This is a genomic window from Nonomuraea sp. NPDC049309, assembly GCF_043196965.1.
In the GTDB taxonomy this organism is placed as follows: domain Bacteria; phylum Actinomycetota; class Actinomycetes; order Streptosporangiales; family Streptosporangiaceae; genus Nonomuraea; species Nonomuraea fastidiosa.
Map to the genome: position 1 here is coordinate 1 of NZ_JBICSH010000001.1, position 453,014 is coordinate 453,014.

General features: G+C 72.1%; 408 protein-coding genes, 6 tRNA genes, 7 pseudogenes and 1 CRISPR repeat array (1 of these 422 running past the window's edge). Of the genes and pseudogenes, 188 read left to right on the top strand and 233 right to left on the bottom strand.

Annotation, left to right across the window (positions count from 1 at the left end; all coding sequences use genetic code 11):
- From ACGFIM_RS00005 to ACGFIM_RS00035, 7 genes are all read right to left on the bottom strand, one after another.
- On the bottom strand, positions 1-7,055 hold a 7,055-nt coding region (locus ACGFIM_RS00005), incomplete at its 3' end, for an SDR family NAD(P)-dependent oxidoreductase (RefSeq protein ID WP_393192068.1).
- Positions 7,052-9,934 (bottom strand): AMP-binding protein, encoded by a 2,883-nt coding sequence (locus ACGFIM_RS00010; protein ID WP_393192071.1) that lies wholly within the window; start codon positions 9,932-9,934, stop codon positions 7,052-7,054. The genes ACGFIM_RS00005 and ACGFIM_RS00010, both read right to left, overlap by 4 nt.
- Positions 9,935-10,194: 260 nt before the next feature.
- On the bottom strand, positions 10,195-10,404 hold the full coding sequence (locus ACGFIM_RS00015; protein ID WP_393192074.1) for an acyl-CoA carboxylase epsilon subunit: 210 nt from the start codon (positions 10,402-10,404) through the stop codon (positions 10,195-10,197).
- On the bottom strand, positions 10,401-11,945 hold the full coding sequence (locus tag ACGFIM_RS00020; RefSeq protein WP_393199550.1) for an acyl-CoA carboxylase subunit beta: 1,545 nt from the start codon (positions 11,943-11,945) through the stop codon (positions 10,401-10,403). Before ACGFIM_RS00020 ends, ACGFIM_RS00015 begins: the two co-directional genes overlap by 4 nt.
- Before the next feature lie 253 nt (positions 11,946-12,198).
- Positions 12,199-12,807: a TetR/AcrR family transcriptional regulator gene (locus ACGFIM_RS00025; RefSeq protein WP_393192077.1), complete on the bottom strand. Its 609-nt coding sequence runs from the start codon at positions 12,805-12,807 to the stop codon at positions 12,199-12,201.
- Positions 12,804-14,327 carry an FAD-dependent oxidoreductase gene (locus ACGFIM_RS00030; protein WP_393192080.1) on the bottom strand — a complete coding sequence of 508 codons (1,524 nt, stop codon included), beginning with the start codon at positions 14,325-14,327 and terminating at the stop codon, positions 12,804-12,806. Before ACGFIM_RS00030 ends, ACGFIM_RS00025 begins: the two co-directional genes overlap by 4 nt.
- A 40-nt stretch (positions 14,328-14,367) precedes the next feature.
- Complete coding sequence (locus ACGFIM_RS00035) at positions 14,368-14,811, bottom strand: CBS domain-containing protein (RefSeq protein WP_393192083.1); 444 nt, start codon at positions 14,809-14,811, stop codon at positions 14,368-14,370.
- A 377-nt stretch (positions 14,812-15,188) separates the two neighbouring features.
- Between ACGFIM_RS00035 and ACGFIM_RS00040 the strand changes: the two genes are divergently transcribed.
- Entirely contained in the window at positions 15,189-16,400 is a 1,212-nt protein-coding gene (locus ACGFIM_RS00040; protein ID WP_393192086.1) for a cation:proton antiporter, read from the top strand.
- Between the two features lie 7 nt (positions 16,401-16,407).
- Here the strand turns inward: ACGFIM_RS00040 and ACGFIM_RS00045 are convergent, their stop codons facing one another.
- The 7 genes from ACGFIM_RS00045 to ACGFIM_RS00075 form a co-directional block, all read right to left on the bottom strand.
- The gene (locus tag ACGFIM_RS00045; protein ID WP_393192089.1) at positions 16,408-17,607 is read right to left on the bottom strand and encodes a glycosyltransferase; all 1,200 of its coding nucleotides are present in this window, start codon (positions 17,605-17,607) and stop codon (positions 16,408-16,410) included.
- A complete protein-coding gene (locus tag ACGFIM_RS00050; RefSeq protein WP_393192092.1) occupies positions 17,604-18,056 on the bottom strand; it encodes a GbsR/MarR family transcriptional regulator in 453 nt (150 codons plus the stop codon). The genes ACGFIM_RS00045 and ACGFIM_RS00050 overlap by 4 nt, the downstream gene beginning before the upstream one ends.
- 45 nt (positions 18,057-18,101) lie before the next feature.
- Entirely contained in the window at positions 18,102-19,052 is a 951-nt protein-coding gene (locus tag ACGFIM_RS00055) for a cyclase family protein (RefSeq protein ID WP_393192095.1), read from the bottom strand.
- Positions 19,053-19,098: 46 nt separating this feature from the next.
- A complete protein-coding gene (locus ACGFIM_RS00060; protein ID WP_393192098.1) occupies positions 19,099-20,292 on the bottom strand; it encodes an FAD-dependent monooxygenase in 1,194 nt (397 codons plus the stop codon).
- Positions 20,289-20,909, bottom strand: coding sequence for a TetR/AcrR family transcriptional regulator (locus tag ACGFIM_RS00065; RefSeq protein ID WP_393192100.1), 621 nt, complete (start codon positions 20,907-20,909; stop codon positions 20,289-20,291). The genes ACGFIM_RS00060 and ACGFIM_RS00065 overlap by 4 nt, the downstream gene beginning before the upstream one ends.
- 285 nt (positions 20,910-21,194) lie before the next feature.
- Positions 21,195-22,370, bottom strand: a complete 1,176-nt coding sequence (locus ACGFIM_RS00070) for an FAD-dependent monooxygenase (protein ID WP_393192102.1) — start codon at positions 22,368-22,370, stop codon at positions 21,195-21,197.
- A gap of 64 nt (positions 22,371-22,434) precedes the next feature.
- Complete coding sequence (locus ACGFIM_RS00075; RefSeq protein ID WP_393192105.1) at positions 22,435-23,385, bottom strand: hypothetical protein; 951 nt, start codon at positions 23,383-23,385, stop codon at positions 22,435-22,437.
- Between the two features lie 72 nt (positions 23,386-23,457).
- Between ACGFIM_RS00075 and ACGFIM_RS00080 the strand changes: the two genes are divergently transcribed.
- On the top strand, positions 23,458-24,093 hold the full coding sequence (locus tag ACGFIM_RS00080) for a TetR/AcrR family transcriptional regulator C-terminal domain-containing protein (RefSeq protein ID WP_393192108.1): 636 nt from the start codon (positions 23,458-23,460) through the stop codon (positions 24,091-24,093).
- Positions 24,094-24,152: 59 nt separating this feature from the next.
- Here ACGFIM_RS00080 and ACGFIM_RS00085 read toward each other — a convergent pair whose 3' ends face one another.
- The 5 genes from ACGFIM_RS00085 to ACGFIM_RS00105 form a co-directional block, all read right to left on the bottom strand.
- Positions 24,153-25,451, bottom strand: coding sequence for an alpha-amylase family protein (locus ACGFIM_RS00085; protein WP_393192111.1), 1,299 nt, complete (start codon positions 25,449-25,451; stop codon positions 24,153-24,155).
- Positions 25,448-25,939, bottom strand: coding sequence for a MarR family winged helix-turn-helix transcriptional regulator (locus tag ACGFIM_RS00090; protein ID WP_393192118.1), 492 nt, complete (start codon positions 25,937-25,939; stop codon positions 25,448-25,450). The genes ACGFIM_RS00085 and ACGFIM_RS00090 overlap by 4 nt, the downstream gene beginning before the upstream one ends.
- A 286-nt stretch (positions 25,940-26,225) precedes the next feature.
- Positions 26,226-27,371 carry a galactonate dehydratase gene (gene dgoD / locus ACGFIM_RS00095; protein ID WP_393192121.1) on the bottom strand — a complete coding sequence of 382 codons (1,146 nt, stop codon included), beginning with the start codon at positions 27,369-27,371 and terminating at the stop codon, positions 26,226-26,228.
- Between the two features lie 12 nt (positions 27,372-27,383).
- Entirely contained in the window at positions 27,384-28,136 is a 753-nt protein-coding gene (locus ACGFIM_RS00100; protein ID WP_393192124.1) for an SDR family NAD(P)-dependent oxidoreductase, read from the bottom strand.
- Positions 28,133-29,371, bottom strand: coding sequence for a cellulase-like family protein (locus tag ACGFIM_RS00105; RefSeq protein WP_393192127.1), 1,239 nt, complete (start codon positions 29,369-29,371; stop codon positions 28,133-28,135). Before ACGFIM_RS00105 ends, ACGFIM_RS00100 begins: the two co-directional genes overlap by 4 nt.
- A gap of 189 nt (positions 29,372-29,560) precedes the next feature.
- Between ACGFIM_RS00105 and ACGFIM_RS00110 the strand changes: the two genes are divergently transcribed.
- Entirely contained in the window at positions 29,561-30,280 is a 720-nt protein-coding gene (locus tag ACGFIM_RS00110) for a FadR/GntR family transcriptional regulator (protein ID WP_393192130.1), read from the top strand.
- A gap of 5 nt (positions 30,281-30,285) precedes the next feature.
- On the opposite strand, the gene ACGFIM_RS00115 is transcribed toward ACGFIM_RS00110, so the two are convergent.
- From ACGFIM_RS00115 to ACGFIM_RS00145, 7 genes are all read right to left on the bottom strand, one after another.
- Complete coding sequence (locus ACGFIM_RS00115; RefSeq protein ID WP_393192133.1) at positions 30,286-30,918, bottom strand: bifunctional 4-hydroxy-2-oxoglutarate aldolase/2-dehydro-3-deoxy-phosphogluconate aldolase; 633 nt, start codon at positions 30,916-30,918, stop codon at positions 30,286-30,288.
- On the bottom strand, positions 30,915-33,221 hold the full coding sequence (locus ACGFIM_RS00120) for a beta-galactosidase (protein WP_393192136.1): 2,307 nt from the start codon (positions 33,219-33,221) through the stop codon (positions 30,915-30,917). The genes ACGFIM_RS00115 and ACGFIM_RS00120 overlap by 4 nt, the downstream gene beginning before the upstream one ends.
- A gap of 530 nt (positions 33,222-33,751) precedes the next feature.
- The gene (locus ACGFIM_RS00125; RefSeq protein ID WP_393192139.1) at positions 33,752-34,630 is read right to left on the bottom strand and encodes an alpha/beta fold hydrolase; all 879 of its coding nucleotides are present in this window, start codon (positions 34,628-34,630) and stop codon (positions 33,752-33,754) included.
- A gap of 3 nt (positions 34,631-34,633) precedes the next feature.
- Positions 34,634-37,318 (bottom strand): ATP-binding protein, encoded by a 2,685-nt coding sequence (locus ACGFIM_RS00130; protein ID WP_393192142.1) that lies wholly within the window; start codon positions 37,316-37,318, stop codon positions 34,634-34,636.
- A gap of 24 nt (positions 37,319-37,342) precedes the next feature.
- On the bottom strand, positions 37,343-38,275 hold the full coding sequence (locus tag ACGFIM_RS00135) for an MBL fold metallo-hydrolase (RefSeq protein ID WP_393192145.1): 933 nt from the start codon (positions 38,273-38,275) through the stop codon (positions 37,343-37,345).
- 13 nt (positions 38,276-38,288) lie between these two features.
- Positions 38,289-38,933 carry a TetR/AcrR family transcriptional regulator gene (locus ACGFIM_RS00140; RefSeq protein ID WP_393192148.1) on the bottom strand — a complete coding sequence of 215 codons (645 nt, stop codon included), beginning with the start codon at positions 38,931-38,933 and terminating at the stop codon, positions 38,289-38,291.
- A 125-nt stretch (positions 38,934-39,058) separates the two neighbouring features.
- Positions 39,059-39,922 (bottom strand): NAD(P)H-binding protein, encoded by an 864-nt coding sequence (locus tag ACGFIM_RS00145; RefSeq protein WP_393192151.1) that lies wholly within the window; start codon positions 39,920-39,922, stop codon positions 39,059-39,061.
- Between the two features lie 86 nt (positions 39,923-40,008).
- Between ACGFIM_RS00145 and ACGFIM_RS00150 the strand changes: the two genes are divergently transcribed.
- Complete coding sequence (locus tag ACGFIM_RS00150; RefSeq protein ID WP_393192154.1) at positions 40,009-40,458, top strand: Rrf2 family transcriptional regulator; 450 nt, start codon at positions 40,009-40,011, stop codon at positions 40,456-40,458.
- Here the strand turns inward: ACGFIM_RS00150 and ACGFIM_RS00155 are convergent.
- Positions 40,445-41,395: an NADP-dependent oxidoreductase gene (locus ACGFIM_RS00155; protein ID WP_393192157.1), complete on the bottom strand. Its 951-nt coding sequence runs from the start codon at positions 41,393-41,395 to the stop codon at positions 40,445-40,447. The two genes, ACGFIM_RS00150 and ACGFIM_RS00155, sit on opposite strands and share 14 nt — an antisense overlap.
- A gap of 114 nt (positions 41,396-41,509) precedes the next feature.
- Between ACGFIM_RS00155 and ACGFIM_RS00160 the strand changes: the two genes are divergently transcribed.
- Positions 41,510-42,490, top strand: coding sequence for a GlxA family transcriptional regulator (locus ACGFIM_RS00160; protein ID WP_393192160.1), 981 nt, complete (start codon positions 41,510-41,512; stop codon positions 42,488-42,490).
- 126 nt (positions 42,491-42,616) lie between these two features.
- Here the strand turns inward: ACGFIM_RS00160 and ACGFIM_RS00165 are convergent, their stop codons facing one another.
- Both ACGFIM_RS00165 and ACGFIM_RS00170 read right to left on the bottom strand, forming a co-directional pair.
- Complete coding sequence (locus tag ACGFIM_RS00165; RefSeq protein WP_393199553.1) at positions 42,617-43,303, bottom strand: D-glycero-alpha-D-manno-heptose-1,7-bisphosphate 7-phosphatase; 687 nt, start codon at positions 43,301-43,303, stop codon at positions 42,617-42,619.
- Between the two features lie 255 nt (positions 43,304-43,558).
- A complete protein-coding gene (locus ACGFIM_RS00170; protein WP_393192164.1) occupies positions 43,559-44,788 on the bottom strand; it encodes a Gfo/Idh/MocA family protein in 1,230 nt (409 codons plus the stop codon).
- A gap of 71 nt (positions 44,789-44,859) precedes the next feature.
- On the opposite strand from ACGFIM_RS00170, the gene ACGFIM_RS00175 reads away from it, so the two are divergent.
- The gene (locus ACGFIM_RS00175) at positions 44,860-46,002 is read left to right on the top strand and encodes an ROK family protein (RefSeq protein WP_393192167.1); all 1,143 of its coding nucleotides are present in this window, start codon (positions 44,860-44,862) and stop codon (positions 46,000-46,002) included.
- A gap of 27 nt (positions 46,003-46,029) precedes the next feature.
- Here the strand turns inward: ACGFIM_RS00175 and ACGFIM_RS00180 are convergent, their stop codons facing one another.
- Together ACGFIM_RS00180 and ACGFIM_RS00185 are read right to left on the bottom strand one after the other, a co-directional pair.
- Entirely contained in the window at positions 46,030-46,977 is a 948-nt protein-coding gene (locus ACGFIM_RS00180; RefSeq protein ID WP_393192170.1) for a hypothetical protein, read from the bottom strand.
- 632 nt (positions 46,978-47,609) lie between these two features.
- Positions 47,610-48,974, bottom strand: coding sequence for an MFS transporter (locus ACGFIM_RS00185; protein ID WP_393192173.1), 1,365 nt, complete (start codon positions 48,972-48,974; stop codon positions 47,610-47,612).
- Between the two features lie 413 nt (positions 48,975-49,387).
- Here ACGFIM_RS00185 and ACGFIM_RS00190 point away from each other — a divergent pair, with 413 nt between their 5' ends.
- The 6 genes from ACGFIM_RS00190 to ACGFIM_RS00215 are packed head-to-tail and all read left to right on the top strand — an operon-like array spanning position 49,388 to position 64,410.
- Positions 49,388-50,869 carry a class I adenylate-forming enzyme family protein gene (locus ACGFIM_RS00190; RefSeq protein ID WP_393192176.1) on the top strand — a complete coding sequence of 494 codons (1,482 nt, stop codon included), beginning with the start codon at positions 49,388-49,390 and terminating at the stop codon, positions 50,867-50,869.
- Between the two features lie 23 nt (positions 50,870-50,892).
- Positions 50,893-57,087, top strand: a complete 6,195-nt coding sequence (locus tag ACGFIM_RS00195; protein ID WP_393192179.1) for an amino acid adenylation domain-containing protein — start codon at positions 50,893-50,895, stop codon at positions 57,085-57,087.
- 37 nt (positions 57,088-57,124) lie between these two features.
- Complete coding sequence (locus ACGFIM_RS00200; RefSeq protein ID WP_393192182.1) at positions 57,125-62,554, top strand: amino acid adenylation domain-containing protein; 5,430 nt, start codon at positions 57,125-57,127, stop codon at positions 62,552-62,554.
- A 1-nt stretch (position 62,555) separates the two neighbouring features.
- Positions 62,556-62,759 carry an MbtH family protein gene (locus ACGFIM_RS00205; RefSeq protein WP_393192185.1) on the top strand — a complete coding sequence of 68 codons (204 nt, stop codon included), beginning with the start codon at positions 62,556-62,558 and terminating at the stop codon, positions 62,757-62,759.
- Positions 62,756-63,010 (top strand): acyl carrier protein, encoded by a 255-nt coding sequence (locus tag ACGFIM_RS00210; protein ID WP_393192188.1) that lies wholly within the window; start codon positions 62,756-62,758, stop codon positions 63,008-63,010. Before ACGFIM_RS00205 ends, ACGFIM_RS00210 begins: the two co-directional genes overlap by 4 nt.
- The gene (locus ACGFIM_RS00215; protein ID WP_393192191.1) at positions 63,007-64,410 is read left to right on the top strand and encodes a condensation domain-containing protein; all 1,404 of its coding nucleotides are present in this window, start codon (positions 63,007-63,009) and stop codon (positions 64,408-64,410) included. Before ACGFIM_RS00210 ends, ACGFIM_RS00215 begins: the two co-directional genes overlap by 4 nt.
- A gap of 541 nt (positions 64,411-64,951) precedes the next feature.
- Here ACGFIM_RS00215 and ACGFIM_RS00220 read toward each other — a convergent pair.
- Positions 64,952-65,437, bottom strand: a complete 486-nt coding sequence (locus ACGFIM_RS00220) for a hypothetical protein (RefSeq protein ID WP_393192194.1) — start codon at positions 65,435-65,437, stop codon at positions 64,952-64,954.
- Between the two features lie 117 nt (positions 65,438-65,554).
- Between ACGFIM_RS00220 and ACGFIM_RS00225 the strand changes: the two genes are divergently transcribed.
- The 8 genes from ACGFIM_RS00225 to ACGFIM_RS00260 all read left to right on the top strand — a co-directional run bounded on the left by ACGFIM_RS00225 (position 65,555) and on the right by ACGFIM_RS00260 (position 67,840).
- Positions 65,555-66,478 (top strand): aminoglycoside phosphotransferase family protein, encoded by a 924-nt coding sequence (locus ACGFIM_RS00225; RefSeq protein ID WP_393192197.1) that lies wholly within the window; start codon positions 65,555-65,557, stop codon positions 66,476-66,478.
- A 330-nt stretch (positions 66,479-66,808) separates the two neighbouring features.
- Positions 66,809-66,882 (top strand) — tRNA-Ala (locus tag ACGFIM_RS00230).
- Position 66,883: 1 nt separating this feature from the next.
- Positions 66,884-66,955 (top strand) — tRNA-Gly (locus ACGFIM_RS00235).
- Between the two features lie 6 nt (positions 66,956-66,961).
- Positions 66,962-67,034 (top strand) — tRNA-Leu (locus ACGFIM_RS00240).
- A 4-nt stretch (positions 67,035-67,038) separates the two neighbouring features.
- Positions 67,039-67,111 (top strand) — tRNA-Glu (locus ACGFIM_RS00245).
- A 1-nt stretch (position 67,112) separates the two neighbouring features.
- Positions 67,113-67,188: transfer RNA gene (locus ACGFIM_RS00250), tRNA-Arg, on the top strand.
- 5 nt (positions 67,189-67,193) lie between these two features.
- Positions 67,194-67,274 (top strand) — tRNA-Tyr (locus ACGFIM_RS00255).
- A gap of 65 nt (positions 67,275-67,339) precedes the next feature.
- Positions 67,340-67,840: a hypothetical protein gene (locus tag ACGFIM_RS00260; protein ID WP_393192200.1), complete on the top strand. Its 501-nt coding sequence runs from the start codon at positions 67,340-67,342 to the stop codon at positions 67,838-67,840.
- A gap of 827 nt (positions 67,841-68,667) precedes the next feature.
- Here the strand turns inward: ACGFIM_RS00260 and ACGFIM_RS00265 are convergent.
- The 3 genes from ACGFIM_RS00265 to ACGFIM_RS00275 all read right to left on the bottom strand — a co-directional run bounded on the left by ACGFIM_RS00265 (position 68,668) and on the right by ACGFIM_RS00275 (position 70,912).
- Positions 68,668-69,549 (bottom strand): serine hydrolase domain-containing protein, encoded by an 882-nt coding sequence (locus tag ACGFIM_RS00265; RefSeq protein WP_393192203.1) that lies wholly within the window; start codon positions 69,547-69,549, stop codon positions 68,668-68,670.
- Positions 69,550-69,563: 14 nt separating this feature from the next.
- Positions 69,564-69,740, bottom strand: coding sequence for a hypothetical protein (locus tag ACGFIM_RS00270; protein WP_393192206.1), 177 nt, complete (start codon positions 69,738-69,740; stop codon positions 69,564-69,566).
- A gap of 236 nt (positions 69,741-69,976) precedes the next feature.
- Positions 69,977-70,912: an NADP-dependent oxidoreductase gene (locus tag ACGFIM_RS00275; RefSeq protein WP_393192208.1), complete on the bottom strand. Its 936-nt coding sequence runs from the start codon at positions 70,910-70,912 to the stop codon at positions 69,977-69,979.
- Positions 70,913-71,021: 109 nt separating this feature from the next.
- Between ACGFIM_RS00275 and ACGFIM_RS00280 the strand changes: the two genes are divergently transcribed.
- Positions 71,022-71,447, top strand: coding sequence for a helix-turn-helix domain-containing protein (locus tag ACGFIM_RS00280; protein ID WP_364069147.1), 426 nt, complete (start codon positions 71,022-71,024; stop codon positions 71,445-71,447).
- Between the two features lie 295 nt (positions 71,448-71,742).
- Here the strand turns inward: ACGFIM_RS00280 and ACGFIM_RS00285 are convergent, their stop codons facing one another.
- Positions 71,743-72,759: a LacI family DNA-binding transcriptional regulator gene (locus ACGFIM_RS00285; RefSeq protein ID WP_393192212.1), complete on the bottom strand. Its 1,017-nt coding sequence runs from the start codon at positions 72,757-72,759 to the stop codon at positions 71,743-71,745.
- A 392-nt stretch (positions 72,760-73,151) separates the two neighbouring features.
- Between ACGFIM_RS00285 and ACGFIM_RS00290 the strand changes: the two genes are divergently transcribed.
- The 6 genes from ACGFIM_RS00290 (at position 73,152) to ACGFIM_RS00315 (ending at position 81,087) form a co-directional block, all read left to right on the top strand.
- A complete protein-coding gene (locus tag ACGFIM_RS00290; RefSeq protein ID WP_393192215.1) occupies positions 73,152-75,053 on the top strand; it encodes a glycoside hydrolase family 127 protein in 1,902 nt (633 codons plus the stop codon).
- Between the two features lie 95 nt (positions 75,054-75,148).
- Entirely contained in the window at positions 75,149-76,423 is a 1,275-nt protein-coding gene (locus tag ACGFIM_RS00295) for an ABC transporter substrate-binding protein (protein WP_393192218.1), read from the top strand.
- 77 nt (positions 76,424-76,500) lie between these two features.
- Positions 76,501-77,457 (top strand): carbohydrate ABC transporter permease, encoded by a 957-nt coding sequence (locus ACGFIM_RS00300; protein WP_393192221.1) that lies wholly within the window; start codon positions 76,501-76,503, stop codon positions 77,455-77,457.
- The gene (locus ACGFIM_RS00305; protein WP_393192224.1) at positions 77,454-78,308 is read left to right on the top strand and encodes a carbohydrate ABC transporter permease; all 855 of its coding nucleotides are present in this window, start codon (positions 77,454-77,456) and stop codon (positions 78,306-78,308) included. Before ACGFIM_RS00300 ends, ACGFIM_RS00305 begins: the two co-directional genes overlap by 4 nt.
- A 37-nt stretch (positions 78,309-78,345) precedes the next feature.
- Positions 78,346-80,808, top strand: a complete 2,463-nt coding sequence (locus tag ACGFIM_RS00310; protein WP_393192227.1) for a glycoside hydrolase family 2 protein — start codon at positions 78,346-78,348, stop codon at positions 80,806-80,808.
- 48 nt (positions 80,809-80,856) lie between these two features.
- Positions 80,857-81,087, top strand: a complete 231-nt coding sequence (locus ACGFIM_RS00315) for a hypothetical protein (RefSeq protein WP_364069161.1) — start codon at positions 80,857-80,859, stop codon at positions 81,085-81,087.
- A gap of 74 nt (positions 81,088-81,161) precedes the next feature.
- On the opposite strand, the pseudogene ACGFIM_RS00320 reads toward ACGFIM_RS00315, so the two are convergent.
- From ACGFIM_RS00320 to ACGFIM_RS00330, 3 genes and pseudogenes are all read right to left on the bottom strand, one after another.
- A pseudogene (locus tag ACGFIM_RS00320) lies at positions 81,162-81,308 on the bottom strand (Clp protease N-terminal domain-containing protein); the annotation flags it as partial.
- 73 nt (positions 81,309-81,381) lie between these two features.
- Complete coding sequence (locus ACGFIM_RS00325) at positions 81,382-81,651, bottom strand: GlsB/YeaQ/YmgE family stress response membrane protein (protein ID WP_393192230.1); 270 nt, start codon at positions 81,649-81,651, stop codon at positions 81,382-81,384.
- A 77-nt stretch (positions 81,652-81,728) separates the two neighbouring features.
- Positions 81,729-82,103, bottom strand: coding sequence for a darcynin family protein (locus tag ACGFIM_RS00330; RefSeq protein ID WP_364069165.1), 375 nt, complete (start codon positions 82,101-82,103; stop codon positions 81,729-81,731).
- A 41-nt stretch (positions 82,104-82,144) separates the two neighbouring features.
- On the opposite strand from ACGFIM_RS00330, the gene ACGFIM_RS00335 reads away from it, so the two are divergent.
- Both ACGFIM_RS00335 and ACGFIM_RS00340 read left to right on the top strand, forming a co-directional pair.
- The gene (locus tag ACGFIM_RS00335; RefSeq protein ID WP_364069167.1) at positions 82,145-82,711 is read left to right on the top strand and encodes a TetR/AcrR family transcriptional regulator; all 567 of its coding nucleotides are present in this window, start codon (positions 82,145-82,147) and stop codon (positions 82,709-82,711) included.
- A 225-nt stretch (positions 82,712-82,936) separates the two neighbouring features.
- Positions 82,937-83,293: an SDR family oxidoreductase gene (locus ACGFIM_RS00340; protein WP_364069169.1), complete on the top strand. Its 357-nt coding sequence runs from the start codon at positions 82,937-82,939 to the stop codon at positions 83,291-83,293.
- Positions 83,294-83,415: 122 nt separating this feature from the next.
- On the opposite strand, the gene ACGFIM_RS00345 is transcribed toward ACGFIM_RS00340, so the two are convergent.
- From ACGFIM_RS00345 to ACGFIM_RS00365, 5 genes are all read right to left on the bottom strand, one after another.
- The gene (locus ACGFIM_RS00345; protein ID WP_364069171.1) at positions 83,416-84,738 is read right to left on the bottom strand and encodes a TIGR02679 family protein; all 1,323 of its coding nucleotides are present in this window, start codon (positions 84,736-84,738) and stop codon (positions 83,416-83,418) included.
- A complete protein-coding gene (locus ACGFIM_RS00350; RefSeq protein WP_393192236.1) occupies positions 84,735-88,994 on the bottom strand; it encodes a TIGR02680 family protein in 4,260 nt (1,419 codons plus the stop codon). Before ACGFIM_RS00350 ends, ACGFIM_RS00345 begins: the two co-directional genes overlap by 4 nt.
- The gene (locus tag ACGFIM_RS00355; RefSeq protein WP_364069175.1) at positions 88,991-90,238 is read right to left on the bottom strand and encodes a TIGR02678 family protein; all 1,248 of its coding nucleotides are present in this window, start codon (positions 90,236-90,238) and stop codon (positions 88,991-88,993) included. Before ACGFIM_RS00355 ends, ACGFIM_RS00350 begins: the two co-directional genes overlap by 4 nt.
- Entirely contained in the window at positions 90,235-91,773 is a 1,539-nt protein-coding gene (locus ACGFIM_RS00360) for a TIGR02677 family protein (protein ID WP_364069177.1), read from the bottom strand. Before ACGFIM_RS00360 ends, ACGFIM_RS00355 begins: the two co-directional genes overlap by 4 nt.
- A gap of 1,012 nt (positions 91,774-92,785) precedes the next feature.
- A complete protein-coding gene (locus tag ACGFIM_RS00365; RefSeq protein WP_364069179.1) occupies positions 92,786-93,547 on the bottom strand; it encodes a helix-turn-helix transcriptional regulator in 762 nt (253 codons plus the stop codon).
- A 222-nt stretch (positions 93,548-93,769) separates the two neighbouring features.
- Between ACGFIM_RS00365 and ACGFIM_RS00370 the strand changes: the two genes are divergently transcribed.
- Together ACGFIM_RS00370 and ACGFIM_RS00375 are read left to right on the top strand one after the other, a co-directional pair.
- Positions 93,770-94,852 carry an alcohol dehydrogenase catalytic domain-containing protein gene (locus ACGFIM_RS00370; protein ID WP_393192241.1) on the top strand — a complete coding sequence of 361 codons (1,083 nt, stop codon included), beginning with the start codon at positions 93,770-93,772 and terminating at the stop codon, positions 94,850-94,852.
- A gap of 58 nt (positions 94,853-94,910) precedes the next feature.
- The gene (locus tag ACGFIM_RS00375) at positions 94,911-95,564 is read left to right on the top strand and encodes a cysteine hydrolase family protein (RefSeq protein WP_393192244.1); all 654 of its coding nucleotides are present in this window, start codon (positions 94,911-94,913) and stop codon (positions 95,562-95,564) included.
- On the opposite strand, the gene ACGFIM_RS00380 is transcribed toward ACGFIM_RS00375, so the two are convergent.
- Positions 95,551-96,438, bottom strand: a complete 888-nt coding sequence (locus tag ACGFIM_RS00380) for a LysR family transcriptional regulator (protein WP_393192247.1) — start codon at positions 96,436-96,438, stop codon at positions 95,551-95,553. The genes ACGFIM_RS00375 and ACGFIM_RS00380 overlap by 14 nt on opposite strands.
- Before the next feature lie 84 nt (positions 96,439-96,522).
- Here ACGFIM_RS00380 and ACGFIM_RS00385 point away from each other — a divergent pair, with 84 nt between their 5' ends.
- Positions 96,523-97,251, top strand: coding sequence for an amino acid racemase (locus ACGFIM_RS00385; protein ID WP_364069187.1), 729 nt, complete (start codon positions 96,523-96,525; stop codon positions 97,249-97,251).
- Between the two features lie 43 nt (positions 97,252-97,294).
- Here the strand turns inward: ACGFIM_RS00385 and ACGFIM_RS00390 are convergent, their stop codons facing one another.
- Both ACGFIM_RS00390 and ACGFIM_RS00395 read right to left on the bottom strand, forming a co-directional pair.
- Positions 97,295-97,963, bottom strand: a complete 669-nt coding sequence (locus ACGFIM_RS00390) for a response regulator (RefSeq protein WP_393192250.1) — start codon at positions 97,961-97,963, stop codon at positions 97,295-97,297.
- Positions 97,960-99,138, bottom strand: coding sequence for a sensor histidine kinase (locus ACGFIM_RS00395; protein WP_378789604.1), 1,179 nt, complete (start codon positions 99,136-99,138; stop codon positions 97,960-97,962). Before ACGFIM_RS00395 ends, ACGFIM_RS00390 begins: the two co-directional genes overlap by 4 nt.
- 204 nt (positions 99,139-99,342) lie before the next feature.
- Here ACGFIM_RS00395 and ACGFIM_RS00400 point away from each other — a divergent pair, with 204 nt between their 5' ends.
- A complete protein-coding gene (locus ACGFIM_RS00400; protein ID WP_364069193.1) occupies positions 99,343-99,561 on the top strand; it encodes a DUF5957 family protein in 219 nt (72 codons plus the stop codon).
- Positions 99,558-101,075 carry a multicopper oxidase family protein gene (locus ACGFIM_RS00405; RefSeq protein WP_393192254.1) on the top strand — a complete coding sequence of 506 codons (1,518 nt, stop codon included), beginning with the start codon at positions 99,558-99,560 and terminating at the stop codon, positions 101,073-101,075. The genes ACGFIM_RS00400 and ACGFIM_RS00405 overlap by 4 nt, the downstream gene beginning before the upstream one ends.
- Positions 101,076-101,117: 42 nt before the next feature.
- Here the strand turns inward: ACGFIM_RS00405 and ACGFIM_RS00410 are convergent, their stop codons facing one another.
- From ACGFIM_RS00410 to ACGFIM_RS00440, 7 genes are all read right to left on the bottom strand, one after another.
- Positions 101,118-101,459 carry a cupin domain-containing protein gene (locus tag ACGFIM_RS00410; protein WP_393192257.1) on the bottom strand — a complete coding sequence of 114 codons (342 nt, stop codon included), beginning with the start codon at positions 101,457-101,459 and terminating at the stop codon, positions 101,118-101,120.
- 52 nt (positions 101,460-101,511) lie between these two features.
- Complete coding sequence (locus tag ACGFIM_RS00415) at positions 101,512-101,976, bottom strand: hypothetical protein (protein ID WP_364069199.1); 465 nt, start codon at positions 101,974-101,976, stop codon at positions 101,512-101,514.
- A 35-nt stretch (positions 101,977-102,011) separates the two neighbouring features.
- Positions 102,012-102,629 (bottom strand): TetR/AcrR family transcriptional regulator, encoded by a 618-nt coding sequence (locus ACGFIM_RS00420; protein ID WP_393192261.1) that lies wholly within the window; start codon positions 102,627-102,629, stop codon positions 102,012-102,014.
- A 105-nt stretch (positions 102,630-102,734) separates the two neighbouring features.
- A complete protein-coding gene (locus ACGFIM_RS00425) occupies positions 102,735-103,232 on the bottom strand; it encodes a hypothetical protein (protein WP_393192264.1) in 498 nt (165 codons plus the stop codon).
- Positions 103,233-103,310: 78 nt separating this feature from the next.
- Positions 103,311-103,679: a DoxX family protein gene (locus ACGFIM_RS00430; RefSeq protein ID WP_364069205.1), complete on the bottom strand. Its 369-nt coding sequence runs from the start codon at positions 103,677-103,679 to the stop codon at positions 103,311-103,313.
- On the bottom strand, positions 103,676-104,452 hold the full coding sequence (locus ACGFIM_RS00435; protein WP_364069207.1) for an SDR family oxidoreductase: 777 nt from the start codon (positions 104,450-104,452) through the stop codon (positions 103,676-103,678). Before ACGFIM_RS00435 ends, ACGFIM_RS00430 begins: the two co-directional genes overlap by 4 nt.
- Before the next feature lie 59 nt (positions 104,453-104,511).
- Positions 104,512-104,670 (bottom strand): hypothetical protein, encoded by a 159-nt coding sequence (locus ACGFIM_RS00440; RefSeq protein ID WP_393192268.1) that lies wholly within the window; start codon positions 104,668-104,670, stop codon positions 104,512-104,514.
- Between the two features lie 90 nt (positions 104,671-104,760).
- Here ACGFIM_RS00440 and ACGFIM_RS00445 point away from each other — a divergent pair, with 90 nt between their 5' ends.
- Both ACGFIM_RS00445 and ACGFIM_RS00450 read left to right on the top strand, forming a co-directional pair.
- Positions 104,761-105,261, top strand: a complete 501-nt coding sequence (locus ACGFIM_RS00445; protein ID WP_364069211.1) for a SigE family RNA polymerase sigma factor — start codon at positions 104,761-104,763, stop codon at positions 105,259-105,261.
- Positions 105,258-106,379 carry a hypothetical protein gene (locus tag ACGFIM_RS00450; RefSeq protein ID WP_393192271.1) on the top strand — a complete coding sequence of 374 codons (1,122 nt, stop codon included), beginning with the start codon at positions 105,258-105,260 and terminating at the stop codon, positions 106,377-106,379. Before ACGFIM_RS00445 ends, ACGFIM_RS00450 begins: the two co-directional genes overlap by 4 nt.
- Before the next feature lie 23 nt (positions 106,380-106,402).
- Here the strand turns inward: ACGFIM_RS00450 and ACGFIM_RS00455 are convergent, their stop codons facing one another.
- Positions 106,403-106,813: a hypothetical protein gene (locus ACGFIM_RS00455; protein WP_393192274.1), complete on the bottom strand. Its 411-nt coding sequence runs from the start codon at positions 106,811-106,813 to the stop codon at positions 106,403-106,405.
- 392 nt (positions 106,814-107,205) lie between these two features.
- Here ACGFIM_RS00455 and ACGFIM_RS00460 point away from each other — a divergent pair, with 392 nt between their 5' ends.
- Positions 107,206-107,880 (top strand): DNA alkylation repair protein, encoded by a 675-nt coding sequence (locus ACGFIM_RS00460; protein ID WP_393192277.1) that lies wholly within the window; start codon positions 107,206-107,208, stop codon positions 107,878-107,880.
- A gap of 470 nt (positions 107,881-108,350) precedes the next feature.
- Here ACGFIM_RS00460 and ACGFIM_RS00465 read toward each other — a convergent pair whose 3' ends face one another.
- Both ACGFIM_RS00465 and ACGFIM_RS00470 read right to left on the bottom strand, forming a co-directional pair.
- A complete protein-coding gene (locus tag ACGFIM_RS00465) occupies positions 108,351-108,695 on the bottom strand; it encodes a VOC family protein (RefSeq protein WP_393192280.1) in 345 nt (114 codons plus the stop codon).
- 16 nt (positions 108,696-108,711) lie between these two features.
- On the bottom strand, positions 108,712-109,455 hold the full coding sequence (locus ACGFIM_RS00470; RefSeq protein WP_393192283.1) for a response regulator: 744 nt from the start codon (positions 109,453-109,455) through the stop codon (positions 108,712-108,714).
- A 467-nt stretch (positions 109,456-109,922) separates the two neighbouring features.
- Between ACGFIM_RS00470 and ACGFIM_RS00475 the strand changes: the two genes are divergently transcribed.
- From ACGFIM_RS00475 to ACGFIM_RS00555, 17 genes are read left to right on the top strand one after another with little or no spacing between them, the layout of a single operon-like run.
- Complete coding sequence (locus tag ACGFIM_RS00475) at positions 109,923-110,156, top strand: acyl carrier protein (protein ID WP_364069221.1); 234 nt, start codon at positions 109,923-109,925, stop codon at positions 110,154-110,156.
- A gap of 11 nt (positions 110,157-110,167) precedes the next feature.
- Positions 110,168-111,001 (top strand): cupin domain-containing protein, encoded by an 834-nt coding sequence (locus ACGFIM_RS00480; RefSeq protein WP_364069223.1) that lies wholly within the window; start codon positions 110,168-110,170, stop codon positions 110,999-111,001.
- Positions 110,998-112,281, top strand: coding sequence for a beta-ketoacyl-[acyl-carrier-protein] synthase family protein (locus tag ACGFIM_RS00485; RefSeq protein ID WP_364069225.1), 1,284 nt, complete (start codon positions 110,998-111,000; stop codon positions 112,279-112,281). The genes ACGFIM_RS00480 and ACGFIM_RS00485 overlap by 4 nt, the downstream gene beginning before the upstream one ends.
- Positions 112,278-113,525, top strand: coding sequence for a beta-ketoacyl synthase N-terminal-like domain-containing protein (locus tag ACGFIM_RS00490; RefSeq protein ID WP_364069227.1), 1,248 nt, complete (start codon positions 112,278-112,280; stop codon positions 113,523-113,525). Before ACGFIM_RS00485 ends, ACGFIM_RS00490 begins: the two co-directional genes overlap by 4 nt.
- Positions 113,522-114,421 (top strand): cyclase family protein, encoded by a 900-nt coding sequence (locus tag ACGFIM_RS00495; protein ID WP_364069229.1) that lies wholly within the window; start codon positions 113,522-113,524, stop codon positions 114,419-114,421. The genes ACGFIM_RS00490 and ACGFIM_RS00495 overlap by 4 nt, the downstream gene beginning before the upstream one ends.
- The gene (locus ACGFIM_RS00500) at positions 114,418-115,818 is read left to right on the top strand and encodes a B12-binding domain-containing radical SAM protein (RefSeq protein ID WP_364069231.1); all 1,401 of its coding nucleotides are present in this window, start codon (positions 114,418-114,420) and stop codon (positions 115,816-115,818) included. The genes ACGFIM_RS00495 and ACGFIM_RS00500 overlap by 4 nt, the downstream gene beginning before the upstream one ends.
- A complete protein-coding gene (locus ACGFIM_RS00505; protein ID WP_393192290.1) occupies positions 115,818-117,191 on the top strand; it encodes a coproporphyrinogen-III oxidase family protein in 1,374 nt (457 codons plus the stop codon). Before ACGFIM_RS00500 ends, ACGFIM_RS00505 begins: the two co-directional genes overlap by 1 nt.
- A gap of 23 nt (positions 117,192-117,214) precedes the next feature.
- Positions 117,215-118,585: a radical SAM family heme chaperone HemW gene (gene hemW / locus ACGFIM_RS00510; RefSeq protein ID WP_364069236.1), complete on the top strand. Its 1,371-nt coding sequence runs from the start codon at positions 117,215-117,217 to the stop codon at positions 118,583-118,585.
- 13 nt (positions 118,586-118,598) lie between these two features.
- Positions 118,599-119,780, top strand: coding sequence for an NAD(P)H-dependent oxidoreductase (locus ACGFIM_RS00515; protein ID WP_364069238.1), 1,182 nt, complete (start codon positions 118,599-118,601; stop codon positions 119,778-119,780).
- Positions 119,777-120,631: an alpha/beta fold hydrolase gene (locus ACGFIM_RS00520; RefSeq protein WP_364069240.1), complete on the top strand. Its 855-nt coding sequence runs from the start codon at positions 119,777-119,779 to the stop codon at positions 120,629-120,631. Before ACGFIM_RS00515 ends, ACGFIM_RS00520 begins: the two co-directional genes overlap by 4 nt.
- A gap of 33 nt (positions 120,632-120,664) precedes the next feature.
- The gene (locus ACGFIM_RS00525; protein WP_364069242.1) at positions 120,665-121,921 is read left to right on the top strand and encodes an MFS transporter; all 1,257 of its coding nucleotides are present in this window, start codon (positions 120,665-120,667) and stop codon (positions 121,919-121,921) included.
- Positions 121,918-122,193 carry a hypothetical protein gene (locus ACGFIM_RS00530; protein WP_364069244.1) on the top strand — a complete coding sequence of 92 codons (276 nt, stop codon included), beginning with the start codon at positions 121,918-121,920 and terminating at the stop codon, positions 122,191-122,193. The genes ACGFIM_RS00525 and ACGFIM_RS00530 overlap by 4 nt, the downstream gene beginning before the upstream one ends.
- 5 nt (positions 122,194-122,198) lie before the next feature.
- Complete coding sequence (locus ACGFIM_RS00535; RefSeq protein ID WP_364069246.1) at positions 122,199-123,293, top strand: LLM class flavin-dependent oxidoreductase; 1,095 nt, start codon at positions 122,199-122,201, stop codon at positions 123,291-123,293.
- Position 123,294: 1 nt separating this feature from the next.
- Positions 123,295-124,530, top strand: a complete 1,236-nt coding sequence (locus ACGFIM_RS00540) for an alpha/beta hydrolase (protein ID WP_364069248.1) — start codon at positions 123,295-123,297, stop codon at positions 124,528-124,530.
- Positions 124,527-126,002: an acyl-CoA carboxylase subunit beta gene (locus ACGFIM_RS00545; protein ID WP_378789589.1), complete on the top strand. Its 1,476-nt coding sequence runs from the start codon at positions 124,527-124,529 to the stop codon at positions 126,000-126,002. The genes ACGFIM_RS00540 and ACGFIM_RS00545 overlap by 4 nt, the downstream gene beginning before the upstream one ends.
- Before the next feature lie 37 nt (positions 126,003-126,039).
- Positions 126,040-126,369, top strand: a complete 330-nt coding sequence (locus tag ACGFIM_RS00550; RefSeq protein ID WP_364069252.1) for a non-heme iron oxygenase ferredoxin subunit — start codon at positions 126,040-126,042, stop codon at positions 126,367-126,369.
- On the top strand, positions 126,366-126,935 hold the full coding sequence (locus ACGFIM_RS00555; RefSeq protein WP_378789587.1) for a flavin reductase family protein: 570 nt from the start codon (positions 126,366-126,368) through the stop codon (positions 126,933-126,935). The genes ACGFIM_RS00550 and ACGFIM_RS00555 overlap by 4 nt, the downstream gene beginning before the upstream one ends.
- Before the next feature lie 273 nt (positions 126,936-127,208).
- On the opposite strand, the gene ACGFIM_RS00560 is transcribed toward ACGFIM_RS00555, so the two are convergent.
- Both ACGFIM_RS00560 and ACGFIM_RS00565 read right to left on the bottom strand, forming a co-directional pair.
- Positions 127,209-128,381, bottom strand: a complete 1,173-nt coding sequence (locus ACGFIM_RS00560) for an NAD(P)/FAD-dependent oxidoreductase (protein WP_393192299.1) — start codon at positions 128,379-128,381, stop codon at positions 127,209-127,211.
- Positions 128,382-128,393: 12 nt separating this feature from the next.
- On the bottom strand, positions 128,394-129,605 hold the full coding sequence (locus ACGFIM_RS00565; RefSeq protein WP_393192302.1) for an erythromycin esterase family protein: 1,212 nt from the start codon (positions 129,603-129,605) through the stop codon (positions 128,394-128,396).
- 90 nt (positions 129,606-129,695) lie between these two features.
- Here ACGFIM_RS00565 and ACGFIM_RS00570 point away from each other — a divergent pair, with 90 nt between their 5' ends.
- Positions 129,696-130,580: an AraC family transcriptional regulator gene (locus ACGFIM_RS00570; RefSeq protein WP_393192305.1), complete on the top strand. Its 885-nt coding sequence runs from the start codon at positions 129,696-129,698 to the stop codon at positions 130,578-130,580.
- A gap of 133 nt (positions 130,581-130,713) precedes the next feature.
- Here ACGFIM_RS00570 and ACGFIM_RS00575 read toward each other — a convergent pair whose 3' ends face one another.
- Positions 130,714-131,166 (bottom strand): VOC family protein, encoded by a 453-nt coding sequence (locus ACGFIM_RS00575; protein WP_393192308.1) that lies wholly within the window; start codon positions 131,164-131,166, stop codon positions 130,714-130,716.
- Between the two features lie 143 nt (positions 131,167-131,309).
- Positions 131,310-131,450: a hypothetical protein gene (locus tag ACGFIM_RS00580; protein ID WP_393192310.1), complete on the bottom strand. Its 141-nt coding sequence runs from the start codon at positions 131,448-131,450 to the stop codon at positions 131,310-131,312.
- Positions 131,451-131,713: 263 nt separating this feature from the next.
- On the opposite strand from ACGFIM_RS00580, the gene ACGFIM_RS00585 reads away from it, so the two are divergent.
- Positions 131,714-131,908: a hypothetical protein gene (locus ACGFIM_RS00585; RefSeq protein ID WP_393192313.1), complete on the top strand. Its 195-nt coding sequence runs from the start codon at positions 131,714-131,716 to the stop codon at positions 131,906-131,908.
- Between the two features lie 27 nt (positions 131,909-131,935).
- On the opposite strand, the gene ACGFIM_RS00590 is transcribed toward ACGFIM_RS00585, so the two are convergent.
- From ACGFIM_RS00590 to ACGFIM_RS00625, 8 genes are all read right to left on the bottom strand, one after another.
- Positions 131,936-132,871, bottom strand: a complete 936-nt coding sequence (locus tag ACGFIM_RS00590) for an NADP-dependent oxidoreductase (RefSeq protein WP_393192316.1) — start codon at positions 132,869-132,871, stop codon at positions 131,936-131,938.
- Between the two features lie 8 nt (positions 132,872-132,879).
- A complete protein-coding gene (locus tag ACGFIM_RS00595) occupies positions 132,880-133,491 on the bottom strand; it encodes a TetR/AcrR family transcriptional regulator (protein WP_393192319.1) in 612 nt (203 codons plus the stop codon).
- Between the two features lie 487 nt (positions 133,492-133,978).
- A complete protein-coding gene (locus ACGFIM_RS00600; RefSeq protein ID WP_393192322.1) occupies positions 133,979-134,251 on the bottom strand; it encodes a GlsB/YeaQ/YmgE family stress response membrane protein in 273 nt (90 codons plus the stop codon).
- A 273-nt stretch (positions 134,252-134,524) separates the two neighbouring features.
- On the bottom strand, positions 134,525-135,331 hold the full coding sequence (locus ACGFIM_RS00605) for an LLM class flavin-dependent oxidoreductase (RefSeq protein WP_393192325.1): 807 nt from the start codon (positions 135,329-135,331) through the stop codon (positions 134,525-134,527).
- Positions 135,332-135,373: 42 nt separating this feature from the next.
- Positions 135,374-135,910: a hypothetical protein gene (locus ACGFIM_RS00610; RefSeq protein ID WP_393192328.1), complete on the bottom strand. Its 537-nt coding sequence runs from the start codon at positions 135,908-135,910 to the stop codon at positions 135,374-135,376.
- A gap of 17 nt (positions 135,911-135,927) precedes the next feature.
- Positions 135,928-137,019: an MAB_1171c family putative transporter gene (locus ACGFIM_RS00615; RefSeq protein WP_393192331.1), complete on the bottom strand. Its 1,092-nt coding sequence runs from the start codon at positions 137,017-137,019 to the stop codon at positions 135,928-135,930.
- 9 nt (positions 137,020-137,028) lie between these two features.
- Positions 137,029-137,499, bottom strand: a complete 471-nt coding sequence (locus ACGFIM_RS00620) for a hypothetical protein (RefSeq protein ID WP_393192334.1) — start codon at positions 137,497-137,499, stop codon at positions 137,029-137,031.
- A 56-nt stretch (positions 137,500-137,555) separates the two neighbouring features.
- Positions 137,556-137,990 (bottom strand): helix-turn-helix domain-containing protein, encoded by a 435-nt coding sequence (locus ACGFIM_RS00625; protein WP_393192337.1) that lies wholly within the window; start codon positions 137,988-137,990, stop codon positions 137,556-137,558.
- A 705-nt stretch (positions 137,991-138,695) separates the two neighbouring features.
- Here ACGFIM_RS00625 and ACGFIM_RS00630 point away from each other — a divergent pair.
- The gene (locus tag ACGFIM_RS00630) at positions 138,696-140,021 is read left to right on the top strand and encodes an MFS transporter (RefSeq protein WP_393192340.1); all 1,326 of its coding nucleotides are present in this window, start codon (positions 138,696-138,698) and stop codon (positions 140,019-140,021) included.
- A gap of 51 nt (positions 140,022-140,072) precedes the next feature.
- Here the strand turns inward: ACGFIM_RS00630 and ACGFIM_RS00635 are convergent, their stop codons facing one another.
- Entirely contained in the window at positions 140,073-140,672 is a 600-nt protein-coding gene (locus tag ACGFIM_RS00635; RefSeq protein ID WP_393192343.1) for a glycoside hydrolase family 6 protein, read from the bottom strand.
- Positions 140,623-141,501, bottom strand: a complete 879-nt coding sequence (locus ACGFIM_RS00640; protein WP_393192346.1) for a carbohydrate binding domain-containing protein — start codon at positions 141,499-141,501, stop codon at positions 140,623-140,625. The genes ACGFIM_RS00635 and ACGFIM_RS00640 overlap by 50 nt, the downstream gene beginning before the upstream one ends.
- A 302-nt stretch (positions 141,502-141,803) precedes the next feature.
- Between ACGFIM_RS00640 and ACGFIM_RS00645 the strand changes: the two genes are divergently transcribed.
- The 3 genes from ACGFIM_RS00645 to ACGFIM_RS00655 all read left to right on the top strand — a co-directional run bounded on the left by ACGFIM_RS00645 (position 141,804) and on the right by ACGFIM_RS00655 (position 145,953).
- A complete protein-coding gene (locus ACGFIM_RS00645; RefSeq protein WP_393192349.1) occupies positions 141,804-142,181 on the top strand; it encodes a hypothetical protein in 378 nt (125 codons plus the stop codon).
- Between the two features lie 377 nt (positions 142,182-142,558).
- Entirely contained in the window at positions 142,559-144,466 is a 1,908-nt protein-coding gene (locus ACGFIM_RS00650) for a hypothetical protein (protein WP_393192352.1), read from the top strand.
- Entirely contained in the window at positions 144,463-145,953 is a 1,491-nt protein-coding gene (locus tag ACGFIM_RS00655; RefSeq protein ID WP_393192355.1) for a hypothetical protein, read from the top strand. Before ACGFIM_RS00650 ends, ACGFIM_RS00655 begins: the two co-directional genes overlap by 4 nt.
- A 310-nt stretch (positions 145,954-146,263) precedes the next feature.
- Here the strand turns inward: ACGFIM_RS00655 and ACGFIM_RS00660 are convergent, their stop codons facing one another.
- A complete protein-coding gene (locus ACGFIM_RS00660) occupies positions 146,264-146,935 on the bottom strand; it encodes a hypothetical protein (RefSeq protein WP_393192358.1) in 672 nt (223 codons plus the stop codon).
- 130 nt (positions 146,936-147,065) lie between these two features.
- Positions 147,066-147,656, bottom strand: coding sequence for a TetR/AcrR family transcriptional regulator (locus ACGFIM_RS00665; RefSeq protein ID WP_393192361.1), 591 nt, complete (start codon positions 147,654-147,656; stop codon positions 147,066-147,068).
- Positions 147,657-147,720: 64 nt separating this feature from the next.
- On the opposite strand from ACGFIM_RS00665, the gene ACGFIM_RS00670 reads away from it, so the two are divergent.
- Positions 147,721-148,674, top strand: coding sequence for a zinc-binding alcohol dehydrogenase family protein (locus ACGFIM_RS00670; RefSeq protein WP_393192364.1), 954 nt, complete (start codon positions 147,721-147,723; stop codon positions 148,672-148,674).
- A 60-nt stretch (positions 148,675-148,734) separates the two neighbouring features.
- On the opposite strand, the gene ACGFIM_RS00675 is transcribed toward ACGFIM_RS00670, so the two are convergent.
- The 7 genes from ACGFIM_RS00675 to ACGFIM_RS00705 form a co-directional block, all read right to left on the bottom strand.
- Positions 148,735-149,412, bottom strand: coding sequence for a response regulator (locus tag ACGFIM_RS00675; protein WP_393192367.1), 678 nt, complete (start codon positions 149,410-149,412; stop codon positions 148,735-148,737).
- The gene (locus ACGFIM_RS00680; protein ID WP_393199556.1) at positions 149,409-150,395 is read right to left on the bottom strand and encodes a sensor histidine kinase; all 987 of its coding nucleotides are present in this window, start codon (positions 150,393-150,395) and stop codon (positions 149,409-149,411) included. Before ACGFIM_RS00680 ends, ACGFIM_RS00675 begins: the two co-directional genes overlap by 4 nt.
- Before the next feature lie 107 nt (positions 150,396-150,502).
- Positions 150,503-151,078: a hypothetical protein gene (locus tag ACGFIM_RS00685; protein ID WP_393192370.1), complete on the bottom strand. Its 576-nt coding sequence runs from the start codon at positions 151,076-151,078 to the stop codon at positions 150,503-150,505.
- Positions 151,075-152,151 (bottom strand): hypothetical protein, encoded by a 1,077-nt coding sequence (locus tag ACGFIM_RS00690; protein ID WP_393192373.1) that lies wholly within the window; start codon positions 152,149-152,151, stop codon positions 151,075-151,077. The genes ACGFIM_RS00685 and ACGFIM_RS00690 overlap by 4 nt, the downstream gene beginning before the upstream one ends.
- On the bottom strand, positions 152,148-152,546 hold the full coding sequence (locus ACGFIM_RS00695) for a hypothetical protein (protein WP_393192375.1): 399 nt from the start codon (positions 152,544-152,546) through the stop codon (positions 152,148-152,150). Before ACGFIM_RS00695 ends, ACGFIM_RS00690 begins: the two co-directional genes overlap by 4 nt.
- Entirely contained in the window at positions 152,546-153,889 is a 1,344-nt protein-coding gene (locus tag ACGFIM_RS00700; RefSeq protein WP_393192378.1) for a hypothetical protein, read from the bottom strand. The genes ACGFIM_RS00695 and ACGFIM_RS00700 overlap by 1 nt, the downstream gene beginning before the upstream one ends.
- 72 nt (positions 153,890-153,961) lie before the next feature.
- Complete coding sequence (locus ACGFIM_RS00705; RefSeq protein WP_393192381.1) at positions 153,962-154,795, bottom strand: helix-turn-helix transcriptional regulator; 834 nt, start codon at positions 154,793-154,795, stop codon at positions 153,962-153,964.
- Between the two features lie 597 nt (positions 154,796-155,392).
- On the opposite strand from ACGFIM_RS00705, the gene ACGFIM_RS00710 reads away from it, so the two are divergent.
- The gene (locus ACGFIM_RS00710; RefSeq protein WP_393192384.1) at positions 155,393-155,656 is read left to right on the top strand and encodes a hypothetical protein; all 264 of its coding nucleotides are present in this window, start codon (positions 155,393-155,395) and stop codon (positions 155,654-155,656) included.
- Here ACGFIM_RS00710 and ACGFIM_RS00715 read toward each other — a convergent pair.
- A complete protein-coding gene (locus ACGFIM_RS00715; protein ID WP_393192387.1) occupies positions 155,651-156,076 on the bottom strand; it encodes a winged helix-turn-helix transcriptional regulator in 426 nt (141 codons plus the stop codon). The genes ACGFIM_RS00710 and ACGFIM_RS00715 overlap by 6 nt on opposite strands.
- Before the next feature lie 123 nt (positions 156,077-156,199).
- On the opposite strand from ACGFIM_RS00715, the gene ACGFIM_RS00720 reads away from it, so the two are divergent.
- Complete coding sequence (locus tag ACGFIM_RS00720) at positions 156,200-157,066, top strand: aldo/keto reductase family oxidoreductase (RefSeq protein WP_393192390.1); 867 nt, start codon at positions 156,200-156,202, stop codon at positions 157,064-157,066.
- A 104-nt stretch (positions 157,067-157,170) separates the two neighbouring features.
- Here the strand turns inward: ACGFIM_RS00720 and ACGFIM_RS00725 are convergent, their stop codons facing one another.
- Complete coding sequence (locus ACGFIM_RS00725; protein ID WP_393192393.1) at positions 157,171-157,821, bottom strand: class I SAM-dependent methyltransferase; 651 nt, start codon at positions 157,819-157,821, stop codon at positions 157,171-157,173.
- 113 nt (positions 157,822-157,934) lie between these two features.
- Here ACGFIM_RS00725 and ACGFIM_RS00730 point away from each other — a divergent pair, with 113 nt between their 5' ends.
- Positions 157,935-158,489, top strand: a complete 555-nt coding sequence (locus ACGFIM_RS00730) for a TetR/AcrR family transcriptional regulator (protein WP_393192397.1) — start codon at positions 157,935-157,937, stop codon at positions 158,487-158,489.
- Here the strand turns inward: ACGFIM_RS00730 and ACGFIM_RS00735 are convergent.
- Entirely contained in the window at positions 158,415-159,515 is a 1,101-nt protein-coding gene (locus tag ACGFIM_RS00735) for a hypothetical protein (RefSeq protein ID WP_393192400.1), read from the bottom strand. The genes ACGFIM_RS00730 and ACGFIM_RS00735 overlap by 75 nt on opposite strands.
- A gap of 225 nt (positions 159,516-159,740) precedes the next feature.
- Between ACGFIM_RS00735 and ACGFIM_RS00740 the strand changes: the two genes are divergently transcribed.
- Positions 159,741-160,268, top strand: coding sequence for a hypothetical protein (locus tag ACGFIM_RS00740; RefSeq protein ID WP_393192403.1), 528 nt, complete (start codon positions 159,741-159,743; stop codon positions 160,266-160,268).
- Between the two features lies 1 nt (position 160,269).
- Here ACGFIM_RS00740 and ACGFIM_RS00745 read toward each other — a convergent pair whose 3' ends face one another.
- Complete coding sequence (locus tag ACGFIM_RS00745; RefSeq protein WP_393199559.1) at positions 160,270-162,804, bottom strand: cation-translocating P-type ATPase; 2,535 nt, start codon at positions 162,802-162,804, stop codon at positions 160,270-160,272.
- A gap of 504 nt (positions 162,805-163,308) precedes the next feature.
- Here ACGFIM_RS00745 and ACGFIM_RS00750 point away from each other — a divergent pair.
- Entirely contained in the window at positions 163,309-163,818 is a 510-nt protein-coding gene (locus ACGFIM_RS00750; protein WP_393192406.1) for a hypothetical protein, read from the top strand.
- Between the two features lie 125 nt (positions 163,819-163,943).
- Here ACGFIM_RS00750 and ACGFIM_RS00755 read toward each other — a convergent pair whose 3' ends face one another.
- The 6 genes from ACGFIM_RS00755 to ACGFIM_RS00780 all read right to left on the bottom strand — a co-directional run bounded on the left by ACGFIM_RS00755 (position 163,944) and on the right by ACGFIM_RS00780 (position 169,277).
- The gene (locus ACGFIM_RS00755; protein ID WP_393192409.1) at positions 163,944-164,984 is read right to left on the bottom strand and encodes an alcohol dehydrogenase catalytic domain-containing protein; all 1,041 of its coding nucleotides are present in this window, start codon (positions 164,982-164,984) and stop codon (positions 163,944-163,946) included.
- Between the two features lie 99 nt (positions 164,985-165,083).
- Entirely contained in the window at positions 165,084-165,980 is an 897-nt protein-coding gene (locus ACGFIM_RS00760; protein WP_393192412.1) for a universal stress protein, read from the bottom strand.
- Positions 165,981-166,092: 112 nt separating this feature from the next.
- Complete coding sequence (locus ACGFIM_RS00765) at positions 166,093-167,118, bottom strand: PP2C family protein-serine/threonine phosphatase (protein WP_393192415.1); 1,026 nt, start codon at positions 167,116-167,118, stop codon at positions 166,093-166,095.
- A gap of 190 nt (positions 167,119-167,308) precedes the next feature.
- Positions 167,309-168,658 carry a pentapeptide repeat-containing protein gene (locus ACGFIM_RS00770; protein ID WP_393192418.1) on the bottom strand — a complete coding sequence of 450 codons (1,350 nt, stop codon included), beginning with the start codon at positions 168,656-168,658 and terminating at the stop codon, positions 167,309-167,311.
- Between the two features lie 77 nt (positions 168,659-168,735).
- Complete coding sequence (locus ACGFIM_RS00775) at positions 168,736-168,999, bottom strand: DUF4342 domain-containing protein (RefSeq protein WP_393192421.1); 264 nt, start codon at positions 168,997-168,999, stop codon at positions 168,736-168,738.
- A gap of 5 nt (positions 169,000-169,004) precedes the next feature.
- On the bottom strand, positions 169,005-169,277 hold the full coding sequence (locus ACGFIM_RS00780; protein WP_393192424.1) for a DUF1876 domain-containing protein: 273 nt from the start codon (positions 169,275-169,277) through the stop codon (positions 169,005-169,007).
- Between the two features lie 231 nt (positions 169,278-169,508).
- Between ACGFIM_RS00780 and ACGFIM_RS00785 the strand changes: the two genes are divergently transcribed.
- Entirely contained in the window at positions 169,509-170,348 is an 840-nt protein-coding gene (locus ACGFIM_RS00785; RefSeq protein ID WP_393192427.1) for a universal stress protein, read from the top strand.
- 16 nt (positions 170,349-170,364) lie between these two features.
- Here ACGFIM_RS00785 and ACGFIM_RS00790 read toward each other — a convergent pair whose 3' ends face one another.
- The gene (locus ACGFIM_RS00790; RefSeq protein WP_364069328.1) at positions 170,365-170,700 is read right to left on the bottom strand and encodes a metalloregulator ArsR/SmtB family transcription factor; all 336 of its coding nucleotides are present in this window, start codon (positions 170,698-170,700) and stop codon (positions 170,365-170,367) included.
- An 84-nt stretch (positions 170,701-170,784) separates the two neighbouring features.
- On the opposite strand from ACGFIM_RS00790, the gene ACGFIM_RS00795 reads away from it, so the two are divergent.
- The 3 genes from ACGFIM_RS00795 to ACGFIM_RS00805 all read left to right on the top strand — a co-directional run bounded on the left by ACGFIM_RS00795 (position 170,785) and on the right by ACGFIM_RS00805 (position 173,807).
- Positions 170,785-171,867: a flavin-containing monooxygenase gene (locus ACGFIM_RS00795; protein ID WP_393192431.1), complete on the top strand. Its 1,083-nt coding sequence runs from the start codon at positions 170,785-170,787 to the stop codon at positions 171,865-171,867.
- A gap of 102 nt (positions 171,868-171,969) precedes the next feature.
- The gene (locus ACGFIM_RS00800; protein WP_393192434.1) at positions 171,970-173,349 is read left to right on the top strand and encodes an FAD-dependent oxidoreductase; all 1,380 of its coding nucleotides are present in this window, start codon (positions 171,970-171,972) and stop codon (positions 173,347-173,349) included.
- A 104-nt stretch (positions 173,350-173,453) separates the two neighbouring features.
- Positions 173,454-173,807 (top strand): metalloregulator ArsR/SmtB family transcription factor, encoded by a 354-nt coding sequence (locus tag ACGFIM_RS00805; RefSeq protein WP_393192437.1) that lies wholly within the window; start codon positions 173,454-173,456, stop codon positions 173,805-173,807.
- 69 nt (positions 173,808-173,876) lie between these two features.
- Here ACGFIM_RS00805 and ACGFIM_RS00810 read toward each other — a convergent pair whose 3' ends face one another.
- Positions 173,877-174,050, bottom strand: a complete 174-nt coding sequence (locus ACGFIM_RS00810) for a hypothetical protein (RefSeq protein ID WP_393192440.1) — start codon at positions 174,048-174,050, stop codon at positions 173,877-173,879.
- Between the two features lie 72 nt (positions 174,051-174,122).
- Between ACGFIM_RS00810 and ACGFIM_RS00815 the strand changes: the two genes are divergently transcribed.
- On the top strand, positions 174,123-174,290 hold the full coding sequence (locus ACGFIM_RS00815; protein ID WP_393192443.1) for a hypothetical protein: 168 nt from the start codon (positions 174,123-174,125) through the stop codon (positions 174,288-174,290).
- Positions 174,291-174,433: 143 nt separating this feature from the next.
- Here the strand turns inward: ACGFIM_RS00815 and ACGFIM_RS00820 are convergent, their stop codons facing one another.
- The 3 genes from ACGFIM_RS00820 to ACGFIM_RS00830 form a co-directional block, all read right to left on the bottom strand.
- The gene (locus ACGFIM_RS00820; RefSeq protein ID WP_393192446.1) at positions 174,434-175,012 is read right to left on the bottom strand and encodes a GNAT family N-acetyltransferase; all 579 of its coding nucleotides are present in this window, start codon (positions 175,010-175,012) and stop codon (positions 174,434-174,436) included.
- 10 nt (positions 175,013-175,022) lie between these two features.
- On the bottom strand, positions 175,023-175,358 hold the full coding sequence (locus ACGFIM_RS00825) for an ArsR/SmtB family transcription factor (protein ID WP_393192449.1): 336 nt from the start codon (positions 175,356-175,358) through the stop codon (positions 175,023-175,025).
- A gap of 177 nt (positions 175,359-175,535) precedes the next feature.
- A complete protein-coding gene (locus ACGFIM_RS00830; RefSeq protein ID WP_393192452.1) occupies positions 175,536-175,913 on the bottom strand; it encodes a VOC family protein in 378 nt (125 codons plus the stop codon).
- A gap of 103 nt (positions 175,914-176,016) precedes the next feature.
- Here ACGFIM_RS00830 and ACGFIM_RS00835 point away from each other — a divergent pair, with 103 nt between their 5' ends.
- Positions 176,017-176,349 carry an ArsR/SmtB family transcription factor gene (locus tag ACGFIM_RS00835; RefSeq protein ID WP_393192455.1) on the top strand — a complete coding sequence of 111 codons (333 nt, stop codon included), beginning with the start codon at positions 176,017-176,019 and terminating at the stop codon, positions 176,347-176,349.
- 33 nt (positions 176,350-176,382) lie between these two features.
- Here ACGFIM_RS00835 and ACGFIM_RS00840 read toward each other — a convergent pair whose 3' ends face one another.
- Both ACGFIM_RS00840 and ACGFIM_RS00845 read right to left on the bottom strand, forming a co-directional pair.
- Entirely contained in the window at positions 176,383-176,805 is a 423-nt protein-coding gene (locus ACGFIM_RS00840; RefSeq protein ID WP_393192458.1) for a heme-binding protein, read from the bottom strand.
- A gap of 23 nt (positions 176,806-176,828) precedes the next feature.
- Entirely contained in the window at positions 176,829-178,070 is a 1,242-nt protein-coding gene (locus ACGFIM_RS00845) for an MFS transporter (RefSeq protein WP_393192461.1), read from the bottom strand.
- A 105-nt stretch (positions 178,071-178,175) separates the two neighbouring features.
- Here ACGFIM_RS00845 and ACGFIM_RS00850 point away from each other — a divergent pair, with 105 nt between their 5' ends.
- Entirely contained in the window at positions 178,176-178,655 is a 480-nt protein-coding gene (locus tag ACGFIM_RS00850) for a MarR family winged helix-turn-helix transcriptional regulator (RefSeq protein WP_393192464.1), read from the top strand.
- Between the two features lie 127 nt (positions 178,656-178,782).
- On the top strand, positions 178,783-179,322 hold the full coding sequence (locus tag ACGFIM_RS00855) for a hypothetical protein (RefSeq protein WP_393192467.1): 540 nt from the start codon (positions 178,783-178,785) through the stop codon (positions 179,320-179,322).
- Positions 179,323-179,345: 23 nt separating this feature from the next.
- On the opposite strand, the gene ACGFIM_RS00860 is transcribed toward ACGFIM_RS00855, so the two are convergent.
- On the bottom strand, positions 179,346-179,771 hold the full coding sequence (locus ACGFIM_RS00860) for a hypothetical protein (RefSeq protein WP_393192470.1): 426 nt from the start codon (positions 179,769-179,771) through the stop codon (positions 179,346-179,348).
- A complete protein-coding gene (locus ACGFIM_RS00865; RefSeq protein WP_393192473.1) occupies positions 179,768-181,513 on the bottom strand; it encodes a hypothetical protein in 1,746 nt (581 codons plus the stop codon). The genes ACGFIM_RS00860 and ACGFIM_RS00865 overlap by 4 nt, the downstream gene beginning before the upstream one ends.
- A 472-nt stretch (positions 181,514-181,985) precedes the next feature.
- Between ACGFIM_RS00865 and ACGFIM_RS00870 the strand changes: the two genes are divergently transcribed.
- Positions 181,986-182,747, top strand: coding sequence for a hypothetical protein (locus tag ACGFIM_RS00870; protein ID WP_393192476.1), 762 nt, complete (start codon positions 181,986-181,988; stop codon positions 182,745-182,747).
- Positions 182,748-182,911: 164 nt separating this feature from the next.
- Entirely contained in the window at positions 182,912-183,451 is a 540-nt protein-coding gene (locus ACGFIM_RS00875; RefSeq protein WP_393192479.1) for a hypothetical protein, read from the top strand.
- Between the two features lie 202 nt (positions 183,452-183,653).
- Here the strand turns inward: ACGFIM_RS00875 and ACGFIM_RS00880 are convergent, their stop codons facing one another.
- The gene (locus tag ACGFIM_RS00880; RefSeq protein ID WP_393192482.1) at positions 183,654-184,058 is read right to left on the bottom strand and encodes a MerR family transcriptional regulator; all 405 of its coding nucleotides are present in this window, start codon (positions 184,056-184,058) and stop codon (positions 183,654-183,656) included.
- A 43-nt stretch (positions 184,059-184,101) separates the two neighbouring features.
- Here ACGFIM_RS00880 and ACGFIM_RS00885 point away from each other — a divergent pair, with 43 nt between their 5' ends.
- Both ACGFIM_RS00885 and ACGFIM_RS00890 read left to right on the top strand, forming a co-directional pair.
- Complete coding sequence (locus ACGFIM_RS00885; RefSeq protein ID WP_393192485.1) at positions 184,102-184,857, top strand: methyltransferase domain-containing protein; 756 nt, start codon at positions 184,102-184,104, stop codon at positions 184,855-184,857.
- A 48-nt stretch (positions 184,858-184,905) separates the two neighbouring features.
- Entirely contained in the window at positions 184,906-185,430 is a 525-nt protein-coding gene (locus ACGFIM_RS00890; protein ID WP_393192488.1) for a GNAT family N-acetyltransferase, read from the top strand.
- Here ACGFIM_RS00890 and ACGFIM_RS00895 read toward each other — a convergent pair.
- On the bottom strand, positions 185,363-186,214 hold the full coding sequence (locus tag ACGFIM_RS00895; protein WP_393192491.1) for a helix-turn-helix transcriptional regulator: 852 nt from the start codon (positions 186,212-186,214) through the stop codon (positions 185,363-185,365). The two genes, ACGFIM_RS00890 and ACGFIM_RS00895, sit on opposite strands and share 68 nt — an antisense overlap.
- 135 nt (positions 186,215-186,349) lie before the next feature.
- On the opposite strand from ACGFIM_RS00895, the gene folE reads away from it, so the two are divergent.
- The 3 genes from folE to ACGFIM_RS00910 are packed head-to-tail and all read left to right on the top strand — an operon-like array spanning position 186,350 to position 188,576.
- Positions 186,350-186,958 carry a GTP cyclohydrolase I FolE gene (folE, locus tag ACGFIM_RS00900; RefSeq protein ID WP_393199562.1) on the top strand — a complete coding sequence of 203 codons (609 nt, stop codon included), beginning with the start codon at positions 186,350-186,352 and terminating at the stop codon, positions 186,956-186,958.
- Between the two features lie 43 nt (positions 186,959-187,001).
- Complete coding sequence (locus tag ACGFIM_RS00905) at positions 187,002-188,216, top strand: NAD(P)/FAD-dependent oxidoreductase (RefSeq protein WP_393192494.1); 1,215 nt, start codon at positions 187,002-187,004, stop codon at positions 188,214-188,216.
- A gap of 27 nt (positions 188,217-188,243) precedes the next feature.
- Entirely contained in the window at positions 188,244-188,576 is a 333-nt protein-coding gene (locus tag ACGFIM_RS00910) for a cupin domain-containing protein (RefSeq protein ID WP_393192497.1), read from the top strand.
- Positions 188,577-188,585: 9 nt separating this feature from the next.
- On the opposite strand, the gene ACGFIM_RS00915 is transcribed toward ACGFIM_RS00910, so the two are convergent.
- The 5 genes from ACGFIM_RS00915 to ACGFIM_RS00935 all read right to left on the bottom strand — a co-directional run bounded on the left by ACGFIM_RS00915 (position 188,586) and on the right by ACGFIM_RS00935 (position 195,185).
- Positions 188,586-190,565 carry an aconitate hydratase gene (locus ACGFIM_RS00915; RefSeq protein ID WP_393192500.1) on the bottom strand — a complete coding sequence of 660 codons (1,980 nt, stop codon included), beginning with the start codon at positions 190,563-190,565 and terminating at the stop codon, positions 188,586-188,588.
- A 25-nt stretch (positions 190,566-190,590) separates the two neighbouring features.
- Positions 190,591-190,959, bottom strand: a complete 369-nt coding sequence (locus ACGFIM_RS00920) for a DUF488 domain-containing protein (protein ID WP_393192503.1) — start codon at positions 190,957-190,959, stop codon at positions 190,591-190,593.
- 187 nt (positions 190,960-191,146) lie between these two features.
- Positions 191,147-192,973, bottom strand: coding sequence for a hypothetical protein (locus ACGFIM_RS00925; protein ID WP_393192506.1), 1,827 nt, complete (start codon positions 192,971-192,973; stop codon positions 191,147-191,149).
- A 718-nt stretch (positions 192,974-193,691) separates the two neighbouring features.
- Positions 193,692-194,111, bottom strand: coding sequence for an ArsR/SmtB family transcription factor (locus ACGFIM_RS00930; RefSeq protein ID WP_393192509.1), 420 nt, complete (start codon positions 194,109-194,111; stop codon positions 193,692-193,694).
- Positions 194,112-194,162: 51 nt separating this feature from the next.
- On the bottom strand, positions 194,163-195,185 hold the full coding sequence (locus tag ACGFIM_RS00935; RefSeq protein WP_393192512.1) for a cation diffusion facilitator family transporter: 1,023 nt from the start codon (positions 195,183-195,185) through the stop codon (positions 194,163-194,165).
- A gap of 345 nt (positions 195,186-195,530) precedes the next feature.
- Here ACGFIM_RS00935 and ACGFIM_RS00940 point away from each other — a divergent pair, with 345 nt between their 5' ends.
- From ACGFIM_RS00940 to ACGFIM_RS00950, 3 genes and pseudogenes are all read left to right on the top strand, one after another.
- Positions 195,531-197,855, top strand: a complete 2,325-nt coding sequence (locus ACGFIM_RS00940; RefSeq protein WP_393192515.1) for a cation-translocating P-type ATPase — start codon at positions 195,531-195,533, stop codon at positions 197,853-197,855.
- Positions 197,801-198,166 (top strand): cation transporting ATPase C-terminal domain-containing protein, encoded by a 366-nt coding sequence (locus ACGFIM_RS00945; RefSeq protein WP_393192518.1) that lies wholly within the window; start codon positions 197,801-197,803, stop codon positions 198,164-198,166. Before ACGFIM_RS00940 ends, ACGFIM_RS00945 begins: the two co-directional genes overlap by 55 nt.
- Positions 198,167-198,411: 245 nt before the next feature.
- Positions 198,412-198,546: pseudogene (locus tag ACGFIM_RS00950) on the top strand (YdeI/OmpD-associated family protein); the annotation flags it as partial.
- 17 nt (positions 198,547-198,563) lie between these two features.
- On the opposite strand, the gene ACGFIM_RS00955 reads toward ACGFIM_RS00950, so the two are convergent.
- Positions 198,564-198,962, bottom strand: coding sequence for a hypothetical protein (locus ACGFIM_RS00955; protein ID WP_393192520.1), 399 nt, complete (start codon positions 198,960-198,962; stop codon positions 198,564-198,566).
- 224 nt (positions 198,963-199,186) lie between these two features.
- Here ACGFIM_RS00955 and ACGFIM_RS00960 point away from each other — a divergent pair, with 224 nt between their 5' ends.
- Positions 199,187-199,309: a hypothetical protein gene (locus tag ACGFIM_RS00960; RefSeq protein ID WP_393192523.1), complete on the top strand. Its 123-nt coding sequence runs from the start codon at positions 199,187-199,189 to the stop codon at positions 199,307-199,309.
- 90 nt (positions 199,310-199,399) lie between these two features.
- Here ACGFIM_RS00960 and ACGFIM_RS00965 read toward each other — a convergent pair whose 3' ends face one another.
- Complete coding sequence (locus ACGFIM_RS00965; protein WP_393192526.1) at positions 199,400-199,936, bottom strand: PadR family transcriptional regulator; 537 nt, start codon at positions 199,934-199,936, stop codon at positions 199,400-199,402.
- A 103-nt stretch (positions 199,937-200,039) separates the two neighbouring features.
- Here ACGFIM_RS00965 and ACGFIM_RS00970 point away from each other — a divergent pair, with 103 nt between their 5' ends.
- Together ACGFIM_RS00970 and ACGFIM_RS00975 are read left to right on the top strand one after the other, a co-directional pair.
- On the top strand, positions 200,040-200,396 hold the full coding sequence (locus ACGFIM_RS00970) for an SDR family NAD(P)-dependent oxidoreductase (RefSeq protein WP_393192529.1): 357 nt from the start codon (positions 200,040-200,042) through the stop codon (positions 200,394-200,396).
- A complete protein-coding gene (locus tag ACGFIM_RS00975; RefSeq protein WP_393192532.1) occupies positions 200,393-201,241 on the top strand; it encodes an SDR family NAD(P)-dependent oxidoreductase in 849 nt (282 codons plus the stop codon). Before ACGFIM_RS00970 ends, ACGFIM_RS00975 begins: the two co-directional genes overlap by 4 nt.
- A 91-nt stretch (positions 201,242-201,332) precedes the next feature.
- Here ACGFIM_RS00975 and ACGFIM_RS00980 read toward each other — a convergent pair whose 3' ends face one another.
- The 6 genes from ACGFIM_RS00980 to ACGFIM_RS01005 all read right to left on the bottom strand — a co-directional run bounded on the left by ACGFIM_RS00980 (position 201,333) and on the right by ACGFIM_RS01005 (position 211,942).
- The gene (locus ACGFIM_RS00980; protein WP_393192534.1) at positions 201,333-203,837 is read right to left on the bottom strand and encodes a S8 family serine peptidase; all 2,505 of its coding nucleotides are present in this window, start codon (positions 203,835-203,837) and stop codon (positions 201,333-201,335) included.
- 1 nt (position 203,838) lies between these two features.
- Positions 203,839-205,068 (bottom strand): hypothetical protein, encoded by a 1,230-nt coding sequence (locus tag ACGFIM_RS00985; protein ID WP_393192537.1) that lies wholly within the window; start codon positions 205,066-205,068, stop codon positions 203,839-203,841.
- A 10-nt stretch (positions 205,069-205,078) separates the two neighbouring features.
- The gene (locus ACGFIM_RS00990) at positions 205,079-206,296 is read right to left on the bottom strand and encodes a hypothetical protein (RefSeq protein WP_393192541.1); all 1,218 of its coding nucleotides are present in this window, start codon (positions 206,294-206,296) and stop codon (positions 205,079-205,081) included.
- A gap of 14 nt (positions 206,297-206,310) precedes the next feature.
- A complete protein-coding gene (locus ACGFIM_RS00995) occupies positions 206,311-208,722 on the bottom strand; it encodes a hypothetical protein (protein ID WP_393192544.1) in 2,412 nt (803 codons plus the stop codon).
- Positions 208,723-208,774: 52 nt separating this feature from the next.
- The gene (locus tag ACGFIM_RS01000) at positions 208,775-208,942 is read right to left on the bottom strand and encodes a hypothetical protein (protein ID WP_393192547.1); all 168 of its coding nucleotides are present in this window, start codon (positions 208,940-208,942) and stop codon (positions 208,775-208,777) included.
- Positions 208,943-209,014: 72 nt separating this feature from the next.
- Positions 209,015-211,942 (bottom strand): ATP-binding protein, encoded by a 2,928-nt coding sequence (locus ACGFIM_RS01005; RefSeq protein WP_393192550.1) that lies wholly within the window; start codon positions 211,940-211,942, stop codon positions 209,015-209,017.
- 573 nt (positions 211,943-212,515) lie between these two features.
- On the opposite strand from ACGFIM_RS01005, the gene ACGFIM_RS01010 reads away from it, so the two are divergent.
- A complete protein-coding gene (locus ACGFIM_RS01010) occupies positions 212,516-212,746 on the top strand; it encodes a YdeI family protein (RefSeq protein ID WP_393192553.1) in 231 nt (76 codons plus the stop codon).
- On the opposite strand, the gene ACGFIM_RS01015 is transcribed toward ACGFIM_RS01010, so the two are convergent.
- Entirely contained in the window at positions 212,691-213,665 is a 975-nt protein-coding gene (locus ACGFIM_RS01015; protein WP_393192556.1) for a hypothetical protein, read from the bottom strand. The genes ACGFIM_RS01010 and ACGFIM_RS01015 overlap by 56 nt on opposite strands.
- A gap of 1,000 nt (positions 213,666-214,665) precedes the next feature.
- On the opposite strand from ACGFIM_RS01015, the gene ACGFIM_RS01020 reads away from it, so the two are divergent.
- Positions 214,666-215,331 carry a class I SAM-dependent methyltransferase gene (locus ACGFIM_RS01020; protein ID WP_393192559.1) on the top strand — a complete coding sequence of 222 codons (666 nt, stop codon included), beginning with the start codon at positions 214,666-214,668 and terminating at the stop codon, positions 215,329-215,331.
- On the opposite strand, the gene ACGFIM_RS01025 is transcribed toward ACGFIM_RS01020, so the two are convergent.
- On the bottom strand, positions 215,314-215,661 hold the full coding sequence (locus ACGFIM_RS01025) for an ATP-binding protein (protein ID WP_393192562.1): 348 nt from the start codon (positions 215,659-215,661) through the stop codon (positions 215,314-215,316). The genes ACGFIM_RS01020 and ACGFIM_RS01025 overlap by 18 nt on opposite strands.
- Positions 215,662-215,961: 300 nt before the next feature.
- On the opposite strand from ACGFIM_RS01025, the gene ACGFIM_RS01030 reads away from it, so the two are divergent.
- A complete protein-coding gene (locus tag ACGFIM_RS01030; RefSeq protein ID WP_393192565.1) occupies positions 215,962-216,219 on the top strand; it encodes a hypothetical protein in 258 nt (85 codons plus the stop codon).
- An 822-nt stretch (positions 216,220-217,041) separates the two neighbouring features.
- Here the strand turns inward: ACGFIM_RS01030 and ACGFIM_RS01035 are convergent.
- From ACGFIM_RS01035 to ACGFIM_RS01060, 6 genes are all read right to left on the bottom strand, one after another.
- Positions 217,042-219,285 carry a TIGR03986 family CRISPR-associated RAMP protein gene (locus tag ACGFIM_RS01035; RefSeq protein ID WP_393192568.1) on the bottom strand — a complete coding sequence of 748 codons (2,244 nt, stop codon included), beginning with the start codon at positions 219,283-219,285 and terminating at the stop codon, positions 217,042-217,044.
- A complete protein-coding gene (gene csx19 / locus ACGFIM_RS01040) occupies positions 219,285-219,845 on the bottom strand; it encodes a CRISPR-associated protein Csx19 (protein WP_393192571.1) in 561 nt (186 codons plus the stop codon). Before csx19 ends, ACGFIM_RS01035 begins: the two co-directional genes overlap by 1 nt.
- Positions 219,842-221,422 (bottom strand): RAMP superfamily CRISPR-associated protein, encoded by a 1,581-nt coding sequence (locus ACGFIM_RS01045; RefSeq protein WP_393192574.1) that lies wholly within the window; start codon positions 221,420-221,422, stop codon positions 219,842-219,844. The genes csx19 and ACGFIM_RS01045 overlap by 4 nt, the downstream gene beginning before the upstream one ends.
- Before the next feature lie 17 nt (positions 221,423-221,439).
- Positions 221,440-223,680 carry an RAMP superfamily CRISPR-associated protein gene (locus ACGFIM_RS01050; protein WP_393192577.1) on the bottom strand — a complete coding sequence of 747 codons (2,241 nt, stop codon included), beginning with the start codon at positions 223,678-223,680 and terminating at the stop codon, positions 221,440-221,442.
- Between the two features lie 17 nt (positions 223,681-223,697).
- On the bottom strand, positions 223,698-225,329 hold the full coding sequence (locus tag ACGFIM_RS01055) for a hypothetical protein (protein WP_393192580.1): 1,632 nt from the start codon (positions 225,327-225,329) through the stop codon (positions 223,698-223,700).
- A gap of 168 nt (positions 225,330-225,497) precedes the next feature.
- Complete coding sequence (locus ACGFIM_RS01060; RefSeq protein ID WP_393192583.1) at positions 225,498-226,577, bottom strand: SAVED domain-containing protein; 1,080 nt, start codon at positions 226,575-226,577, stop codon at positions 225,498-225,500.
- A 217-nt stretch (positions 226,578-226,794) separates the two neighbouring features.
- Between ACGFIM_RS01060 and ACGFIM_RS01065 the strand changes: the two genes are divergently transcribed.
- From ACGFIM_RS01065 to ACGFIM_RS01075, 3 genes are all read left to right on the top strand, one after another.
- Positions 226,795-228,909: a hypothetical protein gene (locus tag ACGFIM_RS01065; RefSeq protein ID WP_393192586.1), complete on the top strand. Its 2,115-nt coding sequence runs from the start codon at positions 226,795-226,797 to the stop codon at positions 228,907-228,909.
- Positions 228,910-229,013: 104 nt separating this feature from the next.
- Entirely contained in the window at positions 229,014-230,135 is a 1,122-nt protein-coding gene (locus ACGFIM_RS01070; protein WP_393192589.1) for a hypothetical protein, read from the top strand.
- A 136-nt stretch (positions 230,136-230,271) separates the two neighbouring features.
- A CRISPR array of direct repeats spans positions 230,272-230,892; the repeat unit is 30 nt; unit sequence GTCCGCTCATCACCCTGGAGGGATCGCAAC.
- A 97-nt stretch (positions 230,893-230,989) separates the two neighbouring features.
- Positions 230,990-231,853: an IS3 family transposase gene (locus ACGFIM_RS01075; RefSeq protein WP_393192592.1), complete on the top strand. Its 864-nt coding sequence runs from the start codon at positions 230,990-230,992 to the stop codon at positions 231,851-231,853.
- 378 nt (positions 231,854-232,231) lie between these two features.
- Here the strand turns inward: ACGFIM_RS01075 and ribD are convergent, their stop codons facing one another.
- Positions 232,232-233,005 (bottom strand): bifunctional diaminohydroxyphosphoribosylaminopyrimidine deaminase/5-amino-6-(5-phosphoribosylamino)uracil reductase RibD, encoded by a 774-nt coding sequence (gene ribD / locus ACGFIM_RS01080; RefSeq protein ID WP_393192595.1) that lies wholly within the window; start codon positions 233,003-233,005, stop codon positions 232,232-232,234.
- 1,835 nt (positions 233,006-234,840) lie between these two features.
- Between ribD and ACGFIM_RS01085 the strand changes: the two genes are divergently transcribed.
- Positions 234,841-234,933 carry a DUF4291 family protein gene (locus ACGFIM_RS01085; protein ID WP_393192598.1) on the top strand — a complete coding sequence of 31 codons (93 nt, stop codon included), beginning with the start codon at positions 234,841-234,843 and terminating at the stop codon, positions 234,931-234,933.
- Between the two features lie 97 nt (positions 234,934-235,030).
- Positions 235,031-235,174, top strand: coding sequence for a DUF4291 family protein (locus ACGFIM_RS01090; protein WP_393192601.1), 144 nt, complete (start codon positions 235,031-235,033; stop codon positions 235,172-235,174).
- Between the two features lie 268 nt (positions 235,175-235,442).
- Here ACGFIM_RS01090 and ACGFIM_RS01095 read toward each other — a convergent pair whose 3' ends face one another.
- Positions 235,443-236,306 carry a helix-turn-helix domain-containing protein gene (locus ACGFIM_RS01095; protein WP_393192604.1) on the bottom strand — a complete coding sequence of 288 codons (864 nt, stop codon included), beginning with the start codon at positions 236,304-236,306 and terminating at the stop codon, positions 235,443-235,445.
- Between the two features lie 110 nt (positions 236,307-236,416).
- Here ACGFIM_RS01095 and ACGFIM_RS01100 point away from each other — a divergent pair, with 110 nt between their 5' ends.
- The gene (locus ACGFIM_RS01100; RefSeq protein ID WP_393199565.1) at positions 236,417-237,214 is read left to right on the top strand and encodes a hypothetical protein; all 798 of its coding nucleotides are present in this window, start codon (positions 236,417-236,419) and stop codon (positions 237,212-237,214) included.
- A gap of 161 nt (positions 237,215-237,375) precedes the next feature.
- On the opposite strand, the gene ACGFIM_RS01105 is transcribed toward ACGFIM_RS01100, so the two are convergent.
- Positions 237,376-237,876, bottom strand: a complete 501-nt coding sequence (locus ACGFIM_RS01105) for a DinB family protein (protein WP_393192607.1) — start codon at positions 237,874-237,876, stop codon at positions 237,376-237,378.
- Between the two features lie 165 nt (positions 237,877-238,041).
- Positions 238,042-239,001, bottom strand: coding sequence for a cupin domain-containing protein (locus ACGFIM_RS01110; RefSeq protein WP_393192610.1), 960 nt, complete (start codon positions 238,999-239,001; stop codon positions 238,042-238,044).
- A 93-nt stretch (positions 239,002-239,094) separates the two neighbouring features.
- Here ACGFIM_RS01110 and ACGFIM_RS01115 point away from each other — a divergent pair, with 93 nt between their 5' ends.
- Positions 239,095-240,000 carry an MBL fold metallo-hydrolase gene (locus tag ACGFIM_RS01115; protein ID WP_393192612.1) on the top strand — a complete coding sequence of 302 codons (906 nt, stop codon included), beginning with the start codon at positions 239,095-239,097 and terminating at the stop codon, positions 239,998-240,000.
- 224 nt (positions 240,001-240,224) lie between these two features.
- Here the strand turns inward: ACGFIM_RS01115 and ACGFIM_RS01120 are convergent.
- From ACGFIM_RS01120 to ACGFIM_RS01130, 3 genes and pseudogenes are all read right to left on the bottom strand, one after another.
- Positions 240,225-241,010 (bottom strand): annotated as a pseudogene (locus tag ACGFIM_RS01120) (hypothetical protein); the annotation flags it as partial.
- Positions 241,011-241,221: 211 nt separating this feature from the next.
- Positions 241,222-241,572 (bottom strand): annotated as a pseudogene (locus ACGFIM_RS01125) (Gfo/Idh/MocA family protein); the annotation flags it as partial.
- Between the two features lie 1,593 nt (positions 241,573-243,165).
- Positions 243,166-244,170, bottom strand: a complete 1,005-nt coding sequence (locus ACGFIM_RS01130) for a LacI family DNA-binding transcriptional regulator (protein WP_364070489.1) — start codon at positions 244,168-244,170, stop codon at positions 243,166-243,168.
- A gap of 159 nt (positions 244,171-244,329) precedes the next feature.
- On the opposite strand from ACGFIM_RS01130, the gene ACGFIM_RS01135 reads away from it, so the two are divergent.
- From ACGFIM_RS01135 to ACGFIM_RS01160, 6 genes are read left to right on the top strand one after another with little or no spacing between them, the layout of a single operon-like run.
- Positions 244,330-245,673 (top strand): sugar ABC transporter substrate-binding protein, encoded by a 1,344-nt coding sequence (locus ACGFIM_RS01135; protein WP_364070492.1) that lies wholly within the window; start codon positions 244,330-244,332, stop codon positions 245,671-245,673.
- A 13-nt stretch (positions 245,674-245,686) separates the two neighbouring features.
- Positions 245,687-246,670 carry a carbohydrate ABC transporter permease gene (locus tag ACGFIM_RS01140; RefSeq protein ID WP_393192615.1) on the top strand — a complete coding sequence of 328 codons (984 nt, stop codon included), beginning with the start codon at positions 245,687-245,689 and terminating at the stop codon, positions 246,668-246,670.
- On the top strand, positions 246,670-247,566 hold the full coding sequence (locus ACGFIM_RS01145; protein ID WP_393192618.1) for a carbohydrate ABC transporter permease: 897 nt from the start codon (positions 246,670-246,672) through the stop codon (positions 247,564-247,566). The genes ACGFIM_RS01140 and ACGFIM_RS01145 overlap by 1 nt, the downstream gene beginning before the upstream one ends.
- Before the next feature lie 34 nt (positions 247,567-247,600).
- The gene (locus ACGFIM_RS01150; protein ID WP_393192621.1) at positions 247,601-249,307 is read left to right on the top strand and encodes a hypothetical protein; all 1,707 of its coding nucleotides are present in this window, start codon (positions 247,601-247,603) and stop codon (positions 249,305-249,307) included.
- A gap of 41 nt (positions 249,308-249,348) precedes the next feature.
- Positions 249,349-251,115, top strand: coding sequence for a sugar-binding domain-containing protein (locus ACGFIM_RS01155; RefSeq protein ID WP_393192624.1), 1,767 nt, complete (start codon positions 249,349-249,351; stop codon positions 251,113-251,115).
- Between the two features lie 8 nt (positions 251,116-251,123).
- Positions 251,124-253,031 (top strand): hypothetical protein, encoded by a 1,908-nt coding sequence (locus ACGFIM_RS01160; protein ID WP_393192627.1) that lies wholly within the window; start codon positions 251,124-251,126, stop codon positions 253,029-253,031.
- 194 nt (positions 253,032-253,225) lie between these two features.
- Here ACGFIM_RS01160 and ACGFIM_RS01165 read toward each other — a convergent pair whose 3' ends face one another.
- Complete coding sequence (locus tag ACGFIM_RS01165) at positions 253,226-254,089, bottom strand: hypothetical protein (protein WP_393192630.1); 864 nt, start codon at positions 254,087-254,089, stop codon at positions 253,226-253,228.
- 125 nt (positions 254,090-254,214) lie between these two features.
- On the opposite strand from ACGFIM_RS01165, the gene ACGFIM_RS01170 reads away from it, so the two are divergent.
- Positions 254,215-256,986: a heparinase II/III family protein gene (locus tag ACGFIM_RS01170; protein ID WP_393192633.1), complete on the top strand. Its 2,772-nt coding sequence runs from the start codon at positions 254,215-254,217 to the stop codon at positions 256,984-256,986.
- A gap of 82 nt (positions 256,987-257,068) precedes the next feature.
- Here ACGFIM_RS01170 and cynS read toward each other — a convergent pair whose 3' ends face one another.
- Entirely contained in the window at positions 257,069-257,512 is a 444-nt protein-coding gene (gene cynS, locus ACGFIM_RS01175; RefSeq protein ID WP_393192636.1) for a cyanase, read from the bottom strand.
- Between the two features lie 297 nt (positions 257,513-257,809).
- Here cynS and ACGFIM_RS01180 point away from each other — a divergent pair, with 297 nt between their 5' ends.
- A complete protein-coding gene (locus tag ACGFIM_RS01180) occupies positions 257,810-258,301 on the top strand; it encodes a helix-turn-helix domain-containing protein (protein ID WP_393192639.1) in 492 nt (163 codons plus the stop codon).
- Positions 258,302-258,502: 201 nt separating this feature from the next.
- On the opposite strand, the gene ACGFIM_RS01185 is transcribed toward ACGFIM_RS01180, so the two are convergent.
- Together ACGFIM_RS01185 and ACGFIM_RS01190 are read right to left on the bottom strand one after the other, a co-directional pair.
- Positions 258,503-259,093 carry a ClpP family protease gene (locus ACGFIM_RS01185; RefSeq protein WP_393192641.1) on the bottom strand — a complete coding sequence of 197 codons (591 nt, stop codon included), beginning with the start codon at positions 259,091-259,093 and terminating at the stop codon, positions 258,503-258,505.
- A complete protein-coding gene (locus tag ACGFIM_RS01190; protein ID WP_393192644.1) occupies positions 259,090-259,716 on the bottom strand; it encodes a ClpP family protease in 627 nt (208 codons plus the stop codon). The genes ACGFIM_RS01185 and ACGFIM_RS01190 overlap by 4 nt, the downstream gene beginning before the upstream one ends.
- A gap of 294 nt (positions 259,717-260,010) precedes the next feature.
- Here ACGFIM_RS01190 and ACGFIM_RS01195 point away from each other — a divergent pair, with 294 nt between their 5' ends.
- Genes ACGFIM_RS01195 through ACGFIM_RS01205 form a run of 3 tightly spaced genes read left to right on the top strand, consistent with a single transcriptional unit; the run spans position 260,011 to position 262,290 of the window.
- Entirely contained in the window at positions 260,011-260,916 is a 906-nt protein-coding gene (locus ACGFIM_RS01195) for an NADP-dependent oxidoreductase (RefSeq protein WP_393192647.1), read from the top strand.
- Positions 260,917-260,968: 52 nt separating this feature from the next.
- Positions 260,969-261,439 carry a GbsR/MarR family transcriptional regulator gene (locus tag ACGFIM_RS01200; RefSeq protein ID WP_393192650.1) on the top strand — a complete coding sequence of 157 codons (471 nt, stop codon included), beginning with the start codon at positions 260,969-260,971 and terminating at the stop codon, positions 261,437-261,439.
- The gene (locus ACGFIM_RS01205) at positions 261,436-262,290 is read left to right on the top strand and encodes an alpha/beta fold hydrolase (protein WP_393192653.1); all 855 of its coding nucleotides are present in this window, start codon (positions 261,436-261,438) and stop codon (positions 262,288-262,290) included. The genes ACGFIM_RS01200 and ACGFIM_RS01205 overlap by 4 nt, the downstream gene beginning before the upstream one ends.
- 233 nt (positions 262,291-262,523) lie before the next feature.
- Here ACGFIM_RS01205 and ACGFIM_RS01210 read toward each other — a convergent pair whose 3' ends face one another.
- Both ACGFIM_RS01210 and ACGFIM_RS01215 read right to left on the bottom strand, forming a co-directional pair.
- Positions 262,524-263,297, bottom strand: coding sequence for a hypothetical protein (locus tag ACGFIM_RS01210; protein ID WP_393192656.1), 774 nt, complete (start codon positions 263,295-263,297; stop codon positions 262,524-262,526).
- Between the two features lie 43 nt (positions 263,298-263,340).
- Positions 263,341-263,904, bottom strand: a complete 564-nt coding sequence (locus ACGFIM_RS01215; RefSeq protein WP_393192659.1) for a TetR family transcriptional regulator C-terminal domain-containing protein — start codon at positions 263,902-263,904, stop codon at positions 263,341-263,343.
- A 76-nt stretch (positions 263,905-263,980) separates the two neighbouring features.
- Between ACGFIM_RS01215 and fxlM the strand changes: the two genes are divergently transcribed.
- Positions 263,981-265,210, top strand: a complete 1,230-nt coding sequence (fxlM, locus tag ACGFIM_RS01220) for a methyltransferase, FxLD system (RefSeq protein WP_393192662.1) — start codon at positions 263,981-263,983, stop codon at positions 265,208-265,210.
- A 203-nt stretch (positions 265,211-265,413) separates the two neighbouring features.
- On the opposite strand, the gene ACGFIM_RS01225 is transcribed toward fxlM, so the two are convergent.
- Together ACGFIM_RS01225 and ACGFIM_RS01230 are read right to left on the bottom strand one after the other, a co-directional pair.
- Complete coding sequence (locus ACGFIM_RS01225) at positions 265,414-266,205, bottom strand: SAM-dependent methyltransferase (RefSeq protein ID WP_393192665.1); 792 nt, start codon at positions 266,203-266,205, stop codon at positions 265,414-265,416.
- A gap of 3 nt (positions 266,206-266,208) precedes the next feature.
- Positions 266,209-267,042, bottom strand: coding sequence for a helix-turn-helix transcriptional regulator (locus ACGFIM_RS01230; RefSeq protein ID WP_393192668.1), 834 nt, complete (start codon positions 267,040-267,042; stop codon positions 266,209-266,211).
- A gap of 410 nt (positions 267,043-267,452) precedes the next feature.
- Between ACGFIM_RS01230 and ACGFIM_RS01235 the strand changes: the two genes are divergently transcribed.
- From ACGFIM_RS01235 to ACGFIM_RS01245, 3 genes are all read left to right on the top strand, one after another.
- A complete protein-coding gene (locus ACGFIM_RS01235; RefSeq protein WP_393192671.1) occupies positions 267,453-268,118 on the top strand; it encodes an MOSC domain-containing protein in 666 nt (221 codons plus the stop codon).
- Positions 268,119-268,331: 213 nt separating this feature from the next.
- On the top strand, positions 268,332-268,484 hold the full coding sequence (locus ACGFIM_RS01240; protein WP_393192674.1) for a hypothetical protein: 153 nt from the start codon (positions 268,332-268,334) through the stop codon (positions 268,482-268,484).
- Between the two features lie 39 nt (positions 268,485-268,523).
- On the top strand, positions 268,524-270,380 hold the full coding sequence (locus ACGFIM_RS01245; protein ID WP_393192677.1) for an SUKH-4 family immunity protein: 1,857 nt from the start codon (positions 268,524-268,526) through the stop codon (positions 270,378-270,380).
- Here the strand turns inward: ACGFIM_RS01245 and ACGFIM_RS01250 are convergent.
- From ACGFIM_RS01250 to ACGFIM_RS01265, 4 genes are all read right to left on the bottom strand, one after another.
- Positions 270,373-271,692 carry an RNA polymerase sigma factor gene (locus ACGFIM_RS01250; protein WP_393192680.1) on the bottom strand — a complete coding sequence of 440 codons (1,320 nt, stop codon included), beginning with the start codon at positions 271,690-271,692 and terminating at the stop codon, positions 270,373-270,375. The two genes, ACGFIM_RS01245 and ACGFIM_RS01250, sit on opposite strands and share 8 nt — an antisense overlap.
- 128 nt (positions 271,693-271,820) lie before the next feature.
- A complete protein-coding gene (locus ACGFIM_RS01255; RefSeq protein ID WP_393192683.1) occupies positions 271,821-272,387 on the bottom strand; it encodes a GNAT family N-acetyltransferase in 567 nt (188 codons plus the stop codon).
- 162 nt (positions 272,388-272,549) lie between these two features.
- The gene (locus ACGFIM_RS01260; RefSeq protein WP_393192686.1) at positions 272,550-273,032 is read right to left on the bottom strand and encodes a hypothetical protein; all 483 of its coding nucleotides are present in this window, start codon (positions 273,030-273,032) and stop codon (positions 272,550-272,552) included.
- An 85-nt stretch (positions 273,033-273,117) separates the two neighbouring features.
- Positions 273,118-274,095: an alpha/beta hydrolase family protein gene (locus tag ACGFIM_RS01265; RefSeq protein WP_393192689.1), complete on the bottom strand. Its 978-nt coding sequence runs from the start codon at positions 274,093-274,095 to the stop codon at positions 273,118-273,120.
- Positions 274,096-274,270: 175 nt separating this feature from the next.
- Here ACGFIM_RS01265 and ACGFIM_RS01270 point away from each other — a divergent pair, with 175 nt between their 5' ends.
- Entirely contained in the window at positions 274,271-274,684 is a 414-nt protein-coding gene (locus ACGFIM_RS01270; RefSeq protein WP_393192692.1) for an Hsp20/alpha crystallin family protein, read from the top strand.
- 55 nt (positions 274,685-274,739) lie between these two features.
- Here ACGFIM_RS01270 and ACGFIM_RS01275 read toward each other — a convergent pair whose 3' ends face one another.
- Together ACGFIM_RS01275 and ACGFIM_RS01280 are read right to left on the bottom strand one after the other, a co-directional pair.
- The gene (locus tag ACGFIM_RS01275) at positions 274,740-275,666 is read right to left on the bottom strand and encodes an SDR family NAD(P)-dependent oxidoreductase (RefSeq protein WP_393192695.1); all 927 of its coding nucleotides are present in this window, start codon (positions 275,664-275,666) and stop codon (positions 274,740-274,742) included.
- 219 nt (positions 275,667-275,885) lie between these two features.
- A complete protein-coding gene (locus ACGFIM_RS01280) occupies positions 275,886-277,001 on the bottom strand; it encodes an alkene reductase (protein ID WP_393192698.1) in 1,116 nt (371 codons plus the stop codon).
- A gap of 61 nt (positions 277,002-277,062) precedes the next feature.
- Between ACGFIM_RS01280 and ACGFIM_RS01285 the strand changes: the two genes are divergently transcribed.
- Positions 277,063-277,458: a MerR family transcriptional regulator gene (locus ACGFIM_RS01285; protein WP_393192701.1), complete on the top strand. Its 396-nt coding sequence runs from the start codon at positions 277,063-277,065 to the stop codon at positions 277,456-277,458.
- A gap of 86 nt (positions 277,459-277,544) precedes the next feature.
- Here the strand turns inward: ACGFIM_RS01285 and ACGFIM_RS01290 are convergent, their stop codons facing one another.
- Positions 277,545-278,309 carry a peptidase inhibitor family I36 protein gene (locus ACGFIM_RS01290; RefSeq protein WP_393192708.1) on the bottom strand — a complete coding sequence of 255 codons (765 nt, stop codon included), beginning with the start codon at positions 278,307-278,309 and terminating at the stop codon, positions 277,545-277,547.
- Positions 278,310-278,500: 191 nt separating this feature from the next.
- On the opposite strand from ACGFIM_RS01290, the gene ACGFIM_RS01295 reads away from it, so the two are divergent.
- Positions 278,501-279,700, top strand: coding sequence for an MFS transporter (locus tag ACGFIM_RS01295; protein WP_393192711.1), 1,200 nt, complete (start codon positions 278,501-278,503; stop codon positions 279,698-279,700).
- Positions 279,701-279,703: 3 nt separating this feature from the next.
- Here ACGFIM_RS01295 and narI read toward each other — a convergent pair whose 3' ends face one another.
- The 4 genes from narI to ACGFIM_RS01315 are packed head-to-tail and all read right to left on the bottom strand — an operon-like array spanning position 279,704 to position 286,279.
- Positions 279,704-280,417 carry a respiratory nitrate reductase subunit gamma gene (narI, locus tag ACGFIM_RS01300; RefSeq protein ID WP_393192714.1) on the bottom strand — a complete coding sequence of 238 codons (714 nt, stop codon included), beginning with the start codon at positions 280,415-280,417 and terminating at the stop codon, positions 279,704-279,706.
- Positions 280,414-281,022, bottom strand: coding sequence for a nitrate reductase molybdenum cofactor assembly chaperone (gene narJ, locus ACGFIM_RS01305; protein ID WP_393192717.1), 609 nt, complete (start codon positions 281,020-281,022; stop codon positions 280,414-280,416). Before narJ ends, narI begins: the two co-directional genes overlap by 4 nt.
- A complete protein-coding gene (gene narH, locus ACGFIM_RS01310; protein ID WP_393192720.1) occupies positions 281,019-282,656 on the bottom strand; it encodes a nitrate reductase subunit beta in 1,638 nt (545 codons plus the stop codon). The genes narJ and narH overlap by 4 nt, the downstream gene beginning before the upstream one ends.
- Complete coding sequence (locus ACGFIM_RS01315; protein ID WP_393192723.1) at positions 282,656-286,279, bottom strand: nitrate reductase subunit alpha; 3,624 nt, start codon at positions 286,277-286,279, stop codon at positions 282,656-282,658. The genes narH and ACGFIM_RS01315 overlap by 1 nt, the downstream gene beginning before the upstream one ends.
- Before the next feature lie 239 nt (positions 286,280-286,518).
- Here ACGFIM_RS01315 and ACGFIM_RS01320 point away from each other — a divergent pair, with 239 nt between their 5' ends.
- Together ACGFIM_RS01320 and cydB are read left to right on the top strand one after the other, a co-directional pair.
- Entirely contained in the window at positions 286,519-287,892 is a 1,374-nt protein-coding gene (locus tag ACGFIM_RS01320) for a cytochrome ubiquinol oxidase subunit I (protein ID WP_393192726.1), read from the top strand.
- 16 nt (positions 287,893-287,908) lie between these two features.
- Complete coding sequence (gene cydB, locus ACGFIM_RS01325; protein WP_393192729.1) at positions 287,909-288,901, top strand: cytochrome d ubiquinol oxidase subunit II; 993 nt, start codon at positions 287,909-287,911, stop codon at positions 288,899-288,901.
- A gap of 70 nt (positions 288,902-288,971) precedes the next feature.
- Here cydB and ACGFIM_RS01330 read toward each other — a convergent pair whose 3' ends face one another.
- The 6 genes from ACGFIM_RS01330 to ACGFIM_RS01355 all read right to left on the bottom strand — a co-directional run bounded on the left by ACGFIM_RS01330 (position 288,972) and on the right by ACGFIM_RS01355 (position 292,712).
- Positions 288,972-289,613 (bottom strand): response regulator, encoded by a 642-nt coding sequence (locus ACGFIM_RS01330; protein ID WP_393192732.1) that lies wholly within the window; start codon positions 289,611-289,613, stop codon positions 288,972-288,974.
- Positions 289,614-289,742: 129 nt separating this feature from the next.
- Positions 289,743-290,165, bottom strand: a complete 423-nt coding sequence (locus tag ACGFIM_RS01335) for a hypothetical protein (RefSeq protein ID WP_393192735.1) — start codon at positions 290,163-290,165, stop codon at positions 289,743-289,745.
- A gap of 105 nt (positions 290,166-290,270) precedes the next feature.
- Positions 290,271-291,161, bottom strand: a complete 891-nt coding sequence (locus ACGFIM_RS01340) for a phosphotransferase family protein (protein WP_393192738.1) — start codon at positions 291,159-291,161, stop codon at positions 290,271-290,273.
- A gap of 41 nt (positions 291,162-291,202) precedes the next feature.
- On the bottom strand, positions 291,203-291,886 hold the full coding sequence (locus ACGFIM_RS01345; RefSeq protein WP_393192740.1) for a CBS domain-containing protein: 684 nt from the start codon (positions 291,884-291,886) through the stop codon (positions 291,203-291,205).
- Positions 291,883-292,026 (bottom strand): hypothetical protein, encoded by a 144-nt coding sequence (locus ACGFIM_RS01350; protein ID WP_393192743.1) that lies wholly within the window; start codon positions 292,024-292,026, stop codon positions 291,883-291,885. Before ACGFIM_RS01350 ends, ACGFIM_RS01345 begins: the two co-directional genes overlap by 4 nt.
- Before the next feature lie 5 nt (positions 292,027-292,031).
- Positions 292,032-292,712 carry a CBS domain-containing protein gene (locus ACGFIM_RS01355; protein WP_393192746.1) on the bottom strand — a complete coding sequence of 227 codons (681 nt, stop codon included), beginning with the start codon at positions 292,710-292,712 and terminating at the stop codon, positions 292,032-292,034.
- Between the two features lie 214 nt (positions 292,713-292,926).
- Here ACGFIM_RS01355 and ACGFIM_RS01360 point away from each other — a divergent pair, with 214 nt between their 5' ends.
- The 4 genes from ACGFIM_RS01360 (at position 292,927) to ACGFIM_RS01375 (ending at position 296,634) form a co-directional block, all read left to right on the top strand.
- Complete coding sequence (locus ACGFIM_RS01360; protein ID WP_393192749.1) at positions 292,927-293,562, top strand: VC0807 family protein; 636 nt, start codon at positions 292,927-292,929, stop codon at positions 293,560-293,562.
- Complete coding sequence (locus ACGFIM_RS01365; protein WP_393192752.1) at positions 293,552-294,538, top strand: hypothetical protein; 987 nt, start codon at positions 293,552-293,554, stop codon at positions 294,536-294,538. Before ACGFIM_RS01360 ends, ACGFIM_RS01365 begins: the two co-directional genes overlap by 11 nt.
- Before the next feature lie 19 nt (positions 294,539-294,557).
- Entirely contained in the window at positions 294,558-295,370 is an 813-nt protein-coding gene (locus ACGFIM_RS01370) for an alpha/beta fold hydrolase (RefSeq protein ID WP_393192755.1), read from the top strand.
- 664 nt (positions 295,371-296,034) lie between these two features.
- Entirely contained in the window at positions 296,035-296,634 is a 600-nt protein-coding gene (locus ACGFIM_RS01375) for a DUF1707 domain-containing protein (RefSeq protein ID WP_393192758.1), read from the top strand.
- 6 nt (positions 296,635-296,640) lie between these two features.
- Here the strand turns inward: ACGFIM_RS01375 and ACGFIM_RS01380 are convergent, their stop codons facing one another.
- Positions 296,641-297,504: a helix-turn-helix transcriptional regulator gene (locus ACGFIM_RS01380; protein WP_393192760.1), complete on the bottom strand. Its 864-nt coding sequence runs from the start codon at positions 297,502-297,504 to the stop codon at positions 296,641-296,643.
- A gap of 105 nt (positions 297,505-297,609) precedes the next feature.
- On the opposite strand from ACGFIM_RS01380, the gene ACGFIM_RS01385 reads away from it, so the two are divergent.
- A complete protein-coding gene (locus ACGFIM_RS01385; protein WP_393192763.1) occupies positions 297,610-299,079 on the top strand; it encodes an MFS transporter in 1,470 nt (489 codons plus the stop codon).
- A 43-nt stretch (positions 299,080-299,122) separates the two neighbouring features.
- On the opposite strand, the gene ACGFIM_RS01390 is transcribed toward ACGFIM_RS01385, so the two are convergent.
- From ACGFIM_RS01390 to ACGFIM_RS01400, 3 genes are all read right to left on the bottom strand, one after another.
- Positions 299,123-301,033 carry a hypothetical protein gene (locus tag ACGFIM_RS01390; RefSeq protein WP_393192766.1) on the bottom strand — a complete coding sequence of 637 codons (1,911 nt, stop codon included), beginning with the start codon at positions 301,031-301,033 and terminating at the stop codon, positions 299,123-299,125.
- A gap of 351 nt (positions 301,034-301,384) precedes the next feature.
- On the bottom strand, positions 301,385-301,825 hold the full coding sequence (locus tag ACGFIM_RS01395) for a DJ-1/PfpI family protein (RefSeq protein WP_393192769.1): 441 nt from the start codon (positions 301,823-301,825) through the stop codon (positions 301,385-301,387).
- Positions 301,826-301,836: 11 nt separating this feature from the next.
- Positions 301,837-302,196, bottom strand: a complete 360-nt coding sequence (locus ACGFIM_RS01400) for a hypothetical protein (protein WP_378789345.1) — start codon at positions 302,194-302,196, stop codon at positions 301,837-301,839.
- An 84-nt stretch (positions 302,197-302,280) separates the two neighbouring features.
- On the opposite strand from ACGFIM_RS01400, the gene ACGFIM_RS01405 reads away from it, so the two are divergent.
- On the top strand, positions 302,281-302,889 hold the full coding sequence (locus ACGFIM_RS01405) for a TetR/AcrR family transcriptional regulator (protein ID WP_393192772.1): 609 nt from the start codon (positions 302,281-302,283) through the stop codon (positions 302,887-302,889).
- A 7-nt stretch (positions 302,890-302,896) separates the two neighbouring features.
- Here ACGFIM_RS01405 and ACGFIM_RS01410 read toward each other — a convergent pair whose 3' ends face one another.
- Both ACGFIM_RS01410 and ACGFIM_RS01415 read right to left on the bottom strand, forming a co-directional pair.
- The gene (locus ACGFIM_RS01410; RefSeq protein ID WP_393192775.1) at positions 302,897-303,211 is read right to left on the bottom strand and encodes a hypothetical protein; all 315 of its coding nucleotides are present in this window, start codon (positions 303,209-303,211) and stop codon (positions 302,897-302,899) included.
- A 154-nt stretch (positions 303,212-303,365) separates the two neighbouring features.
- The gene (locus ACGFIM_RS01415) at positions 303,366-303,839 is read right to left on the bottom strand and encodes an Hsp20/alpha crystallin family protein (RefSeq protein WP_393192778.1); all 474 of its coding nucleotides are present in this window, start codon (positions 303,837-303,839) and stop codon (positions 303,366-303,368) included.
- 443 nt (positions 303,840-304,282) lie between these two features.
- On the opposite strand from ACGFIM_RS01415, the gene ACGFIM_RS01420 reads away from it, so the two are divergent.
- The gene (locus ACGFIM_RS01420) at positions 304,283-304,987 is read left to right on the top strand and encodes a YoaK family protein (protein ID WP_393192781.1); all 705 of its coding nucleotides are present in this window, start codon (positions 304,283-304,285) and stop codon (positions 304,985-304,987) included.
- 5 nt (positions 304,988-304,992) lie between these two features.
- Here ACGFIM_RS01420 and ACGFIM_RS01425 read toward each other — a convergent pair whose 3' ends face one another.
- On the bottom strand, positions 304,993-305,457 hold the full coding sequence (locus ACGFIM_RS01425; protein ID WP_393192784.1) for a MarR family winged helix-turn-helix transcriptional regulator: 465 nt from the start codon (positions 305,455-305,457) through the stop codon (positions 304,993-304,995).
- A 37-nt stretch (positions 305,458-305,494) separates the two neighbouring features.
- Between ACGFIM_RS01425 and ACGFIM_RS01430 the strand changes: the two genes are divergently transcribed.
- A complete protein-coding gene (locus ACGFIM_RS01430) occupies positions 305,495-306,580 on the top strand; it encodes a GNAT family N-acetyltransferase (RefSeq protein WP_393199568.1) in 1,086 nt (361 codons plus the stop codon).
- Positions 306,581-306,764: 184 nt separating this feature from the next.
- Here ACGFIM_RS01430 and ACGFIM_RS01435 read toward each other — a convergent pair whose 3' ends face one another.
- Both ACGFIM_RS01435 and ACGFIM_RS01440 read right to left on the bottom strand, forming a co-directional pair.
- Positions 306,765-307,223: a hypothetical protein gene (locus ACGFIM_RS01435; RefSeq protein WP_393192787.1), complete on the bottom strand. Its 459-nt coding sequence runs from the start codon at positions 307,221-307,223 to the stop codon at positions 306,765-306,767.
- A gap of 14 nt (positions 307,224-307,237) precedes the next feature.
- Entirely contained in the window at positions 307,238-308,422 is a 1,185-nt protein-coding gene (locus ACGFIM_RS01440) for an MFS transporter (protein WP_393192790.1), read from the bottom strand.
- A gap of 84 nt (positions 308,423-308,506) precedes the next feature.
- Here ACGFIM_RS01440 and ACGFIM_RS01445 point away from each other — a divergent pair, with 84 nt between their 5' ends.
- On the top strand, positions 308,507-308,851 hold the full coding sequence (locus ACGFIM_RS01445) for an ArsR/SmtB family transcription factor (RefSeq protein ID WP_393192793.1): 345 nt from the start codon (positions 308,507-308,509) through the stop codon (positions 308,849-308,851).
- Positions 308,848-309,432, top strand: a complete 585-nt coding sequence (locus ACGFIM_RS01450) for a hypothetical protein (RefSeq protein WP_393192796.1) — start codon at positions 308,848-308,850, stop codon at positions 309,430-309,432. The genes ACGFIM_RS01445 and ACGFIM_RS01450 overlap by 4 nt, the downstream gene beginning before the upstream one ends.
- 25 nt (positions 309,433-309,457) lie before the next feature.
- On the opposite strand, the gene ACGFIM_RS01455 is transcribed toward ACGFIM_RS01450, so the two are convergent.
- Positions 309,458-309,817, bottom strand: coding sequence for a DUF6223 family protein (locus tag ACGFIM_RS01455; protein ID WP_393192799.1), 360 nt, complete (start codon positions 309,815-309,817; stop codon positions 309,458-309,460).
- Between the two features lie 41 nt (positions 309,818-309,858).
- Positions 309,859-310,041, bottom strand: coding sequence for a hypothetical protein (locus ACGFIM_RS01460; protein ID WP_393192802.1), 183 nt, complete (start codon positions 310,039-310,041; stop codon positions 309,859-309,861).
- Positions 310,042-310,468: 427 nt separating this feature from the next.
- Between ACGFIM_RS01460 and ACGFIM_RS01465 the strand changes: the two genes are divergently transcribed.
- The 5 genes from ACGFIM_RS01465 (at position 310,469) to ACGFIM_RS01485 (ending at position 313,471) form a co-directional block, all read left to right on the top strand.
- Positions 310,469-311,464: a sensor histidine kinase gene (locus tag ACGFIM_RS01465; RefSeq protein ID WP_393192805.1), complete on the top strand. Its 996-nt coding sequence runs from the start codon at positions 310,469-310,471 to the stop codon at positions 311,462-311,464.
- Entirely contained in the window at positions 311,461-312,120 is a 660-nt protein-coding gene (locus tag ACGFIM_RS01470; protein WP_393192808.1) for a response regulator, read from the top strand. Before ACGFIM_RS01465 ends, ACGFIM_RS01470 begins: the two co-directional genes overlap by 4 nt.
- A 53-nt stretch (positions 312,121-312,173) precedes the next feature.
- Positions 312,174-312,425: a hypothetical protein gene (locus ACGFIM_RS01475; RefSeq protein WP_393192811.1), complete on the top strand. Its 252-nt coding sequence runs from the start codon at positions 312,174-312,176 to the stop codon at positions 312,423-312,425.
- A 166-nt stretch (positions 312,426-312,591) separates the two neighbouring features.
- Entirely contained in the window at positions 312,592-313,062 is a 471-nt protein-coding gene (locus tag ACGFIM_RS01480; RefSeq protein WP_393192814.1) for a DUF998 domain-containing protein, read from the top strand.
- A gap of 34 nt (positions 313,063-313,096) precedes the next feature.
- Positions 313,097-313,471: a hypothetical protein gene (locus ACGFIM_RS01485; RefSeq protein ID WP_393199571.1), complete on the top strand. Its 375-nt coding sequence runs from the start codon at positions 313,097-313,099 to the stop codon at positions 313,469-313,471.
- A gap of 82 nt (positions 313,472-313,553) precedes the next feature.
- Here ACGFIM_RS01485 and ACGFIM_RS01490 read toward each other — a convergent pair.
- From ACGFIM_RS01490 to ACGFIM_RS01525, 8 genes and pseudogenes are all read right to left on the bottom strand, one after another.
- Positions 313,554-313,715 (bottom strand): annotated as a pseudogene (locus ACGFIM_RS01490) (hypothetical protein); the annotation flags it as partial.
- A gap of 116 nt (positions 313,716-313,831) precedes the next feature.
- A pseudogene (locus ACGFIM_RS01495) lies at positions 313,832-314,005 on the bottom strand (MerR family DNA-binding transcriptional regulator); the annotation flags it as partial.
- Positions 314,006-314,039: 34 nt separating this feature from the next.
- Positions 314,040-314,786 (bottom strand): ArsR family transcriptional regulator, encoded by a 747-nt coding sequence (locus ACGFIM_RS01500; RefSeq protein WP_393192817.1) that lies wholly within the window; start codon positions 314,784-314,786, stop codon positions 314,040-314,042.
- Positions 314,787-314,821: 35 nt separating this feature from the next.
- Entirely contained in the window at positions 314,822-315,973 is a 1,152-nt protein-coding gene (gene chrA / locus ACGFIM_RS01505; RefSeq protein WP_393192819.1) for a chromate efflux transporter, read from the bottom strand.
- A 295-nt stretch (positions 315,974-316,268) separates the two neighbouring features.
- A complete protein-coding gene (nhaA, locus tag ACGFIM_RS01510; protein WP_393192822.1) occupies positions 316,269-317,522 on the bottom strand; it encodes a Na+/H+ antiporter NhaA in 1,254 nt (417 codons plus the stop codon).
- 289 nt (positions 317,523-317,811) lie between these two features.
- Positions 317,812-319,227 carry an oxygenase MpaB family protein gene (locus tag ACGFIM_RS01515; RefSeq protein WP_393192825.1) on the bottom strand — a complete coding sequence of 472 codons (1,416 nt, stop codon included), beginning with the start codon at positions 319,225-319,227 and terminating at the stop codon, positions 317,812-317,814.
- Complete coding sequence (gene uppS, locus ACGFIM_RS01520; RefSeq protein ID WP_393192828.1) at positions 319,224-319,949, bottom strand: polyprenyl diphosphate synthase; 726 nt, start codon at positions 319,947-319,949, stop codon at positions 319,224-319,226. Before uppS ends, ACGFIM_RS01515 begins: the two co-directional genes overlap by 4 nt.
- Positions 319,950-320,123: 174 nt before the next feature.
- Positions 320,124-321,671 (bottom strand): FtsX-like permease family protein, encoded by a 1,548-nt coding sequence (locus tag ACGFIM_RS01525; RefSeq protein ID WP_393192831.1) that lies wholly within the window; start codon positions 321,669-321,671, stop codon positions 320,124-320,126.
- A gap of 266 nt (positions 321,672-321,937) precedes the next feature.
- On the opposite strand from ACGFIM_RS01525, the gene ACGFIM_RS01530 reads away from it, so the two are divergent.
- A complete protein-coding gene (locus tag ACGFIM_RS01530; RefSeq protein WP_393192833.1) occupies positions 321,938-322,459 on the top strand; it encodes a hypothetical protein in 522 nt (173 codons plus the stop codon).
- Here the strand turns inward: ACGFIM_RS01530 and ACGFIM_RS01535 are convergent.
- Positions 322,425-323,123: an ABC transporter ATP-binding protein gene (locus ACGFIM_RS01535; protein ID WP_393192836.1), complete on the bottom strand. Its 699-nt coding sequence runs from the start codon at positions 323,121-323,123 to the stop codon at positions 322,425-322,427. The two genes, ACGFIM_RS01530 and ACGFIM_RS01535, sit on opposite strands and share 35 nt — an antisense overlap.
- 118 nt (positions 323,124-323,241) lie before the next feature.
- Here ACGFIM_RS01535 and ACGFIM_RS01540 point away from each other — a divergent pair, with 118 nt between their 5' ends.
- The 5 genes from ACGFIM_RS01540 to ACGFIM_RS01560 all read left to right on the top strand — a co-directional run bounded on the left by ACGFIM_RS01540 (position 323,242) and on the right by ACGFIM_RS01560 (position 328,062).
- Positions 323,242-324,198 (top strand): sensor histidine kinase, encoded by a 957-nt coding sequence (locus tag ACGFIM_RS01540; RefSeq protein WP_393192839.1) that lies wholly within the window; start codon positions 323,242-323,244, stop codon positions 324,196-324,198.
- Positions 324,195-324,860, top strand: a complete 666-nt coding sequence (locus ACGFIM_RS01545) for a response regulator (RefSeq protein ID WP_393192842.1) — start codon at positions 324,195-324,197, stop codon at positions 324,858-324,860. Before ACGFIM_RS01540 ends, ACGFIM_RS01545 begins: the two co-directional genes overlap by 4 nt.
- A gap of 117 nt (positions 324,861-324,977) precedes the next feature.
- Positions 324,978-325,934 carry a D-alanine--D-alanine ligase family protein gene (locus ACGFIM_RS01550; RefSeq protein WP_393192845.1) on the top strand — a complete coding sequence of 319 codons (957 nt, stop codon included), beginning with the start codon at positions 324,978-324,980 and terminating at the stop codon, positions 325,932-325,934.
- A complete protein-coding gene (murF, locus tag ACGFIM_RS01555; RefSeq protein ID WP_393192848.1) occupies positions 325,931-327,400 on the top strand; it encodes a UDP-N-acetylmuramoyl-tripeptide--D-alanyl-D-alanine ligase in 1,470 nt (489 codons plus the stop codon). The genes ACGFIM_RS01550 and murF overlap by 4 nt, the downstream gene beginning before the upstream one ends.
- A complete protein-coding gene (locus ACGFIM_RS01560) occupies positions 327,370-328,062 on the top strand; it encodes an aspartate/glutamate racemase family protein (protein ID WP_393192851.1) in 693 nt (230 codons plus the stop codon). Before murF ends, ACGFIM_RS01560 begins: the two co-directional genes overlap by 31 nt.
- A gap of 231 nt (positions 328,063-328,293) precedes the next feature.
- Here ACGFIM_RS01560 and ACGFIM_RS01565 read toward each other — a convergent pair whose 3' ends face one another.
- From ACGFIM_RS01565 to ACGFIM_RS01585, 5 genes are all read right to left on the bottom strand, one after another.
- On the bottom strand, positions 328,294-329,307 hold the full coding sequence (locus ACGFIM_RS01565; protein ID WP_393192854.1) for a LacI family DNA-binding transcriptional regulator: 1,014 nt from the start codon (positions 329,305-329,307) through the stop codon (positions 328,294-328,296).
- An 80-nt stretch (positions 329,308-329,387) separates the two neighbouring features.
- Positions 329,388-330,515: a LacI family DNA-binding transcriptional regulator gene (locus tag ACGFIM_RS01570; protein ID WP_393192857.1), complete on the bottom strand. Its 1,128-nt coding sequence runs from the start codon at positions 330,513-330,515 to the stop codon at positions 329,388-329,390.
- Positions 330,516-330,659: 144 nt separating this feature from the next.
- Positions 330,660-332,120, bottom strand: coding sequence for a non-reducing end alpha-L-arabinofuranosidase family hydrolase (locus tag ACGFIM_RS01575; protein WP_393192860.1), 1,461 nt, complete (start codon positions 332,118-332,120; stop codon positions 330,660-330,662).
- 26 nt (positions 332,121-332,146) lie between these two features.
- The gene (locus ACGFIM_RS01580; RefSeq protein ID WP_393192863.1) at positions 332,147-334,177 is read right to left on the bottom strand and encodes an RICIN domain-containing protein; all 2,031 of its coding nucleotides are present in this window, start codon (positions 334,175-334,177) and stop codon (positions 332,147-332,149) included.
- A 391-nt stretch (positions 334,178-334,568) separates the two neighbouring features.
- Positions 334,569-336,038: an endo-1,4-beta-xylanase gene (locus ACGFIM_RS01585; protein WP_393192866.1), complete on the bottom strand. Its 1,470-nt coding sequence runs from the start codon at positions 336,036-336,038 to the stop codon at positions 334,569-334,571.
- 509 nt (positions 336,039-336,547) lie between these two features.
- Between ACGFIM_RS01585 and ACGFIM_RS01590 the strand changes: the two genes are divergently transcribed.
- On the top strand, positions 336,548-337,861 hold the full coding sequence (locus ACGFIM_RS01590; protein ID WP_393192869.1) for a PHB depolymerase family esterase: 1,314 nt from the start codon (positions 336,548-336,550) through the stop codon (positions 337,859-337,861).
- A 507-nt stretch (positions 337,862-338,368) separates the two neighbouring features.
- Here ACGFIM_RS01590 and ACGFIM_RS01595 read toward each other — a convergent pair.
- Genes ACGFIM_RS01595 through ACGFIM_RS01615 form a run of 5 tightly spaced genes read right to left on the bottom strand, consistent with a single transcriptional unit; the run spans position 338,369 to position 344,594 of the window.
- Positions 338,369-340,393 carry a hypothetical protein gene (locus ACGFIM_RS01595; RefSeq protein ID WP_393192872.1) on the bottom strand — a complete coding sequence of 675 codons (2,025 nt, stop codon included), beginning with the start codon at positions 340,391-340,393 and terminating at the stop codon, positions 338,369-338,371.
- Positions 340,394-340,422: 29 nt separating this feature from the next.
- Positions 340,423-341,559, bottom strand: a complete 1,137-nt coding sequence (locus ACGFIM_RS01600) for a mandelate racemase/muconate lactonizing enzyme family protein (protein WP_393192875.1) — start codon at positions 341,557-341,559, stop codon at positions 340,423-340,425.
- A gap of 1 nt (position 341,560) precedes the next feature.
- Positions 341,561-342,388 (bottom strand): carbohydrate ABC transporter permease, encoded by an 828-nt coding sequence (locus tag ACGFIM_RS01605; protein ID WP_393192878.1) that lies wholly within the window; start codon positions 342,386-342,388, stop codon positions 341,561-341,563.
- Positions 342,388-343,323 (bottom strand): carbohydrate ABC transporter permease, encoded by a 936-nt coding sequence (locus tag ACGFIM_RS01610; protein ID WP_393192881.1) that lies wholly within the window; start codon positions 343,321-343,323, stop codon positions 342,388-342,390. The genes ACGFIM_RS01605 and ACGFIM_RS01610 overlap by 1 nt, the downstream gene beginning before the upstream one ends.
- A 2-nt stretch (positions 343,324-343,325) precedes the next feature.
- Positions 343,326-344,594, bottom strand: a complete 1,269-nt coding sequence (locus tag ACGFIM_RS01615) for an ABC transporter substrate-binding protein (protein ID WP_393192884.1) — start codon at positions 344,592-344,594, stop codon at positions 343,326-343,328.
- 138 nt (positions 344,595-344,732) lie between these two features.
- Between ACGFIM_RS01615 and ACGFIM_RS01620 the strand changes: the two genes are divergently transcribed.
- Entirely contained in the window at positions 344,733-345,503 is a 771-nt protein-coding gene (locus tag ACGFIM_RS01620) for a FadR/GntR family transcriptional regulator (protein ID WP_393192887.1), read from the top strand.
- On the opposite strand, the gene ACGFIM_RS01625 is transcribed toward ACGFIM_RS01620, so the two are convergent.
- Genes ACGFIM_RS01625 through ACGFIM_RS01640 form a run of 4 tightly spaced genes read right to left on the bottom strand, consistent with a single transcriptional unit; the run spans position 345,500 to position 350,380 of the window.
- A complete protein-coding gene (locus ACGFIM_RS01625) occupies positions 345,500-347,152 on the bottom strand; it encodes a beta-xylosidase (RefSeq protein ID WP_393192890.1) in 1,653 nt (550 codons plus the stop codon). The two genes, ACGFIM_RS01620 and ACGFIM_RS01625, sit on opposite strands and share 4 nt — an antisense overlap.
- Positions 347,153-347,199: 47 nt before the next feature.
- Positions 347,200-348,117, bottom strand: coding sequence for a carbohydrate ABC transporter permease (locus ACGFIM_RS01630; RefSeq protein ID WP_393192893.1), 918 nt, complete (start codon positions 348,115-348,117; stop codon positions 347,200-347,202).
- Positions 348,101-349,000, bottom strand: coding sequence for a carbohydrate ABC transporter permease (locus ACGFIM_RS01635; protein ID WP_393192896.1), 900 nt, complete (start codon positions 348,998-349,000; stop codon positions 348,101-348,103). The genes ACGFIM_RS01630 and ACGFIM_RS01635 overlap by 17 nt, the downstream gene beginning before the upstream one ends.
- A gap of 60 nt (positions 349,001-349,060) precedes the next feature.
- Positions 349,061-350,380, bottom strand: a complete 1,320-nt coding sequence (locus ACGFIM_RS01640; protein ID WP_393192899.1) for an ABC transporter substrate-binding protein — start codon at positions 350,378-350,380, stop codon at positions 349,061-349,063.
- A gap of 180 nt (positions 350,381-350,560) precedes the next feature.
- On the opposite strand from ACGFIM_RS01640, the gene ACGFIM_RS01645 reads away from it, so the two are divergent.
- The 7 genes from ACGFIM_RS01645 to ACGFIM_RS01675 all read left to right on the top strand — a co-directional run bounded on the left by ACGFIM_RS01645 (position 350,561) and on the right by ACGFIM_RS01675 (position 360,146).
- Positions 350,561-351,601 (top strand): LacI family DNA-binding transcriptional regulator, encoded by a 1,041-nt coding sequence (locus ACGFIM_RS01645; RefSeq protein ID WP_393192902.1) that lies wholly within the window; start codon positions 350,561-350,563, stop codon positions 351,599-351,601.
- A 175-nt stretch (positions 351,602-351,776) separates the two neighbouring features.
- On the top strand, positions 351,777-352,766 hold the full coding sequence (locus tag ACGFIM_RS01650) for a LacI family DNA-binding transcriptional regulator (protein WP_393199574.1): 990 nt from the start codon (positions 351,777-351,779) through the stop codon (positions 352,764-352,766).
- A gap of 180 nt (positions 352,767-352,946) precedes the next feature.
- The gene (locus ACGFIM_RS01655; RefSeq protein WP_393192905.1) at positions 352,947-355,094 is read left to right on the top strand and encodes an alpha/beta hydrolase; all 2,148 of its coding nucleotides are present in this window, start codon (positions 352,947-352,949) and stop codon (positions 355,092-355,094) included.
- A 167-nt stretch (positions 355,095-355,261) separates the two neighbouring features.
- Entirely contained in the window at positions 355,262-356,659 is a 1,398-nt protein-coding gene (locus tag ACGFIM_RS01660) for an ABC transporter substrate-binding protein (RefSeq protein ID WP_393192908.1), read from the top strand.
- A 175-nt stretch (positions 356,660-356,834) separates the two neighbouring features.
- Positions 356,835-357,689 (top strand): carbohydrate ABC transporter permease, encoded by an 855-nt coding sequence (locus ACGFIM_RS01665; protein WP_393192911.1) that lies wholly within the window; start codon positions 356,835-356,837, stop codon positions 357,687-357,689.
- Positions 357,686-358,564 carry a carbohydrate ABC transporter permease gene (locus ACGFIM_RS01670; RefSeq protein WP_393192914.1) on the top strand — a complete coding sequence of 293 codons (879 nt, stop codon included), beginning with the start codon at positions 357,686-357,688 and terminating at the stop codon, positions 358,562-358,564. The genes ACGFIM_RS01665 and ACGFIM_RS01670 overlap by 4 nt, the downstream gene beginning before the upstream one ends.
- A gap of 244 nt (positions 358,565-358,808) precedes the next feature.
- Complete coding sequence (locus tag ACGFIM_RS01675; RefSeq protein WP_393192917.1) at positions 358,809-360,146, top strand: AI-2E family transporter; 1,338 nt, start codon at positions 358,809-358,811, stop codon at positions 360,144-360,146.
- On the opposite strand, the gene ACGFIM_RS01680 is transcribed toward ACGFIM_RS01675, so the two are convergent.
- Positions 360,112-360,522: a hypothetical protein gene (locus ACGFIM_RS01680; RefSeq protein WP_393192920.1), complete on the bottom strand. Its 411-nt coding sequence runs from the start codon at positions 360,520-360,522 to the stop codon at positions 360,112-360,114. The genes ACGFIM_RS01675 and ACGFIM_RS01680 overlap by 35 nt on opposite strands.
- A gap of 137 nt (positions 360,523-360,659) precedes the next feature.
- Between ACGFIM_RS01680 and ACGFIM_RS01685 the strand changes: the two genes are divergently transcribed.
- Entirely contained in the window at positions 360,660-361,247 is a 588-nt protein-coding gene (locus ACGFIM_RS01685; RefSeq protein WP_393192923.1) for a hypothetical protein, read from the top strand.
- Positions 361,248-361,400: 153 nt separating this feature from the next.
- Here the strand turns inward: ACGFIM_RS01685 and ACGFIM_RS01690 are convergent, their stop codons facing one another.
- Both ACGFIM_RS01690 and ACGFIM_RS01695 read right to left on the bottom strand, forming a co-directional pair.
- Entirely contained in the window at positions 361,401-362,318 is a 918-nt protein-coding gene (locus ACGFIM_RS01690; RefSeq protein ID WP_393192926.1) for an oxidoreductase, read from the bottom strand.
- A 166-nt stretch (positions 362,319-362,484) separates the two neighbouring features.
- Positions 362,485-362,751 carry a YciI family protein gene (locus tag ACGFIM_RS01695; RefSeq protein ID WP_393192929.1) on the bottom strand — a complete coding sequence of 89 codons (267 nt, stop codon included), beginning with the start codon at positions 362,749-362,751 and terminating at the stop codon, positions 362,485-362,487.
- Positions 362,752-362,988: 237 nt separating this feature from the next.
- Between ACGFIM_RS01695 and ACGFIM_RS01700 the strand changes: the two genes are divergently transcribed.
- The 3 genes from ACGFIM_RS01700 to ACGFIM_RS01710 all read left to right on the top strand — a co-directional run bounded on the left by ACGFIM_RS01700 (position 362,989) and on the right by ACGFIM_RS01710 (position 365,823).
- Positions 362,989-363,291 carry a hypothetical protein gene (locus ACGFIM_RS01700; protein WP_393192932.1) on the top strand — a complete coding sequence of 101 codons (303 nt, stop codon included), beginning with the start codon at positions 362,989-362,991 and terminating at the stop codon, positions 363,289-363,291.
- 286 nt (positions 363,292-363,577) lie between these two features.
- Positions 363,578-363,937: a CU044_2847 family protein gene (locus tag ACGFIM_RS01705; protein WP_393192935.1), complete on the top strand. Its 360-nt coding sequence runs from the start codon at positions 363,578-363,580 to the stop codon at positions 363,935-363,937.
- Positions 363,934-365,823, top strand: a complete 1,890-nt coding sequence (locus ACGFIM_RS01710) for a trypsin-like peptidase domain-containing protein (RefSeq protein ID WP_393192938.1) — start codon at positions 363,934-363,936, stop codon at positions 365,821-365,823. The genes ACGFIM_RS01705 and ACGFIM_RS01710 overlap by 4 nt, the downstream gene beginning before the upstream one ends.
- Positions 365,824-368,173: 2,350 nt before the next feature.
- Here ACGFIM_RS01710 and ACGFIM_RS01715 read toward each other — a convergent pair.
- Entirely contained in the window at positions 368,174-369,037 is an 864-nt protein-coding gene (locus tag ACGFIM_RS01715; protein ID WP_393192941.1) for an NAD(P)H-binding protein, read from the bottom strand.
- A gap of 137 nt (positions 369,038-369,174) precedes the next feature.
- Here ACGFIM_RS01715 and ACGFIM_RS01720 point away from each other — a divergent pair, with 137 nt between their 5' ends.
- The 3 genes from ACGFIM_RS01720 to ACGFIM_RS01730 all read left to right on the top strand — a co-directional run bounded on the left by ACGFIM_RS01720 (position 369,175) and on the right by ACGFIM_RS01730 (position 373,243).
- Positions 369,175-369,852: a TetR/AcrR family transcriptional regulator gene (locus ACGFIM_RS01720; RefSeq protein WP_393192944.1), complete on the top strand. Its 678-nt coding sequence runs from the start codon at positions 369,175-369,177 to the stop codon at positions 369,850-369,852.
- 31 nt (positions 369,853-369,883) lie between these two features.
- Positions 369,884-370,816 carry a sensor histidine kinase gene (locus ACGFIM_RS01725; RefSeq protein ID WP_393192947.1) on the top strand — a complete coding sequence of 311 codons (933 nt, stop codon included), beginning with the start codon at positions 369,884-369,886 and terminating at the stop codon, positions 370,814-370,816.
- An 84-nt stretch (positions 370,817-370,900) separates the two neighbouring features.
- Positions 370,901-373,243 (top strand): polysaccharide lyase 8 family protein, encoded by a 2,343-nt coding sequence (locus ACGFIM_RS01730; RefSeq protein ID WP_393192950.1) that lies wholly within the window; start codon positions 370,901-370,903, stop codon positions 373,241-373,243.
- A gap of 244 nt (positions 373,244-373,487) precedes the next feature.
- Here the strand turns inward: ACGFIM_RS01730 and ACGFIM_RS01735 are convergent, their stop codons facing one another.
- Positions 373,488-373,916, bottom strand: coding sequence for a peptidase inhibitor family I36 protein (locus ACGFIM_RS01735; RefSeq protein ID WP_393192953.1), 429 nt, complete (start codon positions 373,914-373,916; stop codon positions 373,488-373,490).
- 215 nt (positions 373,917-374,131) lie between these two features.
- Here ACGFIM_RS01735 and ACGFIM_RS01740 point away from each other — a divergent pair, with 215 nt between their 5' ends.
- The gene (locus ACGFIM_RS01740) at positions 374,132-374,281 is read left to right on the top strand and encodes a GPGG-motif small membrane protein (protein ID WP_345405630.1); all 150 of its coding nucleotides are present in this window, start codon (positions 374,132-374,134) and stop codon (positions 374,279-374,281) included.
- Positions 374,282-374,621: 340 nt separating this feature from the next.
- Here the strand turns inward: ACGFIM_RS01740 and ACGFIM_RS01745 are convergent, their stop codons facing one another.
- Positions 374,622-374,819, bottom strand: a complete 198-nt coding sequence (locus ACGFIM_RS01745; RefSeq protein WP_393192956.1) for a hypothetical protein — start codon at positions 374,817-374,819, stop codon at positions 374,622-374,624.
- A gap of 82 nt (positions 374,820-374,901) precedes the next feature.
- On the opposite strand from ACGFIM_RS01745, the gene ACGFIM_RS01750 reads away from it, so the two are divergent.
- On the top strand, positions 374,902-375,804 hold the full coding sequence (locus ACGFIM_RS01750; RefSeq protein ID WP_393192959.1) for a LysR family transcriptional regulator: 903 nt from the start codon (positions 374,902-374,904) through the stop codon (positions 375,802-375,804).
- Here ACGFIM_RS01750 and ACGFIM_RS01755 read toward each other — a convergent pair.
- The gene (locus tag ACGFIM_RS01755; RefSeq protein WP_393192963.1) at positions 375,785-376,837 is read right to left on the bottom strand and encodes an alpha/beta fold hydrolase; all 1,053 of its coding nucleotides are present in this window, start codon (positions 376,835-376,837) and stop codon (positions 375,785-375,787) included. The two genes, ACGFIM_RS01750 and ACGFIM_RS01755, sit on opposite strands and share 20 nt — an antisense overlap.
- A gap of 122 nt (positions 376,838-376,959) precedes the next feature.
- A complete protein-coding gene (locus tag ACGFIM_RS01760) occupies positions 376,960-377,292 on the bottom strand; it encodes a YnfA family protein (RefSeq protein ID WP_393192966.1) in 333 nt (110 codons plus the stop codon).
- A 241-nt stretch (positions 377,293-377,533) separates the two neighbouring features.
- On the opposite strand from ACGFIM_RS01760, the gene ACGFIM_RS01765 reads away from it, so the two are divergent.
- Entirely contained in the window at positions 377,534-379,348 is a 1,815-nt protein-coding gene (locus ACGFIM_RS01765) for a cytochrome c oxidase assembly protein (protein ID WP_393192969.1), read from the top strand.
- A gap of 61 nt (positions 379,349-379,409) precedes the next feature.
- On the opposite strand, the gene ACGFIM_RS01770 is transcribed toward ACGFIM_RS01765, so the two are convergent.
- The 3 genes from ACGFIM_RS01770 to ACGFIM_RS01780 form a co-directional block, all read right to left on the bottom strand.
- Complete coding sequence (locus ACGFIM_RS01770) at positions 379,410-380,891, bottom strand: hypothetical protein (protein WP_393192972.1); 1,482 nt, start codon at positions 380,889-380,891, stop codon at positions 379,410-379,412.
- 229 nt (positions 380,892-381,120) lie between these two features.
- Entirely contained in the window at positions 381,121-382,281 is a 1,161-nt protein-coding gene (locus ACGFIM_RS01775) for an erythromycin esterase family protein (protein WP_393192975.1), read from the bottom strand.
- 176 nt (positions 382,282-382,457) lie between these two features.
- Positions 382,458-383,309 carry a helix-turn-helix domain-containing protein gene (locus tag ACGFIM_RS01780; RefSeq protein ID WP_393192978.1) on the bottom strand — a complete coding sequence of 284 codons (852 nt, stop codon included), beginning with the start codon at positions 383,307-383,309 and terminating at the stop codon, positions 382,458-382,460.
- Between the two features lie 70 nt (positions 383,310-383,379).
- On the opposite strand from ACGFIM_RS01780, the gene ACGFIM_RS01785 reads away from it, so the two are divergent.
- A complete protein-coding gene (locus tag ACGFIM_RS01785; RefSeq protein ID WP_393192981.1) occupies positions 383,380-384,141 on the top strand; it encodes a class I SAM-dependent methyltransferase in 762 nt (253 codons plus the stop codon).
- 58 nt (positions 384,142-384,199) lie between these two features.
- Here the strand turns inward: ACGFIM_RS01785 and ACGFIM_RS01790 are convergent, their stop codons facing one another.
- The 7 genes from ACGFIM_RS01790 to ACGFIM_RS01820 form a co-directional block, all read right to left on the bottom strand.
- Positions 384,200-386,161, bottom strand: a complete 1,962-nt coding sequence (locus ACGFIM_RS01790) for a SpoIIE family protein phosphatase (protein ID WP_393192984.1) — start codon at positions 386,159-386,161, stop codon at positions 384,200-384,202.
- A gap of 342 nt (positions 386,162-386,503) precedes the next feature.
- Positions 386,504-388,201, bottom strand: coding sequence for a hypothetical protein (locus tag ACGFIM_RS01795; protein WP_393192987.1), 1,698 nt, complete (start codon positions 388,199-388,201; stop codon positions 386,504-386,506).
- A gap of 6 nt (positions 388,202-388,207) precedes the next feature.
- A complete protein-coding gene (locus ACGFIM_RS01800; protein ID WP_393192990.1) occupies positions 388,208-390,130 on the bottom strand; it encodes a glycoside hydrolase family 127 protein in 1,923 nt (640 codons plus the stop codon).
- 18 nt (positions 390,131-390,148) lie between these two features.
- Complete coding sequence (locus ACGFIM_RS01805; RefSeq protein ID WP_393192992.1) at positions 390,149-390,982, bottom strand: carbohydrate ABC transporter permease; 834 nt, start codon at positions 390,980-390,982, stop codon at positions 390,149-390,151.
- A complete protein-coding gene (locus ACGFIM_RS01810; RefSeq protein ID WP_393192996.1) occupies positions 390,979-391,923 on the bottom strand; it encodes a carbohydrate ABC transporter permease in 945 nt (314 codons plus the stop codon). The genes ACGFIM_RS01805 and ACGFIM_RS01810 overlap by 4 nt, the downstream gene beginning before the upstream one ends.
- A gap of 7 nt (positions 391,924-391,930) precedes the next feature.
- Positions 391,931-393,202 carry an extracellular solute-binding protein gene (locus ACGFIM_RS01815; RefSeq protein ID WP_393192998.1) on the bottom strand — a complete coding sequence of 424 codons (1,272 nt, stop codon included), beginning with the start codon at positions 393,200-393,202 and terminating at the stop codon, positions 391,931-391,933.
- A 63-nt stretch (positions 393,203-393,265) separates the two neighbouring features.
- Positions 393,266-394,294: a LacI family DNA-binding transcriptional regulator gene (locus tag ACGFIM_RS01820; RefSeq protein WP_393193001.1), complete on the bottom strand. Its 1,029-nt coding sequence runs from the start codon at positions 394,292-394,294 to the stop codon at positions 393,266-393,268.
- 379 nt (positions 394,295-394,673) lie between these two features.
- Here ACGFIM_RS01820 and ACGFIM_RS01825 point away from each other — a divergent pair, with 379 nt between their 5' ends.
- Positions 394,674-398,291, top strand: coding sequence for a LamG-like jellyroll fold domain-containing protein (locus ACGFIM_RS01825; protein ID WP_393193004.1), 3,618 nt, complete (start codon positions 394,674-394,676; stop codon positions 398,289-398,291).
- A gap of 82 nt (positions 398,292-398,373) precedes the next feature.
- On the opposite strand, the gene ACGFIM_RS01830 is transcribed toward ACGFIM_RS01825, so the two are convergent.
- Positions 398,374-398,979: a TetR/AcrR family transcriptional regulator C-terminal ligand-binding domain-containing protein gene (locus ACGFIM_RS01830; RefSeq protein ID WP_393193007.1), complete on the bottom strand. Its 606-nt coding sequence runs from the start codon at positions 398,977-398,979 to the stop codon at positions 398,374-398,376.
- 89 nt (positions 398,980-399,068) lie between these two features.
- Here ACGFIM_RS01830 and ACGFIM_RS01835 point away from each other — a divergent pair, with 89 nt between their 5' ends.
- Genes ACGFIM_RS01835 through ACGFIM_RS01850 form a run of 4 tightly spaced genes read left to right on the top strand, consistent with a single transcriptional unit; the run spans position 399,069 to position 401,426 of the window.
- Positions 399,069-399,806 carry an SDR family oxidoreductase gene (locus tag ACGFIM_RS01835; protein WP_393193010.1) on the top strand — a complete coding sequence of 246 codons (738 nt, stop codon included), beginning with the start codon at positions 399,069-399,071 and terminating at the stop codon, positions 399,804-399,806.
- A gap of 32 nt (positions 399,807-399,838) precedes the next feature.
- The gene (locus ACGFIM_RS01840) at positions 399,839-400,726 is read left to right on the top strand and encodes an SDR family oxidoreductase (RefSeq protein ID WP_393193013.1); all 888 of its coding nucleotides are present in this window, start codon (positions 399,839-399,841) and stop codon (positions 400,724-400,726) included.
- Positions 400,723-400,881 carry a hypothetical protein gene (locus tag ACGFIM_RS01845; RefSeq protein ID WP_393193016.1) on the top strand — a complete coding sequence of 53 codons (159 nt, stop codon included), beginning with the start codon at positions 400,723-400,725 and terminating at the stop codon, positions 400,879-400,881. Before ACGFIM_RS01840 ends, ACGFIM_RS01845 begins: the two co-directional genes overlap by 4 nt.
- Before the next feature lie 35 nt (positions 400,882-400,916).
- Positions 400,917-401,426, top strand: coding sequence for a PQQ-dependent sugar dehydrogenase (locus tag ACGFIM_RS01850; protein ID WP_393199577.1), 510 nt, complete (start codon positions 400,917-400,919; stop codon positions 401,424-401,426).
- Positions 401,427-401,492: 66 nt separating this feature from the next.
- Here the strand turns inward: ACGFIM_RS01850 and ACGFIM_RS01855 are convergent, their stop codons facing one another.
- Positions 401,493-402,212: a FadR/GntR family transcriptional regulator gene (locus tag ACGFIM_RS01855; protein ID WP_393193019.1), complete on the bottom strand. Its 720-nt coding sequence runs from the start codon at positions 402,210-402,212 to the stop codon at positions 401,493-401,495.
- A gap of 89 nt (positions 402,213-402,301) precedes the next feature.
- Here ACGFIM_RS01855 and ACGFIM_RS01860 point away from each other — a divergent pair, with 89 nt between their 5' ends.
- The 5 genes from ACGFIM_RS01860 to ACGFIM_RS01880 all read left to right on the top strand — a co-directional run bounded on the left by ACGFIM_RS01860 (position 402,302) and on the right by ACGFIM_RS01880 (position 406,844).
- The gene (locus ACGFIM_RS01860) at positions 402,302-403,180 is read left to right on the top strand and encodes a carbon-nitrogen hydrolase family protein (protein WP_393193022.1); all 879 of its coding nucleotides are present in this window, start codon (positions 402,302-402,304) and stop codon (positions 403,178-403,180) included.
- A 2-nt stretch (positions 403,181-403,182) separates the two neighbouring features.
- Positions 403,183-404,550, top strand: coding sequence for an APC family permease (locus ACGFIM_RS01865; protein ID WP_393193025.1), 1,368 nt, complete (start codon positions 403,183-403,185; stop codon positions 404,548-404,550).
- A gap of 49 nt (positions 404,551-404,599) precedes the next feature.
- Entirely contained in the window at positions 404,600-404,776 is a 177-nt protein-coding gene (locus ACGFIM_RS01870) for a hypothetical protein (RefSeq protein WP_393193028.1), read from the top strand.
- A 118-nt stretch (positions 404,777-404,894) separates the two neighbouring features.
- The gene (locus tag ACGFIM_RS01875) at positions 404,895-405,611 is read left to right on the top strand and encodes a VOC family protein (protein WP_393193031.1); all 717 of its coding nucleotides are present in this window, start codon (positions 404,895-404,897) and stop codon (positions 405,609-405,611) included.
- 231 nt (positions 405,612-405,842) lie between these two features.
- Positions 405,843-406,844, top strand: a complete 1,002-nt coding sequence (locus ACGFIM_RS01880) for a zinc-dependent alcohol dehydrogenase family protein (RefSeq protein WP_393193034.1) — start codon at positions 405,843-405,845, stop codon at positions 406,842-406,844.
- 80 nt (positions 406,845-406,924) lie between these two features.
- Here ACGFIM_RS01880 and ACGFIM_RS01885 read toward each other — a convergent pair whose 3' ends face one another.
- Positions 406,925-407,122, bottom strand: a complete 198-nt coding sequence (locus ACGFIM_RS01885; RefSeq protein ID WP_393193037.1) for a hypothetical protein — start codon at positions 407,120-407,122, stop codon at positions 406,925-406,927.
- Positions 407,123-407,331: 209 nt separating this feature from the next.
- Positions 407,332-408,231 (bottom strand): LysR family transcriptional regulator, encoded by a 900-nt coding sequence (locus ACGFIM_RS01890; protein ID WP_393193040.1) that lies wholly within the window; start codon positions 408,229-408,231, stop codon positions 407,332-407,334.
- A gap of 101 nt (positions 408,232-408,332) precedes the next feature.
- Here ACGFIM_RS01890 and ACGFIM_RS01895 point away from each other — a divergent pair, with 101 nt between their 5' ends.
- Positions 408,333-408,698 carry a YybH family protein gene (locus ACGFIM_RS01895; RefSeq protein WP_393193043.1) on the top strand — a complete coding sequence of 122 codons (366 nt, stop codon included), beginning with the start codon at positions 408,333-408,335 and terminating at the stop codon, positions 408,696-408,698.
- Positions 408,699-408,785: 87 nt separating this feature from the next.
- Here the strand turns inward: ACGFIM_RS01895 and ACGFIM_RS01900 are convergent, their stop codons facing one another.
- Positions 408,786-409,394, bottom strand: a complete 609-nt coding sequence (locus tag ACGFIM_RS01900) for a hypothetical protein (RefSeq protein ID WP_393193045.1) — start codon at positions 409,392-409,394, stop codon at positions 408,786-408,788.
- A gap of 58 nt (positions 409,395-409,452) precedes the next feature.
- Between ACGFIM_RS01900 and ACGFIM_RS01905 the strand changes: the two genes are divergently transcribed.
- Positions 409,453-409,713, top strand: coding sequence for a hypothetical protein (locus tag ACGFIM_RS01905; RefSeq protein WP_393193048.1), 261 nt, complete (start codon positions 409,453-409,455; stop codon positions 409,711-409,713).
- A gap of 13 nt (positions 409,714-409,726) precedes the next feature.
- Here ACGFIM_RS01905 and ACGFIM_RS01910 read toward each other — a convergent pair whose 3' ends face one another.
- The 3 genes from ACGFIM_RS01910 to ACGFIM_RS01920 all read right to left on the bottom strand — a co-directional run bounded on the left by ACGFIM_RS01910 (position 409,727) and on the right by ACGFIM_RS01920 (position 411,486).
- The gene (locus ACGFIM_RS01910) at positions 409,727-410,302 is read right to left on the bottom strand and encodes a GNAT family N-acetyltransferase (protein ID WP_393193050.1); all 576 of its coding nucleotides are present in this window, start codon (positions 410,300-410,302) and stop codon (positions 409,727-409,729) included.
- A gap of 43 nt (positions 410,303-410,345) precedes the next feature.
- Entirely contained in the window at positions 410,346-411,239 is an 894-nt protein-coding gene (locus ACGFIM_RS01915; protein WP_393199580.1) for an aminoglycoside phosphotransferase family protein, read from the bottom strand.
- A 73-nt stretch (positions 411,240-411,312) separates the two neighbouring features.
- Positions 411,313-411,486, bottom strand: coding sequence for a hypothetical protein (locus ACGFIM_RS01920; protein WP_393193053.1), 174 nt, complete (start codon positions 411,484-411,486; stop codon positions 411,313-411,315).
- 221 nt (positions 411,487-411,707) lie between these two features.
- Between ACGFIM_RS01920 and ACGFIM_RS01925 the strand changes: the two genes are divergently transcribed.
- Complete coding sequence (locus ACGFIM_RS01925; protein ID WP_393193056.1) at positions 411,708-412,553, top strand: class I SAM-dependent methyltransferase; 846 nt, start codon at positions 411,708-411,710, stop codon at positions 412,551-412,553.
- 116 nt (positions 412,554-412,669) lie between these two features.
- Here ACGFIM_RS01925 and ACGFIM_RS01930 read toward each other — a convergent pair whose 3' ends face one another.
- The 4 genes and pseudogenes from ACGFIM_RS01930 to ACGFIM_RS01945 all read right to left on the bottom strand — a co-directional run.
- A complete protein-coding gene (locus ACGFIM_RS01930) occupies positions 412,670-414,070 on the bottom strand; it encodes an MFS transporter (protein ID WP_393193059.1) in 1,401 nt (466 codons plus the stop codon).
- A gap of 53 nt (positions 414,071-414,123) precedes the next feature.
- Entirely contained in the window at positions 414,124-415,005 is an 882-nt protein-coding gene (locus ACGFIM_RS01935) for a TIGR03620 family F420-dependent LLM class oxidoreductase (protein ID WP_393193062.1), read from the bottom strand.
- Positions 415,006-415,170: 165 nt separating this feature from the next.
- On the bottom strand, positions 415,171-417,264 hold the full coding sequence (locus ACGFIM_RS01940) for a protein kinase (protein WP_393193065.1): 2,094 nt from the start codon (positions 417,262-417,264) through the stop codon (positions 415,171-415,173).
- A 285-nt stretch (positions 417,265-417,549) separates the two neighbouring features.
- A pseudogene (locus ACGFIM_RS01945) lies at positions 417,550-417,969 on the bottom strand (alpha/beta hydrolase domain-containing protein); the annotation flags it as partial.
- Between ACGFIM_RS01945 and ACGFIM_RS01950 the strand changes: the two are divergent.
- Entirely contained in the window at positions 417,859-418,776 is a 918-nt protein-coding gene (locus ACGFIM_RS01950) for an AraC family transcriptional regulator (protein WP_393193067.1), read from the top strand. The pseudogene ACGFIM_RS01945 and the gene ACGFIM_RS01950 sit on opposite strands and share 111 nt — an antisense overlap.
- Before the next feature lie 65 nt (positions 418,777-418,841).
- On the opposite strand, the gene ACGFIM_RS01955 is transcribed toward ACGFIM_RS01950, so the two are convergent.
- Complete coding sequence (locus ACGFIM_RS01955; RefSeq protein WP_393193070.1) at positions 418,842-419,630, bottom strand: oxidoreductase; 789 nt, start codon at positions 419,628-419,630, stop codon at positions 418,842-418,844.
- 117 nt (positions 419,631-419,747) lie between these two features.
- Between ACGFIM_RS01955 and ACGFIM_RS01960 the strand changes: the two genes are divergently transcribed.
- A complete protein-coding gene (locus tag ACGFIM_RS01960; RefSeq protein WP_393199583.1) occupies positions 419,748-420,329 on the top strand; it encodes a TetR/AcrR family transcriptional regulator in 582 nt (193 codons plus the stop codon).
- Between the two features lie 6 nt (positions 420,330-420,335).
- Here the strand turns inward: ACGFIM_RS01960 and ACGFIM_RS01965 are convergent, their stop codons facing one another.
- The 4 genes from ACGFIM_RS01965 to ACGFIM_RS01980 all read right to left on the bottom strand — a co-directional run bounded on the left by ACGFIM_RS01965 (position 420,336) and on the right by ACGFIM_RS01980 (position 425,541).
- Positions 420,336-421,370: a hypothetical protein gene (locus tag ACGFIM_RS01965; protein ID WP_393193073.1), complete on the bottom strand. Its 1,035-nt coding sequence runs from the start codon at positions 421,368-421,370 to the stop codon at positions 420,336-420,338.
- Between the two features lie 45 nt (positions 421,371-421,415).
- On the bottom strand, positions 421,416-422,033 hold the full coding sequence (locus tag ACGFIM_RS01970; RefSeq protein WP_393193076.1) for a DNA-binding response regulator: 618 nt from the start codon (positions 422,031-422,033) through the stop codon (positions 421,416-421,418).
- A complete protein-coding gene (locus ACGFIM_RS01975; RefSeq protein WP_393193079.1) occupies positions 422,030-423,442 on the bottom strand; it encodes a sensor histidine kinase in 1,413 nt (470 codons plus the stop codon). The genes ACGFIM_RS01970 and ACGFIM_RS01975 overlap by 4 nt, the downstream gene beginning before the upstream one ends.
- 1,235 nt (positions 423,443-424,677) lie before the next feature.
- Complete coding sequence (locus ACGFIM_RS01980; protein WP_393193082.1) at positions 424,678-425,541, bottom strand: alpha/beta fold hydrolase; 864 nt, start codon at positions 425,539-425,541, stop codon at positions 424,678-424,680.
- 106 nt (positions 425,542-425,647) lie between these two features.
- Between ACGFIM_RS01980 and ACGFIM_RS01985 the strand changes: the two genes are divergently transcribed.
- The 3 genes from ACGFIM_RS01985 (at position 425,648) to ACGFIM_RS01995 (ending at position 428,744) form a co-directional block, all read left to right on the top strand.
- Positions 425,648-426,580, top strand: a complete 933-nt coding sequence (locus tag ACGFIM_RS01985) for a squalene cyclase (protein WP_393193084.1) — start codon at positions 425,648-425,650, stop codon at positions 426,578-426,580.
- Between the two features lie 192 nt (positions 426,581-426,772).
- Positions 426,773-427,999, top strand: coding sequence for a phospholipase D-like domain-containing protein (locus ACGFIM_RS01990; RefSeq protein WP_393193087.1), 1,227 nt, complete (start codon positions 426,773-426,775; stop codon positions 427,997-427,999).
- Positions 428,000-428,228: 229 nt separating this feature from the next.
- Entirely contained in the window at positions 428,229-428,744 is a 516-nt protein-coding gene (locus ACGFIM_RS01995) for an XdhC family protein (RefSeq protein WP_393193090.1), read from the top strand.
- 35 nt (positions 428,745-428,779) lie between these two features.
- Here the strand turns inward: ACGFIM_RS01995 and ACGFIM_RS02000 are convergent, their stop codons facing one another.
- Complete coding sequence (locus ACGFIM_RS02000; protein ID WP_393193093.1) at positions 428,780-429,553, bottom strand: SigB/SigF/SigG family RNA polymerase sigma factor; 774 nt, start codon at positions 429,551-429,553, stop codon at positions 428,780-428,782.
- 1,615 nt (positions 429,554-431,168) lie between these two features.
- Between ACGFIM_RS02000 and ACGFIM_RS02005 the strand changes: the two genes are divergently transcribed.
- The 5 genes from ACGFIM_RS02005 to ACGFIM_RS02025 all read left to right on the top strand — a co-directional run bounded on the left by ACGFIM_RS02005 (position 431,169) and on the right by ACGFIM_RS02025 (position 435,768).
- Positions 431,169-432,701: a sensor histidine kinase gene (locus ACGFIM_RS02005; RefSeq protein ID WP_393193096.1), complete on the top strand. Its 1,533-nt coding sequence runs from the start codon at positions 431,169-431,171 to the stop codon at positions 432,699-432,701.
- Between the two features lie 79 nt (positions 432,702-432,780).
- The gene (locus ACGFIM_RS02010) at positions 432,781-433,227 is read left to right on the top strand and encodes a roadblock/LC7 domain-containing protein (protein WP_393193098.1); all 447 of its coding nucleotides are present in this window, start codon (positions 432,781-432,783) and stop codon (positions 433,225-433,227) included.
- A gap of 215 nt (positions 433,228-433,442) precedes the next feature.
- Entirely contained in the window at positions 433,443-433,805 is a 363-nt protein-coding gene (locus ACGFIM_RS02015; protein ID WP_393199586.1) for a DUF742 domain-containing protein, read from the top strand.
- On the top strand, positions 433,786-434,388 hold the full coding sequence (locus tag ACGFIM_RS02020) for an ATP/GTP-binding protein (RefSeq protein WP_393193101.1): 603 nt from the start codon (positions 433,786-433,788) through the stop codon (positions 434,386-434,388). Before ACGFIM_RS02015 ends, ACGFIM_RS02020 begins: the two co-directional genes overlap by 20 nt.
- Before the next feature lie 84 nt (positions 434,389-434,472).
- Entirely contained in the window at positions 434,473-435,768 is a 1,296-nt protein-coding gene (locus tag ACGFIM_RS02025) for a cytochrome P450 (RefSeq protein WP_393199589.1), read from the top strand.
- Here ACGFIM_RS02025 and ACGFIM_RS02030 read toward each other — a convergent pair.
- Both ACGFIM_RS02030 and ACGFIM_RS02035 read right to left on the bottom strand, forming a co-directional pair.
- Positions 435,752-436,969: a cytochrome P450 gene (locus ACGFIM_RS02030; protein WP_393193104.1), complete on the bottom strand. Its 1,218-nt coding sequence runs from the start codon at positions 436,967-436,969 to the stop codon at positions 435,752-435,754. The genes ACGFIM_RS02025 and ACGFIM_RS02030 overlap by 17 nt on opposite strands.
- Before the next feature lie 94 nt (positions 436,970-437,063).
- The gene (locus tag ACGFIM_RS02035) at positions 437,064-439,523 is read right to left on the bottom strand and encodes an ATP-binding protein (protein ID WP_393193107.1); all 2,460 of its coding nucleotides are present in this window, start codon (positions 439,521-439,523) and stop codon (positions 437,064-437,066) included.
- Positions 439,524-439,713: 190 nt separating this feature from the next.
- Here ACGFIM_RS02035 and ACGFIM_RS02040 point away from each other — a divergent pair, with 190 nt between their 5' ends.
- A complete protein-coding gene (locus tag ACGFIM_RS02040) occupies positions 439,714-440,169 on the top strand; it encodes a carboxymuconolactone decarboxylase family protein (RefSeq protein WP_393193110.1) in 456 nt (151 codons plus the stop codon).
- An 83-nt stretch (positions 440,170-440,252) separates the two neighbouring features.
- Positions 440,253-440,699 carry an iron chaperone gene (locus ACGFIM_RS02045; protein WP_393193113.1) on the top strand — a complete coding sequence of 149 codons (447 nt, stop codon included), beginning with the start codon at positions 440,253-440,255 and terminating at the stop codon, positions 440,697-440,699.
- Between the two features lie 53 nt (positions 440,700-440,752).
- Here ACGFIM_RS02045 and ACGFIM_RS02050 read toward each other — a convergent pair whose 3' ends face one another.
- Positions 440,753-441,298: a TetR/AcrR family transcriptional regulator gene (locus tag ACGFIM_RS02050; RefSeq protein WP_393193116.1), complete on the bottom strand. Its 546-nt coding sequence runs from the start codon at positions 441,296-441,298 to the stop codon at positions 440,753-440,755.
- 91 nt (positions 441,299-441,389) lie between these two features.
- Here ACGFIM_RS02050 and ACGFIM_RS02055 point away from each other — a divergent pair, with 91 nt between their 5' ends.
- Positions 441,390-442,283, top strand: coding sequence for a TIGR03564 family F420-dependent LLM class oxidoreductase (locus ACGFIM_RS02055; RefSeq protein WP_393193119.1), 894 nt, complete (start codon positions 441,390-441,392; stop codon positions 442,281-442,283).
- 41 nt (positions 442,284-442,324) lie between these two features.
- Here the strand turns inward: ACGFIM_RS02055 and ACGFIM_RS02060 are convergent, their stop codons facing one another.
- Both ACGFIM_RS02060 and ACGFIM_RS02065 read right to left on the bottom strand, forming a co-directional pair.
- Positions 442,325-442,987, bottom strand: a complete 663-nt coding sequence (locus ACGFIM_RS02060) for a glycosyltransferase family 2 protein (RefSeq protein WP_393193122.1) — start codon at positions 442,985-442,987, stop codon at positions 442,325-442,327.
- Positions 442,984-443,964, bottom strand: coding sequence for an NAD-dependent epimerase/dehydratase family protein (locus tag ACGFIM_RS02065; RefSeq protein WP_393193124.1), 981 nt, complete (start codon positions 443,962-443,964; stop codon positions 442,984-442,986). The genes ACGFIM_RS02060 and ACGFIM_RS02065 overlap by 4 nt, the downstream gene beginning before the upstream one ends.
- A 129-nt stretch (positions 443,965-444,093) precedes the next feature.
- Between ACGFIM_RS02065 and ACGFIM_RS02070 the strand changes: the two genes are divergently transcribed.
- The 3 genes from ACGFIM_RS02070 to ACGFIM_RS02080 are packed head-to-tail and all read left to right on the top strand — an operon-like array spanning position 444,094 to position 446,632.
- Positions 444,094-445,389, top strand: coding sequence for a glycosyltransferase 87 family protein (locus tag ACGFIM_RS02070; protein ID WP_393193127.1), 1,296 nt, complete (start codon positions 444,094-444,096; stop codon positions 445,387-445,389).
- Complete coding sequence (locus tag ACGFIM_RS02075; protein ID WP_393193129.1) at positions 445,386-446,024, top strand: TIGR04282 family arsenosugar biosynthesis glycosyltransferase; 639 nt, start codon at positions 445,386-445,388, stop codon at positions 446,022-446,024. Before ACGFIM_RS02070 ends, ACGFIM_RS02075 begins: the two co-directional genes overlap by 4 nt.
- Positions 446,021-446,632: a class I SAM-dependent methyltransferase gene (locus ACGFIM_RS02080; RefSeq protein ID WP_393193132.1), complete on the top strand. Its 612-nt coding sequence runs from the start codon at positions 446,021-446,023 to the stop codon at positions 446,630-446,632. The genes ACGFIM_RS02075 and ACGFIM_RS02080 overlap by 4 nt, the downstream gene beginning before the upstream one ends.
- Here ACGFIM_RS02080 and ACGFIM_RS02085 read toward each other — a convergent pair whose 3' ends face one another.
- From ACGFIM_RS02085 to ACGFIM_RS02095, 3 genes are all read right to left on the bottom strand, one after another.
- A complete protein-coding gene (locus tag ACGFIM_RS02085; RefSeq protein ID WP_393193135.1) occupies positions 446,633-447,526 on the bottom strand; it encodes a sulfotransferase family protein in 894 nt (297 codons plus the stop codon).
- A gap of 285 nt (positions 447,527-447,811) precedes the next feature.
- A complete protein-coding gene (locus ACGFIM_RS02090; RefSeq protein WP_393193138.1) occupies positions 447,812-450,196 on the bottom strand; it encodes an FHA domain-containing protein in 2,385 nt (794 codons plus the stop codon).
- Between the two features lie 215 nt (positions 450,197-450,411).
- Positions 450,412-450,900 carry a MarR family winged helix-turn-helix transcriptional regulator gene (locus ACGFIM_RS02095; protein ID WP_393193140.1) on the bottom strand — a complete coding sequence of 163 codons (489 nt, stop codon included), beginning with the start codon at positions 450,898-450,900 and terminating at the stop codon, positions 450,412-450,414.
- A gap of 164 nt (positions 450,901-451,064) precedes the next feature.
- Here ACGFIM_RS02095 and ACGFIM_RS02100 point away from each other — a divergent pair, with 164 nt between their 5' ends.
- Positions 451,065-452,282, top strand: coding sequence for a cytochrome P450 (locus tag ACGFIM_RS02100; protein WP_393193143.1), 1,218 nt, complete (start codon positions 451,065-451,067; stop codon positions 452,280-452,282).
- Between the two features lie 91 nt (positions 452,283-452,373).
- Here the strand turns inward: ACGFIM_RS02100 and ACGFIM_RS02105 are convergent, their stop codons facing one another.
- Positions 452,374-453,014, bottom strand: the 3' portion of a protein-coding gene (locus ACGFIM_RS02105; RefSeq protein WP_393193146.1) for an MFS transporter. The gene runs 622 nt beyond the window's last position; the window shows 641 of its 1,263 coding nt (coding positions 623-1,263); the start codon falls outside the window, past its right edge — the gene reads right to left on this strand; it ends in the stop codon at positions 452,374-452,376.

Here is a 453,014-nt window from a genome sequence, read left to right on the forward strand (position 1 = left end):
AGACCATCCCGATCCGAAGCCGCGAGCACCGCCCGGTGCTCCAGCGCGGCGCGGCGCGACAGCCCGGCCGCCACCTCCACCGGCCGCGCCTCCTCGTGCTCGGCCACGAAGGCGGCGAGCCGGTCGGCCTGGGCGCGGAGTGCAGACTCGGTCTTGGCCGACACCACCACTGGAAGCACGGAGTCGGCGGCGCCGTTCGTTGCAGCCGGCTCGCCTTCACCGGCCGGGGCTTCCTCGGCGGGCGGTTCTTCGAGGATGACGTGGGCGTTCGTGCCGGAGATGCCGAACGACGACACGCCCGCCCTGCGCGGCCGGTCCGGGTGCTTGGGCCAGGGCTTGGGCTCGGTCAGCAGCTCCACCGCACCGGCCGACCAGTCCACCTTCGAGGACGGCGCGTCCACGTGCAGCGTCCTGGGCAGCAGCTCGTGCCGCATCGCGAGGATCATCTTGATCACACCCGCCACGCCCGCTGCGGCCTGGGTGTGGCCCAGGTTCGACTTCACCGACCCCAGCCACAACGGCTCCTTGCGGTCCTGGCCGTAGGTGGCCAGCAGGGCTTGGGCCTCGATCGGGTCGCCGAGGGAGGTGCCGGTGCCGTGGCCTTCGACCACGTCCACCTGGTCAGGGCCGATGCCGGCCGACGCCAGCGCCTGGGCGATCACCCGCTCCTGGGAGGGGCCGTTGGGGGCGGTGATGCCGTTGGAGGCGCCGTCCTGGTTGACCGCGCTGCCGCGCACGACGGCCAGCACCCGGTGCCCGCGACGGCGGGCGTCCGACAAGCGCTCGACGATCAAGACGCCGACGCCTTCGCCCCAGCCGACGCCGTCGGCGGCATCGGCGAAGGACTTGCAGCGCCCATCGGCGGCAAGACCCCGCTGAAGGCCGAAGTCGGTGAACGTATCCGGCGTGGACATCACGGTCACGCCACCGGCGAGCGCCAGGTCGCACTCGCCGTTGCGCAGGGCCTGCGCGGCGAGGTGCAGCGCCACCAGCGACGAGGAGCACGCGGTGTCCACCGACACCGCTGGACCCTCCAGGCCGAACGCGTACGCCACCCGCCCGGAGACCACGCTGGCCAGGCTGCCGTTGCCCAGGTAACCGGCGTACTCCTCCGGCACCCGGCCGGGCCGCGTGCCCCAGTCGTGGTACATCACGCCGGCGAACACCCCGGTCCGGCTGCCGCGCAGCCCCGACGGGTCGATGCCGGCGCGCTCGAGAGCCTCCCAGGTCGTCTCCAGAAGGAGCCGCTGCTGCGGGTCCATGGCGGCGGCCTCGCGCGGGCCGATATCGAAGGGGGCGGGGTCGAAGTACGCCGCGTCGTGCAGGAAACCGCCCTGCTTGGTGTAGGTGCGCCCCAGCTTGCCGGGCTCCGGATCGTACAGGCGGGAGATGTCCCAGCCTCGGTCGGTGGGGAAGCCGGTGATGCCGTCGCGGTCCTCGACCAGGAGCCGCCACAGCTCTTCGGGGTTGGTGACCTGGCCGGGGAAGCGGCAGGCCATGCCGACCACCGCGATCAGATCATCATCGCGATCGCCCCTCGGCCTCACGGTGACGGCGGGGGCGGCACGGCGTGTACCGGACAGCGTCCGCTCCAGATGCGCCGCCAGGGCGCGCGGCGTGGGATGGTCGAAGACCAGCGTGGGCGTCAGCCGCAGCCCGGTCACCTGGTGCAGCCGGTTACGCAGCTCCACCGCGGTCAGCGAGTCGAAGCCCAGGTCCTGGAACGGCCGATCCGCATCGATCGCCTGCGCGCTGTCGTGCCCCAACGTGGCCGCCGCCTGAGCGGACACCACCTCCAGCAACCGCCGCTGCCGCTGCGCTCCCGGCATCCCGGCCAGCTCCGCCACCACCGGCGGCGTGTCCGGGTCCTCCTGGGCGGTCGCGGAGGGAGCGGCGGCAGCGGTACGGCGTGCTGCGGTACCGGTGGCCAGCTCGCGCAGGATGGGCGGCAGCTCGGCCCCGCGCCGTCCCAGCGCCACCGCGTCGAAGCGGGCGGGAACGAGGAACGGCTGTCCGGACTGCACGGCGGCGTCCAGCAGCGCGAGCCCTTCCTCGGTGGTCAGAGAGATCGAACCGGTGGCACGCATGCGGGCTTCGTCGCGGGCGCTGATCCGGCCGACCATGCCCCGCTCTTCGGCCCATGGCCCCCACGCCAGCGACACGCCCGGCAGCCCGCGAGCAGCCCGCACCGCGGCAACGGCATCGGCGAACGCGTTCGCGGCGGCGTAATTGCCCTGACCCGCGCCGTCCACCACCCCGGCCACCGACGAGAACACCACGAAGCGCGCAACACGACTGTCCTGCGTCAGCTCGTGCAGATGCCACAACGCATCCGCCTTCGGCCGCAGCACCGCATCCACACGCTCCGCCGACAACGACGAGATCACGCCATCGTCCACGACACCCGCCGCATGCACCACCGCACGCAACGGCCGCTCCGCAGAAATCCCCGCCAGCACAGCGGAAAGAGCATCGCGATCGGCCACGTCACAGGCCGCGACCGCCACCTCGGCGCCGAGCCCGGCCAGCTCATCACGGAGTTCGGCGGCGCCAGGAGCCTCCAGCCCCCGGCGAGAGACCAGCAGCAGATCGCGCACGCCATGCTCGGCGACCAGATGCCGCGCCACCACGGCACCCAGACCACCCGTACCACCCGTGATCAGCGTCGTCCCATCGACCGGCCACACCGCACCATCGGGCACCGGCGGCGAGGACGGCTCCACCCGCTTCAGACGCGGCACCCACACCCGGCCGCCGCGCAGCGCCACCTCCGGCTCGCCGGAGGCCAGCGCCGCGGCCACATCATCACCGGCCGCCTCGACATCGACGAGCGTGATCCGGCCCGGCTCCTCGGCCTGCGCCGCCCGAACCAGACCCAAGATCGCCGCCTGGACCGGGTCCGCCGGGCCGTCATCGCCCACGGACACCGCGCCCCGGGTGATCACGACCAGCCGGCCGTCACCCTCGGGCTCGCGGGCCGGCCGCTCCTGGATGCGAGCCAGCACCGAGCCCACGCCAACGCGCAGGCGGTCAAGCAGCTCGCCACCGGCCGGCATGGTCCACTCGGTGGCGTCGATCACCGTGCCGGCACCGGGCGCGGAGCCCGTCACGTCCACCGGCCGCCACACGAGCTCGTGCAGCCACCGATGAGCCGCGGTCCGCGCACCCGACCAGAGGGCGGGCACCGGGCGGTACGCCAGGGACGACACCGTGGCCAGCGGGTGACCGGCGGCGTCGGCGATGTCGAGCCGCACCCCGTCCGAACCGTCGAGCCGCAGCTTGACCCGCGCGGCACGCGCCCCGCCGGCGTGCAGGGACACCCCGTGCCAGGCGAACGGCAACGATGTGTCCTGGTCGTGTCCGGGCAGCAGGTCGGTGGCGTGCAGGGCGGCGTCGAGCAGCGCCGGGTGCACGCCGAAGCCCGAGGTGTCCACGCCGTCGGCCAGCGCCACCTCGGCGAACACCTCGTCGCCGCGCCGCCAGGCCCGGGTGAGGGCGCGGAAGGCGGGACCGTAGCCGTAGCCGCGCTCGGCCATCGCCGGGTAGAGGCCGGTGACGTCGATCGGTTCCGCGCCGGGCGGCGGCCAGGCGGCGAGGTCGTCCGCCGTGGCGGAGGTGGGGGCGGGGGAGAGGAAGCCGGTGGCGTGCTGGAGCCAGATGCCGTCCTCGGCGATGGAGTGGATCTCCACGGGACGCCGCCCGTCCGCCGTGGAGGGACCGGCGGTCACCTGGATCGCGATCTGGCTCCGGCTTGACAGGTCCAGTGGGGCGTGCAGGGTGAGCTCGTCGAGGACCGGGCAGCCGACCTGGTCGCCCGCACGCAACGCCAGCTCGACGAACGCGGTGCCGGGCAGGATCGTCGTGCCGTTGATGGCGTGGTCGGCCAGCCACGGCTGGGCGGCGGCCGACAGGCGCCCGGTCAGGATGGCGCCGCCTGCGGGCTGCTCCACCACCGCGCTCAGGATCGGATGGCCGGCGGCGCGCAGGCCCAGCGCGGCCGGGTCGCCGGACGCTGCGGGCTCCAGCCAGTAGCGGCGGTGCTGGAACGGGTACGTGGGCAGGTCGAGGTCGCCCGCGCGGGCACCTGTCGGCCAGGCGGTCCAGTCCACGCTCACGCCACCGGCCCAGGCCGCACCGAGCGCTTCGGCGAAGCGGGCCTCCTCGTCGTGGTCGCGGCGCTGCAGGGCCACCACGGAGACGCCCTCGGCCAGGGTCTGCTCGATCATGGGGGCGAGCTGGGAGTCGGGGCCGGCCTCCAGGAAGTGGGTGACCCCGCGCCGCCGCATCACCTCGACGCCGTCGGCGAAGCGCACCGGGCGGCGCACGTGCTCCACCCAGTAACCGGGCTCGGTGACCTCCTCGCCCGCCAGGTCACCGGAGACGTTCGAGATCAGCGCCAGTTGCGGGCGGCGCAACGTCAGCCCGGCGACGACCTGCTCGAACTCGGCCAGCATCGGCTCCATCAACGGCGAATGAAACGCATGCGACACCCGCAACGGCCGCGTACGGAAGCCCTGCTCCCGCGCCCACGCCACGACCTCATCGACCTGGGCGCCGGCGCCGGAGACCACGATGGCGCCCGGCGCGTTCACCGCGGCGATGGCCACCTGATCGTGACCGGCCAGCACAGAGGCGATCTCGCCCTCGCCGCAGCCGATCGCCGCCATCGCCCCACCAGCAGGCAACGTCTGCATCAACCGCCCACGGGCGGCCACCAAGCGGCAGGCATCCGCCAGATCCAGCACACCGGCGACGTGTGCGGCGGTGATCTCACCCAGCGAGTGCCCCGCCACAACGTCCGGACGCACCCCGAACGACTCCAGCAGCCGGTACAGCGCCGTCTCGAACGCGAACAGCCCGGCCTGCGCGAACACCGTCTGATGCAGCAGCTCGGAGCCCTGGATGATCTCCCGCAGACTCAGCCCATGCGCCAGATCGCGCACGAAGTCCGACGCGCGGAACTCGGCTTCGAGCAGCTCCACAGCCTCGTCAAAGGCTTGGGCGAAGACGGGGAACGTCGCATAAAGCTCCCGCCCCATGCCGAGGCGCTGCGCACCCTGACCGGAGAACACCACACCGAGACGACCAGACCGCACCCGGCCCACGACGCCCGAAGGCTCACCGGCCGCCAGCGAACGCAGCCCGGCGAGCAGCCCGTCCCGATCGGAGACCGGCAGCACGGCCCGATGCTCCAAAGCGGCCCGCCGCGCCAGCCCGGCCGCCACCTCCGGCACCCCGGCCGAGGGGTGGGACTCCACGAAGCCCGCCAGCCGCTCGGCCTGCGCCCGCAGCGCCGCCTCGTTCTTGCCCGACACCACCACCGGCACCGTGGCGCTGACCGGGGTCAACACCACAGGACCGTCAACGGCGGAAGACGGCGTCTCCAGCGGCGGTTCTTCCAGGATCACGTGCGCGTTGGTCCCGGAGATCCCGAACGACGACACGCCCGCCCTGCGCGGCCGCCCCTCGACGCGCGGCCACGGCCGGGCCTCGGTGAGCAGCTCCACCGCCCCGCTCGACCAGTTGATCTTGGACGACGGCGCGTCCACGTGCAGGGTCTTGGGCAGCAGCTCGTGCCGCATCGCCATGACCATCTTGATCACGCTGGCCATGCCGCCGGCCGCCTGCGTGTGCCCCAGGTTGGTCTTGGCCGACCCCAGCCACAGCGGCGTGCCGCGGTCCTGGCCGTAGGTGGCGAGCAGGGCGTGCGCCTCGATCGGGTCGCCCAGCGCGGTGCCGGTGCCGTGCGCGTCGACCGCGTCCACGTCCGCGGACCGCAGCCCGGCCGCCGCCAGCGCGTCCAGCACGAGCCGCCGCTGCGCGGGGCCGCTCGGCGCGGTGAGCCCGTTGGACCTGCCGTCCTGGTTGATCGCGGTGCCGCGGACGACGGCGAGCACGCGGTGGCCGTTGCGGCGCGCGTCCGACAGCCGCTCCACCACCAGCACGCCGACGCCTTCGGAGAACGCGGTGCCGTCCGCGGCGTCGGCGAACGCCTTCACCCGCCCGTCGGGCGCGAGACCGCGCTGCCTGCTGAACGCGGTGAACATGCCGGGGCTGCCCATCACCGCGACGCCGCCCACCAGGGCCAGGTCCGATTCGCCGGAGCGCAGCGAGTTGCAGGCCAGGTGCAGCGAGACGATGGCGCCCGAGCACGCGGTGTCCAGGGTGATCGCGGGGCCGGACAGGCCGAGCAGGTAGGCCAGCCGGCCGGAGACCACGCTCGGCGCGTTGCCGGTCATCAGATAGCCGTCCAGGCCCTCGGGAGCGTCGTGCACCCGCACGCCGTACTCGTGCACCTCGGCGCCGAAGAATGCGCCGACGGGCCGGTCGCGCAGCGACGTCGGATCGATGCCCGCGTGCTCCAGCGCGGCCCAGCAGGTCTCCAGGACCACGCGCTGCTGCGGGTCCATGGCCAGGGCCTCGCGCGGGTTGATGCCGAAGAAGTCGGCGTCGAAGCCGGTCGCGTCGGGCAGGAAGCCGCCCCGGTCCACATAGCTCTTGCCGGGGGCGTCCGGGTCGGGGTCGAAGAGATTGTCCAGGTCCCAGCCGCGGTCGGCGGGGAAGGCGCCGAGCACCTCGCGCTCCTCGGCGAAGATCCGCCACAGCGTCTCGGCGGAGTCGGCGCCGCCGGGGAAGCGGCAACCGATGCCGACGATGACGATCGGGTCGTCGCCCGCGCCCGTGCCGAGGTCGTGCGCCCGGCCCGACGCCGGCTGCGGCACGGGCTCGCCGAGCACGGCGGCGCGCACGTACTCGGCGACCAGCTCGGGCGTGGGGTAGTCGAAGGCCAGGGTCATCGGCAGGTCCACGCCGGTGGCGGCGACCAGCCGGTCGTGCAGGTCGACGGCGGCCAGCGAGTCGAGGCCCAGCTCACGGAACGGCCGTCCGGCCGTCACCGCGGCAGGATCGCCGCCCTCCACGCCGAGCAGCGCCTCGCCGGTCTCCCTGAGCACGAGTTCCAGCAGCGCCCTGCGCTGCTCGGCGACGGGCAACGCGGCGAGGCCGTCGAGCCCGGCCTCGGAAGGGCCGCCGTGGTCACCAGGAAATGCCATCATGCGCTCCGGAGGTCGGGGTTCGGCGACGGTTCGTAGACGCGCTCGCGGCGCAGCTGGGAGACGGAGACGATCTCGCCTCCGCGGATCACCACTTCGGTGGGCGCGGGGCGGCCGAGGAAGAGCGAGAGGCTGGCGGTGAGCCCGTACGCGCCCGCGTGCGGGATCGTCACCAGGTCGCCGGGCGCCGGGCCGGGCAGCTCCACCTCGCGGGCGAGCAGGTCGCCCGGCGTGCACAGCGGGCCGGCGAGCGCGGCCTTGCGGCCCGGCCGGTCGTCGCCGCCGGGTCGCAGGGGTTCGACCTGGGCGGGCAGGAGCCTGCCGAGGCCGGACATGCCGCCGAACGCGTTGATCCCGGCGTCCAGGATGGCGAACGTGCGGCCCCTGCTCTCCTTGACGTTGACGACCGTGCAGTGCAGCTCGCCGCAGTCGGACACCAGATAGCGGCCGGATTCGCAGGCGATGCCGGGCCGTCCCGCACGCCACTGCGGCAGGTGCTGGTCGAGCGCCTCCTCCAGGCCCTTGCGCAGGTTCGGGTAGGCGGGGCGGGTGCCGGGCACCCCGTATGGGGCGGAGAACCCGCCGCCGAGATCGACGAGCTCGAACGGTTCGCCCAGGATGCGCTGCACCTCGGCGGCCACCGTCACCGTGTGCTGGAACTCGCCGAGCAGGCTCTCCTCGTCCGCGGCGTTGCTGAGCGGGAAGAAGTGGGCGCCGGCGATCCGGGTGCCGGGGACCGCGCGCATCGCCTCCACCTGCGCGGGCAGCTCCTCCATGTCGTTGCCGAACTGGGAGGGCGCGCCGGTCATCCGGATGCTGGTGGCGGCGGCCGCGGTGGCGCTGTTGATGCGCAGCAGGCACCTGGCGACGGTGCCCTGCGCGGTGGCCGCGGCGCCGATGTGCTCCAGGTCGGTGAGCGACTCCACCGAGAACAGCCGCACCCCGGCGGCCAGCGCCTCGGCCAGTTCCCCCGCCGTCTTGCCCGGCCCGGTGTACATGCAGTCGGCGCCGGTGAAGCCGGCGGCCAGCGCGGCGGCCAGCTCGCCGGTGGAGCTGATCTCCGCCCGGCAGCCGCCCTCGCCCGCCTCGCGTAGCGCGCGGGCCACGTCGGGGTGCGGGTTGGCCTTGAGCGCGTAGTAGATCGCGGTGCCCTCCGGCATGAAGTCGGCCAGGTCCCGGTAGGCCGCCGTCACCTTGTCGAGGTCGTAGACGTACAGCGGGGAGCCGAACCGGCGCACCAGCTCCTCGCGCGACAGGCCCGGCCGTGCGGGCCCCGTCCTCTTGGCGTGCGAGGTCTTCGTGGCCTGCGGGGCCTCCTTGGCCTGCGGGGTCTCCTCGGCGTGCGGGGTCTTCGTGGCCTGCGGGCGGCGGAGCTGGTCGCGGGCGTACTTGCCGTGCGCCGACTTCGGAAGCTCCGCGACCACCTCGCAGGTGGCGGGCACCTTGGCCGGCTCCAGCCGGGCGGCCAGCCCGCGCAGCACGGCGAGCGGCTCCAGCTCGACACCGTCGGCGGGCTCGACGTAGATCGCGAGGTCGTGGTCGCCGTCCGGCGGGAGCGCGGCGGCGGCGCGCACACCGGGGATGTCGAGCGCGGCCGCCTCGATCTCCACCGTGCTCATGCGGATGCCCTTGCGCTTGAACATGTCGTCGCGGCGGCCGTCGAAGTAGAGGTATCCGTCCTCGTCGAGGTGGCCGTAGTCGCCGGTGTGCAGGCGCACCTCCCCGGTACGCGGGTCACGGCGGAACGTCTTCTCCGTCATCTCGGGGTTGCGCCAGTACCCCGGCATCACGTGCGGGCCGGTCACCACGATCTCCCCGGTGGTGCCGGCGGGCACCGGCTCGCCGTCGGGGCCGAGGATGTGCACGGTGGTCCCGGCCAGCGGCAGGCCGACCGAGTCCGGGCGTTCCCTGTCCTCCTCCGGAGGCATGACGGAGATGCGCTTGCACTCGGTCTGGCCGAACTGGCGGACCACGCGGGCGCCGGGGAAGTGCGTGCGCAGCGCCTCGATGGTGGCGGCGGGCAGCGCCGCGCCGGTGTTGGTGAACAGCCGCACCCCGGCGGCCGGCTCGCCCCGCCGCTGCGCCGAGGTGATGATCATGTTGGCCAGGGAGGGCACGATCGGCACCACGGTCGCGCCGGTCCTCCTGAGGTGGTCGACCAGCCGCAGGTCCGCGCTCGCGTCGGCGAAGACGATCTCCGCGCCGACGGCGCAGGTCATCAGCAGCTTGTACAGGCCGTAGTCCCACGACATGGGGAAGCGGCAGAAGACCACGTCGTCCTGCCGGTAGCCGAGCGCCTCGACGAGCGCGACGGTGGCGAAGCAGACCTGGGCGTGGGGGCAGATCACCGCCTTCGGCGCCGCCGTGCTGCCCGAGGTGTACACCAGGGCGGCCGGGTCGGTGGGGGCGATCTCCTTGGTCACGGCGGCACGCGCCCCATCGGCCGCCAGGCCGGTGATCTCGGCCCAGACCGCGTCGAAGTCGTGGACCGGCGCGTCAGTGAGGGCGCGTACGGCATCGGGCCGCCCGCCGGCCGATTCCGCGAGCACCAGCGCGGGGCCGGCGTTCTCCAGCACGGAACGCAGATGGAAGTCCTTCATCGCCGGGTTGAGCGGCACGAAGACGGCGCCGCGGCGGGAGACGCCGAAGAACAGCGCGGCCAGCCGGCGGTCGGTGGGGGCCTGCACCACCACGCGCGCACCCGGGCCGACGCCCTGTCGCTCCAGCCAGTGGTCCACCGCATGGCTGAACGTGTCCAGCTCGTGATAGGTCAACATCCCGCTCGAGTCCCTCACCGCCGGCGACTCGGGATGACCCGCGGCGCTTTGGTCGAGAAAGTCGTGGATGAATTTCCCGGAGTATCTCGGCCCGAAATTGCGCATAGTTGACGATCTCCCTCAGGCAGCAGAGTTCAGGCTAAGGCGGGGTTCCGCCCCAGAAGTACCCCTAGCCGCCCCTAACGTGGGAACCGGCCGTTCCGCGATAAGCCCGCTAATTTGCTCGGGTTTACGCAGGGAATTCGCCGGAATCGGCGATGCCGGTCAAGGGGTCGGCAGTGGCCATTCGAGCCGCCTTTTCCGCCGGAGGTCGCCCCGGTAGGCGGCGGTTCGTCGTGCTCTTTGGGTCCCCGGCAGGGGTTCGCTCACAAGGGGGACCCGGACTCGATCCACCGCTCGCCCGCCGGGCCGGGCACCAGGTGTTCGGCGGCCGGGTGGTCCCCCTGCCGTACCCAGGGGGCCGTACGGCGGGGTGGGGGCGCGGGCGCGGTGGCGGTGCGCAGGCGGAGCGCGCAGACCAGGGCGCAGATCTCCTCGGCCGTGGGGGCTCCGGCGATGACTTTGATCTCGTTCACATCGGCGGGTTTCCGTGCTTGCGGTACGGCGGGGGGACGTGCTTGGCGCGCAGCAGCTCCAGCGCCCTGATCAGCCGCGCCCGGGTGTCGCGCGGGTCGATGACGTCGTCCACCAGGCCGCGCTCGGCGGCGTGGTAGGGGTGCATGAGCGTGCGCCGGTACTCCTCCACGCGCCTGACGCGCTGCTGCTCGGGGTCGGGGGCGGCGGCGATCTCCCGCCGGAAGATCACGTTCGCCGCGCCCTCGGCGCCCATCACCGCGATCTCGTTCGTCGGCCAGGCGAACGACAGGTCCGCGCCGATCGAGCGGGAGTCCATCACGATGTACGCACCCCCGTACGCCTTGCGCACGATCACCTGAACCCGCGGCACGCTCGCCGCGCAGTAGGCGTACAGCAGCTTCGCGCCGTGCCGGATCACCCCGCCGTGCTCCTGGTTCACCCCCGGCAGGAACCCCGGCACGTCCACCAGGCTGACCAGGGGGATGTTGAACGCATCGCACATCTGGATGAAACGCGCGCCCTTCTCCGACGACCCGATGTCCAGCACGCCCGCCAGGTGCGCGGGCTGGTTGGCGACGATGCCGACCACGTGCCCGCCCAGCCGGGCCAGCCCGCAGATCAGGTTCTGCGCCCACCCCTGGTGAAACTCGAAGAACTGCCCGTCGTCGACGACCTCCTCGATGACGGCCGTCATGTCGTAGCTCTGCGCCGGATCGCTCGGCACCAGATCGATGAGCGCGTCGTTACGCCGGTCCACCGGATCGGTGCAGGCCACGGAAGGGGGCAGCTCCTGGTTGTTCGGCGGCAGCATCGACAGCAGGAACCGCACGTCCTCCAGGCACGCCCGCTCGTCGTCGTAGACGAAGCCGGCCACGCCCGAGCGGGTGAAGTGCGCCTCCGCCCCGCCCAGCGCCTCGCGGGTGATGTCCTCGCCCGTCACCGCGCGCACCACGTCGGGGCCGGTGACGAACATCTGCGCGGTGCCCTGCACCATGAACACGAAATCCGTGAGAGCGGGGGAGTAGGCGGCCCCGCCCGCGCACGGGCCGAGCATCACGCTGATCTGCGGCACCACCCCCGACATGCGCACGTGCCGGCGGAAGATCCCGCCGTAGCCGGCCAGCGCCGTGACCCCCTCCTGGATGCGCGCCCCCGCGCCGTCGTTCAGGCCGATCAGCGGCACCTTCGCCGAGGCGGCCAGATCCATCACCTTGTGGATCTTCTCGGCGTGCGCGGCGCCCAGTGCGCCGCCGAAGATGCGGAAGTCGTGGGCGTAGACCATCACGTCCTGCCCGTGCACCCGCCCCCAGCCGGCCACCACCCCGTCGGTGTAGGGGCGGCGGTCCTCCAGCCCGAACCCGGTGGCGGTGTGCCTGCGGAACGGCTCCACCTCGATGAACGAGCCAGGATCGAGCAGCGCGTCCAGCCGCTCCCGCACGGTCAGCTTCCCGGCGGCGTGCTGCTTGTCGGTGGCCCTCGGATCGGGTCCCTGGATGACGCCGTCCCGCAACAGCTCGAGCTCGGCGATCCGGTCGCGCATGGTCTCCTGCGGCAGCTGACTCACCGGGCCCGGCGCGGTTCTACTCATACAACTCCCCCGTAGAGAGCCAGTGAAATGCATATCAACTGTCCATGCGAGCCGGACATTACGGGGAGTGGTGCGGCGAACCAACCCCTAAGCATTAGGGGTGTCCCGGCGGTGACGGTCTCCCTCTCGGCTCTCATAACGGGAGATGAACCGCGGTTAGCCGCATTCAACGCCGAACAATGGCCGCGCGGCGTTCACCGAATAACTAATCGGCGTTCCGATACAGGCCGACCTGGCGATAGACGCTCTTGAGATAGCCGAGCATGGCGGCGGCGTCGGGCGGGTCGGGCTGGAGCACCCGCCAGGTGACCGCCCCGGCCATCATGTCGATGAGCACATCGAGGTCGGCGTCCGCGGCCACCGTGCCCTCCTGCTGGGCGCGGCGCAGCATGGCCGCGGCCAGCTCGCGGCGGGGCAGCACGTGGTGCTTCCAGTAGACGGCCATGAGCCGCGGGTGGCTGACGGCCGCGCCCATCATGCGGGCGACCAGCGCGCGGAAGGCGGGGCTCGCGGTCGTCTCCGCCGCCGTCTTCAGCGCCCGCTCGACGATGTCCTGCGGCGCGAGATCCCGCACCTCGCCGGGCGTGGGCACCATGTCGGTGCTGACCGTCTGCTCGACGGCCTGCGCGATCAGGTCCTCCTTGGTGCTCCAGCGGCGGTAGACGGTGAGTTTGCCCACCCCTGCGCGCTTGGCGATCTGCTCGATGCTGGTGCCCTCCACACCGCGTTCGATGAACAGCTCGAGCGCGGCGCGCAGGATGGCGGAGTCGGTCTCGGGGTCGCGGGGGCGTCCGCGTCCTCGGGCAGCGGTCACGCGAGTGCTCCGTCCAGCCAACCGGTGATCTCGGCGGGACCGCCCTTGCAGGCCAGATGGGCGTCCGGGCGTACGAGCATAGCGGGCAGCGCGCGCACCGGCCGCAGGTGCACGACGTGGCCGCCGAGCCGCCGATGCGCGGCTTGGAACGCGTCGTGGTCGCCGAGCACCGCCCAGCGGCCGCGCAGCTCGGCGTGCAGCCGGGTAGAGGTGCCGTCGGGCCGCTCGCAGGCCAGGTCGGGAACGCGGTCGCCGGGGCGCGGCCTGCGCCCGCCGCCGCCGAGCGGGCCGCGCCGGTAGCTGACCCACAGCTGGGACGTCGTGTACGTGACCCGCCGCTGCACCCACGCGACGTTCATCACCCGCACGATCACCCGGTCGCGCAGGAAGCGGCCGACGGGCCCAGAGGCGATGTTGACCTTGGTGGTGGCGGTGCTGCCGCGCAGCACCTGAGTGGCCAGCGGGCGCCGCTCGGCCTCGTAGGTGTCCAGCAGGCGCTCCCCGGCCCTGCCCTGCACGACGAGCGCCAGCTTCCACGCGAGGTTCTCGGCGTCACCGATGCCGGTGAGCATGCCCTGGCCGCCGAACGGGGCGTGCACGTGCGCCGCGTCCCCGGCCAGCAGGACGCGCCCGCGGCGGTAGGCGTCGGCGAGGCGGCGGTGCACCCGGAACAACGACGCCCACGACGCGTCGAGCAGCCGGATGCCGCTCAGCCCCGTCCGCTCGGGAAGGATGCGGGCCATGCGCTCGACGATCCGCTCCTCGCCCGGCTTGTCCTCGGTGAACGCGGGGTCGTAGGCGAGCAGCCGCCACTGCCCGCCGGGCATGGGCATGGCGCCCAGCATGCCCTGCGGGTGCACCCAGCCGCTGGTGCCCGACCTGTCGAGGGTGGTGTCGAGTGTCGCGTCGACGAGCAGGAAGCGCTCGCTCAGCTTGACGCCGGGGAAGCCGATGCCGGCGAGCTTGCGCACGGTGCTGCCGGAGCCGTCACAGCCGGCCAGCCAGCCCGCCCGCAGGCTGCGGCCGTCGCTGAGTACGGCGGTGACGCCGCCCGCGTCCTGCTCGGCCGCGACCAGCCCGCAGCCCCACTCCGGCCGCACGCCCAGCTCGGCCAGGCGGTCGCGCAGGCGCGCCTCGACGCGGGCCTGGGAGATCACCATCGGGGGAGCGGCGGTGTCCAGCCCGGGATCGCCGAACCGGATGCGCATCACGGGGCGCTCGCCGGCGTACGTCGTGATCGTCATCGCCCTGACCGACTCCTCCGGCAGGCCGCTCAGCGCGTCCAGCCGGTCGAGCACCTCCGAGCCGCGCGCGTGCACGAAGTTGGCCCGCGACGTGGTGGCGGGGCCGGGCGCCCGGTCGATCACGCGTACCGAGACGCCGTGCTGGCGCAGGGCGATCGCCAGGGCCAGGCCGACCGGCCCGGCTCCCACCACGAGGACGTCGGCGTCCATGGCCACCTCATTAATAAACGGAACGGTCTCGTAAACAAAATAGACGCGAGGCGCCGCGCTGTCCACGACGGGTTTTCCGGAGCCGCGATGGCCGGCTATCGCGGCGTCAGGTCGTGATCGCCCAGTCCATGAGCGCCTGCAACGTCACTGCGCCCAAGAGCCGCCTGTCCTCCACCACCGCCACCACCGGGCTGTGCGTGCGGGCCATGAGCGCCGCGACCTCCAGCATGGTCGCGTCGGGATCGGTGATCGGCAGCTCGCGCGGCTGCTCGGGCAGGGCGTCGCGCACGGTGCGGTCGGCCAGGGAGCGCAGGAACCGGTCGGCGTGCGCCTCGTCGACGACGCGCGTCAGCATCGGGTCTTCCATGCAGTACGCCGGCACCGCAAGCCGCAGCACCTGGGTGCCCGGCAGGATGCTCAGCGGGCACCCCCGGCCGTCGAGCACGATCAGGCCCGGCAGCCGCTGCTCGGACAGCAGCCTGGCGGCCTCGTGCACCGAGGTGTCGAGTGTGACGGTGGGGAAGGGCGCGGTCAGATCGCGGGCGCGCATGGGGGCCTCTCAGCTTCGACGTTCAACGGTATCGCCGACCAGACTTCCCGGCACACCGCCCATGAACGTACCAAGACGCACGCGCCCGCGCCGCCGAATGTGAAGAGGTTGTCACCATCGAAACAGCAACTTGATACCGGGAACGCTCGCGAGATGTCATCGCCGGGCCGCCCGCCCCGCCCGAGCCGAGCGGCGTCGCCGCCGCCCTCGTGGCCGTGGGCATGGCCGGGCCGCGGCCCCGGGACGTGTTCGCCGGACGCCGGCCGAGGATGGAGGACGACGGCGAGCACGGTGCTGTTACGGTATGTGGTGGTGTGCCGGGAAGTCTGGTCGGCGAAGTTCCCGTCCGCGTGACCGACCGGAGGTCCGTTCCCCCCATGCTCCTGACCGCGTTCGCCGCCCTGCTCCTGCTGGCCGTGCTGCTGTCCAGCCTCGCCCACCGCACGATCCTGTCCACGGCCGCGCTGTTCCTGGTCGCCGGATTCGTGCTCGGCGACGGCGTGCTCGGCGTGATCTCGCTGACGGCGGCCGACCCGCTGGTGGCCACGCTGTCGGAGCTGGCGCTGTTCGCGGTGCTGTTCACCGACGGCATGCGGGTGGGCTGGCAGGACCTGCGCAGCGCGTGGCGGCTGCCGGGCCGTGCCCTGGGCTGGGGGCTGCCGCTCACGCTGGTCATCACCGCGGTCGGCGCGCACTACCTGCTCGGGCTCGGCTGGATCGAGTCGCTGCTGGTCGGGGCGATCCTGGCGCCCACCGACCCGGTCTTCGCCGCCGCGCTGGTCGGCAACGAGAAGGTGCCGCCCCGGCTGCGGCAGCTGCTCAACGTCGAGTCCGGCGTCAACGACGGGCTCGCGCTGCCGTTCGTGCTGGTGTTCCTGGCCATCGCCGCCGGCTCGCACGACCTGCACCTGGGCGAGCTGGCGCTGGAGCTGGGCCTCGGCGTGCTGATCGGCGTGGCCGTGCCGTGGCTGGCCATCAAGCTGGAGCAGACCCGCTGGTTCGCCGCCTCCACGCAGTACGAGCCGCTCAACGCCCTGGCCATCGGCCTGCTCGTGCTCGCCATCGGCAAGGCCACGCACGGCAACCTGTTCCTGGCCGCCTTCTCCGCCGGCATCACCGTGGCGACCTTCGGGCCGCGGCAGCGCGAGTCGTTCGAGCACTTCGGCGAGCTGATCGCCGAGGTGTTCAAGCTGGCGGCGCTGCTGGTCTTCGGCGCTCTCATCACGCCGTCCCTGCTCGCGGTGGGCTGGCAGGGCTGGCTGTTCGCCCTCGGCGCGCTGGCGCTGGCCCGTCCCGTCGCGATCTGGGGGTCCTTCCTGCGCGCCGGGCTGTCGCTGCGCGAGCAGGCCGCGGTGGCCTGGTTCGGCCCCAAGGGCTTCGCCTCCGTGGTCTACGGCCTGCTCGTGCTGGCCTCCGGCATCACCGCGGCGCCGCAGGTGTTCCAGATCGTGGCGGTGACGATCGTGACCTCGATCCTGCTGCACTCCTCCACCGACATCGTGGTCGCCCGCTGGTTCGACGACGAGCGCGGGCTGCCCGCCTGGTACGGCGTCGCCAGAAAGATCAGGGGGCAGAAGGCGAAGGCGTGACGGGCCGCTACGCGGTGATGCGGGCGACGGCGGCGGCGACGCCGTCCTCGGCGGTGACCCGCTCGCCCAGCGCGCGGGCGGCGGGCGCGAGCGCGGATGCCGCCTCGATGGCGGCGGCCAGGCGGGCGGGGGAGAGGCGGCCGGTGAGCGGCGCCGGGGCGACGCCGAGCCGGTGCAGGCGTCCGGCCCAGAACGGCTGGTCGCCCAGGAAGGGGCGGATCACCTGGGGGACGCCGGCGCGCAGCGCGGCGGCCACCGTCCCCATGCCGCCGTGGTGCACGGCGACGGCCACGCGCGGGAACAGCCACTCGTGCGGGGCCTCCTCGATCACCAGGACGTCGTCCCCTGCGGCGTCGCGCCGCAGCGCGCCCCAGCCGGTGGCCAGCACCGCGCGCCGCCCGGCCAGCCGCACCCCCTCCAGCACCGTGCGCGTCAGCGCCTCGGGATCGCCGCTGAAGGAGCTGCCGAACCCGACGTAGACGGGCGGCTCGCCGCCGTCGAGGAAGCGGGCGAGCGGCGCGGGCGGCGTCCACTCCTCCTCGGGCAGCGTCCAGAAGCCGGTCGGCCGGGCGAAGGCGGGCCAGTCGGCGGGGACGGGGAGCAGGTGCTGGCTCCACGCGTGCAGCACGCCGCCCGCCTCGACGAGAGCGGACACCGTACGGAACCGGCCGGGCAGGCCGAGCGTCTCGGCCCGCCAGCGCCGGACGGTGCCCCGGTAGGGCGCTTCGACGGCGGACGAGACGCCCCAGCTCGCCCGGTTGAGCCCGCGGGGCAGGCGGAAGGGGAGTATGGGGGAGGGGAAGGCGGCGGTGGGGAGATAGAGCGGCAGCAGCAGGCCGGCGAGGGCGGGGACGCCCAGCTTCTCGGCGACCGAGGGGCCGCCGAGCGCCTTGGGATGGTGGACGACGGCGTCGGCCGGGTGCGCGGCGAGCGCCGCCTCGTCGTCGAGCAGGCGGCGCAGCAGCGGCTTGACCGAGCGCGCGGCGGTGATGGCGGCCCGCACGCCCTGCCCGCGCACGGCGTCGCGCAGCGCGAGCATCTCGTCGTCGAGCCCGGCGAACTCCACGCCGCGGGCGGCGGCGAGCGGGGCGAAGCGGCGGGGCGCCGCCAGCAGCGGCCGGTGCCCGGCTGCCCGCAGCCCGGCGGCCAGCGCGAGGAAGGGCTGCACGTCACCCCGGCTGCCCACGGTGATCAGTAAGGGCCTCATCGGCGGTCCTTGATGGCGTCCCATTCGTCGAGCAGGCGCGGGAAGCGGTCCATCATGAACGCGTACATGTCGCGCATGAGCTCCAGCCGCCGCCTGCGGGCCGGGTCGTCGCCCACGGCGCGCAGGCCCTGCTCGGCCAGGGCGCGAAAGCCCTCGAACTCGGCCAGCTTCGCGCGGAAGGCGCGCAGGAAGACGTCCTCGGCCAGGCGGTAGCGGTCGCGGCGCGCGCCGCGCACCCGGAACCGCTCGACCAGGCCCGCCTGTTCGAGCTGCCGCAGGGCGACGCTCATGCTGCTCTTGGCCACGCCCAGCGCCTCGGCCAGCTCCGGCGCGTCGGCGCTGTCGGCCTCGGCGGCGAGCAGCCACCCCATGACGCGGCCCGACGTGCGGCTCAGCCCGAGCCGCTCGTAGAACAGGCCGGCGCTCTCGACGAACTCATCGACGCTCACACATCGATGCTAATCGGTTTGTTCGGAACGTGCCGAACAAAAAGATCAGAAGGTGGCGATCGGGTTGACCGGGCTGCCGGAGACGCCGGCGAGGCGGACCGGCGCGACCGCGAGCTGGAAGTCCCACTGGCCCAGCTCGGCCGCCGTGGCCGCACACGCCTCCAGGTCGCAGTTGTCGAGCAGCCACAGGCCCATGGCGACGAGGGCGACGGCGTGGACCGGCATCAGCACGTCGTCGTAACCGGACGGCTGGACGTCCTGCGGGGTGTCGGCGCCGATCAGCGCGACGTCCCGCTCGTGCAGCCACGGCAGGCAGGCCGCGTGCCAGCCCGCCTGCTCGTATCCGCCCTGCGGGCCCGCCTCGTGCCGGAGCCGGCCGCGCCCGGTGCGCAGCAGCACCGCGTCGCCCGGCCGCACCCGCACGCCCTGGCGGCGCTCGGCCTCGTCGAGGTCCTCGGGGAAGACGCCCTCACCCGGCTCCAGCCACCGCACCCCGCGCACGGCGGCCACATCGAGCAGGACGCCGCGGGTGACGATGCCGTTCGCCGCCGCCGTGACCGCCGCCCACGCCGACCCCTTGCCGGCCTCGACCAGGTCGTGCGGCCGGCCGTTGTACATCGCGCCGTCCCAGAAGATGTGGCACGGCGCGTCGAGGTGGGTGATCGTGTTGCCGTGGAAGGTGAGGCCGATCCGCTCGGTGGAGAACCCCCAGCGCCGGTCGTTGCGGAAGGTGGGCGACGGCATGTGCTCGGCGCCCGGCATGTCGGCGGCGCACGGGCAGGCCGTGGTCGCCCGCTCCATCTCGTCCGGTACGGCGACCTCCCAGGCGCACGACACGCTCCTGCCGTGCCGCACCGCCCGTGCGGCGGCCAGGCGGACGCCGTCGGTGATGTGGTTGAGCGTGCCGAGCTGGTCGTCGTCGCCCCAGCGCCCCCAGTTCGACAGCGTGTCGAAGTAGCCGAGCACGTCGTCCTGGGCGGGTGTCTGTCGCTGCATCGGCTCCTCCGGGCGTACGGGCTGGGGTCGAGGGCACGCTACCCCACTACGGCCGGGTTCGAGCGGTGATCGCCGTACCTGAAACGATCTCCGCGAGGCGGACGTCCTCGCCGGTGAGCACCGACGTGACGAACCCGGCGACGAAGGGGATGCGGCTGAGCGCGAGCACCGCGCGGCGGACGCGCAGATCCGTCCGCGACGAGGGCAGGAACCAGCGCGCCATCGAGCGGGCGTTGCGCTGCCGCTCCTCGGCCACGGGCCGCCACATCCGCTCGTACCCGGCCGTGGCCTCCTCGATCGACGGCGCGTGCGCGAGCCGGTCGGCCAGCACGTACGCGCCCGCGATCCCGAGCGAGGCGCCCTGACCGGCGAGCAGCGACACGGCGCAGGCGGCGTCGCCGAGCAGCACGGTGCGGCCCGAGCTCCAGCGCGGCGTCTCGATCTGCGCGACCTGGTCGTAGTAGATCTCCTCGGGCGGCGGGCACTGCTCGAGGGCGCGCGGCGTCACCCAGCCGAGCCCGGCGTAGGCGCGCAGGATCGCCTCGCGCGGATCGTCCGGCAGCGCGGGATCGGCGCTGCGGTGCACCAGGAACGCGGCCACCCGGCCGTCGCGCAGCGCGTAGCAGCCCATCTGCCGGTCGATCGAGTCGGTGAGGCAGAACGCGCGCCGGGTGGCGGCGTGCACGTCCGGCGCGTCGAAGGTGAACGCCGCCGTGTGCAGGCCCAGATAGCGCAGGTAGCGCTCCTCGGGGCCGAAGACCAGCCGGCGCACCGTCGAGTGGATCCCGTCCGCGCCCACCAGCAGATCGGCCTCCAGCGCGGCCCCGTCGGAGAGCGTCACCGCCACCCCGTCCGCCCGCTCCTCCACCCCGGTCAGCGCCACGCCGTAACGCACCTCGGCCTCGGAGGGAAGGTGCTCGGCCAGCACGGCCTCGATGTCGGGGCGCATGAGGCTCAGCAGCCGGCCGCGCGCGAGCCCTTTCGTACGGACCGTGGCCCGGCGGCGGCCGTCCTCGTCGACCAGGTGCCCTTCGGGGTAGTCGTAGGCCGCCCGCTCGAAGGCCGGCAGCAGGCCCATGGCCTCGACCGCCTCCAGCCCCGGACCGAAGAAGTCGATCATGTATCCCTGGGGGCGAGGGCCCGGCGCCCGTTCCACCACCACGACCTCACCGCCCAGGGCGGCCAGCCGGTGGGCCAGCGCCAGCCCGCTGATCCCCGCCCCGCAGATCACGGTCCTCATGAGCGCTCCTCCTCGGGGGCGGCGCCCTCGGGCGTTGCGCCAGCAGGGGAGGCGGGGCCGGGTGCCGTGGACAGCAGCCGGCGCAGCACCGCCACGGGGTCGCCGGCCGCAAGGCCCAGGCCCCGGTGCAGCAGCAGGCCGTCCACGCAGGCCGCGAGCACGGCGGCGGTGCCGTACGGGTCGGGCACGCCGTGCCGCTCCAGCGACTCCCCGAACCGCTGCCGGAACTCGGCGACCAGCTCGGCGATCCGCTCGCGCAGCCCGGGGTCGCGGGTGCTCGCCAGATACGCCTCGACGAACAGCAGCGAGGTCGGGTCGGTGCCGGTGTACTCCGCGGCCGAGCCGAACAGCGCCTCGATCGCGGCGGCGGGCGGTGCGCTCGCCATCAGCTCGTTCATCTCGGCGAGCAGGGCGCGCATCCGGCCGACCGCGGCCTCGTTCAGCAGGCTCGCCAGCGAGGGGAAGTGGTAGTGCACCACGCTCGGCGTCACTCCGGCCCGCTCGGCCAGGATCCGCGTGCTCACCGCCGTCCATCCGCGTTCGGGGATGAGCTCGGCGGCGGCGTTGAGCAGCCGTTCCCGGACCGCGCGTCCGCGCTCGGCCGCAGGGGAGATCATGGCTCCCTCCAATCAGGGCGATCGTCCTGTACGACTGCCCTGATACTATGCGCGCGCTTCCGCCGCGCTCAAGACGGGGCCGCGTCCAGCAGGAAACGGCGATCAGCCGGGCCGGGACGGCGTGCGGTGTCCGGACACGAGCCGGCCGGTGCCGCCGGAGGACCTGCGGATCCTCCGGCGGCACCGGCGAGCCTCCGTGATGAGCCTCCGTGATGAGCCCCTGTGATCAGCCGCGTGATCAGCCTCGTGATCAGCCGCGTGATCAGCCGTCCCGCCGCGCGGCGGTCACGCCGCCTGGGCCCTGGCGAGCCTGCGTTCCCGCAGGGTGCAGGCCAGGCGCACGGCCACCGAGCGGACGGCCTCGATGGGCAGGTTCGACGGGACGAACATCTGGCTCTTCAGCCGGGCGATGTGCTGGTGCTTGACGATGGACGGGCGCAGCCGCGACTCCCATTCGGCCAGCGCGGCGTCGAGGTCGCCGGGATGCCCCCGCAGCGCCCGGCCGAGCTCGGCGCCGCCCAGCAGGCCGAAGGTGGCGCCCATGCCCGAGTAAAGGTTCAGGCACCAGGCCGCGTCGCCGGCGAGCATCACCCTTCCCCTGCTCCACCTGGGCATCTTCACCTGATGCACCGAGTCGAACAGGTAGTCGGGCGCCTCCTCCAGGGCGTTCAGGGCGTGCCGCACGACGGGGTCGTCCATGTCGGAGAACACCTCGCGCAGCCGCGCGATCCGGTCGGCGGCGAACTCCGCCTGGACGTCGTCGGTCCGGTACGTCAGCAGGACGGTCGGAGGCCGGTCGCCGAAGCCGAACACCCACACCGCACGTCCCGCCCGCGCGACCGTGATGCTGTCGGACTCCTTGAACGACGGGACCTGCTCCTTGAGCTGGAACGCGCAGATCATGGCGTGCCAGTCGGTCATGAACTCCTCGTGCGGCCCGAAGACCATGCGGCGCACGTTCGAGCGCAGCCCGTCGGCGCCCACCACCAGGTCGAAGGTCTCGCTGCGCAGCGCCCCCGTACGGGTGTCCTCGAGCAGCACCCGGACACCGTCGCCGAGCTCGTCGATCCCGACCGGCCTGGTGGCGAACCACACGGGGATGGGCTCGTCCGTCCCGTTCCCGCGCACCCCCTCCCAGAGCGCGGCCTCGATGTCGCCGCGCACCACCGCGGCGGGGTCGCCGGGCTGGTGCAGGAACCCCAGCCCGGGTTCGACGTCGCCGCGCCGGTTGAGCGCCCACGCCTTCCCGCCGCCGGGCGGGTTGCGGGTGTGCAGGTGGCCGGAGATGCCCAGATCCGCGGCCGCCTGCCTGCCTTCGGGCATGAGGCCGATGAAGTAGCCGCCCCTGCGGCGTTCCGGGGCGCGTTCGGCGATGACCGGCTGCCATCCCGCCTGCCGGAGCCCGATCGCCGCGGACATGCCGGCGATCCCGAGCCCGACGACCAGAGCGCGCTTGTCCATCGTGTCTCTCCTCTCTCGGAAGCCCCTCTCGAAGCTCCTGTCGGAAGCCGGTTCTCTCAAGACCTCAGCCGGGGACGACGACCGCGCGGGTGCGGCCCTGGTGCGCCCACGCCTCGCCGACGCGGCTCAGCGGATAGGCGGTGTACGGCACCTCGAACGTGCCGTCGGCGAACCGGGCGATCATCTCGGGGAACTCGGTGATCAGGTCGGCCTTGGAGACCGAGCCGAGCCCGCTGCCGGTGACGCGGAAGCGCCGGCTGCGCAGCAGCTCCGCGGGCAGCGCGGCCTCGTTCCCGGCGAGCGAGCCGATCTGCACGTACGCGACCGTCTCCTCCTCGTTGTCGGGGCGGAAGGCCGACAGCGCGGCGAAGGCGGCCTCGGCGACCCAGCCCCACACGAAGTCGAGGATCAGCGCAGGCTGCGCGTCGGCGAGCACGGGGGCGAGCACGGCGCGCGCGTCGTCCTGGGTGATCGGGACGGTGACGGCGCCGAGCGCGCCCAGCCGGTCCAGCGACTCGCGGTCGCGCCCGGCCGCGATGACCTGCTTCGCGCCGAGCGCCAGCGCCGCCCGCGCGGCCAGGCCGCCCGACATGCCGGTGGCCCCGAGCACCAGCACCGTGCCGAGCGAGCCGGTCTCCCTGCGGTGGGCGGTCAGCGGCATCCAGCCCGCCGACGCGGGGTTCATGCCGGCGGCGACGGCGAGCGGGTCGGCCCCTTCGGGGACCTCCACCTCGAACGGGGTGACCATCGACTCGGCGAACGTGCCCCAGGGCGCGCGGGGGAGCCCGGTGTAGACCAGCCGCCCGTCCTGCGTCCTCGCGACGGCGTCGATGCCGGGGACGAGCGGGAACCCCGTGCCGCTGCCGTAGTGGCGGCCGGTGGCCATGCCGCGGACGACGTGGTGCAGGCCCGCGCCCACGAGGGTGACCGGCGCGCGGCCCGGGTGCGGCTCGGGGTCGGGGAAGTCCGCGCAGACGGGGGCGGACTCGGGGGAGTTGATGACGGCAGCACGCATGACGGCGCCTCCTGAACTAAGTTCAATTCCGACGGGCACAACGATGCCCTGAACTTTGTTAAGGTGTCAAGCGTGGCGAAGGGCATCACTCGGGAGCGGATCGTGGCGGCGGCCCTCGACCTGCTCAATGACAAGGGAATGGACGCGCTCACGGTCAGGGCGCTCGCGTCCCGGCTCGGCGTGGGGGCTCCCGCGCTGTACTGGCACGTACGCAACAAGCAGGAACTGCTCGACGAGATGGCCACGTTCGTCATCCGCCGGGTGATCGAGGCGCTCGGGAAGATCGATCACGGCGCCGGCTGGCGCGAGGGCCTGGCCGCCTACGCCCGCGTCCTGCGCGCCGAATACCTGCGCCACCGCGACGGCGCGCGCATCTTCAGCGGCACCCGCTACGTCGACCCCGAGGTGGTGCGGCAGAAGGAGTCCTGGCTCGAGCTGCTGACCGGGTCCGGCTTCTCGCTGGCCGACGCGGACGACGCGCTCGATGTGATCACGGCGTTCGTGGTGGGCTTCGTGATCGAGGAGCAGGAGCGGCTGCGGACGGACGACGAGGACGGCGAGCGCTACTCGGCCGAGGAGCGCGACAAGTGGCTGGGGGAGGGCGTCGAGCTGGTCAAGGCCGCCTTCCGCGAGCGCGACGACGGTGACCGGCGCTTCGAACGCCAGCTCGGCGTGGTGCTCGACGGCCTGGAGTCCCGCCTGCGCTGACGGCGATCACGCGCCGCCGGGCGCCGGCGGGTGAGGCGCGGCCTGTGCCGCGCTCGCCGCTACCCCGCCTCCTGCCGCAGGACGGCCCATCCGTGCGCCGGGACCAGGGACGGGTCCGTCATCGGCGCCGAGGACTCGGCCACCGCGAGACCGGCGATGTCGAGGGGAAAGGTGCCGAGGGGGAAGCGGTGAGGCCGGTCGCCGAGGTTGAGCAGCGTCACCAGTCGGCGACCCGCGCCCGCGGACGCCTCGATCGCCGCCGCCGTGTTCGTCAGGTGATGCACGGTGCTGCGGGCGCGGACCAGCCACGGGTGCCTGCGGCGCAGGCCCACCAGCCGCTGGTGCAGCCGGTACGTCGGCCATCCCGCGGCCGCCAGCTCGCCCGGATGCCCGGGAAAGGCCGGGCGGATCGCGTCGTCGCCGCCCGCGCGTTCCTCCTTCACACCGCGGAACGCCTGCTCGTCGCCGTAGTAGAGGCTCGGCAGCCCGCCCACGGTGAGCAGCACGGCCAGCGCGTGGCCCACGTGGCGCTCGTCGTCGAGCCTGCTCGCCAGCCTGGTCACGTCGTGGTTGCCGACGAAGGTGAGCGGCAGGAACGACTCCAGGAAGCGGTTGTGCCGGTCGAGCGCCCACGCCAGCTCGAACAGGTTGCGGTCGTTGAGCGAGCTCCAGATCGCCTTCCACAGCTCGTACTGGGTGACCGAGTCGAGGCCGCTCGCCGCCACGTACGCGGCGTAGTCTCCGTGAATCACCTCGCCGACGAAGCAGGCATCGGGATGGGCCGGGCGTACGCGGTCGAGCGCCCGGCGCCAGAAGGCGGGCGGCACCGCGTAGGCGGCGTCGAGCCGCCAGCCGGCGGCGCCCCGGTCGAGCCAGTGGTTCATCACCCGTACGACGTGGTCGAGCACGTCGGGGGAGTCGTGGTCGAGGCACACCAGGGAGTGGTGGCCCTCGAAGACCTCGTGGCCGCCGTCGCCTGCGGGCCGGAACCAGTGCGCGCAGCCGGGATCGGCGAGCTGCGGGAAGCCCCGGCCCACGTGGTTGAAGACCCCGTCGAGCACGATGCGCAGCCCACGGTCGGCCGCGGCCCGGACGAGCCGGTCGAAGTCGTGCTCGTCGCCGAGCCGTGGATCGATGGCGAAGTGGTCGACGGTGTCGTAACCGTGCGTCTCGGAGGCGAAGATCGGGCCCAGTTGCAGTCCTGAGACGCCCAGTCCGACGGCGTAGTCGAGCCACGCCTCCAGCCGCCGCAGGCGATGGCGCGGCGGTGTGCCGGGAGCCAGGGCCGCGGCCTCGGCGCCGGTGAAGCCGAGCGGGTAGACGTGCCACCAGATCGCGTGGTCCGGCCATGAGGTCATGCGAGCCGCTCCTTCTCCGCGAGCCGGCCGTCCGACGGTCCGCCAGGTCGCGGGCCCGTGGCCGGCCTCCGGTCGTCGGCCAGGGCCGCAAGCAGCCTCGCGGCCAGGCCGATGACCTGGATCTCGGTCTCGTTGAGCCGCTCCATGGCGGCCGCGAGCCAGCGGTCCCTGGCGGCCATGTCGCGCATCAGCAGCTCCCGGCCCGCGCCGGTGAGCTCCAGCACCGACGCGCGCCGGTCGCGCTCGCTCGGGCGGCGCGCGATGAGACCCTCGGACTCGAGCTCGGCGAACACGCGGGTGAGCGATTGCGGCTGCTGGTGCTCGGCGGCGGCGATCTGCGTCGGCGTGCTGGGGCCGTGACGGTACAGCCGGCCGAGGACGCTCACCTTGGTGCTGCTGAGCGCGCCGGCCGGGCGCTCGGCGCGCAACCGCCGGGCCAGGCTCATCACTGCTCGGCGGGTCTCCGCCACCACCTCCAGTCTCTCCACGGAAATACGCTATCACTTACCTTTTCGTGCGCGACGTCGGGCCTGCTGCACCACCACTGCCGGCGATACGAGCCGCCGGGCCTGGGTATGGCCAGCCGAATTTGCGCTTCGGCGAGGTCGGTGGCCGACGCCCAGCGCGCGGTGGCTAGGGGAGCGATTTGTTAAGTAGCGCCTTACTATCTCGCCGGTGAATGGCGCATGCAAAGGACGCCGCGGTCCCGCCGGCCCCGCTCGCGTCATGCTGCCGGAGGCGGCTCCTCGGCAGGCGATGAGCCGGACGGCGGGGTCACCACTCGGCGAAGGAGCCGTCGGCGTGCCGCCACGTCGGGTTGCGCCAGCGGTGGCCGCGCTCGGCCGCCCGCTCCACCTCGGCCTCGTCGATCTCGATGCCGAGCCCGGGCCGGGTGGTGCGGGTGGCGTACCCGCCGGGGAAGGTCAGCGGCTCGCGGTCCACGAGGTAGTCGAGGACGTCGTTGCCCCGGTTGTAGTGGATGCCGACGCTCTGCTCCTGGATGAGGAAGTTCGGGACGGCGAAGGCGAGCTGCAGGCTGGAGGCCAGCGAGATCGGGCCGAGCGGGCAGTGCGGCGCCATGCTGACGTCGTACGTCTCGGCCATCGCCGCGATCCTGCGCACCTCCGAGATGCCGCCCGCGTGGCTGACGTCGGGCTGGGCGACCGCGATGCCGTGCCCGATGACGTCGCGGAAGTCCCACCGCGAGAACAGCCGCTCGCCGGTGGCGAGGGGGATCGAGGTGCTCGCGGCGAGCGCGGAGAGGTTGCGCGAGTGCTCGGGCAGCACCGCCTCCTCCACGAACAGCGGCATGTACGGCTCCAGCAGCGGCAGCAGCCGCCTGGACATGGCGGTGGTGGCCCGCCCGTGCAGGTCCACGACCAGGTCGTTGTGGTCGCCGATGGCCTCGCGTACGGCGGCGACCCGCTGGACGACCTCCATGGTGCGGGCCGGGGTGTCGATGGCGGTCAGCTCGGCCGAGCCGTTCATCTTCACCGCGGTGAACCCGGCCTCGATCTGCGCCTTGGCCTGCTCGGCGACCTCGGACGGGCGGTCGCCGCCGATCCAGGCGTACATGCGGGCCTTGTCCCGCACCGGCCCGCCGAGGAGCTGGTGCACGGGCAGGTCGGCGGACTTGCCGGCGATGTCCCACAGCGCCTGGTCGATGCCGGCGACCGCGCTGGACAGCACTGGCCCGCCCCGGTAGAAGCCGCCCTTGGTGAGCACCTGCCAGTGGTCCTCGATGCGCAGCGGGTCCCGGCCGACGAGGTAGTCGGCGAGCTCGGCGACGGCGGCGCGGACGGTCTCGGCACGGCCTTCGACGATCGGCTCGCCCCAGCCGGTGATGCCCTCGTCGGTGCGGATCCGCAGGAACAGCCAGCGCGGCGGGACGAGGAAGGTGTCCAGAGAAACGATCTTCATGGGGTTCCGTTCCTAAGAGGAGGTGGTGGAGATGCTCCAGCCGCCGTCGACGTTGAGGCAGGCCCCGGTGATGAACGAGGCGTCCGGCGAGGCGAGGAACGCGACCGCCGCGGCCACCTCGTCGGGTGTGCCGAAGCGGCCCGCCGGGGTCTCGGCGAGGGTGGCCTCGCGGCCCGCCTGATCGATGCCGTCCCAGCTGGGGGTCATGATCGGGCCGGGGACGACGGCGTTGACGCGGACGCGCGGCGCGTACTCGACGGCGAGCTGCCTGGCCAGCGACTGCAGTCCGCCCTTGGCGGCGGCGTACGGCGCGCAGCCCGGGATGCCGGTCTGGGCGTGCACCGACGAGGTGATGACCATGGCCCCGGAGGTCTCGGCGAGCAGCGGGCAGAACGTGCGCGCGGCCAGGTAGGCGGCCTTGAGCGAGACGTCGATCTGCAGGTCCCAGTCCGCCTCCGGCATCTCGTGCGCGGGGCGCGGGGGCACCACCCGGCCGGGGCCGTTGGCATGCAGCACGTCCAGGCGGCCGAACCGGTCGCGCACCTCGTCCAGGGCGGCGGCCCAGTCGCCGGGGGAGGCGACGTCCAGGTGCAGGTACGCGGCCCGCTCGCCGATCGCCGCGGCCACCTCGCGGCCGGGCTCGTCGGCGATGTCGGCGAGCAGCACCCGCGCGCCCTCGGCGGCCAGGCGGCGGGCGGTGGCCGCGCCGATGCCCGACGCGGCGCCGGTGACCAGGGCGGCCTTGCCGGTGAAGCGGTCGCTCATCGTCCCTCCGTGAAGATCCGGTTGGCGGTGACCTGCAGCTCGACGTCGTCCCACATCGGGTGGTGCGGGGCGGCGTTCGAGCAGACGACCGTGCCCCACGCGCCGGCGTCCCTGGCGTGGCGTACGGCGTCCAGGCAGATCCCGGCCCCCACCGGCCCCTCCTCGAACGTGCCGCGCAGCGGGGTGTAGCCGACCCAGCCCTCGCCGAACACCAGCGGGAGATCGCGGGCGGCGGCCCAGTCGGCGGCCACCTCGATCCAGAGGCGCAGCTTCTCGTCCATGGCGTGGCGGTAGGCGGCGTACCGGTCGTACAGCCAGCGGTCGAAGCGGGCCGGGTCGCACCAGTCGTGCAGGTAGACCTCGCGTGGCGAGACCACCGTGGCCGCCGTCCGCCACTCCTGCTCGGGCCCCCACGCGGCCAGGTCGGGCGCGTCCGGGCGCAGCAGCTCGCGGCGGGCGCGCTCCTGCGGGAACGGCCGGGAAGGATCGCGCAGCGCGAACGCGCCGACCAGCTCGTCCAGCACCCCGTAGACGTAGGGGTGGAAGACGGCGACGTCGATGTTGGCGGGGACGCCGCGCAGCTCGCCGTGCGGCACGCCCGCGTAGTTGACGGTGGCGGGCACGTCCGGGTGGCGGGACTTGAACGCCTCCAGCGCCTTCTCCAGGTACGGCCGCAGCCCCAGCACGGGCGGCTCGCCCGGCGGCAGCGCCTCGGTCAGCCAGGTCGCCTGGACCTCGTTGTGCAGCTCGACGAACGCGATCTGCTCGCCCAGCCCGTGCCCGGTCACGAAGTCCACCAGGTCGGCGAGGGCCTCGGCCAGCGCGCCCGCCCGCCGCTCGGGCGGCACCGCGCGCAGCGCCTCGTACCAGGCGGGGTCGGCCAGGAAACTCGAGCTCTGCTGGTACTCCCAGGAGGAGACGATCACCTGGCAGCCGTGCCGCCTGGCGGCCTCGAACAGCGCCAGCAGGTGCGCCCGGCCGTCCAGCGTCGCGCTCGCGCGCAGGTCGTACCAGCGGGTGCCGAGGCCGTAGCCGCGGCCGAAGGGGGCGAAGGTCAGCGCGGAGGTGTCCAGCCCCGACCCGAACAGCAGGTACGGCATGGCGCAGATCCGGACCGTGTTGTAGCCGCGCGCCACCGCCTCGCCGAAGGCGCGGTCAAGATCCTCGAACGGCTCGCCGGGCCCGGTTCTTGCGTACCAGGAGAAGTCCCACAGCGTGATGGTCAAAGCGGACAACAGGTCGGCTCCCTCAGGGTCGGCATGTCGAGATGCCCGGAGACGGGACTCGACGAGCAGGATGCCGCCCCGCCTCGCAGGGCGTCAAGAAAAAGTACGATTAATATTCGCACTAGTATGCTCAGTCGCCTCGGGCCTGAGTGATCGTGAGGGCGGTGGCAGGGAGTGCGGGCGTGGCATGATTCCGCCATGACGGAGATCGGGAGATCCGGCGCGCACGACCGGGTGGTCAGCAGCCTCGGCACGGCCATCGTCAACGGCGACCTGCTCCCCGACGACGACCTCGACGTGGCGGAGCTGCAGGAGCGCTTCGCGGTGAGCAGGACCGCCGTACGCGAGGCCCTGCGCGTGCTGGCCGCCAAGGGCCTGGTCGGCGCCCGGCCCCGGCGCGGCACCTTCGTCGCGCCCCGCGAGCAGTGGGCGCTGCTCGACGCCGACGTGCTGCGCTGGCGCTTCGCCGACCGCGTGGACGAGCGGTTCCTCGACGAGCTGGGGGAGGTGCGGCTGACCGTCGAGCCCGCCGTGGCGCGCATGGCCGCCCAGCGCCGCACCGACCGCGACCTCGCCGACCTCGAGGACGCCCTGGCCGCCATGCGCGCGGCCGCGGGCGGGGCCGCCGGCGACCACGTCGAGGCCGACCTGGCCTTCCACCACGCCCTGCTGCGCGCCGCGCACAACGAGCTGATGACGCAGATGGCCAGCGCCATCGAGGCCGGGCTGCGGCTGCGCGACCAGTTCGTGCACACCGCGCTCACCAGCGAGTCCACCGACAAGCACGCCGAGGTGCTGCTCGCCGTCCGCAGGCAGCGGCCGAAGGCGGCCGAGACCGCGATGCGGATGCTCATGGAGCGCTCGATCGCGGACGTCGAGCTGGCCAAGAAGATCCACGGCGAGCAGACCGCCCGCTGACCGGCTCACCCCTCCCGCTCACCGACCAGGTCCACCAGGCGCCGGGCGCGGGCGGCCAGTGCCGTCATGTCGCCGTCCGCGCACGCGTCGCCCAGCAGCGGCGAGCCCATCCCCACCGCGCGCGCCCCGGCCTTCAGGTAGGCGGGCACGTCCTCGATGCCGATGCCGCCCGTCGGCACCAGCGGGATCTGCGGCAGCGGCGCCCGCACGTCCTTGATGTAACCGGGCCCGCCGGCCGCACCGGCGGGGAAGACCTTCACCATGGCGGCGCCCTGCGACCACGCCTGCACGATCTCCGTCGGCGTGAACGCCCCCGGCAGGATGGGCACGCCGAGCCGCCGCCCTTCCGCGATCACCTCGGGCAGCACGGCCGGGGTGATGAGGAAGCCCGCCCCCGCGTCCACGGCCTTGCGCGCAGAGGCGGCGTCGAGCACGGTGCCCGCCCCGACCGCCACGCCCGCAAGCCCGGTGGCCCGGCGGATCGCCTCGGTCGCGCCGGGGGTCGGCATGGTGACCTCCATCGCCCGCACGCCGGACCCGGCCAGGGTCTCCAGCGCCGCGTCGAGGTGGCGGGCCTCGGCGGCCCTGATGATGGCGATGACGGGCAGCTCCGCCAGCGCCTCATCAAGCGTCGTCACGATTCCTCCAAGGTGAGCCTGGGCATGGGGACGAGGCAGGCCGAGCGCAGCTCCAGCACGGAGCCGCCGGGGTAGGCGCCGGGCCGCACCTGCGGCGAGACGTACACGGGAGCGTCCTCGCGCAGCGGCAGCAGCCGGATCTCGACGCCGTGCTCCAGCACCTCGTCGCGGAAGCGGCGCAGCCCGATCTCCCAGGCGGGGCCGTACCAGAACTGGTCGGCCACCAGGCGGCCGCCGATGTAGGCGCGGCCGGCGTCGCCGACCCAGTCGAGCCGCAGCAGCACCTCGTCATCTCCGGTCAAAGCCTCACGCGGGACGGTGACGCGGTAGACGGCGGCCTGCTCGAAGTCGGCGTCGGCCGGCGCGGACGCCCGCCCTGACCTGGGGTCGATGACCGGTGCCCGGGCCGGGCCCGCCTGCCTGATCTCCTCCACCTTGGGCTCGGGCGGCTGACCGGCCGGAGCCGGCGCGGCCAGCAGGCCGAACACGCCGTCCGTCCGCGGCGCCGAGGCGGGCGCGGGGTAGATCCGCACCTCGGACGAGCCACGCCCGTAGACCGTCAGCCGGTCGTCCTCGATCACGACCGGCCGCTCGCTCAGCACCAGCCGGTACGCGCCCCACAGCCGGCCCGCCGCCGCGTTCAGCGCACGATCGGCGTCCAGGACGAGGACGGCCGCACGGCCCCCGGAGGCGTCGCGGATCCGCAGCAGGCATCCGGTGCCGGGCGCGAGATCGGTGACCACGAGGCGGTCGCCGTCGCGCTCCACCGTCGCGGGGCCCTCGACCTCGCTCACGGTGGCGGCGTCGAAGATCAGCTCAACCGGGATGCCCGCCGTCTGACAGAAGACGTGCACCGGCTCGTCGCCCGCCAGCACGCCCATGGGCTGCGCGGTGGCGGTGAGCAGCGTGGCGCCGCCGACCGGGCGGGCCAGCGGCCAGGCGAAGTACGCCCCCGAGGGCACCGTCACCGGCTCGCGCGGCACGACCAGCTCGCGCCCGTCCAGCTCGACCGCGAACCGCACGCCCTCGTGCGCGGGCAGCGTCTCGACCGGCTGGTGGTTGTTGACGAACAGGAAGCCGGAGCGGCCGTCGGAGCGTACGCACCAGCGCAGCGTCCGCCGGTCGGCCGTGTCGGCGGGGGCGCCGGGCGGCATCACCAGCGTCATGCCGGCCAGATCGGGGCCGTCGCTCGCCAGCCACAGGTGCTGCAGGCGCAGGTGCCGATAGGAGTCGCGGACCTGGCCGTACTCGCCGAGCGGCGCCTGGAAGTCGTAGGTGATGACCGGGCAGTCGTTGGGGTAGCCGGTGGCGTGCGACTCCTGCAGCGTGGACAGCTGGCCGATCTTCTGCGACGCCCCGTGGTACATGTAGTAGCCCTGCCACACCGACCCGCTGCCCAGCTTCACCAGCGCCAGCGCGGCGATGTCGGCGGCCTGGACGATCGGCCTGCGGTGGTAGGAGGTGTACATCCCGCCGCCCAGCTCGCAGGTGGCGAACGGGTAGCGCGCGAGGTCGCTCTCGTCCGGCCCGGTCACCGCCGTCGTCCGCAGGTCGGCCCCGATGGAGTCGTCGTCGCGGCCGGGGCCGAAGAAGTAGTGCGCCCTGCTCTGCTGCGGCCAGCCGTCGTGCGCGGTGTCCCACGCCGCCTCCGGGTAGCCGCCGAACAGCGGGATCACCTCGTCCGGCGGCAGCTGCGCGTGCCCCCAGCCGGTCGCCGTCCACAGCGGCGCGTCGATGCCCGCCGCCTTGGCCATGCGCTTGAGCGTGACGAGGTGGCCCGGCCGGTCGTGCAGCTCGTTCTCCACCTGCACCGCCATCACCGGGCCGCCGTGTGCGCGGGTCAGGCCGCTCAGCTGCGCGCCGATCTGCTCGAGCAGCGGGCGGACCAGGTCCAGGTAGCGCGGGTCGTCGGTACGCGGCTCGCAATCCGCCTGCAGCACCCAGTCGGGGAAGCCGCCGTTGCGCGACTCACCGTGCGCCCACGGCCCGATCCGCACCACCACGTCAAGGCCGAGGTCGGCGCAGGTACGGACGAACCGTCGCAGGTCGCGGTCGCCGCTCCAGTCGAAGACGCCGCGCCGCTCCTCGTGCAGGTTCCAGAAGACGTACGTGGCGACGACCGTCACCCCGCCCGCCCGCACCTTCAGCAGCTCCTCCCGCCACTCGGCCGCCGGGTAGCGGGCGTAGTGGAACTCGCCCATGATCGGGAACCACGGCCTGCCGCCCCGGCTCAGGTGGCGGGAGTTGACGGTGATCGCGTCCGGGGCGCCGGGCGGGTCGCCCAGCCGCAGATGACCCTCCATCGGCGGGGGGATCCGGCGCGGGACGCCGAGTCGTCGCAATGCTGCACCTTTCCTCATGGCCGGACGACCGCCGCCGTACGGTACGACGACTGATCGAAAAAATACTACTAGTCGGGCTTGCGGATGTCGGGGGAGTCACGCGGAGGAGCGGGCGCGGCCTTGGTCGCAGGCGGCAGGTGGCGGCGGCGTCACGCCGAGGGACGGGCGGTCACCACCCCGGTCCGCGCGGCGGCTGTGTGGCCGATGCGCCAGCGCCGTGTGCGGGGGCGGCCAGGCAGGCGCCGGCCGCCGCCTGCGCCTGGAGCGCCGGCTCGGGATCGGCTCGGCGACGCGGGTGACGTGGCGGACGTGTGGCGTTCCTCGCCTCCGACGCCGCCCGGTGGGTCACCGGCCAGGTCAGCGACGTCAGCGGCGGGCTCTCCTGGGGCCGCGCATCCCGGTGTGGGCGCCTGGTCGCGCACTCCGGCGTAGGCGGTCCACCCTCGCCGTGAGACCGGCGTAGACGGCCGGCCGTGCGGCCCGTACGTGGTCTACCCGGCCGTGTGCGCGAGGATGGCGTCGGCCAGCTCCTCGTGCACTTCCGGCGGCAGCGTGTGCCCCATGCCCTGCACGATCCTCAGCCGCGCCCCCGGGATCTGCTCGGCGATGATCGCGCCGTGGCCGGGCTTGACGGGTTCGTGGCTGCCCTCGATGACCAGGGTGGGCGCCTTGACCTGGTGGAGCACGCCCACGGGCTCGAAGTCGGGCTTGGCCGCCGCGGCCATCCGGTGGTTGGCGGCCTTGGACAGGTCGCGGGCCCGGTCGTAGACGCGCTCCTGCAGGCGGCGGGCCGCGTCCTCGTCGAACGGCAGCCCCGTGCCGTGCAGCACGCGCTGCTCGGCGATCATGGCGTCGATCTGCGCCCGCCGGTCCACAGGAGGTGGGGCGGCCATCAGCCGGCGGAAGAAGGACACGAACTCGGGCGTCGGCTCCGGCAGGCTGCCCTCGGGCTGCGGCTGTCCCGTCAGCGCCCGCACGAGCACCTCGCCCTCGCCGCCGCCGAGCGGGGAGGAGGAGATCACGGTCAGCGTGCGCACCCGCTCAGGACGTTCCACCGCGATGAGCTGCCCGAGCAGGCCGCCCGCCGAGTGACCCACCAGGTGCGCGCTGTCCAGCCCGTGCCTGTCCATCACGCGGTAGACGTCGTCCTTGATGTCCTCCCACGTGTACGGGGTCGTCTCGAAGTCCACGGTGTCCGACATGCCGGTGTCGCGGTGGTCGTACCGGATGACCCGGCGGCCCCCGGCGGTGAGCCGGCCGACGAACTCGTCAGGCCACAGCACACCCTGCGACATCGAACCCATGATCAACAGGATCGGCTCGTCCGTGGCGGCGCCGAACTCTTCACTCCAGATGTTCACGTTCTGCATGCCTCACAGCTTGCCGCCGCCGCTCACGGGTGCCTTCCGTAGAACTACCAGCCGCGCCAGATCAGTACGGGAGCCGATCCCCAGCTTCGGATACATCTTGTACAGGTGGTATTCGACGGTGCGCGGGCTCAGGAAGAGCCGGGCCGCGATCTCCTTGCTGGACAGCCCGTCCGCGACCAGCTCGGCGATGCGCAGCTCCTGCGGCGTCAGCACGTCCAGCACGCCGGCAGGCGGCGTCTGCCCGGCCTCGCCCGCCGCCCGCAGCTCGTCCTGCGCCCGCCGCGCCCACGGCCGGGCGCCCGCCTGCTCGAACGTCTCCAGCGCCGCCCGCAGATGCGCCCGCGCCTCGCCGGGCCGCTGCGTCCTGCGCAGCCGCTCGCCCAGCAGCAGCGCCGTCCTGGCCGCCTCGAACGGGTTGGTGTGCAGCCGCAGCGCCTCGGCGAAGGCCTCATCGGAGGACTCGGCCAGGCCGCGGCAGCGGGCCAGCAGCGCGCGGGACTCGGCGGTGACGGCGTTCGCCGACCACCGCTCGTACGCGGCCAGCGCCGCCCGCGCGCCCTCCTCGTCGCCCGCGCCCACGGCGGCCTCGATCCGATCCGGGGTCGTCCGCCACACCACGGTCGGATGCCCGGCCCCCGGTCCCGCCGCGACGAGGGCCGTGAACCGGTCGTGCGCCGCCGCGTACCGGCCGAGGCACAGGTCGAGCAGCGCCAGCGCGTACGACGCCACCCCCGCGCGCATCCCCACCCGGTGCGGGATCGCGATGGCCAGTGCCTCGCGGGCCTGCCGCGCGCACAGCTCCTCCTCGCCCCGCAGCGCCGCCACCGCCGCCAGGTTGGCCAGGTGCGCGGCGACGGTGTTCGTGTACCCGGCCTCGCGTGCCAGCTCCAGCCCCTCCTCGGAGAGGGCCTGGCTGCGCGCCAGCCGCCCGGCCAGGCGCTCCGCCGTCGCCGTGAACTCCAGCACGACCGGCAGCTGCCCGCTCATCCCCGACACCCTGGCCACCCGCCCGGCCCGCTCGGCCAGCTCATTGGCCAGGTCGTTCTCGCCCAGGTAGCTGGCCGCGGCCGCCGCCCACAGATGCCCGGCGGCGTCCTCCGGCCCGCCGGTCCGCGACAGTGCCCCTGGCAGGGCCCGCGACAGGGCCCGCCGCAGCAGGCCCGGCCCCTCGGGGTCGCCGGCCAGGGTCAGGCCGATCCCGGCCACCGTGTCGCGCAGGAACCCCTCGGGGTGCGCCGCCGCCCGCCGGCCCAGCTCGGCGATCGCCTTCGTGTCGCCGACGTACGAGGCCGCCTCCACGGCGTCGGCCAGCATGTCCAGGGTGTCGCCCGCCGACAGGATCCGCACGGCCTCGGAGGCGTCGCCGGAGTTCAGCTCGAACCGGCCGCGCAGCCGGGCGATCTCCATGGCGAGGCGCGCGTCGTCCCCGGCGCGCTCGCGGGCCTCGGCCAGCAGCGACTGCGCCTGGCCAGGACGCCCGCCGAGCCAGGCGGCGACGGCGGCGTCCTTCAGCCGTTCGGCGCGCACGCGCGGCTCGGGGGTCAGCTCGGCGGCCCTGGCCAGGGCGGTGGCGGCGGCACCGTACCCGCCGCGCTCGCGCGCCCGCCCGGCGGCGGCCGCCAGCGCGGCGGCGACCTGCTCGTCCTGGCCGAGCGCGGCCCCCGCCAGATGCCAGGCGCGGCGGTCGTCCGAGGCGAGCTCCGCCAGCACGGCATGCACCCGGCGCACGTCGGCGGGTGCGGCCGCCTCGAGGACCGCGGAGCGGACGAGCGGATGCCGGAACCGCACGGCCGCGCCCCGCACCTCGGCCAGCCCGGACTTCTCCAGCTCGGCCAGCGCGGCCTGCCCGCCGGCCAGCCGCTCGGCGGCCCCGAGCACGAGCGGGAGATCGGCTTCGACGGCGGCGATCAGCGCGACGAGACCGGCTTCGGGGGACAGGGCGGCGACCTGGTCGCCGAAGAGGCGCGCGCCGCCGGGCAGCGGGTCGGGCAGCGGCTCGTCCCCGGCGAGCTGCGCCGGCGTCAGGCGGGCGGCGATCTCGTGGAGCGCGAGCGGGTTCCCGCCGGTCAGCGCGACGAGTTCCCGGCGCACCCGGTCGGGCAGCCCACCGTGGCGCTCCCGCAGCAGCTCGTCGGCGGCGGGCTCGGGCAGTCCCCGTACGTCCACCGTCCGCGGCACCCCCTTGACGGGGGCGTCACCACGGACGGCGAACAGCATCGCGATGCGCTCGGTCCCGAGCCGCCTGGCGGCGAACAGCAGCGCGTCGGCCGAGGCCCGGTCGATCCACTGGAAGTCGTCGATCACGCAGATCAGCCCGTCCGGCGCGGCCGCCTCGGCGAGCAGCGACAGCACCCCGGCGCCCACCAGGAACCGGTCGCCCGCGCCGCCCGGCTCCAGCCCCAGGGCCGCGCCCACGGCGAGCCGCTGCGGTTCGGGCAGCGCGCCGAGCGCCCCGATCACCGGCCACAGCACCTGGTGCAGCGCCGCGAACGCGAGGTCGGACTCCGGCTCGACACCCGTGGTCCGCAGCACCCGCATCCCGCCGCCGCGCGCGGCCGCCGCGTCCAGCAGGGCCGTCTTGCCGGTCCCCGCCTCGCCGCGCACGACGATCGCGCCGCCGGAGCCGTCACGTGCCCGGGCGATCACCTCGTCGAGCGCGCCCATCTCCGCAGACCTTCCGTAGAGCACGGGCACCCACTGTAGGGGCGCCCGTCACCTGGTGGGGAAGGCGGCCCACTTGTTGATGGCGAAGCCGTCGCCGTCCCTGCGCGCCTCGGCGGCGCCGTGTCCGGGCCAGTGGGCGGGGAAGATCAGCTCGCGCTGGTCGGCGGCGCGTTCGAGGTAGGCGCGGCGGGTCTTGGCGGCGAGCTGCGGGTCGTCGCAGAAGCAGCTGTTCCAGCGCGGATCGAGGACCTGGACGGGGCTGTGCAGCATGTCGCCGACGAAGACCGCACGGTCGGGGCCCGAGCGCAGGGTGAGCACGGACGAGCCCGGCGTGTGCCCGGGCGCGGGCTCGAGCGTCAGGTTGCCGTCGATGCGGTGGCCGCCCTCCCACAGCACCGCCTGCCCGGCCTCGCGGATGGGCGCGATGCTGTCGTTGTAGACGAGCTTGCCGCCCTCCCAGCGGATGCGTTCGTGCTCGTCGCGCGGCGCCCGGCGCAGGTGGGCGTTCGCCGGGTCGAAGTAGGTGTCGTCGACGCGCGGGATGAGGTACGTGGCGTTCGGGAACGTCGGCCGCCACGCGCCGTCGCGCCACTCGGTGTTCCAGCCGACGTGGTCGTAGTGGATGTGCGTGTTGACGACGACGTCGACGTCCTCCGGCTCGACCCCGGCCGCGCGCAGGCGGTCGAGGAAGTCCGTCTGGAGGTGGGCGAAGAGCGGGATCTGCGGGCGCTCCCTGCCGTTGCCGATCCCGGTGTCCACCAGGATCGTCTTGCCCTCGCTGCGCAGCACCCAGGTCTGGATGTGGCAGAGGTAGGCGTCGTCGGCGGGGTTCCAGAAGTCGGGCGCGAGCCAGTCCTCGTTGCGCCGCCAGGTCTCCTCGTCGCTGTCCGGGACGATGAAGCGGGCGGTGCGGACGGGGCCGGACCACTCGATGACGCGGGTGATCTCGACGTCGCCGAGAACGATCTTGTATGCGGGCATGAAACCGGATCTCCTAAAGCTGCGGGCCAGGCGAGGCGGGGCCGTAGCGGGCCAGGAACGTGCGCACGGCCTCCTCGATCACCACCTCGGCGGACGGCTGGGCGGCGATCTCCTCCTCGAAGGCCATCACCCCGGGCCACACGAGGAACTCCTGCACCAGCCCCATGAACTGGCGGGCCGCGAGGTAGGTGTCCTCGCAGCGCAGGAGGCCGCGCGCGACCAGGTCGTCCAGACAGGCGGTGAACGCCGCCGCCACCGGTCCCTTACCCAGCCGGTAGAACTCGTCCGCGATCCACGGAAGCCGGGCGGACTCGGTGACCACGAGCCGGGCGAAGCGGATCTGGTCGGTCTCGGTGGCAAAGCGCCGCAACGACCGGGCGAACTCCCGCAGGACGTCCTCGGCACTCGCACCCGCATCACACGTGATGCTCTTGCCGTCGAAGGACTCCCAGTGGTAGCGGAGCATCTCGCGGAAGACCGTCTCCTTCGCGCCGAAGCGGTTGTAGACGGTCTGCCGCGAGACGCCGGCCCGCTCGGCGACCCGCTCCACGGTGACGCCGGCGTAGCTGTCGGCCAGGAACAGCTCCTTCGCCGCCGCGAGGATCTTCCCGTCCGATGAAGATCTGCGCCGCCGCGCCTGTGCCGGCCGGTCGATCATGCCGCCGCGCTCCTCACTCGCCTGCCGCTCACTGATTAGACTTTACAGTACAGTCTAAACAACGGCGTGAGCAGCGGGATTCCGCGGGGCCGGGCGGCTCTCCGGCGCGCGCCGGCCCGCAGGCTTCAGGAGCCCTTCAGTGCGGTGCGTACGACGTCCGCCAGCGCCGTCGGCTTCCGCCCGGTGATGTCGAAGACCGCCGAGGTCACGGTGGCGAGGAAGCCGCCCCGCGTCGCCGCGCCGAACGACGCCACCACCCGCGCCGCCTCCTCGGGCACGCCGGCCGCCCGCAGCCCGGCGGCGTACGCGGCGTCGTCGACCTCCACCAGCTCCACGTCCTTGCCGCCGATCTCGCGCGCCAGCGCCACCAGGTCGGCCGCGGTCAGCGCCTCGGGCCCCGTGATGTCGTACGCCTGCCCCTCGTGACCGCCCTTGGTGAGCACCGCCGCGGCCGCCGCCGCGCAGTCCTCGCGGGTCACGTAGGCGACGGCGCCGTCGCCGCCGTTGCTCACCAGCCGGCCCGACGCGATCGCCTGCTGGATGCGGGCCGTCTGCATGTGCGCGTACAGGTTGTTACGCAGGAACGTCCAGCTCATGCCGCTGTCGCGCAGCGCCTGCTCCGTGCCGGCGTGATCGGCGACCACCAGCGCCGGGTTCTCCGGCACCGGCTCGGGGACCGAGGTGTAGATCACGTGCCGCACCCCGGCAGCGGCGGCGGCCTTGACCGCGGCGCGGTGCCCGTCGAGGCGGGCGCCCACCACGTCGGTGGAGATGAGCACCAGCCGCTCGACGCCCGCGAACGCGGTGTCGAGCGAGGCGGGCTCGGCGAAGTCGGCCCGCCGCACCTGGACGCCGCGGGCGGCGAGATCGGCGAGCGCCTCGGGGCGGCGCGTGGTCAGCACGACCTCTCGCGGGTCGGTGGTCTGCAGCACGTACTCGGCGGTGGCGCGGCCCAGGGGGCCCGAGGCGCCCGTGATGGCGATCGTCATCTTCCGATGCTCCTATTCGCAATTGTCAAAGTTACGAATCACTCGTGACTGTAGCCGTAACGGTTGCGATATGACAAGATGGTGGCATGGCACGGTCGAAGAACACGCAATTCGCCGTGGCCGTGCACGTCCTGACCTACCTCGCGGGCCAGACCGACGGCCGCCAGGTCAGCTCCGACGAGCTGTCGGAGAGCACCAACGTCAACCCCGTCTACGTGCGCCGCGTGCTCGGGCCATTGCGCGAGGCCGCGCTGGTGCGCTCGCGCCCCGGCGTCCACGGAGGCTGGGAGCTGGCCGCCGACCCGCGCGACATCACGCTCGCCCAGGTCTGGCGGCTGCTCCAGGGCGACGACCCGGTGCTCGGGCTGCACGGGCCCGATCCGTCGTGCCCGATCGGCCGCAACATCCAGGAGTCGCTGACCTGCCTCGACCAGATGGTGGCCGACGCGGTCGCCGCCGAGCTGGAGCGCTTCACCGTCCTCGACGTGCTGACCAGGGCGCTCACGGACGGGCCCGGCAGCGTCAGCCCACGGTGAGGACGAGCTTGCCGCGGGTGCGGCCGGTCTCGCCGCGCTCGTGCGCCTTGGCGGCCTGCTCCAGCGGGAACGTCTCCTCCACCTCGACCCGGACGTGGCCGGCGTCGATCAGGCCCGCGATCGTGGCGAGCGCGGGACCGTCCGGCTCGACCAGGTACGCGCTGGTGCGCACCCCGGCCTTCTCGGCCGCCTCGGCCAGCTCGGGGGAGACGCCGCCGGGCACGGCCACCAGCAGGCCGCCGCGGCGCAGGGTCCGCAGCGAACGGGTGCTCGTGTCGTCGTGCCCGTCGCCGATCAGGTCGACGACGACGTCCACGTCCTTGACGACCTCCTCGAAACGGGTGGTCGTGTAGTCGACGGTCTCCTCGGCGCCCAGCTCCTTCAGCCACGAGTGGCGGGCGGCGCGGGCCGTGCCGATCACGTGGGCGCCCAGGTGGCGGGCGAACTGCACCGCGAAGTGCCCGACCCCGCCGGCGGCGGCGTGGATCAGCACGCGCTGGCCCTCCCGCACGTGGGCGGTGGCGGTCAGGATCTGCCAGGCGGTCAGCGCGGCCAGCGGCACGGCGGCCGCGTGCGCGTGGTCGAGCGTGGCGGGCTTGCGGGCCCACTGGCGGCTCGGCGCGGTCACGTACTCGGCGTACGCGCCGGCCGCGCGCGGGAACCACGGCATGCCGTAGACCTCGTCGCCGGGCTTGAGCGTGTGCACGCCGAAGCCGACCTTCTCGACGACGCCCGAGACGTCCCAGCCCAGGATCAGCGGGAACGTCTGCAGGCCCGCCATGCCCTGGCCCGCCCGGGTCTTCCAGTCCACCGGGTTGACCCCGGCGGCGTGCACGCGTACCAGGACCTCGGTCGGCAGCGGCTCGGGGCGCTCCACGTCCTCCACGGTCAGCACCTCGGGCCCGCCGAACTCCTTGATCGTGACAGCTCGCATCATGTCCTCCCTCAGGATCCGTGCCGGGAGCGTCGCCCCCCGGCGGTAACCAAGAGTGGCCGAGCGCGGGGGAGCCGTGTGAGTGGCCGGAGGGTCATCTACCGTACTATTCCGGCCATGACGCATCGCGTGGCCGTTCTCGCGCTCGACGGCGTGCTGCCGCTGGATCTGGGCATCCCGGCGCGCGTGTTCAACGAGGCCTGCGAGCCCGACGGAACCCGGCTGTACTCGGTCGCCACCTGCTCCATCGGCGGCGGGCCCGTACGCACCCACGAGGACTACACGATCGTCGTGGACCACGACGAGTCGCTGCTGGAGAGCGCCGACACCGTCGTGATCGCCACGCAGGAGCCCGGCGAGCGGCTGCTCACGACCGGCGAACCGCCCGACGACGTCGCCGCCGCGCTGCGGCGCATCGGGCCGGACACCCGCATCGTCAGCCTGTGCACCTCCGCCTTCCTGCTCGCCGCCGCCGGCCTGCTGGACGGCCGCCGGGCCACCACGCACTGGGCGCTGTGCGACCGGCTGGCCCGGCTGTTCCCCAAGGTCGAGGTCGATCCCAACGTCTTGTTCGTCGACAACGGCCGCATCCTGACCTCCGCCGGCGGCGCGGCCGGCATCGACCTGTGCCTGCACCTGGTCCGCATGGATCACGGGGCGGCGGTCGCCTCGGCCGCCGCGCGGCGCTGCGTGGTCGCGCCCTGGCGCGAGGGCGGGCAGGCGCAGTTCATCGAGCACCCGGTGCCGCGGGACACCGGCCGCTCGACGTCGGCCACCCGGCAGTGGGTGCTGGACAACCTGGCCGAGCCGATCACGCTGGAGGACATGGCCAGGCACGCGAACATGAGCGTGCGCACGTTCACCCGCCGCTTCCGCGGCGAGGTCGGCAGCAGCCCGCAGAAGTGGCTGGCGCAGCGGCGGCTCGCGCACGCGCGCCTGCTGCTGGAGACCACCGACCTGCCGATCGGGCGCATCGCCACCGCCTGCGGCTTCGGCGATCCCGTCGCGCTGCGCAAGCACTTCTACGCGAGCCTCGGCCTGTCCCCGCTGGCCTACCGCCGCGCCCACCGAGCCCCGGCACCGGCGGCCGTGTCGTGACGGCGCCGGCGGGGCCGATGCGTTCAGCGGATGCCGAGAGCCGCGCGGTCGCGCCCGCCGAGGGCCGGGCACGGCTTCGACCTCAGTTCCTTCAGCGAGCACTCGCGCAGCCGCCCGCTCGCGCTCTCACTCCGGAGCGCCGACCACCTTGAGCGCCGCCGCGGTGAGGTCGTCCACGACGGGGCAGGGCGGAGCGTCGCCCCAGGCCCGCTCGGTGGCCCGCCCGTCGCCGGTGCGGACCAGGATCGGGCGGACGCCGGCGGCCTGGGCGGCGGCGATGTCCGACGGCCGGTCGCCGATCAGATGGCTCCTGGACAGGTCGAGGTTCAGCTCGGCGGCCGCCCTTTCGATCATGGCGGGGATCGGCTTCGGCGGATCGCCCACGTTGCAGCGATCGGCGACCACGGCCTGCCCGGCCACCGGAGTGCTGTAGATCGCATCGACGGTGACGCCCTCGTCGCCCAGCAGCGCGCACATGCGATCGTGCACCTCGCCGAGGGTGTGCTGCTCGGCGTGGCCGAGGCCGACGCAGGCCTGGTCGGTCACCACGACCAGCGCGTACCCGTGGTCGCGCAGCAGTTGCGCCGCCGGCAGCAGGTGCATCGCCTCCGGGCCGTGCCGGTAGGTGGGCAGGGTGTTGACGCAGCCGTCCCGGTCGAGGACCGCCTTGCGCGCGGGCGCGTCACCGGCGAGCCCGACCTGCGTGTGGCGGACGGCCCCGGCCCGGTCGCCGTCGAGCGCGATATCGAAGATCCGGTACGGATGGGGGCGCTCGACCAGGGCGGGTGTGACGCTGAAGGCGGTCGGTCCGATCGGCGCCGGCTCGACCCCGGGGGCGCGGGCCGGGGCCGAGCAGCGACGAGTCGACGCGCTCCCGCTCGGCGGTCGGCGTGAACGCCACCAACGCCCAGCTCCCGGTCAGCGACGTCGCCGTCTGCGCCAACACCGTCCACGGCGGCGGGTCCGGCTACAGCGCGAACGTCACCTTCCGCCGGGAAGCGCAGCGGTGACGCCCTGGCGCGGCGCCTCGGAGGGGCCTGGTCACCAGGCCCCTCCGAGGGGCGCGTGTCAGAGGGTGACGAGGGTGACGACCGTTCCGGTGAGGCGGGACTCCTCCGCCGCCCAGGCGATCTCGTGGCTGTGCAGGCTCTCCTGGGGAGCCGACAGGATCGCGGCGGGGTCGTCACCGGTGAGCGCGTCCAGGAAGGCGGCGATCAGGCCCTGGTCGCCGCCGCCGTGGCCGTCGGCGGGCGGGTTCGTCTCGATGACCTCGACCGCGCCCGTCACGAAGTCGGTCACGCTGATCGTGGCGCCGTCGCCCTCCAGGTAGCCGCGGGTGCCGAAGATGCGGGTCTTGCGGTGCGACATCGGGGAGAACGCGGTCATCGTGAACGAGGCCGTCGCCCCGCCGTCGAAGTCCAGGCTCACCACCTGGTGGTCCACCACGTCGTTGTCGCAGGCGTACACGCACCTGCCGTACGGGCCCTCGCGCAGCGCCCGCAGCAGGCCCGCCTCCGTCGGGTCGTCGGTCAGCACCGACAGGGGCCAGCGCTTCTCCTCGCCGACGTAGGGCGCGTAGATGCGCCTGGCGTCATAAGGGCACTCGGCCGCGACGGCGCAGTCGAGGCAGCGGTCGGCGGCGCCCGGCGGCCGGTTCTCCGCCCTGAAGTGCTTCAGGCCGCCGAACGACGACACCCGGGTGACGCGGCGGCCCATCACGTACGTCAGCCAGTCGAGGTCGTGGCACGACTTGGCGAGCAGCATGAACGTGGCCTGGTCCGCACGGCGCCAGTTGCCCCGCACGTACGAGTGGGCGTGGTGCCACCAGCCGACGGGCTCCAGGTGCTCGATCGTCACGATCTCCCCGAGCCGCCCGCTGCCCAGCACGTCCTTCACCTGCCGCGTATAGGTGGTGTAGCGCAGCACGTGACAGACCGCGAACAGCACGCCGGAACGCTCGGCCGCCGCGACGATCCTGCGGCAGTCCTCAAGATCGGTGGCCATCGGCTTCTCCAGCAGCACGTGGTAGCCCAGCTCGGCGAAGCGCACCGCCGGTTCCACGTGGTCGGCGTCCAGCGTCGCGATCACCACCGCGTCCGCGAGCCTGGGCCGCTCGGCGAGCGCCCGCCAGTCATCGAAGGCCAGGGCGTCCGGGTGCTCGGCGAGCAGCGCGTCCCTGCGCCGCGGATCGGGCTCGGCCACGGCGGCGAGCCTGGCGCGGCCGTCCATGGTCGCGTACCTCGTGTATTTCGTCCCCCGGTCACCCGCTCCGACCAGGGCCAGCCCGATGCGCGGCATAGTGTCACTCCAATTATGAGAAGATGCGTCATAAAGCTAGAGTTGCCGCAGTCCCACGGTCAAGAGGATTTATGACGACTCATGGCGTAACTCATGACACGGCGCTGCTGCGCCGGCTCAACACCCGCGCCACCCTGCAGGCGCTGCGCCGGGGCGGGCCGCAGACGCTGACGCAGCTCGCCCGCGCCGCCGGCCTGTCGCGGCAGACCGCCGAGGCGGCGCTCGCCGACCTGACCGCGCGCGGGCTCGCCCGCGAGGTCCCGCCGGCCGGGGGCGGCGCGGGCCGGCCGGCCCGGCGCTTCGCGTTCCGCGCCGACGCCGGTCACGTCGCCGGCCTCGACGTGGGGCCGCGGCGCATCCTCGCGGTGCTGGCCGACCTCAACGGCGACGTGGTCGCCGAGCACCGGATCGACGTGGACGAGCGCCTGCCCGCCGCCGAGCGCCTCGCGCTGGCCGAGCGGGCCGCCACCGCCTGCGCCGAGACGGCCGGGGTGGCGCGCGGCGGCGTGTGGGCGGCCACGGCGGGCACCTCCGGCATCGTCGACCGGTCCGGAAGGGTGACGCTCTCGACCCTCATCCCCGGCTGGACGGGCCTCGACCTCGCCGGGCAGGTGGGCCGCTGGTTCGGCTGCCCCGGCTTCGCCGCGAACGACGCCAACCTCGCCGCCGTCGCCGAGCACTGGCGCGGCAGCGCACGCCACGTCGACGACCTGGTCTACGTGCTCACCGGCTACCGGGCGGGCCACGGGCTGCTGCTCGACGGCCGCCTGCGCACCGGCCGCACGGGCAGCGCCGGCGAGCTGGGCAGGGTCCCGTTCACCGGCTGGGAGGACGCCTCGGTGGTGCTCGCCGAGGCGGGCCGCGAGGCCGGGGAGCTCTTCCAGGCCGCGCGGGCGGGCGAGCGGCAGGCGCTGGCGCTGGTGGACCGGCTCGCCCACGGGCTCGCGCGGGGCGCCTCCGTGCTCGTGGCCGCGGTGGACCCCGAGCTGGTCGTCGTGGGCGGCGGCCTCGTGCGCGGGGGCGGGGGAGAGGTGCTGCTCGAACGCATCCGTGCGCACCTGGCCGAGATGTGCCTCAACCCGCCGGAGGTCGCGCCGTCCACGTTCGGCGAGGAGAGCATCGCCTACGGCGCCGTCCGCCTGGCCCTCGACCACGTCGAGCGGAAACTCATGGAGCCGTACGAAGAGTCCGCTTCCGGGCACAGCGCACGATGAGCCCTTCGTCCCCGGCCGCGAGATGCGTCAGGCGCCCGCCCGGCAGCGGTCGAGCACGTCGGCCACGGCGGGAATGTCGCGGTGCTCGGCGAGCCGCCGCAGCACTGTGGCCGCCCGCCGGCGGGCGCGGTCACTGGACATCCCAGCCGACAGGTCGAGCATCCTGCCGGCGACTGCTGCCGCCTCCTCGGGCTCGTTCGCGTCGACCAAGGCGACGGCGAGCCATGACGAATAGATCGCGAGTTCGCGGGTGCGTGCGGTGTCGTAACGGGCGAGCACCTCGGTCAGCAGCGGGATCGCCCGCAGCGGCCGGCGCAGCTCCGTGTACGCGCGGGCCTCCATGATCTGCAGCTCGCTTTCATCGACCCAGTACAGGTAAGACGGCTCGGCCTCACCGGTGCCCGCGGCCAGCGCCTCGGCGGCGCTGCCCAACGCTCGTACGGTCGCCTGCACGTCACCTGCGCGAGCGTGCGCCCACGCTAGGCGATCCCAGGCCAGAGCACGCGCACGGGCCGAGGGGATCGGCGCCGCAGCGGCGAGCGATGCCTCGGCGAGTCCCACGGCTGCGACCGGATCGCCGACATTGCTGATCTGATAGGCCAGGGAGCCCACGAGGTTGGATTCCACGATACCGTCGCCGGCTTCACGGGCCGCGCCGATGCCGAGCCGGTAAAGTTCGGCCGCGCGCCGATGCCTCCCGGCGTCACCGGCGATCCACCCGGTGATCTGCGCGAACTCTCCCACGAGGCCGAGCAGACGACGCCCTACCTCGTCGCTGTGGCTCGTCTGACGGTAGATGGTCACGGCGACATCGAGTTCCCGCAAGGCGGAACCGATCAGATCTCCCCCGGCGATGACGTCGTCGGCCAAGCGCAGCGCATGAACGCGCGAGACGAGGGCCGCCACGATGTCGGTCCCCGCGTGGCATCGGCCGCCCGATGTAACCCGGCCGAGCAACTCGTCGATGGGTGACAACACAGACCCCTGGTCGAAGGGAGGATATCCGCGTCGCTTCCATGATGTCCCTCCCCGTGCGGGTTCATGCCGACTCGGCGGCCGACGAACCCGCACTCCCGCCTTGCCGTCGCCGCCGATGTGCCGTCCATCCGCGCCCTGGCCTCGGCCAGCGCCTCCGCCTGGTGGAGCCGGTCGTCGCCGTCGAGGGTGAGCGTGACACCGGAGGCGCCGGCCTCCGCGTACGCGTGCAGGCGCTCGGCCACCTGCTCCACACCCCCGGTGACCGGCACGTCCCCGGCCTCCCTCCGGTGACATGCGAGACACCTCCACCACGACGATGGGCGGGACCGGGGCGGCGGGGCCGAGCGTGACCTCCGCGTCGCCCACCGTCGTCGCCTCACCGCGGATGAGGCCGGGCGGCAAGCGCAACGCCTCGTCGGTCCGGCGCCCCAAGCCTGGCCTTGCGGCCCTATGACGACGTCGGCCGCGCTTGATCGCGTCGTGGCCGAGGTCCTCCAGGCGCCGCGCCACGGCGAGGCCGGGTACGCCGTCCGGCGTCATGGGCAGGCCGGTGCTGATCCGCATGGGTGGTCCTCTCGTTTCTCCGGATCACGCGAGAAACCCGACCAGGGTTGAGGCCGACCGGCGGGTCAGGGCCTGGCCTGCTGAAGGTCCTCCGGCTCGGCCGCCTCCTCGGGGGCCGCGGAGGTGACGCGCTCGCTGAGCCGCCGGTACGGGCGGCTGCGCAAGGCGGCGACGGTGGCGAGCAGGCCGACGAGGCCGGCCGCCATGAAGATGACGGCGAGCCCACGGTCGGTGCCGGTGCCGAACCAGCCGCCGATCGCCCGGGCGCCCGCGCCGTCCGTCATGAACGGGATGACCACGAACTGCGCGATCGGCGAGATCAGAAACGCGGTCAGCGGCGAGGCGGCCTGCTCCACGCTCTGCGCGAAGCCGAAGACCCGCCCCTGCCGCTCGTACGGCACCACCTTCTGCAGGATCGTCTGCTCCGCAGCCTCCGCGTACGGCATGAGCAGCATGTAGACGTACATCCCCAGGCAGAGCAGCACGATCGAGGAGCGCAGCGGGAACAGCACGGTCACGCCCCACAGCACGAGGTTGGTGAGCAGCAGCACCCGCAGCGGGTTGCGGCTCAGGCCGGTACGCGAGACGAGCAGCCCGCCCGCGATGAACCCGGTGCTCAAGACGCCCCAGAGCAGCCCCCACACCTCCACCGGGACCAGCGTCAGCCCGTACGGGTCCATGAGCGCCATGAAGACGCCGCCGAGGAAGTTGTTGAACGTGGTGAACAGGATCAGCGCCGTCAGCCCCGGCACCTCGCCGACCAGCCGCATCGTGCCGCGCAGGTCCACGGACCGTTCCGGCGTCTCCCGCGAGGGAGCCTCAGGATTGCCCGGTACGCGGACGGCGGCCAGGTGCAGCAGCGCGAGCACCAGCGTCCCGAGGCTGAGCACGAGCACCCAGAACATGCCGCCGAGCGCGACGAGCGCGCCGCTGAACACCGACGTCACCAGGAAGCTCACCCCCGTCGAGCCGCCGACCAGCCCGTTGGCGCGGTCCCTGCCCTTCTCGGGGATCAGCAGCGTCACCAGCGTCGGCAGCGCGATCGTGCGGATGTTGCCCGCGATGACGCCGAACATCAGCAGCACGACCATCACCCAGAGCGGCACGCTCGCCGGATCGGTGAACGACTCCTCCGGCACCGACAGGTAGACCGTCAGCGCCCCGATGTAGAGCACGAGTGACGCCAGCGCCGACACCTGCATCATCGTCTTCTTGGAGTACTGATCGACCAGGCTGCCGAACCAGATGCCGGACAGCGCCGTCAGCACCAGGAAGATGCCGGAGATCACGCCGGTCGCGAAGACCGAGCGCGTCCGCAGGTAGACGTAGAACGTGATGGCGAACCAGGCGGTGCTGTTGACCACCGACACCAGCACGGTGTTGGCCAGCACCTGGTAGAAGGTCCTGCGATCGCCCGGGATGACGCTCACGCCGCGGCTCCTGCGGCCAAGGATGTGCTTTCGCGCACGGGCTGCGCGCCGCGCCTCATCGTCGTGTCCTCTTCGTTGTCCATCGACAGGTTTTCCGTTCTCACGGGTCGGTGCGAATCCATCGATGGAGGAGACTCGCCGCGGCGGGCGAACTCATCGCTGTGCGGCGGCACGGCGGCGAACCGCCCGGCCGCGCGGGCCGAGGCGCTGCGGTTCAGCCGGTCTCCGGCCGGAGCCGCCGCAGTCTGAAACTTTCGGCTAACTTCTTAAAATTTCCCTCTGTTGTTGCCGGTGCGAATTGCCTATTCTTCGGTCCATACGGTTTTCGGTGCGGCCGTATTAGGCGTGTTCTGGGTGGTCTTCGAGTCAAGGAAGCGTTCCATGGTTACGAAAAGTTTCGGTCACGTATCGTGGTGAAGGGTAACGCTGGGCTGCTGGTGCCGGATCTGCTCGCGCGCCGCGCCCAAGAGCAACCCGAGAGCCCGGCGCTCGTGGTGGCCGAGGTCGGGACGCTCACGTTCGGCGCCTGGGACCGGCGCAGCAACGCCGTCGCCCGCACGCTGATCGACCGTGGCCTGGCGAGCGGCCGGCGGGTCGGGCTGGTCTTCGACGAACGGGACTGGATCGACCTCGCCGTCGCCTGGTGCGGCGTGATGCGAGCGGGCGGAGTCGCCGTGCCGCTGTCCGCGCGGCTGGCCCCCGCCGAGTTACGCCACGCGCTGACCGACTGCTCCGTGAGCGCCGTCCTGCACGGCCCCGGGATCGATCCACCGCACGTGGGCGACTGGCGGGGAACGCCGGCGGACCTCGAGCAGGCGGACGACGGCCCGGTGCGCAGGGACCTGGAACCCGGCGGGCTGGCGCAGATCATCTACACCTCCGGCACCACCGGCAAGGCCAAGGGCGTCGGCGCCACCCACGCCAACCTCGCCTACGGCCTGTCCGCCGACCCCAAGCGCCGCAGCCTCCTGCACTCCCGGCACTTCCTGCACGCCTTCCCCATCGGCAGCAACGCCGGCCAGACCATGCTCGTCAACTCCCTGGGCGCCCGCCCCGCCGCGCTGACCATGCCGCGCTTCACGCCCGCCCGCTTCGCCCGGCTGATCGAGTCGTACAAGGTGGGGACGGTCTTCGTGGTGCCAGCCATGGCCATCGAACTGCTCAACGCCCGCGTCCATGAGCGGCACGACCTGTCGAGCGTGCGGCTGCTGGGATCCACCGCGGCGAGCCTGCCGCCCGCCGTCGCGGCCGGCATGGCGAAGGCGTTCCCGAAAGCGACGATCGTCAACTACTACACCTCGACCGAGGCCGCTCCTGCGCAGACCGTGATGATCGTGGACCCCACGCGGCCGGCCTCGGTGGGACGCCCGCACTCGGGCGGCGATCTCAAGATCGTCGGTCCGGACGGGCGGCCCGCGAAGACCGGGGAGACCGGCGAGGTCTGGCTGCGCTCGCCGGTGGGCACCCGCTCCTACTACCGCGACCGCGGGCTGAGCGAGACCGTCTTCAAGGACGGTTGGGTGCGCATGGGCGACGTCGGCTACCTCGACGCCGACGGCTACCTCTACCTCGTCGACCGGGAGAGCGACGTCATCAAGTCCGGCGCGCACAAGGTGTCCACGCTGCAGGTGGAGGCCGCGCTGTACGAGCATCCGTCGGTCGCCGAGGCCGCCGTGGTCGGGGTGCCGCATCCGGTGCTCGGCCGGGTCACCGCGGCCGCCGTCGTGACCAGGTCGCCGGTCAGCGCCGCCGACCTGCGCACGTTCCTGATGGACCGGCTGGCCAGGCACGAGCTGCCGAGCCGGCTGCTGTTCGTCCCCGAACTGCCGAAGAACCACCTCGGCAAGGTGGTGAAGTCGCGGCTGCTCGACCTGCTCCGGCCGGACGCCACCTGACCACGATCACAGGAAGAACGCACATGACGCACTGCCAGGAGAGCGTGCCGGCCTCGTACGTCCAGCAGGACATGTGGGTCGGCGAGCACATGGGAGCGGGAACGGCGTACCACATGCCGCTCGCCCTGTGGTTCGACGGCGACCTCGACGTGCCCGCGCTGCTCGGCGCGTGCGAAGCGATGGCCGCCCGGCATCCGGTGCTCGCCACCGCCGTCGCCGAGAGCGGCGACGGGCTCCGGCTGGTCCCCGCCGCGCGACCGTCCGTGACGGTCGCCGGCCGGACCGATCCCGACCGGCTGATCCGGGAGGAGAGCGCGCGGCCGTTCGACCTGGAGAAGGGGCCGCTCGCCAGGTTCACGCTCGCGCAGGCGGGCGAGCGGCGGCATCTGCTGCTGTTCGTCGCCCACCATCTGGTCTTCGACGGCATCTCCAAGGACATCCTGGTACGCGACCTCGCCGCGGCCTACAGATCCGAGTCCCTGACACCGCTGCCGCTCACCCGGCAGGAGCCCGCGGCGGACGTGACGGCGGAGGCCGGCGAGTTCTGGGCCGCACGCGAGCCGGGCGAGATCATGCTGCCGGGGCAGCGGCGCACCGGGCGGCGGTACGGGCCCGGCGAGCAGATCGACGCGGGGCTCGACCACGAGCTGACCCGCTCGGCGCGCAAGGCCGCGGCGGCGACCGGCGCCTCGACCTTCGAGGTGCTGCTGGCCGGCGTGCACGCGCTGCTGTTCCGGTACGGCACGGAGCACGTGGCGGTCGCCATCGACGTCACCACCCGCGGCCCCGAGACCCGCGACCACATCGGCGCGTTCGTCAACGAGCTGCCCGTGCTCTCCCGGCCGGAACGCGGGCAGAGCTTCCGCGCGTTCGTCGGCGAGCTGCGAGACGAGCTGCGCGCGGTGTACCGCTTCCGCGAGGCGCCGCCGAGGCGGGTGGCACTCCCCGTCTCGATCAGCTATCGCCGGCAGGAGCCCGACCCCGTCTTCCCCGGCCTGACGGTCACCGTGGACCGCATGATGTTCGCGGGCGGCGCGCGGAACCCGCTGCACCTGCAGATCGTGGACGGCCCCGAAGGCCTGGCCCTGTGCGTGCGCTACGACCCGGCGGCCGTGGACCGCGACGTCGCCGCCCGCTTCGCCGACGGCCTGCGCGCCCTGCTGCGGCACGCCGCCGACGATCCCGGCACCCGCCTGGGCGAGCTGGACGTCATGCCGGCGGAGCAGGCGCGGCGGATGCTCGTCGACTGGAACGACACCGAGGTCGCCTACCCCGCCGATGCGACGCTGCCGAGCCTGTTCGCCGAGCAGGTGCGGGCCCGTCCCGGCGCGTGCGCCGTCACCTTCGACGGCAGGACGCTCACGTATGCGGAGCTGGACGCGCAGGCCGGGCGGCTGGCCGCCAGGATCAGGCAGGCCGGGGTCGGGCGCGGCGAGCTGGTCGCCGTGCACCTGCGCCGCTCCGACCTGCTCCTGGTGAGCCTGCTCGCCGTGCACAAGGCGGGAGCCGCGTACCTGCCGCTCGACCCCGATCACCCGGCGGAACGGCTCGCCATGATCGTGGACGACGCCCGTCCCGTGCTGGTGCTGTCCGAAACGGAGGCGCCTGCCTGGCCGGTGCTCCTGGTGGACCGGGCGTCCCTGGAGACAGGGGAGGCGCTCGCGGAGCCGGTACGGCCCGGCGACTCGGCGTACGTGATCTACACCTCGGGCTCGACGGGCCGGCCCAAGGGCGTCGAGGTCGACCACGGCAACCTGGCCAACCTGCTGCTCGCCATGCGCGACCGGCTCGGGTCGGGACCCGCCGACGCCTGGCTCGCGCTCACCTCGCCCGCCTTCGACATCAGCGCACTGGAGATGTACCTGCCGCTGATCACCGGCGGCCGGGTCGTCGTCGCGCCGCACGGCGCCGTACGGCAGCCGGAGGCGCTGGCCCGGCTGGTCGCCGAACAGGGCGTCACGCACGTCCAGGCCACGCCGTCGGTGTGGCGGCTGCTGCTGCCCGGCGGCCTGGCCGGAGTGACGGCGCTGACCGGGGGAGAGGCGCTGCCGCCCCGGCTCGCGCAGGAGCTGCGCGAGCGCTTCCCCCGCGTCGTCAACGTCTACGGCCCGACGGAGACCACGATCTGGAGCACGTACGGCGAGCCGGGCGACGGCGACGTCGTCACCATCGGCCGGCCCCTCGCCAACACCCGGATCTACCTGCTCGACGAGGCACTGCGGCCGGTTCCCCAGGGCGTCGCGGGCGAGCTGTGCATCGGCGGGGCCGGGGTGGCGCGCGGCTACCGGGGCAGGCCGGCGCTGACGGCGGAACGCTTCGTCCCCGACCCCTTCGGCCCTCCAGGAGCTCGGCTCTACCGCACCGGCGACCTGGCCCGTTACCGGGACGACGGCGAGATCGAATTCCTCGGCCGCAGGGACGGGCAGGTCAAGCTGCTCGGCCACCGGATCGAGCTCGGGGAGATCGAGGCCAGGCTGCGCGAGCATCCCCAGGTGGGAGAGGCCGCGGTGGTCGTCCGTGGCGAGGGAACGGACGACCACCGCCTGATCGCGTACGTCGTGCCCGCCCAGGGCGAACCCGGCGCCGGCGATCTGGCCGCCCACCTGGCCAGGACCCTGCCCGCCGCCACGTTGCCGAGCGCGTACGTCCTGCTGGACGCCCTCCCGCTCAACCCGATCGGCAAGCTGGACCGCGCCGCGCTCCCCGAGCCGCCGCGCAAGACCGAGCCGGCACAGGAGACCGAATCGGCGCAGAAAGCCGAATCGGCACAGGAAACCGGATCGGCACAGGAAACCGGATCGGCACAGCAAGCCGCGCCGCCGGGCGACGACGCCGGGGCGCTGGTCGAGGAGGTGCGGCGGATCTGGTGCGAGGTGCTGGAGCTGGACGACGTCGGCATCGACGACGACCTGTTCGACCTCGGCGGGCACTCGCTCACCATCACCCAGATCTCGGCCAGGATCAGGGAGAGCCTGGGCGTGGACGTGTCGCTGGACGCCTTCTTCGACGACCCGACCATCCAGGGGGTCGTCGAGGAGATCGTCCGGCTGCAGGGTGACCGCCCGGCGGCGGAGATCCCGCCGCGTCCCGAGGGGGTCGTCCCGCCGCTGTCGTTCGTCCAGGAACGGCTGTGGTTCCTGCAGAAATTCGACCCGGACGACGCCTCCTACAACATGTACCTGGTGCTGCGGCTGCGGGGCGAGCTGGACACCGGTGCGCTGCAGGAGGCGCTGGACGCGGTGGTGGCCAGGCACGAGAGCCTGCGCACGTCGTTCGCCGACGTGGACGGCGCACCGATCACGGTCATCCACCCGCCGGGCCCCGTGACCGTCGAGCGCATCGACCTCGCGGGATCGCCGAGCGCGGAAACCGAGGCGCTGCGGCTCGTCGCCGAGCGCACGAACGCGCCGTTCGACCTGGAAGAGGCGCCGCCTCTGCGGGTCAGCCTGCTCCGGCTCGGGCCCGGCGATCACGTGCTCTGCTTCGTGCTGCACCACATCATCGCGGACGGGACCTCGATCGGGATCCTCTTCGACGACCTCTTCGCCCTCTACCAGGACCGGGACGCCGAGCTCCCGCCGCTGAAGATCCAGTACGGCGACGTCGCCCTGTGGCAGCGGGAGCAGGAGTCCGAGGAGTCGCTGGCCTACTGGCGCGACCAGCTCGCCGACCCGCCCGTGCTCGACCTGCCCGCCGACCTGCCGGGCGGCGAGCGGCCCGAGGGCGCGTTCCACACCTTCACGGTGCCCCCGGAGCTGGTGTCCCGGCTGGAACGGATCGCGCAGGAGCACAACGCGTCGCTGTTCATGGTGCTGGTCGCCGCCTACCAGGTGCTGCTGGCCCGGCACACCGGGCAGGACGACATCCTGGTCGGCACCCCGTGGGCGACCAGGGACCGGATGGAGCTGGAGCCGGTCATCGGCTACCTCACCGACACGCTGGTCCTGCGCGGCGACCTGTCCGGGGACCCGCGCTTCGCCGAGCTGCTGGAGGCGACCCGGCGTACCGTGCTCGACGCGCACGCCCACAGGACCGTCCCCTTCGAACGGCTCATCGGCGAGCTGGGCGTGCCCCGCGACCTGAACCGCAACCCGCTGCTCAGCACCATGCTCATTCTGCACAGCGAGGCGGGAGAGGGGGCTCCGCCCGAACGGGTCGGCGACCTCGGGGTGGAGCTGTTCGACGGCGGGTACCGGCAGGCCAAGTTCGAGCTGTCGCTGGAGTTCTGGCGCAACGAGCGAGGGCTGCTCGCGGTGCTCGGCTACGACGTCACGCGGTATCGGGCGGACACCGTGGAGGGGCTGGCCGCCCGGTTCGAGACCCTGCTCCAGGGCATCGCCGACGCCCCCGAGACCCCGATCTCCCGGCTGCCCCTGCTGACGGAGGCCGACAGGGCCGTGCTGAAGGCGTCCGGACCGGCCGTCCCCGGCGACGGGGAGAGCGTGCCCGCGCTCATCAGGCGGGCCATGGCCGCCCACCCCGACGCCACGGCGCTGGTGCAGGGCGGCGAGGCGATGAGCTACGCGCAGCTCGACGCCAAGGTGGCGCGGCTCGCGGCGGCCCTGCGGCGTCGCGGCGTCGCGGACGGATGCGTGGTCGGCGTCTGCCTGGAACGGTCGGCCGAGGCCATCGTGGCCCTGCTGGCCGTGTGGCGGGCCGGCGGCGCCTACCTGCCGCTCGATCCCGCCTACCCCGACGAACGACTCGCGTTCCTGATCGCCGACAGCGACGCCCGGCTCGTGGTGACCGACGCCGGGCTCGCCTCGCGGCTGCCGGAGCAGACGGTCGTGCTCGTCACCGGCGACGAGGCGGGGCCGGGCGAGCCCCACTGGTACGGCGACTGGGACCCGGTCGAGCCGGACGACCCGGCGTACGTGATCTACACCTCGGGCTCGACGGGCCGGCCGAAGGGAGTGCTGGTCGAGCACGGCGGCCTGGCGGCGCGCGTGCACTGGATGCGGGAGGCGTACGGGATCGGGCCGGACGACCGGATCGCGCAGTTCGCCTCGCTGAGCTTCGACGCTCACGCCGAGGAGCTGTACCCGGCGCTGGCGGCGGGTGCGAGCGTGCTGCTCCTGCCCGACGGCGCCGCGTCGCTGCCCGACGTACTGCGCACCCCGGCCGGCCGGCGGGTGACCGTGCTGGACCTGCCGACCGCCTACTGGCACCGGCTCACCGAGGCGCTCGGCGACGTCACCTGGCCGGAGCCGCTGCGGCTGGTGATCCTCGGTGGCGAGCAGGTGCACGCGGCGGCGGTGGCCAGGTGGCGGGAGCGGTTCGGCGACCGGGTACGCCTGATCAACACCTACGGGCCGACCGAGGCCACCATCATCGCCACGGCCCACGACCTCGGCGCGGACGACACCACGGGGCGCCCGCCCATCGGGCGGCCGATCGCCGGCACGACGGCGCACGTCCTCGGCCCGCACGGCGAGCCCGTACCGCCCGGCTGCCCCGGCGAGCTGTGCCTGGGCGGGGCGGGACTGGCGAGGGGCTACCTGGGCCGCCCGGCGCTGACGGCCGACCGGTTCGTCCCCGACCCCTTCGGCCCGCCCGGCTCCCGGCTCTACCGGACCGGCGACCGGGTGCGGTGGCGGCGGGACGGGACGCTGGAGTTCCTGGGCCGGTTCGACGCCCAGGTGAAGGTGCGCGGCTTCCGGGTGGAGCCGGGCGAGGTGGAGGCCGTCCTGCTGGCCCAGCCCGGCGTCCGGCAGGCGGTGGTGACGGCCGACGGTGAACGGCTGGCCGCGTACGTGGCCGGGCCGGCCGAACCGGGCGAGCTGCGCGAGCGCCTGGCCGCAATCCTGCCCGCCCATCTCGTGCCCACGGCCTGGGTGAGCCTGCCCGAGCTGCCGCTCACGATCACCGGCAAGGTCGACGTGGCGGCCCTGCCCGCGCCCGAGCCCGGCCCCGCCGCGGAGTACGTGGCCCCGCGCACCGACGCCGAGGTGCTCGTGGCCGAGGTCTGGCGCGAGCTGCTCGGCCTGGAGACGGTCGGGGTCCACGACGACTTCTTCGCCCTGGGCGGGCACTCCCTGCTCGCCACCCGGCTCGCGGCCCTGCTGCGCAACGCGGTCGAGACGGAGGTGCCGATCCGTACGGTGTTCGACCACCCGACCGTCGCCGGGCTCGCGGCCGCGGTCGAGCGGCTGGTGATCGAGCAGCTCTCGGCGCTCACCGACGCCGAGGCCGCGGAACTGCTGGAGGTGGGGGAGTGAGGTGCTCGGAGGCGATGGTGCTGAGGAAGGTGGCGCGGTGACGGGATCGAACGAGCTGTCTGCGGCCAAGCAGGCGCTGCTGGCACAGCGGCTGCGGCGCGGGGCGGCCCCGCGCCGCACGATCCCCGCACGCCCCGGCGGCGAGCCGCCGCCGCTGTCGCACGCGCAAGAGCGGCTGTGGTTCCTGGAGCAGTTCGCGCCGGGCACCGCCCAGCTCACGATCCCGATCCGGCTGCGGCTGCGCGGCCCGCTCGACACCGAAGCCCTGGCCGCCGCGCTCGACGCCGTCGTGGCCGGGCACGACGCGCTGCGCATGCGCTTCCCCGCCACCGAGGACGGCCGCCCGCGCGTCGTGCTCGCCGCGGACGCCACGCTCCCCCTCACCGTCCGCGACGCGCCCGACGAGGCCGCCGCCAAGGAGCAGGCCGAGCGGTTCCTGGCGGCCCCGTTCGACCTGGCGGCGGGTCCCATCGCACGGGCGCTGCTGATCAGGCTGGGCGACGACGACCACGTGCTGGTGATCGCGATCCACCACATCGCCGCCGACGGCTGGTCCGCCGACGTGCTGCTGCGCGAGGTCTTCGCCCGCTACGACGGCCGCACACCGCCCGCCCCGCAGGTCGGGTACGCCGACTACGCCGCCTGGCAGCGCGGCCTGCCCCCGTCCCAGCGCGACCTGGACTACTGGCGCGACCGGCTGGCCGGCCTGGAACCGCTGGACCTGCCGGCGGACCGGCCACGCCCGCCCGAACGCACCTACTCGGGCGCCGCTCACTCGTTCACCCTCGACCCCGAGGTGGCCGCCGCGCTGGCCGGGCTCGGCCGCGCGCACCGGGCCACGCCGTACATGGTCATGCTGGCCGCGCTCGCCGCGCTGCTCGGCCGGTACGCGGGCACCGAGGACGTCGCCGTGGGATCGCCCGTGGCCGGCCGCCAGGTCCCCGAGCTGGACGGCGTCATCGGCTGCTTCGTGAACATGCTCACCATGCGGGTGGACCTGACCGGCGACCCCACGTTCGCCGAGCTCATCGACCGGGTGCGCGACCTCGTCCTGGACGCCTTCGCCCACCAGGACCTGCCGTTCGAGCAGCTCGTCTCCGAGCTGGACGTGCCGCGCGACGTGTCCAGGTCACCGCTGTTCGGCGTCATGTTCGCGATGCAGAACTACCGCCACGAGGCCATCGACCCGCCCGCCGGGCTGACCGTCACCGACTTCCCCGTGGACTCCTGGGCCACCCGCTACGACCTGGAGCTGTACGCCGGCGACGACTCGGGCGGCATGTTCGTCTACAACACCGACCTGTTCGAGCCGGACACCATCGAACGCCTGGCCGGCCATCTGTGCACGCTGCTGGAGCGGGTCGCGGCCGACCCCGGCACCCCGCTGTCCCGCATCGACCTGCTCACCGAGGACGAACGCCGCCAGGTCCTGCACACCTTCAACGACACCGCCACCGAATACCCCGGCCCCGCCACCCTGCACGGCCCCATCGAGGCCCAGGCGGCCCGCACTCCCGACGCGGTCGCGGTGCGCTTCGAAGGGCGGTCACTGACGTACGGCGAGCTGAACGCCCGGGCGGACCGGGTCGCCCGCACGCTGCGCGACCTCGGCGCGGGCCCCGGCACGGTGGTCGCCGTGTGCGCCGAACGCTCGCTGGAGCTGCTGCCCGGCCTGCTCGGCGTGCTCAAGGCGGGCGCCGCGTACCTGCCGATCGACCCCGAATACCCGCCGGACCGGGTGGCGTTCATGCTGGCCGACGCCGCACCGGCCGTGCTGCTCACCCAGCGGAGCATCCGCCCGGACCTGCCGGACACCGGCGCGACCGTCCTCGACCTGGACGACCCCGGCGTGTGGACCGGCGCGGAAGGACCGCTGCCCGAGGTACGGCCCGACGACGTCGCCTACGTCATCTACACCTCCGGCTCCACCGGCCGCCCCAAAGGCGTGCCGAACAGCCACGGCGCCATCGCCAACCGGCTCGACTGGATGCAGGACCGCTTCCGCATCGGCGAGGCCGACGTCGTGGCGCAGAAGACGCCGCTCAGCTTCGACGTGTCGGTGTGGGAGCTGTTCTGGCCGCTGCGCTGCGGGGCCAGGCTGGTGCTCGCGACGCCGGGCGGCCACAAGGACGCCGCGTACCTGCGCAAGCTCATCACCACCGAGGGCGTGACCACCGCCCATTTCGTCCCGTCGATGCTGGCCGTCTTCCTCGCCGAGAACGGCGGCGCGGGGTGCGGCTCGCTGCGGCGGGTGATCTGCTCCGGCGAGGAACTGCCCGCCGACCTGGCCCGCCGCTGCGTCGCCGCGCTTCCCGCCACCGAGCTGCACAACCTGTACGGGCCCACCGAGGCCGCCGTGGACGTCTCCGCCTGGCACTGCCGGCCGGAGACCCTCACCTCGGCGGCCCGCGTCCCGATCGGCACCCCCATCGCCAACACCGCCCTGTACGTCCTGGACGCCGCCATGTCCCCGGTGCCGATCGGGGTGCCCGGCGAGCTGTTCATCGGCGGCGCCGGCCTGGCCAGGGGCTACCTCGACCGTCCCGCGCTCACCGCCGAGCGGTTCGTGCCGAACCCGTACGGCCCGCCGGGCTCGCGCCTCTACCGCACCGGCGACCTGGTCAGGCGCCGCCCCGACGGGGTGCTGGAGTTCCTCGGCCGGCTGGACGCCCAGGTCAAGCTGCGCGGCCTGCGCATCGAGCCGGGCGAGATCGAGGCCGCGCTGCGCGCGCTGCCCGCCGTCGGGGACGCCGCCGTGATCGTCCGCGACGACCGCCTGGTCGCGTACGTCACCCCCGGCACCGGCGAAGCCCTGGACCAGGCGCTCGACCAGGCTCTCGACCAGGCTCTCGATCATGGCGCGCTGCGGGCCGAGCTGAAGAAGACGCTGCCCGACTACATGGTCCCCGCGAGCTACGTCACCCTCGCCGCCCTGCCGCTGAGCCCTAACGGCAAGCTGGACCGCCGCCGCCTGCCCGCACCCGTGGCGACCAGGGACGCCACGGTCGAGTTCATCGCGCCCGGCACCCCCACGGAACACGCGCTCGCCGCCATCTGGAGCGAGCTGCTGGGCGTCGAGGTGGTCGGCGTGGACGACGACTTCTTCGACCTCGGCGGCCACTCCCTGCTCGCGACCCAGGTGGTGGCCCGGCTGCGCCAGGAGACCGGCGCCGTGGTCAGCGTCATGGACGTCTTCAAGCACCGCACCGTCCGCGAGCTGGCCGCGCTCGCCGACACCCCGCAGGACCGGCGCGGCCCCCGCGCGCTGCTGCACCGGCTGACCGCCGCCGGCAGCACCAGCCCGGTCCTCAGCTACGTGTGCGTCCCGTACGGCGGCGGCAGCGCCGTCGTCTACCAGCCGCTCGCCGACGCCCTGCCGGACGGGCACGCGCTGTGGTCGGTGGCGATCCCCGGTCACGACGTGGGCATGGACGAGGAGAGGCTGCCGTTCGACGAGCTGGCCGCCGGGTGCGTGCGCGAGATTTTGGAGAAGGTCGAGGGTCCGATCGTCCTGTACGGGCACTGCGGCGTGGGCTCGGCGCTGACCGTGGAGATCGCCCGCCGGCTCGAAGCCGCCGGCCGCGAGCTGGACGGCATCTACATCGGCGGCATCTTCCCGTTCGCCCGCCCGCGCGGCCGGATCATGTCGCGCATCGCCAAGATCGCCGAGGCCGAGCGGCTGCGCAGCGATCAGCGCTACGTCAACTGGCTGATCTCGCAGGGCGTGGACATGAGCGACCTCGACCCCGCGCAGGCCCGCCGCATCGTACGGAACATGCGCCGCGACTCGCGGGAGGCCGAGGACTACTACACCCGCCTGTTCGAGTCCGGCACGCAGCGGCTGCGCGCTCCCGTGATCAGCGTCGTGGGGACCGAGGATCCGGCGACGGACTACTACCAGGAACGCTTCCGCGAATGGCACTTCCTCACCTCGGTGTCGGCGGTGGTCGTGCTCGCAGAGGCGGGCCACTTTTTTCTGAAATATCGGGCGCAAGAGCTCGCCGAGATCGTCACCACCGTCCACCGGAACCTGAAGGAACCGGCCGGTCCCCGCCCGGCCGGGCCGCCGCGACGCGATGGCCGTACCTGGTGGCTGCACGACGTGTCGCACGCCGACACGATGCCCGCCCCGACCGGCGTCAGGCCCGGCATTCCGCGCTTCCTCGCCATCGCGCTCAGCCAGCTCGTCTCCATGACGGGATCGGCGCTGACGGAGTTCGCCGTCCCCCTGTGGATCTACACCACGACCGGGTCGGTGGCGAAGTTCGCGCTCATGGCGGTCGTCGGCCTGGTGCCGGGCATGCTGGTGGCACCGGTCGCCGGCGCGATCATCGACAGGACGAGCCGCCGCCGGGTGATGCTGGCCGGAGACGCCGCCGCGTTCACCATCCAGCTCGCCTTCGGCGTGCTGCTCTGGACGGGAAATCTCTCCGTCGACATGATCTACCCGCTCCTCGGCTGCCTGTCCGTCGCACTCACGTTCCAGCGCCTGGCGTACTTCTCCGCCGTCCCGCAGCTCGTCCCCAAGCACTACCTCGGGCACGCCGTCGGCATCACGCAGCTCGGCAACGGCACCGCCCAGCTCCTGGTGCCCATCTTCGCCGTCGGGCTCATGTCGGCGATCGGGCTCGGCGGCATCCTCCTGCTCGACATCGCCGGCTACGCGGTCGCCATCGCCGTCGTGCTGGCGGTGCGCTTCCCCGACAGCATGCCCTGGCGGCGCCGCGAGTCGATCAAGGACGAGATCCTCGGCGGCCTGCGCTACTCCCTCGGCCACCGCGGATTCGTCGCCATGCTGCTGTTCTTCGTCGTGCTGAACGTGTTCCTCGCACCGCTGCTGCTGATGTTCTCGCCGCTGGTGCTCTCCTTCGCCGAGCTCGCCGACGTCGGCAGGATCTCGTTCCTCGCCGGACTCGGGACGTTCATCGGCGCGCTCATCATGGTCGTCTGGGGCGGCCCGCGCCGGCGGCGCCTGCGCGGCGTGCTGCTGTGCAGCCTCGTGCTCGGCTGCTTCTGCCTGCTCACCGGCCTGCGCGCCGACCTGGTCGTGATCGCCGCCGGCGTGTGCGGCATCACACTCTGGATCACCCTGCTGAACGGCATCTACACCACGATCGTGCAGGTCAAGGTGCCGCAGCGGTTCCACGGCCGGGTGTTCGCGATGAACACGCTCATCGCCTGGTCCACGCTGCCCATCGGGTACGGGCTCGTCGCGCCGTACGCCGCCGGCCTGCTCGACCCGCTGCTGCTGGACGGCGGCCCGCTCGCCTCGACGGTCGGAGCGGTCATCGGCGTCGGCCCCGGCCGCGGCATCGGCCTCATGTACGTGCTCTTCGGCCTCGCCATCCTCGCGCTCACGCTGGCCGCGATGCGGGTTCCGGCCCTGGCCCGCTTCGACGACGAGGTTCCGGACGCCGTCGCCGACGACCTGGTCGGCGTACAAGCCCTGCGACAGAAGGAGGAATGACGTGACGGGACGACACCAGGTGGTCGTCAACGACGAGGAGCAGTACTCGCTGCTGCCCCTCGACCGCCCGATCCCGGACGGCTGGCGGGCGACGGGCTTCACCGGCGACCGGCAGGAGTGCCTGGACCACATCGACGAGATCTGGACGGACATGCGTCCCCGCAGCGTACGGCTGCGCCAGGAGTCGAAGGGGGGCGCGCGGTGAGCAGCGACCTGGAACGCAGGCTCGCGGACCTGGTGGCCGCCGTGTCCGACGGCGAGATCAGCGCCGAGCAGGCGCTCGCCGGCGAGCACTCGCTGTCCGCGCTGGGCCTGACCTCGCTGGCGTGGATCAGGCTCATCGACGCCATCGAGGACGTCTTCGGCGTGGACGTCGATCTCGGCGGCGACCTGTCCGCCTTCGACCGCGTGGACGCGCTCGCCGCCCACGTGTCGGACCTGCTGGACGCCCGATGACCACCCCGGCCATGGCGACCGCCTCGGTCCGGTTCAGCGGGCCGCGGGACGGCCAGGCGCCGCTGACCTGGGGGCAGCGGCTGATGTGGCGGGCCGTGCACCTGATGGGGCCCAGCCAGTCGTTCCTCAACTGCCCCTGGGTGCTGCCGGTGCACGGCAGGCGCGACCTCGCGACCGTGCTGGGCGCGCTGCGCCGGATGCTCGAACGCCACGAGAGCCTGCGCACCACGTTCATCGACACCCCGGACGGCCCGGTGCAGCGGGTGGCGCGCAGCGGCGAGCTGACCGTCGAGCTGGTCCGGACGGACCCGGACGGGCCGCTGGCGACCGCGGGGCGGATCGCCGCCGAGCTCGGCACCACGATCTTCGATCACGGCGCGGACCTGCCGCTGCGCTGCGCCGTCGTGATGGCCGACGGCCGGCCGCGCGCCCTGGCGCTCGTCTTCTCGCACCTGGCGGTGGACTACCAGGCGCTGAGCCTGCTGTCGGCCGAGTGGCGGGCGCTGCTGCGCGGCGACGACCTGCCTGCGCCCCCGTGGCAGCCGATGGAGCAGGCGGCGCTGGAACGCGAGGAGCCGTTCCAGGCCCGCTCGCGGCGGTCGATCCGCTACTGGCGCAAGGTGCTCGAGACCGTCCCGCTCGAGGTGTTCGACCATCCGCCGGGGGAGCCGGAGGACCCCCGGTTCATCGAGGTCGGCATGGAGTCGGTGGCGCTCGCGGCGGCGGCCGTGCGGCTGGCCGAGCGGCTGTCGATCAGCACGACGAGCGTGCTCATCGCCGGCTGCGCCACCGTCCTGGCCGTCGCGAGCGGCCGGCCGCGGGCGGTCATGCAGCTCGTCCACAGCAACCGGCGCGACCCGCGCACCCGTCCGCTGGTCGCCACCGTGGGCCAGGACGCCCTGCTCGTGCTCGACCTGCCCGAGACCGGCTTCACCGACACCTGCCTGGCCGCCCACCACAGCGCCCTCATGGCCTACCGCAACGCCGTTTACGACCCGTTCGAGATGACGGCCATGCGCGAGGAGATCGGCCGCATCAGGGGCGGAGAGCCCGACCTCGACGCCTTCTTCAACGACCGGCGCGGCGAGGGCACCTGGCCGAACCTGCCCCGCCTCGGCGAGGACCTGACCCCGCTCACGGCGAAGACCCGCACGTACGTCACCAACGCCTGGCCCGGCGTCCGGTTCAAGGCGTTCTTCACCCTGGGCACCGCCCCCGACACCGGCCAGCTCAGCCTCATCATCGACACCGCGTACCTGACCAGGCAGACGGCGACGGCCATGCTGCGCGCCGTCGAGACCCTGCTGGTCCGCACCTGCACCGAGGACGTCCCGATCGCCGCCGTCAAGGACCTCGTCCCACCGGCAGAAACGGGCATCGCCCCACGATCCCGCACCTAGCCCGCCCCCGCCGCTGTCCCGGCGGGCTAGGGCCTGCCTCTCCGGAGCACGGGCACCAGCAGCAGCGACAGCCGTTCTGCAGCGCCGCGCCGAGCAGCGGGCTCATGCCCAGTCCCTGCCCAAGGCCCACGACGAACAGGGGAGCGGCGGCCGGCGACCTCGCGCATGGGCGTCCCCGTCAGCGCCCGCATCCCGCCGGGGTGAGCCCGACCGCCTGGGTGAGCCCGATCGTCACGCCATGCCGCCAGGGACCTCGCCCGCGGGCGTCGCCGCGCTGCGCGGCCCGGTGAGGACCGCCCCCCGGCCGGTGACGTACGGAGCCACAGTCGCGACCCTGAACGCGGCGATCCCGGTGGTGAACCGTATGTGAAAGCGGGGGCCGACGAACCCCCATGCGGCCCCCGCTTTCAGCCCTTTGCGACGCGCGCGACACGCCCTCGGATTCGTCCGGCGTCCCCGTTGGCAGCGCGCCCCTCCGTTCGCGACACGCCCCCGTTCGCGGCGCGCGCCCCTATCGCGCAGATGACCCCGCCTCTCCGGACTAGTTGAAGCAGTCCTGGCTGCGCAGCGCGATGCCGTACTCGGTGACCTTGCCGCGAGTGACGGTGAAGTTGTAGTACGCCTTCTTGTTGCCCGGCACCGTGACCACGTAGTAGCCGTGGAAGTCCTTCTTGACGCCCGGGTACGCCGCCTTGAGCTGCTTCAACGTAGAGCCGATCTTGATGCCCTGCGGCGTCCGCACACCCTTCGGAGCCCAGATGGCGGCCAGCCCCACGCGCGGCGAGATGTAGAGCCCCACAGAGTCTTTCGGCGTCCTGAACTTCTTCAGGTCCCAGCCCGAGCAGGAGAGGCCGCCCCCGTCCAGCTTCTTGACGATCTGCCCGGTCGCCTGAGCCTGCTTGGTGGTCATCCCGAGCTTGACGGCACCGTAGCCGTGGGGACCCAGCGTCGTCGGCTTCGCCTCGGCGACCGCCGCGGTGGCACCGGCGACGAGCAGCGAACAGGCGAGGAGCGATGCCCCCATCATCGTCTTCATCATGTCTGGTTCGATGACGGGTTCCGGGCAAAGGTTGCGAGTTTCGATCAAGAAATTTCGCCGTACGCCCGGAATCGCCGGACCCGGGGAACGGCTAGGTTGCACCGCATGACGCACACCGAGATCGACATCAGCGCGGACCTCGTACGGGAGCTGCTCCGCGAGCAGCACCCCGACCTGGCCGATCGCCCCGTGCGGCTCGGTGCGCGCGGCTGGGACAACCAGCTGTGGCGGCTCGGCGACGACCTCGCCGTCCGGCTGCCGTGGGCGACGCAGGACGCGGATGAACTGGTGATCAAGGAGCACACCTGGGTGCCGAGGCTCGCCCCGCGGCTTCCGCTGCCGGTGCCCGTGCCGCAGCGGCTCGGACGGCCGTCATCGGCGTTCCCGCGGCCGTGGATCGTCACCACCTGGGTGCCGGGCGAGCCCGCCGACCGCGCACCCGTCACGCGCGGCGCCGAGTCGGCCGACGTCCTGGCCGCCTTCCTGACCGCCCTCCACCAGCCCGCCCCCGCAGAGGCGGACACCGGGGGCCGGGGGCGCGGAGGACCCCTGGCCGCCGCGTCCGCGTACGTGGCCGATCAGCTCGCCTCGGCCGTCGAGGCCGGGCTCGTCTCCGGCGAGGACGCCGGCGTCGCCCGGACGATCTGGGAGGCCGCCGCCACCGCGCCCGCCTGGGACGGCCCGCCGGTATGGCTGCACGGCGACCTGCACGCGGCGAACGTCGTCACCGCGGACGGCGTCATCTCGGGCGTGATCGACTTCGGCGACCTGTTCGCCGGCGACCCGGCCTGCGACCTGTCCGCCGCCTGGACCCTGCTGCCCGACGCCGCCGCCGTCGAGCGCTGCCACGCGGCCTACGAGCCGTCCCCGGACACCGCAACCCTGCGCCGCGCCCGCGGGTGGGCCGTGATCCGCGCCCTCCTCGGCCTGCACGTCGGCGACGCCGGCGTCCACGGACGGCCGGGCGGCAAGGCCTCCTGGGGCCCGCCCGCTCAGGCGGCCCTGCGCCGCCTCATCGCGACGGCCTGAGAACTCGGCGGGAATTCCCGGTGGCGCTCATGCGTCCGAAAAAATAAGTGGCACGACCGCCGAGTCCGCCATTACCGTCGATGACAACGAAACGCGGGGCGGTGCCCGATCCGCCCCCTCCGGACCACAGCAAAGGAACCACGTCATGCTTCTCGCGGCCGCCGCACTCGGACAGGAAGGGCGAGGCTATCGCCGCCCTGCCGAGCTGGGCCGCGCCCTGCGTGAGGTGGCTCCTGGATGATCCTCGGAGAGGACCATTCCAGAGGCCGCCAGGTGACCACCCGGCGGCCTTTCCTTTTGCTGATTGACAATTGCACAGCGAAGCGCCATGGGCTGATGGTGAAAAGGCATCACACCTGCCTTGCAAGCAGGAGTTCGGGTTTCGAGATCCCGTCGGTCCACCAAGCCGCAGAAGCCGAACGGGTAAGGCGGCTGGCTTCCAACCAGCAGGACGGGGTTCGAGTCCCCGCTGCGGCTCTCCACGCGTCCGTAGCCCAATGGGAGAGGCGCCGGTCTTAGGAACCGGTCAGTGCGGGTTCGAATCCCGCCGGACGTACTGCGCCCCGTTCGTCCAGTGGCCAGGACACCCGGCTTTCACCCGGGAGATCGCCGGTTCGAATCCGGTACGGGGTACGGCCCCATAGCTCAATGGACGAGAGCGCCGGCCTACGAAGCCGGGTCTGGTGCAGGTTCGAGTCCTGCTGGGGTCACTCACGCGCGAGCTGGGCATGTGGCGAGCCCACCCGGCTGTAAACCGGACGCTTCGGCTGTGGCGGTTCGACTCCGTCCTCGCGCACCGCTTTCCCGGCGCCGCCGGACCCCCATGATGCGGAGCTGAATGAGCCTGCGATAATGCGGCGAATGGATCATCGCTCTCATACGTGGATTCGGCGACGGCTGCGTTCGCTGGCGTGGCTCGAGTTGCTCAACATCCCGCTGCAGGCGATGATCTGGTTCGTCGCGGTCGGGTTTCCGCTGACGACCGTGAACATCGTGGGCTTCGGTCTGACCGCGCTTCTCCTGCTGGAGGGAGCCGCTTATTGGCGGGCCAAGCGCCGCAGGCTGGACACGGGCCGCAAAACCCTGCCCGGAGCCGGCGCTTTCACGGTCGCCCGCTGGGGCAATGTCGCCGTTCTGACCGCGGGCCTGCTCGTCATCCTTCGGGGCGTGGTCACCGATCCGGGAGTGGGAAGCTGGCCGGGTCTGGTGTTCGGCTTGTTCGCGTTTTTGGAGCACGTGAACTACTTCCACGTTCAGCTCATGTACGACACCGCCGAGGATCTCCGATACCTGCGAACGCGCGGCCTGCGCCGCGCCCATCTGGCCCGCGATCTCGCCCTCTATGCAAGAACGCGGGCATGACATTGTCGATTGACGAGATTCGTCAATCGTGCCGGCTTCTCATGGGCTTCCCGGCGCGTTCTGACGGCCGCGCCGGCTCGCCGATCCGCATGGCCCGGACTCTCAGCACTTGACCCTCGGCTCCGGCCGCGTCCACGGCCGCCTTGGACCGCGCCGGCCGCCGTATTGCGCGATCCGGCACCGCACGACGGACGTGCCTACGGCGTTGGCCGCCGAGGCCGCATCCCTTCGCGAAATCACCGAACGGCCGGCCGAGGTGACCAGGCGACCTTAGGGGCTGCCTCGGAGCGTTGATCGGCGGCGTGTCGCAGCTGCGCATCCACGTCTCCGCCATCACCGACTGGCTCATCGCCCTCTGAAACACGCCCTTGCTGCTTGCCCTCCAGCGAGACGCCGGTGTGTTCGACGGGCGTCAGGGGAAGGCGCCGGACCAGCGGCGGCGCCCACAGGTTCGTAGGGGGCGGGTGAGCTCGCCGTCACCGGTGCGGCGGCGGGCTCGTCACCGTACGCCGCAGGCGGGGCGCCACACGAGGAGGGACGGGTGGCGGCTGTCAGGAGGTGCGGCCGGGTGACGCGGGCGCGCTCCGGGCGGCACCGCTGTAGTAGGGGTACCACACGTCCCCACAGTCGGCCAGAGGCGCGTCGGCGACGCGCCAGCAGCAGATGTTCAAGGGCAGGGCAGCTTGGCGTCACCGGCGGCGCGGCGGTTACTCGGACGTCACGGCCTCGAGCGCGGAGCGTCACGTGCGGGTTGTGCGGGCGGGGTGGGCGCCGGCATATGCGCAGGGCCCGAACCCCAGGCGGCGGGATCCGGGCCTTTCGCCGGTTCAGCGCGACCTGCTCTCCGGCTGATCTCCTGGCGCCGCACGGGGGAGTGATCTGCTTCCGGTGAAGACGAGTGCGTGGAAGGCGCTGTGGACGGCCGCGATCGGCTCGCGGTCCCGGCCGAAGTAGAGGTTGTTCGTCAGCAGGACGGCCCACCGTGACTGCTTGGCGGAGACCCACAGGGCCGTGCCGGTGAAGCCGTAGTGCACGTACACGTCCTCGTCGCCGCCGGGGCCGGGGTGCCAGAACAGGCCGCGCCGGGGAGCGAGGCCGCCGGTCCGGATCCGCAGCGACTGCGTCACCCACGCCTCCCCGAACCCGGCCCTGGGGGCGGGGTTGAGGAGGTGCCGCTGGAAGCGGGCCAGGTCGTCCAGGGTGGAGAAGACGCCGGCGATGCCGCACACGCCGCCGAGCAGACGGGCGGAGAAGTCATGGGCGACACCCTTGAGGTGGGCGCCGGACCCCGGGCCGAACTCGGTCGGAGCGCACCGCGCCCGCTCGGCGTCCGGCAGCGGCCCGAACCTCGTGCCGGTCATGCCCAGCGGCCGCCAGATCAGGCTCGCGGCGAGCCGGTCGAGCGGGGCGCCGGTGAGGTGCTCGGCGAGGAAGCCCAGGATGAGGGCGGCCCGGTCGGTGTACTCGACGGCCTCGCCGGGCGGCCGGTGCAGGGCCTCACGCAGCACTCCCTCCCGGACGGCGCGGGGGTCGGTGCCGTACGACGCCTTGAGGTTGGCCCGCAGCGGCACGCCGGCGGTATGGGTGAGCAGGTGATGCGCGGTGACCTGACCGAGCGGCCGGCCCGCGACCTCGGGCCAGAAAGTGCCCAGGGGCTGGTCCAGCGGCAGCCGCCCCTCCTCCCACAGGGCGCCGATCACGGACCACACCGCGACGATCTTGGTCAGGCTTGCGACATCGAAGATCGTCTCGCGGACCCGGGATCGGCGGGGTCGGCCAGCCCGCGGGCTCCCCAGCCGAGTACGCCGCTCGCATCGCCGACAGCCCACACCGCCCCCGGAAAGACCTGCTCGCGCACGCCCCGCTCCAGCAGCCGGATGATCGGGTCGTAGCAGTCCATGATGCGTCCTTGCAGGCAGGCGGGCATGCACCGGCCAGCGTAACGGCCGGTCCCCGTCGGGACCGGTCCTTCAGCGCGTACCACGCTCTGGTGTCGGCGCGCAGCGACAACACGAGCGTGATCGGCGCGGCAGCGCAACCGAACGCGTACGTCGGCGCCAGGGAGCCGGATCCCCGGCCGACGGCCATCGAAGGCCCGTCACCCGATCGCCCGCAAGGCGCGGGGCGGCAGCGGCCTCAAGGGGTGAGGACGAGACGGCCGCGGAGGCCGCCTTCTGCGAGGCGCTTGTGCGCGGCGGCGACCTGCTCCAAAGGCAGGGTCCCGGCCACGCGAAGGGTGAGTGACCCCGCCTCGACCAGGGCGGCGAGCTCGGCGAGGCGGGCGCCGTCAGCGTAGATCCAGTGGGTGAAGACGCGGACGCCGCGCAGCGGAGGCGGCGCCGCTCCGGCCACGAGCGCGGCGAAGGCCCCATGCGACCGGACCGCGTCGAGGGCGGCCGCGCCGGTCAGGGCGGCGTCCAGCGCAGCGTGCACGCCGCCGGGAACGAGGGCGCGAACGGCCTCGCCCAGCCGTGCCGTACGCGGCACGAAGAGATCGGCTCCGAGCTCGCGGACGAGCGGCTCGTCGCCGGCTCCGGCGACCGCGACCACGCGGATGCCGCGCGCGGCGGCGAGCTGGGTCGCGAAGCCGCCGACGGCGCCGGCCGCCCCGGTCACCAGCAGCGTCTGCCCGGGGCTCAGGCCGAGGCCGTCGAGCGCCTGCGCGGCGGTGAGCCCGTTCAGGGGAAGTGTGGCGGCCTGTACGGGCGAGACGCCCGCGGGTGTGGCCGTGACCGCGTCCGCATCGAGCACGACCTGGTCGGCCTGGGCGCCGAGCGGGACGTCCAGCCGGTCGGACAGGCCGATCACCCGGTCTCCGGGCTCGATGCCGGTGACTCCCGGGCCGACCTCCTCGACGGTTCCCGCGACGTCCCACCCGAGGCCCACCACGTCCCGCGCCGGCATCAGGCCCGCCTCGGCGAGCGCACCCGACCGGGTGGCCAGATCGACAGGATTGACGGTCGCGGCCTCGACCCGGATCCGCACCTGTCCTTCTCCCGCGACCGGCACCGGAACCTCCGCGACTTCCAGGACCTCGGGCCCGCCGAACGAACGGACGACGACTGCACGCATGAAGATCTCCTCATCACGAAAAGTCGGAACTTGAGGAAGACCGTATGGAGACCTACTCTCTGTTGGGAAGTACGTACCTGAAGGTGCGTACCGTACGGAATGGAGAGCGATGACCACCCGCACCGCCGCCCAGCAGCGCGAGCAGGCGCGCATCGCCTACGACGCCTACCTCGCGACCTGCCCGACACGTCAGCTTCTCGACAGGATCGGCGACAAGTGGGTGGGTCTCGTGCTCACCGCCCTCGCCGATGGTCCCCAGCGCTACAGCGGCCTGTCGCGGACCATCGCCGGCGTCAGCGAGAAGATGCTCACCCAGACCCTGCGCACCCTCGAACGCGATGGCCTGGTCTCCCGGTCGGTCACGCTCTCCGTCCCGGTACGGGTCGACTACGCCCTCACCCCGCTGGGCAGAAGCCTGCTGCCCGTGATGCAGGCCATCAAGGACTGGGCCGAGACGCACATCGACGAGGTCACCGCCGCCCGCGCCGCCTACGACGAGCGCGAATCAGGTGAGCGGCAGGAGCACCTGCCATAGCTCCGAAGCCAGGTCCGCGCCGCCTGGTCATGGCGCCGCACCGGGAAGGCGGGCAGGCGCAGTTCCCGCGGCGTCCGCTGCCGGAGAGCGGCACCGGGATGGCCGCCGTCTGCACCTGGCCCGCGACGCCGCCACCACGCCGACCGCCTACCGCCGCGCCTACCGGGGCCGCCCCGGACCGCACGCCCGCGAAGAACCGCGCTCTCGCGAAGAACCGCACGCCCGGCAGGACCCGCGCGGAGGTCGGGAAGCGCCCACTCGCCTGAATCCGCGCCGCTGAGGCTCCGTCCCGGCGTCAGGACTCGCGTACGACGAGGTGCCCCGCCACCACGTGGTGGCCCGGCTGCGGATGCCCGTCGATCGCGGCGATCAGCAGCTCGGCGGCCCGGCGGCCGATCTCCTCCAGCCCCAGGTCCACCGTCGTCAGCGGCGGCCGGGCGGCCTCGGCCACCAGCGCCCAGTTGTCCACGCCGACGACGCCGATCTGCATGGGCAGGGAGACCCCGGCCTCGCGCAGCCCGTCGGTGACGCCGCGGGCCACCACGTCGCTGCCGCAGAAGACGCCGTCCACGTCGGGGTGGGCGCGCAGCAGCTGGGCGGCGGCGAACCGCCCCCACGCCTCGCTCCAGCCGCCGAAGTACGGCTCGCCGACGAGCTGGAGGCCGTGCCGGGCCAGCGCCTCGATCGTGCCGTCGGCGCGTTCGCGGGCCGAGGCGTGGGAGTGCGGGCCGGTGATGTGGGCGATGCGGCGGCGGCCGGTCTTGACGAGGTGGTCGACGGCGAGGCGCGCGGCGCCGCGCTCGTCGCTCACGACGTTGCAGTCGTCGGGGTCGCTGCTCGGCGCGAGCGCGTACACGACGGGGACGGGCAGGTCGCGGCCGAGCGGGCGGCGCGGGTCGGTGCGGCGCCCGGCCACGATGATGCCGTCGACCCGGCGTTCGAGCAGCTTGCGCAGGTGGTGCTGCTCGCGGATGGGGTCGTCGCGGCTGTCGCACAGGAAGGCGATCATCTCGCCGGCGGCGAGCGAGTCCTCGGCGCCGCGCATCACGGGGATGCCGAAGCGGCCGTAGCTGTCGGTGGTGATGACGCCGACGGTGAACGTGCGCCCGGACAGCAGGCTGCGCGCGATGGTGTTGGGGGCGAAGCCCAGCTCCTCGGCCGCGGCCCGCACCCGGGCACGGGTCTCCTCGCGGAGGTTGCCGCGGCCGTTGAGCGCCTTGGACGCGGTGCCCAGGGACACGCCGGCCCTGGCGGCGACGTCCGCGATGCCGACGCGGCGGCCCGCGGCCTGGGGGGAAAGATCCTCGGTCATGTGCTGTTCTTCGTCGTCGGTGGCGGGGCTGCGTGATCACAAGCGTAAGCCGGAAACACGTGATCTCGTCTAGGAAAATTTTTCCTCAACGGTACACGCGTGTGACGTCCGGCGATAGGTCACGGCGGACGCTCAGATGCCGCCGGAGCTCCAGTTGACCGCGATGATCTGGGTTTTCGCACTGTCATGACGTCCGGGTCTTGACCGGTTCTTCGGCGCGGTCCTATGTTGACGAACGGGAAAAGGTTTCATTCATGTTTCCCATCGATGAGGCCGCCCTCACGTTCCCGTCCACCCGCGATTGATCCCGACGTCACCGTGCCGCGGTGGTTCGGCGTCTTCAGCGACCCGGTCGACCGCTCCACGATCTCCACGAGAGGCAACAGCAGAACGTGCACACCCAAGACGCGCCGCCCCGAACCCGGATCCCGGGCCCTGCCGCACCGCGCAGGCCAGCGCGACTTGCACCGATACCGCTGGACGCGGCCAAGCCGGACCCCGCGTCCCTGCTCGGCGGCTGGCAGGAGCTCAACGCCACGGCCACCATCCCGCACTGCGTCGAGAACGTGGAGCGGACCTCCGCCGTCGAGAACTTCCGCCGCCTGGCCACGGCGGGCGAGGACGGCCCGCAGGGCAGCTTCAAGGGCCCGTGGTTCGCCGACTCCGACCTGTACAAGACGCTGGAGGCCATCGGCTGGGAGGCCGGGCGCAGCGGCACCACCCGCTGGGCCGATCTGCTCACCGAGCTGGCCGGCCTCTTCGAACGCGCCCAGGCCCCCGACGGCTACCTCAACACGTACGTCCAGGGCACCGGCAGAGAGCCGTTCACCGACCTGGAGTGGACCCACGAGCTCTACTGCGCGGGCCACCTCATCCAGGCGGCCGTGGCGCTGCACCGCGGCGGCGGCGACGAACGCTTCCTCACGATCGCCCGCCGCGTCGCCGACCTCATCGTGCGCGAGCTCGGCGAGGACGGCCGCCCGCTCATCGACGGCCACCCCGAGATCGAGACCGCTCTCGTCGAGCTGTACCGCGAGACGGGGGAGGAGTCCTACCTGCGCGCGGCCGAGCTGCAGATCGAACGCCGCGGCCACCGCTCGCTCGGCGCCGGCCGCTTCGGCTCGCAGTACTTCCAGGACCACCTGCCGGTACGGGAGGCGGCCGAGGCGATCGGCCACTCGGTCAGGCAGCTCTACCTGGCCGCCGGCGTCACCGACGTCTACCTGGAGAACGGCGACGAGACGCTGCTCGAGGCGATGGAACGCCTGTGGGACAGCGCCTTCGGCACCAAGATGTACATCACCGGCGGGCACGGCTCCCGGCACCGCGACGAATCGTACGGCGACCCGTACGAGCTGCCCCCCGACCGCGCCTATGCCGAGACCTGCGCCTCCATCGCGGCCCTGCAGTGGTGCTGGCGGATGCTGCTGGCCACCGGCAAGGCCCGCTACGCCGAGGAGATGGAGCGCGCGCTGCTCAACGCGATCGCCGCCTCCATGGACCACACCGGCACCGCGTTCTTCTACTCCAACCCCCTCCAGCTGCGCACCGGGCACGACGGCTCGCACGAGGACGCGCCCAGCGAACGCCTGCCCTGGTACAACTGCGCCTGCTGCCCGCCGAACCTGGCCCGCCTGCTGGCCTCGGCCGGCGCCTACACGGCCACCTCCAGCGCTGACGGGCTGCAGCTGCACCTGCTCACCGCGGGCACGTTCACCGGCCAGGCCATCAGCGCCGCCGTCGAGACCGGCTACCCCTGGGACGGCGTGGTGAAGGTCACGGTCAGCGGCGCCGGCGAGCTGGCCGTCCGCGTGCCGGCCTGGGCCGAGGGCGCCACCGCCACCGTCACCGGAGGGCGCGTCACCGCCGACCCCGCTCCCGGCGACTACCTGCGCGTGGCCTGCGACGACGGCGCCACCGTGCGCCTCGCGCTGCCGATGACGCCGCGCCTGGTGCGCGCCGACGAACGCGTCGACGCCGTACGCGGCTGCGTGGCCGTCATGCGCGGCCCCATCGTGTACTGCGTCGAGCAGGCCGACCTGCCCGATGACGTCCTGGTCGAGCAGCTCCGCCTCGACCCCGCCGCCCCGATCACCGAGGAGCGCACGCCCGGCGACCTCACACCCGTCCGGCTGCGCCTGTCGGGCACGATCCAGCCGCTGGAGACCGAGCTGTACGGCCCGTACGGCCAGGCCACCGCCGCCCGCACACCGATCGCCTTCACCGCCATCCCCTACCACTCCTGGGCGAACCGCGGCCCAGGAGCCATGCGCGTCTGGATCCCGACCGTCTGACCCTCACCCCACCCCCCTCCACCCCCTGCCGGGCCGCGCGGGAAAGCGGCCCGGCTCACCGCCCGCACGCGGCGCGGGCAGAAAGCGAAGTCACCATGAGAACCACGAGGCTCGCGGCCCTGGCGGCCGCTCTCGCGATCGCCGTCTCGGCCTGCGGGGGCGGCGACGCGGGCCAGACGTCGGCGGCCGGCGACAAGCCGACCGGCACCGCCACCCTCTGGGTACGCGACAGCGCCAAGGGCTTCATCAAGCTCCTCACCGACCAGTACAACAAGACGCACGAAGGCAAGGTGACGGTCACGATCGTGCCGTCCGGCAACTTCGTGCAGAAGTTCGGCACCGCCGCCGCCTCCGGAGCGGGACCGGACATCACCTCGATCGACCTGGTGTTCGCCCCGTACTTCGCCTCCAAGGGCGTCTTCGAGGACCTCACGCCGGTGCTGGACTCGCTGAGCTGGAAGGACGGGCTCAGCGAGGCGCACAAGAAGCTCGCCGTCTACGACGGCAAGACATACGCGCTGCCGTTCACCGCCGAGGCGTCGGTCACTTTCTACAACAAGGACCTGTTCAAGAAGGCCGGCCTCGACCCCGACAAGCCGCCCGCCAACTACGCCGAGATGCTGGAGGCGGCGCGCGCCATCCGCAAGCTCGGCAGCGACTACTACGGCTTCACCATGGCCGGGCAGTGCGGCGGCTGCAACGTCTTCGAGTTCGCCCCGCACGTGTGGGCCAGCGGCGGGAAGATCCTGTCCGACGACGGCAAGACCGCGATGTTCGACAGCCCCGAGGTGACCGACGCCCTGGCCTTCTACCGCCAGATGTGGACCGAAGGGCTGATGCCCCCCTCGGCCAAGACCGACGGCGGCACCGTGCAGCCGCAGTCCTTCCAGAGCGGCAAGGTCGGCATGGTGAACCTGGGCGCCTTCTTCGTGCAGACGCTGGTCAAGGACAAGAAGTTCGACTTCGGCGCCACGCCCATCGTCGGCAAGGACGGCGGCACCGCCTCGTTCGCCGGCGGCGACCTCATCGGCGTCGCCAAGAGCGCCAAGAACAAGGCCGTGGCCTACGACTTCGTCAAATGGGCCACCGGCGAGGAGGCGCAGACCATCCTGGCCCAGAACGGCATCGTCCCGATCCGCACCGACCTCATCGACAAGATCTACGCCCCGCTCGACCCGCGCTACAAGGTGCTCGGTGACGCGATGGCCGCCGGGCAGACCCCGTACAGCGTGGTCGAGAACGCGATCATCAACGACAACAACGGCCCCTGGGCCAAGTTGATCAACCAGGCGGTGTTCGGCACCGGCGACATCAAGGCGGCGCAGGACGCGGCCAAGCAGGCCGCCCAGCAGATCATCGACCAGGGCTGAGGACCGATGCCCGCCGCGGCGCCGGTCCGCCGCGGCGGGGCGCACCACATCGGCCGAGCCGGCCGGAGGAGGGCCGCATGACCGAGACCGCACTTCCGAACGTGACGCCGGGATCGCCGGACACCGCGGCGGCCACGCGGCCGCGCGGGCCCCGGCTGTCACTCAGACGGCGCCGCCGGCTGCTCGGGATGGCCGTGGTGGCGCCCGCACTCGCCGTCGTCACCGTGTTCTTCCTCATCCCGCTCGTCATGACGTTCTGGATGTCGCTGCACGAATGGCCGCTGCTCGGCGACCACCAGTTCGTCGGGCTCGCCAACTACGTCAAGGCGCTGGGCGACGCCGAGTGGCTGGACGCCATCCGCTTCACCCTCGAGTACACGGCGCTGATCACGCCGATCCTGTTCGTCACCGGCCTGGCGCTCGCCCTGCTCGTCCACCGCCGGAGCCGGGCGGCGCGGATCTTCCAGTCGGTGTTCTTCCTGCCCGTGGTGATCGGCTTCGCGGCGGCCGCGTACCTGTGGCTCTACCTCGCCCAGCCGGGACTCGGCCCGCTGTCGGACCTCGCCGTGCGGTTCGGGCTCGGCAGCCGCGACACCAACTGGTTCGCCACCGCCACCAGCGGCCTGCTCATCGTCACCGCGATGGTCGTATGGAAGGTCACCGGCATGCAGATGCTCCTGCTGCTGTCGGGCCTGCAGTCGATCCCGGGCGAGCTGACCGAGGCGGCGCGCATCGACGGCGCCGGACGCTGGAAGGTCTTCAGGCACGTCACGCTGCCGCTGCTGCGGCCGACCCTGGCGCTGGTGCTGGTCTTCTCCGTGGCCGGCTCGCTGCTCGCGTTCGACCAGTTCTACATCATGACCAGCGGCGGCCCGTCGAACGGGACGATCACCGCCGTCTACCAGATCTACCGGACCTCGTTCATCAACTTCGAGCTCGGCTACGGCGCCGCGCTGTCGGCCATGCTCATGGTCGTGCTCGCCGCGGTCAGCGCCGTGCAGATGCTCCTGCTGCGCAACTCGGACCACTCATGAACCTCATCGCCGACGTCCGCAGAACGCTTCCGCGCGCCGCCTGGTGGGCCGCATGCCTGTGCGTCTCCGTCGTCACGCTCTACCCGCTGTACACGATGCTGTCGCAGTCGCTGAAGACACCGGCCGAGGCGACGGAGAACCCGCCCACCCTCTACCCGCACAGCCTCTCGCTGGAGAACTACGCCGCGCTCGGCCAGACGGGCCAGGTCGGCCTCTGGCAGCACGTCGGCAACAGCCTCATGGTCGCCGCCGGCGCGACCCTGCTGACCGTGGTGCTCGCCACGCTCGCCGGCTACGGCTTCGCCAAGCTGCGCTTCCGCGGCAGCGGGGTGCTGTTCTTCGTCATCCTCATCACGTTCATGATCCCGTTCCAGGCGATCATCACGCCGCTGTTCTCCATCCTGCACGGCATGGGGCTGAGCAACACGCTGCTCGGGCTCATCCTCGTGTACGCGACGTTCCAGCTGCCGTTCGGCATCTTCCTGATGCGCAACAGCTTCGCCGCCCTGCCGCCGAGCATCGAGGAGGCCGCGCTCATGGACGGCTGCGGCCTCGTCGGCGCCATGACGCGGGTGCTGCTGCCGGTCGCGATCCCCGGCGTGATCAGCACCGCGCTGTTCACGTTCTTCGCCTCGTGGAACGAGTTCTTCGCGGCGCTCATCCTCGTCACCGACGAGGCCAAGTTCACCCTGCCGGTGACGCTGACCGTGCTCGCCTCCAACCAGCTCGGCACCCTCAACTGGGGGCTCACCCAGGCCGGCGTCGCCGTCACGGCCGTCCCGTGCATCGTGCTGTACCTGCTGCTGCAGCGGTACTACGTCACCGGCCTCATCGCGGGCGCCGTCAAATGAGATCCGAGAAAGGCCCGGTGCGATACTCGGAGATCAGATGAGTACCGCACGCGTCACCCGCACCGCCCTGACCGGAGGATGGACGCTCGAGCCGGGCGCGGCCGGCCGCTTCCCCGAGCACGTACGCGCCCACGGCCCCATCCCCGCCACCGTCCCGGGCACCGTCCACACCGACCTGCTCGCCGCCCGCCTCATCGACGACCCCTACCTCGACGACAACGAACGCACCCAGGGCTGGATCGGCGCCGCCGACTGGACCTACCGCCACGACCTCCACTGGGAGCCCGACGGCAGCGACCGCCAGGAACTCCTCTTCCAGGGCATCGACACCGCCGCCGCCATCACGCTCAACGGGCACCTCCTGGGCACGACCAGGAACATGCACCGAAGCCACCGCTTCGACGTCACCGGCCTGCTGCGCGCCGGCGCCAACGAGCTGACCGTCGCGTTCACCTCCTCGATCAGGGCCGCCGACGCCGCCAGCGTCGAGATCGGCTACCGCCCCCACACCAACCACCACCCGTACAACGCGATCAGGAAGATGGCCTGCGCCTTCGGATGGGACTGGGGCATCGACACCTCCACCTGCGGCCTGTGGCGGCCGGTCGTGCTGGAGACCTGGTCCGTCGCGGCGCTGTCCGAGCTGCGGGTGGCGGGTATCGTGCGCGACGGCGTCCCCACCGCTGTCGTCAACGCGGCCGTCGAACGCACCGCCGGCGGCGCCGGCCTGGCGCTGCGCGTCACGCTCGCCGGCCGCGAGACCGTGCATCCCCTGACCGGCGAGCAGGCCACGATCGAGCTCGCCGTCCCGGACGCCGCGCTGTGGTGGCCGCGCGGGCACGGCGACCCCGCCCTGCACGACCTGCGCGTGGAGCTGCTGCACGACGGCGAGATCCTCGACGCGCAGGAGCGCCGCATCGGCTTCCGCACGGTCGAGCTGCAGACCGAGCCGGACGAGCACGGCACGCCGTTCCGCATCGCCGTCAACGGCGAGGTCGTGCTGATCCGCGGCGCCAACTGGATCCCCGACGACGCCTTCCCCCACCGCGTGGACCGGGCGCGCTACGCCCACCGGCTCGACCAGGCCGAGTTCGCCCGCATCAACCTGCTGCGGGTCTGGGGCGGCGGCATCTACGAGCAGGAGGACTTCTACGCCGAGTGCGACGCGCGCGGCATTCTGACCTGGCAGGACTTCCTCTTCGCCTGCGCCGCCTACGCCGAGGAGGAGCCGCTGTGGCCGGAGATCGAGGCCGAGGCACGTGAGGCCGTGGCCCGGCTCGGCGCGCACCCCTCCCTGGTGCTGTTCAACGGCAACAACGAGAACCTGTGGGGACGCCAGGAGTGGGGCTGGGACGCCGGGCTCGACGGGCGGACCTGGGGCGAGCGCTACTACTACGAGCTGCTCCCGGCCATCGTGGCCGAGCTCGCCCCGCACGTGGCGTACACGCCGGGCAGCCCGTTCAACCCCGCGCGGGAGGAGCGGCAGAACGATCCCGTCCACGGGACCGTCCACATCTGGGACGTCTGGAACGAGAAGGACTACCGGCACTACCGTGACTACCGGCCCCGCTTCGTGGCGGAGTTCGGCTGGCAGGGCCCGCCCACCTGGGCCACGCTCACCGAGTCGATCTCCGACGACCCGCTGACGCCCGAGTCGCCGGGCATGCTCGTCCACCAGAAGGCCGCGCGCGGCAACACGAAACTCACCAACGGCCTCCTCCCGCATGTGAAGCTGCCCCGTGACATGCGCGACTGGCACTGGGCCATGTCGCTCAACCAGGCCGCCGCCGTCCGCACCGGCATCGAGTGGTTCCGTTCGCTCACCCCGCTGTGCGCGGGCACCGTGGTGTGGCAGCTCAACGACTGCTGGCCCGTCACGTCCTGGGCGGCGGTGGACGGCTACGGCCGCCGCAAGCCGCTGCTGTACGCGCTCCGCCAGGCCCACGCCGACCGCCTGCTCACCATCCAGCCGGACGGTGATGGGCTGGTGCTGACCGCCGTGAACGACACCGCCGAGCCCTGGCGCGGCACGCTCACGCTGGAACGCCGCCGCTACGACGGGACCGTGCCGGCCACCGAGACCGCCCGGCTCGACATCCCGGCGCGCGGCACCGCCCGCCACGCCTGCGGCCCGCGCCTCGCCCTGCCCGGAGACGCCGCCGGCGAGCTGCTCGTCGCCACCTTCAGCGGGGCCCGCGCGCACTGGTTCTTCACCGACTACCGGGACTCCGCCCTGCACGCGCCGGAGACCGAGGTCACCGCCGAGCGCACCCCGGACGGGTGGGCGGTGACGATCCGCGCCGCCACCCTCGTCCGCGACCTCGTGCTGCTCGCCGACGCGCTCGACCCGGACGCGGTCGCCGAGGACGGCCTCGTCACGCTCCTGCCGGGGGAGAGCGTCACCATCGCCGTCCGGGGCGCCGTGGACGCCCGCCCGGACGCGTTCGCCGCCCCGCCGGTGCTCCGGAGCGCGAACGACCTGGTGGCCGCTCAGCCGTAGCGGTACGCAGGCCCCGTCATCGGTGATCCGGCTCGTAGGCTCACGCGTATGGCGAAGCAGGAAGTCGGAGCCGCGAAGACCAGGAAGGCGTCCGAGATCGGCGGCCGCGCGTACTACGCGTGCTTCGCGCGGGGCGGCCGCCCCCACACCCTGCTGGACTGCTGGTTCGAGGACGAAGACGGGGACCGCGACAACTGCGACTGGGTCAACATCAAGACCGGCGAGGGGCCGTGGCCGTACGTCCGCAAAGGCGAAGTGATCACGCCGGAAGACCCGTGACGGGACCTACCGCGCGGGCCCGCGGACGTACCTGCCCGTCGACCAGGACCTCAGTGGCAGGGGTGCGATACCCGTCACCCTCCATCGTCGCGAGCGGCTTCGCCTCCGGCTCGCCCGGTTCGACCATCCCGGCGAGCAGCTGGGGGCACCGCGTCACGGTCGCGCAGCAGGGCGCGGAAGAGGTGCTCGGCGCCCACGTACGCGTGGCCCATGGAACGCGCGACGCGCGCCGCCTCCTCGACGGCGGCCTCGTACCGAGGCGTCGGCGTGGGGCCGCCGGACCCTCGTGGCCGGTCATGTGCGGCGCTTGCCGTAGGTGCCGGCCGTCAGCGAGACGCCGAGCGCCGCCAGAGCCACCTGGATGCCCAGCTCGATCCAGTCGACGCCCGAGGTGTCGGCGACGCCGAGAACGGTGGCGATCGCGGTGCCGATCAGGGCCGCCACCACGCCGATCACGATCGTGAGCCAGATCGGGATGCGCTGCCGTCCGGGGATGACGAGCCGCCCGAGCGCGCCGATGACGATGCCGACGATGAGGCCGGAGAAAATGCCGGTGATCTCCACGCGTCTACCTCCCGAGTCCCACACGTGCGTCTGCTCTGGGAACGAACGCCGCCCCGGCGCGGTTCCTGCACGGCCGGTCACGAAGGGGCGTTGCGCCGCTCGTAGTCCGCGAAGCCGTCGCCGACCGTGGTGATCGTCTGCTCGTGCCGGAAGTACGGAACGCCGAACAGGGGAGTGTCGCGCAGCCCCTCCCACAGGTCGTACCAGTCGCCCATGTCGGTCGTGGTGACCACGGCGACGTCGGTGGGGCTCGCGCTCCACGCCTCGGCGTCGAACCAGTCGAGCCGGGTGGTGCCGGCGTACCGCTCGAGCAGCGGCCGTACGTGCCGCTCGATCACGGCCCCGCGCTCGCTCCTGGTCAGCGCCAGCCAGGCGGGCAGCGCCGTGAAGTGCAGAAAGATCGTGTACGTCCGGCCGGCGCCGCCCTTTCCTGTAACAGGTGCTTCACTCATGGGTCGGCATTGAAACATGTAACACCTGCTACAGTCAACGCGTGGCGCGAGCGGCGGACCAGGAGAAACGCAGGCGGCTCATCGAGGCGGCCATCGACCACCTCGACCGGCACGGCGTCGCCGAGTTCTCGCTACGGCGGCTCGCCGAGGCCATCGGCACGAGCGCCCGCATGCTCGTCCACTACTTCGGCACCAAGGAGAACCTCCTGAGCCAGGCGCTGGCCGCCTCCCGCCCCGACGTGCCCGCCCTGTTCGGCACCGTCCGCGATGCCGCCGGCCTGCGCGAGGCGGCCTTCGCGCTCTGGCAGGACAGTGCGGAGGGCGCCCAACGCCGCAACGTCAAGCTGCTGCTGCAGACGATGGCCCTCGCGACCGCACCAGGCCACCACTACCGGCCGTTCGTCCAGGAGGCGGTGACCGCATGGGTGACGCCACTGGCCGCCGCCTTCGTACGCATCGGCCTTGACGAGGCGGAAGCCGAGGCCCGCGCGACCGCCCTGGTGTCAGGGCTCCGCGGCCTGCTCCTCGACCGCTACGCCACCCACGACACCACCCGCACCGACGCCGCCGCCCAAGCCCTCATCAACGCCCTCCTGCCCCCGCAATAGGCGACCGCCAAAACCCCCGCGATAGGTGGCCGGCGAAAGCCCCCGCGATAGGTAGCCGGGAAAAGCGTGATAGCCGCCCTTGCGCACACCCGAAAAGCGAGGTCAGATTTCAGCGAGAAATGCTCGCCTGATGTGCGCCAGCCCTCGTCACACCGCTGCTTTCAGCGTTATCGCGCGAGTTCACGGTCCGTTTCGAACGGACGAAATCACCACGAGGGAAAAGATATGGATCTCCAGCTTTCCGGCAGGGTCGCGGTCGTCACCGGCGCCTCCAAGGGCATCGGCCTGGCCGTCACCCGTACCCTCCTCTCCGAGGGCACACGTATCGTGGCCGCTTCACGGAAGAGCACCCCCGAGCTGGACGCGCTCAGCGGCGCGGCCGACATCATCGCCGCCGCGATCGGCGCCGACCGCGACAGCGTCCTCGACAAGGCCGCACCCGAGATGATGAAGCCGGTCACCGGCCGTCTGATCGCCCCCCAGGAGGTCGCCGACGTGATCGCCCTGCTCGCCTCACCCCGCTCGGCCGGCACGACCGGCGCCGACTTCGCCGTCGATGGCGGCCTCCTCAAGCAGATCTGACGAGCCCTGCCGTCCGGTGCCGGCTGCTTTCGGCGAGACCCGAAAGCTCGGGGGATAGGGCGGATGAAAGACGCCCCGGCGCCAGAGCCGAACACCTCTCGGCTGCTTGAGGATTCTCCACGTCATGAAGGCGACGCGTCATCAGCGCCCAGATCCTCCAGCAGGGCCGGCAGGAGCGTCTCCTCGTGGATGGCGAGGTCGTGCCGGCGCATGGCCTCCATGAGCTCCGGCTCCCAGGGAGTGGGGACCGGGGTGCCGGTGAGGGTGAGCACGGAGTCCGCCGCCAGGGCGGCCGCGGCCTCGACGTAGTCGCCGGTCCGCATCCGCCACGGCTCCACGCCGATCGAGAACAGACGCGCCGCGATCGCCACGCCCGGCCAGTCGAAATCGCCGTGGTAGCGGACACGTGCGCCGTCGTCCACGAGCCGGCGCACGACCTCCCAGGCCGCGAGGGACGGATTTCCCGCGAGGCACACCATGGGAGTGGTGACGCCGGCTCGCGCCGCGGCCTGCAGCACCTGCGGGTTCTCGCAGGCGAACACCTCGGCGCCGGGCGCGGCCAGGCGTTCCCCGAGCGCGGCGCCGCGCAGCTCGTGCAGGGTCAGGTGGGTCGCCAGGCCCATGCCGGCGCGGGCACGCATCATCTCCGGCCAGGGACCGGTACCGGGAGGACGGAGACGGAAGACCAGGGCGGTCCCCGAGACGAGATCGGGGGTGACGCCCAAGCGGATCCACAGCTCGCGCCGCTCCTCGGCGGTGCCGGGGGTGGCGACGCCGAACGCGGCCGCGGCCGCGCGGAGCAGGAGCGATGCGGTGAGTTCGCCGTCGTCCAGGCCGTGCGCGTCGCCGAGGCAGCGCCCAGCGAGCTCGGCCAGCTCCCAGCCGGGCCTGGGCACGACGGCGGTGTCGAAGACCTCCGCCGCGGCGCATTCGCGCAGCACCGCTGCGAACCGGGGGATCGCCGTCGAGGCGGCGTCGATGCCGGCTCTGGTCAGGATCCCCGAGCGGCGCACCCCCTCGACGAACGCCGGAGCCCAAGCGGCGCCGGCGAGGCCGGCGGACGCGAGGGCGGCGTCCAGGCGCTGCCAGATGCCCGCCCACGAGGCCCTGGTCTGCTCGCGGGCGGCCCTGCGGTCGACCAGGTCGCCGCCGGTGAGCTGGGCCACGACGGTGACCAGGCCCGCTTCGGCGGCCGAGCCTCGCAGCACCTGATCGAGCACGGGCAGGGAGACGCGGACCCGGCCCGCGGTGATCGTCCGGCCCAGCAGTCCGGAGAGCAGGGCCGCGCCATCGTCCTCCAGCGTCACGGCGACCGTTCCGGTGACGGCGAGCCCTGCGCGTTCCAGCTTCGTCCGGACGGCCGTCCACAGCGGAGCCAGGCCGGCGTGCGAGAGATAGCGGCGCGTGCGCTCAGGGAGGGCAGGAGCGGCGGTGGACGGGTTCATCGGGCGGCTCGCAGATGCCGGTTACGGCCGTCCCAGTGGATGTGCGTGGTCACGGCGGCCGTCCCTTCCCCTCGCCTGATCTCGTAGCAGTCCAGAGCCGGGACCTGGGCGAAGAATCCCCAGAGCGCGTGGCCCGTCATGGCGAAGTCCAGGTCGAGCCGGACGAGCAGCCCCAGCAGTTCGCCGATGGTGGGGTCGTCGACTTTGGCGAAGGCGTCGTCGAGCAGGATGAGGCGCAGCGCCTTCTTGGTGTCCGGCAATCCGGACAGATACGCGTCGACGGCGGCGAGCAGCGTCACGTACGACACGAACCGCGTCTCGCCCTGGCTCAGCTTGGCCCGCCTGCTGATCTTCCGTTCCCGGCCCGGCTCGGGACCGGTGATGATGACCTCCACCTCATGCCACGCCCGGTAGTCCAGCGAGGACCGCAGGTGGGCCGCGTACCCGGCGGTCGGGTCCGTGGCGAACTCCTCATCGACGCGGGCCTTGAGCAGGTCGGTCAGCTCTTTCGTCTGTTCGGGGGAGCGGACGTCGTCGGCGACGGCCACGAGCGCGCGGATGCGCTCGACGGTGGGCCCGGCGTGCCCGGCGAGGCTCCAGCGCAGCCGGACGCCGATGCCGTGGCTGGTGCTGATGCCGCTCAGACTCGCGTTCATCGCCTTGATGAGGGTCTCGGCCTGCAGCAGGCGCCGGCGGAGCTCCTCGGCGACGCCTCCGAGGACGAACTCGGTGAAGACCCTCCGCTCCCGATCGCTCAGCGCGAGCCGGCCCTCCTCGCACTGGCGGCTCAGCTCGGCCGCGGCTTCCGGCAGTGAACGCTCACCGCTTCCGTCGACGATCGCGATCAGCCTGACGCCGTCGTTCACCGTGGGGATCACATCGAAGCCGCCGGAAAGCTCGCGTTCGGCCTTCTGCTGCGCGTGGATGAGCGCGTTCTCGTCGATGGCCGGGCCATGCCGCTTCAGCGCCGTCAGCAGGGCCTGGACGGCGCTCTTGACAGCGGCGGGCTCGGCGTCGGCCGGCGGAAGATCCGGGTGCGGCGGCATATCCGCCGCGGCGGCCACCCCGGGCAGCGCCAGCCGGCGGGCGAGCCGGTGGACGGCGCCGGCGAGCGAGCGTCGTTCGCGTGCGGCGCGCTCGTGCGCCGCACGCGCTTCAGCCTCGGCGGTGCCCTTCTGCTCGGCCAGCATGGCGATGCGCTTACCCACCTCGGTCAGCTCGCGGCGGCACGTGGCGAGCTCGGCTTCGGCGGCGTTCAGCTGGGCGTGCACCTCGTGGGCCGCCGCTTCGATGCCGGTTCGCATCGCGGCGACCGCGGATGCCTCTTTGTGCCAGTCGGCCCACTGATCCTCGGCCGCGGCCTCGGCTTCGCGTCGTTGATCGCGGGCGGCGCGCGTCCGCGCCGCGGCTCTGGCGTGCAGGTCGGCACGGTGCCGCAGCTCCCCGATGAGCCGGCGGGTGGCGCCGCACCGCTCTTCGGCCCGCCGGAGCAGCTCGCGTACGGCGTCGAGCGCGTCCACGGTGACGGGCAGGCCGAAAATCGCGCACGCCTCGCGGTGGGAGGAGACCGCCTGCGTCCATTCGTGGCGCAGTCTGGCCGCCTCTTCCCGGGCCTTGCGGCTCGCCTCCTCCGCCTTCTTCACCCGCTTGAGCGCCCTCTGCAGCGCGTCGCGCCTGCTCTGGACCGGCCGGCTGCGCGGAGCCGATCGGATGTGCGTCTCCAGTGCCCGCAGGTCGAGGTCCAGCTCCTGCCGCCTGGCGGCGCGCGCGGCGGCCGCGTCCGCCAGAGCGGCCAGGGAGCGGTCGATCTCGGCGAGCCGTTCCGCCCGCGCCGCGGCGCGGGCCGCGGCGCCGATGTGGCGGGCCGCCGCCGTGCGGTGGAGTCCCGTCAGCGGCCCGTTGCCCCAGGCGCCGTCGGCGTCCACCCAGGTCGGATGGTCACGATCACCCCAGGAGATCCGGCTGAGCACGTCCCGGACCAGCTCCACCGGCACAGGTGCGTCGGCGTCGACGACGAGTGCCTCCGTCAGCGGGTGGGCGGCCACCGGGCCGTGGGGGCTCACCAGAAGCCGGCCGTCGGAGGCGACGACGCTTCCCGCCCTGGTGATCGTCGCGGTCAGCAGACCCGACGCCAGCAAGGCACCTTCGAGGCCGGCGCGCTGGTCCTCGTCGAGGTGGGCGGCGAAGTCGAGGACGCGCCACAGAGGCACCTCGTCAGCGGACGGGGGACGTGTCCAGTGCGGCCGTGGAGGCTCGGGATCGCGTGCGGCGCGCAGCGCCTCGCGCTCGGCCTCCAGCTGATCGCGCCGTTCGTCGTCCGCCTGCTGCGCGGCGTCCAGGAGCGCGCGGGAACGGGACAGCTTGTCGCGTACGCCGATGGCGGCTTGTGAGGCGACATGGTCGAGCTCGGCCAGGAGCTCCCCTGTCTCATCGGGTTCGCCGGTGTCGCCGGGGACGAGCACGCCGGCGTCGTCGAGCACGCCGGGGACGACGAGCACGCCGGGGTCGTCGAGCACCGGCCCGAGAGCGGTCGAGCGCCAGTCGACCTCGCCCAGCAGGCTCTCCGTCGTCTCGTGGGCGATCCACGCGCGCCACGCTTCACGAAGATCGGCGGCGGCCCGCTCAAGCGCCTGCTCTTCCTCCTCGGCCTCCTGCCTGACATCGGCCAGCCGCTGCTCCTCCTGCGACGCCCGCTTGTCGGCCGCCTCCACCTCGCGTGCCTGCTCGTCGATCTCACGCGCCTGCACGCGGCGGGCGTCCGCGTGTGCGAGGCGCCGCTTCGCCGCCTCCTCGGCACGCGCCACCTGGCCGATCGCGTCGGAAAGGTCGGTGGGCGTCAGGGTGATCCGTGCCGGCACCGGGCGGGTCACCGGTGCCGGGTCGGCGTCCAAGGACAGCCGGACCACCTCGGTGCTGCCGGGATCGCCGTCTTCGCGTACGCAGGCGACCTGCGGCAGGGCCGCGTGCACACCGGCCTGCGCCAGCAGGTCACGGGCCTCTGCCAGGCTGGAGGTGACCTGCTGGGCCGCGTCGGTCACCTCTGCGGCGCGCTCGTCGGCCGTGCGTACTTTGTCGGCCTCGCCGTCCCGGGCGGAGCTCGCCGTGCCGAGGGCGGATGCCGCCGCCTTTCTCAGGGCGGTCACCCTCTTCTCCCGGTCGTCCAGCTCGCGCACGTCCCGGTAGGCCTGCGAATCGCGGATGCCCTCGACCGTCGCCTGCAGCTCCCGCTCGCTGTCGGTCAGCTGCGCAAGCCGCCTGCCGGCGTCGGTGTGCTCACTGGTCAGCCGCCGATGCTGGTCACACACTTCGGTGGCCTTCCGTTCGGCGGCTTCCGCGGTGGTCGCGGCGGCGTGAACGGTCTCGGCCGTCTCGCTCAAAACGCCCGCGACGTACCGGCGATAACTGCCGAGGAACCCCGAGACCTCCTTGTGCGCGGCCTCCAGCCGCTGCTGCGCGGTACGCGTCTCCAAGAGGCCGTCGAGCTGCTCGCCCGCGCGAGACAGCGCGGCATCGCTCGGCGGCGGCAGCGCGTCCGACAGGATCTGCGGAAGCCTGCCCTCCTCGATCCGGTTGCCGACGTCGGGCGAGCGCAGGGTACGCAGCAGCTGGAGGAGACCGGTGAAACGTTCGCGGCCCGACTCACCCGTCAGCCCGAACACGGCGGCGCGTACGCGCTCGCGATGCGTTTCCGGAGAGTCGGTGATGCGGTCGGCGCCGATCGCCGCGGCCAGATCGTCCCGCGACAGGGGAGTGCGGTCCGCCCCGAGCAGGACGAGATCCCGCCCCACGCGCAGGGGAGTGATGAAATACCACGCTTTCGCCTCTCCGGTGGATCGGGCGAAGCGCACCATCGCGCCCAGCGTCAGGAACTCGGGAGGGGTCGCGTGGCCGGGGCCGTTCGCGTCGTCCGGGTGCCGGATGAGCTCCAGCCAGAGATGGCCCACCCTGTTCGGCTGCTCCTCGCCGCCCGCCCGCATGAGGTCTTCCAGGCGGACGCGGCCTGCTCCCGTCGCGTCCATCTTGCGGCGGTCGGCGTCGAGGAGGAAGGGCAGCAGCATCTCCAGCGCCCGGGATTTGCCCGAGCCGTTGGTGCCGCGCAACACCAGTCGCCCGCCGGAGAAGGCGAACTCGGTGTCGTAGTAGTACCAGACGTTCACGATCCCCGCGCGGTGCAGCCGCCACCGGAACGGATGGTGCCGGGCGGGCGTCTGCGCCACGGCGGCGAGCCCGTCAGCGGCCTGAGACAGCGGCGTCATGCGGGTTCTCCTCTTTCGTCGTCGACGGTGAACAAGGGGGATGGGAGCTGCCGCGCGTCGTCACCGAGGCGGCGCTTGGCGCGCGTGACCGGAGGGGCCAGGCGCACGGAGGGCCGGTAGCGCGCGGCGGCGGGGTGCAGCACCAGCCCCTCGGTCGTGATGGCGGCCAGGCCCACGGCCTGCAGCAGGGCGGCCACCTCCTCCCGGAACGGGAGCGGGTCGTCGAGGATGTCTTTGCGCCAGGCGGAGGCGTGGGCCCGCGCGAGCCTGCCGAGCTCGTCATCGACCATGGGCCACGGCGCGAGCACGCCGGGCACGGTGCGGCCGCCGACCGTCACCTGCTCGCCCCCCTGTGGTTCCAGGGCGCCGATCAAAGCCTCGATGAGGAGCAGTGCGGCTTGCCGCGTCGCGCCGCCGCCGGGGAAGGCGACATCGGTGAGCCGCCCGTCGGCGTCGTAGGCCAATGCTCCTTCGCCGCGCACCTCGAGCGTCAAGCCGAAGCTCTCCTCCAGGACACGGGTGAGCTCGCTGCGCTCCCTTCGCAGCACGTCGTGCTCGGCGTCACTGAGGTCGCCGCGATGCACAAGAGGGTTCTCCACGAGCTTGCGGCGCAGCGTGCGGCGTGGCGGCTCGGGCTCGTCGGGATCGGCTGCCCACAGATCTTCGGAACGTTCCAGAGTGTGCAGGGGACGGGAGACGAGATGGGGAAGCAGCCCGCGGTCGATCGTCAGCAGCGCCTCCTCACGGCGCTCGCCCCACGCCGTCACCGTGCCGTCCGTCTCGGCCAGGACACCCCAATCGAGCAGGAGGTTGATGGCGGCGACGAGGTCGCGACGTTCGGCCAAGGTGTCGTCGATCGTCACTCCCGCGATGACCGCATCCGCCCGGATCTGTGCGACGAGCTGCGACAGCAGCACCTGCTCACCGACGTCGCGGGCCAGCAGCCCGGCGCAGACCAGCGCCAGATAGGTGTAGGTACGGGGCGTGAACTCGCTGCCGGAGGCCCGGCGGGCAGGACGGACCGGAGCCTCCGCCGGCAGCGGACCTTTCGTCAGCCGGGCGAAGCCGGACTGGACGACCAGCGAGTATCCGAGGAGCTGCCCGAACATCGGCTTGAGCGCGGCCGCATGCCGGCGGACGAGCGCGAGCTCTTCACTGTGGCGCGATGCGGTGAGTATGGGGGTGGCGAGCAGGGCACGGGCCGCCATGCGACGTTCGTCGGCGTCGTGAGCTGCGGTGGTCATCCGTCGGTTCCCGTCTGTGTGGCGTCGGCGTCGGGCATGGCAGGGGGCAGGACGCGCAGGGCGAGGTCGTGAACCGTGAGCCGGCCGTCGTCGGAAAGGACCGTGGTCCCACCGCCGGGAAGCGGCGCGGCGAGCAGCATCAGGCCCAGGTCGGTGTCCTGGGAGACGACCGGGACGGTCAGGTCGTGCGCCGCCGCGAGCAGCGCCGAGAGCCGTTCCAGCAGCAGGTCGCGGGCCGCGCGCGACACTGTGGCACCGCTGAGATCGCCCACGGCCAGTAACTCGGCCGCCGCTCCCTTCTTGCGCTTCGCCTCCTCTTCGGCCTCGGCCATCAGCCGTTCGCGATCGAGACCCGGGTCGGGAACGCGCGCCGTGCGGCCCCGCGCGGCCCTGTCACCGCGCTCACGCAGCGAGACCGGGACCTCGACCGGGTCCGCCTTCCACCACGAGGTGCCGGCCGTGGCGCGCACTCCCGCCTCATCGGGCCCCATCAGCAGGTGCCGCGCCGGGTAGGCGCCGAAAGCGGCGGCGAAGATGCGATGCGCCGTCTCGGTGTCGGCTTCGGCGAACCACGCGGCGAGCCGCAGGAAGTCGTCACGACGGGACACGCCTGTCCGCGAGGCGGCCAGCATGCGCTTGGCATTGGCGAGAAGCTGCCCGAGCGCCTGCTCGGCGGCGGCTCGGAGCTGGGCGGGACCCGACCGTCCGCCCTCACCGCCGTACCACGAGATCAGCTCCTGCCACTCGGCCGCCGTCCGCCCCGGCGAGCGCTCGGCGGGGCTTCCGTCGGGACCGGTGAGCCGGGGGAGGGCGGCCAAGGCCGTGAGCAGCCGGTCGAGATCGGCGACGATCCTCTTGAGCCGGGCGGCGACCGCCGGCGCGTGCCGGGCGACGTCGGCCGTGATGAGGTCGACGTACTCGAGGAGAAGGGACTTGAACGCCGAGTACTCTCCGCCCGACAGGTCGTACCGGGACAGGACCTGATGGAGGTAGGCGTAGAAGTCCCGGACGCTCTCCATGAACAGTCTCTGGTTGTTGAAGATCGTCGTGACGTCGGCGGCCAGCGCCTCGGCGTCGATGTCGTGGTCTCGGGAGAGCCGCCGCAGGATCCGGTCGAGCACCTCGACGGTGCCGCCGAGCAGCTCCCGGGCCACTTCCCGTGCGCCGTCGGTCGCCGACAGCACCTCCTCGATCTGGCGGTGCACGCGTCCGCCGAGTTTCGACACCTGATAACGCGAACGGGAGCGCAGCCATTCGGCGACCGTCGCCACCCGCGCGTCACGGCCTGACCGGGTCAGATTTCCCCACTCCATGAGCTGCCGGCAGCGGGCCTCCACCTCGTCGACCGAGAGCGTGATGCCCTCGTTCGCGAGGAGAACGGCTGCCTCCGACGCTGACAGGTCCGTGAGAAGCGTGCCGGTGAACAGCCGCATCAGCGCGATGTAGTCGTGCGCGACGTCGGCGGTGGCGTAACGATAGAGGTCGAGCCGCGCCCGCGGCTCGCCTGACGCGTCGACGTCATCGTCCTGTTCCAATGTTCCCGTCCGCCTTTCGTGAGGGTCGGCCGGCGGTGATGAGTCACCCACCTGCTGGAGAAATACGTCGGCTCGACGATAGGCATCGGCACTGACAATTTTCGGGCCGGCGATACGACTCGAAATGTTCTTCGAATTACGACAAATGCCTTTTGTTGGGGTGTTGGGGTGTTGGGGTGCTAATTGCGAACCGTACGTCAGTACCGGTGTCCATGACGGCCGAAATACCGTTTCTGTGAGAGAAGGCGGACTGTCAACGGCGCTGCGACAGCGGCGATCCGTGGAAGAACAGGGAAGACCAGGACGCCTGCCGCCGCGTGTGGGACGGTGCTGCGGTCGGGGTGTCTGCTGTGCGTGTGCGGTGGCCCTGTGATCGGGGTGTCTGTCGCGCGTGTGGGACGGTGCTGCGGTCGGGGTGTCTGCTGTGCGTGTGCGGTGGCCCTGTGATCGGGGTGTCTGTCGCGCGTGTGGGACGGTGCTGTGATCGGGGTGTCTGCTGTGCGTGTGCGGTGGGCCCTGCGGTCGGGATGTCTGGTGCGCGGCCGCTACGGCCGGATGTCGTCGTGTGCGCGTGTCTCGGCGCCGCCGCGCGGCTGGTGCCGCTGATCATTTCCGCTGCGAGGTGTGCCTGCTCTTGGACCCGGTTGCCGCCGTGGTCACTTCGCCGCTGCTCGGGGAGCTGGTCGTGAGGCGCAGCGGATGAGGTCGTATCCGGTCGAGCCGGGCCGCCCTTCTCTGGAGCGTGGTGGCACCGGCGGCGTTCACGGTGACGTAGGGCCGTGGTGTTCCCCGCGATCACTGTGATCGCGGCCGGGCCGCAGGCGGGTGGCGGCCATGCCGGCACGCAGGGCGTCATGGGTTGGTGGCGCTGCGGCGGCTGCCGCACATGCCGCTGCTCGTGGCCCTGGCCCTGTCCGCCCGCGCGCCGGCGGCGGCCTTCGCCTACGGGGTGCCGGTGGTGACCGGCCGGTTCCGCAGGGCCGAGCGGTCCCGCTCATGGCCCCGGTCGCGGTCAGCGGGGTGTGCAGACGGTCAGGCGCAGGGCCGGGTCCTCGTTGGTCTGGAAGGTGGCGTAGTCGTAGGCGTGGCCGTGCAGCATCTTCCGGCCCGCCCCACCGCTCGCCACATCGTGCTCCTTCCACCACCGGCGGAACTCGGGGGAGCCGTGCCGCAGACGGTCGGCCAGCGTGGTGAAGGCCGCGTCCGGTGCCTGCAGGTCGTACGCGGCGCGGAACTGGGCGGTGGTGTGGCGCGCCTGGGCGGCCCAGGTCTCGCCGAAGACCTCGCGGGCCATCGGGGTGAGCAGCAGGTAGACGAGGACGTTGCGGTCGTCGGCGGGCAGGCGGTCGAGCCCCGTGAACAGGGCGGTCGCGGCGGTGTTGGCGGTCAGGATGTCCCAGCGGCGGCCGGTCACGTACGCGGGCCGGTCGAGGCTGTGCACCAGGCGGGCGGTGCCCTCCGGAGCCTGTTCCCTGGTGAACGCGGGGCGGGTGGGGTGGCGGGCGAGGGTGCGCAGGTGGGCGTGCTCGGTCTCGTCGAGGCAGAGGGCGGCGGCCAGGGCGTCGATCGTGGTGAGGGAGGGGGTGACGGCTCGGCCCTGTTCGAGGCGTACGTACCAGTCGATGCCGATGCCCGCGCGTTCGGCCACCTCCTCGCGGCGCAGGCCGGGTGCGCGGCGGCGGGGGCGCGGCGGCAGGCCCACCGCCTCGGGGGTCAGGCGTTCCCGCCTGGAGCGCAGGAAGTCGCCGAGCGCGCGGCCGGTGGACTCGGGCATGATCGTCCCCTTCCCGACGTCTGGCGGTTCCCAGGGTGGTATCGGGCCATCCCAGGACGATACCGGTCCTGGTTACGCCTCGGCCGGGCGGCCAGCATGAGTGCCGTCCACAGCGGCGGCCGGTGGCCTTCTGTGCCGTCCCAGGTATCAGGCGGATGGGTCTGAGGCCGTCCAATGAGCCGGGCGGTCGGCAGGCCGGCCGGCCCGCAGAGAAGGAGTGTCGTGAAGGCGGCTGTGCTGAAGGAATTCGGATCCCCGTTGTCGGTGGAGCGGGTGCCGGACCCGGTGATGGGGACGGGCGAGGTGGTGGTGGACGTCGTGGCGGCGCCGGTGCTGCCGTACGCGGCCGAGGTGTTCAGCGGGGAGCGGCGGTATCCGCTGACGCTGCCGGTGACGCCGGGCGCGGGGGCGATCGGCGTCGTACGGGCGTGCGGCCCCGACGCCACCCGGCTGGCCCCGGGCGACTGGGTGCTGTGCGACCCGATGATCCGCGCCAGGGACGGCGCGCCGGCCCCCGACGTCACGTTGCAGGGATTGAGCGCCGGCGGCGAGGGCGGGCTGCTGCTGCAGCGCCACTACGGCCACGGGTCGTTCGCCGAGCGCCTGCTGATCCCCACCGAGAACGCCGTGCCGCTCGGCGGCCCCATCGACCCCGCCGACGCCGGGCGGTGGCTGGGGCTGACGCTGTGCCTGGTGCCGTACGGCGGGTTCCTGGCGGGCGGGCTGCGTCCGGGGGAGACGGTGCTGGTCAGCGGGGCGACCGGGAACTTCGGCGGCGCGGCGGTGGCGGTGGCCCTGGCGATGGGCGCCGCCCGCGTCGTCGCGCCGGGACGCAACGAGCAGGCGCTGGCCGGGCTGCGCCGCCGCTTCGGCGACCGGGTCGCCACCGTACGGCTGACCGGCGACGAGGACGCCGACCGCACGCGCATGATCGCACAAGGCCCGATCGACCTGGTGCTCGACATCCTGCCGCCCGCGGCGGGCCCGGCTCCCGTACGGGCCGCCGCCATGGCGGTGCGCGAGGGCGGCCGGGTCGTGCTCATGGGCGGCGTCGGCATGCTGGACGGCGCCGAGCTGGCGCTGCCGTACCGGTGGCTCATGCGCGGCAACGTGACGGTCCGCGGGCAGTGGATGTACCCGCGCGAGGCCCCGCCGCGGCTGGTGGCCCTGGCCCGCGCGGGCCTGCTGGACCTCACGCACTTCGACGTCACCGAGTTCCCGCTGGACGACGCGCGGGCGGCCGTGGCGCACGCCGCCGGGAAGCCGGCACCGTTCCACCTGACGGCCATCCGCCCCCACCCGTGAGGTGATCACGGGCGTAGACTCCCGGAAGCTCATCGGACTTCTCGGAGGGAGGGCACCCGTGAACCCCTTCACCGACCCCCATCTGACACCACACTGGGCCACCTCCGCGTTGCTGACCATCGACGTGCAGCGCGACTTCCTGTCGGAGTCGCCGTACGGCATCCCGGGCACCACCGAGGTGCTGCCGCAGGTGGCCAGGCTGGCCGAGGCGTTCCGCGCCGCCGGGCGGCCGATCGTGCACCTCATCCGCCTGTACGACCCGAGCGGCGAGGACGCCGACCTGGTACGGCGGACACCGCTCTCCCAGGGGGCGAAGATCGTGCTGCCGGGCAGCGAGGGCAGCGAGATCGCCGGCGAGCTGCTGCCGCCGGGCGCGCCGCCGCTGAAGGCGGACCTGCTGCTGTCCGGCGAGCCGCAGACCCTGGGCGAGCGCGAGGTGGCGTTGTTCAAGCCGCGCTGGGGCGGCTTCTACCGGACGCGCCTCGACGAGCTGCTGCGCGGCTGGGACGTCGACACGCTGGTGGTGGCCGGGTGCAACTTCCCCAACTGCCCGCGCGCGACGCTGGTCGAGGCCAGCGAGCGGGACTACCGGCTGGTGCTCGCCGACGACGCGACCTCGCGCGTCCATGACGTCGGCCGTACGGAGGTGGCCGGCATCGGCGTGAACGTGCTGCCCGTCCAGACCATCACCGACGGGCTCACGGCCGCCTGAGGAGCGGCAGCGCCCGCGCGAGCAGAGGGCTCGCGTCGTCCGCCCGGTACACCAGGTGCAGCCTGCTGACCGTGCCGCGGATCGGCCGCGCCGCGACGCCTTCCCGGCGCAGGGTGCGGTAGGAGCCGGCCATCACGGTGGCGCCGAACCCGGCGGCCACCAGCGCGAGGATGGTCTGCACGGTACGCCCCTGCTGCGCCACCCGGGGCGCGAACCCGGCCCGGTGGCACAGCGCGATCACCTCGTCGTACGAGCGGGGCGCGGACTCCCGCGGCCACAGCAGCAGCGGGAGGTCCGCGAGCGCGGAGGCGTCCACCGGCCCGGTGTCCCTGGCGAGGGGATGCGCGGCCGGGAGGAAGAGCACGAGCGGCTCGCTCGCCCACGGCTCGGCGACCAGCCCCGCGTGGCGCACCGGCAGCCGGTGCACCGCCAGGTCGAAGGAGCCGTCCAGCACCCCCTTGGACATCTCGACGTCGTCGAACAGCTCGACCAGGTCGAGCCGCACGCCGGGCAGCTCGTCGCGGAGCCGGCCGAGCGCCGTGCCGAGCCTGCCGTTGATCCCCGACCCGGCGAACGCCACCGTCAGCCGCCCGCTCAGCCCGCGCGCCGCCGCCGCGACGTCGTCGAGGATCGCCTCCGCCTCGGCGAGCACCCGCGCCGCGCGATCCACCAGCGCCCGCCCGGCCGCCGTCGGCGTCAGGCCGCGCCTGCCCCGGACGAACAGCTCGACGCCCAGCCGGTTCTCCAGCTCGCGCAGTTGCCTGCTGAGCGTCGGCTGGGTGAGGTGCAGCCGGCGGGCCGCCGCGCCGATCGAGCCCTCCTCCGCGATCGCGGTGACGTACGTCAGCACCCGCAGGTCATACTTCCAGGGCATGACCGCGATGCTAATCCATGCCCGGAGCGTCGCCCCTGCCGTGCGCTCCGGGAGGATGGAGGGGCACCACGACAGGGAGGCCGCATGACCAGGCACCTCGGCATCCTCGGCCACAGCGCGGAGGGCGCGGCGCTGTGCTTCCGTACGTTCTGCCGGCTGGGCGAGGAGGCGCTCGGCGAGCACGAGCATCCGGACGTGACGCTGGACTGCATCTCGTTCGCGCGCTGCATGCCCGCCTACGACCGGGGCGACTTCGACGAGATCAGGGCGACCATGGAGGTCAGCCTCGACCGCCTCGCCGAAGCGGGCGCCGACTTCTTCGTCTGCCCGGACAACACCGTGCACCAGGCGCTGGAACGGCCGGGCCGCGACTTCCCCATACCCGGACTGCACATCGCCCACGTGGTGGCCGGCCACGCGGCACGCGCCGGATATCGCCGGGTGGCCCTGCTGGGCACCCGCTACACCATGGACGGCCCGGTCTATCCGGCGGCGCTCGGGGCGCACGGCATCGAGGCGGTGGTGCCCGATCCCGGCGACCGCGAGCTGGTCAACGAGATCATCTTCAGCGAGCTGGTCAAGGGCGTCTTCACCGACGCCTCGCGCGAGACGTACCGGAAGATCATCCAGACGCTCGCCGGGCGCGGCTGCGACGCGGTGGCACTCGTCTGCACCGAGATCCCGCTGCTCGTCACCCCCGAGTCGTCGCCGCTGCCCACGCTCGACTCGACCAGGCTGCTCGCCAGGGCGGCCCTCGACGTCGCCGTCGGCCGCCGCCCGATGCCGGCCTGGCGCGGCGGCCCGCACCCGTAGATCAGCCCGTCCCCATGAGACGACCCGTCCACATGACCGGCGCTCACGCCTGACCGGCGCGGCCGGGAGGCACCAGCCCGCTCTCGTACGCGATGTGCACGAGCTGCGCGCGGTCGCGGGCGCCCAGCTTGGTGAGCAGCCGGCTGACGTACGTGCGCACGGTCGCCGGGCTGATGAACAGCCGCCCGGCGATCTCGTCGTTCGGGCGGCCCGCCGCGATCTCGGCGAGCAGCTCCCGCTCCCGCTCGGTGAGCTGGGCGATCAGCCCGGAGTCGGCGGGCCGGTACGTGCCGGCGACCACGGCCATCACCCGCTTGGTCACCGACGGCGACAGCAGCGCCTCACCGGCCGCGACCGTGCGGACGGCGGCGCGCAGCTCCTCCGGCCGGGTCGTCTTGATGACGAAGCCCGCCGCGCCGGCCCGGATCGCGTCGAAGATGTGCTCGTCGGTGTCGAACGTGGTCAGCATGATCACCCGCACGTCGCGCAGCCGCTCGTCGGCGGCGATCCTGCGGGTCGCCTCGATGCCGTCAACGCCCGGCATGCGGATGTCCATGAGCACCACGTCGGGCCGCTCGGCGAGGACCAGCTCGTACGCCGCCGCGCCGTCGCCCGCCTCGCCGGCCACCGTGATGTCGTCGGCACGTTCGAGCAGCGCGGCGAGCCCCGCGCGCATGAGGTCCTGATCGTCGACCAGCACCACCCGGATCACTGTCGTCCGACCTCCACAGGCAGCCAGGCCTCCACCACGAACCCGCCGTTCTCCGGCGCCTCCGCCACGTCCACCCTGCCACCGAGCAGCGCGGCACGCTCGCGCATGCCTTCGATGCCGAAGCCGGAGCCGCCGCCGGGATCATCATCGCGCCGGCCCGCGCCCCGCCCGTCGTCGGTCACCCGGATGCCCAGCCCGCCGCGCTCGTAGCGCAGCTCGACCTCGGCCCTGCTCGCCTCGGCGTGGCGGAGGGTGTTGGTCAGAGCCTCCTGAACGATGCGGTAGGCGGTGGTGTCGACGACGGCGGGCAGCGGCACCGGCTCGCCCTCGGCGCGCAGCTCCACCGCAAGGCCGCTCTCGCGGGTGGCGGCGAGCAGGCTGCCGAGGTTGCGCAGCGTCCCCGTCGGCGCCCGGTCCTCCGGCTCGCCGGGCGAGCGCAGCAGCCCGAGCGTGCCGCGCAGCTCGTGAATCGCCTCCTCGCCGGCGGACCTGATGGTCTTGAGCGCCGCCCGGACCGTCCCGGGGTCGTCGTCCAGCGCCTCCTCGGCCACGTCGGCCTGGACGGCGACCAGCGCGATCGTGTGTCCGATCACGTCGTGCAGGTCGCGGGCGATGCGCAGCCGCTCGTCCTGCACGCGCCTGCGCGCCTCCGCCTCGCGCTCGGCCGCCGCCTGCCGCGCCGTGCGCAGCTGCTCGGCGCGCAGCAGCCGGGTCGCCCGTACGGCGGCGCCGAGCGCGATGGCCGCGAACATCAGCCCGGCGGTCGAGGCCAGCTCGAAGCCGAGCAGGTAGGCGAGGCTCTCGCCCTCGCGCAGCCGGAAGAACGTGCTGACCGCGATCAGCGCGGCCCCGGTCACCGCCGAGATCAGCAGCTTGCCCGCCTCGGCCGCGGAGTAGAGCGCGGCGGCCACGGGCAGCGCCAGCCCGATCGCGGGATAGCCGGCCGCGTAGTAGGCGAGCAGCCCGGCCGCCGTCGCCACCAGCGCCAGCACGGGGAAGTGGCGTCGGACGAACATCAGCGCGCCGAGGCAGACGGCGAACAGGTACGCCAGGAAGTCGGGGCTCCGGGCGCCGCCCAGGTCCATCGCGATCGCCACGGTGACCACCAGCGACGTGCCCAGGCCGATCGCCGCGTCGGTCAGCACCGCGCGCCATCCGCTTCTTCCCAGCTCCACCCGGCACAGGATAGGCGAGCGGCGCTGACGGCCACAGTCGTCAGAAGTTGACACTTGATGTCGTCGAAAATCACCTCATGGCGCCGCACGTCATCCCCCAGAAGTCGACGCCGATCGACGACCGTGCGCCGATGTGCGCGGCACCCCCGCCTGCCTAAGGTCGTCGCCGTCCATGACTTACGGAAAGCAGAAGGGACACACGACATGCGCACCCTCGGCGTCGCCATCCTCGGCCTGTTCGTCGGACTGGCGGCCGGATTCCTGCTGTTCAGCGAGCTGGTGGCCAGGCTCGTCGTGCACGACGGCACGGTGGACCCGCCCTGGGCCTTCGTGATCGGGTTCGGCCCGCAGGTCCTCGCGGTGGCGGGCGCGGTGGTCGCCGTCGTCATCGATCGGCGCAGGGGCGGAGGTGAGGCGCGATGACGCTCTCGCGCCGGGAACTGCTGCGGATGGCCGCGGGCGGGCTGGTGCTCGCGCCGTTAACGGCCGCCTGCTCGGGCATCGTGGTCAGCGGCGGGGCCAACGTCGAGACCGAGTCCAGCGCGGGCGCCCTGCTGCGCAGCAAGGCGAAGCTGCCCGCGCCGTTCACGCTGCCGTTCCGGGTGCCGCCGGTGCTGCGGCCGGCCCGCAGCGACGGCGACACCGACTATTACGAGATCACCCAGCGGGCGGCGCAGGTGGAGATCCTGCCGGGGCTGCGCACGGAGGTGTGGGGGTACAACGGCATCTTCCCCGGGCCCACGATCGTCTCGCGGCGCGGGCGGCGCACCGTCGTACGGCACCGCAACGAGCTGCCCGTCCCCGTCGTCGTGCACCTGCACGGCGGCCGCACACCGCCGGAGAGCGACGGCTACCCCACCGACCTGGTCAAAGCCTCCGGCGGGACCAAGGAGTACGCCTACCCGCTCGACCAGCCCGCCGCCACGCTCTGGTACCACGACCACCGCATGGACTTCACCGGGCCGCAGGTCTATCGCGGCCTGGCCGGGCTCCACCTGCACCACGACGACGAGGAGGAGGCGCTGCCGCTCCCGCGCGGCGACCGCGACGTCCCCCTGATGATCACCGACCGGGCGTTCGACGAGGACGGCTCGTTCAGCTACCCCTCGGTGGACCCCTCGCTCCAGGGGAAGCCGGGCGTGACCGGCGACTTCATGAGCGGCGTGCTCGGCGACTGCGTGCTGGTGAACGGCGTGCCCTGGCCGGTCATGGAGGTCACCGCGGCCCGCTACCGCTTCCGCGTGCTCAACGCCTCCAACGCCCGGCGCTACCTGCTCGCGCTCGACCCGCCGCCGCCGGACGGCGCCGCGTTCACGCAGATCGGCAGCGACCAGGGCCTGCTCGCCGCCCCGGTCGGCCACGACGAGCTGCAGATCGCCCAGGCCGAACGCTTCGACGTGATCGTCGACTTCTCCCGCTACCCGATCGGCACGCAGGTCACGCTGCGCAACAAGCTCGGCAAGGACGGCACCGGCGACGTCATGCGGTTCATCGTCGCGCGCAGGGGCAGCGACGACAGCCGCATCCCGGACCGGCTCGCCGACATCCGGCCGCTGTCACGGTCGGACGCCGTGGCCGAGCGGGAGTTCACGTTCGAGCGCGGCGGCGCCGAGCACGACGGGGTGACGTTGTGGACGGTGAACGGCACGCCGTTCAGCCCCGACACCATCGCCGCCACGCCCAGGCTCGGCACGGTGGAGCTGTGGAAGCTGCGCGCCCAGAACGTGCCGCACCCGATCCACATCCACCTCGCGCCGTTCCAGGTGCTCGACCCCGGCCCGTACGCCGGCGGCTGGAAGGACACCGTCGACCTGCGCAGCGGCGACCAGGCCGAGGTGCTGGTGAAGTTCGACGGCTACCGGGGCAAGTACGTCTTCCACTGCCACAACCTGGAGCACGAGGACATGATGATGATGGCCAACTTCGACGTGCGCTGAAGCGGGCGCCGCCCGGCCGCTGCCGGGCGGCCCCGCCTCCCGCTAGCGGTTGCCGTACTGCTCGGTCTCCGGACGCTCGATCATCAACGCGTGCGCCGGCTGCTCGGCCACCGGGCGGTGCCGCACGCCCTTCGGCACCACGAACAGCTCGCCGCCGGACAGCGTCACCGGGTCGCGCCCCTCCATCTCGATGCGGAAGGAACCGTCCCAGCACAGGAACAGCTCGTCCTCGTCGTGCTCGTGCCAGGGGAACTCGCCCTCGAACCTGGCGATCCGCACCACGGTGTCGTTGGCGGCGGCGAGGTCGCGCGGCTGGAAGGGGCCGGGCAGCGTGGCGGCGATCTTCTCGATCGACACGGGCTCGATCGACACGGGCTCCGTCATGACGTTCATCCTCCGGATGACATCGAACGATCAACAGAGCCACCCAGGATATTCACCGCAGCCGCCACCGAGGTTTGAACACCGACAGCGTCGTCGCGGCCAGCAGCATGACGATCTGCGTGCTCAGCGCCGCGACCTGCCCCCACTGGCGGGAGGCCGCGACCTGCCGCGCGCCCTCGGTGGCCGCGGCCATCCCCTCGGGGTCGAACACGAAGATGCCCACCCCGATGACGGCCAGGAGCAGCACCAGCTTGATCGCCACCCAGTAGTAGCGCAGCAGTCCCCAGTGGCTGCCCAGGCCCAGTGCGACGCCGGTGATGAACGCGGTCATGCTCAGCGGCACGCCGCCCGCGAAGATCATGAAGGGCATCAGCCGGTACGCCGTGTGCGCCAGCGCCAGGTCCTCGGTCAGCGTGGCGACCGTGTTGAGCACCACCAGCCCCCACACCTCCCCGGCCAGCGCGACCGAGACGACGATGTGAACGACCAGCAGGGTCTTACGGATGCGCGGTGCCATTGCTCTCGCCTCACCTCTGTCATCGGCATGTGCGGTCATCGTCGCGGCTTCGCATCCGCGCGGCGTCCGCCCATGGATGGCGCTCCCGGTACGCCGTGAGGTGTAGGCGAGGCGTCAGGCGGAGGGCCCAGCAGAGGACCCGCGGAGGACGCCGCAGAGGACGCCGCGGAGGACGCCGCGGAGGACGCCGCCGACGACTCCGAGGGGGACTCCACGCCGCCCGCGATGATCTCGACGGCGCGCCGGCCCGCCGCCAGGACCTCCCCGGGCGAGGCGCCGTGCTGCTGCGCGACGAGGCCGGCCACGCCCATGGCGCCCCAGAAGCCGCCGACCACGGCGGCCGCCGTGATGAGGTCGAGCCGGTCGGGGTAGGTCCGGTGCAGCGCCTCGGCGAGGCGCGGCTGCTGGTCGAACATCAGCGACAGCCCGCGTGCGCGCAGCGCCGGCTCGGACAGCAGCAGCCGCGAACGCGTGGTGGACAGGGCGACGTCCAGCTCGTCGTCGGCGGCGAACCCCTGCACGAGCAGGTCGTGGAGCCGGAGCAGCAGCGCGCCCAGAGGCTCGCCGGGCTCGCGCTCCGCGATCGCCGCGACGAGCCGGTCCAGGCGGTCCTCCGCCTGCAGGAAGAGCGGCTCCCGGTCACCTGGTGACACGACCGCGTCCCGGCACGCGCGAGGCGTACCGGGAGGTCGCACGGAGTCTTGAGCGAGGCCGCGCGCGGGGTCCGGCCCCGGCGGGCCGGCCGCTGCGCGCCGGGTTCAGCGGGCGGACCGGCCGCCGCGGAGCCTGCGCCACACCTGGGCGCACCAGGCGACCACGCCGACGGCCGCGCCGCTGCCGAGACCGATCATCATCGCGATCCCGCTGGTGTACACGCGGAGCGCGAGCTCCCGCCAGGCGGGGTCGAAGCCGGCGGCGAAGGCGACCGCGCTCTCCGGCGGGTTGTGGCCGAGCGAGGGCCCGACGTCCCAGAGAACCTGGTGGACGATCAGCAGCGACAGGCCGTACAGGGCTCCCAGCACGAGGAAGTCCAGGAACGGCCGGCGCGTGCCGCGTACCAGCGCGACCACCACCCACGCCGCGAACGGCGCGAGCGCGAGCACGTAGTACAGCAGCGAGCTCTCCGGGGCGACGATGCCCAGGTCGGCGAGTACGGTGCGGGGCAGCCCGGCCGCGACCAGCGCCAGCATGAGCCCCACCGGCATGTCGGTGGCGGGGAAGCGGCGGGCGGTGGAGTTGAGGATGTCAGCGGTCATGGCCCGAGTGTGTTCCCGGACCGAGGGCCGGGACATCGGCTCCGGGGCGCGCCCTCTACACCCTGCGGTGTATCCCCGTCACGTCTGCACGGCGTAGACGCCGAAACCGATCACGGCCACGCACGCCGCGGCCGCGAACAGCGGCACGTTGACCGCCACGGACAGGTACTCGCGCCGCCGGAGATGCAGCCGCATCGCCAGCACCATGATCACCGCGAGGCCGGCGGCGGCCAGCGGGGTGAGCGCCGACGCGATGCCTGTGGCGGCCGGCAGCACCACGCCCGCCGCGCCGGCCGCCTCCGCGAGCGCGATCAGCCGGACCGACCGCACCGAGTAGCCGCTCAGCGCCTCGGGCAGGGCGTCGGGGGCCCGGACGACCTTCAGGAGCGCGGAGACCAGGAAGATCGCCGCCAGCGTGCCCTGGACCGCCCAGAGGAAGGCGTTCACAAGCCGGCCGCGGACACGCCGCCGTCGATGGTGAAGACCGCGCCGGTGGTGTAGGCGGAGCGGTCGGAGGCGAGGAACGCGACCAGGTCGGCGACCTCGCGGGGGAGCGCGGCACGGCCCAGCGGGAACATGGCGGTCAGCTCGGTGTGCCGCGACTCGTCGCCGAAGCGGGCGCGGGCCTGGGCCTTCATCAGGGTCTGGATGCGTTCGGTCGCGACCGGACCCGGGTTGACGCCGACGACGCGGATCCCGTCGGCGAGGCTGCGCCCGCCCAAGGCCTTCGTGAACGTCATCAGCGCGGCGTTGCCGGTACTGCCGGCGATGTAGTTGGCGTCGTAGCCCTCGCCGGACGCGCCGATGTTGTTGATGATCACACCGTGGCCGCGCTCCTTCATCCGCGCGTACAGGTGGCGGGTCAGGTTGATGTAGCCGTACACCTTCAGCTCCCAGCCGTGCCGCCACGCCTGCTCGTCCACCGCGTGCAGCGGGCCGCCGGGGATGTCGCCGGCGTTGTTGACCAGGATGTCCGGCACCTCGACCGTCGTCGCGAACCGGTCGAGGTCGTCGCCGCGCCGCAGGTCCACGACGTGGGCGCGGGCGTCCACCCCGTGCTCGTCCGTCAGTCGGGCGGCCAGCTTCTCCAGGTCGGGGCCGCTGCGGGCGGCCAGGTCGAGGTCGCAGCCCTCCTCGGCGAGCACCTCGGCGATGGCCGCGCCGATGCCGCGCGACGCACCCGTGATGAGGGCACGCTTGCCCCGCAGATGCAGGTCCATGTCGTCCACCTTTCGGGAACCGTCAGTTTCGACAAGCATTGACGAAACTAGCGGTTCCGTCAACTGGGCGGCATGATCACGGATCGCCGTGACCCACGCCCCCCGCCGGAGCGGGCGCGGAAGGCGCGGAACGCGGCGTCCGGATGCTCGGAACGGGAGGCGTAGGCGGCGGCGATGCGGTCGTACGTCGCGGTGGCCCGTGCGGTGAGATCGTCCATCACGCGAGTATCCGCCGGGCACGCCATGCTTCAACAGTTCGGACCTCCCGGCCGTCTACCCCGTGACGGTACGAGGAAAGGCAGAAGTCATTGGACGACGAGCCCCGCTTCGAGGACTTCGTGGCGGAACGAGCCGACGCGCTCCTGCGCTACGGCTACCTGATCAGCGGCGATCCGCACGACGCGGCCGACCTGACGCAGGAGGCGCTCATCCGGCTGCATCAGGCGTGGCCCCGCGTACGCCGCAAACACGCCCCGGAGAGCTACACCAAGATGATCATGGTGCGGCTGCACATCAGCACGTGGCGGTTGCGCAGGCGCGAACGGCCCGGCTGGGCCCTGCCCGAGGTCGCGGGCTTCGACGCACCGCCGTCCGACAGCGACGAGGGCCTGTGGGAGGCGCTCGCCACACTGCCCCGCAAACAGCGGGCCGTGCTGGTGCTGCGCTACTACGAGGACCTGTCCGACGCCGACATCGCCGCCGTGCTCGGCATCTCGCGCGGCACCGTACGCAGCCACGCCTCGCTCGGCCTGGCCAAGCTCCGTTCCATGCTGCCCAGCACCTCAGAGATCAACGGGAGCCCCGCATGACCGACCCCCTGGAGTCCCGCCTGCGCGCCGCGCTGGGCCGCGCCGCCACCCGCGCGCCGCAGGCCCCGCCGAGGTTCTCGGCCGAGCTGGTGGCCAGGTCCCGGCGGCGCAGGATGCGCAAGAACGCGGTGCTGGCCGGCGTCTGCGTCGCCGCCATCGCCGCGCCCGTCACGATGCTGATCGCGGGCGGCGGCGATCCCGGCTACGTCGCCGCCGTCGTCGCGTCCACCCCGGCCCCGCCCAGCGAGCCGGCTTCCATCGGCGAGCGCCTGACGATCGAGAACCCCTCAGAGCGGCGCCCCATCTCGTTCTGGTACGCCAGGACGGCGAACGGCGACACCGTCCTGTGCCACCAGCGGCTGTCGCGGACGGGAGCGAGCGTGGAATCCTGCGGTGACCGGCCGGTGGACGGCGAGCAGGCCACCGAGCAGGGCGACACCAGGACGTTCCCGCCCCCCGCCACGGGCGAGGTGCTGCACTTCGGCAGCGCGGGAGCCGAGGTCGCCCGGGTCACGGCCGTACTGAAGGAAGGAGAGCGCGTCACCGGCACGCTCGCCACACCCCGGGGCGCCCCGCAGGCCGTCTGGACCGTGACCGTCCCCGCGGACGAGCCGGTCACGGCGATCGAGTTCGCCGGCCGCGACGGCAAGACGATCAAGCGGATCGCGCCACGGCCGCTGACGGTGCCCGAGGCGACGGCCAAGCCGGTCGGCGACACGGTGAGGATGCCCGCCAAGCTCGAGGCCGGCCTCTACGAGACCCCCGGCAGGACGCTGATCTGGAAGCTCGGCGGGCAGGCCGTGGGCCTGCACCACCTGGACGGCGCGAGGACGCCGCTCGGCATGGGCGGCGACCGCAGGAACGCGGAGCTGCGCGAGCACGGCAAGCGCTGGTTCGGCATCACCGGCGAGGAGACCGCCCGCGTCGCGCTGGTCTTCGCGGACGGCACGTCGGTCAGCGCCGCCACCAGACCGGATCCGTGGAAGCTCGGCGGCTTGCGGATGTTCGCGGGGACGCAGGAGCGCACCGGCGACCTGTACGCCGAGGGCTTCACGATCGTCGGCTACGGCGAGGACGGCGCCGAGCTCTGGCGTGAGAAGCACGATCCCGCGCGCTGAACGCCCTGGGCCGGCGGGCCGGGCTATCCGAGCGCTCCGGCGGGGAGGACGAGGCTCACCGTGGTCCCCTCACCGCGTACGGCGTTCACGCTCAGCCCGCCGCCCAGCCGCGCGGCCTCGGCCCGGCGCGCCTCGCACGTCTCGGCCGCCGTTCCCTGCCCGTCGTCGCTCACCGTCAACCGCAACCCGCCGGAGCCCACGGTGAGCGCGACGCAGACCGCACGGGCGCGCCCCTGCCGCTCCACCTCGTCCAACACATCGCCGATCACGCCGTGCACGAGACCGTCCACCCGGCTCGGAAGGGCCCGGCCGGGCAGGGCCCACACCTCCACCGCGACCCCGGTCCGCGACGACCACTCCGCCAGCCGCTCCTCCAGCGCAGCCGCCCGGCTGACCGGCTCGGTTCCCTTGACCACGCGTCTCACTCCGATCATCGTCCGCGAGGAGACCGGGCGGCTTGCTCACCACGCGGCTCCATGGCCAAGATCATCCCACCGATTCGCACGTTCCGTTTCCACCTCAGGCTGACACGGTCACCTGATCCCGTTCGCAGCCCGCTGAACCTCTCAGACCTTGAGAGCGCGCCTCGGCGAAAACGCGGCGACCGGATCAGCGACGCGTCCACGCCATGTTGACGGTCTCGGCCGCGACGACTTCGACGGCAGGCGGAGCGCCGCCCTCACGCTCTTCGTGACGATCACCGGGATGGGATGGAAGGCGGCCGTCCGGACGGCGAGAACCGCCCCGTGATCGTCTCTCGACACTCTGCCGTCCGACCGCGCCATTTGACCGCGCTCGACCAGCCCCGGCTCGTAAGGTAGGCGGCGTGACGACTGGCACGGTGGACGAGCTGCGCGCCGCGCTGGCAGGGGCTTCGGTGCCCGAGTTGCGGCGCAGGACGGAACGGCTCTGGCGGGAGTGGCAGGACCGGCCGGGCGAGCTGCTGGAGGCGCTCGTGGCGCTGTGGGAGCCGGACAGCGAACGTGAGGTGCGCATGGGCGCCGCCATGCTGCTGGGCGCGGTGGCGGTGGCGGAACGGGCGGCCCTGGAGGTCATGACCACGACCTGTGCCGATGACGCCGACTGGCGGGTGCAGGAGGCACTGGCCAAGGGGCTCGACTGGCACTGCGCGCTGCGGGGCTGGGCGGAGAGCGTGCCGCTGCTGGAGTCGTGGCTGACGCACGGGCATCCGAACGTGCGCAGGGCGGCGGCCGAAGGACCTCGGGTGTGGACCGCCCGCCCTCACTTCAAGGACCGTCCCGATGAGGCGTTGCGGCTGCTCGGTCTGGTGCGCGCCGATGACAGCGCGTACGTGCGCAAGTCGGCCGCCAATGCGATCAGCGACATCAGCAAGAAGCATCCTGAGCTGGTGCTGGCCACGCTCTCCGGCTGGACGGACACCACCTCGGCCGGCGCGTGGACGATCAAGCACGCCTGCCGGCACCTCACCAAGTCCCACCCCGGCGAAACCGCCGAGATCCTGGCCGGACTCGGAGGATGACCGCGAGGCGGGACCACGGGCCGGCCCGCGGTCAACGCTCGAATCGAGCGACCGTCACCGCACCTCTTTCGCGTGCCGCCGGATGTGCTCCTGCGCGGCGGCGATCACCGAGGCGTGCCGGGCCGCCGTGCTCGCCTGCGCGAACGGACGCCCGGGATGGACCCGCGCCGGCTGCTCCTCGCAGGTCGCCCTCGGCCAACGCCTTCGAATGCCGCTCCGGCCTCGCGCCTGGCGCCCACCGCCGCCGCGCCACGACACCGGCCCCGCCCGCGCTGCCCGGCCCGCGGCGCTTCTCGCGCGACTGCCGCGCACGCACGGCCCCGCACTATGACCGAGCGTATTCGACAACTCAGAGCCGCGATCCGGGCGAATCCACCCCTGAGGTCGAATTGCGCGAAGAAAGACAGCGCTTTCCGCCATGCAGATCCCGGAAAATCATCCGATTTTCGATGGTTCTTCGGTAATAACGGTCAGCCTACGCAGAACTCGTTGCCCTCCGGGTCGCGCATCACCGTCCAGGTGAGTTCGTCCATGCGGCGCGTCGCGACTGCCGTGGCTCCCAGCTCGCGCAGCCGCCGGATCTCGGCTTCGGGGTCGGAAGCGGCCAGGTCGAGGTGGAGACGGTTCTTGGCGATCTTGCGTTCGGGCACCTTCACGAGGATGAGGTGCGGGCCCTGTCCGCCGGGGCCCGGCGTGAGCCGGGCCGAGCGCTCGTCGGCGTGGGTGATGCCGTAGCCCATGGCCGCGCTCCAGAAGCGGGCCAGGCGCGGTGGGCTCTCGCAGTCGATCACGATGTTGTGCACGGACAAGGCCATCGCACCACCCCGGACGTCAGCTCTGCCGGACGCCGTTGAGCACCAGGCGTTTGCGCTGTGCGGTGGGGGAGCGGTCATACTCCATGTGGCCGCACATCATGCGGTGATGTAAGCCATGCTCGTGCGCGAAGATGACCAGCTGGACCCGGTCGCGCACGTTGAGCTTGGTGCACAGGCTTCGCACGTGCGACTTCACCGTGCTCTCGCTGACCCGCAGCATCCGGGCGATCTCGTCGTTCCGTAAGCCCCGGAGCACCAGCCCGAGGACCTCACGCTCCCGGGGTGTCAGGCTCTCGACCTCCGGTAGCGCCTGGTGAGGCCGGGCCTGGGTGCGGCTGAACTCGGCGACCAGCCGCGTCAGGCCATGACTGGTCAGCACCGCCTCGCCGGCCCGGACACGGTGGATCGCCGAGATGAGCTGTTCAGGTCCGATGTCCTTGAGGAGGAAGCCGCGGGCGCCGAGGCGGAGCGCGCGGAAGAGATCCTCATCCGGGTCGGTCGGGCCGAACATCAGGACCTTGACGCCCGGGACGCCGCCAGGGCCGCAGATCTCGGCTGTGGCCTGAAAGCCGTCCATCTTGGGCATCAGCGTGTCCATGAGCACCACGTCGGGCCGCAGCTGCCGGCACAGCCGGACCGCATCGAGGCCGTCGACGGCTTCCGCGACCACCTTGATGCCGGTGCGTTCGCAGAAGGCGGTGCGCAGCCCGATGTGGATCACCGGTTGGTCGTCGGCCACCACCAGTCTGATGACGCTCATCAGCACACCGCGGGTGAAGTAGCGCCTGTAGGGTCGATCATGATCATTTCGGCTCCCCCAGTGAATGATCGATACAGGGTCTGTGATAGCAGCCCACCCGTTCGCGCATCATCGCGTCCAATTGACCACATCTGCTCCAGAAGCGTCAAACAGTCGTATATCTGGAGATTGACGGCGATAGTTACTTTTCGTCATTCGCATAGTTGCTCCGGCACGTCACCGGTGGAAAAGCGGCCTCTCCCGTTGCCCGATGGGCGACGAACGCCTCAGCCAAGAGACACGCCGGCGAAGCGGGCATCGTCCGGCGGACGAGTACGGGGTGTCCGAAAGGCGAGGGCCACTTCAGCGGCTCGGTTGAAGACGGGCCGTGCCGTCCTTTCCTAGGCTGACCGCGCCATGGAGATGGTCACGCCGTCACCGGCACAAGGACCATCGCGGGTAAAGGCGGGAAAGGCCAGGTGGTCGCCATGAACGTCGAGATCGTCACGCAACTGATGGCCGCAGTGGGAGCGGACGTGACACCGGAGCAGTTCGACCGGACGTTCGAGTCGCTGAACATCGACTCGCTGGCCAGGGCGGAGATCTCCGCAAGGGCCGAAGAGCGGTACGGGGTCGTCATCGAGGACCGGTTGACCGCCGACACCACGCCGGCCCAGCTCGGTGCACTGCTCGGTGAGCACGCACCCGCCGAGAAGGGCTGAGGGGACGCGTCATGGGCCACACCGACAACAGCATCGTGATCGAGGCGCCGATCGCGTACGTCTGGGCCAGGACCAACGACCTCCGCTCGTGGACGGACCTGTTCACCGAGTACGCCAAGGTCGAGGTGCTGTCCGAAGAGCCCGGCCACATCACCTTCAGGCTCACCACCCATCCCGACGAGGAGGGCAAGGTGTGGTCGTGGGTGTCGGAGCGCCGGCTGGACCGCGAGCACTGGACGGTGCGGGCCCGGCGCGTGGAGCCGGGCCCGTTCCAGTTCATGAACCTCTACTGGACCTATGAGGCGCTCACCCCCGACACCACGCGGCTGCGCTGGGTCCAGGACTTCACCATGCGGCCCGACGCGCCAGTGGACGACGCGGCGATGGAGGCCCGGCTCAACCGCGGCTCGGCCGAACAGCTCCGCGTCATCGCCCAGCGGATCAAGGCCTCACGCTCCCGGCCGCAGAGCTTCGCTTCCACCCGCTCGGTGCGGCAACGGGGCGGGGACATGCGCACCCTGCTCAACCCCGCCTCGACCGGCAGCGCGCACGGCATATCCGGCGCTGTCGAACTGGCACCGGGCGAAAAGGTCAACGAGCACTACCATCCCTACTCCGAAGAGCACCTGTTCGTCGCCGAGGGCACCGTACGCGTCGACATCGACGGCGAGCCCCACACCCTCAAGCCCCGGGACGCGGTGTTCGTGCCCCGCGAGGTCCGCCATCGGGTGACCAACGTCGGGACCGGCCCGGCACTGGTGGTCTTCGCGCTCGGCCCCCTTGCGCCCAGCCCCGAGCTGGGCCACGTCGACACCGAGGACGCGCCCTCGCCGGCGGCGACATGAGCCGGCGGGTAGTGGTCACCGGCATCGGGGTGCAGGCGCCCGGAGGGGCGGGGGCCGACGCGTTCTGGGCGAGGCTCGTGTCCGGACGCTCGGCGATCCGCCGCATCAGCACCTTCGACCCGGCTCCCTTCCGCTCCCAGATCGCGGCGGAGTGCGATTTCATCCCTGAGGAGTGGGGCCTGACGCCGCGCGAGATCCGGCGCTGCGACCGGTTCGTGTTACTCGCCCTGGCCGCGGCCCGCGAAGCGGTCACCAGCAGCGGACTCGACCTCGAGGGCGCGGACGCCGGCCCGGCGGTCGGCGTCTGCCTCGGCAGCGCGGTCGGCGCGACGATCCGCCTGGAGGAGGAGTACGTCGTCGCCAGCGACGCCGGCCGGGACTGGACGGTCGCCGCCGACCACAGTCTCCCCTTCCTCTACCAGGCACTGGTCCCCTCCAGCGCGGTGAGCGAGCTGGCCGCCCGCTACGGCGCCCACGGCCCCGCCCTCATGGTCTCGACCGGCTGCACGTCGGGCATCGACGCCATCGGCACCGCGTACGAGCTGATCGCCGACGGCGAGGCCGACGTGATGATCGCGGGCGCCTCCGACGCGCCCATCTCGCCCATCACCGTGGCCTGTTTCGACGCCATCCGCGCCACCACGGCAAGGAACGACGCGCCGGAGACCGCCTCCAGGCCGTTCGACGCGACCCGCGACGGGTTCGTGCTCGGAGAGGGCAGCGCCGTTCTGGTGCTGGAGGAACTGGAGCACGCCAGGCGGCGCGGCGCGCCGATCCACTGCGAGATCAGCGGCTACGCCGGCCGCGCCAACGCCCACCACATGACCGGCCTGCGCCCGGACGGAATCGAGATGAGCGAGGCCATCCTCGACGTGCTGCGGCAGGCCAGGCTCGCGCCCGGCGACCTCGGCTACATCAGCGCACACGGCTCCGGCACCAAGCAGAACGACCGGCACGAGACGGCCGCCTTCAAGCGGGCGCTCGGCCCGGCCGCCGCTCAGGTGCCGATCAGCTCGATCAAATCGGTGGTCGGTCACTCGCTCGGCGCCATCGGAGCGATCGAGATGGCCGCGTGCGCGCTGGCCATCCGGCACCAGGTCGTGCCGCCCACGGCCAACCTGACCACGCCCGATCCCGAGTGCGACCTGGACTACGTGCCGGTGACCGCGCGCGAGCACCGTATCGGCCACGCCCTGTCGGTCGGCAGCGGGTTCGGCGGGTTCCAGTCGGCCATGGTCGTCTCCGCCCTGGCGAAGTCACGGAAGGAAGGCATCGCGTGACGGAACCCGCCTCGCTCGTCATCAGTGGCATCGGCGTCGTCGCACCCACCGGTATCGGCGTCGCCGCGCACTGGAAGAACACCCTCGACCGGCGTGCCGGCATCCGGCCCGTCGACCCGGCCACGGCCGGCGACAGCGGCATCCGCGTGGCCGGCGTGGTCAGCGACTTCGACCCGGCGGATTTCGTGCCCCGGCGGCTGCAGGTGCAGACCGACCGGTGGTGCTGGATGGGCCTGGCCGCGGCCGAGATGGCACTCGCCGACGCGGCGATCAGCGACTTCGACCCCTACCGGCTGGCGATCCTGACCGCCGCATCCGAAGGGGGCAACGAATACGGCCAGCGCGAGATCCAGGCGCTGTGGCGCGACGGTCCCCGGGCGGTCAGCGCCTATCAGTCGATCGCGTGGTTCTACGCCGCGCTCGCCGGCCAGGTCTCCATCCGCCACGGCGCGAAGGGCCGCTGCGGCGTGGCCGTCGCCGACGCGGCGGGCGGCCTGCACGCCGCGGCCCAGGCACGCCGCCTGCTCCTGCGCGGGCAGGCCGACCATGTGCTGCTCGGCGCGGCCGAAGCGCCGCTTTCGCCGTACGCGCTCCTCTGCCAAGCATCGCTCGGCCGGCACAGCACCGCCGGTGCCGCCGCGGGGGCCTACCTGCCCTTCAGCGAGCAGGCGGCCGGGTGGGTCCCCGGCGAGGGCGGCGCCATGCTGGTCCTGGAGCGCGCGGAGACGGCGCGCGCCCGCGGCGCGCAGATCTACGCCGAGCTGGCCGCCGTGGCGAGCACCCACGACGCCCACCACCCCGCCGACCCGCCGCCGACGGCCGCGCACATGGCCGCGGCCATCGCGCTCGCGCTCGAACGAGCCGGCGTGACGCCCGGCGAGGTGGACCTGGTCCTCGCCGACGGCGACGGCAACAGGCGATGGGACGCGCTCGAGGCCGAGGCCCTGATCTCGGCACTCGGCCGGCGGGCCGCGGACGTCCCGGTGGCCGTGCCCAAGACGCTCACCGGCCGGCTGAACTCCGCCTGCGGCGTGCTCGACCTCGCCTGGGCCGCGCTCGCACTCTTCCACGACGTCGTCCCGCCCGCCTGCGAAGACCTCGATGGACGGCCGGTCATCGCCGGCCTCGACGTCGCGCGCGCCCCTCGCCGGGACGCGAACCTGCACACGGCACTGGTGTTCACCCGCGGCGTGGGCGGCTTCAACGCCGCCGCCGTGCTCAAAACGGCTGGAGGCCCGTCATGACGACCGTCGAGCCGCACCGGACGGGCCGCGTCGCCCTGCCCGCCACCGGCCGGCTGATCGACCTGAGCATGCCCATCGAACCCAGCCCCTTCGACCCCGCCGTCATGCGCAGGCGGCTGTGGCGCCACGAGCACGGGGGACGCCGCATCGGCCGCAAGGCCGTCTTCAACCGCCGCCTGCCCCTCCGGCTCAGGCTGGCCAGGGCCGCCCGGTACGTCGCCGGCGGCCGCCGCATCGGTCCCGGCTGCTTTCCCGACGGCCTGTTCCTCGGCAACGAGGTGTTCACGCTGTCCGTGCACGCGGGCTCCCATGTGGACGCACCCTTCCACTACGGGCCGCGTACCGGGGATCGCCCGGCGCTGCGGGTGGACGAGATCCCCCTCGACCGCTGCGTCGGCCCGGGCGTGCTGCTGCGGCTGACCCACAAGCTGACCGATCACGGACCGGCGCAGAGCATCACCGCCGCCGACATCCGGCAGGCACTGGCCAGGATCGAGCACACGCTTTCCCCCGGTGAGGTCGTCCTGATCCACACCGGGGCCGATCGCCTGTGGCCGGGGCCGCGCTACTTCACCGCTCATCCCGGCATGACCGTCGAGGCCACCGAGTACCTCCTCGAGCAGGGCGTCACGGTCATCGGAGTGGACACCGCGGGCTTCGACCTGCCCGCGCCGGTGATGATCGAGCGCTACTACCGTTCGGGGGACGCGGCCCACCTGTGGCCGTGCCATCTGCTCGGCCGGCGCCGCGCATTCCTGCAGATCGAGCGGCTCGGCGGGCTCGACCGGCTGCCGCGCCCGACCGGCTTCACGGTCATGTTCCTGCCCATCCACGTCAGGGGTGCGGGCGCGGCCTGGACCCGCCCCGTCGCCATCGTCCCCGAGGAGGGCACGTGAAGGTCCTGCTCATCGCCACCAACAGGGAACGGCGGCCCTCCTTCGCCGTGCCGGCGGGAGTCGCCTACCTTCAGACGGCTCTCATCGACGCCGGCCACGAGGCCCGCATCCTCGACCTCTGCTTCGACCCCGACGACCGCCTGGCAAGCCACGTCACCGAGACGATCGAAGAGTACGGGCCCGACCTGATCGGCATCTCCGTCCGCAACATCGACAACGAGACCTACCTGCAGTATCGCGGCAACCTTGGCGACGTGCGGATCGTGCTGGAGGCATGCCGCGCGGCCTGCTCCGCGCCGGTCGTGCTCGGCGGGTCGGCCTTCTCGCTGATGCCGGTCGAGATCATGAACGTGCTGGACGCGGACCTCGGCGTCGTCGGTGAGGGCGAGCCCGCCATGGTGGCCATCGCCGACGCACTGGCGGAAGGCCGGCCCATCACCGACGCGCCGGGACTGCTGCGGCGCGAGGGGACGCAGGTGGCGGTCTCGGAGCCGGCCAGGGTGAGCGACCCCGGCTCGATCGTCGCGCCGCGCTACTTCGTCCCCGACAGCCGGTATTTCAGCACCCAGGTGGTCGGGCCGCAGCCCACGTACGGCATCCAGACCAAGCGCGGCTGCGCCTTCCGCTGCTCCTACTGCCCGGTGCCCTCGATCGAGGGCAAGCGGTTCCGGCTCCGCTCGCCCGCGCACATCGTGGACGAGATGCGGCACGTCCGCGATCTGGCCGGGGTCAGGCGGTTCTTCATCACCGACAGCATCTTCAACCTCCCCAGGCGGCATGCGATCGCCGTGTGCGAGGAGATGGTGGCCGCCGACCTCGGCGTCACGTGGATGGCCTACACCAACCCGCTGCAGTACGACGACCACCTGGCCCAGCTGTTCAAAAGGGCCGGCTGCGAGACGCTCAACTTCGGCTTGGACGCCGGCTGCGACGAGATGCTGACCAGCCTCCAGAAGGACTTCACCGTCGCCGACATCGAGAACGCCACGGCGTGCGCCCGAAGGGCCGGTGTCCGCATCATCCACTCGCTGCTCCTGGGCGGTCCGGGCGAAACGGCCGACACCGTGGCGCGGACGCTGGAGACGATGGATCGCTGCGCCCCGGACATCCTCACCATCGCCTTCGGCATCCGGGTGTACCCCCAGACCCCGCTGTGGCGTGGCATCGCCGGCAGGAGCGGCCGGCCCGACATCGACATGCTGCAGGCCGTTTTCTACGTCGACGAGGCGCTCGGGCCCGCCGAGTGCCGCACGATCCTCCGGCTCATCGAAGAGTTCGTCGAGAGCCACCCCAAGATCATGGTCCGCATGAACTTCGACCCCAAGAACCTGGAGGCGGAGGTCTCCACGAGCTCGCTCCGCATCTCCGCGCAGGCTGGCGCAGGAAGGAAGGCATGATGAGCGCGACCGCCGCTCTCCCGTACGCCGCCCGGGACCGCTACCCGGTCATGTGCTACCCGATGCCGTGGGCCCCGCCGCAGTACGAGCGGATCGCCGAGCAGATGGAGCTGGACCGGCCGAGCCGGGCCCCTCAACCGGCCGCCATGTACATGCACATCCCGTTCTGCGATTACCTGTGCGGCTTCTGCCCGTTCGTGAAGTACCTCAAGGACGAAGGCCGGGTCCGCAAGTACCTGGACGATCTCAAGTCCGAGATGGCCATGTACGCGCGGACGCCGTACTTCCGCAGCACCGTCTTCGGCTCCCTCTACATGGGCGGCGGGACCGCGAGCAGCCTGTCGGCCACGCAGCTCGCCGAGATCATCTCCTTCGCCCGCGAGCAGTTCACCTTCGCGCCCGACGCTGAGATCACCCTGGAGTGCAGCCCGATCACCGTCGGCCCGGAGAAGTTCGCCGCCGTCCGCAAGGCGGGCGTCAACCGGGTCAGCTTCGGCGTGCAGACCTTCGATAAGGAGATCGGCCAGGCGTCGGACGTCGCCCAGGACGGCGAGACCTCGCTGCGGGTGATCCGGCAGGCGCAGGAGGCGGGCATCGACCACATCAGCATCGACCTGATCTACAACCTGCCGGGCCAGGGCGTCGCTCCGCTGCTGACCGACCTGGACATCGCGCTGGACGCCGGGGTCAAGCAGATCACGCTGTTCCCGCTGTCGATCATGCCGCACACCAAGCTCTTCAGGGACGTCAACGAGGGCAAGGCCGGCCGCCCGGGCGACCTCGCCCATGAGCTCGAGCTGTGCCGGCGGGCCGGCGAGCACCTGGCCGCGCGCGGCCTGCGCCAGACCTCGGTGCCCGACTACTCGCTGCCCGACGTCACCTACCGGCACGCTCGCATCCACTTCACCGACTTCGGCGACCTGCTCGGCCTCGGGGCCGGAGCGATGGGCACGGTCAACGAGTACACCTACGTCAACGTGGCCGAACTCAAGCGCTACACCGAGCTGACCGCGCAGGGCGTGCCACCGGTCAACGCCGGTCAGCTCACCCCGCACGAGGAGCGGCCGCGCGCGACGATGGCCATGGGCCTGCGGATGCTCTCTGTCGCCCGGCAGACCTTCCGCGATCGCCACGGCCAGGAGCCCGAAGACGTCTTCGGCCCGCTGCTCGACGACCTCACCCGTCGTGACCTGCTGGTCTGCGACACCGACGAGATCCGCCTGACCGAGCTGGGCGCGCTGTTCGGCTACGACGTGGCCAAGGAGTTCTACTCCGACGAGATCAGAGCCCGCGGCCAGAAGCTCGCGGAATCGCTGGCCAGGAAGCGCGACGTGGCGGCGCCGGCCTCCGCCCGCCCCGCCACCACCAAGTAGCCCGCCACCCGAAGGAGCCCGGCGTGAGCACCGCAACGAAACCGTACGACAAGCGCGAACGCATCTGCGTCTCGCACTACCCGCTGCCCGCTGACCCGCCCGACGTCAGCGAGGTGCCGATGCTGATGAACCTGAACTCGCCGTCCACCCGCGACGGCGAGAAGGCCATGTACATCCATATCCCGTTCTGCGACAAGATCTGTAACTTCTGTCCCTTCAACAAGCAGCTCATGGACGAGGCGAAGCTGGAGAGCTACCTCGTCCGGCTGAAGCGGGAGATCACCACGTACGCGGAGAGCCCGCTGGTCAGGTCGTTCACCTTCGGCTCCCTGGCCATCGGCGGCGGCACGCCGAGCTGCCTGTCGGCCGAACAGCTGCACGACTTGATCACCCACTGCAGGACGGTGCTGCGCTTCAGCCCGGAGGCGGAGATCAGCGCCGAGGGCAACCCGTCCAACTTCACCCGCGAGAAGCTCGTCGCGGCACGGGAGGCCGGCTGCAACCGGATCAGCTTCGGGGTCCAGACCTACAACGACCGCTACGCCGGCATGCTGGAGATCCCGCAGGACCCGGCCACCTCCCGTGTGGCCACCCAGGTCGCCCGTGACGCCGGCTACGACAACGTCGGTATCGACCTGATCTACAACCTGCCCGAGCAGACCCTCGACGAGTGGCGGGCCGACGTCGAGGAGGCCATCGACTGGCGCTACGAGCACGTCACGCTGTTCTCCCTCATCATCCCGCCCTTCACCCGGCTGTTCTCGAAGATCGACACCAAGCGGCTCAAGCCGCCCGGCGACCACGACCACGAGGTCGCGATGTACCGCATGGCCGTGAGCATGCTGCGCGATGCCGGATACGAGCAGTACTCCGTCTACGACTTCGCGCTGCCCGGAAAGATCAACAAGCATGCCGTGCTCTACTTCTCCGAGCAGCAGGACCTGCTCGGCGTCGGCGCGGCCGCCTTCGGCTATCTCGGCAGGTACATGTACGTCAACAAGGGCCCTCTGGCCGACTACCAGGGCGCGGTCGACCGTGGCGAGCTCCCCGTGCTGATCGGCTCCCGCGCCGACCGCGACGAGGAGATGTGCGGCGCCATGGCCAAGGGCCTGCGGCTGTTCAGCGTCTCTCGCCCCAGGTTCCGCTCCCTGTTCGGCTGCGACCCCATCGACGTGTTCGGCGAGAAGATCGACAAGCTGGTCGCGCGCGGCCTGCTGGAGATCACCGACGAGGAGATCCGCCTGACCGAGGAAGGCGTCTTCTGGGGCAACAACGTCTGCCGCGAGTTCTTCTCCGCCCGCTACACCGAGATCGAGGCCATCCCTCGGGAGGTGCTCGCCCGAGGACGGCTCATGAAAGCCGGGCAGGCCGCGCCCCGGCGCATCCGCGACTGATCGGAGAACCGCGATGAAGTCGAAGAACGTGCTCGGGATCTGCGGCTCGCCGAAGACGACCGCCAAGAGCGCCAGCGAGTTCCTGTGCCGCGAGGCCCTCAAGGGCGCCGCCGAGCTGGGCGCCCAGACACGGCTCGTCCGCCTGGTCGACTATCCGATCGTCGACTGCGACGGCTGCGGCGACTGCATGAACAGGACCCAATGCCACCTGTTCAAGCACCCCGACGACCGCTACACCCGCCTGTACAAGGAGGTCCGCTGGGCGGACGCCTTCATCTTCGCCTCCCCGGTCTACGCGCTCGGCCTGCCCTTCACCTGGAAACAGTGGCTCGACCGGTGCGAGCCGGCCGACGAGGACGACCTGGAGTACCAGTACTACAACTACGAGGTCGCCGCCGACGTCAAGGGCAAGGCGTTCCAAGGCAAGGTCGCCGGCCAGATCATCACCTCCGGCGGCATCGGCCAGGAGTGGGCCATGGCCCAGCTCATGCCGCTGTGGACGAACGTCAAGCTGTCCGTGGTCATCAGCGTCGGGCTCAGCCTCATCGAATTCGACGAGCAGCCCGGCATCAGGACCAAACCGTGGGGCGTGGGCGTCGACAACGCGGAGTTCGCCATCGAGATCGCCCGCCAGGTCGGCCGCCGCGTGACCTCCGCGATCGGGTTCTCCACCTTCAACGTGCACGGCGCCTCGCCGCGGCTCGGCGGCTCGGAGGGCCGCGACTGCACCGAGCAGCTCCGCTTGCTGAAGGACCTGCACGACCGGTCCTTCGCGCTGCCGCAGAACGGCGGGCTGAGCCCGTTCGTCTTCGTCGTCTCCGGCCAGGACAAAAGCGAGGAGGCCGTACGGCGCATCCAGGCGATACTCAAGCGCTTCCCGGGGCTCGACGTGCGGCTCGTCGCCGTCGTCGACCAGCTGCCGCACTTCATCACCCGCGACTTCGTCAAGGAACGGATCGCCGAACAGCAGCACCCCGTGCCCGTACTGATCGACTGGGACCGCGCTTTCGCCCAGGAGCTGGGGCTCGCGGCGAACGTCGACCCGCACGTCGTCATCGTCACCCCCCAAGGACGGCTGCGCAGAGCGATCACCGGCACCAACACCACCCGGGAGATCGTCACCGAGATCGAGGAGATCGTCCGGGAGATGCGCAGCCTCGACCTGTCCGTGGCCAGCGAAGGAGCACGGTCATGATGCCGCTCACCTGGAAACTGCCCACCACCTGCGATGCCGTGGAACTGTCGGACGGCGCCCGGCTCTTCTACCGCATGTCAGGACCCGAGACCGCCGCGCCGCCCGTGGTGTTCCTGCACGGCAACCGCGACAACCACACCCACTTCGCCGAGCTGATCTCGCTGCTCGACCCGACGCTGCGCTGCCTCGCGCTCGACCTGCGCGGGCACGGCCTGTCGTCCAAGGAGGACCACCCCCTGTCGGCCGCCCAGTGCGCCGCCGACGTGATCGAGGTGCTCGACCACCTCGGATGGGACCAGGTCATCCTCGCCGGGCATTCCCTCGGCTCCGTCACCGCCATGATGCTGGCGCTGGAGCACCCGGAACGGGTCGCCGGCCTCGTCCTCATGGGCTCGGCCGCGCACTACGAGATGAAGTGGAAGCGTCCGGAGGTGACCGAGGAGACCTACCGCCAGGTCATCGAGGAGTCCAACAAACGCGCCGCCCCCTTCTTCTTCCTCGACGGCTACCCCGAGGTGGCCAATCGGGTCATCGCGAGCTGGTCCTGGGTGCCCTGGTCCGTGCACCGCAACCTCATCCGGCTCACCCATCCCGACCTGCGCGAGCGCGTACGCGACATCGCCGCGCCGACCCTCGTCGTGGCCGGCGAACTGGACCGCAGCACCCCCGTGGAGAGCGCACGCTACCTGGCCGAGACCATCCCCGGCGCCCGCCTGCACGTGGTGCCCGGCACCGGTCACTTCATGTTCATGGAAAAGCCCGTCCCCGTGGCGGCGGCCATCGCAGAATTCCTGGGTGTTCAGCTCGGCGGCTCCGGCGGCTGCGGCTCCGGATGCGGCTGCGCGTCCTGAACCTTGTCGCCCATACCCCAAGGAAACGATCCGATGACACGATCCGAACCACGACCCGGCCCCGCACCCGCCACCGACCTCAGGCTGAGCGGCCTGCTGACCACCGAACGCGGCCGGGGGCTGGCCGTCTTGTCCGGCGCCGTCCTGGTGCAGTGGGCCGCCATGATGTCGGTCTTTCCCGCGCTGCCGTCGATCTCCGGCTCGCTCGGGGTCGGGCCGGACGCGCTCGGCCTGGTGCTGATGGTGTCGTCGCTGCTCATGACCGTGCTCAACGTCCCGGCCGGCGTCGCCGCCGACCGCTACGGGCGCAAGCCCGTCATCGTCGGCGGCCTCGCGGTCAGCGCCCTCGGCGTGCTGGTGTCCGCGCTGTGGGCGGCCGCCTGGCCGTTCCTGACCGGCTGGGTGCTCTTCGGCATCGGCCGCGGCCTGTTCACCTCGCCGGCCTTCACCGTCCCCGCCGACACCTACGGTCCGCATGAACGGGGCAAGGCCATCGGCATCCTGGCCGGCGCCATCGGGACCGGCTCCGTGCTCGGCTACGTCGCGGGCGGCCTCGCGCTGACCGCGGCGACCTGGCAGGCCGTGCTGGCCGCAGACGCCGCGCTCCTGCTGGCGGCGTGCGCGCTCACCTGGTTCGCACTGCCCGAGACGGCCCAGGAGCGGCACGTGGCACCGCTGCGCACCGCGGTCGCCCAGACCTTCGCCTGGTACCGGCGGCGCGTGGTGCTGCTGTCGGGCATCGTGGCCGGCCTGTCGTTCGCCGTCGGCGTCGCGGCCACCTTCCTCGTCCCGTTCAGCCTGACCGGGCTCGCCGCGTCACCGTTCGTGATCGCGCTCGTGTTCATCCCGTACGAGCTGGTGGCCTCCGCGGGCACCGTGCTGGCCGGGGCCATCTCCGACAAGGTGGGCAGGCGGCTGCCGCTGCTGATCGCCCTGCTGCTCGTCGCGGCGGCCCTGGCCGGCCTGCCGATCGCCGGAGTCACCGTGTGGAGCGTGGCCTTGGTCTACGCCATCGTCGGTCTCGCCGAAGGGCCCGTCATCTCGCTGTCGACGACCATGGTCACCGACGACGTGCTCAAGGCCGACCCGCGCCGCATCGGTGCGGCGCTGGGCGCCAACCGCCTTGTCCAGGGCATCGGCCCGATCCTCGGCCCGGTGGTCGGCGGCCTGCTCGCCGAGCGGGCCGGGCTGGGCGCGCGCTACTGGATCCTCGCTGCGGTGCTGGCCGCCACCGCGGTACTGGTCGCGTTCCTCCCCGAAACCTGGGCGGGGAAGGAGGCGGCGCGATGACCGGCACGGAGGACGAGCCGCTGGAGGCGCTCGCGGTGATGCGGGAGCCGGGTGGCGAGCGTGAGGTTCGCATGCATCCCAACGCGGGCAGGCCGGCCGCCGGCGCGATCGGCGACATCAGCGAGAAGCATCCCGGGCCGGTGCCGGCCAGGCCCTCCGGCTGGACGGACACCACATCGGCCGGCGCGTGGACGATCGAACACGCCTGCCGGCACCTTACGACATCCCACCCCGACGAAACCGCCAGAATCCTGGCCGAACTGCGGGAGTGATTCGAATGCCGCTCACCTTCGGCAGCTTCAACCTGCCCACCTTCGACCCCGAATCCGACGGGCCGCCCGACCGCATGCTCTCCCGCATCCAGACGCTCGCCGTCCTGGCCGAAGACCTCGGCTTCGACAGCGTCTGGCTGGCCGAGCATCACTTCCAGCCGCACGGCGGGATCCTGTCGGCCCCCGACGTGCTGCTGGCCGCACTCGCGGCCAAGACCCGGCGCATCCGGCTCGGCCTCGGCGTCGTGCAGATCCCCTACCACCACCCGCTGTCGGTCGCCGAGCGGGTCGCCACCCTCGATCAGGTGAGCGGCGGGCGGCTCGACCTGGGCATCGGCAGAGCGTTCCTCAAGTGCGAGTACGACGGCTTCGGCATCCCCATGGAGGAGAGCCGGGCCCGCTTCGCGGAGAACAGCGAGATCCTCCTCCAGGCCCTGCGAGGGGAGAGCTTCGCCCACGAAGGCCGTTTCTTCCGCTTCCCCGAGCTACGGGTGGAGCCCCGATGCCTGCAACGCCCGCACCCGCCGGTGTGGGTGGCGGCGGCCACGACCCCGGAGACGTTCACCTGGGCGGGGGAGAAGGGGCATCACCTGATGATCGCGCCGCTGCTCTCACCTGACCTGGCCTCGCTGTCGGAGAAGGTCGGCCTGTACTTCGCCGCCAGGGAACGAGCCGGCCTCGACCCCGCGGCCGGCAAGGTGCTGATGAACGTGCACGTCCACGTCGACGACACCTTCGAGGCCGCCTTCGACACAGCCGCTCCGCACGTGATGCGCTACGTCGCCGAGACGCGCGCGGCCGGTGCGTCCACCATCGCCGCGTTCAAGCGCGACGGCGTGCCCCGCGACTTCACCCACTACCCGGCCCTCGGCATGCGCTGGGGCGGTTTCACCCCGGAGGACGCGGCCGGCAAGGGCACGATCGTCGTGGGCGCCCCCGACGACTGCGTCGTCAAGCTGGCGGACCTCATCGACAACCTGCACGTCACCACGGTCGCCGCCACGTTCGACTTCGGCCAGCCGATGGAGGCCGTGACACGGTCGATGCGGCTGTTCGCGGACAAGGTCATCCCTCAGCTCACCGGGGAGGAGACGGCCTGAGATGGGGGCCCGACGACCACCGCTGCCGTTCCGCGCCGCCATGCGGGTCCGCGGCGCGCTTCCCCTGCTCGGCCTGCGCCGCGGCGAGCCGCTCCTGCCCCGTCTGGTCTTCATGGGCGTCGATCCGGGAGAGGCGCTGGACGCGCTGCGCGCCATCCGCTCACCCGGCGCGTGGTGCTCCGTCTGGGAGGGGCTCGCCGAGCGGCACGAGCGGACCGGCCGCACGCTCGCCTCGGACGGCGATCACGTCACCGCGGCCGAGTGCCTCCAGCGGGCGGTCGCCTGCTACCGCGCCGCCGAGTACATGGAGTTCCGGCCGGCCGAACGCGCCCGCCTGTGGCGGCGGCTGGTGGCGGCGGCGACGGCAAGCGGCGACCTGCTGAACCCGCCCGTCCGGCGGCTGGAGATCCCGGTGGACGGCGTCGCCGTCCCCGTCACCCTCCGCGTCCCCGCCGGCCGGCGGCCCGCTCCCTGCGTGCTCACCCTCGGCGGAGTGGACGGAGTGAAAGAGGAGTTCCACCGCATCAGCGAGGCGTACACGGCCCGCGGCTGGGCCTCCGCCGCCCTCGACCTGCCCGGTCAGGGCGAGCTGCGCCGCTTCCACGACGTGCCGTGGCGGGCCGACGCCGAGGTGGTGATCGCCGCCGTGCTGGACACGCTCACCCGGCTGCCAGAACTGGACGCGGACCGGATCGCCGTGGTCGGCGGCAGCGCGGGAGGCTACTTCGCGCTCCGCGCCGCGGCCGCCGACCGGCGCCTCGCGGCCTGCGCGGTCATCTCCGCCCCTCTGGACCTGCTCGAGGTGCACCGCGTAGCGCCTCCGCCCATCCCGCAGACCATGGAGTACAACCTCGGCCTGTCCGGCCGCCGAGCCGTGGCGGCGCTCGCCGCGTTCCACGTGGACGACATGCTGCCCGCCGTCACCTGCCCGGTGCTGCAGATCCACGGCGATGCCGACCGCACCGTGCCCTGGGCGCACGCGAGCCGGCTCCGCGAGGCTCTGGGGGAGCGGCTCACGGTCTGTTTCCTGAAGAACGGCGATCACATGTGCTTCAACCGCCTCCCCGAGTGGGAGGCGCGGCTCCGCTCGTGGCTGAGCACGGTCCTCGACGACGCTCCCGGCGACCGCGAGCCCTGCCCTCCCGGCAGCGGCCGCCTTCAGGCGCTGGACGGAGGCGCCGCCCAAAACCGCGGGGTGACAGCGGCCCGTTCCATGAGCAGCGAGGGCGGGACATGAGCGGGCTCGCAGACCTCGCCATCGCCGGCTCGGCGCACGCGGGCAACGGAACGTCCGACCCGGCCCGCGCCTGGCTGGACGGCCTGCTCGACCCCGGGTCGTTCGTCGAGTTCGGCGCCCACGGCCGGCACCGGGAGTCGGCACTCGGCATGGCCCGCCGGCGCCCCGCCGGCGACGGCATCGTGGCCGGTCTCGGGCGGCTGGACGGGCGGCCGGTCGCCGCGTACGCGCAGAACCCGCGCCAGCTCGGCGGCACCCTCGGCGAGGTCCACGGCCAGAAGATGGCCAGAGCCCTCGAACACGCGCTGCGCGGCCGCATGCCGGTGGTCGGCGCCATCAGCTCCGGCGGCGCCCGCATCCAGGAGGGCGTGGGCGCGCTCGACGCCTACGCCGCGGTCTTCCGGCTCAACGCCGCGCTGTCGGGCCGGGTTCCGCAGATCAGCGTGGTGCTCGGCTCATGCGCCGGGGGCGCCGTCTACTCGCCCGCGCTCACCGATGTCGTGATCATGACCAGGGACGGCTCCTCCATGTTCCTCACCGGCCCGCGCGTCGTGCACGCCGTCACCAAAGAGCAGGTCACTCCAGCGGAACTCGGCGGCTCTCAGGTGCACGCCACCCGATCGGGTGTCGTTCACCTCGTCGCCGACGATGCGGCGGACGCCATGGCCAAGGCCAGGAGGGTGCTGTCGTTCCTGCCCGGCTCGTGCTGGGAGCCGCCGCCGCCGGCCGCACCCGAACCTCCCGGCGTCATGCCGGACGTGCCACGCGAAGCCCGCAAGGTGTACGACGTGCGCGGCGTCATTCGCGGGCTGGCCGACGGCGCTGACTTCCTGGAGCTTCAGCCACGCTACGCTCCGAACATCGTGACCGGCTTCGCGCGGCTGGCCGGCCACCCGGTCGGGGTCGTCGCCAACCAGCCCCTGCGGCTGGCCGGCGTCATCGACGCTCGCGCGGCCGAGAAGGGTGCCCGGTTCGTACGCATGTGCGATGCCTTCGGCGTTCCGCTGCTCGTCCTCGTCGACACACCGGGCTTCCTGCCCGGACGCCGCCAGGAGGCCGAAGGCGTCATCCGGCGCGGGGCGAAGCTGCTGTTCGCCTTCTCCGAGGCCACGGTCCCGCGGGTCACCGTGATTCTCAGAAAGGCCTATGGCGGGGCGTACATCGTGATGAACTCCCGCAACCTCGGGGCCGACGCGGTGCTCGCCTGGCCCGGCGCCGAAATCGCCGTCATGGGCGAGGAGTCGGCCGTTGAGGTGGTGTTCCACCGCGAGCTGGCCGCCGACCCGGCGGCCCGGCCGCAGCTGATCGACCGCTACCGTGCCGCCGGAGTGGGCGGCGAGCGGGCCCTGGAACGCATGTCCGTGGACCGAGAGATCACGCCGGCCGGCACCCGGCAGGAGCTGGTCCGGACGTTCGCGGCCCTGCTGCCCTCCCTGCGGCCCGGCTTCCGCCACGACAACCTGCCTCAGTGACCTGCACGCCAGTCCGCACCAAGGAGCCGTGTTCGCCATGACCTATCAACTCATCTGTCACCTGTCCGACATTCCCGACGGCGGCCTGCTCGGCGTCGAGGCGTCGGGAACCCCGATCGCCCTGGCGCGCCAAGGCGACGAGGTCTTCGCCCTGCACGACGTCTGTCCGCACGCGGGCGCCACCCTGAGCGAGGGCGAGCTCGACGGCGGCACCCTGGAATGCTGGCTGCACGGCTCGTGCTTCGACGTCCGCACCGGCAAACCGGTGGCCCCGAACACGCTGCCGGTCACCACGTACCCGGTGAAGGTCGAGGACGGGCAGGTGTTCGTCGCGGTCACCCCGGCCGGCTCGGCGCCCGCTTCATGACGGGCTCGCCGTCCACGACGACCGCCCCAAGCCCTCCCGCGGGCGGCTCCGCCGGCGTCTCCCCGGAGCGGTTCCGCGGAGTGCTGGCCCGGCATGCCGCGGGCGTCGTGGTGATCACCGTCGCGGACGGGGGCGGCCCCGCCGGGCTCACGGTCACCTCGTTCACCTCGGCCAGCCTGCGTCCGCCGCTCGTCTCCTGCTGGGTGGACGAACGCTCCGAGACCCTGCCCAAGCTGCGCTCGGCCGGCCTGTTCGCCGTGAACATCCTGAGCGGCGGCCAGCCGGAGACGGCGGCGAGATTCGCCGGTCGGCGGGCCGATCGCTTCGCGCCGCCCACGCGATGGCGCCCCGGCCCGTACGGCCTCCCCGTGCTGGACGGCATCGCCGCCTTTCTCGCATGCCGCCCCCACAGCATCCTCAAGGCCGGCGACCACCACCTCATCCTCGGCCTGGTCGTCCACGCAGAGGCGCTCGGCCGCACCGACGACCCCTTGCTGTACCACCACGGCGCCTACGGGCGCTTCCTCCCCGCACCGTCCGAGCCCGCCGCCGCACACGAGCGCTGACGTCGGACGCGCACCGCGGCTCGGCCGCGCGGGAACCGCCCATGAGTCGGATCTCCGGCGACCGCAGGCGGGGCGGCGTGGTGAGCATGCCGACGAGGGCGCCGAGCGCCCAGCCTCGCCACCCGGTTCGTGAATCGGGCTGGCACGGTGGACGAGCTGCGCGCCGGCGCGTGGAGGACCAAACACGCCTGCCGGCACCTCACCACGTCCCACCCCGACGACACCGCCGAAATCCTGGCCGAACTCGGGGGCTCGCCGCGCAAGGGCCTGTTCTCAGGCCCCCGCCGGGTCGGCGTTGAGGAGTTGCGCGTACTCCTCGACGTTCAGGTGCCGCCCCTTGAGCTGGGACGTGAGCTCCGCGTCGAGGATGCCCAGCTCCAGCAGCCCGTCGCCGCGCTCCTTCGCGTGCCGCCTGATGTGCTCCTGCGTGGCGGCGTCCACGTAGTCCTCCCAGTCCGGTGCGTACGTCGCGCCGCCGTCCGGGCCGAGCGGGAGCACGATCCCCGGTGTCCCAGGCCGGTAGGCGGCCGGCTCGCCGTCACCCTGGAGCAGCGCGCGGATGTTGGCCGCGATCACCGACGCGTGGCGGGTCGCCGCGCTCGCCTGCTTGGCCTCGGGGATCGCGGTGACGTCGCCGAGCGCGAACACCCGCGACTGGCCGGACAGCCGCAGCTCGTCGGTGACCGCGAGCCGCCCGTCCGGCCGCCGCGCGGAAACCAGGCTCCCGGCCAGGTAGCCGGTGTCGGGGACGCCGCCGAAGCAGCGGAACCAGATGTCGGCGGTGAGCCGTTCGCCGGAGTCGAGGGTGGCGGTGAACGTCCCGTACTCACCGGCCTCCGTCGGGGGCTGCTCGCGCAGACGCGCCCCGAGGACGACCCGGATGCCCAGCGCGTCGAGCTGGCGGCGCAGCTCCGCCCTGAACTCGGCGGAATACCCGCCGGGGACGATCTCGGACCCCGGATCGACGAGGGTGACCGACGTGTCCGGCCAGGCCGCCAGGATCTCCCCGGCCAGTTCGAGCCCGACCGGTCCCGCGCCCAGCAGCAGGACGCGGCCGGCCCGCGCGAGAGCCTCGCGGGTCGCGTGGTACCTCTCCTTGGCGGCGGCGCTGTCCTCGACGTCCACCTTGGCGGGGAACGGGTAGGACGAGCCCGTCGCCAGCACGATGCAGCCGGCCTCGATCCGCTCGCCCGAACGCAGCCAGACGGACGTCTCGTCCACCCGCACGGCCCGGTCCCTGATGATCGTGCCGCGCTCGAGCAGCCGGTCGTAGGGGAGGAACATCCGGTCCGTCCATCGCGGGTCGGTGAGGCCGCGCAGCGCGGCGACGTTGTGGACGAAGGTGTCCCGAGGCTCGACGAGCACCACGTCGGTGACGCCGTCGAGCTCCTTGGCGACGGTGATGCCGCCGTATCCGCCGCCGATGACGGCCACGGTCGTACGCATATCGTTCTCTCCTCACAACAGGGTGGTCGGGGTGACGGTGCCTACCTGCAGCACGGCGTCGAACCATGTGTCGAGCCGCCCGGCCGTCAGGTAGTGCTCGGGATCGGCTTCCGCCTGGTAGATCCCGCTGATGATGCGGAGCCTGTGCGGCCCGCCCAGCCAGTCGTCCACCGGCCCGGGCCGAGGGGAACGCAGGTCGAGCAGATAGCGATCAGGCCCCGCGGCGAGCACGGCGTCGGCCGACCCGGGCATCGGATCGGGCACGACCTGACCCGGATGCAGGCCGCTCACATCGCCGCGCGCGAAGGCGATCAGCAAGGAGACATAGCGCTCGCCCAGCCGTTCGCGCAGCTCGTTGCCGACGCTCTGGAACGGGCCGAGCAGGGCGGCGGGGATGACGCGGGGCGCGTTCGCGGTGAACGACATGCCCTCCCAGTAGGCGATCTTCACGCCGTCGTCGCGCAGCAGCGAGGTCAGTACGGCGACCGAGCGGCGCCGGGTCACCGCGTAGTCGAAGCCGCCGCCGGCGAAGCTGCCGGCGTGCGCGTCCACGATCAGCTTCGCCTTCTCCAGCGCCGCCCCGGGGTCGGGCAGCGCGGCCACCAGGTCGAGGGCGTCGCGCGCGTGCTCGACGAAGGGACGTCCTGGATGGACGCCCCGCGCGTGCTGCACGTGCTCGGGCACCTCGTGGGCGGTGATGATCGTGTCGTAGTGGCGGCGCAGCTCGGGGACCAGCTCGGGACGTACGCGGGCCACATGCTCGATCACGGCCTGGTAGTCCGCGGGCCGGGCGGACGGAGCGTCCAGCCCCACGATCCGCAGCGGGTCGGACCGATGCCGCCGGTTGAACGCCCGCGCCCACTCGACGACGGCGCGCAGCTCCTCGGTCCGCCACGGGACCCACAGCTCGGACATCGCCGTACGGACGTCTTCGTCGCCGCCGAGGACATAGGCGTTCACCCGCTCGACCGCCACCTCGTCGTCCTGGATCGCGAGGACGCGGAACCCCAGGTCCTCGACGAGCAGCCGCAGCACCCGGTGCGCCTGTGTCATCACCTCGTGCGCCGCGCGGGTCTGCTCGCCGATCCCCACGATCTCCGCATCGGCCAGCAGCTCGCGAAGCGGGTGGAGGTCGGTGAGCGCGTCCGCCGGGTCGGTGGTCGCCAGCGCGCGGGCGTGCTCGGCCACCCACCGCCGTGCGGCGGTCTCTGTCGTACGTGCCATGCGACCGAGGCTACGAGCGTACGGTGAGACAATGAATGCTCAGCTGTGGCACTTTTATACGCGAACGTATCAAAGCGCAGGGCGAACGAGATGGACATCCTCAGCGACGTGATCTCCGCCGTACGGGTGGGCACGCCCGCCACCGAGCGGGTCGAGTGGCGGGCGCCCTGGCGGCGCACCTTCCCCGACCTGCCGGGCACGGCGGGCTTCCTGGTGGTGCTCCAGGGCACCTGCTGGCTGATCGACAAGGCCGCCGAGCCCACCCACCTGGCACCCGGCGACGTCGTCTTCTCCCCGCACGGCGACGGCTACACCCTGGCCGACAGCCCGTCCACGACCGCACCCGCCACCGGATCCACCACCGTCACCCTGTGCGGCGGCTACCGGCTCAGCCCCGAATGGACCCACCCGCTCCTGCGCGAGCTGCCGGGCGTCATCCACATCCCGGCCCGCCCAGGACACCACGCGGGCCTGCGCGCGGCCGTGGAGGTGCTCGGCGCGGAGACCGGCGGCCGCCGCCTCGGCGCCGCCGCGCTCCTGCCCGTGGCCCTCGACATGCTTCTGCTGTACGTCCTGCGCATCTGGTTCGAAGAGCACCCCGGCGGCGAGCCCGACACCGGCTGGGCCGCGGCCCTCGCCGCACCCGACGTCAGGGCGGCGCTCAACGCCATGCACGACGACCCCGCCCACCCTTGGACCGTCCAGGAACTGGCCGACCGGGCGAGAGTGTCCAGAGCCACCCTGTCCCGCCGCTTCGGCGCGCTCATCGGCCAGCCGCCGCTGACGTACCTGACCTGGTGGCGCATGACCACCGCCGCCCGGCTCCTCGTCCTCGACCCCGGCGCCTCCCTGGACTCCGTGGCCGCCCGCGTCGGCTACTCCTCGGAGTTCGCCTTCGCCAACGCCTTCAAGCGCCACTTCGGCCTCGCCCCGGGCGCCTACCGCCGCCGGGCCACGACTCCCGCCGGTGCGTGACCGGCATGGGAAGCCCGCCACCGGGCTCCCGGCGCGTCCGGCCGTGACCGGCGCGGCGGGACAGATCCCCATGCCGTCGTGCCTCCGTTCCGTGACCGGCCCCCGCCTTGGCCGGCGCTCGGCGACGCGCGCGTTACGCCCGCTCCTCGTCGATGACCGGCATCGGCGGCCCGCCCGGCTGCCACATCTCCAGGAACGACGCCTGCTGCCGCTGGTCGACCAGCTCCACGTCCGCCCCGACGGAGCCGAGGCGGTGGTAGGCGAACAGGCGTCCGTACGGGCAGCCGGAGAACGTCTCGGGAAAACCGGAGGCGGCCAGCCGCTCGGCGCCCGCCGTCACGTCGGACGTCCAGAACCCGAGGTGGTGGAAGCGCGGCGTGCTCGTGTCGCCCCACGGGCCTCCGGGCGCGGCCTCGATGAGCTCGATGAACGCGGGCCCTTCGGCGGAGAACACGATGCGGTAGTCCCACTCGCCGATGCGGCCGTCGCGCGGCTCGCGCCAGGTCACCCCGGCCGCGGCCGACAGATCCCGCATCGCCGCCGCCAGGTCGGGAACGGCGAAACACACGTGGTAGTAGGGGGCCATCGCGAATCCAACGCTCCTCGTGGGAAGACGACGAAGACGATCAGATCTACCCGCTCCGCCTCGCGCACGCAACGACCCGTTCCCCTTTGCGTGCGCGATCAGCGCGGGGCGCCCGAGTGCAGGATCTCTCGTGCGTCCACCGGTCACGGGGAGTCCAGGTCGGCCTCGGCGATGCCGAGCCCGGCCCCGATCAGGGGCAGCCCGACGGGCACGATGGTGCCGTCCACCACCATCAGCAGCTGCGCGGCGGCGATCACCGGCAGAGCGAGACGAACGTTCACCACGCGCCCCCTCCTCACGTGACCGCGGCGGCCACGGCTCCGGCGGGCCGCCGGTGCTCGGGGTAGTGCCAGGCGAACCCGAAGCGGCGCCGCGTGTAGCCGAAGGCGATCCCCGCCGCCGGATCGTCCACGTCCAGCGCTCCCTCCTGCGCCGGCAGCGCCACCGCCAGGGACGCGGCGCCCTCCGTGGAGGAGTGGACGGCGGTCGGCGCGCTTCGTGTCTGTCATGTGTCGGTCGCCGTGATGACGGACGGCTGAGCGCAGAGGTGACCGGATGCGCCGGGCGGCTCGCCGCGTTCCAGCGCATGGCCGCCGGCGCCACCTCGCGGCCCGCGCTGGTCAACGGGCTCGCCGGCCGGCCGGTGTCGGTGATGAGCTTCACCATTCCCGACGGGAGGATCGCCGAGATCGGCATCCTGTCCGACCCCGCCCGCCCGGCCGCCCGCGGCCTGGAACCGTGACCGGGCAGGCCGAGGACGGCGGAACGGTCAGGCGAACCGCAGGACGAAACGCCCGCGGACGCCGCGCTGCTCCAGCGAGCGGTGCGCGTCGGCGGCCTTGGCGGCGGGCAGCTCCCCGGCCACGCGCAGGGTGAGCCGGCCGTCACCGGCCAGCTCGGCGAGCCGGTCCAGCTTCTCCGCCTCCTCGGCGTACTTGTGGACGAAGATCGGGGCGACGCGCACCCGGTCGGTCCCGTCGCCCTGCCAGCCGCGTACGGAGACGAGCGTGCCGCCGTCCTTGACCGCCGGGAGCGCGGCGGCGTTCAGCACGGCGGCATCGAGCAGCCCGTCCACGCCGTGGGGGTAGTGGCGGCGGACCTCCGCGACGAACTCGTCCCCCCGCGGCACCACCACGCCGGCGCCGCACGAGCGGACGAACTCCTCGTCCCGCGGAGCGGCGTCGGCCACGACGACCAGCCCGGCCAGCTTGGCGAGCTGCACGAAGTACCCGCCGAGCGTCCCCGCGGCGCCCGTGACGGCCACCGTCGCACCGGCGGGCAGCGCCAGGGTGTCCAGTGCGAACTGCGCGGTGAGACCGTTCATCGGAACGGTGGCGGCCTCGGCGTCCGTCAGCCCGGCCGGGACCTTCGCCACCGACCGCGCCGATACGACCAGGTCGGAACGGTAACCGCCGTGCTCACCCGACGGCACCACGATGGCCATGACGGCGTCCCCGACCTGGAACGGGCGGCCGACGCCGGGCCCGATCTCGCTGATCGTGCCGGCGGCGTCCATGCCCGGCACCCGTACGCCGTCCGCATCGCCCTGCCGCGGCATCGACCTGACCATGGCGTCGGCCGGGTTCACCGCGGCACCGCTGACCCGGATCCGCACCTGGCCGGGACCGAGCGGCTCCGGCGCCAGGTCGAGCTCGACGAGCGCGTCCGGCCCGCCGGGTTCCGTCACTCCGATTGCGTGGACCACGATGCTCCTTATCGGTTGCTGTCGCCCGGCCGAGGTGCCTGCAGACCTTGGAGTATCAGGCTGCACACCTCGTCGAGCTGGGTCTCGATGCCCGGTTCCTGCCACTCGGCGGCATGGGCGAGGTGGTGGAACTTGGCCGTGGCGTGGAAGACCGCGCGAGCGATGACCTCCGCGTCACCGGCGCGGAAGCTCCCGTCGTCGACGCCGTCGGCGACGATGGCCGTCAGCTGCCGTAGCAGGTCGGCGACATGCCCGGTGGCGACGGTGCTGTGCCCGGCGGCGAGGTGGCCGTACGCGGCGAACAGCTCGGGATCATCACAGATCTTGGTCTGCTTCAGCGACAGGACCGCATGCAGCCATCTGCGCAGCCGCTGCGGAGGCGGGACCGTACGGTCGGCCGCGATGACCGCGAGCGTGTCGCGGTTGCGGTCGAGCCAGCGCCGCGTCACCGCCTCGCGCAGTGCCTGCTTCGACGGGAAATGCTTGTAGACGGCGGCATGGCTGACCCCGAGCGCCCGGGCGACGTCCACGACCGTCGCCTTGTCCGGCCCGTGGCGGCGCAGGATCTCCTCGGTGGCCGCCAGGATCGCCTCCGCGTCCAGCGGAGTGCGGGCGGCCATCACTGCTTCGGCTCCACGCCGCAAGGCTAGCCGCCGCGGTTACAGATATCAAATCTTGTAATTTGATACTCCGAGGGGCGCCACCGCCCCCGTCTTGGGCACGAGCCCACGATTCCGGACGCGCGTTCAACCGCGCCCGCCCCGCACGCGAAGAGCCGGCGTTCACCCGCGCCGACCTGATCTCCTGCCGCCCCGCCGCATCCTTCGGCCTCGTCTTCTGCGCCGAGACGCTCTACTGCCTGGGCCGCGGCGACCGCCTGCGGCTCGCCTCCGCCCGGCGAGCGGGCCGGCGTCCACGCGCCGGAGCCCGCCGGACGACGATCGCGACGCGCCACGCAGGGCTGACGCGTCAACGTGCGGCGTTCGCCGCACGGCCGCCGTCCACATCGTGTGGCGCCGGCCGAGCGGCGGCGAGCCCACGCCGTGTGACGCCGGCCGCACGGCGGTCGTCAGGACGCCGTGTGACGCAGGCCGCGCGGCGCGGCCGCTACGAGGTGCGGCGTTTGCCGTACAGCGCGGCGGCGGCCGTCACGCCCACCGCCGCCACCACGACCTGGATGATCAGCTCGATCCAGTCGATGCCCCGGGTGTCGGCGACGCCCAGCGCGGCGGCGATGGCCGTCCCGATGAGGGCGGCGACGATGCCGATCACGATGGTGAGCCAGAACGGGATGTTCTGGCGTCCGGGGACGACCAGGCGCCCGAGAACGCCGATGATCACCCCGATGATGAGCGCGGAGATGATACCGGTGACTTCCATGCTGCGCCGCCTTTCTGATGATCGCTTGAAGGAGGTACGGCAGGTCGCAGAGACACGTCGGCAATTCGTTGCTTCCCGAATGCACAAATGCGCAAACGACAAGGTCCTGTAACGACGGGGTGAGCCACCGCTGATCCGGGAGAGGTCCCCGCAGGCCGTGGCCGCGACGCCGGGGCGACCGCCGATCACGCGTTCCACCGCTCACGATAGCCCGTGCCACGCCGGGCACCGCGCGGCACGCCACGGCCCGGAGGCATCCGCATCGCAGGGAGATCACCCGGGCGGGCCCGCCCTGACCCGCCGCACCAGGTGCTCCAGCGAACCCCGGTAACCGTGAAGGTGCTCAAGCCACCACGTAGCGCCCGCACCGGCGTAGTCCTGGACCGGCGAGCCGGGCTCGCTCACCCCGATCACCACCACGTCGAAGTCGCCCCAGGACGTCCGGTGCCGCCGCACCTCAGCGACCTGAGCGGCCAGGGCCTCGGGGGAGAGCGTCATGCGGCCGTCCTGGTCGTCGCCCGCGACGATCCAGCCGTCCCAGCGGGCGGCGCGCCGCAGCGCGCCCGCAGCCGTGCCGCCGACCCACACCGGAACCCGGGGCCGCTGCACGGGCGGCGGCGCGAGCCGCACCCCGTCGACGGTGTAGTGAGCGCCCCGGTGGCGCACCTGCTCGCCGGACCAGAGCGCGGCCAGCACCTCGAGGGCCTCGTCGAGCACGGCCCCGGCGGGACGCGCCGATCCGAAGGCGGTGAACTCCCGCTCCACGCCGCCCAGCCCCGCGCCCAGGATCGCGCGACCGCCGCTCAGCCGGTCGAGCGTCGCCACCGCCTGCGCCAGCCGCTCCGGGCGGTGCCCGGTCACCGGCGTCACCGCCGTGCCCAGCCGGACGCGCGACGTCGCCTGCGCCGCCGCGCCCAGCGCCACCCACGGGTCCACCGACGGCACGCCCCAGGCGAAGCCGAGATGGTCCCACACCAGCACGGCCTCCCACCCGGCCGCCTCGGCCTCCCGGGCGAGGGCCACCAGGTGCGCGGGCTCGGCGAGGTCACCGATGATCGCGACGTCGATCCCGTACCGCATGCCTCCCACTCAAGCACCCGGCACCGACAGTCCACCGGCGGCTCACAGCATCACGGCCAGGGTGACCGCCGTGGCGCACGCTCCCGCGGCGGCGCCCGCGACCGCCTGGGCGGGCGTGTGGTCGCGCAGCGCCGTACGCGCCCACCCGATCAGCCCCACCACGACGGCCCCGGCGGCGAGCACGACGCCGGGCCACGGCAGCACCCAGGCGAGCATCACCACCGACCCGGCCGCCACCGCCGTGTGGAAGGAGATCTTCCAGGCCAGCGTGACCGGCCCGACCACGGCCAGGGTGGCGAGCATGATGACCACGCACGCCACCATCACCACGGGAGCCCCGAGCGCGACCAGCAGGGCGAGCGCCACGACGACGAGGGCGACGATGACCGCGATCAGCTTCGGCCGCTGGGACCGCTCGCCGATGTGCCAGTCCCCGAACCACCCCTTGCGCACGCCGCCGAAGATGACGATCGCGGGCACGCCGCCGCACAGCCCGGAGGCGAGCGCGCCCCAGCCGAGCCCGGGCCACCCCGACGTGACCGCGCCCACCGCCAGCGGCAGGCCCATCACGAACCACATCGGGGCGAACACATCGGTCAGGCGCCGAGCGAGACGGGCCTGCGGCCGCTGCCGAGCCGCTTGAACGCCTTCGCGACCTGTCGCAACCACTGTGTCTCTCTTTCCATGTCACCGGCGAAATCAGGGCCGGGGATGCGGCCGGACGGCACCCCCGGCTCGTGTCCTGCGCGGGCCGCGTCCAGGGCGTCGGCGACCCACCGCGCCACCCGGGCGGGGTCGTCGCTCGCCGGCGGCTCGGCCACCGTCGTGAGGTTGAGCATCCCGTCGCGGATCTCCAGCACCCGCCGCACCACCCGGGCGCGCATGTCCACCTTCATCGGCAGCGACAGGTCGGGGTACTGCGCCGTCAGCGCGTCCCACAGCGGGCGCAGCTCGCGCAGCGCGGCCAGGTCGCGCAGCCTGGCCACGCCGAGCCGCCAGGCCGGGATCGACGTGCCGGCCGTGATGCCGACGATGCACGCCAGCAGCGTCACCCGCCCCAGCGCGGAGATCTCCCGCAAGGTGGTGTCCGGGTCGAGGAGGGTGGCGAGGTTGACGGTCATGACGTGCGCCCGGTTGATCACCCCGGCGGCCATGCCGATCGTGGACAGGATCAGGCCGGCCCGCAGCAGCGGCGGCGCCACCCGCGCGTACCCGGCGAACATCCAGCCCGCCGACGCCAGGCACGTCATCAGCCACGCGTCGAACATCGCCAGGTAGACGCGGCCCTCGACGGCCGTGGCGCCGGGGGAGTGCGCGCCGTCCACCCAGTAGATGCGGCCCCCGCGCACCACGAACATGGTGACCAGGACGCCCATCGTGACAAGGGCGGCCGGCCAGATCCAGCGGGCCCGCGACGGCCGCCCCCGCCGGGTGATCGCCTCGACGTACGCCAGCAGGCTCGTCGCCGACGCCAGGCCGGTCAGGTGCCGCAGCAGCGTCGCCAGCTCCGTGCCGGTGGCGGCGTCCATCCACGTCACCACCGCGGGTGCGGTGAACACCCGCGACAGAGCCAGGCCGGTGAACGCGGCCCACAGCATCCGCTGCTCGTGCGAGCGCATCGCCGGGCGGATGCGGGAGATGGACGCGCCCCACAGCAGGATCATGGCTGACCACTCGGCCAGGCCCACGCATGCCTCCTACGTCTCATATCCGAAGGTCCTGGACAGGCGGCGCAGGCCCTCATCGCCCCTCTCGGGCGGGGTGTACGCGCGCGTCAGGATGAGGGTGGCGAGCTCTTCGGCGTCGCGCTCCCACTGGGTCTCGTACCGTCCGCGCCCGTTCACCCCGATGACGGGGCCGATCATGCGGCGCAGCAGCTCCTCGACGTCGCCCCCGATGCGGCCGTGCGTCAGCAGCATGTGGCTGATCTCGTGCAGCACGATGTTGACCCGCAGCAGCCCGGACGCGCCCGGCGCCACGAAGATGTGGTCGGCCCTGCGCGTGCCGAACCACAGCCCGGTCACCGCGCCCGCGGCCTCCGCGGGCAGGTCGTGCATGTGGAGCGGACGCCGCCGCTCGGCGCGGATGCGGTCGAGGAACGCATCCAGCGTGAACGGGTGCGGGATGGGCGCCGCCTCCAGGGCAGCCAGCAGCGAGGGAGACGGCATTCGTAACCTTTCCGCCGAAGCCCGGACAGATTATCGGCTATCCGCTCATGCCATGGTCACTGCGAGCGCGTCGGTTGATCATCATCGGGGGTCGGTGCCGGATCGTCCAGACCTTCGGCGCGGCGCATCGCCTCGATCATCGTGAGCAGCGCGCTGCGCGAGATCTCCGACAGGCCGGCCGTGCGCTCGGCGATGTACTCCACGCCGAGCTGCTCGGCGCCCTGCCGGATCCGCGCCTCAAGCCGCTGGTCCTCGGCGCTGAGCGGCGGCGGTTCGTCGTCGCCGTTGAGCCAGCCGTACGAGACGCCGAGGAGCTGCGCCAGGGCGGCCAGCCGGTCCCGGCCGACGTTCGTCTGCTTGCCCTTCGCGATGCGGCTGATGTAGGCGTGCGACATCTCAACGCCCTGCTCGCGCAGCCGCTTCGACGCCTCTCGGGCGGAGTAACCCTTGGCGGCCAGGGCTTGGGTCAACCGCTCGGCCAGAGTAGCCACGTTCAGTCCGCTCCTTCACGCCGGTCGCCCCTGTTGGGCGTGATCTGCACACCGGCAGTGGAACCACAGAGTACACAAATTGTCCAGATGTGACCCGATAGTTGACAATCACTCGCGGTCCGGGAAGGATCAAGCGCCCAGGTGTGAACTGGCGGTACACACCCCCGATCCCCGTTGCCGACGTCCGACCGACTCGGAGAGCCCCCGTGACCTTGCCGGACACAGACGGCCGCCCTCTCGTCCCGTGGCTCTCCCCGGACCCCGTCCGCTCCCCGCGCGTGCCCGCGGACGATCACGCGGCCGCGCGCCGCCAGGCGGCTTGCCCCCGCCCGGGACAGGGCCAGTGCGGTGGCCCGATCTCCCTCGCCGAAGGGCGGGGGCAAGTCTTCTCCCATGATCGTCGCTCCAGCCCGGCCATGGTCGGGCCGGGTGGCCGTTGCGGGCCGGACTGGTAAGGTGCCGGGCATGTCAGGCGCTTCATGCTCGGCCGCGTGCGCGGCGGTGACCAGGACGCTCCGCTAGCGGCGGGACGTTCGCGGCACACACCATCCTCTTGCCCGAGGAACGTCCGGTCGCTTCGTGACCAGTCCGGAGCGGCACCTTCGTGCTGCTCAGACGCCCCCATGAGCACCGGAGCGCTTGATGCCTTCCTCCCACGGGCAACGCCCGATCTCTCCCACGCGCGCATGGCTGGTGCTGTGTGCGATGTCGATGCTGCAGTTCCTTCTCGCGGTCGACGTGACCGTGGTCAACATCGCCCTGCCCTCGATCGGCAGGGATCTCGGTGCCGCAGGGCGCTCCCTGACCTGGGTCGTGGTCGGCTACACCATCGCCGGTGGCGGGCTGCTGATGCTCGGCGGCCGGCTGGCCGACCTGCTGGGCCGCCGCCGCATGCTGCTGGCCGGCGCCTTCCTCTTCGGCGCGGCGTCGCTGCTGGCCGGGCTGGCGCCCACGTTCGAAGTCCTCGTACTGGCGCGTCTCCTGCAGGGCGCCGGTGAGGCCACCGCGCTGCCGGCCGCGATGGCCACCGTCGTGGTGCTGTTCCCCGAAGGACCGCGCAGGTCACGGGCGCTGGGTGTGTGGACCGCGGTCGCCAGCGGCGGGCTCGTCCTCGGGTACGTCCTGTCCGGCGTCATCACCGCGCGGCTGGGCTGGCGGTGGACGTTCCTGCTCCCCGTGCCGGTCATCCTGGGCGTCATCGCGGCCGCCCTGCTCCTCATCGAAGCCGACCGGTCCGTGGCGCGCCCATCCGGTCCGCTGGACGTACCGGGGACGTTGCTGATCACCGCGTGCCCGCTGCTGTTCGCGTACGGGGTGGTCGAAGCCGGCGAACCCGGCATGAACCCCTGGCTGAGCGCGGCCGTGCTGGCCGGGGCGGCACTGGCGGGCGGCGCGTTCCTGCGCGTCGAAGCCCGCTGCGCGCATCCGCTGGTGCCGCGGGGCTTCTTCGCCCACCGCGCCCGCATCGCCGCCAACGTCACCACCATGCTGCTCAGCGGGGCGCTGTCCACGTCGTTCCTGCTGTTCACGTTCTACCTGCAGGACGTCCTCAGGATCGGCCCGCTGGCGGCCGGGCTCATGATGCTGCCCATGGGGGTCGCCACGATCGCCGCCTCCCTGCTCGTTCCGCGCGTGCTCGGCCGCTGGGGAGCGCGGGCGTGCGTGCTGGCGGGACTCGGGCTCACCACGGGCGCGATGGCCACCATCGCGCTCGTCGCCGTGCTCGAAGCCGGAGCGGCGTGGCTGATCCCGGCGATGGTGCTGGTCGCCGCCGGGATGTGCTTCGGGCTGATCGGCCTGCAGTACCTCGCGGTCAGCGGCACCACCGGCGAGGACGCCGGGATCGCCTCGGGGATGCAGCGGGCGGTCGATCAGCTCGGCGGCGCCTGCGGCGTCACCGTCTACGTGGGGATCGGATTCGCGCCCGGCCTGCACACGGCGAATCCCTTCGTTCTGGCCGCCGTGCTCGCGGCCGCGGGGCTCCTCATCGGCGCCCTCGTTGCGCACCGGCGGCCCGCACGACGCCGCTGAAGACCGGTGCGGCGGCGGGACGACGTCCACGCCGCCGCACCGCCAGGCGGGTCAGACGCCGTCGATGAGGCGGACGGCGATGTCGGGGCTGAACTGCCCGGCCGGGGTGGTCGGGGCGATGCCGCACTCGCCGTCGGAGTCGCCGGGGACCTTCACCCACAGCAGCAGCTCCGTGCCGCTGGGGCCGCCGACCTGGGCGGGCGTGCCGAGGCGGCGACCGGCGGGGTTGCACCACTCGCCGTTGGAGCCGTTGCCGTTACGGCTGGTGTCGATCACCCACGTCGCGGTGCCGCCCAGCGCGGCGTTCACGGCGGACGCGTACGCGGCCGACTCGGACGTCGTGTAGTAGTTCGAGACGTTCACCGCGAAACCCCGCACGTTGGTCACACCCACCTCGAGCAGCCTCTCGGCCATCACCCCCGGCCGGTCACCGAACCAGCCGGCGTTCGCCGCGTCGAGGTAGGCCCACGTGCCGGGCGCCTTGTCGCGGAACTGCTCGGTGGCGTACCTCAGCATGCCGACGCGGTCCCGCTTCTGGTCGTCGTCCATGCACTCGAAGTCGCCCAGCGAATCGGGCTCGATGATGACGACGGCGGGACGGTCACCGATCGCGGACGCGAAGGCGGAGATCCACGCCTTGTACGCGTCCACGCTGCCGGCGCCGCCCCCCCGAGTGGCCGCCACAGGCGTCGCGGCCGGGGATGTTGTACGCCACCAGCACCGGCAGCTTGCCGGCCGCGGCGGCGTCGGAGACGTAGGCGGACACGGCGGCGCTGATGTCGGGGTTCCAGTTGCCGAACCAGCGGGCCATCGGCTTGGACGCGATGGCCGCCTCGATGCGGCCGGCCCGGTAGTCGCCCGGGTTGTCGTTCACCCAGGTGGCCGGGTTGGACGCGGGATCCACGTAGAAGCCGTCGGTCAGCTCGATCGGGCTCGACGAGGACCCGCCGGCCTCGGTCAGCGAGACGTTGTCGAGGTAGAACGTGTGGGCGGCCCCGCCGCCGAGCTGGAAGGTGACCTGACCGGCCGAGGTGGTCAGGGCCGAGGTGAAGGGGAAGCTGAAGTGCTCGCTGGTGGGGGAGAGCGTGATCGGCTGCGTCAGGGTGTTGGTGTAGGGGGCGTCGCCGAGCTGCACGGTGGTGACCGCGGAGACGTTCGTGCTGGCGGAGGCGTCGAACGAGAGCGTGTACGTCTTGCCCTGCGCCAGCGGGATGTCGTTCTGGGCCACCATCGCGTCCCACGGGTCGGCGGTGCCGCCGGTCACGTCGACCCGCAGCCGCCCGCCGTCGGTGGTCATCGTGGTGCTGGCCGAGCTCCACCAGGGGGCCGTGCCGTCGGTGAACGTGCCGTTGACGATCAGCTCGGTTGCGGCGGCCGGCTTGGGGGCGGCGTGCTCGGCGGCGGCCGTGGCGGTGGCCGCGGTCGCCGGTAACGCCGTCAGGGACGTGGCAAGCGCGATCGCGAGGGTGAACAGTCGCACGTAGTGCTTCCCTTCTGGGATGTTCCTGATCTCGCGTCGTGAATATCACAAAGATCACTAAAAGTCGTGACATCTCGGGAAAAGTCACCCGAAGTCGATCGCCGCCACGGCGAATACGCCTCTGGCCTGCAAGGGCGTACGACATAAGGACAAAAAGTGCATCAGCGCACGGTGTGGAGTGCTATTCACCGGCATGGGCCCGACATCGCAGCCGTATCACTTCACATCACCACCGGCCGCGACCTCGTCTCGGACCGGAATCGCGGTGACCTTCCCGATGTCACGGCTCAGGTCTGCTGGGAATGCCGGCGTGGAGGCTGGGCAGGTCCGACGTGCCGTGGTCGGTCACCGAGTACGCGCAGCAGCGTGGCAGGGAGGCGGCCGACCGGTACTGGGCCGATCCTGGACGGCTCCCGAGCACGGTCGTCTACGCCGTGCGGCGGCTCTTCCTGGAAGGCCCCGGCATCACCGGGACCGTGCTCGCGGACCCGAACGCGATGTACCGCCACCGCTGCACCGGCCTGCGCCTGCTGATCCACTCCAACCAGCGCTACTTCCTGCTGCCCGCCTGCTTCGCGACGAGCCCGTGGGCGCGGGCGATCGCGCTTCCCGCGGACGCTTCGCTGCGGCTGGAGCTCCACATGCTCAAGATCCCGCCGGAGTGCCCGCCCGGCCAGTGAGCGCACCGGGCGCACGGCGGTGTCGCCGCCTCTGCACACCGGCGGCCCGCGCCGCCGGACCGGTGGTCATTCACGGCGAGCAAATGCACCGGCAATTGTCAGTATCTCATCAGCGACATCACCAGACTTGACAAGCCGTTTCCTCTGACGCGGTAGAAGATCACGTGAATGCGGCGGCCGGGATGGGCGCGGCGCATAGCAGCAGTTCGCGCAGCCGAAGTCACGGCCAGGGCGGCCTTCTCGAACTGACATGCGGCATTACTCGCCAGGCATAGCTGCAATTTGCGAAAGGTCGAGAAATATCACGCTGAGTGCCGCGAAATGGGCGAGTTCCGGCGTAGCATGCTCACCACGGAATGGCGCTGCGGGAGTCGATCATGCGGTTGAAAGGCCGGCGAGGTGCGGTGACCCTGGTGCACGCGCTGTCCAAGCGCGATACCACCCAAGGGCCCGGCAGACCGGTCCTGCTGCTGACCGGCCCTCGAGGAAGCGGCAAGACGGACCTGCTCAACGGGATCGGGGAGTATCTCGACGGCCGCCTGCCGTACGCGAAGGTCGACGTGGAGAAGCTGGCCAAGGACACCGTCTGCGACGTGCTCAACATGATCAGCATCGACTTCAACCGGCACGGCGCACCGTACGGCCGCATGGCGTTCCCCAGGCTGGTGCTCGGCCAGATCGCCATGGCCCACGAGCGGCTGAACGACGTGCACGAGGTCGCCAAGCAGGAGCTCCAGGCAGGCATCGCCAAGTTCACGAAGGTCGAGGAGCGGCGCAAGTTCATGGAGGAGGCGACGGCCGCGATCGCCGCTCTGGCAGGCATGACCATCCCAAAGGAGGTGATCACCGCCGTTGTCGGCGGAATGCGGGCGGCCCTGCAAAGCTGGAAGGGACCGGACGCACTGCTCCTCAGCCCAGCGTCGGCCTGGTACGGCCACCAGGACCGTGGGCTGGGCCGCCGCCCACTCGATACGCTCGTCGAGCTGAACGCCTGGGCCCACGACAGGGACATCGCGGGCAACGGCGCCAAGGCCGACGAGCTCATGCTCGCGGCCTTCCTCGCCGACCTGCGCGCGGCGTTCCGGCGCAGGCGACGGCTGCGCCGGGCCGGTTACCGCTGCGTCATCCTGCTGGACAACGCCGACGCCGACGCCGGACGCAGGTTCCTGGACGCCCTGATGGCCGCGGGCGCGGACCAGGACACCATCGTAGTGGTCGCCACCAGCCGCGGCCCGCTGACCAGGGACGTGATCGGACCCCACCGGGCCCTGCCGACGACCGAGACCGCCGACCCCGGCAAGCCGCCGCCGCAGGCCGGCCGCTGGTTCCCGGTACGCCTCGCCGACCTCTCCCTCGACCACGTCCACGACCTCGTCCGCGACCTGAACCTGCAGGAGTGCAACACCAGGCACGTCGAGATGGCCGTCCACGGCTTCACCCACGGCAACGCCGGAGCCACCTCCTTACTCCTCAAGGCCATCAAGAAGCATCCGGCCGACCCCGTCGACCTCCGGCGCGTCCTGGAGACGGGAAGGCAGGAGGCGAGCGGGCCCCGCACCTACGGGGAGCAGTTGTCCGCTGAACTTCTGGGCGACCTCCCCGACGCCGAAGCGGACCTCCTGGCCACCTGCGCCGCGGCGCGCGACATGGCCGAAGCGGTGCGGATGGCGGGCAAGGGCGCGCTGGCGGGCGTATCCGTCAAACAGATCACCGACGCCGAGGTCTGGCTGCCGGGGACGTCCGGCAGCCCTGCCATGCATCCCGTCGTGCGGCGGCTGCTGCTCGAGCGCCTCGCCGCACGGGACCCCGACGCCGACGACGGCTGGGCGGCCGTGCACACCTGGCTGCGCGGTCACGCCGCGGCCAACGGCGACACCGTCGGCGAGCTCCGCCACGCGCTCGCTCTCGGCGAGGTCGAGTACGTCACCAAGCAGATGATCAAAAGGTTCCAGCAACCCGGCGTCGCGACGAAGACCTGGCTGGACGAGCTGACGTCGGTGGTGTCGGCGCCCTGCCGCGAACGGATCGAGGGGCCGCCGCTCGACCACGTCAACAGGCTGAAACGGTGGGCGGGCTTCGAACCGACCATCACCCACAACGTGGCGACGCTGGTGGCGGGCCTGTGGGTGGCCAACGAGCCGCTGATCGACAGCCGGCGCGCTCCGCTGTATCGGCAGATTCACGACGCGTTCTCCGAGCTGTCCGGTAAGTGCAGTAACGACTCGGAGCCGCTGACCGCCGAGGCCGCGCGGTACGGAGCCCTGGCCACGAGGTGGGGTCGATGACACAGACGCTGTTGCCGCTGGAGGAGAACCCGTGGCCCAGGCCGCCCCGCCGCGGGCGGAGCCGGATCGTCGCAGGGGTGTGCGTGGGAGTGCTGGTGCTGGTCGTCGGCGGACTCCGGGTCGTCGATCACCTCTCGCACTGCGCGCCGGGCGTGGCACGCGTCACGGTCGCCGCAACCGGACGCGAGGAATGCGTAGGGATCAGCGACTCCTACCCGTTCGAGCCCCGCTTCCAGCAGGTCGTGAACGTCCTCAGCAAGGAGAACGAGTTCGCGACGGCGGGCGGGGAGGGCACGTACGTCACGGTGGCGTTCGCCGGGGGACTGACCGACCCGGACGGGCGGGTGGTCGCCGAGCTGGAGGGAGCCGTCGCCGCGCTGCGCAGAGCCAACCGCGAGAACCTGGTCGGCAGCAAACCCCTGATCAAAATGGTGCTGGCCAACATGGACAGCGAACAGACCCACTGGAAGGAGGTCGCCGACGACCTGCTCGAGATGGTGGACGGCCCCGATCACCTGAGGGCCGTGGTCGGGCTCGGCCTGAGCAGCGACGCGGCGGTCAACGGCATGAAACGGCTGAGCGAGGCCGAGCTGCCCATGATCGCCGACGTCATGACCGCCGACGACATCACCAAGAAGGAGGCCAACGGCTTCGCACGGGTCAACCCGACCGTCGGCGAGGAACTGGCGGCGGTGGCGCAGTACGTACGGACCACCGAGCTGCGCAGCGCCATGATGGTGACCTACAACGAGGAGAACGACCGCTACACCAAGGCGCTGTCCGGCGCCTTCAAAACCCACTTCGCCGACTACTGGCAGCGCAGCGGCTCGGCCAGCAGGCCGTTCGGCAGGAACCCCGGCATCGAGTTCGACATCATCCTCGCCAGCCTGTGCAGCCCCCAAGCACCGGACACCGTTCTGTACGGCGGCCGCGGCAAGGACCTGCCGGCGTTCATCCAGTACCTCAGCCAGCGCAGTTGCCACCCCAAGCGGGTCACCATCGTGACCGGCTCCGACGCGGTCCGCCTGCTCACCGACAGCCCCGAGAACAAGCCGGCCGTCGACGCCCTCTACGCCGAAGAGCGGCCGATCACCCTCATCTACGCCCCGCTGGCCGAGCCCGCCATCCTGCGCGGCGGCGGGTCCCAGCCCCCGGTGGCGCAGTACGGCGTACTGGAGCAGACCTTCGAGGAGCTGGGCTTCAACACCCGGCACCTGGGAACCGGGTGGGCGATCATGGCTCATGACGCCGTGCTGACCGCCGCCCGTGCGATCCGGGTCGCGGCGCTCGAGACCCCGATCCCGCCGCCTGACAAGATCCGCACGCACCTCTACCTGCTGTCCTCCGAGGCGAACGGCGTGCAGGGCGCCTCCGGGTTCATCGAGATCGACCCGGAGACCGGCAACCGCCGCACCGAACGCCTGCCCGTCCTGCGCCTCCTGCCCCGCGGTGAGCCCGAGATCCTCGGCGTGTACCCCGTGCGCTGACACCGCCTCCCTTCACTCCGCGCCACCGCCGCCGGCCCGGCGAACCTCCACCCGGGTCGGGGACTCTTTCGCGTGGGCGCTGTGAAGATGCGCGTATGGCGACGACGTGTCGTGAAGGATCAGACGGAGGTGTGCGGGCTCGGCGTGGCAGCCGAGGAGGTGACCGGCGGAGCGGGAACCCCGCTCGCAGGCCGGTAGGGGGCGGCATGGCCGTCCGAGTGCTGGAGTCCCGCGACGAGGAAGACGATCGCGAGAATAATGCAGGATGTCCTGAAGCTCATGGCTTGGGCTCTCCGGGGGGTCGAAAGGCTCAGCGCCGCCAGACGATGGGGGCTCGGCGATAGTCGCCGTCGGCGAACTTCGCGCCGACGATCTCAAGGCCCGTCCTGGCCCCTGCGAGCCTGCAGGAGGTGAAGCTCGCGCCGACCTTGGAGAAGCCCTTCGGCGCGCTCACCCGGTCGCAGCCGGGCAGCGTGCCGGTCACGACGGCGCCGGTGCCGTTGCCGTCCGCGGTCACCAGCGACAGGCTCGGGCCCGACGCGTACGAGAGGTCGGCGCCGTCCACGTTCCAGACCGTGTAGCGGATGTACCAGGGCGTGATGCCCTTGGCCTGCTGGCCGAACCGGCGCAGGAGGTCGGCGGGGTCGCCCTTCTCCACGGCGGTGACGGCGACGCCGATCGTTCCCTGCCGGTACGGGACCACCGCGCGCCGCCCGAGCTCGAGCCGCGTGCCCTGCGGGGTCGTCCGCGCGCCGGTGGCCTGCTCCGGCTGCTCGCCGTCGATGTTCGCGGAAGCCGGCTCGCTCGCCCGGGGCGTGGCGGCCGGCGCGCTCGCCTGGGCCTGGGCGGGCGCTGATGCGTGCGGTGCCGGCGGCTCGGCCGGCGGCTGCAGGGCGCCGCAGCCGGAGATCACGGTGACGGCCAGGCCCAGCACGCCTGCCATTGCTCGCCGCGGGAGCACCGGGTCGTGGGTGGTGAACATGGCCATCGATCTTCACGGACGCTGCGGCGCACGTCGATGGCGCAGGATCCACGCTTTCTTGACCCCCAGTCCACGGCCGGCCTCGCGGATGCCGCCCCGCTGGTGACCGGCGTCCTGTGCCGGACCGTTGTCATCCTGCGGCGCGGCCGATGCTTTCAAGCCGGTCGAAGGCCGCGGCCACGTGGGGCCACAGGGCGGCGGGGTCGTCACCGGCGAGCTCGCCGCCTGCCTGGTAGCAGGCCAGCGCGAGGCGCGGGGCGAGCGCGGCCGTCTCGGCCGGGGCGCCCCGCCTCTGCAGGGCCTCGGACAGCAGCTCGACGAGGAGCCTGTGCTTGCGCGCCTCCCGGTCGCCGAGCTCGGGGTTCTCCGCGATCAGCCGCCGGCGCAGCACGTAGCGGCCGGGGTCGCGGGTGGCCGCCGTGCACAGGCCGGCCGTGATGTCCCGCAGCAGCCCGAGGGCCTGGGGCAGCGTGCGCGGGCCTTCGGGAACGGACTGCTCGAGGCGCCGCCGGATGTCGTCCAGCCAGAGCTGCTCACCGGCGAACAGCACTTCCTGCTTGTCACCGAAGTACCGGAAAAACGTGGTGCGGCCGACGCCCGCCCGCTCGGTGATGTCGGCGACGGTCGCCTCGGCGTAGCCGCGCTCGGCGAAGACCGCGTAGGCGGCCTCGATGATCTCGTCGCGGACGCGCTGCCGGTTGCGGAGGCGAAGGCTGGTCATGGAGTCAGCGTACCAAGCTGGTACGCCGTACCATTTTGGTACGACGTACCACAGGAGGTGCTCCATGCGAGCCGTGCAGATCACCGCGTTCGGCGGACCCGAAGTCGTGACCGTGCGAGAGGTGCCGGATCCGGAGCCGGGCCCCGGGCAGATCCTCATCGACGTGGACAGATGCGGGGTGAACTTCGCCGACACCCTGCTGCGCGAGAACGCCTACCTCGCGGGCGCGACACTGCCGCTCATCCCCGGCATCGAGGTCGTCGGCCGCACCCGCGACGGCCGGCGCGTGGCCGCCCTCATCGAGCACGGCGGGTACGCCGAGCGCGCCGCGATTTCGCGCGACGGCGCCTTCCCCGTACCCGGCGACCTCGATGACACCGCCGCGCTCGCCCTCCTCGCGCAGGGGCTGACCGCGTGGTGGCTGATCAACCGCACCACCAGCGTGCAGCCGGGCGAGAGCGTGGTCGTGCACGCCGCCGCCGGCGGGGTCGGCTCGCTGGCCGTGCAACTGGCCAAGATCAGCGGCGCCGGCCGGGTCATCGCCACCGCGAGCACCCCGGCCAAACGCGACCTGGCGCTGTCGCTCGGCGCGGACGCCGCCGTCGATCCCGGCGCGGGCGACCTCACGAAGGCGCTGATCGAGGCGAACGAGGGCCGCCCGGTGGACGCGGTCCTGGAGATGATCGGCGGGCCCGTCACCGGCCGCAGCATCGCCGCGCTCGCCCCCTTCGGCCGCCTCGCCTTCTACGGCATGGCCGGCCAGGTCGAACCCGACCCCGTGTCCCCGCGCGCGCTCCAGCGCACCTCGGCCACCGTGAGCGGGTTCTGGCTGGCGAACGCCCTGCAACGGCCGCAGGTCCTCCGCGCCGCCTACACCGAGATGGCCGCGCTCGTCGCCCGGGGACGGCTGCGCGTGATCCACGGCGGCGACCACCCCATGTCCGAAGTACGCCGGGCGCACGAGGCCATGTCCGCCCGCCGCACCACCGGCAAGCTCGTCCTCGACCCCCGCACATGACCGCCTCAGCCGGCGGAGGCGCGGCCCTCGCCGCGGGCGGCCCGCTGCCGTGAGCGCCGGTCACGGCGGTGGCGGGGTGCGGCGCAGGACGCGCAGGCGCGACCAGGCGATCAGCACGTGGATCCGGTCCGGCAGGCCGAGCTTGGCGAGGATGCTGGAGACGTGCACCTTCACCGTGTACCGGCTGATCACCAGGCGGGCCGCGATGTCGTCGTTCGACAGGCCCTGCGCGATCAGGTCGCAGATCTCCCGCTCACGCTGCGTCAGCCGGTCGGCGGCCGCCAGGAGCGCGCGGTCCTCGTCGGTGGGCAGCATGGGCTGCAGCGCCTCGATCATCCGGGTCGTCGCCTCGGGCGCGAGCACCGACTGGCCGGCGGCGACGATCCTGATGCCGTCGCGGATCCGCTCGCCCGGCGCGTCCTTCAGCAGGAACCCGCTGGCCCCGGCCTGCAGGCCCGCGTACACGTAGCTGTCCAGGTCGTACGTCGTCAGGATCAGCACCCGCGACGGCCCGCCGCGCGTCACGATGCGGCGGGTCGCCTCGATGCCGTCCATGCCGGGCATCCGGATGTCCATCAGCACCACGTCGGGCTCGTGAGCGGCGGCGGCCTCCACGGCCGCGGCGCCGTCGCCGGCCGCGCCCACCACGGTCAGGTCGTCGGCCGCCTCGATGAGCCGCACCAGCGCCTCCCTGATGAGCTGCTCGTCGTCGCAGACCAGGACCCGGATGCCGGTCATGACGCGCTCCGCAGCGGCAGCGTGGCGCACACCTCGAAGACGTCGCCGTCGCGGCCCGCCCGCAGCGTGCCGCCCAGCAGCTCCACCCGTTCCCGCATGCCGATCAGTCCCACGCCCGTCCCGTTCCCGATCTCCTGCCCGGCGCCGGGCACCGCGTTGGTGATGCGGACCGTCAGCCGCGCCGGCGCGTAGTCCAGCAGCACCCGCGCCTCCACCGGGCCTGCGTGCTTGGCGACGTTCGTCAGCGACTCCTGCACGACGCGGTAGGCGGCCTGCTCGATGCTGGTGTCCACCTGGCGTACCGGCCCCCGCCGCTCCAGCGTCACCCGGGGACCGCCGCGCGGGACGGCGGACACCAGAGCGTCGAGCTCGTCCAGCCTGGGCGGCGGCGCCAGCGGGTTGTGCTCGGGCGGCGCATGCCGGAGAACGCCGAGCAGCCGGCGCAGCTCCGCCAGCGACTCCCTGCCGGTGCGCGCCACCCGCCGCAGCGTCTCCTCCATGTCGTGGCCGCTGTCGGCGCCCGCCTCCGCGTCCAGCACCATCGTGGTCACCGAGTGGTTGAGGATGTCGTGCAGCTCCCTGGCCAGCAGCGCCCGCTCGCGCTCGGCGGCCCGCCGCTCGGCTTCGGCGCGTTCGGCCTCCAGCCGCCGCGACCGGGCGTGCAGCTCGCGGAGGCGGTCGCGCTGCCGGGCGTCCGCCCGGCCCACCGCCCAGAAGCCGACGAACAGCAGCGCGATCGCCGCGTACACGGCCACGACCCGCAGCGCGTCGCCGATCGCGAGCAGCGTGACCGGCAGCCCGGCGAGCAGCAGCGCCAGCACCGCCACCACGCCGATCGACCGCCGCCTGCCCCGGCCCCACGAGCCCAGCCGGGAGGCGGCGACCAGGGGAGCCACCAGGATCGGCACCTTCAGCAGCGCCAGCCCCAGCTCCAGGGCGACGACCACGCCGAGCACCGTCAGCGGGAACCGGCGCGACCACATCAGCGCCACCGACTGCGCGCACGCCAGCGCGAGCCGGAGGCCCGGCTCGTCGCCGGGGCCGATCAGCCAGCCGACGAGCGGCGGCAGCAGCGCCAGCAGCGCATCGCTCAGCCAGTCCAGGCGGGCCTGGCCGCCCGGCGCGTCCGCCGGGTCCGCCGCCAGCCGGCCGCCAGCAGCACCGCCACCGGTGCCCAGGGCGCCAGGGCGATCGTCCAGCTCAGCGCCAGCGGCGGGCCCGGCTGGTCGATCACCTGGATCGGCAGGACGCCCGTCGCGGTCCCGCCGGGACCCTCCACGGCCAACTCGAAGCGCCACGTGCCCTCCTCCGGCAGCGAGACGACGTCCAGCCCCCACACCTGGCGGGCGCGCGGATGCCGCGGCAGGACGATGGTGTCGCCGCGGCGCTGCAGGACGATCCCCTTCAGGCCGGCCCGGTCGCCGGACGGCGACACGGCGGTGAGCAGCCCCGTGCGTCCCTCGACGCCGCCCGTGGGCTCGAAGGTGAAGTCCAGCGACTGCAGGGCGCGGATCGGCCACTCCGTGAACGATACGGTGATCGCCGACGCGTCGCTCATCCGCACGGTCTCGGTGTGGACGATCTCACCGGGCAGGGGCGGCGCCGCGGCGGCCGGCCCCGCACCGATCATCAGAGCCGCCACGAGGGCGAGCAGGACGCGCATCATGCGGCCACCGCCACGACGGCGGACGGCGCCCGCAGGCCGCGCAGCAGGACCGCGCACTGCCAGCCCAGCCATCCCGTGCCCGCGCCGAGCGCGGCCGCCGCGACCAGCGTGAGCGGCAGGTTCATCTCCAGGCCGACGACGCCGTAGAAGATCGCGGTGTTGACGCCGGCCAGCGCCCCGATGCCCATCACCGTCGCCAGCGGTCCCACGCCGCGCCGCGCCGCGAGCGCCACCGCGCCGCCCGCCAGCAACGCGATCAGCGGGAACGTGACGGGGAAACCGATGATGACCTGCGGCAGGCCGGTGGCGTAGTCGCGCATCGGCTGGCCGATCGCCTGGGCGTACCAGCGGGTGGCGGCCGGCGCGAACAGCGCCAGCCCGCCCTGCACGCCCAGGAACGCCAGCCCCGACGCGGCCGGCCACTGCCAGCGGCGGGTGAGCCCGGCGACGAGGGTCAGCGTGAGCGCGCCCGCGGCGGTCAGGCCCAGCACCCGCGGCGCCACCCCCGGCAGCCAGTCGAGCAGCAGCTCGGACACCATGCCGAACGCCGAGGTCGAGCCGATCGTGGCCAGGCCGATCGCCAGCGCCAGCCCCCACCGTTCCGAGCGGGTGCGCCGCAACACGGCGAACGCCATCACCATCGCGAAGATCTCCACCTGGATGGACAGGCCGAGCCCGAAGTGCGACGGCGTCGTCCCGGCCGCGATGTCGAAGCCGTACAGCTCGTGCCACCACAGGTCGGAGCCGGCGTACAGCAGGTTGCCCGACGCGCCAAGCCCGCCCACCAGGAACGGCCACGGCGCCGTGAACCTGCCGAACACGCGGACCGACGGCGTGCCGGTCGCCGGGCCGCGGGCCCACGTCGTCAGCAGCACCACGGTCAGGCAGGTCAGCCCGATGATCCCGGTGCCCGTGTACAGCAGCAGGTGCGGCGCGGTCCAGAAATCGTCGGGGCCGACGTCGCCATGCCATTGGCCGTCCCAGACCATGCCGGTCAGCAGCACGGCATAGCCGAGCAGCAGGAACCAGGCGCCGGTCACCTCGCGGCGCGGCACCTCACGTACATCTGTCATCTGTCTCCCTCTCCGACCAGTGTGTTGACCGTGATCACCTCGGTGCCGGGGCCGCCGCGGACGCGGACGGAGATCTCCCAGGCGCCGGCCATCGTGAACAGCTCGCCCCGCACCACGTAGCCGCCCGTGGCGTCGCGGCCCGCGGGAAGCTCCGGGGTGGTGTGCCCCATGTGCGGCATCACCGCGAACACCGACACCTCGTCAGGCTCCGGATCGACGCCGATCCGCGCCTCCAGCGGGCCGGTCACCGGCTCCAGATCGACCCGGACCGTGTAATGAGCCCCGCGCCCCGTGAGCTGCTGCGGGCCCGGTCCGCCGCCGCGGGCGATCCACCAGATGCCGGCGGCCACCAGCAGGACGGGCAGCAGCACGTACGCGGCTCTGCGCACCCTCATCACGTGCTCCCTTCGGCCGCGACCTCGATGACGCGCGGCACGGTGACGATCGCGTAGTCCTTGCAGTACTGGATCCACGCCAGGTAGCGGCCCGGCCTGGGGAAGCTGAAGGTGAAGCTCAGCCGCCCGCCGAAGCGGGCGACCGACTCGTCCGGCACCCGCTCCGTGACGGCGGTCATCGAGGCGTTCTCGTGGACGTGGCCCAGGAAGCCGCCGTCCTCGCTGCGCAGGATCAGATGCCCGGCCATGCCGAGCCACGGCTGCACCGCGCCGGCGCCGGTGTCCAGCTCGATCGTCACCGGCTGCCCGGCCACCGGCCGCGCCGGCCGCAGCACCACCGCCTTCCCGCCGTCGCCGGCGGCGGGCGGGCTCTCGCGCCGCTCCTTGCCGGGGGCGATCGTGAACGCGCCGGACACCAGCTGCCCGCCCGCGTCCAGCCGCTCGAACTCGGCGTACACCAGGTGACGGCCCGGCCCGCCGGCCCGCAGCCGCACCTCGTACACGCCGGGCGCGACGCGGACCGGATGCACGTGACGGAAGTACGCGCCGTCCCGGCTCGTGACCACCATGTGCGCGAGCGCGGCGTGGTGCTCGGCGAGGTCGTCGGCGGGCCGGCCGGTGGAGCCGTCGAACAGCGTCACCCGCAGCAGGAACTCCCCGTACGCGGCGGGCCGCTCCGGCTCCACCTCGATCAGCGGCTGCGCGTTCGGCTTGCCGAGCAGCCGCTCCTGCTCGGAGACCGGCCTCGCCCCGTCCGGCACCGGCGGCGTGAAGAACGGCGACACCCCGGCCACGGTGAGCGCCACCGCCGTCGCCGTCACGAAGACGACGCCGAAGCCGCCCGCCACCAGCCGCCGCGACAGCGCCGCCGCCACGAGCGCCCCGATCAGGGCCACGGCCGCGCAGGCGAAGGCGACGTACACGCCGACCTCCCACGGCGGCGCCCTCGCCACCAGAAGGTCGAACGGCAGCACCGACCGCTCGTCCCCGGCCCGCACCACCAGCTCGTGCGGCCCCACCCGGTCCGCCGACAGGACCACCGGGTACATGCCCCGCCTGCCCCGCTCCACCAGCGCCTCACCCGAGGAGACGGCGCCGGTCTCCACCGAGCGCAGCGTCAGCCCGACCCTGCCGCCCGGCCCCGGCTCGTGCACGACGACGTCCACCTGCAGCGGCGACGGAACCTGCAGGCTCGCCCGCACCACCACCGTCAGCTCCATGCCGGCGATGGTCTGGGCGAAACGCGCATCCGCCGCACCGCTGCGGCCGTGCGCGTACGCGGGGGCCGTCCAGCACAGCGCGGCCGCGATCGCGATCAGGGCCGCCATCAGGCGTTTGACCATGAGCAGGAGCGTAGGAACGCGGCCGGGGGCGGCACATCAGGCGGCGGCATCAACCTGCCTAGTTCCCGGGAACTACGAGCCGGCCGCGCCTTGCGCCGGAGCCTGCCGCCTGAAGCGGCTGGGCGGGCTGCCGAAAGCCCGGCGGAACGCCCTGCTGAACTCCGCCGGGTGCGAGAAGCCCCACGTCTCGGAGATCACGTGGATCGGCGTTTCCAGCAGCGCGGGGTCGGCAAGGTCGCGGCGGGCACGTTCCAATCGCCGCGCCTTGATCCAGGCGCTGACCGTGGTGCCCTGCTCCTGGAAGATGCGGTGCAGGTAACTGACCGATATGTGGTGTGCGGCGGCGATCGCGCGCGGTGTGAGGTCGGTCTGGCGAAGGCGCCGTTCGAGGAAAACGCAGATTCGCTCGTACAGAACCTGCCGCGGGGGCCGCCGGTCGCTTCGATGACAGTGGTCTTCGGAGGCGCCCAGAAGCCAGGCGGATATCAGGTCGTAGAGCGCCATTCCCACACTCGGCCCGTCCGCGGGCCGCAATGCCCGGCGGCTGAGCCATACGCGGACGGCGAAGTCCGTCAGGAGCCGCCCGATCCCGTTCGCCGCCGGAAAGGAACGGCAGAGCAGAACGCGTACATGCTCGGCTCGCGAGTGCAGGAGACTTTTGGGCAAGACGACGGAGAGCGTTTCCTTCGCATACGCATGGGACGCGCACGCGGTGCCGCCCGCCGGGTCGTGAAGGGATAACCCGCTTTCGCTCGATCCCTGAGCGGTGATGAGCAGATGGTACGCGTCGGCCGGGCACACCTCCGGCGCGCTCGCCCGGTGGTGCATCAGCAGCAGGTCGCCGAGCTTGACGTGCTCCGCGGGCACGGGTGCGGTGGGTAAAGGCTTGAGCAGGATGTCCGGCATGGCCTCCTACCTGCTCACCGGGCCTGCGGGCCGTCCAGAGCGCGGCGCCTGACCGGGACGCCGATCGAGCGCGAGGCTCCCCTGCCTCGCGCGACGGTGGATGTCCATGTCACCCCCGACTTATAGGAACCCTCGGTTCCGACAAGTATTGTCAGAACCGCCGGTTCCGTCAAGCTGCTGCGCGGCGGCGGGAGCGGGAGGCCGCGGAGACGGAACCTCAAGCGATCGGCGACGGAGCGCCAATGACATGCGGCGGCGGGCTGCGACATCCTCGCCTTCGAACTCGACGAAGGAGAATCGCATGGGTCATCGTTCGAAGGCCGTTGCCGTCGCCGGTGCCATGTCGCTCGGAACGCTGGGCTCCGCCGTTCTCGCGGCGGCACCGGCGGGAGCCGCCACGGCCCCGAGGGCGTTTCTCAGGCGGGAAACTCCGCGCTCGCGACGTGCGCTCCCGGCTCCTGCAAACTGACCAAGGGAAAGTACCTGGGAAAACAGTGCCGGACCGGTGGGAATCCGGTGGCGAGCGTGCACATCAATGGGCCTGAGAGCGGCACTCGGCTCTTCTCCAAAAGCCTGGGCGTGAAAACGGATCTGTCCATGCCGGTGACTCCGGAGAAGGCTCTCTCCAAGGCCGTGGGATTCGACGTCGCCAGGAGCTACCTGATCGCCAAGAAGACGAGCTACAAGGTGGGCAAGGGCAAGCAGGGGCACATCAGCGCCTATCCCTGCTTCGCCGTGTACCGGGTGGACATGTACAGCGCCGGAAAGGGGGCCAGGCGCATCGGCAACGGCCTGATCTACAAGCCCGTCGCCATCACCTTCAAGAAGTGGACCACGCAGGCGCCGAAGAAGGGGTCATGAGGCGCGGGCGTCGTACTCCTCGCGGTTGGCGAGGACCTGGCCCATGTGCTCCTGCGCCCAGTGCCGCAGCCCGCGCGTCATCTCGTGCAGCGACAGGCCGAGGTCGGTCAGCTCGTACGTGACGGTGACCGGCACGGTCGGCGTCACCGTGCGGGTGAGCAGCCCGTCGCGCTCCAGCGACCGGAGCGTCTGCGTCAGCATCTTCTGGCTCACCCCGGCCAGCAGCCGGGCGAGTTCGGAGTACCGCATCGCCTGCGGACCGGACTGCCCGGCGGCGTCGCCGCCCAACGCGCACAGGATCAGCACGACCCACTTGTCCGCGATCCGGTCGAGCAGCTGCCGGCTCGGGCACGCGGCCAGGAACGCGTTGTACTCCATCTTGGCCTGCTCCCGCCTCTGCGCCGCGTTCGTCGTCGACACCGAACTCCCCTCTCGCCTTCGGGTGGGTTACGCACTCTCAAGTGCCTACTTCCCTGCAGGAAGCTGCTCTCCCATCCTGATGCATGAAGGCTGAAAGCACCACGTACGACAAGGAGAAAAGGCGTGAGCACTTCCTCCCTGCCCGGCGGCACCTGGACGCTGGGCGACCTGACCGTCACCCGGTTCGGCTACGGCGCCATGCAACTGGCCAGCCCGTACGTGATGGGGCCGCCCGCCGACCGCGAGGGCGCCCTGGCCGTGCTGCGCGAAGCGGTCGACAGCGGCATCACCCACATCGACACCGCCCACGCGTACGGGCCGGGCTTCACCAACGAGCTGATCCGCGAGGCCCTGCACCCGTACCCCGAGGGACTGCTCATCGCGACCAAGGTCGGCGCCACCCGCGACGCCCAGGGCGGCTGGCCACCGGCCCGGCGCCCCATAGACCTGCGCCACCAGGTCTACGACAACCTCAAGTCCCTCAAGCTCGATGTCCTCGACCTGGTCGACCTCCGGCTCGGCAACGCCGAAGGCCCGCAGCCAGAACCGGTCGCCGAGGCGTTCGAGACGCTCGTCGAGCTGCAGCGGCAGGGCCTGATCCGCCACCTCGGCGTCAGCAACGCCACCGAGGAGCAGATCGCCGAGGCCCGCGGCATCGCGCCGATCGTGTGCGTGCAGAACATGTACAACCTCGCCCACCGCCACGACGACGAGCTCGTCGACCGGCTCGCGGCGGACGGCATCGCGTACGTCCCCTTCTTCCCGCTCGGCGGCTTCACCCCGCTGCAGTCCTCGGCCCTGTCGGCGGTCGCCGCCCGCCGCGGCGCCACGCCGATGTCCGTGGCGCTCGCCTGGCTGCTCCAGCGGTCGCCCAACATCCTGCTCATCCCCGGCACGTCCTCCGTCGCCCACCTGCGTGAGAACATCGCGGGCGCGGGCCTGACCCTCACCCCCGAGGACGTGGCCGAGCTGGACGCCATCGGCCGCTGAGAACACCTGGTGCCTGGAGGCCTCGATGATGCCCTCCCAGGCACCTTTCGCATTCGAGGCGGGGGAGCGGCGCGCCCGGCCCGGCTCCGGCGTTCCGGGCGAGGTCACGCAGGGCGGGTCGCGCGTACGTAGTACATCAGGTGCGGCAGCGGCCCCTCGTCCTCCACCCGGAAACCGGCGTCCGGGATCAGCGTGCCGAGCAGGTCGCGGGGGTCGTGCCGCATGGCGTGGCCGGTGACCAGGCCGATGAGGCGCCGGGCGGCGGGATGGGACGGCGGGCGGAACTCGGCGATGAGGAGGCGGCCGCCGGGACGCAGGACGCGGAACATCTGGCGCAGCGCCTCGGGCCTCGCCTCCTCGGGCATGTGGTGGACGGCCAGGCTGGAGACGACCAGGTCGAAGGAGCCGTCGGGGAACGGCAGGTTCTGGCCCGCGCCGACCACGTACGTGCAGTTCGACGGCGCCCGCCGGGTCGCGTACTCGATCATCGCGGGAGAGGCGTCGAGGCCGGTGACGTGGCCGCGCGGGACGACCACCGGCGCGATGATGCGGGTGAGGTAGCCCGTGCCGCAGCCCACGTCGAGCACGCGGTCGCCGATGCGCGGGCGCGCGACGGCGGCCAGGCGGGTGAAGGCGGCGCGGCGGCCGCCGAGGAACGCGATCGCCCCGAAGGCGTCGTACACGCGGGGGTGGTCGATGGTGCTGCCGGCGTGCGAGTGCTCGTGGCGGCCGCGCAGGAGTTCGCCCAAGCCCATGATCAAGCTCCCTTTTCCGAACGGTGTGTTCAGAAACGAATCGGGTGTCCATACTAGGAGGAGGTAGCGAACGGCTCGGCCGATGCGTGCCGTACGGAACAAGGGGCGGGAAAGTGTCCGGAGACCGGAGGGTGCGGCGGACACGGCGGCTCATCCAGGAGGCGCTGGTGGCGCTGACCCTGGAGAAGGGCTACGACGCGGTCACCGTCACCGACATCATCGAGCGCGCCGACGTGGGCCGGTCCACCTTCTACGCTCACTTCACCGGCAAGCAGGACGTGCTGCTCAGCAACCTCGACCGGCTCACCTTCTTCCACCCCGCGCCGGGGGAGGAGAAGGGGGAGCTGTTCGCGTTCAGCCGGCCGGCGTTCGAGCACGTACGCGAGCAGGAGCGGCTCGTCCGCGCCCTCATGGGCGGGCGCGGCGGCGACCTGGCGCACCGGCGCGGCGTGCAGCTGCTGGCCGCCCGGGTCAAGGACGAGCTCATCGCGGCGGGCGGCCGCGCGTCGGCCGCGCTCGACCTGCTGGTGACCTGCGTGGTCGGCGCGTTCATGGGACTGCTGCGCGCCTGGATCGACGGCGAGACCACCGCCTCACCCGCCGAACTCGACGCCGCCTTCCGCGCCGCCGTCCTGCCGGGCGTGCGTGCGGCGCTGAAGCAGACCTGAAACGCCCTCTTCGGCGATCGGCTCGGTCATGGGGCGGCGGGAAGTGCGGGGCGCGATCCCGCCGTACCCCAGCCGCATGATCATCTGCAGGTGTCCGCTCCGGTGGCGCGGGTTACGGCGGCCTCGCATGTCACGCAGGTCGAGAGGCTGGTTGAGGTACGAGGCCGAGATCGCGTGCCCGGCGGCGACCAGCAGCATGTGCTGCAGCGCCTGGCCGGCCCGCAACCAGTCCACCGGCGTGTCGGCCGCGGTGGTGAGCACGGCGAGCTGCGGGCGGGGCTCGAAACGCGCGTATCCGGCCTGGCAGCCGAAGTCGCGGACCGGGTCCGTGTCCGGCACGTACGGGGACGGATCCCAGGCCGCCAGCTCGGCCTGGTACTCCGCGTCGCGATCCAGCTCGGCCTGCGCCGCGGCCACGTGCTCGAGCAGGTCGGCGGTCGCGCGTTCGCCGGGGAAGGAGAGCCTGGCACCCTCCAGCGCCGCCGCCGCGCACAGCTCGGCCCGCACCGCCTCGGGGATCATCCGGTCGGCGAACGGGCCCTTGGTCGTCCGGCGGACCCGGATCAGGTCGTAAAGCCGCCGCGCCTCCTCCGATGCCGAAGCCTCCGATGCCGATGCCGGGGCCGCAGCCGAAGCACGAGCCGGGGCCGCGGTCGCGGCCGGCGCCGAAGCAGGGCCCGGAGCCGGGACCGGAACCGGAGCCGATGCCGAGGCGGGGGTGCCGAGCGTCACACGGGCCAGCAGCTCAGGAGCGCACTCCGGGTCCGGCAGCAGCCGTACGGCGGGCTCGAACCCCATCGCCTGGGCGGCGATGCGCAGGTTGAACAGCGCCGCCCCGCAGCTCATGTGCAGCGAACGCCCCCGCGGGTCCCTCACCCGCAGCCAGCGGTACCGGTCGGCGAGTACGTCGACGACGTCGGGACGGCGTACGGTGAAGCGCCACGGCTCGGTGTTGAGCACCGAGGGCGCGGCCCCGGCCGCTCCGAGCAACCGGCTGGCGACGACTGTGGTGAGCGCGATGGGCATGAAATGTCCTCCTCGCACTTCAGGCTGCCGTGCGTCCCCGGGCTTCAGCAGGGCCCAACGTCCCGCCGAAGGTCCCTCCCGGCTCTTCTCTTCGGCGACGCGCTCCGACAGCCGGGGGAAAGGACCAAGGTCCCGTCGTACGGCGGCCGTCCGGCACTGCCCCCGGCACACCGCGCACCGTGTCATGGACGGGGACACGATGAACGACGTGAAAGGGGAGTCGTCATGGCCGCCACGATCGACAGGCCCGACACCGCCGCCGCCACCGGCAAGGGCCACCGCCGCCCGGTCGAGTACGTCTGGGCCGCCGCCAGGCTCGCCATCGGCTGGATCTTCTTATGGGCGTTCCTCGACAAGACGTTCGGCTGGGGCTTCGCGACCCCGCCGGACAAGGCCTGGATCGCGGGCGGCAGCCCGACGACCGGGTTCCTCAAGGGGACCGGCGACAACGCGCTCGGCGGCTTCTTCTCCGCGCTGGCGGGTCAGGCGTGGGTGGACTGGCTGTTCATGGCCGGGCTGCTCGGCGTCGGCCTGGCGCTGACGCTCGGCGCCGGCACCCGGATCGCCGCCGCCGCGGGCACGGTGATGCTGCTCCTGATGTGGGCGGCGGAGCTGCCCCTGGACACCAACCCGTTCATGGACGACCACATCGTCTACGCGATCGTCCTCATCGGCCTGGCCATGGCCGACGCCGGCGCCACTCTCGGCCTCGGCGGCCTGCCCGTCGTGCGGCGCAACGCCTGGCTCAGGTAGGTCACGAACGGGAGGGGTGCAGGATGCGGTCGAGGCGGGCGGCGGCGTACCCCGCAGCCGACAGCACCAGCACGATCAGCAAATCGCCGGGCGCGAGCGGCCGGGTGCCGAGCAGCTCCTGCAGCAGCGGCACGTACAGGCCGGCGAGCTGCAGCACCAGCGCACCCGCCACGGCGGCGAGCAGCATCGGGTTGGCGAGCGAACGCGGCCGGGTACGCGTCCCCAGCGCCACCCCGAGCTGCGTCGCCCCGAGCGCGAAGAACGCCATGCTCTGCCACGGCCGTCCGGTCGCCGCCGCCCACACCGCGACCCCGAGGGTGACGCCGGTGAGCACGATGGCGATGCGGACGACCCGCTGCCACAGGCCCGCCCCCATGATGCTCTGGCCGGGCGGGCGCGGCGGGCGCGCCATGGTGGCGGGCACGACAGGTTCCCCGCCCAGCGCCACGCCGGGCAGGCCGTGGGTGAGCAGGTTGATCCACAGGATCTGCGCGGGCAGCAGGGGGAGCGGCAGCCCCAGGAACGGCCCCAGCAGCATCACCGCGATCTCCGCCGCGCCGCCCGACAGGCCATAGACGAGGAAGCGGCGGATGTTGGCGTACACCCGGCGGCCCTCCTCGACGGCCGCCACGACGGTGTCCAGGTTGTCGTCGGCGAGCACCAGGTCGGCCGCCTGCCGCGCCACCTCGGTGCCGCGCCTGCCCATGGCGACGCCGATGTCGGCGCGGCGCAGCGCGGGGCCGTCGTTCACGCCGTCGCCGGTCATCGCGAGGACCTCGCCGCGGTCGCGCAGGCTCTCGATGAGGCCGAGCTTCTGCTCGGGCGTGGCCCGCGCGTAGACGGCGGCGGGCCCGCCCTCGTCCACGAGGGCACCGCCGGGCCCGCCCTCGTCCACGAGGGCACCGCCGGGCTCGCGGCAGTCCACGGCCACCTCCCCGGGGCCGACGATGCCGAGCTCGGCGGCGATGGCGCGGGCGGTGCCCGGGTGGTCGCCGGTGATGAGCACGGGTTTGATGCCCGCCCGCTTGCAGTCGGCCACGGCGCCGGCGGCGGCCTCGCGCGGCGGGTCCAGGATCGCGATGAGCCCGAGCAGGCTCAGCCCGGTCTCCGGCACGGAAGCCGGCACGGCGTCCAGGTCCGCGGCGGCGACGGCGAGCACGCGGTAGCCGTCGCGGGCGTACCGGTCGGCGCTTTCGGCGGCCCGCGCCACCAGCGCGGGATCATCGGTGAGCACGCCGGGGCGGAGCAGCGCCTCGGGCGCGCCCTTGCAGATCAGCCGGGCACCGCCGTCCGGCAGCAGGTGCACGGTGGTCATCCGCTTGCGCCCGCTGTCGAACGGCAGCTCCGCCACTCGGGGGAACCGCCGCTGCAGCTCCGCGCGGTCGAGGCCGAGCCGGGCCGCGGCGGCGAGCAGGGCCGCCTCGGTCGGGTCGCCCAGCGCCGTCCACTCGCCGCCCTCCGCCTGCGGCGGGCTGAGGCGGGCGTCGTTGCACAGCGCCGCCGCCTCCAGCAGCGCCGAAAACCGCGACGGGTCCTCGGTCTCGATCGCGCCGCCGGGCGCGTAGCCCGAGCCGGAGACGGCGGCTTCGGCGTACGGGGTCCACAGGTGCCGCGCCACCATCCGGCCCTCGGTGAGCGTGCCCGTCTTGTCGGTGGCGAGCACCGTCACCGAGCCCAGCGTCTCCACCGCCGGCAGATGCCGGATGAGCGCGTTCCGCGCCGCCATGCGGCGGGCCCCGAGCGCCAGGCTCAACGTCACCACCGCCGGCAACGACTCCGGCACCGCCGCCACCACCAGACTGATCGCGGTCACCACCATCAGCTCCACCGGCTGCCCGCGTATCAGGCCCAGCACCAGCACCACCGCCGACAGCACGACCGCGACCCCCGCCAGCAGCCGCCCCACCCCGGCCAGGCGGCGCTGCAACGGCGTCAGCCCGCCGCCCTTCTCCATCAGGGCGGCGATGCGGCCGCTCGCGCTCGCCGCGCCCGTCGCCGTCACCACCGCCCGGCCCCTGCCCCGCACCACCACCGTGCCGGAGGAGACCCGCGCGGCGGCGCCCTTGTCCACCGGCACCGACTCACCGGTCAGCGCCGACTCGTCCACCAGCAGCGCCGCCGACTCCACCACCTCGGCGTCCGCCGGGACGATGTCGCCCTCCGCCAGCACCAGCAGGTCACCGACCACGACCTCGCTCGCCGGGATCCGCCGCTGCCGCCCGTCGCGTACCACGCGGGCCTCGGGCGTGGTGAGGTCGGCCAGGGCCGTGATGGCGCGGTCGGCGCGCACCTCCTGCGCCACCCCGACCGTCGTGTTCACCACGATCACCAGCATGATCACGGTGGCGTCCGTCCAGTCGCCGGTGACGATCGTCAGCGCCGCCGCCACCAGCAACACCACGATGAGCGGGTCGCGCAGCTGCCCGGTCACCCGCCGCCACAAGGGGGTGGGCGGCTTGCGCGGCAGCACGTTCGCACCGTCACGCGCCAGCCGCGCGGCCGCCTGCGCCGACGACAGGCCGGAAGACGAGGTCATCACGTTGCCGCCCCCCTGCCCGCCGTACGCGTGTCCGTCAGTCCTAGTGTCGGTGCCGGCCGGCGCTACGACGGGGTGCGGCACGCGCACCGGCCACAGTTCAGGCTCCAGGGCCGGTGCCGCGTGCATGAAAGGCGAAACTCCCACCGGTTTGCAGCTTTCAGCCCTCAGCGACCGGTAGACGGTATTTCGTCCTCTGTGTGAAGCCGCCGTGCCCGATCCCGGCCGCCGCGGCGCGGCCCGCGCCCGGCGGCACGCGAGGAGGCCGCGCGAAGGGAGAACCGGTGGGCACGCGTCCATGTCATCGCGCCATTCAGGCGGCGACCGGTATCACCGCCGAACATCCGCCCCGCCGGCCGCGACGGCAGGAAGCCCAATAGCACAATAATGCGAAAAACGCTATCAGAAAGCAGAATTCCGGCTGTCCTGTGGAGTGCCGGTGAATGTCCGGGAAATGCCCTGGATCATGCGCATGCCGCCGTCGACACTTGCACTACGCACTCGATGGTGAAGGGCATCGCCGCCGAGCCGGTCCGCACCGCTTGGAGGTGGACGGCACAACCTCGATTCCTTTCCGCCGGGAACTTTCAGATGAAGAAATCGGAGCCAGTCATGAAAAGACGTTCGTCCAGAATCGCCGCCGCCCTCGCCACGTGCCTGACGGTCCTCATCGCCGGTCTGGGACTCGCCTCGCCGGCCTACGCGGCCGAGAACAGCGGCTGCAACGGCTACGCCTGCGTCAAGATCATCGGAAGTGGTGGCCGGGTGGATCAGATCCAGGCCTATACGAATAAGTGGTCAGTGCTCAGCTTCTACGGCCACTTCCGCCTATGGGGCCCGGGATTCGCGTACAACACGGCGGACCGCGATAACTCGCACAGCCTCATTCACTACCGGAAGATCGGACGCACCTTCGCCAGCGGCAGCCAGTTCTGCGTCGAGGCCTATCGGAAGAACTCCGACGGTACGTACTCGCGCATGGGACTGCCCTGCGTTTACACGCCGATCTCCTAGCGATTCCGTCAGGCCCAGCGCGCGCGAGGCCCGGCCGGATTCACCGATCCGGCCGGGCTCTCGGCCTGCCGGCCCCGCCGGTCCGTGCCTGGCAGCCTGAGGAGGCCGAAAGCCCCGCGCGGGCGTCAGCTCCGGGACAGCACCACCTTCAGGGCGCCGGTCGCCGCCGCGTCGGCGAAAGCGTCGTACGCGGCCGTCATGTCGTCCAGCGTGAAGCGGTGCGTGATGAACCCGGTGGGGTCCAGCCGCCCGGCCGCGACCATCTCCAGCAGGTCCGGCGTGGAGCAGGTGTCGACCAGGCCGGTGGTGATGGTCAGGTCGCGGATCCACAGGTCCTCCAGGTGCAGCGTGGCCGGCCGCCCGTGCACCCCGACGTTCGCCACATGGCCGCCCGGACGTACGAGCCTGGTGCACAGCTCGAACGTCTCAGGAACGCCCACCGCCTCGATGGCCACGTCCGCGCCGAGCCCGCCCGTCAGGTCGCCCACGGCGGCGGCCGGGTCGTCACCGGCGTCCACCACCACGTCCGCGCCGAACCGCTTGGCGGCCTCCAGCCGCGCCGCGGACAGGTCGATCGCGACGATGTGAGCGGGCGTGAAGAGCCGTGCGGTGGTGATCGCGGCCAGGCCGATCGGCCCCGCGCCGACGATCGCGACCGTGTCGCCGGGGCGGACGCGGCCGTTGAGCACGCCCACCTCGTACGCGGTCGGCAGGATGTCGGCCAGCATGAGCGCCGCCTCGTCGGAGACGCGGCCGGGCAGCACGTGGGTGGAGGTGTCGGCGAACGGGACCCGGACGTACTCGGCCTGCGTGCCGTTGATCCGGTGGCCGAGGATCCAGCCGCCTCCGCCCAGGCACTGCCCGTACGCGCCGGTGCGGCAGTAGCGGCAGCGCCCGCACGCCGTGATGCACGACACCAGCACCCGGTCTCCCGGCTTGACCGCCGTCACCGCCGCCCCGGTCTCGGTGACCGTGCCGACCGCCTCGTGGCCGAGGATCGTCCCCGGCCGCACCGCGGGCACGTCGCCCTTGAGGATGTGCAGGTCGGTGCCGCAGATCGTGACCGCGTCCACCCGGACGATCGCGTCCGCCGCCCCGGCCGGCCCGGGCTCGGGAACGTCCGTCCATGAACGCCGGCCCGGCCCCTCATAGATGAGCGCCTTCATCGTGCCTCCTCGTCGGTTCCTCCTCCCACGCTCGCCCGTGCGGGCCGCGCGCGGCCAGGGACGAAGGTCCCGCAGGTCGGGGCGGAGGACCCGGGAGGGTCAACCCGGCGGGATCCGCGGGTTCAGCACGGTCGCCGGGGTCACCGCCACCGGGCACCACGATTCGAGCAGCGCCGTCTGCGTCACCCGCCCGAGCAGCATGCAGGGAGGGCATTCGTTGCCGCGGTTGCCGAGCACGAGCAGCGTGGCGCCCCTGGCCGCCTCCACCAGCACCCGCTGCGGGCGTTCTGTCATGAACTCCGTGAAGACCGTCACGTCAGGACGCCTGCGCGCCAGATGGGAGACCACCTCGCGGAAGCGGGCCTCGGCGCCGGTGCGCAGGGCGTGCGAGTTCACGAACGGCAGCGGCTCCTGCCACGTCGCCGACCCGCAGTCCGTCCAGCAGCACAGCGCCGTCACCGTGCAGCCGCGCAGCGCCGCCTCGTCGAGGGCGAAGTCGAACGCGGCCAGGCTCGGCGGCGAGCCGTCCAGGCCGACCACGATCCTGGCCTCGTCGCCGCTCGGCCGATGCGGCGACGGCCGTACCACGATCACCGGCCGGGAGCTGTGCGCCGGCACCTGCACCGCCGCCGACCCGACCTGCAGCCCCTCGAACCCGCCCTGCCCGCGCGCCCCCAGCACCGTCAGCTCCGCCTCGGAGGCGGCGCGCAGCAGCACCGCCGACGGCGTGCCGCTGCCCAGCATCGACTGCACGTCCAGCTCCGGCGCGAGCTCCCTGGCGCGGCGCACGCCCTCCTCGACCACGTTCATCGCGACGTGCTCGATCTGCTGGAAGAAGTCCTCGGGGACGGTCCTCGGCAGGTACGGCCAGTGCAGGGCGTGGCAGACCAGCAGCGGCAGCCCGCGCAGCCGGGCCTCCTCGACCGCCCAGACCAGCGCGTCCCGGCTTTCGGGGTAGTCGTCGTAGCCCACCAGGACGGGACGCTCACCGCTCACTGACTTCCTCCAGGGACTGGCGCCTTCGCCGGTTGCCCCTTCCCCTGCGTGCCGGGATGAGCGTCACAGGCGGGAAAAGTGTTGGTCTGTCTCGCTTGCCGTGGCTTCCCGGTCACCGGCGGTGGATCGCGACCATGGCGGCATCGTCATCGAGCCGCCCGCCCGTGTAGTCGAAAAGATCATCGCGTAGCCGTTTGAGCAGCCCCTCCGGGGTCTCCTGCGTCCACGCGGCGGCCCGTTCCTGCAGCGGATAGAAGACGCCGGAGGCGTCGCGCGCCTCGGTGACGCCGTCGGTGTAGAGCAGCAGCAGATCACCCGGCTCGAACCGGAACGAGCAGACGCAGAGCCGCTGCCCGCTGAGGTGCCCAAGGCCCAGGGGCGGTGCCGGGGGATCGCACGGCAGCAGCGAGGCCCCGTCGTCGTGGATGCGCAGCGGCGGCGGATGACCGCAGCTCACCAGGCGCAGCACCGGCTCGTCGTCGGGGATCTCGATGACGGCCGCGGTGACGAAGCTCTCCTCCTCGGCCGGGCTCTCCTCGGCGAACCGGTACGGGCTGAACTCCGCGCTGTCCTCCAGATCGGCGGCGAGCTCGGCCAGGGACAGATCCCGGCGGGCCGCCTCGCGGAACGCGCCCACGAGCGCGGCCGCGTCGGCGATGGCCGGCAGCCCCTTCCCGCGGGCGTCGCCGATGAGCAGGCGGGTGGCGTGCGCGGTGCGGACCGCGCCGTACAGGTCCCCGCCGATCCTGGCCTCCGCCGCCGCGGCGAGATAGACGCTGGCGAGCCGGAGCGGTCCGAGCGCTCCCGGCAGCGGGCGCAGCAGGGCCAGCTGCGCGGCCTCCGCGACCGACCGCACCTGCGCCAGGACCCGTCTCTCCCGGTTGCGTACGTGGCAGAACAGCACGACGAACACCGACACCATCGTGATGGCGGCCAGCTCCGCCTTCATGCTGTCGGTGTTCAGCGTCCCGGTCTGGAAGGCGATGAACGCCTCGCCCGCCAGTGCCAGCAGCCCTATCACGGCGGTGAAGCGCGCCCCGGCGAAGGACGCCGTGATCGCGGGCGCCGCCACCAGCAAGGCTCCGAAGTGGATGCGGCTGGGGGACAGCAGATCGGCGGCGATGATCACCGCGATCATGCCCAGCGGGATCAGGGCCAGCGCACGATTGTGCCTTGACCTATCTGTCCCTATGTGTGGGTTGTCCCCATATGTCACACCTTCTGTTTACCCGTCGCGCCATCCGCACCGGCCCGCCGTGAACAGGACTTGGGCACCCGCAGGGCAAGGCTTGGGCGCCGCGCGCCTTTTGCCATGCCGTCCCGCGAAACTACGAGGGGAGCTTCGTGCTCGCGTCCTTCTCAGCCGTGTCCAAGCCCACCACGCCGGTCAAGTCCGCGCCGGTCAGGTCCGCCTGACGCAGGTCCGCGCCGGTCACGTTCGCCTCCCGCAGATTCGCATCGCGCAGGTCCGCGGCGGTGAGGCCGGCGTCGCTCAGGTCCGCGCCGCTCAGATCCGCGCCGTTGAGCTTCGCCTGGCTCAGGTCCGAGTCGAACAGATTCGCCTTGATCAGGCTCGCGCCATTCAGTCGTGCACCGGTCAGGTCCGCGTGGAACAGGTCGACGCCGCTCAGATCCGCACGGCGCAGATCCGCACCGAGCAGCGCCGCGCTGCGCAGCTTCGTGCCGGTCAGGTCCATGCCGCGCAGGTCCGTGCCGAGCAGCTTCGCGCCGCGCAAGTCCGTCTCGAACAAACCGACGCCGGTCAGAGCCGCCTCGCCCAGGTCCGCTTCGCGCAGGTCGGCGCCGTGCAGGTCCGCGCCGGTCAGGTCCGCATCGCGCAGGTTCGCGCCGCGCAGGTCGGCGCCTTCCAGGCGCGCGTCATGGAGGTCGGCAGAGCTCAGATCGGCGCGTATCAGCCTGAGGTCGCTCAGGTCCGCACCGGGAACGCGGGTATGCCTCAGGTCGCAGCCGCAGGCCGCGACCTCGTAGTCCTGGCCGATCTCGACCTCCTTGTGGAGGGCGCCGAGTATGGTCAAGGCGGCCTGCACGTCGGTATCGGGGCGCTCGGGGAGCTTGGCCTTCGGTTCCGGGTCGTGCTGGCGTACGTACGCCGACAGGACGTCGACGATCGTCGGGCGATCGCGTTCTGAGTCGTTCGCCAGCCGCTGCAGGGCGTAGATCGCCCCCAGGCGGACATCGATGTTCTTGGAGCCGAGCTGCCCGATCGCTTGGGTGTAGTGGTCGGTGATCTGCCCCTCCTGCGAGGTCTCCAGAGACCGGGCGGTGTAGACCAGGCTGCCTGCGGTGAACAGCAGACCGAAGACGACTCCCCAGGTGCTCCACCGCTGGAGGCGCGTGGTGCGTTCCGCGATGAGCGCGTCGAAGTGGTCCTTCGGGTTCGACCTGAGGGCCTCGATCTGCTCTGCGGTGAGCGGCGGCAACCTCGGACGGGGGAGGCGGACGGTCCAGCGGACCATGCCGATGACCAGGGCCGCGCATGCGAGGACGGCGAGCAGGAGAACGGTCAGCTCGTCGTAGAGGTCCACGCCTGTGACATCGCGCAGCCGGCCGGCCGCCTGCCAGAGCAGGCTGACGGTCGCGGTGGCGATGACGACGACGATGAGTGCGCCGATCAGCCAGATGAGCGCTCGGTAGAAGCGTGCACGCCGAGGAGTCACGGTTCCATTTGATCAAAGGCGCAGAACGTGCGGCCCGGGTGGAGGAAACTGGCCCCGGCCGGACAGCCTGACCGGCGTCACCGTTCGGCGCTCCTCCTCTGAGAGGGCCGGTCGACGTCGATGGTCCACCCTGCGGCGACGGCGGCCAGACCGGCCAGCACCGTGACGAACGGCGCCGCCACGAACGCCACGGCTCCCGCCGTCAGCGGGACGTTCAGCACCGTGCGCCCGCGCGCGTCCTTGACGACGATCCGCCGTACCCGGCCCTCGTGCAGCAGGGTCCTGACCGTGCCGGCGAGCCGTCCGCCGCGGGCCCTGAGGTCGTGCTCGGCGACGCTCATGCCCGTCACCACGAACGGCTCGGCACCGGCGGGCCGGCCAGCGCGCTGATGTCGCGCTGCGTGATGACGGCGAGCTTGCCGGAGAGGTCGGCCAGCGCGCGCGAGGCCGCCAGCTCGTCGCCGATCTCCGGCACCGGCGGGTCGGCCGGGTTGCGCCGCGCATGTCCCTCGCCCGTCAGGCGGCCCTTGCCGTCCTGGGTGGTGAGCACCGCCCGGGCGTGCGTGTCGTCGCGATCCTCGTTCAGGTAGATCTGCACCGTCCACCGCTTGGCTTCCATGGTCCGCCCCTTTCAACGTTCTCCTTCCACTCCACCTGGCCGGCCGGGGGAGGGGCAGGGGCGAAGGTCCCGAGGCCGCCGTGACGAAGGGCTGCGGTGGCGATCGGCGGGACCTGCGTAGCGCACGATCCGGGACCAAAGACACATGTTCCCGGGACCTCCTCCCGCAGCGTCGTTCAGCGGCCTCGTCAGAAGCTGGAAGCAAGGAAACGAACGGGGAGGAGAAGGGCGATGTCCCAGCAGATCGTGGTCGGCGTGGACGGCTCGCCCGCGGCAGCGGCGGCGGTGGAATGGGCCGCCGACGACGCCACGCGGCGCGGGCGCGACCTGCGGATCGTGCACGTATGCGAGCAGTGGTCACAGAACCAGGGCACCGAGCACTGCGAAGGCGCCCTCGAAGCCGCCGCCGACATCGCCCGCGGCCTGGCCACCGGCGTCAAGGTGACGACGGAGCTGCTGACCGGCAACGTCGTCGAGCGGCTGATCGCCGAGTCCGCCACGGCCGACGGCATCGTGCTGGGCAGCCGTGGCCTCGGCGGGTTCACCGGCATGCTGCTCGGCTCCGTCAGCAGTGCGGTGGCCGGGCACGCGGCGGGGCCGGTCGTGGTCGTCCGCGCGCCGCAGCGGGCGCAGCACGGCCGCGTCGTGGCCGGCTACGACGGCTCCGAGCACGCGCAGGCGGCCATGCAGTACGCCGTCGAGCAGGCGAGGAGCCGCCATGCGCGGCTGCACGTGGTCACCGCCTGGCAGGTGCCGTCCCTCTCCCCGTACGGCGTCGCCTACGCCCAGCTGATCGAACAGATCATGGAGGAGCAGCCGCGCAGAGCCCGCGAGCTGGTCGAGCCCTGGCGCACCGCCAACCCCGACCTGGTCATGACCGATGAGCAGCCGTGCGACCACCCCGCCACCGCCCTGATCCGAGCGGCCGAGACCGCCGACCTCGTCGTGGTCGGCTCGCGCGGGCGCGGCGGTTTCGCCTCGGCGCTGCTCGGCTCGATCAGCCACGCCGTCCTGCACCACGCGACCTGCCCGGTCGCCGTGGTCCGTCCTCCCGCCGAGAAGGACGCGTGATCGCCTGCCCAGCCCGTCAGCAGCAGAAGCGCAGGTAGTCCCGCAGGTCGTCGAGGATGCGGGCGACGCTGTCGCGGTCGCCCCGGTACAGCACCTCCTTGCCGGCGCGGCGTGAGGTGACGATGCCGCCTCGCCGGAGCAGGGCGAGCTGCTGGGAGGCGGCCGATTGGCTGATGCCGGCGCGTTCGGCGACCTGGTTGACCGACAGCTCGGCGCCCTGGGCGAACAGCAGCATGATCTGCTGACGGCTCTCGTTGGCCAGGGCTTTGAGGAAGTCCTGAGCGGCCTGCGGCAGCCGCGGCGCGCACGTGGCGCCCGCTGTCGCCTCTGACGGTGTCGTGGTCTCGCTCATGCCTGCTCCCTCCCGATACCACCCGCAGCTTACCCCTCGTACCAAATTATTGACATATTAGAAAATGACGGTACGTTCTGCCGCATGCCGAACGACTCCATCCTGATCGTCGGAGCCGGGCAGTCCGGCCTGGCCGCCGCGCACGCCGCCCTGGAGCAGGGCCTGCGGCCCGTGCTGCTGGAGGCGTCGGACCGCCCGGCCGGATCATGGCCGCGCTACTACGACAGCCTCACCCTGTTCTCGCCCGCCCGCTACAGCAGCCTGCCCGGCATGCCCTTCGGCGGCGACCCCGAACGCTACCCGCACCGAGACGAGGTCGTCGCCTACCTGGAGCGCTACGCCACCGCCCTGGTCGAGCGCGGTGCCGAGCTGCGCACCGGCTCCCGCGTCAGCGCCGTGAAGCCCAGCGCGGGCGGCTTCCTCGTACGCCTGGCCGATGGGCAGGAGTGGACCGCCCCGGCCGTCATCGCGGCCAGCGGCTCCTTCGGCCGCCCGCACCGGCCCGGCCTCCCCGGCCTGGACACCTTCACCGGAGGTCCGGTGCTGCACGCCGCCGACTACCGCTCGCCGGCCTCGCTGCCGGGCGAGCACGTCGTCGTGGTCGGGGCGGGCAACTCGGCGGTCCAGATCGCGTACGAGCTGGCCGCCGAACGCCGGGTGACGCTGGTCAGTCGGGCGCCCATCCGCTTCGTCGAGCAGCGCCCGCTGGGCCGGGACCTGCACTTCTGGTTCCGCGTCACCGGGTTCGACCGGCTGCCCCTGGCCCGCGCGCAGATGCCGCCGCCGTCGCCCGTCCTCGATGACGGCCGCTACCGCCGGGCGCTGCGCGAGGGTCGTTACGTGCGGCGGGCGATGTTCACCCGGCTGGACGGCGATCACGCGATCTGGAGCGACGGCCGGCGCGAGCGGGTCGATGCGGTGCTGCTGGCCACCGGGTACCTGCCGGACCTGCCGTACCTCGCCGACATGGGCGCGCTGGACGCCGAGGGGCGGCCGCGCCAGCGCCGCGGCCTTTCGCTGTCCCATCCCGGCCTGGGCTACCTGGGGCTGGAATGGCAGCGTACGCCGTCGTCCAACACGCTGCGCGGGGTCGGCGCGGACGCCCGGCGCGTCGTTTCCACGCTGGCCCGCCACGTGCGCGAAATCCGGCAGAGCGCCGTTACTTAGATGAACGTCTAATTTGACATCCCTCTAATCACGCGGGCATGCTCTCTCAGAGAGCCCTGTTTAGACATCCATCTAAGCAAACTGCTACCGAGGAGAAGCGCCATGAGCGGATGCTGTGGTCCCGCCGCCGTAGAGCCGGAGTTCGGCCGCCAGAGCGAGCAGATCGGCAGCCTGCCCATCGCCGTCATCGGGGCGGGCCCGATCGGGCTGGCCGCGGCGGCCCACCTCACCGAACGCGGCCTCGGTTTCGTGGTGCTGGAAGCGGGGGAGCGGGCGGGCGCCTCGGTCGCCCAGTGGGGCCACGTCCGGCTGTTCAGCCCCTGGAAGTACGACATCGACCCCGCCGCCCGGCGCCTGCTGGAGGCCGCCGGCTGGAGCGCGCCGGACCCCGAGTGGCTGCCGACCGGCGCCGAACTCATCGACGGCTACCTGGCCCCGCTGGCCGGACTGTTCGGCGACCGGATCCGCACCGGCGCCAAGGTGACGGCGATCAGCAGGCTCGGCTACGACCGCGTCCGTACGGCGGGCCGCGAGCAGGCGCCGTTCCTGATCCGCCTGGCCGACGGAAGCGAGCTGCACGCCCGCGCCGTCATCGACGCCTCCGGCACCTACGCCACCCCGAACGTCCTCGGCGCGTCCGGCCTGCCCGCCCGCGGCGAGGCCGACGCCGAAGACCTGATCGACCCCGCGCTGCCCGACGTCCTCGGCGCGGACCGCCACCGCTACGAGGGCAGGCACGTGCTGGTGATCGGCGCGGGCCACTCGGCCGCCACCACCCTGCTCGGCCTGGCCGAGCTGGAGGACACCGCCATCACCTGGGCGATCCGCGCGGGCGACCCGGCTCGTACGTACGGCGGCGGCGATGCGGACGCGCTGCCCGCGCGGGGAGCGCTCGGCACCCGCCTGCACGCCCACGTCGAGAGCGGCCGCATCCGCCTGCTGACCGGCTTCTTCACCCACGCCATCGAACGCGAGGGCACGCAGGCGCGGGTGATCAGCCGCGCCCCCTCGGGGCACGAACGGTCGGTTCCCGCTGACCGCATCGTGGCCGCCACCGGCTACCGCCCCGACCACACCATCGCCGCCGAGCTCCGCCTCGACCTCGACCCCGTCCTCGGCTCCACCCGCGCCCTCGCCCCGCTCATCGACCCCAACCGGCACTCCTGCGGCACCGTCCCGCCGCACGGCGCCGGCGAACTGGCCCACCCCGAGCCCGGCTACTACGCCATCGGCGTCAAGAGCTACGGCCGCGCCCCGACGTTCCTGCTGGCCACCGGCTACGAGCAGGCCCGCTCGGTGGTCGCCGCCCTGGCCGGAGACTGGGAGGCGGCCAGGAACGTGCAGCTCGACCTCCCCGCGACCGGCGTGTGCTCCTCCAGCCTCGCCGAAGCCCAGGAGCAGCGCGCCGGCCTGGCCGCGGGGATCAGAGGTGGCCTGCTCCCTCTGGCGGACGCGTCCGCCGGCGGAGGCTGCTGCGGCTGACCGCCGGCCCGGGTCCCGGCCTTCGGTGCGTTGCCAGGGGCCGTCACGGGCGGCTTGCGCACCCGCCTATGATTTAGACAGATGTCGAATCAGGAGGTGTCGTCGTGACCGCCACGCCGGCCGGGTGCGGCGCCCCGCTCACCAGGGAGCCGCTCAGCGAGAACGACGCCACCGAGCTGGCCGCGCTGCTGAAGGCGGTGGCCGACCCGGTACGCCTGCGCCTGCTGTCGATGATCGGCTCCCACCCGGGCGGCGAGGCCTGTGTGTGCGACCTGACCGGCGCTTTCGACCTGACCGCGCCCACCATCTCCCACCACCTCAAGGTGCTGCGCACCGCCGGGCTGATCGACGGCGAACGCCGCGGCACCTGGGTCTACTACCGCATCATCCCGGAGACCGTGGCCAGGCTCGGCGCCGTCTTCACCCCGCTCGCCGCGCCCGTCCCCGCTTCCCGGTGACCTCACCCGCCCGCCCTCGCCGGGGGAGGGCGGCCCGGGGCCGACCCACGCTCCCGCCGGTGCGCCCCTTCACGCGCAGGAGCTCCCGGCGACATCCGCGTACGTGCCTCTGCGGAACGCGGCCTCGGTGACCGGCGCCCACTCCCGCCACTCGCGCAGCCGCTCGGCGTAGATGGCCTCGATCTCGCCGAGCGTGTTGCCGGGGACGAGCCGCCGGGCCGGCTCTTCGGTGTCGGCGAGCATGAGGATCGCGTTCCGGGTCGCCGAGCCCCCATTCCTGGGCGTCGGTCATCTCATGGACGGCGGCGTGGCCGGGTGGCGCTCGGCGGTGCGCAGGCTGGTGGCGCCGGCGAAGTCCGTGGCGTACGGGCCGGGCTCGACGCGCTGGGCCGCGAGCCGGCCGCGCTCGCCGGCCCGCTCGCCGAGCAGGTCACGCTCGGCGCCTTCCCGACCGCGACCTGGTCGCTCATCCCCTGGCCGTGACCAGATCAGAGCCGTCTCCAGGACAGCGCGTCGTCATCGGGGCCCTCCGAGGTCATCGGGGCCCTCCGAGCCGCGGCCGAGCCCGCATGACCCCGCGCAAGGCCCCGCTCGCAAGCGGGGCCTGTGCACGCGTGCCTACGACATCAGGTTCCGGCCACCGGGCTGCGCCGCTCCACCATCAGCACGTCCCGCCACACCCCGTGATGACGGCCGATGCGCTCGCGGGTCCCGACGACGCGGAACCCGAGCGCCTTGTGCAGGGCCAGGCTGGCGGCGTTCTCGGGGAAGATGCCGGACTGGATCGTCCACACGCCCGCGTCCTCGCACGCGGCGATGAACGCCGTCATCAACGCGCGCCCGATGCCGTGAGTCTGGCAGCCGGGGTGGACGTAAACGCTGTGCTCGACCACCCCGGCATAGACGCTCCGCGCCGACACCCGCGAGGCCGCCACCCACCCGAGCACCTCGCCCGATCCGGCGTCGGCCGCCACGAACCGCAGGTTCGGCAGCCGGCTCGCGCTGAACGCCGCCCAGCTCGGCGCGACGGTCTCGAAGCTCGCATGACCGGTGTCCAGCCCGGCCTGATAGATCGCCAGCACCTCCGCCGCGTCGCCGTCGCGCATCGGCCGGATCTTCACGCCCGGACAGGGGACCCAGGCCGCCACGGCATCCGGATCGCCGCTCCCGAGACCGGCGGGAAGCGCGGTGATGTCGTCCGCCATGCTGATCTCCTCACTCGCAGACCGGCGCGGGCGGCACCGGCTTGCCCATCACCACGTCCGCCGCCGTGGGAAAGCACCTCACGCAGTTCTCGTTGATCCGGTAGAGGCTGGAGGTCCCCTGCCGCTCCACCAGCACGAACCGCACCTCGGAGAGGATCTTCAGGTGATGCGACACCGTGGACTGCCCCACCCCGGACGCGGCCACGATCTCGCCCACGCTCATCGGCTCGCGCCGCCGCGCCAGCAGCGACACGATCTGGATCCGCGTCGCGTCGGCCAGCGCCTTGAACCAGCTCGCGTACTCCTCGGCTTCGGCACGGGCGAGCGGCCCCTTCTCTCCAACCATCGATCATCGACGATATTCGATGAAGGGGGAGAAGGGGAAGCCCCTCGGGGGCGTGGGCCGGCCGTCCGCCGCGTGGGGCCAACGTCCTGATGGAGAGGAAGCCCCTCCGGGGGCGCGGGCCGGCCGGATCGCGGTCGGCCCGCCACCGTTCCGCGAGCCCTTCTCTGGCCGGCCGGGTCACTGTCCCGGCAGCGCCTGGAGCTTGCCGGTGTCGAACTCGACGTACTCGATGACCGCGCCACCGGGGTGGCGGATCGTCAGGTTGCGGCCGGTGGGGACGTCGTTCGGGCCGTCCAGCGTCTCGCCGCCTTCCCTGGCGACGATCGCGAAGACGTCGTCGATGCTGTCGACGATGGCGGTGGCCTGCACGTCACGGTACGGGGCCAGGGCCTGCGGGGTGCCCGCGACCAGGAGACAACCACCGATGCTCGCCAGCTCGACCTCTCCGTACGTGAAGCGCAGACCGGGCTGCGTGCCGGTCAGGGCCACGAAGGTGGGCAGAGCGGTGTCCAGATCGTCAACGTAGATGCGGGCGTAGGTAGCGCGGACCGCCATCGATTCCCCTTTTGATCATTTCGATTTTCCCGAATTGACGAAGCGAACCTTACACTGGTGCCGTTCCGGAGCGTCGACCAAGTCACCGAAGCAGGAGAGCCGGATGCGATCGCAGCCTCAGCCGAACACGGCGGACCTGGAGCTGGCCGCCGTGCTCCACGCGCTCGGGGACCCGGTCCGCCTCGAGCTGGTCCGCCTGATGGCGGCGGGCGGTGAGGTGCCGTGCAGCCCGCCGCACCTCGACGTGCCGCGCTCCACGCTCTCCAACCACTGGCGCATCCTGCGGGAAGCCGGCCTGACCTCGACCCGCGCGGAGGGCAAGGCCCGCTTCATGACCCTGCGCCGTGACGACCTGGAGGAGCGCTTCCCCGGCGTCCTCACCTCGATCCTCGCGTCGACCACCCCGCCACCGGCGGACGACCCGAGCGGCGCCTGAGGCGGCGTCAAGCCTCGCCCGGTTCGCCGGGGATCAGGCGATGGCGGCCAGGCCCGCCTCGGCGACCCGCACGTCGTCGCTCCAGTGGCCGCCGCACACCCCGATGCCGCCGATGATGTGCCCGTCGGCGGTGATGGGGACGCCGCCGCCGAAGGTGACGATCCGATCGATCTGGGCCGGGACGCCCATCGCCAGCGGGGCGTCGTCCTTGATGAAGTCGTGCCAGCCCTGGGTGGTCATGCCGAATCCGGCGGCCGTGTACGCCTTGTCGATGGCGACCTGGATGGTGATGTACGGAGCGCCGTCCATGCGGGCGAAGGCGTTCAGGTGCCCGGCGGCGTCCACCACCGCGATGGAGAAGCGCTCGCCGGCGGCCTCGGCGGCCGCGATGGCGGCCTCGACCACGGCGCGGGCGGCCTCGTTGGTCAGAGCGGGAACGGTACGGACAGCGGACATGGTCGATCCTTTCCGATGAACGATCACTGACGGGTGGCGGTGAGCGTGCCGGTGGCGGGTTCGGGGTCGCGGTCTTCGGCGCGGGTGGGGATCAGGACGGCGGCCAGCAGCGGGAAGGCCAGGATCGCGGCGAACGCGGTCCCGTAGCCGGCACCGGCGATCAGGGCGCCCAAGATCGGCGGGGTGGCCGAGGCGACGGCGTTCTGCGCGGTGTTCTGGATGCCCAGCGCGCGCCCGGACCAGGCGCGTCCGGCGTGTTCCGCCACGGCGGTGAAGGCCAGGCCGTTGGGGCTGACGGTGACGATGGCGGCGGCCAGCAGCACCGCCACGGCCACCGGCGAGCGGCCGGTGACGGCCAGCAGCGCCACCACGGCGGCGATGGCCAGCGACGTGATGCGCATCGGCCGCAGCCGCGAGCCCACCCGGTCCGACCACCAGCCGGCCGCCAGGCGGGCCACGGCGCCGCCGGCCTGCCCGGCCGCCAGCAGCTGCCCGGCGGTGGCGGGGTCGAAGCGCTGGACGTCCACCAGGAACACCGGCGCGAACGTCGCCACGGTGAACTGCGGCACGATCAGCAGGGCGCTGGCGGCGTGGATGCGCCACAGCACCGGCGTACGGTACGGAGAAGCGGCGACCGCGGCTTGCCCCGCGGCCGCCCGCCGTGGGTCGCGGACCAGCGCCGCCACCAGCAGGGCGGCGGCCAGGCAGCACGCGCCCATGAAGACCAGCGCGGGGGCGCTGCCGGCGGCGGCCAGGCTCGGCAGCGCCAGCGCGGCGACCGCGACGCCGAGGGGCTGGGCGGTCTGGCGGATGCCCATGGCCAGGCCGCGTTCCGCGGCGCCGAACCAGCCCATGATCAGCCGGCCGCTGGAGGCGTGCACCGAAGCCCCGGCGGCTCCGGCGAGCAGGAAGCAGATCCCCAGCGCGACCGGGTGGTCGGCGGTGGCGGCGGCCAGCAGCACCACCCCGGCCAGGCCCAGCCCGCTCGACAGCACGATCCGCTCGCCCCAGCGGTCGGCCGCCGCACCCCAGGCGATCAACGTGGCCAGCAGCCCGGCGGTGGGGGCGGCCGCCAGCAGTCCGGCCGCCGCCAGCGACAGTCCCTGGGTGCGCAGGGCCGGGATCAGGTAGGCCAGGCCGAACTGGAAGGTGCATCCGGCGGTCATGGCCAGCATCCCGACCGACAGCACCAGCCAGCGCCGCCGGTCGGCCGGTACGGGGGGAGGTCCGCCGGCAGGCGGGCGCGGTGATGACGTGGGCGGCACGGCGTTCTCCTCGCAACGAGAGGCTTATTCGATGGCTGATACTTAACAGCATGCTGATAGAACTTCGCAAGCTGCCCGATATTCGCCACCTGATAGATTGCGGGCATGCACTACTCCGAGCGGCTGCTGGGCTACATCAAGCGCGCCGAGCAGACCACCCAGGCGGCCAAGGAATACGTGCTGCGCGACCACGGGATCACTCCGGCGCAGCAGAGCGCGATGGCGATCCTGTCCGACCACGACGGCATCACCGCCGCCGAGCTGGCCCGCAAGTGCGCCGTCACCCCGCAGACCATGAACAGCACCCTCGGGCGGCTGGAGAAACGCGGCCTGGTCGAACGCCGCCCCCATCCGATGCACGGCACCCTGATCGAAGTCCGGCTCACCGCCGCGGGACGCGACCTGTTCGACCGCGCCGACGCCCACGTGGCCGCCCTCGACACCGCCCTGGCCGCCGAGCTGAGCGATGAGGAGCAGGCCGAGCTCAAACGCCTGCTGACCCGCGTCAGCGAGACCGCCCAGCGGATCACCGCACAGCCCGAGACGAGCGCCCGCCGGCCCACCGGCAGGACGGCGAGTCCTTGACCGACCGCACGAAGGCCGTCAACAGGCCGGACTCACACGCGGCCGCTTCCAACGGATCGGTCTGCGCGTCGGCACACCTTCTGATCGACCGAACGGCACTGAGGAAGCCCCGAGGAGCGCACCTGCGATGACCACCGCCGTACAGCGGCTGATCGAGGCGGCACATCCCGCACCACCGGCGGCACTGTTCGACTGGGCCCGGGTCGAGCACCGCCTCGGGACGCCCGTGCCGCAGGACCACCGCGCGCTCCTCGACGCGGGGGGCGGCGGGCTCTGGCTCGGCTGCCTGCGACTCCACGTCCCCGAGCCCGGTCCCGGTCTCCGGCACGTCGATCTCGAACGGGCACGCCTGGAGTCCGATCAACTTCAGGATCTGTTCGAGGACGAGGTGGTGGCACCGCCCGGCGATCTCGGCCCGGACGACAGGCTGCTGCCCTGGGCCTCGACGGGCGCCGGGGTCACGCTCTACTGGCAGGTCTCACCCGCGGCGGCCTCCGGCGCGTACCCGATCCGGATCTCGGACCGGAACGGCGACGTCTGGGAGAGGTACGACCTGCGCACCACCGACCTGCTCCTGAACATCGTCACGGGCGAGGTGCGCGGCGAGCTGCTCGACGAGCCGTGGCTGGAGCGCGACAGGCTCTTCACGCCCTACGCCGACCGGTAGCGCCGCCGGTGTTCACGCCGCCCTCATCGGCCGTGGACGGTGCGTCCGGCCGATTCGAGGGCGCGGGTGGTGATGTCTCCAACGTTGAGCACCGTGGTGACTCTCACCGACCGAACTCCTTCGGATACCGTCGTCCAGGCGATCACGGGCCGGCCGTGATCGTCCAAGGTCATGTCCACGTCCGCGCCGGCCTCACCCGACACGACGGTGGAGGCGCACGTGCTGTTCCAGCACGTGGCCAGTTTCATCTGGTCGGTGTCGTAATCGTGGTACGCCACCAGCGCCCGCCCGGCCGCGTCCAGTGCCACAGCGGGCTCGCTGCCACGACGTGCCACCTGGATTCTGCCGGCCTGTGCGCAGGCCCGGTCGCGGCAGTCGAGCAGGCCGATCGAGTCGTCCAGGGCGTCGAAGTACGCGATGATCGGCCGCCCATCTGGTCGCAGGGTCATGGAGATGCGGCCGGCCCGGCGACGCTCGAGCTCCTCGCCGTGACCCCGCTGCGGCTTTTCCGTCCGGGGGGCCGGTCGGCGCAGGTGAGCACGTACACGGCGCTGGTGCGGGGATCCATGCGCGCGGCCACCGGCCGGCCGTCCGCACCGACTGCCACCGCCAGGGCGCGTTCGTTGGCGTACGGGTCGGACTTCAGGTCGGCGGACATCGTCTGTGCGGGCCGGGAACAGATCGGGTCGCCGCAGAACGTGAAGGAGACCACCTCCCGGGCAACGTCGTAGGAGTGCCTGCGCACGTGCGCGATGACCAGGCCGCCGTTCGGTCGCAGGGCGATGGCCGCGGCCTGCCACCCTTCAGGGACGGGCTCGGAGAGCGGCCCGCCGCCTTCCGGGGGAGCGCACTGTTCCCGGTCGCATATCAGCAGGCCGAGCTGAACCATGTGCGCGTCTGCATCGGGAGCACGTTTCCAGACGGCCAGGACCAGACGCCCGTCGGCCAGCCTGACGCTGCCTGCCACGGATCGGACCTCGTTCCGTCCGGTCACCCAGGTGAGCGTGGCGTCCTGGCAGGTGGGGTCGCCGCACGTGATCAGGGCGGTTCTGTTCACGAGCCGTCCGTCCTGTATCTGGGTGACCATGAGGGGCGGCCGGTCGTGGCCGGCGTACAGGCCGAGCAGGTCGGTGCGCGAGAGGTCGAGATCGAGAGCGCCGCCCGGCTCGCCGGCTTCCCGCTTGCCGCCTGCCCGCCCCGCTGCCACCTTCGCCTCCGTCACCTCCGCCCAGCCCATCGGGTTGACCAGGACGGTGCCGCCGCAGAGAAGGACGGGCAGCGTCAAGGCGGTGAACGCCCACAGGGATCTCCTGGACGCGGGGGGTGCGTCGGGAAGCATGCCGGTGATCCCGCCGGCGGCCGGTTCCTCTCCGTCCGCAGACAGGAGGACGAGGAACAGCCGGACGACCACGACCGCCTGGAAGGCCCCGGTCAGCACGATCATGACGGCGAACCCCACCCCGGTGGCGGTCGTCGCGATCGAGTCGGGCAGCTCCGCCAGGAGCCGGAAGAGCCCCCACCAGGCCAGTACGGGGATCCCGAACAGGCCGATGAGCAGCGTGAGCCCGGGGTACCACAGCCGGTCACCGCCCACGTGGTAGGCACGGGCGAGCGCCTGCCACACCGGGCGCCTCTCCAGCATCACGGCGGGAACGGCCAGCAGGCAGCGCATCACTTCGGGCGTCAGTATCACCAGGAGGGGGAACCCGAGCACCCAGAGCGTGCCGATCGCGCTGACCAGGGCCAGCCAGGCCGCCACGAGGGCCGCGATGAGCAGCAGTACGATCGCGCTGAGCGTGAGGACGGCCGGCGCGCGCCGCAGGACGGTCCGCAAGGCGACGAACGGGGGGACGGACTTTCCGAGCATCGCCCCGCCGGCGATGAGCACCAGGGCGGGGAACATCACGATGTGCGCGAAAACGGGGACGGCCCACAGCGCGAGAACCCATCGCGGAAGCGGGGACACCAGGATGAACCTGTTGTTGACCAGGACGCCCGCGTCACCGATCGCCGGGATGGCCGACAGGACGATCATGACGGCCACCGGGAGCGTCACCATGAGGGTGGGCACCGCCAGCGGTACCAGCAGCCACGTCGTCCACCAGAAACTGGGCACCAGCACGCCGGCACGCCGGCCCCGGCGCACCGCACGCGCTCTGGAGCGTGAGCGCTCGCGGAAGAGGTCTGACATCGTCGTCTCCGAGTTCCTGCCGCGGTCCGGTGTCTTCGCCGAAGGCTCGGCAGGTTCGAGCGGCATGGGTCAGGGCCATGGTCAGCACGCGAGGCGAGCCGAGCCGGTGGGACGGGAGACGAAGGGCGACCGGCGGTCAAGAAGCGTGCGACTCCCGGTTCAGCGCGCGGGATGCCGGTTGATGCGCAACGTGGCCACACTCGTCGTTCCGGCGGCCATTCGGCGGACCTGCCCGTTCCCCAGGACCGTCGCGGCTCACCCGCGGGCGGGTCTTAACCGGGAGTGAACAGACTCATGACACACGATCGCCTACTGCGACGTGGATGAGCCGTGTCCGGACCCCGATTCCCACGATGGAAACATGGCGTTTCCTCCCCGTCCGACACCACCAGGCCCGCCCCCGCGGAATCCCCAGAATCCCCAGAATCCCCAGAATCCCCAGAATCCGCAGGGTCCCGGTCCTCACCCGCCCATGAACCAGGCGCCCTACCCGACGGTGCCGCCCCGGCCCCGGCCGAATGGCAACACCGCGGTGATCGTCACGGTGGTGCTGGGCGTGGTCGTGCTGCTGCTCGGCGGCGGCGCGATCGGTGCGTACGTCTACGTCAACAGGCCGCAGGCGGTCACGGTGTCCACCCTCCCGAGCCTCGCGCCGACCACGCCGCCCCCGGCATCGGTTGCTCCCTCCCCTCCGGTGACCACGGCGCCGCCGAGCCCCTTGCCGTCCCCGTCCCCGACCGCCACCGGCGGGGAACGCGCCGGCACGCCGCTCGTTCACGAGGAGTTCCAGGACTGGGAGTACGCCTCCTACAGCGGGGAGTACAACGCGTGGAAGGTCGCCGGCTGGACGTACAGTTCGTGCGCCCCTCTGGACGTCAAGGGCGTGCTGGCCGAACACCATTGCGGGCGCGCGGTCCAGCTCGCCTTCTCGGCGGAGAACGGACACATCAAGATCCTGCAGATCATGGCGTCGTTCCCCACCGACCAGGACGCCGGCAAGGCCGCCGCCCGCATCACCCAGGCCCGCATCACCCTTGACGGACTGGCCTGGAAGAGCACCTATGCGCACACCTACGCCGGCAAAGGCATGACCATCTCGTCGAAGAACTACCTCATCGCCACGGTCGTCACCACCGACAAGACGGGACAGCCGCACACCACGACGTACCTGACGTACCTGATGGTCGATCGCATGGTGTACCTGAGAAAGCGCGACCGGGTCGTCACAAGCTGACGGGCGGCGCTATGCGGGGACCGCCGCCGCCCGGGGAGCGCTCCGGCTCCGACTGTGCCGCCGATCCGGTTGATGCGGCTGTGGACGGCTCTCTGCCGGGCGGGCCGACACGTGTCCCCCTCCACAGGGAAGCCGTCAACCGCGTCCGGTCGCCCGTCCTGCGCTTGGACGGGGACGCGTTCGTCATCGACTCCGACCAGCCCGACCTCACCCGGACCATCGTGCACGCCCGCGCCGGCCTGATCGCCGGCCCGCGCGCCGCCCGCGCCGGCCTGATCGCCGGCCCGCGCGCCGCCCGCGCCGGCCTGATCGCCGGCCCGCGCGCCGCCCGCGCCTGCCGCAACCTGCTGCTGGACGCCGGGTTCGGCGACGTGAAGGTGGAGGTGCACACCGAAGTCTTCACCGGCACGACGATGCTCGCCATGCTGACCGGCCTCGCGCAGGCCGCCCACGCGGCCGGGAGCATCACCTGGGAGCAGCGCGACGCCTGGACGCACGAGCAGGTCCGGCGTGGCGAAGAGGATCGGCTGTTCCTCGCGCTGCCGCTCTTCCTCGCCTCCGCGACTAGGCTCCATGATACCATAGGGGGGTATAGTATGAGCCTCCGAGTGTGGATCGTGAAGGAGTGCGAGCGTGCGGTTACGTCCGGCGAGAGAGGAAGACGCGCAGGTGATCGCGCGGATCTGGCACGAAGGCTGGGGTGACGGGCACCGCGGCCACGTCCCCGACGCGCTCGTGGCGGCCCGCACGCCGGAGTCGTTCCGCGAACGCGCCGCGCAGCGCATCGCGGACACGGTCGTCGCCGTCGCCCACTGCTTCCGCATGAAACGCCGCCTTTCTCTGCCCTCGATCGGCATGGGCCGATCGCTATTGGCAGCGTTTTCAAAGAGCGCAAAAGCGTCGCCCTCAGGCCGGTTCTGCGGCGGTGGCCCGCTCGACGCGTTCGGCGAGAATCGCCTGAAAATGGCGGCATTTCGAGAAATCCTCGTGCTCGCAATTCAGCGCGCCGTCGAGAAGGGCGAGCGAGGCCCGGGCGGCGGCGATGCGCCGCAGGAGGTCCTCGCGGTGGCGGTGAAGGATCTCCCGGCGGGCCGCCGGTTCTGTGGTGGTCAGTATCCGGCGGATGTCCGCCAGCCCGATGCCGGCCTCCTTGGCGCGGAGGATCAGCGCGATCCGGTAGAGGTCGTCACGGCCGTAGCGGCGGCGGTCGCCCCCGGCACGGGCGGGGGAGAGCAGCCCCATCGCCTCCCAATGGCGCAGGACGTGCGGCGCGAGCCCGAACCGGGCCGCCGCCTCGCCGATGGTCATCATCGGAGTTGACTTCATGCCGACATTAAGTCGCATGGTGGCGTGCATGTCGAACGAGAACGACCTCATCAAGCGGCTCGACGCCGCCGACGCTATGCCGGGCGCCGCCGCGCTGCGCGCCCGCTCGTACGAACTGCTGAAGCTCCGGCCTGGGGACTCCGCCGTCGATGTGGGCTGCGGTGCGGGCCGGGCGGTGGCCGAGCTGAACGACCAGAAGATCACGGCGATCGGCGTGGACGTCAGCGAAGAGATGATCGGTGTTGCCCGGCGACGCCGGCCCGAGGCCGACTTCCGCGTGGGCGACGCCTACCGCCTGCCTCTGGGCGATCACGAGGTGGCCGGATATCGGGCGGACAAGGTGTTCCACGAGCTCGCCGACCCGGCCACGGCGCTGGCCGAAGCCCGTCGCGTGCTGGCCCCCGGCGGCCGGATCGTGCTCGTCGGACAGGACTGGGACGCGTTCGTCATCGACTCCGACCAGCCCGGCCTCACCCGGACCATCGTGCACGCTCGCGCCGACCTCATCACCAACCCGCGCGCCGCCCGCGCCTACCGCAACCTGCTGCTGGACGCCGGGTTCGGCGACGTGGAGGTTGAGGTGCACACCGAAGTCTTCACCGGCACGACGATGCTGCGCATGCTGACCGGCCTCGCACAGGCCGCACACGCGGCCGGGGCCATCACCCGGGAGCAGTGCGACGCCTGGACCGCCGAGCAGACCCGGCGTGCCGAACAGGATCGGCTGTTCCTCGCGCTGCCGCTCTTCCTCGCTTCCGCGACCCGAGGCTCGTCAATACGGTAGGGGGGTATAGTATGAACATTCGGTGAGTGATCGTGAAGGAGCGAGAGCGTGCGGTTACGTCCCGCGAGAGATGAAGACGCGCAGCAGATCGCGCGGATCTGGCACGAAGGCTGGGGCGACGGGCATCGCGGCAACGTTCCCGACGCTCTCGCGGCGGCCCGCACTCCGGAGTCGTTCCGCGAACGCGCCGCGCAGCGCATCGCGGACACGGTCGTCGCCGTCGTCGAAGGCGCCGTGGCCGGGTTCGTCATGGTGGTCGGGGACGAGGTGGAGCAGGTCTACGTCGCCAGGGGGCACCGCGGCACCCCCGTGGCCACCGCCCTGCTCGCCGAAGCCGAACGCCTCGTCGCGGCCGGCGGTCACGGGCGGGCCTGGCTGGCGGTCGTCGCGGGCAACACCCGCGCCCGCCGCTTCTACGAGCGCAACGGCTGGGCCGATGAAGGGCCGTTCCACTACCGGGCGGCCGGCGAGAACGGCCCGATCGCCGTCCCGGCCCGCCGCTACGTCAAAGCACTGGCGGCAGGTCGAGGCGGACGCAGCACTGACCGGGGGCGGGGGCGAGGCGGGCCGTGACGTCCGTGGCGTTCAGACCTTCGAGCAGGCCCGTGAGCAGGCTCAGGTTCATGCCGCAGACCAGCGCGGCGTGCCGCTCGGCGAGGCTCTGGAACGGGCAGTTGCCGAGCGCGATCGTGCCGTCGGACGGGCGAGGCTCGAAACCGAGCACTTCCAAGGTCTGGACGATGCCGGTGTGCGAGGTGCGGGCTTCCCGGCCGGGCTCCTCCAGGGGTGGCGCGACGTCGGGATGGGCGGCGCGGGTGTCCGCGCCCGGCTCGTGGCGGCCAGGCCCTCCTTCGCTCGGCTCACGGCTCCGCTCGTGATGACCCGGCTCCAGGCTCCGCTCGTAGTGGCCCGGCTCCAGGCTCCGCTCGCGGCGGCCGAGTTCCCGGCCCAGCGCGCGGGCGCGCCGGTCCAGCACCGTACGCGGCGGCTCGCCCGACTCGTCGGACTCCTGGAGGGCGTCGGCGAGCAGGAGCGCGGCGGTCTCGTAGCGCCGATCCGGCAGCGACACCGCGATCTGAGCGCGCGCCCGCCGATACAGCTTCGCCGGACGGCCGGCCCCGGGACCGGACCTGCCGGTGCGGCGCTCGTACACGGCCTCCAGCAGCCCCTCCGTCACCAGCTTCTCCAGGTGGAAGGAGACGGTGGTGCGCGGGGCCTGGATCGCGTCGGCCGCCTCGTCGCGGCTCACCGGTGACGACTGGCGCACCACGTACGCGTACAGACGACGCCGCGTCGGCTCGTCCAGCGCCGCGATGGCGGAGATGTACGCCGGCCGCACACCGATGGCATCGCCCATATCTCTAAAACCCACCCTTGTTGACGGAATTACCGCACCCCTTCTAATGTTAACCAATCTTGTCATTAGAAGAAGGGTGATCATGATGAGGAACGCTTGCGACGATCGCGGACGGCCGGCATGAGCGAGTCCGTGATGCAGCCCGCCGATGACGTGGAGCAGCGGCACCTGCGGGTGGTCCGCGGCGGCGGCGTCGACCTGGAGGCCGCCCGGCGGGCGGTGACCGACCTGCTCACCGCGCTCGGCCGCGACGCGCACTCGCCGCACCTGGCCGACACCCCCAAGCGGGTCGCCCACGCGTACGCGGAAATGCTCACACCGCGCGAGTTCGACCTGACGACCTTCCCCAACGAGGAGGGCTACGACGAGCTCGTGCTGGCCCGCGACATCCCCGTGCAGTCGCTGTGCGAGCACCATCTGCTGCCCTTCCATGGCGTGGCGCACGTGGGCTACCTGCCCGGTGATCGTATTCTTGGCCTGTCCAAGCTCGCCCGGGTCGTCGAGCTGTTCGCCCGCGACCTGCAGGTGCAGGAACGCCTCACCAAGCAGGTGGCCGACTGGCTCCAGGAGCACCTGGCGCCCAAGGGGGTCGGCGTGGTGATCGAGGCCGAGCACATGTGCATGTCGATGCGCGGTGTCCGCGCGCCCGGGTCCCGCACGGTGACCTCGGCCCTGCAGGGGGTGCTGCGCGAGGACGCGCGTTCCCGGCAGGAGTTCTTCGCGCTGTCCGGAGTGCACGCCTAGCAGCCCGTACGAAGAGTCCGCACGTGCAGACAGGAGACCCACGATGACGCAACCGGCCACGTTCGTGATCGTCGGAGGCGGCCTCGCCGCGGCCAAGGGGGCCGAGGCCCTGCGCCAGGAGGGGTTCGACGGCACGATCGTCCTCATCGGCCGCGAACCCCACCTGCCCTACGAGCGCCCGCCGCTGTCGAAGGGCTACCTGCAGGGCAGTGACGAACGCGACACGATCTTCGTGCACGACGCGGACTGGTACCGCGACCACGCCATCGACGTGCGCACCGGCGTCGAGGCCACCGCCCTCGACCCCGCCGCGCACGAGGTGACGCTGTCCACCGGCGAACGCCTCCGCTACGACAAGCTCCTGCTCGCCACCGGCGCCGTCCCGCGCCGCCTGAACGTCCCCGGCGGCGAGCGCGTGCTCTACCTGCGCACCGTCGACGACTCCGACCGGCTGCGCGCCACGCTGTCCTCCGCCCGCAACGTCGCCGTCATCGGCGCCGGCTGGATCGGCCTGGAGACCGCCGCCGCGGCCCGCAACGCCGGCGCCGACGTCACCGTCATCGAACAGGAGCACCAGCCGCTGCTCGGCGCCCTCGGACCCGAGCTCGGCGCCGTCTTCGCCGACCTGCACCGCGACAACGGCGTGGACCTGCGCCTGGGCGCCCGCCTCGCCGAGGTGACCGGCACCGGCGTACGGCTCGAAGACGGCACCCACATCGACGCCGACGCCGTGATCGCCGGCATCGGCGCCGCCCCCGACACCGCACTCGCCGAAGCCGCCGGCCTGGAGATCGACGACGGCGTCAAGGTCACCGCCGGCCTGCGTACCAGCGACCCCGACATCTACGCCGCCGGCGACGTCGCCAACGCCTACCACCCCCGCCACCGCCACCACATCCGCGTCGAACACTGGGCCAACGCGCTCAACCAGCCCGCCGTGGCCGCCCGCGCCATGCTCGGCCGCGACGCCTCCTACGAGGAACCGCCGTACTTCTACACCGACCAGTACGACCTCGGCATGGAGTACCTCGGCCACGTCCCGCCCGGCACCCCGTACGAGGTCGCCATCAGGGGAGATGTGAAACGGCGCGAGTTCATCGCGTTCTGGCTGGGTAAGGACGACAGGGTGCTCGCCGCCATGAACGTCAACATCTGGGACCAGGGCGACCACCTCAAAGCCCTCGTCCTGTCCGGCGCCCCGGTGGACCGCAAGGCCCTCACCGACCCGAACGTCCCGCTCGACCGGCTGGTGCGCTGAGGACTCGAAACCGGAGGGGATGACGGCATGCAGAAGATCTCGCTCACCGCTTTGGCCCGGCAGCAAGCCGACCGGGCGGCCACGGCCGGAGGCGGCCACGCCGCCGGCACCGTCTACGGCGGCCACGAGAAGGTGCTCCGCCAGACGATCATCGCTCTGCGCGAAGGCGCCCGGCTCGCCGAGCACGAGAACCCCGGCGAGGCCACCGTGCAGGTGCTGCACGGCCGGGTCCGCATGACCGCCGGCACGCAGCAGTGGGAGGCCCGCACCGGAGACCTGCTCATCGTGCCCGACGCCCGCCACAGCCTCGAAGCGCTGGAGGACTCCCAGATCCTGCTCACCGTCGCCAAGCTGCCCTGACCGGCGGCCTCACCTGGTCTCGCGGGAGGCGGGCGGCCTCTGCCGCTCGCGCAGCCAGGGGATCAGCCCACCGGCCAGCACCATCGCGACCTGCCGCGCGGACAGCCGGTGCCGGGCGGCGTACCGCTCATCCCGGGTGGCGTTGCGGACCGTGAGCTCGGTCTCGCCCGAGCCGATCGCCCGCCGCAGATCATCCAGGACGAGCGTGTCGCCCTGCTGGATGCGGTCGTAGTCGCGCGGATCGGCGAACTCCAGCGCGAGCACGCCGAAGTTGGCCAGGTTCTGCCAGTGGATGCGCGCGAACGACACCGCCAGGACCATGCGCAGACCGAGGTAGCGGGGAGCGATCACGGCATGCTCGCGCGAGGAGCCCTGACCGTAGTTGGCGCCGCCGACCACGATGTGCCCGCTGCCGCGAGAGGCGCGCGCCCGGCCGGCGTAGCTCTCGTCGATCTGCGCGAACGTGAACTCCGCCAGCTTCGGGATGTTGCTCCGGTACGGCAGCACCCGAGCCCCCGCGGGCAGGATCTCATCGGTGGAGACGTCATCGCCGACCTTGAGCGCGACCGGCGCCTCCACCCTGCCGGGCAGCGGCGGCAGATCGGGCAGCGAGGAGATGTTCGCCCCCTTGACCAGCTCCGCCCTGGACTCCTGGACCGGAGGCGGCGGTTCGAGCATGGCGGTGTTCACGCTGGACTCGGCCGGCAGCTCCAGATGCGGGTAGGCGATGCCGAGCAGGTGCGGCAGGTCGCGCGGGTCGGTGATCCGGCCGGTCAGCGCGGCCGCGGCGGCGGTCTCGGGAGAGCAGAGGAACACCGCGTCCGCACGCGTCCCGGACCGGCCGGGGAAGTTCCGCGGGAACGTGCGCAGGCTGTTGTGCCCTTCGGCCGGAGCCTGGCCCATGCCGATGCAGCCCATGCACCCGGACTGGTGCAGCCGCGCCCCCGCCGAGATCAGCGTGAACGTGGCGCCCATCTTCGTCAGATCCTGAAGGATCTGCCGCGAGCTCGGGTTGACGTCGAACGACACCCCCGGATGCGCCTGCCGCCCCGCCACGATGGCCGCGACGATCGCGAAATCGCGCAACCCCGGGTTGGCCGAGGAACCGACCACCACCTGATCCACCGGCCGGCCGGCCGCCTCCCGCACCGGGACCACGTTCCCCGGCGAACTGGGCAGCGCGATCAGCGGCTCCAGCCGCGACAGGTCGATCTCGTCGGTGACGTCGTAGCCGGCGTCGGTGTCGGCGAGCAGCTCGGCGAAGTCGTGCTCGCGCCGCTCGGCCCGTAGGAACGCCCTGACCTGATCGTCGGCGGGGAACACCGTGGTGGTCGCGCCGAGCTCGGCCCCCATGTTCGCGATCACATGCCGGTCCATCGCCGTCAGATGCGCCAGCCCGGGGCCGTGGTACTCGATGATCCGGTTCACGCCGCCCTTGACGCCGTGCCGGCGCAGCATCTCGAGGATGACGTCCTTGGCGCTCACCCAGGCCGGCGGCTCGCCGGTCAGCCGCACCCCCCAGATCTCGGGCATGCGCAGATACACCGGTTCACCGGCGATCGCCATCGCCACCTCGATGCCGCCCAGCCCGATCGCCAGCATCCCCAGCGAACCCGCCGCCGGCGTGTGACTGTCCGAGCCGGCCAGCGTTTTGCCGGGAACGCCGAACCGCTGCATGTGGGTCGGGTGGGAGACGCCGTTGCCCGGCTTGGAGTACCACAGGCCGAAACGGTGACAGGCCGAACGCAGGAAGGCATGGTCCTCGGCGTTCTTGCCGTCGGCCTGGAGCAGGTTGTGATCGACGTACTGCACCGACACCTCGGCGCGGGCCCGGTCCAGGTCCATCGCCTCGAGCTCCAGCATCACCAGGGTGCCGGTCGCGTCCTGCGTGAGCGTCTGGTCGATCCGCAGCCCGATCTCCCGCCCGGCGGTCATGTCACCGGACACGAGATGCGATGCGATCAGTTTCTGCGCGACGTTGTACCCCATGCCGGACCTCCTCGCCGCATGATGATCATTCCTGGAGCACCTCGGCGAGCACGGCCGCCTCACTGATCTCCGCCTGCCTGGTCGCGGTGAGCAGCGTCAGCACGCCATCTCGGGCGAGCTCGCGCAAGTGCGCGACCGCCTCCGCCCGCTCGGGCTCCTCCAGCTCGCCGCGGTAGCGGCGGGCGAACTCGGCGAACAGCCCCGGGTCGTGGCGATACCAGGTGCGCAGCTCCGTCGACGGGGCGACCTGCTTGCACCACTCATCGAGGGCGGCCCTGTCCTTGGACAGGCCGCGCGGCCAGAGCCGGTCCACCAGCACCCGGGTGCCGTCGTCGTCCCGCGGCTCGTCATAGACCCGGCGCACCCGGACCTTGACCTGAGTCTTGCCTGCCATGGTGTGCCTCCTCACCGCCGGCGACCCCTCATGACACCGACGCTACGCCCGTGCACATCAAGGCGTGTTCAGCGGACGTCCATGACGGTGGCGCCTTCACGCGCTCGGAAACGTCAGGTGATGCGGAGCACTTCCACATCCTGGAAATCCCGGGTGCCCCCGTCGCCGTCATGACGTGCCGGAGCATCTACGCAGTTCTCCCGGCCCTGGGGCCGGAAACCGGGAACTCAGCGATACGCCCGCCATCACGCACAACAGTGACCCTGAGCTCCCATTCATCCTCATGCGGGGTTCGCTGATCGTCCAACCACGCGATCACCGGCTGTCCTCGGTCGCTCACCATCATGGTCACGGATCCGTCGACACCGTGCCGGGCTCTGGCGACGGGGGCGGTGTCGCACGTGCCGCGCGCGCATGAGGCCAGCATGATCAGACGAGTGTCCTTGTCGAGGTAGGCCACCAGCGCCCTTCCGGCCGCATCCAGTGACAGAGCGGGGACGCTGCCATCGGCCGCCAGCGGGACGTCGTCGAACCGAGTGCAGGCCTGGTCGCGGCAGTCGAGCAGGCTGATCGAGCCCCAGGCCTCGCGCTGCGCGATGATCGGTCGTCCATCCGCTCGCAGCGCCATCGAAAGCGCCGTGCTCGCCTGCCCGAGGCCGAACCTGCTGATCTCCGATCTCGCCACGTGCGGGGTTGTGCAGGCCGCATCGGCGCAGGTCAGCACGTAATCGGCGGCCTCACCCGCATCGGCCAGGGCTGCCACCAGCCGGTCGTCCGGGCCGACCACCAGCGCCAGGCTGTTCCCATAGATCGAAGCCCGCGTGGCCACATGGGTGGACATCCTGCGTTCGGGGCGAGAACAGATCGGGTCGTCGCAGTATGCGAAAGAGAGGGCATGTACCTTCGGGTCGTCCTCCTCCCAAGCGACGACCAGGCCGCCGTTAGGCCGTGTGGCGATGGCTACGGAACGGCCATTGCCGTGGACGGGGCCGGAGATCGGCTTACCCCCTTGCGGGGCGGTGCACTTCCCCCGGTCACATATCAGCAGGCCGAGCCGGACCAGGGCCCGGCGGTGGTCGTGTTCTCCCGGTTCCTTATTCCATACGGCCAAGACCACACGCCCATCGGCCAGCCTGGTGCCGGCCGCCACAGGTCCGTACTGCCGCGGATTATCCGACCACGCGAACGTGCAGTCGCCGTCGGCGTCGTCGCACATGAACACGCCGGCTCCGGTCACATCGCTGCTGTCCATGACCATGGTCAGCGGCCGATCGGCTCCCGGATACAGGGCCTTCAGATCGAATCTGAAGGAGCCCAGGCCGCCCGACTCCATCGACTGCCCACTGCCATGGGCCCACCCCTCTGCCAGGCTCGTTTCCGTGGCCTTCACCCAGCCCAGCGGGTTGATCAGCACGGTGCCCCCGTACACGAGGCCGGGCAGCAGCGCCGAAGCCGCGAGCACCCACACGCGCCTGGCAGCGGCGGGCGGTGCGTCCGGAAGCCTGCGTGCGACCTCATGGAGGGCCGCTTCGTCTTCCTTCAGGAGTAGCAGGACCAGGAAGATCCTGCTGAGCAGGACCGCCTGGAAAGCGCCGGTCAGCACGGACAACACGGCGAACGCCATTCCACTGGCGGCGGCCGCTATCGCGTGGGGCAGCACGAGCCGGTGCAGTCCCCACCAGGCCAGTACGGGTAGCACCACCGTGCCGGCGAGCAGTGTGTATTCGGTGCGCGGCACGCTGATCATGGCCAAGTGACGGGCGCGCCCGAGGGCCTGTCGCACCGGGCGCCCCTCCAGAAGGACGGCGGGAACAGCCAGCAGGAGCTGCATGACGGGTGTCGCCGGCAGGGCCAGAACAGGGAGCGACAGCAGCAGCCAGACCTGACCGGCCACCTCGGCCAAGACCAGACCCGCTGCAGCGATGGTCGCGATCGCGAGCAGCGCGAGCATGCCGAGCGTGAGGGTGGCCGGCGCGCGTCGCAGCACCACTCGCAGGGCGGCGAGCGAGGGCACGTGTTCTCCCCAGCATCGCTCCGGCCGCGATCAGCATCGCCGCGGCCAGCGCCACGGTCTGCGCGAGCGCCCAGCCGATCGTCAACGCGACCGCCCCCGTGAGCGCCGGCCACGAAAGCGGCGAAAGCAGGGTGACCCTGCCGTTGATCACAGCTCCCGCATCACCGATCACCGGGATGCCGAGCAGGAATCCCACGGCGGCCACCGGGAGGGACACGAGGAGGGTGGGCACCGCCAGTGGTACCAGCAGCCGCGCCGTCCACGGGAAACTGTGCACCAGCACGCTGGTGCGCCAGCCCTGACGGAACGCATGCAATCTGGCACGCCAGCGTTCACGGAATGAGTCTGACATCGTCGTCTTCGAGCTCCTGCCGCAGATGTCCAAGCCGCCGTCATCGACTGAGGGTGGTGCGTTCGGCGGTTCGAGGGCGTGGGTCAGTGCCATGGCTAGCACATGAGCTGGACGGGCGGGCGTAGCGAAAGGTGACCGGCGGCCGATGGTTAAGAAAGCCGCGACCTCAGGTTCAGCGAGGGGGCGACGGCCTTGGCTGTGGTCTGAAGGGGAACCGCGGTGCCAGGTACGGCTCTCCGCGCTCGCCGCCGTACCAGACCGCCGCGGCTGCGCGTTGATCGGCCGGGTGGGGGAGGACGTGGTCCGCGTCGCGCAGGGCCATCCGACGAGACGCCGCACCGCCGGACCTTTCCGGAGCCAGGCAGGTCAGTCGTGGCGGGGGATGCCCGACACCTCGTGATCGGCGTGGAACAGCATCTCCTGGATCAGCGAGCGGACATGGGCGTCCCGAGCCCGGTACACCACGCGCCGCCCCTCCCGCCGCGTCTGCACCAACCCGCCCAAACGGAGCTTCGCCAGATGCTGGGAGACCGAGGGGCGCGCCACGCCGAGGGTCGCCGCGAGGCTGCCGACGTCGTACTCGCCGTGGGACAGCAACCACATCAACCGCAGCCGCGTGCCGTCGCTCAGCAGCCGGAACGCGTCCACCGCCGCACCGACCTGCTCGTCGGTGGGCTGCTCAGGACGCGCCGGCTGCTCCGACCGCTCTGCCCGCTGTGACCGCTCGGCCTGCTCGAGCCGCTTGGGCGTGTCGCCGGCGGGGGAGTGGTCGTCAGGTGCGTACATGACAACGTATGCTCTCCCGCCGCCACGCGCCGGGCAAGGACGACGCGCCCGCTACCGATGGGTGAGCAGGGGCGCGTGGTGGTCGATCCCGTCCGGGCCGTCGGGGTCGGCGTGCACCGTTGCCGCCCTCAGCCGGGGCAGCTCGTGGATCAGCCGATGCTCGGCCTCCACTGCCACCGCGTGCGCCTCCACCAGCGACAACTCGTGATCCACCTGGATCTCGACCTCGGCACGCAGCGCATGGCCGATCCAGCGCAGCCGTACCGCCCCCACATGCCGGACACCGGGCACGGCGGCGAGGATCCGCTCGGCCTGCTCGACCAGCGCCGGGTCCACCGCGTCCATGAGCCGGTGGTAGATCTCGCGCGCCGCATCCCGCAGCACGAACAGAATCGCACCGGTGATCAGCAGCCCCACGATCGGGTCGGCGACGGGGAAACCGAGCGCGGTCCCGCCCGCACCGAGCAGCACGGCCAGCGAGGTGAAGCCATCGGTACGGGCATGCAGCCCATCGGCCACCAGGGCCGCCGAGCCGATCTCCCGCCCGACCTTGATCCGGTAGCGGGCGACGAGCTCGTTGCCCAGGAACCCGACGAACCCCGCACCGGCCACCCAGCCGAGCGCTTCGACGTCCTGAGGATGGACGAGACGGGTGACCGCCTCGTACCCGGCGAGCCCGGCCGAGGCGGCGATGAGCAGCACGATGACCACGCCCGCCAGGTCCTCGGCCCGGCCGTACCCGTAGGTGAACCGGCGAGTGGCCGCCCGCCGCCCGATCCAGAACGCGATCCCCAGCGGAACGGCGGTCAGCGCGTCGGCGACATTGTGCAGCGTGTCACCCAGCAGGGCCACCGAGCCGGAGAACGCGACGATGACCGCCTGGGCCACGGCGGTGACCATGAGCGCGGCGAACGAGACGGCCAGCACCCGCATCCCGCGCGCACTGGACTCCAGGGCGGCGTCCGTCCTGTCCGCGCTGTCGTGGCTGTGCGGGGTGAGCAGATGCTTGATCCCCCCGAGGGCCCGGCGGACCCCACCGTCATGCCGATGCCCGTGTCCGTGCTGACCCGACATCTCCGCCCTCCCCACCGAACCGGACAGTGAGTGTGAGCGGAGTATATGTAGTCATGTACGCACGCGACAACGAATCAGGTGCCACTCCTGCGCACCAGCACATGCGACGAATGTGCAGGTCAGGACACTTCTTCGCCGGCGTACGTCTCCAGCGGGGCTATGACCGGACCGGGCCATCTGCCCGGCCCTGTGATCGAAACCGTTCCCGGCGCCTGCCATGCACCGGCGATCCCGGATGACCTGGCTAGCAACGGCCGACCGTGGGCAGGGCAGACCCGTATGGGGGATCGTCCATCTGCTGGACCGGCGGCTACGGCAGCAGCCGATCCGCGCGAACCACTGCCGTTGCTCAGGAAGGAGCTGGGCACCGGGCCTGGCGGCTTGTCGGAGCGGGAGGCGGCCAGGCGCCTGGCGGTGTACGGCCTCAACGAGGTGCGGCGGCGCGAACGCACATCCCTGGCCGGGGAGCTGACACGGCAACTGTGTCACCCGCTGGCGCTGCTGCTGTGGGCGGCGGGTGCGCTGGCGTTCGTGGCGGGCACGCCGGTGCTGGGCTGGGCGATCCTGGCGGTGATAGCGGTGAACGCGGCGTTCGCGCTGCTGCAGGAACGTCAGGCCGAGCGCGCGGTGGAAGCCCTGGCGGCCTACGTACCCGAGCGTGCCAAGGTCATCCGCGACGGCCGGCGCCGGACCATCGAAGCCGGCCGGCTGGTACCGGGTGATCTGTTGCTGCTGGAGGAGGGCGACAAGGTGCCCGCCGACGCCCGCCTGATCGACGGCGCGGTCGAGGTGGACCTGTCCATGCTGACCGGCGAGTCGATGCCGGTGGAAAGGGCCGCCGGCCCGGCCCAGGCAGGGGTGGCGTTGCAGAGCGAGCCCAACCTCGTGTTCTCGGGCACGACCTGCGTCGGCGGGCAGGCCGCCGGGATCGTGTTCGCCACGGGCGTTCACACCGAGCTGGGACGCATCGCCGCGCTCAGCCAGCGCACCCGCCGCCGGCCCAGCCCGCTGGAGATCCAGGTCAGGAAGGTGGCGTGGCTGATCGCCATGGTCGCCGCCGGCGTCGGCGTGGTGTTCCTGCTGGTGGGCGTGTGGGTAGGGCTGCCGCTGCGGGACGCGCTGATGTTCGCGATCGGGTTGCTGGTCGCCAACGTCCCCGAAGGCTTGCTGCCGACCATCACGCTGGCCCTGGCGATCGGCGTGCGGGTCCTGGCCCGGCAGGGAGCGGTCGTCAAGCGGCTCAGCGCGGTGGAAACCCTGGGGTCCACGAACGTCATCTGCACCGACAAGACAGGCACACTGACCCAGAACCGGATGCACGTGCAGGCGTTCTGGACCCCTGACACCGGCGTGGTGACAGACGGGGACCGGCCGTCGCTGCCCGGCGAGCTGGCACGGGTGGTGACCGACTGCAGCACGGCCGCATGCGACGAGGACGGCCGGTTGCAGGGGGACCCGACCGAGACCGCCCTGATCGCGGCGGCCGGCGGCGCCGTCTCCCGGCTCGCGCACCGGCTGGCCGACAGGGACGCCCGGCTGGTCGCGGTGTATCGCTTCGATCCCCGGCTGCGGCTGATGTCGACCGTCACGCGAGACCCTCCCGCCGCCGGGCAGGGCATGCGCGTCAACGTCAAGGGCGCACCCGAGGCCGTCCTCGCGCGCAGCACCCTGCCAGAGCACGAGCGCGCGAACGTACTGGCGGCCGTCGACCGGCTCGCCCGCAACGGGCTACGAGTACTGGCGATCGCCGGCCGTCCCGTATCCGCCGCCACGCCACCGGTGCGGCGCGGCGCTGCGGAGGCCGATCTGGAGCTGATCGGGCTGGTGGGCCTGTACGACCCTCCGCGCCCCGAAGTGGCGGACGCGGTGCGCCGCTGCCACACCGCCGGGTTGCGGATCCACATCGTGACCGGCGACAACGGCGCCACCGCGGCGGCCGTCGCGGCGCAGGTCGGCATCGGCGTGCCGCGCCGGCACGTGGTCGCGGACGCCGAACGGCTCACCGACGGCCACCTGGACGAACTGCTCACCGACGACGCCGAGATCGTGTTCGCCCGGTCCTCGCCGGAGACCAAACTGAAGATCGCGGACGCGCTGCGCGCGCACGGGTCGATCGTGGCGATGACCGGCGACGGCGTCAACGACGCCCCCGCACTTCACCGGGCCCACATCGGCGTCGCCATGGGCCGCTCGGGCACGGACGTGGCCAGGGAAGCCGCCACCATGGTGCTCACCGACGACAACTTCGCCACCATCGTCACCGCGATCGAATCGGGCCGCCGCGTCTACGACAACGTACGCAAGTTCATCGTGTACATCTTCGCCCACGCCGTTCCCGAGATCGTGCCGTTCCTGGTCTTCGCGCTGAGCGGCGGGCTGGTACCGCTGCCGCTGACCGTCCTGCAGATCCTGGCCATCGACCTGGGAACCGAGACCCTTCCGGCGCTGGCGCTGGGCCGCGAGCCCGCTGAACCCGGCCTCATGAACCGCCCTCCCCGCCCCGCGTCCCAAGGCGTCATCTCCCGGGCCATGCTCGTCCGCGCCTGGGGGTATCTCGGCGTGGTCTCCGCCGTGCTGGCGATGGCGGTGTTCTTCTACGTGCTGTGGAGGGCCGGATGGCACCCGGGCGACCGACCGGACCCGGCCGGCCGCTCCACCACGCCTACCTGACGGCCACCACGGCCACGTTCGCCGGACTCGTCGCCTGCCAGGTCGGCACCGCCTTCGCGGCCCGCACCGACCACGCCTCCCTCCGCGACGTCGGCCTCGCCGGCAACCCCCTGCTGCTGGGCGGCATCGCCTTCGAGCTGGCCTTCACCGCCGCCCTGATCTACCTGCCGCCCCTTCAGCGCATGTTCGGAACCGCGGCGCTGCCCCTCGACGTCCTCGTCCTCATCGCCGCCTTCCCCGTCATCGTCTGGGGCACCGACGAGCTCCGCCGCTGGGCGCTCCGCCGTCACTCCCCGCGAACGACCACCTGAACCGCCGACGCTCAGACGCTTCAAGGCGCCGCCCGGCCCACCTTTCCTTGAGGTCCGACGCGGGGGAGCGAGGGAATCTCCGGAAACAACTCTGCCCGCGATAGAACGCACACCCGGCGGGGCGGGGCGAGGCAGGAGAAGATCGCAGGCCGGGCTGATGCGCCCCGCCGGCCAGACACAGGTAGCTTGAGGCGAAGGCCGGCGGCCGCTGTGAGGCAGCGTATGCCTCACAGAAGACCGCCACGATCCCGGAGGACCCGCAAGCAGCGCTGGACGCCGACCCGGCCACGGCCGAGTTCTTCGCCGCACTCGACAGCCGGAACCGCTACACGATCCTCTACCGGGTGGGCGACGCCAAAAAGCCCGAGACACGGGCAGCGCGGATCGAAAATGTAGGTCACCACGATGGTCGGTACGCAGCAGGGCGGCATGGAGAAGGGAGGCCTTGGGTTGCCGAAGACACTCGGATGAAGGCCGGCTCTACCGGCTGGAAGGTTGAGCACTCGAAGAGCGGTGAAACGGAGCTGCGCAGCGCCGACTGCAAGTGGGGGAGCAGGTATGGCCGCCGAACCGTCAGCGGGAAGCGAAAAGGCAGGACGAAGAACGCCGCCTGGGCGACGGCCGAGCCGAGTACGAGGAGCGCATCCAGGCTGGGGGCCAGGCCGCCGCCCTGCACCTCGCGGTGGCCGAACACGGCGGCATCGCCGCCCTCGAACGGCAGGTCGGCATGGCCCTCGTCGACCGCAGCGGGCGTACCGCCCGGCTGACCACCGCCGGGCGGCGACTGGCCGGTCACGCGCGCCACGTTCTGGCGAGCCTGGAGGCCGCTGAGACCGATCTCGCCTCACTCGGCGGCGACCTGCGCGGGACGCTCGCCGTGGGCACCATCGCCACGCTGGGCCGTACGCTGCTGCCCGCCGCGCTGACCACGCTGCGATCGCGCTCCTGCCCGCCATCGCCACGCCCCACACGCTGGGGGACGCCACCAGCGTCAGGCTCCTCGGCGCCCACCGGCCGGGCATGCACCGTACGCTCTATGCCGCCATCCGCCAGGGCACCCGCGAGCACCCGCTGATCGACCGCTTCCTGGACGCCCTGGCCACCAACGCCCGCCGGTTTCCCGCGCTCCAGCAACAGGCCTGAACGTCCGCGCCACAGCCATCGGCAGGCGAGGCCACCCGGCCGGACACGGCTTTCCTCCATGGCGGAGACCCGCCGGGGCGAGCGTCCGCCTCAGCGGATGTCCGGTCCGCTCTGTTTGTCCCGCGCCCATTCGGCCCATTCCGCCAGCGCACCGTACAGCCGGATCGCCGCCTCGATCGCGATGCGGAACGACTGCACCTGCGCGCCGTCGCCGAAGTCGCCCCGGTCCTTGGCCTCCGCGTAGGCCTGGTACTTGGCCAGCTCACCCCGGTAGAAGGCGGCCTCGCGGTCCAGGTGGGCGCGCAGTTCGGCGGGCTCCATCAGCCAGAAGAACGCCGAGCGCAGCAGCGGCTGGAGCCGCATCGTGTGATCGACCTCGCCCTCGGTCAGCCACTGGCGTACCGTGGCGAGCCCCGCGTCGGTGATCCGATAGGCCTTGCGCCGCCGCGGCCCCTCGCTCTCGACCTCGATGAGCCCTTCGCCCGCCATCTTGTTGAGCTCGGCGTAGATCTTCGGGTGCTGGGCCGGCCAGACCGAGCCGAGCACCTCCTGAAACCGCCGGGCCAGGTCATAGCCGCTGGCGGGCCCTTCGGCGAGCAGGCCGAGCAGGCCGTACCGCAACGACATCGGCGCCATCCTTTCCGGCACCCATCTTGACATGTTCCTTGGGACATGTGCACGCTGCGATATGTACCCAAGGACATGTCCCCGAGGACTTGTGGAGGCTGGCATGCCCCAGGCAGTACTCGGCGCCGGCGGCGGAATCGGCCCGGCGTACGTCGCCAAGGCCTTCCTGCCGTTACTGCGGCAGGGCGGCGGCGGAATCGTCAACGTCAGCGCCTCGACCGCACGCGCCCCCATGCCGCTGCCGTCCGGGCCGTCCGGGCCGTCCGGGAGCAAGGCCGCGCTCGCCGCGCTGGCGGACGCGCTCCGCCTGGAAGCGGCCGCATGGAACGTTCCCGTCACCGTCGTCGAACCCGGCAGCACCGACACCGGGATCATCACCGAGGCCGAGAAGAACGCCCGCGCCGCCGGCGTGCTCCAGCGGCTCCCCGCCGGCCTGCCCAGGATCGGAGCGCTGGCATGAGGACGATCGTGCTGGTAGGAGCCACCTCCGGACTCGGCAGGCTCGCCGCCCAGCGGCTCTGCGCCGCCGGTCACCGCATGGTCCTGATCGGCCGCGACCCCGCCCGCGCCGCGAGCCTGGCCCGCGAACTGCCCACCGCCACGGTCATCACCGCGGACGTCGCCACCGCCACCGGAGTCGCACAAGCGGCCGGGCAGGTGGCGGACGCGGTCGACCGGATCGACACCCTGGTCAACAACGCCGGCGTGATGACTCCTGAACGCCGCGAGACCGCCGAGGGCATGGAGCTCAACTTCGCCGTCCACCACCTGGCGCCCTACTCCATGACCTCCCACCTCCTGCCCCTGCTGCTCGCGGGCGACGGCCGGGTCGTCAACGTCAACTCCGAAGGCCACCGTGCCCCCTTGCGCGGCTCGGGCCCGGTCACGCTGGACTTCGACGATCTGCAGAGCCGGCGGGCCTACGACCCGTTCCTCGTCTACAGCCGTACCAAACTGGCCAACCTGCTGTTCACGTACGAGCTGCTGCGCCGCCACCCCTCGCTCACCGTCGCCGCCGTCCATCCCGGCATGGTCCGCACCGATCTCGGCCGCGACTTCCCCCTCGCCATCCGGATCCTCGGCAACGCGATGGCGGGCTCCGCCGCGAGCGGCGCCGAACCCGTCGCACGGCTCGCCTCGGACGCATCGGTCACCGCCGGCGCCTACTACAACCGGCTCACCCCGGTCGCCTCCTCACCCGCCTCCTACGACCGGGCGGCCGCCGAACGCCTCTGGACGGAGACCGTCAAGCTGCGCGGCCCCTTCGGCGCCGGGCATCAGGGCCCGTTTCAGCAGCCGGAATGAGGAGTTCCGGGTGAGGGCCGTCGCCACTGACACGCACGACGAAGGCGCCGCTGCCCCCGGGACCCGGGGGCAGCGGCGTGTGGGAGCGGGGTCAGGCCGCTGCGGGGCGGCAGGTACGGTCGCCGACGAACAGGTCATCGACGGCCCACCAGCCGGACAGCTGGCCCCGGTAGTGGAGGCGGACCCGTACGTCGGCCTGCCCGGCGGCGTCCGGCAGCGGGATGACGTGCACGGCCGGTCCGGGTGCGCCGGGGAAGCCCTTGGCCGACCACACGGTCTTCCAGGTACGTCCCCCGTCCACGCTGAGGTCGACGCCGGTCGTGGAGTTGACCGCCGGCCTCAGGTCGTGGGCGAACTCCAGGGTCACCGAGCTCCTGGCGGTCAGGTCGTAGGAGGGGCTGGTCAGGTAGGTGTCCTGAAGGTGGCCCTTGCCGGAGTTCAGGGAGTCCACGATGGCGAACCCGCCCGTGCCGCCGGTGTGGTTGCCCCGTCCGCCGTCGTCGGTGAAGACCCAGCCGGGCTGGTGGGTGTAGTTGGGGATGCCGGGGTCGACGTTGGTGACCGTCCAGCCCTTGGGCGCCTTGGCCGCGTCGAACGGCTCGGTGCTGCCGTCGCGGATCACCTCGTAGCCGCGGGCGACGCAGGACAGGGAGACGGTCAGGCCGATGTCGAACCGCCGGCCCGTCTCACCCATGGTGACCTGCTGGACGGACGGGTCGTAGCCGGGCTCGGTGGGGCGGGTGGTGAGGGTGTAGGTCATCGACGGGAGCAGAGGCAGGGTGTAGGCGCCGGTTTCGGGGTCGGACTCGGCGCTCCAGGTGTGGCCCTTGCCGTCGTCGGCGGTGATCTGCGCGGCGAGCCCGCGGCCGAGGCCGGAGGCGTCGGCGACGGTGCCGGTCAGGTCGATCCGCTCGGTCTGCGCCAGGGCGACGTCCAGGGTGAGGGAGCCGTCCTTGTCCAGGGTGGCGGTCCTCGTCGTGGTCTGGTAGCCGAACGCCTCGGCCTTGAGCCGGTACTCGCCGGCGACGAGGGTGTAGCGGTAGGTGCCGTCGGCGCCGAGGGTGGAGGTCCGGGTCAGCGGGCCGGTGAGGGTGACGGTGGCGCCCTCCACCGGCCGGCCGGTGGAGGCGTCCGTGACGGTGCCGGCCAGCGTGGCGGTGCCGCGCGTCCCGGCCTCGACCAGGGCCAGGGCGTCGAGGCGGCCCTCGCCGTAGACGGCGTTGTCGGCCGCGGTGCCGCCGCAGCTGGTGTCGTCGGTGTCGATGGCCGACAGGTCGAGCAGCAGGCGGGTGGCCGCGATGTCGCGCACGTACTCGGGGCGGGCCGACCACAGCAGCGCCACCGCTCCCGCGACGTGCGGCGCCGCCATGGAGGTGCCGTTGTAGAAGGCGTAGGAGCCGCCGGGCACCGAGGAGCGGACGTTCACGCCGGGCGCGGAGATGTTCGGCTTGATCTCGCCGTCCTGGCCGGGACCGCGGCTGGAGAAACTCGCGATCTTGTTGTCGGCGTCGTACGCGCCGACCGAGTAGTTGATGATGCGCCCGCCGGGCGATCCCGAGGTCTGGCAGCCGGGGCCGTCGTTGCCGTTGGACCAGATGCCCATGATGCCGGAGGCAGCCCAGGCGAGCTGAATGTCCTCCATGAACGGCTGGGTGGTCAGGCTCGCGCCCCACGAGTTGTTGACGATGTGCGGGCGCTTGGACGCGTCGGGATTGGCGCCGGTGGAGTCGGTGGGCGCGAGCATCCACTGCGAGGACGCGACGAGCGCCTCCTCCGAGCATGTGCTGCCGGTGCAGCCCTTGGCGGCGATCCAGCGCACGCCGGGGGCGACGCCGATCTGGTTGCCCTGGCCGTCGTCGCCGGCCATGGTGCCCATGGTGTGGGTGCCGTGGGAGTTGTTGTCGCACGGCGCCTCGCTCGGGCACTCGCGCAGCGGGTCGTACCAGTTGTGGTCGTGGGTGAAGGTGCCGTCGGCGTTGGCGCCCCGGTAGCTCGTGACCAGGGCGGGGTGGTCGTACTGGACGCCGGAGTCGATGTTGGCGACGACGATGTCCTCGCCGCGGCGGCCGGTCCGCTCCCACACGTCGTCGGCGTTGATGTTGATCAGGCCCCAGGTGAGGCCCGTGTCGGCGGCGGCCCCGGCGAGCGTGCTCCGGGTCGGCTCGGGGATGGTGTACGTGACCGGCGCGCGGATCTCCTCCACGCCGGGTAACGCCGCGATCTTCTTGGCCAGCGCCTGCGAGGCGTTCTTGACGTAGACGGCGTTGGTGACCCAGTACGCCGTGGACTTCACGCCTTCCGCCGTGAGCAGCTTGCGCAGCGGCTCCTGGTCGCGGCCGGCTCTGGCGCGCAGCCGCTCGACCACGTCCCGGCCGCGGGCGGTGCGGCCGGCGATCTTCTTGGCGGGGGCGAGGTCGGCCTTGCCCGACAAGCGCACCCAGAAGTCCGTGGTGGGGCGTGCGTCGAAGCTCGCCAGCACCTCCGGCGCGATCACCGGGTCGCCGGCGGCGGCGTGGGCGGGGACGGCGCCCGACAGGGCGGTGGCCAGCAGGGCCAGGGCGCACGCCAGGGCGGGTGACCTTCGCAGAACTCTCATGTCACTTTCTCCCGCAGCTCAGGTGGGCGATCAGGCGGCGCGGCAGCAGCTGCGGGTAGCCGATGTCGGAGGGCTCGGTCCGGGTGGAGGCGCCGGTCACCCACACGTCGTCGGGGCCGCTGCCGTCCACGTCGTAGAAGATGAAGCCGAACGCCTCCGGCTGCTCGCCCTGGGGCGTGGCCTCCTGCCAGGAGACGCCGTCCCAGTGCTGCACGTGGAACTCACCCATGCTGGTGTCGTTGGTGAGGGCCCACACCTGGTCCGGGGCGGGGGCGTACAGCTTGAAGATCTCGCCGCCGTAAGGGCCGGGCTCGGGCGCGGGGACGGCGGCCCAGCTCCGGCCGTCCCAGTGGAGCAGGAGCGGGCTCGGGCGGCTCTGGCCGCCGGAGATGCCGGCGATCCAGACGTCGTCGGGGCCGGTGGCGTCGAGCGCGTACACCATGCCTTCCGCGCCGGGGACGGGCAGCTCGACGTCGGCCCAGGCCGTCCCGTCGTAGCGCAGGACCAGCGGCTGGTACCCGCCCGTCTGCTCGTTCTTCTGATACCCGGCGGCCCAGACGCCGCCGCCCGGCAGCGCCGTCACCGTTCTCAGGTTGGCGGTGGCGCGGCGGGCGGCGGGGTGGTCGACGGCCGTCCACTCCGTGCCGTCCCAGCGCTGGATGAGCGCACCGCCGGCCGGCCCGTCGACGCGGCCCACCGCCCATGCCTCGGAGGAGTTCACCATGGCGACGTCCGACAGCCAGGCAGGTCCGCTCTCCGGGTTCTGCGACGGGCCCGCCGGGGTGAGCGTCCAGCGGTCGCGGTCGAGCCGGGCCAGCACGCCCGTCCCGTCCGGCTGGTAGGCGCCGTGCAGATTGACCAGCGACCAGCCGCCGCCGGCGGTGAACGAGCCGGCGCCCACCTGGAAGCGGCTCCCGGTACGCGGCGGCACGGGGATCTGGGGGCCGTTCTCGTCCAGCTTGCGGCCGTTCCAGCGCAGCGACCTGACGCCCTCCTCCAGCTGCTCGGAGAAGCGCACGTCGTCACGCGAGACGACGTCGACGTCGACGACGCCCTCGCCGGCGGGGGCGTCGAACATCGTCCAGGCCGGTACGCAGTCCGTCCCGGCCGCGGCGGGAGCCTGCGCGGCGGAGGTGGCGGCGGTGCTCAGCAGGGCGGTGAGGCCGGCCGCGGCGGTGACCCGCACGGTGGCGCTGCGCAGCCGGCCGCGGGGAGATCGTGGTGTTCTCATCGGGGTTCTCCTAGAAGGCGCCGGTGCCGTTGGGGGTGCCCATGCCGCTGGGCCCGTCGTAGCCGCGCGCCGCGGTGCAGATCTTGCCGCCGCCGCAGGCGCCGTTGCTTCCTTCGGTGATGTCGTTCAGGTACTGGGCGGAGTCGTAGAGCCGGCGGCCCGCCGGGGTGGCCGAATCGGTGCCGGCCAGGCCGTACACGCCGGCGATGAACGCCGCCGCGACGGGCGTGCCGGCGGCGGTGCCCCAGCCGCCCAGGCTGGTGCTGTAGACCTGGACCGGGGTGTCGGCGGAGCCCACCGCCGCGACGTCGGCCACGGTGCGGCGGCTGCCGCACGCCCCGGCCGCCTGCCAGGCGGGCCGCGTCACGTACATCGAGCAGCCCGAGGCGGTGTCGCGCCACACGGACTCGTTCCAGCCGCGCGCGGTGGCGGAGTCCCGGTAGAGCTGGGTGCCGCCGACGGCGATCACCGACGGGTAGGCGGCGGGGACCATCTGCCGGCCGCCGTTGTTGAAGCCCTGGCCGGAGGGGGCGACGACGGTGGCCGGCGCGTGGTCGAAGTGGGCGGCCAGGGCGTTCTGACCCTCGTGCTCGGCCACGCCCCACATGGGCACGACCGCGGTGACGCCCTGCGCGGCGGCCTGATCGACGGCCGCCGCCATGCTCTCCAGCGAAGGGTCGTCGGCCTGCACCAGCAGGAGCTTGCAGTTCGGGCAGGCCGCCGCTGCGAGCTCCAGCCCGACGCTGCTGTGCACCGCCCAGGCGGTGCTCGGGGCGGGCGGTGTGTCGCCGCCGCGCTGGTTGATCTTCTTGAAGCACGGGAAGTCGGCGTCGCACGGGGGCATGCCGTTCGCCGCGCGGTACACGGCCAGCTCGTCCTCGGCCGCCGGGTTGTCGTACGGGGTGACGACGGCCACGCTCTGGCCGCCGCCGAGCCAGTCCGCGGGCAGCCGGTAGGCCTCCTGGAGGTCGGCGGCGGTCAGCGGGCCGCGGCCTGCGGTGACGCGCGGCAGCGGCTGATCGCCGCCTCCCGCGCCGGCGCGCAGCAGGCACGTCGCCGGGCCGATCTCCCGGGCGTCGCCGGGGCAGGCCGCGCCGGCGTCGGGCGGCGCGGCGGTGGCCCCGGCAGAGGTGGCCGCGGCTGACGTGGTGAGCAGGGTCAGCGGGGCGATCGTGGTGAGCAGCAGCGCCGCCACGCCCCCGAGCGTCGTCCATCGGTGGGTGCGCATGTCAGGTCTCCCGGTCAGCCGGCGAGCCGGTAGGCACGGATGTTGGTCTGGGTGACGGTGCTGCCGTCACCGGCCTGCGCCGTGACCCGGAGCGACACCCAGCGGACCTGCTCGGAGTACTCCGGGTGCATGATCGGCGCGGTGAACGTGCCGTCGCGCCCGGCGGTGGCGGTCGTCGGCGCCGACCAGGTCCGGCCGTCGTCGTAGGACACCTCGAGCGTGGCCCGCACGCCGGTGGGCTTGGCCTGGTGCTGCTGGTGCGACACCCGGAACGCGACGTCGAACCGCTCCCCGGCCCTGGCCCGGGAGTCGAGGTCGAGCGGCAGGTCCCAGTGCACGAACAGCAGCGGCAGGAAGGAGCACCGGCTCGTGGCGTCGGCGCACTGCACGGTGCGGGGCAGCTTGGCGGCGGCGTCATGCGGGCCGCTGCGGAAGGTCCATTCGGTACGGCTCGGCGACTGGGGATTGCCCTGGGCGGCGAAGTCCCACACCAGACGGTAGTCGGCCGGGCGCGGCGCCAGCGGCAGCGACAACGGCATCGGCCGATAGGGCTGGTAGCCGCCGGTGCCCAGGTCGAAGACGAGCCCGCCGTCCCGGTAGAACATGGTCCGCGACGCGGCGTACGTCTCCGACGTCGAGTGCAGCGGCGCCGAGTCGGCGAAGCCGTTCAGGTAGACCGAGCCCAGCGAGCCCTGCCGGCAGGCCAGGCACACCTGCAGCAGCGGTTCGTCCACCACCGTGCTCGGGCCGCCGACGCCGAGAAGGGTCTCCTGCACGTAGGTGGCGGCGGCCGACGGCGTCCGGGGGCCGAGGTTCCACACCTCTTCGATCGTCTCGCCGGGGCGCAGCTTGCGGCGCTCCCCTTGGATGACCTCGCCGGTGTCGGCGGACATGACGTGCTGCCAGTACGTCTCGTTCGGCCTGGTGCTGTAGACGTAGTCGACGCGGTCACCGGCGGCCGGCAGGTAGCCGTGGCTCGCGTCCGACCACCCCCACGGCAGGAACACGGTGGACCCCCTCGTCGTGGGGCCTGGCGAGGCGGCGTCGGAGGCCGTGTTGTAGAGCGTGGAGCGCACCGTGGCCAGCTCCGGCTTCTTCACGGCCGGCGTCAGCTCGCGCGGGACGGTGTCGCCGTAGGCGAACACCAGCTTGTACGTCGCGCCCATCTCGGGCCCCGAGTCGGCGTTCTCGGCCAGCAGCGTGAAGCCCGTGAACTTGAAGTCGCCCTGCTTGACGCGCTTGGTCGGGGTGACGTAGAGGTCGGGGCTGCCGGTGACCGGGTCGGAGTAGGTCTGCCAGATGAAGCCCGCGAGCAGCCCTGAGGGGCTGATGCCCGACTCGTCTCCGGCGGCGCTGGTGCGGACGAACGACAGGGAGTCGGAGCGGATCAGCGGTGCCTGCGGCGGCGAGGCCAGCGTCGGCCGGTAGCGGACCGCCTTCCTGGCGTCCAGCACCACGCTGGTGTCGGCGCCGACCCGCACCTCGGGCTCGATCACCAGGGCCGTCTCCGACGTCAGGTCGGTGGCGGGGGCGGTGAGCACGCTGGCCATGATGCTGTAGGTGCCTTCCGGCACCATGAACGACTTCTTACCCTCGCCCGGGTAGGCGAAGGCGAAGGTGGCCAGGGCTCCGTCGCTGACGTTCTGGACGGCTCCGATCATCGTGCCGGGCGTGCCGTCCCTGGCGATGGAGTCGACGGTCAGCATGTAGTAGGTCGGCTCCTTGCCGCCCCTCTCGGCGGGCTTGCCGGCCGGCTTGCCGGCTGGCTTACCAGTGGCCAGCGGCGACGGCGGCGGCTCAGGGGCGCCCTCGGGGACGGCCAGCTCGATCCGCTCGATCCCGGGCAGCGTGCCGGTGGCGTCGCCCTTCGCGGTGCGCCAGGTCTCGGCCAGCAGCCTGCCGAGCTCCGGGGCCTCCTTCTTGGTCACCGTCGCGGTGGCCGCGCGGCCGGCGGCGGCGGTGACGCTGGTGGCGGGCAGAGCTTCGGCCCGAGCACGATCGGCCCGTACGGTGACCGGGAGGGTGGCGCTGCGCTCGTCGTCCAGCTTGGCCCGTACCAGGTAGCCGACGTTGAACAGGCGCAGGTCGATGGTCTTGCCGAGGTAGGGCACCGCCTCCGACGGCACGACGTAGGTGTCGCCGCCGAGGGTGAACTGGGAGAACGCGCCCCCGGCCGGGCCGCCGCCGGGGAGCCTGCTGACCTGCTGCCGGCCGCGCTCGTCGACGGCGACCTGGAAGCGGTCACCGGTCAGCAGGGTCACCGTCGAGGTGCGCGCCTCAGGCCCGGTCGTGGCCGGTGCGTCGGTGTGGGGGATGGGATCTTGGGGCGGGGCGGCCGCGGCGGGCGCGGCTCCCGCCGCCAGTGCCAGCGCCAGGCCGGCCGCAGCCAGGAGGCGTGCGGAGCCTAACCGGTGGTGGAATGTCATAACTGTCCCGCTTTCTGGCCGCGCCTGTCCGGCAGGCGTACGACGTGCTGGTTCACAGCGGCTCGTGTGCGCCATCGGGCGCCGGCTCGCTCAGAAGGCCCTCATCGGACACACCGTCCGAGCCGGCATCGGGCTCAGTGCCGGGCTCAGTGACGGGCTCTGTGTCGGGTTCGGCATCGGAGTGGGCGTCCGGCTGGATGTCCGGTTGATCGTCAGACATGAAGAGCATGATCACGTGGACCGGGCCGGCGGCGCGATTCGGCAAATCACCCAATTAATAGGAAAAGGCGATTTATGTCGGTGTCTCGTCCAGCAGCCCGGCGGTCGCCGCCGCGGTGACCAGGGCGGTGCGCGTGGCGGCCGACAGTTTGCGCATGGCCGCGCTGAGATGCCGCTCCACCGTACGCGGCGACAGGCTCAGGCTCTCCGCGATGCGCTTGTTGGTCCATCCGAGCGCCACCAGGCGGACGATCTCCACCTCACGCGGGGACAGGCGGTCGCCGTACCCTCTGCGCCCGCCGCGCCACGGCCTGGCCACCTCGACCCCTTGCCCGCGCAGCAGGTGAGCGACCCGGTCGGAGTCCCAGCGCGCGCCCAGCGCGGCCAGGCCTCGCTGACACTCCTCCAGCACCGTCAGCGCCCGCTCGTGCTCGCCGGCGTCGAGCAGGCATCGGCCCTGGCGCTCGGTGGCGAGCAGCGCATCGTACGGGCGGGGCAGCGCCGCCCACATCGCCGCGGCCCGCCCGAACAGGCCCGCCGCCTCCCGCGGGTCGGCGGCGACCATGGCCTGGCAGGTCACGACCGCCGCGGCGGCGGCCGGAGCGTCACGTCCCGCCATCCCGGCGGCGAAGGCCGCCGTCAGCTCGGCCCGCTCCCGCGTCCGCCCGGCGGCCAGCAGCACGTCCAGGTGAACCGGCAGCAGCTCCGTGGCCCACAGCCACACGTCCTTGCGGGCGATCATCTCCAGCATCGGCCCGGTGATCTGCACCGCGGCCTCCGGCTCGCCGCGCGCGAGCAGGATCCTGGCCAGCGCCGCGTCGGGGAAGATGAACGGATCCGCGTGCCCGCGCACCAGGCTGGCGTCGAGAACCTCGCGCAGCCGCTGCTCGGCCCGCTGCGGCACACCGCGTGCCAGGTCGAGAAAGCCGAGGATCATCCGGGCCTCCAGGCGGGTCGCCGAGCTGGCCTCCTCCGAGCCGGCCAGCTCGGCCGCCACGTCGTCCAGGCCGTCCCAGTGTCCGGCGTGCCAGGCCAGGTGCGCCCGCGCCAGCCTCAGCGCGTCCTCGACCCGGCGATAGCCCGCCCGTTCCACCAGCGCCGCAGCCGAGTCGAGATAGGCGCGGGCGTCGTCCTGCCGGCCCCACAACGTACAGAACTGACCGACCATCAGCCGGCCCCGGGCGATCTCCTGACGCTCCAGGCGGCTGTCCCCGTCGGCGGGCATGGCGCGCGCCACGCGCCAGCCGTCCTCCTCACCGAGGCACAGCAGCGCCGCGGCCTGATTGGCCAGGAACTCGGCCCGCTCGACCGGCAGGCGGACCAGCGGGAAAAGCCGCTCCGCCCGGCCGGCCCACTCCAGGTGGCGGGCGCGCGGCCAGGCACGGATCATCGGGTTGGCCAGCAGCAGCATGGCCTGGACGGCGAGGTCGGGCCGGCCCTCCAGATCCGGCATGGCGGCCTCCAGGCCCGCCATCGCCGCCTCGAACTCGCCGAGGTGGAAGCGGAGTCGCCCCAGCCGCAGCCCGAGCTCCCCCCTGGCCTCGGCCGGCAGCCCGGGATGCGCGAGCGTCTCCTCCAGCGCGGCGCGCACCCGCTCACCCAGCCCCAGCAGCGGCTCGGCGGTGACGGAGACGGCCGCGCCGAGCCGCCTGGCCAGACGGACCAGCCGCTCCACCGGGTGGTCGGCGGCGGTCAGCAGGTCCAGCATCATGGCGACCGTCATGTGGCCGTCGCCCGCCTCCATGGCGAGCTCGGCCGCCGCCTCGGCGTGACGGCACCACTTCTCGACGTCGCCGGACTCCCGGAAGTGGCGGCACAGCCGTACGAGGGGAGGATGCTCGCCCTCGCTCAGGGCCAGGGCCGCGCGGTGGTGCAGGCGACGGCGCGACGGGATCGGGATCGCCTCGGCGACCGCGCGCGAGGCCAGGACGTGGTTGAACCCGAACTCACCCCGCCCGGACTCGCGCAGCAGGCCGGAGGCGAGCGCGACGGCCAGGCCGTCGTGGACGGCGGCCTCGTCGAGACCCGCGACCGCCCCGATGAGCGCCTCACCGGCCGGCGCCTCCAGCACGGCGGCGGCCTCCAGCACGGCGCGGGTGGCCGGGTCGAGCCGGGTCACCCGTTCCAGGACGGAGTCGCGCACCGTGGGCGGCACCCGCAGCTCTTCGGTGATCCGGCGGCGCCAGCCGGTCTCGGACCGGAAGATGTCACGCCGGGCGCGCAGCAGGCGTACGGTCTCCACCAGCGCGAGCGGAATGCCGCCGGTGTGCTCGTGCAGGAACGCCGCGAAGCGGTCGGACACGTCGGAGGTCGCGAACATCGACTTCACCAGGGCGCCGGTCTGCGGCACGTCCAGCGGCTCCAGCGCGATGCGTTCCCAGGCCATGTTCCTGGGCGGGCGCGAGGTCAGGCGCAGCAGCGGCGAGCCCGCGGCGACGTCGAGCGGCCGGTAGGTGACCACGATCGAGCGCGCGGCGCCGCGCGAGGTGGTGAGCGTGAGCAGCCAGTCGAGCGTGGCCGTGTCCGCCCAGTGCGCGTCCTCGACCACCAGCACGTCCACGCCGAGCGCGTCGATCAGCTCGCCGAGCGCGCGGAAGAGCCGGTGACGGGTCTCCTGCGCATCGGGCAGCGCCTCCAGCGCCGGCGGCAGCCACGCCGCCCACTCCGGGAACAGCGTGCGCAGCGCCCCGGCGAGCGGGCTCAGCGCCAGCCCGTCCAGGCGGCCGTCGAAGGCCCGCAGCCCGTCCACCACCGCGCCGAGCGGGAACGGCTCCCGCAGCGGCGGGCATGCGGCCATCAGCACGGTACGGCCACGTAAGGCGGGATCGGCCAGGCACTCGTCCAGCAGGCGGGACTTGCCGATGCCGGCCTCGCCCTCGACGAGCACGAGGGCGTTCTGGGACACCGCGGCGACCATCGCGGCCATGGCGTCGTCGCGGCCGATGAGCGCCGGCGGGAGCGCGTCTGAGGGCGACCCGCGCCGAACGTGAATATCTTTCATCCGTTGTTGGGCTGTATATCACGTCCGAACCGACAAAGAGCGGCCGCCTCCCCGGGAGAACGACCCCTCCAGGATGCCGGCATTGATCGGGCCAGGGCCGGCCACGTCAACGCGGATGCGGTTGGGCAGAAGTTCCCGGGCCAGGCCGCGGATCATGACCACTGCCCCGGCGGCCGCCGCGCCGCACCTGACCTGCCCGCCGCCGAGACGGCATCCCCAGCGACCCGCCCGCCATCGCCACGCCCGAATGGTCGGGGGACGCCACCGGCATCCGACGCCCGCCGGGAGCGGTGACCACGAAGCAGCTCCTGCGTGCTCGCGCCGCGCGATCAGCAGCCTGGTCGAGCGCTGCGTGGGCAAGCTCAAGCAAGCGCGCCGTGGCCGCCCGCGCTGGCAGCAGGCCAACTGCCTAGCAGGTGTCACCATCGCCTCACTCATGCTCGGCCTCCGCAACACCGAGATGTCAGACGCCCTCGGGACGCTTCAGGTTCGCCCGGAACGGCACTTGCACAGCCGACGGCCTGGGTTGGCGCAGGTCGAGGAGGCGAAGGCGGATGGTCGCTGGGAGGCGGCGTGTGCTTCGCAGAAGACTGCTACGGCCCTGAAGACTTGCAAGCGGCGCTCGACGCCGACCCGGTCACCGATGAGTTCTTCGCCACGCTCGACAGCAAGAACCGTTATGCGATCCTCTACCGCATAGGCGATGCCAAGAAGCCCGAGACGCGGGCGGCGCGCATCGACAAGTACGTCACCATGCTGCGAGAGCGGAAGAAGATCTATCCCGGAGCCGGTCTGGAGCCATGACGAGCTTCACTGCAAATCGCCGGCCGACGGCTCGCGCGTCACTTGGTCGGCTGGTACGTGTCCACGTCAGACGGCTACAGGCGGTGGCATAGCCGTTCGGCTTATCGTGTCGCTTACTCGGATTCGCCGGTATTCCAAGTGGACAGTGAGAACTCCACGGTCGGGATGTCATCGAAGATGCCGGAGTTGTAGGTGATTTTGTGATGGTGGCGCGGGCTAGGCGGTTGTTGGGTGTGACGGCGCAGATGGCGGAGCCTTCGATGAAGCCGATGTCGGCGGGCTTTGCGTCTTTGTTGATGCCGAGGTTGCCGATGGAGGCGGAGGAGGCGGCGGCTGCGCATTGTTCGGGGGTGGCGTTCTTGCCGTTCCTGAGGAGGCCGATGGAGGCGGTTTGCGCGGCGCGTAGTTCGGCGGTACGGCAGGTGACGTAGTACCTGTCCGCTGCTTCCCGTTGAGCAGTGGTCAGTTCATCTTCGTCGATGACTCTGGTGGTGATGGGGCTATCGCCGCTTGGGCTGCCATCGAAATCGATGGCAATGTGCGGGTTGCAGCTGCTGCCGTCGTGGTGCGCGGTGCGGATCGTGAACGGATCTCCCGATGCTCCTCGACATACCCGGCTGTGGCCGGGGGAGGGCTCGTCGAGTCGGGCGCAGCGGGGCTGAGCGGCGTCGGCGGCGTGCGCGCCGGAGCGCTCGCGGTCGGGGTCGCGCTCGGTGGCCCGGAGGATGAAGTGAGAGTGCCCGACAAGGTTGGACAGGGCTGTGAAGATGACGCTCGCGATGCCGCAGATCCACGAGGCGATCTCAAGGAGGTTCTTCTTCGGCTGATTCGGTCCACGCTGGCGCGGTAAATGCCGCAAAATGCGGACAGTTATGAAGGTTATGGCAGCGACGGCGGCAATGGTGAACAGCGGGTCCATTACGGCTTTCTGGAGAACGTTCCCTGGGTAAGCGGCGGGCGGCATGATACCGGGATTCGCTGGTCGGGCGAAACTCGGGGCGAAATTCGGGGTGATAGGTCCAGTAATTCTGGATTATTCCGGCTCTGGTGGCACGCCGAACTTTACGGGACTGTCTCCAATGTCGGCTCCTATGGCGAGGCCGAGCCCGTACACAGGCCCCGCGTCGAGTAGGGCATGGGAATGACCGGCAAGACGATCGTCGTCGGTCCGCTCCGGGAGCGCCTGCGTACGGAACGCCTACTCCACATCATCAAGCGCAAACGGGAGAGCGGGACAGCTCTTCCTCGAGCCGATTCTGCTCGACTTGAAGGTATTCGGCCGGCTTCTCCAGCTGGTGCCGCGCGTCGTCGGGGTACGGCAGGGAAGGCCGGCGCGGCGGGGAAGCCGGGGTACTCGCTGCGAGGCGTGGGGATCATCTCGCGTAACCAGCGCCGGGCCGTCGCCGGCTCTTCCGGGGTCGGCTCGTCGGCGGTGTAGCGCGGGCCCGGGCCGTCGGGCCATTGCGCGGCCCGCGACGGATCGATGACTGCGGCGGCCGCGATCAGCGGCAGGATGAGCGACCCCGCCCAGGACCTCGCGAATGCCGTGAACGTGCGCGCGCAGTTGCCCGGCTGCGATGGCACTCGGCGCGGAACCACTCACGAACCATGGTGGTGGCCGGCTCGATGTCGCCGACGATGGACGCGTCGACGCCGTCCTTGAGTAGCGAGCACGTGTCTCCGAAGAAGACAAAGCAGACCGCCCGAACGGCCATGCCCCCTCGATCCGCGCCCTTCTACAGGCTCGTCGCCCCGTACCCCTGCGCGACGAACAGCTCACGAGCCGCCTCGGCGACCTTTCCACGGGCCCGGCGTGAGCACCCGGCTCGCTTGTCCAGCCCGCTTGACTCCATCCATGGTCAGAGTATAACTCTAGAGTGTGCCACTAGAGTTCAACTCTAGACTCCTTGGAGGAGACGATGGACCAGCCCAACGCCACCCAGAAACCGGACCCGGGCCTGACCTCAACACAGCGAGCCGAGGAGGAATCCGTCTACCGCGCACTGAAGCGCTACTACCGCACCGGCAGACCACCGTGGGACAGCGGCGTCACACCGCCCGAGCTGGTCGCCCTGGTGGAGGGGCCCGGCGCGCTGCCGCCCGGCCGTGCCCTGGAACTCGGCAGCGGCACGGGAACCAACGCCACCTACCTCGCACGCCACGGCTGGGAGGTGACGGCCGTCGACCTGATCGACCTGGCCGTCGACCAGGCCAGGCAGAAAGCCGCGGCGGCGGGAGTGGCAGTACGACTGCTGCACGGAGACGCCACCCGCCTCGACGAGCTGGACGTACCGGGCCCCTTCGACCTGTTCTTCGACCTGAGCTGCTACTGCGGGATCCCGCTGCACCGCCGCGACGCCTACGCCGCCGGACTCACCCACCGCGCTCGCCCCGGAGCACTACTGCTGATGTTCGGCTACGGCCCTGAGCCGCCCGGCAACCCGCCCCCCGAGGTCGCCTCGTGGGCGGAGGGCGTCACAGCCGACGAGCTCCGCGCCAGATTCCCCGGCTGGGAACTCCTCGACGTCACACCAGGCACCAACCCGGTGCCGACCTTCTGGTTCACGCTACGCCGAAGCGCCTAGGAAGCATCGCCGGCCATCGATGATGGGACCGCCGAAGGTAAGGCAGTCGACGATGGCCGCGCAGAGACGCGGGCTGGCGAAGGTCTTGGCCCAGCCGCTGGAGGCGATGGCCATGCTGTTGTTCTCCGCGCGTTCGGTCAGGACCTGAAACAGCAGCTCGGCACCGCTTCGGTTTCGCTCCAGGTATCCAAGTCCGTCGAAGCAGGGCAGGCCAACGCGGCTGTAGCGGGCGATGGTCTTGTGGATCTGCTTGTCGTCCGTCGAAGTCGACTCACGCAGCGTCCCTCGCCGGAGGACGGCGGCGGCACAGGACTGGTCGCAGTGGGCCACCGACGGAGACGGCCGCCGGTCGGGCGGCGGTTGGGCCGCCGCCGCTCGGTGAGCGAGGTCACCGTCACGGCCTCGGTCGGCACCTCCGGCTCAGGGCGCCGGCCTCGCCGGAGTCGGCGGCCTAGCCGGTCTTGCGGGCCTCCAGCGCGACCGCGTCGGAGGTGCGCGCGCCGGCCTGCACCCTGAATACGACAGCCGCAGGCCGAACAGATAACAGGTCGCCTGCTGCCCGCGGATCCGGGTCGTGACGTCACCCGAAGTCGGCCGCGGCTTCGGCGCCGGGCTGTGGAGGCCCGGAAGATGAACACCTCGACCGGCCCCCACGAGGATCGGCGGCCGCCGCTCGGCGACATAGCGCCACACGAACCCGGAGGACACCGGCGCGTCAGACTCGTCGAGGAACCGGTCGAAGATCCGCTGGGTGTGACGCCCTGCATGGGCGGCGCGTTCAGCTCGGCCCGCAGCATCGCGTCAATCACCAGCATGAACGGATGCAGTAGCGACGCCCAAGGCCCCATCTTCTCGCGCGGCTTCGGCTACGCCGACTCCAGCGCCTAGCGGACTGTCGGGTCCGAGACACCGTGCATGCGCATCACCGCGCCGGATCGACAGCCCATCCCGCCCGTCATGGCGGGTGGCCGCGTACAGCTCGATCTCAGAATGCCCTGCCATCAAGCCATTTCAAGGGTTGTGGCACAGCAGACACTCCCACCTCAGGCCCGATGTGTTGCCTGTACTCATCGATAAGCGTTGCCGCTAGACGCCTTCGAACCGGTTGCGTCCACGGGAGTGGGTGTCGTCGGTGCAGTGACCGCGAGCAGCGCGTGCGTTGGCTGGTGACGAGGTATCTTGAGTGTGTCTGGCGGACGAAATGATCAGCGTTCTGACCTGCGGCTCTGCACTACCGCCGGACTGCTGCAAACGGGCTCGGTTCTCACGGTTCCTCGTAGTGGCTGACCTGCGGCTTTACCTTGGGGTCACTCATCACCCTGGAGGGATCGCAACAACACAACTTGTCCTAGGGGAGTGGTGTGCGGGGTGTCACTCATCACCCTGGAGGGATTCCAACTCGTTCCGTAAGTAACCGACCGGGTCGATGGGACAGGCATTCATCACCTGGATCGCAGACTCGTTACCGCCGGCACGGTCGTGCGTCAGCATCAGGACGCTCGCTACCCGACTTCAGGGCAGAGAGGTGAACGGGATGCTGCGGTCGAATGGCTCCAGCGGCATTCCTGTGACGCGGATAGAGGCGTTGATCACGACGGTCGGTCGGCATGTGCTCAGTCCACTGGCTTGCCGGATGGCGCTGGCGCTTCGCATCCAAGCCTGCGTGGCGGCATGGATGCATCGCGAGACCACTCGCTGCCAATTCGTTCGTTAGCCTCGCCCTCTATTGCGCTGGCCGCCAGGCGGGGTACGCCTGGGAGACCTGCGCTGCCCCTGTTGGTTCATCGGAACTTCCCGGTAGAGCACGAGGTCTTGGCCGTCGCCGTTCACAGGAGGCAGGGAGCGCCCGTGGCCCGGCACTACCTCACTGCCTTTCGTTCCCCGCTTTGTCCTTGTGTTCTCGTTCGCGGTGAACCATTCGTAAGACCGGCCGCGCGGGTCTGGCGGCATCGGCTTGGAGGAGTTGGCCACCATGCCCAACGGGCGGACCCGGGGATAGTGGACGGGAAGGTCGGGGCGCCCAGCGGTTGAGGTCAGGAACATGCCCAATATTTTTTCGAGCGGCGTACCTTGCGTCGTGGTCTCGAATTCCTTGCGCGCCATGGCCATAACCTCTGAAGCATCTGGCGCAGGTGGCTCGGCGGTCAGACTGCGGTAGTAGGTCGCCCAATCTTCGTTGGCGCGCAGCGTCGTCTCCGACGGCTCCCAGCTCAGGCGAACGCTGCCGAACCCGAGCGGCTTTCCCAGACCGAGGCGGTGGAAGTGGCCCTCGGGGAGGCTGAGCAGCCAAGCCAGGGCGCCGAGCTCGAAGAGGCTGACATCGCGTACGTCGAGCGAGAAGGTGAACTCGGTGCCGGGATTCACCCACCCCTCTATGGAGCGGTTTTGGCTGTCGCGCTGCTCTTCGTCGGTCGTGGCGAAGTGCAAATCCTTCGTGAGGACAGGGTCTTTATCGGTCTCTTCCGGGGCCCGGGGGCGGCGGAACTCGCGATATCCGACGCCGATCCGCTCCTGAGTAGGATCGGTAGATGAACGCGGCTCACTCCAATAAGTGGCATTACCGGCGGTCGTGGCGTGGTGCCAGTACACTTTACGGCCTCGCAGCCGGCTTCTCCCGGATAGATAGAGGGCGGTCTTGGCGACTCTATTGCGTGGCGGGTTCTCCAGCTTTTCGCCGCCATCCTCTATTGCAAAGTAGAAGCGACCCTGGCTCGGCTTGGGATTGCCGAGGATGGCCAGAGGAAGGCCGTCTCCGCTGAATTTCGTCGTGTGGGGCTTCTCGCTCTCCTCGCACTGGACCGGTCCGACGCGCAGCCGGCCTCGGTAACCCGCCGGACGGGTGTTGGAACCTTTGGGCGCGACCCAGCCGAACAGGCGATCGGCGGGGGAGAGGCTGTTGATATCCGGCGCGGGGTGCAGGCTCTCCGGAAGCATCTCAAACGGCGTCAGCAAGGTGATGTCGCGAGGGATGGCCACAGGGTAAAGACCCTCGACAGTCTCATCCAGCATATAGGCATAGCACAGAGTGCCTTCTTCGAGGCGGGCGCGTTCGGGATCCTTCAGGTGCGCGCTCCACTCAAGCGGTTTGTTTGTGTCGCTGACGGTGTTGAAGCCTTCCAGCTCTTTCTCGGTGTGCGCTGCCCGGTAGTTGCACATGAGCATGTCCCACCGCTCGCGGAGTTCCTGCGTGACCTCCCGGAACGTGTTCGTGGGAATGAAGACGCGCTCGTGCTTCTTTTTTCCGATGTTCTCCCCGCTGACGAACACGTAGCCGCGTGTCCAGTCTGCTCCAGATGGTGGTGGGCCCTTGACGATCTTGTTCACAGTCGGTTGACGACCACTGGCGCGGATCCAGACCTCGTCGCCGTGTTGCGGCAGACTTCCATCGGGGTACCTGACCTGCTTTTTGTCGTAGCGCGGCAGGCGTACAGCATCGCAGAATTGGACCCGGAGGCCGTTCCCACCGTCGCTGATGATCCTGACCGGTCTCATGTGTTGCGCGTCACTCACGATGCGCCGCCATCCGAGCGGTTTCTTCCACTCGTCCAACACTCCGAACCGGGAGTTCGTGATGATCTCGTACGCCGAGCGCAGCATGCCCTTGACGGACGTGGCGGGCAGGTGCGGTGATCCGTTGCGGAGCAGCATCGGGTAGCGGAGGTGGCCGTCCTTCCCGGTCGGTGCGGGGAAGGCCCTGGCCGCGTCGAGCAACAGCAGCGGCGTCTCCACCCTGAGCCGGACCTTGATCGAACCGGTCCAGCCGCCCTCGTGGAGCCGGTCGTGGCCGTGGGGGAGGGCGTCGCCGAGCGGTTCCGGCCATCCGTCGCGCCGAGGAGTGGGCATGAAGGTATAGGGATTGAGGAAACGTGCTCCCTCGTCAGGCTCCACCTTGCGCTTGTCCTGATTCTTCTTACCTGAGGGAGCTTTCCCCGTACGGTTCCTGCTGGTGTTCATCAGGTGGCGGTCTCCGGGGTGGCGAGGTCGAAGCGGAGCAGGCGTTCTTCGGCTACGTAGGCGTTGCCGTGGTCAGGGTCTTGGGCGATGTACTCACGCGTCACGATGCGTGCGTGCTGTTCTGCGGGGATCTGCGCCGGGATGTCGATGGTGCCGATGCGCTCGGCGGACAGGGTCGTCCAGCCATCGATCGAACCCGCCGAACGGCCCCACAGCAGGTACGACCCTGGACGGGGGCGAGTGGCTTCGATGTCCGGAAGGCGTTCGCCGGCGTCGTCCGGCAGCAGGGCGGTGTCCTCGGTGAGGAGGACGCCGGTGCCCCTGCCGTCGGCGATGTTGACCCACCGCAGCTCGGCACGCTCGTCGAAGCAGCGGGCTTCGAAGACGTCCCGCAGGCGGACGGTTCCCTTGCGCGTCTCCAGACCGCCGGAGGCACCCACGAGAGCGACCTGGTACGCATGCGGGGCCGACAGCAAGGCGACACTGCCGGGAGCGGCATATCGCAGAAGCTCCTGGAGACTGATGTCGTTCCAGGAGACGGCGTGCAAGACGACGCTCACACCTTCACCTCCTTCAGATAGTGCCGCCACTGCCGGTCGAGGGACGCGATGTGCTCGCTCTGCAGTGCCTCGTCCAGGGGCGTGCCGCCGGGCCAGTGATGTCCGCTGACCGTGATCGACTCGACGTCGATGTCTCCGAAACCTCGTGTGATCATGCCGCCGAGGGCGATCCTCCCGCCCTGAAGATCACGCAGGACGAGTAGTAGCAGCGCCAGGCAGATGCCGCGATAGTCACCGAGGCGAGTGAGGTCCACGCTGAGACGAAGGGGTTCCCATTCGACGCCGTGCGGTTCCAGCACGCTGTAGAGGCGCTCATCTGCGGCGCCGCCGGTCCAGCGGTCGATGGCGGCATGGTCGGCTTGGTCCATTCCCGCCTCGGCGAGTCGTTTCCGCTCTTCGGAGGGGAGCGAGGGCCGCTTGGCGGAGGGGAGAGAAGGCTCGCCGCTCTCCGTGGGCCCGTCGGCCAGGATCTCCCACACGTCGGCGGGGATCTTGGTGGTGGTGACGCATTCATGTGCGGTCAGCGCACCACGTCCCCAGGCGAAGCCATCCCCTGCGGGGCTCCTGTTCGCGGTGCCGAAGAGAGCCTTGATGGCGGGAAGCTGGTCGAGCTGGGCGCGGAAGTTGACGCTGTACGCCTGCGCCGGCATCTCGCCAGACGGGCGATCGGGAGCGCACTTTCCCCGCGCGGTACGTTCGATGAACTCTGCATGGCTTCGCAGCGCACCCTTGAGAGCCCTTCCCGGCAGGTTGAGAACGTACGAACCGTCCTCGTACTTGCTGGACAAGGGGAGAGTGCCGATGACAGGGGCCTCGCCGGTCGCCCTGACCATCACCGGCGCGAGCGGCCTCCAGCGAATCTCCACCAGCAGCACATCGCGCCGCGCGGGGAGACCGGCGCCACCGGTGCTATCAAGATCCGCTCCAGAGGTCTCCCCGCGGAGCAGCGCGAGCAGCCCCTGCGGTGTGGTGAGGTCCTGCTCGTAGATCGTCTCGCCCACCAGCCGCACCACGCCGAGCCCTCCGCTCGTGGAAGCGCCGAGTGCGATCTGGCCGGCGGCCAAGGCTCCTCGTAGATCTCTCAGCCGGGTTCGATCACACTCGATCTGGTCGCCGGTGGACTCCACGTCGAGCTCCAGCCGCAGGTAGCTGCCGGCCGGGATGACCGTACGGGAGTGGAAGATCTCCGGCGCTGCGGCGCCGGTGAAACGGTCGATGCCGACGCCTTCGCGGGACGGCAGGGCGAGCGGGTCGATCAGATCGACCGGCATCCCATCGGCGTCGAGCGCCATCGAGGTGGTGATGAGCGCGTCATGGACCACCACGCGGCTGGCCTGCCCCTCATCGGACTCCCCATCCGGGACGAACCCCCACAGGTCTTCGAGTGCCTTGGGGCGGGTGTCCACGCCGCGCATCCAGGCACGCAGCGCTCCGGCCAGGCTCGTACCGGGAACATAGGGCCGGTCACGCCCGTCGACGGCCACCGGCAACGCCTCGGCGGGATCCAGCGCGATGCCACCGACGTGCAGCGGCGTCCGTACCTGCAGCCATCCGCGCAGCCGGAGCCGAACGTTCATCGGCCGTCCTGCCGTCTTCACGCGCCCACCCCCTGCACCTCAGCTCCAGCGGCGTCGCGACGGGCGCGGGCGGCAAGGCAGGCGATGAGCACTGTCGATATCGCCTCCGCGCGCAGTTCAGAACGCAGCGCTTGGACGGCGTCCGCGGTGAGCGAGAGCTCGGCCTCGGGAAGATCCAGCTTGCGCCACACCCAGTCCGGCGAGCTCAGCCGTTTCTCCAGCGCTCTCCGGGCCTTGTCAGGGTCGGGCCAGCGTGCGGTGAGCCGCGCGATCCGCCGCTTCAGGAGCGCAGGGTCCTCCCTGAGCCGGGGGAGCAGGTTCCGGATGTTGTTGAGCCGGCTGATACTCACCTGCTCGAAATCAGCGAGCACGTCGGAACTCACCGCGAGCCGTTCTGCCGCACGGCGGATCTCAGCGCGCCAGGCCGCACGCTCGATGATCCGGGCGTCGGCGTAACCGGCGTCATCGGGCGTCAGCGGCTCGGCCGAAGGAGCCGGCGCGCGTGCGGTGGCGGGGCCGGCATGCCGGCCCTGTTCGGTGAGCAGCCGATCGTTGAAGCGGACCTGGCCGAAGCCTTCACCGCGCCGCAGGCCGACGCCCGTGAGCTCGACCTCGGCGAGGACGTCCGGGGCGAGCCGCCCGGCGATGATCCTGAAGGTCACGCAGCCGCCCGCGGCAGGGCCCAGCAAGCTGGGCTTGGGCAGCCCCCACTTGCGGTGCCAGGACTCCGTCCTGCGCACCTCGTACGAGGTCGGCACGCGATCGTCGTCCTCGAGTACGGGCTCCAGCCGCACGCCGGGCGCCCCGGCCGCGGCGAACGCGTCGCTCAAGGCCCGCCCCAGGTCCGCCGGGTCGGAGCTGAAGGACAACCGCGCATTGAGCACCAGCGTGTCCGACAGCAGCCAGACCCGGAGCAGATCACCCTCATCCAGCGGGGAACGCGTGGCGGGCGCGACGGGCTCGGATCGTACGGTGACCGACACCCGCCCGTAGTCGTCCTTGCTGGAACGGCCCAGCCGCCACGTACCCGCCAGCGCCTTCTGCCAGCCCTCGGGCAACAACCCGGCACGGACGCGGACCTCGGCGGCCAGCACCGTGCCCGGCTCCAGCGCCTGATACACATACACCCCACCGAGATCCCGGGTCGGACGCTGCGTCGCGTCGTTGATCGTGTTGTGCATCGTCGTCGTCATCCCGGGACGGTGGACACGCAGACCGTCACCGACGTATCCGCCGCGCAGCCGCTTCAGCGGCCGGCCGGGAGCTCCAGAGGACACCATGCGGTTCACCACCAGGCCCGGATCATCTTTCGGCCGCGCCAGCACCCGCGGTGCGGGCAGGCCCCGGCGGCCGTCCACCACCGGCGTCGCGGCGGTCACGACGAGATCGCCGCGCCGGGCCGCCGCCGCTGCGGCGCTCGACCGCAGCCGGGCCAGCACCTCGGGGAACAGCATCCAGCCCGGCGCATGGTCGAGCCCGATGACCAGGTTGCCGACCGTACGGTCATGAGCGAGCAACGGGGTCAGCAGCTCCAGCGTCAGCACCGCCCGCTCCCAGCCATCCCCGGCATGAGCGTCGGCCTCGAGCTCCGGTGCCGGCTCGGAACGGGCGGGTGGCCGCGCCGGGGGAAGGCTCAGCCGGTCAATATCCGGCGGCAGGCCCGGCCCGGACAGCTCCAACCTGCACCGCCCGGCGCCCCGGCGGCGCTTGCCCCCGATGCTCTCCACCAGCCTCGCCCCGGCCCACAACAGGGCGAGCGCGCACGCCCGCTGGTCCTCGTCGAGGTCTTCCGCCAGCTCCGCGGAGCCGGTCAGGGTCATGCCGCCGCGGGCCATCTCCTCGTATCGGAACTTCCGCTCCACCGTGGTACGAGATTCGGGGTCGAGCGCGACGCCGGGCTTGACGAACACCACAGCCTCACGCAGGCGCGGCCGGTCGGCGAGCACCCGGCCCAGACGCCCGGGCACGCGCAGCGGGCCGTTCAGCAACAAGGCCGCAGGCCGCGGACCGGCCATCCGCGCGTGCGGCGGCTTGGCGTTCTCCGCCTCGTAATGCGACCGCTGGCTGCCGAACAGGTACTCCACCCACTCGTGCCACGAGCCGCCCAGCGCCCGGGCGGCCACCTCGCACGCGTCACGCCAGACCCCGACCAGCGTCTTGGCGGGAACGTAGGGCAGGCCGTCCGCATCGCGCACCACCTGACGGGCGGCACGCCCTCGCGCGGCCGTGCCCGTGCCGATGTGCCAGTCGCTGAGCATGTGGAGCCGGAGATCCATCACTCTCCTCCCCCTCCGGCGCGGAAGTCTCCGGCGCGGGAGCCTCCGGCGCGGGAGCCTCCGGCGAGGAAGCCGACGGCGTCCATGGCGTCCAGCAGGCCGGTGCAGGCCACACCGTCGTGCGTCCAGAACAGCGAGTCCTCCTCGGCCGCGAGGTCCTTGACGGCGTCCCCGAGACGCGTGGTCAGCAGCGAGAAGCGGCTGTCGGCGACGTCCTTGCCGACGAACAACCCAGACCGCAGATCATGAGCCTGCCCGCCCGCCACGACCTTGTCCCCGTCGCCGTTCGTCCGGCTCAGCGCATCGACCCTGCGCCGCAGATCGTCCCAGTGCCGGTGACGGGACCAGCCGTCCGGATCATGGCCGGGGTCGCCCACCACATAGGGCTGGGCCGTGAGCCGGGTGCCGTCCGGCAGCGTCGTACCGGCGCGCAGCCGCGCCAGATCCGCCACAGCGCTCTCATACAGCACGTGGAACGACAGAGCGCACCGGTCCGGGCCCAGCTTGGCCTTGACGGTCTTGGCTTCCTGCGTCAGCGCCTCGGCCAGGGCGACAGCGCTGCGGAAGGGGTACTGCCGCTTCACGATCGCCACCCCGGCGCTCGCGCCGAGGGCCGGTTCGCCCGCTCGCACCAGCAGCCCGCCGACGCGCTCGTCGTCCTGGGCGTACTCCTGGAACAACGTCAGATAGCGTTCAGTGAACGCCAGGGCCACGGCGCCGTCGCAGATCACGGTCAGGTCGTCTCCGCCCAGCACCAGCGGCAGCAGCGGCAGGCACCCCTCGATCAGGCCCTCCCCACGCGTTTCCAGCTCCGCCACGGTCTGGCGGAACGCCTTCTCCACGCACTCGTCGACGCCTTGCGACAGATCCCGCAGACCGTCGGTGTACCCCTCAGCGGTGGTTCTTCCCTGGCTCCGCATGACCGCGGGAAGGTTCTGGAAGACCCGCCCCAGCCCGTTGCCGTCCACGTGGACGACGGCCGTCCAGTCGGCCCGGAATCCGAGATGATCGACGACCGAGCGCAAAGCGGCACTGCGCTGCGTGTCCCCGCGCGAGGGCCCCATCTTCCCCGTCAGGCGTTCGAGAGCGGACCCGAAAGCCTCCAGCTTCGCGATGCTGGCCGCCGAGCGAGGCTGAAGCTGCTCACCCGGCGCCGGACGGATGATCGCCTTGGCGGGTAACCCGCTCGACGTGCACTGCGCGGCGAGCGGCAGCCCGGGGAATCGCGCCTGCGGCCCAGGCAGGCTCAGACGCACAGTGGCAAGCTGGGCGCGGGTCCGGTGCAGCGCTTCCGCCAGGGCGTCCGCCCCGTCCCACTCGAACGCCGGCCCGACCGCTCCGCACACGTCCAAACCTGGAGCCTCATCCAAAGCCCGGTCGGTGATCGCCCTGACCAGCGCACGTCCGATGCCGGGCTCACGCACCAGCGCGATGATCCCTCCCGCGTTGGCCGTCACCACCTCCACCGGTTCCGTCCGGATGCGCGAGGCGCGGCTGGCGTCGGACTGGCTCAGTGCCTCGTCGAGCCATGACTCCTCGATCCGGGTGACCAGGTACGAGGCCCCCACGTTCTCCCGCCGCTTGGTGGATTCGAAGATGAAGCGCTGAGTGCCGGACGTGCCGAGCACCACGGGGTACACCTTCAAGCCGGTCGCCTTCCGCTCTGCTGTCGCGTTTCATCACCACTCCTGACAGATGGACGAAACGCAACCGGAGCCATCGGGCCAGGGGGACGGTACGGGGGCACCTTAACCACCGGAAGCCGCTCGCACCTTGCGTTTCGCCTCAGTCGTCACCCGTCAGGCAGGAGGCGGCGGGAACGGCTCATACACGCCGAGCGCCCTGTTGAACGAGAACGCGGTCCAACGACCCTGGTCCGCGCCCGCAAGACGGGCCCCCAGCGCGAGACAGACGGCGACCGGGCCGCTGAGGAAGATGGCGTGCCGGCCGGTACGGGCCACCGCGGGGAGCGCGGCCGCACCCCAAGCCTCGCAGATCTGCTCCACGGCCCCGGTGAAGGTCTGCTGATCCGAGGCGAGGAGCCGACCGTTGCTGCGGACACGCAGCAGATGGCCGATGCCCTGCTCTTCACAGCTCGCGACCACCGGGTCGAAGAACTGATCACCGCGTCCCTGCAGATCGAGCGCCAGCGCCGTCTTCGCCGGATCGCCCTGCAAGACCTCGAGCCGGTCGACGATCAGCGGACGGACGGTGGGCTCCATGACCCGCAGAGAGGTCGCCGGGAAATGGGACGGGTTGCCGTCGAGACGGATGGCGTGCACCACGATCTCGCGGGAGTGGGTCTGACCCAGCCTGGCGCCGAAATAGAAGGCGACGTGCAGCGGCATGGTCGGGATCAGATTGATCCTGGCGGCGCCGGGAGAGAGGCGTTCGGCGATCGTGATGCTGGTCAGCGTCTCGTCCGCCAGGTCCTCGACCAGCGCCTTGGCCTGCGGGCCGACGCCGGCCAGCTCCACGCCCGTCTTCAGGGTGAGCGCGCAGGTGGAGAGGCTGTAGTTCTCGGCCTGCTGGTCGTGGCGGCTGCCGGAGGCGCCGTCGCGGCGGGTGTCCGTGGCGGTCACCACGATGCCGATCTGCACATTGCGCCTCGAAAGCCGGCGCTGCCACCAGCCGATGCCGATGAAGAACAGCCCGAGCACACCGAACAGGACGAACCACCACAACCCGGTCGTCACCCCTGTGATGACCGCTTTGGCGGCTTCGATCAGGAACCCGCCCGCGACCATGCTGCCCAGGGCGATCATCGCGGTTCCGTCCCACACCGCCTGCCGCCAGCTCGCGGCCTCCTGCGAACCAGTGCCCGCCCCGACCACCGTCATCCGCGGGGCGGCCGGGTCCTTCACGCCCTCCACCGTCATGCCCACCATTTTCGAGATCGCCGTCGTCGCTCGCGGGGCGATGACGGAAAATGCCGTACGCCCCCTCTCTGTATCTGATGGACGAGCATCATCGTGACGAGCAATCTGGACGGCCGGGAGGGGGAACAGGGTGAAAAACCCGGTCAAGACACTGCTGTTCCATCCCCTCGGCGCCGGTGACCTAGGCTTCCCACCACGCAGCAGCGAGATCGGGCCCGTGGACTTCGAAGGCGATCCCGACGCGCCCGGCCTGCACCGGCGGCCCCTGCGCAAGATCCTCACCTCAGGAGTCGTGGTCGACGCGGTGGTGCTCCTGGCCACCGTGAACACCCACCGGCCCGGCGCCGCGACATTCGCCCACTACGGCAGGCTCCTGCGCGACCGGCTCTGCTCATCACCAGGCCTGTTCGGACGCACCTTCCCCGCCGAGAACGTACGCGTCGCGGAGGTGGCCGAGCCCACCACACGCCATGGCACCGGCCCCGCCGCCACCGCCCTCGCCCATTTCAAGCCGCGCGAATGCCTCGTCACCTCCGGCTCCGGCTCCTACGCCCTGGGCGCCGCAGCCCTGATCGCCGCCCTCGAAGCCGGCATCCCCGTGAGCCTGCTGCCCGTCGACGACCCGGCGGCTCCGTACCGGCTGGAAGACCTGATCACCTCCGCAGGAGCCCTGCGCAACCGGCTCCTGCGCCACCGCTTCTGGGCCGAACTCGCCCAGTACGATCCGGCAGACGCGGACCTGTGGCGGCTGCTGGACGCCCGGCAACGCGCCGACGTAAGCCTCGCCCGCCAGGCCCGCCAGAAGGGCCTGCCCGGATTCACCGACGGCCAGCTGGCGAAACTGACCGAACTCTGGCCGTCGGTCCAGGCCGCCTTCTTCGAGCGGGCCGCCCGCGGCGAAGCCATCGACCAGTCCCTGCTAAGGGCCTGGTACGTACGGCACCTCGCCGGACGACTGGACCGCGAACGCGACACCCTGTCCCCACCCACCCGCACGCTCATCTCCACACTGGTGGGAAAACTGACCGTACGCGACCCACGGCACGGCAGCGCGACCCTCCTTGACCAGGCACGACAGCGCATCCCCGCCACCGATACCGGCGCCTGCGCGGCCATCCTCCGCGACCAGCGGCTCACCCGCTTCTACGCCGACGCCGCCACGCACACCGCCCACCTACGCGAGCAACGCCCCCCGCTGCCGACGACCGTGATCGAGCAGGCCAAGGTCTGGGAACGCGGCGACCTGGCCGTCGACCTGCTCAAAACCCGCGGCATGACACCCTGGCCCGTCCTCGGCAGCGGCGACGTCCTCGTCCTGATGTCCGTGGGGATCGGCTGGGACGACGCATCGGACGTACAAGGCAAACAAGCCCTGACGGAAGTCATCGACTGGGTCAAGCGCCACAATCCCGGACAGATCAGACTCCGCCTCCTGGCGAGCCCAGAGACGACCGCCCGCGCGCAGGCACTGGCCACCTGGGCACGCACCCGCGCCGAAGCCGAGACGGTCGGCCCCCTGCCTACCGCAGACGTGGCACGAGCCGCCGACCAGATCCACCATGCCCTCCAGGCCGCCGGACCTCCCACAGGCAGATCCGGATCAGGCAGCCTGCGCGACGTCGACGACATCGTCCTGGTCATCAACCCCGGCAAACCCGACATCGGCAACGCGATGATCGCAGCCGGCATCACCTGGTCACTGACCGCCGCCTGCCCTCTGCGCGTCGTCGAACTCACCCGCGACCAAGGCATACGCCCCGTCGCCCGCGACGGCGGCAGAGTACTCCGCCGCCTCGGACCCGACCCCGTGCTGGCCGAGCTCGCCGGTCACGCCCTGCGCAGGCTCGACCTGCGTACCGCATGGACCCTGCTCGGGCACGGCTCGCCGGCCCTCGACCCGCTGCGCAAAGCCGTCGACACCCTCCACCGCGAGCTGTACGCAGACACGGACCGGCGGCACGAGGCCGCCCGGCAACGCCTCACCCTCATCGGACACGTCCTCGGCGACCAGCCGTGGCCGGCCTGCCACCTGGCCATCGAGACCTTGCGGCCGGGGCTGTTCGACTGGAACACCTGGAGCGCCCTCACCGCCCGCTCACCGGCCCTGAAGGAACTGGAGCGCCTGCGCAACGCCTCACCGTACGCACACCTCCTCGACCGCCTCCGTCAGGGCCGGCGGCAGCCCGTCGAACCGCCTCATCCTGACAAAGTGCGCGCTCTGCTAGCACGGGCCGTCAACGACCTGGGCGGCATGGACAACGCGATCTTCGACCGCTATCGGCGGTTGTGCCGGGAACTGGAGGCGTTCGCGGCGGCGCATCGCTTATGCTGAGGCCGTTCGACGGCTGCGCCGGAGAGCATCGACGAGGCGACATCGCCTCCTCCTGAGGAGGCCGCCCACAGGGCGGCCTGGTTTCACGTGCCTCAGGAGGTTCTGTGCGATCCCTCGCCCACGTCGCCCACCCGGACGACGCGCTCGCGTTCCCCGCGTTCTACGCCCTCACCGCACCCGCCATACGCGCCGCCGCAAGCGGACCTTTGCGCCGAGCCCGGCACGCCGGCGCCGCATGCCATGCCCCAATCGGATCAGGCTTCTGCGCCGAATGCGAGGCCACCATCGACGACCTCATCCTGACCACCTTCACCCGCCTGCGCGGCCCGCTCCCCACCACCCGCTCGGGGGAGCCGGTCAGGGAACTGGCCCTCGTACGCGAGCACCTCACCTCGCCGGAGGCCGCCAACGAGGACGTGACCATCCCTGCGCACGCCCTGCGACGCCCCCCGTCCGAGGGCGAGGCGGCGTGGCTGCGCGCCGCCCGCGCCCAGCTCGTCCACTACCCCCTGGCACGCTTGGAGGAGAAGGTCCGCCGTGACGACGCCGTCCGACGCGGCGCCGCAGCCCGGCCCGACCGAGACCTCCGCCAAGCCGCCTGGGCGGCACCCCTCCGCACCGACCCGGTAGCCCTCGACCTGCTCATCTTCGCCGTCTTCCGCGCACGGCGAGGCACACCGGAACGTGACATCCCCGCCGACCTGTGCGAACGCCACGGGCTCAGCCAGGAAGAGGCGCGCCGCCGCTTGAACGCCGCCCTCCGGCGCCTGCGCACCCTCAACCCCGCCTTCTACGCCGCCAACCTCGGCGACGAACCATTCGCCAGGGTGCCCTGGACAACCGGATGCGCGCCTTCACACGATGCCGACCCCGACAGAGAAGACGCACGACAGACCCTGCGTCACCTCCTCACCCAGTCCAGCCATGTGCGTCGGCGCACCTACGAGACGGTGATCTCCCACATCTGCGCTGCTGCGCAGGAAGCTGACCACGCTAGCCCGATCGATCTCACCACGATCGCCCCAAACCTCACACCAGCCGATGCGCGGCACCTGTTCCTGATCTTGACCCCACTTGTCGTCGCCGCAGGTCTGGACTGGTGCGAGGCACAATGCGCAACCGCCTCCGCACTTCCTAGGACGCATGTCGACTGGGCTCATGCCCCTACCCTCGTCGCTTCCGGGCAGCGCGAGCCGACCCTCGCCTCGGCGGTGTACCGAGGCTAGAGTGCCATCCATGGCAGTGCGGATCGCCGGGCGGGCACCCCTCCTGACCTGCGCATCTGCACTACCGCCGGACTGCTGCAAAATCCGCGCTTCAAGCCCGTCGACCCACCCCTGTGACCTGCGGCTTTACCCTGGGGTCCGCTCATCACCCTGGAGGGATCGCAACGCCTTCTGGTTGCTCAGCTCTTGGCTGAGTTCATCCAGTCCGCTCATCACCCTGGAGGGATCGCAACGCACGCTCCGCAACGCCAAGTCGCCTGGCGCTGGCGTCCGCTCATCACCCTGGAGGGATCGCAACAGCGATACCCCGGCCATTTCCGCCACCGTACGAGGACGTCCGCTCATCACCCTGGAGGGATCGCAACATCGTGGATTCCCCGCTGCCCGCCGGCGAGCGGGGTCCGCTCATCACCCTGGAGGGATCGCAACCCGATCTCGTCGCCTACGTCCTGAAGATCGATCGCGGGTCCGCTCATCACCCTGGAGGGATCGCAACGCCATCAGGGGAACGTGGTGGAGGTTCATGCACCCGAGTCCGCTCATCACCCTGGAGGGATCGCAACGTGGTCTGCCCGTCAAGCTCGATCCGGTACCGGACGTCCGCTCATCACCCTGGAGGGATCGCAACTAGTTGTCGAGGTTGGGGTGGTGGCGGATGGTCTTGGGTCCGCTCATCACCCTGGAGGGATCGCAGCGCCACCAGCTCGGCGACACCTACCAGACACTGATCCGCTCATCACGGTGATCAGCAGCGAGCGGGAGGAAGTGGCGGCGTTGCGGCGCGAGAACCGGCGCCTGCGCGAGGACGTCGACATCCTCAAGCGAGCGACGGCTTTCTTCGCCAAACAGACCCGGTGAACGTGCACCCGTTCATCGAGGCGGAGAAGCAAGGCGGCCACAGCGTCAAACGCGTCTGTGAGCTGCTGGGAGTCTCCCGTGCCGCCTTTTACGCCCGCCGCAATGCCACCCCCGGCCCGCGCGCAACCCGCGACGCCGAGCAGATCGCCCGGGTGCACGCCCGCTCCCGGGGCAGCTACGGCGCGCCCCGCGTGCACGCGCAGCTGCGGCAGGACGGTCAGCGGTGCGGGCGCAGACGGGTGGCCCGGCTGATGCGCGCGCTCGGCCTGGCCGGCCGCTACAGGCCCCGCCGGCAGACCACCACCATCCCCGGCTTACACGCCGGCGTACGGCCGGATTTGATCGAGCGCGACTTCACCCCCGGCCCGGCCGGGCTCGATGAGCGCTGGTGCGGCGACATCACCTACATCCCCACCGGGGAAGGCCGGCTGTATCCGGCCACCGTGATCGACATCGCCTCCCGCCGCGTGGTCGGCTGGGCGGCCGCCGATCACTGCGCACCGGCCTGGTCGCCGAGGCTCTTGCAGCAGGCCTGCGCCCGCCGCCGCCCGGCCGGACCGGTGATCTTCCACTCCGACCGCGGCTGCCAATACACCAGCGCCGGCTACGCCCGCCTGGCCGCACAACTCGGCGTGCGGCTGTCGATCGGGCGCACCGGCCAATGCTGGGACAACGCGCCGGCCGAATCGTTCTTCGCCACCCTCAAAGGCGAACTGCTCGACCTTTGCTCCTGGCCCACCCGCGCCGCTGCCCACCACGCGATCTTCGAGTACATCGAAGGCTGGTACAACCTCCACCGCCTCCACAGCAGCCTGGGCTACCGCAGCCCCGCCGACTACGAGACCATTGCCGCTACCTGACCACCACAATGACGGTGTCCGCCAAAACGGAGCAAGCTCAGGATCGCAACAGCATGACCTTGTGCGAGTGGCGCCGCCCGTGCACCTTCGTCGCTCATCACCTCTGGAGGGATCGCAACCTGCTGGTCCAGGTCGTGTTGCCGTGCGCGTCCCGCCCGGGTCGCTCATCACCCCTGGAGGGATGAGCGAAACGATGGTGGTCAGCTAATCAACAGCGCATCGCAACCAGAGCCGGTGAGCGGCTTGCTGGCGTACACGCCTACTAAACGACGACCTACTCTCGGTCGTAATACGAACGTATTCTCACGTCGAATGCCAACCGCCGCCGTTATTCTCGCCGAGCTTGGATCAGCACGTGGTCTTGCAAACGTCGAACGGTCACATGCGGAATCCTGCTGGAGGCAGCGGCCCACCTTGCGAGGAGGCGGCTCGGTCGGACAGCCGAACAAGCAGTTCATCAACTAGGCCGGCAGACGAGTACCGTTCGGCGGCTCCTCGTTCACCGAGCACGAGCAGGGATCGGACCCCCGAGGAGTAGAGAATCTGGAGCGTCTTCTCGGGTTCGTCCTGCGGCAGCTTGTCAGGCAGTACGAAGGTGTCGCCGTGCCCGCCCGGAACACCCTCCCGCAACCGCTCATCCTCACCGAGCACGGCGTCGTAACAGCACACCTCAACGGGCGATTCTTCGCGGCCGTCCTCGGCACCGGCGCTATACGCCCATGTCACGTACGGAGTGCCTCGTCTCAGCGCGGTGAGCCAGGGGCGCAGCACCCGCTCGGCCTCGTCCTGCAGAACCCCCACTTCCACGTCCACTCCGGCTCGGCGCAGTTCGGCCACGCCACCTGCGCCGCGCGAAGTCGGATCGATCAAGGCGGCCACCACCCGCGCGATCCCGGCCTCGATCAGCAGCGCTCGGCAGGCAGGGGCGAGACCAACATGGTTGCAGGGTTCCAGCGTCACAACCGCCGTACCGCCACGCGCCGCCGGCCCCGCTGCGGCCAAGGCATTGCCCTCTGCGTGTGCCTCGCCCTTGCGACGGTGAAAGCCTTCGCCGACCACATGGCCGCCTGCGTCGAGGATCACGCAGCCCACCGGTGGATTGGGGCTCGTGGTGCCGAGGCCCAGCGCCGCCAGGGCGATCGCACGTCGCATGGCAGCGACCTCTGTTCCGGAGGCCATCAGACCGCAGTCGTAGCGTTGAGCTCAGTTGAAAATTCCGCAGCCGGCTCCAGCTGAGCCTGGCGTGCAAGCTGAGGCGCGACCGAAGTGACCATGGAGAGAATTCTGGTCGATCCGTTGTCTTGAGCAACAGTCAGCGCTTGGATGGCCGTGTACGACTGCTGCTTCGGGTTCGTTTCTGCGGTCAGCGCGACCGGCAGCCCGGCATGTGCCAGACCGCCTCGGCGAGGCTGACCACTTTGGCGCCGTTGCCCTCTGACTGCGCCTGCTGGCTGCGCCGGAACAAGGTCCACGTCACCATTGGACGATCATCGGCCTCAGGGCCCACTCCATCGCGTGTCCCGTCCATAGACGGCTCGCCGCCAGATTTCCCGCGTCTTCGTACAGCCACGCCGCGGACTCGGCGTACAACGCAGCGAGACGAAGAGCCTCATCGCGAAGTGGAGGACGGACGTAGCGGAGCAACGTCGTCGAAATGGTGAGTTGCGTACACACGCCGCCGCGAGCATGCCTCGGCCCAAGGAGGTCGTCCGTCCTGACGAGGGCGTGCCACTGCTCACCGAGATGGGAGAGCAGTTCCTCGGTGTGGCTGGCGGAGAGGCGTTGCACGCGGTGGTCCACCAACGGGTCGACAACCGGTACGGGCAGCTCCGGAGTGCTCACCGCTCTGGCCTGACCCCGAGCTGAAGATCCTGCTCCAGGCCGCTGCCCCGAGCGTTCTGGTACGAGCTGGACGAGTTCGCCGGCGGCGCCCCATGCGGGTTCCAGTTGGTGTGCCAGGGGGCAGGGAAGCATCTTCTCACCGAAGGTCGTCATCGCCTGCCCGCACGTTTCAGAAGCGTGTTGACTCTTCACCGCAGATTGCTTGGGCGCTGAACGGGCGAGAAAAGGCGGGACGATAAGGCTTGGGCGGCAGTTGGATGGGGTCACGGAAGGCTGGTGGCTACACTGCCACTGGTCCTCGTCTCGAGTGCTGCCCAAGACCAAAGTGCTGTCCGTGGCGGGGAGGAACACCGCGTGGGCCCTTCTGACCTGCGCGTCTGCACTACCGGCGGATGCTGCAGAATCCATCCTCAAAGCGTGTCAGTCGAACCATCTGACCTGCAGCTGCACCCTGGGGTCGCTCATCACTCTGGAGGGATCGCAACAAGTGCGCCACGGCCTGGGTGTAATCCGGGCGAGGTCGCTCATCACCTGGAGCGATTGCCTTTGTGGGGTCGGGGACAGTTGTGCTGCTGGGGTAGAGCGGGTGCGACCGACGATCGGTGAGCGCGGGGAGATCCTGCGGTGGGAGCTGCCGCGTCTGGTGCGGGTGTCCTGGCTGTTCGGGCCGGACGCCGATGAGTGGCCGGAACGAGCGAGGTCGGGGTGCGCCTGACCTCGGGAGCTGCCGGGGGCACCGCGTTCGGATTGGTCCAGGCGGCGGTTGTCGGGAGCCTGTGTCCCGACCTACGGCCCGGCTGCCGGCGGTAGGGCACCGTTGCTGCCGCATTGGAGTCGGTGTGGTGTGAACGTTCCGGTGGCAGGTTGCGTTCGCTGCGGTCCTCGGCGGGCGTAGGGGTAGGGGTGCCCGGCTGGAGGCATGGGCGGCGGTCGCACTCAGGCTGTGGCGTCGGCTCGGCGAGCGTTTGATGCGTTGCCGGGCGATCATCGCGTTGGGCAGGCTGGTGCGCGCTGTGAACGTTCCGCACCGGCAGATCCGGGCCCTTTCACCGAGCGATCCATCACCGTCTACCAGGCCTGCAACGCGTCCATCGCCCCCCGCCGTCGCCGCCCAGCGGTTCGTGCCGCCGTTCAAGCGGGAGTGGATGACGTGGATCAAGCCCTCGTTTCTATGGATGATGTACCGCTGTGGTCACTCACGAAGCACGGTCAGGAGCGGGTGCTGGCGCTCGAGGTGAGCCGTGAGGGTTTCGAGTGGGCGCCGGCCGACTCCTGCCTCAGCCACGACGACGGGTGGCCGGGGTGGGCGGAGCGGCTGCGCCGGAGCCCGGCCCGGTGCGCATCCAGTGGGATCCCGAGCGCGGGCTGCGGCATGAGGTTTTGCCGTACCGGTCGATCCAGGTGGGGCTGGGCGGGGTGGCGGTGCGGCGGTACGTGGAGGAGTGGACGGTTCACCGATATCACGGACTTGGTCGGTGAGGTGCGTGCGGCGGTGCAGGGCGGTGTGGACGCTCGTGAGCTGCTGCCGGTCGAGCGGCCGTACGGGTTGCCGCGTGAGCCGGCGGAGACGATAGGCGCGAGCGTGGAGTGAGGGGGCGGCGGCGTGGGTAGGCGTGTGCCCGGCCGCCGCGTCCTCGCCGCTCATCCCGGTTCAGTGCACCGCCGGCCGTTGCGCTTCCCGCACGAGGCGTTGCGCGATCGTGGTGGAGCCGCTGGAACGCTCCCAGGGCCGCGTTTCGCAGGTGGTTCAGGGGGCGTAGTCGATTCGGGGGCTCTGTGTTCCTGTGGCGCCGCGGCGCCAGTGTGGTGGTTCGTTCTGGCGTGGGCCGGGCTCGACGGTGACCGCGGTGGTGTAGTGGCCGGGCGGCACGTCGTACGAGAACGGGCCGCAGGTGCGCGTCTGGCCTGCGGCGAGCGCGCCCAGCTCGCACGTGCGGAGGGTTTTCGCCAGGGGTGTGCGTGATAGGGCGTTGTGGAGCCAGACGTAGGCGACGGCGCCTTCGGCCGTGCCGGTGGCGCGCAGGTCGAGGGAGGCGACCACCTCGCCGTCGGTCACGGCGATGCACGGCTGCACCGATATCGGTACGCGTGGCGAGGCGAGGGGTGTGCGGCACCGGGTGGGGACGTCCGGGACGGTCTGGCCCGATGCCCAGACGAACGCCGCGGTGGCGAGGAGGGCCAGCGCCGTGCCGATGATCGCCGCGGCCTTCCAGAGAGCGCGGGGGCGTTTCCCGATGACGGGTGGGCGGTGCTCGTGGTCCGCTGCGCCGGCCGGGTTCGTCTCGGTGGTCGTGTCCGGTTCGGGGCGCGCGGGTTCGCCTGCGGCGGGCTGGGCGTGCTGCTTGACCTGGTCGTTGATCTCGTGCCAGCGCCGTTCCCACTCGGCGGTGTCCGTCACGCCGCAGGCGCGTACGTAGTCGAGGGTCGCCGACAGGCTGGGCAGCCGGAGACCTTTCGCGGCTTCGGAGAGCCTGCTGGGGGAGCAGCCGACCCGGGAGGCCATGGTCCGGTACGTCGGTTGCCCGGCCGCCACGCGCAGCTGACGCAGGTCGTGCGCGAAGCGTTCGATCAACCCGCCTTCGGGATCGAGTTTCCGCTCTGGCCTGCCCATTCACCCCGCCTTGTTGATCAGAATCGTTGATCGGTGGTGATCAATCAAAGCGTGGCAAGGATGGGCCGTGCTGAACAAGTCGGCCAGCTGAGGAGGCATGAGTGAAGACGATGTTCGCGGCGGCGGTCGCGGTCGCCATGGCGTGTTGCGGGGTCGCGGCGCCCGCGCAGGCCGCTACGGGGGTGGCCTTCCGTTCGTACTCCGGCGCGAGCCCGAGCGCCCACCAGGCGAACTTCGAGCGCTTGCGCAGCCAGGGTTACCGGCCGATCTCGGTGAGCGTCTCGAGGGGGCCGAAGTACGCGGCCATCTGGGTCAAGAGCGGAGGGCCTGCCTGGATCTCCCGGAGCGGGATGTCGGAGGCCTCGTTCAAGGCGCGCTTCGACGAGTACCTCGCGCAGGGGTACCAGCCGATATCGGTGTCGGCGACGGGACCGGCGGGCGGGGCGACGTTCGCCGCGCTGTGGGAGAAGCGCTCCGAACGGTTCTTCTCGCGCATGGGGCTCACCGGGTCGCAGTTCGCCGCCGTCAACAAGAAGGCGTTCGCGGACGGGTACGTGCCGGTCTCGATTGATGTGTACGGTACGCCGTCAGATCCCCGGTACGTCGCCGTCTGGCGGAAGGGCCAGGGCGGTTGGTACTACTCGTACGGGAAGACGTTCGCCGGGCACAAGAGCTTCTTCAAGCAGCGCACCGCTGAGGGATACCGCCCGACGGCGGTCGCGGTGGGCCCGGGCGGGAACAGGTTCTCCGCGGTGTACCGCAAGGACGGGGTCCGGCCGTGGTACCACTACATCGACAGCTCTCCGGCCGCCTACCAGCGCAGGTTCGACAGCATGGTGGCGCGGGGGCTGCGGCCGGTGCAGGTGAACATCGAGGACGGTGTGTACGCCTCGATCTGGATCAGGTGACCGGGGCCCGGCTGATGTCTCGTACGGGTGAGTGATCCCCGGGAGGGCGCGCGTCTGGTCGCCGGGGGTTTGAGCCGTCTGGCGGCCGGACCGCCGGCGACCGGCCGACGTGGGGCTGCCGGTCCCGGCGGGCTGGAGGGCGGCGGCTCACCGCCACTGGTTCACTGCCTGCGCAGCAGGCCGATCTCCGCGGCGTTCTTGGCGAGCTCGATGTTCACCCAGGCGACGCCGTGTCCCAGGGTGAGCGTTCCGTCGGCGAACCAGCCGCTCCGATCGGTGGAGTCCAGGTCCGTCTCGCTCAGAGAGTCCAGCGCGTCGCTCCACCGATCACGGCACTCGTTGAGCCACGTGACCGCCGATGCCACGTCGCCCGGCCAGGGGGTCGCCTGTGCGGCCGCGGACCAGTCGTCCGGCTCGGGCGCCGCATCGGGCTTGCCGAAGCATCGCGTGTACGCGTGGGTCCACCGGAAACCGATGTGCCACATCACCCAGGCGATGGACGTCGCCGGCGCAGGATCGGGCTCCGGCGGACACTCCAGCACTTCGACGAGGGCTCCCGTAGGGCTTCCTCGTCGGTCAGGCCGTTGAGCTGAGTTGAGCTGAAAGGTCAGCAGTGACCAGGAGACGTCCAGTTGCCGACGGAGCCGCTGCGGTTCGGACATGGGCGGAAGCCTAGGGCCTGCCCTGCCGTGTCGATCAAGGCGATTTTCCGGTGCCGGTGACGTGATCGCTGAGGTGCGCGCGGAGTTCCCCGATGAGATCTCCGGCGTCGCGTACGCCGACGGCCGGGCGGGGGCTGGAGCGGCTTCAGCCGGACAGCCCGTGCATCACGGTCGAGGCGCCGCTTTCCGCGGCATCGGTCGGGACCGTGTTTCAGCAGGCGTGGGGGAGCCGCCCGACCGCACGAGTTCCCGGTACCGTCCCGGCGTGGTGCCGAACTCCCGCTCGAAGGCGTGCGACAGCGCGTACGGGCTGCTGTATCCGACGCGCTCGGCGATGGCCGCCAGCGTGTCCTGGGTGTCGCGCAGCAGGGACGCGGCTTTGATCACCCGCCACCAGGTGAGGTACGCCATCGGCGGCCGCCCGACCAGGGCGGTGAAGCGGCGTGCCAGCGTCGGACGGGAGACGCCCGCCTCGGCGGCCAGGCGGTCGATGGTCCACGGTGCGGCCGGTCGTGCGTGCATCGCCCGCAGTGCGGCGGCCGTCACCGGATCGCCCAGCGCGCTGGGCCAGGCTCCGCTGGTGGTCTGGGACATCCAGGCCCGGATCATGTAGACGAGGAGCAGGTCGAGCAGGTGCGGCAGTGCGATGGACGAGCCGGGCCGCACCTCGTCCAGCTCGACGGCGAGCAGGTCGATCGCGGCGCGCAGCTCCAGGTGGGTGCCCACCCGGCTGGGGAGGTGGACGACCTCGGGCAGCTCGGTCATCAGCGGGTGCATGCGGCTGCAGTCGAGCCGGTATTTGCCGCAGAGCAGCTCCGTCGCGCCGTGCCGGCGCGGCTCCGCCGTGGCCGGCCACTGTTCGAACGGCACCGCATGCTCCAGGTCGCCGAGGGAGTCTGCGAGCACGTGGCCGGTGCCGTGGGGGAGCAGCACCGCGTCGCCCACGTTGAGGGACACGTCGGTGCCGTTGTCGGTGCGGAGCCGGCAGGCGCCCTTGAGGACGACGTGGAAACCCGCGCCGTCGTACGGGTCCAGCCGCACGCTCCAGCTCCCGTCGATGCCCACCCGGTCGAATAGCGGGTGTCCGAGATGAACGGCGGAGATCGCGTCACTGACCACGTCCATGCGCCCACGATATCTCCCGTGATACGGATTCGTATTTTCCTGAGCTGAACGGGCATTGAGCGGATCACCCGCCGCTTCCTAGGGTCGTTGACCATGACGAACGAGAACGCACAGCGCATGATCCTCGGGGACGTCGAGGTCCTCAGGATCGTCGAATATCACGGCCCGTTCCTGCCCATCTCCGACTTCTTCGCCGGACCCGACACCGAGGCCTGGAAGGCCAACCAGGACTGGCTGGCGCCCGACCACTGGGAGCCCGGCACCGGCCACATGGTGTGCGCCCTGCAGAGCTGGGTGCTGCGCAGCGGCGGGCGTACGGTGCTGGTCGACACCGGCGTGGGGCACGACCGCGAGCGGCCCGGCCTGGGGACGTTCCACCGGGCCCCCAGCGATTTCCTCGACCTCCTGGCGCGGGCCGGCGTGCGCCCCCAGGACGTGGACGTCGTGGTCAACACCCACCTGCACGCCGATCACGTCGGCTGGAACACCGTGGACGCGGACGGGCAGTGGGTCCCGGCCTTCCCCAACGCCCGCTACCTCATCCCGGCCGCCGACGACTTCCACTTCGGGCCGGACAACGCGTACGGCGGGGGCGTGCAGGAGGCGGCCCGCTTCATCTACGAGGACAGCATCGCCCCCATCCACCGGGCGGGACAGGCCGTGCTGTGGGACGGCCACCACCGCATCGACGACCATCTCACGCTCGAGTCCGCGCCCGGCCACACCCCCGGCTCGGCGGTGCTGCGGCTGGCCTCCGGCGGCGACCGTGCGGTGTTCGCCGGGGACGTGCTGCACAGCCCGATGCAGATCCTCGACCCCTGCCTCAACAGCGCCGCCTGCCTGGACCGCGCCCAGGCCAAGGCCAGCCGCATCCGGATCCTCGAGCGGGCCGCCGACGAACGCGAACTCCTCATCCCCGCTCATTTCGGCGGCCCCGGCGCCCTGGAAGTCCGCCGGACCGGCACCACCTTCGCCCTCGGCCCCTGGGCGGCCACCTGAGGCCCCAGCCCGCATCCCCCTGCCGCCACGATCGAAAAGCCGGTGCCGACGCACGCCTGCTCGGCAGGACCGTCTGGGTGGTGGGCGTGGACGGCGACGCTCCGCCGAGGAGTCGGGGCCGGGAGTCGACCGCCTGATGCGCGGTACGTCTCCGTCAGGACGGGAGGTCGGCCGCATCGGGAGCGAGGCGAGGGCGGCGGCCGAAGGCCGTGGGGAGGAGAGGTTCACCCCTTGGCTTCGGGGCCGGGCGGTTCGATGATGCCTTTGCCGCGGCGTCGGGTGGCCGAGGTGAGCTGCGGGTCCTCAGGTCTGGGGCGGTCGAACGTCGGGCGGGCCTCTTTCCAGTGGCCGCGGGTGAAGTCGGGCACCTTGACCGGGCGGAGGCGTCCGGCCTTCAGGGACTCGTGGCTGAGCGGGATCACCGAGCACCAGGCCGCCGAGTCGTACACGTCGATGTCGGGCGTCATGCCGAGCCGCATCAGTTGCACGAGCCGGAAGATGGACACGAAGTCGCCGCCGCCGTGCCCGCCGTACTGGTCGGCCAGCTCCTCCAGCAGGGGCCATAACCAGTGGTCGTACTGCTGGCGGATGGCGTCGTACGCGCTGCCGGTCCGCCAGGTGTGATCGTCGTGGCCGAGGGACTCGAGGTAGAGGCGGGCGTTGTCGAGCTCGATCGTGCCTCGCGTGCCGGTGAGGGTGGTCTCGCGGGTGTACGGGTGCGGCGAGTTGACGTCGTGCTCGACCCGGATGAACCGGCCTTGGACGGTGGTGACGAAGCAGGTGTGGCGGTCGCCCGAGATGTACGGGCGGTCCTGCCAGGAGGAGTGGTCCGGGCCCACCCGCGGATCCTCCTCGCGGAACAGGGCCAGTGCCTTGGGCGCGGAGGCGACGGCGACGAGTTCGTCGAAGCGGTCGCCGCGGTTGATGCCCATGGCCGCCGAGACCGGGCCGAGGCCGTGCATGGGGTAGTGGAGGGCGTTCATGCGGGTCTGCCAGCGCCGCCGCCAGTGCCTCGGGGTGGTAGGCGCCGCCGAACAGGTACGGCCAGCGCAGGTCGTGCACGTACCCGCCCGAACCGTGCTGCACGTCCCCGAAGAGCCCCGCCTTGGCCATGTTGAACATCTGCAGCTCCGGGCGGAAGTAGTTGACGTTCTCCAGGAGCATGCAGTGCTTGCGGGTGCGTTCGGAGGTGCGCACCAGGTCCCAGATCTCGTCCAGGTGCGGGGAGATCGGCAGTTCGACGGCGACGTGCTTGCCGTGCTCCATGGCGGCCTTGGCCTGGGGGTAGTGCCACTCCCACGGCGTGGCGATGTAGACGAGGTCGATGTCGTCGCGCCGTACGAGGTTGAGGAAGTCCTCGTCGCCCGCCGCGTAGCCGGCCGGTTCGACGTCCTGGAAGCCTTGCTGCATGATGCGGCTGATGGTGCGGGTGACCCGTTCCGGGCGGATGTCGCAGACGGCGGTGACGGTGGCGACGGCGCCCCAGCGTACGTCCTGGTCGCCGCCCCGGTTGCCGAGGCCGATGAGCCCGACGCGGACGTTCTCGAAGCCCTCGAACGGGACGTTCACCATGCTCCGTTCGCCCTTGTCGCGGGGTGGTGCCCAGGCGGCGGCCGTGCTTCCGATGGCCGCTGTGGCGCCCAGGGAGACACCGGTCTTCAGCAGGTCGCGGCGGGAAGGGGCGTAGCGGAGCGGAGGGGCCACGGCGATCACTCCAGGGTTGGGGGGTGGTGATGGTTTATGGCGTTTTCTCCTGGTATGTGCGCAGTATCGATCATCCGTTGCGGGAGAGCAAGAGCCGTCGCGGGTGGGGTTGCGGCGCAGACCTACGGCCCCGTGGTGCTCGGCGGGCCGAGCAGGTGACCGCGGTGAGGTGGTGTCCTCGGCAGGGGGCGGCTCGTGGTGGCTTACCCGGATTCAGGCGGCGAACGCTCAGCGCAGGGTGCGGAAACGGGCGGGGTCGGCCGGGTCCCGGTCGACGACGTGGACGGGCGGTCGGCGGCCAGTTGCAGCCCGGCGAGCAGGTGGCGGCCCGCGTGGGTCCAGCCGGGCGGGGTGCTGGGCCCTGGAGTCCACCAGGTGGGAGGGGACGTCTTTGGACGTCACCAGCGTCGAGCATGTGCGGCAGGTCGGGCCAGAGCCGGACGGGGAGATTCTTCGGGTGATGCGGTCCGATCCCGAGAAGACTGACGGATACCTGCTGGTGACCATGTCGTCTGAGGGGTCACGGGGCGGGAGCGGGCGGAGCCGCACGCTCCCACCGCGGGTGGTGACGCGTCGGCGATCACGATGTCGTCGAGATGGAGGATCTCGTCGGCGTCGCCGTCACCCGTCAGCTCCTGGTGAAGGCGGGGCAGGTCCCCGGCAGTGCCGTAGCGATCTTCGTTGATGCTGTCGAAGCCGGCGGCGTTTCGGATACGCGCAAAGGCCGCGTTCGAGCGGGGACCGGATGGCGCGGTGGGCCGGCAGGTCGGTGGGCTGTAGAAGAGCGCGTCGGGGCCCGATCACGCCCACACCGAGCATCGGCTTCGGTCGGCGGAACCGTGCCCGGCGGTGGTAGACGTAAGAGGGAAGTGGTCACACTGCCAGTGGGCCTCGCCTTGAGGCGGCTAGAGTGCCGTCCATGGCAGGCGGAATCACCGCGCGGACACCCCTTCTGACCTGCGCATCTGCACTACCGGCGGACCGCTGCAGAATACGTCCCCACAGCCCGCCGGGTAACCCGCCTAACCTGCGGCTTTACCTTGGGGTCGCTCATCAACCCTGGAGGGATCGCAACTATAGCCGTTCCAGCAGTTCGTCTGCGGGTGGCAGCGTCGCTCATCAACCCTGGAGGGATCGCAACAAAGACGCGTTCAGAAGAAGCTCAGAAACGGCGACCGCCAGTCGCTCATCAACCCTGGAGGGATCGCAACATGTCGCGCGGCACCTGCTGCGCCATGACCATCGCGGGTCGCTCATCACCCCTGGAGGGCTCAAGGCGATCACGGGGGCGAGGGGGTGCGGCTTCGAGCAGCTCACACTACGCGAAGGCATGGCTCCGCCGTAGTCATTGCACGCGCGGTGATGCCTGCTCGAAGCGCCCTTCATTCGTGGTAGCAGCAGCCGGTACGCGTGGGCACGTGGCGGGTGCCATGGCGGCACCCGCCGGTACGCCGAACACGCTCACCCGGACGCGGTGCGCCCGGCCGTGCTCTCCCGCACGACCAGCGTGAACCCGGTGACGGTGTCGTTCACGGGCAGGTCGGTCTTGCTCTGTGCCCGGGCCAGCAGCCGGTCCACCGCGGTTTCGGCGATCTGCCGCTTGTCGGGGGAGATGGTGGTGAGGGTGGGGGTGCTGTAGCGGCCTTCGTCGATGTCGTCGAAGCCGGCGACGGCCACGTCTTCGGGGACGCGGAGCCCGTGTTCGAGGAGGGCTCGGATGGCGCCCTGGGCGACCAGGTCGGTGGCGCAGAAGACGGCGTCAGGGGGGCCTCCCGCCCGCTTGAGGAGTTTGCGCATGGCCAGGAGGCCGTCTTTGCGGTGGTATCCGGCGGTGGGGATGATGAGGCGGGATTCGACTTTGAGGCCGGCGGACTCCAGGGCCTGGCGGTAGCCGGCGGTGCGGAGCTGGGCGATCTCGGAGGTGGCCGCGCGCTGGGAGCCGATGAAGGCGATGCGGCGGCGGCCGATCTCGATGAGGTGTTCGGTGGCGGTGCGGGCGGCGGCGACGTTGTCGATGCCGACGTGGTCGACGAGGCCCTGGCTTGAGCGTTCGCCGAGCAGGACGATCGGGGTGCGGTCGCGGCGGCCTTCGAGGTCGGCGCCGCCGAGGGCGACGGGGCTGTAGATGAGGCCTTCGACGAACTGGGTGGAGGTGCCGTTGACGACGGCGAGTTCGCGGTCGCGGTCGCCGAGCGTCTGCATGATCATCACGGTGAGGCCGCGCTTCTGCGCGACTTCGACGACGAGGCGGGCGAGCTCGGAGAAGTAGGCGACGTCGAGCTCGGGGACGGCCAGGCCGATGATGCGGCTGCGTCCGCTGCGCAGGCTGCGGGCCGCGTGGTTGGGGCGGTAGTCGAGCTCTTCGATGGCGGCGAGGACGCGGGCCCGCACGTCGTCGCTGACGTGAGGGTAGTTGTTGATCACGTTGGAGACCGTCTTGCGGGCGACTCCCGCTCGGGCTGCCACGTCCGCCTGTGTGACCGTCATCCCTGCCTCTGTCTGCTCTCCGGAGTTGTGAACGAGGACAAGTGTAGCCTTTACCACGTGGCAGGCCACGTGGTAAAAACGCTCGCAATAGCCGCGAAACACTTCAGAAACCCCGATCGCGGCCTCCCGGAGGGCTCCATGCGCATCTCTCGACGGCTGATACCGATCTGCCTGACCATGTCGGCGATAACCGCCGTGACCGCCTGCTCCAACACCGCGGCGTCCTCGGGGGAGAAGTCCAACACGCTGACCATCGCGGTGTGGGGCGTCAACGAGGACATCGACAGCATCAAGGCCGCCGCCAAGGGCTTCGAGCAGGCCAACCCCGATATCAAGCTGAAGTTCAACAGGACCGACTGCGGCGCCGACTACGCCGTGTGCAAGACGCTCATCGCCGGACGCAACATGGCGGACGTGCTTGTCACCGGCACCTGGAACTTCAACCAGATGGCCAACGACGGCGTGCTGGCGGACCTGACGGACCGGATGGCCGCCGACGGCGTGAAGGAGGAGGACTTCGTCCCCGTCGTCATCGAGTCGGACAAGGCCGCCAAGGACGGGCGTTTCTACGGGCTGCCGATGGGCTACAACGTCCAGTCGCTGTTCTACAACAAGGAGATGTTCGCCAAGGCCGGGCTGAAGGAACCGCCCGCCGACGGCGACTACACCTACGACGACCTGCGCGAATGGGCGCGCAAGCTGACGCTGGACGCCAACGGCAACAACGCCGACAGCCCGGACTTCGACCCGAAGAAGATCGTCCAGTGGGGCTACTACAACCGCTTCGCCATCCCGTCGGAGCCGGGCTACTGGCCGGTGCTGTGGGCGTACGGCGGCGGCGTGCTCGGCGGCGAGAAGCGGGACCAGTGCGACCTGGAGAAGCCGGGCACCGCGCAGGCGATGCAGCTCCTGCAGGACATGATGTGGAAGGACCACAGCTCCGTCACCCCGCAGATGGAGCAGGAGACGCCCGGCTACCTGCGCTGGATCCAGGGGCATGTGGCGATGCAGCAGGGCTCGCACGAGCAGGTGACGATCGCCGCGCAGCAGAACCCGTCGCTGAAGTACGACATGGCCGCCCTGCCGAAGGGTCCCGAGGGCAACGCGACGATGATCCAGGTGCACAGCTGGGCCGCCTACGCCAAGTCCCCGAACCTGGACAACGCCTGGAAGTTCATCAAGTACATGGCGACCGAGGGCGCGGGCAAGCAGATGGGGCTGATCCCGGCGTACAAGAAGGTCGCCGAAGGGCCCGCGTTCCTGAAGGCGCCCGGAGAGCCGGAGCACCTGAAGGAGGCGCAGCTCGACCCCGCGGCCTGGCCGCTGGCCCGCACGAACATCGACCCGCAGGGCGTGCTCGCCACGGTGCTCGGCCAGGACGGCATCGGCCCGGCGCTGAACGACATCATCACCGGCAAGAAGCCCGCGGCCGAGGCGCTCCAGGGCACCTGCGCGAAGATCGACAAGATCCTCGCCTCCTGACGGGACGATCGTGATGGCCGAAGCCGCACCATCGCCCGCGCCGGCGCCGCGCTCCCGCGCGCGGCGCCGCGAGGCGGGCACCGCACTGCTGTTCCTGCTGCCCCAGATCTTCGGACTGGTGGCCTTCGTCGGCGTCCCGCTCGGGGTGTCGCTGTACTACTCGTTCACCCACTGGGACCTGGTCGCCCCCGAGCCGACCTGGATCGGGCTGGAGAACTGGACGCACCTGCTCGAGGACGAGCGTGTGCCGAAGGTTCTGTGGAACACGATCAAGTTCATCTTCACCGGCACCCTCAGCTTCCTGCTGATGTCGCTGGTGGCCGCGCTGCTCACCTACCGGCCGCGGCGCGGGGTGGCGTTCTACCGGGCGCTGCTGTTCCTGCCGTACGTGCTGTCGCAGATCGCCGTCGGCATCGTCTGGCGGTGGATGTTCAACACCGAGTCCGGGCCGATCAACGCCGCGATCGAGCTGTTCGGCGTGGACGGCCCGCAGTGGCTGCTCGACCCGGCGACCGCGATGCCCGCCATCGCGCTGGTCACCACCTGGCAGGGGCTCGGCTACGGCATGACGCTCTACATCGCCTCCCTGCACGGGGTGCCCGAGGCGCTGCCGGAGGCGGCGAAGATCGACGGCGCGAACGCCTGGCAGCGCTTCCGCCACGTGATGCTGCCGATGATCTCCCCGACCGTGCTGTTCCTCGTGGTCACCTCGCTGATCGGCGCCCTGCAGCTGTTCGACCCGGTGGTCGCGATGACCACCTCGGGCGGCAGCATCGGCATGGCCGGCGGGCCCGACGACTCCACGCGCACGGTGGTGCTCTACATGTACAACCAGATGTTCAACTACAACGAGCGCCTGTCCGGGCTCGGGTACGCCGCGGCGATCGCCTGGGTGCTGGCCCTGCTGACCTTCGTGCTCACGCTCATCCAGTGGGCGTTCAGCAAGCGGTGGGTCTTCTACGCCGGTGAGGGCGCCGCCAGGAAGGGCGGCCAGTGATGACGGTCACCGACACGATCAAGGCGGGTACGCCGCAGCGGGCCGCGCAGCCCGCGCCCGGCCTCCACCGGGCGCGCAGGCGGGCCAGGACCGGCTTCTACCACGCCGGGATGACGGTGCTGGTGGTGCTGTACATCCTGCCGGTGCTGTGGGCGGCGTCGATGTCGCTGCGTACCGACGCGAACATGTTCGACGCCGACCAGCTCATCCCGCACCCGATCACTTTCGAGCACTACGCGAACCTGTTCACGATCCTGCCGGACTTCGGGCGGTACGTCGGCAACACGGTGCTGATCGCCGTCGTCGGCACGGCGGGCACGCTGCTGTCGAGCTCGCTCGCCGGGTACGCGCTGGCCCGCTTCACCTTCCCGGGCCAGCGGGCGCTGCTCATGGTGATCCTGCTGACGCTGATGGTGCCGCCGCAGGTGACGCTCATCCCGCAGTACGTCATCTTCCGCAACCTCAACTGGATCGACACCCCGCTGCCGATCATCGTGCCGATGCTGTTCGGCGGGGCGCTGCCCACGTTCTTCTTCCGGCAGTTCTTCCTCACACTGCCGCGCGAGCTGGAGGACGCCGCCGCGATCGACGGCGCGGGCCGCTGGCGCACGTTCTTCTCGGTGATGGCGCCGCTGGCCGGGCCCGCGTACCTGGCGATGGGGCTGCTGACGTTCGTGCAGCTATGGAACAGCTTCTTCGTCAACTCCATCTACCTGCAGGACCAGAACCAGTGGGTGCTCACCCAGGCGCTGCAGAGCCTCATCGGCCGCTACAACAGCCAGTACGGCGAGATCATGGCCGGCGTCACCCTCGTCTCCCTGCCGATCGTCATCGGCTACGTCTTCGTCCAGCGCTGGGTGGTGCGCGGCATCGCCTTCAGCGGCATGGCCAACTGACTCTCGCTCTCCTCCCGGAAAGGGACCCCTGTACGTGAAGATCCCCGCCACGACCGCGACCGTCCGCGTGCACCCGGCCCGCCGCGCCGACCACCCGCTGTCGAAGTCGAAGTTCGCCGTCTTCAACAGCGGCATCGTGCACGCCCCGACCTACCGCCGCGACGAGGCCGCGCTGCGCGCCGCGCATCCGGAGTCGGTCCGCATCGACATCGGCTGGGGCGCCGAGTGGATCGGCTACGAACGGCCGATCAGCACGCCCACCCCGGACGGCTTCGTCTACGACTTCTCCGAGCTGGACGAGATCGGCTCGTTCCTCAACGGCCTCGGCATCCGCCCCTACTGGTCGTACTGCTACGTGCCCGCCCCCTATCAGCCCGAGGGCGGCGACTGGCGCGACCTCGCCGACGACGCCGGCTGGGCGGAGATGGTGCGCGCCTACGTCGCCGGCGCCCGCGAGCGCGGCGTCACGGTCGGCTACCACGAGGTCTACAACGAGCCCGACCTGCGCGACGAGAAGACCGGCGAGGCCGTCTTCTACGGCGGCGACCTGGACGACTACCTGCAGCTCTACCGCACGGCCGCGCCCGCGATCCGCGAAGCCGACCCCGACACCCCGGTGGGCGGCCCGGCCCTGGCCATGGTGCTGCCGAACGAGCACTGGATCCCGGCGTTCCTCGACACCGTGCGGGCGGAGAAGCTGCCGCTGGACTTCTTCTCCTTCCACCACTACGGCACCCACAGCGTGCAGGTCGCCCTGGAGAAGGTGCTGCGCCACCTGGAGGAACGCCCCGACCTGGCGGACGTGGAGGTGCACCTCAACGAGTACAACTCCTACCCGGTGCACTATCCGCGCGGCGGCACCCAGGACGGCCACCACATGGCGGCGGCCCTGCTCGCCGACTTCGCCGCCCTCCTCGCCGCGCCGGGGCTGACGAAGGTGAACTGGGCGCAGTTCCTCGACAGCGGCCACGGCAACTACTCGGGCATGGTCACCATCGACGGCGAGCGCAAGCCGGTGCTGAGCGCGTACGAGTTCTACCAGAACATGCCGACCGACCGCTGCGTGCTGGAGATCGACGGCCCGCCCGGGGTCGGCGGCCTGGCCGGCGTCGAGCCCGGCCGGTTGTGCGTGGCCGTGTGGAACCGCTCGCCGCGCGCCGTGCGAGTCCGCCTCGACCTGGGCGAGGGCACGTACGAGAGCGTCGCGCTGCGCAGGATCGACGACGGGCACGACGGCGCGGAGGCCGAGCGCCTGCCCGCCGAGCGCTACTGGGACCTGGAGCTGCCCCGCGGCGGCGTCGCCCTGCTGGAGGCGACCGGCACCGCCGCCCAGACCGCTCGGCCCGCCCCCGCCGGCACCGTCCGCCGGGTCCGCCACCGCTACATCGCCCGCACCACGACCGCGTGGGCCGACCTGGAGGAGGCCACCACCACCTTCCGCCTCGGCACCGCGACCGACCCGCACGCCGTGCCCGTCATCGCCGCCGACCTGGAGGGCTGCGGCGAGACGATCACCGTCACGGGGCGGCTCACCGACGCCGGCGGCGCGGACATCAGCGGCGGGCGGCTCGTCGTCCGCATCGACGGCGGCCTCGGGCAGAGCCGCGAGCTCTACCTCGACGAACAGGGCCTGCAGACCGTGGACCTCACCGGGCTCGCCGCCGAGCCGGGCCGGGCGCGCGTCACGGTCGCGCTGCGCGACGCGCCCGAGCACGCCTTCGCCGTCGTCACCCTCACCTGACCACCTTCACCAGCGCATCATCGGGGACCTTAAGGAGTACCGTGCCCACGCCCTTGCACGACCATCATCCGCGCCCGCTGCTGGCCCGCGCCGACTGGCGGGACCTCGGCGGCGACTGGCGGTTCGCCTACGACGACGGCGACGTCGGCCTCGCCGAGCACTGGCAGCGCCGCGATGACGTGTTCGACCAGACGATCACGGTGCCCTACCCGCCGGAGTCCCCGGCCAGCGGCATCGGCGACACCGGCTACCACCCGGTGCTGTGGTACCGCCGCACCGTCGAGGTGGCGCCGCCGCAGGCGGGCCGGCGGGTGATGCTGCGCTTCGGCGCCGTCGACTACCGGGCCGACGTGTGGGTGAACGGCGAGCACGTCGCCTCCCACGAGGGCGGCCAGACCCCGTTCGGCGCCGACATCACCGACGCGCTGTCCGCCGACGGCCGGCAGGTGATCGTCGTCCGCGCCGTCGACGACCCGCACGACCTGGAGCAGCCGCGCGGCAAGCAGGACTGGCAGGAGCGCCCGCACGTCATCTGGTACGAGCGCACCAGCGGCATCTGGCAGCCGGTCTGGCTGGAGGAGGTGCCCGCCGACCACGTCGAGCACCTGCGCTGGACGCCCACCGGCACGCCGGGTGAGGTGGACCTGGACCTGCGGCTGGCCCGCCGCACGGCCGGTCCCGTCCAGGTGTCGGTACGGCTGGAGCTCGACGGCCGCGTGCTGGCCGAGCAGACCGTCACCGTCACCGGCGCCCGCCTGCGTACGCGCCTGGTCGTGCAGGACGGCGACCACGACGCCGAGCCGCACCATCTGCAGTGGACGCCCGAGCAGCCGACCCTGTGCCAGGCGACCGTCACCGTCCACGGCGCATCCTCCGAGGACGTCGTGCACAGCTACGTCGGGTTCAGGACCGCCGGCACCGACGCGCGGTCGTTCCTGCTGAACGGCCTGCCGTACAAGCTGCGCATGGCCCTGTCGCAGGGGTACTGGCCGCAGTCGCACCTGGCCGCACCCGGCGCGGAGGCGCTGCGCACCGAGGTCGAACTCATCAAGCAGCTCGGTTTCAACGGCATCCGCGTCCACCAGAAGGCCGAAGACCCCCGCTTCCTCTACTGGTGCGACCGGCTCGGCGTGCTGGTGTGGGCCGACGCGGCGGCGTCGTACTCGTTCAGCCCACGCTCGCTGGCCCGCACCACGCGCGAGTGGATCGAGATCGTCGAACGGGACGCGAGCCACCCGTGCGTCGTGGCCTGGGTCGCGTTCAACGAGAGCTGGGGCGTGCCGCAGGTGGCCCGCTCGGACGCGCAGCGCGACGCCGTACGCGGCCTGTACCACCTGATCAAGGCGCTCGACCCGAGCCGGCCGGTGATCGGCAACGACGGCTGGGAGTACGTCAGCGGCGACCTGCTCGGCGTCCACGACTACACCCACGACCCCCAGACCATCCGCGACCGCTACGCCGCCCGCCTGCAGGACACCGTCGCCACCGGGCGGCCCGGCGGACGGGCGCTCGCGCTCACCGGCGGCGTGCCCGCCGTGCCGGTGGTGCTCAGCGAGTTCGGCGGCTTCACCTACGCCCCCGACGACCCCACCACCTGGACCGGCTACGGCGTCGCCGACACGCCCGAGCAGCTCCTCGAACGGCTCGGCGCGCTGCTGGAGGCCGTGCACGAGGCCGGCGACCTGGCGGGGTTCTGCTTCACCCAGCTCACCGACACCGGACAGGAACGCAACGGACTGCTGACCGAGGACCGCAAACCCAAGGCCGACCCCGAGTCCATCGCCCGCATCATCCGCGGCCGGAGGTGACCGCACCCATGAGACGACCGTTAAGAACCCTCGCCACCGTCGCGACCGCCCTGCTGATCAGCACGTCGCTCGCCGCCCAGCCCGCCCACGCCGCCGACGCCACCGTCACCGCCGACTTCGCCACCCCCGTCGACTACCCGCTCATCAAGAGCAAGTTCGGCCTGTTCAACAGCGGGTACGTGGCGCTGGCCCGCTGGGAGCGCGACGCCGCCAAGATGGCGGCGCTGCGGCCGGCACGGGTGCGCTGGGAGACCATGTGGGGCAACGAGCAGCACGACTGGACCCCCATGGTCACCGGCTCGCCCGACGACCCGCAGTACCACTTCGAGCAGATCGACCGGCTCGCCGACCTCATCCACGACGCCGGGGCCCAGCCGGTGCCCGCGCTGACGTACACGCCCGGCATCCTCAAGCCGCCCGGCGGCGACTGGAACGACCCGCCCACGGACCCCTCCGTGTGGGCCACGAAGATCGTGCCCGCCCTCGCCGCCCACTGGAAGGAGACCGGGCGGCGCGCCGGCTCGTACGAGATCTGGAACGAGCCCGACCTGCCCGGCGTGTTCTGGACCGGCACCCAGGAGCAGTACCTCGACCTGTACCGCGACGCCTCCCGCGCCATACGCGCCGCCGACCCGGACGCCTACGTCGAGGGCCCGGCGCTGTGCTGCGTGGGCTGGAAGACCGCGTTCGTCGACCGCGTGCTCGCCGACGACCTGCCGCTGGACGGCTTCTCCTTCCACGCCTACACCGACGCCACCGACGGCAGCCTGGAGGACAACTACCAGGGAGCCACCGACTCCGGCCTGACCGCGTACCGGATGGCCACCGTCGACGACAACCTCAACGAGTACAACTGGTCACACGACTTCACCGTGCCCACCGACGTCATCACCCACCGCGGGGCCGCCGAGCTGCTGAAGAGCTTCAAGGCGCTGCTGGCCAAGCCGTGGATCACCCACGTCGAATGGGCGCAGTTCCAGGACCCGGTCTGCCCCACCACCTGCGACGTCATCGGGCTGCTCGACCGCGACGGGCACGTGCGGGCCTCGTACAACGCCTTCAAGCTGTACGCCGACATGCCCGTGGCCCGTAAACAGCTCGCCATCGACGGCGCGGTCGACGGCCTGGCCTCCTCCGACTCCCACAAGGCCGGCGTGCTGCTGTGGAACACCTCCGGCACCGCCCAGGACGTCACCGCCGCGCTGGACAACGTGCCCTTCGCCAGCGGGAACTTCCGCGTCTACCGCATCGACGCCGAGCACGCCAGCTACGAGGACAACCCCGCCAGCGAGACCCTCACCCCCGTCGAGCAGCAGCTCGGCGTCTCCACCGCCGGCCTCACCTGGTCCGGCACCATCCCCGACCACGGCATCGTCTACCTCGAGGCCGAGGACGGCACCGGCACCTCGTCCCTCGACCCGGTCGACGTCGGCACCGTCGTACGCGACCTGCAGTACATGCCGAACCACGGCAAGAAGAGCTACGCCGGCTTCGACCGCCGTACCTGGACCGCCGAGATCGGCATGGGCACCGAGACCTGGGCCGACGCCGCCGCCGGCGTCGTCGCCACCGACCTGCCCGACACGCTGCGCATCCGCGCCGAGAGCACCGGCACCTTCCAGAGCCTCGACGCCAACAGCCTGCATGGCGTGCGCATCGACTTTGAGACCGCCTCCGGCTACACCAAGGGCGTACTCCTGCACGGCGGCCTCTACACCAGCACCCGATCCGCCCCTGTCCCCTGGGGCACCAAGCGGCAGGCCGATGAGGTCATCCACGTCCCCGACTTCTCCGACTTCACCGTCGACCTGCCCGACCTCGCCCCGCCGGGCTGGACCGGACGCGTCACCATGAGCTTCCACCAGCAGAACACCGGCCCCGGCACCCGCACCACGTTCACCGTCCGGCCCGCGTAGTACCGGCGCCTTCATGAGTCCTTCCCGCCGCGTCGCCCGCAGCGGGGAGGACTCACGCGTTCTGCCGCCGTTTCGCGAGAACCGTCATGTCCGCTTCATACGGCCGCCGCCCCGTGAAGCGGACATCCACTACCGTGGCCCCGATGATGAGCAGTCGCCGGCCGCCTGGCGGAACGAGGGCGCACGGCCGCTCCTCATCCGGATCCGCCGATGGTCCAGGTGGACAGCGAGAATTCCACGGTCGGTATGCGGTTGCCGATGCCTGCGTTGTAGGTGATTTTGGTGATGGTGGCGCGGGCCAGGCGGTTGTCGGGGGTGAGGGCGCAGATGGCGGAGCCTTCTGTGAAGCCGATGTCGTCGGGGTGTGCGTCTTTGGTGATGTCGAGGTTGCCGAGGGAGGAGGCGGAGGCGGCGGCTGCGCATTGTTCGGGGGTGGCGTTCTTGCCGTCGCGGAGGAGGCCGACGGAGGCGTTCTGGGAGGCGCGGAGTTCGGCGTTGGAGCAGGTCACGTAGAACATGTCGCCCGCTTCCCGTTGAGCGGTGGTGAGCTCGTCCTCGTCGACGATCCGGGTGGTGATGGGCCGGTCGGCGCTGAGGCCGCCGTCGAAGTCGATCGAGATGTACGGGTCGCAATTGCGACCGTCGTGCGCGGTGCGGATGGTGAACGGGATGTCCCGGTGCTCCTCGACATACGGTGCTGCGGGCTCGGGAGTACTTGTCGCACCCGGGGTATCAGGAGCTATCGGTGTCGGCGGCGTGCTTGCCGGAGCGCTCGTGGGCGGTTCGGCACTCGGCGGCTGCGACGCGGAAGTGGGGGCGCTCAACAAGGGGAACAGGATTGCGGCCAATGCGCTCGCAATGCCGGCGATGAAAGAACCGACTTCCAAGAGATGCTTAGTCGGCTGCTCCGGCCCACGCCTACGCTGAAAATGCAGCAGAATGCCGACGAGAATCAGGGTGGCGGCGATCGCGATGAAGGCGATAAGTCGAGGGTCCATTGGGGCTTTCCAGAGAACGTTCCATGGGATGACGGCGGGCGGCATAATACCGGTGTTCACCTGAGAGAGCGGAAAACAGCGCGACCATTTCCGGCAAATCCGGCAATTCGCGCTTTATGTGTATCCGGGTGCGGAGCCACGATCGCGGATGGCCTCACGTGCCGCCTTTCTCTACGGTGGTGGGCATGTCTGCCTTCTTCGCGCGGCTCGCTGTGCTGGTGCTGCTCGCCGCGTTACTCGTTCCGGCCGCCCCGGCTCCGCCCGCCGCCGCGGCCGCCCTGTCCGACGCGGCCTTCTTCGGCGCGTGGAGCTCCGGACGCTGGACGACCGCGCCGCGGCTCGACTACGCGTACGCCGACGGGCTGACGCCCGTGGAGACCGCCGTGAAGGCGGGTGACTACGCGCTGGCCAAGCAGCGCCTGCTGGACTACTACCGCGGGCGCGACCCCATCGAGGCGGGCGCGTTCTCGCACACCACCTGGCCGGGCGCGGTGGAGCTGACCGCCGATCACATCTGGACGCTGGGCGACGGCGAGACGTACCTCACCACGCTGACGTTCGGCCCCGGGGAGAAGACGGTCACGGCGGACGTCACGAGCAGCGTCACCGCGGGCAAGCCCGGGTTCTTCCTGATGAGCCGCCACAAGGACGGCGTGATCGCCCGCGTCAACAGCAGAGGCTCCTCCTCCGGCAAGCCCGAGCTGCGCCTGACCCTGGCCGACGGCACGGTCAAGTCCCTGCACCCCGCGCACGACACCTACATCTGGGCGGCGTACCCGGACCGGGCGTACGGCGACAAGTACGTCATGCAGGTCAGCGACCAGGGCAAAGGGCCGTTCACCGGCGAGACGCGCAAGGCGTACCTGGGCTTCGACCTCAGCGGCGTCACCGGCGTGCAGAAGGCGGAGCTGACTTTGACCGGCACGGCCGACACCGCCACGAAGGTCATGCTGTTCGGCAACGCCGAGACGTTCGACGAGGCCACCCGCACCTGGAACAACACGGTGCAGAACACCTACTCCTGGGAGGGCGACCCCGGCGGCTTCGACTGGAAGCGCCCCGCGGGCGCCGACAAGGAGTACCTGTACCAGCTGCCCCGCTTCTCCTTCGCCGGTCCGCTGGCCCTGGAGTACGAGAAGACGGCGGACGAGGAGCACGCGCGCACGCTCATCGGCCTGATGACCGACTTCATCGAGGACGCCGACGGCTACGACTCCGACCAGGGCGCCGGTTCGTACCCGGGCAACGTGCACGTGGCGCGGCGCCTGGACAACTGGCTCGCCGCGTACGAGATCCTGCGCAAAAGCCCGTCGCTCACCCCCGACGCCAACGCCGCGATCCTCAAGACGATGAACCGCTCCGGCCTGTACCTGCGGACGAACGTCAACCAGAGCCCGAACAAGATGCAGACGCAGAAGATCGCGCTGCTGCACGCCGCGGTCTACTTCCCGGAGTTCACCGCGTCGGCCGCGTGGCGGGAGGACGCCGTCGCCTTCCTGGCCTCCCATCTCGATGAGTCGATGTACGCCGACGGCGGCTATAAGGAGGCCACGGACGGCTACCTGCGCAACTACCTGCGGCAGTACGTGGACGTGATCGCCCTCATGCGGCGCAACGGCCTCACCTTCCCCGCCGCCGCCACCGCCAGGCTCGCCACGCTGGGCCGCTTCCTGATGGACCAGACCTACCCGAACGGCCACGGCACCACCTACGGCGACAGCGGCGCGCGGGACATGCGCAGCGTGCTGGCCGAACTCGGCGAGCTCACCGGCGACCCCGAGCTCCGCTACGCCGGCACCTCCGGCGCATCAGGCGAGAAACCGGCGCACACCTCCGCGCTCTACCCGGACACCCGGGTCGCGATCTCCCGCTCCGGCTGGGACGCCGGCGACACCCACCTGCGGATCAACGCCGACCGCGGCAACCACGCCCACCCCGACGAGCTGGCGATCACCGCGTACGCGTACGGCCGGCCGCTGCTGCCCGACATGGGCGCCTACACCTACAGCGAGGACGCCCGCTCGGACTGGCTGCGGCACACCACCGAGGCGCACAACACCATCGAGATCGACGACCGCCCGCAGAGCTCGACGGCCGCCGGCGCCATCACGAACATGGTCATCAACGACGCCTTCGACCTCATCGGCGGCTACACCGACGGCTCGGCGGGCGCCCGCCACGAGCGGTCCGTCCTCGCGCTCCACTCCGGGCTGTGGGTGGTCTCCGACCGGCTCAAGCCGGCGGACACCGCCACGCACCGCTACGAGCAGAACTGGCACTTCGCCTCCGACGCGAGCCCGTCCCTCCGCTCCGGCACGAAGGCGACCGTGACCGGCTTCGCGACGGGCGCGAACCTCACCGTCGTCCCGGCCGATCCGGGTCGGCTCACCGCCCAGCTCCGCACCGGCTACTACGCGTCGGAGCTGTACGCGGTGCAGGACGCCGAGTACGCCTCCTACGTCAAGACGGTCGCCGGGCAGACCACGTTCGACACCCTCCTGGTGCCGTCCAAGGGCGCGGCCGACACGTCCGCGACCGTGACCCGCCTCACGGTCAGCGGCACCCCGACGTACCAGGCGACGGCGCTCGGCCTGAACGGCGGCTCCGGCGTCTACTACAAGTCGTGGACGACGAAGGCGAAGCGCACGTTCGGCGCCTACACCTTCGACGGCAAGCTGCTGTACGCCGACGCCGGCTCCATCGTGGTGGTGGACGGCTCGACGGTCACCCGCGGCGGCGCGACCGTGATCGAATCGCCCGTCCCGATCGAGGACCTGTCGGTGACCTTTGACGCGGACGGCACCGTCCGCATCGACGGCACCGGGCTGACCGCGAGCACCGACCCCGCCAAGGCGATCGGCATCGCCGCCCCGGCCGGCGTCACCACGGTGCTGCTCGACGGCAAGTCCGTCCCGTTCGAGCGGTCAGGCGACCTCATCTACGCGGTGGCCGCCTGACGGAACGGTGCGGTGGGGCGGCGGATCGCGCCCGCCGCCTCACCCGTGTCCGCCGTGTGCGGCCGTTGTCACCGGCCCGCGGTCACCACTGGTACGGCAGGTACTTGCCGTCCATGGTGATGACGACCCGGTCGCCCGACGGGTCGGGGACCCGCTTGACGTCCAGGCGGAAGTTGATGGCGCTCATGATGCCGTCGCCGCACTGCTCGTGGATCAGCTCCTTGATGGCGGGCCCGTACACCTGGATGACCTCGTACAGCCGGTAGATGGTCGGATCGACCGGGACGGCGGCATCGAGCGCCCCCCGGGTGGGCTGCATCTGCAGGGCGAACGCGACCTCCTCGTCCAGCTCCAGCAGGGAGGTCACCGTGGCGGCCTCCTCCTTGCTCATCGGATGCTGTCCGAGCAGCGCCGCCGTGGTCCACACCACCGGGCGGTCGATGGCCTGGGCGAGCTGTTCCCAGGTGATGCCGGTCCGCGCCTTGGCGTATCGGACGGCCTCCGCTGCCTGCTGCTTACTGATCACTGGCGCTCCAAGAAGAACGGTCCCTCCGGCTCGCGGCCGGGACGCGAAGAGACGGGCGGGTCGGGGTGAAGCAGGGGTGAGCGCCCGCGATGATCAGGCGCCGTGCTTCGACGATCAAGTGTTCCGCTCCGGAGGGGCGCCGTCCAGCAACGCCTGGGAAGCACATGGCGCGGTGGGCCTCCCTGTTACGGATCACCGGCTCCCGCGTGGCCGCCGGATGGAGGTGGCCGGGGCGGGGGTTCCGCTGTGCGCGAAGTGAGCGGGACGTGACCGTGTCGTCTCCCTATCGTGTGGGGTATGGCCACCTCCATCCAGCATCCGGCGTCCGTCTCGTCGCCACGCCCCCAGGCCGATCGGGCCGCCGACAAGCCCGCCCCGGCGCGTGAGCCGCTGTGGCGGGAGGTGCTCGGTGAGTGCCTGCGGAGCCTCCGCCGGGAGCGGGGCGAGAAGCTGAGCGAGACGGCGGCGCGCGCCGGGGTCTCGCCGCAGTACCTCTCCGAGATGGAGCGCGGTGTCAAAGAGCCGTCGAGCGAGATGATCGCCGCGGTCGCCGGTGCGCTGGAGGTGACGCTGGTCGATCTGACCCTCGCGGTCGCTGACCGGGTGCGGTCCGCGCAGGCCGTCGAGGTGCGCACCGCACAGGTCAGCGCGGTGCGGTCCGGCCAGGTCCGCGCGGCTCAGCTCCGTGCGGCTCAGCTCCGTGCGGCTCAGCTCCGTGCGGTGCGAGCTGCGAAGGCCGGCGCGCGCTACAACGCCGTCTGCTCGGCCGCGTACGCGCTGGCGGCGTAGCGGCCGGCAGGTTCGCGCGGCCCGGTAGGTTCGCGCGGCCCGGTAGGTTCGCGCGGCCCGGTAGGTTCGCGCGGCCCGGCAGGTTCGCGCGGCCCCGGAGCGGTGGTCGCGCGGCCCTGTGGTGCTCCCCGGCTCGGCAGGGCGGCCGCACAGTCCGGCGAGCCACGCGGCCCGGCAGGGTGGTCACCCGGCCTGGCTCGCTTACCGGCGTTCGCCGAGGATCTCGTCGATGAGCCCGTACTCCAGGGCCGCGGCCGCCGTGAACACGCGGTCGTGGTCGGTGTCGGCGCGCAGCGTCTCGACGGTCTGGCCGGTGTGCCGGGACAGGATGTTCTCGATGTCGGCGCGGACCCGTACGACCTCGTCGGCCTGCAGGATTAGGTCGGGGATCGCCCCGCGGCCCTGGGCGGCCGGCTGGTGCAGGATGACGCGGGCGTGGGGGAGTGCGGCGCGCTTCCCCTCGGCCCCCGCGGCGAGGAGAACCGCGCCGACCGCCACCGCCTGACCCACGCAGGTCGTCGAAACGCGCGGGCGGATGTGGCGCATGGTGTCGTAAATGGCGAGCATCGCGCTCGGATCCCCGCCCTCGCAGTTGATGTAGAACTGGATTTCCGCGTCGGGGTTGTCCGCCTCCAGGAAAATGAGCTGGGCGATGATGGTGTTGGCGACGCCCGCGTCGATGGCGGTGCCGAGATAAACGATCCGCTCGGTGAGCAGGTGCGAGTAGACGTCCATGATCCGCTCGCCGCGCGGATTCTGCGCGATGACGTTCGGAATCGTGTACGAGCTCACTTTTCCGCTCCTTCGGTGACGCTGAATCCGGGCTTATGGCGGTTATGGGGGGCGATTTCGTCGAAGCTCTGCACGATGGAGTCGATGAAGCCGTAGTCGAGTGCTTCCTGCGCCGTGTACCAGCGGTCGTGCAGCGAGTCCTCGAAGATCCGCTCGAAGGGCTGGCCGGTGTCCTCGGCGATGAGGCCGAGCACCGTGTCGCGCGTATGCCGCAGGTCGCCGGCCTGCAGCTCGATGTCGACAGCCGTGCCGCCGATGCCCGCCGAGCCCTGGTGCATCAGGACGCGCGAGTGCGGCAGGGCGCGGCGCTTGCCCTTGGTTCCGGACGACAGCAGGAATTGCCCGGCGCTGTAGGCGATTCCGAGGACGAGCGTGGAAACGTCGCAGGGAATGAGCCGCATGATGTCGCGAATGGCGAGCATGGCGGGGACCGAGCCGCCGGGGGAGTGAATCCACAAAGCGATTTCGGCCGACGGGTCCTGGGTGGCGAGCGCCATCATCTGCGTGGCGAGCAAAGTGCCGTTGTCGTCGTCCAGAGGGCCGTCGAGAACGAGAACTCGCTGCTCGTAGAGCTCGCGCCGCATGCGCTGGTTGAACAGCGGGACATTTGTCTTTTCGCTCATGCGTCCATCATGGGCGGCGCTCAGGGGCCCGACCGACCGGATCTGCCTGGGGCGGATCTGCTCTCAGCAGCGTGAGCGGGCGATCTTGGAACGCCTCCAGCCACCGGTGGGCCAGGTGGGTGCCGCTCCGGCGGGCCGGGCCGGACAGCCGGCGGGTGACGAGGGCTGGAACGAGATCACCTGCGTTTCCCCTGCCGGATCGACTTGCCCCTGACGCCGACGTCAGGTTTTAGCGTAAGGGCCTCGGCGGTCGCCGAGACATCCATCCCGAACGTAAGGAAGGGCGGTTTCGTCATGCGTGCAGTTCGCTATCACGAGTACGGCGGTGTGGAGACCCTGGTGGTCGAGAAGGTGCCGGACCCGCATCCGGGGCCGGGCGAGGTACGGGTCCGCGCCACGGCGGCCAGTGTCAATCCGGTCGACTGGAAGGTGCGGTCGGGAACGGTCCACGATGTGCTGCCCGTCGAGCTGCCGGCGATTCCCGGGCGGGACGCCGCCGGAGTGGTGGACGAGGTCGGTGAGGGCGTCGAGGGGGTGAGCGTCGGGGATCGCGTCTTCGGGCTGGGCGGCGTGACCGGGGCGACGGCCGAGCTGGTCGTGCTGTCGGCGTGGGCGCATGCGCCTGCTGCGTGGAGCGACGAGCAGGCCGCCGCGGCCGGCCTGGCGTCCGTCACCGCCATGCGCGGCATGAAGGCGCTCGGCCCGCTGCGGGGACGCACGATCCTCATCGAGGGGGCGTCCGGGGGCGTGGGCAGTGCGGCGGTTGAGATCGCGGTCGCTTGGGGTGCCACTGTCATCGGGACGGCCAGCGAGCGCAATCACGCGCTCCTCGAAGAGCTCGGGGCTGTGCCCACCACCTATGGGCCGGGCCTGGCCGAGCGGGTCGCCCGCCTGGCTCCGAGTGGGGTCGATGTCGTGCTGGACGCCGTGGGGTCCGGGTCACTGGATGATCTTGTCGCGATCGCGGGCGGTCCCGAGCGGGTGACGACGGTGGCGGACTTCACCAACTCGCAGCGTCTGGGCGTGCGGGTGATCAACGCGGAGAACGACTCCTCGCTGCTGGTCGAGGCGGCCCGGCTCGGCGGGCAGGGGCGGTACACGCCGCGCATCGAGCGCACGTACCCGATGGAAGAGATCGCGGCGGCGCATACCCATGCCGAGCGGGGGCGCACGCGCGGCAAGATCGTCGTCTGCATCTGAGATCAGATTACGGTTATTGCAGTCATTACTGCAATAACCGTAATCTTGCCGCATGGAGGACACCCCCACCGACGCCGAGCTCGAGTTCGTCGACGACGTCGCGATCTTTTTCTCCCGTGAGGGCATGCCGCTGATCGCGGGCCGCGTGATCGGCTGGCTGCTCATCTGCGACCCGCCGGAGCAGACCGCCGCCCAGCTCGCCGAGGTGCTGCGGGTCAGCCGCAGCTCGATCAGCAGCGCCACCAGGCTCCTGACGCCCAGCGGCCTGGTGGAGGGGGTGCGGCGGCGGGGCGAGCGGCAGGAGTACTTCCGCATCGCCCCCGACGGGTGGAGCCGCATGCTGGCCGCCCGCTACGCCAAGACGGCGGCGTTCCGCGCGATCACCGAGGAAGGGCTGCGGGTGCTGGGCGACGGCGACCCCGAGCGGCGCAAGCGGCTGGAGAACGTCCACGAGCTCTACCGCTTCCTCGAAGGGGAGCTGCCGGCGATGTGGCGGCGCTGGGAGGAGCGCAAGGCCACGTGAGCACGTACCTGACCTTTCCCGAGGGGCGCCTGCACGTCCACGTCGCGGGCGATCCGGGTGCGCCGCCGGTGGTGCTGCTCAGCGGGGCCGGCGTGGACAACGCGATGCTGAGCTGGCGGCGGCTCATCCCCGTCCTGGCGGCGGACCACTTCGTGCTCGCGCCCGACTGGCCGAAGCAGGGCAAGAGCCGCCCGTGGCAGGGCCGGGCCACGCACGAGCGGATGCTGCGCTGCGTCACCGACGTCCTCGATCACTTCGGTCTCGGCTCGGCCGCCCTGGTCGGGCTGTCGCAGGGCGGGGCGCTCGCGCTGGCCACCGCCATCGAGCATCCGGAACGCGTGGACCGGCTGGTGGCGCTCGCTCCTGCCGGGATCCTGTCGTTCCCGCCCGTCGTGCACCAGCTCCTGTGGCTCACCGCCAAGCTGCCGCTGCTCCACAGGACGCTGCCGGGCGTGATGCTCAGGACGCGGAGGCAGGTGGCGGCGTTCGCGCGCCGGGCGCTGTTCGCGGGGCCCGTGCCGGACTTCGACGAGGTCGTGGACGAGATCGTCGAGGAGGTACGGGCGGGCGGCGCGGGCTCCTCAGACTGGCAGAACGACTCCATCGGCCCGTTCCGCATGCGCGTGGACCTGCGCCCCCGCCTGCACGAGATCACCTGCCCGGTGCTGCTCATCCACGGGGACAAGGACGTGGGCGTGCGGCCTGACCGGACGAGGGCCGCGGCCGCGCTCATCCCCGGCGCCCGGTTCGAGCTGCTGGAAGGGGTCGGGCACTGGTCGAACCGGCAGCGTCCTGACGAGGTCAACGCGCTGATCGCGGAGTTCCTGAGCGCGGGCGGAGGCGGCACATGAGCGAGACCGGTCAGGCGGACCAGCGCGGGTCGCGGCCGATGAAGCCGAGCAGCCGCGTCGCTCGGCACCGTGTCCCCGGCCACCGGCGGCGCCGTGCGGGGCGTGCGGCCGAGCCCGCGCAGCACCACGTCGTGCATGTCGATGATGTGCTGCACGACGTCCCGCGCCGAGTCTGCCATCACCGGGCGAACGCCACGCCGCGCACGCCCCGATCGGCCGTCGGCGCGCGGGGGTCACCGGCCGCTCGTGAGCCTCGTCCGGTCGGTGGGCAGGACGACCTGGCCGGTCACGAACTCGCTCCACAGCCCGAACGACAGCACGTCGCCAGGCTTCGCGGTGGTCTCGGCGAACCCGACCGTGCGGCCCTTGTGCTCGATGGTGGCGCCGAACGAGAGCTGGAACCGCGTGGTGCCCGCCCGGTCCTGCGGCGGCACGGACGTGGGCGGGACGATCTCGTCCCAGGCCCACCGGTAGTCCTTGCGGTACGGGGCCGAGACGCGCTCCAGGGTCTGCTCCAGGATCACGCCGGTGTCCGGGATCACCACCAGCAGTCCCGGGCCGTCGCCGAGCCTGGTGTTGAAGGCGTACACCTCCTGCGTCCTGCCGTCCGCGGTCTGCCCCTGCCCGCCGCCGATCTGCGACCCCTTCGGGCAGGCGTCCACGCCCCGCTCCTCGATGACGCTGCGGGGGCAGGCGGGGAACGCCTCGGGGTTGAAGCGCACCGTACGGTCGAACAGGAAGACGAAGCGGCGCGGCCCCGCCGGCACCTGCCCCGTCTCGGCCCTGCTGCGCCGGTCGAACGCGATCGTCACGCCGCGCCCGGGGCCTCGGGTCGCGGTCACGGTGAGCGAGTCGAGGTTGCGGGTGCCTTCGACGTCCGGCTCGTACGGGCGCTGCGGCCCGCCCGGAGCCGGGTCGGGCGGCGTGGTGCTCGCGGACGCGGCCGGCGCGAGCGCCGACATGCACACGAACGCGGTCATAGCGGTCAGTACGGCCTTAACCTTCACGTCGCTCCCTCGGAAGTCGATCAACGCAACGTGCGCTAGACAATCAACGACCCCCGAAAAATGACATAAAAGCCGGGAGGGGCGGCCATCCCGTCACCAGGCGCTGCTCTTCGGCGACGGCCGCCCGGATGCCGTCCGGGGTGAAGCGGGCCGGGGAGGTCGCCGTCTGCAGGGTCAGGCCGTCGATGAACACGGGGAGCCGCGCGGCCTGCCGCTTCAGCCCGGCGCCGGCGAGCTCCTGCCCGAGCCCGGGCATGGGCAGGCCGTGGCAGGAGGCGATGGCGAGGCGGCAGATGTGGCGCTCGGCCGCCCAGGCGTTGCGGTGCGGCTCCGCCAAGGACTTGTCGACGCGTGAGCGCAGCAGGCAGGCGAGCCACACGTCCACCTCGACGCGGCGCTCGCCGTCCAGGGGGAGGAGCTCTTCCAGGATGCGCCGGGCGCGCTCCGGCCCCGGCAGGTCCGCGTGGAGGTGCCCGGCGATGCGGGCGGAGACGCTTCTGCCGCCGCCCTGCGCGCCGCACGCACTCACCGCGCATAACGCCACCAGCAGGGCCATGGCCGGGATCCGGCGGTTCCCGGTGGACGGTGCGTCCGCTGATCGAGTCACCCGGGCAGCCTGATCTCTCCGTCTCGGGACCGCTTCCGAACGTGACGGCCGCCCACCGGAGTTGTACGCTCCGCACATGGTCGCCGACACTTTGCGTGACGAGATGGTCGATCGTCTGGTCACCTGGGGTGCCGTCACGTCGGCGCGGGTGGAGGCGGCGATGCGGGCCGTGCCGCGGCACGTCTTCGTGCCGGAGGCGTCGCTGGAGGAGGCGTACGCGAGCGGCGTCGTCGTCACGCACCGGGACGAGACCGGCAGGCCGATCAGCTGTGCGTCCGCCCCCGGGACGGTGGCGGAGATGCTGGAGCAGCTCGATGTCCGGCCCGGCCACCGCATCCTGGAGATCGGCGCGGGCACCGGCTACAACGCCGCCCTGCTCGCCGAGCTGGCGGGGCCGCAGGGGCGGGTGACCACGGTCGACATCGACGCCGGCATCGCGGAGGGCGCCCGGCGCGGCCTGGCCGCGGCCGGATACGAGCGGGTCCAGGTCGTGCACGGCGACGGCGCGGCCGGCCATGCCGGGAACGCCCCGTACGACCGGATCATCGTGACGGCGGGCGCGTGGGACGTGCCGCCCGCGTGGCGCGAGCAGCTCGCCCCCGGAGGCCGGCTCGTCGTGCCGCTGCGGGTGCGGGGCATCACCCGGTCGGTGGCGCTGGAGCTCGACGGCGACGTGTGGCGGAGCGTGTCGATCGTGGTGTGCGGGTTCATCCCGATGCGTGGCCCGTCGGCGATGAAGGAACGGCAGGTGGGGCTGGACGCCGGCGGTGCGGTGCGCCTGCGCGTCGACGACGGGCAGCCGGTCGACGCCGGCGCGCTGCGGGCGGCGCTGGCGGGTGCGCCGTCGCTGGTGTGGTCCGGGGTGGTGGTGCCGTACGCGTCGCCGGAGCATCTGGACTTCTGGCTGGTCGGCGGGACGGCACGGGTCTGCCTGGTGATCGCCCAGGAGGGGGCGCGGGAGGCGGGCCTGGTGGAGCCGATCTGGCGCTGGGGCAGCGCGGGCTGCTACACCGCCGACGGCTTCGCGTACCTGATCCGCCGCGGCGCGGGGGAGGAGATGATCGAGCTGGGCGCGTGCGCGTACGGGCCCGGCGCGGAGCGGCTGGCCGGGGCCGTCGCGGATCGGATCCGCGCCTGGCACGCCGCCCGCGGCGAACGGGCCTCCTTGCGCATCGAGGTGCATCCGGCGGGCAGCGCGGGCCCGCCTAACGCCATGATCACCGCCGACAAGACACACAGCAGGGTGTTCGTCACCACGGGCGGGCGGCGCGAAACCCCGTGGCTCGCGCCGGGGGAGGGGTCGTAGCGTCCATGGAAGCTGCCCTCCGCCACAGGTACACGATCACCGTCGACGGCATGGCCGGCGCCATGACCGCCGCAACGACCACGGTCGCTCAAGGTCGCGGCCGACGGCATCGTCGGCCCCGAGACCTGGAACGGAGCCTTCTCATCGCCTGTTCCGGGCCGTCCGGGTAAGGACCCCACCCCGGACGGCCGTCACGTCTGGTCTCAGCGGGCGCGCAGCACGCCGACGCCGGCGATCAGTTCCGTCGACTTCTCCGGGTAGGGGTCGTCCTTGCGGGGTCGCCAGTCGTTCAACGGCACCAGGCCCGGCTCGATCAGCTCGAAGCCCTCGAACAGGCGGGCGATCTCCTCGCGGGTGCGTACCCGCATCGGGTTCGTGGTGTGCTGGTACAGGGCGTGAGCGCTCGCCACCTCCTCCTTGGTCGCGTAGTCCATGCAGCCGTGCGCCAGTGCCAGGCAGGAGCCGGGGGCGAGCGCCTGCCGGATCTGCGCCTGATAGTCGTAGATCTCATCCTCGGGCAGGAAGTGCCACACCGCGATGGTCAGCACCCCGATCGGCCGGTTCAGGTCGAGCAGCCCGGTCACCTCGGGGTTCGCGAAGATCTCGGCCGGCTTGCGCAGGTCGCCCTCCACGGTGACCACGCCCGGCTCGTCCCGGAGCGCGCGGCCCTTCGCCAGCACGATCGGGTCGTTGTCGACGTACACGACCCGCGCGTCCGGGTTCACCTTGCGGGCGATGTCGTGCACGTTCGGGTAGATGGGAATGCCGCAGCCGATGTCGATGAACTGGCGGATGCCCATCTCGGCGATCGCCCGGGTGGAGCGCAGCACGAACCCGCGCGTCGCGCGGGCGGCGTTGCGGGCGTTCGGCACGGCCAGCAGGAACGTCTTGGCCGCCTCCCGGTCGACCGCGTAGTGGTCACAGCCGCCCAGGAAGTAGTCATAGATGCGCGCCGACGACGGCTTGGAGGCGTCGACTTCTAAGGGGGAACTCACTCGTCATGTCCCTTTCTGGAGGTGGTCACGGATGGCAGCGAGCATGCGGACGGACTCGGCCGGGGTGCGCGCCATGCCGGCGATCTGGTCGAGCAGCAACCCGTACCGCTCGTGGTCGCGTAGATCGCCGAACTCGTCGCCGCCGAAGCGGTGGAACACGATGACCTGCTGATCCGGCAGCCGCAACACGGTGAACGGCTCCGGCGGCAAGAACGCGGAGTCCGCGGGAAGCACTTGAAGGGTGATGTCCGGCAGGCGAGACGCCTTGAGCAGCTCGTCAAGCTGCCGGAGGTGCGCGGCCACGTCGCCGCCGAGCGGGCGCCGCAGCACCGTCTCCTCGATGACCGCCCACAGGCGGGCCCGCCGGCTCTCCTGACGGCGGCGCAGGTTCTCGGCCTTCGCCCGCGTCACCTCGCCGGGCGGCGTCGGGAACCGCACGGCGCGCTGCACGGCCTGCTCGTACTCCGGCGTGCGCAGCAGGTCCGGCACGAAGTGCGTCGCGTACGAGCGGATGAGCGTCGCGGCCTGCTCGTGATGCCACAACGCGGTCTCTTCCAGCGGGGCCTGCCGGTCCCACCAGCCCGGTTCCCGCCGCCCTATGGCGACGGAGATGAGCGCTTCCTGCTGGTAGGGGTCGGTCACGCCGTACAGCGTCAGCAGCCGGGACAGGAAAGCCCGCTCGAACGGGGCCTGGCCGCGCTCCATCCGTGAGAGCGTCGGCACCGAGCCGCCCGTTTCTCCGGCGACGGCTTCCAAGGTGAGTCCACGGTCGAGCCGTAGCCGGCGCAGCCGAGCGCCCACTATCTGTCTGGCGGCCGCCGTGTTTTCGCTGTTCACATGGTCCCTTCACGCGGGCCCGGCCTGCCACCGGACCGCCCGGCAAAATTTTCAGCGGTGGCCCGACCTTATGCAAGATCACAGCTTCTGTCCAGGTGGATGACCCCTACTAGACCACTTTCAAGATCACAAAATTTTCAGTCGGGGTGGACAAAGGCAGGGGGCGACCGATCCGATCGCCTCGGCCGGCCAGCCCGCCGTCACCGTCCTCGCCGGCGACAGCCACCACCGGTTCGTCCCGTACGGCGGCCACGACGCGGACGGCACGCCGCCCATCCGGCGGGCAGCGCCGGCCCGCCGACCGTCATGATCACCGCCGGCGCGACGCACGGCAGGGTGTTCCTCACCACGGGCGGGCGGCACGTAACCGAGTGGCCCGCGCCGGGGGAGGGGCCGTAGCGTCAGGGGGTATGAAACTGCTCTCCGTCAACATCGGCCGCCCGCGTCCCAACCCGTGGAAGGGGCTGCGAGCAACGGGTATCGACAAGCGGCCGGTTGACGGTCCGGTCGCCGTCGCCGCCCCCGGCCCCAAGGGCACCGGCGCGGTCGGCCTCGCCGGTGACCGGGTCTACGACGTGAAGCACCACGGGGGCGACGATCAGGCCGTCTACGCGTACGCCCGCGAGGACCTCGACGCGTGGGAGCCCGAGATGGGACGGACGCTTCCGAACGGGGTCTTCGGCGAGAACCTCACGACCGAGGGCCTGGACGTCAACGGCGCCCTCATCGGTGAGCGCTGGCGGATCGGCCCGGACGTCGTTCTCGAGGTGTCGTGCCCGCGCATCCCCTGCGGCACCTTCGAGGGCTGGCTGCGGGAGAAGGGCTGGATCAAGCGGTTCACGCAGGCGGCGCGGCCGGGCGCGTACCTGCGCGTGATCTCACCCGGCGAGATCCGCGCCGGTGACGCGGTCGAGATCGTCCACCGTCCCGCTCATGACGTGACCGTCGAGCTGGTCTTCCGCGCGCTGACCTCGGAGCCGGGCCTGCTGCCGCGGCTGGAGGCGGCCGACGCGCTGCCGGCGCCGGACAAGGCCAAGGCCCGCCGCCGTATCGCCGCCCAGGCCCGGAAGGCGTAGGCGGTGGGTGGACCGTTCCCCGAGCGTCGGCACTTGTGAGTTGAAGGGGCATCGGGTCGGTTCGCGGTGTCCGGCGACCGTTGGGCCCGGCTCCGAGCGGATGAAGCGGCTCGTCGAGGAGCCGATCCTCAGGGCGATCAAGCCCATCCCTCAGCGCCAGGTGTAGGTCGTGTCGGTGATCGGCGGCAGGTAGGGGTTGCCGACCCCGGACAGGTGCGCGCCGACGTCATGGCGCGGCTCCTCGAACGCGCAACGCCACCCTGCCCGGCGGCCGTGACCGCGGCGGCAGAGGAGAGCCTGGCCGTGTCGCGCGAGGCGCGGGAGGAGGTGCTGGACCCTATCGACCGCACGCAGATCGCCCAATGACGTGGGGCCACGCCGGCCGCCCGTAAGATCGTCGCCACCATGGAAGAGCCGCGTGACCTCCCCTCTCATCTCTCCGCCGCGTACCGGGCCGTCGGCCTGCCCTGGCCGGACCTGCGGCTTGGCCACCTCGACGGGGTGCTGGCCGCGGTGGGCGGGCGTCCGGAGGCGGAGCGGCTGCGCGAGCACGCCGGCAGGCTGCGCATGGTCCAGGAGAGGTTCTTCGAGCATCTGAACGCGCTGTACGACGATCACGACGGCGACCCCATGCTCCTGCTCCGGCACAAGAACGAGCCCTGCGTGCGGCAGACGCGGGAGGACTGGGCGGACTGGCGTGAGGACCCGTACGGGCCGCGCATCTGCGTGGTCACCGGCTCTCCGGGCGCCGGCAAGACGCGGCTGCTGGCCTGGTTCAGCCACTCCGGCATCGGGGACTGGGCGGGCTATCCGGCGGGCCCGGACGAGGCGGCGATCCTCCTGCGCGGGATGGACGCGAGCGACGCCGTGCGCGAGCTGGCCGGGCAGCTCAAGCTCGGCAGCGCCGGTCTGGGGTCCATCGACCGGCCCGTGCTCGTCACCGTGGCCGACGCCCACAGGAGCAACGACCCCGAACGCGCGTACGCGGAGCTCGTCCTGCCCCTGGCGGCCAATCCGCACGTCCGCCTGCTCGTGGAGCTCGGCCGCGCGGACGCCGAGGAAGGGCTCGGGCCGCCGGCGTACGTGCTGGACCTGGACGACCCGCGCGCCACCGACCGCGCCGCCTTCACCGCCTGGTACGACGCCCAGCGCGCGGAGCGGTCCCCGTTCACCGCCGACCAGGTGTATCCGTCGCCGGGCGTCGCCGTCCTCGCCGCACGCGCCGAGGGCGGCGGCCCGGGGCCCGGCCTGGCGGCGGACGCACAGGCCGAGGACCCCGGGTCCGGCCTTCCGCTCGACGTACGGGTGGCGCGCGCCTGGCTGGACGGCCTGTCGCCGGAGGCCCGCGCCGCTGTCGGCACGCTGGCGCTCGCCCTCGTGCCGGTCGGCCCGTACCTGTGGCGGTTGCTGCACTGCGGCAGGCACCGCGACGACCCGGAGGCCGCCGCCCGTGGCGTGGCGGAGGCGGCGTCCCGGCTGCCCGTCGTCGAGCCGGGCCTGCCCGCGTACGCCGTCGATCTGCCCGCCCTGGCCGAGCTGGTCGCCCCGCCCGCGTCCGCGCACGGGGAGCTGACCGCCGTCATGCGCGGCTGGCCGGAGTCGGCGGAGCTGTCCCCGCCGATGTACGTCAGCCGGCACCTCGCCTATCACGAGCGCCTGGCCGGCGGCCCCGTCACTCCGCTCCCGCTGTGCCGCCCTCCGGCCCGGGTCACCCGCGAGCTGCTGGACGACCTGTACGGCCCGGAGGGGGTCGCCCGGCCGCGCGACCACGAGATCCATCCCGCGATCGCGCACGAGCCCACCCGCCGCTTCCTCACCGAGGTCGGCCTGCCCGCGGGCGGCCTGTGGGAGGAGCCGTTCGACCGCTTCGCCGAGCCGATGAGCGAGCTCTGGCCCGGCAGCCGGGACGAGTTGCGCGCCTGCGCGGGCCTGCCGGACGACCTCGGCGCGCTGTTCCTGCTCGACGGCATGAACACCTGGTACCTGTTCCTGGACGGCCGCACCGGTCTGGTGTACGAGGCGGGCGAAGAGCTGGAGACCGCCCGCGTCGCCCACCCCGGCGTCGAGTCGTACGCGTACTTCCTGTACGTCGTCCACCGGGCGCGCAGGCTGTGGTGCGACGGCCGCGACGCCCATCGCGAGGCCGCCTCCTGGTGCGCCGACGACCTCGCGATCGAGCTGCACACGTACGAGCCGGAGGCCATGGCAGGCGAGGACGCCCTCTGGCCCCCGGCGCTGGAGGACTACACGCTCCTCACCTAGCCGCGGGTCGGCCGCCGGGCGGCGGCGTGGCGTCGCCGGCGTCGTGCGCCGACGGGTCGTCCACCACCTGGCACGGCGCGATCGGGCCGGTCGTCAGCCGCCCCGTGAACTGCCAGAGGACCCCCGGACGCCCCGCCGACGGCGGCGCCGGGTTCTCCATGACCTCGATCATCGCGATCTGGCCCGGCCGGATGTGGCGGGGATAGATGGTGATGCCGTCCTTCGGGCGGATCGCCTGGTACGAGGGCGACCGTTGCAGCCGCTCCCGGGCCGTGGCCTTCGTGGCGGGATCGCCGCTCAGCAGTTCCTCCTCGGTGGCGCGGACGTCGTCGCCCTCCAGGACGGGCGCCCGGAGGTTCCCGCAGCGCTTGCCGAGCGGCAGATACGTGATGTCGGCCCGCACACCCCACTCCAGCAGCTCCTGTTCGAGCTGCTCGGGGTCGCGGAACTCGTAGATCTTGAGGTTGATCGACCCGTCGTCGTTCTTCGTCAGCGCGTACGCCGGGTCGCCGGGGCCGATCAGGGCGGGCACGGTCACGCCCGCCGCGACGGCGGCCGCCAGCGCCGCGCCCAGCGCGAGCCGCCGTCCGGTCACCAGCGGCCGGCCCAGCGGCAGCGGCCCGCGCCTGCGCGGCGCGGCCGCCTCCTCGGTGAGCCGGAGCCGCTGCCGGGCCAGGGCGGCGGGCGGCGGCTCGTGCTCCAGTTCCCTGATGAGGGTCTTGAGTTCATCCATGATCGTGCTCCTCCAGCGGGTTGACTCCGCCCAGGGCGTGGCGGACCTTGCGCCGGGCCCGGTTGAGGCGCGACTTGACGGTGCCGACCGGGATGCCGAGCCGCGGGCGGCCTCCTCGTAGGTCATGTCGCTCCAGGCGACCATCAGCAGGACGTCGCGGTCGCCGCGCGGCAGCTGCGCGAGCGCGTCCAGCAGGGCCGCCCGCGAGCCTTGGGCGGTGAGGTAGCGGGTGATCGTCTCCTCCGGTCCCTCGACGGGCCGGGCCGGGCTCTGCCGTTCCAGTGCGCGGTAGCGGCTGACCTCGGTCCTGCGGTGGCCGGAGATGAGTTTCGTCGCGATGCCCAGCAGCCAGGGCCGGGCGTCGCGATAGGTGACGTCGTACGTGTCGCGCCTGCGGAACGCGATCAGGAACGTCTCCCCGACGAGGTCCTCGGCGAGTTCGGGGCCGAGGCGGAAGGAGATGTACCTGTACAGCGTCCCGGCGTACCGGTCGAACAGGGCGGCGAACCTCTCCGGATCATCGAGGGAACCTGCGATGATCTCGGAGTCCACCACCGCCGGTGACGTGTCGGTCACCATAGATGATCTGTCTTCAACACTGGACTCCCTTCGAGATGTCACTGGTGTCTTGTCGCAGGGGCCCCAAGTGTTCACGGACGTGCGCCGCCGGCCCGCGGCCGTGACCGGCATGAGGCGCGGAGAGCGCGTCAGAACGTGGACACGAAGCGCCGGCAGACGTGGACGCGGGCGAATTGCGCGCGAAGCGCCTGCTCGTCCTCCAACCTGGCGTGCGAGAACACCGCCATGGGCCGCAGCCCCGGCCGTCGCGCGCCGATGGCCCGGTCCGGTTCGCGGGGATCGGCGGAGTGGTTCGCGTAGACGTGGAGGTAGTGCTCGCTCTCGGTGAAGCCGTTGGCTCGATACCAGCGCAGCGTGCCGGGATCGTCCCTCGTCCAGGCGTCGAGCGTGCGCGCGCCGCGCTCGCGGGCTCGGGCACGGGCTTCGCGGAGGAGTGCGCGGCCGATGCCCCGGCGCTGATGGTCGGGGTGGACCGCGACGGTCTCGATGGTGGCCAGGTCACCGTCGATGGCGACGTCGATGATGCCGGCGAGCGTGCCGCCGCTCTCGGCGACGAGGCCGAAGCCCGGGGCCGGGATCGTGGGTTTCCTCGTGACGACGTCGTCGAAATAGGCGGTCGTCAGGAAGGACAGGACACGGCAGCGCAGCCAGGCCGTCTCGTCTTCAGCGGTGTAGTCGCGGATGGCGTGGTGCAAGGCAGGGATCTCCCATGTGGTCGGCGATGTCCGGACGGCGGTGGTCGCGTCAGTGGGAGATCACGGTGGCGATTCTGCAACGTCGGCTCGTGGCCGGCAAGTGGTTTGTGCGGTCGGTTCATGCATGCGGCGCGAAGCGCGTTCCCGTGAGCCGCTGCCGGTTCACGGGAGGGCGGCGCCGCGATCGAGAGAAGACGTTTCGCCGACGGCGGCGAGCAGCACGATCGGGAACTCCGGGTCGGCCTGGCCGACCGTGAGCGCGACCCAGCGGCCGGTGCCCGGACGCCACACGGACATCGTGCTGCTGTAGGTGCTCAGCTCGTTCACCGGCTCGGGCGGTGCGGCGATCTCGTCCTCCACGTACGGCCACAGATCGACCACTTCGGGACGGCCCCAGCGTGAGGTCAGCGCGGCCGCCAGCGCCTCGAAGGCGGCGGCGATCTCGTTCTCGGCGGCCTCGACGGCCTCCTCGCTGCGGTCGTCCCAGAAGTCCTGGCTGGCCGCCAGGCAGGTCACGTGGCTGCGGGGGCCGCTGGAGCGATACCCCTCCCACGTCCTGCCGGGCGGCGCCAGGCGCTCTTCCTGGCTCGGGAAGGGGCGGGCCAGCAGGTGATCGATGGTGGCGAGCCGATCTTCCACGGTCATGCGGTAAGGCTAGACCGGCTGCGGGCGGGCCAGATCGTCGGCAGCACGTACCTGACCGTCCTGCAGCGGTGGCGGCCGTGAGAGGCTACTTCGACTCGACGCGGGCGACGGGCGCGGGGCTTCCTGCGAGCGCGGCGGTGGCGTTCGTCCAGGCGGGGTCGCCGGGGTAGAGCTCGCTGCGCAGGTACGCCCAGATGAGCGCGCGTACGGCGGCGACCCGGTCGGGGTTCTCGTCGGTGGTCTCGGCGCCGTCGAACATGGAGATGCCGCCGAGACCGTGCTCGGCCTCGAAGAACTCCAGCAGCACCTTCGGCCCCGGCGCGGCGGTGTAGGGGTCGCGGCGCCAGTCGTGCCGGTCGGAGAAGTACGGGTTCCAGTCCTTCTCGCCGGTGACGACGAGCGCCTTCGGCGTCATGCCGGTGAAGCTCGTGGTGGTGAGCTCGGCGTACGGCTCGGCCGCCGGGCCGTTCATGTCCTCGCCCCGGCCGGGGGCGGCGATCATGACGCGGGCGCCGAAGCGGTCGTCCACGGCGCCGAACGCCGCGCCGTCGCGGATGAAGGTCTGGCCCGAGATCAGGCCGACCGTATGACCGCCGGCGGAGTGGCCGACGGCGGCGATGCGGCCGGTGTCCAGGCGTCCCGCGAGGCCGGGGACGGCGCGTTCGATCTCGCCGAGGTGGTCCACGACACGGCTGAGGTCGTCGGCGCGCCATGTGAGGTAGAGCGGCGCGTCCGGGTCGTCGGCCTCGCGCAGGCCGAGGAACGTGGCGTCCAGGTGGGTGGGCTGGATGACGGCGAAGCCGTGCGCGGCCCAGAAGTTCACCAGCGGGCCGTACCCGTAGGAGGAGGGCACGAAGGTCGAGGGGCCGTGCCCGTGCGAGAGCACGATGACCGGCAGGCCGGTGCCGTTCACCGGGGCGGTCACGCGGACGGCCAGCGGCATCGGGCGCTGCGGCACGTCGATGAGCACCGGGTGGTAGGAGAAGACGGGCTCGGGGTCGGGCACCGGGAAGCCGGCGGCGTAGGCGGACGGGTCCTTCGCAAGGTTCTCGTCGTGCGTCATGCGTCCAGCCTGCTGGAGAGCGGCCGAACTCTGAATGCTCATCCGTGCGGATTTTCTTCGCGATAGTCCGGCCGCGAGAGTGACGATGGTCCCGGCGGCCAGGGGCCTTCTCCTCTGTGGGCGCGGTGCTCCCAGGTGGTGACCTGGAGGCGTACCACCGAGAAAGGAGGTAGTGATGAACCTGCCCGAGCGCAAGGACATCAGGTGGCCGTTCCCGGACCTGCTGGAATGGATGGACAGCCCGATGTTCGGGTTCCGCCCGTTCGGCCAGATCGTCCGCATCGAGGACTACATCGACGACGACCGGTACGTGCTGCGTGCCGAGCTGCCCGGGATCGACCCCGACAAGGACCTCGAGGTCACGGTGGACGAGGGCATGCTGCACATCCGGGCCGAGAAGACCCGCAAGACCACCGAGCCGCACCGGTCCGAGTTCGCCTACGGGTCGCTGTCGCGGTCGGTGACGCTGCCCGCCGGGGCCAAGACCGACGACGTCAAGGCGACGTACAAGGACGGCGTCCTGGAGGTCAGCGTGGGGCTGGCCGAGGAGAAGAAGGCCGCGGGCCGGCGCATCGCCATCGAGCACTGATGTCCGGCGTCCTGGCCGGGTGCGGGCGGGGCGTCCTGCCCGCACCCGGGCGCGTTCACCCGGGGTTGCCGGCGCGCCCGGGCGCGGGGAACGTCACCCCGGTCAGCTCTTCGGAGACCGCCCACAACCGCTGCTGGACGGCCATGTCGTAGGACTCGGCGCTGGACGTGACCGGCCGGGGAGGCCCGATGATCTCCAAGGGCCCGCCGGGGCCGTAGTACTGGCCGCCGAGCACCGAGGGGTCGGTGGCGGCGCGCAGCGTCGGCAGCGCGCCCTTGGCGGGCGACGGGGCGAGCAGCGGGGCGAGCCAGGTGATCGGCAGCCGGACGGGCGCGGGCGCGTTGCGGGGCAGCTCGGTGGCGGCCACGCCGGGATGCGCGGCCACCGCGATGGTGGTGCCGTGCGGGGCGAGCCGGCGCTGCAGCTCGTAGGTGAACATGAGGTTCGCCAGCTTGGAGCGGCCGTACGCGCCGACCCGGCTGTAGCGCCGCCGCCGCCAGTGCAGGTCGTCGAAGCGGATCGCGGCGCGCAGGCGGTGGCCGCCGCTGCTGACCGTCACCACGCGCGAGCCGGGCACCGGCAGCAGCAGATCCAGCAGCAGCCCGGTGAGCGCGAAATGGCCGAGGTGGTTGGTGCCGAACTGCAGCTCGAAACCGTCCCGCGTGGCCTGCTTCCTGGTGTACATCACGCCGGCGTTGTTGATCAGCAGGTCGATGCGGCCGAAGCGGGAGCGCAGCGACGCGGCGGCGGCGCGTACGGAGCCGAGCGAGGCCAGGTCCAGCTCCTGCACGCTCACCTGCCCCGGCATGCGGGCCGCCGCCTGCTCGCCCTTGCGCACGTCGCGTACGGCGAGGACCACGGACGCCCCGCGCGCGGCCAGCGCCCGCGCCGTCTCGAACCCCAGGCCGGTGTTGGCCCCGGTCACCACGGCCACCCGCCCGCTCTGATCGGGGATGTCGGCCGCCGTCCAGCTCTTGCCCATGCCGGGCTCCCCTCTGACGAACCGGAGGCACCTGCCCGGTGCGCAGGGCAGCGTGCCTGAACGCAACGTATCCGTCGCGATCGCCGCCCGCTACAAGCATGCGTCCTGCAGCGCCTGAAACCGGGGCCGCGCCGGCCGGCGGACACCTGCCGGAGCGGGGCGGGGACGCGGCGCCGTCCGGCCGCTCCTGGGCGTGACCGCCTCGCTCCCGGACGCCGATCATGCCCCCGCGGGGGTGAGCGCCGGCAGGGCGGGGTAGTCGACGTAGCCCTCCGGGCCGCCCCGGTACATCAGGCCGTCGCGGACCGGGTTGACCGGGGAGCCGGTGCGCAGCCGTTCGACCAGGTCGGGGTTGGCGAGGAACGGACGGCCCAGCGCGATCAGGTCGGCTCCCGCCGCCAGCAGCTTCTCCGCTGCGCTCCTGCCGCCGTCGGCGGGGATCTGGTCCTGCGGCAGCTTCGGGTTGGCGATGAGCGTGCCGGGCCAGATCGTGCGGATGCGCTCGAAGAGCGGCTGCCCGGGATCGGCGAACACGATGTGCAGGTACGCGAGCCCGTGGCCGGCCAGGGTCCCGACGAGCTGCGGGTACAGAACGCCGGCGTCGGCGTCGTCGATCCCGTTGACGGTGTTGCCGGGGGAGATGCGCAGCCCCACCCGGTCGGGGCCGATGACCTGGGCGACGGCCTCCACGACCGCCACCACGAACCGCATGCGCCCCGCCACCGAGCCGCCGTAGTCGTCGGTGCGGCGGTTGGTGTTCGGCGCGAGGAACTGGTGGAGCAGGTAGCCGTTGGCGGCGTGCACCTCGACCCCGTCGAAGCCCGCGTCGATCGCCCGGCGGGCGGCGGCGGCGAAGTCGCCGATGGTCGTACGGATGTCCTCGAGCGTCATCTCGCGTGGCAGGACCGCCCGCTTGGGGCCGGTGGGCGTGTGGATGGGGCCGGGGAGCGGGATGGGGGAGGGGGCGATTGGCGTCAGCCCGCTGTTGTCGGGGTGCCCGACGCGGCCGCCGTGCTGGATCTGCAGGAACATCCGCGCCCCGCCGGTGCTCTTCACCGCCTCGACGACCTGCCGCCATCCGGCCACGTGGGCGTCGCTGTGGATGCCGGCGGTGTCCGGGTACGTCTTGCCGGCCGCGTTCGGGCTGGACGCCTCCGCGACGATCAGCCCGGCCGTGGAACGCTGGGCGTAGTAGGTGGCCATGAGCGGCGTCGCGGTACCGTCGTCGGCGGCGCGGGTGCGGGTCATCGGCGCCATGACGAGGCGGTTCTCCAAGGTCAGGGAGCCGAGCCGGTACGGGGTGAACAGGTGTGAGGTGTGTGCAGTCTCGTTCATGGCGAAACCGTAGAATGTGACACTGATGTCAGATTCAACCCCGGATGGTGTGAGATAGATCATGCGAATCGGTGAGCTGGCCCGGCGTACCGGAGTGAGCGAGCGTTCCCTGCGCTACTACGAGGCCCAGGGACTGCTGACCGCCGACCGCACGCCCGGCGGCCACCGCGAATACCCCGAAAGCGCTGTTGATCGTGTCATCCGGATCCAGGAGCTGTACAGCGCGGGGCTGTGCAGCTCGAAGATCGCGCAACTGCTGCCGTGCATGGGGGACGCCGACGGCGGCCCTTCGGAGACCGCCGACGCGCAGCTGGTCGCCGACCTGACCGTCGAGCGGGAGCGCATCATGCGCCAGGTCCAGGACCTGCTCCGGTCGGTGGACGTGCTGGACGAGGTGATCGAGAGAGCCGGCGGCCGCCCGCCCGCCGCCGCCGTCCAGGGCTCCGATCGGAAGTAGCGGCACCGGGCGTGCGGCGCACGAGGGAACGGCCCCTGGGGGTGCCAGGGGCCGTTCCGCGTCGTCGGTGGCGATGTGCGATGGGATCAGCAGTGTGCTCGGATGGTGTCGATATCCGCACCGTAGGTTTCGATGTACCTGCCGCTGAAGTGGGTCGGTTTCACCGTGCGGGTCATCTGCGTGGCGCTGCTCACGAAACAACCGTTCGCCGCGGAAACGAACGATCCGATGTGATTTCGGAGATGGTCGGGAAGAGGGCCGTCTTTATCCTTTCCGGGAGTCCACTTCCACATCTTTCCCGTGTAGGTCCTGCCGGGCCAGAGGCATATTGACCCTTCTGTGCAGGTCGGGTGGGAATTGCTGTCGTTGTTCTGGTAGAAGTGGTTTTCCTCGACCACATTGCCATTGCCGATGATGTTGTCATTACCGACGGTGTTGCCGTCCCCGGCCATGCCCCCATGCCCGGCCGTGTTTCCCTTGGGGGCATCGCTGGGGGCGATGTTCGGAGTCCGGCCGGTCGAGGTGCTTCCCGTGGCGTCGGCAGGTTCGTCAAGCGCGTTCAGGGCGACGGAGATGAGGCCGAGGACCAGCAGCACCGCGGTTCCTGCCGACACGGAGACGGTTCCGGCGCGCACGGTGGAGGCGGTGGCCTCACCGGTGGCGCCGAACGGTGTCATGAAGTAGCCGAAAACGACCGCCAGAAGCGCGAAGCCGATGGCCGGAAAGAACCACAAAGGGGCCAATTTGCCATCGCCGAAGATTTTCTCGCATGTCACTGCCGTCATGACGGTGGCGAGGGCGATGATGAGGGCCGTGATCCATCGTTGACGCCGTTTAAGGTGCACTTTCATGCGGCCATATTCTGGGGAGACGCGTCGGGGATCTGCGCCTCGCTGACCCAAGCTTTACCGACGCTTTAGCTTGGCGGACGGCGGCCTTGTGCGGGGCCATGGGGTGGCTCATGACGTTCGGCCTCCCGTGCGGGCGGTGCGCGGAGTGAAGTCATACGATGACGCTGAGTAACGGATCGAGGCGGGGATCGATGACGGACGAGGCGGGTGGGCGGGCGAGGCTGATGCTGGGCCTGGCCACGGTGGGGTTCGCGGTCAACTTCTGGGCCTGGGCGCTGCTCAGCCCGCTCGGCCCAAGGTACAAGGAGCTGCTGGGGCTGTCGGCGCCGCAGCAGGCGTTGCTGGTCGCGGTGCCGGTGATCGTCGGATCGCTGGGGCGGATCCCCGTGGGCGCGCTGACCGATCGCCACGGCGGGCGGGTGATGTTCGCGCTGGTGTCGGCGGTGACCATCGTGCCGGTGCTGTTCATCGGGCTCGCCGGGCAGGCGTCGTACGGGGCGTTGCTGATCGGCGGGTTCTTCCTGGGGATCGCGGGCACGACGTTCGCGATCGGGGTGCCGTTCGTCAACGCGTGGTTTCCGCCGCGGCGGCGCGGGTTCGCGGTCGGGATCTTCGGCGCGGGCATGGGCGGTACGGCCATCGCCGCGCTGACCACGGTGGGGCTGGTCGAGTGGGGCGGCGCGGCGGCGCCGTTCGTCATCACGGCGGCGGTGCTCGCTGGGTACGCGGTCGTGGCGTGGCTGCTGCTGCGCGACGCGCCGGGGCGCAGCGCCACGGGGCAGCCGCTGGTCAAACGGCTGGCGGCCACGGCGCGGCTGCCGATCACCTGGCAGGCGTGCCTGCTGTACGCGGTCGCGTTCGGCGGGTACGTCGCCTTCTCCGTCTACCTGCCGACCTACCTGGAGACCGAGTACGACCTGGAGCAGGCGGACGCCGCGTACCGGATGGCCGGGTTCGTGGTGCTGGCGGTGCTGGCGCGGCCGGCGGGCGGCTGGCTGTCGGACCGGTTCGGCCCGATACGGGTGCTGGCCGGGGTGTTCGCGGTGGTCGCGGTCATGGCGGCGGTCCAGGCGCTGACACCGCCGCTGCTGCCGGTGGGCACGATCGCGTTCCTGTCCATGGCGGCGGCGCTCGGGGCGGGCAGCGGTGCCACGTTCGCGCTGGTGGCGCAGGTCGCCCCGGCCGACAAGGTCGGGTCGGTCACCGGGCTGGTGGGGGCGGCCGGCGGGCTGGGCGGGTTCGTGCCGCCGCTGGTCATGGGGTTCATCTACGGGCGGCTCGGCTCGTACGGGCTGGGCCTGGCGCTGCTGGCGCTCACCGCCGGGCTGGCGGTGGTGCTGACGCTGACCGCGGTGCGCGCCCTGGCGATGCGGCACGCCCAGGCCGGGTGATCGTCAGCGGGTCGGTTCCCAGCCGCGCCGGACCGGCCGCGGGCGCTCGTCCCTGCTGCGGTACACGATGTACGGCCGGGTGAGGTAGCCGAGGGGCGCGGTGAGCATGTGCACGAGCCGCGTGAACGGCCAGATCGCGAACAGCACGAGCGCGCTGAGCGCGTGCAGCCGGAACAGCAGGGGCGTGCCCGCCATCAGCTCGGGCCGCGGCTGGAACAGGAAGATCGACCGGAACCAGGGCGAGACGGTGGTGCGGTAGTCGTAGCCGCCGCCCACGAGGTTGGCGAGCACGGTGGCGGCCAGGCCGAGGGCGATGGTGAGCGCGAGCACCGCGTACATGAGCTTGTCGTTGCGGGTGGTGGCGGTGAAGACGGGGCCGACCGTGCGGCGGCGGTAGATGAGGATGGCCAGGCCGCCCACGGTGGCCACGCCCGCGATCGTGCCCAGCACGACGGCCAGCAGGTGGTACAGCCCTTCGCCGATGCCGGCCGCCTCGGTCCAGCTCTTGGGGATCACCAGCCCGCCGACGTGGCCGAGAGCCACGATGAGGATGCCGAAGTGGAACAGCGGGCTGCCGATGCGCAGCAGCCGCGACTCGTACAGCTGGGACGAGCGCGTCGTCCAGCCGAACTTGTCGTAGCGGTAGCGCCAGATGTGGCCGAGCACGAACACGGTGAGCGCCACGTACGGCAGCACCACCCAGAGCAGGACGCTCATCGGCCCGCCTCCATGATCGCGTAGGGTTCCAGTCCGACCGCCTCGGCGGGCGGGCCTTCGGCAGCGAGCCGCAGCGCGGCCTCCCGCTCGCGCGCGCCCGCCGGGGGCAGCGTGGCCAGCACCGCGGCCACCACGTCCGCGTACGGCGAGTCCTCCTCGCGCAGCGCCACGTGCAGCACCTCGACGCCCGCCCGGTGCTCCAGCAGCAGCCGCCGGGCCTCGCGTTCGGCGCCGCGCGCCCACAGCTCGCACACCACGGCCAGGTGGTCGGGCAGCTCGCCGCCGGCGAGCTCGAACCCCGCCGCCTTGACCGCGTGCCGGAAGCGCAGCAGCGCCGCGCCGCGCCTGCGGGTGTCGCCGTAGGTGTAGTAGGTGAGGTACGGGCAGCAGCGCCGCTTGAGGTCGAACGTCGCCACGTAATGCGCGGCCTGCGCGGCGGGATCCGTGCGCGCCGCGTACGCGAGGAAGGCCGACAGCCGGTCGCGGGCCTCTCCGTGCGGCAGCTCCAAGACGGCCTCGCGCAGCACGCCGAGCCCGTCGCGGAGCCGTTCGTCGGGATAGCCGAGCAGCACCGAGGCCACCATGTGGACGGTCCGCGCGCTCACGTCCTCCTCCTCCTTTTCGGGAACAGGCCGTCCGGGGTGCCCTTGCCGTCCCAGTTGAGCAGGTTCACCCGGCCGCGCAGCTCGTCGGCGTCGTCCAGGTCGTCGCTCGCCTGCCGCTCGCGCAGGGCGTGGAAGCTCTCCACCGCGACGGGGGCGGGCCGCCCCGACGCCTCGCCGAAGGGGCCGTTCATGCCGGGCCCGCCCTCGTAGTCGAGGCTGCATCCCAGCTCCTCCAGCCCGGCGGCCTGCTCGGCGTGCGCCTTCGGGATGACGTACCGCTCGGCGTACGGGGCCAGCGCGAGCAGCCGGTGCATGCCCTCGATCTGCGCGCCGGTCAGGCCGGCCGCCTGCGCGATCGACTCGTCAGGCTCCTGGCCGAGGTTGATGCGGCGCATGTACGAGCGCATCGCGGCCAGCCTGCGCAGCACCGCGCGCACCGGGGCGGGGTCGCCGGCGGTGAACAGCTCGGCCAGGTAGCCGACCGGGATGCGCAGCGCGTCGATGGCGCCGAACAGGTTCCCGGTGTCCTCGCCGTCGTGCCCGGTGGCCGCGAGCACGTCCACGACCGGGGACAGCGGCGGGATGTACCAGACCATCGGCATCGTCCGGTACTCGGGATGCAGCGGCAGCGCCACCCCGTACTCGAAGATCAGCCGGTGGATCGGCGACTCGCGGGCGGCGTCCAGCCAGTCGTCGGGGATGCCGGAGCCGCGGGCGGCGGCGATCACGGCGGGGTCGCGCGGGTCGAGCAGCACGCCCTTCTGCGCCTCGTACAGGTCGCGCTCGTCGGGCACGGAGGCGGCCTCGGCGACGCGGTCGGCGTCGTACAGCACCAGGCCGATGTAGCGCAGCCGCCCGACGCACGTCTCCGAGCAGACCGTGGGGATGCCGACCTCGACGCGCGGGAAGCAGAACGTGCACTTCTCCGCCTTGCCGGTGCGGTGGTTGAAGTACACCTTCTTGTACGGGCATCCGGTCACGCACATCCGCCACCCCCGGCAGCGGTCCTGATCGACCAGCACGATGCCGTCCTCGGTCCGCTTGTACAGCGCCCCCGACGGGCAGGAGGCGACGCAGGACGGGTTGAGGCAGTGCTCGCAGATGCGCGGCAGGTAGAACATGAACGCCCGCTCGAACTCCAGCCTCACCTTCTCCGACACCTTGCGCAGCACGGGGTCGGGCGAGGGGTCGCCGGCCAGGTCGTCGTCCCAGTTCGCGCTCCAGCCGATCTTCATGGGCTTGCCGGTGATGAGCGAGCGGGGCCGCGCCACCGGGGTGTCGGCTTGGAGGGGAGCGGAGAAGAGCCGGTCGTAGTCGTACGTCCAGGGCTCGTAGTAGTCCTGGATGGACGGCATGAGCGGGTTCGCGAAGATGGTCAGCAGCTTTTTGAACCGGCCGCCGGCCTTGAGCGTGAGCCGGCCGCGCCGGTTCAGCTCCCAGCCGCCCTTCCACCGCTCCTGGTCCTGGTAGCGGCGGGGATAGCCCTGGCCAGGGCGGGTCTCGACGTTGTTGAACCAGACGTACTCGGTGCCCGCCCGGTTGGTCCACGCCTGCTTGCAGGTGACCGAGCAGGTGTGGCAGCCGATGCACTTGTCGAGGTTCATCACCATGGCGAGCTGTGCCATCACGCGCATCAGTAGTCGACCTCCTGGCCGCGGCGGCGGATCACGGTGATCTCGTCGCGCTGGTTGCCGGTCGGGCCCAGGTAGTTGAAGGCGAAGCTGAGCTGGGCGTACCCGCCGATCAAGTGGGTGGGTTTGACGAGGAGCCGGGTGAGCGAGTTGTGGATGCCGCCGCGCAGCCCGGACGTCTCGCTCTTGGGCACGTCCACCACGCGTTCCTGCGCGTGGTACATGTACGCCGTGCCCTCCGGCATGCGGTGCGAGACGACCGCGCGGGCCACCACGACGCCGTTGCGGTTGACCGCCTCCACCCAGTCGTTGTCGCCGATGCCGGCCTTGGCGGCGTCCGCCGGGCTCATCCAGATCGTCGGCCCGCCCCGCGACAGCGTCAGCATGAGCAGGTTGTCCTGGTACTCGGAGTGGATGGACCACTTGGAGTGCGGGGTGAGGTAGCGGACGACGACGCCCTGCTCATCGTGATCGCCGAGCGGCGGCTCGCCGAAGAGCGCGGTCATGTTCAGCGGCGGCCGGTAGACGGGAAGCGCCTCGCCCGCCTCGTGCATCCAGTCGTGGTCGAGGTAGAAGTGCTGGCGGCCGGTGAGGGTGTGCCAGGGCTTGCGGTGCTCGATGTTGATCGTGAACGGCGAGTAGCGCCGCCCGCCGCTCTCGCTGCCCGACCACTCCGGCGAGGTGATCACCGGGACGGGCCTGGCCTGGGTGTCGGCGAACGTGATCTGCCGGTGCTCGTCGGCCAGCCCGTCGAACGAGGTGCCGGTCCGCCGGGCCAGCGTGGCGAAGCCCTGGGCGGCGAGGCGGCCGTTGGTGGTGCCCGACAGGGCCAGGATGGCCTCGCACAGGTCGCGGTCGCGGGCCAGCGACGGGCGGCCGTTGGGCGCGGTGCCGGTCATGCGGGCGAGCCGGTCGATCTCGCCGGACACGTCGTACGTCAGGCCCTTGGTGGTCGCACCGAGCCGCTCCAGCAGCGGGCCGAGCGAGGCCATCTGCTCCGCGACCGCCCCGTAGTCGCGCTCCGCCACGACGAGCTTCGGGAAGTCGCGGCCCGGCGTGGGCGGCCGGCCGGTGGCGCGCCAGTCGTGGACCCGGCCGTGCGGGGTGGCCAGCTCGTCGGGGGTGTCGTGCAGCAGCGGCACCGCCACCAGATCCTTCCGCGTGCCCAGGTGGACGCGGGCCAGGTCGCTGAAGGCGCGGGCGATGGCGTGGAAGGCGGCGACGTCGGTGCGGGTCTGCCAGGGCGGGTCGATGGCGGGGGTGAACGCGTGCACGAACGGGTGCATGTCGGTCGAGGACAGGTCGTGCTTTTCGTACCAGGTGGCGGCCGGCAGCACGATGTCGGAGAACAGCGTCGTGGACGTCATGCGGAAGTCCAGCGACAGCAGCAGGTCGAGCTTGCCGCGCGGCGCCTCCTCCACCCAGGTGACATCGTCCGGGCGCCGGTCGGGCGGGGCTTCATGGGCGCGTAGGGCGGAGTCCGCGCCCAGCAGGTGCCGCAGGAAGTACTCGTTGCCCTTGGCCGAGGAGCCGAGCAGGTTGGCCCGCCACACCGTCAGCACGCGCGGCCAGTTGCCCGGCGCGTCGGGGTCCTCGCAGGCGAAGCGGAGCCGCCCGGCGGCGACCTCCCGCGCCACGTACGCCGCCGGGTCGTCGCCGGCCTCGTCGGCGAGGTCGAGCGGGTTGCGGTCGAACGTCGGATACGACGGCATCCAGCCGAGCCTGGCCGACTGCGCCAGCAGGTCGGCGGTGGCCTTGCCGGCGAACGCGCCGTCGGCGAGCGGGGATGAGACGGCGCCGGCGCTGTAGGTGTCGTAGCGCCACTGGCAGGTGTGCAAGTACCAGTAGGCGGTGCCGATCATCTGCCGGGGCGGGCGCTGCCAGTCCAGCCCGAACGCGAGCTGCGCCCACCCGGTGATCGGCCGGCACTTCTCCTGCCCGACGTAGTGGGCCCAGCCGCCGCCGTTGACGCCCTGGCAGCCCGTCAGCGTGGTCAGCGCCAGCATGGCCCGGTAGATCGTGTCGGAGTGGAACCAGTGGTTGGTCCCCGCCCCCATGATGATCATCGAGCGGCCGCCCGACTGCTCGGCGCTCGCGGCGAACTCCCTGGCGATCCTGGTCGCCGCCCGCGCCGGCACGCCGGTGATCGGCTCCTGCCAGGCCGGCGTGTACGGCTCCGCCGCGTCCTCGTACCCCGACGGCCAGCGGCCCGGCAGCCCGTCGCGGGCCACACCGTAGTGGGCGAGCAGCAGGTCGTAGACCGTGGTGACGAGGTGGCCGCCGACCCGCCGTACCGGGACGCCCCGCTCGAGCACGCCGCCGCCGTCGTCGAAGCGGGGCAGCGCGACCGGCACCGCCTCGCCCCCGTGGACGGTCAGCAGCGGGTCCACGCCGTCCAGATCGAGGTTCCAGCGGCCCTGGCCCTGCTCGGAGTAGCGGAAGGCGAGCGAGCCGTTCGGCACGACCGGCGCGCCGGTGCGCGCGTCCAGCAGCACCGTCGCGAACGCCCCCTCCGGCCGGTCCAGGTCGGCCGCGGTGAGGAACTTGTCCGGCACGTACGTTCCGCCGCGCTCGCGCAGCCTGACCAGGAACGGCAGGTCCGTGAAGCGCTTGACATAGCCGGTGAACGCGGGCGTGCTGCGGCGGGCGAAGAACTCGGTGAGGATCACGTGGCCCATCGCCATCGCCAGCGCGCCGTCCGTGCCGGGGCGCGGGGCCAGCCACTCGTCGGCGAACTTCGCGGCGTCGCTGTAGTCGGGCGCCAGCACCACGACCTTCTGCCCGCGGTAGCGCGCCTCGGCCAGGTAGTGGGCGTCGGGGGTGCGGGTGACCGGCACGTTGGAGCCCCACAGCATCAGGTACGCCGCGTCCCACCAGTCGGCCGACTCCGGCACGTCCGTCTGGTCGCCGAACACCTGGGGCGAGGCCACCGGCAGGTCGGCGTACCAGTCGTAGAACGACAGCATCGCGCCGCCGATCAGCGAGATGAACCGGGCGCCTGCCGCGTGCGAGGCCATCGACATCGCCGGGATGGGGGAGAAGCCCGCGATCCGGTCCGGCCCGTACGTCTTGATCGTGTGCACGTGCGCCGCCGCGATGATCTCGCACGCCTCGTCCCACGTGATCCGGACGAGCCCGCCCTTGCCCCGCGCGGACTGGTATCGGCGGCGCTTGCCCGGGTCGGTGGTGATCTCCGCCCACGCCGCGATCGGGTCGCCCAGCCGCGCCTTCGCCTCCCGGTACAGCTCGACCAGGACGCCCCGTGCGTACGGGTACCGCACGCGGGTGGGGGAGTAGGTGTACCAGGAGAACGCCGCGCCCCTCGGGCAGCCGCGCGGCTCGTACTCCGGCCGGTCCCCGCCCACGCTCGGATAGTCGGTCTGCTGCGCCTCCCAGGTGATGATGCCGTCCTTCACGTACACCTTCCACGAGCAGGAGCCGGTGCAGTTCACGCCGTGCGTGGAGCGGACCACCTTGTCATGGCTCCACCGGTCCCGGTAGAAGTCGTCCGCCTGCCTGCCGCCCACCTGGTAGAGGGCGCGAAGGTCCGGGGAGACGGTGCCCGGCCGCAGGTGGCGGCCCATCCTCAGCAGCGCGTCGCTGACCGGTCCATCCATCCCCGCCATGTCCTTCGCCCCTGCCGTCACGGATCCGACACGTTCCGTTACTTAGCCCGCCTGCGGCCGGAGAAACGTGGCGCGCTCCTCGCGGATGCCTGGTCCCTCACCTTTCCGATCGGGGCGGGTTCCGATCGGGGCGGGCGGGCACGGCGGCCGAAAGGCCTCTGGGGCAGGGACCAAGGTCCCTGCGGGCGGGGCCTGACGCCTCTGGGGAGCGGGCCGGGTCGTACAGCAGTCTGACCGGCATGGACGTGCTGGATCTCTCCCGCTGGCAGTTCGGCATCACGACCGTCTACCACTTCCTGTTCGTGCCCCTCACCATCGGGCTGTCGATCATCGTGGCCGGGCTGCAGACCGCCTGGCACCGGACGGGGAAGCCGGAGTATCTGAAGCTGACCCGGTTCTGGGGCCGGCTCTTCCTCATCAACTTCGCGATGGGCGTGGTGACCGGCATCGTGCAGGAGTTCCAGTTCGGGATGAACTGGAGCGCCTACTCCAGGTTCGTCGGTGACGTGTTCGGAGCGCCGCTGGCCATGGAAGGGTTGCTGGCCTTCTTCCTGGAGTCCACCTTCCTCGGCCTGTGGATCTTCGGCTGGGACCGGCTGCCGCGCCGGGTGCACCTGGCCACGATCTGGCTGGCCGCCATCGGCACGAACATCTCGGCGTACTTCATCCTCGCCGCCAACTCCTGGATGCAGCATCCCGTCGGCTACCGGATCGCCGACGGGCGGGCCGAACTGACCGACATCTGGGCGGTGCTCACCAACCCCACCACCCTGGTCACCTTCCCGCACGTCATCTTCGGCGCGTTCCTGACCGCGGCGGCCTTCGTGCTCGGTGTCAGCGCCTGGTTCCTGCTGCGCAGACGCGACCAGCCGCTCTTTCGCACCTCCGCCAGGATGGCGCTCGTCGTCGCGCTCGTCTCGGCCGTGGGCGTGGCGTTCTCCGGCCACTGGCAGGCGCAGATCATGACCGAGCAGCAGCCGATGAAGATGGCCGCCGCCGAGGCGCTGTGGGAGGACGAGACGTCGGCCGGGTTCTCGCTGTTCGCGATCGGTGACGTCGAGAACGGCCGCAACCGCGTCAACCTGCAGATCCCCTACTGCCTCAGCCTGCTGGCCACCAACAGCCTGGACGGCAAGGTCGAGGGGATCAACGACATCCAGGCCCGCTACCAGGCCCTGTACGGTCCCGGCGACTACCGGCCGGCCGTCGGCCTGGCGTACTGGTCGTTCCGCCTGATGATCGGGTTCGGCGCGCTGGCGGCGCTGCTCGCCGCCGCCGGGCTCTGGCTGACCCGGCGCGGCAGGCTCCCGTCGGGCCGCTGGCCCTACCGGCTGGCCATCGCCGGGATCGGGCTGCCCTTCCTGGCCAACACCCTGGGGTGGATCTTCACGGAGATGGGCCGCCAGCCGTGGACGGTCTTCGGCATCATGCGCACCGCCGCCGCGGTCTCGCCCACCGCGGACGTCACGTCGGTGGCCATCACGCTCGGCGCCTTCACCCTGGTCTACGCCGTGCTCGCGGCGATCGAGGTGCGGCTGTTGATCAAATTCATCCGCATCGGGCCGGAAGAGCAGGCAGAACAGGAAGCCTCCATCCCCGCACTCAGCTACTGACAAGGACATCACCGTCATGGAACTGACCACTGTCTGGTTCGTGCTGATCGCCGTGCTGTGGACCGGCTACTTCCTGCTGGAGGGCTTCGACTTCGGCGTCGGCGTACTGCTGCCGTTCCTGAGCAGGGACGAGGCCGACCGGCGCGTCATCGTCCGCTCGATCGGGCCCGTCTGGGACGGCAACGAGGTGTGGCTGCTGGTGGCGGGCGGGGCGACGTTCGCCGCGTTCCCCGAGTGGTACGCCACCCTGTTCAGCGGCTTCTACCTGCCGTTGTTCCTCATCCTGCTGGCGCTCATCGCGCGCGGGGTGGCGCTGGAGTACCGCGGCAAGTCCGACAACCCGCGCGGCTGGGACCGGGCGTTCTTCTGGGGGTCGCTCGGCCCGGCCTTCCTGTGGGGCGTGGCGTTCGCCAACATCGTGCGCGGGGTGCCGCTGGACGCCCGCCACGAGTACACCGGCACCCTGCTCACCCTGCTCAGCCCGGCCGCGCTGCTGGGCGGGCTCGCCACGCTGCTGCTGTGCACCTCGCACGGCGCGGTCTTCCTCGCCCTGCGCACCACCGGCGAGCTGCGCGCGGCCGCTTCGCGGGCGGCCAAGAGCCTGGCTCCGGCGACGATCGTGGTGGTCATGGCGTTCCTGCTCACCATCGGCGGCCCGCGGCCCGTCCTGGAGGGCGCCTGGTGGGCGGCGGTGGCGCTGGCGGCGCTCGGCCTGGCGGGCTCGACGGTGGCGACGCTGCGCGGCCGCGACGGCTGGGCCTTCACCGCGAGCGCGGTCGCCGTGGTCGCGGTGGTGGCCGGCCTGTTCGTCAGGTTGTTCCCGAACGTGCTCCCCGCGCTCGACCCGGCCAACAGCCTGACCGTGACCAACGCCGCCTCCACGCCGTACACGCTGACGGTGATGACCTGGGTGGCGGCCATCTTCACACCCGTGGTGCTGGCCTACCAGGCGTGGACGTACTGGGTCTTCCGCCGCCGGCTCACCGGGCCGTCCGCCGGCGCCGAGTGAGGGGCCCTCGCCGGGGGAGCACAGCGTCCGGCTCGCGGTGGCGCGGCGGCCACCGCAAGCTGAACCCCGTCTAGTCCTTGCGGTCGGCACGCAGGCGTGCCGCCAGCGCGGCGGCCTGCGTGCGGCGCTGCATGTCGAGCTTGGACAGCAGGTTCGACACGTAGTTCTTCACGGTCTTCTCGGCGAGGAACATGCGCTCGCCGATCTGCCGGTTGGTGAGCCCCTCGCCGATGAGGTCGAGGATGTGGCGCTCCTGCTCGGTCAGCGCGGCGAGCGGGTCCTTCCTGGCGGCCTGGTCGCGCAGCCGCTGCAGCATGGCGGCCGTGGTCTGCGGGTCGAGCAGCGACTGCCCCGAGGCCACCGTACGGACGGCGCCCACCAGGTCGGAGCCGTGGATCTGCTTGAGCACGTAACCGGCGGCGCCGGCCATCACCGCGTCGAACAGCGCGTCGTCGTCGGCGAAGGACGTCAGCATGAGGCACGCGAGCCCCGGCACCCGCGAGCGCACCTCGCGGCAGACGTCCACGCCGCTGCCGTCGGGCAGCCGGACGTCGAGGATGGCCACGTCGGGCCTGAGCGCGGGGATGCGCGCGATCGCGGACTCGGCCGTGCCCGCCTCGCCGACCACCTCGATGTCGTCCTCCGCGTCCAGCAGCGCCGCGACACCCCGCCGGACGACCTCGTGATCGTCGAGGAGGAACACATGAATCATGGAAGTGACGCTACCCAAGCGGTGATCCCTTTCTGAAAGGACCAAAGTCCTCAATCCGGCCGGTCCAAGGTCCACCGGCGTCTTGGTCGTGGCGCTCGTACTCCTCCGGCGTGCGGCCCGCGCCCGCCGTCATCGGGCGGCCCTCGAGTCTCCCGCCCGGCGGTTGTACATCGTCAAGGCCCAGATGACCAGGACGTTCAACACGATGATCAGCACGCTCCAGAGCGGATAGTAGGGCAGGAACAGGAAGTTCGCGACGGCGCTCAGCACGGCGAGCACGATGCCCACGGCGCGCCCCCACGCCTGGGCGGCGAACACGGCCAGGCCGGCCAGGAAGATGAGGACGCCGATGGCGAAGTGGACCCAGCCCCACGCGGTCAGGTCCCACTTGAAGACATAGTCCCCGCGGAAGACGTACACGTCGTCCCGGAGGATGGCGGCGATGCCGGAGAGCGCGCCGAACAGCCCGCTCAGCACCATCATGCTTCCGGCGAAGTAAGCCAGTCCCACCACCCAGCCGGACGGGCGATGGCCGGTTGTCATTGAGGACATCTCGACTCCTCGTCCTCGGGGCCCCGCGCGGTGCACGCACGGACGCTGTCCAGCTACCCGCAGGTCACCCGCCAAACCGCCGCCGCGCCGCAGGCTCCCCGCCGATCACAGCTGCGCGATCGCGGCCTGTAAGAAGCGGTCGCGGCGGCGGGTGACGCGGGGGTCGTAGCCCTCGGTCGGCGTGTTGAGCGCGGCCACGGCGTCCCAGTACGGCACGTCGCAGGCCCGCGTGCCGGTGGCCTGTTCCCAGCCGGCCAGCACGTAGGCGGGGGCGTCGTCGTCGTACAGGATCGCGGCCTGCTTGCGCAGCTCGCCGAGGTCCACGCCGGGATCGCCGGCGCCGGCCGTCTTCCAGTCGATCAGCGCGCGCACCCCGCCGCCGGCGAGCACCGTGTTGCCGGGCCACACGTCGCCGTGCACGAAGACGCTCGGCCCGGCGGGAAGCTTGATCGCCTGGACGCGTTCGTCGGCCTTCTGCAGCAGCGCCGTGGTCGGCATCCTGCCCTCCCGGCGCTCCCTGGCGAAGTCGTCGACCGCGATGGGGCGGGGCCGGAACGGCAGCTCCGGCCGCGGGTGCAGGGCGACGGCATGAACGCGGGCGAGCGCCGCGCCCGCCGCCACGAGCAGCTCGGGGGAGAAGGTCGCGGGCCATGCGCTCGTACCGCAGATGACGGTCTCCAGCGTCGCCGGCACCCCGGCCGCGCGGCCGTCGAGATCGGCCGCGAGCAGGCGCGGAGCCGTCAGCCCGTGCTTCTCGGCGACGAGCAGCGCCGCCGCGTTCGTCGCGATGAGATCCGGCCCGATGCGGCTGCTCGGAGCCCGGAGCACCACCGACCACGTCGCCCCGCCGGGCGCCACGAGATCGACCCACCAGGGGCTCTCCCCGTCGTGCAGCGACCTGACCGCCCCGATCCGGTCATCGAGCCGATCCTCGACCCACGCGCACAGCTGCTCCGCAGGACCCGAGCCGGGCCTGCCGTCCTTCCCCCACTGCACAAACGTGATCCGGATCCGGCCCGCTGTCAAGGCGCAGGGGGTTATGCCCCGCCCCAAACGGGCAGGTCGGCGACGTCGTCGTGCTTCCAGCTCAGCTCGTCGCGCACCGCCACGACGCCGTCGATGTTCTCGGCCAGGCGGACGGCGGTCATGGCCTGGCTGCGCTCCTCGTACGTGCCGGTCAGGGTGACGACGGCGTCCCGCACGGCGACGCCCGCCTGTCCCCGCAGGGCCTCGCGCACCTCGCGCTCGATGTCCTCGTCCGGCCGCAGGAACACCTTGATCAGGTCGCGGCGGCTGACGATGCCCACGAGGCGGCCGTCGGCGTCCACGACGGGCAGCCGCTTGACGCCGTGCCGGTCCATCAGCCGGGCGGCCGACACCACGGGCGCGTCCGGCGTGGTGACGTGGGCGGGGCCGGTCATCAGCTCGCCGGCGGTCTCGCCGCGCGCCTTGCGGTGGCCGCTGCCCTCGCTGCCGGCCGCGTGGCGGATGCGGGCGCGCAGCGGCGGGCGGTAGTCGTCGCCGTAGTAGCGCTGCTTGAACTCCTCCTTGGCCAGCAGGTCGGCCTCGGACACCACGCCCAGCACGCGGCCGTCGCCGTCCACCACGGGCACGCCGCTGACGCCCCGCTCGATGAGCACTTCGGCGACCTTGTGGAAGGAGTCGGTCTCGCGGACGGCGGCCACGTCGGTGGTCATCACGTTCTCGACCAGAGCGGTCATGGCGACCTCCTGATGTGCTCGACCCGGGCGATGCCGGGAACGGTGCGGGCGAGCACGCCGGCGATCTTGCCGGCGTGCGCGTGGGACGCGGCCCGGCGGACGGCGACCGCCGGGCCGGTCATGACCTCGCGTACGCGCATGACCGTCACCTGCCCGCCCAGACGGCGTCATCCTGCTTCCACGACAGCTTGTCGACGACGTCGACCACGCCGTTGACCCGGGCGGCCATGCGCGCGGCGGTCGCGGCCTCGCTGCGGCGCTCCATCCAGCCCGACAGCGTCACGACGCCCCGCTCCACCTTGACCCGGACGCCGCCGGTGTTCGCCCACAGGTTCTCGTCGAGCACCTCCTCGCGGATCTCGCGCTCGATGTCCTCGTCCGGCCGCAGGAACACCTTGACCAGGTCGCGGCGGCTGACGATGCCCACGAGGCGGCCGTCGTAGTCGACCACCGCGAGCCGCTTGACGTCCCGCTCGTCCATGAGCCGGGCGGCCTCCACCGTGGTCGAGGCCGGGGTGATGGTGACGGCGGGGCTGGTCATCAGCTCGCCCGCGGTGTCGCCCTCGGCCTTCCGCCTTCCCTTGGGGTGGCGGAGGCGGGCGCGCAGCGGCGGCCGGTAGCCCTCGCGGTAGAACTGCTCCCGGAACTCCTCCTTGCGCAGCAGGTCGGCCTCCGACACCATGCCGAGCACCCGCCGGTCGTCGTCGACCACCGGCACCGCGCTCACGCCGGCCTCGATGAGCGTCTCCGCGACCTCCTTGAACGGCGTGCCGGCGGACACCGCGACGACCTTCTCCGTCATCACGTCCGCCACGGTCATGCGCATGTCGTCCTCCCTCGTCGGGTCACCTCCATCTCACGCCGCGAGAACCGGTCCGGTCAGGGACGAAGGTCCCGACGCGGCCGGACGATGGTCAGCCCCGCACACCCTTCCCGGCGCCGTCTCCACCCCAGGTTGGAGATGCCGCGATCTCCAACCGCGGGTCGAGGACACCCGGACGAGGCGCCTCTAGCGTTCCCGGCGTGATCCAGGAGGTGTCATGGACCTGAACAAACGCCGGCTCGTCGCCGGGTTGCTGTGGGACGCCGGGCTGCCCGCCGTCGTCTTCTACCTCTGCCGGGTGCTCGGCCTCGACGCCCTGCCCGCCCTGGCCGCGGGCGGGCTCGCCGCCCTGGCCAGGGCGGCGTACGTCGCCGTCGTGCGGCGGCGGCTCGACGGCCTGGCCGCCCTCGTCGGCGCCGCCTTCCTGCTGCTGCTTGCCGTGTCGCTGCTCACCGGCGACCCGAGGATCCTGCTGGCCAAGGAGTCGATCCTGGCCGGCGCGGCGGGCCTGCTGCTGGTGGGCTCCTGCCTCATCGGCAGGCCGCTCGTGTACGCGCTCATCCGGCGGCTCAACGCGGCCGACGACGCCGCGCGGGTGCGGCTCGAGGAGCGCTGGCGCGGCGATCCCGCGTTCCGGCGGCAGTTCTTCGTGCTCAGCATGGTGATCGGGGGCGGGCTGCTGCTCGACGCCGCCGTACGGGTGGTGCTCCTCTCCCTGCTGCCCGTCGACACCATGGCGGGCCTGTCCACCGCCCTGCACGTCGCCACCGTCGTCCTGTTGGCCGCCTGGGTGATGTGGTACCGCCGCAGGCGCGTCCAGCGGGTGGCCGCGGAGGCGTCCCATGCGCGGTAAAGGAGTCCACTACGACACCGGGACCGCCGTGTCGGACGGCTGGTCGCGGGAGACGTTCGATCCGGTGGACGTGCGCCGCGACATGCGGATCATCGCGCGCGAGCTGCACTGCACGGCGGTACGCGTCACCGGCGGCGATCCCGGCAGGCTGGCGGTGGCGGCGGAGGAGGCGGCCGCGGCCGGGCTGGAGGTGTGGTTCTCGCCGTTCCCGTGCGATCTGACGGCCGGGGAGCTGCTGCCGCTGCTTGAGGAGTGCGCCGAACGCGCCGAGGCGCTCCGCCGCGAGGGGGCCGAGGTGGTGCTGGTCACCGGCGGGGAGCTGAGCCTGTTCGCGCGCGGCTTCCTGCCGGGGGACGACTTCCTGTCCCGCATCGCGCTCGTGGCCGGGCGCGGCCCCGAGCTGCCCGGCCTGCTCCGCGCCGTGCCGGAGCGCGTCAACGCGTTCCTGGCCGAGGCCGTCGCCGCGGTCCGCACGCGGTTCGGCGGCAAGGTCACGTACGCGGCGGTGCCGTTCGAGCGGGTGGACTGGACGCCGTTCGACTACGTCGCCGCCGACGCCTACCGCGCGGCGGGCAACGCCGCCACCTTCCGGGAGGAGATCCGCGCGCTGCACCGCCACGGCCGTCCGGTGGCGATCACCGAGTTCGGCTGCTGCACCTACCGGGGCGCGGCCGACCGGGGCGGGACCGGCTTCCTCATCGTGGACCGCACGCAGGAGCCGTGGCGGCTGAACGGCCGCTACGAGCGGGACGAGCAGGGCCAGGCCGCCTACCTGCGCGACCTGCTGCGCGTCTTCGACGAGGAGGGGGTGGACACCGCCTTCTGGTACACGTTCGCCGGATACCGCTACCCGCACCACCCCGATCCGCGCTACGACCTCGACCTGGCCTCGTACGGGCTGGTCCGCATCGACCAGGACCTGAGCCTGCACCCCAAGGCGGCCTTCCACGCCCTCGCCACCGCGTACGATTCTTGATCGATTGTTAAGGGGGAACATGTTCTTCGAAAGCTTCGACGGCACGCGACTGGCCTACGAGGACTACGGCGAGGGCGAGCCCATCGTCTTCGTGGCCGGGGTCATGCTGGACGCCGACATGTGGGAGTACCAGATCCCCTACTTCGCCGAGCGGGGCTACCGCTGCATCGCCTTCGACCGGCGCGGGCACGGCCGCTCCGACCGTCCGTCCACCGGCTACGACCTCGACTCCTTCGCCGACGACCTGGCCGCCCTGCTCCGCCACACCGGCGTGGAGGGCGCCACGCTGGTGGGGCACTCGCTGGGCAGCGTCGAGGTCGCCCACTACCTGGCGCGGCACGCGGAGCAGCGGGTCGCCCGCGCCGCGCTGGTCTCCACGATGCTGCCGTGCCTGATCCGGTCGGACGACAACCCGGAGGGCGTGCCCGCCGAGGCGGTGGCGGCGGCCGCGAGGTTCCGCGCCGACCGGCCCAAGGCGCTGGCCGACCAGGCGCAGGCGTTCTTCGCCACCCACCTCAACCCCCAGGTCTCCCCGGCGATGATCGACTGGATGATGGGGCTGTGCCTGCGGCCGTCGCCGTGGGCGGTGCTCAAGGCGCAGGAGGTGGTGCGCACCGCCGACCTGCGCGACACGCTCCCGAAGATCACGGTGCCGACCCTCGTGGTGCACGGCGCCGCCGACTTCTCCGCCCCGATCGACGTCACCGGCCGCCGTACGGCGCGGCTCATCCCCGGCTGCGACTACGTCGAGTACCCCACCGCCGGGCATGGCGTGTTCGCCAGCCACCATCCGCAGCTCAACGCCGACCTGCTGGCCTTCCTCACCTCCTGACGGCGGCGTTCGCCTCCCGGCGACGCGCACGTGCCGCGACCGCCGGGAGGCGAACGCACACCTGCCCGGACCAGATCGCGTGGCATCGCACGTCCCGGCGAGCAGCGCCCGCGACCTCGTGACGTTCCGCCGGGGTGGTCAGGCGTCCCAGGCGACGGGGAGGCTCTTGCCTCCGCGGATGTCGGCGGTCTCGGGGCGCAGCGGGATCTCGTCGTCCGGTACGGCCAGGCGCAGCGCCGGGAAGCGGGCGAGCAGGGCGGCGCCGGAGGGAGCCCGATGTCGCCGTAGTCGACGGTCGGGTGGTGGCGCATGAGCTCCTTGCGGGAGCTGAAGCGCGGGTCGGCGAGGATCGTACGGGCCAGGTCGAAGCCGGTGACCACCAGGCCCGCGTGGCCGTCGGCGAAGGCGAGCCGGCTGGCCGGGCCGTGCCCGCGGGCCTCGATCAGTCCGGCGGGCGGGCCGAACGGGCGGCCCGGCGGGGGCTCGGCGGGCATCGTGGTGAGGACGTGCAGGGATGCGGTCACGGTGGTTCTCAGGGGAGGCTACTTGGTGTTGCTAGGTACTGGTGGAAAGCACCACTGACTCCCGCTGCCTGGCAATGCTTGATAGCCCGATCGATCCCGGATGCGCCTTAGCGATCGCTTGATGCCCGTAATATCGAGATATGACTCAAGGGTACCCGGAACCCGTCCGCCGCGATCAATGGCGCGTCTCGCACGACGAGCGCGAGGCGGTGGTGGAACGGCTGAACAACGCCGCCGCCGAGGGCCGGATCGACCTCGATGAGCTGGACGTGCGCCTGAGCAAGGCGCTGACCGCCAAGACGTACGCCGACCTCGACGCCCTCACCGCCGACCTGCCGCCGGAGGCCCCGGTGAGCCAGGAGCCGCTGGTCCTCAGCGGCGGCATGCACGGCGAGACGCGCACCGGCCGCTGGGACGTGCCGCCCCGCATCATCGCCTACGGCGGCATGGGCTCCGTCAAGCTCGACTTCACCCAGGTCGAGTGCCGCCTGCCCGAGATCGCCATCGAGGCGCAGGGCGAGATGGGCGGCGTCACGATCGTCATCCCCGACGGCTGGGGCACGGAGACCTCCGGCATGAGCTCGGGTCTCGGCGGCTTCCGCGACAAGACCACCCCGGAGCGGCAGCCCAGGACGCCGCTGGTCCGCCTGTCCGGCAACGGCGGCGCCGGGGGAGTGGTCGTCCGCCATCCCAACAGCTGGGAACGCCGCAAGCTGCGCCGCCTCCAAGAACGGCGCTGACGTCCCTCAGTGGTGCTCGGCGGGTGCCGGACGGCTGCTCTGGTGGGCCAGGAGGCGCAGCGCGTCGGCGGAGCCCGGGTCGTTCGGCGTGTAGACCTCGAGCCGGTGGTCGGGGCTGTCGGGCTGGAGCCAGACCTGGTAGGTGACGTTCGCGGCGCCGACCGTGGGATGCCGCAGGTTCAGGGTGCCGACGGTGCAGTCGGCGACCTCGCCGATCGCCCACATCGTGGCGAACTCGGAGCTGCGCATGGTCAGCTCGCCGATCAGCCGCGCCAGGCGGGCGTCCGTGGGGAAGCGCCCGGCGGTCAGCCGGAGGTAGGCGACGTGGATGCGGGCCAGCTCGTCCCAGTTGCGGTGCAGGTCACGGGTGAACGGGTCGAGGAAGAACATCCGCGGCATCGACGGGCGGCGCGCAGGATCCTGCGGGGCGTCGTACGGGACGTGCTCGGCCATGAGCGCGTGCCCGGTGCGGTTCCAGGCGAGCACGTCGCCCCGCCGGCCCAGGACGATGGCCGGCATCGCCTCGCCCAGCGACTCCAGCAGCGCGATCACCCTCGGGTGCGGCCGCTCCTCGGGGGGCTCCGACAGGCCGGAGGCGGCCGGCTGCCTGGCGAGGTTGTGGAGGTGCACGGTCTCGATCGGGTCGAGCTGCAGCACCCGCGCGATGGCGTCGAGCACCTGCTTGGACGCGGTCTCCGCCAGCCCCTGCTCCAGGCGGGTGTAGTAGCCGACGCTCACGCCTGCGAGCTGCGCCAGCTCTTCGCGCCGCAGGCCGGGCACGCGGCGCGTGGTGCCGTACGTGCGCAGCCCGGCCATGGCCGGGGTCACCTGGTCGCGCCGCCGCTTGAGGAACGCTCCGAGACTCTCCACATCGGCGATGGTAGGCGGACGGACCGCCCTCGCGGGTGTACCTGTCAGGTGCACCCACAGCAGGGAGATGGCTGTGCGGGACGTTCCCGGCGGACAGTGCGGGCCATGACTGCACAGCACGTACACACCGCACCGGGGCTGCGCGCCTGGCTCGGCCTCACGGTGATCCTCGGGCCCGTCCTGCTGGTCTCCATGGACGGATCCATCCTCTTCCTGGCGATGCCGCGGATCAGCCAGGACCTGACGCCGACCGCGGGCCAGGCCCTGTGGATCCTCGACGTCTACGGCTTCGCCGTCGGCTCCCTGCTGATCGCGTTCGGCAACCTCGGAGACCGGTACGGCCGGCTCAGGCTCCTCATGATCGGCACCGCGCTCTTCGGCGCCGGTTCGGCGGCGGCAGCCTTCGCGCCGAGCGCCGAACTGCTCATCGCGGCGCGCGCGGTGATGGGCGTGGCGGGCGCGACCTTGCTGCCGTCGGCGCTGGCGGTGCTGAGCGAGCTGTTCGCCGACCCGCGGCGGCGGGCGCAGGCCATCGGGATCTTCGCGGCGGCGTTCGCGGCCGGCTTCGCGATCGGGCCGATCGCGGGCGGCATGCTGCTCGAGCGGTTCTGGTGGGGGTCGGTGTTCCTCATCAACCTGCCGGTCACCGCCGCGTTCCTGATCTTCGCGCCGGTCCTGCTGCGCGAGGTGCGGGCGACGCGTCCTGGACGGATCGACGTCCCGAGCGTGGTGACCTCCGCGATCGGGCTGCTGTTTGTGATCTACGCTGTAAAGCACGTGGCCGCGGACGGCCCGTCGAACGGTGCGGCCGTGGCCGGTGCCGCCGGTCTGGTGCTGCTGGCCTGGTTCGCGCGCCGGCAGCGGCACCTCGCGCATCCCCTGATGGACTTCTCGCTCTTCCGCGACCGCGTCTTCACGCTGGCGATCGTCACCGGTCTGGTGCCGCTGGCGGCCTGGTCGGCGAGCGCGTACCTGGCGGGCGTCTACCTCCAGTCCGTCCTCGGCCTGCCGGTGCTGAACGCGGCGCTGCTCGCCGTCCCCGGCGCCGCCGTGCTCACCGTCAGCTGCGTCGTCACCCCCCACGTCGTCGACCGCATCGGCAAGCGGGCCGCCCTCGTCGCCTGCCACCTCTCCATCGCGGCCGGCCTGCTGCTCCTGCTGCCCACCGCGATCACGGGAGGGATCGGCTGGTACGTCGCCTCCACGGTGGTCGCGGGCGTCGGCTACGGCATCTGCTTCAGCGTCGTCGCCGACACCGCCGTGGACGCCGTACCCGTCGAGCGGGCGGGCTCGGCCGGCGCGATCGCGGAGACCAGCAACGAGATCGGCAACGCGCTCGGCATCGCGCTCCTCGGCTCGCTCGCCGCCCTCGTCTTCCGCCTGCAGGGGCCGGACCTCGCCCCCACCCTCGACGAGACGTTGCACCTTCCGGACATCACACCGGTGCTGGCGTCGCAGGCGAAGGCGGCGTTCGTCACCGGCCTGCACGTGGCCGCCGGCGCGGCCGCCGTCCTGCACATCGTGCTCGGAGTCCTGGCCCTGCGCTGGCTCCGGCGCGGCGGGTCACGCGTCTAGCGCGTCAGCAGGAGAACCCGCCGATTCCTGCGGCGTGGTGCCGCTACGGGGTGGCGTCGGGGCGGGTGTCGTCGTCACCGGCCTCCGGTTCCTGCGGCACGGGCGGGTCGGCGGGCGGTGGTCCGGGCGGGTCGGCGGGTGCGAAGGAAGGCCGCCAGGCGGCGGTCGCCTCGGGGTCGGCGCCGGGGTCCTGGGCGGGCTCCTGGACGGGGTCCTGGGCCGGGGCGAAGGGGGGTCGCCAGGCGGCGGTCGCCTCGGGGTCGGCGCCGGGGTCGGCGTCGGGGTCCGGGGCGGGGTCCTGGGCGGGGTCCTGCGCGGGTGCGCCGGACTCGGGGTGCTGCTGGTCCGTCTCGGGCTTGGCGGCGTTCTTCTCCTCGAGCTCGATCATGCTCTCGAGAGCCTCGATGAGTTGCCGCGTGAACGGGTTGTCCTCCTGAACGGGCCTGGCCGGCAGCGGGTTGGGCGCCGGAGCCGGGGCCGGAGGCGGGGGGACGTGGTCGATCGGCTCCGCGTGGTCCACGGCGGCGAGGCGGGCCCTGCGGGACCTGGCCACGAGCACCGCGAACAGGGTCAGCAGGGCGGCCAGGAGGAGCAGGGCCGAGGTGACCATCGCCGTGGTGGAGAAGTCCCGCTGCCCGCTGGACGCGGCCGTGTTGACGTGCGTCGGTACGGTGGTGGCGGTCGTGGTGGCCGAGCCGGACGGCGTGGCGGCGGTCTCCTCGTCGGCGGCGTCATCCGGCGCGGGCGAGGTCACGGTCGACTGTGAGGACGAGTTCGCGGTGTCCTCCTCCGTCGCTGCCGCGGTGGTGGCGGACGATGCGGCGTCGTCGCTCGCCGAAGCGGCGGCCGACGGCTCCGACGATGCCGTGGCGGTCTCCTCGGGCGCCAGCGACTCGGTCTCCTCGGGTGCCGGTGACTCGGTCTCCTCGGGTGCCTGCGACTCGGCGGGCGGCGGCTCTGACGCGGTCGCCGTCTCCGTGGGGGACGGCGATGCGGAGGCGGTGTCCGTGGGGGATGCCGTCGCGGTCTCCGTGGGGGAGGGTGATGCGGAGGCGGTGTCCGTGGGGGATGCCGTCGCGGTCTCCGAGGGCGACGGCGTTGCGGAGGTCGTGGGGGTGGCCGAGGGGGACTCGGTGGGGGAGTGCGAGTCCGACGCGGTGGGGGTCGGGGTGGCCGTCGGCGTCTCGGTGGACGTCGGCCCGCCGGAGGTGGGGGTGGCGGTGGGCTCGCCGGCCGTGGCGGTGGGCGTGGCCGTCGGCGTGTGGGACGGCGACGCGGTCTCCTGCGGCGGCGCCGTCACATGCGGGGGAGTGCTCTCGTGCGGGGGCCTGGTCGAGTGCGGCGGCGTGGTCGAGTGCGGCGGAGCGGTCTCGTGCGAGGGAGCGGAGTCCTGCGGCGAGGCGGTCTCGTGCGGGACGGAGCTGTCCTGCGAGGGCGCGTCCTGAGCGCGGGTCGGCTCCGGGGCGGGGCGGGTCGTCACGGGGGATGGGCCGCCGTCGTCGTTGTGGGAGCCGCCTTCGAAGCCGTCATGGGACCCGTGCCGGTTCGGACCGTCCTGGCCGATGCCATCGCGGCCGCCACCGTCGTGGTCGTTGCCCTTGCGGCCGGTGCCGTCGTGGCCGGTGCCGTGGTGGCCGGTGCCGTGGTGGCCGGTGCCGTGGTGGCCGGCACCGTCGTGGGCGGCGTCGTCGTGGCCGGCACCGTTGCGGGGGGCGCCGTCCCGGTCCGGGCCGGACGGGTACGACGGCTCGTCACGGAGGCCCTGCCCGAACCCCTGCGAGTCCTGGCCCTTCCCGTGGGAGCCCTGGTGCCTTCCGTGGCCGTCCTGAGAGCCGTCCATGCCGGTACGCGGCCCGTCATGCGGGTCGCCCGGTGAGCCCGCGTGGCCGTCGGGGGCCTGCCGAGCGGTGATCTCCGCGTCGTTCTGAGAGGACATCTGGGTGTCTGGCGTCATGGCAGTGGGGGACCTCCCGGAACCATTCCGGACGAAACCATTCAAATCGTGATGTAAAGGATTATGAACGGCTTAAGGGGATAAACCGGAAGCCTGTGGGTGGAGCGAGCGTACCTGATGTTCTTGCAGGTCACACGCTCGGCAAGGCGGCATCGACGACGGCGCAAGGAGAGAAGCCCAGGCCGGAGCGGTGCTGCCAGTGCTCCGGCCGGTGCGACCGACGGAGAAAGATCTACCAAAGCGCCGCCTCAAGGCATCCGCCCAAGCGCGGCTCGCGAGGCGGGCGGCGCGGTCCCGGCAAGCCGCCGTCCCACGCATCCGGCCATGTATCCCACGACTCCGGCAATCCCTTCACAGCCGTGAAAGGCGCTCCTGCCTTCCTCGGCATGAACGCCTCATCGCCGATGACCGACCGCCGGCACGCCGTCCTCCGCCGCTGGCCCGCCGGCCGTCGAGCAGCCCCGCCCGCGCGAGGACGAACGCCCCCGTGCACACCGAGACCACCCGCCGCGCGCGGGCCGCGATCCGCCGTACGGTGTCCACCAGCTCGGGCGGCACGCGGCCGGACTCGTCCCGTGGACACCCCGGCACCACCAGGGTGTCCACGTCGCCGTCCAGCGCGCCGAGCGCGAGGTCGACGCTGAGCGAGATGCCGACGTCGGTGCGGACGGGCCGTCCGTCCACCGAGGCCAGCCGCACCCGGTAGCCCCCGGCGCTGCCGAACACCTGGACGGGCCCGGCGACATCGAGCAGCAGCACGCCGTCCGACACGGCGAAGACGACATCGCTCATGGGGGAGGCCGTCAGCCGATGGAGCCGCTGAGCTCGCTGCTGCCGCCGCCGCCCGAACCGGCGCTCGAACTCATCGAGGTCGCGCGGCCGTCGACATAGGCAACCGCTGTCATGGAGCCGTCGGTCAGACGCTTGACGGTCAGGCGCCAGGTGTCCTTGCCGGGCGCGTCGAGCGTGATGTCCTTGCGCCAGGGGAGCGTCACCTGGGGTTCGGTCGTGGACTTGCCGTTGATTACGTATGTGAGAGAGTACGTTCCTTCGCCTTGGAGGTCGAGGGTGAGCGTGTGAGGCTCGTCGCCGGCGCACGCGGCCGCCAGCAGGAGGGTGGCGGCCGGGATCAGCGGACGCGCCCGTCTACCTAAGGTGGTCACGCGATCACTCAACCATGAGCACCGCTCGGCCGCCAGCGGAAATCAGCCGTCGAGACAGAACGGTCGATCCACTACGATGGGGGCATGCGTACCGACACCGCAGGCCGGCCGTCCGAAGCGCGGGCCCGGCTCCTCGACACGGCCACCCGGCTCTTCTACGGGGAGGGCATCCACGCCGTCGGCATCGATCGCATCGTCAACGAGGCGCAGGTCACCCGCGCCACCCTCTACCGGCACTTCCCCGGCAAGGAGGAGCTGGTCCTCGCCTATCTCAGCGAGGTCGACAAGGCCATGCGCGCTCCGGCCGAGGAGGCCCGGGCGGCCGGGCTGCCGCCCGCCGAGGCCGTCCTCGCCATCAGCCGCTCCATCGCCGAGGGCATCCGGTCGCAGGGCTTCCGCGGCTGCGCCTTCCTCAACGCCGCCGCCGAATACCCCGACCCCGAGTCCCCGGTGCGCAAGGCCGTGATCGCCCACCGTCAGTGGTTCCTCGACACGATCACGGACCTGCTGGCGCGGATCCGGCGGGACGGCGCCGAGCCGGCCGCCCGCCACTACGTGATGCTGCGCGACGGCGCGATGGCGGCCGGCTGCCTGTTCGACCCGGCGCTGGTCACCGAGACGTTCCTGCACGGGGTCGAGCGGCTGCTCGAGGTCTACACCGCCACCGGCGACGCCGCGCCCGCGGGCGCCTGACACGCCCTCACGGCTCCGGCCAGTCGGTGTCGTCCTGTTCCCAGAGGGGACGCAGCGGACGGGTGTCGACCTCACCGTCCGGCCTGCCCGGCGCCGCGTTCGCCAGCTGCGTGATCCGTACGATGCGCCCGTCACGGCTCTCCGCGCCGGTGGCCTGGACGCCCGGCAGGAACGATCCGGGCGGCGTCCCGGGAACCGGCGTGGGAGACAGCAGCGCCACCACGTGCGAGCCCGGCGCCAGAGCGGGACGCGCGCGCTCTTCCGGCAGGCTCTCGCGGGCATCGGCGGCGTCGCGAGCGGCATCGATAACGGAAGCGTTCATCAGACACCTCCTCGTCAGCCCGTACGCCGAAGGTGCTGCCTGACACGTTCCATTGTAGAAAGCCCGTTCTGCGAGTGCGGCGACGAGAGCGGCGGCCGCGCCGGGGCGCGGCCGCCGCGATGGCCGCCCGCCGGAACGGGCGAGGGGCGGTGGGTCAGGTGGTCTGCACCTCGATGTGGTGCGGCCGGGCCTTCTCGGCCTTCGGCACGGTCACGGTGAGCACCCCGTCGGACAGGGTGGCGGACACCTTCTCGGCGTCCACCTCGCCCGGCAGCAGAACGCGGTGCTCGAAGGCGCCGGTGCGGCGCATGCGGTGGTGCGGGCGGCCGTTCGTCTCCTTCTCCTCGACGTGGCCGGTCACGATCAGCTCCCGGTCGTTCATCTCGACGTCGATGTCGTCCTTCTTCACGCCCGGCAGGTCGACTTCGGCGATGAAGGCATCGTCGGTCTCCGTCAGGTCGGCCAGCGGTGCCCACATGCCCTCGGACGGGGTGCCGAAGGTCGACTGGATCAGCTGATCGATCCGGTCGTAGAGATCGTCGATCTGGGCGAACGGGTCCCATCGCGTGCTCAGCGCGCCGGCGGGACGGGTCACGGCCGATGGCCGGCGACGAGCGGGAAGCGTCATGACGCCTCACCTTCCTTCGCGAGAACGGATGCGTTCCTCATGCGCCCCTATCCACTCGCCGCTGCTGGATGCGGCGCGCGGGTAAAAGCCGTTTCTCGTTTGCGTCAGGCGGATCTCTTCGGTGGGAGTACGGGTGCACCGGGAACCGAGGCGCGAGGGAGCCGCCGATGTACCCCGACCCGACCATGGCCCGCATCGGCGAGGGCGTGGAGCCGCACCACCGGCGCGGGCGGCGGGAGACGGCCCGCGAGCACCTGCGGCGGGCCGGGGAGCGGATCGGTGCGCTCGCCGGCGACGGTTCGACGACGGCTACGGCCGTCTCATCGGGCGCGGTCCCGAACGGCTCGCCGGGCAGCCGGCGGAGGTTCCGTCCAAGGATGAGTAACCGCCCATTTGGGTACAAGTAATCGGGCATCGGGGGTGAAACGTCTGGGAGGGCGACCGTGAAGAGGCCGGCGCACTGGTTCTCCGATGCGCTGTTCCCGGAGGGCACGAACAAGCACGGCCCCCTGCCGGCGCTGCTCGTCATGCTGTCGGTCTCCTCCGGCCTCGTCGACGCCGTCACCTACCTCGGCATGAACCGCGTCTTCGTCGCCAACGTCACCGGGAACGTGGTCTTCGCCGGCTTCGCGATCGCCGGCGATCCCATGCACGAGTTCTGGGCGCACCTGCTGGCCCTCGTCTCCTTCGCCGCCGGGGCCTGGAGCGAGGGGCGCGTCGCCAGGAAGATCGAAGAGCCGCGCCGCCGGCTGTTCCATCTCACGGCCACGCATGCGGTCCTGGTGGCGGCGGCGCTGGCCGTGGTCCTGGTGGCCGGTGAGCAGGACACGTTCCCGCAGACGGCGCTCATCGTGCTGCTCGGCTTCGGCATGGGCATGCAGAACGCCGTCGCGCTGCGGATGGCGGTGCCCGACCTGGTCACCATCACGGTCGTCACGAGCGTCGTCACCCGGCTGGTCTCGCAGAAGCAGCAGCACGCCTGGCGGCGGCGGGCGTGCGCGGTCATCGCCCTGTTCGCGGGCGCGCTCATCGGCACCGCCCTCTATCTGCTCGTGGGCATGGCCGCGCCGCTGGCGGTGAACTTCGTGCTGCTCGCGCTCATCGCGTACACGGCCCGCGACCTCATGCCGCGCCCGGCCCGGCAGTAAGGGCTTCAGGCGGGGTCTTCGATCTTGCGGGCGATGGCCTCCAGTGCGGCCAGGTCCTCGCGGGAGAGCCGGTCGATCACGTGGCGGCGCACCGACTCCAGGTGGGCGGGGGCGGCGTCCTCGAGCGTGCGCAGGCCGTGCTCGGTGAGCACGAGAAAGCAGCCGCGGCCGTCGTCGGGATCGGGCTCGCGGCGTACCAGGCCGCGCTCCTCCATGCGGGTGGCGTGCCGTGAGAGGCGGCTGCGCGACCAGCCCATCTTGGCGGCCTGCTCGCGCAGCGTCGCGGAGTGGCCCGGCCGTTCCGACAGTGTGCTGAGCACCTCGTAGTCGGGGTCGGACAGGCCGATCGCGGCCAGGTCCGCCGCGGTGCGTGACTGGATCGCGATCATCATGCGGCGCAGGGCGCGCCAGGCGCGCTCCTCGTCGGTGTCGAGCCAGCGCACCGTCTCGCCGGACCGTTTCGTTGACATGTAAACAAGATAGCAGCTAGCGTTCGTTTACGTGTCAATGACTTCTCTGCGGATTCTCGTGATCACGTGCAGCACCCGTCCCGGCGCACTCGGCCCGGTCGTGACCCGGTGGCTGACCGGCGCCCTCGCCGAACGGGCGGCGCAGCTCGGCGCCGAGCTCGTACCCGTCGCCCTGAGCGACCTTGACCTGCCGTTCCTCGACGAAGAGGAGCCGCCCGCCGGCGGCCGCTACCGCAACGAGCACACCCGGCGGTGGAGCGCCATGGTGGACGCCGCCGACGGCTTCATCGCGGTCACCCCCGAGTACAACTACGGCATGCCGGCCGCGTTCAAGAACGCCCTCGACTACCTGAGCAGGGAGTGGGCGTGGAAGCCGATGGGCTTCGTCAGCTACGGCAACACCTCGGCCGGCACCCGGTCGGTCCAGCACGCCAAGCAGGTCGTCACCACGCTGCGGCTGGTGCCGCTGGGCGCGACGGTCGCCCTGCGCATCGGGGACGCCGTCGAGGGCGGGAGCCTGCGCCCGGACCCCGCCCGCGATCGGGCCGCCGCCGGGATGCTGGACGAGCTGGTCCGCCTGGCCCACGCCCTGCGGCCGATGCGCGAGCGCCTGCGCCCCGATGCCGTGCCCGCGCCGCTGCCCGGCGCGTACGTCAGGCCGCTGACCCCGGACGACGCCCCGGACGTCCTGGTGTTGCAGCGCTGCTGCTGGGTGGATGAGGCGCTGGCCAACGACACCCTGGACATCACGGCCCTGGGGGAGTCGCTGGCGGACGTACGCGCCTGGCTGGCGGCCTGGCAGGCGCTCGGCCTGTGGCGGGACGGCCGGCTGCTCGGCATGGTGCGGACGCGCCGCGTCGGCGACGACTGGCACGTGGGCCGCCTCGCCGTCGTCCCCGACCTGCGCGGCCAGGGCGCAGGACGCCACCTCCTGCACGAGGCCGAGTCCGCCGCCGAGCCGGGCTGCCGCCGCATCGTGCTGTCCACCGGCGCGCGCAGCGCCCGCAACCTCCGCCTCTACCAGGCCCAGGGCTACCGGGTGGAGTCGTCGGACGGCCTTTCGACGGTCCTGGCCAAGCCCGTTTCCGCGTATGCCGGTGACGAGCCGGCGATGGCGAGCTGACCTGCCGCGACACCGATGTTCGAGGCTGCCGGCCCGGAGGGCCGCAGAACATACCGAAAACATACCGGTCATCCGTAACGTTCCTTGCGTTCATCGCCACAACCGACGAATCACGGCAGAGGGGGCTACGAATGACGTGTTTCAGCCTGCGTGGAGAAGGCCAGAAGAGGTACCGGCGCCTCGATCAGCAGGACCTCGTGCTGCTTCCGCTGAGCCGGGCGGCGTGCCCGGGAAGGTGATCGCGCACCCGGAGCCGTACCAGGTCGCCCCAGGTCAGGTCCTGGTCCGGCGCCGGCTCGCCGCCCCGCGTGATCAGGCGCAGGCGCACGGCAACGGTGGCGGCGGCTTCCGGCAGTTCGCCGATCGCGGCCACGAGGTCGGCTCCGTGGCGGCGGACGAGGTCGATGCGCTCGGCGTGCGTGGTGGAGGCGATGAGCGCGGCGATCGCGTCCGCGTCCATGGCGGGGCGGTTGTCGATCGTGACGGGCAGGTTCGCGTCCAGCCGGCGGGCGGCGGTGGCGAGCATGCGGTCGCTCAGCGCTATGTGGCTCAGCGTCCAGTCGGCCTCGGGTGTCGGCTCGCCGATCGCCCGCGCGGCGGCGATCAGGTCGGTGTAGGCGGCTTCCAGTGCTGTGGTGTCCATGGCGTTCCTTCGAGTCAGGCGGGGATCGGGCGGCGGCGCCGCACGCGGGCCAGGGCGGCCGGCAGCACCAGGCAGAGCAGGGCGACGGCGGCGGCGAACCACTGCACGGCCGCGAGCAGGCCGGTGACCGTGGCGAGCAGGCCGACGCCGATCACCGGCAGCCCGACGCCGAGGTAGACGACCACGTAGAAACCGGACAGCACCTCGGCGTGCCGGTCGCGCGGCGCGGCCTGGCTGACGGCGGTGAGGCCGCCGAGGAACACCAGGCCCTGACCGGCGCCGCCGGCCACGGTGGCGGCGAGCAGCAGCGGCAGCGACGAGACGGCCCCGGCCAGCGCCAGCAGGGCGAGCCCGGCGGCCAGGAGCGGAAGTCCGGCCCGCGCCAGGCGCCGGGCCGGCCTGCCGTATCCGGCGAGCTGGGCGAGCGCGGAGCACAGCAGCATCAGCGCGACGGCCGCGCCGCTCAGGAACAGGTTGCCGCTGCCCGACAGCGTCGCCACGTACGCGGGGACGAGCGTGAGGAAGAGGGCGACCACGGCGAAGGCGAGGAAGGTCGCCGTCCCGCTGGCCGCGAACACCGGCCGCACCTCGGCCGGCACCTCGGGGCGGCGCGGCCGCCACCGGGTGGTCTGTGTCGTCTCCGGCAGTGCCGCGATCACGGCCGCCGCCGGGATCAGCAGCGCGATCTCCAGCACGTACGGCAGGACATGGGGGTACGGCGCGTACTCGGCGAGCAGCCCCGCGAGCACGGGCCCGAGCCCGAGCCCGGCGGCGGCCGCCACGGTGGACACCAGCGCGGCCCTGCGGCGGTCGCCGGTGGGTTCGAGCTCGGAGAGCAGGGCGGTCAGCGCTCCCGAGGCCGCGCCGATCGCGACGCCCTGCAGGACGCGGGCGGCGAACAGCCACGCGGTGCTCTCCGCCAGCGCGAACACCAGCGACCCCAGCGCCGCCACGGCCGTCGCCGGCAGCAGCACCGTGCGGCGGCCCACGGCGTCCGCCAGCGGCCCGGCCACCAGCAGGGACGGGATCAGCACGGCGGCGTACACGGCGAAGATCAGCGTCACCACCAGCGGCGAGAAGCCGAACCGCTCCTCGTAGCCGCGATACAGCGGCGTGGGCAGGTTCGTGCCGGTCAGCAGGACCAGCATCGCGTACGCGGTGCCCCAGAACTTCCAGCGGGCACGGCGATCCACGGACATGGGTCCTCCAGAGACAGTTATGTTCGGGTTCGCCGAACATAACACATGTTCGTGAATCCTGAACATGGATGGTAGGCTGGAGGCATGGCCAGCAGGACCGCCACCGCACTCGTCCACCCCGACCGCGCCGACCTGGAGTTCACCGCCGTGCTCGCCGCCCTGAGCGACCCGGTGCGGCTGGCCATCGTCGCCCGGCTCGCCGACGTGTGGCCCGACGGGGAGCTGGCGTGCACGACGTTCGCGCTGCCGGTCAGCAAGTCCACCCAGAGCGGCCACTTCAAGGTGCTGCGCGAGGCCGGCGTGATCCGGCAGCGGGACGAGGGCACCCGCAGGCTCAACAGCCTGCGCCGCGACGACCTCGACGCCCGCTTCCCCGGCCTGCTCGACATCGCCGTCCCGCAGGGCCGCGCCATCCTCGCGAGCTGGTGACCGGGTACGTCCGCGCCGGCTACCGGGTCGCCACCCGCGCGGAGCGTCAGGACTGGTGGGACGCCGGGCTCACCGTGCCCCGGCTGGTGTCGCTGAGCGACTGCATGGTGGAGCTGGTCGCTTCGGACGCCGAGGGCTGGGACCTCTGGTTCGACGGCCTTGAGGAGGCCGAGCGCGCCAGGCGGCGGGCGGGACCCGGATGGCACGTGCTCGGCGTCGGGTTCGCCGCCGCCGACCTGCCCGAGCTGCTGGCCGACATGGCCGACGACGCGATGGCGGCGGGAGACGCCCTCCCGGAACGGCTGGAGCGGCGCGAGCCGTTCCCCGGCCCCGGCGAGCGGCGGCTGGGGTTCGAGCCGGTCGGTTACGGGGACGGGATCTGGCACTCGTGGGCCTGCATCGGCGGCCTCGTCACCGACGTCGCCCGAGCCACCGGCATCCGGCCCGGCTCCGGCGGGCTCATCGACGACGAGCAGCAGGCGCACAGGGCCGCGCAGTGGCTCACCGCCTCGGGGCTCGGGGAGCCCAAGGCGTGCTTCTGGACGGCCGCGCTTGTCACCGAGCCGAGTACGGCGGGTTGAGCTCAGCGGACGCGCCGGCGCGAGTTCAGGAGGCGCGGCGGCGGGACCGGGCCAGCGCGAGACCGCCGAGAAGCATGGCGATCGGGCCGAGGACCAGGTCCGCGAAGCCGCCGACGATGCCGTACCCGGTGCCGGGCCCGCCCTCGGCGGCGGCCACGACCAGCCCGCCGATGACCGCGGCGCCCAGCCCCGCCGCCAGGGCGGCGATGGCGCCCCTCCCCGTGGAACGGACGAGGGCCAGGCCCCCGATGACGATGCCGGCAACGCCCAGCACCCCGCCCGCCACCGACCAGAGGCGACCGGTGGTCAGGTCGTACGCACCGACAGGCTGGGCCAGAACCAGAACCTGCGCGGCGGCTGCGCTCAGCGCGTTCGGGATGAACATGGTGATCCTTTCGGTCGATCGGGTTCGTTGTGGTCAGCCGCTCAGCTCGACGCGGCGGCCCGGTTCCGAGCCAGGCCGCCGAGGAACGCGCCGGCCGGCGCCACCAGGGCGGCCACGCTCGCCCGGACGCGCGCGGGAGTGCCGATGAAGGTGTCGATCCTCTGGCCCGCGCAATCAGCGGGCGACGTACAGACCGGCGATGCGGGTGCGAGCAGGAGGGACATCGGGCGTCCTTTCGGTCGGGTGGCGGGTGCCCGCGCGCGTTCTGCGGGCTTCACGTGATCGAGCGTCGCGCCGATGAGGGGGCCGCCGCCTCGGGCAGCGGACGGCGATCTCTACGCGGTCGCGCGTAGACGTCCTCCCGCTCGCTACGCCCGCCGACGTAGGCGGGCACGAACTCCGGACGGAGGCGGCGCCGGCGGCCGGAACCTTAGGATCGCGGCATGGAACTCCGCGTGCCGTGGCCGCGCCTGCCGGTGGCGGTGCAGGACGCGTTGATCGCGACCTTCATCACCGTCATGCAGGTCCAGGGTACGATCGTGCGCAACGCCGGCGAGGTCGTGCCGCGCCCGCTCGACGGTCTCGCGTACGCCCTGCTCGTCGTGAGCGGCCTGGCCGTCGCCGTACGCCGCCGGACGCCGCCGGTGGCCGGTGCCGGTGCTCGCCGTGGCCGCGCTCGCCAGTGCGGCGTACTATCTCCTCGGCTACCCCGACGGGCCCGGCTGGCTCGGGCTCTTCATCGCCCTCTACACCGTCGCCGCCTACGGCGACGGACGCCGCTCACTGCTGATCGCCGGTGGCGGCATCGCGGTGCTCTCCGCCTGCTGGCTGGTCGCCGCGGCCGGCATCGAGCCGCGCGCGGCGATCGGCTGGGTGTACTTCAGGATCGGCGCGTCGGTCATGAGCGTCGCGCTCGGCGAGTCCGTACGCACCAGGCAGGTCATCGCCGCCGATGCCCAGCGCCGCGCCGAGCTGGCCGAACGCACTCGCGAGGAGGAGGCCAGGGCGCGCGTCGACGCCGAACGGCTGCGGATCGCCCGCGAGGTCCACGACACCGTCGCCCACGCCATAGCGATCATCAACGTCCAGTCCGGGGTGACCGCGCACGTCCTCGACAAGCGGCCCGACGTGGCACGCGAGGCGCTGCGCACCATCGAACGGACCAGCTCCCGCGCGCTGCACGAGATGCGGGCCATCCTCGGCGTGCTGCGCGGCGACGACGAGGAGGGACGGACGCCGTACCCGGGCCTCGACCGGATCGGCGAGCTGGCGGCCAAGGCCCGTGACGCCGGGCTCGACATCACGATCGAGGAGGACCCGCCCGCCGCGCCGCTGCCCAGCGCCGTGGGCGGGGCGGCGTACCGGATCGTCCAGGAGTCGATCACGAACGTGGTCCGCCACGTCGGCCCCACCCGGGTGACGGTGGCGCTGCGTCCCGGACCCGACGTGTTGGAGATCCGCGTGACCGACGAGGGCCGCCGCGAGGCTCCCGCCCAGGAGACGTGCTCCGAGCCCGGTCGCGGGATCGTCGGCATGCGCGAGCGCTGCCTGCTGCTCGGCGGGGAGTTCGAGGCCGGTCCGCGGCCGGGCGGCGGGTTCGAGGTCAGAGCACGGCTGCCGCTCGCGCCGGCGGGAGCGCGCCTGTGACCATCAAGGTGCTGATCGCCGACGACGAGCGGCTCGTGCGGTCCGGGTTCAAGGTGCTGCTCGACCTCGAGGACGACATCACGGTGGTGGGCGAGGCCACCGACGGCGCCGAGGCCGTCGAACGCGCCCGCGCCACCCGGCCCGACGTCGTGCTCATGGACATCCGCATGCCCAGAGTGGACGGCATCCAGGCCACCGCCGCGATCGCCGGGACACGCGGGCTGGAGGAGGTCCGCGTGCTCATCCTCACCACGTACGACACCGACGAGTACGTCTTCGACGCCCTCCAGGCGGGGGCCGGTGGCTTCCTGCTCAAAGACGCGGGACCGGCCGAGCTGCTGCACGCCATCCGGGTGATCGCCGCCGGGGAGGCGCTGCTCGCGCCGCGCATCACGCGCCGCCTCATCGGCCACTTCGCCGCGAGCCGTGCCGGCGCCAGGGTCGCCGAGGACCGGCTGGCCGTGCTGACCGACCGCGAGCGCGAGGTGCTGGCCCTGGTGGGGGAGGGGCTGAGCAACCAGGAGATCGGCGCCCGGCTGTTCATGAGCCCGGCCACCGCGCGTACGCACGTCAGCCGGGCGATGACCAAGCTGGGCGCCCGCGACCGCGCGCAACTCGTCGTGATCGCCTACCGGACCGGCCTGGTCCGCCCGTAGGCGACCGTCAAGGATCCTTGACGGGCGGGCGAGTGTCAAGGATTCTTGACGCTGTGAGCGATCTGGAGCACGCGCTTCGAACGTTGCGCGACACCTTGGACGAACTGATCCGCGACGATCCCATGGCGGCCATGCGGGCCGCGGCGCAGGCCGAAGCCCTCGCCCGGGACGCCGCACAACGCGCCGTCACAGCGGCCTGCCTCACGGCGCAGGCATCCTGGACGGACGTCGGCGCCGCCTTCGGCGTCAGCCGGCAGGCCGCCCACCAGCGTTTCGCCCGCCACGTCCGGGCGGCCCGCCGATGACCCGGCCTCGCGCTTCGGCGGCCTGCCACGCTCCGCCGGCCTGCCGTGCCGTGCCCGCCGCTCGCCGTGGTGGCCTGCGGGCGGCCCGATCCCGCGCCTCGGCGGCCCCTCGAGTCCGGGCGGTCTGCGGCGCTCAGCCGGCCTGTCACGATCGGACGGCTCGGCGATGAGCCGGTTCAGGGCACTGGCGCTGCTGAGCGCCGCCGGCACCCTCGCCTTCGTCGTCGCAGTTCCGGCGCTCCACGTGCTGCAGGCGGAGCTGGATCCGGTCAGCGTGACCGTCAGCGAGTACGTGCTCGGCCCCGGCGGGTGGCTGTTCACCGCGGGGTGCGCGGCCTGGGGGCTGGGCTCGCTCGCGCTGGCCGCGCTCCTGGCCGGAACCGGCCGCTCACGTGGCGGTGCCGCGCTGGGAACCGGCCGATCGAATGCCGGCATCGGGTCGCCCGCGGGCACCGGCCGGTCGGGTGCCGGTGGCGGGTTGCCGGCGGGTGTCGGCGGGTCGGGTGCCGGTGGCGGGTCGTCGGCGGGTGCCGGTGGCGGGTCGCGAGCCGGTGCCGGGCGGCTGCTGCTGCCGACGTACATCGCCTGGTCGCTGCTCATGACCGGGCACGCGACGCGAGACGGGGCGCGTACGTAGCGACGCCCCGGCCCAGCGCGACGCCGGAGCCCGCCTGCTCGCCGCGGTCACCACCCAGTTCGCCGATATCCACGCCCGCCATCTCCTTCACGGCGACTACTGCACCGGCAACACCCTGGCCGGCGACGGCGAGATGGTGGCGGTGCTGGACCGGGAGGAGGCGTTCGTCGGCGTCCCCGAGCTGGAGTCGGCCGCCTCCGCCCCTGACCAGTGCGCGCCGGGTGTCCTCAAGGGTGTGGGTGGTCAGGCGTGGCGTCTCGGGGGTGGGCGGGGGTGCGAGACTGCGGGGCCTCCTTGTGGCGTGGGGCGGTCAGCCGTCCTGAGGACGCGGGGAGGTGAGGCGGCGGACGGCTTCCAGGAGGGCGGCGCGGAGCTCCTGGAGCCGCCCGTCGGTGCGATCGCCGGTTGACGTCACACGGTCTCGTCCGGGAGCCGTGCACCTCGAGCTGCGGCTCGCAGCCGCCGAGGGCGGCGAGGGCGTCCAGCGTGACGAGCTCCCGGTCGCGCAGCGACAGTCCGGGCCGGTCGTATATCTCGCCGAAGGTCCAGGCCACGACCTGGTGGCCGAGTTCGGGGCTGACGCCTGTGAGCGCGTCGACGACGCGGCGCCCGCCGTCGACGCGCTCGCAGGCGACGCGGGAGAGGATCTCCATGCCGCGGTCGAAGCGCTCCTGGCGGGTCTCGGCCTTCGGCTCCGGCGTGGGGCGCAGTGCTGCATCCCGCTGATGGGCATGCCGGTCTCGCGCGCCCGGATCAGGAAGTCCAGCCGGCCGAGGCCGGAGGCCGCGTAGCTGCGGTGTCCCGGGGGAGTGCGCGCGACCCGTTCGATCAGCCCGGCCCGCTCGTAGTAGCGCAGCGTGTCGGCGGAGAGGCCGGTACGCGCGGCGACCTGGGTGATCGTGAGGGCCGGCGGATCCTGCCGGAGTGTGTGTCCGTCGCTCATGGGACGAGCGCTAGGAGTTGGAGCGCACTCCGAGTCAAACGGCGGCGACGGTGTGCAGCAGGAACCGGATGCGGGTGGTGAGTTCGTCGGCCGTACGGACGAACGCCGCGTACTCGCCCTCGGCGGCCGGGTCGGGCAGGCTCCAGTGCGTCACCTCCGGCGCCCCCGGGAACTCGGGGCACACCTCGCGCACCCGGTCGCACAGGGTGATCACCCGGTCGAAGCGCCGATCGGCGAGCTCGTCGAGGTGCTTGGGGCGGTGGCCGGTCATGTCGAGCCCGCGTTCGTGCATGACGCGGACGGCGTCGGGGTGCAGCGGCTTGGGCGCGCTGCCCGCGCTGGCGACCTCCACCCGGGGGCCGCCGAGGTGGCGCAGGATCGCCTCGGCCATCTGCGACCTGGAGCTGTTGCCGGTGCACAGGAACAGCACGCGGACGGGCGGTGGCGCGGCCGGGCCGTCCGGCGGCGGGGGCGGAGCCGCGGGGATCAGGCGCAGGCCGGGGTGCAGCGCCGCCCCGGCCCGTACGAGGAGGTCGCGGCAGGCGGCGAGGTCGAGGCTGTAGTACGTGTCGCGCTTGTCGGCCGAGCTGCGCCGCATGGTCACCAGCCCGCCCGCGCGGAGCTGCCCGAGATGGTACGACGTGAGGCTCTGCGTCTGCCCGACCAGCGCCGTCAGCTCGCGGACCTGCCGGTCGCCGCGCGCCAGCTCGCTCAGCAGCCGCCAGCGCACCGGGTGGCCGGTCAGACGCAGGAAGTCCGGCGGCGGGGGAGTGTCAGTCATCGCTCCTCCAACGTACATCAAACTGATTCGATGGATCAGAGGAACGCGTGCGCCAGGCCGATCGCGGCGCCGCCCGCGATGAGCCAGGCGTTGTTCAGCCGGGTACGCCACAGCAGCGCCAGGCTGACCAGGGCGATGGCCACGGTCGGCAGGTCGATGAGGGCGGTGCGGGCGAGCTCGTAGGACACCCCGGCCATGAGCGCCAGCGCGGCGGCGTTGACGCCGTCGAGCAGCGCGGAGGTCCACCGCGACGCCCGCAGCCTGCTCGTGAGCCTGGTGAGCAGGCCGACGAAGACGAACGACGGCAGGAAGATCGCCACCGTCGCCAGGAACGCGCCGGCCGGCCCGGCGACGAGGTAGCCCACGAACGTGGCCGTGGTGAACACCGGCCCCGGCGTCACCTGCCCGACCGAGACGGCGTCGGTGAGCTGCTGTGAGGTGATCCAGTCGAGCCGCTCGACGAAGTCGCCCTGCAGGAAGGCCAGCAGGACGTAGCCGCTGCCGTACAGCACCGAACCGATCTTCAGCATGGTGAGGAAGAGCTGCGCGAGCTGGCCGCCGGTCGGGTCGGGGAACGTGGGCGCGCCGCCGCCGAGCGCGAGCACGGGCGCGGCGAGCAGGCCCTGCAGGCCCTCACGCGAGCGCGGCAGGTGCGCGGCGGCGGCCAGCAGCGCGCCGGCCGCGAGGATCAGCAGCTCGTTGACGCCCAGCAGGTACGCCGCCAGCGCCGCGACCGCCACCGCCCCCAGCCACCATGACTTGATCACGGTCTTCAGCAGGCCGAACAGGGCGTGGGCGATGATGGCGATCACCGCGGGCACGACGCCGTACAGGACGCCCTCGACCGCCGGGGTGCCGCCGTAGGTGACGTACGCCCAGGCCAGCACGGTGACGATGAGCGCGGCGGGCAGGATGAAGCACGCCCCCGCCAGGATCAGGCCGCGCTTGCCCGCCCGGTCGTGGCCCAGGTGGACGGCCAGCTCGGTGGAGTTGGGGCCGGGGATCAGGTTGGTGGCGCCCATCAGGTCGGCGAAGCGCTCGTCGGACACCCAGCCGCGGCGGCGTACGAGCTCGTCGCGCATCATCGCGGTGTGCGCGGCCGGGCCGCCGAACGCGATCGTGCCCAGCTTGAGAAAGAGCAGCGCCACCTCCCTGGCCCGCCCCTTGCCGCCGGAGTGCTCGTCCAACCCGCGCCGCCCTTCCACTCGCGATCGGCTTGTCCAGTACATCAAAGCAGATTGATGCACCGTCAGATCACGGCGGGCCCCTGCGGGCGCCGCCCACCGCGGGAAGGACATCGTCAGGAGGCCCTGTCATGGCCGAATCCGAGCGGTAAGCTCCGGCGCGCGCCACCCCGGAAGGCACCCCGCCGGTCCGCAACCGCATCCACCTCGTCTGCGTTCATCTCGACGCCGAGATCAACGGCTGCGCGACGGCGGCATGTCGTTCCGCAGCGAGGTCGTCTCGGGCCCGGGCTCCGGCTCAGGGGGAGGCGGCGGCGTGAACGCGGGCCCGCAGACGCAGGATCACCATGGCCGCGATCGCCGCCGCCACCGACCCGGTCAGCACCGCGACCTTCACCTGCTCCGCCTCGGCCCCGCCGAAGGCCAGCTCCCCGATCAGCAGCGACACGGTGAAGCCGATCCCCGACAGGACGGCGAGCCCCGTCATGTCGATCCAGCCGAGCCCGTCGTCCAAGGCGGCCCGGGTGAAGCGGGACACCAGCCACGTCGCGCCCAGGATGCCGAGCGGCTTGCCCACCAGGAGCCCGGCCAGCACGCCGAGGGCGATCGGCTCGGTCAGCGTGTCGGCGAACCCGGAGAGGCCGCCGATCGGCACGCCGGCGGAGAAGAACGCGAAGAGCGGCACGGCGACGCCCGCCGAGAGCGGCCGGAAACGGTGCTCGAAGTGCTCGGCGAGCCCGGTCGCCCCGCCCCCGTCACGCGCGGGGACGGGCACGGTCAGCGCCAGCAGCACTCCCGCCACGGTGGCGTGCACCCCCGAGGCGTGCACCAGTGCCCACATGGCGAAGGCCGGCGGCAGCAGCAGCCACCACGCCGCCACCCCGCGCCGTACCAGCAGCGCGAAGAGCGCCAGCGGCACCAGGGCGGCGAGCAGCGGCAGGACGGCGAGGTGCGAGGTGTAGAAGAGGGCGATGACGACGATGGCGATCAGGTCGTCCACGACGGCCAGCGTCAGCAGGAACGTCCGCAGCGCGACCGGTAGCGCACGCCCGATCACCGCCAGCACGGCGAGCGCGAACGCGATGTCGGTGGCGGTCGGGATCGCCCACCCCTGCGCGCCGCCGGCGCCGCCGGCGATGGCCAGGTAGACCAGGGCGGGCAGCAGCACGCCGCCGAAGGCGGCGGCAACCGGGACCACAGCCCGCCGCACGTCGCGCAGGTCGCCCGCGACGAACTCGCGTTTCAGCTCCAGCCCCGCCACGAAGAAGAAGATCGCCAGCAGGCCGTCGGCGGCCCAGGTGGCCAGGTCGAGCCGCAGGTGCAGCGCGGCGGGGCCCACCTCGGGGCCCACCTCGAACGCGCGCAGCTCCTCGTACGCCTGCGCCCACGGCGAGTTGGCCAGGCCGAGCGCCATGAGGGCGGCGGCCAGCAGCAGCGCGCCGCCGATGGTCTCCTTGCGCAGGATGGCCGCGATGCGGCGGGCCTCCGGCCAGGTGTCGGGGTCGAACAGTTTGCGGGCAGGGCGGGATGACGTGGTCGGGGTGCCGGGCATGGAACTCCGCTCGTGGCAGGGGACAGGTCGGACGATCGCCGACCAGGCTTCCCGGCACACCACCCAAGAACCTACCAAAGCGTGCAAAACGTAAACATCAGGCCGGTTCCCGGGCGAGCACGCCCGCCGGTGAACCGGTCGCCGCCCCGGCCACCGCGCGCGAGCGAGCCTCAGCCGCCTCCGGCCCGCGCCGATCCACCCGGGCCGCGGCACCGGCCGTGGTCACCGGCCGCCTGGTGCGGGGATCGCCCGGATCCGCCCGCGCCGGGCCTGTCTCCACCCTCCCTGATCAGCCCGAGGCGAGCAGCGACGTGTAGGCGACCGAGTGCTGCTGGCCGGACATGAAGGAGACGAACCGCCCGACGAACGCGCCGCGCGAGCAGCCGCCGCCCTCGAGGTCGCGGTGGAAGGCCGTGCGGAACAGCGCGCGGTATTCGGCGGCGTCGATCGTGCCGTCGCCGTCGGCGTCGGTGACGTCGAACAGCACGTCGGCGACCCTGATGAGGCCGGTCCCTGGCAGGCGGGCCGCCGCGGCGGCGTACTCGTCGCGGGTGATCCGGCCGTCGCCGTCGCGGTCGAGTGCCGCCTGCAGCTCGCTCCACCAGGCCGCGTACGCCTGGAACAGCCGCTCCTCGTCCTGCTCGCCGAGATCGAGCCGGGTGGCGATCTCGCGCGCCATGGCGGCGAGGTCGGGCCAGCGCAGGACGCCGTCGCCGGTCTGGTCGAGCACCTCGGCGAAGAACCGGTCGGCCGACCTGGTCGCCGGGGAGCCGTCGCCGTCGCCCGCGGGGGCGAGCAGCCGGACGAGCGCGGCGGCCTTGCCCGCCTGCCGCCGGATCGTCTCCCACGGGCCGCCGTCAGAGGAGGGATCGAGCAGCCCCAGGACAGCGTCCAGCCGGGTCCAGCCCTGCGGCAGGTGCCGGGTGGCGAGCGCGGCCCCGAGGTAGGCGCTCTGCATGAGCGTGCGGGCGCCGGGCAGGTCGGGCAGCGCGACGCGGCGGCTGAACGCCTCCGGTAGCGAGGCGATGGCGATCGCGGTGACCAGCGGGCTCGCCATGGCCCGGCCCGCCGCCCAGACCGCCGGATGGCCGCGCAGCACCGGAGGGGCGGGCACGCCGGTGAACAGGCGGTAGAGGATGACGCCGACCGCCTCGTTGTTCTCCAGCACGCGCTCGACCACGTGATCGTAGTAGGGCCAGAACTCCCGCAACGTGGCGGGCAGGTGCTCGGCGGTGCCGTCGATCACCGCGAGGAACGTGCGGTGCTCGTCGTAGAGCCGCCGCATCGCCTCGGCGTCGAGCGCGTCGCCGCTCAGCCGGCACATCGTCACCGTCGAGTCGAACAGGGTGGCCACCACCCAGGCGCGCGCGTCGCGGTCGGAGCCGTCGTAGGGGCGGCCCCGGGCGTCGGTGCCGGAGATGCGGGCGTGCAGGCGGTTGATCCTGGCCGCCTCGCGGTCGCGTACGCGCGGGTCGGGGTCGAGCAGCCGCCGCGCGCTCACCGCGGTGTTGCGCAGCCGCCGCCACGGATGGGTGAGGAACGTGGAGTTCTCCATCAGCGCGGCGCCGATCCGGGGGTGGGCGGCCTCCAGCAGGGCGGCCCTGAGCACCGCGAGGCCCCAGCGCGCCTCATGGGTCAGGGGACGCAGCAGGGAGTCGGGTCCGAAGGGGTCGGCGTCCTGCCGCGTGCCGGACGTGTGGCTCATGGAAGGCTCTTTCCTGTCATGGTGGCGGGCCGGACGTCGCCGAAGCGGCGCCGGCGCCGCATGTAGACGTCGAGGCATGCGGAGAAGTGGGCGGCGCGGAAGTCGGGCCAGAGCACCTGGGGGAAGACCCATTCGGCGTAGGCCACCTGCCAGAGCATGAAGTTGGAGATGCGCTGCTCGCCGGAGGTGCGGATGACGAGATCGACGTCGGGGGTGTCGGGGTAGGGCAGGTGGGCGGCGAAGCTGGCCTCGGTGACCTCGTCGGCGGGCGTCGCCGACCTGATCAGCGAACGGGCGGCCTGGACGATGTCGCGGCGGCCGCCGTGGTCGAAGGCGACGGTCAGCGTCATGCGCCGGTTGTCGCGGGTGAGCGTCATCAGGTCGGCGATGTCGGCCACCAGCGGGGCCGGGATGCGCGGGTCGGTCATGCCGAGGAACCGGCAGCGGATGCCGCGCGCGTGCAGCGCGGGCGCGTGCTTGCGGATGGCACGGCGGACGAGCCGCATCAGCGTGTCGATCTCACCGGCGGGCCGCCGCCAGTTCTCCGTGGAGAACGCGTACAGGCTGAGCCAGCCGACGCCGGCGGCGCGCGCCGCCTCGATGACGTCCATCACGGCCGCCTCGGCGGCCTCGTGACCTGCGGTGCGCGGCAGCGAACGCTGCTCGGCCCAGCGGCCGTTCCCGTCCATCACGCACGCCACGTGTCGCGGCACAGCGACCATTGACCACCCCTTGAGCCGAATGTGACCTCGCCACTACTGTAAGTGTTCATCGGTGGTCCGGCATCCCCCTCGGCTTCCGGCCGGGCGACGGTCTGGCCGGGGGAGCCGGCGCGAACGGCGTGAACAGCAGCGGGCTCGCAGCGTCTCCGCCGGCGGCACCGCCGACGGTCCTGATCACTCGGTGCGCAGCGGGCCGGCGATGGTGAGCCGGGCCGCGCGCCGGGCGGGCAGGAACGCGCCCAGCACCGCGATCGCCACGCCCGCCACCACCAGCGCGGCCAGGGAAGCACCCCGCCACACGTCGAGCAGCATCGCGGGCGCGCCCAGCCCGGCCGCATCCAGCATGGCCCGCACGACGACCCGATGCGCGGCCACGCCGATCGGCAGCCCGGCCAGCCCGCCGGCGACGCCCAGGAGCGCCATGGACGTCACCGTCATCAGCGTCACCTGGCGCGGCGTCATCCCGATCGACTTCAGCATGGCGAGGTCGCGGCGGCGCTCGCGGGTGGTGAGCACGACGGTGTTGAAGACGCCCAGCGTCGCCACCGTGCCCAGGAGCACGGTGAACAGGGCCGCCGCGCCGATGACGGCCACGCTGTTCTGGTCGGCCCGCGACTTGGTCCGCGGGTACAGTCCGGGCTCGGCCGCCTTGACGGCGGCGTTGAACCGCTCGACGTCGGCGCCGGGGGCGAGGCCCACCTCGTACTGGGTGGCGCGGCCCGCGGGGTCGAGCGCGGTCAGCGTGGGCCAGCTCGCGATGATCAGGTCGTCGGCGGCGTCCATGACCTCGCCGACGATCGTGGCCTGGGTGCGGGCGCCGCCGAGCGCGAGCGTGAGCCGGTCGCCGACGCGCAGCCCGAAACGTCGCATGAACGCCGAGGGCGCGGCGACCTCGTTCGGTCCGGCGATGTAGCGGCCTGACACCACCACGTCGCCCCGGGTCGCGGCGTCGCCGCGCAGGAACTGGGCCATGCTGCGGCTGGTCAGGCCGGGGAGCCGGACGTCGATCCAGGCGTCGGCGGTGACGTGCCGGACGCCGGGCTGGGCGCGCAGCAGCGCCTCGATGGCGGCATCGCCGAGCGCCGGCCGGACCTGGCCGGGGCGCCCGACGTGGACGATCGAGTGGACGTGGCCGGCGCGTTGCGCGGTGTCGCCGTACGCGGTCATCGTCTGGACCAGGCCGGTGGCGAGCGTCACGGCCGCCACGCCGAGCACGATCGCGGCCAGCGTCATCGCCGAACGCCCGGGACGGGCGAACGGCAGGCCCAGGCCCAGGCTCACCGATCGGGGCAGCGGGCTGCCCGACAGCAGCCGCTGGACGGCCTGCCCGCGTCCCGGCCTGGGCGCGCTGCCCGCGCGGATGGTCTCGGCGGCCGGCAGCCGGTGGGCGCGCGAGGCGGGCACGAGCGCGGCCAGCACGACCACGGCCGGCACGCCCAGCAGCGCGGCCGCGCACACCGGCCGGCCGATGCCGAGCCCGATGGCCGCCCCGAGCCCGGCGAACACGAGATCGAGCAGCCTCTGCGCGACCAGCGCGCCCAGCACCGTGCCCGCGAGGCACCCCGCGAACCCCGGCAGCAGCACCATCACCAGGAAGACGGCCATGACCTGGCCGGGGGTGAACCCCAGCGACTTGAGCACGCCGATCTGCCGCTGCCCTGCGACGACCGCGCCGCTGATGACGTTGGCCACGATCAGCACCGCCACCAGCAGCCCGAGCACGCCGAACCCCGGCCAGGAAGGGCAGGTACGCCTCGGCCGCCCGTGCGACGTCCCGCTTGACGGTCAGATACGACTGCATGCCGAGCACGCCGGACGGCGGCAGCCCCGCGGTGACGTTCGCCGTGGCCGCGCGCACCTCCTCCGCCGTCTCCGCCGCGGCGAACCGGTAGAGCATCTGGGCCGAGGCCGGCTTCATCGCCTCGATCTGCGCGGGAGCGACCCACGCCTCGGCCGTCCTGGTGACGCTGGAGGCCAGGCCGACGACGGTGAAGCGCAGCCCCTCCGCGGTCTGGACGGCGGCGCCGACGAGGTCGCCGAAGACCGGATCGACCGGCCGGTTCACCACGATCTCGCCGGGCCGCTCGGCCCACCGGCCCGCCCACAGCGCCACCCGGTCCACCGGGCCGCCCGGCCCAGGACGCCCGACCACCGTGAGCGGTCCAGGCGGCAGGCTCTGCGGGGTGCCGGCGACCGTCACCACGCTCTGCCCGTACGGCCCCGCCGCCGCCTCGACCCCCGGCCTGCGCGCCGTCTCCGCGAGCAGTGCGTCGGAGACCTTGGCCCGGTCGAAGGCGGCCACGACGTGCGGCCCGCGCTGCGCGGCGAACGTCCGGTCGAACGGCCCCGACGACGCCTCCAGCAGGCCGAGCGCCACCACGATCGCCACCGTGGAGCACAGCACCACGACCGCCAGGATCGCGCTCTGCACCCTGCGCCGCCGCACCGCCGCGAACGCGACGGCCCAGAACGCGCTCACCGGGACGACGCCAGCGCCCGCTCGGCGGTGACCCTGCCGTCGGCCAGCTCGACCACCCGGCTCGCGCACCGCTCCGCCAGCCGCTCGTCATGGGTGACCAGGAGCAGGGTCTGGCCGATCTGGTGCAGGTCGAGCAGCAGGTCCGTGACCTGCTCGCCGGAGAGGCTGTCCAGCGCGCCGGTCGGCTCGTCGGCCAGCAGCACCGCCGGGCGGTTCATCAGCGCCCGTGCCACGGCCACCCGCTGGCGCTCGCCGCCGCTCAGCACCGCCGGATACATCCGGGCACGGCCCGCGATGCCCAGCTCGTCCAGCAGATCGAGCGCGCGCCGCCGCGCCTGGGCCGCCGTCGTGCCGGTGAGCTGGGCGGCCAGCGCCACGTTGTCCAGCGCGGACAGGTCGTCGATCAGGTTGAAGAACTGGAAGATCATGCCGACGCGGCGGCGCCGGAACAGCGCCAGGCCGGTCTCGTCCATGCCGCCCAGGTCCTCGCCGTGCACCACCACCCGGCCCGAGGTGGGCCGGTCGAGCCCCGCGATGAGGTTGAGCAGTGTCGACTTGCCGCAGCCGGACGGCCCCATCACCGCGACCGCCTCACCGGCGCGGACCTCCAGCGAGACGCCGTGCAGCGCCACCGTCTCGCCGTAGTGCTTGCCTACCTCGTCGAGTCGTACGACGACCTCGCGTCCGGCTGTCATGCCAGGGAGGCTACAGACGGCGCGGCCCGGCGGGCATCGGCCTGCGGATGTACTCCGGCCCCGAAGTCATCCTCTGGAGGTAGTGCGGGGCCGCGCCGCGGTGCGCCAAGGTAAAGGGGTGGGTGCGGAGTGGCCGGACGGCGTGGCCGTCATCGTCGTGGTGCTGCTGGGAGTCACGCTGGCGCTCGGCGCCGCACTCGTACGGGCGCACCGCCGCTACCGCGCGGTCATCGAGGAGCGCGGCCGCATGCTGGAACGGGAGTCCGCCAGGGCGGCGCGGGCGGCGGTGGACGCCGAACGGGCCAGAATCGCCAGGGAGCTGCACGACATCGTCAGCCACAACGTCAGCCTCATGGTCGTCCAGGCGAGCGCGGCACGCGAGGTGATGACCGCCCGGCCCGAGGAGTGCGCCGAAGCGCTCAAAGAGGTCGAGAACGCCGGCCGCTCGGCGATGTCGGAGCTGCGCCACCTGCTGGGACTGCTCGCGCCCGCACCCGACGGCACCGACGGGCCCGCCGAGGGCGACCTCGCGCCGTCGCCCGATCTCAGCGGCCTCGACCGGCTGATCGACCGGTTCGCGTTCGCCGGGCTGAGCGTGGACAGCCGCGTCCTGGGCGAGCCGCGCCCGCTGCCGCCCGGCATCGGCGCGACCGTCTACCGGATCGTTCAGGAGGCGCTGACCAACGTGCTCAAACACGCCGAGCCCGGCGCGAAGGCCGAGGTGACGATCCGGTACGCCGGCAACCACGTGCGGGTGGAGGTGCTCAACACCGGCCCCAGCGTGCTCACCTCCGACCACGTCCCGGTGCCGAGCACGCGGCGGGACGACGGGGCCCCTGTTCCGAGGGAGCGGCGTGACGACGGAGCCGGGCGCGGGCTGCTCGGGCTACGCGAAAGGGTCGCCGTCTATGGCGGGCACCTGGATGCGCGGCGGCGTCTGGGCGGCGGCTACCGCGTCCGCGCCCGCATCCCCCTCCCACCGCCCGACCCGTCCGGCCCGACCGGCACCACCGCCGGCCCGTCCGAGCCGTCCCCGTCCGACCCCGGCCCCCGGCTCCGGCAGGGCGGGCGATGAGCGCCGAGCCCTCGCCGCGCGTCCTCATCGTCGACGACCAGCGGCTCATCAGGACCGGCTTCCGGCTGATCCTCACCACCCGGGGCATCGACGTGGTGGGCGAGGCCGCCGACGGCCTGGAGGCGGTGACGGCCGCGCGGGAGCTGCGCCCCGACGTCGTCCTCATGGACATCCGCATGCCGAACCTCGACGGCCTCGAGGCGGCCAGGCGGGTGCTCGCCCAGGACCCCGGCTGCCGCGTGCTCATGCTCACCACGTTCGACCTCGACCGGTACGTCTACGCCGCGCTGGCCCTCGGCGCGAGCGGCTTCCTGCTCAAAGACGTCACCGCCGAGCATCTCGCCAACGCCGTACGGCTGGTCACCACCGGCGACGCCCTGCTCGCCCCGTCGATCACCCGCCGCCTCGTCGAACGGTACGCGGGCCCGCCCGCCACCCGCGTGCCCGGCGACCTGAGCGCGCTGACGGCACGCGAGATCGAGGTGCTGACGCTGGTCGGCCGCGGGCTGTCCAACGCCGAGCTGGCCGAGGCGCTGACGCTGAGCGAGGCGACGGTGAAGACGCACGTCGCCCGCATCTTCACCAAGCTCGGCCTGCGCGACCGGGCCCAGGCGGTCGTGGTCGCGTACGAGACCGGCCTGGTCACCCCCGGATCCGGCTAGCGGCGCCGTGACACGCTCATGACATCACGCTGACGTCCCGCGGACATCGCCACGCCACAGTGGACGCCGCCGGCCCGAGCGCCGGCCCCGTACCGCTGAGAAGAAGGCTGATGGATCGTGACGAAACGCCTGCGCGTGGCCGTGCTGGGCGGCGGGCCGTCCGCCGAGCACGAGGTGTCGCTGCAGTCGGCCCAGGCCGTGCTCGACGCGCTGCCCGCCGACCTGTACGAGCCCGTGCCCGTGATCATCGACCGGCGCGGCCGGTGGCCGATGGAGCTGCGGCGCGGCCTGGTGGACGTCGTCTTCCCCGCGCTGCACGGGCCGTTCGGCGAGGACGGCGTCGTCCAGGGATACCTGCAGGCGCTGGGCCTGCCGTACGTGGGGTGCGGCGTGCTGGCCTCGGCCGTGGCGATGGACAAGGTGGCGATGCGGCGGGCGTTCATCGCCGAGGGCCTGCCGGTCACCCCGCACGTGTGGTTCTCCGCCCGCGAGTGGCGCGCCACCACCGACCCATGGGCGCTGGTGAAGCCGCTCGACTGGCCGATGTACGTCAAACCGGCCAACATGGGCTCCTCCATCGGCGTCTCGCGCGTCACCACCATGGACGAGCTGCGCGCCGGCGTGGAGCTCGCGCTCACCTACGACCGGGTGGTGGTCGTCGAGCAGGGCGTGTCCGCGCGCGAGATCGTCTGCGGGGTGCTCGGCGACCACGACACGCCGGAGGCGTCGGTGCCGGGCGAGCTGATCGTGCCCGGCGACTGGCTCGACTACGAGGCCAAGTACCTCGGCCGGGCCGAGATCGCCGCCGTCCCCGCCGAGCTGCCGGAGCGCATCGCCGGGGACGTGCGCGAGCTGGCCCTGCGCGCCTTCCGCGCGATCGGCGGCTACGGGCTCGCCCGGGCCGACTTCTTCTACGACGAGCGGGACGGCCGCCTGTACGTGGGCGAGATCAACACGATGCCCGGCTTCACCGCGCGTTCCGTCTATGCCAGAGTGTGGGAGGCGAGCGGGGTCCCGTACCCGGAGCTGCTGCGCCGCCTCATCGACCTCGCGCTCATCAGGGACGCCGCATGATCCCCATGACCCTGCGCGAGATCGCCGAAGCGGTCGGCGCGCGCCTGCACGACGCGGACGACCCCGAGGCGACGGTGACCGCACCCGCCGCCGTGGACTCCCGCGAGGTGCCGCGGGGAGGGCTGTTCGTGGCGACGGCGGGCGCCAACGCCGACGGTCACGACTTCGCGGCCGCGGCCGTCGCGGGCGGCGCCGCCGCCGTGCTGGCATCGCGCCCGGTCGGCGTGCCCGCCCTCGTCGTGGACGACGTCCAGCACGCGATCGGCCGGCTCGCCGCACACGTGCTGCGGCGCATCACCCCGGCCGTGATCGGCTTGACCGGCTCGGCCGGCAAGACCACGACCAAGGACCTGCTGGCCCAGGTGCTCGAACGGCACGGGCCGACGGTCGCCACCGCCAGGTCGTTCAACAACGAGCTCGGCCTGCCGCTCACCGTCCTGCGCGCCGGCGCGGGCACCCGCTACCTGGTGCTGGAGATGGGCGCGACCAGGAAGGGCGACCTGACGTACCTGACCGGCATCGCGCCGCCCCGGCTCGGGCTGGTGCTGAACGTCGGCGTCGCGCACGTGGAGCGCATGGGCGGCGGCCTCGCCGACGTCGCCCAGGCCAAGGGCGAGCTGGTCGAGGCGCTCCCGCCGGACGGGTACGCGCTGCTCAACGCCGACGACCCGCACGTGCTCGCCATGGCCGGCCGCACCCGCGCGCGGGTTCTGCTGTACGGACGCTCGCCGCGGGCGGTGGTGCGGGCGGAGAACGTGCGCATGGAGGGGGCGCGGGCCGCGTTCGAGCTGGTCACGCCGTCCGGCCGGGCCCCGGTCGGGCTGAGCCTCATCGGCGCGCACCAGGTGTCCAACGCCCTCGCCGCCGCCGCGGCCGCCACCGCGCTCGGCCTGGACGTCACGCAGATCGCCGAGGGGCTGACCGGGGCCAGGCGGCGCTCCGCCGGACGCCTGGAGATCGTCGAACGGCCCGACGGCGTCACCGTCGTCGACGACTCCTACAACGCCAACCCCGACTCCATGCGGGCCGGGCTGCGGGCGGCACGGGCGCTGGCCGGCGCCCGCCGCACCGTCGCCGTGCTCGGCGGCATGGGGCAGCAGGCCGGCGCCTCCCGCGCCCGGCACGCCGAGATCGGCGCGCTCGTCGCCGACCTGGGGATCGACGTGCTCATCGCGGTCGGCCCAGGCGGCGCGCGGATCGCGGAGGAGGCCGCGCGGGCGGCGAGCGGCGACGTGCGCGCGATGGCCGAGGCCGCGCGGGCCGGCGGCGCATGCGTCCACACCGCCCCAGGCCCGGACGCCGCCGCCGAGCTCGCCCGCGCGCTGCTGCAGCCGGGAGACGTGATCTTCGTCAAGGCGTCCAGCGAGTACCGGCTCGGCGCCTGCGCCCGCGCCCTCACCGCCGCATCCGACAACCTCGAAGGAAACGGAGCCTCATGCGCGTCATCGGCCTCATCGGCGGGCTGAGCTGGGAATCGACCGTCATCTACTACCAGGTCATCAACCGCCGCGTACGCGAGCGGCTCGGCGGCAGCCACTCGGCCGACAGCCTCATTTGGTCGGTCGACTACACCACCGTCGAAGAGCTCGCCTTCGCCGGCCGCTGGGACGAGATCAGCGCGCTCCTGTGCGACGCCGGGCGCAAGCTGCAGGACGCCGGCGCCGGCGTGCTGCTCGTGTGCAGCAACACCTTCAGCAAGGTCAGCGACGACGTGGCGCGGGCCACCGGCGTGCCCGTGCTGCACATCGCCGACGCCGTCGCCGCCGAGGTCCGCTCCCGCGGCATGCGCAAGGTCGGCCTGCTCGGCACCCGCTTCACCATGGAGGAGCCCTTCTACCGGGACCGGCTGGCCGCGCACGGCTTCGAGGTGATCGTCCCGCCGCGCGAGCAGCGGGACCTCGTCCACGACGTGATCTTCGACGAGCTGGTGCGCGGCGTGATCAGGGAGCCGTCCAGGGACGCCTACACGCGCATCATCGACGACCTCGCCGCCGCCGGAGCCGAGGGCGTCATCCTCGGCTGCACGGAGATCGAGCTGCTGGTCGGCGAGAAGGACGGCGCCGTGCCGCTGCTGCCCAGCGCCCGCCTGCACGCCGAGGCCGCCGCCGCCTTCGCCCTGGCGGACTGACCGCCGGGCACGGGTCACCGCCGCGCAGGACGCCCGCAGCAGCGCGACGGCCGTCGAGCCGCACCGCGCCCGCCTCGGCCAGGCGCGGGTTGAGCAGCATCACGTGCTCCTTGTCGTACGGCAGCTCGCGGTGGAAGCGGGCGGCCTCCGAAGTGCAGCCGGGCGGCGCCGAGCAGGAGGCGGGGCGGTGCTTTCGCGTAAGCCGCGCCGGGGTGGTCAGAGCGGCCACGGTCAGGCGGGGGGCGGGGCGGTGCTTTCGCGGACGATGAGCTCGGTGGCCAGCTCGACGCGGCTCTGCGCGAGCCGCTCGCCCTGGGCGAGGGTCAGCAGCATCGAGGTGGCCGCGGCGGCCATGTCGGTGAGCGGCTGGCGGATGGTGGTCAGGGGCGGGATGGCCCAGCGGACGGACGGCAGGTCGTCGAAGCCGATCACGCTGAGGTCGTCGGGGATGCGCAGGCCGAGCTGGTGCGCGGCGTGATAGGTGCCGATGGCCTGGCCGTCGTTGGTGGCGAAGATCGCGGTGGGCCGGTCGGGCAGGCTCAGCATGCGGCGGGCCTCGGCCAGGCCGCCTTCGATGAGGAAGTCGCCCCTGCCGATCAGCTCGGGATCGACGGGCAGCCCCGCCATGTCGAGCGCCGTGCGGTAGCCGTCGAGGCGGGCGCGGCTGGACAGGGTGGAGTCGGGGCCGGTGATGATGCCGATGCGGCGGTGGCCGAGGTCGAGCAGGTGGCGGGTGGCGGTGAGGCCGCCGTGCCAGTTTCCGGCGCCGACGGACGGGATGTTGCCCGACGGGGTGTCGGCGGGGTCGAGCAGGACGAGCGGGATCTCGCGGCGGGCGAGCTGCTCGTGCTGGGCCAAGGTCAGGCCGGAGAACACGGCGATCACGCCGCTCGGGCGGCGCCGCAGCACGCCGTCCAGCCAGGCGTCACCGGCCTTGCGGTCGCGGCGCACGTCAGAGACCGCCACCGTCAGCTCGTGTTTGCGGGCGACCTGCGCGACGCCCTTGGTGATCTCGACGGGGTAGTCGCCCTCCATGGCGTGGAAGACCAGCTCGACCAGGGCGCTCGGCGCGGAGCGGCGGCGCTGGCGGCGGTAGCCGTGGCGGCGGATCAGCTCCTCCACGACGGCACGGGTCTCCGACGACACCTCGGAACGACCGTTGACGACCTTGGAGACCGTCGCGGTGGACACGCCGGCCAGCTCGGCGAGCTGGGCGATGGTGAGCGGGGACGACTCCGTGGTCATGGCCGCAGTCTAGCCAGGCGACACGCCGATGAGGGCGGTCCGGGCCTGGGCGGGATCGCGGGCTCTGCCCGTCGGCTCCGTCAGGCCGCCGCGGCCGTGGTGCTGCCCCGGAGGATGAGGTCGGCGCCGAGCTCCACCTGGGGCCGGGCCGGGTGCTCGCCGCGGGCCAGCCTGAGCAGCATGTCGGCGGCCGTCGCGGCCATCTCGGAGAGCGGCCTGCGCACGGTGGTGAGCGGCGGGTCCATCCAGCGGCCCGCGAGCGGGGCGTCGAAGCCGACCACGCTGAGGTCGCCGGGGATGCGCAGCCCGAGCCGGTGCGCCGCGCGGTAGACGGCCGCGGCCTGGCCGTCCGCGCAGGTGAGGATCGCCGTCGGCCGGGACGGCAGCCGCAGCAGCCGCTCGACCTCCGCCTCCCCGGATGATGCCGCCGGTGACCCGCCGCCTGTCCTGAGGCCGGAGCCGGCGGCTCCGGTGATGGGCTGCGGCTCTCCAGGAGTGATGGCCTCGTCGGGGCGGGTGGGCTGAGCGGGGGCGGTGATCAGTTCGGGGGCCGCGGGCACGCCGGCCATGTCGAGTGCGGTGCGGTAGCCGTCGAGGCGGGCGCGGGCGGCTAGGCTGTCGGCGGGGCCGGCGAGGGCGGCGATGCGGCGGTGGCCGAGCGAGAGCAGGTGGCGGGTGGCCATGAGGCCGGCGCTCCAGTCGCTCGCGCCCACCGTGACGACCTCCGCCGGGGGCTCGCCGCGCGGATCCAGCAGCACGAGCGGGATGCCGCGGGCGGCGAGCTGTTCGCGTTCCGTCCCGGTCAGATCGGAGAAGACCGAGATGACGCCCGTGGGGCGGCGGCTCAGCACCCCCTCGATCCAGGGGACGTCGCCATGCCGCAGCCGTGACACGGACACGCCCAGGCGGTGTTCGCGCGTCACCCGCTCCACACCCGCGGCCACCTCGCTGGGAGCCTCGCCGTCGAGGTCGCCGAAGACCAGCTCGACCAGGGGCGCGAACGTGGCGCGGCGGCGTTGCGGCCGGTAGCCGTGTTCGCGGATGAGACGTTCGATGAGCGCGCGGGTCTCCGGCCTGACCTCGCTGCGGCCGTTGACGACCTTCGACACGGTGGCCGTGGACACCTGGGCCAGCTCGGCGAGCTGCGCGATGGTCAGCGGCCGGGACCGCGTGTCGCCGTCGCCGGTCGGCTCTGCGGCCATGCTCATGCCGGAAGTGTAGCGAGTTGTTTTCGGCGTTCTCGACCTTAACTTTCGGCGAACGGGGCGGCGACGCAACGGCGGGCCGGGGGGCGACGCAACGGCGGGCCGGGGCCGCACCGGCCCCGGCCCGCACGTCAGCCGGTCACGCCGTCAGCGCTGCAGGGTCAGCAGGCCGGGGCGGTAGGGGAGGAGGCCGTAGTCGCCGCCCGAGTTGGGGTCGCGGCCCTGGTAGAGGAGCTGCAGGTTGCAGGGGTCGACGGTGAAGGTCTGGTCGGCGCTGGCCCGGATCAGCTCGCCGTGGCTGATGTCGTTCGTCCAGGTGGCGCCGCTGTTGGCCTTGCCGGCGAACGGGTTGCTCTCGCTCGCCGCCTGCGGCGTCCACGTCCCGTTCAGGCTGGTGGCCGTGAACGAGCGGAAGTAGCGGCCCTGCGAGCCGATCGCCTCGACCAGCATGAGGTACTTGTTCTGGCCCTTCAGCTTGTAGACCTGGACGGCCTCGAACAGGTTGTTGGTCGAGTCGCTCATGATGACCGTCGAGGACGAGCCGAAGTTGCCGGGGAAGTTGCCGATCGGCATGCTGGCCCGGTAGATCTTGCCGTTGTCACCGGCGAAGAACAGGTACATGGTCGTGTCGTCGGCGATCAGCGTCTGGTCGATGGGCCCGGTGCCGGAGTCGGAGATGCTGCCGGTGAACAGCGGCTGCTCGGCCGACCAGCCGTTCGGGTTGGTGGGGTCGGTCGAGGTCCGGTACGAGAAGGGCGTGCTGCCCCACTGGTAGGCGAGCACCCAGATGTTCTTCGGCGCGAAGTAGAACAGGGTAGGCGCGACCGTGCTGTTGTTCATGGCGTTCTGGCTCGCCGACGCCATCTGCGACCAGTCGCTGAACGGGCTGAAGTTCATCGAGCCCCAGCGCGTGCCGTAGTCGTGCGTGGTCGCGTACACCAGGTGCTGGCCGTTGTACGGGGCGACGGTGAAGTCCTTGAGCGACACCCAGCCGGAGCGCGGCGTGGCCAGCGGGCCGGTGGAGGTCCAGCGGTAGCTCGACGGCAGGTCGCACTCGCCGGGGTTCTCATCGCCGCCGCCGTCGACGCGGACGAGCTGCCACTGCTGGTTGGCGCCGCCCCAGTCGTCGTACTGGACGATGTTCGCGCCGTCGGCGGTCGAGCCGCCCTGCACCTCGAGCGCCTTGCCGCTGTTGCGGTTGATGAAGCGCACGTAGCCGTCGGAGCTGTCGGCCAGGCGCCACTGCTGGTTGGTGCCGTTGTGGTCGGACCACTGCACGATTTCGCCGCCGTTGGCGGTGGAGAAGTTGTAGACGTCGAGGACCTTGCCGGAGTGGCGGGACTTGATGCGGTAGTAGCCGTCGCCGGAGTCGACGAACTGCCACTGCTGCTGGTTCTGGTCGTTACGGGTCCACTGGGTGATGCGGGCGCCGTCGTTGGTGGCGAGGTTGTAGACGTCGAGCGCCTTGCCGCTGTTGCGGTTGATCAGGACGTACCAGGCGTTGGTGTCGACGCCGGCCGCGTGCGCCGTCTCCGTCTGGAGCGCGACGAGCAGGCTCGCCAGCAACGTGGCCAGGGCCGCGAGTAAGGACAGGGGTCTGCGCTTCATGGAAGCCGCCTTTCTCGATGGGTTCGTCAGGGTGCGGTGAGGTCGAAGCGGCGTACGGTCACTTCGCCGCCGAGCGACCGGGTGGCGTAGTTGAAGATCCCGAAGCGGTAGCCCATGAAGAACTGCCAGGCGTTGTTGAGCGTGAACGCCCGGCCGAGGCTCACGAACGTGCTGCCGTCGGTGCTGTAGGAGAAGCTCGCCTGCCTGCCGGACCCGGGCCGCACGTCGGCGCTGACCCGCAGCCAGATCCGCCCGCCCGAGACGGGCGCGCTCGCCACCTCGTAGCCGGTGCCGGTGGTCTGCCACGAGCCGTCCATCGTGAGGCCGTCGGTCATGACGACGCGGGTAGCGCCGTTGTCGCGCTTGACGCCGATCCACGCCGACTGGTCGCGCAGCATCGCGAGTCCCGCGCGGTCGCCGTCGGCCATCTGCGAGTAGTCCAGCTCGATCGTCGCCGTGGACGCCGGCCCCTGGATGCGGTGGGTCAGCGTGTTGCGGGCGTTGTAGAGGTCGTCGGTGACGGTCGCGGTCTGCAGGCGCAGGCCGTCGCCGGTGGAGAAGCGGCTGGTGTCGGGGTTGTGGTTCCACTCCCAGCGGGGCCCGAGGCTGCTGGATGTGAACGTGTCGGGGCCGATCATGGACGCCACGGTCTTGTCCGTCTGGATGTTCGGCTTGGGGTAGGTGGCGCCCCACGTGCCGTTGACGGTCTGCAGCACCGGCCAGTCGCCGCTCCAGGTGATCGGCGCGAGCGCCGGGACCCGGCCGCCGGGGTAGGCGTCGATGAACGCCATGTAGTACCAGTCGCCGTTCTGCGTCTGGACCAGCCCGCCCTGGTGCGGCACGCCGCCGCCGGAGATGGGGCCGGGCAGGTTCAGCAGGACCTCGCGCATCTCGTACGGGCCCCACGGCGAGGTGGAGCGCAGCACGTACTGGCCGTTGGCCGGCCGGGTGAGCCAGATGTAGTAGTAGCCGTTGCGCTTGTAGAAGCGGGCGCCCTCGAGGGTGCCGACGCTGCTCGGCGTCTGGAACACCTGCTGGGCCCGCACCTGGCTGAAGCCGTCGGCGGACAGCTGGGCGACGCTGATCGTGGTGTTGCCGTAGGCGACGTACATGGTGTCGTCGTCGTCGATCAGCAGGCCGGCGTCGTAGTAGCAGTTGTTGATCTGCGAGCGCTTGGTCCAGGTGCCGTCCACGGCGGTGGCGGTGTAGACGTAGGTGCGGTTGAACTCGATGCAGCCGATCCAGTAGAAGGTGGCGTTGCTGGGCCGGTAGTTGAGCGTCGAGGCCCAGATGCCCTTCACGTACGCCCGGCCGCCGCTGAGGTCGTAGGCGCTGGAGTCGAAGTCGAGCCGCGGCACCGAGTGCCCGGCGTACTCCCAGTCGACCAGGTTGTACGAGCGCAGGATCGGCGCGCCCGGCGAGTAGTGCATGGTCGAGGCCGAGTAGTAGTAGGTGTCGCCGACCCGGATGATGTCGCCGTCGGCGAAGTCCTGCCAGACGACCGGGTTGGTGTAGGTGTCGCCGGGGTTCGGGTCGCCGCCGCCGTTGACGGGGACGAGCTGCCACTGCTGGTTGGCGCCGCCCCAGTCGTCGTACTGGACGATGTTCGCGCCGTCGTCGGTGGAGGCGTTCTGCACTTCGAGAGCCTTGTCGCTGTTGCGGTTGATGAGGCGCACGTAGCCGTCGGAGCTGTCGGCCAGGCGCCACTGCTGGTTGGTGCCGTTGTGGTCGCTCCACTGGACGACGGGTGCGCCGTTGGCGGTGGAGTAGTCGGAGACGTCGAGGACCTTGCCGGAGTGGCGGGACTTGATGCGGTAGTAGCCGTCGCCGGAGTCGACGAACTGCCACTGCTGCTGGTTCTGGTCGTTACGGGTCCACTGGGTGATGCGGGCGCCGTCGTTGGTGGCGAGGTTGTAGACGTCGAGCGCCTTGCCGCTGTTGCGGTTGATCAGGACGTACCAGGCGTTGGTGTCGACCGTCGCGGCCGTCGCCGCCTGGGGCGTGAACAGCACGCCGATGAGCACGAGGGACGAGAGGATCGCGAGCGCGCGCCTCACGGGGACCTCCAGGGGTGGTCGTCGGTCCGGGTGCCCGAGGTGCCGGCGCGGAAGGTACGCGACTCGGATGCTGTTGTTAGCGCTAACATTTCGTGTCGCATGAAGCCGTGACCCTCCTCCTTCGGGCGCGTCGTCGGGAGTACATCCGAGGCGCGGGTCCGGCGTCAACGGCGGCGGTCACCGGCGTGCCCGCGCTCACCGCGGCGAGCGCGGCCTGACCTGGCCTTTCATTCGGCCGCGTGAGCGCTGCGATCCGTTGAAATTTTCATGCCTTGATCGGTTAAGTTGCGGCGACGGCCGGCGACCGGCTCCCGTCCCGGAAGGGGATGGGCCGCCGGCCGCGCCATTCTCGTCCCGGCACCGCCCGTTGCGGGGCCGGGACGAGAGATCGTCAGGACCCTGAGGTGTAGGTCCACTTCTGGTTGTCGCCGCCGTGGCAGGTGTAGAGCTGCAGGCCGGTGCCGTTGGCGGTGCCCTGGCCTATGGCGTCGAGGCACAGGTTCGACTGCACGCCGGTGATGGTGCCGTCGGAGTTGATGCGCCACTTCTGGTTGTCGCCGCCCCAGCAGGAGTAGATCTGGATGCGGGCGCCGTTGCTGCTGCCTCCGGCGTCCAGGCACTTGTTGCCGAAGATCCGCAGCTCGCCGTCGGAGGTCTGGGTCCACTGCTGGTTGGAGCCGCCGTTGCAGTCATAGAGCTGGACGGCGGTGCCGTCGGAGGTGGAGCCGTTCGGCACGTCGATGCAGCGGCCCGAGCCTACGCCCCTGATCGTCCCCTCGTCGCCGTCGACCGGCGGCTCGGAGCTGTCGCCGCCGTTGAGCGCGTCCAGCACCGCGTTGTAGGCGGCCTTCTTGTTGCCGTTGCCGTCGAAGAGCAGCGCGCTCGCCCCGGAGCCGAGCCAGGAGTCGGTGTCGCGCACGCCCCAGACCGTGATGCCGGTGCAGCGCTCCACCGCCAGGCAGTCATTCACGACGCTCGCGTACGTCGAGGCCGAGCCGCCCTGGATGTCCAGCTCGGTGATCTGCACGTCCACGCCCAGGGCCGCGAAGCTCTGGATGGTCGTCCGGTAGTTCGGGTTGTACGGGCTGTTGCTGTTGAAGTGGGACTGCAGGCCGACGCAGTCGATCGGCACGCCGCGGGACTTGAAGTCCCTGACCATGTTGTACACGGCCTGCGTCTTGGCCCAGTTCCAGTTGTCGATGTTGTAGTCGTTGTAGCAGAGCTTGGCGTCCGGGTCGGCTTCGCGGGCGGTGCGGAAGGCCACCTCGATCCAGTCGTTGCCGGTGCGCTGCAGGTTGGAGTTGCGCCGGGCGCCGGAGTTGCCGTCGTCGAACGCCTCGTTCACCACGTCCCAGGCGTAGATCTTGCCCTTGTAGTGGCCCACCACGCCGTTGATGTGGTTGATCATCGCCTGGCGCAGCTCGTAGCCCTCGAGCTGCTGCATCCAGTACGGCTGCTGGCTGTGCCAGGCCAGGGTGTGACCGCGGACCCGCTTGCCGTTCTGCACGGCCCAGTTGTAGATCTGGTCGCCGGCGCTGAAGTTGAACTGCCCCCGGTTCGGTTCGGTGGCGTCGATCTTCATCTCGTTCTCGGCGGTGATCATGTTGAACTCGCGGTTCGCGATCGTCGTGTACTGCGAGTCGCCGAGCTTGCTTCCGGCGATGGCGGTGCCGAAGTAGCGGCCCGTCTGCCCTGCCGCTGCGGCCAGCGTGCTCTCCGCCGCCTGCGCGGGGGTGGCCAGCGTCATCGCCGCGACCACGCCGGCGGCGCCGATCGCGCTGATCAGACCGGTGATCAGCCTGCGTCTGCGCCCGCCGGACGGCTGCCGGGCGGGGGGTGGGGACATGGCGTCGACGCTCATGCCTGAGCCTCCATGTGAATATCGGGGGGAAGGGAGTGCGCGGGACACCCGCGGCACGGCGCACGCGGAAAGACCGCGGCGTCGAGACGGCGCCCCTGCCGCCACCACCGTTCTGGCAGGGGAGATCGTCGTGCGGTCTCAGTGTGGGAAGCGCTCCGAAAGTTGTCAAGGATTCAGAGAAACTTTCGGGAACGATCTGCTCCCACAGGGCCGCGATACCGTGGCCGAACTCCACTTCCAGATCTTTGAAACTTTCGGCGGGCCGGTGCCGCCCATGAAACTTTCACCTTCGAGGAAGGGGATGTGTGCGGCGTATCGGCAGGTAGGCGCCCTGAACCGGGCGCGTGCCCGCGCGCGGCGGTCCTCGGGCCCTTGACAGGAGGTTTCGGTCCGGGATTTGCTCCGTGCGCCACCACCATTCCACCGCCCGGGGATCCGGGCACCGCTTGTTAGCGCTAACAGCACGTCCGCCGCCGGAGACGGCGACCCCCCAGAAAGGACGTACGGCTATGAGAAGGTGCACCGGCCTGACGGCCGGTCTGGTGGCGCTCGTCGCGGCGCTCGCGACGGGCCTGGCCATGTTCCTGACCACCGCCCCGCGCGCGTCGGCGGCGACGCTGACCGAGGTGACGAACTTCGGCGACAACCCCGGCGGCCTGCGCATGTACCTCTACGTGCCGGACCGGCTCGCGGAACGGCCGGGAGTGCTGGTGGCGATGCACGGCTGCAACGGCTGGGCGCAGGGCTTCCACCAGGGCACGGAGTTCGCCTCGCTCGCCGACCGCTACGGCTTCATCGTCATCTACCCGCAGGCCACCAAGAGCGCCAACGGCATGTCGAACTGCTTCGACGTCTGGTCGGACGAGGCACTGCGCCACGGCGGCGGCAGCGACCCCGTCTCGATCGTCTCCATGGTGACGTACGTGCTCCAGCAGCACGGCGCCGACCCCGACCGCGTCTTCGCCACCGGCTTCTCCTCCGGCGCGATGGAGACGCTCAACCTGCTCGCCACGTACCCCGACGTGTTCAAGGCCGGCGCGCCGTTCTCGGGCGTGCCGTACAGCTGCCTCGGCCCGACCGGCTGCGGGGACAAGTCGCCGCAGCAGTGGGGCGACCTGGTCAGGAACGCCTACCCCGGCTACAGCGGTCCCTGGCCGCGCGTGATGGCCTGGCACGGCACCAACGACTCCGTCCTGCCGTACTCGATGCTGCAGGAGGAGGTGGACCAGTGGACGAACGTGCACGGGCTGAGCCAGACCCCCACCTCCACCGACAGCCCGCAGCCCGGCTGGACCCGGAGCGTCTACGGCTCGGGGCAGGTCGAGGCGTACACGGTCAACGGCGCCGGGCACGACCTGCCGCACACCGGGATGGCCGCGTACGCCATCAGCTTCTTCGGCCTCGACGGCGGCGGCGGCACCACGCCCACGCCCGGTGAGGGCGAGGGACAGATCAGGGGCGTGGGCTCGGGCCGCTGCATCGACGTGCCGAACGGCTCCACCTCCGACGGCACCGCCGTCCAGCTGTGGGACTGCAACGGCGGGACCAACCAGCAGTGGACCCAGACCGACTCCGGTGAGCTGCGCGTCTACGGCAACAAGTGCCTGGACGCCGGAGGCAGCAGCAACGGCGCCCGCATCCAGATCTACTCCTGCCACGGTGGCGACAACCAGAAGTGGCGCATCAACTCCGACGGCACGATCACCGGCGTGCAGTCGAACCTGTGCCTGGATGCGATAGGCCAGGGCACGGCCAACGGCACCGGCCTGCAGCTCTACACCTGCCACGGCGGCGACAACCAGCGCTGGTCGTACACCACCTGAAACCCCGCAAGGCCCGCCCGCGCCGGAAGCGAGAGGACGACTTCCGGCGCGGGCGCACCCATGTGCGAGACGCGCCGGCCGGCTTCAAGCCGGCTGCGCCGGGCGCAGGCACGGGCGGCACGAGCGCGGGCGGCACGGGGGCGATCGCCGCAACGGGCTGAGCACCGGTGACGGCGGCGGCCCGATGTGCGGGCGCCGACCCGGCCGCTCTCGCCCGACGAGCCCGCGCCGCGTCCATCGTGCCGGTCGCCACCACCCGGGGAGGGGCGGCCGGGCCCGACCTCGCCGCACTTCCTGCGACGTCGCCGCCGCGCTCGGCATCCCCGGAACCGCCACGCCCGGGGACCGGGGACCACCGTCCCGGCGGGCGGACGGGTGTGCCGGTCGTGGTCGTCGCCGCGGCGCGCGGCAGGTGGGCGGCGGGTGGGAGAGCAGGGCCGCGCCGGGCGGCCCGACGGTTCGCGAGCGGGCCGCCCGGCGCGGGCGTTGCCTCGTTTCCGATGGCGATCAGTGCGCGTTCTCGCCGGTGGGGCCGGCCTGGTCGATGATCTTCTTGGCTTCGGCGGGCAGGTCGCCGGCGGTGACGGTGGTGTTGTCGCGCACGGTGTTGCCGCGCTCGCCGTCCACCAGCCCCGTGATGGCGGGGTTCGTCGTGTAGTTGCCGGTCAGCGTGAGGTCGCCGGTGCGGTTGCCGTTCTGGTTGTTGGCGTGCGCCCACTGGGCGGCGGTGCCGACGAAGACGTTGCGGCTCGCCGAGATGTACCGGGAGCCCTCGTCGAAGTACAGGCCGAGCTGCCCGCTCTTCTCGCAGTGGTTGCCCTCGATCCGGCTGCGGGGCATCGCGGAGAGTGTGTAGATGCAGCCGGCGTCGAACATCGTGTGCACGACGTCGTGCACGTGGTTGCCCGTGATCGTGACCTCGGTGGACGTGGTCGGCGTGTCGTAGATGGGCTGGAAGTCGTACAGGCCGCGGTTGATGTACTCGGGGCTGCCGCCCGGGTCGTTGGCGCCCCAGCCGAAGCCGACCCCGATGCCGGTGTACGGCATGTCGCCGACCTCGTTGTGCTCGATGGTCAGCCGGGTGACGTAGCTGGCGAAGATGCCGTCCTGGTCGAGGAACTCGCGGGCGGTGGAGTAGATGCGGTTGCCGCTGATGCGGATGTCCTTGTTGATCATCCGCGGGTCGGACGGGTGGTGCGCGTCCGGCCGTACGCCGCCGACGACGATGCCGCCGCCGGCGCTCGCGGTGAACGTGCTGCCCGTGACGGTCACGTCGTGCGCGCCCAGCCCGACCCCGGTGGCGTGCGCGTTGGCGTCGTTGCCGATGCCGAGCCCGACCGAGCCGAGGTTGACGAACGTGTCGCCGGTGAAGGTGATGTGCTCGGCGGCCGACACCTGCACCGCGGCGGGCGTCTGCGACCAGTTGTTGCGCGCGCCCTCGAAGCCCTTGCAGCCGAAGGCGCACGAGGTGAACGCGTCGTCCGGCCGGTGCTCCTGCACGCCGGCGATGAACGTGCCGGTCTGCTGGTTGGCGTAGCCCTCCTGGGTGCCGGGCTGCAGCCACGTGGTGCCGGTGAAGGTCAGGCCTTCGAAGCGGAGGTTGCGTGCGGGCTCGTCGTACGTGCCGCCGATCTCCAGCAGCGTCTCCAGGCGGGGCAGCTCCACCTTCGCGCTGGACATGTCCTGGCCGGGCAGCGGCTTGTAGTAGACGGTCCCGGAGCTCCTGTCGAGGTACCACTCGCCGGGCTCGTCGAGGAAGGCCAGGGAGTTCTGCAGGTAGAAGGTGGGGGTGCGCAGCGGCGACTGGATGGTGTCGTAGCCGAAGGTGTTGTTGTCCCAGGCCGGCTGCTGCATGACGACCGTGGTGCCGGAGATGCGCTGCACGGGCGCGAAGCGGTTGGTGAACGACAGCTTCGCCTGCAGCTCGATGCGCTGCTGGTCGGGCAGATCGGCGAGGTAGGCCAGATCGGGGTCGTCGAGGGTGAAGCCGGTCGCGGTGAGCGTGATGGAGTCGCGGGGCAGCTCGATGCGGGCCCGCTGGGCGAGGGCGCCGTCCACGTAGAGCTGCCGGCTGTCGGCGTCCGTGCCGACCTGCGCCTTGTAGACGCCCTTGCCGGGGTCGTCGAGCGTCCAGCCGGTGACGGGGCGGGCGCCGCTCAGCACGGGCTTGGCTCCGCGCGCCGCCTTCCAGGTCACGACGCGGCCCTTCCTGCCGGAGTCGGCGGCGCCGAACCGCAGCGGCTCGGTCAGCCGGTACGTGCCGTCGAGCAGCTCGACGGTGACGTCACGGCCTTCGGCAGCCGCCGCGCGGGCCCGGCGCTGCGCCTCCTGGAGGGTGGCCAGCGGCTTGGCGGCGTTGCCGGGGCCGCTGTCGTCGGCGTTCTCGGCTCCGGTGGGCGCGACGACGATGGTCCGCGCCGGTGCGGCCTGGGCGGGTGCGGCGGCGGGGCCGGCGATGAGCCCGCCGGCGATCAGTAAGGCGGCGGACGCCACGGCCGGCGTTCGCCCGCGGGGGGTGAGAGGTGGATGCACGGGATTCTCCTTTTCTTCCGGAGGTTCCGTCATGACGGGGGACTGAGCAGCCGCAGGCCGGCGCGCTCCGGACGCACGTCGGGGGTGCCGTCCCGCGGTGGGGGAGGCGCGGCGATCGCGGTCTCGTCGACGGTGATGCCGAGGCCGGGAGAGTCGCCCAGGACGAACGCGCCGTCCTCGACGGTCACGTCCACCGCGATCCCGAGCGGGGGATGCAGGTCCTGCAGCTCGCTGACCAGGTGGTTCGGCACCGCTGTGGCGGCGTGCAGCAGCCCGATCGGGGTGGTGCCGATCGGGCTGACCGGCAGGTCGTGGGCGTGCGCCAGCGTGGCGACGCGCAGGAAGTGGGTGACGCCCCACACGGCGGCGGCCTGCACGATGTCCACCGCGCCCGCGGCCAGCAGCGGCCGGTACTGGTCGAGGCCGGTGAGGTTCTCGCCCGTCGCGACCGAGGCGCGGATCCCGCGCCCGACGGCGGCCAGCCCTTCGGCGTCCCAGCGCCGTACCGGCTCCTCGATCCACGCCAGGTCGAGCGTGCGCTCCAGTTCGGCGACGTGCCGGACCGCCTGCTTGCGGTGCCAGGTCTCGTTCGCGTCGAGCATGAGCGCGGGCCGGGCGCCGTGCCCCGCCTCGGTCAGCACGTCGCGGACCAGCTCCAGGCGGCGCCGGTCGCGGTCGACGTCGAGGCCGCCCTTCAGCTTGGCCGCGCGCAGCCCGCGCGCGGCGTACTCCTGGTGGACGGAGACGAGCTCGTCGTCGGTCAGCGCGATGTCCAGCGCGGACGCGTACGCGGGCACCCGCCGGTCGCGGCCTCCGAGCAGCCGCCACAGCGGCTCGCCCGCCGCCTGCGCCTTGATGTCCCACAGCGCGGTGTCGAGCGCGCCGATGGCGCCGAAGACCGCGCCCGCGTGCCCGGCTTTGAACGTCCGCCGCAGCATGCGGTCATAAAGCGCGGTGACGGCGCGTGGATCCTCGCCTTCGATCGCGTGGAACACGGCGTCGAGGTGGGCGTGCGGCCCGAGGCCGACGCCGGTGATGCCCTCGTCGGTGTCCACCAGGACGATCGGCACGGCCACGTTCCCGCCGGCGTGCACGCCGTTGGCGTCACCGACCGGACGGCCCCACGCCTGCACCGTCGTCAACGTCCGATACCCCGAGATTCGCATGTCAGCCCTTCGTGGAGCCGGCGGTGACCCCGTCGGCGATCTGGCGCTGGAGGAACAGATAGATCAGCAGAACGGGTATCGCGGCGATGAGCACCCCGGAGGCGAACTGGGGGATGTTGTCGGAGTACTGCCCGCGCAGCGAGGTCACGCCGACCATGAGCGTGCGGTGTTCCGGCGAGGGCATCATCAGCAGCGCGATGAGCACGTCGTTCCAGCAGAACAGCGCGTCCAGGATGCCGACGGAGAGCAGGGCGGGAGCGCCGAGCGGGATCATGATCCGCCGGTAGACGCCGTAGGTGGAGTTGCCGTCGATGCGGGCCGCGTGCACGATGTCGGCCGGGATGGTCCGGTAGTGGCTGGTCATGAGGAAGACGGTGAAGGGCAGGAACTGCGCGACGTAGGCGAGGATCAGCCCCGGATAGGTGTCGATGAGCCCGGTGTCGGCCATCACCTTGACCAGCGGCACCATGATCACTTGGAACGGGATGAACAGCGCCGCCAGGCAGCCGAGGAACAGCGCCGACGAGCCGCGGAAGCGCAACTGGCTCAGCGCGAACCCGGCCATCGACCCGACGAGCAGCAGCACCACCACCGACGCCGTGACGACGATGAGCGAGTTGGCGAAGTAGCGCGCCATGCCGACGCTGCTCCACGCCGCGGCGATGTTGTCGAGGTGCAGGCCGTCGGCGGGGGAGAACCGGTCGAGGATGTACTCCCGCCGGGTCTTCATGGCCACGTTGGCGGTGAACAGCAGGGGATAGACGGTGGCCAGCGCGAGCAGCGCCATCGGTACGGCGGCCAGCCAGCGGCCCAGACGCAGGACGGGCATCAGTCCTCGCTCCCCGCCCGGCGCAGGATGGCCACCTGCGCGATGCCGGCCACGAGCATGATGAGGAACAGGACGGTGGAGGCCGCCGAGGCGAGCGCCGGGCGGTTCATCTGCCCCTGCTGGATCCACACGTAGAACTCCGGCAGGTACGTCGAGCCCTCCGGCCCTCCGCTGGTCATCACGTACAGCAGGCCGAACATGGACGTCAGCATTCCGATCATGGTGGTGACGACGACGAACTGGATGGTGCGCGACAGCCCCGGGATGATGACGTGCCAGATGATCCGCGGCAGCGACGCGCCGTCGATCCTGGCGGCGTCCAGCAGGGCGGCGTCGAGGGTGGAGAACCCGGCGAGGAAGACCACCAGCGCCATGCCGAACGTCGCCCAGATGTGCACGCCGATGACCGTGAACCTGGCCAGCGCGGGGTCGCCGAGCCAGTCGACGGGCCCGAGCCCGAAGGCGGCGAGCGCGGTGTTCAGCGGGCCGTCGTATCCGAGCATCAGGTTGAAGATCGCGCCGACGATCACGGGGGAGAGCACGGCGGGGAAGAAGTAGACGCTGCGGAAGAAGCGGTGGCCGGGCACCTTCAGGTAGATGAACATGGCCAGCAGGCCGGGGATCGCCACCGCGACCGGTAGCAGCAGCACGAGCAGCCCGACGTTGCCGAGCGCGGTGCGAAACAGCGGGTCGCCCAGCAGCTCGGCGTAGTTGTCGAAGCCGACGGGGGTGCCGTTGCGCTCGCCGTCTCCGGTGAAGGAGAAGTTGACGCCCAGCACCAGCGGCCACAGCCGCAGCGCCACGATGATGAGGACGGCCGGCGCGACCAGGACGAAGGGCGCCAGCCGCTCGGCCCTCGCTCCCCGCGGCAGCCCCGGCCGCCCGTGCCCGGTCCGGCCGGGGCGCAGCGCGGGTGAGGTCGTTCCGGCCGCCACGGTCAGCTCGCCTCGTCCGCGGCGGCCAGCTGCCGTACGACGTCGTCCACGTCGGCCGATCCGCTCAGCAGCTGCTGGGAGAGCCGGCCCATCAGGTCCAGGACCTTGCTGGACAGCGCCACGTGCAGCGCGGGCTTGCCGCCGGTGATCTGCGGCACGATCGCGGCGACGGCCGGTGCGTCCTGCGGGGCCTCGATGGTGGTGTCGGAGGTGATCGCGCCGGCGTCGGCGGAGAAGGCGGTCAGCGCCTCGGTCGAGGTCAGCGACCGTACGAGGTCGGCGGCGAGCGCCGGGTCCTTGGCCGTCTTGGCGATGCCGTAGCCGATGCCGCCGTCGTAGGGCAGCACGGGCTCGGCGCCGTCGGTGACGACGGGGGCGGTCATGACGCCGACGTTGTCCGGGCCGAGGAACTCGCCGAAGTCCTTCCAGTGGCCGACGTCCGACATCAGCCCGATGACGTGGGCGGCCTTGCCGGTGTCGAAGAGGGCGAAGGCGTCGTTGAACAGCGCGGTGGAGTTGGCGCCGTCGGTGTTCAGGCCGTCGTCCTCGGCCTGCTTCCAGAGCCGGAAGATCTCCTTGACGTGGGGCGAGGTCCAGTCGCGCTTGCCCGCGATCCAGTCGTCGTACTCCTTCGGCGTCAGGATGCCCGGCCCGAGCCCCGACATGAAGAACTGGATGCCGAAGCCCTCCTTGTTGCCGAGCGCGAGGCACCTGGCGCCGGTGGCCTTCTTGATGGCGGCGCAGCCGCGGACGAACTCCTCCCACGTCTTCGGCGGGTCTGCCGGGTCGAGCCCGGCCTTGGTGTAGATCGCCTTGTTGTAGTAGACGGGGTGGCCCTGCAGCGTGACCGGGGCGGCGTAGATCGTGCCGTCCTTGCTGAAGGCGTCCCAGCCGGCCAGCCGCTGCTTGTCGGCGGCCACGTACTGATCGAGCGGCAGCAGCATGTCGACGCGGTCGCGCAGCTGCCCGCCGCCGTTGAACAGCATGACGTCGGGGCCCTTGCCGGACTGAGCCGCCGTGCCCAGCAGCGTGTAGTACTGGTCGTACGGCTGGGCCACGAACTCGACGGTCACGCCGGGGTGCTTGGCGGCGAAGTCGGCCTTCGCTTTTTCGAGGTAGGACGCCACGCCCGGCTCACCGGACTTCCAGTCCCAGACGACGAGCTTGTTCGTGGCGCTTTCGGATGAGGGCTGCGCCGGTGCGGCGCTTCCGCAGCCTGTCAGGGCCAGCCCGACGGCGAGCGCGGCAGCCCAGAGGCATCGCTGCTTCATGGCTTCACTCCCCAGAGCGCGGTCGGCGTCCCCGGCCGCATGCCACGAAAACGTAACTCGTATGACGTATTACGTCAATGAGGGTGGCCTATACTGGCGGGGCGCCGCCCCGGCGGTGGCGCTGGTGGGGAGGGGGATATGACGGCGTCGCAGGAATCGCCTGGGGGCGTCTCAGTGCCGCCCGCGTGGGTGCGCAGGCCGGCCAATCTCGCCAGGGCGGTGACCGCGGAGCTGGTGGAGCGCATCGTGCGCGGCGTGCACCCGTCCGGCACGCCGCTGCCCCCCGAGCCCATGCTGTGCGAGACGTTCGGGGTGAGCAGGACCGTCGTCCGCGAAGCGGTGAAGATCCTGCAGGAGAAGGGCCTGGTGCAGGTCAGGCAGGGCGCCGGCACCATGGTCACCCCGCCCACGTCGTGGGACATGCTCGACGAGCTCGTGCTCGCCGCCACCATCGACATGGACGAGAGCCTGGCGATCCTCGACGACCTCGTCGTCACGCGCCGCCTGCTCGAGTCCGACATGGCCTACCTCGCCGCCCGGCTGGCCGGCGAGGAGACCATCGAAAGGCTGCTCGCCCTGGTCGATCGCATGGACGAGCTGGTGGACGACCACGTCACCTACGCCGAGCACGACCGCGCCTTCCACGACGTGATCATGCAGGCGTCCGGCAACCGCATCGCCAGGGCAGTCGTGCGCGCGCTGGAGAGCCAGGTCATCAACACCGCCCGCTACATGGGCGACCCCCAGCGCGCGCAGTGCGTGGCCTCCAATCAGGGCCATCGCCGCATCTACGAGCGCATCGCCGCGCACGACCCCGAAGGGGCGAGCGAGGCGATGTTCACGCACATCACCGAGGCGTGGCTGGTCCGCCGCAAGGCCTCCAGCGCCCCGGTGCGGTTGCAACGCTAGCCCCTGGCCTCCCGTCCCGACTGCCGCAGCGACATCACCGCCCAGGGCGGCAGCTCGACGTCGAGCTTGAGCACGCCGTCGTCGGGCACGGTCAGCGCGTACGTGCGCAGCGCGTCGGCCGCCCTGCTCAGGTGCTCGCGCTGCGCTCGGGTGAGGTTGAGCGGCGAGCCGAGGGCGTACCACGCCTCGGCGACGTTGCCGTGCTCCCAGTCGAGCACCTCGACGAGGAACGTGCTGCCCGGCTCCAGGCCCTCGATCGTGTGGCGGATACGGCGGCTCGGCCCGACGGCGGCCAGCTCGCGGGTCGCCGCGTACGTGCCGCGCGCGCTCAGCCCCTTCAGCCCCATGTCGTCCGGGTAGTTGAAGAACACCGCCGAGACGGCCGAGGTGCGGCTGTCGCGGGTCACCACCCCGTCGGGCGTGGCGAGCAGCAGCCGGTCGCCGAGCCGTTCCAGCATGGTGAACGCGTGATAGGTCGGCTTGTGGATGCCGTCCTCGTTGACCAGGCCGAACCCGCCGTGGAACGGTCCGATGCCGGCCCCGCCCTCCTCGAAGACGTCGGTGAACGTCCAGTAGGAGATCGAGTCGGCGAGCGAGGCGCACTTGACGTACGAGCGGGTGATGGAGGTGGCCGCGAACACCGTGTCGTGGATGAAGTCGCGCGACGACGGCGAGGTGGACCACTCGGTGATGTGGATCTCCGCGTCGGGGTAGGCGCTGTCGCGCAGCAGCGCGCGCAGCAGGGTCAGGTCGTCGTACGTGGCGTCGGCGTACCGGGTGATCTGCACCGCCTGACCGTCGGCGCCGTAGGCGTAGTCGGTGGGGTACAGGTGCGTGGAGACGAAGTCGACCGGCAGGTCGCGCCCGGCGCACCAGGCGAGGAACTCCTCGATCCACACCGGCCGCCAGTCGAGGGCGTCCACGTCGGTCGCGGCGGCCGTCTCCAGCATCGCCGCGCGGTCCTCGGTCTCGCCCTTGTAGCGGTCGTCGGGCACGAAGACGCTGGTGGACGGGCCGCCCACCTTCAGCTCGGGGTCGATCGCCTTGATGGCCCGCACGGTGGCCTCGTACAGCTCGAAGTACTGGGTCTTGGTGCCGGTCCAGAAGTGGGGGACGAGGTTCGGCTCGTTCCACACCTCGAAGCGCCACTGCCGCACCTCGTCCAGGCCGTACCGGTCGACCCAGTGCTCGACCGTCCTGGTGACGAGCTCGGCCCAGCGCGCCATGTCCTTGGGCGGGCTGCAGTGCGCGCGCCACCAGAACAGCGTCTCGGTCTGGGTGGCCAGGGCACGCGGCATGAAGCCCAGCTCCACGAACGGCCGCACGCCCTGCTCCAGCAGGAAGTCGAAGACCTTGTCCACGTAGGAGAAGGTGTAGACGGGGGAGGGGAGCGGGCTGTCGGGGCCGAAGCCGCCGCCGTAGCTCTCCCGGTAGACGAACATGTCGTCGTGGAAGAGGCCGTGGAAGCGCACGTACTTCACGTTGAGTGCGGCGGCCACCTCGGCGAACTGCCGCTGCCAGTCCGCGCGCAGGGCCTCGTTGGCCCGCCCGGCTCCGATGCAGGCGCTCCACACGTGCGGGAACGCGGTTTCCTCGCGCGCCTCGCCGTCGATGAGCAGCCGGGATGCGGGCACAGCGTCGCTCGTCATGGTCTCGCTTTCAGTCGAATGTGCAGGAAAACAGGAAAGAGGAGGGGTCAGCCCTTGACGGCGCCCACGGTCAGGCCGGACTGCCAGTACCGCTGCAGGCACAGGAACGCGATGATCAGCGGAATGATCGTCAGCAGCGACGAGGTGATGACCAGGTTCTGCACGAGGGCGCCGTTGCCGGCCGACGAGCCGAGCTTGTTCCACTGGTTGATGCCGACGGTCAGCGGATACCAGTCGGGATCCTTGAGCATGATCAGCGGCAGGAAGTAGTTGTTCCAGATCGACACGAACGAGAACAGCAGCACGGTCACGCCCGCCGGGGCGAGCAGTGGCAGCGCGATCTGCAGGAACGTGCGGAACTCCCCGGCGCCGTCGATCTTCGCCGCCTCCAGCAGGCCGGTCGGCACGGCCTCGGCGGTGAACACCCACATCAGGTAGAGCCCGAAGGGGTTGATGAACGACGGGATGAGGATCGCCCACGGGGTGTCGGTCAGGCCGAGCTTGGCGAACAGCAGGAACTGCGGGATCGCCAGCGCGATGCCGGGCACCGAGATCGATCCGAGGATGACGAGCAGGAACACCTTCTTGCCGGTGAAGTGCAGCTTGGCCAGCGCGTAGCCGCCGAGCGCCGCGAGGAACGTCGAGACGGTCGCGCCCACCACCACGTACAGGACGGTGTTGAGCAGCCACCGCGAGAAGATCCCGTTCTGGTAGGTGAAGACGCCGACGATGTTGTCCCACAGCGCGAACTCGCGGCCGGGCGCCAGCCCGAACGTCGAGACGAAGTCCGCCTGCGACTTGGTGGCGTTGATGACCAGCCACACCAGCGGCAGCAGGCAGTAGAGCGTGAACAGGCCGGTCATCACGGTGAGCGTGGTGCTCTTGCGCGGATTGTCCACCGTGTAGAGCCGGGGACCCCGGCCGAGCGTCCGCGCCGCGGCCGGAGCGCTACTGGTCGCTTGCATTCCTCAGCCCTCTGATCTGGACGGCGTAGGCGACGGCGATGGTGATCGCCGCCATGACGAGCGCGAGCGCTGCCGCGTACCCCTGCTGCGAGCCGGTGAAGGCCAGGTTGTACGCGTACAGGTTCGGCGTGTAGAAGCTGGTGACGCCGCTGTTGGCCACCATCGTGGGCAGGATCTGCGGCTCGTTGAACATCTGGAACGTCCCGATGATCGAGAAGATCACGGTGACGACCAGGGAGCCGCGCAGCGCCGGCAGCTTGATCGAGCGGACGATCTGCCACTCGTTCGCCCCGTCGATGGCGGCCGCCTCGTACAGCTCGCGCGGGACCGCCTTGAGCGCGGCGTAGAAGATCAGCATGTTGAAGCCGGTGAACGCCCACGTCACCATCACGCCGATGGAGATGAGCGTGGTGTCGGGGGTGAACGGGTCGATGTCGGTGCCGAGGGCGTCGTTGAGGCTGCCGAACAGGCCGTACTTGACGCCGAGCAGGAACCCCCACATGAGGGTCGCCACGATCGCCGGCACCGCGTACGGCAGGAAGATCGTCACCCGCAGGAATCGCGCGCCGTGCAGCCGCCGGCTGTCCAGGGCGAGCGCCAGCGCCGTCGAGAGCAGCAGCATGATCGGCACCTGCACCAGCGTGAAGCCGGCGACGCGCCCGACGCCGTCCCAGAACTGCGGGTCCTTGAAGAGCTTGGTGTAGTTGTCCAGGCCGACGAAGACGTTGCCTCCGACCAGCTTGTCCTGGAAGAGGCTGAGGTAGGCGGCGTACACGATGGGCACGATGAACACCAGCGCGAACAGCGCCGCGAAGGGCGCGATGAACGCCAGCCCGGTCTGCGACCGGCGCCGCCTACGCGCCGGTGCGAGTGCCTGGGTCATGTCGGAGTTCCTTCCGGTTCCTGCCGGGGACGGGGCCCGCCCGTCCCCGGCACGAGTCCGCTAGTCCACCTGGAAGCCCTGCTCGTTGCCGTACTGGATGCAGCGCTGGCGCCACTGCTCCAGGATCTCGGCGAGCGAGCCCTTGCCGGAGGTGTAGTACGGCGAGGCCAGGTCGCCGTAGATGGAGCGCGCATACTCGAAGAAGGGCGGGAACTGCCAGTCGGAGGGGACGATCTCCGTGGCCTCGGCCAGCACGGCGCCCACCTTCTGGTCGCCGAAGTACTCGTTGGGCTTGCCGGTGAAAGCTTCGTTCTCCAGCACCGAAAGGTTCGGCACGAACGCGCCGGCGTCGACGCGGGCCTGCAGGCCGTCGCCGTGCGCGAAGTACTCCAGGAAGGCGAAGGCCGCCTCCTTGTGCTCGGCCGCCGCGGGGATGCCGAAGGAGCTGCCGCCGTTGGCCGCGCCGACCTTCTGGCCCTTCTCCCACTGCGGCATCAGGGCCACCTTGAAGTCGCCCTTGGCCTCGGGCGCGCGTTCCGGCAGGGTCGAGGTCAGCCAGCCGCCCATGGTCTGGGTGGCGAGGGTGCCGTCGTTGAGCGCCCGGTTCCAGTCGTCGGACCAGCCGGTGATCTTGGTGTTGATCAGGCCCTCGTCCAGCATCTTCTGCCAGAACGCCACGGCCTTGGTGGTGCCGGGGTCGCTGAAGTCGATGTGCACCTTGGTGCCGTCCACCTTGAACGGGCGGCCGCCGGCCTGCCAGATGAGCGAGAGCAGGAAGAAGATGTCGCCGGTGTCCTGGGCGATGTAGTAGTCGTCGCCCAGCTTGCGGATCTTCTTGGCCGCCTCGTAGTACTCGTCCCACGTGGCCGGCGGCTCGTCGATGCCGGCCTTCTTCAGCGTGGCCTCGTTGTAGAACATCGCGGACGGCCCGTAGTCGGACGGCAGTGCGTAGACCTTGCCGTTGACCGTCACGTCGTTCCACGCGGCGGGCACGTAGTCGCTCTTCAGTTTGTCCGCGCCCAGCTCGCCGAGGTCGGTGAGCTTGCCGGGAACCGCGAAGTACGGCACCGCGAAGTACTCGAACATCACCAGGTCGGGCACGCCGGATCCGGCCTGGATGGCGTTGTCGAGCGCCTTGTACTCGTCCTGCGACGAGCCCGCGTTGACGACCTCGACCGTGATGTTCGGATGCGCGGCCTGGAAGCCGGGTACGGCGCGTTCGACGGTGCCGTCCCAGCTCCAGACGGTGATCTTGACCTTCTCGCCGCCGTCCGCGCCCTCGGCGCCCGCCGTGCTGGAGCCGCCGCCCGAGCACGCGGTCAGCGCGAGCATCGGTGCGAGTGCCGCGCAGAGGAGCTTGAGCTTCCGGGAGAGCCGCATGGGGGTCTCGCCTCTCGTCCTGAGCCGGTTACGAAATTATTTCGCAACATGTTCGGTGTTGCGAGGACATTAGGTGCGGTTTCTGTCCGGTGTCAACGGGTGAATCGCGATGCGATCCAGGGAGTCTGGGGCGCGTGGTAGGTTGCGAAATAATTTCGCAGAGGTTGAAGGGAGCCCTGGATGGGACGGCGAGGTCGTTCCGAGCGCGTCACCCTGGCCGACGTCGCCCGGCTGGCCGGCGTCTCGCCGACGACGGCCTCGAAGGTGCTCAACGGCCGCAGCGACGTGGGCGCGAAGACCCGCGAGCTGGTGCTGGGCGTCATGGCCGAGATCGGCTACAAGCCGACCGCGGCGCGCCACGAGCAGCCCCGCGACAACACGCTGGTCACGGTGCTCGACATCGTCGAGTCCCGGTACGCCGGGACGGTGCTCCAGGGCATACTCAAGGCCGCCACCGCCGCGCAGGCCGAGCTGCTGCTGCGCCTGCCGCCGGGCGAGCCGGTCAGCACCAGCCGCGCGGCCGCCCGCTCCTGGCTGGAGGACCAGAAGGCGTCCGGCGTCATCGGCGTCATCGCGCTGGCCGTCGCCGTGCCCGACCCCGTGATCGAGGCCGCCGAGGACGTCGAGCTGCCCATCGTCACCATCGATCCCATAGACACGACCGAGTCGCGGCTGGTCAGCATCGGCTCCACCAACTGGGCGGGCGGCCGCTCGGCGACCGAGCACGTCATCAAGCTCGGCCACCGCCGCATCGGCTGGATCGGCGGCCCGCTCGGCTCGGCCCCCTCGTTGGAACGTTTTCACGGCTACCAGGCCGCGCTCGACTCGGCCGGCATCACGCCCGACCGCGCGCTCATCCGGCACGAGGCGTTCGCCGTCGAGGCCGGGCAGCGGCACGGCCGCGAGCTGCTCACGCTCCCCGACCGGCCGACCGCCATCGTCGCGGGCAACGACGAGATAGCGGTCGGCGTGCTCGCCGCGGCCGGTGAGCTGGGCATCTCCGTGCCCGGCGAGCTGTCGGTGACCGGCTTCGACGACACCCCGCAGACGCAGTGGACCACCCCGCGCCTGACGTCCGTGCACCAGCCGCTGGTCGGCATGGGCAGGATGGCCGTCGAGACCGTGCTCGGCATGGCCGAGGGCGTGCAGCCCGCCTCCCGGCATCTGCAGCTCGCGACGAGCCTCAGCGTCCGCGACTCGACCGGGCCCGCCCCCGCCTGATCGCGCGGTCGGTCCCGCCCCCGCCTGATCGCGCGGTCAGTCACAGTTCGGTCATCACCGAAATTTACTCTTGTTTTTCGCGAACGTTATCGCTTACGTTGTCGTCGCAAACGTAACCGATAACGATTGCACCGAGTGAGGCGGTATGGCCGTTGGCGGCGGTTCGCCCGTGACCATGAGTGACGTGGCCAGGCTGGCGGGCGTCTCCACCACGACGGTCTCCCGCGTGGTCAACGGGCGGTACGGCGTCAGTGCCAGCACCATCGCACAGGTCCGCTCGGCGATCGAGCGGCTCGGCTACGAGTCGAGCCTGGTGGCCTCCAGCCTGCGCCGCCGCAAGACGGACGTGCTCGGCCTGGTGACGCACAGCTTCCAGTCCTACACCGCCGAAGTGCTCAAAGGCGTGATGGACGCGCTGCGCCAGACCGGCCTCGACCTGATCATCTACGCCGACAGCGACCTGTACGGCACGTACGCGGCAGGCTGGGAGCAGCGGCACCTGTCCCGTCTCGCGGGCACGCTGACCGACGGGTGCATCGTGGTCACGCCTTCGGGCGAGATCCGCAGCAGCACCCCGGTCGTCGCCATCGACCCCGCCACCGACTCGACGGTGCCCTCGGTCACCGCCGCCAACTTCGAAGGCGCGACCGCCGTGGTCGAGCACCTCATCGAGCTCGGGCACCGGCGCATCGGCTTCATCGCGGGCCGCTCGGAGCTGGTCGCCTCCCGCTCCCGCGAGGAGGGCTACCTCCAGGCACTGGCCCGCGCCGGCATCCCCGCCGACCCGGCGCTGATCGCGAAGGGCGACTTCCACCCCGGCCCCGCGGCGCCGCTCGCGCGGGCCCTGCTGGAGCGCCCGGACCGGCCGACGGCGATCTTCGCGGCGAACGACGACATGGCGCTGACGACCCTGGAGGTCGCGAGGGACCTCGGGCTCAGCGTGCCCGGCGACCTGTCGGTGGCCGGATTCGACGACATCCCGGAGGCAGCGCTGGCCGAACCGGCGCTCACGACGGTCGACCAGTCGGTCTACCGGCTCGGCTACGAGGCCGCCCGCATGCTCAAGGCGCTCGTACGCGGCGAGTGGGACGGCCCCCACCAGATCGTGTTACCGGCCCGCCTGATCGTGCGCCGCTCCACCGCACCACCGAGAGCGGCGATGTGATCACAGCCGGTGACGGAAGCCCGCGCACCTGACGCCCGCGGCCACGGGAGTCAGGTGGACACGCGGATCCCCCCACGACGGATTGGAGGTGCGAAGCACACCAACCATCAAGTGTCCATCGCACGAATCAGGCCGACCATCAGCACGTCAACCACGGTCGGCCATCAAGGGAGTTAATGCATGCCTTCTTTACTCTATCACGGCAGGTCACGCCACCCAGGCGTGCTGAGGATCACCGCCGCGATCGCCGCCGGGCTCGTCGCGATGGCCGCGGCGATACTCGCGCCGCGTCCGGCCGTCGCCGCCACGCCCTGGCTGGACGTCTCCGACGACCGCTACGCATCGTTCACCGTCCCGGTCTCGGAGGTCGAGGCGGAGGCGGGCGGCCCGGTCACGCAGGTCCTCATCGAGGGCAACTTCGGCCCCTCCTTCACGTGGGCGCAGTTCGGCCTGACGCTGCGCGGCCAGGCGTTCACCGGCGTGCTCGGCCCGCTCAAGCCCGGCCTGTACACGTACCAGGTCACGGTCGACGGGAACAAGGGACTGAAGGACCCGACCAACGGCACCACCGTCGCCTCCAAGCCGCTGTGGAGCACGTTCTTCGTGCCCGGTGACGAGGCCGCGCTGCTCGCCGACGCCCCCGAGGGGCAGGGCGGCAACGTCGAGACCCTCGCCTACCGCAGCGGCGGCGAGGAGCGTTCCGCCCTGGTCTGGACGCCGCGCGGGTACACGGGCAAGGGCAAGAAGCTGCCGGTGCTCTACCTCAACTCCGGGGACGGCATCGCCGCGAGCGACTGGCTCGACCTCGGCAGGGCCAAGCAGATCCTCGACAACCTCTCCGCCCGCGACGCCATCGAGCCCCAGGTGGTCGTCTTCAGCGACGGTGAGACCGGCAAGGAGCTGCGCAAGGCGGTCGCCGACCGCTACAACGTGCACGGCGGCCCGGCGCACCAGGCCATCGCCGGCGCGGGCGAGGGCGGGTCGAAGGCGCTGCGCGCCGCGCTCGGCCACCCCGCCGAGTACGACTACGCCGGCTCGTTCTCGGGCCTGCTGACCGAGGCGAAGGGCCCCGCCCGCAACCTCAAGCTGCTGCGCCTCTACACGGGCAACGTGACGGACCCCGCGTACAACGCGACCGTCAAGCTGACGAAGGCGCTGGACCGCGCCCGCGTCACGTACGAGTTCGACGGCGTGAACCCCGACGCCGGCGCGAACTGGAACGCCTGGCAGGAGAACCTCATCGACTTCCTGCCGCGGCTGTTCCGCAACGTGCGCGACCACGGCCCGAGCAAGGGGCACGGGAAGCTGAAGGGCGAGTTCACCCCGCCGCCGCCCGGCACCACGCCGACGCCGTTCCTGAGCGAGGGCGGGTTCGTCACCTTCGAGACCACCACCGAGTTCGCAAGCGCCCAGCAGGTCACGGTGTGGGCGAACTGGGCTCCCGGCGGAAGCTGGCTGCGCGTCCCGCTCGCCAAGGCGGGCGACCGCTGGCGCGGCACCGTCGGCCCGCTGGAGCCGTGGTTCTACCACTACCGGCTGATCGTCGACGGCACCGCGGTCAAGGACACCTCGAACCCGACGAAGGTGACCTCCGAGCCCACCTGGAGCACGTTCCTCATCGAGGGCGAGCGGTCCAGGCTGCTCACCGACGTGCCCGAGGGCCAGGGCGGCAAGGTCGAAGAGCTGACCTACCACAGCAACGTCGTGAACGAGGAGCGCACCTCGCTGGTGTGGACCCCGCCGGGCTACGACCCCGACCGCGCGGAGCCGTACCCGGTCTTCTTCCTCCAGCACGGCGGCGGCCAGAGCTACACCGACTGGACCGAGATGGGCCGGGCCAAGCAGATCCTCGACCATCACTTCCTGGACGGCAACCTCGTCCCGATGGTCGTGGTGATGAGCAACGGCAACGTCCCGGACTTCAACGCCGAGCTGCTGGAGAACGTCGTCCCGGCGGTCCAGGCCCGCTACAACGTCTCCGACGACCCGTCCCAGCAGGCCCTCGCCGGCCTGTCGATGGGCGGCGGCCAGACCTACGGCGTGCTCAAGGCGTATCCCGGCAGGTTCGCCTACATCGGGGTGTTCTCGGCCGGCTTCGGCAGCGCCGAGGGCGTCGACGTCGAGGCGATCAACCGCGGCACCAAGATGCTGCGGCTGTACATCGGCGACCAGACGGACTTCGTCTACCCGTCGTTCCAGGACACCCTGGCCACGCTGGACCGGCTCGGCATCCGCTACGAGTTCGACGGCGTCACCCCCGGCCCGCACGGCTGGGACGTCTGGCAGAAGAACCTCATCGATCTGGCACCACGCCTGTTCAAGCGCTGAGCACGGCCTCCCGGCCGGGCAGTGACCGGCCGGAATCGTGTTAGCGCTCACACAAGGACCGGCGCAGGACGGGGCACGGACGCCATCCGTGCCCCGTCCACGCCGATCACACCGCCCCACCGGTGGCGCACCACCCCCGCGTGCGCCGCGATCGCAAGGAAACACATATGAAGAAGACACGGCTCTCCACTGCGGCGATCATGCTCGCCGCCGCGACCGCACTCGCGGGCTGCGCCCCCGACCTTGACGGCGGCTCGGGCACGAACGGCGCTGAAGGCACCAATGGCGCGACCGCCGCAAGCGGCGGCGACAGCGCGAGCAACTGCACCAACACCATCCCCAAGAAGGACCTGCCGGTCGTCACGATGTGGGGCTGGTACCCGAACATGCAGCTCGTCGTCGACAACTTCAACAAGCAGAACAGCGAGGTGCAGGTCTGCTGGACCAACGTCGGCCAGGGCAGCGACGAGTACGACAAGTTCCAGACGGCCATCGCGGCGGGCACCGGGGCACCCGACGTGATCATGATCGAGATGGACCGCATCCCGACCTTCCAGATCCAGAACGCGCTCGTCGACATCAAGCAGTACGGCTACGAGTCCGTCAAGGACAACTACAGCGAGGGCGCGTGGAAGGACGTCTCGGTCGGTGACGCGATCTACGGCGTGCCGGTGGACGGCGGCCCGGTCGCGATGATCTACCGCAAGGACATCTTCGACAAGTACGACATCAAGCCGCCGAAGACCTGGGCCGAGTACGAGGAGGCCGCCCAGAAGGTCAAGGACGCGGGCGGCCCGGCGTTCGGCGACTTCGCCGCCAACGTCTCGGCCCTCACCATGGCGCTGCAGATCCAGAAGGGCGCCAAGCCGTTCACCTACGACCCGGCGCAGAAGGACACGATCGGCATCAAGCTGAACGACCAGGCGTCGAAGGACGTGCTCGAATACTGGGGACGGCTGGCGAAGAAGGGCCTGGTCGGCACGCAGGACCAGTTCACGCCCGAGTACATCTCCGGCGTCATCAACGGCAAGTACGCCACCTACATCTCGGCGGCCTGGGCGCCCGGCTACCTCACCGGCGCCGGCGTCGGCAAGGGCGAGGACACCGGGAAGTTCGCCGTCGCGCCGCTGCCGCAGTGGGACCCCGACAACCCGGTGCAGGTGAACTGGGGCGGCTCGGCCTTCTCGGTGACCACCCAGGCCAAGAACCCCGAGCTGGCGGCGAAGGTCGCCTACGGGCTCTACGCCGACGAGGAGTCGCTCACCGACGGCTGGACAAACCAGATCATCTTCCCGCTGAACCTCAAGGCGCTGAAGGACCCCAAGTTCGAGGAGCTGAAGGTCGAGTTCTTCGACGGCCAGCAGGCCAACAAGGAGGTGTACGTCCCGGCGGCGAACGCCTACCAGGGCATGACGTACGCGCCGTTCGGCCAGTACTACTTCGACGCCATGACCAAGCAGGTCAGCGCGCTCATCGACGGCTCCGTCACCGCGTCGGAGGCCGCCGACAAGCTGCAGGAGGACGTCACCCGCTACGCCAAGGAGCAGGGCTTCACCGTCCAGTGACGCCGCGCCGCGCGACCGGCCGCCGCCCCGAGCGCGGCGGCCGGCCGCACCCCGAACCCCCTGAGCAACACCGTTCCCGGAGCCAGAAATGACCCTCCTGATGGAGAAGAGTGCGCCACGCACGCAGGGCAGGAAATCGAGCAGTCGCGGTAAGGTGCGCCTTCGCGAGCATCTGATGGGGTGGCTCTTCGTCGGGCCGTTCGGGCTCGTCTTCCTGGCGCTGCTCATCGCGCCGCTGGGGTACGCGCTGTATCTCAGCCTTTTTCAGAAAAGGCTGATCGGCGGCACCAGTTTCGTCTTCCTCGACAATTACGTGAAGGCGTTCACCGACCCGAGTTTCCTCTCCGGCACCTGGTTCGTGATCCGCTTCTCGCTGGTCTCGATCCCGCTGCAGATCATCGTCGCGCTGGCGCTGGCGCTCATCCTCGACTCGGTCACCTCGATGTTCGCCCGCTTCTCGCGCCTGATGATCTTCCTGCCGTACGCGATCCCCACGGTCATCGGCGCGGTCATGTGGGGCTTCCTCTACAGCAAGAGCTTCGGGCCGCTGACCGACATCTTCGGCCTGTTCGGCGCGACAGCCCCCGACTTCCTCAGCAGCAACCTGATCTTCTACGGCCTGGTCAACATCGTCACCTGGCAGTGGGCCGGCTACTACATGATCATCCTGTACGCCGCCCTCCAGGGCATCGACCCGGCGCTGTACGAGGCCGCCCGCATGGACGGCGCGAGCGGCTGGCAGATCGCACTGCGCATCAAGATCCCGATGATCGCGCCCGCGCTGCTGCTCATCCTCGTCTTCTCGCTCATCGGCACCCTGCAGTTCTTCAACGAGCCGCAGATCCTGCGCTCGCTCGCGGCCGGCGCCATCGGCCCCGACTTCACCCCCAACATGTACGCCTACCAGCAGGCCTTCGGCCTGGCGAACTTCACCTACGGATCGGCGATCTCCTTCGCCCTCGGCGGCGTCGTCTTCGCCGGCGTCTACGCCTTCCTGTTCTTCACCCGCAAGCGGAGGAGCTTCCTGTGACCACCGCCAGCACGCGCACCGGCCGCCGGCCGAACCGCAACCTCCCCCTGCACCTGCTGCTCGCCTTCCTGGTCGTGTACTTCCTCGTGCCGTTCTGGTGGGTGATCGTCAACAGCTCCAAGGACGCGGCGGGCCTGTTCGGCGGCGGCAACACCCTGTGGTTCGCCGACACCATCGACTACATCGGCAACCTGAAGCAGCTGTTCACCTACGACAACGGCATCTACGGCAGGTGGATACTCAACTCCACCCTCTACGCGCTGGCCGGCGGCATCGGCGCGACCGTCCTCGCCGTCATGGCTGGCTACGGATTCGCCAAATACCGCTTCATCGGGCGGCGCTTCAGCTTCTCCCTCGTGCTCGGCGCGCTCATGGTCCCGGCCACGGCGCTGGTGATCCCGACGTTCATGATGTTCTCCCAGGCCGGGCTGACCAACACCATCTGGGCGGTCATCCTGCCGTCGCTGCTCAACCCGTTCGGCGTCTATCTCATGCACGTGTACGCGCGCGACGCGGTGCCCGACGAGATCCTCGACGCCGCGCGCTCCGACGGCGCGGGCGAGATCCGCACGTTCGTCCAGGTCGCGTTCCCGCTGATGCGGCCCGCCGTGGTCACCGTGCTGCTGCTGTCGGCCGTGGCCTCGTGGAACAACTACTTCCTGCCGCTCGCCATGCTCTCGGACAACCGGCTCTTCCCCGTCACCGTCGGGCTCGGCCTCTGGCAGGGCATCGCCTCGGCCAACAACGCCGGCACCACCTCGCTGTGGAGCCTCATCATCCTCGGCGCGCTGGTGTCGATCATCCCGCTCATCATCTCGTTCTTCGTGCTGCAGCGGCACTGGCGCGGCGGGCTCGCCGTCGGCGGCCTGCGGTAGCGATCGGGGCGCGGGCGCGGCGTTCGCCGCGTGGCGAAGCACTGCCACGCGGCGAACGCTTGTTTCCGTCAGGGGCGGCCCGGCCGCGATCGAACAGGGCCACCGCTCGGACGCAAGCCGGCCGCGGCCGCGAGCGCGCGGCCTTTGCGGTATATCGTGTCGATCTCGTGGCCGAGATCGTGCATGGTGGCTTGGCAGGGGGAAGAGACTGGTGGTGGAATCCAGGCCCGCTCAGGAGAATGCCATGACCAAGCCCGCCGAGCCGCGTGACCCGGGCCGCGGAGAGCCCCACTCCGACGAGCCGCGCCGCGTCCTGGTGCTGCTGTCGCCCGCCAACGTGTGGCGGGTCGGCTTCGCCGTCGTCGCGGTCGTCGTCGTGGTGTACCTCATCAGGTTCATCCTCACCGACGCCGGGACGCTCGTCATCGTCGTCGTGATGGCCTGGTTCCTGTCGCTGGCCATGGAGCCCGCCGTGGGCCGGCTGTCACGGCACATGCGCCGCGGGGCCGCGGCCGTCCTCGTCATGGTCGGCATCGCGCTGCTCGCGGGCCTGTTCCTCTACCTGTTCGGCAACCTGTTCGTCGAGCAGGCCGCGCTGCTCGTGCAGGCGCTGCCCGACGTCGTCACCGGCGCCATCGACTGGATCAACGCCAGGTTCGGCACCCGCTACGACATCGACACCATCCTCAGCTCCATCAACCTCACCCCGCAGCAGGCCGCCACCTACGCCCAGGACCTGGTGGGCGGCGTGCTCGGACTGCTCGGCACGATCACCGCGGCGGTGTTCAACACCTTCGCGCTGCTGCTGCTCACCTTCTACTTCTCCGCTGACGGGCCCCGGCTGCGGCGCTGGCTCGCCCAGCTGCTGCCCGGCCGGGTCCAGCAGGTGTTCATCACGATCTGGGACGTGTCGCTGGTCAAGACCGGCGGCTACGTCTCCGCCAGGCTCATCCTGGCCACGATCAACGCGTTCTGCTCCGCTCTGGTGTTCATGCTGATCGGCCTGCCGTCGTGGCTGGCGCTCGGCGTGTGGACCGGCCTGGTGGCGCAGCTGGTGCCCACGATCGGCACGTACATCGCGATCGCGCTGCCCGCCATCGTCGGCCTCGTCTCGCCCCGGCCCTGGGTCGGGCTCGCCGCGCTGGCCTGGGGGGTCCTCTACCAGCAGGTGGAGAACCTGACGCTGGAGCCGCGCATCAGCGGCCGGTCGGTGGACATGCACCCCGGTGTCGCGTTCGCGGGCGTGCTGCTGGGAGCGCAGCTGTTCGGGGCGGTGGGCGCGCTGCTCGCGGTGCCGGTGCTGGCCATGCTGCTGTCGCTGGTGGACACGTTCGTGGCGCGCAAGGAGATGATGCCGCTCATGCCCGAGGTGCCGGAGGCGTACCTGGACGAGGACGAAGGCCCCGCCGACCCGCCGCCCGGCCCAGAACCGGACGAGGAGCAGCCGGACAGACCGGGGGAGGGCGGCGCGGACCAGGCGAAGGCGCCCGAGGCGGCCTCCGGCCAGGGGCGCCCTGCGCCCGGGAGCGAGCAGCCCGCCGTCGGGTCTACACCTCCCCGGCCGCCTGGGAGCGCTGCTTGAGCTCCGCCTCGTACACGTGCCGCCGCCCGCCCGTGAGCCGGTCCCGCACCTGCTTCTCGATGTCGCGGAACACCGAGTAGTAGTAGTCGTCGTACGTCTCCACGACCTGGAACGTCCAGTGGCCCGGCAGGACGTCGCGGCCGACCAGCTCGGTCTCCAGGAGCTTGGCGATCTCGTCGTGCCCGCCCTCGCGCAGCAGCTTCGCCGCCTTGTGCAAGGTCGCGTGGGCGGAGCCGGTGAGCTGGTGGAACGAGTACAGGTGCCCCCGTGCGCGCTCGACCGTCTCCAGCGCCTCCGACACCATCCCGGCGGCGCGTACCGCCTGGTCATCCGCCCCCTCGGGGCGGCGGTGGTCCTGATCGGGTGTGTATCCCATGCACTCTGCGTTACCCGATGTCGAGGCGAGGATGCGCGCGGGTTCGCGATCGCACGGCCGCCCCGGCGCTTCCGCCGGGACCGGTCCCGGCGGGTGTTCCCTAGGATGGGGTGATCTCGGCTCAGAAGGGATGATCGATGCCGGCCAAGACAAGCCTGGGGCCGCGTGCCGCCGCCCGCGCCGTGCGCTGGGCCATCGCGCTGCCGCTTCTCCTGCTGCTCGCCGTCTGCGCGCCGGCCGTCTCGGCGAGCGCCTCACCGGCGCCATCGCCGTCGGGCTCTCCGGGCCCTGAGGCGTACGAACAGCCGGTCCTGGTGCACAGGAAGGACGGGAGCTTCGAGTGGACCAAGCTCTATGTGCTGCACCGTAAGGAGACCGGCGCGTTCACCATCATCGATTCCCGCGGCAAGGAGTACGAGGATCTCGACGACTTCCGCGCCAGGAACGAGCTCTTCACCGAGGAAGACGAGATCACCATCCCCAGGAACTTCCCGACGCCGTCCGACGGGAAGGACCTCCAGCTCATCACGGTCTCCGGGCACACCTCGGACGCCTGGATGTGGTGGTCGGGCGGCGGCATCGCGGTCGCGGTGCTCGTTCTGACCGCGCTGATCCTGGCCGTGCGCGCGCGCAGGGAGAGCCGCTCGTACGACGCCTGGCTCAAGGGCCTGCCGGACGACCGCCGGGAGCCCCAGGACGGCGGCGAGGCGAAGACCGGCCCTTGAGCCGCCGGCTTCAGTCCGGGCCCTCGGCCAGGTGCCGGACGATGACGTCCACGCACGAGCCTTGCGCGCTGCTCGTGCGTGCGGAGCCCGCGTCCGGCCGCGCCCGGAATGTGGCCGTCGGTCGCCGGCCCCTCGTCGATGGCGGCGGGCGGTTCACGCGGGTTCGGGCAGGTCGTAGGTGACGCCGGTGAGGCGCTCCGACAGCTCCCAGACGCGGCCCGCCGTCTCGGCGTCGTACAGGGCGGGCTCGCGGGTGCGCCGGGTCGGCTCGCCGCGCATCTGCAGCGGCCAGTCGGGCACGATGTACGAGCCTCCGGGCAGGTCGGGCACGGTGGCCGCGTACAGGGAGGTCTTCGCCCCCTCCTCGGGCGGCCGGAACGCGATGCGCTCGGCCAGCCGCATGGCGGTCAGATACAGCCTGCCGCGCGTGGCGTTGGCGCCGCCGGTCATCACGTTCGTCCTGGTGAAGCCGGGCTCGACGGCCATGCTGCGCAGCGCCAGCCCGGCGGCCGCGGCCCGGCGCTGCAGCTCCATGGCGAAGTAGAGCACGGCCCGCTTCGTCCGCCCGTAGTGGAAGGCCGCGCGGTAGGAGCGTTCCGCGTTGAGGTTGTCCAGGTCGAAGCGGACGAACCGGTGCGCCATGCTGCCCACGGAGATCACCCGGGCGGCGGGCGCGGCCCGCAGGTGCGGCAGCAGCAGGCCGGTCAGCGCGAACGGCCCCAGGTGGTTGACGCCGAACTGCGACTCGAACCCGTCGGCGGTCCGCGCGAACGGCACCGCCGCGATGCCCGCGTTGTTGATCAGTAGGTCGAGCCGGTCGTGGTCCCACCCGGCGGCGAACTCGCGTACCGACGCCAGGCTCGCCAGATCCACCTGCCGCAGCTCCAGCCGCGCGTCGGGGACCTCCGCGCGCATCCTGTCCAGCGCGTTCTTGCCGCGCTCGGGATCGCGGCAGGCCAGCACGACGTGCGCGCCGCGGCGGCCCAGCTCGCGCGCCGTGACGTACCCGATGCCGCTGTTGGCACCGGTGACAACCACGATCTTGTCAGATAGGTCGGGAATATCGGTCAAGCGCCAAGAGTGGGGGGTGCCCATGCTCGTCACCTCACGGGGGGTTCCGGTACGTAAGACAGAGCATGCCCGATTTGATCATCCGGAAGCCATGATCTCGGGCGGCGGGCCGGAACATGGCTTCGTATCAGGACGCGGGGAGCGGTCCTGATACGAAGCCGCTCGTTCACGGGAGGATCGGGGTCCACTCCTTCAGCAAGGCGATGTCGTACGCGTCCACCGCCGTGTACGGGTCGCGGTCCAGGATCTCGCGCAGCTCCGCCTCGTCCTCGACCTCATAGATGTGCATCGCGCCCTTGTCGTCGGCCCACGGCCCCGCGGTGATCAACCGGCCCTGCTCGAGCAGCGCCTGAAGGTGCTCCCGGTGGGCCGGGCGCGCCTTCAGGCGGTCGTCCTCGTTCTTGAACTCGAGCAGTAGTACAAATCTCGCCATGGCCGTCACATTAGTACTAAGACGATCTTCGTGACGCTTGGCATCTAAGGTGGCGCCCGGGCCTGCCGGCCTGCTCGCGCGCCGCCCGCTGGCGTCTCGGGCCAGGTCGCCAGGTCGTGCAGCCGTTCGTCGGTCTCCTCGTGCTTCTTGGCGGAGGCGATCCCGGCGTACGCGCAGGGACTGCGCTCGCGCCCATCCCGCCCGGGTATGTCGCTCGACGAGCCGTAGGGGCTTCCGGTGGACGACGGCGTGGCGCTCGCCGACGCGGTCGTCCTCCTCGGTGTCACCGCGGTGGCGGCGGGCGCGCCCCGCCGCCGGACGGCGGGGGTGGCGGCGAGCCGGCCTGCGCTGGTGGACGGGCGGCCCGGGGTGGTGGCATGGCGTCCGGACGGCGGGCCGCCGCCGCTGCCGGTGTTCACCGGCGCCGGTGGGCGTATCACGGCCATCTCGATCGTGGCGGATCCGGGGCGGCTCGCCCGCGTGCACCTGGCGGAGCCTTGCCTGACGCGCGGTCCTCGGCGCGTTCAGCGGATGGTGTGACATGATCCCTGGCCCCGACTTGGAAATATCCGCTAATTGTGGGGCTTGGTGACATTCTGGCTGGCCTCTATATGGCGACCTTAATGTGAAGAAATGTGGCATCTATTCCTTGCAAGAGAAACGCCTGCGCGATGTGGTGCCGATGGGTAAACTCATGCGATCACTGCGGATGATCGGCCGTTCATTCGCCAATACAGTCGGCGCGTTTCGCAGTCAACTCGCCATGTGAAGAACCTATGGCCGCGCCGTTCCCCCGAGCCGGCCGTGCGAACGTCTGGAGGATGCCGTGAGTGTTCGTCCCGTGCAGACGGTGGAGGTCCCGGTGAGCGACGGCGGCGGCGACGTGGTGCGCGTCCAGATCAGGGAAGTGGACGAGGCGCTCATGCGGGTGGGCCGGGGCGACGGCGCCGTGACGCGGGCGGGACGCTCGCTCGGCCGCATGCTGGACACCGTACGTCCCGTCGCCGAAAGCTTCGTCACGCGCTTCACAGCACTTGAGAACGCGCCCGACGAAATGGTGCTGGAATTCGGGGTGTCGCTGTCGGCCGAGGCGGACGTGGTCATCGCGAGCACCGCGAGCGAGGCGAATTTCTCGGTGAGCCTGACATGGAAGCGGCCCGAGCGGCTGGAGGTGTCCGAGCGGTGACGGAGACGGCGCGGGCGTGGTCGGGCAGCCTGTACGACACCCTGGCCGCGGGCATCGTCCAGGTCAGGGGCGCCTCCTTGGGCGGTGCCGGCTTTCTCATCGCCCCCGATCTGGTGCTGACCTGTGCTCACGTGGTGTCGGACGCCCTGGGACCGCCCCGCCGGGAGGACGTCGCGGCGGGCACGCCCGTCATGGTGGAGCTGCCGCTCGCCGAGCCCCCGGCAGATGGCGGCCCGCGCCCGGGATGGCCTGCCGTGGTCGAGAACTGGGTGCCGATCAGGGCCGAGCGGACCGGTGACCTCGCCGTACTCCGCCTGCTGGAGCCCGTTCCCGGTGGTCGCCCGCTGCCGATGGCCGAGGCCGACGGCGTGCGGGGCGGGCGCGTACGTGTCGTGGGCTTCCCGCGTGACGCGCCGGGCGGCACCTGGTTCGAGGGCAGGCTGGGCGGCCCCACCGGAGAGGGCTGGATCGAGCTGTCCAGAGCCGGCGGGCAGACCGCGCACGTCAGGCCCGGCTTCAGCGGCAGTCCCGTCTGGGACGACGCCCTCAACGCGGTGGTCGGCCTCGTGGTGGCCGCGCAGCCGGTGGGGGAGGCGCAGCAGGCGTACGCGCTGCGCACCAGGACGATCGTGCGCGAGATCCCCGCGCTCGGCCCGGTCATCCGCCCGCCCTCGCCCTTCCGCGGCCTGAAGCCGTACCAGGAGGGCGACGCCGAGGTGTTCTTCGGCCGCGAAGACGACATCGCCGCCGTCGCCGCCGCCCTGTACGCCTCCCGCACCGTGACCGTCTACGGCCCTTCGGGCTGCGGCAAGTCGTCGCTGGCTCGGGCCGGCGTCGTGCCCAAGGTCCGGGCGGACGGGCATGACGCGCTGGTGTTCAACGCGGGCGACATCTCCTCGATGCGGTTCGTGCTGGCCACCGAGCTGTACGAGCTGTGCGGCCGGTCGTACGGGGTGGGCGAGATCGAGGGCTGGCTGCGCGGCCACGGGCTCGGCGACACCCTGCACCGCGTCCGCCGGGACGCGGCCGGCGACCTCATCATCGTCCTCGACCAGGCCGAGGCGCTGCTCAACCGCACCTCCGCCGAGATCGACGAGCTGATCGACGTGCTCTTCACGCCGGTGAACGGCGTCCGGGTGCTCGTCACGCTCCGCTCCGACCTCGTGGACGCCGTCCTGCGCCACCCCAGGCTGGGCCCGGCGCTGCTCGGCGGGCGTACGGTGCCGCTCGCCCCGATGACCGCCGGTCAGCTCGAAGAGGTCATCACCAAGCCGGTGGAGCGGCTCCCGGCGGTGTCGTACGAGCCGGGTCTGGTCCGCCGCATGCTGGACGACGCCGGCGACGAACCGGGCATCCTGCCGCTCCTCGGCTTCGTCCTCGAACAGCTATGGGAACGCCAGGACGGCGGGCACTTGCGCAACGCGGCGTACGAAGAGCTCGGCCGGGTCTCCGGCGCCCTGGAGCAGCACGCTGACCAGACGTGGAAGCGTCTCTTCGATGGCCGCCCGGAACGCCAGAGAGCCGCCCGGCGCCTGCTCACCCGGCTCGTACGGATGCTGCCCGACGGCGGCATCCTGCTCCGCCGCAGGCTCACCCGCGACGAGGTGGACGAGCAGCAGTGGCGCATCGCGACCGAGCTGGCCGAGGCCCGGCTGCTGGTGCTGCACGGCGGCGAAGGCGAGCAGGAGAGCGCCGAACTCGCCCACGAAGCCCTATCACCGCCTGGCCCGCGCTGCGGGACCAGGTGGAGAAGGACCGGCGGTTCCTGGCCGGGCAAGCGGAGCTGGAACAGGACCTGCGGCGGCACGAGCGCGGCGGCCCCCTGCTCACCGATGCGCAGCTCGCTGCGGTCGAGCAGTGGTCGGCCGGGCGCGAAGGGGATCTGACGGAGCAGCAGCGGCGCTTCATCGCCCGATCCCGGTCGTGGAACAGGGCGAGGCGGCGGCGGAACCAGGCGCTGGGGATTTCGCTTGTGGCGCTGGCCTCGATCATCGTGCCCCTGATAACTTTCGGCATCTCCCAGAGTCGGGCCACCGCGGAGAGGGAAAGGGAGAATACTTCCCGGGTTCTGGCGAGCTTTGCCGAGAGCACCGCCGACGACGACCCGGGGCGGGCGGCGCTGGCGGCCGTCGCCGCCTACCGGGTCGCACCCACTCAGGAGGCGGTAAACGCGCTGTTGCAGCGCTATGAGAAGCTCTCGGACGCCGTCTGGATGCTGTCGGGGTTCCAGGGGACACTTAGCGACATTGCCATGAGCGTCGACGGCTCAGTGGTGTTCGGCGTCTCCTCGGCCGGCCGGGGGACATTGTTCCACCGGCTGGCCCGCGGCAGGCTGCTGCGCAGGCAACTGAGCCTGCCGGGCAGATTGCTCTTTCCTCTGGTCAGCAGGGACGGTCGGCGGATTGCATACCTTGTGAGCGGCAGACGGTCCCTGTACTGGCACGATGTGCGCTATACCGAGCACGACATCGTCCTAGGGCCGGCGCAGCGGCTCCCCTCCGAGTCACCGGTAATGCAATTGAGTTCGATCATTGTCGCCCCCTTCTCGCCAAGTGCGCGGCGGATCGCGGCGGTTGAGACGGACGGGCGTGTCCGGGTGTGGGATCTCGAGTCACGGAGGCTCCAGAGCGTGCCAGAACGCCTGCCGAAACTGAAGAGGGTCTGGTTCGGTCCGGATGAGCACACGGTCGTCGGCACACTGCAGCAAAAAGAGAGCGTGCTGGTAAGAGCCGATCTACGCAACGGAGCTGTACGGATCCTTGAACGCGGCGAGCACGCGGTGGGAACGCCAGAGATCGAAGTCTCGGCGGACGGTAGCGTCGCGACCGTTTGTCAAGTGGTGGGCGCAGAACGCAGGGTCATATACCGAGTCCTCCGCGTCGCCGATGGGCAGGAACTGAACCGTTACGTGTCCCCCGACTCAAACGGCTCGTGTCATCTCATTGCCGCTTCGCCGACCGGTGACCGCGTTGCCGTCCAGAAGGGAGGCGGTGAGTGGACGATTATCGGTGGCCGGGCGAGTACATCGCCGCGACGTTTCAAGGGGCCGGAAATCCTCCGAAACCATGCAGGCCCTCTCCTCGGTACGTCGGAGGAGCCTATCGTTGTTCAGCTCAACGATGCCTCCGTGATCGGATGGCGGCTGCACGATGTGGCCGGGCCGGTCGCGTTCAGCCGGCCGGTGCTGTTCGAGGGTGGTGACTTCGTCGTGTTCCGCGCGGGGACGGCCACGAGTGAGACCGCGGACCGGTTGGTAGTCATGGAGGTTGAAGGCGAGGGGAGGACACTCGGCTTGGCGCGCATCCCGCCCGTGCCCTCCGACGCAGACCACCTGCTGGCCGTCAACCGGAGTGGGACGCTGGTGGCCGACGTGTCTGGCGCCAACAAGATCACCGTGTACAGATTGCCAGACCTGCATCAGGTGGCCGCGTTCACCATCCGCCCACCTCCACGCGACGATCTGATGTGGAAACCGTTACCCATCACCTTCTTCTTCATTTCCGACGACGAGATGGTGACGGCCTCCGGCACTGTGGTCGAACATTGGAACGTCCGCGACGGCCGACGTCTCTCCGCGCCCTTCGACCTGCGCCACGTCTTCAAAGACGGGAGTGCACTCGAGGACTTCCACGTACGGCCACACTACAAGCTAGGCCACGTCCAGGTCGCGCATTATGCAGACCGCAGTCTCCGCGTGGTACGCCTGGCGACCGGAACCGAGGATTCGACCCTGCGCATACGGGCGGGAGATAACATGCTGACCGCGGTGCCGGAGGCAAGCGGGCGCTATGCCATGGTGCTGACCAGCGGGACAATGGTCGAACTGTGGTCGGTGGCGGAGCGTACGCACCCCCGGAAGATCTTCAGCGGGCTTGGCCCCTTGCAGTCCACCGACTTCCAAGTAGATGTGTTGCCGGAGGACGACGACGGCAACCCGCGATTCTTCCTCGCCTCTGGACGTTTTGTCCGCTTCCTGCGGGTGACCGGCTCAGGCGAGGTCGACGTGACCACCTATTCTTTCGCCGCCCGACAGTCGTTTGTTTCGATGACTGATCAGGGCATGACGCTGCTGCGCGTCAAGGACGGATCCCTCGACGTGTTCCGGCTCGATCCGGAGCTATGGGCGTCCCACATGTGCGCCGTCATTGGCCGCGACATCGACGTGGAGGAGCGCCGCGGCCTGCCCCGCGATTTGCCGGCGACCGTCTGTCCGGCCGCCTGACGGGACTTGACTGCTCAAAGGGAGCGCACGAAAGCCTCCAGCACCTCCTCCACGGACCGCGCCGGACGCCCGATCGCGGACTCCAGCGCCGGGCTGGTGACGTCGAACTCGCCCTTGCGCGACGCCAGGAACATGGTGAGCAGGAACTCGGCGAGCGGCCGGGGCATGCCGCCGGCGGCCATCGCGGCCACCCACTCCTCGTCGTCCATGACGACCCGCTCGATGGTCCTGCCGGTGATGCGGCTGAGGATGGCGGCGACGTCGGCGAAGCCGAGCGTGCGGGGCGCGGTGAGCGGCGGAGTGATGCCGTCGAAGACGCCGTCCTCGGTCAGGGCGATGGCGGCGGCTTCGGCCAGGTCCTCGTGGGCGGTCCAGGAGACCGGGCCGTCCAGCGGCGCGGCCAGCCTGCCGGACTCGAGGGCCGCACGTACGTACATCTCCAGCGTGGAGGCGTAGAAGCCGTTGCGCAGGGCCGTGAAGGGGATGCCCAGCCGCTTGAGATGCTCCTCGGCGGCCGCGTGCACGGGCTGCGGTGCGAAGAGCGAGGCCGCGGAGGCGGCCTGGTGGCTGGTGTAGAGGACGCGCTGGGCGCCGGCCGCGCGGGCGGCGTCGATCGCGGCGGCGTTGGCGGGCACGGCGGCGTCTCCCCGGATGGAGGCGGAGATGACCAGGACGCGCTCGGCGCCTTCGAAGGCGTGCTTGAGCGTGTCCGGCTCGGTGAAGTCTCCGGTCCGTACGCGTACGCCGCGCTCGGCGAGGGCGGCGGCCTTGGCGGCGTCGCGGACGCTGATCCCGACCTTGTCGGCGGGCACACGCTCGAGGAGGCGGTCGAGGATCAGCGAGCCGAGGCGGCCGGTGGCTCCGGTGACGATCAGCATGGGTCGGCTCCAGTCTGCATGGGAGGTCGGAACGCATCACACGTTATCACTGATATTAACGTTGTTACTATCCCTGATATCGAAGTCCTCTGCCAACCGCAGTGAGGAGTGCGAACGCTGGGAGTATCATCGTTCACATGGCGCGGATTCAGCAGCGGCGTGACCTCACCCGCGAGCGCATCGTGATGACCGCGGCCCGCCTGCTGACCGAGGAAGGGCCGGCCGCGGTCACCACCCGCCGCGTCGCCCAGGAGGCCGGGCTCCAGCCGCCCGCCCTCTACCGCTTCTTCCCCGACAAGGACGCCCTGCTGGACGCCGCCGTCGAGCACGTCTTCGCCGAGCACGTGGCGCGCAAGCGGGCCGCCGCGCCCTCCGGCGACCCGGTGGCCGACCTGCGCGCCGGCTGGGACACCCAGATCGGCTTCGGCCTCGCCCACCCCCACGTCTTCAGCCTGCTGCTCGCCCGCCCGCGCGACACCCCGGCCCAGGCCGAGGGCCTGCGCATGCTGGCCGAGCTGGTGCACAGGATCGCCGTCGCCGGCCGGCTCAAGGTGAGCGAGGAACGCGCGGTCAACCTCATCCACGCGGCCGGCATCGGCACCGTCCACACGCTGCTGACCTTGCCGCCGGATAAGCAGGACCCGCGGCTGGCCGACGCCGCCTTCGACGCGGTCGCCCGCGCCATCCTCACCGACGGCACCGCCCCCTCCGAGGACCCCGCCGCCGTGATCGCCGCCTTCCGCGCCCTGCTCCCCGACCTGCCCACGCTCAGCAAGGCCGAAGCCGCCCTGCTCGACGAGTGGCTCCGGAGGTGAGGAGCAGGGCGGGCGTCTCCGATGTCCGGCCGTGGAGCCGGAGGCCGCCGCCGCGCGCGCCGGGGCGGTGCCGGTCGCGCCGGCCTCGATCGTCCTCGCGCTGCTCGCCGCCCGCAGGCTGCTGCGCCCGGTACGCCGCCTGCGCACCGCCACGGAACGGATGGCGGCCGGCGGCCTCGGCACGCGCGTCACCGTCACCGGCGACGACGAGCTGGCCGACCTGGGCCGCGCGTTCAACTCCATGGCGGCCACGCTCCAGGCCGACGCGGAGACGCTGCGCGCTATGGAGGAGCGGGCCCGCCGCTTCGCCGCCGACGTCTCCCACGAGCTGCGCACGCCGCTCGCGGCCATGTCGGCCGTGACCGGCGTGCTCGACGCCGACGCCGCCTCGGGACGGCTGCCGCCGGTCACCGCCGAGGCGCTGGCCCTGGTCTCCGACGAGACGCGCAGGCTCACCCGCCTGATCGAGGACCTCATCGAGGTGTCCCGCTTCGACGCCGGCGCCGCCGTGCCGCACCTCGACGAGGTGGATCTCGGCGAGCTGATCGGCAAGACGCTGGCGCTGCGCCACTGGGACGGCCGGGTCCGCACCGGCCTGCCGTCCGGCCTGCGGGTCCGGCTCGACCCGCGCCGCGTGGACGTCATCCTCGCCAACCTCATCGGCAACGCGCTGCGCCACGGCGGCCCGGACGTGTCGGTGAGCGTCCGCGTCGAGGCGGACCCCGAACGGGTGGCCGTCGTCGTCGCCGACGACGGCCCCGGCATCCCGGACGAGCTGCTGCCGCACGTCTTCGACCGCTTCACCAAGGGCGACTCCGCGCGCGGCCGCAGCGAGGGCAGCGGCCTCGGCCTGGCCATCGCCGCCGAGAACGCCCGCCTGCACGGCGGCGCACTCACCGCCGCCCCCGCCCCGGGAGGCGGCACCGTCATGACCCTCACCCTGCCCCGGCAGCCCGCCCCCTGACCAGTGGTCGTCCGGCTCGACCGGCGGTCCCTCGAAGAATTCGATCATGATTCACAGGATGAGCGGCGGCCGTGATGACCGCATATGATCGCTACATTGCTGGAGCTGTCCGGAAAGGCCCTTATGACCTACCCCCTCAGCCGCCGGTCCGCTCTGCTCGGAGCCGCGGCCGTGGCGGGCCTCGCCCTCGAGGGCGCAGCCGCCGAGGCGGGGACGGAGGCGGCGGTGGATGCTGCGGCGTTCGACAAGGCGCGCAGGCGGTGGGTGAGCCTGCTGGCCGGCGCCGAGTACGACCCCGCCTACGCCGACAAGACTCGAGCCGTCGAGGGGTCGGCGAAGGCGGTGCTGCGCAAGATGCGCTTCGACGGGCGCCGCCCCGGCCTCTGGCCCGACCTGCCGCTGCGCGATCCGAACACCGGCAACTTCAACCGTTCCTACAACCGCATGCGCGCGCTCGCGCTCGGCTGGGCCACCCCCGGCACCTCCCTCCACCGAGACCCCAAGGTGGCCGAGACCGCCGTCAAGGCGCTCGACTTCCTGTACGAGCACGCCTACAACGAGCACCTCGGCCGGCGCGGCAGCAACTGGTACTGGTGGGAGATCGGCGTGCCCCGCGCGCTCACCGACACCTGCGCCCTGCTCTACGACGGCCTGCCCCAAGACCGGCTCAGGCGCTGGCTGCGCCCGCTGCGCCGCTGGTGCCCCGACCCCGAGCGGCGCATCAGCCACCCCGGCGTCGTCGAGACCGGCGCCAACCGGGCGGGCAAGGCCATGGCCGTGGCGATGCGCGGCCTGCTCACCCACGACGACCGGCTGGTCCGGCGGGCCAGGAACGCGGTCGCCGACCTGCTGCGCCTCACCAAGGGGCCGGGCGACGGCTTCTACCGCGACGGCTCGTTCATCCAGCACGACATCTACCCGTACACCGGCAGCTACGGCGTCGACTACCTGGAGAGCGTGGCCCGGCTGATCGCCATGCTCGCCCGCTCCCCGTGGGAGATTCGCGGCATCGACGCGATCTACGACCTGGTGGACCGCTCCTTCGTGCCGTTCGTCTTCGACGGGCTGATGATGGACTGCGTACGCGGCCGGCAGATCTCCGTGCAGGGCCACCGCGACCACCACTCCGGCCAGAAGACCATCGAGGCCATCCTGACCCTGCTGGACACCGCCCCCGAGAAGCACGCCAAGCGGTGGCGGCCCATGGTCAAGGGCTGGCTGGCCCGCAACCAGGCGGTGCCGTACCACACGCTCGCGCCGCTGGCCAGCGTCGCGCGGGCGGACGCGCTCTTGCGCGACCCGTCGGTGCCGGTCGGGCCGCGCATCACCGGCACGTACGTCTTCGCCGACATGGACCGGGTCGTGCACCGCCGCCCCACCTGGGCGTACGCGATCAGCATGAGCTCCAGGAGGATCGGCGCCGTCGAGGCCATGAACAGGGAGAACCTGCACGGCTGGTACACCGGCGACGGCATGACGTACCTGTACACCTCCGACCTCACGCACTGGAGCGACGAGCTGTGGCCGACGATCGACCCGTACCGGCTGCCCGGCACCACCGTCGATCGGCGTAAGCGCGCCGACCTGCGCCACGGCACCCGCAGACGCCCGCCGACCCCGTGGGCGGGCGGGGTGGCGCTGGACGGCGAGTACGGCCTGGCCGCGATGAAGCTGATCGGCGACGGCTCGTCGCTGCGCGCGAAGAAGGCGTGGTTCCTGCTCGACGACGCGGTGATCGCGCTCGGCGCCGGCATCACCGCCTCCGACGGCCGCCGCGTGGAGACGATTGTCGAGAACCGCAACACCCACCACGCGCATCCGCCGCTGTCGCGCGGCGACGGCTGGGTGCACCTGGACGGCGTCGCCGGGTACGCGCTGCTCGACGGCGCCGAGCCGAAGGTGCTGCGGGAGAAGCGCACCGGCCGCTGGCGCGACATCGACAAGGGCGCCACCACTGGAGGCGACACCACCCCCGTCACCCGCCACTACACGACGATCGTGCTCGACCACGGCGTGGACCCGCGCAGGGCGCGCTACGCCTACGCCGTGCTGCCCGAGGCGTCCGTCACCCAGACCGCCGCCTACCAGGGGCGGGTGCAGATCCTCGCCAACTCCGGCACCGTGCAGGCCATCTACCGCGACGGCATGGTGGCCGCCGTCTTCTGGAAGGCGGGCACGGTCGAGACCGACGAGGGGCCGCTGAGCGCGGACGGGCCGTGCGCGGTGATGCTGCGCCGCGAGCAGCTCGAGGTGCGCCTCGCGGTCGCCGACCCGTCGCGGACGGCCGAAGATGTGAAGCTCACGCTGCCCTGGCGGATCAAGTCGGTCGTCAAGGCCGACCGGGGCGTGCGCAGGTCGAAGGGCGCGCTCAAGGTCGAGGTCGCCGGCACCCGCGGCCACGCCCGCACGGCCGTGCTGAACGTCTGATCGCACGAGGGGCGAGCGCCCTGTCGAGAGAGCCGGGGCGGCTCCGACTACCAGGTGACAGCGGCCGGAGCGGACGAAGGGGCACCATGAGCTGGCGGCCCGGCGCGCCAAGGAGGCCGCGGGCGGCAAGGACGTCCTGGTGCTGGGCGCGCCCGCCTGCGGGGTCGCCGCCTTCCTGCGCTACCGCGTGCGGTGAGGGGCGCCGCCGCCCGCCGGTGCCCGGGCGGCGGCACGCGCGGCCGGGTCAGCGCCAGCGCAGGAAGTCCACCGTGTCGTTGTCGCCGGGCGGCTCCTCCAGCGAGCGGCCCGGCAGGAGCAGCCTGATCCTGATCCGCCGCAGATCGACGAGGACGGCGGTGGAGCCGGTGCGGTTGACCCAGGAGGAGATGTTGTTCGCCGCCGTGGAGGAGCCGCCGACGCCGCCGGGCATCGGCAGGTCGAACAGGTCGACGTCGAAGCCGGCCCGGACGCCGTAGGCGGGGCCGCTGCGGTTGTAGTCGCGGTACAGGCACAGGGTCGCCCACGGGCAGGGCTGGCCGTTGGCGAGCCGGAAGACGCCTTCCGGCAGCGCCACGCGGGGCGCGGCCTGGGCGGAGGGCGTGGCGGCCGTGACGGCGGCGGCGACGGCGAGGCCGGCCAGCAGACGCGTGGCGATGGTGGTGATGCGGCGCATCGGGGTGTTACCTCCGTGGGAGTGCTGCGTTCTGACGACCTCACCTTCTCGCAACGGTTTGCATTTGAACAGTTACACACGGTGACATCGCGCAGCTCATGGCGGTACGCCGACCTGGCCGAGCCGTCACCTTGGCATTCGACCGTGATCGAAGCGTTACCACGCCCGCAGGCGGATTCCGTTTCCCGGCCGAACCTGAGGGCAGTCGCGGTCCCATGGCTACACTTCTTTGGATTCTCGCCGTCATCCTCGTCGTCGCCGGTGTCTACGTGCTCCTGGCGCGCCGCGACATCCTGTGGGGCATCGTCCTCATCGTGGTCGGGCTGCTGGTCGGCCCCGGCGGGGTGAGCATCTTCAACGTCTGACGCCCGGCACGACCGGGCCCGGCGGGCGCGCACCCGGCCGCTGTTCAGCGCGGCCTGATGCTCGCCCGTACACCACCGTCCCCCGCACACCCCCTCGAGACCCCGCCGACGAACACGACGCCAAGATGACCGTTCTCATGGAGAACGTGCGCCATCAGAGCAGGACCGGTTTCCGGAAGTTCGCGAGGCGCTCGGCCGCGAGCGGCCGCAGGAGCCGGGCGAGCGCATGGCCGAGGCCAGGAGCCAGGCGCCCCGCGATCCCCTGAGGATTCTCAGCGCCGCCGAGTGACCCCCTGACCGTTCACGGGACCGCGCCGCCGAGGCGCGGTCCCGCCGCATGTCATCGCATGCCCTGCCGTTCCCGCAGGACCGCGACGCCGTCGCCGGCCGGCGCGTCGCAGTACGCCGCCCGCCCGGCCATGGCCATCACCAAAGCCGCCGTGCTCCCCGGCACCTCAGGCCCGTCGCCGGTCGCGAACCGCCCGTCGTCCGCGGTGAGCCGCAGCCCGGCGACGCGCCGCTCGCCGGGCAGCGCCATGCCGGAGCCCGCGCCCGCCGCGCGAGTCCATACCCCTCCACCGGTACGACAGCGATGACATCCGGATGGCTATAACCGGAGTATGAATCTCCAGCAGTTGCGGTATGCGGTGGCCCTCGCCGATGAGCTCCACTTCGGGCGGGCGGCCGCGCGGGAGGGCGTGCGGCAGCCGCCGTTCAGCCGGCAGATCGGCAGGCTGGAGGAGGAGCTGGGCGTGCTCTTGTTCGAGCGGACGACCAGGCAGGTGCGCCTGACCCCGGCGGGCGAGGCGTTCGTCGCCGAGGCCCGCGCCGCGCTCGCCCACGCCGGCCGGGCGGCGGAGACGGCCCGGCGGGCGGGCAGGGGCGAGAGCGGGCGGCTGGCGCTCGGCTTCGTCGGATCGGCGGCCAACGCCGCCCTGCCGAAGGTGCTGCGCCGCTTCCGCGCCCGCTACCCCGGGGTGAACGTCGAGCTGCGCGAGCTGCCCACCGCCCAGCAGGCCGAGGAGCTGCGGCAGGGGCGGCTCGACGTCGGCCTGCTGCACGCGCCGCTCGCCGGTCCCGCCGCCGAGGAGCTCTCCACCCGGACGGTGGCCAGGGAGCCGCTGCTCGCCGCGCTGCCCGCCCGTCACCCCCAGGCGGCGCGGACGTCGCTGCCGGTCGCGGCGCTCGCGCGGGAGCCGTTCGTGATGTTCCCCCGCCGGTACGGTCCGGGGCTGCACGACCAGATCACCGGCGTGGCGCGGGCGGCCGGGTTCGAGCCCAGGATCGTCCAGGAGGCCGTGCAGATGCAGACCATCGTGGGGCTGGTGGCCGCCGGGATCGGCGTGTCGATCGTGCCCGAGTCGGTGGCCAGAGTGCGCGGGGGCGACGTCGCCTTCCGCCCGCTCGCCCCACCGGCCAGGGCCGTGACGCTGGACCTGGCCTGGCGCACCGGCGACGTCAACCCCGTGGTGCGGAACTTCCGCTCGCTGTTCGGCGGCGCCGCTACCCGAGCCAGCGGGTGATCTCGGCGACCAGCCGGTCCCGGCCGCGCTCGGCGCGGTCCAGGTGCGCGTAGTGCGTCGCCCCCTCCAGCCGGACCGCGCGCACCTCGCGGGCGCTGCCCAGGTCCGCGACGAGCGTGGTCACGTCGCCCTCGCGGGACCAGAAGTCGTACTCGCTGCGCAGCACGAGCGTCCGCGCCGTGATCGTGCGGGCGTCCCAGAGCTTGCGGCCGGTGGCGAGGTGGAAGCTGTCCTTCATGGCGCCGGTGGGTGAGCGGAAGCTGGGCGGTTCGCGGTCGCCGGACGTCGGGTCGCTCGCCAGGGCCTGCTCGACGTACGCGGCGGCGATCCGCGGGTCGCGCCACGCCGTCCTGTCCTCGACCGGGATGCTGTCATCCCAGCTCGTCAGCAGGCTCGGGCCGGTCGAGAGCCGGTACGCGCCGTGCCGGGCGTCGTCGAAATGTCCTGGCCGGTCCGGGTCCTCCCACTGCGAGCCGCGGCCGAGGGTCGGATGGCCGTCCAGCTCCCCGTACAGGCTGTTGTAGATCACCAGGCTGTCGACGCGGGACGGGTGCTCGCTCGCGTACCAGGCCGCCCAGTGCCCGCCGGTCGCCCAGCCGACGATGCCGACCCGCCGGTGGCCCGTCGTCTCCCGCAGCCAGTCGACGACCGACGCGATGTCCTCCACCGCCTCCTCCCCGGTGACCGCAGGCGGGTTCTCCGACGCGGGCTCATCGAACGAGGCCGGCCGGTCCGATGCGCCGTAGCCGCGCGCGTCCATGATGAACACCCGATGCCCGCGGCGGGCCAGGTCCGCCGCCAGCGACCCGCGGCGTACGGGCAGGTCGAACGACGCGATGCCGGGCACCCGGGCGCCGTGCAGCAGCAGCACCGGACGGCCGCGCGGCGGGCCGTCCCGCCGGACTTCGCGCACGCCGAGCAGCCCGGCTTCACCGCGCACCTTCCAGTCCTTGCGCACCACGCCGTCCTCCACCGGCGGCGGGGACAAGGCGGTGGCGGCGGCCAGGACGAGCGACAGGATCACCTTCATCATGCCGTCAGCATGCCGCCCGGATGATCACGCGGGCCGATTGTGCGCGCGATCGGGCATCATTGATCCGGTACGGATATCAGTGCGGGCGGCCGGCCGCACAGCGCATTCCTGAGCGGGGGAGGTCAGCTGCGCGGCGCGTACATGATGACGAGCACGCCTGCCAGGCAGAGCAGCGCGCCGATGACGTCCCAGCGGTCCGGGCGGAAGCCGTCCACCACGATGCCCCAGGCCAGCGAGCCCGCCACGAACACCCCGCCGTAGGCGGCCAGGATGCGGCCGAAGTTCGGGTCCGGCTGGAAGGTCGCGACGAAGCCGTACAGGCCGAGCGCGATGACGCCCGCCCCTGCCCACAGCAGGCCGCGCTGCTCCCGCACGCCCTGCCAGACCAGCCAGGCGCCGCCGATCTCGGCGAGCGCGGCGAGGGCGAACAGCAGCAGTGAGCGCAGGATGGTCATGGCACGTAGTACACCGCACGGGAGGCGGCGTTCACCCGCCGGGGCGGTGATGATCCGCGACCCCTCGGCTGCAAGGCGCTCCATCGCGCGGTCGGGCTCGGCGCGCCGGCGCCTGCCCCCGGCCCGGCGGTGGCGGGCGCCGGGGCGGGCGGCCGGTGAACCGGAGGCGGGGGCCGTGCGTACCCGTGTACACGCGGCCCGGGAGCCACGGGCCGGCCTCTGAGCGGTGGCGGGAGCGTGCATGGCGGTTTCCTTGAGGGTGGAGGCGCGGACGGGCGTGCGGCGCGGCGCGCGCCGGTACCCGGCGCTGGTCGCCGGTGCCTTCATCGGGACGGGCGTGCTGGTGCTGGTGGCGGCGCTGCGGTTCGGCGGGGGAGCGGGCGCCCCGCGGATCGCCGGGCTGCCGACGGCGGGCCCGGTCACCGAGTGGGGGCTGCCGCTGGCCCGGCTGGCGTACGAGGTGTGCGCGGCGGCCTGCGTCGGCACGCTGCTCGCCGCCTGCGCTCTGGCCCCGGCCACCGCGCCGGAGCGCGGCCGCTGCCTGCGCGCCGCCGGATGGTGGGCGCTGGGCTGGGCGTTCTGCTCGCTGCTGACCTACCTGCTGACGTTGTCCAGCTTCATCCCGATGCCGGTGGCGAACCTGCTGGCCGAGCCGGGGATGCTCGGCTTCGGGGCGGGGCTGCCGCAGACGCGGGCGCTGCTGCTGGTGGTGGGGATCACGTTCGTGGTGGCGACGGCGACGATGGCGCCGCGCCTGCCGCGATGGCCGCCGCTCGCGTTCGCGGTGGCGGGGCTGCTGCCTCCCGCGTACGTCGGCCACGCCGCCTCCGCGGGCGACCACGACCTCGCCGTGTCCGGCCTGATGGTGCACCTGGCGGCGATGGCGCTGTGGGTCGGCGGGCTCGGCGCGGTGCTGGCGCACTTCCGCCGCTCGGGCGACCTGCCGGTGGTGCTGCGGCGCTTCAGCGCGGTGGCGCTGTGCTGCTTCGCCGCCGTCGCGTTCTCCGGCGCGGTCAGCGGCTGGGTGCGGCTCGGCACGCCGTCCGACCTGTGGGAGACGCCCTACGGGCTGCTTCTCCTCGGCAAGATCGTGACACTGGCGGTGCTCGGGTGGTTCGGCTGGACCCATCGCCGCCGCACGGTCGCGGGCGTCGCCGATCGCGGGGTGCGCAGGACGTTCGTCAGGCTGGCGGCGGGCGAGCTGGTCGTGATGGCGGCGGCGCTGGGGCTGGCGGTCGGCCTGGCCCGTACCCCGCCGCCGGGCGGCGACGGCGGCGGTCACGCCCATCAGGCCCTGGAGTACGCGCTCGCGCCGTTCTCGCCGGCCGCGCTGATCACCGAGGTGCGGCTCGACCCGCTGCTCGTGCTGCTGCTCGCGGTGCCCGCCGCCGTGTACCTGATCCGGGCGCGCCGGGCGCCCGGCCGGACGCGCGCCCGCACCGCCGCCTGGTACGCCGGTCTCGCCCTGGCCGCGCTGGTGCTGATCGGCGGGGTGGGCGGGTACGCGCGGGCGATGCTGTCGGCGCAGGCGCTGCAGCACGCCGTGCTGGCGCTGCCCGTGCCGCTGCTGCTCGCGGCCGGGGCGCCGGCGGCACGCGCGACGTCCCGGACGCTCGCCGGGCGTCCGGTCAGCCCGCGCCTCCTCGCCCTGCTCGCCGCCGCCTGGCCCGCTCTGGCGTTCTCCCTGTACGGCACGGGCTGGCTCGCCTGGTCGGCGGCCGGTTACGCCGAGCACCTGGTCACCGAGCTGCTGTTCCTCGGCGTGGGCCTGCTGACGGCCTGGGTGCTGGTCGGCCCGGACCGGCCGGCCGTGCCGGTCGCCTGGCGTCGCAGGCTGGCGGCGGTGGCGGGCCTGACGTATCTGGGAGCGGGCGCGTACCTGCTGCTCGGGTCGCCGGTCGCGGCGCGCTGGTTCGCGCTGGTCAGGCCGCACGATGCTCCCGACCTCATCACCGACCAGTATCTGGCGGGCGCGGTCTTCCTGATCGTGCCGCTCCTCGCGCTCGCGCCGGCCGTCCGGCTCCTGCGCTCCGGCGGCCCGGCCGCGGGGGAGTGAGCGTTCCGTTGACGCGCGCCCGGGGGACGTATCGAATCTACATTGTAAAGGCGCGGGGGTTTCAGCCGTACGACCGCCCGGTCCGCCGCTCATGAGCGGCGAGGGCTTCGAAGGCTGTGGTCAGGGAGGGGGTCAGGGCGGCGAAGAGGTTGTGTCGTTCGCCTCGCGTCCTCCTCACGGCGTGGAGGGCGGGCGTCCGATCCGGGGCGAAGACGATGACGCCCGCCACCGGCTCGCGGCTGTACGGGGCCAGCCGGTCGGGGAACTCCGGCAGCCGCGACGTGGGCGGCGGCCCCGGTGCCGCTTCGATGCCCTTGCGGATGTGCTCGTAGTCATCCTTCCCCATGGGCGGGACGAAGAGAACGAGGCGTTGCGGCGGCAGCAGGCGCAGCGCCTGGACGAGCTCCCACATCGTGCCCTCGCTGGTGCCCAGGGTGAGCACGGTCAGCCGGGAGCGGAGCATCAGCTCGCGTACTGGCTCCTGCCAGGCGTTCTCCGGCTCTTCGGGGAGATACAGACGAAAGGCTCCCACGTGGGGCAGCCGCTCACCCGGGGCGCCGACCGCGACCATCGGCCCGACCGGGCGGAGGACATCGGCGATGTGCTCTTCCGCCGAGCGTCTTGACAGCAGGAACCCCGTGGTGGCGCCCACGATCCCCGGCAGCGGGTACTCGTGCATCGCGGTGCGTTGCCGGTCGTCGTCGAAGGGCCTCAGGTACAGGACGTACGAGCCGGCCTCCAGCATCGTGGGGGAGGGGATGACGCGGGCCCGCAGCCGGCGCGCCACCAGGAGGATCCTCCTGCCTTGCGTGAAGATCCAGCCGCCCAGCACCATCACCAGGAACGCCAGGTAGAGGCTCCACCAGGCGTCCTGCTCGTCGTCCATCACCACCCTCATCCCGTCGAGTGAGAGCGTGAGCCCGGCCAGGCACAGCAGCCATGCCACCGGCCACAGCACCACGCCCTTCCACGCATCCGGCCGCGCAGGCCGGGAGGGAAGGCGGGGCGCTGGCGGCCGGCGGGCGAGTTTCAGCAGCTTGCCGCCGTAGGCCGTGACGAACAGCCCGCACAGCCCGAACAGGAAGCCATTGGTGGCGAACCAGCCGGGGTAGGCGTGGGGATCACGGGTGATCATGCCCGGGACGGTGGTGCCGGCGAAGCCGGTGAGGAGCAGCACGTACCCGAGGAGCCGCAGCCCTGTCCGGGGAGACGTGTTCTGTCCCGGTCCGGGCACCCTGTCGTGGGGGAGGGGGTGGCGGAAGTCCCATGCCCCGTGCCAGCTCAGCCGGACGCCCTGCTGCGGAAGCCAGAACGTCAGCCCCAGCAGCAGGGTGCCGATCGAGATCGCGTAGGGCCACCACTCGCGCCAGAGGTCTGGGACGTGCGAGGTCGCTGCCCACGGTATCGCAGAGAAGATCAGCAGTGCCGTGACCGGGTAGTACGTCCTGAGCAGTAGCCCCAAGACCTTCTGGCGGTGGCGTCGTTCGGTGAGGCCGACGATCGCCAGCAGACAGATGCTGGAGACGAGTACCCAGCGCAGCACGCGAGCCGGCGTTGGATCCCATGTGTTCAGAATGAAATCCACCAGCTTGTGAGGAAAAAGGTCGATCTCCATGGATTCCCTTTGAGCTCCGCGACATCGGGAACTGTAGGGGGCCGAGGTCTGCCTACGTGCTGGTACGTGGAAATTCGGGCCCTTGGGAATCCTTTTTCAGAAGAGCGCCGACGTGCATGTCGGTGCATAAGCTGCGCTCGGTGTCTTTAGCCGTTTATCACATTTCGGCGGTGGTCTCGCGGACGAAGTAGACGCCGTCGGCCGCGGCGATGTGAGCGGGGTCCAGCGGGAAGTACGCGAAGTCGGACGAGACCCGCGGGCTCAGCCCGGAGACGGCGGTGGCGAGTTCGGCGCCGTCGAGGAGGCAGCGGTCCCAGGGGAGACCGGCCATCAGGCCCTCCACGGTGCCGGGCGCGGGGGCGTCGCCGGAGACCGTGCCGAGCGCCGAGGCCAGGAAGGCGTAGCCGTCGCCGAGGCGGGTGCCGGCGATCGCGCCCGCGCTCGACCAGCGCAGCACCTCCTCGCCGAACGGCATGCGGGCCTCGTGCCGCTGCAGGTGCAGGTTGTGGGAGAAGACCAGGGCGGGGCCGTGCCGCTCGGCGATCGCGACGAGGTTGGCGGCCATCATCGCATCGCGCAGGGCCGACAGGCGGCCCCAGCGGGCGGGTGAGTCGTCGGCCAGCCAGTAGTGGTAGCGGAGCAGGCCGGTGGCGGTGCGGGCGTACAGCTCGGCCCGCTCGCGGTCCTCGGCGCTGAGCCGCGGGGCCTGCATGTCGAGGCAGGCGGCCAGGTCGTCGGCGACGATGCGCAGCTCGACGGCCTCGGGGGAGCGGCCGATCGAGCGGGCGGGGTTCATGGCCGACTCCTCGTCCTCCCAGCGCTCGTCGGCGCCGAGCAGCGCCTCGAGGGTCTCGCGGGTGCAGGGCAGCGGCTCGTGGAGGAGGTCGTACAGGCCGGTCAGCGCCTCGCGCGGGCTGCGCGCCCAGTATTCGAGCGGGCCGTCGAAGCCGAAGAAGCGCAGCTTCTCGTCGTGCTCCTCGTTGTGGGCGCGCATCCACTGGACGAGCTCGCGGTTGCCGGACATGGCGCCGAAGCCGTGGCTGAAGCCCTGCTCCATGACCTCGTCGAGGCTGCCCTTGCCGGTGGTGACGTGGTCGTCGACGATGCGCGCCTTGAGGCAGTCGATCTCGAGGGCGATCGCACGGTAGCCCTCGTGCTCGACGAGGTGGGGGAAGAGCTCGTTGCGCAGCGCGCGCAGCTCCTTCACGCGGTGGGTGGCCTCGCCGAGGCCGAGCAGGCGGGGGCGGGAGGGCAGGGAGTCGAGGAACGCCGACAGGGCCGCGCCGTCGAGGGGGTGCGCTGTGTCCTTGATGTCCATGCATTCAACGCTATCGTAGAACCTCCGGTGTAACCTTGGCCGACAATGCGACTGGCCGAGCCGGTGAAAGTCTCAACCGTGTCGTTCAAGGGAGCCTGCGCCGGGCGACGCCCGGTTGCCTTCGCCGGCGTCGTGCGCGTCGCGGATCCTTACCGGCGGGAACGCCGACGGTGTGGTCAGCCGGTGAAACGGTCGCGGCCGGGCCAGGCGACGTCGTCCACCGAGAGGAACGGCGCGGCCGCCACCGCGGCCGGGGTCATCCCGCTGAACGCCACCACGTCCCGGTGCAGGTGCGACTGGTCGGCGTAGCCGCTGTCGGCCGCCGCCGAGGCGGGGTCCTGCCCGGCGGCGAGCCGGTGCACGGCGTGATCGAAACGGATGAGGCGGGCCGCCCGCTTGGGCGTGAGGCCGGCCTGCGCGCGGAAGCGGGACCACAGCCGCTTGCGGCTCCAGCCGACCTCGTCGCCCAGCCGCTCGACGCGGATCCGCCCCCGGCGGGCCATCATCCGCCGCCAGCAGTGCGCCACCTCCGGGTCCACCGCCCTGCGGGCGTTCTCGCGCCGCCTGATCAGCTCCGACTCGGCGATCGCGAACCGCTCCTCCCACGTCGGGGCGGCGGTGAGGCGTTCCTGGAGGCGTGCGGCGTCGCGCCCCCACAGCTCGTCGAGCGAGACCACCGCGCCGCCCAGCTCCGGCGCCGCGCCCAGCAGCTCGTGGGCCAGCAGCGGCGACAGGCGCAGCTGCAGGCAGGAGGTCTCCCTGGTCAGCCCCCGCCCCCGCAGCCCGTGGGGTGCGAGGCCCGAGACGACGCGCCCGCTCTCCCGTGCGCCGAGGTCGTCCTCGATGACGAACGACGGCTCGCCCAGCTCGATGAGGACCGTCACCGCGGGATGGGGCACCAGCGCGAGCTCGTGATACTCGTTGGCGTTGTCGCTGAAGCCCGCCATCGCCAGCCCCCGCAGGCGGACCGGGCGCGACGGGACCGTGATGTCCCACCGCGGCCCGCGGACCGGTTCCGCCGTACGCACGCCGCCATCGTACGTCCCGAGATCACCGGCGACTTCCCGTACGGGAACCGCGCATGTCAGGATGCTCGGCATGTCGCAACGCGCCCTCAGCTTCGGCACGATCGCCGCCGCCTACGAACGCTTCCGGCCCGGCTATCCGGACGAGCTGGCCGACCTGGTGCTGGCGTACGCGGGCCGCCCGGTCGCGACGGCGCTGGAGATCGGGGCGGGGACCGGCAAGGCCACGCGGCTCTTCGCCCGCCACGGCGTGGCCGTCACCGCCACCGACCCCGATCCGAACATGCTCGCCGAGCTGCGCAGACACGTCCCGGCGAACGTCACCACGGTGCGGGCCGCGTTCGAGGAGCTGCGGCTCGGGGAGACGTACCCGCTGGTGTACGCGGCGGCGGCGCTGCACTGGACGGACCCGGGCGAGCGCTGGCCCCGCATGGCCGCGCTGCTGGAGCCCGGCGGCGTGTTCGCCTCGGTCGGCGGGCCGCTGCGGCTGTGCGACCCGGCGGTGGCGGAGGCCGTGGCCGAGGTGCGGAGGCCGTTCATCGCCGAGGACTCGATCCCGGCCCCCGACGGCACGCCGCCTGACGCGCCCATGCTGTGGCCGGGCAGCGAGCTCGAGCGGTCGGAGTGGTTCCGCGACGTGCGGCAGGAGGTGATCCCGCGGCGCCTCGTGCTGAGCGCCCGCGACTACGCCGGCCATCTGTCCACCATCTCGGCGTACCTGATGTTGCCGGACGAGCAGCGGGAGCAGGTGCTCGCCCGCATCCTCGAGGTGCTGCCCGAGACCGTGGAGCTGACCGGCGACCTCACCGTCCACCTGGCTCGCCGCATCGGCTGACCAGGGGGAAATGCGCAGGTCGCGAGCACGCGGGGCGGGCGTCAGGCGCGCACGGGCGTCATGCGCGGATGCGGGCGGCGAGCAGGGCGACGTCGTCCTCGGCGCTCTCGCCCACCATCGTCCGCACCACCGCGTCGCAGAATCGTTCGAGCGGCAGCGCGGCGGCCGCCTCTAGGGCTGTGCCGAGCCGGTCGATGCCCGCCTCGATGTCGGCCTCCCTGGTCTCGATCAGGCCGTCGGTGTAGAGGACGATCCTGCTGTTCGGCGGCAGGTCCACCTCGATCGAGTCGAACCCGCCGAACCCGAGGCCGATCGGCGTGCCGGTGGGCGGGCGCGGGAAGGAGACGCGGCCGTCGGGGTGCACGACGGCGGGCGGCGGATGCCCGGCCGAGGCCAGCCGGCAGCGTCCGGTGGCCGGGTTGTAGACGACGTACAGGCAGGTGGCGCCGGCCATGCCGAGGCGTGTCCCCGGCGGGTCGGAGTTCTCGTCGGCGAGCCGGATCAGCAGGTCGTCGAGGCGGTCGAGCAGCGCGCAGGGCGGCTGGTCCACGTATGCGAGCGTGCGCACCGCCATCCGCAGCCGCCCCATGGTGGCCGCCGCGTGGATGCCGTGGCCGGTCACGTCGCCGACCACCAGCGCGAGCCGGCCGTCCGGCAGCGGGATCGCGTCGTACCAGTCGCCGCCCACGTCGTGCACGTCGGACGGCAGGTAGCGGGAGGCCAGATCGACCGAGTCGATGCCGATCAGGCGCGGCGGCAGCATGTTGCGCTGCAACGCCAGGGCGGCGGTGCGCTCGCGGGTGTACTGGCGGGCGTTGTCCAGGCTCAGCGCGGCCCTGGCGCCGAGCCCTTCGGCGAGCCCGAGGTCGCTCGCGGTGAACGGCACCCGGTTGTCGGTCCGGACGAACACCGCGACACCGAGGATGTCGCCGCGCGCTTTGAGCGGCACGATGATCAGCGAGTGCATGCCGACGGCGTGGATGATCCTGGCCCGGTCGGGGTCCTGGTCGAGCCAGGTGCCCGGCGCGGTGTTCAGGAACGGCTCGAAGTGGGAGCGGCCCGATGCCAGCACGGCGGTGAACGGCGACGACGGCGGCACGAACACCGCCTCGCCCCGCTCCCACAGCGACTCCGGCAGCCCGTCGTGGATGGAGGCCACGCCGGCCCGGTAGAAGGCGGGCACGCGCATCTCGGTCGCCTCCAGCCGCTGCAGGGGCTCGACACCGGGCAGCACCGCCTCGGCCAGGTCCACGGTGACGTAGTCGGCCAGCGCCGGCACCGCCAGGTCGGCCAGCTCCTGCGCGGTGCGGCGGACGTCGAGCGTGCTGCCGACGCTGATGCTGGCCTCGTGCAGCAGGGTCAGCCGGTCGCGGGTGTGGCTGTGTCCGATGTCCAGCACCATCGAGCACAGGCCGACCGGGCGGCCGTGCTCGTCGTCGAGCCGGAAGAACGAGGTGGACAGCTTGTGCTCGTCGTGGCGGCCCGGCGACGTCCAGTGCGCCTCGCGGTCGATCTGCGGTACGCCGTCGGCGAGCACCTGCAGCATCGCCTCGCGGGCGGCGCGGGCGTCCAGGCCCGGCTCGGGGTCCGAGAGGCGGCGGCCGACCTGGTAGTAGGGGAACACGTGCTGCAACGCCTGCGCGGCCCTGTTGCGCCAGACGCAGCGCAGGTCGGTGTCCCAGATTGCGATCGCCATGGGGGTGCGGTTGAGCAGCGGCTCCAGGAAGGGGCGCATGGCGGGCAGCTCGGCGGCCGGGGCGCGGGGCTCGTCCGGCGGCGCGCCGTCGAGGCGGACGAAGACGCGCCCGCCCTCAGGGTTGCGGATCTCCAGCAGGCCTTCGCGCCTGTCCGCTTGCGGGGATGCGGGGAAGAGGAGTTGCGCCAGCTCGCGGCCGAGCGCCGTCTGGAGCGGGATGCCGAGCAGGTCCTCGGCGGTGCTGCTCCAGCCCGTCACGGCGCCTCCGGTGTCGATCGTGACGACCGCCGGCTCCTTGCTGGGCCGGTTCACGGGTGTGCCCATGAGGCATCCATATCCCGCCCAAGCTGGAAATATGCCGCTTTACCTGCGCAAATGGATCCGCCGCCCGGAGTCGCCCCGTCCCGCGTCGCCCCGTCCCCTGTGGCGCCGTCTCGCGGGTGGCCCCGGGGCGGGACGCGGTTCTGCGTGCGGCACGCGCGGGATCGGGGCGGGGCACGGTCCTGCGGGCCGGACGCGCCGGACGGGGCGCGGTCCTGAGGCACCGTGGACGCTGGACTTGAGCGCGGTGCTGGGGCACCGTACGCGGCGGTGAGGGCGCGGTCCCGGGGGGTGCCGCGTGCGCCGGGTCTTCCCCGGCGCACGCGGCGGGTCGTCGCCGGTCGGTCAGGTGAGTTCGATGTAGTCCAGCTCGGCGTAGCCGGTGCCGCCGGAGAAGTACGGTGACCCCTTGGCCAGCCGGATCACGTTGTATCCGGCGCGCAACGACACGGTGGTGCTGACGGTGGCGCCGAACTGCCCCCATGAGGGCGTGGGCGGGTAGCTGACCGTGGTCCACGGCCCGCCGTTGTAGGCGAGCCCCTGCGTGGCGGTCTCCCCGGTGGCGTTGGCGTAGCCGATGGTCAGCGTGTACGTCCGCGCGGTCGGCACGTTCACCACGAAGTCCACGTAGCTGTCGGTACGCGGCGTGCCGGAGTTGTCGATCCGCCCCACGTAGCCGCCCGCCGAGGCGCTGGAGGAGGTGAGGCGCTGGGCGCGGAAGACGGAGGCGTTCTCGGCCTCGTAACGCTGCTGGTAGGCGGGTACGCCCGAGGCCGGCTCGACGAGCAGCTGGTAGGCGCTGGTCGCGTCCATGTCGGGCACGGAGACGCTGAGCCGCCCGTCACTGACCTCCCGGGTGGAGGTGGAGACCACGGTGGGCGCGGAGACGGCGGTGAAGCGCCCGCCGGCGGGCGTGGACAGCAGCGTGACGCGCACGCTGGAGCCGAGCGCGCCGATGCCGGTGAGCTCGACGGTGTTGGTGCCCGACTCGTTGCCGAAGACGACGTTCACGATCTTGCGCGTGGGGTCGTAGGCGGCGAAGCCGTCGAGGCCGGACGAGGTGGTCGTGGTGGTGACCATGTTCCCGGCCATGTCGCCGTACCACTTGTACAGCCACCACGTGCCGGTCGGCTGGGAGTTTCCGGTGACCAGGCCGTTCATGGTGCCGTACTCGTACCAGAAGGCCCGGTGCGCCGACTCGGCGCCGCCGCGCTCCAGCTTGGCGACATAGCTCGCGATCCTGCCGGGGACGTCCACCTCGGAGGGCGCGGCGTACTCGTTGATCGACAGGCGGCGCGGGCTGATGCCGAGCGAGGCCTCCAGGTTGCGGTAGTCGGCGATGTCGGCGGCGATCCTGTCGGCGTTCTGCAGCTCGTGCCAGCAGATGATGTCGGGCAGCGTTCCGGTGTCGCGGGCGTGGGTGAGGAACGACTGCATCCAGGAGCGGTTGTAGGTGGCGGTGCTGGGGCCGACGATCGGGGTGAGGGGGTCGAGTGCGCGCACCGCGCGGTAGGTGCGGACCCAGCCGTCGTTGAACGGCCCGGCGGCGGAGGTGTTCCAGGTGTAGTCGGGCTCGTTCCACAGCTCCCAGGCCAGGACGTTGGTGACGGTGGTGGCCGCCAGCCGGGCCCTGACCATGGTGTCGACCTTGGCGAGCCAGTCGTCCCAGCTCACCCACCGGTAGGGGAAGTCGGGGTAGATGTCGGGCATCCGGATGTACTGCCCGGCGCCGACGCGGTCGGCCTGCGGGGCGATGAGCAGGGAGTCGCCGCCGGGCGGCTGGCCGTTGGGGCGCTGGCCGACGCCGGGCGCGGGCTGGGTGAGCGAGTTGACCTTGAGGGGCAGCAGGGTCGAGTCGGCGGGGCGGTCGTTCTCGGCCAGGCCGTAGAGCCCGCCGGTGGCGGCGTGGGTGACGGGCCGGAACGGCCGGGAGACGTCGACGGTGAGCGTCGCGCCGGCCGCCGCGGCGGGGGTCGCTCCGGTCACCACGGTGGCGGCCGTGGTGACCAGTGCTAAGGCGAGCGCGGTGAGGGTTCGGGCCATGACGGTTCAGGCTCCTTCCTGTATCGGGGGGTGCGAGGGGCGCAGACCGGTGGCGAGGGGCAGGAAGATCCGCATCGTGGACGGGCCGCGCCGCGCCCATTCGTGGTAGGGCCGCAGCGGCACGTCGAACCAGTCGCCGTCGCCGTCCACGGGCCGGTCCCGGTACGACCAGGGGTCGTCGGGGAGGGCGCGGGCCCGGCCGCGGACGAGCGCGCCGCCCTCGACGGCGCGCGGCGCGGAGCCGGGGTCGATGACGAGGGCGTCGAGCAGGCCGGGCTCCGGCAGGTCGTGCGACTCGACGCACAGCACCTCGGGGCCGCGCTCGACGGCCACGCAGCCGCGTACGGCGTCGATGCGCGGGTCGGGCCAGGTGAAGCGGGGCGTCACCGGCAGCTCCAGCACGATCTCCTCGCCGGCGGCGAACGCGCGCCGCACCCGGGCGAAGCCGGGCTCGGCGGGCCGGGTCCGCCCGCCCTCGGTGATCGTGGCCCCGGACGCCCAGGCGGGCACGCGCAGCGAGAGGGTCCACGGCCGCTCCGGGCCTTCGGCGACGCGGACGCGGACGGTGCCATCGTGGGGATAGGCGGTCTCGACGTCCACCGTCACGGGCGGCCCGCCGGGCAGCTCGGCGCGGATCCGGCCGGCGGCGTACTGCAGCAGCTGCAGGCCGTCGTCGTCGCTGCTGGCGAGGTAGCCGTGCAGCCCGGCCAGGGTGCGGGCGACGTTCGTCGGGCAGCAGGAGACGTCGAACCACGCCGCCCGCTCGCCCGCCTCGGCGCGCGGGCTCACCTCGTCGGGGTCGGCGGGCCGCCCGGCGGCGCGCTGGTGCAGCGGGTTGGCGTAGAAGAACGCCCGCCCGTCGGCGCTGGGCGAGACCGCGACGACGTTGTAGAGCGTGCGCTCGATGAGGTCGGCGTAGCGGACCTCGCCGGTGGCCAGATAGAGCCGCCAGGACACCATGATCGAGGCGACGCCCGCGCAGGTCTCGCAGTAGGCGCGGTCGGGCGGCAGCTCCCAGTCCTCGCCGAAGCCCTCGTCCTGGTGGCGCGAGCCCATGCCGCCGGTGATGTACGTGCGCCGCGCGACCGAGCGCTCCCACTGCCGCCGCACGGCCGCCAGCAGCTCGCCGTCGCCGGTCTCGACGGCGACGTCGACCGCCGCGGCGGCCAGGTAGAGCGCGCGCACCGCGTGGCCGCGCCACACCTCGGCCTCGCGTACGGGGATGTCGTCCTGGAAGTACGCCCGGCCGAGCGGGATGTCCTTCAGCCTGCCGTGGCCGCGCCGCTCGATGAAGAGCCTGGCCTGCTCGACGTAGCGCGGCTCGCCGAGCGCGCGGCCGAACTCGGCGAGACCGACCTCGATCTCCGGATGCCCGCACACGCCGTCGATGCCGCCGGGCCCGAAGGCGCGGCACACGTGGTCGGCGGCCCGGCGGGCGATGCGCACCAGGTCGTCCTCGCCCGCGGTGCGCAGCCTGGCGACGGCGGCCTGCAGCAGGTGGCCGGTGTTGTACAGCTCGTGTCCCATCTCCAGGTCGCTGTAGCGGGGCGGCCGTCCCGGATGGCCGAAGCAGGTGTTGAGGTAGCCGTCCGGGTCCTGGGCGCGGGCGATGCGGGCGGTCAGCCGCTTGATGGCCGCCTCCGCCTCGGGGGCGCCCGAGCGGGCGCTCTCCCAGGACAGCGCCTCCAGCAGTTTGTAGACCTCCGAGTCGGAGAACGACCAGCCGGGCCGGTCGGGCCCGGTGGTGCCGTCGGCGACCCGGTCGAAGTTGGCGAGCCAGCCGAGGCGCTCCATCCACGACTCGCAGTGGGCGAGGGTCGCCGTGGCGTTCACGGCCTGGCGTTCGCCCCAGAACCCGCCGGTGAGCGAGACCTGTCCGAGCCCGAGGGGGCGCACCCGGCCGTGGGAGGGCAGCACGGGGCTGGTCATAGGGTGTGTGCCTTTCTGTCAGTCCTTGACGGCGCCCGCGGTGACCCCGGCGGCGATGTAGCGCTGGGCGAGGACGAGCAGGAACGCCGCGGGCAGCGACGCGATCACGGCGGTCGCCATGATCGAGTTCCATTGCGTGGTGTTGTTGCCGATGTAGCGGAAGATGCCGAGCGTGACCGGGATGACGTCGCTGCTGCGGTTGAGCGTGGAGGCGAAGATGAAGTCCGACCACGCCCACAGGAACGCGAACAGCGACACGGTGATCACGGAGTTGCGGCTGAGCGGCAGTACGATCGAGCGGAACGCCCGCCACGTGCCGGCCCCGTCGATCTGCGCCGCCGCCAGCACCTCGGCGGGGATGCCCGCCATGAACGCGCGGAACAGCAGCACCCCGAACGGCACGGCCAGCGTCGAGTCGGCCACGATCAGGCCCCAGACGGTGTTGAGCAGCCCCAGCCGCAGGTAGACGGCGTAGAAGCCCATGGCCATCACCACGGCGGGGATCATCTGTGCGGCCAGCAGCAGGAAGTCGAGCAGGCGGGTGCCGCGCGGCCGCAGCCTGGCGAGGGCGAAGCCGGCCGGCAGCGACACCACCAGCGTCACGACGACCGTGCCGAGGCCGATGAACAGGCTCGTCGCCAGCGCGGGAAGCTGCTGGCCGAGCGCGTCGGCGTACCCCTCGAAGGTGGGGTTCCACGGGAACCAGTGCGGCGGGTCGGCGCGCAGGTCGCGGGTCTTGGTGAGCGAGACGTTGACCATCCAGTAGACGGGGAAGAGCATCACGCCCGCCAGCACCACGCCCAGCGCGGTCTTCCAGCCGCTCCTGCCGGCTTGCACATGTCGGGTCTTCACGCGGTCTCCTCCCTCTGCAGGCGCACGTGCACGAGCCCGGCGACGAACGCGATGAGGATGAGCAGGTTGCCGACGGCCGCCGCGGGCGAGAACTCCGGCTGGCCGGTGCCGAACGCCTCCCGGTAGGACCAGATGGCCAGCGTCGTCGAGGCGTCGGCCGGTCCGCCCCGCGTCATGATCCAGATGATGTCGACGACCTTCAGCGTGTAGATCAGCCCGAGCAGCAGCGTGATCAGCGACACCGGCCGCAGCAGCGGGAACGTGATGCGGGTGAAGCGCTGCCACGGCCCGGCCCCGTCGAGCGCGGCGGCCTCGTACAGGTCGGAGGGGATGTTCTGCAGCCCGGCGTACAGGATCACCAGGTTGAACGGCACACCGAGCCAGATGTTGGCGATGGTGACGGCGAGCAGCGAGGTGTCCGGCGAGGTCAGCCAGTTGATCTGGCCGATGCCGAACGCCTGCAGCGCCGCGTTGACGATGCCGTTGTCGCTGTTGAGCAGCCACGACCAGGTGGAGGCCGAGACGATCAGCGGCAGCAGCCACGGCACCAGGAACAGCGCCCGCAGCACCCCCGACAGGCGGAAGTCGCGGTGGAAGAAGACCGCCAGGGCGAGGCCGATCGCGTACTGCGCGGCGATGGAGGCCAGCGTGAACACGGCGGTGTTGCGCAGCGCCCGCAGGAAGGTGTCGTCGGACAGGATCGCGCGGTAGTTGTCCAGGCCGGTGAACTCCGCATCGCCCTGGATGAACGCCCGCGGCGTGTAGTCGTGCAGGCTGAGGTCGATGTTGCGGTAGAGCGGATAGGCGTAGAAGACGAGCAGGTAGACGATGAGCGGGGCGAGGAAGGCGGCGGCCGTCCAGCGCCCCGTCCGCCGCCTGCGGGAGGCGGCGTGCGCCGTGCCGGGCACGGCGCCCGTCCGGGGGTGCGACTGCGAGATCATGAGCCGCTCAGCCGCCGGTCGCCTGCTTCGCCTGGGCCTGCGCCTGCTTGAGCGCGTCCGCTGGGCTCGCCGCGCCGCTCAGCGCCTTCTGCACGCCGGTCCACAGCGCTTCGGAGATCTTCGGGTAGTCGGTGCCGAGGTTGTCGCTGGTGCGGCCCTTGGCGGTGCGGACCGCGTCCACCCACGGCTTCAGGCTCGGCTCGGCGTCGAGGATCTGCTGCTGCCCTTCGGCGGTGGAGGGGATGTAGTACGCGAACGTCTTACCGGTCTCCACCAGCCCCTCGGGCGTGGTCATGCACTCGAGGATCTTCTTGGTGACCTCGTAGCGCGAGGTGTCCTTCTGCACGGGGACGGTGATGAACTCGCCGCCGGTCGGGGTGGGGGCGACGCCGCCGTCCTTGCCGGGGATCTGCACGACGCCGGTCGGGAACTCGGCCTTCTTGGCGCTGTCGATCTGCCAGGTGCCGTTCTCGGCGAAGGCGAACTCGCCGGTCAGGAACTCCTCCCAGGTGGTGTTCTGGGAGTTGCTGAGGACCGAGTTGGGAGCGAGGCCGTCCTTGACCCACGTCGTCCACAGCTCCAGCGCCTCGACGGCCTGCGGCGAGTCCAGCGCGGTGAGCTGCGCGCCGGCGCCCCAGAACCACGGCAGGAACTGGAACGAGCCCTCCTCGGTGCCGATGGCGGCGAACGTGATCGGCTTCTTGCCGGCCGCCTTCACCTTCTTCAGCGCGGCGTCCAGCGAGGCCCAGTCCTTGATCGAGTCAGGGTCCACGCCGGCCTCGTCGAGGATCTTCTTGTTGTAGTAGAGGGCGAGCGTGTTGGCGCCGATCGGGATGCCGTACGTCTTGCCGTCCAGCTCGCCGGCCGCGATGAGGTTCTTGTCGAAGCGCGAGGTGTCGAGGCCGAAGTCGGCCATGGTGGTGAGCATCCCGGCGTCGGCGAGCGTCGAGACGGCCGGGTTGTCGAGCAGGATCACGTCCGGCGCGTTGCCTTCCTGGCCCGCGAGCAGGGCCTGGTTGGTCAGCGCGGTCGTGTCGTAGGCGGTGCGCTCGATGGTCACGCCGGCCTTCTCGCCGCAGGCGTTCACCCGTCCGGCCCAGGCGGAGGACTTGTCGTGCTGCGGGTACGGGTCCCACCACGTGTACGCGCCGCCCGAGCCCGACCCCGTGGCCGAGCCGGAGCCGCCCTGCGGGGCGGACGCGCAGGCGGTGAGGGCGGACAGCGCCAGGACCGCGGTGCCGAAGACCGCCGCCCTGGCGGACACTGACGGACGGTTCATCGATTCCTCCAATGTTAACGCTCACATGCGAGCGTGCCGGACTGATGGGGCTCTCGTGGTCGGTCAGGAGGTCTGGGTACGCGGCGGAGCGGTGCTGCCCCGGTCGACCAGCTCGGGCGAGATGAAGCGCACCACGAACGGCTCCCGCCTGGCCTGCGCCGACTCCACGCGGCGCACGAGCTGGCGCACCGCCATGGCGCCGAGCCGGTCGGGCGCGCTCTCGATGGAGGAGTAGGGCAGCGAGAAGGTCGCGGCGAACTCGGCGGAGTAGCGCCCGATGACCGACAGGTCGCCGGGCACCCGCAGCCCGCGCTCGTAGGTGACCGAGGGCAGCGCCGCGGCGGCCGCCTCGTTGTTGATCAGCAGGCCCGTCGCCGCCGGATACCTGTCGAGCAGGTCGTGCAGCAGGCGGCCCACGGCGGGCTGCCGCGACTCGCCGTAGACGGCGTGCAGGGTGACGCCGAGCGCTCGGGCGCGCTCCAGCGCGGCGTCGCGCAGGCGCCACACGTACGCGCCGCCCCGCTCCACCACGTGCTCCGGCTGCGAGACGAGGATCAGCTCGCGGTGGCCGAGCCGGTGCAGGTGCTCCACCATCACCCGGCCGGCCTCCTCGAAGTCCAGGTCGAACACGTCGAGCCCCGAGCAGTCGCCGGGCAGCCCGACCAGCGCGCCCGGCTGCGGCGCGGCGCGCAGGATGGGCAGGCGGGCGTCGTCCTGCGCGATGTTCATCAGCACGACGCCGTCGACCATGCGCGAGTCGGTGATGCGCCGCAGCGCGCGCACGCCGTCGGCCTCGGTGACCAGCAGCGTGTCGTAGCCCAGGTCGCGTGCGGTGTTGGTGACGCCCAGGATGTACTGCATCATCGCGGGCGCGAACTCGTCCTCGTGGAACTGGGCGAGCAGACCGAGGACCTTGGTCTGGGCGGTGGCGAGGGCGCGGGCGCCCGCGTTCGGCGTGTACGCCAGCGCCTCGGCGGCGGCCAGCACGCGCCGGCGCACCTCCTCCGAGATGGGCCGCTTGCCCGACAGCGCGTACGACGCCGTGCTGCGGCTCACCCCGGCCTCCCGGGCCACGTCTCCGATCGTCGCCACTCTCACCTCCAGCTCATCGAACCGGTTCGACGGTCGCGTTGCACTGCTCCCTCGCATCGTCGCTCCGGGCTCGCCTTCTCCGGGAGAACAGGGCAGGGGATACCGCGACGGCGGCCCCCGGCGGTCACCTCGGGAGGCGAACCGGTTCGAACGATGTGACCCGACTGTTGCTCTGCCGCACAGTGGCCGTCAAGGAGAAGCCAGGGCGGCGATATCGAATCGTGACATGCCGGAAATATGGGCCGCTCGGCCGGGAGGTCGCTGAGCTGGGCCGTTGACGGACGCGGCCGAGGCTGCGTAACGTACCCGCAACCCTGCGGTCGCGTTGCGCGCAAGCTCCCTCAGCTCTGTTAGCGCTCACATCCTCAGGGACGTACGCATGCCATTCCCGCGCCTGACCAGGGCGTTGTGCGCCGGGCTGCTCCCGGCCGCGCTCGCCCTGCCGTTAACCGCCACCCCCTCGAACGCCGCCGTCCCGGAGCCCGTGCTCGTCTACGAGTTCGACGCCGACGACGTCTCCACCGGCACCGTCACCGACTCCTCCGGCAACGGCCTGGACGGCGAGCTGGTCAACGCCGGCACCGCCGAGCTGGTGGACGGCGCGTCCGGCGGGCACGCGCTCAGCCTGCCCGGCGGCGCGCCCACCTCGGACGGCGCCTACGTCAAGCTGCCCCTGCAAGCGATCAAGGGCAGGACCGACCTGACCGTGTCCGCCCGCGTCAAGTGGGACGGCACCACCGCCCCCTGGCAGTGGATCTACGCGCTCGGCAAGGACAACGTCCGCTACCTGTTCAGCACCCCGTACAACGGGGACGGCCGGCTGCGCACGGCGATCACCACCTCGGGCGGCGGCGGGGAGGCGCAGGTCACCGGCTACGCGCCGCTGCCCGCGAACGCCTGGAAGACGCTGACCGTCACCCTCGACACGGCCGCCGAGCGCATCACCACCTACCTCGACGGCGCCGCCGTCGCCTCCGCCCCCACCACGATCACGGCTGATCAGCTCGTGGACGACGCCACCACCTTCGCCGGGTACATCGGCCGCTCGTTCTACCAGGACCCGCTGTTCGACGGCGCCGTGGACGACTTCCGCATCTACGGCGCGGCGCTCACCGCCGAGCAGGTCGCCGAGCTGGCGGGCCCCGCGCCCGAGCCGGGCGAGCTGAGCCGGGACTCCTTCGAGGTGCGCACGGTCATCGGCACCGCGCCGGACCTGCCGCCCGCGGTCCGCGCCGCCTTCTCCGACGGCTACGACCGCGACGTCCCGATCACCTGGGACCCCGTCGATCCCGGCGACTACGCCGCCGCCGGCACGTTCACCGTCAAGGGCACCGCGGCGGGGCGGCCCGTCACCGCCACGGTGACCGTGGTCCGCGAGGGCCAGATGATCATCGACCTGGCCGAGGACACCGGCGCCTTCCACGGCGGCGCGTCCGGCACGCTCTACGGCCTCTACGGCCCCGGGGTGCCGACCAACAACCTCATCGAGGGCATGAAGCTGCGCACGGTCTCCACCAAGGCGCAGGACGGCCCGCAGCACCCCGGCGCCGACGCGCTGGAGGTGGTCAAGCCGCTCGCCGACAGCACCGGCGGCGACGTGTACATCTACATGACCGACATCCACCGGGGCTTCCCCTACCAGTGGCCGGGCGACACCCCCGAGGAGAAACTCGCCACCTATCGGGAGAAGATCGCAAAGCAGGTGGATCAGGTGCTGAAGCTGGAGCCGAAGTACCGCGAGCACATCGTGTTCGTGCCGTTCAACGAGCCCGAGGGCAACATGTTCGGCACCGGCGAGTGGAGCTACAACGGCGTGAGCTGGCTCAGCGACCCCACCGACTACTTCCGGGCGTGGGACGACTTCTACCGGCTCATCAAGGGCAAGCTGCCCTCGGCCCGCATCGCGGGACCCAACACCAGCGTGCTCTACCCCCAGGTCAAGGGCTTCCTCGAGCACACCGTCGAGGCGGGCACCGTGCCCGACGTCATGACCTGGCACGAGCTCAGCCACCCCGAGCAGGTGCGCGAGAGCGTCAAGCGCTACCGCGCGATGGAGGCCGAGGTCTTCGAGGGCACGGAGCACGAGGGCAGGCGACTGCCCATCAACATCAACGAGTACGCCTTCAACTACCACACCTCGGTGCCCGGCCAGATGATCCAGTGGATCTCCGCCTTCGAGGAGTCGAAGGTGGACGCCGACATCGCGTACTGGAACATCGACGGCAACCTCAGCGACTCGGCCGTGCAGTCCAACCGCGGCAACGGCCAGTGGTGGCTGCTGCACGCCTACGGGCAGATGAGCGGGCACACCGTGGCCGTCACCCCGCCCTACCCCGGCCAGAACTACACGCTGCAGGGCGTGGCGACGCTGGACGAGGACAAGCGGCAGGCCCGCGCGATCATCGGCGGCGCGAGCAGCGCCGGTCACATCCGCTTCGAGAACGTGCCGCGCACGGTGTTCGGCGGCAAGGTCCACGCCTGGATCAGGGAGATCCCGTGGACCGGGCAGATCGGCGACTCGCCGCAGCCGCGCGTCGTCGCCGAGCGCGACCTGCCCGTCTCCGATGGCGCCGTGGTGCTCGACTTCGGTGCCGGTGACCTGCCGAAGCTGACCGAGTCGTCGGCGTACGAGATCGTGCTCTCCCCGGCCGGGACCGGCACGGCCACCGCGCCCGCCCCGCATCTGTGGGAGGGCTCGTACGAGGCCGAGGACGCCGCCCACAGCGGCACCGGCTACAGCCGCAACGGCCCCGAGGGCTCGCCGTCGGACGTGTCGAAGTTCTACACCTCCGGCGGCTACGACGTCGGCGGGCTGCGCACCGGCTCCGACGTCGTGCTCGACTTCACCGTCGAGGTGCCCGAGACCGGGGAGTACGATCTGAGCGTCTTCGCCAACTCGCTCAACACCTACGACGCGGTGCGCGAGCAGGGCCCGACGAACGTCTTCGTCCGCGTGGACGGGGGCGCGGAGCAGGAGCTGTTCCTGCCGCTCGGCTACAAGTGGGTGGTCTGGGACCACGCCGACACGAAGGTGCGGCTCACCGAGGGCCGGCACGTCATCTCGCTGGCCGCGCGCAGCCTCGACGGCGAGCGGGCCACCAAGGGCGACGCCATCGTGGACCGGATCGTGCTGCGGCTGCCGAACCCGGCGGCGGCCACCTCGATCTACGAGGCGGAGCTGGCGGAGCTGACCGGCGGGCGCACCGTGTACGACGTCAAGGGCGGCACGATCTCCGGCTCGGGCGGCGCGGAGCTCGGGCGCGGCGACACCGCGACGTTCTGGGTGTACTCGGCCCGCGACGCCGCCTCCGTGCTGGACCTCAAGCTGCTCTCCGGCGCCGCGAAGGTGGCCGTCAACGGCATCGAGGTGCTCGGCAACGCCACGCACGGGCACGCCGCCGCCACGGTGTCGCTGTCGGGCGGCGTCAACAAGGTCACCGTCACCGGGCGCTCGGGCAAGGCGGTCATCGACCGGCTCGACGTGCGGCCGGACGCCGAGGCGCTGCCCGGGACCGACTATCAGGCCGAGTCGGCGCAGCGGGCCGGCACCGCCGAGGTCGCCGCGCTCAGCAGGGCCGACGGCGGGGCCGCCGTCACCGGCGTCGGCGGGCCTCCGGGCAACGGCAACACGCTCACCTTCACCGTGCGCGCCGACGCCGCCGGCACGTACGCGATGCGGGTGCGCTACTCCAACCCCGAGCAGTCGCCCGCCACCCACTACAACCCCGACCCGCTCGCCCGGCACGCCGACATCACGGTCAACGGCGGCGAGCCGCAGCGCGTGTCGTTCCCGCACACCTTCCACGAGAACAACTTCTGGGAGCTGACCGTCCCGGTGCGGCTGCAGAAGGGGGACAACACGATCGCGTTCGCCAGCGAGGAGCTGCCGAACTTCGACGGCGACGGCTACGCCTCCGACACCTGGCCGGGCATCCTGCTGCGCTCGCAGTACGCGCCCGTCATCGACAAGATCACCATCGCCCCGTACAGCCGCTGACAGCGGTCTCCGGAGGCCGGTCCCCGAGGGCCGCCCGCCATCCGCGCGGGCGGCCCTTCCGCGTGTCGCGATGGCCGGCCTGCTACGCCTCGCGCGGCGCCGCCCCGTACAGTGCCTGATCCACGAGCCGCTCGGCGAGCGAGGTGTCGAAGTCGACCTTGAGCACCAGCAGCCGGTGGTAGCAGGCGCCCCAGAGCTGGTCGACGATGACGTGCAGGTCGGCGTCCTCGCGGAGCTGTCCCTGGCGCTGGGCGATGCGCAGCCGCTCGACGGCGAGGTCGCGGCGCGGGATGGCGTAGCTCTGCGACCAGGCGGTGGCGAGGTCGGGGTCGAGCTGGGCGGCCCCGACGAGCTGCGAGACGGGCGCCTGCGCGCCGGACTCCTTCAGCAACCGGATGAACGCCTCCAGCTGCGTGATCAGGTCGGCGCGGATGTCGCCGGTGTCGGGGAACTCGAGCAGCTCCCTGCTCCGGCTGAAGTACGCCTCGGCGGCCAGTGCCCCGGGCGACGGCCACCACTTGTAGAGGGTCGTCTTGCTGCATCCGGCCTCGGCCGCGACCCGCTCGAACGTGACGGCCGGCATGCCGTCGCGCAGCAGGATGCGCCCGGCGGCCTCCAGCGCGCCGGCGCGCACCTCGGCGGCGGGCCGGCGGCCCCGGCCCCGTCGTACGGCTGTGGTCTCGGACATCCGGCACCTCTCATATGGACGGAATGTTCATATCCTGTGTAGGGTTAGAAATGAACGAATAGTTCATATCTTACGGGAGGGCATCCACCATGTCTGGCAACACCCCGCGCATCGCCCTGATCACCGGCGCTTCCGGCGGCATCGGCAGGGCCGCCGCCGAGCGCCTGGCCCGGGAGGGCTACGCGATCGTCGTCCACTACGCCGGCGGCAAGGAGCGCGCCGAGGAGGTCGCGCAGGCCGTCAGGGACGCCGGCGGCAAGGCCGTCATCGCGGCCGGCGACGTGGCCGACGAGCAGGCCATGACCGAGGTGTTCGACCTCGCCGAACATGAGTTCGGCGGGCTCGACGTCGTGATCCACAGCGCCGGCATCATGCCGACCGCGCCCATCGTCGACACCGACCTCGGCACCTTCGACCTCATCCAGCGCGTCAACGTGCGCGGCACGTTCGTGGTGGACCGGCTCGCCGCCCGCCGCCTGCGCGCCGGCGGCGCGATCATCAACCTGTCCTCCTCGCTCACCCGGCTGCAGACCCCGACGTACGGCGCGTACGCCGCGTCCAAGGGCGCCGTGGAGGCGATGACGCTCATCCTCGCCCGCGAGCTGCGCGGACGCGACATCACCGTCAACGCGGTCGCGCCCGGGCCCACCGCCACGCCGCTGTTCTTCGCCGGCAAGAGCCAGGAGACCATCGACCGCATTGCCTCGCTCAACCCCATGGGCCGCCTCGGCGAGCCCGCCGACATCGCCGAGGCCATCGCCTTCCTCGCCGGGCCGGGCCGCTGGGTGAACGGCCAGGTCATCTTCGTCAACGGCGGCGCCGCCTGAGCCGGCCGCGCCCTGAAAGGAGCCAAGGGAACATGTCCGTCGTTCTCATCACCGGATCGTCCACCGGCATCGGCCGCCGCACCGCCGAGACGCTCGCCGAGGCCGGCCACACCGTCTACGCCACCATGCGCGACCCCGAGGGCCGCGACGCCGCACGGGCCGCCGAGCTGGCCGGACTGGCCAAGGAACGGGGCCACGACCTGCGGGTGGTCGCGCTCGACGTCACCTCGCAGGAGTCCGCCGACGCCGCCGTCCGCACGGTGCTGGACGAGACGGGCGGGCTGGACGTCGTCGTGCACAACGCCGGCCACCTGTTCATCGGCTACGTCGAGGCGTTCACCGACGACGACGTGGCGAGCCTGTTCGACGTCAACGCGATCGGAGCGCACCGGGTCAACCGCGCCGTGCTGCCCCACATGCGCGAGCGCCGTTCCGGCACGCTCGTGTACGTCGGCAGCACCAGCCTGGTCACCACTCCGCCGTTCCTCGGCCCGTACGTCGCCTCCAAGGCGGCCTTCGACGCGCTGGCCGTGGTGACCTCGTACGAGGTGTCGCAGTTCGGCATCGAGACCTCGATCGTGATGCCCGGCCCGATCACCCAGGGCACCGGCCACTTCGCCAACGCCTCCCGGGCGAGCGACGTCCACGTGACCGCCCAGTACGCCGAGCTGGACCCGCTGGTCGAGCGGACCCACGAGGCGCACGAGCAGCTCTTCGAGCCGGGCACGACCGCCGACCCGCAGGACGTGGCCGACGAGATCCGCCGCATCCTCGCCCTGCCGGCCGGCACGCGGCCGTTCCGCTCGGTGGTGGACGCCGCCCGGGCGGGAGTGGAGCACGTCATGGCCTTCAGTGACCTGACCAGGGAGGCGTTCGTGCGCCGGCTCGGGTACGCCGAGACGCTGGAGCTCAAGCGATGAGTGCCCGGGCCGCGACGGCGGCCCTGTCGGCGGCCCTGTCGGCGGCTCTGTCGGTGGTCCTGTCGGTGGCTCTGTCGGTGGCTCTGCCGGCGGTCGTGACGGCGGGCGCCTGCTCGGCGGCGCCCGCCGGCATCGCCGCCACCCCCACTCGCTGAACGGCAAGATCCTGCGCATCGCGCTCGACGGGTCCATCCCGGAGGACAACCCCGGCGACTCGCCCATCTACTCCAGCGGACACCGCAACGTGCAGGGCATCGCGTTCGGCCTCGACGGCACCGCGTACGCCTCCGAGCTGGGTCACCGCACGTGGGACGAGGTGAACGTGCTGCGCGCGGGCGCCGGCTACGGCTGGCCGGAGACCGAGGGCACCAGCGGCTCCACCGGCGTGCCGCCGATCGCCACCCTGCACCCCGACGACGCCAGCCCCTCCGGCGTCGCCTACGCCGCCGGCTCACTGTGGATCGGGGCGCTCGGCGGGCAGCGGCTCTGGCAGCTCCCCGTCGCGGGCGGTGCCGCCACCGGTGACCCCATCGCCCACTTCCACGGCACGTACGGCCGCATCCGTACCGTCGAGGTCGCCCCCGACGGCTCGCTGTGGCTGGTCACCTCCAACACCGACCGCGCCACTTGGGGCGGCACGGACCCGCGCCCCGGCGACGACCGCATCCTGCGCGTCGAGGTCCGCGCACCCCGCCGCTGAGACGGGCGGTCAGCAGGCTGAGCGGCCGGGTCCGCGCACCCGCCGCGGAGATTCCGCCGGCGGCGGTCAGCGGATCAGGCCCACGAACATCGTGCGGTGCAGCACCTCCACGTGGGCCCGGGCCACGCGTACCGCCTCCACCGCGTCGCCCTGCTCCAGCGCCGCCACCAGCGCGGCGTGCTCCCGGTTCGACTCGCGCAGGTAGTCGAGGGGGTAGGGCAGGTAGTAGCGGTAGAGGCGGCGCAGCACCGGCGCGTAGTGGGCGACCGCCGACTCCACGCCCGAGGCCGCCGCGAGCGTCAGGTGGAAGCGTTCGTCGCCGGTGTGGAAGTCGGCCCAGCCCGAGGCCCGGTCCATCTCGGCGACCAGGGTCTTCAGCTCGGCCAGCCGCTCGGCGGTGACGGCGGTGGCCGCCAGGTGGGCGAGCCCGCACTCCAGCAGCAGCCGCTGGTCGATGAGCCGGTGCACCTCGGCGGCGGCCGTCCGGTACGCCTCGGTCTCGGCCACCTTCCCGATCGCCGGCTCGTCGGCCACCATCGTGCCGCCCGAGCGGCCCCTGCGGCGTACCAGGACGCCCTCCTCGCACAGGGCGGTGAGCGCGCGCCGCACGGTGATCTCCCCGACGTCGAGCGCGCGGGCGACGTCGGCGGTGGGGGGCAGGCGCTCGCCGGGCTTGAGCAGGCCCAGATCGACGGCCAGGGCGATGCGGGCGCGCACGGTGTCGAGCGCGCTGAGCCGCCGCAGCCCCTCCAGGGCCTCCGAGTTGAGCGCGTCCAGGGCGTCCATGGCCACCACCGTAACGTTGCTAAAAAAGCTCAATATGAGCTATTTTTGGGCATCGCCAGCGTACGTGCTGGTCAGAAGGCAGGTGGACGATGCCCAGGCCACTCCCGGTCGCGCTCGCGCAGAGCGAGCCGCTGCCCGTCGGCGCTCCCGTGTCCCGGTTCGCCGGGCATGTGGAGGACGTGCTGGCGAGCTTCCCCGGCACGCGGATGGTGATATTTCCCGAGCTGCACCTGTTCGGCAGCCGGGTACGTCCCGCGGAGCGGGACGCCGAGCTGGCCGCCGCCGCGCAGCCGCTCGACGGCCCCTTGGTCAGGGAGCTGGCCGAACTCGCCGGCGATCTCGGCGTCTGGCTGCTGCCCGGCACGATCTGCGAGCGGGGCGAGGGCGGCGCGCTGCACAACACCGCGCTGGTGCTCGCCCCCGACGGCGGCCTCGCGGCCTTCTACCGCAAGGTCTTCCCCTGGCGGCCGTACGAGCCGTACCGGCCGGGTGACCGGTTCGTGGTCTGCGACCTGCCCGGCACCGGCCGCATCGGCCTGGCCATCTGCTACGACGCCTGGTTCCCCGAGGTGGCCAGGCACCTGGCCTGGATGGGCGCCGAGGTGATCGTCAACCCGGTGCTGACCGCCACCGCCGACCGGGCGCAGGAGCTGGTGCTGGCCCGCGCCAACGCCATCGTCAACCAGGTCTTCGTGGCCTCGGTCAACGCCGCCGCCCCCATGGGCACGGGCCGCAGCCTGATCGCCGACCCCGAGGGCCGCGTCCGCGTCGAGGCGGGGGAGGCGGCCACCGTGCTGACCGACGTGCTCGACCTGGACGACGTCACCCGCGTCCGCCGCCACGGCACCGCCGGGCTCAACCGCGTCTGGTCCCAGTTCACCGACGCCGACCCGCCCCTGGAGCTGCCCCTCTACCAGGGCCGCATCGACCCCGGCCGGTGGAGGCCGGCCGGCACACCCCCGGAGTGACCATGCCATCCACCTCTCACCCCACGCTCCGGCGCACGCTCGGCCTGCGCTCCGTCGTGCTGTTCGGGCTGGCGTACCTGACGCCGCTCATCGTGCTCGGCATCTTCGGCGTCGTCGCCGAGACCACCTCGGGCGCGGCGCCGTCGGCGTACGCGCTGGCGCTGGTCGCGATGCTGTTCACCGCGCTCAGCTACGGCCGCATGGCCGCCGCCTACCCCGTCGCGGGCTCGGCCTACACCTACGTCCGCCGCACGATCGACTCCCGCGCCGGGTTCCTCGTCGGCTGGGCCGTGCTGCTCGACTACTTCTTCCTGCCCATGGTCATCTGGCTGATCGGCGGCTCCTACCTGGCCGAGCAGTTCCCGGCGGTGCCGACGCCGGTGTGGATCGTCGCGTTCATCGTGCTCACCACCGGGCTCAACCTCGCCGGCATCAAGGTCGCCGACCGGGCCAACTCGCTGCTCATGGTCTTCCAGATCCTCGTGCTGGTCTTCTTCGTGCTGCTGGCCGCGGGTCACCTGGTCGCCGGGCACGGGCCGGCGTCGCTGTTCAGCCTGACACCGTTCACCGGCGAGAACGCGAGCCTGACCACGGTCGCGGCGGGCGCGGCCATCGCCGCCTACTCGTTCCTCGGCTTCGACGCCGTCACCACGCTCACCGAGGAGACCGTGGAGCCGCGCCGCACCATCCCGCGCGCGATCCTGCTGGTCGCGCTCATCGGCGGCGGCATCTTCGTCGCCGTCGCGTACGTCACCCAGCTCGTCCACCCCGGCGGCACGTTCGCCGACTCCTCGGCGGCGGCCTCGGAGATCGCGCGGACCATCGGCGGCAGCCTGTTCGGGGCGTTCTTCCTGGCCGGGCTGGTCGTCGCCCAGTTCACCTCGGGGCTCGCCGCGCAGGCCAGCACCACCCGCCTGCTGTACGCGATGGGCCGTGACGCCGTGCTGCCCCGGCGCGTCTTCGGCTACCTGCACCCGCGCCTGCGCACCCCGGTCTTCTCCATCGTGCTCACCGGCCTGGTCGGGCTGATCGCGGTGCGGATGGACGTGGCCACCTCGACGTCGTTCATCAACTTCGGCGCCTTCACCGCGTTCGTCTTCGTGAACGTCTCGGTGATCGCCCTGTTCGTCCGCGAGCGCCGGGCCGGGCGGCGGCCGGGCGTGCTCGCGTACCTCGTGGCTCCGGCGGTCGGCGCGGCCATCGACCTGTACCTGCTGACGCGGCTCGACGGCCACGCCATCACGCTCGGGCTGGTCTGGCTGGCCGCCGGCCTCGCCTATCTCGCCTACCTGACCCGGCTGTTCCGGGTGCCGCCGCCCGAGCTGGACTTCGCCGGGCAGCCGCAGGCCGCGTCGCTCGGCTCGGGCTGAACCAGCGGACCGGCGCCGCCTGCAGCGCCGCCTGCAGCGCCGCCTGACCGTGCAGGCCGTCCGCGCCTTCCGCGGCGGCGAGCGCGGTCTCGGCTCGCCCGGCGTCGTCGACCTGCCGCTCGACCTGCTGCGCTCCGACATGTTCATGACGATGCGGCCGGTGCCGGACGAGCGGATCGTCGTGATCGCCGGCACCGTGTGGCCGCCGCTGCCGCGCGCTGATTAATCGATGGCGGCGCGGGCGGGGCGCGGGCTAGGGTTGCGCCGGTTTTCCGCAGGCGGGACGCGTGCCTGCGATGTTCCACGCTTGGCAGATCACATACCTGCAGAGGGGAGCCGCCGCGATGACGGCACAGCTCGTCGCACTCACCTGGGACGCGCACGACCCCGCCGCCCTGGCCCGTTTCTGGGCCGGCGTGCTGCGCTGGGAGAGCACCGGCGACCCCCGCGGCGGCGTCGCGCTGCTGCCCGCCGACGACACCGGGTTCCGCATCAGGTTCCAGCCGGCCGACGCGGTCAAGACCGGCCAGAACCAGATGCACTTCGACCTGACCAGCGGCTCGCTCGACGACCAGCGGGCCACGGTCGACCGGGCACTCGCGCTCGGCGGCCGGCACATCGACATCGGCCAGAGCCCCGACGAGGAGCACGTGGTGCTCGCCGACCCCGAGGGCAACGAGTTCTGCGTGATCGAACCCGGCAACGAGTTCCTCGCCGAGTGCGGCTTCATCGGCGCGCTCGCCTGCGACGGCTCCCAGGAGGTCGGCTACTTCTGGAGCGCCGCGCTCGGCTGGCCGCTGGTGTGGGACCAGAACGAGGAGACCGCGATCCGCTCCCCGCACGGCGGCCCCAAGATCACCTGGGGCGGCCCGCCCGTCGCCCCCAAGCGGGGCAAGAACCGCCTCCACTTCGACCTGGCCGCCGACGGCGACCTGGAGGCGGAGGCCGAACGGCTGCTCTCCCTCGGGGCTCGGCGGGCCGACATCGGCCAGGGCGATGTCCCGTGGGTGGTCATGGCCGACCCCGACGGTAACGAGTTCTGCCTGCTGCCGCCCCGGTGAGGCGGTCGCGGAACCGTCCATGACGGCGCGCCGGTCACGCGCGGCGCGGGGGCCCGCCGCGCACCCGGCGTCGGGCGCGGGTGCGGTGCGCAACCCTCTGACGTGCCGCGGGCCGTCCTGAACCCGGCCGGACGGGCGGGGCGGCGTCGCACGTTGCGGATCCCTAGGGATAAGATCGGCCTCAAATGTTCGATGGCGATCGTACACACGGGGGATGGCATGGCGCGGACGGTGCGTTTTCACGAGCTCGGCGGGCCCGACGTGATGCGGCTTGAGGATGTGGACCCGGGCGAGCCGGGCCCCGGCGAGGTACGCCTGCGCGTTGAGGCGATCGGCGTCAACAGGGCCGAGGCGCTGTTCCGCAGCGGCCACTACATCGAGCCGGTCAAGCGGTTCCCCGCCCGGCTCGGCAACGAGGCCGCCGGCGTGATCGAGGCGATCGGGCCGGACGTGACCGGGTTCGAGCCGGGGCAGCGGGTCAGCGTCGTGCCGAACTTCTCCCAGAACGACTACGGCGTCTACGCCGAGGCGGCCATCGTGCCCGTCACGTCGCTCGTGCCCCGCCCCGAGCCGGTGGACGCGGTTTCCGGGGCCGCGGTGTGGATGCCGTACCTGACCGCGTACGGCGCGATGGCCGAGGTCGCCCGCATGAGAGCGGGGGACGTGGCGGTGATCGACGCGGCGTCGAGCAGCGTCGGCCTGGCCGCCATCCACACCGCGGACCGGCTGGGCGCACGGCCGTTCGCCGTCACCCGCACCCGCGCCAAGGCCCGGCAGCTCGCCGAGGAGGGCGCCGCCGAGGTGATCGTCTCCGAAGAGGAGGACGTGACCGCGCGCGTGCTGGAGCTGACCGGCGGCAAGGGCGCCGAGTACGTCTTCGACGCAGTCGCCGGCCCCGGCGTCGTGGACCTGGCGCGGGCCGTGGCGCCCGGCGGGACGCTGTTCCTGTGGGGCGCGCTCAGCGGGCGGCCGACCCCGTACCCGGGGTTCGACCTCGGCATGCCGGCGCTCAACATGCGCACGTACACGATGCTCGAGATCGCCAAGGACCCCGAACGGCTGCGCCGCGCCGTCGCGTTCATCACCTCGGGGCTGCGGGCCGGGGCGTTCCGGCCGGTCGTGGACCGGGTCTTCCCGCTGGAGCGGATCGTGCAGGCGCATCGGCACATGGAGTCGAACACGCAGTTCGGCAAGATCGTCGTCACGACGGCCCAGCGTGGCGCTCGCCCGTAAGACCTCGGCGTGGCGCGCGCCGGAAGGGCGGGCCGCTCACCACGAAGAAGGCGAGCGGCCCGGCCGTTCTGGACGACAGGTCACCGGCGGTCGCGGCGGCCCTGCTGCTCCGGCTCGTCGGGCTGTTCGAGGTAAGGGTCGTCCTCCCCGCCGGGAACGGGCGGGACCGGGATCGGGTCCAGCGCCGTCGCGGCGGCTCCGGTCGGTGGTACGGCCCAGACCGGGCCGACGAGGGCGAAGGCGGTGATGGCGGCGGCGGCGAGCAGGCGTGCAGACATCGGGATACCTCCATGACGTGAGAGCACCATGGACGATGCGGCTTCCCGGAAGGCGCCGTCTCGGCGTGAGACCCTTCCCACGCTAGCGCCCCCGACCTGCGGAATCCCCCAGCAAGCGGCAAAGCCTTCCCCGCCCGGCCGCCGGCCCGCACTTCGCTGTGCCGGTCGCATTCCGGCTGGTCGGCCGTGCCTCGCCGGGCCCTCGCGGGTCAGTTCGCGGGCTGTTCCTGGAGCGCGAAGGCGCGGCGGGCGTGGGTGAGGAAGGCGCGCACGGCGGGCCCGTGCGGATGTCTCCAGGTCAGCGCGAGCCGGGCGATCTGCTCGGCGTCGGAGATGACCCGGAACGCGAGCCGGTCACCGTAGGCCGCCGCCATCGACTCGCTGAGCACGCCGACGCCGAGCCCGCGCCCGGCCAGGGCGGCGATGGCGTCGGCGGCGGTGGCCTGGAACGCGATCGCGGGCCGGCACCCGCGCGCCGCACACGCCCGGTCGAAGGCCTGCCGCAGCCCCGTCCCTTCGGGCATGCACACGATCGGGTACGCCGCCGCGTCGGCGAGCGTGACCTCTTCCAGCTCGGTGAGGGGATGCGCGGGCGGGACCGCGGCGACGAGACGTTCGCTGACGATCGTCATCTCGGCCAGTCCCTCGGGCGCGGTGGGGGAGGCGGTGCCGACGAGCGCGAGATCCACGCCGCCCGCGCGTACGGACGCGGCAAGGGCGTCGGAGTCGTCCTCCAGCAGCGAGATCTCCACGCCGGGATGCGCCCGGTGGAAGGCGGCCAGCGCGTCGAACAGCGGCGTGATCGTGCAGCCGTTGACCATGCCGACGACGAGCCGGCCCTTGATGAGGTGGGCGACCTCGCCGACCGCCTGCTCGACGGCGCTTGCGGCGGCGAGCGCGGCGCGGGCGTGGTCGAGCGCGGCCTTGCCGGCGACGGTGAGCGTGGCCGTGCGCCCCGAACGGTCGAACAGCTCCGCGCCGAGCTCGCGTTCGAGCTGCCTGATCTGGGCGCTGACGCCGGACTGGCTGATGTGCACCCGCTCGGCCGCGCGGGTGAAGTTCCGCTCCTCGGCGACGGCGACGAAGTATTCGAGCTGCCGAAGTTCCATAAGTGTTGATTCTAGTTCTCATCACAACTAGCTGTTGGACTTCTGGTACGGCCCGGTGCCACCCTAGAGGAAAGCCGAGATTTTCGTATGGAAGGACATACATGACCGAGAAGGCCATGCGCCCCGAGGACATCACCCGCCTGTTCGTGGAGCGCTCCAACGCCGGTGACGCGGCGGGGGTCGCCGCGCTCTACGAGGAGGACGCCGTGCTGGCCTATCCGCCGGGCGGCATGACCAGGGGGCGGGAGGCGATCCGGGAGCTGTGGGAGAAGGTGCTGGCCAACCGGCCGCACTTCGAGCCGGAGGAGCCGTTGCCGACGTTGATCAGCGGTGACATCGCGCTGACCTCGACCGCGCCGAAGGACGGGGCGGGGGCCCGCGCGCAGGTGGTCCGGCGCCAGCCGGACGGGAGCTGGCTGCGCCTGCTCGACATGCCGGAGTTCGTGCCGGTCGAGCAGCAGCCCTGACCGGTGGTCCTGGACACGGGGCTCACCGCGGGGATCGGTGGTCCCGGACGAGGGTGCCCGGAACCGGGCTCACCCGTCCTTGTTGATCTACGATGTAAAGGCGATGGCGACGGTCAGCCCCGGCCACCGGTCCGCGAAACGCCTCAGGTCGGCGACGACGGGAGCCAGGCCAGCGACGGGCCGGAAGTGCACCGTGGTGCCGGTCGTACCGTCATCGGGCACGGGCTCGAGGCCGGTCACGGGCACGCCGTGCTCGTACCGCTGCATCCATGACCCGTTCACCCGCCGGTTGGTGTGCACCAGCCGGTCGCTGAGCGCGGTGACGACGGACATGCCCCGGCGCGGATGCCCGTCGGGAAGGATCTGTGCGGCCGGGTCGTCGAAGAAGCGCAGGTCCTTCGTGGCCATCACCGGCTTCTTCACGGGGCGCCCGTGCTCGTCGAAGCGGGTGTCGGTGCCGCGCCCGTCGTCGGCGACCGACACGGAGCCGTCGGAGTGGAGGGTCACCGTGCAGTGCCCGCCGCCGTTGGCCGCCGCCTCGTCGGCGGGGTAGGCGAGCACTTCGAGTATCAGGTGCAGGACCCCGCCGGGCGCGAACTCGGCGGGGTTCTCGCGGATACGGGCGAGGTGGGCGTGGTCGATGTCGATCGCCCAGTCGTGGGTGGTGTTGCGCCAGGATTCTCGGGACGTACTCACCTCAGCACCCTACGATCGAGCGGATACGGACAGAGACTCCGCCGAGGGGGACGCCCGCGTGACCGGCCGCACCCATGACCCCGACTGCCGGCTGACCCCGGCCGCGGTGCCGCGCCCCTCGCCGATCGAGGGGACCGGCCTGTTCGCGGCCGAGCCGATCCGCAGAGGCGAGGTGGTACTGCGGTTCGGCGGGCGGGTCCTCGACGACGCCGCGCTCGCCGCGCTCATCCCGCCGTACGACTGGCGATCGCCGCGCCTGCGGGCGGTCTACGGCGGGCACCGGAGCCCGCCCCTGCTCGCCCGGATGCGGGCGGAGTAGCGGGCGCGGGCGATCAGGTGCGGGCGGGGTTGCGGGCGAGCCATTCGTCGCGGGTGATGGCGTACTCGACCTCGCCGTGCTCGCTGCCGGGCAGCGGTTCGTCGAAGTCCATGTGGAACGTGCGGACGTACGTCATGCCGACGGAGGCCATCGTGGCGCGGGAGGCGGTGTTGACCGCCATGGTCTCGGCGAAGACGCGGTCGAGCCCGAGGTCTTCGAAGCCGTGCCGCAGCAGCTCGCGGGCGCCCTCGCTGGCCAGCCCCTGCCGCCAGTGGCGGCGCAGCAGCCGGTAGCCCAGCTCGGCCTGGCCTTCGACGGGGCCCTGGTCGGGGCGGTGCGGCGGTTCGAGGATCCACCAGCCGACGAAGTCGCCGTTGACGAAACCCGCCCAGAAGCCGAGCCCGGGGACGCGCTCGGCGGTGGCCAGGCGCTGCCGGTGCGCCTCCTCGACCTCCTCGCGGGTGCGGGCGCGGCCGGTGAGGTAGCGCATGACCTCGGGGTCGGAGTCGAGCTCGATCTCGTGTTCCAGGTGCTCGTCGGCGAGGGGGACGAGGTCGATCCGGGCGGTGCGCAACTTCGCTTGGGACATGTCCGCATTCTGGCGGGCGGACGGGTGGGGAAGCATCCGCTTTTCAGGCGGGGGAGCCGGCGAGGATGCGTTCCAGGGTGCGCCGGCCCATGAGGCTCATCGGCGGGTTGCTGTCGACGTAGTACCAGACCAGGCCCATCGCCTGCTGGAACGCCCACGCCTTGCCGCGCTCCCATTCGAGGTCGTCGTTGCCGAGCGCGGCCCGCAGCTCCTTGCGCGGCCCGGCCTCCAGCAGGTGCCAGGCGCTGACGAGGTCGAGTGCGGGGTCGGCGGCGCAGAGCCCGCCGGTGTCGAGCACGCCCGCCAGCCGCCCGTCCGCGACGAGCACGTTGCCGGGGATGAGGTCGCCGTGGTTCATCACGTCGGGGGCCCGGCGCGGCAGTTCGCGCAGCTCCGCCCAGAGGCGGCGCAGGCGGGGCACGTCCAGCAGGTGCTCGCTGCTGCGGAAGCAGGTCTCCATCCACTCGTCGTGGTCGCGCAGGTCGCCGCCCCTGCCCCGGCCGGAGAAGGTGCGGCCACGGGTGTCGATGGCGCGGATGTCGCCGATGAGGCCGGCCAGGTCGCGGGCGAACGCGTAGGACCGGCCCGGGTCGTCGTCGGTGGCGACGGTGCCGGGCAGCCAGGTCTGCACCGACCACGGCAGCGGGTAGCCCGCTCCCGGTTCGCCGAGCGCGACGGGCTCGGGCACGGGGAAGCGGGTGGCCGCCGCCAGCTCGCCGGCCGCGGCCGCCTCGGCCTGCAGCGTGCGGCGCACCGCCTCGGGCTCGCCTGGCTGCAGCGGGAACCTGGCGGCGAGCCGGTCGCCGATGCGGGCGATCGCGTTGACCGTGCCGTGGGTGTCGAGCATCCTGACGGGCAGGTCGCGCCACTGGGGGAACTGCTGGGCCACCAGCGTGCGCACGGTCTCCGGCGTGATCGTCAGTTGGTCGGCGTGCATCTTCACGCCGGCCCACGTTGCCGCAGGCGGTGGCCGTCCGCAAATCCTTTTGCGGGCGCTCGTACGGGCGGGGTCAGGGGCCGACGTCGGTGACGCCGCAGACGTCGCAGCGGTAGGTGATGCCCAGGTCGTCCTCGCCGTACTCGTTCCATGCGTGGGCTGTTCCGGTGAGGTCGTACCGGTCGCCTGAGCAGAGCACCCGCGCCCCCTTGCGGCCGGAGGGAGTGGGGGCGGTGGGTGTGAGCATGGGGGTCTCCCGGGGGTCAGGTGAAGCAGGGGCCGGCAGGCAGGCTTCTTTCCTGAAAGCGAGGGTTGAAACCGTCAACGCACGGCATCGCACGTCAAAGCCCTGACGGGTGGGGTCCGGTGTCCGGGGGCGGCCGGAGACGGGGCGCACGTTCGCGGGCCGTGGAGAGCGTCCGCGCCCGCCGGAAAAGCGGTCGCCTCGCGCGCGGGTGAGTTGGCATCATGCTGACCATGACGGCCGAGTCGCGCGAGCGCGTGCGGCGCTACTTCGACGAGTTCGGCGACGCCGAGTGGCACCGGCTCACCGGCGACGTCAAGGGACGCGTGAGCCTGGAGGTGCACCGCCGCTTCCTGGCCCGCTTCGTCAAGTCCGGGTACCGGGTGCTGGAGATCGGCGCGGGCCCCGGCCGGTTCACGGTCGAGCTGGTGGCCCTGGGCGCGACCGTCGTCGTCACCGACCTGTCCCCGGTGCAGCTCGCGCTCAACGCCGAGCACCTGCGGGGCGGCACGGCCGAGGCGGCGGTGGAGCGGCGCGAGCTGCTGGACATCTGCGACACCGGCCGGTACGCCGACGGCGAGTTCGACGCGGTGCTCGCCTACGGCGGTCCGCTGTCGTACGCGTTCGAGCAGGCCGGGGAGGCGCTGCGCGGCCTGCTGCGCGTCACCCGGCCGGGCGGGGTGGTGGTGGGCTCGGTCATGTCGCTGATCGGCATCTGGCGGCACTATCTGCCGCAGATCACCGAGGAGGCCGAGGTGATCGGCGAGGACGCCAACGACCGCATCCTGCACACCGGCGACCTGCGCCACAAGGGCGAGCGGGACGGGCACGTCTGCCGGATGTTCCGCTCGCGCGAGCTGTCGGCGCTGATCGAGGCGGCGGGCGGGCGCACGCTCGCGCTCAGCGCCAGCAACTGGGCCTCGCTCGGCGACCCGGCCACGCTGGCCGTGCTGGAGGCCGACGCGGACCGCTGGGCGCGGTTCCTGGAGCACGAGGTGACGGCCTGCGCCGAGCCGGGCGCCGTGGACGGCGGCACGCACCTGCTGTTCGCCGCCCAGCGGCCCGCGTGAGCCGCCCAGCGGAAGGCGTGGGCGGCCCAGCGGAAGGCGTGCGCGGCCCGGCGGCCGGCGTGGGCGGTTCGGCGGAAGGCGTGAGCTGCCCGGCGGGCGGCGGGTGACGCTCGGCGTCAGCGGGCGTGCTCCTGGCCGGCGGGCTCGTCTCCGGTGGCGGGCTCGTCGGCGTCGGCGTCGGCGTCGGCGGGGGCGCGGTCGCGGCGGTCCGGCAGCGCGAGGGCGAGCGCGGCCACGCCCGCCATCATGGCGGCGATGAGCACGAACGCCCGCCCGTAGCCCTCGGCCAGGCCGACGGGATCGCCGCTGTCCGGCCCGGCCGTCAGCGCCACCAGGGCGGCCAGGCCCAGGGCGCCGCCGGCCTGTTTGGCGGTGTTCATCAGCCCGGAGGCCGCCCCCGCGTTCTCCGGCGCGACGCCCGAGGTGACGGTGACGGTCAGGGGGGTGTTCAGCAGCCCGCCACCGAGCGAGATCAGCACCGCGGGGCCGAGGACGGCCGTCACGTAGTCGCCGCCCGGCGCGATGCGGCTCTGCCAGAGGAAGCCCGCTGCCCCGATCAGCGCGCCCGCGGCGATGAGCACCCGGTCACCGGCCCGCCGCATCAGCCACGGCGTCACCCGCAGCCCGACGAGCATGGTCAGCACGGTGTGCGGCAGGAACGCCAGCCCGGTCGCCAGCGGGCCGTAGCCCAGGACGTGCTGCATGGACAGCGTCAGGAAGTACCACATCGGGTTGAGGCAGGCTCCGGCCAGCAGCATCGCCGCGTTGCCCAGCCGGATCGCCCGCGCCCGCACCAGCGCGTACGGGATCAGCGGCGCCGAAGCCCGCGCCTGCACCAGCGCGGACACTCCGAGCAGGACGCACCCGGCCGCCACGACAACGGGCGAGCCGGACACCCCGTACGCCAGCGCCGCCAGCCCGCCGGTGGCCGTCAGCGCGCCCAGCACGTCCGGCCGGGTTCCGGACCGTCCTGGCCCGGCGGGGATCCGGCGGGCGGCGGCCAGGCAGGCGAGCCCGATGGGCACGTTGACCAGCAGGACCGACCGCCACGACAGGTACTGCGTCAGCGCCCCGCCGATGAGGTTGCCCGCCGTTCCGCCCGCCAGGCTGACTGCCGTCCAGACCGCGATGGCCCTGGTGCGGCGCGGCCCCTCGGGATAGGCGGAGGTCAGGACGGTCAGCGTGGCCGGAGCGAGGATCGCCGCCCCGATGCCCTGGCCCGCCCGCGCGGCGATGAGCAGGCCGGAGGTGTCCGCCAGCCCGCCGGCCAGGCTCGCGGCGGTGAAGACGGCCAGGCCGGTGGCGAAGACGCGGCGGTGGCCGTACAGGTCGGCCAGGCGGCCGCCGAGCAGCAGCAGCCCGCCGAAGGTGAGCGCGTACGCGTTGCCGACCCAGGCCAGCCCGCGGGGATCGACGGCCAGCGCGCCCTGGATGGAGGGCAGCGCCACGTTCACGACGGACACGTCCAGCACCACCATGAACTGCGCCGCGCACAGCAGCGCCAGGACGATCGCCACTGGCCGGCCTCCCTAGCATTCCGATGTGTTCACATCGTACTAAGAGGGGCGGCTCAGCGGAGCGGCAGCGCCTCGGCGAGCAGCCGCCACTGCGGCATCGCCGACGCGCCCGGCTCGATCCCGATCACCTGAACGGTCACGTGATCGGCCCCGGCCTCGTGGTGTGCGCGCAGCTTGCCGGCGATGACGTCCGGCTCGCCCCAGAACACGAGGTCGTCCACCAGCCGGTCGCTGCCGCCACCGCCGATCTCCTCGTCGGAGTAGCCGAGCCGCCGGAACTTCGCGACGTTGTACGGCTGCGACAGGTAGGGGGCCAGGTGCTCGCGCGCGACGGCCCGCGCCTTGCCGGGGTCGGACTCGAACAGCACCGGGTGCTCGACCGCGAGGAACGCCTCGGGCCCGAGGATCTCGCGCGACTGCGCGGTGTGCGCGACGTTGACGTGGTAGGTCTGCGCGCCCGCCGCCCGGTCGCGGGCCAGCTCCAGCATCTTCGGTCCGTACGCGGCCAGGATGCGCCGCATCGGGCCCTCCGGAGCCGGGCCGGCATTCCGCAGGGCGTCCATCTCGTCCAGGTACGCCGCCATCGCGGCCAGCGGCTTCACCCCCGGCTTCGGCTCCCCGCCGAACCCCAGCCCGAGCACGTGCCGGTCCGGGTAGGCGTCGGCGAGCAGCAGCGCGCCGCCGTGCGCCCACTTCGCGCCGCGCGACCAGATCTGTGCGATGCCGTTCACCACGCGGATGCGCTCGGTGCTCGCCAGCAGGAACGCGGCGTGCGTGAGCGCCTCGCGCCCGAGCAGCTCCGGAACCCAGACGGCCGGCCAGCCCAGCTCCTCGAGCTCCTGGACCGACTCGCGCACCTGGGCTGCGGGCAGGTGCTCGAAGTCGAAGGTGTAGATGCCGAAAGGTCCGAGGTCAAGGCGGTCGTTCACGCTCATGGCAGTGTCTCCTCCATGCATAAGGTCGGATCAACATATCGCATATTGTCGATGCATGGGTGGACGGTCGTGCCGATGTCCCGCAGGACGGTCGGTGTGGTGGCGCGCTGCTCAGGACGGCCCGATGCGGGCGGCGGTCAGGGCGGCCAGGCCGGGCTCAGGCCGTCACCAGACGATGAACGGGCTCTCCGCGCCGCCGCCCCACGCCGTGTTGCCGGTCAGCCGCGAGCGCTGGCGCACGTCGGTCTTCGCGCCGGTGCGCGGGGGTGTGAGCGTGAACGGGCCGCAGGTCGCGACCTCGCCGGGGCCGGGCAGGACGCCCGTGCAGATGAACGGCTGGGACAGGTTCGTGTCGGCGTCGGTGTCGTAGAGCTGGACGTGGACGTCCGACCGCACCGACCCTCTGACCTGGCCCTTGAGGTGGATGACGTTTCCGGTCACGGCCATGCACGGCGACATCTCCACACCGCTGTCCGTGCGGAGCCAGGAGCGGCAGCGCCACTGCGGGGCCTCCTCCTTGACGGGCGGCTCCTCCTGCTCACTCCCGGTGTCCGGCTCGGTGCTGCGGCGCTGCGGCTCCGTCGTTCTGGTCTTCGGCTTCGGGGTGGTACGCGTCGGAGCCGAGGTCGCCGGGTTCGGCGCGGTGGTCGTGATGGTGACCACCACCTTCGGAGTCTGGCTGCGTTCCTTGGGTTCGGCCAGCGACTTCGGGGTCGGCGTCGTGAAGTCGACGCCGGCCGCCGACGGGGGCGCGCTGCTCGGGCCGGCCGGGGTGGACGGCGGCGCGGTGGGCGCGGCCGCAGGGGCGGCGGGCGCCTGCTTCCACGGCGTCGTGACGGCCAGCGCGGTACCGGCGAGCACCAGCGTCAGGGCGGCGCTCCCGGCGATCACCAGCCCCCGCCGCGACGGCTTGCCCTGCGGAGCCGGCGTTCCCGCTCCCGTCGCCGGGGCGCCGGGACGGCCGCCGGCAGGCGGCGCACCCGCCCCTCGCGGCCAGGTAGGCGGCTCGGCCGGTCCGGCGGGCGGCTGCGCGGGCGTCCCGACCGGCACGGGCTGCGGCCCGGACGTGGCGGCGGACTGGGGCACGGCCGGCATGGGGCCGGACGCGGCCGGGGAGTGCGGAACGGCGGGCATGGACCCCGACGTGACCGGCCCCGCCGCAGCACCCGGCCCGGGGGACCGGACGCCGGAGGCGGCGGGATCGAAAGGCGGCGGAGTCGCCCCGGCCTGCGGAGCCTCGGAGTGCCCGGCGCCGGAAGCCTGCGCGCCGCCCTGCGGGACGCCGGACCCCGGGCCGGTGGCGGCAGGGCCGGAGGGCTGCGGGTGCGCGCCGGAGCCGCTGCCGGCGGCGGGCTGGCGAGCCGGCCCGGTGCCGGGGAGGGGCTCGGAGGTGCTGGAGGAGGGGGCGGTACGGGGGACCGGCGGCAGGGCGGGCAGGCCTTCGAGGGACGGCGCCGCCTGGTGGAGCGCCGCGGCCACCTCGGCGGCCGCCGGCCGCGCGCCGGGGTCCTTGCCGGAACAGGACCAGATCAGGCTCCACAGGGCGTCGGGCATGCCGGGCAGCCGGCGGGGCATGGCGGTGGAGTGCTGCCGCAGCAGCGCCATCGGATGGTCGCCGGCGAACGGAGGCCGCCCGGCCAGCAGCTCGTACAGGATGAGCCCGACCGCGTAGACGTCCACGGCGGCGGTGGGGGAGTGGCCCTCGGCCACCTCGGGAGCGAGGTAGGCGGGGGTGCCGAGGATCGAGCTGGTGCCGGTGAGCCCGGGGCCGTGCACGATGCGGGCCACGCCGAAGTCGCTCAGCCGCGCCCGCCCCGAGGTGTCGATGAGCACGTTGCCCGGCTTGACGTCGCGGTGCACCACACCGAGGGCGTGCGCGGCCGCCAGCGCGTCGGCGACCTGGGCCATGAGCCGGGCCGCCTCGGCGGGCGGCAGCGTGCCGCGCCGGCGCAGCAGCCCGCGCAGGTCGCCGCCCTCGACGAGGTCCATGACCAGGGCGAGGCGGTCGCCTTCGATGATGAAGTCGCGCAGCGGGACGATGTTGGGGTGGTCGAGGCTGCGCATGACGTTGCGTTCCTGAACGAAGCGCAGCACCAGATCCTGATCGCCGGCCAGGCCGTCGCGCAGCAGCTTCACCGCGACGATCTCGCCGGTGTCGCGCAGGCGCGCCCGCCGCACCGTGCCCATGGCACCGCCGCCGATCTCCTCCAGCAGCACGTACCGGCTGCCCAGAGACGTCTCGGGCCCGCCCTGAGTCATCTTCCCGTGTTCCCCTCCGCGATGTGGAGATCAACAATAGCCAGGCGGGCGGTTGGCGAGGAAGCTCACAGGCGACCGGCGGCCTCGTACGCGGCCTCGGCCAGCGCCCTGATCTCGTCGCCGTCGTCGGCCGGCAGGAAGCCCGCCGCGATCGCCGCGTCGGTGGCCGCGCAGAACGCCTTCATGTAGCCGGCGGCCCACCCGGGTAGAGGCCGGCCAGGGTGGCCGCGTCGAAGGGATCGTCTGGCCGGACAGCCGCTCGATGAGCCCGTCGTTCGGGCTGATGCCGGTCAGGACGGCGGCCGGCGCGTCCGTCCACGGGGTGCGCACGCCGCCGAGCGCGTTGCCGTGCGCGCCCCCGACCAGTGACGGCGGCGGTCCCGGCCGCACCCGCAGGGGCGGGGCGTGCGGCGGCGGCGTGCCGTCGCGCATCCGCCAGCGGGCGAGGTGGCGCACGGCGGCGTTGGCCACGTAGTGGTGCTGCGCGCGACGCCGATGGGGCCGCCGCCCTGCTGCGCACCGTCGAGACGGTGACCGGCGCGTCCCGTACTTCCGCTCATTGACATGCGGTGATTTCTGCTCGAGAGTACGTCCATGCGCGGTGACCAGCTCTCGGAGGTGTTCGACCTCGTCGAGGTGCAGGGGCAGATGTCGGGGGCGTTCGAGGTGCGGGGCCGCTGGCGTTCGCGGCACGCCATCGACCACCCGCTGAAGCTCATCGCCATGATCCAGGGCCACGGGCGGCTGCTCACCGACGGCCTCGACGCGCCGATCGAGCTGGGCCCCGGCGACGTCGCCATCCTCAACGACCGGTCCTGGCTGGACGTCCAGGGCGGCGGCGGCGACGGGCCGGTGACCGAATTCGTCCCCGGGCCGGGCTTCAACGTCTACGGCGAAGGCGGCCCCACCGGGTTCGTCGTCGGCGGGCACGTCGATCTCAACCACGTCGGCAGGACCCTGCTCGGGCAGGCGCTGCCGCCGGTGGGCCACGTGCGCGCCGCCGACACCGCCGCCGCCGGCCTGCACCGCAACCTGCACGCCCTGGCCGAGGAGGCGCGGGCGAACCGGATCGGGGCGGCGTTCGCGATCCGCCAGTACGCCCAGCTCCTGGTGCTCGAGCTGCTGCGCGCCTACATCGACCAGGCCGAGCTGCCCCCGGGCTGGCTGCGGGTGATGGCCGACGAGCGGCTGCGCCCCGCGCTCACCCTCATGCACGCCGAGCCCGGCCGCCCCTGGAGCCTGGAGGAGCTGGCCAGGGCCGCCGCGATGTCGCGCACCTCGTTCGCCGAACGCTTCAGGGCCATGGCCGGGGTGCCGCCGCTGACGTACCTCAACCGGTGGCGGATGCTGCTGGCGCAGCGGGCCCTGCGCGACGGGGACGTCCGCGTCGGGTCGCTGGCCGCCCGGCTGGGCTACGGGTCGGAGAGCGCGTTCAGCACCGCGTTCAAGCGCGAGGTCGGCATGTCGCCCCTGCGTTACCGATCCATCGCCCGCCGGACGGTCCCCGCCTGAGGCACCCGGCCCCGGCCCTTGGGGCCGGGTTCGCCGCCCCCTCCGGCCCCGGCCCGCCGCGCGTCTCAGACCGTCTTCTTCACGCCGCCGTCGATGACGTAGTCGGAGCCGGTGACGTTCACCGCGTACGGCGAGGCGAGCCAGGCCACGAGCGCGGCCACCTCCTCCGGCTCGACGAACCTGCCCGTCGTCACGCCGGTCGCCGCCGGCAGGCCCGCCAGGAACTGCTCCAGCTCCAGGCCGTGCACGCCGGCCAGCAGCTCGCCGTACCCGCCGGGCCCCTCCCACATGGCGGTGCGCGCGGTGCCGGGGGAGATCGTGTTGACCCGCACGCCCTGCGGGCCCACCTCCTCCGACAGCGCCTTGCCGAAGGCCGTGAGCGCAGCCTTGGCCGTCGAGTACGGCACCGGCCCCGCGTGCGGCATCTGCGCGGAGATCGAGGAGATGTTGACCACGCTGCCCTTGCGCCGCAGCAGGCTGGGCAGGGCGGCGCGGGTGGCGCGCACGGCGCTGAAGAGGTTCAGCTCGTAGGTCTGCTGCCAGATCTCGTCGCTCATGCCCGCGAACCCGCCGGCCAGCTCGGGCCGCGCGTCTCCGCCGCCGACGTTGTTGACCAGCAGGTCGATCTCGCCCAGCTCGGCGAGCGCGGCTTCGATCACCTCGCCGGGGCCCTGCGGCGTGGCCAGGTCCGCCGCCACGGCGAACGCGCCGGTCTCCTTCAGCTCCGGGCTGATCGTGCGCGCCGCGGCGGCGACCCGCATGCCCTCGGCCGTCAGCGTCCGCACGATCGCCAGGCCGAGGCCCTTGCTCGCGCCGGTGACGACGGCCGTCTTGCCGTTCAGCTGCAGATCCATAGCAACTCCTACCCCTAATCGCGTCAGTTGTGTTGCGAGAAACATAGAACTTGCACAGAATTGTTGCAAGTTCGGGGGTGAGAGGAGTCATGGCGTATCCTTCGGTGCGTGAGTGGGATGACCCGGCCGTTGCGGTCCGACGCCGAGCGCACGGTGCGGACGATCCTGCAGGCCGCCGAGCGGGTGTTCGGTGCCGATCCCGCGGCCAGCATGGAGCAGGTCGCCGAGGCCGCCGGGGTGGCGCGCACGACCGTGCACCGCCGCTTCGCCTCCCGCGACGCCCTGCTGGAGGCGCTGGGCGCGGTGGCGGCCCGCGAGTTCGCCGCGGCCGTCGAAGCCGCGCGTCCCGATACCACCCCGCCGCTGGTCGCGTTCTACCAGGTCACGGTCAACGTGCTGCGGGTCAAGCGGCAGTGGCCGTTCGCGCTCAACCTGCGCGGGCCGGCGCACGAGGAGCCGGCCCGCGTGCACGCCGAGGTCGAAAAGCGCTGCGACGAGCTGTTCAAGAAGGCCCAGGACTGCGGCGTGCTGCGCGCCGGCGCCGACCTGATCTGGGCCAGGAAGAGCTACTACGCACTGATCGGGGTGGCGGCCCGGATGCACGAGTACGACATCGACGAGGCCGCCTCCCGCGTGGTCGACACGCTGCTGAGCGGCGTCGGCACCGGCCAGGCCCTCACCCGCCCGCAGCCCGGCTGAGGGCCGTCACCGCGGCCGTGGCGCCGCCGCGTGCGAGGGGCCCGGCAGCCGTACGGCGGCGAACACCAGGAGCGCGACGGCGGCGAGCGCGAAGACGGCGTTGCCGACCAGGTCGGTCGCGGCGGGCACGGGCATGGCGGGCGGCTGCAGGAAGCCGTGCCAGGCGTAGGTGAGCACGTAACCGGCTCCCAGCGCGAACACCTGCCGCACGCCCCAGCCCGGCCGCCGGGACCAGCGCGCCGCGAGGACGCAGACGGCGGCGTACACCGCCAGGTTGACCGCCGTCACCGGCCACGCGCCGAGCGTCCCTGACGCCGGGTTCGCCAGCCAGAACACCGCCCCCGCCACCAGCGAGAAGCCGAGCACCGCCCACGGCCCCGGCGCCGCCGTGCCGGGCCCTGTGGTGCCGGGTCCTGTGGTGCCGGGCCCGGTCGCGCCGGGCCCGGTCGTGTCAGACGCGGTCGTGCGGCGGCGCAGGGCCACGACGGCCGGCACCACGACGACCGCCACCAGGCCCGCGAGCCGCACCGGCGCGGGCATGGCGGCCTCACCGGCGAACACCGACGCCGCCACCGCGCCCAGCACGAACAGCACCCCCGACACCACCAGCCCGGGAACACGCAGCCACGGCTCGGAGGCCCGGCCGGGCACCAGCGCCTCCATGACCGCGATGGGAGCGCAGATGCTGCCCGCGACGTGCACGCCGCCGAGCACGAAGCTCGCCCACCAGGCGCTCACGCCCACCCCGGGCAGCCACGCCTGCGCCGTCAGGTCCATCCCGGCGAAGGCCGAAGCGAACAGCGACCGGGTGACCAGGCCCTCCTCGACCAGCGCGTACGCCAGCGCGAGCAGCACGATGCCGGACCAGCCCGCGCCCCGCCTCCTGGCCAGCTCGCGGACGAGCAGGGCACCGCCTCCGTACAGCGGGGCCAGCGTGATCAGCGCCGGCAGCATGGTGATGGGCAGGTTGCCCAGCAGGAACTCGCCGGTCAGCGGCGACAGGAAGAACAGCCCGATCGCGGGCGCTGCGCGTTTCAGCATGTCTCCAGGCTTCCGGGCGCCGGACGGGGCCGGTAGTGACGTTCGTCAGAGCCAGCCTCTGGCCTCCGCGGCGCGCGCCGCCTCGGCCCTGTTACGGGCGCCCAGCTTGCCGATCGCCGACGACAGGTAGTTGCGCACGGTGCCGTCCGACAGGAAGAGGCGGCGGGCGATGTCGGCGACGGTGCCGCCCTCGGCGGCGGCGCGCAGTACGTCGCGCTCGCGGCTGGTGAGCGGGTTCGCGCCGATGGACAGGCTGGCGGCCGAGAGCCCGCGGTCGAAGACCCGGCCGCCGGCGTGCACCCGCCGTACGGCGTCGGCCAGCTCGCCCGCCCTGGCGTCCTTGAGCACGTAACCGGCCACGCCCGCGTCCTTGGCGCGCCGCAGGTACCCCGGGCGGCCGAACGTGGTCAGAATGATCACCTTGACGCCGCTCAGCCCGGCCGCCGCCGTCAGCCCGTCCAGGCCCGGCATCTCGATGTCGAGCAGCACCACGTCAGGACGGCACCGCTCCACCGCCCCGGCCACCTCGTCGCCCCGGCTCACCTGGCCGACGACCTCGATCCCCGGCTCCAGGCTCAGCAGCGCCGCCAGCGCCTCCCTGACCAGATGCTGGTCATCGGCCAGCAGCACACGGATCGCGCCGGGCGGCGATGCGTCGCTCACGACGGCTTCCCCGGTGAGGCGGTGGGCGAGACGGGGACCGGCTCCGGGCGCGGAGCATCGCGGTGCCCGGAGCCGGGCAGGCCGGGCGGGGCCCCGGCGGCGGCAGGCGGGGTGATGCGAGCGGCGGGCCATGCGGCGTCGCCCGGCGAGCGAGCCCCGCCGTACGGTGCCTCCTCGGAGACGGGGATCCGCGCCCTGAGCAGGAAGCCGCCTCCCTCGGCAGGACCGGCGATCAGCGTGCCGCCCGCGAGCTCGACGCGCTCGGCCAGCCCGCGCAGGCCATTGCCGAGCCCGCCACCGCCTGCCAGGCCGTCAAGACGGTCACCGGCGCCGTCACCACGGGCGCGGCTGCCGGCTCCGTCGTCACCGGCCGGCCCTTCGAGACCGTTGCCGCCGGCATCGCCGGCCACGCCCTCGAGATCGACGGCGTCGCTCAGCGCGGGCTCCCGCCGGGCCAGGCGGCGGTGGCCGCTCGCGCGGCCGTCATCGCGCACCTCCGCATACGCCTGCCCGTCCGCCGTACCGAGACGGATCCGGCAGGTGCGGGCGCCGCTGTGCCGGACGACGTTCGTCGTCCCCTCCCTGACCACCCAGGCCAGCACCGGCTCGACGGCCGGGGGCAGCGGCCCGGCCGAGACCTCCGGCCGCACGCCGGCGGTGGCGAGCGCGCGGCGCGCGCCGTCCAGCTCGTCGGCCAGCGACAGCTCCCGGTACCCGGCGATCGCCTGGCGCACTTCGGCCAGTGCCTGCCGGGACAGCTCCTCGACCTGCTCCATCTCGGCCCTCGCCCGTTCCGGATCGGCGCCGGAGAGCCGGGCGGCGAGCTGGCTCTTCACCGTCATCACCGCCAGGCTGTGGCCGAGCAGGTCGTGCATGTCACGGGCGAAGCGCAGGCGTTCGTTGTCCACGGCCAGCCGCTCCACCTTCACGTTGGCCTCGCTCAACGCCCGGTTGGCGGCGTTGAGGCGGAGGAACGCCCGGATGGCCGCGGTGAACACCACCGACTGGACCGGGATCCACCACATCTCCGCCAATGACTGCCCGAGCAGGACCAGGGCGAGCGTGCCCGCCACGATCGTCGCCCCCGCCGCGACCGGCAGCGCCCGCTCGGGCAGCGCCGTGGCCACGGCCGTGATGAGGAAGTACGAGCACGCGAACACCCACAGCTCGCCCAGCACCGGCACCAGCGCCGCCGCCACCCCGTACAGCAGGGCCAGCGCGTACGGGGCCGCGTTGCGGTGCGGAAGCTCCAGGGCGGTCCACGCGACCCGCAGATACAGCCCGGCGAACCCGGCCACGCCCGCCACCATCGCCGCGATCATGGCGGCGGAAGGGCCCGAGGCGAGGAACCCGGGGATGGGCCACACCAGGACGACCAGGTAAACAGAGGTCCACAGCCGGGCCTTCATGCCTGCAACCCTAACCAGCGCCCGGCCCGTACGTACCTGACGAATGTCACGAACCCGACAGGACGGTCACAGCCTCAAAGCGCGCCACCGGGCCGCGACCGAACACGCCACCGGGCGGTGACCGAGACGGCTCCGGGCCGCGACCGGACAGCGCACCGAGCCGGTCGCCTCGAAACCGCGCCGGGAGCCGGGAAAGGCCGCGAGCCGCCGCTGTCCGCCGCGTGCTGTCGCGGTCCGCCGCGTATGGCGCGGACCGCGTGCCGCCGCGCCCCGTTCGAGGGCGGAACCGGCTGCGGCGGGTCGAGGGCGGCGACATCGTCAGCTGAGCCGGGACGGCGGGACCGTTGATCGAGCCGGGGCTTCGTGGACCGTTGGTCGGGCCGGGGCTTCGTGGACCGTCAGCTGACGCAGTCCTGCCGATCGAGCGCCGGCGCGAACAGCCGCACCTTCCCCGCGTTCTCCTCGTCTTCGAGTGCCGTACCCGGGGGTTTCGCGCGAACGTCCGGCACGGATGGCGCCCCGCTGAAAGGAAAGATGAATCGACGACTCCCTGGGCGAGTTTTGTCGGTGCCGTGGGGCAGAGTGGCCCGCATGACCGAGTCACCAGCCGGCGCCGTCGTGACCGAGCCCGCCCGTCCCGCCCCGGAAACCGCCCAAGATCCTCCCGAGACCCCCGCTCCGACGACCTCCGACCGGCCGCTCGTCTGCTCCGCCTGCCGAGGCGTCCTGGTGGGCGTCCCACCCACCGCCTACACGCCCGCCCGCGCCCGCCTGATCCTCTCGAACGGCTTCTGCACGGGTGCCTGCGCCGCTTCCAGCCGCCCGAGCGGCGCGTCCCCGCAGAGCGGACCGTCCACGTGGAGCAGGTCGCCGGCCGGAGGCGCCCCACCGCAGGAAAGCACGGCATCACCGCAGGCCGGACCGGCTCAAGGCAGGTAACCGCCGCAAGCCGGAACACCGGCACGGCGCGCAGCCATCTCACAGTAGGGTCCGGCCCGTGCCAGGAGCGGGACCTCGCCCAACGTCAGGCCCGGCGCCGGGCTACGCGCTCAGCGCCTGCCTGCCATGGGGCTCCCATGCCAGGTGAGACCACGCGCACTCCTTGCGTAGCGCGCGCCTCCATTGAGCACCTGGCACACGGAAGGCCCAGCGCGGGAACTCCGAGCGTGAAGGTCAGGAGCCGCGGGGGACCCGGTGCAGGCAGGGCCCTGCGCGGGAGGCTGCCGGCGTGAAGATCAGGCGTCGTCGAGGACCTCGCGCAGCCGGCGTGCGAACGCGTCGGGCCGGCCCGCGCCGTACTCGCCGTCCGTGAACCCTCCGTGGTGACTCGGGAAGATGGTCGGCTTCTGGCCGACAAGCTCGGCGGCGACCTCGGAGGTGCGGGCGGTGACGGTCCCCGCCGACTCCTCGCCCACCGCGATCAGGACGCGCGTCGGCGCGGCGGCGAGCGCGGCGAAGTGCGGACGGTAGCCACTGACCGCCCACGACCGGTCGGACAGCAGCGGATCGTCGCGGGAGCCGTCGTCCTCCGCCGGCAGGCCGAACGCGGCGGGGTCGGGGGCGGGCTGGGCGAAGTAGCCGTCGGTGTACTCGCCCCGCCATGAGGTCATCGCGATGAAGGCCGCCATCCCGGCGCCCCAGCCCTTGCTCTCGTACGCCTCCCGGACCTCGGCGCGGGCACGCAGGGCGGCCTCGGCGTCGGGCAGCAGCGGCAGCAGCGGCGGCTCGTGCGCCACCAGGGTCCGCACGTCGTTCGGGTACGCGGTCACCAGGGCGAGCGAGGTCACCGCGCCGCCGCTGCTGGCGAACATGTCCACTGGGCCGCCGACGGCCTCGATGATCGCGTGCACGTCTTCGGCCTGGGTCTCCGGCGTGTGGTCGGCCCGGCCGTCCTTGCGGACGCTGCGGCCGAGCCCGCGCGGGTCGTACGTGATCACGGTACGGTCGCTGAAGCGCTCGGCCAGCGCCTGGAACCCGCCGGCCTCCATCGGCTGGCCGATCATGAACAGCGGCAGGTGGGCGCTCTCGCCGGGCAGCGGCCCGTGGACGTCGTAGGCGAGGTCGCCTTCAGCGGTCTTGAGGATGTGTGTGGTCGTCATGCCCATGGAGACCATGCCCACCGGGAGAACTCATCGGCGAAATCAAAATTCCCGATTCCGGGGACGGTTGTTGATTCCGCGGCGCGGCGTGGCCTACGGTGCGGCGATGGACGTCATCGGCTGGCTGCTCGACTCCGACCCCGCGATCCGCTGGCAGGTGCTGCAGGACCTCACCGGCGCCCCGCCGGAAGAGGTCGCAGCCGAGCGGGAACGCGTGGCACGTGAAGGCTGGGGCGCCAGGCTGCTGGCGTTGCGCGACGACGACGGCCTGTGGGCCGGCGGGGCCTGCTTCCCCAAGGGGTACCGCGGCGGCGAGCCGGGCCAGCCGTGGACGGCGACGATGCACACCCTGCAGACCCTGCAGATCCTCGGCCTCGACCCGGCGTCGGCCCCGGCCCGGGAAACCATCTCCAAGGTGGCGGAGAACGGGCGGTGGGAGCACGCCGGCCAGCGGTACTTCGACGGCGAGGTCGAGCCGTGCATCAACGGCAGGACGGTCGAGACCGGCGCCTACTTCGGCGTGGACGTCTCCGGCATCGTGGCGCGCCTGCTGGACGAGCGGCTGGCCGACGGCGGCTGGAACTGCGAGGCGGAGAACGGCTCCGTGCGCTCGTCGTTCCACACCACGATCAACGTGCTGGAGGGGCTGCTGGAGTACGAGCGCGCCACCGGCGGATCCGACGCCGTGCGCGAGGCGCGCCGCGCGGGGGAGGAGTTCCTGCTGGAACGCGGCCTGTTCCGGCGCAAGAGCACCGGCGAGGTGGCCGATCCGGCGTTCCTGGAGTTCGCGTTCCCCTACTACTGGCGGCACGACGTGCTCCGCGCGCTCGACTATTTCCGCAGGTCGGGAGCCGCACCCGACCCCAGGATGGCGGAGGCGGCGGAGATCGTCGAGGCCAGGCGGCAGCCCGACGGCCGCTGGCAGCTCGACCGCGTCCATCCGGGACGTGTCCACTTCGCGTTCGAGGACGGCGTGGGCCGGCCGAGCCGCTGGAACACGCTGCGCGCGCTCCGCGTCCTGGACTGGTGGCAATCCTGATCGGGCTTGGTGGCAGCGTCCCGCGCGCGAGGCTCGCAGCGGACCTGAAGTCTCAAGCCCTCAGACGGGGCTGAGGCTTTGACACGGAGCTGAGGCCCCAGGCGGTGGCAAACGCTCAAGTGGGCTGCCCGGTGCGGCCCGCGCTGCTAGCGTCTGGAGGCGATCTTGCATCCCGCCGGGGAAAGGACAGCCGTGTATCGCCGTCTCCTCGTCCTGATCGCCGCCGCCACCCTCTTCTCGGGCCTGACGGCGCCCGCGCACGCCGCGGCCGCCACGGAAGCCGTCTTCAACGACCCCGTCAACGACCCGGCCGCCATCCAGAACCGGATCGTGCAGCTCATCCAGGGAGCCGACCCCGGCTCGACGATCCGGGTGTCGATGTACTACGCCACCGACCCCACCATCCCCGACGCGCTGATCGCCGCGAAGAACGCCGGCCGCAACGTCCAGGTCATCTTCGACAAGAAGATGGCGGGCACGGCCATCCTGGCCTCGCTGTCCGCCGCGCTCGGCACCGACACCGGGCAGAGCTCGTGGGTGCTGGTGTGCCCGAGCGGGCGCGGCTGCATCGGCGACCGCCCGCTGTACGGGTCGGAGTCGCTGAACCACAACAAGTTCTTCCTGTTCTCGCGCACCGGCGGCACCGACAACGTCGTCGTGCAGTCGTCGGCCAACCTGCACACCGGCCGCGACGGGCTCAAGGGCTGGAACAACGCCCTGGTGCTGGCGGGCAACGCAGGGATCTACAACGCGTACGTCGGCTACTTCAACGACCTGAAGGCCATGCGGGTGAACAACAACTACTACGACACCCGTACGCCGGTGACCTCGGGCGCCGCGAAGGTGCACTTCTACCCGCGCCAGGAGAGCAACGGCAGCCCCACCGACCCGGCCGAGGACACCATGACGACGGTGCTGGACCACGTCGAGTGTCACGGCAACAGCGAGGTCGGCACGGTGGACGGCACCCACCGCACGATCGTGCGCGTCGCGATGGGCATCTTCAGCCGCACCCACCTGGCCCGCAAGCTGCTCGCCCTGGACAAGGCGGGGTGCTACGTCGAGGTGGCGCTCAACTACAACAAGGACAGCGACTCCGAGGTGTCCTCGATGAACGAGCTGGTCAAGACGACCGGCGCGTACAACGGGATCAACGTGCGCTACTACTGCACCGCCGACCCCATCTGGATCCACTCCAAGTACCTGATCATCGAGGGCAAGTACTACGGCGTGCCCGACCGCAAGATCGTCTGGACCGGCAGCCACAACTGGAGCTGGAACTCCCTGCGCCAGGCCGACGAGGCGCTGCTGCAGCTGGAGGACGACACGATCTTCGACCGGTTCCGCTCCAACTACTACGCGGTACGCGTGGGCAGCGGCATCCGCGCGGCCGGCAACGGCACCCCGGCCCGCTGCTGAAATCCCTGGGCGGGCGCGGGCGAGACCTCGCGGCGGCTTGGCGCGCGGGCCGCGCCGCCACAGCACGTGCTCGCGCACCGCGAGCCCCGCCCTGGCCTGCTGCTCGTAGCGGATGAGCGGCAGGTGGGCGTCGAACAGGTCGTGCGCCTCCTCCGAGCGGCCCTCGCCGGCGAGCCTGTTCAGGGTGAGCCTTCTCCCCGGGCGGGGCGGCCCGTGCCAGACTGCCGGTATGACGCACAACCACGTTGAGGATCCGGCCTGCGAGGTCGCTCACGGCGCGAGCCCCGCCGAGGACGACGGGCGGACGCTGGTCGCCGTCTTCGTGTCCCCGGTGGCCGAGCACCTGCTGCGCTTCGGCGACGAGCTGGGCTTCCGTACGGTGCTCTTCGACCCCGACCCGGCCCGCCACAGCGGCGGACGGCCCGCGGTCACCCGGCTCGACGACGTCATCGACGCCACCTGCGACGTCGTGCTCACCGACCACCACCGCGAGGAGATCGGGCCGGTGCTGCGCGACCTGCTCAAGTCCCCCGCGCGGTGGATCGGCATCATGGGCAGCCCGCGCCACGAGGGCCCGCACGTACGCGCGCTGACCGAGCTGGGTGTCGCGCCGGAGGAGATCGCCCGGGTGCACCGGCCGATCGGGCTCAACATCGGCTCGCGCACCCCCGCCGAGATCGCCCTGGCGACCGTGGCCGGGCTGATCGCCGACCGCAACGGCCGCCCCGGCGGCTTCGCGTTCTAGACATTTCCGGTACGGGTCATGCGCCTGGGTGCGCCTCACTCCGACAGGGCCGTGCGCAGCTTGGTCAGCACCGTCCGCAGGATGCGGGAGACGTGCATCTGCGAGATGCCGAACTCCTTGGCGATCTCCGACTGCGTCATGTTGCCGTAGAAGCGCATGAGCAGGATGTTCTTCTCGCGCGCCGGCAGCGCGTCGATGAGGGGCTTCACCGAGTGCCGGTCGAGCAGGGTGTTGAGCGACTCGTCCTGCGCGGGCAGGAAGTCGCTCAGCTCGGCAGCGTCGTCGTCGCCGTTGTTGACCGGGGCGTCCAGCGACAGCGTGCTGTAGGCGGTGGACGCCTCCAGGGCGAGCAGCACCTCCTCCTCCGAGATGCCCAGCTTCGCGGCCAGGTCGGCCACGGTCGGCGAGTGGCCGAGGGTCTGGGTCAGCTCGGCGGTGGCCTTGTTCAGCTCGATCCGCCGCTCCTGGTAGACGCGCGGCACCCGGATCGCCCACGTACGGTCCCGGAAGTGGCGCTTGACCTCGCCCATCATGGTGATCATCGCGTAGCCCCTGAACTCGTGGCCGAGCTCGGGGTCGTAGCCGTTGACGGCCTTCATCAGGCCCACGTACGCGGCCTGGCGCAGGTCCTCCATCGGCTCACCGCGGTAGCGGTAGCGGCGAGTGACCTCGCCGACCAGTCCCTCGTGCATCTCCACCAGGCGCTCGCGGATGCGGACGGCGTGCAGTTCGGAGATCTGGGGGTCGGCCAGCTCGGAGAGAAGCTCTTCGGCGGTGAACTGCTCAAGTGCGGGGGTCAGGACGGGCATCTGCTGCTCCAGAAGGTGCTGCGGCCCCGCCTGAACGCACAAAAAGCCCAGGCAGAGGCACGCGTGAATCGCGTGGGACGAAGCCCTCTGCTGGACTTCGAGACCAACCATGCCCGCTCCTGCGGGTTGAACACCGAATCAAGGTAACGAAATGGTCACGATCGAAGATCGTCTGCCCTGGGCTGGTCGAGGGCGAGGGCGAGGGCGAGGGCGAAGGGCGGGCGCCGGCCGCACCACCGCCCTGCACCGGCTTGGCACGGTGACGCGGGTGGCATCGCCATCGGCTTCGCCGGGGTCGTGCGGCTGCGCATCCCCGCCGTCGTCACCCGCACGTTCGGCTGGGAGAAGCCGTCCATGCTCATCAGCCCGTACGGCCGTGATCGGCGGTTGATCGAGGGGCCGGTCGCGGTCAAGCCGGGGTTACCGTCTGATGGATCGCACCACCGTCCACGTCACCGCCAGGCGCGGGCTCGGGCGGGTCCGCGCCCCCGGCGTGCAGGGCCCGCCAGGACCTCCCGGCGAGCCCGGCCCGCCGAGACCGAAGGGCGACCGCGGACCGGCCAGGCCCGGCGGCGGCTTCTCCACCCACGAGCAGACCGGACCGGCCCTTCTGCACCTACGAGCAGGCCGAGCCGGCCTACGTGTGGACCAGCCGCCGCGACCTCGGCCGCCGCCCCGCTGTGGCGGTCCAGACCTGCACGGCGACGAGATGGACGCGGCCGGGGCGGGCGGGGTGAGGCCGGTGGTGGCGCCATCCCTGGAAAGCGCCGGGGGACGCTGTGACGTGAAGGGGGCCGGAGCGGCGGTGGTCCCACGGTATCGCCGGGCGATGCCCGGAGGCGTGGGGGAGCTGGAGGGGCGATGGTCCTCGGGGTGAGCGTCGGGCGATGCCGGGGGTGCGGGGACTTGGGAGGGGCGGTGGTCCTCGGGGTGAGCGTCGGGCGATGCCCGGGGCGCGGGCGAGCCAGGGGGGTGAGGTCGTGGGGGACCTCCCCCCGGAAGCGGCGGGTCGCGCCGGAGGGCTGGTGAAGGTGGAGGGTGCCGAGCGGGGGTGGGCGGGCTCGGGGACGGATGCCGGGCCACGAGGGGAGCCTCGGAGCGGGGCGAGAGGTGAGTTTGGCGCCGTCCCCTTCCCGTGCGTGAGCGCGGGGACGGCGCCGCCCCAGTGACGTTCCCTGAAGCATCAAGGCTCACACCAGCCACGCCCATATATTGACAAGATTTTTTCCAGCATGAAAAGGATCATGGTGAAAAATCCCGGAATATCCGAAATGGCCCACCCCTCAGCGCTCCTCCCGGGAAATGCGAAAGGTATTCACTAACAACCTGATGTAGACCGTCCGGAATGGCGGAAAACGTGAACGATATTCGTCGATAGCGCATTCTCTGGGATTGGCGAGGAAGAAATGTCGTTAAGGGGTCCACGGCATTTGCAGGGATGCTACGGTTTGTACCTGATCCCGTGCGGACAGTACCGCACGGCCATCACACAACTGCTTGCCGTCTCCCGCATCGGCAGGTTGATGCGCCTGCGGTGCCTGGCCGTCACCACCCCACGAGGACCTGATCGATGTCAGTACACGCCTCTAAACGCCCGCGGTTCCAGACCTCGCCCATGGGGCGCGCGCTACTGTTCTTTCTGGCCGCCGCGCTCATTTCCAGCGCCGCCTGCGGATGGCTCATCACCCGGCTCCCCGCGGAGGGAAAGACGCTGGTCGGAGTGGGCAGCGGCGGCGCCGTCGCGCTGTTCTCGATCGCCGTGGCCGTCGCCGCCTATTGCGCGGCGAACGCGCGGGAGACGCGCGAGCGGCTGCGCCGTACCGACGCCTCCACGAGCCTGCTGCAGGAGGAGCTGAAGCGCCTGACGCACGAGATCCTGCCCGCCATCGGCCACCGCATCAGAAACGGCGCCACCGTCCCCGGCGTGCTCGCCGAGATGGGCCAGCCGTCGCACCCGGCCACACAGGCGCTGGTGCAGTCGCTGGCGCAGACCGTGGAGGGGGAGCGGCAGCGGCGGGCCGCCGCGGTGGCCGCCTGCACCGCCATGGAGAGCGAGCTGGGCAAGCTGGCCGACGAGCAGCTGCCCGCCCTGCTCGCCCGGCTCCGCGCGGGCAAGGGCGTGGGCGAGCTCATGCTGCCCGACGAGCTGCAGCCCAGCCAGAAGGCGGTGCAGCGGCTGTGGGAGGAGATCGCCCACGAGCTGGAGGAGGGCAACCGCCAGGGCGCCGCCGCCATGGCGTCCTGCGCCGAGGCCGCCGCCCGCATCCAGGCGCAGGTGACGAGCCTGCTCGGCCGGCTGCGCGAGCTGGAGGACGAGTACGGCGACAACGAGGCGGTCTTCGCCCACCTGCTGGAGATGGACCACCGCATCTCCCAGATGGGCCGCCTGGCCGACAACATCGCGCTGCTCAGCGGCGGGCGTTCGGGACGCCGCTGGACCAAGCCCATCTCCATGGAGAGCGTGCTGCGCGGCGCGGCCGGCCGCATCGGCGCCTTCCGCCGCGTCCAGCTCCACTCCACCAGCACCGCGGCCGTCGTCGGCTACGCCGCGGAAGGCGTCATCCACGCGCTCGCCGAGCTGATCGACAACGCCGCCAAGTTCTCGCCGCCCGGCACCGCCGTCCATGTGTACGTCGAGGAAGAGGACGCGGGCGTGGTGGTCACCATCGAGGACAGCGGCCTCGGCATGCGCACCCGCGAGCGCCGCCTGGCCGAGAGCCTGATCAGCCGCCCGCTCGACCTGACCACGCTGTCGGGCACCCGCCTCGGCCTGGCCGTGGTGGGCCGCCTGGCCGGCAAGTACGGCCTCACGGTCAGCTTCCGCCCGTCCGCCAGGGGCGGCATCGGCGTGATCGTCCTGATCCCCCGCCAGCTCGTCGTCTACCCGCCGACCGAGGACGAGCAGGCGGCACGCCCGGCCGAGCGCGCCGAGGACCCGGTGCCGGCCGCCCGCCACGCGGCTCCGCCGCCCTCTGCCGACGGGCCGGACGCGTACCTGCCGAAACGGCCCCGCGGAGGCACGCTCGCCGCCGCTCAGCCGCTGCCCGCCCAGCCGCCGGCCCGGGTCCGCGACCCGCAGGCCGCCGCGAACCGGCTGGCCGCCTTCCGCAGGCAGCGCACCTCGGCATCGGGCGACGACCTCACGTGACGCGATGACCGACACCTCTTCCCGCAGCCGCGATCACCGATGGGAGGCAAGGGGCACGCCCGCGAGCCCCGTCGTACCTATGAGCGCAAGCAATTCCTTGAGTGCCGCCGAGCGCGACCTCGGCTGGTTCCTCGGCGACCTGCGTGACAACACCCCCGGGATCAGGCACGTGCTGGTGTTGTCGCGCGACGGGCTGGCCATGTCCGGCGCGCCCGGACTCCACCCCGACCAGGCCGACCAGCTCGCCGCCATCGCCGCCGGCATCCAGAGCCTGGGCCTTGCCGCCTCGGGCGAGTTCGGCGACCGCAGCGGGTTCGGGCAGGCGCTGCTGGAGTTCGGCGGCGGCATGCTGGTCGTGGTGCCGGCCGGCGAGGGCGCGCACCTCGCGGTGGTGGCGAGCGAGGACGCCGACGTCGGCGTCGTCGCGCACAACATGAACGAGGTGGTGGAACAGATCGGGCGGCTGCTCACCGCCCCGCCGCGCGAGCCCGCGCACGAGACCGTGCACAGGGGCGGGCACCCATGACCGAGCCCCGCGCGCCCGAGCCCGGCGGTTCCGCCCCATACCCGCGCCGGGCGCCCGAGCACCAGGGGGGTGCGCCGCGCCCGGGCCGGGGCTCCGAGCACGAGGGCGGGACGCCGCGCCCGGGCCGGGGCTCCGAGCACGAGGGAGGGGCGCCGCACCCGGGCCGGGGCTCCGAGCGCGAGGTGCCGTACCAGCGGCGCGTCCCCGGCCCGGTCATGCGCGCCGATCGCGGGCGCGCGCTCGACCGCGAGAACCCCGACCGCCTCTACACCATCACCGGCGGCCGCGCGCACGCCGGCTCCGCCGCGTTCGACACGGTCACGCTCATCGTGGCCGAGGCCGACCCCCGGCCCGGGATGCAGTCGGAGCACGTGAAGATCCTGCGCATGGCCCGGCGGCCGGTGGCCGTGGTGGAGATCTCCGCCCGGCTCCGCCTGCCGGTCAGCGTGGTGAAGATCCTGCTGTGCGACCTGCTGGACAGCGGCCGCATCACCGCCCGCCACCCGGTCGCCGCGCGGACCCAAGTCCCCGACGTCGCAACCTTGGAGCAGGTGCTCATTGGACTCCGCAACCTTTGACGAGCCGGCCGGCACGTCGCTGCCGGCCACCGCCACCGACGCGTTCAAGATCGTGATCGTCGGCGGGTTCGGCGTGGGCAAGACCACCATGGTCGGCGCCGTCAGCGAGATCAGGCCGCTGAGCACCGAGGAGATCATGACGCAGGCGGCCGCCGGGGTCGACGACATCAGCCAGGTGGCCGGCAAGCGCTCCACCACCGTGGCCTTCGACTTCGGCCGCATCACGCTGGACGCGCACCGGGTGCTCTACCTGTTCGGCGCACCCGGCCAGCAGCGCTTCTGGTTCCTGTGGGACCAGCTGTTCAGCGGCAGCCTCGGCGCGGTCGTGCTGGCCGACACCCGCCGCCTGGAGGACTCGTGGTACTCCATCGACCGCCTGGAGGCCCACCGCGCGCCGTTCGTGGTGGCCGTCAACCGGTTCGGGCCCGGCCCCGGGCTCGACCGCATCCGCGACGCGCTGACGCTGCCCGCCGAGGTGCCGCTGCTCGACTGCGACGCCCGCGACCGCGAATCCTGCAAGAACGTCCTCATCACCCTCGTCCGGCACCTGCTGTGCCTGCACAGCCCATCGTCGCCTGCATAGCCCAACGTCGAGAAAGAGCACGCCGTGACCGACCTTTCCTCCGCTTCCGAGCATTACCCGTCCAGCGGACATGGAGCCGACCCCGTGCTCGCCGCCGGCTACCCCGAGCACGCCGACGCCGTGCGGCTGTACGGGCCGGCCATCGCCGAGGACCCCGGCACGCTCTACCAGCGGCTGCGCCAGCAGGGCAGCGTCGTGCCCGTGCTGCTCGACGGCGACATGCCCGCCTGGTTCGTGCTGGGCTACCGGGAGGTGCACCACATCACGGCCAACCCGCAGTGGTTCGGCCGTGACTGCCGCCGCTGGAACATCTACGACCGGCTGCCGCCCGACTGGCCGCTCATGCCGTACGTCGGCTGGACCCCCTCGGTGATGTACGCCGAGGGCGGCGAGCACCAGCGCCGGGCCGGCGCCATCGGAGACGCGCTCGACGCCGTCAACCGCATCGATCTGATCGCCACCTGCGAGCAGGTCGCCGACCGGCTCATCGACGCCTTCGCCGGCGACGGCCGCGCCGACCTGATCACCCAGTACGCCTACCAGATCCCCGCCCGCATCATCGCCCGCCTCTACGGCCTGCCGGAGGGCGACATCCCCGCGCTGGTGCAGGACGTGTTCGACTCGCTCGACGTCGGCGACAACGCCGTGGCCGCGCACCAGCGGCTGCACGCGAGGATGGCGCAGCTCGTCGCCGACAAGCACAACCGCCCCGGCAACGACGTGCCGTCGGCGCTGCTCGCCCACCCGGCCAGGCTGACCGACGACGAGATCATCATCGACCTGCTGGTGGTGATGGCCGCCGCGCAGGCGCCCACCAGCAACTGGATCGGCAACACGCTGCGCCTGATGCTGGTGGACGACGACTTCTCGGTGACGCTGCAGGGCGGGCGCAGCAGCGCCGCGCAGGCGCTCAACGAGGTGCTGTGGAAGGACACCCCGACGCAGAACTTCATCGGCCGCTGGGCCGTGCAGGACTGCCACCTCGGCGGGCGCCGCATCCGCAAGGGCGACCTGCTGGTGCTGGGCTTCTCCGCGGCCAACAACGACCCGAACGTCCAGCCGGGCACCCACAGCGACTCCAGCACCAACCGGGCGCACATGTCGTTCGGGCACGGCGAGCACGGCTGCCCGTTCCCCGCGCCGGAGCTGGCCGAGATCATCGCGCGGACGGCCGTGGAGGTGCTGCTCGACCGGCTGCCCGACGTGACGCTCGCGGTCGCGCCGAAGGACCTGCGCTGGCGGCCGTCGCTGTGGATGCGCGGCCTGTACGGGCTGCCGGTGGCGTTCACGCCCACCCTGCCGCTGGTGCCCGCGGCGGCCGGGCGGCGCGGCGCGCAGCAGGCGCCGCCCGGTGGCGACACGCTCAGGCCACGGGGGTGAAGCGCACCGGCAGCGAGGCCGGCCCCCGGGTGAAGACGCCCTGCTCGACCACCTCGGCGCCGTCGGCGAGCCGCAGGTCCGGCATGGCGTCGAGGAGCTGGTCGGTGGCCACCTCGACCTCGGTCTTGGCCAGCAGCGCGCCCACGCAGAAGTGCCGGCCCAGCGCGAAGGCCAGGTGCGTGGCCGCCGCCGAGAACGCGGTCGACTCGTCCAGCTCTGAGCGGAAGATGTTGAAGGTGTCGGGGTCGGCGTAGCGCTCCTCGTCGCGGTTGGCCGCGCCGATCAGGCACGTGACCGTGCTGCCCGCGGGCACCACGCCGCCGCTCAGCTTCACGTCCTGGGCCGGCTGCCGCATGATCATGTGCACCGGCGGGGTGTAGCGCAGGGTCTCGGCGAACGCGCGCGCGATCAGGCTGCGGTCGCGGCGTACGGCGTCGAGCTGGTCGGGGTGGCGCAGCAGGTTCGTGAACAGGCTGGCGATCCCCTTGTCGGTGGTCTCCCCGCCGGCGGTCAGCAGCAGGCTGCAGAACGCCTTGATGTCCTCGTCGCTCATCCGGGTGCCGTCGATCTCCGCCCGGCACAGCGTGGAGAGCAGGTCGTCGCCTAAGGCGGCGCGCCGCTGCCGCACGATGGGGATCATGTACGCGGCGAACTCCTCGCGCGTGCGCAGCCCCCGCGCCGTGACCTCCGGGTCCTGGCTGAGGTTGCCGAGGAAGGCGATGATCGAGGTGTACCAGGCGTGGAAGCGGTCGTGGTCGGCCTTGTCGAGGCCGAGCATGTCGACGATGACGTTGATGGGGAAGCGGGTGGCGAACTGCGCGACCAGGTCCGCCTCGCCGGCGTGCCGGAAACCGTCGATCAGTTCGCGGCAGTTGCGCTCGATGACCGGCATGAAGGTGCGCCGCAGCTCCGCGCCGCGGAACGCGGGCACCACCAGCGCCCGGCGCACGGCGTGCTCGCGCCCGCTCATCTGCAGGAACGTGCGCCCGTGCACGGGCTCCAGTTGCCAGTCGTAGTTGGCGGTGGTGAACACCTCGTCCTTGAAGGCACGCTCGACGTCCTCGTACCGCGAGATGATGTAGCTCTGCGTGCCCTCGTGCCACAGCAGTGGCGCCTCGTTGCGCAGGACGCGGTAGGCGGAGTACGGATCGGCCATGAACTCCGGGGAGAGGATGTCGGGCGTGTTGACAGGCGCGGTCATGACGCTCCCTCGCTACGCGGTCGTTACCGGAAGGCCCGCCTTCACCCTAAGTCGCCGCATTCGTACGATCCATAGTCTTTGAGCTGGGCGGGAGTCAGGCGCCCAGCTCAAGGTCCCGGCGGATCGCCTGCCCGGCGGCGCGATGTTCGGCCGCGGCGGCCGGGTCGGTGGCCTCCAGCATGGCCGCGATGGCCTCGTGGGCCAGCGCCTCCTTGTGCCGGTGCCCCATTCTGGCGGCCAGGTCGAGCGCCTGGCGGTGCAGCCGCAGCGCCTCGCCGGTCAGCCCGGCCTGCCGGCAGGTCTCGCCGTAGGCGTCGAGGAAGTGCACCTTCCACTGCTCCTCGAACAGCTCGTCCAGCAGCTTGAACGCCTGCCGGTGGCTGGCCAGCGCCTCCTCGTGCCGGCCCATCCTGCGCAGCGCCACGCCCAGGCAGTTGAGGCACCACGCCTCGTTGTGCCGGTGCCCGTCGCCGCGCGCCAGATCGAGCGCTCGGCGCAGGTGTGCGGCGGCCTCGTCCGGCCGCTCGTCGGCCAGCGCCAGGCCGAGCGTGATCAGCGCGGTGAGCCCGGCAGGCCAGGCGGGGTCGTCGTAGTCGATCGCCAGCACCTCGCGGGCCAGCTCGGCGGCCTCCTCGCGCCGGCCGAGCTGGAGCAGCGCCCACGCCTCGTACGCGGTGGCGTGCGCCGCGCCCTCCCGGCAGCTGGCCCGCTCGTACCGCTCGCGCGCCTGGCGGAACAGCTCCAGCGGCGCGTCGCCCCTGCCGTCCTCCCAGCTCAGGTAGCCGCGGCGCATGAGCAGATCGGCCTGGGAGCGCAGGTCGCCGGTCTGCTCCACCAGCGGCGCGGCCTTCTCGTACGCGGCCGCCGCCTCCGCCATCCGGCCCGCGTTGTAGCGGGCGAAGCCCAGGTCGCTGTACGCCTCGGCGAGCCGCCACGGATCGCCGAGCCGCTCGGCCGCCGCGAGCGCCCGCTCGAACAGCGCGTTGAGGTGCGTGGTGCCGCAGCGGCGGGCGAAGTACGTCCGCATGAAGCGCGGCAGCTCGCAGGCGTGCACGTCGGCGCCGAGCGCGACCGCCAGCTCGAACGCGCCCATGAGGTTGGCGTACTCGGAGGTGAACCAGGCCAGGGCGGCGTGCTTACCGGGGAAGCGGGGCAGCGCGGACGGGGCGGGGCCCGCGGTGGGCGGGCGGTTGCCGGACGGGTGCGGCATGGCCGCGTCCGCGGCGGCCGCGGCGTGCACGTAGTAGCCGAGCAGCCGGCGCAGCGCCTGATCCCGCTCGGCGGGGGAGTCCTGCTCCTCGCAGGCCCGGCGCGCGTGCTGGTGCACCAGGTCGTGCAGGGTGTAGCGGCCGGCGGCGGGCTGCTGGACGAGGTGGGCGTCCAGCAGGTCCTCCAGCATCGCCCGCGCCTCGCGCAGCGGCAGGCCGGCCAGGGCGGCGGCCACGTACTCGTCGAAGGACGACCCGGACAGCAGGCCGAGCAGCCGGAACAGACGGCGCTGGCCGCGGTCGAGCTGGCGTACGGACATCGCGAGCGCCGTGTCGAGCTCGCTGCCGCCCTCCGCGAGGCGCTCGGCCAGCACGCCCACGGTCCAGCCCGGCCGGTGCCGCAGCCGGGCCCCGGCCAGGCGCAGCGCGAGCGGCAGGTGCCCGCACATCCGCAGCACCTCGGCCGCCGACTCCGGGTCCTGGGCGAGCCTGCTCTCTGAGCCTTCCGGCTCGCCGCTGGCGCGGGCCAGCAGTGTGGCGCTCTCCTCGGGGCTCAGCACGTCCAGCGAGACCGGCGGCACCTCCTCCAGGCCGATCAGCCGGTTGCGGCTGGTGATCAGCGCGACGGACGGGCCCGCACCGGGCAGCAGCGGGCGTACCTGCTCGGCGTTGGCCGCGTTGTCGAGCACCACGACGGCCCGCCGCCCGGCCAGCTCGGCCCGCCAGCAGGCGGCCAGCGGCTCGATGCCGCCCTCCTGCGGGATCTTCTCCGACGGCGTGCCGAGCGCGGCCAGCAGCGTGCGCAGCGCGGGGTCGGGGCCGAGCGGCTCGCGGCCCTCGGTGAAGCCGTGCAGGTCGATGTAGAGCTGCGCGTCGGGGTAGTCGGCGGCGAGGCGGTGCGCGGCGTGCACCGCCAGGCACGTCTTGCCGACGCCCGCCATGCCGTCGATGGAGACGACCCGGCTGCTCGGCACGGCGGCGAGCACGGCGTCGAGCTCGGCCTGGCGTCCGGTGAAGTCCGGTACGTCGCGCGGCAGGTCGTTGCGCGGCGGCTGCGGGGCACCGGAGGGCGGCGCGGGCGGCTGCACCTGGCGGGTGGCCTTCGGCGGCGCGGGCAGCGGGCTGTGCGCGCGTTCCCACAGCGGGCGGAGCTGGCGCGGATCCCGCTTGACCTGACGGCACAGCTCGACCACGGCCGGCCAGGGCGGCACCGACTGGCCGGTGAGGTACCGCGACAGCGACGAGGAACTGAGCCCGGCGTCGCGGGCGAGCGCGCGCACGCTGCGCCCCGACAGCTCCTGGATCAGCCGGAGCCGGGTGGCCAGCTCGTCGCGAGGGTCCGTCATCGTCCGCTGGTGCACCGCTTCTCCGTCCTTATGTCCCACAGTGCGGCAAATCTATCGGACGGGATCTCCGCAGGCCAGCGGTGTCACGGGTGTCCCGGAGCGTCCCACGGGCATCGTGCCGGCGCGGCGGGACGGCTGTGATGGAGTCACACCCGGCCGACGGGGCCGGCGGACCTGGAGAGGAGCCATCATGCAGGCACGAATGAAGAATCCCGCGTTCGTCCTTCCCAGCGCGACGGAGGGCATCCAGCAGCTGTTCAAGGCGGTGCACGGCGGCGGCGTCGATCAGCGCACGCTGGAGCTGGTGCATCTGCGGGCCAGCCAGATCAACGGCTGCAGCGCCTGCGTCGACGCCGGGGTCAAGAGCGCGCGCAAGGCCGGGGTGGACGAGGAGCGGCTGGCCACCGTCGCCGCCTGGCGGGAGGCGCCGTACTTCACCGACGAGGAGCGGGCGGCGCTGGCGCTCGCCGAGGCGGCCACCCGGCTGGCCGACCGTCCCGGTGCGGTGAGCGACGAGATCTGGGACCGCGCCGCGACCTATTTCGACGAGAAGCAGCTCGCCGCGATCATCCTCATGATCGGGCTGACGAACCTGTTCAACCGCGTCAACGCCACCACTCGCCAGATCGCCGGCGCGTGGGGCTGAATCTCCCAGGCCTTCTCCACATCCACTAGTTACGTCAAGATACGTCGCAACCTATAGATACGTAGCGGAAAGGACCACATTCCATGGCTGCCAAGAGCACCGCGACCTACGAGGGCTTCACCGAGGAAGAGCGCGCCGCGATGAAGGAGCACGCCCAGGAGCTGAAGAAGGCGGCGCGGCGCGGTTCGAAGGGCAAGGCCGACGGCGAGGCCGACGTGCTCGCCAAGATCGCCGAGTTCCCCGAGGGCGACCGGCGCCTGGCCGAGCGCGTCCACGCCATCGTCAAGGAGAACGCGCCGCACCTGAGCCCCAAGCTCTGGTACGGCCAGCCCGCCTACGCCAGGGACGGCAAGGTCGTCTGTTTCTTCCAGCCCTCGTCGAAGTTCAAGACCCGGTACTCGACGCTCGGCTTCAACGACGCGGCGAACCTCGACGACGGCGTCATGTGGCCGACCGCGTACGCGCTGACCGAGCTGGACGCCGAGACCGAGAAGCGCATCGCCGAGATCGTCCGCCGCGCGGCCGGTTGACCGCAGCCGGGCCTATGACCACTCCACATGCCCGCCCGCTCTCGGGCGGGCGGCTACGCCTCCTGACGGGGTGAGGCGCGCAGGCCGTCCAGCACGACCGTGGTGAGCGGGTCGTCGAAGCGGGCCGCGGGGCGGTCGATCGCGGCCTTCACCACGTCCAGCACCTGCTCGGGAGCAAGGTCACGGCGCAGCGAGCCCTCCTGCTGCGCCCCCGCGACGATCTGCAGCATCAGCTCGCCGACCTCGTCCCTGAGCTTGACGGCCGCCGGGGGCAGCGGCGCGGAGCCGGCGAGCGAGGTGATCAGTGCCAGCGGCTGCCAGGCGCAGTAGCTCACGACGTCGAGCAGCACGTCCCAGTACGTCCCCGGCCGCTCGTCGAGCCGGGCGCGGATGCGGCCGCGCAGGCCCTCGAGCGTCGCCTCCGCCAGCTCCTCCACCATGGCGCGGCGATCGGGGAAGTGGCGGTAGAGGGTGCCGACGCCCACACCGGCGCCCTGAGCGATCTCCTCCATCGAGACGCACGGCCCGCGCTCGGTGAACAGCTCGAGCGCCGTCATCAGGATGCGCTCGCGGTTGCGCCGCGCATCGGCCCGCATCATGCCGTTCGCTCCTTAACGTGAATCTTGTCTTCCGGTTAGTGTAGCCTCCGATGCGGAACCGGAATTTCCACTTCATGTTAAGGAGCTCGGCATGAAACTGGGCATCGCCCTGCTGACCGGAGGCTCGGACCTCGACACCCTGCTGGAGCAGGTGCGCACGGCCCGCGAAGCCGGGTTCGACAGCGCGTTCTTCAACCAGTTCGCCTCGCTCGACGCGATCAGCGTGGCCGCCCTGGCCGGACGGCTGAACCCCGGCATGGAGGTGGGCACCGCCGTCGCCCACATCTACGCCAGGCACCCGTACGCGCTGGCCGAGCAGGCCCTCGCCGCGAACGCCATCAGCGGCGGCACCTTCACCCTCGGCATCGGCCCCAGCCACAAGCACATGGTGGAGGACCTGTACGGCGTGCCGTACGAGCGGCCCGCCGCGCACGTACGCGACTACCTCACCGCCCTGCGGCCGCTGCTGCGCGGCGAGCCCGTCGACCACCGGGGCGAGACGCTGTCGGTGAAGGGACGGCTCACCCCGCCGGGCGCCGTCGCGCCGCCCGTGCTGCTGTCGGCGCTCGGCCCCGTGATGCTGCGCATCGCCGGCGAGCTGGCCGACGGCACGATGACCACCTGGACGGGCGCGCCGTTCATCGCCGACTACATCGCGCCGCGCATCACCGCCGCCGCCGAGGCCGCGGGACGGCCCGCACCCCGCATCGTCACCTCCGTCATGGTGTGCGTCACGTCCGACCCCGACAGGGTGCGCGGCGAGCTCCAGGCGCAGATGGGCTTCACCGGCGACTTCGCCGCCTACCGCGCGGTGCTCGACCGGCAGGGCCTGTCCGGCGTGCACGAGCTGCTCGTCGCCGGAGACGAGAGCGCCGTCGAGAAGGAGATCGCCAGGTTCGAGGCGGCCGGGGTCACCGACCTGGTGATCAGCCCGCTCGGCAGCGCGGAGGAGCAGGCCCGCACCTTCGCGTACTTCGGCCGCTGAGCCGCGCCCCACGGCCGCCGCCCCCGGCTCTCACTCGCCGGTCAGCCGGTGCGGACCTCGGCCATGACACGGCGCATGTCGGCGATGGCGTTCAGCGTGCCGCGCAGCGTGCCGGTCACCTTCGAGCGGCCCTTGCGCGGCAGGTAGTCCACCTCCACCTCGCCGATCCGCCAGCCGGCCGCCGCCGCGCGCAGCACCATCTCGAGCGGGTAGCCGAAGCGGCGGTCGGCCAGGCCGAGCGCGAGCAGCGACTCCCGCCTGGCCGCCCGCATCGGGCCGAGGTCGTGCAGGGGAGCGCCGGTGTGCCGGCGCAGGCTGCCCGCCAGCACCGCGTTGCCCAGCCGGGCGTGCACCGGCCAGGCGCCGGCCGCGCCCGGCACCCGCCGCCCGAGCACCAGGTCCGACTCGCCGGAGAGCACCGGCGCGGCGACCCGGTGGAGCTGGCCGGGGTCGAGCGAGGCGTCGGCGTCCATGAAGCACACCACGTCGGCGGAGGCGGCGAGCAGCCCGGCGTGGCAGGCCGAGCCGAAGCCGCGCACGGGCTCGCGCACCACCTCCGCCCCCAGCTCGGCGGCGATCTGCGGCGACCGGTCGGTGGAGCCGTTGTCCACCACGATCGGCCGGTAGCCGCCGGGCATGCGCTCCAGCACCCAGGCCAGCGCGGCCTCCTCGTTCAGGCACGGCAGGATCACATCGACGGTCATGACCTGGCGAACTCCTTCATGCCGGCGTCGAACCCGATCTCGGCGCGGAAGCCGAGCTCGGCGGCGGCCCGCGCGGGCGAGGCCACGATGTGGCGCACGTCGCCCAGCCGGTAGCGGCCGGTGACCTGCGGCCGCGGCCCGCCCCGCTCGGCGGCCAGGGCGGCGGCCATCTCGCCCACGGTGTGCGGGCTGCCGGAGGCGATGTTCCAGGCGCGCAGCGTGCCCGCGGGCACGTCGGCGGTCACGGCGGCGAGGTTCGCCCGGGCCACGTCGCGTACGTGGACGAAGTCGCGCCGCTGCCGGCCGTCCTCGAACACCTGCGGCGGCCGTCCCGCCCGCAGCTCCGAACGGAAGATCGCGGCGACGCCCGCGTACGGGGTGTCGAGCGGCATGTGCGGCCCGTAGACGTTGTGGTACCTGAGCGCCGCCGCGCTGCCGCCGGTCTCCCTGGCCCAGTTGGCGGCCAGGTGCTCCTGGGCGAGCTTGGTGGTGGCGTAGGCGTTGCGCGGATCGGGCGGCGTGTCCTCCCCGACCTCGGCCCAGTCGAGCGGCGCGCCGCAGCGCGGGCACGGCGGGTCGAACCTGCCGCGCTCCAGGTCCTCGACGGCGCGCGGGCCCGGCCTGACGTCGCCGTGCTCGGCGCAGACGTAGCGGCCCTCGCCGTAGATCACCATCGAGGACGCCAGCACCAGCCGCCGCACGTTGTGCCTGGCCATGGCGGCGAGCAGCACGGCCGTGCCGTACACGTTGACCGAGGCGTAGCCGGGCAGGTCGGAGACGTCCACGCCGAGCCCGACCTTGGCCGCCTGGTGCACCACCACCTCGACGCCGGGCAGCAGCTCGTCCAGGGCGTCCGGGTCGCGCACGTCGGCGCCGTCCCTGATGTCCAGGCCGGCGACGTCGTGCCCGGCGTCCCGCAGGGCGTCCGCGACGTGCCGGCCGATGAAACCGGCCGAGCCGGTGACCATGACTCTCACGCCGCCGACGCTAGCCGTCCGCCACCGGCGCGCGACCGCGCGTAAGGGGTTCGTAAGGGTTCTTACGGACCCAGAACGGCCCCCGCCGCAGGGCCCCGCGAGCCGCCGTGGGATGTCAGGCTGCGGCCCGTGAGCCGAACCCTCCTCGCATCCGGCGCGGCGCTCGCCGCCCTTGCAGCCGTCCTGGTCGTGACCGTCTCGGGGCCGCCCCGCCTCGGGTGGTACCTGGCCGCGTGGGCGCTGTCCGGCGCGGCGCTGCTCGCGGCGCGGCGGCTGCCGGAGCGCCGGCTCGGCCCGCTGGTCGTCGCGGGCGGGATCGTGCTGGCCGCCACCGGGCTGACCGCGCCGCCGAGCAGCAGCACCGACGCCTACCGCTACGTCTGGGACGGCCAGGTGCAGGCCGCGGGCATCTCCCCGTACGCCTACCCGCCGTCCGACCCGGCGCTGGCCGGGTTGCGCGACCCCTGGCTGTTCCCGCGGGACTGCGCCGGGCTGTACCCGCTGCCGGACGGCGGCTGCACGCGCATCAACCGGCCCACCGTGCCGACGATCTACCCGCCGCTCGCGCAGGGCTACTTCCTGCTCGTCCACTGGCTCTCCCCGGAGGGGGCCGGGCTCAAGCCGCTGCAGGTGGCCGGATTCCTGCTGGCCGTGGCGGCGCTGCTCGTGCTGTGCCGGGTGGCGGGGCCGCATAAGGCCGCCTGCTGGGCGTGGTGCCCGGCCGTGCCGGTGGAGGCGGTCAACAACGCGCACGTCGACATGGTGGGCGTGCTGCTCGTGCTGCTGGCCTTCAGCGTCGTACGGGGGCGCGGCGCGCTGCTCGGCGCCGCCGTCGCCGCCAAGCTGCTGCCGGTCACGGCGCTGCCCGGGGCGCTGGCGGGCGACCTGCGCCCGCGCCGCCTCCTGGGCACGCTGGGCCCGGCCGCGCTGGTGGTGGCGCTGTCGTACGTGCCGTACGTGCTGGCCTCCGGCCCCTCGGTGATCGGCTACCTGCCGGGCTACCTCAAGGAGGAGCGTTACGACGCCGCCGCCGACGGCAACCGCTACGCCGTGCTCCGCCTGCTGCTGCCGGACACGTGGGCGCCGTACGCGGCGGTCGCGCTGCTGGCGCTGGTGGCCGTCCTTGTGCTGCGGTACGGCGACGCCCGCCGGCCCTGGGACGGCGCCCTGGTGGTCAGCGGCGCGTTCCTGCTGCTGCTCACCCCGGGCTACTCCTGGTACGCGCTGCTCGTGGTCGCGCTGGCCGCGATGGCGGGCCGCCCGGAGTGGCTGGGCGCGGCGCTGGCCGGCGCCATCGCCTACGTGGACGGCCCGGCCGGGCCCGGCGTCCTCGCCACCGTCTTCTACACCGCGTCCGCGCTGGCCGTGGCCGCCGTGCCGCTCGCCCGGCGGCCGGTCATGGCCGGGATCTCAGCGAAGGAATGAGTACCCTGAACGAGCCGCAGATCGTCATCATCGCCAAGGAGCCGCTGCCGGGGAAGGTGAAGACCCGGCTGACGCCGCCGTTCAGCCAGGAGGAGGCCGCGGCGCTGGCCGAGGCCGCGCTGCGCGACAGCCTGCGCGCCGCGTCCGAGGTGGGCGCCCGGCCGGTCCTGGCCCTCGACGGGCTGCCGGGACGCTGGCTGCCGCCGGACGTCGTGGTGATCCCGCAGCGCGGCGCCGGGCTCGACGAGCGCCTGGCCGCCGCGTTCACCGACGCCCACCGGCTGCGGCCGGGGCCGATCGTGCTCATCGGCATGGACACCCCGCAGGTCACGCCGGAGCTGCTGCGCGAGGCGGCTCAGGCGCTGGACGAGCACGACGCGGTCTACGGCCCGGCCGCCGACGGCGGCTTCTGGCTGCTCGGCCTGCGCCGCCCGGACCCGTCGCTGCTGCTCGGCGTGCCCATGTCGCACCCGGAGACCGGCAAGCACCAGCTCGACCGGCTCGACCGCGCCGGGCTCAGCGTGCACTGGCTGCCCGAGCTGATCGACGTCGACACCGCCGAGGACGCCGCCGCCGTGGCGGGCGCGGCGCCCGGCTCCGGCTTCGCGGCCAAGCTGCGGGAGTTCGGCCGGTGATCGGAGACCTGTACGCCGACGCGCTCGCCGGCGAGACCACGGAGATCGAGTACGTCGACGGCACCGTCGTGCCGCTGGAGGCGGCCCGCTGGTTCCGGCTCGTCGACGGCGACGAGGAGCTGCTGAGCCGCTGCACCAGCCCCACCCTCGACGTGGGCTCCGGGCCGGGCCGGCTCACCGCCGAGCTGACCAGGCGCGGCGTCCGCGCGCTCGGCATCGACATCACGCCCCGCGCGGTCGCCCTGACCCGGCGGGCGGGCGGGTTCGCGCTGCTGCGCGACATCTTCGACGACGTGCCCGGCGGCGGCAGGTGGGCGACCGCGCTGCTGGCCGACGGCAACATCGGCATCGGCGGCAACCCCGAGGCGCTGCTGTACCGGATCAGGCAGCTGCTGCGGCCGGGCGGCACGGTCCTGGCCGAGGTCGCGCCGCCCGGCACCCGCAGCCGCGTGGACCGCCTGCGGCTGCGCCGGGGGGCGCGGGCGGGGGAGTGGTTCGGCTGGGCCACGGTCTCGGCCAACGACGTGCGCCGCATCGCGCTGGCCGCCGGCTTCGCCGGCGCCGAGTGCTGGACGGCGCACGGCCGCTGGCTGGCCCGCGTCTTCTAGCTACTGGTAGCCCCAGGCGGCGGCGTACTTGGCGAGCTTGGGCGGCAGTGTGACGTCGTCGAAGGTGCGGGCGGCCTGGATGCGGCCCGACTTGATGGTGTCGCTGCGGTCGCCCAGGTTCGGCGCGAACCGCCCCTGGTCGTGCCTGCCGTACTCGAGCATGCCCGGCTCCCACTCCACGCCCAGGTACGCGCAGATCTCCCGGGTGACGGCCTCGGGCTTCGCGGTCAGCTCCTCGTAGCGCACGCTCAGGCCGCCGATCGCGGTGCGGGCCTGCTCCAGCGGCTTGAAGTACTTCAGCGCGGTCGCCTCCAGCGACTCGCGGGTCGCGGTGTTGTTCTTGCGCTTCTGCAGCGAGGAGACCACGCCCTCCGGGTGGCGCAGCATGAACAGGAACTTCGCCTCCGGCCAGACGTAACGCAGCCGCTCCCAGATGAAGACGTTGCCCGGCGTCTTGTCGACGATGATGTCCTTGCCGCTGCGCAGCAGCTCCAGGTGGAGGATGCGGTCCCACAGGACGTGCTCGAGCTCCACCTTGTCCAGCTCGAGCTCCTGCATGGACGTCTCGGAGAAGCCGGGCGTCAGCGCCACCTCGATGGTGCGCAGGTGCAGCTCGTGCGGGGCGCGGATGCGGGAGTGGCTGTTCAGCAGCATGCGCAGCAGCGTCGAGCCGGAGCGTATGGGGGCGATGACGAAGACGGGGGAGCGCACCAGCCGCGGCACCGCCGGGACGTTGTAGTCGACGGTCTGGGTGCGCTTCGGGGGCCGCCGCGCCTTCTGCCCCTCGGTGAGCCCGGAGCCGCCCTGCTCCGAGCCCGGTAGCTGCCGGGGTGGCCGTAGTGCCTCGCGGAGAAGTCGTGCTCGCCGTTTGAACCCTTTGTGGACGACTCCCATGGCGCGACTTTCTGACCCTTCCGCCTCCCGTGGCCCCTGGGCCCGCGCGGACGGTTGTCAGGGGGCACGGCGGCTCGGTGACTTGCTCGGGGGCTGTCACCATAGCGGGCGAAACTGAGGATTTCCTGCGGAAAGCCCGGTAGAAGCCCTGAGGGCCTTCCTTGACCGCCTCGCGGCGAAGGTTTCTCGTGCCTGCCGGGGCCGGGCGCGCACATGGCGCGGCCCCTCGCGGGTGCGAGGGGCCGATGGGCGCGATCGTGCCCGGGGGAACCGGGGCGGGCGCGGTCAGCGGGCGCGCATCACCGCCGGCTCGTGGCGGCGCAGCAGGACCGCCACCGCGAACGAGCAGACCACCGCGAGCCCGGCCAGCATGCCCATGTCCAGCAGCCATGTGCCGAGATCCCGCTCCCACAGCGGGTCCGGCGGGTCGTCGGTGAGCGGCATGAGCAGGCCGGCGTCGAGCGTGCCCGCCAGCGCGGCGAGCGCCCACCGGGCCGGGACGAGCCAGGCGATCTGCTCCATCACCGCCATGCCCTCCAGATGCACCAGCGCCCCGCAGAACACCAGCTGCACCAGCGTGGCCAGCACGAGCAGCGGCATCGTCGTCTCGCTCGTCTTGGCCAGCGCGGAGATGAGCAGCCCCACCGTCATCGCGGTGAACGACAGCAGCGCGACGGCGAGCGCCAGCTCCGGCAGCGGGGCGGTGAACACCCCCTTGTCGGGCGTGCCGACGTTCACCATCGCCACCAGCGTCAGCACGACGCCCTGCGCCACGGTGATCACGCCGAGCACCAGCAGCTTGGAGCACAGGTAGGCGGATCTGGACAGCCCCACCGCACGTTCGCGCTGGTAGATGACGCGCTCCTTGACCAGCTCGCGCACCGCGTTGGCGGCTCCGGTCAGGCAGCCGCCCACGCACAGGATGAGCAGCAGGTTGACGGCCTTGGGGTTGCTGCCCGGCGGCCCGGTCAGGTCGCCGGTCGGGACGACGCGGGCCAGCAGCCCCATGAGGACCGGCAGGGCGAGCGTGATGCCGAGGAACAGCCGGTCGGCGGCGATGCCCCGGCAGTAGCGGCGCACCAGCGTGCTGAGCTGCCGGTGCCAGCTCTGCTGCTTCGGCGGCGACTCCCGGTGCGGGGGCGATGACGGCGTCGCGGGCTGGATGAGGTCGGCGGTGATGTACTTCTGGTGCAGCGGCGAGCGGGCGTACTCGCCGGCCCAGTCGCGGGTGGGGTCGTCGAAGGCGAGGAACACGTCCGCCCAGTCGTCGAACCCGAGGAACGGCAGCGCCTCTCCGGGCGGGCCGAAGTAGGCGATCTTCCCGCCCGGCGCCATCACCAGGAGCCGGTCGCAGACGTCCAGGTTCGCGACGCTGTGCGTGACCACCGCGACCGTACGCCCGTCGTCGGCCAGGTCCCGCAGCAGGTGCATGACCGACTTGTCCAGCCCCGGATCCAGTCCCGACGTCGGCTCGTCGAGGAACAGCAGGGACGGCTTCGTCAGCAGCTCCAGGGCCACGCTGACGCGCTTGCGCTGACCGCCCGAGAGCGCCGAGATGCGGGTGTCGGCGCGGTGGTCGAGCCCGAGCTGGATCAGCACCTCGTCCACCCGCCGCTCCCGCTCGCGGGGGCTGGTGTCGTCGGGGAAGCGCAGCTCGGCGGCGTAGAGCAGGGCGCGGCGCACGGTCAGCACGCTGTGCAGGATGTCGTCCTGCGGCACCAGCCCGATGCGCGAGCGCAGCTCGGCGTAGTCACGGTAGAGGTCGCGGCCGTCGTAGGTGACCACGCCCTGGTCGGCGGGGCGCAGGCCGGTGAGCGCGCGCAGCAGCGTGGACTTGCCCGACCCGCTCGGGCCGACGATCGCGAGCAGGCACTTCTCGCCCACCGGGAACGTCACGTTGTCGAGCAGCACCTTGCCGCCGTCCACGGTGACGGTCAGGCCGTGCGCCTGCAGGCACACCTCGCCGGTGTCGGCGTACTCGGTGAGCGTGCCGTCCGCCAGGCGGAACGTCGAGGTGCCGATGCCGATGAAGTCGTCGGGGGAGATGCGGGCACGCCGCACCGGGCGGCCGTTGACGTACGTGCCGCCGCGGCTGTTCAGATCCACGATCTCGGCCACGCCGGCGGTGACGCGCAGCTCGGCGTGCCGCCGGGACACCCGCAGGTCGGTGAGCACGATGTCGTTGTCAGGCGCCCGCCCGATGCGGACGACCTGCACGCCGGTGAGGTCCGTGATGGAGACCGGCTCGCGCCACTGGCCGGCGCGCGGGAACGGCACCGTCCCCGCCGCGAGGTCTTCATCCGTCCGCACAGCCGTCCCGGTGCCTCCCGGTACGGCCTGCGCCATCACGCGCGTGCGCTGCGGCGCCGGCGCCGGGGCGGCGGCGCGGAAGCGGACCAGTCCCGGTCCCGACGCCTGGCCGAGACCGACGCTGGTGCCCGGCGTCACGGCGATGCGCTGGACCCGGCGGCCGCCCGCGTACGTGCCGTTACGGCTGCCCGCGTCCTGCAGCAGCCACTGCCCGCCCTCGAACCAGAGCACGGCGTGGTGACGCGAGACCCGGTCGGCGTTGACCACGATGTCCGATCCCGGGTCGCGGCCGAGCCGGTACGACCGCCCGGGATCGAGGACCACCGACCCGCCAGGGCCATCGATGACAAGCTGCGTCACGAAACCGCCTTCCTCCCTCGGGGCGTGCGGGGACGGGTGCGGGCACCGCCACCGCTCGCTGGAAACCCATGATCGTAGGCCACCGTTCCGGAAAGAGGGAGTGATCGCGGACGTTTCAAAAATGCTCGTATAGTCCGGGCCGCGTCCTGGAACGTGCACGGCCGCCGAGGTGCGGCGCGGCGGGCGACACCCGGGGGCCGGTGGTCACCGAGTGGTCACCCGGCGGTCGTCGCGCCGGGCGGCTGCCGCCGGGGCCATGGGCGGCCGATGAGGCGTTCGATGTCCTCGTTGAACTGCTGGAAGTCGGCGACGAAGCGCTCGAGCCGCTCCGGCGGCCAGCCTTGCAGCACCTTCGTCAGCCCCTCGACGATCCTGGCGCGGTCGGCGGCCAGCCGGCGGCGGCCCTCGCGGGTGATGCGGAACTTGCGGGCCAGGCCGCCGTGGGGGTCGAGGGTGCGCTCGACCAGCCCGTCCTTGAGCAGGGCCGCGGTCTGCCGGTTGAAGGTGGAGGCGGCGAGGCCGAACGCCTCGACGAAGTCTCCGATCGACATCGGCCCCTGCGCCTCGAGCCTGCTGAGCAGCACGTACGCGCTGCGCTCAAGGCGCTCGCCGCCGGGGCCGCCCTGCGGCGTGGTGAGCTCGCGCTGCCGCGTGAGGATCATCAGCTCCCGCTCAAGATGGGCGCTCGCCTGCTCGGCGTCCATGGGCGAACCTCCGCTCGTGCCTTCCGCTCACCTGCACCCTACGGCAGCGTGCATGATGCTCAGGGATTGCATGATGCAACTCATGTGCATGATGCTTTCGATGTGTATCGTGCACAAAGGCGAGGTCCCGGCGAGCGCCGCGGCGAACCGGTCGAGGAGGTCAGATGACGAGCGACGAACAGGTCCTGTCCTACCCGCTGCACTACGAAACGGCACTGGAGCCGCCCGAGGAGTGGGAGCGGCTGCGCGGCCGGTGCCCGGTGGCCACCATCGAGCTGCCCAGTGGCGACCGCGCCAAGATGCTCACCCGCCACGCCGACATCAAGGCGTTGCTGACCGACCCCCGCTTCGCCCGCCCCACCGCCGCCGACAACGCGGCCAGGGTGGCGCCCGAGGGCTCGGGCGGCGCGGCGGCCACCGGCGAGTCCACCATGGTCGTGCCGATGAAGGGCGAGCAGCACCTGCGCTGGCGGCGGCTGGTCGGCAAGTACTTCACCGCCAAGCGCATGGCCGCGCTGCGCCCGTCCATGACCGCGACGGCCGAGCACCTCATCGACGAGATGGTCCGCAAGGGCGCCCCCGCGGATCTGAAGGCGGCGCTGGGCTTCCCGCTGCCGGTGTACGTCATCTGCGACATGCTGGGCGTGCCTGCCGACGACCGGCACCGCTTCTCCCGCTGGTCCGACATGTTCCTCAGCGTCACCCGCTACACGCAGGAGGAGGCGCGGGCCGGGCAGGCCGAGTTCGCGGAGTACATGTCCGCGCAGATCGCCGGAAAGCGCAACGGCGACAGCGACGACCTCATCGGCATGCTCATCAGGGAGAGCGAGGGCGAGGGGCAGGGCATGTCCGACGCCGAGCTGCTGAGCACCGCGATGGGGCTGCTGGTCGCCGGGCACGAGACCACCGCCAACATGATCGGCAAGATGGTCGCGATGCTGCTGGCCGACCGCAGCAGGTGGGAGCGGCTGCTGGCCGACCCCTCCCTGGTGCGCACGGCGGTGGAGGAGTCGCTGCGCTTCGACGTCAACCACGGCTTCGGCCTGCGCCGCTACCTGACCGAGGAGGCCGAGCTGGGCGGCGAGGTGCTGCCCGCCGGGACGACCGTGCTGTGCGCCATGGCCTCGGGCAACCGCGACGAGTCCGTCTTCGACCGCGCCGGTGAGATGGACCTCGGCCGCAGCCCGAACCCGCACCTCACCTTCGGCGCGGGCCCGCACTCCTGCCTCGGCCAGGCGCTGGCCCGCACCGAGCTGCAGGTGACGCTGGAGACGCTGCTGCGCAGGCTGCCCACCCTGGAGCTGGCCGTGCCGCCCGAGGACCTCAAGCGGGTGGAGGGCCTGCTGGTCGGCGGCCTTCAGGAGGTCCCCGTCCGCTGGTGAGGCGGCCGGGAACGCGGACGGCCCGCCGGGAGCCGCTCCCGGCGGGCCGTTCACATGTGGCGGTCGAGGATGCCCCGGCCGGCCTGCGAGGTCAGCTCACCGTGCCGGTGCTCGCCTCGGCGGCCTCGGTCTCCTCGGCCTCCTTCTCGCCCTCGCGGGCGTGCGCGTCCACCTCGGCCTGCCTGCGCTCGGCGCGCACCAGGTCGCGGTGGCCGAACGCCAGCACCACGACGCCGAGGACGAGCGAGCATGCGCCGATCAGGAACGGCACGTGCACGTTGTAGGCCTCGGCCAGCTTGCCGGCCGCGAACGGCGCCAGGCCGCCGCCGATGAAGCGGACGAACCCGTACGCCGCCGAGGCAACCGGCCGCTCCACCGGCGCGACCATCATCACGGCCTGCGTGGTGAGCGTGTTGTTGATGCCGATGAAGATGCCGGCCACGATCACCGCCGCGACCAGCACCGCCTGGTTCTCGGTGAAGGCGGCGATGACGAAGACGACGATCGCGAGCGCCGTCAGGTTGCCGTAGAGCGTGGGCGCCAGGCCGAACCTGCGCTGCAGCCAGGGCGCGCCGGCCACCGAGAAGATCGCCACCATCAGGCCCCAGCCGGTGAAGACCAGGCCGAGCTCGATGGCGTGCAGCCCCATGGGGAACGGCGCGTAGCCGAGCACCGTGAAGAAGCCCCAGTTGTAGCAGAGCGCGGTCAGGCTCATGATGAGCAGGCCGCGGT

Coding starts and splice junctions, on each gene's coding strand:
- ACGFIM_RS00010 (WP_393192071.1), bottom strand. CDS start 9,934: ATGCGCAATTTCGGGCCGAGATACTCCGGGAAATTCATCCACGACTTT.
- ACGFIM_RS00020 (WP_393199550.1), bottom strand. CDS start 11,945: ATGCGCGACCGGATCGCCGAGCTCGAGCTGTTGCGGGACGGCGTCATC.
- ACGFIM_RS00035 (WP_393192083.1), bottom strand. CDS start 14,811: ATGCGCGCCCGCGATCTGACCGCGCCCTTCCCCACCGTCACACTCGAC.
- ACGFIM_RS00040 (WP_393192086.1), top strand. CDS start 15,189: ATGCTCCTGACCGCGTTCGCCGCCCTGCTCCTGCTGGCCGTGCTGCTG.
- ACGFIM_RS00045 (WP_393192089.1), bottom strand. CDS start 17,607: ATGAGGCCCTTACTGATCACCGTGGGCAGCCGGGGTGACGTGCAGCCC.
- ACGFIM_RS00055 (WP_393192095.1), bottom strand. CDS start 19,052: ATGCAGCGACAGACACCCGCCCAGGACGACGTGCTCGGCTACTTCGAC.
- ACGFIM_RS00060 (WP_393192098.1), bottom strand. CDS start 20,292: ATGAGGACCGTGATCTGCGGGGCGGGGATCAGCGGGCTGGCGCTGGCC.
- ACGFIM_RS00065 (WP_393192100.1), bottom strand. CDS start 20,909: ATGATCTCCCCTGCGGCCGAGCGCGGACGCGCGGTCCGGGAACGGCTG.
- ACGFIM_RS00070 (WP_393192102.1), bottom strand. CDS start 22,370: ATGGACAAGCGCGCTCTGGTCGTCGGGCTCGGGATCGCCGGCATGTCC.
- ACGFIM_RS00075 (WP_393192105.1), bottom strand. CDS start 23,385: ATGCGTGCTGCCGTCATCAACTCCCCCGAGTCCGCCCCCGTCTGCGCG.
- ACGFIM_RS00085 (WP_393192111.1), bottom strand. CDS start 25,451: ATGACCTCATGGCCGGACCACGCGATCTGGTGGCACGTCTACCCGCTC.
- dgoD (WP_393192121.1), bottom strand. CDS start 27,371: ATGAAGATCGTTTCTCTGGACACCTTCCTCGTCCCGCCGCGCTGGCTG.
- ACGFIM_RS00100 (WP_393192124.1), bottom strand. CDS start 28,136: ATGAGCGACCGCTTCACCGGCAAGGCCGCCCTGGTCACCGGCGCCGCG.
- ACGFIM_RS00110 (WP_393192130.1), top strand. CDS start 29,561: ATGACGGAGATCGGGAGATCCGGCGCGCACGACCGGGTGGTCAGCAGC.
- ACGFIM_RS00120 (WP_393192136.1), bottom strand. CDS start 33,221: ATGGAGGGTCATCTGCGGCTGGGCGACCCGCCCGGCGCCCCGGACGCG.
- ACGFIM_RS00125 (WP_393192139.1), bottom strand. CDS start 34,630: ATGCAGAACGTGAACATCTGGAGTGAAGAGTTCGGCGCCGCCACGGAC.
- ACGFIM_RS00135 (WP_393192145.1), bottom strand. CDS start 38,275: ATGCCCGCATACAAGATCGTTCTCGGCGACGTCGAGATCACCCGCGTC.
- ACGFIM_RS00140 (WP_393192148.1), bottom strand. CDS start 38,933: ATGATCGACCGGCCGGCACAGGCGCGGCGGCGCAGATCTTCATCGGAC.
- ACGFIM_RS00145 (WP_393192151.1), bottom strand. CDS start 39,922: ATGACGATCGCCATCACGGGCGCCTCGGGCCCCCTGGGCCGCGCCACC.
- ACGFIM_RS00150 (WP_393192154.1), top strand. CDS start 40,009: ATGGCACGGTCGAAGAACACGCAATTCGCCGTGGCCGTGCACGTCCTG.
- ACGFIM_RS00155 (WP_393192157.1), bottom strand. CDS start 41,395: ATGATGCGAGCTGTCACGATCAAGGAGTTCGGCGGGCCCGAGGTGCTG.
- ACGFIM_RS00160 (WP_393192160.1), top strand. CDS start 41,510: ATGACGCATCGCGTGGCCGTTCTCGCGCTCGACGGCGTGCTGCCGCTG.
- ACGFIM_RS00170 (WP_393192164.1), bottom strand. CDS start 44,788: ATGCCGCGCATCGGGCTGGCCCTGGTCGGAGCGGGTGACCGGGGGACG.
- ACGFIM_RS00175 (WP_393192167.1), top strand. CDS start 44,860: ATGACGACTCATGGCGTAACTCATGACACGGCGCTGCTGCGCCGGCTC.
- ACGFIM_RS00195 (WP_393192179.1), top strand. CDS start 50,893: ATGACGCACTGCCAGGAGAGCGTGCCGGCCTCGTACGTCCAGCAGGAC.
- ACGFIM_RS00215 (WP_393192191.1), top strand. CDS start 63,007: ATGACCACCCCGGCCATGGCGACCGCCTCGGTCCGGTTCAGCGGGCCG.
- ACGFIM_RS00220 (WP_393192194.1), bottom strand. CDS start 65,437: ATGATGGGGGCATCGCTCCTCGCCTGTTCGCTGCTCGTCGCCGGTGCC.
- ACGFIM_RS00225 (WP_393192197.1), top strand. CDS start 65,555: ATGACGCACACCGAGATCGACATCAGCGCGGACCTCGTACGGGAGCTG.
- ACGFIM_RS00260 (WP_393192200.1), top strand. CDS start 67,340: ATGGATCATCGCTCTCATACGTGGATTCGGCGACGGCTGCGTTCGCTG.
- ACGFIM_RS00270 (WP_393192206.1), bottom strand. CDS start 69,740: ATGGACTGCTACGACCCGATCATCCGGCTGCTGGAGCGGGGCGTGCGC.
- ACGFIM_RS00275 (WP_393192208.1), bottom strand. CDS start 70,912: ATGCGTGCAGTCGTCGTCCGTTCGTTCGGCGGGCCCGAGGTCCTGGAA.
- ACGFIM_RS00280 (WP_364069147.1), top strand. CDS start 71,022: ATGACCACCCGCACCGCCGCCCAGCAGCGCGAGCAGGCGCGCATCGCC.
- ACGFIM_RS00285 (WP_393192212.1), bottom strand. CDS start 72,759: ATGACCGAGGATCTTTCCCCCCAGGCCGCGGGCCGCCGCGTCGGCATC.
- ACGFIM_RS00295 (WP_393192218.1), top strand. CDS start 75,149: ATGAGAACCACGAGGCTCGCGGCCCTGGCGGCCGCTCTCGCGATCGCC.
- ACGFIM_RS00300 (WP_393192221.1), top strand. CDS start 76,501: ATGACCGAGACCGCACTTCCGAACGTGACGCCGGGATCGCCGGACACC.
- ACGFIM_RS00305 (WP_393192224.1), top strand. CDS start 77,454: ATGAACCTCATCGCCGACGTCCGCAGAACGCTTCCGCGCGCCGCCTGG.
- ACGFIM_RS00310 (WP_393192227.1), top strand. CDS start 78,346: ATGAGTACCGCACGCGTCACCCGCACCGCCCTGACCGGAGGATGGACG.
- ACGFIM_RS00315 (WP_364069161.1), top strand. CDS start 80,857: ATGGCGAAGCAGGAAGTCGGAGCCGCGAAGACCAGGAAGGCGTCCGAG.
- ACGFIM_RS00330 (WP_364069165.1), bottom strand. CDS start 82,103: ATGAGTGAAGCACCTGTTACAGGAAAGGGCGGCGCCGGCCGGACGTAC.
- ACGFIM_RS00340 (WP_364069169.1), top strand. CDS start 82,937: ATGGATCTCCAGCTTTCCGGCAGGGTCGCGGTCGTCACCGGCGCCTCC.
- ACGFIM_RS00345 (WP_364069171.1), bottom strand. CDS start 84,738: ATGAACCCGTCCACCGCCGCTCCTGCCCTCCCTGAGCGCACGCGCCGC.
- ACGFIM_RS00350 (WP_393192236.1), bottom strand. CDS start 88,994: ATGACGCCGCTGTCTCAGGCCGCTGACGGGCTCGCCGCCGTGGCGCAG.
- ACGFIM_RS00355 (WP_364069175.1), bottom strand. CDS start 90,238: ATGACCACCGCAGCTCACGACGCCGACGAACGTCGCATGGCGGCCCGT.
- ACGFIM_RS00365 (WP_364069179.1), bottom strand. CDS start 93,547: ATGCCCGAGTCCACCGGCCGCGCGCTCGGCGACTTCCTGCGCTCCAGG.
- ACGFIM_RS00380 (WP_393192247.1), bottom strand. CDS start 96,438: ATGCCCTGGAAGTATGACCTGCGGGTGCTGACGTACGTCACCGCGATC.
- ACGFIM_RS00385 (WP_364069187.1), top strand. CDS start 96,523: ATGACCAGGCACCTCGGCATCCTCGGCCACAGCGCGGAGGGCGCGGCG.
- ACGFIM_RS00400 (WP_364069193.1), top strand. CDS start 99,343: ATGCGCACCCTCGGCGTCGCCATCCTCGGCCTGTTCGTCGGACTGGCG.
- ACGFIM_RS00405 (WP_393192254.1), top strand. CDS start 99,558: ATGACGCTCTCGCGCCGGGAACTGCTGCGGATGGCCGCGGGCGGGCTG.
- ACGFIM_RS00410 (WP_393192257.1), bottom strand. CDS start 101,459: ATGACGGAGCCCGTGTCGATCGAGCCCGTGTCGATCGAGAAGATCGCC.
- ACGFIM_RS00415 (WP_364069199.1), bottom strand. CDS start 101,976: ATGGCACCGCGCATCCGTAAGACCCTGCTGGTCGTTCACATCGTCGTC.
- ACGFIM_RS00425 (WP_393192264.1), bottom strand. CDS start 103,232: ATGACCGCTGACATCCTCAACTCCACCGCCCGCCGCTTCCCCGCCACC.
- ACGFIM_RS00435 (WP_364069207.1), bottom strand. CDS start 104,452: ATGGACCTGCATCTGCGGGGCAAGCGTGCCCTCATCACGGGTGCGTCG.
- ACGFIM_RS00440 (WP_393192268.1), bottom strand. CDS start 104,670: ATGGACGATCTCACCGCACGGGCCACCGCGACGTACGACCGCATCGCC.
- ACGFIM_RS00450 (WP_393192271.1), top strand. CDS start 105,258: ATGACCGACCCCCTGGAGTCCCGCCTGCGCGCCGCGCTGGGCCGCGCC.
- ACGFIM_RS00455 (WP_393192274.1), bottom strand. CDS start 106,813: ATGATCGGAGTGAGACGCGTGGTCAAGGGAACCGAGCCGGTCAGCCGG.
- ACGFIM_RS00465 (WP_393192280.1), bottom strand. CDS start 108,695: ATGGCCTTGTCCGTGCACAACATCGTGATCGACTGCGAGAGCCCACCG.
- ACGFIM_RS00470 (WP_393192283.1), bottom strand. CDS start 109,455: ATGAGCGTCATCAGACTGGTGGTGGCCGACGACCAACCGGTGATCCAC.
- ACGFIM_RS00475 (WP_364069221.1), top strand. CDS start 109,923: ATGAACGTCGAGATCGTCACGCAACTGATGGCCGCAGTGGGAGCGGAC.
- ACGFIM_RS00480 (WP_364069223.1), top strand. CDS start 110,168: ATGGGCCACACCGACAACAGCATCGTGATCGAGGCGCCGATCGCGTAC.
- ACGFIM_RS00485 (WP_364069225.1), top strand. CDS start 110,998: ATGAGCCGGCGGGTAGTGGTCACCGGCATCGGGGTGCAGGCGCCCGGA.
- ACGFIM_RS00495 (WP_364069229.1), top strand. CDS start 113,522: ATGACGACCGTCGAGCCGCACCGGACGGGCCGCGTCGCCCTGCCCGCC.
- ACGFIM_RS00505 (WP_393192290.1), top strand. CDS start 115,818: ATGAGCGCGACCGCCGCTCTCCCGTACGCCGCCCGGGACCGCTACCCG.
- ACGFIM_RS00515 (WP_364069238.1), top strand. CDS start 118,599: ATGAAGTCGAAGAACGTGCTCGGGATCTGCGGCTCGCCGAAGACGACC.
- ACGFIM_RS00520 (WP_364069240.1), top strand. CDS start 119,777: ATGATGCCGCTCACCTGGAAACTGCCCACCACCTGCGATGCCGTGGAA.
- ACGFIM_RS00525 (WP_364069242.1), top strand. CDS start 120,665: ATGACACGATCCGAACCACGACCCGGCCCCGCACCCGCCACCGACCTC.
- ACGFIM_RS00530 (WP_364069244.1), top strand. CDS start 121,918: ATGACCGGCACGGAGGACGAGCCGCTGGAGGCGCTCGCGGTGATGCGG.
- ACGFIM_RS00535 (WP_364069246.1), top strand. CDS start 122,199: ATGCCGCTCACCTTCGGCAGCTTCAACCTGCCCACCTTCGACCCCGAA.
- ACGFIM_RS00540 (WP_364069248.1), top strand. CDS start 123,295: ATGGGGGCCCGACGACCACCGCTGCCGTTCCGCGCCGCCATGCGGGTC.
- ACGFIM_RS00545 (WP_378789589.1), top strand. CDS start 124,527: ATGAGCGGGCTCGCAGACCTCGCCATCGCCGGCTCGGCGCACGCGGGC.
- ACGFIM_RS00550 (WP_364069252.1), top strand. CDS start 126,040: ATGACCTATCAACTCATCTGTCACCTGTCCGACATTCCCGACGGCGGC.
- ACGFIM_RS00555 (WP_378789587.1), top strand. CDS start 126,366: ATGACGGGCTCGCCGTCCACGACGACCGCCCCAAGCCCTCCCGCGGGC.
- ACGFIM_RS00560 (WP_393192299.1), bottom strand. CDS start 128,381: ATGCGTACGACCGTGGCCGTCATCGGCGGCGGATACGGCGGCATCACC.
- ACGFIM_RS00565 (WP_393192302.1), bottom strand. CDS start 129,605: ATGGCACGTACGACAGAGACCGCCGCACGGCGGTGGGTGGCCGAGCAC.
- ACGFIM_RS00570 (WP_393192305.1), top strand. CDS start 129,696: ATGGACATCCTCAGCGACGTGATCTCCGCCGTACGGGTGGGCACGCCC.
- ACGFIM_RS00575 (WP_393192308.1), bottom strand. CDS start 131,166: ATGGCCCCCTACTACCACGTGTGTTTCGCCGTTCCCGACCTGGCGGCG.
- ACGFIM_RS00595 (WP_393192319.1), bottom strand. CDS start 133,491: ATGGCCGCCCGCACTCCGCTGGACGCGGAGGCGATCCTGGCGGCCACC.
- ACGFIM_RS00600 (WP_393192322.1), bottom strand. CDS start 134,251: ATGGAAGTCACCGGTATCATCTCCGCGCTCATCATCGGGGTGATCATC.
- ACGFIM_RS00605 (WP_393192325.1), bottom strand. CDS start 135,331: ATGCGGTACGGGATCGACGTCGCGATCATCGGTGACCTCGCCGAGCCC.
- ACGFIM_RS00610 (WP_393192328.1), bottom strand. CDS start 135,910: ATGTGGTTCGTGATGGGCCTGCCGCTGGCGGTGGGCGCGGTCACGTCG.
- ACGFIM_RS00620 (WP_393192334.1), bottom strand. CDS start 137,499: ATGCCGTCTCCCTCGCTGCTGGCTGCCCTGGAGGCGGCGCCCATCCCG.
- ACGFIM_RS00630 (WP_393192340.1), top strand. CDS start 138,696: ATGTCGATGCTGCAGTTCCTTCTCGCGGTCGACGTGACCGTGGTCAAC.
- ACGFIM_RS00645 (WP_393192349.1), top strand. CDS start 141,804: ATGCCGGCGTGGAGGCTGGGCAGGTCCGACGTGCCGTGGTCGGTCACC.
- ACGFIM_RS00650 (WP_393192352.1), top strand. CDS start 142,559: ATGCGGTTGAAAGGCCGGCGAGGTGCGGTGACCCTGGTGCACGCGCTG.
- ACGFIM_RS00655 (WP_393192355.1), top strand. CDS start 144,463: ATGACACAGACGCTGTTGCCGCTGGAGGAGAACCCGTGGCCCAGGCCG.
- ACGFIM_RS00660 (WP_393192358.1), bottom strand. CDS start 146,935: ATGTTCACCACCCACGACCCGGTGCTCCCGCGGCGAGCAATGGCAGGC.
- ACGFIM_RS00665 (WP_393192361.1), bottom strand. CDS start 147,656: ATGACCAGCCTTCGCCTCCGCAACCGGCAGCGCGTCCGCGACGAGATC.
- ACGFIM_RS00670 (WP_393192364.1), top strand. CDS start 147,721: ATGCGAGCCGTGCAGATCACCGCGTTCGGCGGACCCGAAGTCGTGACC.
- ACGFIM_RS00675 (WP_393192367.1), bottom strand. CDS start 149,412: ATGACCGGCATCCGGGTCCTGGTCTGCGACGACGAGCAGCTCATCAGG.
- ACGFIM_RS00680 (WP_393199556.1), bottom strand. CDS start 150,395: ATGTGGTCGCGCCGGTTCCCGCTGACGGTGCTCGGCGTGGTCGTCGCC.
- ACGFIM_RS00685 (WP_393192370.1), bottom strand. CDS start 151,078: ATGATGCGCGTCCTGCTCGCCCTCGTGGCGGCTCTGATGATCGGTGCG.
- ACGFIM_RS00690 (WP_393192373.1), bottom strand. CDS start 152,151: ATGACAGATGTACGTGAGGTGCCGCGCCGCGAGGTGACCGGCGCCTGG.
- ACGFIM_RS00695 (WP_393192375.1), bottom strand. CDS start 152,546: ATGAGGGTGCGCAGAGCCGCGTACGTGCTGCTGCCCGTCCTGCTGGTG.
- ACGFIM_RS00700 (WP_393192378.1), bottom strand. CDS start 153,889: ATGGTCAAACGCCTGATGGCGGCCCTGATCGCGATCGCGGCCGCGCTG.
- ACGFIM_RS00705 (WP_393192381.1), bottom strand. CDS start 154,795: ATGCCGGACATCCTGCTCAAGCCTTTACCCACCGCACCCGTGCCCGCG.
- ACGFIM_RS00710 (WP_393192384.1), top strand. CDS start 155,393: ATGCCGGTGACTCCGGAGAAGGCTCTCTCCAAGGCCGTGGGATTCGAC.
- ACGFIM_RS00725 (WP_393192393.1), bottom strand. CDS start 157,821: ATGGGCTTGGGCGAACTCCTGCGCGGCCGCCACGAGCACTCGCACGCC.
- ACGFIM_RS00735 (WP_393192400.1), bottom strand. CDS start 159,515: ATGCCCATCGCGCTCACCACAGTCGTCGCCAGCCGGTTGCTCGGAGCG.
- ACGFIM_RS00740 (WP_393192403.1), top strand. CDS start 159,741: ATGGCCGCCACGATCGACAGGCCCGACACCGCCGCCGCCACCGGCAAG.
- ACGFIM_RS00745 (WP_393199559.1), bottom strand. CDS start 162,804: ATGACCTCGTCTTCCGGCCTGTCGTCGGCGCAGGCGGCCGCGCGGCTG.
- ACGFIM_RS00750 (WP_393192406.1), top strand. CDS start 163,309: ATGGTGAAGGGCATCGCCGCCGAGCCGGTCCGCACCGCTTGGAGGTGG.
- ACGFIM_RS00755 (WP_393192409.1), bottom strand. CDS start 164,984: ATGAAGGCGCTCATCTATGAGGGGCCGGGCCGGCGTTCATGGACGGAC.
- ACGFIM_RS00765 (WP_393192415.1), bottom strand. CDS start 167,118: ATGATCGCGGTGATCATCGCCGCCGATCTGCTGTCCCCCAGCCGCATC.
- ACGFIM_RS00775 (WP_393192421.1), bottom strand. CDS start 168,999: ATGAGCGTCGCCGAGCACGACCTCAGGGCCCGCGGCGGACGGCTCGCC.
- ACGFIM_RS00780 (WP_393192424.1), bottom strand. CDS start 169,277: ATGGAAGCCAAGCGGTGGACGGTGCAGATCTACCTGAACGAGGATCGC.
- ACGFIM_RS00785 (WP_393192427.1), top strand. CDS start 169,509: ATGTCCCAGCAGATCGTGGTCGGCGTGGACGGCTCGCCCGCGGCAGCG.
- ACGFIM_RS00790 (WP_364069328.1), bottom strand. CDS start 170,700: ATGAGCGAGACCACGACACCGTCAGAGGCGACAGCGGGCGCCACGTGC.
- ACGFIM_RS00795 (WP_393192431.1), top strand. CDS start 170,785: ATGCCGAACGACTCCATCCTGATCGTCGGAGCCGGGCAGTCCGGCCTG.
- ACGFIM_RS00800 (WP_393192434.1), top strand. CDS start 171,970: ATGAGCGGATGCTGTGGTCCCGCCGCCGTAGAGCCGGAGTTCGGCCGC.
- ACGFIM_RS00810 (WP_393192440.1), bottom strand. CDS start 174,050: ATGCTCGCCGACACCGAAGAGCCGGCCCGGCGGCTCGTCCCCGGCAAC.
- ACGFIM_RS00820 (WP_393192446.1), bottom strand. CDS start 175,012: ATGGCGGACGACATCACCGCGCTTCCCGCCGGTCTCGGGAGCGGCGAT.
- ACGFIM_RS00825 (WP_393192449.1), bottom strand. CDS start 175,358: ATGGTTGGAGAGAAGGGGCCGCTCGCCCGTGCCGAAGCCGAGGAGTAC.
- ACGFIM_RS00830 (WP_393192452.1), bottom strand. CDS start 175,913: ATGGCGGTCCGCGCTACCTACGCCCGCATCTACGTTGACGATCTGGAC.
- ACGFIM_RS00835 (WP_393192455.1), top strand. CDS start 176,017: ATGCGATCGCAGCCTCAGCCGAACACGGCGGACCTGGAGCTGGCCGCC.
- ACGFIM_RS00840 (WP_393192458.1), bottom strand. CDS start 176,805: ATGTCCGCTGTCCGTACCGTTCCCGCTCTGACCAACGAGGCCGCCCGC.
- ACGFIM_RS00850 (WP_393192464.1), top strand. CDS start 178,176: ATGCACTACTCCGAGCGGCTGCTGGGCTACATCAAGCGCGCCGAGCAG.
- ACGFIM_RS00855 (WP_393192467.1), top strand. CDS start 178,783: ATGACCACCGCCGTACAGCGGCTGATCGAGGCGGCACATCCCGCACCA.
- ACGFIM_RS00860 (WP_393192470.1), bottom strand. CDS start 179,771: ATGACCCTGCGACCAGATGGGCGGCCGATCATCGCGTACTTCGACGCC.
- ACGFIM_RS00865 (WP_393192473.1), bottom strand. CDS start 181,513: ATGTCAGACCTCTTCCGCGAGCGCTCACGCTCCAGAGCGCGTGCGGTG.
- ACGFIM_RS00870 (WP_393192476.1), top strand. CDS start 181,986: ATGAACCAGGCGCCCTACCCGACGGTGCCGCCCCGGCCCCGGCCGAAT.
- ACGFIM_RS00880 (WP_393192482.1), bottom strand. CDS start 184,058: ATGATGACCATCGGCGAGGCGGCGGCCCGGTTCGGGCTCGCGCCGCAC.
- ACGFIM_RS00885 (WP_393192485.1), top strand. CDS start 184,102: ATGTCGAACGAGAACGACCTCATCAAGCGGCTCGACGCCGCCGACGCT.
- ACGFIM_RS00895 (WP_393192491.1), bottom strand. CDS start 186,214: ATGGGCGATGCCATCGGTGTGCGGCCGGCGTACATCTCCGCCATCGCG.
- folE (WP_393199562.1), top strand. CDS start 186,350: ATGCAGCCCGCCGATGACGTGGAGCAGCGGCACCTGCGGGTGGTCCGC.
- ACGFIM_RS00905 (WP_393192494.1), top strand. CDS start 187,002: ATGACGCAACCGGCCACGTTCGTGATCGTCGGAGGCGGCCTCGCCGCG.
- ACGFIM_RS00910 (WP_393192497.1), top strand. CDS start 188,244: ATGCAGAAGATCTCGCTCACCGCTTTGGCCCGGCAGCAAGCCGACCGG.
- ACGFIM_RS00915 (WP_393192500.1), bottom strand. CDS start 190,565: ATGGGGTACAACGTCGCGCAGAAACTGATCGCATCGCATCTCGTGTCC.
- ACGFIM_RS00920 (WP_393192503.1), bottom strand. CDS start 190,959: ATGGCAGGCAAGACTCAGGTCAAGGTCCGGGTGCGCCGGGTCTATGAC.
- ACGFIM_RS00930 (WP_393192509.1), bottom strand. CDS start 194,111: ATGTACGCACCTGACGACCACTCCCCCGCCGGCGACACGCCCAAGCGG.
- ACGFIM_RS00935 (WP_393192512.1), bottom strand. CDS start 195,185: ATGTCGGGTCAGCACGGACACGGGCATCGGCATGACGGTGGGGTCCGC.
- ACGFIM_RS00945 (WP_393192518.1), top strand. CDS start 197,801: ATGGCACCCGGGCGACCGACCGGACCCGGCCGGCCGCTCCACCACGCC.
- ACGFIM_RS00960 (WP_393192523.1), top strand. CDS start 199,187: ATGCACCGTACGCTCTATGCCGCCATCCGCCAGGGCACCCGCGAGCAC.
- ACGFIM_RS00965 (WP_393192526.1), bottom strand. CDS start 199,936: ATGTCGTTGCGGTACGGCCTGCTCGGCCTGCTCGCCGAAGGGCCCGCC.
- ACGFIM_RS00970 (WP_393192529.1), top strand. CDS start 200,040: ATGCCCCAGGCAGTACTCGGCGCCGGCGGCGGAATCGGCCCGGCGTAC.
- ACGFIM_RS00975 (WP_393192532.1), top strand. CDS start 200,393: ATGAGGACGATCGTGCTGGTAGGAGCCACCTCCGGACTCGGCAGGCTC.
- ACGFIM_RS00980 (WP_393192534.1), bottom strand. CDS start 203,837: ATGAGAGTTCTGCGAAGGTCACCCGCCCTGGCGTGCGCCCTGGCCCTG.
- ACGFIM_RS00985 (WP_393192537.1), bottom strand. CDS start 205,068: ATGAGAACACCACGATCTCCCCGCGGCCGGCTGCGCAGCGCCACCGTG.
- ACGFIM_RS00990 (WP_393192541.1), bottom strand. CDS start 206,296: ATGCGCACCCACCGATGGACGACGCTCGGGGGCGTGGCGGCGCTGCTG.
- ACGFIM_RS00995 (WP_393192544.1), bottom strand. CDS start 208,722: ATGACATTCCACCACCGGTTAGGCTCCGCACGCCTCCTGGCTGCGGCC.
- ACGFIM_RS01000 (WP_393192547.1), bottom strand. CDS start 208,942: ATGTCTGACGATCAACCGGACATCCAGCCGGACGCCCACTCCGATGCC.
- ACGFIM_RS01005 (WP_393192550.1), bottom strand. CDS start 211,942: ATGAAAGATATTCACGTTCGGCGCGGGTCGCCCTCAGACGCGCTCCCG.
- ACGFIM_RS01015 (WP_393192556.1), bottom strand. CDS start 213,665: ATGGACCCGCTGTTCACCATTGCCGCCGTCGCTGCCATAACCTTCATA.
- ACGFIM_RS01020 (WP_393192559.1), top strand. CDS start 214,666: ATGGACCAGCCCAACGCCACCCAGAAACCGGACCCGGGCCTGACCTCA.
- ACGFIM_RS01030 (WP_393192565.1), top strand. CDS start 215,962: ATGAACACCTCGACCGGCCCCCACGAGGATCGGCGGCCGCCGCTCGGC.
- ACGFIM_RS01035 (WP_393192568.1), bottom strand. CDS start 219,285: ATGAACACCAGCAGGAACCGTACGGGGAAAGCTCCCTCAGGTAAGAAG.
- ACGFIM_RS01045 (WP_393192574.1), bottom strand. CDS start 221,422: ATGAACGTTCGGCTCCGGCTGCGCGGATGGCTGCAGGTACGGACGCCG.
- ACGFIM_RS01050 (WP_393192577.1), bottom strand. CDS start 223,680: ATGCTCAGCGACTGGCACATCGGCACGGGCACGGCCGCGCGAGGGCGT.
- ACGFIM_RS01060 (WP_393192583.1), bottom strand. CDS start 226,577: ATGACGGTGGAGGGCGTGAAGGACCCGGCCGCCCCGCGGATGACGGTG.
- ribD (WP_393192595.1), bottom strand. CDS start 233,005: ATGCGACGTGCGATCGCCCTGGCGGCGCTGGGCCTCGGCACCACGAGC.
- ACGFIM_RS01085 (WP_393192598.1), top strand. CDS start 234,841: ATGACGTGGATCAAGCCCTCGTTTCTATGGATGATGTACCGCTGTGGT.
- ACGFIM_RS01095 (WP_393192604.1), bottom strand. CDS start 236,306: ATGGGCAGGCCAGAGCGGAAACTCGATCCCGAAGGCGGGTTGATCGAA.
- ACGFIM_RS01100 (WP_393199565.1), top strand. CDS start 236,417: ATGTTCGCGGCGGCGGTCGCGGTCGCCATGGCGTGTTGCGGGGTCGCG.
- ACGFIM_RS01105 (WP_393192607.1), bottom strand. CDS start 237,876: ATGTCCGAACCGCAGCGGCTCCGTCGGCAACTGGACGTCTCCTGGTCA.
- ACGFIM_RS01110 (WP_393192610.1), bottom strand. CDS start 239,001: ATGGACGTGGTCAGTGACGCGATCTCCGCCGTTCATCTCGGACACCCG.
- ACGFIM_RS01115 (WP_393192612.1), top strand. CDS start 239,095: ATGACGAACGAGAACGCACAGCGCATGATCCTCGGGGACGTCGAGGTC.
- ACGFIM_RS01135 (WP_364070492.1), top strand. CDS start 244,330: ATGCGCATCTCTCGACGGCTGATACCGATCTGCCTGACCATGTCGGCG.
- ACGFIM_RS01140 (WP_393192615.1), top strand. CDS start 245,687: ATGGCCGAAGCCGCACCATCGCCCGCGCCGGCGCCGCGCTCCCGCGCG.
- ACGFIM_RS01145 (WP_393192618.1), top strand. CDS start 246,670: ATGACGGTCACCGACACGATCAAGGCGGGTACGCCGCAGCGGGCCGCG.
- ACGFIM_RS01160 (WP_393192627.1), top strand. CDS start 251,124: ATGAGACGACCGTTAAGAACCCTCGCCACCGTCGCGACCGCCCTGCTG.
- ACGFIM_RS01170 (WP_393192633.1), top strand. CDS start 254,215: ATGTCTGCCTTCTTCGCGCGGCTCGCTGTGCTGGTGCTGCTCGCCGCG.
- ACGFIM_RS01180 (WP_393192639.1), top strand. CDS start 257,810: ATGGCCACCTCCATCCAGCATCCGGCGTCCGTCTCGTCGCCACGCCCC.
- ACGFIM_RS01190 (WP_393192644.1), bottom strand. CDS start 259,716: ATGAGCGAAAAGACAAATGTCCCGCTGTTCAACCAGCGCATGCGGCGC.
- ACGFIM_RS01195 (WP_393192647.1), top strand. CDS start 260,011: ATGCGTGCAGTTCGCTATCACGAGTACGGCGGTGTGGAGACCCTGGTG.
- ACGFIM_RS01200 (WP_393192650.1), top strand. CDS start 260,969: ATGGAGGACACCCCCACCGACGCCGAGCTCGAGTTCGTCGACGACGTC.
- fxlM (WP_393192662.1), top strand. CDS start 263,981: ATGGTCGCCGACACTTTGCGTGACGAGATGGTCGATCGTCTGGTCACC.
- ACGFIM_RS01235 (WP_393192671.1), top strand. CDS start 267,453: ATGAAACTGCTCTCCGTCAACATCGGCCGCCCGCGTCCCAACCCGTGG.
- ACGFIM_RS01245 (WP_393192677.1), top strand. CDS start 268,524: ATGGAAGAGCCGCGTGACCTCCCCTCTCATCTCTCCGCCGCGTACCGG.
- ACGFIM_RS01250 (WP_393192680.1), bottom strand. CDS start 271,692: ATGGTGACCGACACGTCACCGGCGGTGGTGGACTCCGAGATCATCGCA.
- ACGFIM_RS01260 (WP_393192686.1), bottom strand. CDS start 273,032: ATGACCGTGGAAGATCGGCTCGCCACCATCGATCACCTGCTGGCCCGC.
- ACGFIM_RS01265 (WP_393192689.1), bottom strand. CDS start 274,095: ATGACGCACGACGAGAACCTTGCGAAGGACCCGTCCGCCTACGCCGCC.
- ACGFIM_RS01270 (WP_393192692.1), top strand. CDS start 274,271: ATGAACCTGCCCGAGCGCAAGGACATCAGGTGGCCGTTCCCGGACCTG.
- ACGFIM_RS01275 (WP_393192695.1), bottom strand. CDS start 275,666: ATGGGCAAGAGCTGGACGGCGGCCGACATCCCCGATCAGAGCGGGCGG.
- ACGFIM_RS01280 (WP_393192698.1), bottom strand. CDS start 277,001: ATGAACGAGACTGCACACACCTCACACCTGTTCACCCCGTACCGGCTC.
- ACGFIM_RS01285 (WP_393192701.1), top strand. CDS start 277,063: ATGCGAATCGGTGAGCTGGCCCGGCGTACCGGAGTGAGCGAGCGTTCC.
- ACGFIM_RS01290 (WP_393192708.1), bottom strand. CDS start 278,309: ATGAAAGTGCACCTTAAACGGCGTCAACGATGGATCACGGCCCTCATC.
- ACGFIM_RS01295 (WP_393192711.1), top strand. CDS start 278,501: ATGACGGACGAGGCGGGTGGGCGGGCGAGGCTGATGCTGGGCCTGGCC.
- narI (WP_393192714.1), bottom strand. CDS start 280,417: ATGAGCGTCCTGCTCTGGGTGGTGCTGCCGTACGTGGCGCTCACCGTG.
- narH (WP_393192720.1), bottom strand. CDS start 282,656: ATGCGCGTGATGGCACAGCTCGCCATGGTGATGAACCTCGACAAGTGC.
- ACGFIM_RS01315 (WP_393192723.1), bottom strand. CDS start 286,279: ATGGCGGGGATGGATGGACCGGTCAGCGACGCGCTGCTGAGGATGGGC.
- ACGFIM_RS01320 (WP_393192726.1), top strand. CDS start 286,519: ATGGACGTGCTGGATCTCTCCCGCTGGCAGTTCGGCATCACGACCGTC.
- cydB (WP_393192729.1), top strand. CDS start 287,909: ATGGAACTGACCACTGTCTGGTTCGTGCTGATCGCCGTGCTGTGGACC.
- ACGFIM_RS01330 (WP_393192732.1), bottom strand. CDS start 289,613: ATGATTCATGTGTTCCTCCTCGACGATCACGAGGTCGTCCGGCGGGGT.
- ACGFIM_RS01335 (WP_393192735.1), bottom strand. CDS start 290,165: ATGTCCTCAATGACAACCGGCCATCGCCCGTCCGGCTGGGTGGTGGGA.
- ACGFIM_RS01345 (WP_393192740.1), bottom strand. CDS start 291,886: ATGACCGCTCTGGTCGAGAACGTGATGACCACCGACGTGGCCGCCGTC.
- ACGFIM_RS01350 (WP_393192743.1), bottom strand. CDS start 292,026: ATGCGCGTACGCGAGGTCATGACCGGCCCGGCGGTCGCCGTCCGCCGG.
- ACGFIM_RS01355 (WP_393192746.1), bottom strand. CDS start 292,712: ATGCGCATGACCGTGGCGGACGTGATGACGGAGAAGGTCGTCGCGGTG.
- ACGFIM_RS01360 (WP_393192749.1), top strand. CDS start 292,927: ATGGACCTGAACAAACGCCGGCTCGTCGCCGGGTTGCTGTGGGACGCC.
- ACGFIM_RS01365 (WP_393192752.1), top strand. CDS start 293,552: ATGCGCGGTAAAGGAGTCCACTACGACACCGGGACCGCCGTGTCGGAC.
- ACGFIM_RS01370 (WP_393192755.1), top strand. CDS start 294,558: ATGTTCTTCGAAAGCTTCGACGGCACGCGACTGGCCTACGAGGACTAC.
- ACGFIM_RS01375 (WP_393192758.1), top strand. CDS start 296,035: ATGACTCAAGGGTACCCGGAACCCGTCCGCCGCGATCAATGGCGCGTC.
- ACGFIM_RS01385 (WP_393192763.1), top strand. CDS start 297,610: ATGACTGCACAGCACGTACACACCGCACCGGGGCTGCGCGCCTGGCTC.
- ACGFIM_RS01390 (WP_393192766.1), bottom strand. CDS start 301,033: ATGACGCCAGACACCCAGATGTCCTCTCAGAACGACGCGGAGATCACC.
- ACGFIM_RS01395 (WP_393192769.1), bottom strand. CDS start 301,825: ATGAGCGATGTCGTCTTCGCCGTGTCGGACGGCGTGCTGCTGCTCGAT.
- ACGFIM_RS01405 (WP_393192772.1), top strand. CDS start 302,281: ATGCGTACCGACACCGCAGGCCGGCCGTCCGAAGCGCGGGCCCGGCTC.
- ACGFIM_RS01410 (WP_393192775.1), bottom strand. CDS start 303,211: ATGAACGCTTCCGTTATCGATGCCGCTCGCGACGCCGCCGATGCCCGC.
- ACGFIM_RS01415 (WP_393192778.1), bottom strand. CDS start 303,839: ATGACGCTTCCCGCTCGTCGCCGGCCATCGGCCGTGACCCGTCCCGCC.
- ACGFIM_RS01425 (WP_393192784.1), bottom strand. CDS start 305,457: ATGTCAACGAAACGGTCCGGCGAGACGGTGCGCTGGCTCGACACCGAC.
- ACGFIM_RS01430 (WP_393199568.1), top strand. CDS start 305,495: ATGACTTCTCTGCGGATTCTCGTGATCACGTGCAGCACCCGTCCCGGC.
- ACGFIM_RS01435 (WP_393192787.1), bottom strand. CDS start 307,223: ATGGACACCACAGCACTGGAAGCCGCCTACACCGACCTGATCGCCGCC.
- ACGFIM_RS01440 (WP_393192790.1), bottom strand. CDS start 308,422: ATGTCCGTGGATCGCCGTGCCCGCTGGAAGTTCTGGGGCACCGCGTAC.
- ACGFIM_RS01445 (WP_393192793.1), top strand. CDS start 308,507: ATGGCCAGCAGGACCGCCACCGCACTCGTCCACCCCGACCGCGCCGAC.
- ACGFIM_RS01455 (WP_393192799.1), bottom strand. CDS start 309,817: ATGTTCATCCCGAACGCGCTGAGCGCAGCCGCCGCGCAGGTTCTGGTT.
- ACGFIM_RS01460 (WP_393192802.1), bottom strand. CDS start 310,041: ATGTCCCTCCTGCTCGCACCCGCATCGCCGGTCTGTACGTCGCCCGCT.
- ACGFIM_RS01480 (WP_393192814.1), top strand. CDS start 312,592: ATGAGCCGGTTCAGGGCACTGGCGCTGCTGAGCGCCGCCGGCACCCTC.
- ACGFIM_RS01500 (WP_393192817.1), bottom strand. CDS start 314,786: ATGACTGACACTCCCCCGCCGCCGGACTTCCTGCGTCTGACCGGCCAC.
- nhaA (WP_393192822.1), bottom strand. CDS start 317,522: ATGCCCGGCACCCCGACCACGTCATCCCGCCCTGCCCGCAAACTGTTC.
- ACGFIM_RS01515 (WP_393192825.1), bottom strand. CDS start 319,227: ATGAGCCACACGTCCGGCACGCGGCAGGACGCCGACCCCTTCGGACCC.
- uppS (WP_393192828.1), bottom strand. CDS start 319,949: ATGGTCGCTGTGCCGCGACACGTGGCGTGCGTGATGGACGGGAACGGC.
- ACGFIM_RS01535 (WP_393192836.1), bottom strand. CDS start 323,123: ATGACAGCCGGACGCGAGGTCGTCGTACGACTCGACGAGGTAGGCAAG.
- ACGFIM_RS01545 (WP_393192842.1), top strand. CDS start 324,195: ATGAGCGCCGAGCCCTCGCCGCGCGTCCTCATCGTCGACGACCAGCGG.
- murF (WP_393192848.1), top strand. CDS start 325,931: ATGATCCCCATGACCCTGCGCGAGATCGCCGAAGCGGTCGGCGCGCGC.
- ACGFIM_RS01560 (WP_393192851.1), top strand. CDS start 327,370: ATGCGCGTCATCGGCCTCATCGGCGGGCTGAGCTGGGAATCGACCGTC.
- ACGFIM_RS01565 (WP_393192854.1), bottom strand. CDS start 329,307: ATGACCACGGAGTCGTCCCCGCTCACCATCGCCCAGCTCGCCGAGCTG.
- ACGFIM_RS01570 (WP_393192857.1), bottom strand. CDS start 330,515: ATGAGCATGGCCGCAGAGCCGACCGGCGACGGCGACACGCGGTCCCGG.
- ACGFIM_RS01575 (WP_393192860.1), bottom strand. CDS start 332,120: ATGAAGCGCAGACCCCTGTCCTTACTCGCGGCCCTGGCCACGTTGCTG.
- ACGFIM_RS01585 (WP_393192866.1), bottom strand. CDS start 336,038: ATGAGCGTCGACGCCATGTCCCCACCCCCCGCCCGGCAGCCGTCCGGC.
- ACGFIM_RS01590 (WP_393192869.1), top strand. CDS start 336,548: ATGAGAAGGTGCACCGGCCTGACGGCCGGTCTGGTGGCGCTCGTCGCG.
- ACGFIM_RS01600 (WP_393192875.1), bottom strand. CDS start 341,559: ATGCGAATCTCGGGGTATCGGACGTTGACGACGGTGCAGGCGTGGGGC.
- ACGFIM_RS01605 (WP_393192878.1), bottom strand. CDS start 342,388: ATGCCCGTCCTGCGTCTGGGCCGCTGGCTGGCCGCCGTACCGATGGCG.
- ACGFIM_RS01615 (WP_393192884.1), bottom strand. CDS start 344,594: ATGAAGCAGCGATGCCTCTGGGCTGCCGCGCTCGCCGTCGGGCTGGCC.
- ACGFIM_RS01620 (WP_393192887.1), top strand. CDS start 344,733: ATGACGGCGTCGCAGGAATCGCCTGGGGGCGTCTCAGTGCCGCCCGCG.
- ACGFIM_RS01625 (WP_393192890.1), bottom strand. CDS start 347,152: ATGACGAGCGACGCTGTGCCCGCATCCCGGCTGCTCATCGACGGCGAG.
- ACGFIM_RS01630 (WP_393192893.1), bottom strand. CDS start 348,117: ATGCAAGCGACCAGTAGCGCTCCGGCCGCGGCGCGGACGCTCGGCCGG.
- ACGFIM_RS01635 (WP_393192896.1), bottom strand. CDS start 349,000: ATGACCCAGGCACTCGCACCGGCGCGTAGGCGGCGCCGGTCGCAGACC.
- ACGFIM_RS01640 (WP_393192899.1), bottom strand. CDS start 350,380: ATGCGGCTCTCCCGGAAGCTCAAGCTCCTCTGCGCGGCACTCGCACCG.
- ACGFIM_RS01645 (WP_393192902.1), top strand. CDS start 350,561: ATGGGACGGCGAGGTCGTTCCGAGCGCGTCACCCTGGCCGACGTCGCC.
- ACGFIM_RS01650 (WP_393199574.1), top strand. CDS start 351,777: ATGAGTGACGTGGCCAGGCTGGCGGGCGTCTCCACCACGACGGTCTCC.
- ACGFIM_RS01655 (WP_393192905.1), top strand. CDS start 352,947: ATGCCTTCTTTACTCTATCACGGCAGGTCACGCCACCCAGGCGTGCTG.
- ACGFIM_RS01660 (WP_393192908.1), top strand. CDS start 355,262: ATGAAGAAGACACGGCTCTCCACTGCGGCGATCATGCTCGCCGCCGCG.
- ACGFIM_RS01665 (WP_393192911.1), top strand. CDS start 356,835: ATGGGGTGGCTCTTCGTCGGGCCGTTCGGGCTCGTCTTCCTGGCGCTG.
- ACGFIM_RS01675 (WP_393192917.1), top strand. CDS start 358,809: ATGACCAAGCCCGCCGAGCCGCGTGACCCGGGCCGCGGAGAGCCCCAC.
- ACGFIM_RS01680 (WP_393192920.1), bottom strand. CDS start 360,522: ATGGGATACACACCCGATCAGGACCACCGCCGCCCCGAGGGGGCGGAT.
- ACGFIM_RS01685 (WP_393192923.1), top strand. CDS start 360,660: ATGCCGGCCAAGACAAGCCTGGGGCCGCGTGCCGCCGCCCGCGCCGTG.
- ACGFIM_RS01695 (WP_393192929.1), bottom strand. CDS start 362,751: ATGGCGAGATTTGTACTACTGCTCGAGTTCAAGAACGAGGACGACCGC.
- ACGFIM_RS01715 (WP_393192941.1), bottom strand. CDS start 369,037: ATGCTGATCGTCACCGGAGCCACCGGCCGCCTCGGCTCGCTGATCCTC.
- ACGFIM_RS01720 (WP_393192944.1), top strand. CDS start 369,175: ATGGCGCGGATTCAGCAGCGGCGTGACCTCACCCGCGAGCGCATCGTG.
- ACGFIM_RS01730 (WP_393192950.1), top strand. CDS start 370,901: ATGATCGCTACATTGCTGGAGCTGTCCGGAAAGGCCCTTATGACCTAC.
- ACGFIM_RS01735 (WP_393192953.1), bottom strand. CDS start 373,916: ATGCGCCGCATCACCACCATCGCCACGCGTCTGCTGGCCGGCCTCGCC.
- ACGFIM_RS01740 (WP_345405630.1), top strand. CDS start 374,132: ATGGCTACACTTCTTTGGATTCTCGCCGTCATCCTCGTCGTCGCCGGT.
- ACGFIM_RS01745 (WP_393192956.1), bottom strand. CDS start 374,819: ATGGCGCTGCCCGGCGAGCGGCGCGTCGCCGGGCTGCGGCTCACCGCG.
- ACGFIM_RS01750 (WP_393192959.1), top strand. CDS start 374,902: ATGAATCTCCAGCAGTTGCGGTATGCGGTGGCCCTCGCCGATGAGCTC.
- ACGFIM_RS01755 (WP_393192963.1), bottom strand. CDS start 376,837: ATGATGAAGGTGATCCTGTCGCTCGTCCTGGCCGCCGCCACCGCCTTG.
- ACGFIM_RS01760 (WP_393192966.1), bottom strand. CDS start 377,292: ATGACCATCCTGCGCTCACTGCTGCTGTTCGCCCTCGCCGCGCTCGCC.
- ACGFIM_RS01765 (WP_393192969.1), top strand. CDS start 377,534: ATGGCGGTTTCCTTGAGGGTGGAGGCGCGGACGGGCGTGCGGCGCGGC.
- ACGFIM_RS01775 (WP_393192975.1), bottom strand. CDS start 382,281: ATGGACATCAAGGACACAGCGCACCCCCTCGACGGCGCGGCCCTGTCG.
- ACGFIM_RS01785 (WP_393192981.1), top strand. CDS start 383,380: ATGTCGCAACGCGCCCTCAGCTTCGGCACGATCGCCGCCGCCTACGAA.
- ACGFIM_RS01790 (WP_393192984.1), bottom strand. CDS start 386,161: ATGGGCACACCCGTGAACCGGCCCAGCAAGGAGCCGGCGGTCGTCACG.
- ACGFIM_RS01795 (WP_393192987.1), bottom strand. CDS start 388,201: ATGGCCCGAACCCTCACCGCGCTCGCCTTAGCACTGGTCACCACGGCC.
- ACGFIM_RS01800 (WP_393192990.1), bottom strand. CDS start 390,130: ATGACCAGCCCCGTGCTGCCCTCCCACGGCCGGGTGCGCCCCCTCGGG.
- ACGFIM_RS01810 (WP_393192996.1), bottom strand. CDS start 391,923: ATGATCTCGCAGTCGCACCCCCGGACGGGCGCCGTGCCCGGCACGGCG.
- ACGFIM_RS01815 (WP_393192998.1), bottom strand. CDS start 393,202: ATGAACCGTCCGTCAGTGTCCGCCAGGGCGGCGGTCTTCGGCACCGCG.
- ACGFIM_RS01825 (WP_393193004.1), top strand. CDS start 394,674: ATGCCATTCCCGCGCCTGACCAGGGCGTTGTGCGCCGGGCTGCTCCCG.
- ACGFIM_RS01830 (WP_393193007.1), bottom strand. CDS start 398,979: ATGTCCGAGACCACAGCCGTACGACGGGGCCGGGGCCGCCGGCCCGCC.
- ACGFIM_RS01835 (WP_393193010.1), top strand. CDS start 399,069: ATGTCTGGCAACACCCCGCGCATCGCCCTGATCACCGGCGCTTCCGGC.
- ACGFIM_RS01840 (WP_393193013.1), top strand. CDS start 399,839: ATGTCCGTCGTTCTCATCACCGGATCGTCCACCGGCATCGGCCGCCGC.
- ACGFIM_RS01845 (WP_393193016.1), top strand. CDS start 400,723: ATGAGTGCCCGGGCCGCGACGGCGGCCCTGTCGGCGGCCCTGTCGGCG.
- ACGFIM_RS01855 (WP_393193019.1), bottom strand. CDS start 402,212: ATGGACGCCCTGGACGCGCTCAACTCGGAGGCCCTGGAGGGGCTGCGG.
- ACGFIM_RS01860 (WP_393193022.1), top strand. CDS start 402,302: ATGCCCAGGCCACTCCCGGTCGCGCTCGCGCAGAGCGAGCCGCTGCCC.
- ACGFIM_RS01865 (WP_393193025.1), top strand. CDS start 403,183: ATGCCATCCACCTCTCACCCCACGCTCCGGCGCACGCTCGGCCTGCGC.
- ACGFIM_RS01875 (WP_393193031.1), top strand. CDS start 404,895: ATGACGGCACAGCTCGTCGCACTCACCTGGGACGCGCACGACCCCGCC.
- ACGFIM_RS01885 (WP_393193037.1), bottom strand. CDS start 407,122: ATGTCTGCACGCCTGCTCGCCGCCGCCGCCATCACCGCCTTCGCCCTC.
- ACGFIM_RS01890 (WP_393193040.1), bottom strand. CDS start 408,231: ATGGAACTTCGGCAGCTCGAATACTTCGTCGCCGTCGCCGAGGAGCGG.
- ACGFIM_RS01895 (WP_393193043.1), top strand. CDS start 408,333: ATGACCGAGAAGGCCATGCGCCCCGAGGACATCACCCGCCTGTTCGTG.
- ACGFIM_RS01910 (WP_393193050.1), bottom strand. CDS start 410,302: ATGTCCCAAGCGAAGTTGCGCACCGCCCGGATCGACCTCGTCCCCCTC.
- ACGFIM_RS01915 (WP_393199580.1), bottom strand. CDS start 411,239: ATGCACGCCGACCAACTGACGATCACGCCGGAGACCGTGCGCACGCTG.
- ACGFIM_RS01920 (WP_393193053.1), bottom strand. CDS start 411,486: ATGCTCACACCCACCGCCCCCACTCCCTCCGGCCGCAAGGGGGCGCGG.
- ACGFIM_RS01925 (WP_393193056.1), top strand. CDS start 411,708: ATGCTGACCATGACGGCCGAGTCGCGCGAGCGCGTGCGGCGCTACTTC.
- ACGFIM_RS01935 (WP_393193062.1), bottom strand. CDS start 415,005: ATGAGCGTGAACGACCGCCTTGACCTCGGACCTTTCGGCATCTACACC.
- ACGFIM_RS01940 (WP_393193065.1), bottom strand. CDS start 417,264: ATGACTCAGGGCGGGCCCGAGACGTCTCTGGGCAGCCGGTACGTGCTG.
- ACGFIM_RS01950 (WP_393193067.1), top strand. CDS start 417,859: ATGCGCGGTGACCAGCTCTCGGAGGTGTTCGACCTCGTCGAGGTGCAG.
- ACGFIM_RS01955 (WP_393193070.1), bottom strand. CDS start 419,630: ATGGATCTGCAGCTGAACGGCAAGACGGCCGTCGTCACCGGCGCGAGC.
- ACGFIM_RS01960 (WP_393199583.1), top strand. CDS start 419,748: ATGACCCGGCCGTTGCGGTCCGACGCCGAGCGCACGGTGCGGACGATC.
- ACGFIM_RS01965 (WP_393193073.1), bottom strand. CDS start 421,370: ATGCTGAAACGCGCAGCGCCCGCGATCGGGCTGTTCTTCCTGTCGCCG.
- ACGFIM_RS01975 (WP_393193079.1), bottom strand. CDS start 423,442: ATGAAGGCCCGGCTGTGGACCTCTGTTTACCTGGTCGTCCTGGTGTGG.
- ACGFIM_RS01980 (WP_393193082.1), bottom strand. CDS start 425,541: ATGACGACCACACACATCCTCAAGACCGCTGAAGGCGACCTCGCCTAC.
- ACGFIM_RS01985 (WP_393193084.1), top strand. CDS start 425,648: ATGGACGTCATCGGCTGGCTGCTCGACTCCGACCCCGCGATCCGCTGG.
- ACGFIM_RS01995 (WP_393193090.1), top strand. CDS start 428,229: ATGACGCACAACCACGTTGAGGATCCGGCCTGCGAGGTCGCTCACGGC.
- ACGFIM_RS02000 (WP_393193093.1), bottom strand. CDS start 429,553: ATGCCCGTCCTGACCCCCGCACTTGAGCAGTTCACCGCCGAAGAGCTT.
- ACGFIM_RS02005 (WP_393193096.1), top strand. CDS start 431,169: ATGGGGCGCGCGCTACTGTTCTTTCTGGCCGCCGCGCTCATTTCCAGC.
- ACGFIM_RS02010 (WP_393193098.1), top strand. CDS start 432,781: ATGAGCGCAAGCAATTCCTTGAGTGCCGCCGAGCGCGACCTCGGCTGG.
- ACGFIM_RS02015 (WP_393199586.1), top strand. CDS start 433,443: ATGCGCGCCGATCGCGGGCGCGCGCTCGACCGCGAGAACCCCGACCGC.
- ACGFIM_RS02030 (WP_393193104.1), bottom strand. CDS start 436,969: ATGACCGCGCCTGTCAACACGCCCGACATCCTCTCCCCGGAGTTCATG.
- ACGFIM_RS02035 (WP_393193107.1), bottom strand. CDS start 439,523: ATGACGGACCCTCGCGACGAGCTGGCCACCCGGCTCCGGCTGATCCAG.
- ACGFIM_RS02040 (WP_393193110.1), top strand. CDS start 439,714: ATGCAGGCACGAATGAAGAATCCCGCGTTCGTCCTTCCCAGCGCGACG.
- ACGFIM_RS02045 (WP_393193113.1), top strand. CDS start 440,253: ATGGCTGCCAAGAGCACCGCGACCTACGAGGGCTTCACCGAGGAAGAG.
- ACGFIM_RS02050 (WP_393193116.1), bottom strand. CDS start 441,298: ATGATGCGGGCCGATGCGCGGCGCAACCGCGAGCGCATCCTGATGACG.
- ACGFIM_RS02055 (WP_393193119.1), top strand. CDS start 441,390: ATGAAACTGGGCATCGCCCTGCTGACCGGAGGCTCGGACCTCGACACC.
- ACGFIM_RS02060 (WP_393193122.1), bottom strand. CDS start 442,987: ATGACCGTCGATGTGATCCTGCCGTGCCTGAACGAGGAGGCCGCGCTG.
- ACGFIM_RS02075 (WP_393193129.1), top strand. CDS start 445,386: ATGAGTACCCTGAACGAGCCGCAGATCGTCATCATCGCCAAGGAGCCG.
- ACGFIM_RS02085 (WP_393193135.1), bottom strand. CDS start 447,526: ATGGGAGTCGTCCACAAAGGGTTCAAACGGCGAGCACGACTTCTCCGC.
- ACGFIM_RS02095 (WP_393193140.1), bottom strand. CDS start 450,900: ATGGACGCCGAGCAGGCGAGCGCCCATCTTGAGCGGGAGCTGATGATC.
- ACGFIM_RS02100 (WP_393193143.1), top strand. CDS start 451,065: ATGACGAGCGACGAACAGGTCCTGTCCTACCCGCTGCACTACGAAACG.